Genomic DNA, 450,157 nt, shown 5'->3' on the forward strand with positions numbered 1-450,157 from the left:
CGCTGATGCTGCTGCCGATGATCAACAGGACGATGACGGCGATGGTCAGGCCCAGTTGCAACGGGTTGTCGTCCACCGGGACCGAGGGCGTGCCGGCCGCCGGCATCACCAGTTTCAACGCGGCCATGCCGGTGAAGTGCATGGCCACGATGCCGCCGCCCAGGAGCAGGCTCGAGGCGTACTTGAGCGACTGGTGGCGCAGGCCGCTGCCGTCGCTCAGGTAACGCGACAGCAGCAGGGCCACGAGGCTCGCGCTGATGGCGATGGCGATGGACAGGCCGAAGAGGTCGGGCTGGTAGTAGGCGGTGGCCTGGGAACGCATGGCCGCCATGCCGACGTAGTGCATGGCGCCGATGCCCAGGCCGATCCAGATCGACGCCGCGAGGTAGCGCCACAATTGCAGCCGGGGATGGCTGAGGGTGTTCATCGCCAGCCAGGAAGCGATCACCGCGCTCAGCAGCGACACCAGGGTCATGGGCAAGTCGTAGTGGGTTTCGATGGGCAGTTGCAGCGCCAGCATGCCGATGAAGTGCATCGCCCAGATGCCGCCCGCCAGGCAGAACGCCCCGACCCAGCGCCAGCGCCGGCGGGCGGAGGCCTGGTCGACGTGACGCACCCGTTCGGCCATGTCCAGGGTGGCGAAGCTGCCGGCGCAGGCCACCAGGTAGGCGAGGATCACCAGTATGGGATTGTGGGTGCCGCTAAGCAGCAACTGCCCGCCGTCGGGGTGCTCGGTAAAAAAATGCAAACCAAGCCATTCCATCGCATGCCCCGCTCGTCATCCCGTCTCAGCACCCGCTGGCTGAACGATGGACTGAGTATAGGAAGCACGCGCGAAGCCGAGCGCAGTAGTGGCACTCTGACTTAAATGAATTTGGAATGTCGCCAATAACCAATCGAGCTAAGCGCTGCGGTCGAAATACAGTTCGGGCTCCAGGGGCGCGAGACCGAAAGCCGCGCGCGCGGCGTCGCAATCGACGTTCTGTTCGCCGTTTTCCCAGGACGCCTCGAACTCGCGGCACGTGCTGGAGCGCTGGTGATAGATCGAGCAACTGACCTGCTTGCCGACTTCGCCGGTCAGCGCGGTGCAGCGGGTCGGCTTGCAATCGGTGCCGAGCATGGCGACCCGGCTGGGGCTGATGGACGCCACCAGATCGTCCGGGACCGTACCGCCGGACGAGGCGCATTCACCCCAGAAAAAAGACACACGAAAGTGTGAACAGCAGGCACCGCAATTCAGACACGGACTGGCTTCGGACATGGGCGTATTTCAACGGGGAGGAGGTGGATGAGGGGGGCAGGCAGGCCGCTATTCTAGGCTTCGCAACGGCCTTGGGAAGGGGGGGCGCGAGGTATTTTTCAGGGGGTGCGCAAGCCCTTGAAAAATCGGCCTTTAGCCCCGTTATCCGGGGGCTGGCGGCGGTTTGGGGCAAACCCCGCGGCCTTGTCTGGCGCCCCGGCGAAGGTGGCCGATTGGCTGATATCAGCCTTACGAATCATTACAGACAAGCAGGGCACGGCTGACTAGATTGCAACTTCCAGGCTCGGTTGCGTCTGGCCGAATAACAATAAAGAGACCGACCCATGCAGAACTCGACCCAAGCGGCGAATGCCTGGCGCATTCTGTTCCTGTTGTTCCTGGCTAACCTGTTCAACTTCTTCGATCGCACCATTCCGGCCATCATCATCGAGCCGATCCGCATGGAATGGCACCTGAGCGACTTCCAGCTCGGCATCATCGGCACCGCCTTCACCATCGTCTACGCCATCGCCGGCCTGCCCCTGGGGCGCATGGCCGATACCGGCTCGCGCAGCAGGCTCATGGGCTGGGGGCTGGCGGTGTGGAGCGGGCTGACCGCGGTCAATGGCCTGGTGGGCAGCTTCTGGAGTTTCCTGATCGTGCGCATGGGCGTCGGCATCGGCGAAGCCAGCTATGCCCCAGCGGCCAACTCGCTGATCGGCGACCTGTTCCCCGCCCATCGCCGGGCCCGGGCCATGGGCATCTTCATGCTTGGCCTGCCCCTGGGCCTGCTGCTGGCGTTCTTCACCATCGGCGCGATGGTCAAGGCGTTCGACAGCTGGCGCGCGCCGTTCTTTATCGCCGCGGTGCCGGGGCTGGTGCTGGCGGTGTTCATGTTCTTCATCAAGGAGCCCAAGCGCGGGGCGGCGGAGACGGTCAAGGTGTCCCAGGAACGGGTCGACCGGCCGATCCGCCGGGTGCTGGCGATCCCGACCTTTCTCTGGCTGGTGCTGGCCGGGCTGACCTTCAACTTCGCCACCTACGCCTGCAACTCGTTCCTGGTGCCGATGCTGCAGCGTTATTTCCTCATGCCCCTGCAGGAAGCCGCGGTGGCCACCGGGGTCATTGTCGGGGTCACCGGGCTGGTCGGCCTGACCCTGGGCGGCTGGGTGGCCGACAAGATCCACCAGCGGGTCGCCAATGGCCGGTTGCTGTTCGCCGCCTTCAGCATGCTGATCTCGACCCTGTGCACCGCCTGGGCCCTGCATGCCGGGCGTATCGAGATCGGCGTGTTCGTCGCCGTGTTCAGTGTCGGCTGGCTGTTTGCCTACAACTTCTATACCTGCGTCTACACGGCGATCCAGGACGTGGTCGAGCCGCGCCTGCGGGCCACGGCCATGGCGCTGTTCTTCGCCGGCCTGTATCTGCTGGGCGGTGGCCTGGGGCCGGTGGTGGTGGGTGCGCTGTCCGATCACTTCGCCCATGCGGCGATGTACGCCGCGGGCGCCGAGCAGATGACCGAAGCCTTCAAGGCCGTCGGCCTGCACGACGCCATGTACCTGATTCCGGTGGCGCTGTTGCTGACCCTGCTGTTCCTGTTCATGGCCTCGCGCTGCTTCGTGCGCGATGCACAGCGGATGAAGGATGGGCTGGTGCCGGGCGAGGCGGTAGGGGCGGCGGCTACAGCCTGATCGACCCGCTCGCTCCTACAGAAACAGGTGAAAAAAAGGCCCGCATTGCGCGGGCCTTTTTATTTGCGGGAGGAAGGGGATCAGCCCGCTACCAGCACCCGGATCGCTTCCAGGCGCAGCGCCGCTTTCTCCAGCATGGCCAGGCCTTGTTCGCGCTGCTTGCGCAGGGCTTCCAGCTCGCTGTCGCGCACGCTCGGGTTGACCGCCTGCAACGCGGTCAGGCGCGCCAGCTCTTCATCGGTGTCGGCGGCCAGGCGGCGTTGCGCTTCGGCCACGCGCTCGGCGTGACGCGGGGCGATCTTGGTTTCGCCGGCGTTGATCTTCGGCGCCAGCTGGTCGCGCTGGGCCTGGATGAACTTGTTGGCGCTGGCCTTGGGAACGCTTTCCAGCTGGTCGTTGAGGGTCTCGAAAGCGACGCGCGCGGCCAGGTCGTTGCCGTTGGCGTCCAGCAGGCAGCGCAGGGCGGCCGGCGGCAAGTAGCGGCCCAGTTGCAGCGAGCGGGGGGCCACCACCTCACTGACATACAGCAGTTCCAGCAATACGGTGCCGGGTTTCAGCGCCTTGTTCTTGATCAGCGCCACGGCGGTGTTGCCCATGGAGCCGGACAGCACCAGGTCCATGCCGCCTTGCACCATCGGGTGCTCCCAGGTGATGAACTGCATGTCTTCGCGAGACAGCGCCTGGTTGCGGTCGTAGGTGATGGTCACGCCTTCGTCGTCGCCCAGCGGGAAGCTGGCGTCGAGCATTTTTTCGCTCGGCTTGAGGATCAGGGCGTTGTCCGAATGGTCTTCGCTGTCGATGCCGAAAGCGTCGAACAGGGTTTCCATGTAGATCGGCAGGGCGAACTGGTCGTCCTGTTCGAGGATCGCCTCCACCAGCGCCTCGCCTTCGCCGGCACCGCCGGAGTTGAGCTCCAGCAAGCGGTCGCGTCCGGTGTGCAGCTCGGCTTCCAGGCGTTCGCGCTCGGCGCGCGCTTCGTCGATCAGCGCTTGCCACTGGCCGTCGTCGGCTTCTTCCAGCAGCGGCAGCAGGCGCGGGCCGAACTGATGCTGCAGGGCGTTGCCGGTCGGGCAGGTATTGAGGAAGGCGTTCAGCGCCTCGTGGTACCACTGGAACAGGCGTTCTTGCGGGCTGGTTTCCAGGTACGGCACATGCAGCTCGATCACGTGTTTCTGACCGATCCGGTCGAGACGGCCGATCCGCTGTTCCAGCAGGTCCGGGTGCGACGGCAGGTCGAACAGCACCAGGTGGTGGGCGAACTGGAAGTTGCGGCCTTCGCTGCCGATTTCCGAGCAGATCAGCACCTGGGCGCCAAATTCCTCATCGGCGAAGTAGGCGGCGGCGCGGTCGCGCTCGAGGATGTTCATGCCTTCATGGAACACCGTGGCCGGAATGCCGGAGCGCACGCGCAGGGCGTCTTCCAGGTCCATGGCGGTTTCCGCGTGGGCGCAGATCACCAGGACCTTGGTGCGCTTGAGCATCTTCAACTGGTCGATCAGCCACTCGACCCGCGGGTCGAATTTCCACCAGCGCTCTTCTTCGCCGGCGTCCGGCTGGGCCTGGAAGCTGACTTCCGGGTACAGCTCGGCGTGTTCGCCCAGCGGCAGCTCCAGGTATTCGTCCGGGCATGGCAGCGGGTAGGGGTGCAGCTTGCGCTCGGGGAAGCCTTGCACCGCGGCGCGGGTGTTGCGGAACAGCACGCGGCCGGTGCCGTGGCGGTCCAGCAGCTCGCGCACCAGGCGCGCGCTGGCTTCGCTGTCGCCATCGTTGACGGCGGCGAGCAGGGCTTCGCCCTCGTTGCCGAGGAAACCCTGGATGGTCTGGTGCGCGGTTGGCGACAGGCGGCCGTTATCCAGCAGTTCCTGCACGGCTTCGGCCACCGGGCGATAATTGTCGCTCTCGGCGCGGAAGGCGGCGAGGTCGTGGAAACGGTTCGGATCGAGCAGGCGCAGACGGGCGAAGTGGCTGTCCTGGCCCAGCTGTTCCGGGGTGGCGGTGAGCAGCAGGACGCCAGGAATGACTTCGGCCAGCTGTTCCACCAGCGCGTATTCCGGGCTGACCTGGTCTTCGTGCCACACCAGGTGGTGAGCTTCGTCGACCACCATCAGGTCCCAGCCGGCGGCGAACAGCGCGTCCTGGGCCTTCTCGTCGTCCACCAGCCATTCCAGGGCGACCAGGGCGAGCTGGGTGTCCTCGAAGGGGTTGGTGGCATCGCTTTCGATGAAACGTTCTTCGTCGAACAGCGCGACCTGCAGGTTGAAGCGCCGGCGCATTTCCACCAGCCACTGGTGCTGCAGGTTTTCCGGGACCAGGATCAGCACGCGGCTGGCACGGCCCGACAGCAGCTGGCGATGAATCACCAGGCCGGCTTCGATGGTCTTGCCCAGGCCCACTTCGTCCGCCAGCAGGACCCGCGGTGCGATCCGGTCGGCGACTTCACGGGCGATGTGCAACTGGTGGGCGATAGGCTGGGCGCGCGCGCCGCCCAGGCCCCACAGCGGCGATTGCAGCTGGCGGCTGGTGTGTTCCAGGGTGTGGTAGCGCAGGGAGAACCAGGCCAGCGGGTCGATCTGCCCGGCGAACAGACGGTCGCTGGCCAGGCGGAACTGAATGAAGTTCGAGAGCTGGGTTTCCGGCAGGGTGACGGTTTCGTTCTGCCCGTTGAGGCCGTGATAGACCAGCAGGCCGTCGACGTCGTCGACTTCGCGCACGGTCATCTTCCAGCCTTCGAAGTGGGTGATGGTGTCACCCGGGGAAAACCTCACACGCGTGAGGGGCGCATTCCGTAGCGCATACTGGCGAGTGTCGCCAGTGGCCGGGTAGAGCACGGTCAGCAAGCGGCCGTCCTGTGCCAGAACGGTGCCTAGACCTAGCTCGGCTTCGCTGTCACTGATCCAGCGTTGCCCCGGTTGATACTGCTGCGCCATGCTGCCTGACTCCCGCCTTGAAAAAGCCGGCTATGTTAACGGATCGACGCCCTCAGGCCAAAGGGCTGTGACAAAAACTACTACGCTTGGAAGGTAGCGTATCGGCGGCGTTTGTCGGGCCTCGCGGCACTATCGGCTGACGACTGGGTCACAAGTTTGCGACCGATGGCTCAAGTCGTCCCCTCAGCAGCCGACAGCCTGCCGACAGGAGAATAAATAATATGCTGCCTCCGATGCTGCCCTTGAGTGCCGTGCCAGTGACCTCCCAGCAGGACCCGATCCGGCCGCGTCCGGATATCCCGCCGGTGGTGCCGGTGCAACAGAGTTCCAACGAAAGCACCATCGACCTGCAAAAACGCGACGCCGAACAGTCGGCGTTGCTGCTGCGCGAAGAACAGCAACGCCAGCAGCAAAAGCACAAGCGCCAGCGCGAGGCGGAGGATGATCCCGAGCTGCATCTGGCAGTGCCCGGCGACGAACTGAACGCCGACAATACCGTGCCTGTGGTGCCGCTGATCGAGGATGCGCCGCGCCAGGGGCTGTGGGTCGACGTCGAGGTCTAGGCGGTCTTTCCAAGCTTCAATCATGTGTGGCGCTGGTCAGCCGCCGCGTCACGCCGCATTATGGGCCGACCCGCAAGGGCCGTAGCCCGTTATCCAGCGGCTTCGGTCGACATTGACCCGAACGATGCAAGAGCCATGAGCCAAGACGACAACCTGATCGACCTGAACGCCGAACGTACCAAGCGTGTGCATGACCTGAAGGAAAAGCGCCTGAATGAAGTACGCCAGGCATTCGAGCAGGCCATGCCGCTGGGCAAGCCGAAAAAGAAACCGAAAAAGCCGAAAAAGCGCTGATCCGGGCGCGATCCGTTGATACAAGTCAGTTATTTCCCCTCCCTGTCGCCCTGTCGTGGGCGACATTGACCCCGGTCAATTTTCCCCGCCGCCTCTTTGGTTAACTTAGCCCCATCGCAACAGGGCAGAGCAGGAGGCCAGTCATGTTTTTCGATAATGTGGTGTTCGCCGGAGTGCTGACCGTCGGCCTCATGGTTCTGTTTTTCGCAGGGTTTGGATTCTTCATCTGGAAAGACGCGAATAAGCGCAAAAAACCTTAAATCTTTCCAGTCACGAGCACGCAAGGCATTTTGGGCAACTTCGGTTGCCCTTTTTTTTGCCTATGGCTTTTGTAGGAGCGAGGCTTGCCCGCGATGGGCTGCAACGCAGCCCTACCATCTGATTCCGCGCCTGGCCTGGAGACAGGCATCGCCCAAACGAACCCCATCGCGGGCAAGCCTCGCTCCTACGGCGATCGATCATTACCGCAGGCATGAAAAAAGGTGCGACCCGAGGGGCGCACCTTTTTTTGTCGCGAGCCTGAAAATCAGGTCCCGAGGGCTTTCGACGCCAGCCAGAACAAACCGGCCGACAGGGCCACGGTCGCCGGCAGGGTCAGCACCCAGGCCAGCAGGATGGTGCGCACGGTGCCGCTTTGCAGGCCGCTTTTGTTGGCGACCATGGTCCCGGCCACGCCCGAAGACAGTACGTGAGTGGTCGATACCGGCAGGCTGAAGATGTTGGCCATGCCGATCAGGCCGGCGGCGGTGATCTGCGCCGACATGCCCTGGGCGTAGGTCATGCCTTGCTTGCCGATCTTCTCGCCGATGGTCTGCACCACGCGTTTCCAGCCGATCATGGTGCCCAGGCCGAGGGCCAGGGCCACGGCCAGGATTACCCAGAACGGGGCGTATTCGGTGGTGGCGGTCAGGTCCTTGCGCAGCTTGTCCAGGTCGGCCTTTTCACGGGCGGCGAGGCCTGGCAGCTTGCCGACTTTCTTCGCCGTGTCGTCCAGGCAGAGCAGGTAGCGACGGACTTCGATGCGGCTTTCGGCCGGCAGCGAATGGTAGTCGGCGACACCCTTGAGCGAGCCCAGCAGCGCGTTGATGGTCGGTTCGGTCTGTTGCGGGTTGCAGCGGAACTTGCCCGGCAGGTCGTCCTTCACGCTCTTGCCCAGGGCCAGGAATTCGCCCAGGGAATCCTGGTTGCGCTGGTAGAACTGGCTCAGGTGCAGGGTGGCGTCGCGGGTACGCTCGATCTGGTAGGTGGTGCTGTTCAGGTCAAGCACGAACTGCGCCGGCACGATACCGATCAGCACCAGCATGATCAGGCCGATACCTTTCTGGCCGTCGTTGGAGCCGTGCACGAAGCTCACGGCCATGGCCGAGATCACCAGGACCAGGCGGTTCCAGAAAGGCGGGTGTTTCTTGTCGTCGATCTTGCGGCGGTCTTCCGGGGTCTTGTGCATCTTCGAGATCGGACGCCACCACTTCAGGCCGATCAGCACCAGGGCGGCAATCACGAAGCCGGCCATGGGCGAGAACACCAGGGAGGCGCCGATATCGATCGCTTTCTGCCAGTTCACGCCATCGCCCAGGGGGATGTCGTTGAGCAGGGCATTGGCCAGGCCGACGCCGAGGATCGAGCCGATCAGCGTATGGGAGCTGGAGGCGGGGATGCCGAAGTACCAGGTGCCCAGGTTCCAGGTGATGGCTGCGGCCAGCAACGAGAAAACCATGGCCAGGCCGTGGCCGGTGTTGACATTGATCAGCAGCTCGACCGGCAGCAGGTGGACGATGGCATAGGCCACGCCGACGCCGCCCAGCAGCACGCCGAGGAAATTGAATACACCGGAAAAGAACACGGCCAGGTGCGGCGGCATGGCCTTGGTGTAGATAACAGTGGCAACCGCATTTGCGGTGTCATGAAAGCCGTTGATGAACTCGTAGGCGAGGACAAAAGCCAGGGCGAGCAAGAGGCTCACAAGCACCCAAGCATCCAGTCCGCTGAATAAATCGATCATGAAGGTTTTCTGACCCGGTCATAAGGGGGCGCGATTATGCCAGAAAACCCTGCTAATCAATGCACCAGGTGCTCGTTGGTAACATTCTTCAACGAAAAAACCGGAGGCAGGCCAGTGGCCATGCCTTTTTCTGGGGCATGGGCAAGCCATTGATTTTATTGGGGCACCTGCTCAAGGCCGGGGATGCGGCGCTCCATCAGGCGTCTCAAACGCTTGTATGAAATTTCAGCCTTGGAGCGCTTTTCGCCTTTCATCCCGAGCTTGTACCCGGTGGCGGTTGCCCGGCCTGCAATCGATAGCGAACCACCAGTCGTCGGGTAGTCCGCGCCCTCAGTCGAACACTGTCACGGTTGTTCGGCCTTGAGCTCTTTTTCCATCTTTTGCAGTTCCTGGGTAAAAGCCTGATCGAGGATGCTGGCACGCTTGCGCCAGGGTTTGCGTTCAGGTTCGGGCTGGGCGGCGTAAGTGGTGACTTCGCCTCCGTAAACTTCCTTGTAACGTTGTTCCTGGCGCTCAAGTTCAGCGCGCAGTTCTTCTTTCGTCACAGTGTTACCTAATTGAGTTGAGAGAGTTCCGGTGATACGCACTGCGTCAATCGGCTGTGGCGAGCCGACGCATACTCGCCTCGATCAGGCTGGAGTTGCGCTGGGATTCGCCAAACCGTGTTCTTGTCGCATGCGGCCACGCCACCGGATCAGAACAGCTGTCGTAGCAACAGTTGTTTTTTGCAAACGCATGGACCGGACATAGAGGGATGAGCGTTGAGCGTTTGCAGCAGGGAACACCGTCATGGGTTGCCTGGTAATACGGCTGAACTCGGGAAATACCGGAGATCAGTAGGCTCATTATAGCCGCGGTCATGGCGGACACTATCTACAAATAAGTTAAAAGTCGTCAACTTCATATCAAGGTTTTATGACACGAAAGTGTTAACTGGAGTCGCCGGATAATCCTCGGCAATAGTTGTGTAACAAGACAAGTTGTAAGGATTAAAACGCAAGCACGTGTTTTATGGATGCCCAGATCCGCTGCAACAGTCCGGTGCAGCCAGTCCGGGTGGATTGCGATTATCGGGCGCTGGTTCGATAATCGCCCAATGTTGACCGCCCAGGCTTGTGCCTGTTCGCCAGTACGGCTTGTAATAAGCCAGACTTCCGCCGCAGAGAACCTCCATGAACGATCAATTGCGTAATTCCTTCGCTTCCGCGGCGCCGCCGATTGTCGCTTCGCCGGCCAAGCGGATCCAGGCGCTGACGGGTGATCCGGATTTCATGACCTCTCTGGCCCGCGGGCTGGCGGTGGTTCAGGCCTTTCAGGAACGCAAGCGCCATCTGACCATCGCCCAGATCAGCCACCGCACGGAGATCCCCCGCGCCGCGGTGCGCCGTTGCCTGCACACCTTGATCAAGCTGGGGTACGCCACCACCGATGGCCGGACCTACTCGCTGCTGCCCAAGGTGCTGACGCTGGGGCATGCCTACCTGTCGTCCACGCCCCTGGCGGTATCGGCGCAGCCATACCTGGACCGGATGAGTGAACAGCTGCACGAAGCCTGCAACATGGCCACCCTGGAAGGCGACGACATTCTCTACATCGCCCGTTCGGCCACCACCCAGCGCCTGATCTCGGTCGATCTCTCGGTGGGCGGGCGCCTGCCGGCCTATTGCACCTCCATGGGCCGGATCCTGCTGGCGGCGCTGGACGATGCCTCGCTGCGCGAGTACCTCGAGCATGCCGACCTGCAAGCCAAGACCAGCCGTACCCTGCATACGCCAGAGGCATTGCTCGAATGCCTGCAACAGGTCCGGCAGCAAGGCTGGTGCATCGTCGACCAGGAGCTGGAGCAAGGCCTGCGCTCCATCGCCGTGCCGGTGTACGACGCCTCGGGCCAGGTACTGGCGGCGCTGAACGTCAGCACCCATGCCGGTCGCGTCAGCCGCGCCGAGCTGGAGCAGCGTTTCCTGCCGGGGTTGCTCAACGCCAGCCGCGATCTCAGCGCCCAGCTGTTCGCTTGAGGCCCGTACTTAAGCTGTTCGATAAACGCACAGATACGCGCCGGGCGAATTGACGCTCTTTCCCTTGCCTCATTAATGTCGCGGCAGCGTCATCCGGCCACTGGAGCCAGCGGCTCAACGGCCGGGTAACGCCCCGATAATAATGAAGAGGCCAACCCCCCATGAGCACCGTCCCCGCGCCCAGCCGCGCGCCCTTGTCCTGCCTTCGCCTGCCGACGGCCTGATCCCCGAGCCCTTTTCGACCTGAACCGCCCAGCCCTGGCTGGCGCCTGTTCGCCTGCGTTTTCTGCGTGGAATAAAAATAATGAACCAGCCTCAATCCGCTGTAGGGAACTGCCTCGATGTGCAGTCCTTCATCAATGCCCAGCCGCTGTCGCGTTACCAGTGGCGGGTGGTGATCCTGTGTTTCCTGATTGTGTTCCTCGATGGCCTCGATACCGCGGCCATGGGGTTCATCGCGCCGGCCCTGTCCCAGGACTGGGGCATCGACCGCGCCAGCCTTGGCCCGGTGATGAGCGCGGCGCTGATCGGCATGGTCTTCGGCGCCCTGGGGTCCGGTCCGCTGGCCGACCGCTTCGGGCGCAAGGTGGTGCTGGTGGGAGCGGTGCTACTGTTCGGGGCCTTCAGCCTCGCGTCTGCCTACAGCACCAATGTCGATCAGTTGCTGGTGCTGCGTTTCCTCACCGGCCTGGGCCTGGGCGCCGGGATGCCGAACGCCACCACGCTGCTCTCCGAGTACACCCCCGAGCGTCACAAGTCGCTGCTGGTGACCAGCATGTTCTGCGGCTTCAACCTGGGCATGGCGGGCGGCGGTTTCATTTCCGCCAAGCTGATCCCGGCGTTCGGCTGGCATAGCCTGCTGCTGATCGGCGGGATCCTGCCGCTGATCCTGGCCGTGGTGTTGCTGGCCTGGCTGCCGGAGTCGGCGCGCTACCTGGTGGTGCGCAATCGCGGCACGGACAAAGTGCGCAAGGCCCTGGCCCCCATCGAACCGGCCACCGTCGGCCAGGCCTCGAGTTTCAGCGTGCCGGAACAGAAGACGGTGAAAGCGCGCAACGTGTTCGCGGTGATTTTCTCCGGCACCTACAGCGTCGGCACCTTGCTGTTGTGGCTGACCTATTTCATGGGGCTGGTGATTGTCTACCTGCTGACCAGCTGGCTGCCGACCCTGATGCGGGACAGCGGCGCGAGCATGGAGCAGGCGGCCTTTATCGGCGCGCTGTTCCAGTTCGGCGGGGTGCTCAGCGCCGTGGCGGTGGGCTGGGCCATGGACCGCTTCAACCCGCACAAGGTCATCGGCACCTTCTACCTGCTGGCCGGCGTCTTTGCCTACGCGGTCGGGCAGAGCCTGGGCAATATCACCTTGCTCGCCACCCTGGTGCTGATCGCCGGCATGTGCGTCAACGGCGCGCAATCGGCGATGCCGTCCCTGGCGGCGCGCTTCTATCCGACCCAGGGCCGCGCCACCGGTGTGTCGTGGATGCTGGGCATCGGCCGCTTCGGGGCGATCCTCGGGGCCTGGATGGGCGCCACGCTGCTGGGCCTGGGCTGGAACTTCGAGCAGGTGCTGACGGCGCTGGTGATCCCGGCGGCGCTGGCGACCACGGCGGTGGTGATCAAGGGCATGGTCAGCCATGCTGACGCGACCTGATCGATAACCCTATCGCGGGCGGCGATCCGGCTTGCCCGCGATGCTCCTGTTAATAGATAGCCCGACAACAATCCGTTCGATAAACGAACACTCAGTCGATTATCGGATTGTTTGGGTTTTTTCCCCGGCTTAATCTTCAGTCATTCCGGCGGCACCCCTTGCGCCTTTTCTTCCTGCCGCTCCATCACAATCGGGAGATCCCCCATGGCTGAAATCCTTTCGCTGCACGATGCGGTGAAGCAGTTCGTCAACGACGGCGATACCGTCGCGCTCGAAGGCTTCACCCACCTGATCCCCACGGCCGCGGGTCATGAAATCATCCGCCAGGGCAAGAAAGACCTGACCCTGGTACGGATGACCCCTGACCTGATCTACGACCAGTTGATCGGTGCCGGTTGTGCTCGCAAGCTGATTTTTTCCTGGGGGGGCAACCCGGGCGTGGGTTCCCTGCATCGCCTGCGCGATGCCGTGGAGAAACAATGGCCGCACGCCCTGGAAATCGAAGAGCACAGCCACGCCGACCTGGCCAACGCCTATGTGGCCGGCGCCTCGGGCCTGCCGTTCGCGGTGCTGCGCGCCTATGCCGGCTCGGACCTGCCCAAGGTCAACCCGCTGATCAAGAGCGTGACCTGCCCCTTCACCGGCGAAGTGCTGGCGGCGGTGCCGTCGGTGCGTCCCGATGTCACCGTGATCCACGCGCAAAAGGCCGACCGCAAGGGCAACGTGCTGCTGTGGGGCATCCTCGGCGTGCAGAAAGAAGCCGCCCTGGCCGCCAAGCGCTGCATCGTCACTGTGGAAGAAATCGTCGACGACCTGAACGCCCCGATGAACGCCTGCGTGCTGCCGACCTGGGCCCTGAGCGCGGTCTGCCACGTGCCGGGTGGCGCCCATCCGTCCTACGCCCACGGCTACACCGAGCGCGACAACATTTTCTACCAGGCCTGGGACCCGATCGCCCGCGACCGTGAAACCTTCACCGCCTGGATCAACGAATACATCCGCGGCAGCGCCGACTTCAGCGAATTCCAGGCCAAGCTGGCCGCAGCAACGGGGGCCAAGTAATGACCTACACCACCAATGAAATGATGACCGTGGCCGCCGCTCGCCGCCTGCAGAACGGCTCGGTGTGTTTTGTCGGCATCGGCCTGCCGTCCAAGGCGGCCAACCTGGCACGCCTGACCTCGTCGCCGGACGTGGTGCTGATCTACGAATCCGGTCCGATCGGCGCCAAGCCCAGCGTATTGCCGCTGTCCATCGGTGACGGCGAACTGGCCGAAACCGCCGACACCGTGGTGCCGACCGGCGAAATCTTCCGCTACTGGCTGCAAGGCGGGCGCATCGATGTCGGCTTCCTCGGCGCGGCCCAGGTCGACCGCTTCGGCAACATCAACACCACTGTGGTCGGCGACTACCACCAGCCGAAAGTCCGCCTGCCGGGCGCGGGTGGCGCGCCGGAGATCGCCGGTTCCGCCAAGAGCGTGTTGATCATCCTCAAGCAGTCGTCGCGCTCCTTCGTCGACAAGCTCGACTTCATCACCTCGGTCGGCCATGGCGAGGGCGGCGATTCGCGCAAGCGCCTGGGCCTGCCAGGGGCCGGGCCGGTGGGGATCATCACTGACCTGTGCATCATGGAGCCGGAAGCCGGCAGCCATGAATTCGTGGTGACCTCGCTGCACCCCGGCGTGACCCGCGAGCAAGTGGTAGCCGCCACCGGCTGGGCGATCCGCTTTGCCGACCAGGTGGCCGAGACCGCCGCGCCGACCGAGGTCGAACTGACCGCCCTGCGTGACCTGGAAGCCCGCACCGCCGCGGCCCATGGCCAGACTCCGGGAGAAGCCTGATGCGCGAAGTGTTTATCTGTGACGCCATTCGTACCCCCATCGGCCGCTTTGGCGGCGGCCTTTCGAGCGTCCGCGCCGACGATCTGGCCGCCGCGCCGATCAAGGCGCTGATCGAGCGCAACCCCTCGGTGGACTGGAGCGCGCTGGACGAGGTGTTCCTCGGCTGTGCCAACCAGGCCGGCGAAGACAACCGCAACGTGGCGCGCATGGCGCTGCTGCTGGCCGGCCTGCCGGAGACTGTCCCGGGGGTGACCCTCAACCGCCTGTGCGCCTCGGGCATGGATGCCATCGGCACCGCCTTCCGCGCCATCGCCAGCGGCGAGATGGAGCTGGCCATCGCCGGCGGCGTCGAGTCGATGTCTCGTGCGCCCTTTGTCATGGGCAAGGCCGACGCCGCCTTTTCGCGCAACATGAAGCTGGAAGACACCACCATCGGCTGGCGCTTCATCAACCCGCTGATGAAAGCCCAGTACGGCGTGGACGCCATGCCGCAGACCGCCGACAACGTGGCCGACGACTACCGGATCTCCCGCGCCGACCAGGACGCGTTCGCCCTGCGCAGCCAGCAACGCACCGCGGCGGCCCAGGCGGCCGGGTTCTTCGCCGAGGAAATCGTCCCGGTGCGCATCGTCCACAAGAAGGGCGAGACCCTGGTCGAGAAGGACGAGCACCCACGGGCCGATACCTCGCTGGAAACCCTGGGCAAGCTCAAGCCGGTCAATGGCCCGGACAAGACCGTTACCGCCGGCAACGCCTCGGGCGTCAACGACGGGGCGGCGGCGCTGATCCTGGCCTCGGCCGCGGCCGTGAAGAAGCACGGCCTGACCCCGCGGGCCCGGGTGCTGGGCATGGCCAGTGCCGGCGTCGCACCGCGGGTGATGGGCATCGGCCCGGTGCCGGCGGTGCGCAAACTGACCGAGCGCCTGGGCGTGGCGGTCAGCGATTTCGACGTGATCGAACTCAACGAAGCCTTCGCCAGCCAGGGCCTGGCGGTGTTGCGCGAGTTGGGGCTGGCGGACGACGCACCGCAGGTCAACCCCAACGGCGGCGCCATCGCCCTCGGCCATCCGCTGGGCATGAGCGGTGCGCGCCTGGTATTGACCGCGCTGCATCACCTGGAAAAGACCGGCGGCAGCAAAGGCCTGGCGACCATGTGCGTGGGTGTCGGCCAGGGCCTGGCGCTGGCCATCGAGCGCGTGTGATGCAAGGGGGAGGCGAGCCAGGCTGCTCCGGCAGGCTGGCGCGCGACAGGGCCGTATCGGCCCTGCCCCCCAAAGGTCGTCTTGCGGAACGGGACTGTTACCAATTATGTCTAGACTCAAACTGTCCCCAAAGAGTGAAAAGCCATGACAACGTTAACCAGCCACTACACGGCGGAAGAACGCGGCAAGAGGATCTTCGCGATCGTCGGCGCTTCCTCCGGCAACCTGGTCGAGTGGTTCGACTTCTACGTCTACGCCTTCTGTGCGATCTATTTCGCTCCGGCGTTTTTCCCTTCTGACGATCCCACCGTTCAGTTGCTCAACACCGCCGGCGTGTTCGCCGCCGGGTTCCTGATGCGCCCCATCGGCGGCTGGCTGTTCGGCCGGGTGGCCGACAAGCACGGGCGCAAGAATTCGATGATGATCTCGGTGCTGATGATGTGCGCCGGCTCCCTGGTCATCGCTTTCCTGCCGACCTACGCCAGCATCGGCGCCTGGGCGCCGGCGCTGCTGTTGCTGGCGCGGCTGTTCCAGGGGCTGTCGGTGGGCGGTGAATACGGCACCACCGCGACCTACATGAGCGAAGTCGCCCTCAAGGGCCAGCGCGGTTTCTTCGCCTCGTTCCAATACGTGACGCTGATCGGCGGACAGTTGCTGGCGGTGCTGGTGGTGGTGATCCTGCAACAGTTCCTCGACGAGGCGCAGCTCAAGGCCTGGGGCTGGCGGATTCCCTTCGTGATCGGTGCCATCGCCGCGCTGATCTCGTTGCTGCTGCGGCGCTCGCTGAAAGAAACCACCAGCAAGGAAGTCCGCGAAGACAAGGAAGCGGGCAGCGTCGCGGCGCTGTTCAAGAACCACTCGAAGGCTTTCATCACCGTGCTGGGTTATACCGCCGGCGGCTCGCTGATTTTCTACACCTTCACCACCTACATGCAGAAATACCTGGTGAACACCGTCGGGATGCACGCCAAGACCGCCAGCTACATCATGACCGGCGCGCTCTTCCTTTATATGTGCATGCAGCCGCTGTTCGGCATGCTGGCCGACCGCATCGGCCGGCGTAACTCGATGCTCTGGTTCGGCGCGCTCGGCACGCTGTGCACCGTGCCGATCCTCTTGACCCTGAAAACCATCACCAGTCCGTTCCTGGCCTTCGTGCTGATTACCCTGGCCCTGGCGATCGTCAGTTTCTACACCTCCATCAGCGGCCTGGTAAAAGCCGAGATGTTCCCGCCACAAGTGCGGGCGCTGGGTGTCGGGCTGGCCTATGCGGTGGCCAACGCGGTGTTCGGCGGCTCGGCGGAATACGTGGCCCTGGGCCTGAAATCCATGGGCATGGAAAATACCTTCTACTGGTACGTGACGGCGATGATGGCGATTGCCTTCCTGTTCAGCCTGCGCCTGCCCCGGCAGGCGGCCTACCTGCACCACGATCTATGACCTCTCTGCGCGCGCCCTTGGGGCGCGCGCGCCAAAGGATTGTTTATGAGCACACCGGCGAGCAATCAACTGTTCGATGCCTACTTCACTGCCCGCGATATGCGCGAGGTGTTCTGCGACCAGGGCCGGGTCCAGGCCATGCTGGATTTCGAGGCCGCGCTGGCCAGGGCGCAGGCCCGGGTCGGGGTGATTCCGGCGGGCGCCGTGGCGCCGATCGAGGCGGCCTGCCGGGCCGGGCTCTATGATTTTTCCGCCCTGGGCCAGGCCATCGCCACGGCGGGCAACTCGGCGATTCCGCTGGTCAAGGCCCTGGGCAAGCAGATTGCCCGCAGCGATGCCAGCGCCGAGCGTTATGTGCATCTGGGGGCGACCAGCCAGGACGTGATGGACAGCGGGCTGATCCTGCAACTGCGGCAAGCGCTGGGCCTGGTCGAGCACGACCTGGCGCGCCTGGGCGACCTGCTGGCCGCGCAGGCCCGGCGTTATGCCGCGACGCCGATGGCCGGCCGCACCTGGTTGCAGCACGCCACGCCGGTCACCCTGGGCATGAAGATCGCCGGCTGGCTGGGGGCCGTGACCCGCAGCCGCCAGCGCCTGGCCGAGCTCAGGCCACGCCTGCTGGTGCTGCAGTTCGGCGGCGCTTCCGGGACCCTCGCGGCCCTGGGCGAACAGGCTTTGCCCATTGCCCGGGCCCTGGCCGAGGAACTGCGGCTGGAACTGCCGGAACAGCCCTGGCACACCCAGCGCGACCGGCTGGTGGAGTTCGCCGCGGTGCTGGGCCTGATCGCCGGCAGCCTGGGCAAGCTGGGGCGCGACATCAGCCTGCTGATGCAGACCGAGGCGGCGGAAGTCTTCGAGCCTTCGGCGCCGGGCAAGGGCGGTTCCTCGACCATGCCGCACAAGCGCAACCCGGTAGGCGCGGCGGTGCTGATCAGCGCGGCGACCCGGGTTCCCGGGCTGCTGGCGACGATGTTCGGCGCCATGCCCCAGGAGCACGAACGCAGCCTGGGCCTGTGGCATGCCGAGTGGGAAACCCTGCCGGAGATCTGCTGCCTGGTGTCCGGCGCCTTGCAACAGGCGCTGCTGGTGGCCGAAGGGCTGGAAGTCGACGCCGACCGCATGGGTCGGAACCTCGACCTGACCCGCGGGCTGGTGCTGGCCGAAGCCGTGAGCATCGCCCTGGCCCAGCGCCTGGGGCGCGAAACCGCGCACCACCTTTTGGAACAATGCTGCAAGCGCGCGGTGGCCGAACAACGGCACCTGCGCGCGGTGCTGGCGGACGAACCGCAGGTCACTGCCGAACTGTCGGCGGCGGAACTGGATCGCCTGCTGGACCCCGCGCACTACCTCGGCCAGGCGCAGGCCTGGGTCGAGCGTGCCGTGACCGAACACATTGCCTTGAACGCTTGAAGGAGACTGCCCGTGGCATTCGTACAACTCGCCGATGGCGAACTGCATTACCAACTCGATGGGCCGGACCATGCGCCGGTGCTGGTCCTGTCCAATTCCCTGGGGACCGACCTGCACATGTGGGACATCCAGATCCCGGCCTTTACCCGGCATTTCCGGGTGTTGCGTTTCGACACCCGCGGCCATGGCCGGTCCCTGGTCACGGAAGGGCCGTACAGCATCGAACAATTGGGGCGCGACGTGCTGGCCCTGCTCGATGCATTGAAGATCGAGCGCGTGCATTTCTGCGGCCTGTCCATGGGCGGGCTGATCGGCCAGTGGCTGGGCATCAATGCCGGCGAGCGCCTGCACAAGCTGGTGGTGTGCAACACCGCGGCGAAGATCGGCGATCCGTCGATCTGGAACCCGCGCATCGAAACCGTGCTGCGCGATGGCCAGGCCGCCATGGTGGCGCTGCGCGACGCGTCGATCGCGCGCTGGTTCACCCCGGACTTCGCTGCCGCGCACCCGGACCAGGCCAAGCTGATCACCGACATGCTGGCGGCCACCTCGCCCCAGGGCTATGCGGCCAATTGTGCGGCCGTGCGCGATGCGGACTTCCGTGAGCAACTGGCGGCCATCGACGTGCCGACCCTGGTGGTGTCCGGCACCGAGGACGCGGTCACGCCGCCGTCCGGCGGGCATTTCATCCAGGAGCGCGTACGCGGCGCCGAATACGCCGAGTTCCGGGCGGCACACCTGTCCAACGTCCAGGCCGGCGCCGCGTTCAGCGAGCGGGTCCTGGCCTTTCTGCTGGCCGGCCAGCGCATCTGAGGAATTCCCGTGGACGAGAAACAACGTTACGCCGAAGGCATGCAAGTACGCCGTGCGGTGCTGGGCGATGCCCATGTCGATCGCAGCCTGGCCACCCTGACCGAGTTCAACTCGGAGTTCCAGGAAATGATCACCCGGCACGCCTGGGGCGATATCTGGACCCGTCCGGGCCTGCCGCGCCACACCCGCAGCCTGATCACCATCGCCATGCTGATCGGCATGAACCGCAACGAAGAGCTCAAGCTGCACCTGCGCGCCGCCGCGAACAACGGCGTGAGCCGTGGCGAGATCAAGGAAGTGATCATGCAGAGCGCCATCTACTGCGGCATTCCGGCGGCCAACGCGACCTTCCATCTCGCCGAGTCGGTATGGGACGAGCTGGGCGTCGAATCCCGCGCCTGAGGGCCAACGCCGGCGCCGGGCAACCCGGCGCCGCGACGTTTCAGACCGTGGCCAGGATAAAGATCCGCTTGAACGGAAACAGCGTTCGGCCATCCACCTCGGGCGGATAGTGCTGGTGCACCCGCGCCAGGTAATGCTTGAGGAACCACTGGCGCTCCCGCTCGTTCAACGCCAGCAGCACCGGGCGCAGTGCCGATACCTTGACCCAGTCGAAAATCGGCGACTGGCCCTCGACCACCTGCAAATGCTCGGTTTCCCAGATATCCAGGTCGCGCGTCAGCGGTGCCAGCAGCCGGTAATAACAGTCCAGCGACAGCACCGTGCGTTCGGCCATGAGCTGGCGCAGTTGCGGCGTGCCCAGTGGGGCGCCATCGGGCCCGGGCTGTTCCAGGGTGTCGAGCATCAGCTGGTACCACAGTGCATCCCGCCAGTTGGGCATGTGGGCCGCCAGGCAACCGCCGGGGTTGAGCTGGCGCAACAGATGCGGCAGCAGTTCTTCGTGGCCGTGGATGAAATGCAGCACCGCGGCGGCGAACAGCAGGTCGGCCGGCTGTTCGGCGTGCCAGCGTTGCAGGTCGCAGCGCTGCCATAGCGCCTTGATCGGCAGGTAGCTGGCTTCGCCGAGCATCTCGGCGGAGCTGTCGACGCCGGTCAGCTCGGCCTGTGGCCAGCGCTTGGCCAACAGCTGGGTGGCGATGCCGGTGCCGCAACCCAGGTCATAGATGCATTCGGGGTGTTCCAGGCCAACGCGGTCCAGCAGTTCCACCACCGGTCGCTCCCGCAGGCGGGCGAATTGCTGGTATCCCTGGGGATCCCATTGCGTGCAGGCAATCCTGGCCGTGGTCGGCTGAGGTTTGGTGTTCATGACGATTCCTTTCGTTCAGAGTTGTCTACCGACGACGCTCAGGGTCCTGAGAACCAGGGCCACGCCGCGTCGGGTATCGGCGTCGCGCAGCAGCGACAGCAGTTGCCGCAGGTTCGGCGGGGCCTCCTGGGCGACGGTCTCGGCCTTGGCCAGGCGCAGCGCGTTGCCCAGGCTCCAGGTGACGGCCGTGGCTTCCTCGAACAGCCGGGCGAGTTTCTCCACCATGGGCGGGTCCAGCAGGTCGACCAGGTCCGATAGCAGAGACAACAGGTCGACGAGGTTGTCCAGGCGGCCGCCGTCCAGCAGCGGTTGCAGTTTTTTAAGCAAGGCGTCGAGGCCCGGGTTATGGGCGATATGAAGGGGCAGGCCGTCTGGCCGTTGAGCAGAAGCATCCATGGCGATTCACTCCTCCCTGTGCAGGGTCAAAGCATTCCGCGGGCCACGGCCCAGTACAGGCCGCGATTGAAACCGTTACGCAACAGGCCGCCGAGTTTGCTCGGCGGGGTGGGCAGTACATCGTGGGCGTAGTCGTACCACAGCGGCATCCCGGCATTCAGGCCCATCTGCGCCACGGCCTGTACCCGGCCGTCGTACACCGCGTTGGGCGCGCCCAGGCGAATTTCCGCGGCGATATTGTTGACGATCACCGGTGCCTGGTTATGACAGGCGCCGCCTGCCTTGCTGATGGGCAGGTCGACGGTGTCGCCGATCACGTAGACCCCCTCGAGGCCATAGACCTGCAGGGTTTCATGGTGGGTCGGCAGCCAGCCTTCGCGGTTCGGCGCCTGGGAGGCGCCGGACTCCAGCACCGCGTCCACGGCGCGGATCGGCGGCGTGGCCATCAGGATGTCGAAAGGCTGTGCGTCGCCTTCTTCCGAGTAGGCGATGCGCTGGTCCGGATCGACTTTGCACAGGGTGAAGCCGCGCTGAAAGCGGATGTTCTTCTGCTCGAAGAGGCTCGGCAGGATCTCGCCGGTGGGGCGTTGCAGGAACAGGCAATTGCGCAGCAGCTGGGCGGTGGTGGGGTAGGTGTAGACGATTTCCACCTTGTCCCGTACCCCGCGACGGCGCAGGAAGTCGTCCAGCATCAGGGTGGTTTCCACCGGGGCGATGCCGCACTGGTGGGGCACGTTGGGGGTTTGCGGGAAGGAGACGGTAATGAAGATCCGGCCCTTTTCGATGCGGCTCAAGCGCTGCGCCAGTTGTCGTGCCGGCGCGTACTGGTAGAAATGATCGCCGGCCTCCTTGAGCCCTTCGATGCGCTCCGGCGCCGGCAGGCAACCGGTGGCGATCACCAGGAAGTCGTAGCCCTGGCGTTTGCCGCCGCGGGTGTGCAGTTCCTGGCGGGCAAAGTCGAAGCGAGTGACTTCGTCGACGATAAACCGGATTTCCGGGCGTAGCAGCGAACGTTCCGGGCGTTTGAGTTCTTCCTCGAAGAACAGGTTGAACGCCACGTACATGAAGGCGGGCTTGTAGAAGTGATCCGGGGAGTTGGATAGCAGGCTGACTTTCACTTCGCCGCGCTGGATCTCCGGATACAGTTTGCTGACCAGCTGGTTGGCAACCATGGTGCCGCCAACCCCGCCTCCGACAACGACTATGTGCTTGCTCATCACGTGGGCCCCTCCTTGGGCGTATCGACTTCACGTAAGGCATCCTGCGGATAACGGAAGAGCGAATCCTGGAGTGAGTGGGTAACGCCTTTGCTGAAATTAGGAACCTTTGATTCTATGTGGGTATTTCCCGGGCGGGGCGGACTCCGACAAGCGGCCAAATGCCAGCCCAAACCTGCAGGAGCGAAGCTTGCTCGCGATGGGGGCTGAGGGCGCTGCGTTCAGTCAGTCGATGCTCGTCATCCGTGACGAGCATCGCGAGCAAGCTTCGCTCCTACAGCGGCAACGGTGTGCCTACAGCAGGCTGAGCGGGTAGCTGACGATCAGGCGGTTCTCGTCGAACTCGTTGGTGCTGAAATCGCGGCGCATCGTCGAGTTGCGCCACTTGAGGTTGAGATTCTTGAGCGCGCCGCTTTGCACGGTGTAGGCCAGCTCGCTCTCGCGTCCCCATTCCTTGCCGTCGGTGATGGTCCCGGTGTGCACGTTGTCGCCCTTGATGTAGCGGTTCATCAGGGTCAGGCCGGGAATGCCCAGCGCGACGAAGTTGTAGTCGTGACGCACCTGCCAGGAGCGCTCCTGGGCGTTGTCGTAGCTGGCGTTGTAGCTGTCGTTGGCCAGGGTGCCGCCGCTGGTGCCGTTGACGCGCATCCAGGCGTTGTCGCCGGTGAGTTTCTGCAGGCCGACGTAGAAAGTGTGGCCGCCGTACCTGGCCGAGAACAGGCCCGACCAGGTCTTGTTGTCCAGGTCGCCGGCGCGGGCGCTGCCGTCTTCCTTGCCGTAGAAGAAGCCGAGGTTGGCGCCCAGGGTCCAGTCGCCCAGGGGCTGGCTGTGGATCAGGTTGACGTACTGCTGGCGGTAGATGTCCTTGAGCTGGGCGTTCCACAGGCCGACCTGGGTGCGTTTGTCGTTGAAGCTGTATTCGCCGCCCTGGAAGTTGAAGCGGTCGGAGGTGAAGGCGGCTTTGCCGGTCATCGACATGTCGCTCATGCTGCTGTCGTCACGCGGGCTGTTGGCGCGGAACTGGCCGCCGTAGAGGGTCAGGCCGTCAATTTCCTTCGAAGTGACCTGGCCGCCGCGAAAGGTCTGCGGTAGGGAGCGGCCGTCGTCCGAGCGCAGGATCGGCAGCACCGGCATCCATTCGCCGACCTTCACCTCGGTCTGCGATAGGCGAGCCTTGAACGCCACGCCCAGGCGGCCGAAGTTGTCGGCCGGGCGTCCATCGTGGTCCAGCGGCAGCAGCTGGGTGCCGCCAGTGCCCTTGCCGCCATCGAGTTTCAGCGAATACAGCCCCAGCACGTCCATGCCGAAGCCGACGGTGCCCTGGGTGAAGCCGGAGCGTGCGTCGAGGATGAAGTTCTGGGTCCATTCCTCGGCCTTGCCCTGGGCCTTGGCCGGGTTGGTGAAATTGCGGTTGATGTAGAAGTTGCGCAGGTTCAGGTTGGCCTTGGCGTCTTCGAGAAAACCGCTTTCTTCGGCCGCCACGGGCAAGGTCGCGCCGGCCAGGGCCAGGGCGATCAGACTGGGAAATACATAGGGCGCGGTGGACGCTTTCATGGACTCGGGACTCTCTAATTGTTGGAGGTGCAGCGATACGTAGCCGCAACCTGGGGTTGCAGACAAAAAAATCCGGGTAAGCGAACGGCTGGGGTCAGCTGGGGAGGGTAGGGCGTGTGGCCATGGGGGCGAACCTGTTGTTATTGGTTTTGGCGGTGCGGGCAATGGTGCGGGGGATCGGCGCGCCGATTCAATCGGGCTGAGCAGGGTTATGGGCGATTATCGAACGTTAATCACCACCGCCTGCGCAGGGATGGCCCCAAGGTATTTGAGATAAATCCCGTAGTTATCCCGTAGTGATTCGAGGCCAACAAAAAGCCCACCAGAGGGTGGGCTTTTTGTTGTCACGCTGCGATCAGAACAGTTTCAGCTTGGGCGCTTCTTCTTTCAGCGGTGCGTATTGCGCCGTCTGCTCGTTCCAGCCGCCACCCAGCGCCTTGTACAGGTTGACCGCGCTGGTCAGCTGCGCGAGGCGATCGGTGATCAGGGCTTGTTGGGCGCTGAACAGCTGGCGCTGCGCGTCGAGGAAGGTCAGGTTGCTGTCGACCCCGATCCGGTAGCGACGCTCGGCCAGGCGGTAGTAGTCCTGGTTGGCGTTGACGAAGTCGCGTTGGGCCTGCAACTGCTCGGTGTAGGTCTGGCGTGCGGCCAGGCCGTCGGCGACTTCCTGGAAGGCCGTCTGGATGGACTTCTCGTAGTTCGCCACGCCGATGTCCTTCTGGATCTTGGCGTAGTCGAGGCTGGCGCGCAGGCTGCCGGCGTTGAAGATCGGCAGGTTGATCTGCGGCTGGAACAGCCAGGTGCCCGAGCCGCCCTTGAACAGGCCGGACAGGTCCGGGCTCAGGCTGCCCGCGTTGGCGGTCAGGCTGATGCTCGGGAAGAACGCCGCGCGGGCCGCGCCGATGTTGGCGTTGGCCGCCTTCAGGTTGTACTCGGCCTGGAGAATGTCCGGACGACGTTGCAGCAGGTCGGACGGCAGGCCGGCCGGTACGTCGGCGAGCAGGTCGTCCGACAGCGGCTTGGCCGCTTGCAGGTTGGCCGGGATGCCGGTGCCGAGCAGCAGGGTCAGGCTGTTTTCGTCCTGGGCGACTTGGCGGGTGTAGCGCGCCAATTGCGCCCGGGCGTTTTCCACCGAGGTACGCGATTGCGCCAGGTCCAGCGCCGAGGCGACCCCGACTTCATTGCTGCGGCTGGTCAGCTTGTAGCTTTCCTCGTAGGCACCGAGGGTTTCCTGAGTCAGTTTCAGCAGCTCTTTATCGGCTTGCCAGGTCAGGTAGGCATTGGCCACGCTGGCCACCAGGCTGATCTGGGTGCTGCGACGCGCTTCTTCGGTGGCGAAGTATTGTTGCAGCGCTTGTTCGCTCAGGCTGCGAACCCGACCGAACAGGTCGAGTTCGTAGGCGCTGATGCCGACGGTCGCCGAGTACTGGCTGGCAATGGCGGCTTCGCCGGTCTGCGACATCCGGGCCGGCGTACGCTGGCGGCTGCCGCTGGCATTGGCCGAGACCGCCGGGAACAGGTCGGCGCGCTGGATGCGGTACTGAGCCGCGTAAGCGTCGATGTTCAGGGCCGCGACCCGCAGGTCGCGGTTGTTTTCCAGGGAAACCTGGATCAGCTGCTGCAGGGCAGGGTCGCGGAAGAACTGCTTCCAGCCCTGCTCGGCGGCGGCCTGGGCCGGCGCCTGGGCCGGCGAATAGGCCGGACCTTGCGGGTACTGCGCCGCGACCGGGGTCTGCGGCTGCTGATAATCGGGTATCAGCGAGCAACCACTCAGCACGGCGGCGGTGATTGCGAGGGAGAGTAGCGACTTGCTCATTGGCCAGCCTCTTTAGGAGTTTCAGTGGTTTCTGGTTCGTCGACGTTACGGCGGCCCATCGAGGACACGGTCACGAAGAACAGAGGCACCCAGAATATCGCCAGAACGGTTGCGGTGAGCATACCGCCAATCACGCCGGTACCGATCGCATGCTGGCTGCCCGAGCCTGCGCCGGTGGAGATCGCCAGGGGCACCACGCCGAGCACGAAGGCCAGGGAGGTCATGATGATCGGGCGCAGACGCATGCGGCAGGCTTCGATCGCCGCATCGATCAGGCTGCGGCCCTGTTCGTGCAGTTCCTTGGCGAACTCGACGATCAGAATGGCGTTTTTCGCCGCCAGACCGATGGTCACCAGCAGACCCACCTGGAAGTACACGTCGTTGGACAAGCCGCGCAGGCTGGTGGCCAGCAGCGCACCGATGATCCCCAATGGCACCACCAGCATGACCGCGATCGGAATCGACCAGCTTTCATACAGCGCCGCCAGGCACAGGAACACCATCAGCAGGGACAAGGCGTACAACGCAGGTGCCTGGGAGCCCGACAGACGTTCCTCGTACGACAGCCCGGTCCAGGAAATACCGACACCGGCCGGCAGTTTCTTGGCAATGGCCTCGACTTCGGCCATGGCCTCGCCGGTACTGTAGCCGGGCGCCGGGGCACCGAGGATTTCCATCGCTTCCACGCCGTTGTAACGGGCCAGTTTCGGCGAACCGTAGATCCACGTGCCCTTGGCGAAGGAGGAGAACGGCACCATGGTCCCGGCGCTGTTACGTACGTACCACTTCTTCAGGTCTTCCGGACTCATGCGAGCGCCGGGCTGACCCTGGATGTACACCTTCTTCACCCGGCCGCGGTCGATGAAGTCGTTGACGTAGCTACTGCCCAGGGCAATCGACAGGGTGTTGTTGATGTCGGAGATGGTCACGCCCAGGGCGCTGGCCTTCTCGTCGTCGATTTCCAGCTGGTACTGCGGTTCATCGTTCAGGCCGTTCGGACGGACCTGGGACAGGATCTTGCTCTGTGCCGCCATGCCGAGGAACTGGTTGCGCGCTTCCATCAGCTTCTCGTGGCCGATGCCGGCGCGGTCCTGCAGGAACACGTCGAAACCGGTGGCGTTACCCAGCTCCAGTACCGCCGGTGGCGCGAAGGCGAACACCATCGCGTCGCGGAAGCTGAAGAAGTGCTGCTGGGCGCGGGCGGCCAGGTTGAACACGTTGTTTTCGGCGGAGCGTTCGCCCCATGGCTTGAGCATAATGAAGGCCATGCCCGAGCTCTGGCCGCGACCGGCGAAGTTGAAGCCGTTCACGGTGAAGACCGAGGCCACGGTGTCCTTTTCCTTGTCCAGCAGGTAGGCGCGCATTTCGTCGACTACCACCTGGGTCCGCTCGGCACTGGAGCCGGCTGGAGTCTGCACCTGGGCGAACAGTACGCCCTGGTCTTCTTCCGGCAGGAACGCGGACGGAATGCGGGTGAACAGCCAGATCATGCCGACCACGATCAGGACGTAGGCCAGCAGGTAAGGCGCCTTGTGCCGCAGGATGTTGCCCACGCCACGTTCGTAGCTTCTGACGCTGCGGTCGAAGTTACGGTTGAACCAGCCGAAGAAACCTTTTTTCGGCGCGGCGTGCTCGCCATGGGGAATGGCCTTGAGCATGGTGGCGCACAGGGCCGGGGTGAAGATCAGCGCGACCAGTACCGACAGGGCCATGGCCGAGACCACCGTGATCGAGAACTGCTTGTAGATCACGCCGGTGGAACCGCTGAAGAACGCCATCGGCAGCAGTACCGCCGACAGCACCAGGGCAATACCGACCAGGGCGCCCTGGATCTGGCCCATGGACTTCTTGGTCGCTTCCTTGGGCGACAGGCCTTCCTCGGCCATGACCCGTTCGACGTTCTCCACCACGACGATGGCATCGTCCACCAGCAAGCCGATGGCCAGCACCATGCCGAACATGGTCAGGGTGTTGATGCTGAAGCCGGCGGCCGCGAGGATACCGAAGGTCCCCAGCAGCACCACCGGAACGGTCATGGTGGTGATGACGGTGGCGCGGAAGTTCTGCAGGAACAGGAACATCACCAGGAACACCAGCACGATCGCTTCGACCAGGGTTTCAACCACACCCTTGATCGATTCGGTCACCACCGGGGTGGTGTCGTACGGGAACACCACTTTCATCCCTTGCGGGAAGAACGGCTCCAGGTCGCTGATGGTTTTGCGCAGGGCCTTGGCGGTATCCAGGGCGTTGGCGCCGTTGGCCAGTTTCACTGCCAGGCCGGAAGCCGGGGCACCGTTGAACTGGGCGCTGACCGAGTAGTTTTCACCCCCTAGGGCCACATCCGCGACATCGCCCAGGCGCACTTGCGAGCCGTCGGCGTTGACCTTGAGCAGGATCGCCTTGAACTGCTCGGCAGTCTGCAGGCGGGTCTTGCCGATGATGGTGGCGTTCAGTTGCTGGCCCGGCAGGGCTGGCAGGCCACCGATCTGGCCGGACGACACCTGGACGTTCTGGGCCGCTACGGCGTTTTTCACGTCGACCGGGGTCAGGTTGAAGTTGTTCAGCTTGGCCGGGTCGAGCCAGATACGCATGGCGTACTGGGCACCGAACACCTGGAAGTCACCCACGCCCGCGGTCCGCGAGATCGGGTCCTGCATGTTGGACACGATGTAGTTCGAGAGGTCGTCCTTGGACATGCTGCCGTCCTCGGAAACCACGCCGATCACCAGCAGGAAGTTCTTCACCGCCTTGGTCACGCGGATACCCTGTTGCTGCACTTCTTGCGGCAGCAGCGGGGTGGCCAGGTTCAGCTTGTTCTGTACCTGGACCTGCGCGGTGTCCGAGTTGGTGCCTTGCTCGAAGGTCGCGGTGATGGTCATGCTGCCGTCGGAGTTACTTTCCGAAGACACATAACGCAGGTTGTCGATACCGTTGAGCTGCTGCTCGATGACCTGGACCACGGTGTCCTGCACGGTCTGTGCGGAAGCGCCTGGGTAGGTCACGGAGATGGCGATCGCCGGAGGCGCGATGCTCGGGTACTGGTTGATCGGCAACTTGAGGATCGATAGAGCCCCGACCAGCATGATCACCAGGGCGATTACCCAGGCGAAGATCGGACGGTCGATAAAGAATTTCGACATGGTTTACTCCCCTTTGCCGCCTGCGGCTTTGTCAGTCGCCTGTGCAGGGGCCGGGTTTTTCGCTGAAACGTTGGTCGCCTCGCTGGCTTTTACTTCGACGCCAGGTCTGACGAATTGCAGCCCTTCGGTGATCACGCGATCACCGGCCTTCAGGCCGTCCTCGATCAGCCACTGGTTGCCGACGGTACGGCTGGCCTTGAGCTGACGCAGTTCAACCTTGTTGTCCGGGCCCACCACCAGTGCGGTCGGGGTGCCTTTGAGGTCACGGGTCACGCCTTGTTGCGGGGCAAGGATCGCCGCGGCATTCACGCCGGCTTGCAGTTGCGCATGCACGAACATGCCTGGCAGCAAGGTGTGGTCCGGGTTCGGGAACACGGCGCGCAGGGTCACCGAGCCAGTGGTTTCGTCGACCGACACTTCGGAGAATTCCAGCTTGCCGTCGAGTTTGTACTGGCTGCCGTCTTCCAGGGTCAGCTTGACCTTGGCGGCGTTGTCGCCGGCCTTCTGCAGGCGGCCGCTTTCCAGCTCGCGACGCAGTTCGAGCAGTTCCACCGACGACTGGGTGACGTCGACGTAGATCGGGTCGAGTTGCTGGATGGTCGCCATGGCATTGGTCTGGCCGTTGCTGACCAGCGCACCCTCGGTGACCGAGGAACGACCGATGCGCCCGGAGATCGGCGCCAGCACCTTGGTGTAGCGCAGGTCGATCTGGGCACTCTGCAGCGCCGCTTCCGATTGCAGGCGGTTGGCGACGGCAGTGTCGTATTCCTGGCGGCTCACGGCCTGTTCGTCGACCAGTTGCTTGTAGCGATCGGAGATCGACTTGGTCGACTGCAGGTTGGCCTGGGCGCTCTTGAGGGTCGACTCATAGACCGACGGATCGATCTGATAGAGCTGCTGACCTTCCTTCACGTCGCCGCCTTCCTTGAACAGGCGCTTGAGAATGATGCCGTTGACCTGAGGACGCACTTCGGCGATCCGGAACGCAGTGGTGCGCCCCGGTAGCTCGGACGTCAGGGTAAAGGCCTGGGGTTGCAGGGTGACTACGCCGACCTGAGGGGCTGGCGGAGCGGGTGCCGCCTCTTCCTTTTTACATCCGCTGAGCAGCGATGCCAGGGCGACGGCAGTGACCAGAGCGGTAACAGCTGGCTTGAGTTGCATGAAGATCCTCGGGTCAGGCGCGCAAAATGCGCACTCGAAAAGTGGAAAGGTAAAAAACGGGCGCTGAGTGGATAAGTAGCTTGCTAAGGAATATACTTACGTTCATGGTTGTTTGTAAATACCTTGGCGGTGTACCCATTCGGTTACAAAAGCCGTTGCAAGGATTGAATTGTAGGCTGGCTAAACGGCACCCGAGATGCCGTTCCACATTTATTCAGATGGGCTTCATGCATCGTTGAAGCATCCTGATCGAGGTTTACTGCCATGGTCCGTCGTACCAAAGAGGAAGCTCAAGAAACCCGCAAACAGATACTCGAGGCGGCCGAAAAAGCCTTCTACGAGCGCGGTGTGGCGCGTACCACCCTGGCGGATATCGCGGCCCTGGCGGGGGTGACGCGCGGGGCCATCTATTGGCATTTCAGCAACAAGGCGGACCTGGTGCAGGCCATGCTCGACACCTTGCGCGAGCCACTGGACGAAATGGCCAGGGCCAGCGAGGACGAAGAAGAGATCGATCCGCTGGGATGCATGCGCAAGCTGCTGGTTCATTTGTTTCATCAAATTGCCCTGGACCCGAAAACCCGACGCATTAATGAGATTCTGTTTCACAAGTGCGAATTCACCGATGAAATGTGCGACTTGCGGCGCCAGCGTCGTGCGGCCAGCCTGGATTGCAACGTGCATATCGAGCTGGCATTGCGCAACGCCGTGAGACGGGGACAGCTTCCCGAGAATCTCGATACGGCCCGTGCGGCCATCAGTATCCATGCCTATATTGACGGCATTCTTTATCAGTGGCTGTTGGCGCCGGACAGTTTCGAACTCCATAAGGAAGCGGAGCGCTGGATCGATACCGGATTGGACATGCTGCGCCTGAGTCCCAGCCTGCGTAATTGAGACAAAATGCGGAATTACTTCTGCGGATGTCAACGTTTGCGCGTTATATAGCTCGATGTTTCATGCGTGACGATTCACCGGGATGCCTTTATATACGTGGCGACTTTATCTTGATAGATAGCGAGCTACGGATTTTGTAGGGAAATTGTTGCGAGTGTGTGAATGAGTGTAGGGACCGCGGCTTACAAGGGCGCTGAGCAACCTGTCAAAGGTATCGCGTTGATTTGCCTGGCGGTCCTGCTGTTCGCCAGTCACGACACCCTGTCCAAATACCTGTCCGGGTTCTACCCCATCGTCATGGTGGTCTGGGCCCGGTATGTGGTGCACACGTTGCTGATGCTGGTGGTCTTCGTGCCCCGCAGCGGGTTCTCCGCGGTGGTGCGCACCAAGCGCCCGGGCCTGCAATTATTACGTGCCTTATGCCTGATCGGCACCAGCCTGTTTTTCACCACCGGCCTGCGCTACATCCCCCTGGCCGAAGCCACTGCGGTCAACTTCCTCGCTCCGCTGCTGGTCACCGCGTTGTCCGTGCCGCTGCTGGGCGAGCGGGTGAGCCGTGGCCAGTGGCTGGCGGTGCTGGCCGGGTTCATCGGCGTGCTGATCGTGATCCGCCCGGGCGGTGCGCTGTTCACCCCGGCGATCCTGCTGCCGTTGTGCTCGGCGCTGTGTTTCGGCTTCTACCAGTTGCTCACTCGCAAGCTCAGCGGGATCGACAGCCCGACCACCAGCAACTTCCTCACCGGCATCCTCAACAGCTTGATCATGAGCGCCGCGCTGCCGTTCTTCTGGAGCACGCCGAGCCTGTGGCACGGCCTGTTCATGATCGGCCTCGGTACTTGCGGCATGCTCGGGCACTTGCTGCTGACCCAGGCGTTCCGCCATGCCGCGCCGGCGATGCTGGCGCCTTTCAGCTACGGACAGATCCTGTTCGCCGGCCTGTATGGCTACCTGATCTTCGATCACACCCCGGACAGCTTCGGCATCGTCGGCATCGCGGTGATCTGCTTCAGCGGCCTGGCCGTGGCCTGGGGCCAGCGCAAACGCAGTTGAGCGCCCGGCGCCTGCACCGAACGCCGCACCATCTCCTACACTCGATTCACGCTTCGGCCCGATGACGAAGCCATCCATCCCGGGGCAGGGCCAGGCGCCCGCCCGGGCAGTCCGGCCGCGCTGGCATGGGCGCGCGTCGAGGTGAATGCGAGGAACAGCCCGTGAACAAAATTTACCCGAGTGCCGAATCCGCACTGCAAGGCCTGGTCGAGGATGGCATGACCCTCGCCGTCGGTGGCTTCGGCCTGTGCGGCATTCCGGAAGCGCTGATCGCTGCCCTGCGTGACAGCGGCAAGCGCGAGCTGACCGTGATCAGCAACAACGCCGGTGTCGATGGCTTTGGCCTGGGCCAGCTGTTGAGCACCCGGCAGATCCGCAAAATGATTTCTTCCTATGTCGGCGAGAACAAGGAGTTCGAGCGCCAGTACCTGGCCGGCGAACTGGAGCTGGAGTTCACCCCGCAGGGCACCCTGGCCGAGAAGCTGCGGGCTGGCGGTGCCGGTATCCCGGCGTTTTTCACCCGCACCGGCTACGGCACCCTGGTGGCCGAGGGCAAGGAGACCCGCGAGTTCGACGGCGAGTGGTACGTGATGGAGCGTTCGCTGCGGGCCGATGTCGCCCTGGTCAAGGCCTGGAAGGCCGACCGGTCCGGCAACCTGCTGTTCAGCAAGACCGCGCGCAACTTCAATCCGCTGGCGGCGATGGCGGCCCGGGTCTGTGTGGTGGAAGTGGAGGAGATCGTCGAGACCGGTGCGCTGGACGCCGACCAGATCCACCTGCCCGGCATCTATGTGCAGCGCCTGGTGCTGAACGCCACACCGGAAAAACGCATCGAACAACGCACCGTACGGAGTGCCTGACCATGGCCTGGACTCGTGAAGAAATGGCGCAACGCGCCGCCCGGGAACTGCAGGACGGCTTCTACGTCAACCTCGGCATCGGCCTGCCGACCCTGGTGGCCAACTACATCCCCGCGGGCATGGACGTCTGGTTGCAGAGCGAGAACGGCCTGCTCGGCATTGGCCCGTTTCCGCTGGAAAACGAGGTCAACCCGGACCTGATCAACGCCGGCAAGCAGACCATCACCACCTTGCCCGGCAGCAGCTTTTTCAACAGCGCCGACTCCTTCGCCATGATTCGTGGCGGGCATATCAACCTGTCGATCCTCGGCGCGATGCAGGTATCGAGGAGCGGCGACCTGGCCAACTGGATGATCCCCGGCAAGATGGTCAAGGGCATGGGCGGGGCGATGGACCTGGTGGCCGGGGTGAAGCGGGTGGTGGTCTTGATGGAGCACACCGCCAAGGGCGGCGCGCATAAATTGCTGGAGCAGTGTGACCTGCCGTTGACCGGTGTCGGCGTGGTGGATCGGATCATCACCGACCTGGCGGTGCTGGATGTGACTGCGCAGGGGTTCAAGCTGGTCGAGCTGGCCGCCGGCGTCGGTTTCGACGAGCTGCAGGCCGCTACCGGCAGTGCGATCGTTCGCTGACGGGGTTTCGTTTGATTGCACAGGATGGCGATCAACTCGGGGATCGCTATCGCGAGCAAGCTTCGCTCCTACAGAAAAGCGGGCAGTAAAAAGCCCCGGACTCGCGAGAGCCGGGGCTTTTTCAGGGCAGCGGGTTACAGCGTCGGGTAGTCGATGTAGCCGACCGGGCCCTTGGCGTAGAACAGCTCGGGGCGTGCGTCGTTCAGCGGCGCATCGGCCTTCAGGCGAGCCGGCAGGTCCGGGTTGGCGATGAACGGCACACCAAAGGCCACGGCGTCGGCCTTGCCGCTGGCCAGCCAGGCGTTGGCGCTGTCCTTGGTGAAGCGTTCGTTGGCGATGTAGGGGCCGCCGAAGGCTTCCTTGAGCTGCGGGCCGAGGCTGTCGGCGCCTTCTTTCTCGCGGGCGCAGATAAAGGCGATACCGCGCTTGCCCAGCTCGCGGGCGACGTAGGTGAAGGTTTCCGCCAGGTTGGCGTCGCCCATGTCATGGGAGTCGGCCCGTGGCGACAGGTGTACGCCGACACGGCCGGCGCCCCAGACTTCGATGGCCGCATCGGTCACTTCCAGCAGCAGGCGGGCGCGGTTCTCCAGGGAGCCGCCGTACTGGTCGGTGCGCTGGTTGGTGGAGCTTTGCAGGAACTGGTCGAGCAGGTAACCGTTGGCGCCGTGGATCTCCACGCCGTCGAAGCCGGCGGCCTTGGCGTTTTCCGCGCCGACCCGGTAAGCGTCGACGATGTCGGCGATCTCAGCGGTTTCCAGGGCGCGCGGGGTCGGATAGTCGGCCAGCGGGCGCACCAGGCTGACGTGGCCCTTGGGCTGGATGGCGCTCGGCGCGACCGGCGCTTCGCCGTTCAGGTAGCTCGGGTGGGAAATCCGCCCGACGTGCCACAGCTGCAAGAAGATCTTGCCGCCGGCGCCGTGGATGGCCTTGGTCACGTTGCTCCAGCCACGAACCTGGTCGTTGGACCAGATGCCCGGGGTGTCCGGGTAGCCGACGCCCATCGGGGTCACCGAAGTGGCCTCGCTGAGGATCAGGCCGGCGGAAGCGCGCTGCACGTAGTACTCGGCCATCAGCGAGTTGGGCACGCGGCCCTCGTCGGCGCGGCAGCGCGTCAGCGGCGCCATGATGATGCGGTTGGCCAGCTCGAGGTCGCCCAGCTTGATCGGGTCGAAAATAGTCGTCATGGAATACACCTTCTTCAGGGAACGTATCAGTGGGTCGCAGGAGCCAGTTCGGCATTGCCGCCCTGGCGAAAGGTAATCAGCGTCACCAGCAGGGCCAGGATCGCCAGCGCGCCGGCCGCCAGCGGCACGCTGGCCAGGCCGTAGCCGTGGGCGATGACGCTGCCGCCGACCCAGGCGCCCAGGGCGTTGCCGATGTTGAAGGCGCCGATGTTCAGCGTGGACACCAGGTTCGGCGCGGCCTGTCCGAAGGTCACCACGTTGACCTGCAGGGCCGGAACCGCGGCGAAACAAGCGGTGGCCCAGAGGAACAGGGTGAGTTCGGCAGGGACCAGCGCGACGCTGGTCCAGCTCAGCACGGAGCTGGTTACGGCCATGGCGATCAGCACGCCGACCAGGGTGCCCGAGAGGCTCTTGTCCGCCAGCTTGCCGCCGATGATGTTGCCCAGGGTCAGGCCCAGGCCGATCAGCACCAGGGTCCAGGTCACGCCGTGGGGCGAAACGCCGGTCACTTCGCCGAGCAGCGGGGCGACATAGGTGAACAGGGTGAACACCGAGGCGGCGAACAGCGCGGTCATGCTCAGCGACAGCCAGATCCCGGCGCCCTTGAGAGCGATCAGTTCCGAGCGCATGTCGAGCTTCTCTTCATCGCGCTTGGCCGGCAGGAAGCGGATCAGGCCGATCAGGGCGACCACGCCGATCAGGGTCACCGCCCAGAAGGTCGAGCGCCAGCCGGCCTGCTGACCCAGGGCGGTGCCCAGCGGCACGCCGAGGACGTTGGCCAGGGTCAGGCCGGTGAACATCAGGGCCACGGCGGAGGCGCGCTTGTTGGCGGGCACCAGATTGGCCGCTACCACCGAACCGATACCAAAGAAGGCGCCGTGGCACAGTGCCGTGACCACACGGGCGAACATCAGCACGTTGTAGTCACTGGCCAGGGCGCATAAAAGGTTGCCGACAATGAAAATCCCCATCAACGCTACCAGCGCGGCCTTGCGTGGCAGCCTGGCGGTGGCCAGGGCCATGAACGGCGCGCCGATGGCCACGCCCAGGGCATAGCCGGTCACCAGCCAGCCGGCGCCGGGAATCGACACACCGAGATCGGCCGCCACCTCGGGCAACAGGCCCATGATGACGAACTCGGTGGTGCCGATGGCGAAGGCGCTCAAGGCCAGGATGAGGAGCGAGAGGGGCATTGTCGGGTCCTTGTCAGGGCTGGTTGCCGAGTTCTTTGATGAGGGCGTCGAGGGCGGCTTGGATCACGTCTTCGTTGCGTTTGAAAAAATGCCACTGGCCGGCTTTCTGGCTGCTGATCAGGCCGGCCCGTTGCAGGGTCGCCAGGTGGGCGGACACGGTCGACTGCGACAGGCCGCAGCGTTGGTCGATCTGTCCGGCGCAGATGCCGTATTCATGGTTGTGGGTCTGTTCGGGGAACTGGACCTTGGGGTCCTTGAGCCAGATCAGGATGTCTCGCCGTACTGGGTGCGCCAGGGCTTTTATTATTTCGTCGAGGTCGATGGACATGTCGGTGCTCGTATTCCGTAAAACGTTATATCGCGATGAGGCGAACTTTAAATCGCTATTTCGCGATATACCAATATGATTTTGATCTGAGATCAGTATGAATCGGTATATCGGGTTATAACGATATGTGGGGCGCAGTGCTAAGCTGCGCGGATGAATTATCTCGCACATCTGCACCTCGGCGGCCAGCGCCCCGGTCAATTACTCGGCAGTCTGTATGGCGACTTCGTCAAAGGGCGCCTGCAAGGCCAGTTCACCCCGGAAATCGAGGCGGCGATCCAGCTGCATCGCAGCATCGACCTGTTTACCGATAGCCATCCGCTGGTGGGGGAGTCGCTGTCGCGTTTTTCCCTGACCCGTCGGCGTTATGCCGGGATCGTGCTGGACGTGTTTTTCGACCACTGCCTGGCCCGGGACTGGGCGTTGTATGCCGACCGGCCGCTGGCGCTGTTCACCTCGGACGTGTACCGCGTGCTGGCCGCCGAACCGCAATTGCCCGGGCGCCTGGCGCAGATCGCGCCGCATATGGCGGCTCATGACTGGCTGGGTTCCTACCGCGAGTTCGACGTCCTGGAGCAGGTGCTGCGAGGCATTGCCCGGCGCCTGTCACGTCCGGAGGAACTGGCGGCGGCGATGGGCGAGCTGAAGCGGCTGTATCAGCCGCTGAGTGAGGATTTCCGGGTGTTCTACCCGCAGTTGCAGGCATTCGCCGCGCAGCATGTCCCTGCCGTGTAGGAGCGAGCTTGCTCGCGATGAGGCCCTTGACGGCGGCTCAGGGCTCAAGGTTTTTCGCGAGCAACCTCGCTCCAGCGGGGGCAGGGTTCAGGCGGCAATCAGATCGCCGCTACGAGCCGGTTCGGCCGGCTGGGCGATATCGCCGAACAGCACCTTCTGCACCGCCTGCTGCGCCTGGAACGCCAGCGCGGCGCGCTCCTGGCCCTGGCAGGCAATCGGCTTGAGCAGGTGGATCTCCACTCGGCCCTGATCGTTGGCGAACAGGCGCATCAGGTGCGACAGCAGGTCGTCGTCGCCAACGAAGGGCGCCAGCGGGTCGATATCGCCATCGCGCAGGTAACGAATCGCCACCGGTTGCAACGCCACCTCGGCCTCGATGGCGCTGGCCAGCAGGCGACCGTGGAAGGTGCGCAGGCTGCGACCGTCGGTGGTGGTGCCCTCGGGGAACATCAGCAGCGGGTGGGTCTGCTGCAGGTGGCGGGTCATCTGCTTGCGGATCAACTGGCTGTCGCCCGCACCGCGCCGGATGAACAGGCTGCCAGCCTTGGCGGCCAGCCAGCCGGCGACCGGCCAGGTGCGCACTTCGGCCTTGGACAGGAACGACAGCGGCGTCAGGGCGCCCAGCAAGGGGATATCGGTCCAGGACACGTGATTGCTGACCCACAGCATCGGCTGTTTCGGCAATTCGCCATGCACCGTCACGGCGAAGGGCAGGGCGTTGCTCAGGCGCGCCATGAAAAAACGCGACCAGCGCTGGCGCCGGACCATGGAATGGGCAATGCCCAGGCGCTCGAACACGCCGAAGATGCTGGCCATGCTCAGGCCCAGCGCCACCACCAGCAGCACCCGGGCGATCCGCCCGTAGACCCGTAGCCGGCGCATTACACGGCCGCCTTGAAGTGACGGGCGTAGCGGGGGCAGAGTTCGTCGCGCTTGAGCAGGATGAACACGTCGGCGACCTGGAAGTCCTGGTCCCAGCACGGTTCGCCGCAGATCTTCGCGCCCAGGCGCATGTAGGCCTTGAGCAGCGGCGGCATTTCGGCGATGACGTTGGACGGCAGGTCGAGGCTGGGCAGCGGGTTCTTCGGTTCGGCGCGCAGGTGCTCGGTGCACAGGTAGCGTTCGCGCAGGCGCTGCATGATCGCGTGGGCCTGGACGCCGCCATCCTGCATCGGGATGCTGGCGCAACCCATCAGGTAGCTGTAGCCACCCTGGTTGAGCACTTCGGCCAATTCGCCCCAGAGCACGGCGATGGTGCCGCCGTTGCGGTAGGCCGGGTCGACGCAGGTGCGGCCGATTTCCAGGATCGGGCCCTTGAGCTGCACCAGGCCGTGCAGGCTGAATTCTTCTTCGCTGTAGAAACGCCCCAGGCTGCTGGCGGCCTGGTGGTCGAGCAGGCGGGTGGTGGCGACCAGGCGGCCGCTGTTCAAGTCGCGGACGCCGATGTGGCTGCAGTGAACATCATAGTCATCCATGTCCAGACCCAGCTCGGCGCCTTTCAGCTTGGCGTTGAACTCGCCGCTGAAGACGTTGAAGCGCAGGGCCTGGGCTTCTTGCAGGGCCGCGGCGCCCACCAGGCGCTCGGCTTGCAGGCGGCGTTCATTGCCGGTGTCGCTGATGCGGGCGATCTGAGTCATTGTGAATCTCCGTGCGGGCCACTGACCCGCCTTGGGTTGCAGCCGATCGACTTTGTTGTGCAAAGTCAGGCTATGTAGCCCCGGTGTCATCGCCATGAAGCTTTGGTGATGCTTGTATGACAGCCCCTGAGGATCCGCTTATGCCCTGGCAAGCCCTGTTGCACAGCCGTCGCCGGCTGCCCGCCCACCCGGACCTGGCCGAAGGTTATGCCGCCTTGTTACAGGAGCTGGGGCCAGTGACGCCCTTCGAGCTGGCGGTGCGCGGCGGGCGCCTGATGGCCACTCCGGGGCTGGCTTTCCTGGTGGGCTACCAGGCGGCGTTGCGCATGCTCTGGCCCAGTGCGCCGCCGACCCTGGGCGCGTTGTGCGCCACCGAGCGGCGCAGCCTGCGCCCGGCCGACATGCAGACCCGCCTGCAAGCGCTGCACCTGAGCGGGCGCAAGGATTTCGTCACCGCCGGCGACGCCGCCGACTGGCTGCTGATCGCCGCCCGCTGCGAGGCGGATGGCGAGCCGCCGCGCCTGAGCCTGGCGGTGGTCCGTGCCGGCGAGCCCGGGGTCAGGGTCGACAAGCTGCCGGCGATCCCGCTGATGCCGGACATCAGCCACGGCTGCCTGCACCTGGACAACGCCTTGTGCGAACTGCTGGCGGGCGATGGCTGGGACGCCTACGTCAAACCTTTCCGCACCCTGGAAGACATTTATGTCCTCAGTGCCATGACCGCCTGGCTGTATGGCGTCGGCCAGGACCATGACTGGCCGCGCGCCCTGCTCCTGCAATTGCTGGCGCTGCTCGCCGGTTGTGCCGAAGTCAGCCGGCAGAACCCCTCGCTGGGCAGCGGGCATGTATTGCTGGGCGGGCTGTTCGCCCAGTTCGAGGGGCTCAAGCCGGCCATCGAACAGGCTTTTGCCAATGGTCCGGCGCCCTGGGCCGACTTGTGGCTGCGCGATCGGGCGGTACTGGAGCTGGCGGCGGGCGCACGGGAAAAACGCCTGGCCAAGGCGCTGGCCATATAAAGGAGGAGCCTCGGCGCGGTTCATCGCGCGCCAGCAAGTTCCTACAGAAAAGCACTGCTGCTCTTGTAGGAACTTGCTCGCAATACGGCCAAGGCCCGCCGCCGGGCGAAAAACTGTCATCTGCCTGATTTACCCTCGGCGGGTTGCCTGGCCCGAGTCCCCTTGCCCGAGTTGTCACCATGCCCAAAGGCCCGATCCTGCTGCTTGTGCTGTTGTTCATGCTGGCTCCGGCCCGGGCCGAGAACTGGCCCGGTACGCAGTGGAGCAAAGGCCCCGACACCACCGGCCCGGCCCTCGAGGCCCTGGAGGCCTACGCTTTCGCGCCGCGCAACGACGCGACCCGCCAGGGCATCCGCACCGACGCCTTGCTGGTGATCCGCGACGGTCAACTGATCTATGAGCGTTACGCCGGCCCGACCACCGTCGATACCCCGCACCTGACCTGGTCCATCAGCAAGAGCCTGCTGGCCGCGGTGCTGGGCGTGGCCTATGGCGAGGGGCTGTTTCGCTTGCAGGACCAGGCCGCGACCTATCTTCCCGCCTTGCGCCAGCACCCGGACATCCGCATGGCGGACCTGCTGCACTGGGCCTCCGGCCTGGACTGGCAGGAGGACTACGAATACGCACCGTTGAAGTCCTCGGTGGTGGCCATGCTCTATACCCGTGGCCATAACGATATGGCGGCGTTCACCGCCGGCCACCCGGCCTTCAGCGCACCGGGGCAGGTGTTCCGTTATTCCAGTGGCGACAGCAACCTGCTGTCCGCCGCCCTGAAGGGCATGCTGGGGCCGCAGCGCTATGCCGACTATCCATGGCAGGCGCTGTTCGAGCCGCTGGGCATCGGCCATGCTGTATGGGAAAGCGACGCCAGCGGCACCTTCGTCGGCTCGTCCTATGCCTACCTCACCGCGCGGGATCTGGCGCGGGTCGGCTTGCTGATGCTGCGCGACGGACGCTGGGGCGAGCGTCAACTGCTGCCCCGGGACTGGGTCGAATTCAATCGCACGCCGTTCGCCGGTTATCGGGCGAACCAGGACGAGGCGGTGCCCGGCGGGCATTGGTGGCTCAATCGCAGCGTCGCGGGTGCCGCCTTGCCCTGGCCGGATGCGCCGGCCGATACCTTCGCCGCGCTGGGCCATTGGGGGCAGGCGCTGTATGTCATCCCCAGCGCGGGGCTGGTGATCGTGCGCTACGCCGACGACCGCGATGGCGGCTACCGCCACAACGAAATGCTCAAGCTCGCGATGGCGGCCTTTGCGCCCAGGGTGCAGCCATGAGCCGGCGTCCGTGGATCGTTCGCCATCCCTTTGCCAGCCTGCTGGCGCTGGCACTGCTGGTCCTGCTCGGCTGGGGCTGGCAGGAGCGGGTCGCCTTCCAGGCGTTCCCGGACATCCTCGGTGCCTACAGCGCCAAGGAGTACTGCTCCTGCCGGTATGTGATGCACAACGACGCGCAATACTGCGAGGGCTACGTGCAGCAACTCCTGCCGCTGACGGCGTTGCAGGACGATGCCGAGCGCAAGCGGGTCAGCGCCAGGGGCCTGGGGCGCAGCCACAGTGCCGTATGGCTGGGCGAACGCCAGGGCTGCCGGCTGGAGCCCTGAACGGCATCGCGCAATGATCGGTAAAGCTTTGCGCGGGCGCTCAGCGCCCTGCGCCTGCGGGGCGCGCCACAAGGTTCCACCCTGCGGAACCACATTCGATTGTCGCAGGCGACGGCTCGCGGTTATCTGAGGGCACGCCGCGATCACGCCTTGCTGCACCGTGAGACGCTCCGAAAAAAGAACGGGATTACACCCGGCCCGAGGAGATCCGTCATGACCCGCTTCCCGCATATCCTTGCCTGGCTCGACGACGTCGCCAGCGATCTGCGCATCGTTCGCCAGGACATTCATGCGCACCCCGAGCTCGGCTTCGAGGAGAACCGTACCGCGGCGCTGGTCGCCGGCTTCCTCGAGGAATGGGGCTACGAAGTGCACACCGGCGTCGGCAGGACCGGGGTGGTCGGCGTGCTGCGCAACGGCAGCGGCCCGCGCCGGCTCGGCTTGCGGGCCGACATGGATGCCTTGCCGATCGTCGAGGACAGCGGCGTGGCCTACAGCAGCCGCCATCGCGGCTGCATGCATGCCTGCGGCCACGATGGCCATACCGCCATGTTGCTGGGTGCTGCGCGCTACCTGGCCGCCACCCGCCAGTTCGACGGCACCCTGACGCTGATTTTCCAGCCGGCCGAAGAAGGCCAGGGCGGTGCCGAGGCGATGCTCGCCGACGGCCTGCTGGAGCGCTTTCCCTGTGACGCGCTGTTCGGCATGCACAACATGCCGGGGTTGCCCGCCGGCCACCTGGGGTTTCGCGAAGGGCCGATGATGGCCTCCCAGGACCTGCTCACCGTGACCCTCGAAGGCGTCGGCGGGCACGGGTCGATGCCGCACCTGACGGTCGACCCGCTGGTGGCCGCGGCCAGTGTGGTGATGGCCCTGCAAACCGTGGTGGCGCGCAACATCGACGCCCAGGAGGCGGCCGTCGTGACGGTGGGCGCCTTGCAGGCCGGCGAGGCCGCCAACGTGATTCCGCAACAAGCGTTGCTGCGCCTGAGCCTGCGAGCGTTGAACGCACCGGTGCGCGAACAGATGCTCGACCGGGTCAAGGCGGTCATCCATGCCCAGGCCCAGAGCTTCGGCTGCTCCGCCAGCATCGAGCACCGTCCGGCCTATCCGGTGCTGGTCAACAGCCCACTGGAAACCGAGTTCGCCCGCCAGGTCGGGGTGGCGCTGGTGGGCGAACAGGCGGTCGATGGCAACACGCGCAAGCTGATGGGCAGCGAAGATTTCGCCTGGATGCTGCAACGCTGCCCCGGCAGTTACCTGTTCATCGGCAACGGCCTGTCCCGGCCGATGGTCCACAACCCCGGTTACGACTTCAACGACGACATCCTGCTGACCGGCGCCGCCTATTGGGCAGCCCTGGCCGAGAGCTGGCTGGAGCCGGCCTGAGTTTTTCCCTTTCTTCTGCCGCTGAATCGGGCGCCCCTGGCGCCCGGCACTTCCCATAAGGGCTCGACTCGCCATCCGAGAGGCCCGACAAGAACAGAAGGACAGCGCTCATGCACGCTCCGAGATCGAGTGTTTCGCGTACCCGGCAAGTCGTCGCCGCCGTGATCGGCAACGCCCTGGAGTGGTACGACTTCATCGTCTATGGCTTTCTGGCCAGCATCATCGCCCGCCAGTTTTTCCCTTCCGACGACGACTACGCGTCGCTGTTGATGGCCCTGGCCACCTTCGGCGTGGGTTTCTTCATGCGTCCGGTGGGCGGTGTCCTGCTGGGCATCTATTCGGATCGCAAGGGCCGCAAGGCCGCCATGCAACTGATCATCCGCCTGATGACCGTCTCCATCGCGCTGATCGCTTTCGCCCCCAGCTACGCGGCCATCGGCATGGGGGCGCCGCTGATGATCGTCGTCGCGCGCATGTTGCAAGGCTTCGCCACCGGCGGCGAATACGCCAGCGCCACCGCGTTCCTGGTGGAAAGCGCACCGGCCCACCGCAAGGGCCTGTATGGCTCCTGGCAATTGGTGGGGCAATGCCTGGCGGTGTTCTCCGGGGCGGCGATGGTGGCGTTGGTTACCCACCTGTTCTCGCCGGAAACCCTCGACCTGTGGGGCTGGCGCCTGCCGTTCGTGCTCGGGCTGCTGATCGGCCCGGTGGGCCTGTGGATTCGCAAGTACATGGAAGAGCCGGAAGCCTTCATCGAAGCCCGCAAGCAGGTACGCGGCAATGGCCCGGGGCTGATCCAGGTGATACGCGAGCATCGGCGCAGCATCCTGGTGTCCATGGGGCTGGCCTGCGGGGCGACCGTCTCGTTCTACGTGGTGCTGGTGAACATGCCGACCTTCGCCCACAAGAACCTCGGCCTGCCACTGGACCAGGTGTTGCTGGTGCAGATGCTCGCGGTGGCGCTGATGACCCTGGTGATTCCGTTGTCCGGTGCCTTGTCGGACCGGCTGGGACGGCGCCCGGTCCTGCTGGCCTTCACCCTGGCCTTTTTTGTCATGGTCTATCCGCTGTACGTCTGGGTGGCCGCCGCGCCTTCGATCGAGCGCCTGCTGGTGATGCAGGTGTTGCTGTGCAGCGCCATCGGCGGTTTTTTCGGCCCGGCGCCGACGGCCCTGGCCGAACAGTTTCCGGTGCAGGTGCGCTCCACCGGCGTATCGGTGGCCTATAACGTGGCGGTCATGGTGTTCGGCGGCTTCGCCCCGCTGATCGTGACCTGGCTCAGCAAGGTGCTGGGTACGCCGGTGGCGCCGGCCTTCTACGTGCTGTTCGCCTGCCTGCTGACCCTGTTGGGCACTTATTGCCTGCACGAGGCGCCCAGGGCGAATAAACCGGACACACTGAATTTCGGAGTGAAGCCTTGATGGATAACGCAGAACAGACAATCGATCCGATCGTGGCCCTGGGGGCCGTCGAGCTCTCCCGGGCGATCCATGCCCGGAAGGTTTCCTGCCGCGAGGTGATGTCGGCCTACCTGGAGCGGATCGAGCGCTGCAACCCCAGGGTCAATGCCCTGGTGTCCCTGCGCGAGCGTTCGGTGCTGCTGGCCGAGGCCGATGAGCGCGACCGCCAGCTGTACCGCGGCCAGTCCATGGGCTGGATGCACGGCATGCCCCAGGCGATCAAGGACCTGGCGGCCACCGCCGGGTTGCGCACGACCCTGGGCTCGCCGCTGTTCACCGAACAACTGCCGGCCCACGATGCCATCAGCGTGGCGCGGGTTCGGGCGAGCGGGGCGCTGATCGTCGGCAAGAGCAACGTGCCGGAGTTCGGCCTGGGCTCGCACACGTATAACCGCGTGTTCGGCACCACCGGCAATGCCTACGACCCGGCCCTGAGTGCCGGCGGCAGCAGTGGCGGGGCGGCGGTAGCCCTGGCGCTGCGTATGCTGCCGGTGGCCGATGGCAGCGACATGATGGGCTCGCTGCGCAATCCGGCGGCCTTCAACAATGTCTTTGGCCTGCGCCCGTCGCAGGGGCGGGTGCCCCATGGTCCGGCCCCGGAGCTGTTCGTCCAGCAACTGGCGACCGAGGGGCCGATGGGCCGCAGTGTCACCGACATCGCCTGCTTGCTGGCCATCCAGGCCGGGCATGACCCCCGCGTGCCGCTGTCACTGCGGGAAGATCCGGCGATTTTCAACCAGCCCCTGCAACGGGATTTTCGCGGCGCACGCCTGGGCTGGCTGGGGGACTATGGCGGTTACCTGGCCATGGACGACGGCGTGCTGGCGCTGTGCGAAGCGGCGCTGGAGGACTTTCGCCAACTGGGCTGCGAGGTCGAGGCCTGCCAGCCGGCGTTTGCCATGGACGCGCTGTGGCAATGCTGGCTGGTGCACCGGCATTGGCTGATACAGGGCAGCCTGGGACCGCTGTATGTCGACCCGCAACAGCGTCGCTTGCTCAAGCCCGAGGCGCAGTGGGAAGTCGAGGGCGGATTGCGCCTGAGCGCGGCGGATGTCTACCGCGCCTCGCAGCTTCGCAGCGACTGGTACCGGGCCCTGGAGCGGCTGTTCGAGCGTTACGATTTCCTGCTGTTGCCCAGTGCGCAGGTGTTCCCTTTCGATGCAGAAATCCCCTGGCCGAGCCGGGTCGGCGGGCGGGACATGGACACCTACCATCGCTGGATGGAAGTGGTGATCGGCCCGACCCTGGCGGGCCTGCCGAGCCTGAGTGTGCCGGTTGGCTTCAACCCGGCGGGGTTGCCCATGGGCGTGCAGATCATCGGTCCGGCCCAGGCCGACCGGGCGGTACTGCAACTGGGCCATGCCCACGAACAATTGACGCAATGGGTCGCGCGCCGTCCGCCCGGTCATCCGTTGTAACCTTCGCCTGGAGTGACGCGGGGTTGGCAGGCCCGCATCTTGCTGGGTGAATCGCTCATCCATCCGCTTATCAGGGAGGTCGGCCTATGGCCTGCAAGGTAGAAAGCGGCAGCGTGCGCTCGGTCGAGCGGGCGTTGGCGATCGTCGAACTGCTGGGCCAGCATCAGGCCCTGGGCCTGGAAGAGTTGCATTACCTGACGACGCTGCCCAAGGCCACCGTGTCGCGCATGCTCTTGACGTTGCAGGAGCAGGGCTGGATCTATCGCGGGCTGAGTGACCGGCGTTACCGGCTGTGCGCCAGGCGGTTGTTCGGCGACCAGCAGCAGCGTTTCAAGCGGCAATTGGTGGAGCGGGCGGCGCCCTGGTTGCAGGCGTTGAGCGAGGGCACCGGGCTGGTGGTCGACCTGTCGTGTTTCGATGGCGAGCGCCTGGAGGTCATGGAAAGCTCGATTCCCGCGGTACTACGCAAGCGTTATCCGCACAACTGCCAGATCATCGGCCACTATTCGAGCCTGTTCCATTCGGCGATGGGCAAGGCCTGCCTGGCCGAGCTGGATCACGAGCAGGTCCGGCGCCTGGCCGTGCGCGAATGCATTTCCCAGGAAGAGCAGTACCGTGCCTGCGAACAGTCCCAGCACCAGGGGTTCGGCCAGCGTACCGAGGGCTATTGGGAATATCCGGTGCGCCTGCCGTTCCTGATCCGCGCGGTGGCCTTGCCGATTCGCGACCAGGGTCGGCTGGTGGGCAGCATGGCCTTGCACTGGCCGAGGGATCAGGCACCGGTGGAGCGAATCCTGAGCCTGCACCTGGCGAGCCTCGAGGCCACCGTCCATGAGGTCGAGCGCAGCCTGGCTTGAGCTGTACCTGCCCTGTAGCCGCCCTGTAGCCGCTGTCGAGCGACAGCGAGGCTGCGCCCGGTCGCGCAGCGGCCGCAACCCAGGCACCCGCTGCGCAGACCGCGTCACAATGTCGCCTATCTCGTCTCATGGCTTTGGCAATGCCTACAGGGAGCCAGGGATCTTTTACGACTTTGCGCACTCTCAGAAATCGCCGTTCAGGCCCCCTCGCTGTTTGCAAGCGCTCGCGGGCCGGTTAAGGTTCGGCTCAGATTTCTCGACCCCATGAGTCTTCAATGTTCAACCTGTCTTTTCCCAAGGCCCTGGCCGCTTTGCTGCTGGCGGGCGCCACCCTGCCGGCCCAGGCCAACTGGTACCTGGACAACGAGTCCTCGCGCCTGTCGTTCGTCAGCACCAAGAACGCCAACGTTTCCGAAGTCCAGCGCTTCCTGGTCCTGCATGGCAAGGTCGACGCCAAGGGCATGGCGCAACTGGAGGTCGAGCTGGACTCGATCAACAGCGGCATCCCGCTGCGCGACGAGCGCATGCGCAAGGAGCTGTTCGAGATCGAGCGGTATCCGGATGCCGTGATCAATGCGCAGATCAACCTGCGTCCGATCAACGACCTGGCGCCCGGCGCGCAGATCGAACTGCGCTTGCCGGTCAACGTCACCCTGCATGGCAAGCAGCACGAGTACAGCGCCGAACTCCTGGCCACGCGCCTGGACGACCGGCGTTTCCAGGTGGTGACCCTGGAGCCGCTGGTGCTCAATGCCGCCGATTTCGACCTGCTGCCGGGGCTGGAAACCCTGCGCAAGGCTGCCGGTCTGTCGGCGATCAGTTTGTCGGTGCCGGTGGGTGCGGTGCTGATCTTCACGGCGCGCTGACATGGCGGGCGCGGTCTTTCCCTGGCGTGAAGGCAATCGTTTCGAGTTGCTGATCGACGGTCCGAGTTTCTTCCCTCGGATGCTGGTGGCGATTGCCCGTGCCCGTGAGCAGGTGGAACTGGAGCTGTACCTGGTGGAGGCCGGCGCCTGCGCCGAGGCGATGGTCCAGGCCCTGACCCAGGCCGCCGAGCGCGGGGTGCGGGTACGGTGCCTGTTCGACGACTACGGCAGCCTGGCTTTCACCCTCGGCCTGCGCCAGCGCCTGACAGGCGCCGGAGTCGAACTGCGTTTCTACAATCGCTTGAGCTGGCGTCGTGGCGTGCGCAACCTGTATCGCGACCACCGCAAACTGCTGCTGGTGGACCAGGAGCTGGCGGTGGTCGGCGGCACCGGGGTCACCGACGAATTCTGGAACCCGCTGCAAGACAGTTGCGACTGGCATGAGGTGATGGTGGAGATCAGCGGCCCGCTGGTGCTCGACTGGCAATTGCTGTTCGACCGGCAGTGGATCGCCAACCGTCGTCGCACCGCCTGGAAACCGGCCTCTCACTTCGGCCTGCCACGCTTGCCGCGGGTGCCGGCCCAGGGGGAGGGCATGGGCCGGGTGGCCTACGCCGACGCCCGGCAACACCGCGACATCCTGCAATCGCTGGTGCGCGCGCTGAACAGCGGGCAACGGCGGATCTGGCTGGCGACCCCGTATTTCCTGCCGACCTGGAAGGTCCGGCGCTCCCTGCGCCGCGCGGCAAGCCGTGGGGTGGACGTGCGGCTGCTGCTGACCGGGCCGCGTACCGATCATCCGTCGGTGCGCTATGCCGGGCACCGGTATTACCCGCGCCTGCTGCGGGCCGGGGTGCGGATCTTCGAATACCAGCCGCGTTTCCTGCACCTGAAGATGGTGCTGATCGATGATTGGGTGAGCATTGGCTCGTGCAACTTCGATCACTGGAACCTGCGCTTCAACCTCGAGGCCAACCTCGAGGCCCTCGACCTGCCGCTGACCGACACGGTGGCCGCGAGCTTCCTCGCCGATTTCGAGCAGAGCCAGGAAGTCAGCCTCGAAGCCTGGAAGAACCGCCCACTATGGCGGCGAATCAAGCAACGGATCTGGGGCTGGGTCGACCGGCTGGTGGTGAACCTGCTGGATCGCCGCGACTGAACCTGTAGGAGCCAGCTTGCTGGCGATGCGGGCAACGCGGTGGTTCAGGCGGACCGCTATCGCGGGCAAGCCTCGCTCCTACAGGGGGCGGGGTGGTGTCAGGGAAATCGCCATCGCAGGCCGCTCCCCATTACCCGCCAGGCCCGGCTTCTGTAGGAGCCAAGCTTGCTGGCGATGCTGGTTACGCGGTGGGTCAGGTGGATCGCTATCGCGGGCAAGCCTCGCTCCTACAGGGTGGGAGCGAGGCTGCGGGGAGGGTTACAGCAGTTCGAAGCTCTGTTGCTTGACGTCCTGGGAGTCCAGGCCGATCTCGACCTTGAATTCGCCCGGTTCCGCGGCGTACTTGAGCTGGGTGTTGTAGAACTTCAGGTCGTCCTCGCTGATGCTGAAGCGGATCACCTTCTGTTCGCCGGCCTTGAGCTGCACTTTCTGGAAGTTCTTCAGTTCCTTGATCGGGCGGATCATGGAGCCGGCGACGTCCTGGATGTACAGCTGCACCACGGTTTCGCCGTCGCGCTTGCCGGTGTTCTTCAGGGTCACGCTGGCATCGAGCTTGCCGCTCCTGTTCAGCGTGGTCGACGACAAGGCCATGTCCGAAAGGCTGAACGTGGTGTAGCTCAGGCCATAGCCGAACGGAAACAGCGGGCCGGTGGTGTCGTCGAAATACTGCGAGGTGTAGTTGCCCGGCTTGCCCGGGGTGAAAGGCCGGCCAACGGTCAGGTGGTTGTAGTAGGTCGGGATCTGCCCCACCGAACGCGGGAAGGTGATCGGCAGCTTGCCGGACGGGTTGTAGTCGCCGAACAGCACGTCGGCGATGGCGTTGCCGCCTTCGGTGCCGCTGAACCAGGTTTCCAGGATTGCGTCGGCCTGTTGGTTCTCTTCGAGCAGCGACAGCGGCCGGCCGTTCATCAGCACCAGCACCAGCGGCTTGCCGGTGGCCTTGAGGGCCTTGATCAGCTCGCGCTGGCTGGCCGGAATATGCAGGTCGGTACGGCTGGAGGATTCGTGGGACATGCCACGCGATTCACCCACCGCGGCCACCACCACGTCAGCCTGTTGCGCGGCCTTCACTGCCTCGTCGATCAGTTGCTGGGCCGGACGCGGATCGTCCACCACTTCCGGGGCATCGAAGTTGAGGAAGTTCAGGTAGTCGACCACCGCCTTGTCGGCGGTGATGTTCGAGCCGCGGGCATAGATCAGCTGTGCCTGGTCGCCCAGGGCGCGGCTCATGCCGTCGTACAGGGTGACCGATTGCGCCGGCACGCCGGCGGCGGCCCAGCTGCCCATCATGTCGATCGGCGCCTTGGCCAGCGGGCCGACCAGGGCGATCTTGCCGGTTTTCTTCAGCGGCAGGGTGTCGTTGGCGTTTTTCAGCAGCACCAGGCTACGGCGCGCCACATCGCGGGCGTCGCTGCGGTGCAGGCGGCTTTCGGCGTTGGTGTCGGCCGGGTCCTGCTCGGCCTTGCCGATGCGCAGGTACGGGTCGGCGAACAGGCCCATGTCGTACTTGGCGGCCAGCACTTCCCGCACGGCGTTGTCCAGGTCGCGCTGGCTGACGTCGCCGGACTTCAGCAGCCCCGGCAATTCCTTGGCGTACAGCGAGTCGTTCATGCTCATGTCGATGCCGGCCTTGATCGCCAGCTTGGCCGCTTCGCGACCGTCCTTGGCGACGCCATGGCGCATCAGCTCGACGATGGCGCCGTGGTCGCTCACCGCCAGGCCCTTGAAGCCCCACTCCTTGCGCAGCAGGTCGTTCATCAGCCAGGTGTTGGAAGTGGCCGGCACGCCGTTGATCGAGTTCAGCGCCACCATGACCCCGCCGGCACCGGCGTCGATCGCCGCACGGTAGGGCGGCAGGTAGTCCTGGTACATCTTCACCGGGCTCATGTCGACGACGTTGTAGTCGCGGCCGCCTTCCACCGCGCCGTACAGGGCGAAGTGCTTGACGCTGGCCATGATGCTGTCGGCGTTCTTCGGGCTGTCGCCCTGGTAGGCCTTGACCATCACCTTGGCGATGCGCGAGACCAGGTAGGTGTCTTCGCCGAAGCCTTCGGAGGTGCGGCCCCAGCGCGGGTCGCGGGAGATGTCGACCATCGGCGCGAAGGTGATGTCCAGGCTGTCGGCGGCAGCTTCCCGGGCGGCGACGCGCCCGGAGCGACCGATGGCGTCCATGTCCCAGCTCGACGCCAGGGCCAGGGGAATCGGGAAAATCGTGCGGTGGCCGTGGATCACGTCGTAGGCGAAGAACATCGGGATCTTCAGCCGGCTGCGCATGGCCGCGTCCTGCATCGGCCGGTTTTCCGGGCGGGTGATGGAGTTGAACGTGCCGCCGATGCGGCCGGCGGCGATTTCCTTGCGGATCATCTCGCGGGGCATTTCCGGCCCGATGCTGATCAGGCGCAACTGGCCGATCTTTTCATCGAGGGTCATCTGCTTGAGCAGGTTGTCGATAAAGGCGTCCTTGTTCTGCAGGACCGCCGCGGAAAAGGGTTTCTCCTGGGCCGGCGCCGTGACGGTGGCGGCGAGGGCAGGGTGACTGGCCAGGCTGACCAGCAGCCCCAGCAAACACAGCTTCTTCATGAATATTGTTCTCTAGGGCCTGAAACGGACGCGCTATGGGCGCATCGGGGGGCCAAAAATTAGGGAGCGGCTCATAACGGAACGACTATTGTTGTTCGGATAAATGCAGCACACTTCTGAACTCTTTTTTCTGAACTCTTTTTCGTGCTGGGCATCTTTTAGCCGATTGGCTCGATGCATTCCAGTCGCAACGGCAGATTATGCCCGATGCATCCGGCTGAAGGGCCACAGGTTCAATTCCATTGGTTGCAAGGAGCGTCACCACGATGAACGTACGACAAAGCCTGCGCTCGAGCTGGCCGGTCATGGCATTGCTGCTGCTCGGCAGCTTGCTGAGCGGTTGCGGCATCAACAACATCCCGACCCTCGACGAACAGGCCAAGGCGGCCTGGGGCCAGGTACAGAACCAGTACCAGCGCCGTGCCGACCTGATCCCCAACCTGGTGGAGACGGTCAAGGGCTACGCCAAGCACGAGCAGGAGACCCTGACCGCGGTGATCGAGGCGCGGGCCAAGGCGACCTCGATCCAGGTCGATGCCAATACCCTGGACAACCCGGAAAAACTCAAGCAGTTCCAGCAGGCCCAGGACCAGCTGAGCGGTGCCCTGAGCCGGCTGATGGTGGTCTCCGAGCGCTATCCGGACCTCAAGGCCAACCAGAACTTCCTGGCTTTGCAGTCGCAGCTCGAAGGCACCGAGAATCGCATTGCTGTGGCCCGGCGCGACTTCATCCTCGCGGTGCAGAAGTACAACACCGAGATCCGAACTTTCCCCGGCCGCCTGTGGCACAGCGTGATGTACAGCAACCTGCCGGTGCGCGAGACCTTCGAGGCCACCACCCCCGGTGCCGACAAGGCGCCGGAAGTGAAGTTCTGATCGAGCGCCAGCCCTGGGCCGCGCGTGCGGCCACGGGGCACGGCCCGGCGTTACCACGGATGAGGTTCCAATGCGCGTGTTGAGAGTTGGCCTGGTGCTGTTGCTCTGGGTGTTGGCGATAACGGCCCAGGCCGAGCTGAAGTTCCCGGCGCTGAGCGGGCGGGTGGTGGACAACGCCCAGATGATCGAGCCGGCGGTGCGCCAGCAACTGACCCAGGAGCTGGCCTCCCACGAACAGGCCACCGGCGAGCAGGTGGTGGTCGTGACCCTGCCGGACCTGCAGGGCACCAGCATCGAGGATTTCGGTTATCAGCTGGGGCGCTACTGGGGCATCGGCCAGAAGGACAAGAACAACGGCGCGTTGTTGATCGTCGCCCGCGACGATCGCAAGCTGCGCATCGAAGTCGGCTATGGCCTGGAAGATCGCCTGACCGACGCGCAGAGTGCGGTGATCATCCATCAGGTCATCACCCCGGCCTTCAAGGCCGGCAATTTCAGCAAGGGCATCAGCGACGGTGTGTCGGCCATGCTGCTGGTGCTGGGCGGCAATCCGCTGGATGAGCCGAGCGCGGCCTATGCCGGCGGCGAGCGCGGCGCTGATTTTTTCGAGCGCCATCCCGGCGTCCTGGTGTTCCTGGTGCTGCTGTTCATCGTGACGATTTTCGTCTGCCAGATGCTCGGTATCCTGCCCAGCGGTGGAGGGCGTGGCGGTTCCGGAGGCTTTGGCGGAGGCGGCTTCGGGGGCGGCGGTTTTGGCGGCTCCGGCGGTGGGGGCTTCAGCGGCGGCGGTGGTAGCTTTGGCGGCGGCGGATCGTCAGGCGGCTGGTGATAAGAATAATGATGAACAGAGGAAGACATGGCACTACTGAGTGAGTACGAACAACGGCAGGTCGCCGAGGCGATCGCCCGGGTCGAGCAGCAGACCGATGCCGAGCTGGTCACCGTGCTGGCCGCCCGCGCCGACGACTACGCCTATATCCCGTTGCTCTGGGCCAGCCTGCTGGCGCTGATCGTGCCGGGCGTGGTGCATTACGCCACCGGCTGGCTGAACATGCACCTGTTGTTGTTGGTGCAATGGGCGACCTTTATCGTGCTCTGCCTGGTGTTTCGCCTTCCGCGGATCACCACCCGCCTGATTCCGCGCTCGGTACGCCACTGGCGCGCCTCGAACCTGGCCCGCCGCCAGTTTCTCGAACAGAACCTGCACCACACCGTCGGCGGCACCGGAATGCTGATCTTCGTCTGCGAAGCGGAGCGCTATGTGGAGATCTTGGTGGACGAGGGCATCTCCCGGCGGCTCGACGACAAGAGCTGGGACGCCATCGTCCAGGCCTTCACCCGGCAAGTGAAGCAAGGGCAGACCCTGCAAGGGTTCCTCAGCTGCATCGAGGCCTGTGGCGAGCTGCTCAAGGTGCATGTGCCGGTGACCCAGGTGCGCAACGAACTGCCCAATCGCCTGGTGGTCCTGGGCTGAGCCCGTTGCTGCAGGCGTCTCCCCTGGAATTCTGTACCGCCGGGTAAATTACTCCGTGCCCCGGCGGGCCATCCCCCCTAAAATACCCGCCATTCCCCGATTCACCCCCGCACCGCCCGAGGCGCCTCTTACATGTCTGCAACCGCAACCCCTGCCAGCCTCGCGCCGGATCATCACGCGCAGTTTCTCGAACTGCTGGACACCAGCCTGGCGCAGAATGCCTTTATCAAGCTGGTGCTGGCCAAGCACGTGGGAACCGAGGCGGACCTGCAGCGGATCATCATCAAGCAAGTGACGGTCAAGGAGCAGGCGTGCCTGTCCTTCGTCTACCGCTACAAGACCCGCGACATTACCAAGAACCTCCCCCTCGCCGAGGGCGTGGCGCTGATCGCCGGGCTGCTGCCGGCGTCGTTCAAGAACGCCCACCTGCTGTCGCTCACCGATGAGGTGCAGCTCGAATACAGCAAGAAAGGCAAAAGCTCGCTGTTCAAGGGCAAGGCCCAGCAGCAGCGCGAGGTGCCGTCGGCCGAGCACAACCGCGAGAAGAACCGCTACCTGGAGCTGAGCCGGCCGTTCCTCACCGACCTGGGCGTCACCAACAAGCAGCACGAGCTGATCCCGGCGATGTCGCGCAAGTGGAAGCAGATCAACAAGTTCATCGAGGTGTTCAGCCATGCGCTGAGTACTTCGCCGATCGATCTGCAGCAGCCGGTGCGGGTGGCGGACTTCGGCTCCGGCAAGGGCTACCTGACCTTCGCCATCCACGACTACCTGTGCAACACCTTGCAGGCCCAAGGGCAGGTGACCGGCGTGGAGCTGCGCGAAGACATGGTGACCCTGTGCAATGCCGCCGCGGCGCGCCTTGCGCATCGGGGCCTGGAATTCAAATGCGGCGATGTGCGCAGCGTGGCGCCGAGCGAGCTGGACGTGATGATCGCCCTGCATGCCTGCGATATCGCCACCGACTACGCGATCCACACCGGGATTCGTTCCGGCGCGTCGATCATCATGTGCTCGCCGTGCTGTCACAAGCAGATCCGCCCGCAGATGCAGAGCCCGGCGCTGCTCAAGCCGATGCTGCAATACGGCCTGCACCTGGGACAGCAGGCGGAGATGGTCACCGACAGCCTGCGCGCGCTGTTCCTCGAAGCCTGTGGCTACGAGACCAAGGTCTTCGAGTTCATCTCCCTGGAACACACCAACAAGAACAAGATGATCCTCGCGGTCAAGCGCGCCGAGCCCCAGGACCCGAGCCAGCTGCTGGCGAAGATCGGCGAGCTCAAGGCCTTCTACCACATCAGCGAGCACTGCCTGGAAACCCTGCTGCGGGCCGACGGCTACCTCGCCTGAACCCCCACGGCCCCTGTAGCCGCTGCCGCAGGCTGCGATCGGCACCGCAGGGGCCGCAAACCAGGCGACGCGGTGAGTCTGATGAGGCCGGGATACCGCTCTGAACGCGGCCTGAACCTGGCGGCAGCGGCTACAGGGCGCGCGCTGGCGCTGCTTGCCGCACTGCCGTCTTGCGCCCCAGCATCACGGTGAGGATCACGCCCACGGCGAACAGCCAGGTGACCGGCTCCACCTGCTCGCCGAAGAACAGCGCCGAGAAGGCGATGGTGAAGAAGATTTGCAACAGCTGGATCTGGCTGACCCGGGCGATGCCGCCCATGGCCAGCCCGGCGTACCAGGCGAAGAAACCGATGAACTGCGAAAACAGCGCCACATAGCCGAAGGCCCACCAGGTCTTCGCCGAGACTGCGCCCTGATGCTGTGCCGCCAGGTACCACACCGGGCCGATCAACAGCGGTGTCGACAGCACCAGTGCCCAGCAGATCACCTGCCAGCCGCCCATTTCCCGGGCCAGCCGGCCGCCTTCGGCATAACCCAGGCCGCCGACCGCAATCGCCCCGAGCATCAGCAGGTCGCCGGCCTGGATACTGCCGGCGCCGCTGATCAGCGCATAACCCAACACCAGCGCACTGCCCAGCGCGGCGCAGCCCCAGAAGGCCCTGGACGGCCGCTCATGGGACAGCCACGCGGCATAGAGCGCCACGCACAAGGGTTGCAGGCCGTTGACCAGCGCGCCGTGGGACGCCGGCAGGGTCTGCATGGCCCAGGCCGACAGCACCGGAAAGCCCAGGATCACCCCGGCGATCACCAGGGAGAGACCCCTGAGCTGCTGCCAGGTCGGCCACCGTTCCCGGCGCCAGAGCAGCAGGATCGCCGCCGGAATCGCCGCGAACAGCGCCCGTCCCAGGCCGTTGAGCAGCGGATGCAGTTCCTGCACCACGATGCGGGTGAAGGGCAGGGTCAGGCTGAAAATAACCACGCCGAGCAGGCCCAGGGCCATGCCGGTATTTTCACGGGAAGACATGATGGCGACCGTTTTCTTATAGGAAGGACAGGGGCATTCATCTAGCCATAAACCCTGCGCAGCGCCCTGTTACAGCTGTACGCAGAGTTGTCCGTACAGTTCGCCGGGCGCGCTTTTTTGTAGGAGCGAGGCTTGCCCGCGATCCAGGCAACGCGGATTGCCAGACCCGCCGCGTCATCGTTCATCGCGGGCAAGCCTCGCTCCTACAGAAGCATTGGGGGCGTAGTACCGGGTTATTACCCGGCATCGCCGATAAGGACTACCTTGAACACTCCTGTTTTCCCTTGAAGAGGAGTTGTTCCATGGCCGCGAAAAAGATCCTCATGCTGGTCGGCGACTACGTCGAAGACTATGAAGTGATGGTGCCGTTCCAGGCGCTGCTGATGGTCGGCCACACCGTGCATGCGGTGTGCCCCGACAAACAGGCCGGGCAGACCGTGCGCACGGCGATCCACGACTTCGAGGGCGACCAGACCTACAGCGAAAAACCGGGCCATCAGTTCGCCCTGAACTTCGATTTCGCCAAGGTCGAGGCCGCCGATTACGACGCGCTGCTGATCCCTGGCGGGCGCGCTCCGGAGTATCTGCGGCTGAACCAGAAAGTGCTGCAACTGGTGCAGGCCTTCGACCAGGCCGGCAAGCCGATCGCCGCGGTCTGCCATGGTGCGCAACTGCTGGCCGCGGCGGGCATTCTCGAAGGCCGCGAGTGCAGCGCCTACCCGGCCTGTGCGCCGGAGGTGCGCCTGGCTGGCGGGACCTACATCGATATCCCCGTGACGGACAGCCATGTCCAAGGCAATCTGGCGACGGCCCCGGCCTGGCCGGCGCATCCGAGCTGGCTGGCCGGTTTCCTCGGCCTGCTGGGCACCCGAATCACCTTGTAAACGAGTGCCGGGACGGCGCCGTGTTCCTGGCGGGACAGTGGCGCCGTCTGCCACCTTCCACTGCGGAGCGCCCGATATGTGCGAGCTCTACGTCAAAGCCGATCCGATCCTCTACGAGTCCCGTTCGCGCTCGCTGCGTATCTGCGGGGTGGTCACCACCCTGCGCCTGGAAAACCAGTTCTGGGACATTCTCAGCGAGATCGCCGAGGTCGACGGCATGACCACCAACCAGCTGATCGCCAAGCTCTATGAGGAGGTGATGGATTACCGCGGCGAGGTGGTGAATTTCGCTTCCTTCCTGCGGGTCAGCTGCACCCGCTACCTGAGCCAGCGCCGCAGCGCTACGCCGGAGCTGAGCGTGGTGCGCCGCACCACCAAGACCTGAACCGCCCCGTAGCCGCTGCCGAGCCCTGGCGAGGCTGCGATCGCCTGCATAGCAGGCGCCACCACACTTCAGGCATATCGCGGTTTTACGGGGCTACATCGGAATGCCGCCCCAGTCGATCGCAGCCTCGCTGGAGCGACAGGTGAAGGCATGGACGTGTCGGAGGGTGGCGGCCGTGCGCAGGTGTGGAAGACCGGACTGAAGAACCGGCGTACCCAAGGGGTACCCCACGCACGGCCGCCATAACACGGGTCACCAGCATCGAGCGTCGCTGGTGTTCGGATTGAGACGGATTGCATGTTCTTCAGGTCCGGACTTCCACATCCGGGCCGCTGATTCGCAGCGGCCGAGGGAGACTGCCTGAACGCTTTGAGGGGCACAAGATGCTCAAAGGCGCTGGAGCTTCTCTCGGAAACGCCCTACAAAACAAAGCGAAATTTCCTGGTTTTCCAACAAGCTGTCGCTGACAAAAAACGGTAGTCGCCAGCCCTGCGGTGGTGATGCGGGCGATCGCGAGCAAGCTTCGCTCCTACAGGCCTGCGCTGATCGCGGATGGTGTAGGAGCCAGGCTTGCCGGCGATGCGGTGTGCCTGACGGACCGCTATCGCAGGCAATCGAGCGTCGACCAGCCGCTCCTACAGAGGCTTGGGCAGGAAACGCCGGTTCAGAAGAACCGTGTCACGCTGATCTTGGCGTTACGCCCCAGGCTGGAGGCGTTTTCGCCGCTCAGGGGCGGGCGGTAATCGCGGTTGAACATGTTGTCCAGGGTGAAGTTGACCTCGGTGCCCTTGAGGTACGGCTGCTGCGGCTTCCAGTTGGCGAACAGGCCCTGCACGTTGTAGCGGTCGTTCTCGTACTGGTCCCAGTAGGCGTCGCCCGCGGCGCTGGCCGGGCCGCCCGGGTACTTGTCGCTCGGTACGCGGTCGGTCTGGCGCACCCACTGGCCCTGCCAGCCCACTTGCGCGTCCCACTGCGGAATCTTCACCCCCAGGGTGGCGACCCATTTGCGCGGCGGGATATCCCGCGCCCAGACGTCCGGCCCCCAAGGGTTGGTGTAGGCGCCCTCATGCTTGCCGGTGATCCAGGAGTAGGACAGCGAGCCGAACAGGTAGGTCGAATCGTAGAAGCTCTCGACTTCGAAGCCCTTGATGGTCAGATCGCCGATGTTGCGGTAGACCCCGATGGTCGGCTGGTTGCAGACCTGGCCGATGCTCTTGCCGCCGCTCAGTTGCTCGGGGCAGCCGATCCCCAGGTTCTTCATGATTTCGTCCTTGATCTCGTTGCGGAACACCGTGGTACGGATCTGCACGCTGTCGGCCTGGGTCAGGACGTCGGAGAAGCTGGTGATGTTGCCGGCGCGCAATGCGGTGATGCGTTCCGGGTCGAGGTCGCGGCTGGTGGCCGAGCGGGTGGTGCCGGGGGCCTGGACTTCGTACTGCTCGTCGATCACCGGCGCGCGCCAGGTCTTGCTGTAGTCGGCGAACAGGGCGAATTGCGGGGTGACCGTCCAGAACGCCGACAGTCGCGGCGACCAGCCGGTGTAGGTCTTGTCGCCGTAATCGTGGCCGACCACCGGGTCCGGGCTGTTGTACAGCGGCGCATCGTTCTTCTGCCCGCGGTTGCGCACGTGGTCGTAGCGCAGGGACGGGGTCAGGGTGAAATTGCCCAGGGTGATCGCGTCCTGGATGTAGAAGGCGTTGTTGTCGACCTTGCCGTGGGGCATGAAGCCGGGTTGGTAATGCCCGTAGTTGTACTTGGCCACCTCATAGGTCTTGCCCGGCATCCACATGTCGACTTCGCGGCTGTGCTTGCGGATCTGGATGCCCTGGGTCAGGGCATGTTCCAGCGGGCCGGTGCTGAAGCGGCTGGTGTTTTTCAGCGCGAGAATCTTGTCCTCGTAGCCCACGGTGATCTTGCGGCCACCGGAGGCGGGCTGGGCGAAGGCGTTCGGGCCGCGCTCGTCGGTCTGGTCGGTCTTGGAGTCGGAGTACTTGGCCTCGAAGTCGATCCACGGGTTGTCCAGCGGCGTGTACTGGTACTTGGCCTGCCAGGTGGTGTCGACGGTATTGCGCTGGGCCAGGAAACGCCGGGTGGCGCCCTCGTAGCCGTACTTGTCGATGTCGTTCCGGGTCGGCGGCGTCGGGTAGCTCTTGGCCGAGAAGGGCGCCCATATATCGCTGTTGGAACGCATGTAGCTCAAGCCCAGGCGATGCTCGTCGGTCAGTTGCATGTTCAGCTTGAACAGCTCGCCATCCAGGTCCTGGGCGGTGTTGGGCAGGCGCTTGGGGTTGATCGGGTAGGCGTTGCGCGGGTCCGGCTGGGCGCTGGCCAGCTTCATGTCGTCGCCGTCGCGCTTGGTCCAGTAGGCCAGCGCGTCGAAACGCCGGTCCTCGGTGCGGCCGTAGACCGCGCCGGTATAGGCCTGCTCATGGCTGTTGCTGCTGTAGCCGTACTTGAGCATGGCGCCGCTGTCGCGACCTTCCTGCAGCAGGTCCGGGGCGTCCTTGGTCTCCATGTGCACAGTGCCGCCGAAACCGCCGTTGCCGGTCTCGGGGGAATGCGGGCCCTTTTCCACTTCGATGCGCTTGATCAGTTCCGGCTCGATGAAGATCGAGCCCTGCTGGTAGCGTTCGAAGCCGCTCTTGGTCGCGCCGTCGACGCTCATCGGCACGTCTTCGGCATCGCCCAGGCCCCAGATGTTGATGGTCTGGCCGCCGGGCTTGAGCGAGCCGCCGAGGCTGACGCCGGGCAGGGTGGCGATCAGGCTGGGAATGTTGGTGGCCTGGTGGCGGTCGATCTCGGCCTGGTTCAGGGTCGAGCGGCCGACCGTGGCGGAGTCCACTTCCAGGCCGCTGCCGATGACGCTCATGGCCCCCAGTTGCAGTGCCGAGCTGCGGGTGCTGCTGTTTTCCACGGGGCGCACCACGTAAGTCTGGTCGACCTTGACCAGGCTGAATTCGCTGCCGGCCAGCAACCGCTGGATCGCCGCCTCGGCGCTGAAGTCGCCCTTGAGCGCCGGGGCCTTTACCTCGCGCAGCAACTCTTCGTCGAACAGCAACTGGATCTTCGCCTGCTGCGCCACCTGGCTCAGCGAGGCCGCCAGCGGCTGGGCGGGCAGGGCGAAGGCGATCGATTCGGCCTGGGCCTGGCCCTGCAGGCTGACCGCCAGGCAGGCGGCGAGCAGGGTCGGACGCGAACAGATGAACTGCAAGTGATAAGGCGCGCGAAACATGAAATCCCCCGGGGTGGCTGAAAGGCCAGAAAGGTGTGCGTAAACAACGCAGGCCGGAGGAAGACGCGTCAGTAAAATAAAACCTCATATGCGAATGCAAAATATTCGCATATGAGTGTCAGCGGCGGGCCTCGATGCGCACGCGGCCATCGGCCAGGGGCACGGTCTGTACCGGGATCAGCGCCGGCAGGGCCTTGATCAGGGCATCCGGGTCCTGGACGTCGAGGTTGCCCGAGACCTTGAAACTGCCCAGCGCGCCGTCGGCCAGCAGCACCGGCTGGCGGCGGTAGAGGTTCAACTCGTCGACCAGGCTGGCCAGGTCGCGATTGCGAAAGGCCAGGTGGCCGCTGCGCCAGTCGGCCACCTCGGCGACGTTCAGCGCCTGTTCGCGCAGGGTGCCGCTGGCGTAGTCATAAATGCCTTGCTGGCGGGCGCCGAGCAGCAACGAATCGGCTTTCTGCCCGTCGGGGGTGAAGCTCACCCGGCCATGGGCGACGCTGACCACCAGCTGTTTCTGGCCGCGCCGCACGTCGAAGCCGGTGCCGACCACCCGCACGCTGGCGGCACCGGCATGCACCCACAGCGGCCGTTCCTTGTCGGCGGCCACTTCCAGGTACAGCTGGCCCCGGTCCAGGTAGAGGTTGCGCTGGTGGGCGCTGAAGTCGATGCGCAGGTCGGTGTTGGCATTCACGTACAGGGTGCTGCCGTCGGGCAGGTCGAAGCGGCGCATGCCCTGCTCCTGTGCGGCGATGGTTTGCCAGTGCAGGGCTGGCGGGGCGCCCAGCTCGATGGCCAGCAGCGCACAGACCAGCGCGGCGGCAACCGCCAGGGCCGGGCGCCAGCGCGATTGCTTGCGCTGCGGCAGCGGCGTCGGCCGGTCCAGCGTTTGCAGCTCGGCCAGGTCCGCCCACAGGCGTTCGAACTCGGCGTAGGCCCGGGCATGGGCCGGTTCGCTCGACCAGGCCTGGAAGGCCTCGCGGTTGGCCTGGCTGCGGTCGTCGCGGTTGCGGGTGAACCACTGCGCGGCCTGGGCGTCGAGGCTGTCGCCGGGCCGATCGGTGTCGCTATGACGGGTCATTGCGCTTGCTCCTTGCCGTGTTCCCGTTCCAGGCGCTGCTTGCAGTGCAGCAGGGCAAAGGCGATGTGTTTTTCCACCATGCTCAGGGAGATGCCCATGCGTTCGGCGATCTGCGCCTGGCTCAGGCCTTCGAAGCGATGCAGCATAAGGGCTTCGCGGCGTCGCGGCGAGAGTTCGGCGAGCGCTGCCTTCAATTGTTCCAGGCGTTGCAGGCGCAGGGCCGCCGGCAGTGGCTCGTGGTGTTCGTCGGCCAGCGGTTCGGACTCCGCGGCATGGGGTTCGTGGTGCACCTTGTGCCTGACCTTCTGCCGGCGCCAGTGATCGCGCAGCAGGTTGCGCGCCATCTGGAACAGAAAGGCGCGGGGTTGTTCGACCTTGGCCCGGTCGCGGTAATCGAGCCATTGGGTGAAGACGTCCTGGGTCATGTCCGCCGCATCGCTGGCGTTGTCCGTGCGTTTACGCAGGTAATGCAGGATGTCCGCATAGAACCCGCGGACGGGGTCCGCCGAGGTGGGATCGGGCTTGAAGCGAGACATGAAAATCCTTCGCGAGGGCTGCCGGGCAGAAAGGTCGCGAATGATATCGAGAATTATTACTATTTGTCTGCATGAGTTTCGTGTCCTGAACCGGATGCGGTTTTCCCGGTCTGATGCGGCGTGCCTCAGCAACACACCCCAAACGCTGGTAATCCGGCAAAGACAGGCTTTAATCCGAAATGCATTCGCATGTTTGGATACTCAGGAGCAACACCATGGCTGGATGGTATGAATTGAGCAAAAGCAGTGACGGTCAGTTCCGTTTCGTGCTCAAGGCTGGTAACGCTGAAACCATTTTGACGAGTGAGCTGTACACCTCCCGCAGCGCCGCCGAAAACGGCATCGCTTCGGTGCAGGCCAATAGCCCCAACGAAGCCCGCTACGCCAAGGAAGTGGCGAAGGACGGCAAGCCGTATTTCAACCTCAAGGCGGCGAACCATCAGGTCATCGGCAATAGCCAGCGCTATTCGTCCGAGGCGGCGCGGGATGCAGGCATCGTCAGTGTGCAGACCAACGGTCCGACCACCACCATCAAGGACAAGACCGTCTGATTTTCCATTCCTGAAACAAAAGAGCCCGACAGGACAACCTGTCGGGCTTTTTGTTGGGCGCTGCTTTTGTGGGCGCGTTGTGCCTGATGCACCGCTATCGCGAGCAATCGAGCGTCGACCGGCCGCTCCTACAGGGGGGCGGCGGTGTCCCGGCTTCTGTAGGAGCCAGGCTTGTCGGCGATGAGGCCCGCAAGATCGCCCCTACAGCGAAAGCCCGATCAACGCACTGCGTGCAGCATGGCCTGCAACTGATTGCGCCGCGCTTCGTCCAGCGGGAACACCGGCAGGCGCGGGTCGCCGACTGGCAGCCCGGTCAGGTTCAGCCCGGCCTTGATGGTGGTCGGCAGGCCGCCCTTGAGGATGAAGTCGAGGATCGGCAACTGGCGGTAGAACAGCTCGCGGGCGCGCTCCAGGTCGTTGTCCTGCACCGCCTGGTAGAGGTCCAGGTTGAGCTGCGGGATCAGGTTCGCGGCGGCGGTGCACCAGCCCTTGGCGCCGGCGGCGAAAGCCTCCAGGGCCAGCGGGTTGCAACCGTTGTAGAACGGCACCCGGCCTTCGCCCAGCAGTTGCAGCTTGTGCATGCGCTGGATGTCGCCGGTGCTCTCCTTGACCATGGTCACGTTTTCCACGGCGTTGAAGATCCGCAGGATCAGCTCCACCGACATGTCGGTGCCGCTGGTGGCCGGGTTGTTGTAGAGCATGATCGGCACGCCGACGCTGTCGCCGATGGCGCGGTAGTGGGCGAGGATCTCGGCTTCGCTGAGCTTCCAGTAGGACGTGGGCAGGACCATCACCACGTCGGCCCCCTTGGCTTCGGCGAAACGTGCGCGACGCACGGCCTTGGCGGTGGTCAGGTCGGACACGCTGACGATGGTCGGCACGCGCTTGGCGATGTGGCGGATGCTGAACTCGCTGACCTGGTCCCACTCGGCGTCGCTCAGGTAGGCGCCTTCGCCGGTGCTGCCCAGGGGCGCGATGGCATGCACGCCGCTGTCGATCAGGCGGTCGATGGAACGGCCCAGGGTGTCCAGGTCCAGTTGCTCGCCGTTGGCGGTGAACGGGGTGATGGTGTAGCCGATGATGCCGTGAATGCTTGCGTTCGACATGGCGACGCTCCTTTGACGAATGAGGTTAGTTCAGGCAATCGGCGTGTTGCTTGAGGTTCTGCCGAGCGTAGTAGTTGAAGGCGGCGGCGTGGCGCTTGGGCTTGGAGATCCAGTCGTGGGCGTCGCGACCGAGTTCCGGCAGGATCGGCTTGATGGTGCCGGCGGCCATGGCCAGCAATTGCAGCTTGGCGGCGCGCTCGATCAACTGGGCGATCACGCAGGCTTCCTCGATGCTGGCGCCGGTGGACAGCTGGCCGTGGTGCGACAGCAGGATGGCGCGCTTGTCGCCCAGGGCACCGGCGATGATCTCGCCTTCTTCGTTGCCCACCGGCACGCCCGGCCAGGCCTCGAGAAAGGCGCAGTCTTCATACAGCGGGCAGAGGTCCATGTGGGAGATTTCCAGCGGTACTTCGATCATCGACAGCGCGGCGACGTGGGTCGGGTGCGTGTGGATGATGCAGTTCACGTCGGGGCGGGCGCGGTAGACCCAGCTGTGGAAACGGTTGGCCGGGTTGGGCATGCCATGGCCTTCGAGGACCTCCAGGTCTTCGTTGACCAGCAGCAGGTTGCCCGCGGTGATTTCGTCGAAACCCAGGCCCAGTTGCTGGGTGTAGTAGGTGCCCGGCTGCGGGCCGCGGGCGGTGATCTGCCCGGCCAGGCCCGAGTCATGGCCGTTCTCGAACAGGATGCGGCAGGTGAGGGCCAGCTTTTGCCGGTCGGTCCACGTATTATCCGCCAGCGTGTTTTGCATCTGGGTCAAGGCTTGCTTGATCAGTTGGTCTTTGGGTAATGCTAGTGTCTTGGCCATATCGGTGTCCCTTGGTCGTTTCAGACGGACGTCGGATTTGCCAGCCCCCGCTGCTCGCAAGGTCGTTGGGTGAAAGCAAATGACACTAAAGAGGCTATATGACACTTTGTGTCATTGGCAAGGACAAATCGTCGCCTCCTTGATGGGTTAACTGTTCTAAATGTCTATCCGTTTGAAATTATTGAGAAAAAAACTTGGCGTGACGCTCGAGGCGCTGGCCGAGAAATCCGGCATGACCAAGAGTTATCTGTCGAAAGTCGAGCGTGGCTTGAACACGCCGTCGATCGCTGCGGCGCTGAAACTGGCCAAGGCGCTGAACGTGAAGGTCGAGGAGCTGTTCGCCGAAGACCACGTCAGCCTCGACAGCTACAGCCTGGTGCGCAGCGATGAACGCCAGTCGCTGGCGGCCAACGACCAGGCGCCGGGTTATGCGGTGCTGGCGCATCAGGTCAGCGAGCGCAACCTGTTGCCGTTCATCATCTATCCGCCCCGCGAGTTCACCGACAAGAGCTTCAAGGAACACCTCGGGGAGGAGTTCCTGTTTGTCCACGAAGGGCAGGTGGAAGTGGATTTCATGAACGAGCGGGTCATCCTCAACCGCGGCGACGCGCTGCACTTCAACGCGCAAAAGCCCCACCGCCTGCGCTCGGTAGGCGATGTCCAGGCGCAGTTGCTGGTGGTGGTGCACAGCGGCGAAGACTGAGCCGGCAATGGTAGGAGCGAAGCTCGCTCGCGATGGCGCCAGCCCGGACAGACCGCGGCGCCTGGATCGCGGGCAAGCCTCGCTCCCACGGATTGCGGTTTTTTACGCCATTGGCGCCGAACCGCTGTCCTGTAGCCGCTGCCGAGCGCAGCGAGGCTGCGATCGGCTGCGAAGCGGCCGTAAGATTTTCCTGGCCCACCGCATGCTCAGGTTTGGCGAGGACTACGTCCTCGATCGCAGCCTCGCTGCGCTCGGCAGCGGCTACAGGTGGTGTGTCAGCTACGCAATCTGCTCGCCCACGATGGCGTCCGCCCGCAGATCTCAGCGCTCGACCGGCACCGACAGCTCCGGCTTGCCCAGGGCATGGCTCTTGGCGTCGAAGAAGCGCAGCGTGGTCGCCACTCCCTCGAACAGCTTGGCGTAATGGCGCTTCTGGTGCTGGATGAAGGCTTTGCTGCGTGGGTAGATCGAGATCGCCAGCGCCTTGGGCGCCGCCAGGCGAATGGCCTCGACCAGGTGGCTGTCCTGGGGTCCCAGGTTGTGGCCGAAGATGCACAGCGCATCGCCATGGCCCAGCAGCTGCTGGTAGCAGAACGACAGGTAATCGCTGCCGCGGATGGTCTTGAGCTTGTCCGCCACCGGGCCTTCGTTGACGAACAGCGGCACGTCGTCGAGGGTCTTCAGGGTGTTGTTGATGGCGAAATTGCCCAGCAGGGTGCCTTCGGTGGCGTTCAGCTTGCGCGCAGTGCCGTCCTGGTTGCGCACCAGGTGCAGGCCGCCGTGCAGGTACAGCACCCGCGTGCGTTCGCTGCTGCTGCGGCTGATGTCGAAGCTCGGGTCGTCGCCCCGGAACAGGTCGTCCAGGCCCTCGGCGTCGTGCTGGATCGCCCAGTAGTTGAGCAGGTCGTAGTTGCTGGTGAACACCGTGCGGTAACGGCGCAGTTCCTGGTTGATCTGCGACAGAGCCGCCGGCTGCACCAGGCGCCACGGAATGTGCACCGCGTGCACGGTATTGATCAGCGCTTCCTTGATCGCGTAATAGCGGTTGCGGGGTGCCGCGGAGCTGACGGCCAGGGCCTTGTTGACCCGGCTGGTGGTCTTCAGCGCGCCCAGCACCTGCTCGAAACTCTGGGTTTGCAGGGCGTCGAACACGCTCAGTTCGGAGGGGCTCAGGGGCTTTTCCTCGACGCTGCGGGCGTTCTCGAACAGCGAGTCGTAGGCGAAGTCTTCCCATACCGCGCGGCTGGCGCCATTGCCGATCAGCAGGCCGGCGATCGGCGTGCCGGCGCGCAAGGCGTTCCAGTCTTCAAGGTCGGTATCAAATTCCTGGAAATCCATCATCGCGGTTCGTCGTCTCAAGGCAGAAGGTGTACAGGGCGCCGACTTTATCACGACCGACCCTTGAGCCAGATCAACAACATTCGTGATCCATGGGTCGATCCTGTGCGTATTTGCCGGATCGGCGTGGCCGATTCGGCGTCAGCCTGGAGGACGCGCCATGAGCAGCACTTTTTTCATTCCCGCCGTGAACATCATGGGTATCGATTGCCTCGACGAGGCCATGGTCGCGATTCGCAACTACGGTTTTCGCAAGGCGCTGATTGTCACCGATGCCGGCCTGGCCCAGGCCGGAGTGGCTGGCATGATCGCCGAGAAGCTGGCGATGCAGGACATCGACTCGGTGACATTCGACGGCGCCAAGCCCAACCCGAGCATCGATAACGTCGAGAAAGGCCTGGCGCAATTGCAGCACAGCGCCTGCGACTTCGTGATTTCCCTCGGTGGCGGTTCGCCCCATGACTGCGCCAAGGGCATCGCCCTGTGCGCCACCAATGGCGGGCATATCAGCGACTACGAAGGCGTCGACCGCTCGGCCAAGCCGCAACTGCCGCTGATCGCCATCAACACCACCGCCGGCACCGCCAGCGAGATGACCCGCTTCTGCATCATCACCGACGAGAAGCGCCACGTGAAAATGGCCATCGTCGACCGTAACGTCACGCCGTTGCTGTCGGTCAACGACCCGGCGCTGATGGTCGCCATGCCCAAGGGCCTGACCGCCGCCACCGGCATGGACGCGCTGACCCATGCGATCGAGGCCTACGTGTCCACCGCGGCCAACCCGATCACCGATGCCTGCGCGCTGAAAGCCGTGACCATGATCAGCCAGAACCTGCGCCAGGCGGTGCGCGATGGCCACGACTTGCATGCCCGGGAAAACATGGCCTACGCGCAGTTCCTCGCCGGCATGGCCTTCAACAATGCCTCGCTGGGTTTCGTGCACGCTATGGCGCACCAGCTGGGCGGCTTTTACGACCTGCCCCACGGCGTGTGCAACGCGGTGCTGCTGCCCCATGTGCAGAGCTTCAATGCAACGGTCTGCGCCCCGCGCCTGACCGACGTGGCCCACGCCATGGGCGCGGACATCCGCGGCTTCAGCCCGGAGGAAGGGGCGCAAGCGGCCATCAGCGCCATTCGCGGCCTGGCCCGGGACGTGGAGATCCCCAGCGGCTTGCGCGACCTGGGGGCCAAACTGACGGACATCCCGGTATTGGCCGCCAACGCCCTGAAAGACGCCTGCGGCCTGACCAACCCGCGCGCCGCCGACCAGCGCCAGATCGAAGAGATCTTCCGCAACGCATTCTGAAAACGCAGCGCGATTCCCTGTAGGAGCGAAGCTTGCTCGCGATGTTCGGCATTGTTGGAACATCGCCAGGCGGCGTCGATGGGGGGCGCTCGCGATCCCACTCACTCCAACCGGGGCTGGCGTTCGTCTTACCATCCGGCAGGCGGCAAGCGCCGGGTATGGAAAATCCGCAGTATCTGCAGGCGTCCCTGACGTACGCGGTAGGGGATCAGGTAAGGACGATTGGGGACCACCCACTCTCGGGTACCGGGCAGGCGACCTTCGCGCCCACTGGCAGGAAAATGGGCCAGGTGTTGAATACTGCTCAGGATGGCTGTGACGAATTCCGCGGCGGCCTGAGGACTGTCTTGTGCAATGTAGGCGGCTTCGTCATCGAGGTTCTTGAGGGCGGTACGCAGCCACTCAACGTGCATTGCCAGTCCATTTGTTGAGTACGCCATCCAGCTCTTCGGCGCTGACGAAGTCGCCTGCTTCTGCTTCAGTCAGGGCTTTCTGAATCTCGTCGATTTGCCAGGCTTCACGGGCCAGATATTCTCTCAGGGCATCCACAGCGAGGAATGACTTGCTGCGGCCTGTCGCCTTGGCCAAGTGAGCCAGGGTATCGGCAACATCATCGGGCAGGCGCAAGGACATGACGGACATGGTGATCTCGATGTAGTGGTTTGTAATACAACATACTACATCGCCAATCGGGGCTCGCCGCCAGAGCCATTCGTCCAGTGCGAGCGCTGCTTTGATTCAAGACGCTTCAGGACCTTCCTCTTACAAGGACTTTGCATGCTCACCGGCCTCAACCACCTGACCCTCGCCGTCACCGACCTGGACCGCAGCCTGGGGTTCTATCACGACCTGCTGGGCCTGCGCCTGGACGCCCGCTGGGACGGCGGCGCCTATCTGTCGCTGCCGGGCCTGTGGTTGTGCCTGTCGCTGGACCCGTCGCGCCGCCCGGCGGAAGTGCCGGACTATACCCATTACGCCTTCAGCATCGAGGCCGGGGATTTCGTGGCATTCGTCCAGCGCCTGCGCGCCGCGGGCGTGCGGGAATGGCGCGACAACCGCAGCGAAGGCGCCTCGTTCTACTTTCTCGATCCGGACGGGCATCAGCTGGAGGCCCATGTCGGCGACCTGGCGTCGCGTTTGCGCGCCTGCCGGCGGCAGCCGTATGCCGGAATGCGGATCTTTACCGACGAATGACCGGCCGCTGCCGTTTCGAGACGACTGGCTGTCGCTGTGACGACCATCGTGGGGTGGTGCGCAGGCGCGCAAGCCGGCAGAATCCTGCGATCGAAACCGCGCCATCCCAGGCGCTTCGGAGTGTGGCATGACTTCTTCGCTGTTACTGGCCGTCCTCGCCTCGGGCTTTATCTACGGCATCACCCCCGGTCCCGGCGTGCTGGCGGTGTTCGGCATCGGCGCGGCCCGTGGGCGGCGGGCCGGGGCCGGCTTTCTTTGCGGCCACTTGTTGGGCGATGTGGTGTGGTGCAGCACCGCGCTGATCGCCATTGTCGGCGCGCGGGAGATCGGCAGCAGTGCCTTCGACGTGCTCGGCGTGCTCAGTGGCCTGTACCTGTTCTGGCTCGGCCTGCGGGCGATCCGCAGCCGTCGCGGCAGTGGCGAGCAGGCCCCCCAGGGCGCGGCGCGCCAGCCGTTCTGGCACGGCATCCTGTTCGGCCTGACCAATCCCAAGGCCTACCCGGTGGCCGTGGCGACCTTCACCGCGCTGCTGTCCAGCCGCGCCGAACTGCTCGAGTGGTCGATGCTGCCGGGGCTGATCTTCCTCAGTTTCCTCGGCGGCGTCGGCGCATACGCTATTCTGATTGGCATCGTCGGGGCGCGGCAGGTGCGGACCCTGTATCAGCGTCATGAACTGACGATCACCCGGATCTGCGGCGTGATGTTCATCGGCTTTGCCATCAACGCCCTGTTGCACGCGGTGCCGGGGTTGCTGGCGAACAAGGCGTAACGACTGGCCGCACGGTCGCGACAGTCACGGAGCAGCGGCGCCACGCCGCTGCCAGAACCCAGGGATTGATACTCGGCGCTTCATTTGCACAGGCAGTGTCGTTCCCTGATGGCAACCAAGAAATCCGCTCCCCTGGCCAGTTTCATCGACCTTCTGCTGGACGCCGTCTGCGCGGTGGACGTCGACGGCCGTTTCGTCTTCGTCAGCGCCGCCTGCGAGCGGATTTTCGGCTACACGCCCGATGAGCTGGTCGGCCGGCGCATGATCGAGCTGGTGCACCCGGCGGATCGTGCGCGCACCTTGCAGGCCGCGGACCGGATCATGGCCGGCGAGCCCATGCCCAACTTCGAGAACCGCTACCTGCGCAAGGACGGGCAGGTGGCGCATATCCTCTGGTCGGCGCGCTGGTCCGAGGTCGACCAGCTGCGCATCGCCGTGGCGCGCGACATCACTGAACGCAAGCAGGCCGAGTCGCGGCAGGCGGCGCTCTACGCGATCTCGGAGGCGGCGCATGCCGCCGAGGACCTGCTCGCGCTGTTTCGCCGCGTGCACCAGATCATCGGTGAATGGCTGCCGGCGCTGAATTTCTCGGTGGCGCTGTACGACGAGCAATGCCAGGCGCTGAGTTTTCCCTACCACATCGACGACCACGAGCGTTGCCCGGAGCAACCGGGAACGATGGTCGGCAATCTGTGCGCCGAGGTGATCCGCAGCGGCCAGCCCTTGCTGCTGACCCCCGACTCTCCCGGGCCTTTGCCGGATGACCTGGCCGCGCGGCATTCGCCCTGCTGGCTGGGTGTCCCGCTGAATGCGCAGAAGGGCACCATCGGTGCGCTGATCGTCAAGAGCGCGCCGGGGGACGAGCGCTACACCGAACAGGACAAGGAGCTGCTGCAATACGTCTGCGCCCAGCTCGCCACGGCCATCGAGCGCAAGCAACTGCACGCACGCCTGCAATACATGGCCCAGTACGACCAGCTCACCCAGTTGCCCAACCGCGAGTTGCTGCGCGAGCGCCTGCGCGGCGCCCTGGCCCGTGCCCGTCGCGAGTCCGGGCGCATGGCCCTGCTCTATGTCGACCTGGACCGCTTCAAGCAGGTCAACGACACCTTCGGCCATGCCGTGGGCGACATGTTGCTGCAGGCCGTGGCCAACCGGCTAAAGGCTTGCGTGCGCGAGAGCGACACGGTGGCGCGGATCGGCGGCGACGAGTTCGTGGTGCTGCTGGGCAGCATCCAGCAGGCCGCGGACGCTTCCCTGGTCGCCGACAAGATTCACCAGCAACTCAACCAGCCGCTGCGCCTGGACGGCCATCAACTGAGCATTCTGCCGAGCATCGGCATCGGCCTGTTTCCCGAACATGGCCACGATGAAAAACAGTTGTTCAAGCATGCCGACGAGGCCATGTACGTCGCCAAGCGTGCCCAGCGCAGCCCGTCCCGCGCCTGACGGAACCCGGGCCCGGACGCGGCGCGGGTAACCGTTCGTCGCGGCCCCTGCAACTTTTTCAAACCTTCGAGGGCCTGAAAACTCTCAAGTCCTGTGCAGGCGCTCGCGCCGTCACCTCAACAAAGGAGGCCGATACCATGAGCTTCATGGCCACCCGTTTGTCCCGCAGCTGTTTCGCGCTGTTGCTCGGCTTGAGCGCCGGCGCCGCTTTCGCCCAGTCCCCCGCGGAGTTCATCGAGGATGCCTCGACCCAGGGCATGGCCGACATCGAGGCCAGCCGCCTGGCCCATCAGAAAACCTCTTCCAAGGCGGTCAAGGACTACACCATCGTGGTCATCAACGACCGCACCACCGCCAACCAGCACCTGGCGAAAATCGCCAAGAAACTCGACCTGCCCGTCGCGCCCCGGGAGCAATTGATCAGCAAGTCCAAGGCGTTGATCCCCGAGGTGCCGGAAGGCGAGGCCTTCGACGCCGCCTACGCCGAGAGCCAGGTCAAGGCCACCGAGGCCGCCATCGAGCAGATCCAGCAGCAGGCGGAAGTCACCGAGGTCCCCGAGCTCAAGGCCTTTGCCGAAGAGACCCTGCCGAAACTGCAGAACCATCTGCAGATGGCCAAGGCCCTCAAGGCCGGCCGGGTCCCGGACCAGTTGGACGGTTGACGCACCTGCCGGCTGGTCGGGCGTTCACGGTCGTGCCGATACCTGCGCCGCCGTGACTCGCCCCGCCGGGTTCAACCGGGATGCGAGGCCTGCCGGTCTGCGTCCACTTGCGCATCGAGGCCCAGGGGCTCGTCCTCGCCCATCTTCTTGTACTCCTGGCGCAGCTTTTCCAACTGCTTGATATCCAGCTCGTCGAGGCTCAGCAAGGCGTTGTGCGCCTCCTTGGTGGCGCGCAGCAGTTCGTCGATCTTCAGGTGCAGCATGTCGTTATCGCGGTTCTGGGTGTTCTGGATCAGGAACACCATCAGGAAGGTGATGATGGTGGTCGAGGTGTTGATGATCAGCTGCCACGTATCGTTGAAGTGAAAGATCGGCCCGGTCATGCCCCAGAGCACAATCAACGCCACGGCGGTGAGAAAGGTCCGTGGGCTGCCCGCCCAGATCGATAGCTTCTGCGAGAACTTGGAAAATTTCATGGAGGTTTCCCTTGTGCGGCTGCGCTTGAAATTCTGACAGCGGCGGTTGCGGGAAAATTCTCTTTCTTTGCCAAGGGGGCAGGGCTTGGGCCCTGGCCCCGGAGGAGAAGCCGGTCGAGTCAGGGCGCTCCCGCTTCCGTCACTGTCACCTCGATCTCCCGCTGGAAATACCCCAGTACCTGGCACTCGGTGTCGACCAGCATGAAGCTGATCCCGAAGGTTTCGACGCCGGGGGTGAGGTGGGTAAAGCGCCAGAAGTGATCGTCGGCCGTGCCGGCGATGGGCTGGTCGAGGTTTTCCAGGTCGAGGGTCGGGATGTTCTGCGCAGGCTTGACCTGCAGTTCCGGTGGCGACAGAACGTCGTTGCCGGTGAGAGCGATGCGGTAGATCAGCACGCTGTGTTCGGCGCGCAGGGCGATGGTCCGGCCGCGCAAATGAAAGGCCTGACCGATGCTGGCCCTGAGGTTCCAGGCCTCGTCACCGGCCTGGGGCTGGTGGACGCCGCCGAGGGTGAAAATGAAGCCCGGCTCGATGGCGGTGGGGGTGTCCGCTGCCGGGCTCGGTTGCGGGTAGCGGGCGAGCAGGCTTTCGGCATCGACGATGAGCAGCAGGTGGGCCACCGCGGTGTCAGGAGCTGAAGTGTCGGTAGACATCACGTTTTCCTTGCATGATGTTGACGAGCAGCGATCGCTCCGGTGTGAGCGAGACGTCCTGTTTGCGCCGGAACAGTCGCATGAAAGGTTGGCCCCTTGTCGCCAAGGGGCCGCTTGCATCAGTTGCTAATGGTGATGAACGGATCCCACGAGCAACAGGCGACGATCTGGCAGCTGCGATCCACGATCAGGAAGTTGAAGTGGTAGGTGACGCTGCCGCAGGCCAGGGTTTCCGAAGACCAGTAGTAGTTATCCACTTTCTGGCAACTGGGCACCGAAGGGTTGCTGGTGTTGGGCACCGCCACGCAGGCAACGGCCTTGCGCGGAGTGGGGGTGGAGATCAGGTCGTTGCCCTGGCCACCGACGAACTTGTAGAACACCACTGCGGTTTCGAAACTCTGCGAGAGGCTGGTTTCGCGCCAGCGGATGAGGTCGCCGACCTGGGCCTTGAGGTTGAGTTCACCACCGGCCTGGCCGCTGACGACGTTGTTCTGGTTGGTCACCATATAGACGTGATTGACGTCGATAAGCGTCGGCGCGGCTGGGTTCTTGCTGACGTTCGGGTAGTTTTTCAGGATGGTTTCAGTGTCGATCGAAACGAGAATATCCGTGACTCGAGACATGATGAAGCTCCTTTTCAATAAGTGTCTGGCGCGTGCCAGAGACAACAACGTTGGGATGCCTTGCGGCCGTTGTACGTGCGCACTTCTTCATGGAACCCGTCTGTCACGGATACGAGCTGGCCTGGCTCCCTGCCTACTGTCTGACGGCCCGGGTTCCTTCCAACAGGCCGCGTCTGGACTATAGATGGGGGCCGAGGGCTGTCAAAAACACCAGTCATCAGCGAGACGAACGGTCGGGATCGCCGCCTTTTGCGATCGATCGGCGATAAGAAACAGCCCATCAAGTGCGGATTGAAACTGATCGCGGAACGCGCGTTCGCCGGTGACGGATACATCGCTTCACACACCCTCACAGAAATTTTCTGGAGCGCTCTGGCGCCCGGATTTACCGTGGTTCGACGGGGGCGGCACAGGGACCGCGGACCGACTCAGGAGCGAACAGGATGTCCAGCATTGCCCAGTCCCGCAGGGTGGCTCTCTATCATCAGGCGCAGGCGCTTTTTTTCTCGGCCATTTCCCAGCGATGCTGGCATTTTGACGAAAGCCTGGCGGCGTACTGCACGGGGGTGGCGAGCAGCAGTCTGAACCTGCTGTTCGTCAAGCAGGCAGGGCCGGACCTGGCGGCGGGGCTGGTGGCCGGCATCGACTTTCTCGAACGCGCGGGGTCGCCCTTTTGCGTGGTGGTGCACGACGAGCTGCTGGCACCGGTCCGCGACCTGCTGGTCGAGCGGCGCTGGTCGCAAGGCGAGCGGACCACGGCGATGGTGCTCGACCTGAGCGCTCATGCCAGGCCGATGCCGAGGTGGACGGATGTCGATATCCGCCGTACCGACGAGCACCTGGAGGACTGGGCCGGTCCCGTGGAAAGCGCCTTCGAGGCGGGCGAGGCGGGGGCGGGGCAATACCTGGCCCGGCACCGGGCGGCACAGGACAGGGGTCAGCCCCTGGTGCATTTCACCCTGTATGCGCAGTCGCGGCCGGTCAGTTCGTTGACCCTGTCGCTGGCGGCGGAGGTGGCGCGGCTGGATGACATCGGCACCCGTCCCGAATGCCAGGGCCGAGGCTACGCCAGTGCCCTGATTCAGCACGCTCTGGCTCATGCGCAGGACCAGGGGGCAGGCCTGTGCGTGCTGGAGGCCTCGGCGCAGGGGCTGTCGATCTATCGCAAGGCGGGCTTCAGCCCCTTGTTCGGGTACACGACCTTTTACCGCGAGTGAGCAGAAGGCTACGGACGCCGGTCAATGCGCCGCGTTCTGCCGGAACTGTCGTGGGCTGACGCCGGTCAGGGCCTTGAACTGGCGGCTGAAGGCGCTGTGGTCGGTGTAGCCGCATTGCAGGGCGACGTCGGTGATCGGCAGTTCGCCCAGCAGCAGGCGCGAGGCGTGTTCCAGGCGCACCTTGTGGATCATCTGCCGCGGGGTGAGGTGGAAGATGCGTTTGCAGTAGCGTTCCAACTGGGCGATGGACAGGTCGGCGATATGGGTCAGGTCGCCGAGGCGGATGGCTTCGTTGTAGTGCTCGCGGATATGCCGGTCCACGGCGGCCAGGCGTTCGTAGGCCGGGTGGGCATCGCGGGCGGCCTGCAGGTCGAGGGAGATGCCGGCCATGCCGATGATGCGCCCGTCGCGTCCATGCAGCGGCAGCTTGTGGGTCAGGCACCAGCCGGGTTCGCGGCTGCCGTACAGGTGCAGCTCCAGCTGGCCCTTGATGGTGATGCCCTGGCGCAGCACGCGCTGGTCCTGCTCGGTGTAGACCGGGCCGAGCACGGCGGGGAATACCTCGGCCGAGGTCTTGCCCAGCAGCGGCGCGACATTCTTGTAGCCGCAGCGCTGGGCCAGGGTCAGGTTGGCGGTGAGGTAGCGGGCCTGCAGGTCCTTGATGAAGAACACCGCGTTGGACAGGGTGTCGAGCAGCGGGAGCACCAGGGCCATGCTGTCCAGGAGGGCATGGATGTCCTCGGGCGGCTGGCTGGCGATGGCGGCGGGCAGGCGGTGCAGTTGAGCGGTATCGATCATCGAGGGCTGCTCTTGTCATGGCGCAGGGTGGGCCCTGCGACCTTGGTTTTATGCGCTCGTCCTTGATCCGCGACCGCGCTGCCGAGCCATCCTTGCGGGGAGGGCGGGCAACGGCGGCCGCAGGCCGGTGGTTCACTTCACGCCGGCTGCCGTCGGCTCCAGCAGCAGGGTTTCGATCCGCGCCGGCACCAGGGGCGCCCTGGGTGTCGGCGCGGCCCAGCCGAACAGCGCCTGGGACGCCGTGGCGCAGACCCGCCCCTGGCAGGCGCCCATGCCGCACCGGCTGTGCAGCTTGGCCTGGGTCCAGTCGGCCTGGCCGGCCACGGCGGAGTAAGGCACATCCTCGCAGCGGCACAGCAGCGTATCAGGTCGCGCCAGCTGTAAAAGCGCCGGTTGCAGGGCGAAGGTGGCCTGCAACCGGTCGGCGAAGGCCTGCCAATGGGCGCGATGGTGGGCCAACTGGTCGGCCTCGCGGGTTGCTCCGCTGGCGGCCAGCCCGGCGATCTCGCCTTCGATCCGCGCCAGTTCGCTGCCACCGATCCCGGTGCATTCCCCGGCGGCATAGACCTGCGCCAGGCTGGTGCCCTGGTAGCGATCCACGGCAATCGCGTTGTCCTGCAACTGGCAGCCCAGGTGGCTGGCCAGGCTGGTGTTGGGCACCAGGCCGAAACCGCAGGCCAGGCGCTCGCAAGGCAGCTCTCGATACTGCCCGCCCTGGCGGATGCGCACGACCTCCAGGCGCCGGTCGCCCAGGGCTTCGACGACATGGGCATTGCAGCGATAGGCCGGGGTGGCTAGCCCCGCGGCCTGGCCGAGCTTGGCCGGCCAGCGCCAGAGCCCGGCGCTGAAGCCCGCCAGCGCGGTCAGCGGCGCCTGCTCCAGAACCGCCTCGACCCGCGCACCGGCCTGGCGGGCGGTGGCGGCGCTGGCCAGCAGCAAGGGCCCGCTGCCGGCGATGACCAGCCGTTCGCCTGCCACGTCCAGGCCGTTTTTCAGCAGCGCCTGCAAGGCCCCCGCGCCTGTCACGCCGGGCAGGGTCCAGCCGGGGAAGGGCAGCAGCCGTTCGCGGGCGCCGCAACACAGGATCAGGCGCTGGTAGCGCACGATCAGCGCCTGCTCGGCATTTTCCAGGAGCAGGGCATTGGCCCCGGCGCCGGCCACCACCCGGGTGCCGGGCAGGTAGCGCAGCCGCGGATGCTCCAGCACCTGCAAGGCTTCGCGGGCGCTGGCGCCGAGCGTCACGCCCGGCCCATGGCGCCAGATCTGGCCGCCGGCGCGCGGGTTGTCGTCGAGCAGGACGATCGACAGGTCGCCGCGACTTGCCGCCCTGGCCGCCGCGAGGCCGGCCGGGCCGCCGCCGACGATGAGAATGTCGCACTGCAACGAGTGCCCGCTCATGGCGTGCGCTCCACGTGCATGCCTTCGCGGCACAGGGTCTGGCACGCCAGCTGGCGCCGACCGTCGATGGTCATGCGGCATTCCTGGCAGATGCCCATGCCGCAGAAGGGCGCCCGGGGCTGGCCGGTGCAGGAGGTCCGGGTGCGCTCGTCGCCGCTGCCGGCGAGGGCGGCGGCCACGCTCTGGCCCTCGCGCACGGCCAGCGCCTGATAGTCCAGGTAGATGATCATGAGGCGGTTCCAGTCAAAGGGGCGCAGAGGCCGGAAAAACGTTCGGGCCGGTAGGGGCGGGCGTCGATGTCCGGGCGTTCGCCGAGCATCAGGTCGGTCAGCAGGCGCCCGCTGCCGGGGGCGGTAGTGACACCCAGGCCTTCGTGGCCGACCGCCAGCCATAGGCCCTTCTCCCGCGGATGCTGGCCCAGCAGCGGCAGGCCGTCCGGGCTGGCGGCGCGAAAGCCGGTCCAGGCGCGGATGCCGTTCAACTGCGCGAGCCGCGGCAGGTAAGCCACCGCCCGTTGCAGCATGGGTTGCAGCACCGCGGGCTCGATGGCCGGGTCGAGGGTGTCGAACTGGCGGGACGAGCCGATCAGCAATTGCCCGGTCGGCCGTGGCTGCACATTGAACGCCACCGAGGTGCCGTCGCTGGCGTGGGCGCTGGCGGCGTAGCCCAGCTCCACCAACTGATGGGACACCTGCGGCGGGTAACGATCGGTGATCAGCAGGTGGCCCTTCTTCGCTCGCAACGGCAGCTGCGGCAGCAGCTCCCGGGCCGCCAGGCCGTTGGCCAGCACCACGTATTCGGCGCGCAGCACCCGGCCGTCGTCCAGTGCCACGCGCTGCGCGGCCACGGCCCTGACGCTGGCGCGCTCGCAGCGGATGAGGGGATTGTCATGCAGCAGCCAATGGGCCGCGGCCGGGGCATAGAGAATCCCGTCGCCGGGGATCTTCAGCGCGCCGCCGAGGCCGCCGCGCAACATCGGTTCGAGTTCGGCCAGGGCGGCGCTGCCGAGCAGTTCGCCGGCCACGCCCTGTTGCGCCAGGGCGGCCTGCTTGGCCCGGGCCAGGTCCATTTCCGCGGCGTCCGCGGCCAGCCACAGGGTGCCGCAGCTGCGGTAGGCGCAAGATGGCGGCAGGCGGGTGCGCAAGTGGTTCCACAGGCCGATGGAGTAGTGACTCAGCGCCAGTTCGGCGGCGTTGTCGTCCATCGCCACCAGGTGCCCCATGCCCGCGCCGGTGGCGCCGCCGCTGGCATTGTCGAGCACCCGCACGCGCAGGCCGCGCCGGGCCAGTTCGTGGGCGCAGGCGGCGCCGACAATGCCGCCGCCAATCACCAGGGCATCGGCTTCGGCGGCTTCGCTCACGAGACGATGCCCCAGGCGAAGGGGTCGCTGTCTTCGATCAGCAAGGTGGCTTCGGCGCTCAGGTGAGCGCTGCCGCGCAGGGTCGGGACGATCCGTTCGCCGATTTGCTCGTAGCTGGCGCTGAACTGGCTGCCGATCACGCTGGCCTGGCGCCAGATCGCGCCGGGCGCCAGTTTGCCATCGGCGGCCAGGCACGCCAGCTTGGCGCTGGTGCCGGTGCCGCAGGGGGAGCGGTCGTAGGCCTGGCCGGGGCACAGCACGAAGTTGCGGCTGTCGGCGGCCGGGTCGTCGGCGAACAGCTCGATATGGTCGATCACCCCACCGTCGGCGCCGCTGATGCCGGCGGCCTCCAGGGCTGCGCGCACGGCCCGAGTGTAGTGGGTCAGGGCCTCGACGTTGTCCAGGGCGATGCGCTGGCCATGTTCGCTGATCAGGAAGAACCAGTTGCCGCCCCAGGCGATATCGCCGCGCACCGTGCCATGGTCGGGCAATTGCAGCTCGACATTGCTGCGGTAGCGGTAGGCCGGCACGTTGCGCACGCTGACCGAGAGGTCCTCGTGCAGGGTCGCGCTGACGGTGCCTACCGGGGTCTCGATGCGATGCACGCCGGGGGCGATGCGGCCCAGGTGATGGAGCGAGCGCACCAGGCCGATGGTGCCGTGGCCGCACATGCCCAGGTAGCCGCTGTTGTTGAAGAAGATCACCCCGGCGCAGGCGTCCGCCGCCTGCGGCTCGCACAACAAGGCCCCCACCAGCACGTCGCTGCCCCGTGGTTCCAGCACGCAGGCCGTGCGCCAGTGGTCGTGGTGCGCTTGCAGGAGGGCCAGGCGTTCGGCCATCGAGCCGTTACCCAGGTCGGGAAAGCCGTCGACAACCAGGCGAGTCGGCTCGCCCCCCGTGTGTGAATCGATGATGGTGATTTTTTTCATGGCGGCACCTGACGGAAAAGGCCTACAGATTCACCTGGGAAAGGGCCGCATCGCTTGTGGGTTTTCTCTGCTGTGGATGACGAAATCGGCACAGCGTGGCTTTCTGCTAACCCGGTAGCCGCTGCCGAGGTACGAGGCTGCGATCGGGTTGGGCGGCATTCCGACGAAGCGGCCGCAAAACCGGCTATCGCGTTCTACCTGATACACCGCAAGCGCTGGCTTTGCGGCAACTGCGTTGCCGATCGCAGCCTCGCTGGTGCTCGGCAGCGGCTACAAGTGCTGCGATGTGGCTGTGGGTGTGGCGGATCAAGGGAGGGCGACGGCGCGGGAAAGGTCTGGGGGCGAATGTGCCGATTTCGTCTTGCTCAGGGGCGAAAAGTCTCAAGCTGCGCGGCGGCGAAAGGCGGAATCTGTTTTGCGTTTCCAACGCCTGTCGGCCCCGCCCGACTCAACCACAAGGACAAGACCATGAGCCGTAAAGCCATTCACTGGAGCGGTGTGTTCCCCGCCGTCAGCACCCAGTTCAAGCCCGACTTTTCCCTCGACCTGGACGCCACCCACGGCGTCATGCGCAATCTGGTGGCCGATGGCGTGTCGGGCCTGGTGGTGTGCGGCACCGTGGGCGAGAACACTTCGCTGAGCACCGCGGAAAAACTCTCGGTGATCGAGGTCGCCAAGGATGCCGCCGGTGGTCGCGTGCCGGTGATCGCCGGGATTGCCGAGTTCACCACCGAGTTCGCCCGCAACACCGTGCGTGAGGCCGCCAAGGTCGGGGTCGACGGGGTGATGGTGATGCCGGCCCTGGTGTATTCGGCCAAGCCCCACGAAACCGCCGCGCACTTTCGCACCATCGCCACCGGCACCGACCTGCCGGTGATGGTCTACAACAACCCGCCGATCTACAAGAACGACGTCACCCCGGACGTGCTGATCGCCCTGCAGGACTGCGAGAACATCGTCTGCTTCAAGGACTCTTCCGGCGACACCCGGCGTTTCATCGACCTGCGCAACGCCGTGGGCGACCGCTTCGTGCTGTTCGCCGGCCTGGACGACGTGGTGGTGGAGAGCATTGCCGTCGGCGCCGAAGGCTGGGTCTCCGGGATGTCCAACGCCTTCCCCCGCGAAGGCGAGACCCTGTTCCGCCTGGCCCGGGAAAAACGCTTCGAGGAAGCCCTGGCGCTGTACCGCTGGTTCATGCCGCTGCTGCACCTGGATGCGCGTCCGGACCTGGTGCAGTGCATCAAGCTCTGCGAGGAACTGGTCGGTCGCGGCTCCGCGATCACCCGCCCACCGCGCCTGGCCCTGCAGGGCGAGACCCTGGCCGAGGTCAAGGCGATAGTCGCCAAGGCCCTGGCCGAGCGTCCGCAGCTGCCGGACGTCGGCCTGTAACCGCCGCAGTAGGGCGCTCGCGCCCTGGTCCATGAGAACACCACCCGGCGCTCGCGCGGCGCCGTGCTTCGTCACGTCGGCAGGCTTTCGCGCGATGCCGACGTGACCTTCGATCTGCCTACTCCAATAACTCAATAAGAAGGCGCGCCTATGTCAGGCCAAGGCAAATTCAAGAAACAGCTCTCTCTGGTCGACCTCACTTTCATCGGCCTGGGGGCGATCTTCGGCTCCGGCTGGTTGTTCGCCGCCAGCCATGTCTCGGCCATCGCCGGGCCGGCGGGGATCTTCTCCTGGCTGCTCGGCGGTTTCGCCGTCCTGCTGCTGGGCATCGTCTACTGCGAACTGGGCGCGGCGCTGCCGCGAGCGGGCGGGGTGGTGCGTTATCCGGTGTTCTCCCACGGGCCGTTGCTGGGCTACCTGATGGGCTTCATCACCCTGATCGCGTTTTCCAGCCTGGTGGCCATCGAGGTGGTGGCGGCACGGCAATACGCGGCGGCCTGGTTCCCGGGGCTGACCCATGCCGGCAGCAGCAACCCGACTATCCTTGGCTGGCTGGTGCAATTCGCCCTGTTGTGCCTGTTCTTCTGGCTCAATTACTCCAGCGTCAAGACCTTCGCCAAGTCCAACAACTTCATCAGCCTGTTCAAGTTCGTCGTGCCGCTGCTGGTCATCGGCGTGCTCTTCAGCTTCTTCAAGCCGGACAATTTCCATGTCCAGGGTTTTGCCCCTTTCGGCCTGTCCGGGATCGAAATGGCGGTCTCCGCCGGCGGAATCATTTTTGCCTACCTGGGCCTGACCCCGATCATCTCGGTGGCCAGCGAAGTGCGTAATCCGCAGCGCACCATTCCCGTCGCGTTGATTCTTTCGGTGCTGCTCTCCACCCTGATCTACGGCCTGCTGCAACTGGCGTTTCTGGGCAGCATTCCCACCGAGATGCTGGCCAACGGCTGGAGCAGCATCAGCAAGGAATTCTCCCTGCCGTACCGAGACATCGCCCTGACCCTGGGCGTCGGCTGGCTGGCCTACCTGGTGGTGGCGGACGCGGTCATTTCCCCCAGCGGCTGCGGCAACATCTACATGAATGCCACGCCACGGGTGGTGTACGGCTGGGCGAAGACCGGGACCTTCTTCAAGATCTTCACCCGCATCGACGAGCAGTCCGGCATCCCGCGCCCGGCGCTGTGGCTGACCTTCGGCCTGTCGGTGTTCTGGACCTTGCCGTTCCCCTCGTGGGAGGCGCTGATCAATGTGGTGTCCGCGGCCCTGGTGCTCAGTTATGCGATCGCCCCGATCAGCGTGGCGGCCCTGCGCAAGAGCGCGCCGGACCTGCCGCGGCCGTTTCGGGTCAGCGGCTTCGGCGTGCTGGGGCCGGTGTCGTTCGTCATCGCCGCGCTGATCGTCTATTGGTCCGGCTGGGGCACGGTGTCCTGGCTGCTGGGCCTGCAGATCCTGATGTTCGTCGTCTACCTGTGCTGCAAGCGCCTGGTGCCCACCGACCACCTGAGCCTCGGCGAACAGGTGCGCTCGTCGCTGTGGCTGATCGCTTTCTATGCCCTGACCATCCTTGTTTCCTGGCTGGGCAGCTTCGGCGGCATCGGCACGCTCACTCATCCATACGACACGCTGGTCATCACCCTCATGGCCCTGGGCATCTACTACTGGGGCGCCAACACCGGCGTGCCGGGCAGCAAGCTGGTGCTGGAAGGGGAAGACGAGTGACCGGCACGCCATTCATTCAGAGAGGTAACCCATGCCTGTAACAGGACAACTGCTGATCGGCCAATCCCGCGTGCGTGGTGGCCACGGCGAAGTGCATGCGCTGGCCGCCGCCACTGGCGAGGCCCTGGCCCCGAGTTTCGGCGGCGCCGGCCCGGACGACCTGGAGCGCGCCTGCGCCCTGGCCGAGGCGGCGTTCGACCCCTATCGGGAGACCGGCCTGGAACAGCGGGCGGCGTTCCTGGAGAGTATCGCCAGCAACATCCTCGCCCTGGGCGACGAACTGATCGAACGCTGCATGAGCGAGACCGGCCTGCCCCGGGCGCGCCTGGAAGGCGAGCGTGGGCGCACGGTCGGCCAGTTGCGGCTGTTCGCGGCGGTGGTGCGCGACGGCAGCTTCCTGGAGGCCCGCATCGAGCCGGCCCAGCCTGGGCGCCAGCCCTTGCCCAAGGTGGATCTGCGCCTGCGCCAGATCGCCCTCGGGCCGGTGGCGGTGTTCGGCGCCTCGAACTTCCCCCTGGCGTTCTCGGTGGCCGGTGGCGATACCGCCTCGGCCCTGGCCGCCGGTTGCCCGGTGGTGGTCAAGGCGCACTCGGCGCACCCCGGCACCTCGGAGCTGGTGGGGCAGGCGATCCAGCAGGCGGTGCAGCGCCACGGTTTGCCGGAAGGGGTGTTCTCGCTGCTGTTCGATGCCGGCCGCAGCATTGGCCAGGGGCTGGTGGCGGATCGGCGGATCAAGGCCGTGGGCTTCACCGGTTCGCGCACGGGCGGTGTGGCGTTGATGAAGATCGCCGCGGCCCGCGAGGAGCCGATTCCGCTGTATGCCGAGATGAGTTCGATCAACCCGGTACTGCTGCTGGCCCAGGCGCTGGCCGAGCGCGGCGCCGACATCGCCAGGGCGTTTGTCGGTTCCCTGACCCTGGGCGCCGGCCAGTTCTGCACCAACCCCGGGTTGATCCTGGCTGTCGACAGCCCGGCGTTGCGGGCATTCGAAGCCGCGGCGGCAGCGGCGCTGAAGGCAGTACCTGCGCAGACCATGCTCACACCGGGCATCCACGCCAGCTATGCCCAGGGTGTCGAGCAGCTGCTGCGACACACTGAGGTGGAGACCCTGGGGCAGGGCCTGGGCGGCGAGCGTTATCAGGCCCGGGCCGGGCTGTTCGCCACCTCGGCCGACGCCTTCATGGCCCGGGCGGAGCTGCGCGGGGAAGTCTTCGGCCCGGCATCGTTGATTGTGCGTTGCACCGATGCGGCGCAATTGCAGGCGCTGCTGGAGGGCCTGGAAGGTCAACTGACCATCGCCCTGCATTTGAGCGACGCCGACCATCCGCAGGTGCGCGCGCTGCTGCCGCTGCTGGAGCGCAAGGCCGGGCGCCTGCTGGTCAACGGCTTCGGCACCGGGGTCGAGGTCGGCCATGCCATGGTGCATGGCGGGCCGTTCCCGGCCACTTCCGATTCCCGCACCACCTCGGTGGGCAGCCTGGCGATCCAGCGCTTCCTGCGTCCGGTGTCCTATCAGGACCTGCCGCAAACCCTGCTGCCAGAAACCTTGCGCAGTGACAACCCGTTGCAGGTGCCGCAGCGCCTCGACGGCCTGCGCCCGACCTGAGGCGCTGCCGGTAGCCACCGAAGCCTGCGACAGGGTCGCGGGCCTTCGGCGACTTCCTCCCCGATCCAGGGGGCCGGATTGCCCTCGGCCCTTATCGTTTTTTCCGCAGCAGGAGCCCCCATGTCCGATCTCGTTAACCTGTCCCTCGCGCAAGTCCATGAGCTGTCGCTCAAGGTCTTGACCCGCCATGGCCTGTCCGACGCCCACGCCAGGGCCATTGCCGAGGTCATCACCCAGGGCCAGCGCGACGAATGCCATTCCCATGGCTTGTATCGCCTGCTGGGTTGCGTGCGTTCGGTGCGTGAAGGCCAGGTCGACCCGCTGGCCGAGCCGAGCCTGCGCTCTGTTTCCGCCGGCGTGCTGGAAGTGGATGCGCACTACGGTTATTCCCTGCTGGCGTTCCGCACCGGCCTCCCGCTGCTGGCGCAGAAGGCCCGCAGCCAGGGGTTGGCGGCCATGGCGATCAAGCGCTGTTTTCATTTTTCGGCGCTGTGGCCGGAGGTCGAGGCCATCGCCGCCGAAGGGTTGGTGGGCCTCGCCATGAACCCCAGTCACAGCTGGGTGGCACCGGCCGGGGGCCGCAACCCGGTGTTCGGCACCAACCCGCTGGCCTTCGCCTGGCCGCGGCCGGCGGGTGAGCCGTTCGTGTTCGATTTCGCCACCAGCGCCATCGCCCGCGGCGACATCGAACTGCATGCGCGGCAGGGCAAGCCGATCCCCGAGCACTGGGCCGTCGACGCCCAGGGGCGGCCCACCACCGATGCCCAGGCCGCCCTGCAAGGGGCCATGCAGACCTTCGGCGGGCACAAGGGCTCGGCCCTGGCAGCGATGATCGAACTGTTGGCCGGTGCCTTGATCGGCGACCTCACCAGCGCCGAATCCATGGCCTTCGATGCCGGCGTAGGTGCCGCGCCTTGCCACGGCGAACTGATCCTGGCATTCGACCCCAAGGTGTTTCTCGGCGAGGACTACCCGCACGGCCTGGAACGCGCCGAACGGCTGTTCGCCGCCATCACCGCGCAAGGCGCCCGGTTGCCGTCGCAGCGCCGCTTCGAGGCCCGGGCACGCAGCCTGCAACACGGGGTGCACATCCCTCGGGCGCTGTTCGATGATATTCAGGCGCTGTTGATCCCATAGGCGCGAGCGGGCGGCGATCCGACTTGCCCGCGATAGCGTGGACGGCCTTCGGCAGGGAGTCGCTGCGCGGAACCGGGGGGCTGTGCTGGCCTTATCGCGAGCAAGCTTCGCTCCTACAGGTGCCCGACAGGTATCCAGCGATAGCTGCTATTTTCACTGCTGCATTCCTCCCATCGGCGAATACGGATATCCAGTTGATGAACCTCCACTTCGAAACCCCCAACCTGCTGCTGTGTCCACGCACCCTGGAACACTTCGATGCGTGCATCGCCATGGACCTCGATCCCCAGGTCACCCGTTACATCCCCGGCCCCTGGGATGGCGGCCAGGAACACCGCGACTTCCTGCGTTCGCGCATGGAGCGCGACTTCGGGGAGTTTTGCGGGTATTGGGCGATTTTCGCCAAGTCCGCGCCGGATGAGTTTCTTGGCTGGGTGTCGTTCATTCCCTACGAGGCGGTCGGCCCCGAGCTGGAAATGGGCTGGCGCCTGGTGCGCCGGGCGTGGGGCCGGGGTATCGCCTCCGAGGCCGCAGCGCGCATCGTCGAGCATGCGTTTGTCGGCGCCGGGGTCGAGCGCATCGTGGCCGATGCCCATGCCTTGAACGAAGCCTCGCTGGGGGTGGCGCGCAAGCTCGGCTTCCGCTTCGTGCGCGACGGCGAGTTCGAAGGTTTGCCGAGCAAGTTCTTCGAGATGACCCGGGCGGATTTCGCTGCGTGGGAGCGCTGACAAGGCGCTTGTGAAACACCGCCGGTCGCTGTCTTGTCGGTGCCCTGCGCTGGCTGCCGTCAGGTTCAGCAAACAGACAGTTTGCAACTGCTAAAACAGCACCTACGCCCGGCAGGAGCCGGGTGGCTGGAGGGGGCGTCACACGCAATACAACGGCCGGCGACGACGCCGGGGGAGGCAGCATGTTGTTACGTTACACAGCTCTGGCAGCGGTGGTCGTAGTGGCCTCCGGGTGTGTGCAGGAACGGGTGGTGCATGAGCGGCGGGTGGTCGAACGCGCGGCGCCGGTGGAGTACGTCGAGGTGGTCGCGCCGCGGCCGCCGCCCGTGCGAGTCATCGAGGTCGAGCCCATGCATCGCCCGGGTTATGTCTGGTCCCGGGCTTACTGGCACTGGGATGGCCGGCAATACGTGGCTGTCCATGGGCACTGGGAAACCTTGCGTCCCGGCTACCACTACGTGCACCCATACTGGGAGCCTCGCGGCGACGGCTGGCACCTGCACGCGGGTGGCTGGGCCAGCTGACCGAGAACCAGGCGAGGTCCTCCCTTGTAGGCGCGAGGCTTGCCCGCGATGGAGGTGAGAGCACCGCGTTGGCCGCCGTCAACGCGCGTACTCGTCAATGATCCTCGCGAGCCAGCTTCGCTCCCTGCCCGGCACTACCGCTGGCTTCAGGAGCGCCACGAGCCTTCGGGCACTTCGACCTGGCGCTGCGCCGCCGCCAGGGCGGCCCGCAACCCGGCCTTATCCAGCGGGATGCAATACGCCGGCTTGGCCCGTTCGAAGCGCCAACTGTCCGCCAGGCTGCCGCCATCGACCGCATCGAACCCCAGCTCGTCCAACAGTTGCACCACCTGCGTCTTGGCCTGCGGATCGTCGCCGGCGATGGGCAGGGCGCGGCGATCGGGGGCGCCGCCGGGGCGGGCGTCGGTCAGCAGGTCCTGGGCGAGGATGGCGTTGAATACCTTCACCACCCTGGCGCCTTCGAGGTGCTCGGCGAGCAGTTGGCTGGTGGTGGTTTCGAAGCGGTCCAGGGCCTCGATATGCCCGTCGCGGTCCGGGTAATAGTTATTGGCGTCCAGCACCGTCTTGCCGGCCAGCAGCGCCGCAGGAAGGCTGCGGTAATGCGCCAGCGGGATCGCCACCAGCACCAATTCGCCGAACTGCACGGCATCTGCGACGCTGCCGATGCGACTGCCGCGAATACCGCTGGCCACGCTGCTCATGGTCTGTGGGCCGCGGGAATTGCTGAGCATCACCTCATGCCCCGCCGCCAGAGCCAATTGCGCCACGGCGCGTCCGATGAAACCTGCCCCGATAATGCCGATATGCATGTCCATGCTCCGTTGAAGGGATCGAGCGGCTATGATGATTCGTCACCAAATGGCGATAAATAAGCGTCTGGTTCTTGGTCTTGTTACTGGGAGTATCGAATGATGGATCGCCTGACCAGCATGGAGGCCTTTGTCGCGGCCGCCGAAAGCGGTTCCTACGCCCGTGCGGCAACCCGCCTGGGGCTCTCGCCGCAAATGGTCGCCAAGCATGTCGCGGCGCTGGAGCGGCGGCTGGGCGCGCGCTTGCTCAACCGCACCACGCGCCGGCAAAGCCTGACCGAATTGGGCGGTGCCTACCTCGAGCGCTGCAAGCACATCCTCGGCGAAGCCCAGGCCGCCGATTCCCTGGCGCAGATCATGAACGCCACGCCCCGGGGCAAGTTGCGCATCAGTGCGCCGGTCACCTTCGGCTCCTACAGCCTCATGCCTTTCGTGACGGCGTTTTTGCGTGAGCACCCAGAGGTCGAAATCGACCTGCATTTGACCGATCGCTATATCGACCTGGTGGAGGAGGGCTATGAGGCGGCCTTTCGTATCGGCCCGCTGGCCGACTCCAGCCTGACCGCCAGGCCGCTGGCGCCCTATCGGCTGATCGCCTGCGCCGCCCCTGCCTATCTCGCCGCCCGGGGCACGCCGCAACTGCCGGCCGATCTCGAGCGGCACGAGTGCCTGGGGTACGCCTACTGGTCGCGGCCGGCGGACCACACCTGGCAGTTTCGCCGCGACGGCCAGATGCATGAGGTCAAGGTGCGCAGTCGCTTGCAGGTCAACGAGAGCAAGGCGCTGCTGTCGGCGGCCGTGGATGGTTTTGGCGTCGTCCTGGGACCGGCGGATTTCCTCGAGCCGGCCCGGGCCGCGGGGGAGCTGGTGCAATTGCTCCCGGGGTACGAGGCGCCGAGCCGCGCCATGCACTTGCTGTACCGGCCAGACCGGCAGATGACCGCCAAGCTGCGGCACTTCGTCGATGCGGCCATTGCGCGTTTCGGGGCCTGAGCGGCGTATCGCAAATCGGCAAAGCGCTCTAGATCAAAGGTTCTGGAACTTCAGGTTTTTTGTAACCAAGACCGTTCGTCCGACGGATGGGTTTGGCAATCGTCGGCCGGTCAGTCATCCTGCTGGCCGGGATGTCCTAATGCCACTATGTGGTCACGCCCGCCGCATCCCTCCGAGTCTCCCCTGCCAATAGGTTGTTTATTGTGAGAGTCGCGTTATCCCGGCCCGAGGCCGTGTATGCCCGATAAGGCAATCATCGAGGAGCGGCGCCTGGCGGCGCTGCATGCCCTGGAGTTGCTGGACACCGCCAGTTGCGAGAACTTCGACCGGATCTGCCGCATGGCGGCCGAGTATTTCAAGGTGCCTACCGCCTTGATCAGCCTGGTGGATCGCGATCGCCAGTGGTTCAAGTCGCGCGTGGGTTTCGATGAACCGCAGACGCCGATCAGCCAGTCGTTCTGCGCGTTCACGATCCAGGGCCGCGAGGTGCTGGAGGTGCGTAACGCGGTGCTCGATCCGCGCTTTCAGGACAATCCGCTGGTGACACGCGAGCAGGGCATCCGTTTTTATGCCGGGGCGCCCTTGCTGACCTCGTCGGGGTATGCGATCGGCAGCCTGTGCATCATCGACAAGGCCGAGCAGCAGTTGAGCCTGGCCGAACGCCAGCAACTGCGCGACATGGCGGCGATGGTCATGGAGCAGGTCGAGCAACGTCAGCGCCAGCGTCGTCGCGATCCGGTCAGCGGCCTGTGCAATCGCGAGCAGTTCCAGACCGACCTGCGCGACCTGGCCGAGCATCACCTCGGTGAAAAGCGCGTGCTGGTGCTGATCGACGCCCTGGACATGAAGGTGGCCCACGAACTGACCCTGGCCCTGGGGCTGGCGCCTTTCGAGACGATCATCCGCTTTCTCGCGCTGCGCCTGAAGGAGTACCTGGGGCGGCATGTGCGGGTCTATCACGTGTCGGTCAAGCGCTTCGGCTTTCTGTTGCCGGCGCCGGCGCCGGGGTTGGACCGTCTGCTCCAGGCCCTGGTCAGTCGCCTGCGCCGCCAGCCACCCGGCCTGGGCTTTCCGATGATCCCCACGGTCTGCGCGGGCGCGGTGGAGTTCGAGATCCATCCGCAGTCGGTGGACGATGCGCTGCGCAAGGCCATGTTCGCCCTGGAGCTGGCGATGGCCAGGCGCAGTTTCTGGGCGCATTACGACGCCGGGCGCGATCACGCCCAGCGACGTGCGTTCAACCTGACTTCGGACCTCGGTGAGGCCTTGAGCAGCGGCCAGATTTACTTGATGTTCCAGCCGCGCTTCGCCCTTCCCGATGGCGCCCAGGTCAGCGCCGAGGCCTTGCTGCGCTGGGAGCATCCGTGGCTGGGGCCGATTTCTCCCGCCGAGTTCATTCCGGTGATGGAGCGCAACGGCCTGATTCATCAGGTGACCCACTGGGTCGTCGACACGGTGCTCGGCAAGCTGCGCGCCTGGTGCCTGCCCGAGCACTGCAAGTTGTCGATCAACCTGTCGCCCAGGGATTTCCAGGATCAGGACATCGCCGAGATCATCCGGCGCGCTTGCCAACGGCACGACGTCGATCCGCGGCGGCTCGAGGTGGAAATCACCGAAGGCGAATGGTTGCGCTCCAACCCCAATGTGCTGGAGCAACTGACGCGCATCCGCGAGCTGGGCACGGACGTGGCCATCGACGATTTCGGCACCGGCTACAGCAACTTCGCCTACCTGCACCAGATCCCGGCCAATGTGGTGAAACTCGACAAGTCGATGATCACCGACCTGGAACACAACACCCAGCACCAGAAGATCACCCGCTCGATCCTCAGCCTGGCCCGCGAGCTGGGCTACCGCACCGTGGCCGAAGGCATCGAGAGTTTCCAGTGCCTGCAGATGTTGCATGCGTTCGGCTGCGACGAAGCCCAGGGCTACTTCCTGGCCCGGCCAATGTTGCAGGACAAGTTCCTGGCGTGGAGCGGCGCCAACCGGTTTCCGTTGCAGCCCTGCGTCTAGCGCTGGCCCCATGGCGGCGCGGCTGTGCCTCAGCGGTCCTGGTCGAGGGCCTTGGCCATGGCGGCGCCCGCCAGGGCATGGACTTTGCGCGTGGGGTGCCATTCGTCCCAATAGAAATAGCCGTCCGGCTGAGCGCACGCCGGCTTCACCTCGGGATAGGTCGGCTGGCAGGGCTGGTCGAGCTGGGTCAGGCCATGCTCGGCGGCCTGGCCACGCAGCCGGTCGCTGAAGGCAATGTGGTCGAAGTAGGTGAGGCGTACCGCGAGCTGCTGGCTCAGGGGCGCCAGCAGCGTCGGCAATTGCCGTTGCAGTCGCTGCTGATAGCGCAAGGCTTGCTCGCGCTGGCCGCCGGCGACCACTGCCGGCGCATGGCTGAGGTCCGTGCTGCCGACCACCAGGAAATGCCTGGCGCCAGCGCCGGCCAGGCGACTGACGGCGTCCTGGATATGCTCGATGCTGCTGGCGGCCAGGTCATCGATCGGTTCCTGGTGGCCGAAGTCGGCGTGCTCGAAAAAGTCGTTGGCGCTGATGAAGATGAAATACAACGCCCGTGGGTCGGCCCGGCCCTTGGCATTGGCCAGGTAGTCGTCGATTTGCCCGCTCACCCCGGTGTCGCGGTAGGCGGTCATCCAGGCGTAGTAGTTGTTTCGCCCGCTTTTCGCGCCGCCCACGGCGTGGTCGGTCAGGGGCAGCCGCAGGTTCTGGGCAAGCACTTCCACGGCGGTCGGGCCATTGCTCCAGCGCCCCTGCCAATACAGCTCGCCGGGCAATGGCTGCGCGTCCTTGAACTGGCGGGAGAGCATGTCGCGGGTCAGGCGGTCGCTGGCGCCGTTGTCCGAATAGCTGTCGCCGAACGCGTAGAGATGATCGAACGCCGGGCCGGCCAGGCAACTGCCGGCAGCCAGCGAAAGGGCGAGCAGGGGAGCGAGCAGGATCTGGCGCATGGGCGGTCTCTACGGTGAAAGGCGAAGGTTCATCGTAGAAGTTTCGAGCGCGGCCGATGCACCGGATGCGACCTGGGCGTAGCCGTACTCGTCCGCACGTGCCTGTGGGCGACCTGCTACGACTAAAGTTTCACTGCGGCGAACGGGCGAGCAAGGCCTCGACCTTGTGCCGGAGCGCTTCCAGCGCGGCCTGTTCCTCGGCGCTGTACTGCCTGGCGCTTTCATGCAGCGCGCAGACGGTGCCGAACACCTCGCCATCGGCATCGCGTACCGGGTAACCCAGGTAGTTGCTCAGGCCGAACTCCACCTCGTCCTCGTTACCTGCCCATTCGGCTTCCAGGCGCGAGTCCTTGACGTACAACGGCTGGCCGCTGTCCACCACCCGCTCGCAATACAGCGCCCGGCCATTGTGCGCGAGGCTGCTTTTCTGGCCCTGGGCGCCGATCGGATACGTATCCTCATGCCGTCCGCCGGAGGCTTCGACCTGCATATGCTGGGGCAGCGAGCGCATGATCAGGATCGAGCTGACCCCCAGTTGCCTGGCCAGGGCATCGATATCGGCCTGCAGCGAATCGAACAACGGGGAAGACTTGGCCACCGCGGCCTCCTTTCTGTCGAGCCTGGGAAGGGCTGAACTATAACGGGGCAGGCGCGGCCGCCTTAAATACCGAATGGGTCCTTGCTTATATTCGTTTGCCGTTCATTGCCGGGAAAAAAATCGGCCACGCCGGGCCGATTTTCTTTTGCGCGAGTGCAGCAGCGTCATTGGTCGATCACGTTCTTCGATCGGCGCGGCGTGTTCATTCTTGCTGCAATACCTTCAAGGCAGCCGAAGCGAGAAAGCCCGAGCGGCTCTTCGCTTCCGGGTGATGCAGTACGTATTCGTCGATACGGTTCAGCAGGTAGCCGGGCAGGGTGATGTTGAGCTTCTGCGCCTTGCCCAGGTATCGGGTGATGTCGATGTCGACCAGCGCCCAGGTGCAGCTTGCGTACTGCGGGTTGGCTGCGTGCAAGGTGAGCTTGTTGGCGTGCGGGATGGCGGCACCTGCTTCGGCGAGAAGCTCGAAGTGCCCTTCGATGGCTTCGCGAGCCATGGCCATGGCGTCGTCGAGATCGTCGCCGGCCGAGAAACAGCCAGGAATATCCGGGACTTCCACGCCCCAGGCGTGTTCGTCATCGCCCATTGAAATGGCAATCGGGTAAAGCATGTGCGGAACCTCCATGGCGCGGTGAATCACCTTCACATGAGCAGCGCCTGTTTCAGAATGCTGATGGCGGTTTTTCTCAGCAGGTCCTTTTGCGGATGCGGGACAGTCACCAGCCCCGGTTTGCTGGGGTGGCGGAAATGATGGTGACTGCCTCTGACCCTGACCAGATACCAACCGTCTGCGACGATTTGGCTGATCAAATACCGACTGTTCACATCACCTCCTTGTGATGTCTGGTGGTTACTATACCCACCGAATAAAAGTGATCAACTCCCGCCGGCCCGACGGTCGTCGGCAGGGCGCTTCAGGCTGAAGTGTAGAAAGACAGGGGTTGCGAGGTGGCACCCAGGAGCGCTGGCTGTGTTGCAGGATCCTTCCCGGACCCTGATGTCGGCAGAAGTGGAAGTTGAGCTGGCGAGCTCAAGGGACGGTAGGACAGGGGGCTATTGTCATTCCCGCGCTCGCTGGTCGTGACACTGGCTTTCTATCGCCGCCCCGATGAAGCACCCATAAAAAAACCGGTCTCTGAAGGACCGGTTTGGCTGTTCCTGCATCCCTCGTCGGCCTGGCCTGACGCTGGACTTGAATGAAGTGGAGCGGGTGAAGGGAATCGAACCCTCGTTATCAGCTTGGGAAGCTGGAGTAATGCCATTATACGACACCCGCCTGGAGCGGCTGACTTTGTACCAGAAGTGCGCGCGGATTTGAAGTTTTTCTTTGCCGGGCCTGTATTTGCAAGGCGCGGGGAAAGCGTTCGGGCAGCGCTGTGCGCCGTCATCCCGGGGACGGGGCCAAGATCTTCTTGCGGTCTATCGCGAGCAAACTCGTCCCTGCGCCGGGAGGCGAGTCGCTCGCGATGACGTCACTTCAGATAGCCAGTGCATGGTGGTCCTGCAGGTAGTGGTAGCGCGGGCGACTGGCTTGTGGGGTCGGCTTGAGGAAACCCAGCAGCGCATTGCGATAGTCCCGGCAGGCGGCCTTGTGTTCCATGTCGAGGAAATGCCCGGCGGCCTCGATCGTGCTGAAGCTCGCGTGGCGCACATGGTTGCCGAACAGCATGGCGTCGTTGGCGCTGGTGTATTCGTCCCATTCGCCGTTCACGAACAGCACCGGCACGTCGATGTTTTTCGCCGCTTTCAGGTAGCACTGCCGGTCGCTGTTGAGCACGTGGCTGATGTGAAAGTGCATCTGCCCGTATTCATGCTCGGCCAGGCTGCTGACGTGGCGATAGTTGAAGCGCTTGAACAGCGACGGCAGGTGCTTGCCGATGGTCTCGTTGACCAGGTGCCCGACCCGGTGGCGGTCCAGGGTCCCGAGGTAGCTGACGCCACGTTCGAGGTAGTCGCGCATCGGTTCGTTGATCACCGGCGAGAACGAACTGATCACCGCCTTTTCGATGCGTCGCGGGCGATGCGAAAGGGCGATCAGCGTCGGCGCGCTGCCCCACGAGAACGACATCACGTGCTCGGCGGCGAAGTGGTCGATCAGCTCCAGCAGAATCTGCCCCTCGACCTCCTTGGTGAGCATGTTCTCGTGCCTGTTGTGGGCTTTCGAACGACCGGCGTAGGGCTGGTCGTAGAGCACCACGTTGAATTGCGGGTGCAGGTTCTTCACGGTCTGGGCAAATGACGCAGTGGTAGCCATCGAGCCGTTGACCAGGATGATGGTCTTTTCTGCGGCATCTGCGCGATAGAACTCCGTGTAAACCCGATACTGCCCTTGTATATCCAGCACAGCGATTTCTGGCCTCATGTCATAAGACTCCTGGCAAGCGGGTATGCGCGCAACCGAGGGTGCACGAGATTTGTGACAGGTAGGCATATGCCTGGAATCTTTTGGCCCATGTCGATCCGCAACAGATGGTCGACGGGTGTTGTTATAGGCGGGCAATTTGCCGGAATGCAGGAATGAGCACAGGAGGCTCGGACGGCAAAAGGATTCTTGGAAGTTATAGGGGTGACTCATCGGTCATATTTCGGCCGACGGACTGATTCAAGCAGGGAGAACGCAGTCTCGCAAGTGCCGTTGGTAAATTGTTCGACAACTTCGGCCGAGCGGTCATGCATGCCGCCCAGGCAGCGACGGGTTCAGATCTGGCGGATTTCTTCCGCGGTCAACGGCCGGTACTCGCCGGGCGCCAGGTCCGGGTCGAGGATCAGCGGGCCCATGCATTCGCGATGCAGGCGCAGGACCTTGTTGTCGAAATGGCCGAACATGCGTTTGACCTGGTGATAGCGGCCCTCGACGATGCTCAACCGGGCGCTCCGCGGGCCGAGGATGTGCAGTTCGGCGGGCAGGGTGGTGAGGTCCTCGAAGGCGAAATACAGGCCCCGGGCAAAGGCCTCGGCGTATTCCGGGCCGATCTGCTGTTCGGTCTCGACGTAATAGCGCTTCGGGAGTTTGGTCTGCGGCTGGGTCAGGCGTCGCGACCAGCTGCCGTCGTTGGTCAGGATCAGCAGGCCGGTGGTGTTGTAGTCCAGGCGCCCGGCGATATGCAGCTCGTCTTTGTCGGGCTCGTCCAGCAGGTCGAGCACGGTGCGGTGTTCGGGGTCGCGGGTGGCGCTGACGCAGCCCATGGGTTTGTGCAGCATGAAGTAGCGCGGCGGCTTGCCCGCTTGCAGCACCTCGTCGTCGAGCTCGACCCGGCTGAACTCCCGTACTTCGGCGTGGGGATCGCTGACCACCTGGCCGTCGATGCGCACGCGCTGTGCCACGAGCAGCAGGCGCGCCTGCTGGCGATTGAAGCGGGGCAGGTTGCTGAGGAAACGGTCAACGCGCATGGCTATCGGCTGTCGGACAAAAGGCCGCGCATCTTACGGGATCGGCCGGGCGGCTGCTTGCAGTTGCGCGTCGACCCGGGCACAGCGCGGGCACAGGCAGGAGCGATCGCGCAGCTGTGGCGGCAGGGCTTCGAGCACCGCCGGATCGATGCTCACGCTGTAGCACCAGCAGGCCTGGTCGGCGGTACGCGGGTCGGCCAGGGCGCAGTCGTTGCGGGCGCCACAGGCCGGGCAGAGGTTGGGGCTGTTCAGGGTCTGGTCATTCATAGCTGGAGTGAGGCATTTCCACGCAGGTGCGATTACGGCCGGTCTGCTTGGCACGGTACAGCGCATGGTCGGCGCGCGACAACAGGTCATGCAGGGTGTCGTTCGCCTGCAGCGTCGTCAGGCCGATACTGACGGTCAGTTGCAGGCTCTTGCCTTCATAGGCATAGCGCTGTTGTTCGATCAGCAGGCGGATCTTCTCGGCGATCTTCAGCGCCGTGGCGCTGTCGGTGTCCTTGAGCAGCACGATGAATTCCTCGCCGCCCCAGCGGCAAACGATGTCGGCCTGGCGCAGGCAACTTTCCAGGTGCCGCGCGAACCCGCTCAGCACCTGGTCGCCGGCGAGGTGGCCATGGGTGTCGTTGAGGCGCTTGAAGTGGTCCAGGTCCAGCAACAGGGCGGTCAGGGGCTTGGTTTCGCGCTGGGCCTCGTGCATGGCCTGCGCGGCCAGCAGGTCGAAACCGCGGCGATTGGGCAGGCCGGTGAGGCTGTCGAGCGTGGCCTGGGTTTCGAGTTTGCGCTGGTAGCGCCCGATCAGGCGGTGGAGCAGGGCCAGCACGCTCAGGGTGACGCCCAGGCAGATCAGCAGGTTGAGGTACAGCGAGCGGCGGATATCACCCAGGGCGCTGTCTTCGCGCTTGTCGACGAACAGGTACCAGTTCAGCTCGGGAATGAAACGCACATTGAGGAAGTGCCGCTGGCCGTGGGCGCTGTAGTCGTAATTGCCGCCGTGGGGCTCGGACAACCCGATCTGCAGGTCGTGCAGGTTCTCCAGCGCGCTTAGGGACTGGCCGGCCCGGGCGCCCTGCGGCCCGCCTTCGGCTCCGGTGAGGACGATCCGGCCCTGGGTGTCGACGAAGTACACCGTGCGCTGATAACGCTGCTGGTAGCGGTCGATCAGCTTGACCACCGTGTCCACGGCCAGGCCGACGCCGGCGATGCCGATGAAGTTGTCCTGGTAGTCGTAGACCTTGTAGTTGATGAAAAACGTCAGGTTGTTCTGGTTGGCCTGGTCCGGATCGACATTGATTTCATAGGGCGCGGCCATGTCGCGTACCCGGAAGTACCAGGCATCGCGAGGCGTGTCGGGGCTGACTTTCTTCAGCACGCCCTTGGCGTGGTAGTAGGTCAGGGTGCCGTTGGAGACGAAGAACGCGGTGTAGGCGCCGTAGTGGGTCATGACCTCGTTGAGGTAACGGGTCATCTGCCCGGGGTCGCGCTCGCCACCCATTACCCAGTCGCGCATGAAGGTGTCGCGGGACATCATCGAGGAAATCAACACCGGTCGTACCAGGTCTTTCTGGATCTCCGAGTACACGGTGTCGGAGGTCAGCGGCAGCTCGGTGTTGACGATGTTGTCGCGGATCGAGGTGCGCGAGGCGTAGTAACTGAGAAAGGAGGTGGCCAGGAAGCCGCAACCCAGCAGCGCGATGAGGGTAATGATCAGCGAGCGTTGCGAATACAGGGGGGAACGAAGCGACATGGCGATTCCCTGGCAGTGACCCGATGCAAGCATTCTAGTGGCAGTGCCGACGAATCGCCGGGGCATTTTCAATACCCGGCCGGCACGCTGCAGGCCGCGGAAACCGCGGCTTTTGGGATCCAGGATCCGGGTTGGGCGACTTGTATCAAGGTGTAACGAAAATCGCACCAGATCCCGTTTTCGCGGTCAGATATTTCGACAGCCAGAACATCCTTGGGTGTCGCCGGCCAGCGTCGCTGGCAGGGCTCTTCAGCGGTCCGGGAGGCCGCCATGTATCGTCGAATTCTGCTCACTGCGTTCCTGGGTTTGGCTCTTTCTGCCTGCGTTCCCTATTACGACTACGACGGCGGTTCCACTTACTACCGCTCTGAGGTCTATACGACGCCGGCGCCGGTCTATTACGGCGGCTCCTATTATTCTTCCGGCCGCAGCTATTACGCGCCGCGTTATTACCAGCCGGCACCGCGTTACTACCAGCCCCGGTATTACCAACCGGCCCCGCGTTATTACCAAGTGGCGCCACGGGCCGTTTACCGCAGCTACCCGAACCGTGGCTGGGACGGCCACCGCCAGGGCTGGAACAATGACTATCGGGGCCACGGCGGCCGTGACGGCTGGCGGGGCGGTCGAGACTGGAGCGATCGCGGTCGCGACGATCGCCGCGGCGACCGTCACAACCGCTGATTCACCCCTTACCCGCAAGCGGCGCCTGGAGCGCCGCTTTTTCATGGGCGGTTTTCAGACGTCCGACAGGTCTGCCAGGGGGTGACGACCTTCCCAGGCCTTGTGGAAGTGCGCCTGCACCACCGCATCGGGTACGCGGTTGATGTCCGGCCAGTGCCAGTGGGGCTTGTGGTCCTTGTCGAGGAGCCGCGCCCGCACCCCTTCGCTGAACTCCGGGTGCCGGCAGCAGTTCAGGCTCAGGGTGTATTCCATCTGAAACACCTGCGCCAGGGACAGGTGGCGCGCCCGCTCGATCTGCTCCCATACCAGGTGTGCGGTCAGCGGGCAGCCCTCGAGCATGGTCTTGGCGGCGCGGGCGAACAGGGCATCGTCCTGGTCGCGAAGCTGGCCGATGGCTTTCCAGGCGCAACGTATGTCGCTGACATCCAGCCATTCGTCGATCTGTCGGCGGCGCGGCAGCCATTGCGCTTCGGGCATCTGCACCAGGGCTTCCTGTTGCAGGGCCTTGAGCAGGCTGTTGAGCTGCATTGCGGTCTGCTCCTGCCAATTGAGCTGCAACAGCCCGTCGATCAGCGCTTCTTGCTGATCGTCGCGCAGGAAGCGGTCGGCCAGGTCCAGGTCAAGGGCGTCGCGGCCGTTCATGTGCGCGCCGGTCAGGCCGAGGAACAGCCCGAGCTTGCCCGGCAGGCGCGAGAGGAACCAGCTGGCGCCGACATCCGGGTACAGGCCGATGCTGATCTCCGGCATCGCCAGGCGGCTGCTCGGGGTGACGATACGGATGCCTGCGCCCTGCAACAGGCCCATGCCGCCGCCGAGCACATACCCGTGGCCCCAGCAGACCAGCGGTTTCGGGTAGGTGTGCAGGTGGTAGTCGAGGCGGTATTCCGCGGCGAAGAACTGCGCCGCCAGCGGCGGGACCTCGCCAGGGTGGGCCAGGCAGGCCTGGACCAGGCTGCGCACTTCACCACCGGCGCAAAAGGCCTTGGCGCCGTTGCCGCGCAGCAGCACGCAGACCACTTGCGGGTCGCGGGCCCAGGCTTCCAGGCGGTCGCTCAACTGATGGATCATCGGCAGGGACAGGGCATTGAGGGAGGATTCGGCGTCCAGGCTGGCGATGCCGATGCGCGCGCCGTCGGTGCCGGTGAGTTCTTCGAAGTGCAGATTCATCGTGACCTCGATCGGGAATTTGAGCGTTCAGTATGATCGCTATGGGCGAAAGTGCGGGTTCTGCGTCAGATCAATTGACAAGCGTGGTGGGCTTTCCTAGGGTGCGCCCATTGATTTTTCCGGGTGCAACCATGACCGCCGACGACCGTATCAAACTCGAACCGAGCTGGAAGCAGGCCCTGCGTGCCGAATTCGATCAGCCTTACATGACGGAGTTGCGCGAGTTCCTGCGCCAGGAACATGCCGCCGGCAAGGAGATCTACCCACCGGGCCCGCTGATCTTCAACGCGCTGAACTCGACGCCGCTGGACAAGGTCAAGGTGGTGATCCTCGGCCAGGACCCTTACCACGGCCCGGGCCAGGCCCACGGCCTGTGCTTCTCGGTGCAACCCGGGGTGCCGGCGCCGCCGTCCCTGGTGAATATCTATAAAGAACTCAAGCGCGACCTGAACATCGACATCCCCAACCACGGCTACCTGCAAAGCTGGGCCGACCAGGGCGTGCTGATGCTCAACACCACCATGACCGTGCAGCGGGCCAACGCCGCCTCCCACGCGGGCAAGGGCTGGCAGTATTTCACCGACCGGATCATCGAAGTGGTCAGCGAGCACCAGCCGCATCTGGTGTTCCTGTTGTGGGGCTCCCACGCGCAGAGCAAGCAGAAACTGATCGACACCACCAAGCACCTGGTGCTGACCTCGGTCCACCCGTCGCCGTTGTCGGCTTATCGCGGGTTTATCGGTTGCGGGCATTTCAGCCGGACCAACAAATACCTCGAGCAGAACGGCGAGACGCCGATCGAGTGGCGACTGCCGCCCGTCTGAGGTCCTATCGCGGGCAAGCCTCGCTCCTACAGAAGCACGCGTTGTAGGAGCGAGGCTTGCCCGCGATAAAGACACCTCGGCCGTTCAGACGGAATCCGCTTCCCGGTTCCACCGCCGGAACAGCGGCTCGGCCAGGAACAGCACGAACAGCAAGCGCATCACCTGCATCGCCGTCACCAGCGGCACCGACAGTTGCAGGGTCTCAGCCGTCAGGCTCATTTCCGCGATGCCGCCGGGCATCATGCCCAATGTCAGCGAACGCAGGTCCAGGTGGGTCAGGGCGCTCAGGGCCATGGCCGCGAGGCCGGCGATGAGCATGGTCAGCGCGGTGCCGACCAGGGTCCGGCCCATGAACGACGGCGCGCGACGGAAGAACTGACGATTGAAGTGACAGCCCAGACCGCTGCCGATCAGCCACTGGCCGATCTGGCTGGCGCCATCCGGCAGGCCGATATGCAAGTCCCAGCCGATACTGACCGCGGCGCTGACCAGCAGCGGCCCGAACAGCCAGGGGTTGGGTTGGCGCAGGCGCTGCCAGGCCCAGGCGACCAGCGCGCCCGCGGGAAATAGCAGGGCCAGCCAGCGCCAGTCGACACTGGCGGGATGCAGTTGCGGCACGCCTTCACCGAGCAGGTATTTGAAGGCTGCCGGCACGCACAGGACCACCACCAGCACCCGCAGGCTCTGCCCGGCCGCGACGCGGCTGAGCACCGCGCCGTTGCGCGCGCCAAGGTTGACCATCTCGCCGGAGCCGCCCGGCATGCTGGAGAAGAACGCGGTGGCCCGGTCCTCGCCGGTGCGCCGCAGCAGCCAGACCCCGACCACGCTGGACAGGCTGGTGACCAGCGCACCGAAGAAGATCAGGCCGAAGTGGCTCATGACCTGCTCCATCACCAGCGGGGTGAAGTGCAGGCCGATACCGATGCCGACCACCCATTGCCCACATTTGCGACCGCCGGGAATTTCCGCCAGTTGCCAGGGCGTCAGGCAGCGCACCAGGATGATCGCCAGCAACGAGCCGACCATCCACGGCAATGGCCAGCCGATCTGGCTGGCGAGGTAGCCGCCGACCAGACCGACCAGGGGCGTACCCCACCACTGTTTGAAGGTGACCTCAGACATCGGCCACGGTGCGTTGCGGGGCCGAGCGCTTGCGCCAGATGCGCAGCAGCGGCATCAGCAGCATGAGCACGGTCAGCACCCAGACACCGACGGTGATCGGGCTGGACCAGAGGATCTCCATCGCACCGTTGGAGATCGACAGCGCGCGGCGCAGGTTCTGTTCCATCAGCCCGCCGAGAATGAAGCCCAGCAGCACCGGCGACAGCGGGAAGTCCAGCTTGCGCAGGATGTAGCCGAAGATCCCGATGCCGACCATCAGGAACAGGTCGAAGGTGGTGGCGTGCACCGCATACACACCGATCCCGGTAATGATCGCGATCACCGGCACCAGGGCCCAGTTCGGCACCGCGAGGATGCGGGTGAAGACGCGGATCATCGGGATGTTGAGGATCACCAGCATGATGTTGGCGATGAACAGCGAGGCGATCAGGCCCCAGACGATATCCGGCTGCTGCTGGAACAGCAGCGGGCCCGGGGTGATGTTGTACAGCGACAGGGCGCCGATCATCACCGCGGTGGTGCCCGAACCCGGGACGCCGAGGGTCAGCATCGGCACCAGGGCACCACAGGCCGAGGCGCCGATCGCGGTTTCCGGGGCCGCCAGGCCGCGCTTGTCGCCCTGGCCGAATTTGCCGTTGGGGCCGGCAATGCGTTTTTCGGTCATGTAGGCCACGGCGCTCGCCAGGGTCGCGCCAGCGCCCGGCAATACACCCATGATGAAGCCCAGCAGACCGCAGCGCAGGTTGACGATGAACACCGACGCCGCTTCCTTGAAGTTGAACATCATGCGTCCGGTGGCTTTCACCGCTTCCTGGCCGCGATGGGTCTTTTCCAGCAGCAACAGGATCTCGCTGATGGAGAACAGGCCCAGCACCAGCACCACGAACTGAATGCCATCGGTGAGGTGAATGTTATCGCCGGTGAAGCGGTACACGCCGCTGTTGGCGTCGATGCCGACCGAGGACAGGAACAGGCCGATCAAGGCCGCGATAAAGGTCTTGATCGGCCGGTCGCCGGCCATGCCGCCGAGACAGACGATGGCGAACACCATCAGCACGAAGTATTCCGCGGGGCCGAAGGCAATCGCCCATTTCGCCAGGAGCGGGGCGAACAGCACCATGCCGCAGGTGGCGATGAACGCGCCGATGAACGAACTCCAGGCCGAGAGCGACAGCGCCACCCCGGCGAGGCCCTGGCGAGCCATCGGGTAGCCGTCGAGGGTGGTCATCACGGTGGAGGCTTCGCCCGGGATGTTCAGCAGGATCGAGCTGATCCGGCCGCCGTATTCGCAACCCAGGTACACCGCGGCCAGCAGGATCAGCGCCGACTCCGGCGGCAGGCCGAGGGCGAAGGCGATCGGGATCAGCAGCGCCACGCCGTTGATCGGGCCCAGGCCCGGGAGCAGGCCGACCACGGTGCCGATCAGGGTGCCGGTCAGGGCGGTGACCAGATTGTAGGGGCTCAGCGCGACGCCGAAACCCTGGCCCAAATAGCCAAGCGTATCCATATCAGTTCTCCAGAACGTCGAGCAGGCCCAGGGGCAGTGGCACGTCCATGACGCGGTCGAAGAGCACGTACAGACCGATCGCCATCAGCGTGGTGACCACGGCGCTGGGCAACCAGCGGCCGCCGTACAGGCGGGCCATCGGAATGCCGATCAGGATGCTGCTGAGAATGAAGCCCAGGGGTTCGAACAGGCCGGCGAAGACCAGCAGCAGGACGACGCAGATACTGATCTTGACCAGGGTTTCACGGTCCAGGGGCGGCTCGTCCTCGCTGTGCTTGATCGGCGCCGGGCGAAACAGCATGTACAGCAGCGCCAGGCTCATCAGCCCGAGCATCAGCAGGGGAAAGGCCCGTGGGCCGACCGGCTCGTAGGAAAATGCCGCCTGGTAGGGCCAGGCCATCAGCGCCAGGCCCAGGCAGACCAGGAGCAGCACCGAGGCGAAAATGCGTTGTAAGAGCATGGGAAACTCCTGGACCCCGCCCCGGGAAGGGCAGGGCCGCTAGACAGGGACGATCACTGGATCAGGCCGAACTCTTTGGCCAGGGTCTTGTAGTCGGCCACCTGTTTCTTCACGTAGGTGTCCAGCTCCGGCCCGGTCATGGCGAACGGGAAGAGTTCGCGCTGGTCGCGCAGCTTGGCGAATTCCTCGGACGCCAGCAGCTTGTCGAAGGCGTCCTTCCACCAGGCGTAGTCCTCGTCGCTGACCTTCGGCCCGAGGTAGAAACCGCGCACCACCGGCCAGACGATGTCGTAGCCCTGTTCCTTGGCGGTGGGGATGTCCTTCATTTCCGGCTCGTCGAGGCGCTTGTCGGAGAACACCGCCAGCAGGCGCATGTCGCCGCTCTGGATATGCGGCATGGAGTCGGAGATGTCGGTACTGCCGACCTGGATATGCCCACCCAGCAGCGCGGTGGCGATTTCGCCGCCGCCTTCCAGGGCCACGTAGCGCAGGTCGCGCGGGTTGATCCCGGCGGCCTTGGCGATCAGCGCGGTCTGCATCCAGTCCTGGCTGCCGACGGTGCCGCCGGAGCCGATCACCACCGAGCTCGGGTCTTTCTTCAGCGCCTTGACCAGGTCGTCGAGGGTTTTGTACGGCGAATCGCTCTTCACCGCGATGGCGCCGTAGCTGGTGCCGACGGCGGCCAGCCAGCGCACCGCGCTTTCATCGAAGCGGCCGAACTTGCCCTGGGCCAGGTTCAGCAGCGAACCGCTGGACCAGGCCACCAGCGTGCCGGCGTCGGCAGGGCGCTGGGCCACCACCGCGTTGTAGGCCACCGCGCCGACACCGCCGGGCATGTAGGTCACGCGCATCGGTTTGGTCAGCAGCTTTTCGTTGACCAGCGCGCTTTGCGCCAGCTTGCAGGTCAGGTCGAAACCGCCGCCGGGGGAGGCCGGGGCGATGCATTCCGGGCGCTTGGGTTCGGCGCTGGCGGCGAGCAGTTGGCCGGCGAACAGCATACAGCCGGCGGCGAGGGCCAGTTTACGCAGTGATGGGTTCATGCTTGTCTCCACAGGAGTTGTTGTTGTGTGTTGCATGCCAGGGCCTTGCGCGGCCCAGGCCGGCGCAGAAGCCGTCCGGCCGCTTACCAGAGCGCCAGGCTGTAGCTCACCAGCAGGCGTACTTCATCCGCGTCGCGGGCCGAATAGTTGGAGCGGTAGGTGGCGTTGCGCAGGCGTACCGCGACGTCCTTGAAGGTGCCGCTTTGCACCACGTACTTGAGCTCGGTGTTGCGTTCCCATTCCTTGCCGGTGTCGCCGTTTTTCAGGGCGATGTTGTCGCCGCTCAGGTAACGGGTCATGAAAGTCAGGCCGGGGATCCCGAGCTTGCCGAAGTCGTAGTCGTAGCGCGCCTGCCAGGAACGTTCCTCGGCGCCGGCGAAGTCGTTGATCTGCACGAAGTTGACCAGGTACGGGTCGGCCCCGTCGACGTAGGGGAAGGCGCTGTCGCCGGACATGTGCTGGTAGCCGGCGCTGAGCTTATGCCCGTTCAGGGCATAGCTCACCAGGCCGTTGAGGGAGCGGTTGTCGATCTTGCCGCCGCGCGCCTGCCCCTGGTCGTCGCTGACCGCGAAGCGCAGGTCGCTGGCGAAGGTGCCCGGGCCCATCGGCTGCGAGGCGAGCAGGCCGAAGAAGTGCTGGTTGTAGACTTCGGCGAGCTGGGCGAAGTGGTAGCTGCCGGTGATCTTGTCGGTGAACTTGTAATCCACGCCGCCGAAGTCGAAGTGCTTGCCGGCGACGGTGCCGGCGAAGCGGCTGTTCTTGTTGTTGAGGGCGATGTCCTCGAAGTCGGTGCTGTCGCGGTCCTTGGCTTTCTCCAGGCGCCCACCGGTAAAGGTCAGGTTCTTGATTTCTTTGGAGGTCAGCAGGCCGCCCTCGAACGTCTGCGGCAGGATGCGCCCGTCGTTGGGCTTGAGAATCGGCAGTTCGGGGATCAGGCTGCCGATCTTCAGCTCGGTGGCGGAGATCTTCATCTTCCCGGTCAGGCCGACCTTGGAGTACTCGTCGGCGGCGCGCCCGTTATCGTGGGTCGGCAGCAGGCCGGTGCCGGTACGGTCGGGGCTGGAGTCGAGCTTGATGCCGAGCATGCCCAGCGCATCGACGCCGAACCCCACGGTGCCGTTGGTGTAGCCCGATTGCAGGTTGAGCATGAACCCCTGGGCCCACTCGTCGCGCTTGGATTGCTGGGCACTGGTGCCGCTGCGGAAGTCGCGGTTGAAGTACATGTTGCGGGTTTCGAGGGTGGCGCTGCTGTCTTCGAAGAAGGCGGCCTGGCTGATCGGCGAGAAACCGGCAAGGGCGGCGGCGCTGGCGAGGGCGGTCTGGCTGAGGCGGGAAAAACGAACAGGCTGGCAGGCCTGAGGCTGCATGGACAGCATCGTGTTGTACTCCGTTATTGTTCTTATTGGCGAAAACGCTTCGAGGCGTTTTTCGGGGGTGCTGCCGGGAGGCAGCCACGGAAGTCGAAACAATCCGTAACAGGACTCTAAAGGCCCAACCTTTCGCTAACCTTTCAGCAGACTTTCACGGTTTTCGGGCTTCACAGCAGCGGTCCCGGCTGTAAACTCCGCGGCAATAAAAAAGGCCATCGGCCCCTGAACGAGGTAGGAAATCCATGCGTGTGCTTCTCGTCGAAGACCACTTGCAGCTGGCTGAAAGTGTCGCCCAGGCGCTCAAGAGCACCGGCCTGACCGTGGATGTGCTGCATGATGGCGTCGCCGCGGACCTGGCCCTGGGCAGCGAGGATTACGCCATGGCGATCCTCGATGTAGGCCTGCCGCGCCTGGATGGTTTCGAAGTGCTGGCGCGCCTGCGTGCCCGGGGCAAGAACCTGCCGGTGCTGATGCTCACCGCGCGCAGCGACGTCAAGGACCGGGTCCATGGCCTCAACCTCGGGGCGGACGACTATCTGGCCAAGCCGTTCGAGCTGACCGAGCTGGAAGCGCGGGTCAAGGCCCTGCTGCGACGTAGCGTGCTCGGCGGTGAGCGGGTGCAGCGCTGCGGTGTGCTGGCCTACGACCTGGACACCCGGCGCTTCACTCTCGGGGAGGAGCTGTTGACCCTGACTTCCCGCGAGCAGGCGGTGCTCGAGGCGCTGATCGCCCGGCCGGGGCGGGTCATGAGCAAGGAGCAACTGGCGTCCCAGGTCTTCGGCCTGGATGAAGAAGCCAGCCCGGATGCCATCGAGATCTATGTCCATCGCCTGCGCAAGAAACTCGATGGTCACCCGGTGGCTATCGTCACCTTCCGCGGCCTCGGCTACCTGTTGGAAAGCCGCGATGCATAGGCCCAGCAGCCTGCGCTGGCGCCTGCTGTGGAACCTGGCGCTGCTGCTGGTGGTGCTGATGCTGGCCAGCGGCTTCAGCGCCTACTGGAACGGTCGCGAGGCGGCGGACACCGCCTACGACCGGACCCTGCTGGCCTCGGCCCGGACCATCGCCGCCGGCCTGTCCCAGCGCGACGGCAGCCTCAGCGCCAACGTGCCGTATGTGGCCCTCGATACGTTCGCCTATGACAGTGCCGGGCGGATCTACTATCAGGTCAACGATATCCATCAGCAGTTGATCTCCGGCTACGAGAACCTTCCCGGCCCGCCGCCGGGCACGCCGCGCACCGACGATTATCCGGCGCTGGCGCGCTTCTACGATGCCACCTATCAAGGGCAGAACGTGCGGGTGGTGAGCCTGCTCAAGGCGGTCAGCGAGCCGAACATGAACGGCATGGCGGAGATTCGCGTGGCCGAGACCGACGAGGCGCGGGTCAGCATGGCGCGCAGCCTGATGGCCGACACCCTGTTGCGTCTCGGCATGCTGGCTGTCGGTGCCTTGCTGCTGGTGTGGTTCGCGGTCAGCGCCGCCTTGCGCCCGCTGGAGCGTCTGCGCAGCGCGGTGGAAGAACGCCAGCCCGACGATTTGCGGCCCTTGCCGCTGGTCGAGGTGCAGCGTGAGCTGTGGCCGTTGGTGCGGGCGCTCAATCATTTCACCGAGCGCTTGCGCGGGCAGTTCGAGCGCCAGGCGCAGTTCATCGCCGATGCCGCCCACGAATTGCGCACGCCGCTGGCGGCGCTCAAGGCGCGCCTGGAACTGGGGCTGCGCGCCTCGGAAGCGGAAACCTGGCGCACTACCCTGGAAGGCGCTGCCCAGGGCACTGACCGCCTGACCCACCTGGCCAACCAGTTGCTGTCCCTGGCACGTATCGAAAACGGTGCCCGGGCGATTGCCGAGGGCGGTGCGCAGTTGCTCGATCTCAGCCAGCTGGCCCGCGAGCTGGGCATGGCCATGGCGCCCCTGGCGCACGCCCGAGGTATCGCCCTGGCCCTGGAAGCGGACGAACCGGTGTGGCTACGCGGTGAGCCGACGCTGTTGAACGAGCTGCTGAGTAACCTGGTGGACAATGCCCTGGCTCACACCAAGCCGGGTGGCAATGTGATCCTGAGGGTCAGCGCCCCGGCGGTGCTGGAGGTGGAGGACGACGGCCCGGGGATTCCCCTGGAGGATCGGGACCGGGTGTTCGAGCGCTTCTACCGGCGCAATCCCCATGTCGCCGGCTCCGGCCTGGGCCTGGCGATCGTGGGCGAAATCTGCCGGGCCCACCTGGCGCAGATCAGTCTGCACGATGGCGCACAAGCCGGGCTAAAGGTGCGGGTGAGTTTCAACGCCGGTTGAGATTGCGCTGTCTCAGTGGAACATGGACCGCGATTCAGCCAGGTCGCCGCACATTGCCTTGTTCTCGGGGTCGATCCCGAGCTTCTTGAACGCCGGGACGTTGAAGGCATCGACCCGCGCCAGCGGGTGGTCGCTGTCCTTGTGGCAGTAGAGGGTGGCGACCTGTACCAGGTCGACGTAATCTACCTTGGCGGACTGGCGTTGGAAGTCCAGGTATTGCCCCGGCAACTTGGCCAGTTGTTCCGGAAACTCCCAGACCTGCAGGAGCTTGTCGCCCAGCAACGGGTGGATGCGTTCGATCACATGGTTGAGGCTGACCGGGTCGGACAACAGCTCGTAGTGATCTTCCGCGTAAGTCAGGATCGGCAGCACGCCGATCTGGTGCACCAGCCCGCCGAGGGCGGCCTGGTCGGGTTTGAGCTGGGTGTAGCTGCGGCACAGGGCATAGCTGACGCCGGCGACTTCCAGGCTCTTGCGCCAGACGTCACGCATCTTCTGCGCCACCACGTCCGAGCGGGCATGGAAAATCTGCTCCATGACCAGGCCGATCGCCAGGTTGCTGCTGTAGTTGACGCCCAGCCGGGTAATCGCGGTATGCAGGTCGGTGACTTCCTGGGTGGCGCGCAGCAGCGGGCTGTTGACCACCTTGATCAGGCGCGCCGACAGCGCCGTATCGCGGCCGATCACCTTGCTCAGGGTGCTGACGCTGATTTCCGGATCTTCGGCGGCCCGGCGAATCTGCAAGGCCACTTCCGGTAACGTTGGCAGAACCAGGTCATCGTTATCGATGGCCTCAACCAAATCCTGTTGGACCTTATCCGCCAGCTCACTCATTTCTGTTCTCTAGGGTGTTGCAGGAAATTGCTGCGATCAGCGCTGGATTTCTCGATCGCGATCCAGCTGGTAGGGCAGATCCAGCAGGGTCAGCCCGGGACCCTCGAGCGCGCCAAGATGGAGATTGCCATCTTCTGCTGCTTCGGCTTGCAGTACCGCCAGGAGTTCAATGTTTTCTTCGGCCCGGGCGGCGATCACCACTTCACCGATGGAGCTGCCGTGGGTCGGGGAGAACAGCAGGGTGCCGGGTTCGGGCAGCTCGTCGGCGTTCAGGGCCGCACGGTAGAGACGGCGCTTGAGCTTGCCCAGGTACTGCATGCGCGCGACGATTTCCTGGCCGGTGTAGCAACCTTTCTTGAAGCTGACGCCGCCAACGGCCTGCAGATTGAGCATCTGCGGAATGAACAGCTCGCGGGTGGCCGGCATCACCTGGCCGATGCCCGCGCGGATCTGGCCCAGCAGCCACTGATTGAGATCGCCTTCGGGGAGTTGCGCGGACAGCTTCTGGCGCAGGCTCTCGGTCTGGTCCGCCGGGGCCCAGAGCTCGGCCCGGTCCGCCGAAACGCGAATGGCGATCAGGCCATCGTGGCGCGCGACGGCGCCGTCTTCCGCCGGCAGTTCCAGGCCCAGGTCGGCCAGCAGTGCGGCGGCGTGGTTCAGGCCGAAGCGCGTCCACTGGGCACTTTCGTCGCTGAGCCTGGCCTTGGAGAACACCGCGTATTTCTTCAGGTCCGCCAGTTGCGGCTCCAGTAGCCCGGTGGCCATGGCCAGCAGGCAGCCATCGCCTTCGAGCAGGATGCGGAAGCTCGACTGCATGCGGCCTTTCTGGTTACAGCGCGCGCCCAGGCTGGATTGGCCATCGCTGAGATAGTTGAGGTTGCAGGTCAGCTGGCCCTGAAGGAATTTGCTGGCGTCGGGGCCGCGGACGGCGAGCACGCCTTCGTGGGACAGGGAGCAGAAAAAAGCGGAATCAGCCATGGGTCATCGCAGGGTAAAAAGTCTGGCGGACATCATAAGGTGACGCCCTTGAAATGGGTAGTTCACAAAGGATGGGTGGTGCCCGACCAAAGCCGACTGTTCCGGGGGGCGCCTGGCTGTATACTTGCGCTCTATTTGAGGAGTGCTCCATGGTCGAAGATGTTGAACTGAACCGCCTCTACTGGCACAGCCGTCGCGGCATGCTGGAACTGGACGTGTTGCTGGTGCCATTCGTGAAGGAAGTCTATCCGCAGCTGAACGACGTCGATCGTGCCTGCTACGTCAGGTTGCTCGAATGTGAAGATCAAGACATGTTCGGCTGGTTCATGGAACGCTCCGAATCCTCGGATCCCGAGTTGCAGCGCATGGTGCGCATGATCCTGGACCGTGTTCAGCCCAAGTAGCTCTTTCGAATGCCGCTGGCAGCCTTCCAGGCACTTGCTGGCGGCCTATCTCCTGGCCCAGCTGTTCGCGCTGGGCGCCTTGCTGGTTCTCGATATCGCCTCGTGGGTTCGCCTGATCGGGGTTCTGGCGTGCCTGGGGCACGCGGCCTGGGCGTTGCCCCGGCGGATCCTGCTGAATCACCCCGCGGCTTTTCGCGGTTTGCGCCGCGATGCCGAAGGCTGGCAACTCTGGAATGCCAGGCAGGGTTGGCAGCCGGTGCAACTGCGTCCCGACAGCCTGGCGTTGCCACTGCTGGTGGTGCTGCGTTTTCGCCTGCCGGGCGAGCCTTGGGTGCGGTCCATATGCGTACCGCGGGATGCGCAGGCGGCCGATGTGCACCGGCGCCTGCGCGTGCGCCTCAAGTTCAGTCGTCGTAGGTGGGCGGCACCAGGATAGTGTCCAGGGCCTCGGGCAGCAGGTCCGGGTAGTCGAGGGTGTAATGCAGGCCCCGGCTTTCCTTGCGCTCCATCGCCGAACGAATCATCAGCTCGGCCACCTGGGCCAGGTTGCGCAGCTCGATCAGGTCGCGGCTGACCTTGTAGTTGCTGTAGAACTCGTCGATTTCATCCAGCAGCAGGCGTACCCGGTGCTGAGCGCGTTGCAAGCGCTTGTTGGTGCGCACGATGCCCACGTAGTCCCACATGAAGCGCCGCAGCTCGTCCCAGTTGTGCGCGATGATCACGTCTTCGTCGGAGTCCGTGACCTGGCTGGCGTCCCAGGCGGGCAGGGCGATCGGCAGGGCGATCTGCGGTAGTTGTTGAAGAATGTCGGCCGCCGCGGAGCGCGCGTAGACGAAGCATTCCAGCAGCGAGTTGCTGGCCATGCGGTTGGCCCCATGCAGGCCGGTGAAGCTGGTTTCGCCAATGGCATACAGTCCCGGCACGTCGGTGCGGCCCTGCTGGTCGACCATCACCCCGCCGCAGGTGTAGTGCGCCGCCGGCACCACCGGGATCGGCTCCTTGGTGATATCGATGGAAAACTCCAGGCAGCGCTCATACACGGTCGGGAAGTGGTTCTTGATGAAGGCTGCGGGCTTGTGGCTGATGTCCAGGTAGACGCAATCGATCCCCAGGCGCTTCATCTCGTGGTCGATGGCCCGGGCGACGATATCCCGCGGGGCCAGCTCGGCGCGCGGATCGAAACGTGGCATGAAGCGTTCGCCATTGGGCAGCTTCAGGTGGGCACCTTCGCCGCGCAGGGCTTCGGTGATCAGGAAGCTCTTGGCCTGCGGATGGTAAAGGCAGGTCGGATGGAACTGATTGAATTCCAGGTTCGCGACCCGGCAGCCGGAACGCCAGGCCATGGCGATGCCGTCACCGCAGGCACCATCGGGATTGCTGGTGTAGAGGTAGACCTTGGCAGCGCCACCGGACGCGAGGATGACGAACCGTGCTCCATAGGTATCGACTTCACCGGTGGCGCGGTTGAGGACATAGGCGCCAAGGCAGCGATCGCCTTCCAGCCCCAGGCGTTTCTCGGTGATCAGGTCGACGGCGACCCGCTGTTCCAGCAGTTCGATATTCGAGCGTTGCCGGGCCTGGTGCAGCAAGGTCTTGAAGATGGCTGCGCCGGTGGCGTCGGCGGCATGGATGATGCGGCGATGGCTGTGGCCGCCTTCGCGGGTCAGGTGAAACTCGAACCCGCCGTCCTCATTGCCCGATTGCTCGTCCCGGGTGAAGGGAACGCCCTGGTCGATCAGCCATTGGATGGCCTCGCGGCTATGCTCGACCGTAAATCGCACCGCCTCTTCATGGCACAGGCCGCCACCGGCATTGAGCGTGTCGTCGACATGGGATTCGACGGTATCGGTGTCGTCCAGCACGGCGGCGACGCCTCCCTGGGCCCAATAGGTCGAGCCATTGGCGAGGTCGCCCTTGCTCAATACCGCAATGCGCAGATGACCCGGCAAGGTCAGCGCAAGGCTCAGACCGGCAGCGCCGCTGCCAATCACCAGGACATCGTGTTGAAACTGTTGGCTCATCTGGAGTTTCCGCTCAAAAGCGACCCGGGTCGGGGTTGGCGCGAGACGCCTGGATCGGCGAATCAAGGCAGCCATGCAGCCCACTAGTATATAGAGGGGGGGATCGGCACAATAGCCGGGCCTTCGTGGCATTATGAAATTATGAAGACGGGAAAAGCGGTTTTGCGCAGCGCTGGTGGATGGCACGAGGTATCCGCCAAGCCGGCGAACTGGCGACTGTATCGAAGATGTAGCGCCCTTTTTCTCTTCATGGTTACACAATGTTCGTTCTGCACGGCTATAAAGATTGGGAACTTTTGTTACGGCCCCAAACTCAATAGAAGGTTGCCTGATAGAAGGGACAGCGTCGGTTTTATGCAGGACTTGAGTTGCAGTCATGCGGCCCGATTCGACGACAGGATTATTCGCGCAGCCGGCCTTGCCCGTACTGCGTCTTTCGTGCGTGCCAAAGTCAGAGCCCGCAGGAAACTTGCTTGGAGGGGGAGAACTTTTGCGAAAAGCCCGAGTCTATGTTTGCAAGCCTGATCGTTTAGTTATGCAAGCCTCCTTCGAGCTTATCGAGGAGTGTTCATGCTAACCCAGGAAGAGGATCAGCAGCTGGTCGAACGCGTTCAGCGTGGCGACAAGCGAGCGTTCGATCTGCTAGTGCTGAAATACCAGCACAAAATTCTCGGGTTGATCGTGCGTTTCGTGCACGACACCCATGAAGCCCAGGATGTTGCACAAGAAGCCTTTATCAAGGCTTACCGTGCGCTTGGTAATTTCCGCGGCGACAGTGCGTTTTATACGTGGCTGTACCGTATCGCCATCAACACGGCGAAAAACTATCTGGTTTCACGCGGCCGCCGGCCGCCGGATAGCGATGTCAGTTCCGAGGATGCGGAGTTCTACGATGGCGATCACGGCCTCAAGGATCTCGAGTCGCCGGAGCGTGCATTGCTGCGGGATGAGATCGAAGGCACCGTCCATCGAACCATCCAGCAACTGCCGGAAGATTTGCGTACGGCTTTAACTTTGCGCGAATTCGATGGTCTGAGTTACGAGGACATTGCGAGCGTCATGCAATGTCCGGTGGGTACCGTGCGCTCCCGGATTTTCCGCGCTCGGGAAGCCATCGATAAAGCCCTGCAGCCGTTGTTGCAGGAAACCTGAGACAGCGGCGACAGCCAAGAGAGGAACCGCCATGAGTCGTGAAGCCCTGCAGGAATCGCTGTCCGCGGTGATGGATAACGAAGCGGACGAACTGGAATTGCGTCGGGTATTGAATGCCGTCGACGAAGTGGAAACCCGTGAGACCTGGGCCCGTTACCAGATCGCCCGCGCGGCCATGCATAAAGAGTTGCTGCTTCCGCGCCTGGATATCGCCGCGGCCGTTTCTGCTGCATTGGCCGACGAAGCTGTACCGGCCAAGGCTGCTCGCAGCCCATGGCGCAGCCTGGGTCGCCTGGCTGTTGCCGCCTCGGTGACCGTCGCGGTGCTGGCGGGTGTCCGTCTGTACAACCAGGACGAGATCGCCGGCGTCGAACTGGCACAGCAATCAAACCAACCGACCCTGGCTGCTCCTCAAGTAAAAGGCCCTGCTGTACTGGCCGGCTACAATGAGAGTTCGGAAGCCACGGGGCCTATGGCCAATGGCGTATTGCAAGGTCAGCCAGGCTGGCACGATCAGCGTCTGCCAAGCTACTTGCGTCAGCATGCTCAACAAGCTGCACTGAAGGGCACTGAAAGCGCTCTGCCTTATGCTCGTGCGGCGAGCTTGGAAAACCGTTAAGGAGGATCATGCGCGCCATCCCTCTACTCTCGCTTCTGCTCAGTGGCTGGTTCATTGTTCCAGCCCACGCCGACGAAGCTCAGGACTGGTTGAAGCGTCTTGGGCAAGCCGAACAGCAGCAAAGCTTCCAGGGTACTTTCGTCTACGAGCGTAATGGTAGTTTTTCTACCCATAACATCTGGCATCGTGTCCAGGATGGTCAGGTCCGCGAGCGGTTGATCCAGCTCGACGGCTCCGCTCAAGAGGTTGTGCGCGTTGATGGGCGTACCCAGTGTGTCAGCGGTACGCTGGTGGCTGGACTGGGGGATGCCCCCAATTCTTCGGCCCACTCACTCGATCCGGAAAAACTCAAGAATTGGTACGACCTTTCCGTCATTGGCAAGTCGCGGGTGGCTGGGCGGGCGGCGGTCATCGTTGCCCTGACTCCGCGTGACCAGCACCGTTATGGTTTCGAATTGCATCTGGACCGCGAGACGGGCCTGCCACTGAAGTCGCTGCTGCTGAACGACAAAGGGCAGTTGCTCGAACGTTTCCAGTTCACTCGCCTGGACACGGCGGATGTGCCGCGCGACAGCGAGTTGCAGGCCAGCGCTCAATGCAAGGCCGTTGCTCTTGATAGCGACAAGGCTTCCGCGGTGAAGAGCGCGCAGACCTGGCACTCGGACTGGCTGCCGCCAGGTTTCGAGCTGACCAGCAGCAGTGCGCGTAAAGATCCCGATACCAAGACGATGGTCAACAGTCTGATGTATGACGATGGCCTGGCGCGCTTCTCCGTGTTCCTCGAGCCGCTCAATGGCGCGACGGTGACCGACACACGCACCCAGTTGGGCCCGACCGTAGCTGTGTCTCGGCGCCTGACTACCCCCGACGGAGAAATGATGGTGACGGTAGTAGGCGAGATACCTATCGGCACTGCCGAGCGGATTGCCTTGTCGATGCGTACCGACGCCGCTGCGTCCAAGGCGCAATGAGGCGCGTCTCTCAAGTGTTCATCGAGCGTTAATGTTGGTTGTGTAAGAGGTCTGCAATGCCGGCTCTGCAATCGAGATATCTAAATGTTCGGTGAACATTTTCATTTGCAAAACCCCCTGTTTTTTCTTATAGGTCAGAGCCACTAGGTTCTGGCCTTGTCGTTTCCGGAGCAAAAACTACTGCCTGAGTCAGTCGGTATTTCTTGTTCCCTATCGCTTAACCACGCTCGTTGCAATGGGAGCCGTATGTCGATACCACGTTTGAAATCCTATCTCTCCATTTTCGCTACTGTGCTAGTGCTCGGCCAGGCTGTTGCCGCACAGGCGGCGGACCTGCCTGACTTCACGCAACTGGTCGAGCAGGCATCACCGGCCGTGGTCAACATCAGCACCACGCAAAAGCTCCCGGACCGCAAGGTGTCCGCGCAGATGCCCGACCTGGAAGGGTTGCCGCCCATGCTGCGCGAGTTTTTCGAGCGGGGCATGCCACAGCAGCCGCGTTCGCCGCGGGGCGATCGCCAGCGTGAAGCCCAGTCCCTGGGATCGGGTTTCATCATTTCGGCCGACGGTTACATCCTGACCAACAACCATGTGATCGCCGACGCGGATGAAATCCTCGTGCGCCTGGCCGATCGCAGCGAACTGAAAGCCAAGCTGGTCGGTACCGACCCACGTTCCGACGTGGCGTTGCTGAAGATCGATGGCAAGGACCTGCCGGTGCTGAAGCTGGGTAAATCCCAGGACCTCAAGGCCGGCCAGTGGGTGGTGGCCATCGGTTCGCCGTTCGGTTTCGACCACACCGTGACCCAGGGCATCGTCAGTGCCATCGGTCGTAGCCTGCCGAACGAAAACTATGTGCCGTTCATCCAGACCGACGTGCCGATCAACCCGGGCAACTCGGGTGGCCCGCTGTTCAACCTGGCGGGCGAAGTCGTGGGGATCAACTCGCAGATCTACACCCGTTCCGGTGGTTTCATGGGTGTGTCTTTCGCTATCCCGATCGATGTCGCCATGGACGTCTCCAACCAGTTGAAGGCCGGTGGCAAGGTCAGCCGCGGCTGGCTGGGCGTGGTCATCCAGGAAGTGAACAAGGACCTGGCCGAATCCTTTGGCCTGGAGAAACCGGCCGGTGCGCTTGTGGCGCAGATTCAGGACGACGGTCCGGCGGCCAAGGGCGGCCTGCAGGTCGGTGACGTGATCCTGAGCATGAACGGTCAACCGATCATCATGTCGGCGGACCTGCCGCATCTGGTCGGTGCGCTCAAGGCTGGGGCGAAAGCCAATCTGGAAGTGATTCGCGACGGCAAGCGCAAGAATGTCGAGCTGACCGTAGGTGCGATTCCGGATGAAGACCAGGCCCTGGACACCATTGGCAAGTCCGGCGCCGAGCGCAGCAGCAACCGCCTGGGTGTGGCTGTGGTCGAGCTGACCGACGAGCAGAAGAAAGCCTTCGATATCAAAGGCGGTGTAGTGATCAAGGAAGTGCAGGACGGCCCAGCCGCGCTGATCGGCCTGCAGCCGGGCGACGTGATCACCCACCTGAATAACCAGGCGATCACTTCGACCAAGAACTTCACGGAGATTGCCCAGGCTCTGCCGAAGAATCGTTCGGTCTCGATGCGCGTCCTGCGTCAAGGGCGAGCCAGCTTCATTACCTTCAAGCTGGCCGAATAATCCGCGCAGCGGATCGATCGCCAAATAAAAAGCCCGCCTCGAAAGAGGCGGGCTTTTTTGTGGGTCCAAGTCTGGCTCAGCGCATCATGTCCTTGACCATCTGCTCCTGATCCATCAGTTCGCGCTGGCGGGCGTCGATTCGCGAGGACAGGGGGAAGTTGCTGCCGGCGCGACGCTTGGCGAAGTCCAGTTGCTGGATCGCCTGGCGATAGTCGCCGACCAGGGCGAAGTACTCGGCTCGCGCCTGGTGCAGGCCGATGATATTGCCGGACAGGCCGCGGGTTTCGGCCACCGAATACCACACGTCCGGATCGTCGGGGCGGCTCTTGAGCAGGTTCTCCAGGGCCTTCTCGGCATCAGCCGGACGATTCTGCTTGAGCAGCAGATCGACCCTGACCTGGTTCAGGGGGTAGTTGCCCGGGTATTGCGCAAGCATCTTGTCCACCCGGGCCTGGGCATCCGCAAAGCGGCTGGTGGCCGTATCCAGGTCGATCTGGGCCAGGTTGTAGGTGATGTCGTTAGGCTGCTTGGCCAGCAGCTGCTTGAGGTTCTCCCGGGCATCGTTGAACTGGCTGCCCTTGATCTGGGCGATGGCCAGGCCATAACGCGCGATGTCGTTCTTCGGGTTGTCGTCGAGCTGGGCGCGAAAGCGCTTGGCGCCCATGCCCGGAGACTCTTCATAGATCAATTGCACCCGTGCACGAATCAACTGGTAGCGCAGGCTGTCTTCCTTGCCGCCGGCCTTGGCCTGTTCGGCGCGGTTGCGGGTGTCGGCGATCCGCGATTCGGTAACCGGGTGAGTCAGCAGGAATTCCGGTGGCTTGGCGTCGAAGCGGTACTGACGCATCAGGCGCTCGAACATGGTCGGCATGGAGCGCGGGTCATAGCCGGCTTTTTCCAGGTTGAGAATGCCGATGCGGTCGGCTTCCTGTTCGTTCTGCCGGGAAAAGCGCCGTTGTTCCTGGATGGCAGCGGCCTGGGTGCCGGCGATGGCAGCGATGCCGGCATCACCGCCACCCGCCGCGGCGAGCACGATACCGGCCAGCAGGGCAGCCATCATCGGTACCTGCATGCGTTGCGAGGCTTCGACGCCGCGAGCGAAGTGGCGTTGTGACAAGTGAGCCAGTTCGTGAGCCAGCACCGAGGCATATTCGCCTTCGGTCTGGGCATTGAGGAACAGGCCGCCGTTGACTCCGACAATACCGCCGGGGGCGGCAAAGGCGTTGAGTTGCGGGCTGTTGATCAGGATGAACTCCAGGCGCCGGTCGTTGACCTGGCTGGTCTCGACCAGTTTGTAGACGCTGGTTTCGACGTAGTCCTTGAGTTGCGGGTCGTTGAGTTGCGAAACCTGGCTGCGCAGCAGCGCCAGCCAGGCGCGGCCCAGTTGGTATTCCTGTTGTGGCGAGACAATGGCAGAACTGGCATCACCGAGTGACGGCAGGTCGTCGGCGAAGCCTGGTGAGGCGAGCAGGCAAGCGAGCGTCAGCAGGGTAGGGCGCAAAAAAGTCATGCACAAAGCCTTAGTCGACAAAGAGTCTACTGTAGCCGGACACCAGGCCTTGGACCAGATATTCTAGGCACCTTGACGACCCACCCGGAGTGACGCAATGACTGATGCCGTAGCCCACGATGCCGAGCTCGACGCCAGCGGACTGAACTGCCCGCTACCGCTGCTCAAGGCCAAGATGGAACTCAATCGGCTGGCCAGCGGCGCGGTGCTCAAGGTCATCGCCACCGATGCCGGTTCCCAGCGTGACTTTCGCACCTTTGCCCGTTTGGCCGGTCATACCCTGCTTCGCGAGGAAGACGAAGCGGGGGTCTACCGTTACTGGCTGAAGAAAGCCTGAGCCGCCCCGAAACCCTCGTGCCTCTTTTTAAGGATCATTGATGTTCAAGGTTTTACGCGACTGGGTTCAGCGCTATTTCTCCGATGAAGAGGCGGTGGTACTGGCCGTCCTGTTGTTCCTGGCCTTCACCGCGGTGCTGACGCTGGGGGGCATGCTTGCCCCCGTGCTGGCAGGGATGGTGCTGGCGTATCTGATGCAGGGGCTGGTGCTGACGCTCGAGCGCTGGCGCTTGCCCGGCGCCGTGGCGGTGGGCCTGGTCTTCGCCTTGTTCATGGGGATGTTGCTGGTGTTCATCGTGGTCGTCGTGCCGCTGTTGTGGCACCAGTTGATCACCTTGTTCAACGAGTTGCCGGGGATGCTCGCCAAGTGGCAATCGCTGCTTCTGCTGTTGCCGGAGCGTTATCCGCACCTGGTGTCGGACGAACAGGTGTTGCAGGCAATCGAAGTGGCGCGCGGCGAGATCGGCAAGTTCGGCCAGTGGGCGCTGACCTTTTCGCTGTCCAGCCTGCCGCTGCTGGTCAATATCATGATCTACCTGGTGCTGGTGCCGATCCTGGTGTTTTTCTTCCTCAAGGACCGGGCAATGATCAGTCAGTGGGTGCGCGGTTACCTGCCGCGCGAGCGCGCCCTGATTACCCGCGTGGCCCAGGAAATGAACCGGCAGATCGCCAACTATATTCGCGGCAAGGTAATCGAGATCGTGATTTGCGGTGGCGTGACCTACATCGCCTTCGTGGCCCTGGGGCTGAACTATGCGGCCCTGCTGGCATTGCTGGTGGGGATCTCGGTGGTGGTGCCCTATGTCGGGGCGGTGGTGGTGACCGTGCCGGTGGCGCTGATCGCGCTGTTCCAGTGGGGCTGGAGCGATCAGTTCATCTACCTGATGGCGGTCTACGGCATCATTCAGACACTGGATGGCAACGTGCTGGTGCCGCTGCTGTTTTCCGAGGCGGTGAACCTGCACCCAGTGGCAATCATTTGCGCAGTGCTGCTGTTTGGTGGTTTGTGGGGATTCTGGGGGGTGTTTTTCGCGATTCCCCTGGCCACGCTGTTCAAGGCGGTGCTGGATGCCTGGCCGCGTAAAGAACCGGTCGTGGCGCCCTTGCTCTAGGAATTTTCTGCGCTGGAAACGAAAAGGGGCGGCTGATTCAGCCGCCCCTTTTCATTCTGTAGCCGGGCTCAGGCCTTGTTCAGGGCCTGGGCGGCGGCCAGTACCGCATCCACATGGCCTGGCACTTTCACGCCGCGCCATTCCTGGCGCAGCACGCCGTTCTTGTCGATCAGGAAGGTGCTGCGATCGACACCCATGTATTCCTTGCCGTAGAGCTTCTTCAGCTTGATCACGTCGAATAGCTGGCAGACGGCTTCGTCCTTGTCGCTGATCAGCTCGAAGGGGAACTCCTGCTTGCACTTGAAGTTCTCGTGGGACTTCAGGCCGTCGCGGGAAACGCCGAACACCTCGGTATTGGCTGCCTTGAACGCGGCGTATTGATCGCGAAAGCCCTGGCCTTCGGTCGTGCAACCCGGGGTGCTGTCCTTGGGATAGAAGTAGATCACCACCTGCTTGCCCTTGAGCGCCGCGAGGCTGACGGTCTGACCGCTGGTGGCCGGCGCTTCGAAATTGGCAACAGGTTGGTCGATGGCAACGGTCATTGGGGCTTCCTTACATGGGGTTCTGTGGGCGCCAGGGTTCGATCAGCGCGTCGAGGTTCAGTGCGTCGGCAAAGTCCAGGAACTGATCGCGCAGCCAGCTGATCTGGGTGCCGGCCGGCAGGGTCACGGTAAAGGTGGCGTTGAGCATGGTGCCGCCGGTCTGTGGCGCCTGATAGGTATCGCAGGTCAGGTTTTCCAGCTCGATATGGTGGTCGATGAAGAACTGGCACAGCTCGTTGACGATGTCCGGGCGGTAGGCAGCGCTGACATAGGCCACATAAGGCAGCGCCTGTGGACGGTTGTCCAGCGCCGCGCTGCGCACCACGTTGACGGTGAAGGCATACTTCTTCGCCAGCGACGGCAGGCCAGCTTCCAGGCGCGCCAGGGCGTCCCAACTGCCGGAAACCTCCAGGACCAGCGCACTGCATTCGCCGTGGCGGGTCAGGCGGGAGGTCACCACCGCGCAGCGATTTTCATGGCTGGCGCGGCACAGGACGTTGGTCAGCTCCATGGGATTGGCGCCGAGGGCACTGATGACAAGGAATTGTTCGCGGACTGTGGGGGTGGACATGCAGCATTCCTAAAGCGATGAGCGGTCGATACTTTTTGCCGGCTCGAGTTCTGGGTAAACCTCCGGATGCGATTTCAGAAGCCCTGAAACGCCAGGTTGCGACGAGCTCCATGGAGACCAGAGCGAGGGGCGGCAACGCAGGATTGGGGCTTCGGATGCCGAAAAGGGAGGCTGGAACCCGGCGTACAAGCTGGTCAGTACCGATCAAAGTCTGAAGGGTAGCGAAATCCGTCGCTCAGGGGAATGCTCGCAGCACGGTACTTCGCTTGTGCAAGCATCTTGGCGCCAGTACCATTACCGCTCTCTTTTTCCGGCAGGAGCGGTTGCATGATTGCGGGCAGTATGGTGGCACTGGTCACACCCATGGATGCACAGGGTCGTCTCGACTGGGACAGCCTGAGCAAACTGGTGGACTTCCACCTGCAAGAGGGCACCAACGCCATTGTGGCGGTCGGCACCACGGGTGAGTCGGCTACCCTCGATGTGAACGAACACATCGAAGTGATTCGCCGGGTGGTCGCTCAGGTTGCGGGGCGCATCCCGGTGATCGCCGGTACCGGTGCCAACTCGACGCGCGAAGCGATCGAACTGACCACCAATGCGAAGATCGCCGGCGCCGATGCGTGCCTGCTGGTGACCCCGTACTACAACAAGCCGACGCAAGAAGGCCTGTATCAGCATTTCCGCGCCATTGCCGAAGCCGTCGATATCCCGCAGATCCTCTACAACGTCCCGGGCCGCACCGCTTGCGACATGCAGGCTGAAACCGTGATCCGCCTGTCGACCGTGCCGAACATCATCGGCATCAAGGAAGCCACTGGCGACCTGCAACGCGCCAAGGACATCCTGGCCGGCGTGCGCAGCGACTTCCTGGTGTACTCCGGCGACGACGCAACCGCCGTCGAGCTGATCCTGCTGGGTGGCAAGGGCAACATTTCTGTGACCGCCAACGTGGCGCCCAGGACCATGAGCGAGATGTGTGCCGCCGCGATGCAAGGCGACGCCGCCACTGCCCGGGCGATCCACGAGAAGCTGATGCCGCTCAACAAGACACTGTTCATCGAATCCAACCCTATTCCCGTGAAATGGGCCCTGTGCGAAATGGGCTTGATGGCAAACGGTATCCGTCTGCCGCTCACCTGGCTCAGTGCTGCCTGTCACGAACCGCTGCGGCAGGCCATGCGCCAGTCCGGCGTATTGGTTTAATTGAGGAAGTACTACGCATGAAGCGATTGGCCGGACTTTCCGCACTTGCCTTGATTATCTCCAGCACCAGTGGCTGCGGTTGGATTTGGGGGCCGGAAGGCTACTTCCGCGACCGCGGCAGCGATTACCTGCAAGCGCAACAAACCGCACCGATGCAGCTGCCGTCGGATGTCAGCACTTCCAAGCGGCTCGACCCGCTGTTGCCGATCCCGCGCAACGTGCCCGACGACACCGTCAAGGGCGAATACGTGGTGCCGCGTCCCCAGCCGCTGGGCTCGGTGGCCGATGCCAGCGACTACACCCTGCAGAAGAGCGGCGATTCGCGTTGGGTCATGGCCCAGCACGCGCCTTCCGAAGTCTGGCCGGTGGCCATGCAGTTCTTCCAGGACAACGGTTTCCGGATTGACGAGCAGCGTCCGCAGACCGGCGAATTCACGACCGCCTGGCAGCGCTCCGACGAGCTCTCCGCGTCCATGGCCAAGCGCCTGGGCAGTGCGGGTTCGGCCAACAACGAAACCCGTGTGCGGGTGCGTATCGAGCCAGGCGTGCAGCGCAACACCAGTGAAGTCTATGTGGTCAGCGCCGAGCGTCCTGCCGGCAGCACGTCCAATGTCGATTTCACCAACCGTTCGGTCAACACCGGCCTGGACTCCGCACTTGTCGATGAAATGCTCGCCAGCATGAGCCGCAGCGCCGAGAAGGGCGGTTCGGTGTCCCTGCTGGCCGCACGTGATTTCGATACCCCCAGCCGTGTCAGCCTGACCGAGGACGGTAGCGGCAACGTGGTGCTCAACCTCGGCGAAGACCTCGATCGCGCCTGGTCGAGCGTCGGCCGTGCGCTGGAGCAGGGCGAATGGCGGGTTGAGGACATCAACCGCAGCCTGGGCCTGTACTACATCAACCTGGCGGAAAAAGCCCAGAAGAAAGACGACGAGCCAGGCTTCTTCGGCAAGTTGTTCGGCAGCGCCCCGGCCAAGGAAGAAGTCGAAGCCCGTGCCGAGCGTTATCAGGTTCGCCTGAGCAAGGTGGGCGAGAACGTCCAGGTTACCGTCGAGAAGGACATCAACACCGTCGCCCCGGCTGATGTGGCACGCAAGGTCTTGAGCGTGATTCAGGACAACCTGGGCTGATCCGATGCGTTTCGCCGTTCTCGGTAGCGGTAGTCAAGGGAACGGCACGCTGATAGCCAGTGATGACACCTGTGTCCTGGTGGATTGTGGTTTCTCCCTGCGGGAAACCGAGCGGCGCCTGCTGCGCCTGGGGCTACACCCCGCGCAACTGAGCGCGATCCTGGTAACCCACGAGCATGCCGACCACGTGCATGGCGTGGGTTTGCTGTCTCGGCGCTACAATTTACCGGTCTACCTCAGTCGCGGGACATTGCGCGGGATGCGTAAGCCGGTGGACGCCGCGGGTTTTCTTGCCGGGGGCGAAACGCTCCAGGTTGGCGCTCTGAGCATCGGTGTGACCAGCGTCGCTCACGATGCGCTGGAGCCTGTGCAGTACGTGTTCAGTGACGGTCGGCGGCGTTTTGGCCTGTTGACCGACCTGGGCTCCTATTGCGACAGGGTGATCGACGGCTATCGCGGGCTGGATGCCTTGATGATCGAGGCCAATCACTGCCGTGACATGCTGGCGCGAGGTTACTACCCGTATTTCCTCAAGCAGCGGGTCGGCGGGGAAATGGGACATTTGAACAACCACCAGGCCGCAAGCCTGGTGGCCGAGTTGGGCTGGCAGGACTTGCAACACCTGGTACTGGCCCATCTCAGCAGCAAGAACAACCTGCCGCAGCTGGCCCGGCAATGTTTTGTCGACACCCTCGGGTGCGACCCGGACTGGCTGCAACTGGCCGATCAAGATTCAGGGCTCGACTGGCGACACATCGCCTAGCCCACCTACTTAGCAAGCGGAGCCCATCATGGAAAAACGTGAAGAACTCTACCGCGGCAAGGCCAAATCGGTTTACAAGACCGACGACGCCGACCGCCTGGTCCTGCTGTTTCGCAACGACACTTCGGCGTTCGACGGCAAGCGTATCGAGCAGCTCGATCGCAAAGGCATGGTGAACAACAAGTTCAACGCCTTCATCATGCAGAAACTCGAAGAGGCCGGCGTGCCGACCCAATTCGACAAGCTGCTGGGCGACAACGAGTGCCTGGTGAAGAAGCTGGACATGATCCCGGTCGAGTGCGTCGTGCGTAACTACGCCGCTGGCAGCCTGGTCAAGCGCCTGGGTGTGGAGGAGGGCCTGAAGCTCAATCCTTACACGTTCGAACTGTTCCTGAAGGACGACGCCAAGGGTGACCCGTTCATCAACGAATCCCACGTCGTGGCGTTCGGTTGGGGCACCGCCGAGCAACTGGCGCGCATGAAGGAACTGTCGCTCAAGGTCAACGAAGTCCTGAGCAAGCTGTTCGACGATGCCGGCCTGCTGCTGGTGGACTTCAAGCTGGAGTTCGGCGTATTCCACGGCCAGATCGTCCTGGGCGACGAATTCAGCCCGGACGGCTGCCGCCTGTGGGACAAGGAAACCCGCAAGAAGATGGACAAGGACCGCTTCCGCCAGGGCCTCGGTGACGTGATCGAAGCCTACGAAGAAGTCGCCAACCGTCTGGGTGTACCGCTGTAATCGACGCAACCGACTGATAGCACGGAAAAAATTTGCTCGAGGGGCTTCGCTTCGGGCAAAGGTGCTGTTATGATGCGCGCCGTTGGAGAGATGCCAGAGTGGCCGAATGGGACGGATTCGAAATCCGTTGTACCTTCGCGGGTACCTAGGGTTCGAATCCCTATCTCTCCGCCATCATTTGAAAAGCCCCGCAGATCAAGGTCTGCGGGGCTTTTTTGTTTATGGTTTGTACTACTGGGTTGTACAACTCACGTTATGGCACCTACCCGGTGTGGTGGTGCAGCGACGCCTCAACCGCTAGGTGCTGGACACGTCGTTTGAACTCCCATAATCATGCTGAAGGGGCGGGCAATGCCGTTTGGGCTTGATGTAGTGGTTTGGATAGACAGAGGCAGTATGGTCAACCATGCGCTTCCCTGTGCTTACTGGCCTTCGGGCAAACGGAATTGTAAGATGGGGCTACTTGACGAACTCCGATGCAAACAGTCTAGGGCAGCATTCTGTAACTGGCCTTTGAGTACGAACCCAACTTAAGCTTGAGACCTCAATGACTTCAGCTGCAAATTTCTCCCTTGATGGTGTTTTTCTTCAGCCTAGGCTCAACATCGAGCAGAAAACTCGAACCAGTCGCCTTCCTTGGCGTGGGCAATTCTCGCCGGAGTTCGTCGAATATCTACTTGAAACGGCATTGCTAGATGCCCAGACCATTTTTGACCCATTCTGTGGTAGTGGTACGGTGATTTATGAAGCGGCCTTTAAAGGTCGTACCGCTGTAGGGACCGAGGTAAATCCATCCGCATGGCATCTTGCGACGTTAGCGTCACTGGCATGTTTAAGTCCTGGTGGCCTTGATGATGTTTCTTCCGAGCTAGATAAACAAATACTCGAGCTATCGAGTTTTGATTTTTCGCATAGCTATGTTCGTGAGGCTCTATCGTCTTGTTCTTCCGGTTCAGATGCGGTGAAGAAATGTCTTGCTGCTAGCATTCTACTGGGTATGAAAAATAGTACCGAACTAAATGAAAAAATAATTCAGTATGGCGCCAAGATTGTAAAGAAAATCTTAAATGAAGTCAGGTTGTATCGAGGGGTAGGAGAGTGTCTTCTCGAAGATGCGCGATATACTTCCCTTAAATCTGACACTGTTGACGGTGTGATTACGTCTCCGCCATATATAAACGTGTTCAATTATCATCAGAATTATCGGCCTGCAACGGAACTGCTCGGGTGGAATCCACTGAGCGCAGCCAAATCCGAAATAGGCGCAAACCGAAAACATCGACAAAACCGCTTTCTGACTGTCGTACAATATTGCATTGACATGGCGATGGTCATTGACGAACTTGCAAGGGTTTGTAAGATTGGGGCTGTCGTTGTTATGGTCGTGGGTAGAGAGTCTAACATTCTTGGGACTTCTTTTTTGAACTCTGAAATCATTTCAAAACTTTTTGATGAAAGTCATGCGTTCAGTTTTGTACAAAAGGCTGAGCGTGTATTCACCAATCGGTTTGGGCAGGAAATATACGAGGATATTCTTGTTCTGAAATGTGTTGGTAAGAGTAAAATAATGCAGGATTCCGCCAGAGCAATTGGCGTAGAGGCTCTCATGACTGCGATAAATATAGCCCCTTTTAGCAGTGTGGAATTGTTGCAACTAGCAATAAAGTCCGCTGGTAAAGTAGCGGCTTCGCCCATGCTGGCTCTACAAAAACCGTACTAATAGGATGTGACTGTGAAGGTTTCTCACCCGGAAACACATGGAAGTAAACTGAAGGCGTTGGCACAAAATTCTAGTCTGCCAAATGGCGATAGGCAGAGAGTGCTTGATGCCATTGAAAAATACGAGGAGTGGCGTTCCGCGTTGTCGGAAATGTCTGGTGAAGGTAAGGATTTACTGGGCCGTCTCGTTGCACTACTCAATGATTACAAAAACTCGATCGATCTTGATCTGATATTTGGTTCCAAGAATGATTTTCTTTATCGTCAGAACGGCCAGTTGAAACTTTCCAATAGCATATTAGAGGAGTTTCTTCCATATGTGTTTGATGAGAGGATGGTGCCAGGATTCAAAAGGCTGTCAAATGTGATATGCGGTCCGCAATCCTCTTTCGCGGGTCTAAGCTTTGGCTCGCCATTTTTGGATTTGGACGCGGGTGGTGTCTTTCTGAAAAATAAAGATCAGGATTTTTCGGTAGCCAAAACGCATCGTATTACTATTAGCGATTTTCCTGTGACTGAAAAATCTTTCACTGCGAAGTTTTGTGTTTCACATTTTGCCACTGAAATAAAAACAAACTTGGATAAGACAATGTTTCAGGAGGCATCCCAGACAGCAAACGAACTAAAGCGAGCTGTTCCGGGTTCGAAATATATTTTGCTTTGCGAATATTTGGATATGACGCCGATTACAACCAAGCTTACTTCTATTGATGAAGTCGTTGTTTTGAGAAAGGCAAAGCGTCTTGCTTCAAATGTTCGTAAGGCTTTTAGCACGCATGAAGGCAGGCAAAGCAGTAAGTCTGCTTACACAAAGTTTGTACTTGATAATCCAATACATGTTTCAAGTTTTGAAAGATTCCTTGCTCATTTGGATGAGTGTTTTCCTGAAGCAGGTGATGATACAGTTGATACAGTGTTGGAGCGTGGGTATTTTTGAATTCGATATCGTACAAAGTTGGAAGCGAATTTTGTAGTGGTGTCGAATTAGGAAGTACAGTTGATTCTATGTTGTCTTTGTTTCTGGTGCATTCTAACTAATTCTCTGCGATACAAATGAGAACCTCGTAATCATGAATCACGGGGTTTTTACTTTCTGAAGCGTTATCGTTTCTGCTGCAATCTTCAGTCCCTTCTTTTCGCGACAGGCTGTGGCTCCTCGCGTCGTTATGCAATCTTTGGGGTGGCGATGAAATCGCCTCGTTCGGAATCTCAGCGTTGCCGTCTATCGTTTCCCGTTTCCCGTTTCCCGTTTCCCGTTTCGGCGCACATGCAGAATCATGTGCTGATGTGGTTTTGGCATTTTTTTTGATCAATGTTTAGATCGCCGCTGCCATGCCTTATGATTGAGATGTAACGGCAGAACCTCTTTTGTCAGACTGCAATTCCACCTGAAGCCCGCCAACAGCAATGCTTGGAATGCATTCGGCTGCGTGTACCGTTGTAATATCCATCAGTGACAACCACAGCGCTGTAGATAACATTTTATATATTATGGTCATCATAATAACAATCAAGACTAACAGGAATCAAAACTAAAGATGAAAATGAAAGTAAGTTTTAACGATACATTTAAAGGCATGAAAGTAAACGCCAACAAAGACAAGGGTTACGGGATGTATCCGGTAATTTTGGATAAGATGCTTGAACAAATTACCAATCTGCAAGAATACCATTCTCGGATTACTGTGGTGCGGTTGGATCTTCATTTCCCGGAAGGGCACGCAACCAACAATAAGCTGGAAAATACAATGCTCAGTCGATACATCAAAAGATGCAAGGCTGATCTTGGTTCAAATGCTTGGGGCAACCACAAACGATTCGTTCATGGTTGGGTGAAGGAAGTGGGTGAGTCTGGTAAGTCACATTACCATTTGTTTTTTGCTTTCCAGACCTTGCAGCGCAATTTGGGACTGATTTCGGGTGATGGGCACTCCGGTGTATGGAAACTGCTTGAAGATCGCTGGAGCGAGCTTACAGGCGGCACGGTTCACTTCACCAAGCAGCACCGTTTGGAAAGAGGCGACCACAACGCTTTCGCGAACTGTTTCTATCACCTGAGCTATCTTGCAAAGGTTCGTGATAAGCAATTTGGTACAGGCGAGCCACATCGTCGATTCGGTTTTTCGAAGTTGCCAACCAAAGCTGGAAATAACGAACCAACAGTTCTGGAAGAGCTAATGGCGGCCTAATGTTTTTGGTGCCTGTAAAGCCGCCTACAAGCGCGCTGGGCAAGTTTAAACCTGCAACCAATACGGATGGGGCGGCTGCGACTTTGACGCGCTTATAATGGCTTGCAGGGGCTTTAACTGATGGTGGTATTTGGCAGAGTGCTTTAACTTCAGGTCAATCTATCATGGCTACAACTACAAAGCCAAGTCATTAGGCGCAAACGTCATTCTGAATGAACGATATTTCTCCAGTTTCTCTGGACTCATATCATGCATCTCGGACAACACTCCAATGTTTCGAATTGCGGCCACTACAGAGTTGTCGTAACTCTTATCGCCACTTGATTTGGCAATGTTGATCGACGTAAAAACTCCGTCTACGCCCAAATTCATTTGCAGTGTTACTGCAATGTTGCTTGGTATGGAAGCGGGGCGTGCCCAGCCTTCAGAAGCCCTAGCCCTGATCAAGTCTTCAAAGTGTTCGGCTGCATCAATGCTGTTGTTCAATTCTGGGGTGAACTTGGCTAGCTTGACTATTGGCGGAAAGGCCAGGCAATTGGTCAGATATACTCCCAATCCAAATTTGACCTTACGACACTGGAAATACATTTGTTGATTTTTGTTGAAATTCGCAGCGAATTCCAAAGCTGACTGAACACCACCGACTTCAGCTTTGGCATTCACAATTTTCCATTGCGACGCTTGATATTTGTCCAACAGCACCGTCACAACGGTGTCGAGGCCTTGATCAACGATAAAGTACGTCCCCAAATTATCCGCGACGACCTTGCTGATCCGTCCGTGATAAATGCCCGGTTTACTGAATTCAATCTGTGCCCTCGCTTGATTCGCCCTAAATTCTTTGACGATCTGCTTGGTATCCACAGCGGATTCAAAATGCCACCCAGTGGTATCAAGCATTTCTTGTAGGCGTTCACTGTAAAGGCTGGATGCCGCCGAATTCGTATCGTTTGGTTGAGCGGCCACCACCGGGTTAGATGCGCTTGTTATGACGGCCACCAGCAGCAACAGGAGCTTTGACGATATGTTCATTTTCATCCTTGGTTCTTGTTGCTGGTGCAAGTCGAAGCACGAAGCCGCTGCATCGTCGAAGGGATACTGAGCACGAAGAGGATGACAGCAAGGATCAGGATCACGGTGCCGACAAGGACGCCGACACCAATTGCTTGGCGGAAGCTCAGGACGTATCCAAGCTCCATGGCAAATATTCCGGCCAGACTGGCGATTGGCATGCTGAGCGTTGCGAAGAACATTGCGACGTAAAGCTTCATCAGGCACCTCAAGAAGCAGGGTTTTGGGTATGGATATTCACAGTATACTGTGAGGACTTGCCCGCAGCCATCACAGACAGTGACCCGTCTTTGAGATGGGGCTGTACACGTGGATATCGGCTTGGCTTTTGGAAAGGTAGTACGCCAAAAACGCAAGGAAGCAGGACTAACCCAAGAACAGCTTGCACTTGAGGCTGATGTACAACGCAACTATGTCAGCTTGATAGAGCGCGGCATCCACACCCCTACGATTGCAGTCTTATTCAAGCTTGCAAACGCTTTGAGATGCCAGCCTTCTGATTTGGTGTCGGATTTGGAAAGGATGCTAGATAAGCAGGCTGACCCATCATAAAAGGTTCGTCCTGCTTAATATCCGAAAAAACTGACTACTGACTGGTAGAATGCCCGTCGCTCGCTCACATCTAACGTTTCAACGCCGTGCAGGATGACAGTCCAAGGTGTGAGCGGGCCACTTGACTACACTTCCGATTTGAAACTCAGGCGCTGCGAACGTACGTGCCTGCCCTGCGACGGGGCCAGGTACTGAAAAACATCAACGGTCACATGTTGCGAATTTCTTCATTCGCATCAAGCACGAACTCAAACCCGATACCCACCTCCTTTAGGGTCTGTGCAACGCGGTCAACGAAGTACTCCGCTTGTTCCGGTAATTCATACAGACCATTAATGCGGATGATGGGCAGCTTGCCTTTGGATGGCGGGTAGCTTTCCAATATTTCGCCGCTTTCGATGAAGGCAATATAGGTATTGATTTTCTCTTGCAGCAGCAGTAGGTGTTCACCCTGCTGGGCTTTGTCGCCCCATTTGAGGTGGTCGCTGATAATCAGAATTACGTTTTTGGGTTCCCACTCTGGTACAGCAATAATATCGACGACTTTCGTTTCTACAATGGACATGTCTGCTCCCTCAGAGGGGTGAATCAGGTCGAAGGATTTCGATTCTGGTTGGCGGTATCTTGGTGCCACCGGGAAAGCCGGGTTTGCCTTTGCCTACAACGGTTGCACCAGTTTTCTCAATTTCAGGGAAGGCGGCTTTCTGGTTCTTGGTCAGTGGTGCGGTATCAGATGACTTGCATTCAACGCATGAAATCTCGCCGTCAGTGTCCCGGCCCATCATATCAATCCGGGTCTTAACGCCGCTGTCGGTTTTAACTGTAACCTCTCGTACGGCTTCGGGTCTGGTCTCGCTGTACTTATCGTAAGACGCGTCTTCGAAGGCCTTTCCCTGCTTCTTGTTGTTCTCCAGCTGAGTGCTGAGCACAATGTATATCGGCTCGATCCCCGAGTCAGGGAACCAGATGATTGCATCTTGGAACTCGGGAGGATGTGCAGGGTTTGCTAGCACAGTGTCAGATTGTGCCGTCGGCGGATACACCCACACAGGTGGTAACTGTGGTGCACCTTCCAGTGCAGGAATACCCAGAACACCGTCACCACTTGCCGCGGGCGTCCAAGTAAGACCTATACCATTACCAATGTCGGCAACGTAGTTCTCGCCGTCCTTCTTGGCTTCGATGACAGGAACATTTTCCCAGTCTGTTTTACCGCCCGTGTAGAAGCCGTAAGCGTTGACAGAACCATCCGGTAGGGTCTTTACGTTGACTCGGACACGGGTACGGCCTGCTTCAAGCGTTGCATATTGGTCGCTCTTATAAAAAGCGCTGTCGGGTGCAATGCTGGTGTTCGGTATCAGCATCCCAATCGTGCCCACTACCAAGCCAGCAGCAACAACGCCTGATCCTTTCAGCAGCTCCAGTGACAACGATCCGCCAAGACGTTGAGCAATTGCGCTGCCAGTAGCAGACCCGCCAACCAGTTGCAGTGGGGTGCCTTGGGCGGTAATCGCTGCCCCGGTACCAAACACAGCCCACAGCCCGTAGTCGGCCAGTTTCTCAACAGGCACAAATCTGGATTGGTTCTTGTGATCTATTACACCGTCTGGAAGGTTGCAGCTCTTGGCGAATACACAGCCCAATGTATTGGGTTTGTCTTCTGGCTCCGGCGCAAGGTCTTTGTACTCCGCCCAGCGCTGGGCGTGGATATCGGCAGGCTCTACACCACTGTTGCGGTAGCCTTTTGGCGGATTGGGTACATAGCCAGACATACAACTTCCTTTCGTCCATGGAGGATTCCAGCGTAAGGCTGGTGCAGACTGACCATACCGAGACACTCAGGTACTGGCTTTAGGACAAATCCCAAAAACCAGTCTGAATTTTCCCGATACTCCGTGTCATTTGCTGGGGGCGGAGGATAACCGGTTCCCGATTACGGGCGAATGGTGGCGATATGCTTCTTATTGGGGGCTCTATTGTTTGCATATCAGTCTTGGGCGCTATCAAAAGAGTCTACCTTTCTGGTAGCTCGATAATCGTCGTTTTCGCCATATCAAATATCTATTGCAGATAGTTATATGATCGAATTATCATAGGTCTATCAAATTTAACTATAAAGGATAAAAAATTGAACGCACATCTATACCTTAGAGCCAGCACCAAGGATCAAGACGCCTTGAGAGCGAAGGCTAGCTTGGATGCATTTGTAAACGACAAAGGTCTTGTCGTTGTCGGCGTCTATTCGGAACACGTCAGCGGGACGACATTAGATCGCCCAGAACTAATGCGATTGCTGGATGCCGCCCAGCCCGGCGAATGTATTGCGTGTGAAAGCGTTGACCGGCTAAGCCGTCTGTCCCAACAGGATTGGGAGACACTGAAAGCCAAGATCAAAGCAAAGGGTTTACGCCTTGTGATTGCAGATTTACCTACAACTCACATGTTGATCGAAGACAAGGGAATGACCGGTCAGATCATGGAAGTCATCAACAGCATGCTGTTGGATCTCATGGCGACGATGGCTCGCCTTGATCAAGAAAAACGTGTTGAGCGAATCAAGCAGGGATTGGAAAACAAACGTCTTGCGGACCCAGACTGGACTCCAAAGGGTAAAAGCAAGAACGTCGAAAAATGGACAAAAGTACAAACGCTTATGGCTAAGCATCCAACAATGTCTGCGGAAGACATTGCCAAACTTGCAGAGGTGGGTATTGCAACGGTCTACCGAATCAAGCGTGGGGTCTAACCCACCCCCTCCCTAGGGCCGGGGGAGGTGGAATTCATGCGGTTCCATAAGTCACTGGTAGCCGCTAGTGGGTACATGTACCCATTCCCTTATTGGAAGGGCCAGGCTTGTGACGCCGGATTGAAAATCAATTGATCATGCTAATGGGGTTGTCGTGCTTGTTTTAACCAGTGGTTTCAATCGTGGTAATTTGGAAATCGCTTTGAGTTTTTGCAGTGGGCTTGATCCTTGGCTGTACACATCGAATGTCACCGTGCCTGTTTCGTGTCCCACGATTTCCGCAATCAACGTGCCGGGTACATTAGCCCGCAGCAGTTGTGTAACCACGGTCCCTCGGATGCTGTGGAAGACATGTTGTTTACCAAATCCGTGTGCTGACTTGAGTCGACCAAATGCCTTTGAAAGTGGATCAGACCTATTTCCGTATTTGTTACGACTTTTCGAATGCACCAGAAAGCCATCGACCGAATCCTTCAACAGTCGCTTCACAACCGGTTTGAGTGCCGGGTGGATGGGAACGAATCGAATGCCAGCCACCGTTTTGCTATCGGCGATATCGAAACACTGAACGTCTTCAATACTGATGACGTTTTCTTTCCTTAATTTGCACAGTTCTTCTATACGTGCGCCTGTGTACACACCTAGAAGGATTAGGTCAGCCAATACGTTCTGCCCACCTTTCGTGGCTGCTTCGTGCAGCGTCGCTAAGCTTTCAAGGCTAAAGTCCTTCCTTTTAGCGTCGGCCTTGGCCTTACCTCGCACTCTAGGTAAATCATGGTTTTCAAATGGGTTAACCCGATCTTTGTATTCGGTTCGCCAGCGTTCATCATAGCGATTCGCCCATTTCCAAAACACGCTTCCCGCCAATAGATACTGCGTCAGTGTCTTGCTAGCCAACTCAAGCGAATTTAACCAAGCGGCTATCGTGTCTGTGTCCAGTGGAAGTTGATTACTTGCCAGATAGTCTGACAATTTTCGAAGCTTCGACTCTTGCTGATCAATTGTTTTCTGAGCGATGTTCTGACCGAGTCTGTAAGCCCGAAAGGAATCCAATCTGGCTTTCGTCAGCGGGGATTTTTTCTTGTAGCTGGCTGGTGCGTCTATCAGGGATATCAGTTCTTGCTGTTGGTCAGGGGTCAGGCTGTGTTTCGCGCTGAATGCACGTTCGAGTATGATTTTGAATCCCACATGCAGTGCATCTTGTATGTGCAAATCACCCGCCACATCACTTTCCGGCCGCACATCTTCCAACTGTTCAAGCAGGGCCATCAAATCAGGATTGGCTTGTTTGAATGATTGGACTTCCGCGTCGCTGACTGCAAGAGGGGGCACAGACTCACCAATGATTGCGCGCTTGCGCCCTTGGATTAGCGTCTCGATCTCGGTCATGCCAGCAACGATATTTTCCTGCCACCCTTCTGGGGCTTCCTTCGCCTTACGGGCACCTTGGATTAGATTTCGCCATAGGGCCAAATGTGCGTGACTGGCATGCACAGCCTCAGTGCGTGATGCTGTCTTCAGTGACTGGACAAACACCTTTTTCCCAATGGATTTTTGCACATCCGCAGGTACGGCCAACCGCACGTACCAAGTCGATTCCCCTTTCTTTCTGAAGATGAAGTCCGCCATAACGCCACCAAGGCCAAAACCGTAATTGTACTACTCGTTTGTACTACTTTTCAGCTTGAAATACTTCTGGATACGGGGTTTCTGGGGTTGCTGCGAATGTGTGGAGGTTCCCTATCTCTCCGCCATACAAATGAAAGCCCCGTAGCTGAACAAGCTACGGGGCTTTTTTGTTTCCGGCTCCTTTCCATTTTTCCTTGGCCCGTTCCGGGAGTGCGCATCGTTGAGCGCCGAAAGCTGGAGCGAGGCCGCGGTTTTTTGTTTCTTTGAGAAGTGTCTGATATTCCTCGCCCCGACTTTTACCTAGCCTGTCCGTTATCGAGTGAATGGGCTCGGCATCTTCAAACGGCACAGGGAGGCGGGTATGGACAGGCGGGGTTTGCAGGCGCCGCCGGAGGCGGTGGCCTTGGCGGGCATGGCTGCAGATGATGGGATGCTTCAGGCCGTCCATGGCGCCTCCACGCTGCCTTTGCTGGAGGTGCTTGGCCGGTTCATGGACCTTGCAGGAGGCGACGAACATGCGGCCCGTCAGCTCATCGACAGCGTCATGGCCTATCAGCGGAAGGATCTGGAGCTGTTACGGGACTATCAGCAACAACAGGACCGACAAGCCATTGCCAGGTTGTGCCACAAGATGGCGGGTGCTGCCTGTGTATTGAAATACCAGACCTTGATCGCCAGTTGCCAGCAGCTGAAGGACATCAGTATCGACGGCCCCTGGCCAATACTGGCGAAAAGAGCCCAGGCCGTCGAACAGGCACTGCTCAACCTCATGGACATCTGTTCAATAGCCATTCGAGACAATGGCCCCATCGACCTTGGAGAGCTGCCTCGTGAGCACTAGCTTCTATTGCTCTGGGGGCGCTAGTCTCGATGGCCTGTCGCAAAGCCGCGGATATCGATTCTGAAACGGCAGATGTCCATGCGCTGCTGGAGGTCGCAATGGGCTATATGATTCCTTTTTGCCTGGCTATCTCTATCAGTGAAAGAAGATTGGTGGTGTTGAATTTTTTCAGCAGCCTCACTTTATAAGTACTGACCGTTTTGTGGCTGATAAGCAGTGTCGCCGCAATTTCCCTATTGTTGAGCCCCTTGGCCAGCAGTCTTAACGTGGTGATTTCCCGATTGGTCAGCTGCGAAGCCGCGACACTCTGCATATGGTTGGTATGAATGCTTTCCTGCAGCAGTAGCAGGGAACTCTCCGGGAAATAGGTATGCCCGGACAACAGCGCCTTTACTGCATCTCCTACTTCATCCAGTGCTTCGTCCTTGCAGATGAATCCTGCGGCACCGCCGTGCAGGCAACGGACGGCAAAATTTTTCGAGTCGCTGGAAGTCAGTATCAATGTCTTGACTGGAAAATCGTTCGACTTGAAGTGGGTGAGGACGGACAGCCCATCCAGTTGCGGTAAATCCAGATCGAGTATTACCAGGTCGGGTTTGTAAGTGCGGACAACCTGGACGGCATCGACACCATTGTCGGCTTCAGCGGCAATATTATGTCCATTACGCTCAAGTATGACTCTCAAGGCAATTCTGACCAAAGGATGGTCGTCGACTATTACTATGGTTCCCATAGTGTGCTATCTCTCTGTAAGTTTCCTATATGTTGTTCAATATTCTTCTCCCTGTATTTAATGTCGCGTACTGGAATAAGTGACTGTGTGAGTAGGGTATTCGTTGGCCATGATGGAGACTCTTTTCTTCTTTGATGTCATTGACAGCTATCAAGGGTGGACAGACTACTGCAACACAGTTGCCGCAATGCAGTCGAACACCATGGCTTGAAGAAGTACACAGTCTTGCATCATATGTAAAGACGAAATCAGCGCCGAGTTCATTAAGATTTTTCTGATGGGCGGATCGGCCATCTCTCAATTCAAATTCAAAGATTAGTCGGTAAGGTACGACCTCCTTTGGTGACCTGTGACAAGGCTGCCAAAGGGCTCGCTATTGTTGTCGATTAGTCGACTCAGACTTTGAATGAGAGAGGCTTTGGTTGTTCTGGGCGAACTATTTCGCTCATGGATGAACCAGGAAGGTGATCAAGCTGGACTGCACTTTCTCTGCCAATCAACGTGAACAAGGAAATCACATGAAAAGAACATCCTTTGTATCCCTGGCAACTTCAAGCTTGATGCTTGCCGCACTGATTCCGTCGATGTCTCACGCCACCGACGGTGTGATCAACTTCTCCGGCAGCATCAGTGATGTGACTTGCAACATCAACGGCAAGGCGCCGGGTGAAGACAACGTTACCAACGTCGAGTTGGGACGTATTGCCCCTTCGGCCTTTACCGCGGTTGGGACTGCCTCGACGTTCAAGAACTTCGACCTGGTGCTGTCCGGTGCGCAATGTACCGACAAGACCAAAGTCGTGGTTGATTTCGACCAGGTAGGTAACGTCGATCCGGCGACTGGCAACCTCAAGCTGATCGGTAGCGCGCCAGCAACGGGCGTACAGATCCAGGTCTACAACGCCGACGCTACTGCCGCGAAGATCCCGCTGGGCCAGGCAGAAACCTCGCCGCAGGTCGCTACGGTTGCGGGTAACACCGCCACGCTGAAGTTCAAGGCGAGCTACGTCTCGACTTTGGCGACTGTCGGCGCGGGTTCGGGTAACTCCTACGTTCGCTACACCCTGTCGTACAAGTAACGGCAAGGCCGAAGGAGTGTGTCATGACGCCGAAAGCGCGTGTTTGGTCTTCTCTCGTTCTCGGCGTCATGTTTCTGGGCGTATGGTCTGGAAGCGTGCAGGCGTCGATCGTCATTCAAGGCACCCGGCTGGTTTATCCCGCGGATGCCCGGGAAGTAACCATCAAGATCAATAATGTGGGCGGTACGGCCTTACTGGCACAGAACTGGATCGACGACGGTGACTCCCATAAAAAACCTGAGGAAATAAAAGTTCCATTCCTGCTGTCTCCAGCGGTTATTCGGCTGGACCCGGAAAGTTCTGCATCGCTGCGTGTCTCTTATACAGGGGAGAAACTTGCCGAGGATCGAGAGTCATTGTTCTGGCTCAATGTCCTGGAAACACCTCCGCGCAAAGAGGCCGATGAAAACGTTTTGCAGTTTGCCTTCAGGACCCGGATAAAAGTGTTCTTTCGTCCGAAGAACTTGAAGTCGGATGTCGATCTAGTGGCGGACAAGCTGGATTGGAAGTTTAAAGCGCAATTGCCAGGAAATGAAAAGGGCGAAACCCGGATGGGTATTCAGGTCACCAATCCGACGGCTTATTACGTTTCCTTTGGCAAGGTAGAAGTGGTTCTGGATGAACGACGAATTGCCGTCAAGGATGAAATGATCGCACCGTTCAGTAGTGGAACTTTCCTCTTGCCTGAACATGTGTCTCAGAACTATCGAAAAGCCTCCGTGAGTTACGAAGTCATTAATGACTTTGGTGGGCGGCGCGTGCTGGATAAAGCACTGTCCCGATAATTCTTCGTTCTTGAATCCAGCCATGTTTATGGCGTAGCAGTGCGACGGTATCGAATATGTTGAATTTCCAGTGCCGTTGCCTGGTTGTTTTTACCTGCCCGCCAGTTATGTGTTTTTCCAACTTAAGTCGATCTTTTTTATTTCTTGTTTCTATGGCGATCATGGTCATGAAGACTCAAGCATGGGCTGAAACTTCCTCGAGTGCCGTGGCAGCGGGCAAGGCTGCCGCCGTGCCGGAATCGGATGTGGTGTTCGATTCGCAGATGTTGTTCCAGACCGAGGGCAGCCCGATCGATACCAGTCGTTTCGAGCACCAGGGTTTTCTGATTCCGGGTACTTACCGTATCGACCTGCTGGTGAACGGACGCTGGGGCGCCACCCAGGACATCGAGTTTCGCGATACCCACGGGCCGCAAGGGGGGCAACCCTGCTATGAGCGTTCGCTGCTGACCCGTGCCGGTATCGACCTGGAAAAGGCCGCTGCCCAACCGGGTGTCGAGCCTATGCCAGAGGGCCTCTATTGCGCCGATCTGGCGCGCTACATTCCCGGCCTCACGACCAAGATCAATCTGCGGGAACTGACCATCGATCTGTCCGTGCCGCAATATTTCCTGCAGAAGACCCAATCGAAAACCTATGTCGATCCCGAGAACTGGGATCACGGCATTTCCGCGGGACTGCTCAACTACAACACCAACCTGTTCAGCGTGCAAAACAGCGGCCGCACCCAGACCAATGGGTATGCCGGGCTGAACATGGGGCTCAATGTCGGGGCGCTGCGCCTGCGGCATACCGGCACCCTGGCCTGGTCTTCCGAGACGGGCAGTCGTTATCAGCGCGGCCATATCTATGGCCAGACCGACCTGCCGGCATGGCGCTCGCAATTGCTGGTAGGGGAGAGCGCCACCGACGCCGACCTGTTCGACTCGGTGTCGTTTCGCGGCGTGCAGCTGTTCAGCGATGACCGCATGCTGCCCGACACCGAGCGTTTCTATGCACCGGTGGTGCGGGGCACGGCCAGTTCCAACGCGAAAGTCTCGGTGTATCAGCGCGGCTACCTGATTTCCGAAACTTCCGTTGCGCCCGGGCCGTTCGAGATCAGCGACCTGCAGGCCGCCAGCTTCGGCGGCGACCTGAACGTCACTGTGACCGAAGCCAATGGCCAGAGCACCAGCTTTACCGTGCCGTTCGCCACCACGGTGCAATTGCTGCGCCCGGGCAACTCGCGCTACAGCCTGACCGCCGGTGAGGTCATCGACCCCGGGCTGCGCGGCGACAAGCAGTACGTGCTGCAAGGCACCGCGCAGCGCGGCCTGGATAACGACCTCACCGCCTACGCCGGCAGTGCGCTTACGGGCAGCTATATGTCGGCGCTGATCGGCAGCGCGATCAACACCTCCGTGGGCGGCTTCGCCGTCGACCTGACCCAGGCCAGGACCGATGTCCCGCGCAATGGCAGCCTGCAGGGTTCCAGCCTGCGTCTTTCCTACAGCAAGAACCTGCCGAACAGCGGCACCAACTTCTCGTTGCTGGCTTACCGCTACTCGACCAGTGGCTACCTGGGGTTGCACGACGCGATCGCGTTGCAGGACTTCGTCGAGAACGGCGAGCCGCTGGAGTCGTTCGCCCGGGTACGCGACAGGCTCGACGTGAACGTCAGCCAGCGAGTGAATGCCACGGGGGGGAATTTCTATGTGGGCGGCTCTTCCCTCAAGTACTGGAACCAGAAGAACCAGGCGCTGAACTTCTCCATGGGCTACAGCGACCAGTGGCAGGGCAACAGCTTCTCTTTCATGGTTCAGCGGATGCAGGGCAGCAGCGGATTCTCCGGGCGTCGGGCGGACACCAACAATACCGTCTTCAGCTTCACCCTGACGGTTCCGCTGGGGCGCGAAACCCGCGGCGGGACGGTGCTGAACAACTTCGTCAGCCACGACCAGCGCACGGGCAGCCACCTCAGTAGCGGCGTGTCCGGAACCCTGGACGAGGCGGGCAAGGCCTCCTATTCGGTGTCCCTGGCCCGTGACGAGCAGCAACGCCAGACCACGCGCAACGCCAGCTTCAACTACTTCCTGCCCGAGGTGGCCCTCAGTTCCAGCTACTCCGAAGGCAACGATTATCGCCAGGCCTCCGTCGGTGCTTCCGGCGGCATGGTCCTGCATTCGGGCGGCGTGACGTTCGCCCAGACCCTGAGCGAGACCAGCGCCCTGGTGTATGCGCCGAATGCCCGCGGCGCGACGGTCGGCTACAGCGGGGCGAAGGTCAATGCCAGCGGTTACGCGGTGGTCCCCAGCCTGACGCCGTTCCAGCTCAATACCGTGGATGTCGACCCACAGGGCGCACCTGACGACGTCGAGCTACGGGTCAATTCGCGCAATATCGCACCGGTGGCGGGAGCGGTGGTGATGCTCTCCTACCCGACCCGCAAGGCGCGCTCTTTCCTGGTCGACAGCCTGCAGCCCAATGGTGCGCACCTGCCGTTCGCCGCGCTGGCCAGCGACGCCGAGAGTGGCGAGGAACTGGGCGCGGTCGGCCAGGGCAGTCGCCTGGTGCTGCGCAGCGAAAAGGACCAGGGCACGATCCGCGTCGAATGGGGCAACGAGCCCTCGCAGCAGTGCCTGATCGACTATCGCTTGCCCGAGCGCGATCCGGCGTCGACCAAGGGATACGAGGTACTCGCGCTGCCCTGTCGCGCATTGCCTGCCGCGACTGTCGATCAGGCGAGGAACGGCTGATGCGCGACGTCGTTGCTGTGCGCCTGCGCCAGGCCAGGCGCCTGTGCGGCGGCCTGCTCGCGGGCCTGTTGCTGATGCCGCCAGGCGGGGCACAGGCGGCGCTGGCGGTTACCGGTACGCGCTTCATTTACCCGGCCGGCACCTCGGCCCTGACGGTCAGGGTCGGCAACAACGGCGAGGCGCCGATCCTGCTGCAGGCCTGGCTGGACAAGGGCGACACGGGGACCGACCCGAGTGGCCTGGCGGTGCCGTTCGTGCTGTCGCCGCCCATTGCCCGGCTCGAACCGCAACAGCGCAGCGCCCTGGTGGTGCGTTACACCGGCGAATCCCTGCCCGGCGATCGCGAGTCGGTGTTCTGGATCAATTTTCTCGAAGTACCGCCGCGGACCACCGCCGAGGCCAATGTGCTGCGCGTGGCCTACCGCCTGCGCATGAAGCTGCTGTACCGCCCCGCGGGTCTCGCCGGCGAAGCCGACGAGGCGATCCGTCAGGTGACCTGGCGCCTCGAGCAGGGGCCGCAGGCCGGCGGGCAGACCACGCTGCTGGCCACCAGCCGCGCGCCTTATTACGTGTCCCTGCCGCAGCTCGCGCTGGGGGAAGGGAAGCAAGCGATCAATTGGCAGGGAATCACCATCGAGCCGTTCGGCACGACACGCATCGCCCTGCCGGTTGCAAAAAAGGCCGCCGCCCAGGCGACGGCCATTCATTACCAGGTAGCGATAGACAGCGGGGAGACGCGGAGTGGAAGCGCGCGCATACAACCATAGTTTTGACCGGAGCAAGGCTCCGCCAGGCAGGCGCTTGCCGGGGCACGGACCCGGTCTGCTCCTGGCGGCGCTGCTGCCGCTGACGGGTGTCGCCCAGGCAGTGCAGGCGCCCAGCGCCGGCCAGGCGATGCGGGACATCGAGGCGGTGCAGCCGGCCCAGCCAGCGCCCGCGGCACCGGAGCTGGACCTGCCCAAGGCCGAGTCGCCGGTGGCACCGGCCGCCCCGGACACATCCGGCATACGTGTGCGGATTAGCGCGTTCGTCATTACCGGCAATCAGGTGTTCGATGAGACGCGCTTGCAGGCGCTGCTCGTCGACCTCAAGGACCAGGAACTGGACCTGACCGGCCTGCGTGGCGCGGCACAGCGGATTACCAGCTTCTATCAGAAGCAGGGCTATGTACTGGCCCGCGCCTTCCTGCCAGCCCAGGACATCGAGAACGGGGTGGTGCGGATCGAGGTGATGGAAGGGCGTTACGGAAGTATCGAACTGCATAACGGCTCGCGTGCCCTGGACCAGGTGGTGCAGGCGCCACTGTCGTCGTTGAGCGGCGGCAAGGCGGTGTACGACGCCGACCTGGAACGCAGCCTCCTGCTGTTGAGCGACCTGCCCGGGGTCCGCGCGCGGGGCACCTTGCGTCCCGGCCTGGAATACGGGACCACGGACCTGGTGATCGATACCGAAGCCACGCCGCTGCTCAACGGCACTCTGGAAGCGGACAACTTCGGTGGCTACTACACCGGCGAATACCGCCTGGGCGGCAGCCTCAACCTCAACAACCCGTTGCGCCTCGGCGACCAGCTCAGCCTGCGTGCGCTGCGCAGCGACGAGTCGCAGCGTTACTACCGCGCGGCCTACCAGTTGCCGGTCGGCCCCTGGTCGACCCGCATCGGCGCGGCGTACTCGGAAATGAGCTACCGCCTGGGCAGGAACTTCGAAGTGCTCGACTACCACGGCACCGCCAGCTTCCGCAGCCTCTTCGTTGCGCAACCCCTGGTGCGCAGCCGCACCTTCGATCTCAACGCGCAATTGCAGTACGAAGACAAGCGCCTGCGCGACGATATCGACCTGTTCGAGACCAGCAGCCGCAAGCAGATCGACCTCTGGACCCTTAGCCTGAGCGGCAACAGCGAGGACTTGCTCCTTGGTGGCGGCCGCAACCTGTTCGATCTCTCCTACGCCAGTGGCCAGCTGCGCATCGGCGACGCCGAGGAGCGGGGCCGCGACGGCCGGACCGCAGGCACCAACGGCGGTTTTTCCAAGGTCAACCTCAATGCCGCGCGCCTGCAACGCCTGAGCGACCGCTTCCAGCTCTATACCCGCCTGAGCGCGCAATGGGCCTCGGGCAACCTCGACAGTTCGGAAAAGCTCGGCCTGGGCGGCCCTTACGGCGTGCGCGGCTACCCGTTGGGCGCCGGCAGCGGCGACCAGGGCTGGCAGGCGAGCGCCGAGCTGCGCTACGCCCTGGCGCCCCGCTGGCAGCTCAGCGCCTTCGCCGACAACGGCGTGACCAAGACCAACCGACGAACCTGGACCTCGGGGGACAACACCCGGCGCATCACCTCCACGGGGATCGGCGCCAGTTGGGCGGGGCCGTCCCAGCAAATCAACCTGACGGCCGCCTGGCCCCTTCATGACAACGGGGAAAACGAAGGCCCGCCGCGCCGACCGCGGATCTGGGCGAGCGCGACGCAATATTTTTAGGACCTGCTCGTAGCAGGAGTGGCGTCGCCCTGCAAATGGTTTGCAGGGCGTTATCAAGTGAAGAGGAAGATAAAACGTGAACAAGATCTATGCACTGGTTTGGAATCAGGCCCTGGCGTGCTGGAGCGTGACCCATGAAGGAGCCCGCCGGCGGCGCAAGTCCGGGGCGCGCAAGGGCATGGTGGTCGCGGCTGTCAGCCTGCTGGGCATGGGCGCGATGGCGTCGGCCTTCGCCTTGCCCAACGGCGGCAAGGTGGTGTCCGGTACCGGCGACATCCTGACGTTCAACAATGGCCAGGAAATGGCGATCAACCAGCACTCCGAGAAACTGATCACCAACTGGAACGACTTCAGCGTCGCGTCGGGCCAGAAGGTGACGTTCAACCAGCCCGGCACCAGCTCGATCGCCCTGAACCGGGTCATCGGGGTCAACGCCAGTAACATCCAGGGCCAGGTCAAAGCCAATGGCCAGGTGTTCCTGGTCAACCCCAACGGTGTCGTTTTCGGCCAGGCAGCGCGGGTCGACGTCGGCGGCCTGGTGGCGTCGACCAAGGATATCGCGAACGACGACTTCAACAAGGGCACTTACAAATTCGCCGGCAATTCGACTGCGCAAATCATCAACAGCGGCACCCTGACCGCCGCCGAAGGCGGCAGCATCGCGCTGCTGGGCAACAGCGTGCGCAACGATGGTGTGATCCAGGCGCAGATGGGCCGTGTCGCCCTGGGGGCAGGCGATGCCTTCACCGTGAACTTCGATGGCAACAACCTGCTCAACCTGCAGGTCGACGGTGCAGCCGTGGACGCCCTGGTGCATAACGGCGGCCTGCTCAAGGCCAACGGCGGCCAGGTGCTGATGACCGCCAAGAGCGCCGGCACCATGCTGCAGACGGTGGTCAACAACCAGGGTGCGATCGAAGCCAACACCCTGCGCGGCACCTCCGGCAAAATCACCCTCGATGGTGGCGACTCCGGCATCGTGCAGGTGGCGGGTTCGATGAACGCCAACGCTATCGGGACCCTGGGCAACGGTGGCCTGATCGAGACCAAGGGCGCGAAGACCGAAGTGCAACTGGCGGCGCGGGTCAACACCCAGGCCAGCAACGGCCGGACCGGCGACTGGAAAATCAGCTCGTCCGACGTCCGGGTCAGCCCGACGGCGGCATCGGGGCGTAATACCGCCTATGCCGACACGCTGTCGAGCAACCTGGCGACCACCAACATCGAGCTGGCCAGCACCGCCGGCGACGTGGTGGTGGGTGGGCCGGTCGCCTGGAAAAGCGGCAACCAGCTCAAGCTCTCTTCGGCGGGCGACATCGAACTCAATGGCGGCCTGAATGCCACCGGGGCCAACGCCCGAGTGGAAATGACCGCCAAGAAAGCGATCAGGCTCAATGACAATGTGACCCTCACCGGTGCCAACAGCAGCCTTGGCCTGAATCATCAGTCCGGCTACGCCCTGGGCGACAAGGCCGTGGTCACCTTGTCCGGTGCCGGCGCGGCATTCGACTCCAACGGTTCGCAGTATGGCGTGGTCCAGAACAGCGCGCAGTTGCAGGCGGTCAACAACAACCTCAACGGGCTGTATGTCCTGGGTAACAACATCAGGGGCTACGGCAACTTCCGGGCGATCGGTGGCGACAGCCAGTTCAACGGTGTGTTCGACGGCCTGGGCAACACCCTCAGCGGGTTCAGTGTCACCAATACCGGGCCGAATGTCGGTCTGTTCGCGGCCAACTCGGGCCGTATCGGCAACCTGAAGCTGGCGTCGATGACCATCAACGGCACCACCTCCAATGCGGGTTTCAGCAATATCGGCGGCCTGGTGGGGATGAACACCGGCATCATCGACAACGTCAGCGCCACGGGCCTGCGGGTCAACGGCAGTTCGGCGAACAGCAACACCGTCGGTGGCCTGGTCGGGTACAACGCGGGCGGTTCGATCAACCGCGGGGCGGTGACTGCGTCGACCCTGTCCGGCAACGCCTATACCTCCTCCATCGGTGGCCTGGTCGGGGAGAACGCCTCGGGCCTGGCCGGCATGGGCAACATCACCAACAGCAGTGCCAACACCTCCATTACCGGCTCCATGCAACGCAACTCCACAGGGGGCGTCGGCGGCCTGGTCGGCAGCAACAAGGGCGGCCATATCGCCGACTCCTCGAGCTCCGGCAACGTGGGTAACTACTACTCCTTTGGCGGCCTGAATGTCGGCGGCCTGATCGGTTACAACCTGACAGGCATGGTCGAGCGTTCGAACTCCTCCGCTATCGTGCGCGGCTACAGCACCAGCAACGTAGGTGGCCTGGTCGGCCTCAACGTCAACAGTGCGATCAAGGAGTCCAGCGCCAGCGGTGCGGTATACGGCTCCGGGGGCATGGGCGTGGGCGGCCTGGTCGGTTCCAACCAGAACAGCACCCTGAACGACGTCAAGGCCACTGGCAACGTCAGTGATAACTCAGGTACTCACGTCGGCGGCCTGGTCGGTTACAACAGCTACAGCAAGATCGACACCGCAGAAGCCCTGGGGACCGTTGCCGGTGGCGCCAACGGCAATATTGGCGGCCTGGTGGGCAACAACTACGGCGGGAGCATTAGCCATTCCGTGGCCCGCGGCAGGGTCACGGGCAGTACCAACAGCCATCTCGGCGGCCTGGTCGGCTACAACGATGGCGATTTGAACTCGGTCGAGGCCAGTGGTGATGTTCGTGGCGGTTACAACAGCTTCGTCGGTGGCCTGGTCGGCACCAACGGTCGCAACCTGGGCAGCAGCATCGATACGGCCACCGCCAAAGGCAATGTCTGGGGCGACCGGAACAGCGTCAACGGTGGGCTGGTCGGACAGAACCACGGGCAGATCCTCAACTCCCTGGCCCTGGGCACGGTGGGCGGCGGTTACTACGCGAAACTCGGCGGCCTGGTCGGCTTGAACATGGCCAACGTCCGTCAGTCGGTGGCTTCTGGCAAGATCGACTTCAACTCGCGCCTGGGCCAGACCTATGGCGGCCTGGTGGGCGTCAACTACGGGACCATGAGCTACAACTCCGCCTTGGGCGAGGCGGCCCAGGTGCCGCTGGCCGGCCTCAACTACGGGGAAATCAAGTAAGCAGGAGTGACACCCGTCGATAGCCTGCTGTCGCGGGTCGCCGCTACGCCATGCCTGTGCAGGGCGTAGCGGCTTTTTCAGGATCGACCCCCTCTTTCAGGATGAGCCGCCCGGCGGATCATCAATGCATCACGACCCGGCGCGCTGGCCACGGTACGGCGGCGAGCGATCGGGCACCGCAGAACACGGAGAATCGCCCATGCCCTTTCCAACAGCGTTCAGCTGGCGCCGGTTTTACCGTTACGTCCAGGTCATCGCCTGGCTGCTGGCGGGCCTGGTCGCCGGCCCGGCACAGGCCGCCCTGGTGCAGAGCCAGGCGGTCCAGTGCGCCTTCAGCAACGGTGCCGGCCGACCCTGGCAGGAGGTGACTCCCTTGACCAGCACCACGCCGGTGGGCGCCGTGCTTTACCAGCGTTCGGTAGCCTTGTACACCAACTACCGCTATGGCGGTTCCTCGGGAAACGTCGCCCATGAACTGGTGTCGGCGGGGCATTGGACAGCCGGCACGCCGCTCCCCGAGGGCATCGCGCCGACCAATATCAGTGGCATCGGCTTCAAGATCGTGGCGAGTTCCTCGGACGGTGTCTTGCGGGAAATCCTGCAGAGCGCCAAGCCGGTGGCCGTGGAAAAGGACTATGTCCGCTACGACTCCAGCGCCGGCCAGAACCAGCGCTCGCAGATGGTCACCAACTACGTCCAGTCGCTGGTCCTGACCGTGCCCCCGGGCCAGTTGCCTGGCGGCAAGCTGGTCGTCGACCGGGTCGCTGGCAGTGCCGTGCTGATGCTCTATGCGGTCGACCTGGTCCGTGGTGTCGCCGCCCTGGGCGGCGAGGTGACGATTCCGAACGACAACATCCCCCTGGGCATCTGCCGTACCCCCTATCCCTTGATGGGGCCCGCGATCATCGACATGGGCGGCGGCCCCATCACCATTCCCAACACCTGCGTGGTGGAATCGTACAAGACCATCCCGGTGAAGCTTGGGCGATTCTCCCTGGCGAACTTTCCCAAGGTGGGCGCCACCTCGCCCACGGTGCCGTTTCGCATCGAGCTGAGCCAGTGCGCCGTGAACGCCAAGCCACAAATCACCTTTACCGACAAAGTCTCCGGCCACAGCGATCCCTCGGTGTTGAACCTGAGCCCCTCGGGCAATGCCGCCAAGGGCTTCGGTATCGTCATGACCAACGAGTTGAACGGCCAGCGGATCAAGTACGACGGCACCCCGTACGACATGCAACGGGTCGGCGACAGCGCGGTCATTCCGTTGCGGGCCGGTTACATCCGCACTGGTAGCGATGCCGAGATCAAGGTCGGTGATGCCGACGGCGCGGCGGAGTTCACCTTTACCTTTCCCTGAGCGAGGTGTGGTTTTTCCGCGAGGTGATGACGATGGACGGCGCCGCCAGGCCTTTTCTACACTGTGCTCCGACCCCGGGATGGAGAGCACGCGGATGAATCGCAACGAACTGCGCAAGGCCGATATCAACCTGATGGTGGTGTTCGAAACCCTGATGCTCGAGCGCAATGTGACCCGGGCGGCGGAGAAGCTGTTTCTCGGCCAGCCGACCATCAGCTCGGCGCTCAATCGGCTGCGGGCGATATTCAACGATCCGCTGTTCATTCGCGTGGGCCACCGGATGGAGCCCACTGCCCGCGCCGAGGAACTGATCCAGCACCTGTCGCCGGCGCTGGATGCCTTGTCTTCGGCCTTGAGCCTGACCCACGATTTCGACCCCGCCAGCAGCACCATGACCTTTCGCATCGGCCTGTCGGACGATGTCGAGTTCGGCCTGTTGCCGCCGCTGTTGCGCGCCCTGCGCCAAGAGGCGCCGCAGGTGGTGTTCGTGGTCCAGCACGCCGACTACTGGCGCATCCCGGACCTGCTGGCCGCGGGCGACATCACCGTGGGCATCAGCCAGACCCGCGGCTTGCCGGCCAACGCCAAGCGCAAGCTGCTGCGCCATATCCAGCCCAGCGTGCTGCGCGCCGACGCCAGCGAGACGCCGCTGACCCTCGACGAATACTGTTCCCGCCCGCATGTCCTGGTGTCGCACACCGCCAATGTCAGCGGCTTTGCCGATGAGTGGCTGGCGGAGATCGGCCGGCAGCGCCAGGTGGTGCTGTCGGTGCCGCAGTACAGTGCGCTGCCGGCCCTGCTGGCGGGCACCGACCTGATCGCCAGCCTGCCGGACTACACGGCGGCGGCCATGGCGGCGTCGGGGCAGTTGTTCCAGGAACCGTTCCCGTTCAAGACCCCGACCCTGGACCTGTCCATGGTCTGGCTCAGCCATGTCGACACCGACCCGGCCGAGCGCTGGTTGCGTTCGCGCCTGGAAGCCTTCATGAGCGATCGCGAACCCGTCGCTCCGGCGCTGCTCAAGGCGCATTGAGCGGCTGCCTCTCGGGGCGATGCAGCCCGGCGCGAGGCGTGTAGTATGGAGCGCCTTTTCCGCCACCCAACAGGGAGCTTCGCCATGCCTCATCTGCACATGGAATACACCGCCAACCTGCCGCAACTGGACGCCGACAAGGCCTTGCTGCGGTTCAACCACGCGCTGGTGGCTTCCGGGCAGTTCTCGGAATTCGACATCAAGAGCCGGGCGCTGAAGGTCGAGACCTTTCGCGTCGGCACCGGCCTTGGCGAACGCGGTTTCGTGCATGTGAAGCTGGCGCTGCTCAGCGGCCGCTCGCCGGAGATCAAGAAGCAGTTGTCGCAAAGCCTGCTGGCGGTGCTGCAGGAACTCTGCGAATGGCCGGCCTCCGTCGAGCTGCAACTGGCGGTGGAGATTGTGGATATCGATCGCGAGTCCTACGCCAAGCTCAGCTTCGGCCACTGATCCTGTACGATCCCGGCATGGGCGGCCTGAGCGCCGCCTCTTTTCGTTACGGGCCTAGAGCAGGCCCTGTTGCGCGCAGACCTTGACCACCTGTTCGCGAAACCAGGTGTTGGCGCTGTCCTGGTCGGTGTGTTCGCTCCATTGCATGTCCAGGGTGAACCCCGGCAGGCCGTTGGGCGCCTCGCAATGGCTGAACACCGCTTCATTGGCCAGCAGCGCCTGGATACGTCGCGGCAGGGTCAGGATGAAGTCGGTGCCGGTGATCAGTTTCAGCGCCGCGCTGTAGCTGTTGGCGCGCGCGACGATCTGCCGCCGCTGGGCCTGGCGGGCCAGCCAGCCGTCGATCATGTTGGTGGTCGAGGTCCAGGGCGTGGGGTAGACGTGCCGGCGCTCGACGAACGCCTGCAGGCTGAAACGGCGCTCCGGCGGCGGTGTCGCGCGTTTGTCGAAGACACACACCAGATCGTCCTCCAGCAGCATCTGCGACTTGAGGCCGGCATGGTGGTTGTGGAATTTCGGGCCGAAGCAGATCACCAGGTCCAGGCTGCCGTCGCGCAGCTCCTCGGCGGGAATGTCGGTTTCCAGCTTGTGCACGTTGACCGTCACCGGCAGGTCGGCGAAGTCGAACCCCTTGAGCAGGCGCGGCAGGATCAGCAGCTCGAAGTATTCCGGGGCGCAGACATTGAAGGTCACGGCCTGGCGGCTGGGGTCGAAGGCCTGGCTGCCGGCATGGCACAGGTTGATGCTGTCGAGAATCTTCAGCACGTGGCTGTACATGGTGGTGGCTTTGTAGGTCGGGCGCATGCCGGTGCGAGTGTTGATGAACAGCTCGTCTTCGAAGCCGGTACGCAGTTTCTTCAGGCAGTAGCTGACGGTCGACTGGCTGACGCACAGCGTTTCGGAAACCCCGGTCACGCTGCTTTGCTCGTACACGGCGACGAACACCATCAGGTCCTGCATGTCGAGCTTTCTGAGCAAGTTGCTGTTGAGCATCCGTTCCGTCTCGTTGAGTCACCTCGCGCGGTCGTGCGCAAACCCGCCTGATGCTAACGGAACGATCGTGCTAATTGAATCCTTGCCCCGGGGTTTCGCGGACAGCCAGGGGACAATTATTTCCGAGAACACGACCTGTCGCGCCCGGTTGCGGATCAGGCGCTGGCAGCGCAAGGGGCCGGGAGATCGCGCGGGCGATCCGCTGCGCGTGGTGGCGAAGAGCGGCAAAGAGCGGCGAAGAGCGGGGTGGGCGATCAACCCCGCCCACGGGGTCATTGAAAATGGCGCGGATAGTGCCGCGGATCGAAGCGCAAGGCCATCAGAATCATCAGCGCCATGACCGCGGCGAGTGTCCACCAGGCCCACTCGAAGCTGCCCAGGCGGTCGCGGATCACGCCCGCGAGCAAGGGCGACAGGCTGGCGACCAGGTAACCGATGCCCTGCACGAAGGCCGTCAGGCCACCGGCGCGGCGCGGGTTGTCCAGGTGGTCGAGGGACACGATCAGGCTCATCGGGAACAACCCGCCGATCCCCAGGCCCAGCAGGCAGGGCCAGAGCAGGCTCAGGTGGCGTGGGCAGAGGATCAGCCCGCAGAAGCCGGCGATGATCAGCAGCAGGAGGACCACCAGCACCCGGCGGCGGTCCTGGCTGCGGTTGGCGATCGCCGGTGTCGCCAGCCCCGAGACCACCTCCATGGCCGTGAGAAAACCCAGCAGCAGGCCGGCTTCCTGTTCACTCCAGCCCAGCTCGACGTAGTAGGGCGCCAGCCACGCCAGGACGCAGGTATAGGACGCCGTACCCAGGCCGAAGAACATCGCCAGCAGCCAGGCGCGGCGGTTGCCGGCGAAGGATTCACGCCGCTCGACGCTGCCTGGCAGCCGGGGCATGGCCGCCCGTTGTTCGTACCAGAACAGCAGGGCCAGTACCGCCAGGGCGGCCCAGATCGCCAGGCCCAGCCGCCAGCTGCCGGTGTCGGCGGCGACCAGCGGGGCGAAGGACGCCGCGACCGCCGCGCCCCCCATGATCGAGGTGACGTACAGGCCCATGAACAGCGCGACATTGCCGGCAAAGCGCGACTTGAGCAGCGCAGGCATCAGGGCCTGGATCAGGGCGATGCCGAGGCCGGCGAAGATGGCGCTGAGGATCAGCCCGGCTGCCGAATCGACGAACAGGCGCGACAGGGTCGCCAGGCCAATGACCAGCAGCGAGACCACCACGCTGCGGTGCTCGCCCAGGGAGTGGCCGATGCGCATGCCGAGGAACATCGCCAGCCCCATGGCCATGACCGGCAGCATGGTCAGCAGCGCGGCGCCGCTGAAGCTCAGGGCGATATCGCCGCGGATGCCGGCCAGCAAGGGGCCGACGGCGGCCATCGAGGGCCGCAGGTTCAGGGCCACCAGGATCACGCTGAGCATCAGCCAGAAAGCAGGGCGGGGTGTTGCGCGCAGGTTGTCCATGAGCAGGCCTTGAAGAATCCGGGCGCTGATTAGGCGATGCCGGCGCAGGGCCGGCAAATCAGAAAGTGCGCGGCAGTATTTAAAAACTAAATACCACCCTGGACAGGCTGCGCTGCCGGGTTCAAGGCGTGGGCGCCGCCAGCCATTGATCGACCACGCCGTTGTAGAAGCCGGTGGCCTTGCTCAGGTGCAGCCACTGGTCGACGTAGCTTTTCCAGGCCACGTCGCCGCGCGGCAGCAGGAAGGCTTTTTCACTGTATTGCAGGTACTGCTCGGGGTTCACCGCGCAGAGCCCGGGCTTGAGCTTCTGCTGGAAGCGGGCCTCGGAGGCGTCGGTGATCATTACGTCGGCCTTGTTCTCCAGCAGTTGCTCGAAGATGGTCACGTTGTCGGCGAACAGGGTCAGGTTGGCCTTGGGCAGGTGCGCCCGGGCGAACACTTCGTTGGTGCCTCCCGGCGGCTCGATCAGGCGCACCGAAGGCTGGTTGATCTGCTCCACGGTCTGGTAGCGCTGCTTGTCCGCGCAGCGCACCAGGGGGATTTTCCCGTCGACGCCCAGGGTGTCGCTGAAGAAGGCTTTCTTCTGCCGTTCCAGCGACACCGAGACCCCGCCCACGGCAATGTCGCAGTGGGCGAGGAAGTCCGGCATCAGGGTTTTCCAGGTGGTCTTCACCCACTTCACCTCGGCCCCCAGGCTTTGCGCCAGGGACTGCGCCATCGCGATATCGATGCCTTCGTAGGCGCCGTCCGCGCGCAGGTAGGTATAGGGCTTGTAGTCGCCGGTGGTGCAGACGTTCAGTTGCTTGCGCTCGATGACCTGGTCCAGGCGCGAGACATCCTGGGCGGCGAACGCCGGGGCGCCGAGGCTCAGCAGCGAGCAGAGAAGAAGGCGTGCTTTCATGCGGTCGATCCTTGATGACGAGGGGGGAGGCGAGGGCGCTTCATTATTGGTGGCGCCTGCGGGCAGGGCAAGGCGGATCGCTGCCCCGGCGCGGCGATCGGAAAGTTTTGGCAAAGGGCCATGCCAACTATTTGTTGGCTTCTTTTTCACGAAACGTTGATGGCCGGCTACCTAAGGTTCGGGCTGTCGTGGGAAGTGGTTCAACAAGCCGCTTCCGACGACGCACTTCTTTCCAGGAACAAGCTGATCGTCATGTTCAATATCAAGCCCCTGCGTCCCGAATGGGTGACGCTGATTGCCTGCGCCTTTTTATTGCTCGGCTGCAACTTCGTGCTGTGGCAGCACCTGTTCGGCATCACCGCCTCGGACAGTCGCGGCATCGCCATGCGCGTGGCGTTCGGGGTGATGATCTTCGGCGCCTTCAACCTCATCCTGACCTGGCTGGCGTTCCGTCGCGTGCTCAAGCCGGTGCTGATCCTGTTGTTCCTGATCAGCGCCGGGGTGGCGTACTTCATGAATCAGTACGGGGTGCTGATCGACGCCGGCATGTTTCGCAACTTTGCCGAGACCAATGCCACGGAAGTGCGCGACCTGCTGTCCCTCAAGTTGCTGGGTTATATTTTGCTGCTCGGTGTATTGCCTTCCTGGCTGCTGTGGAAAACCCCGATCAATTACCGCCGCTGGCATCGCGAGTTGCTCAGCAAGCTGCTGGTTTCAGTCGGGTGCGCGGCCGCCATCGGCGGGGTGGCCCTGGCCAACTACCAGGGCCTGGCTTCGCTGTTTCGCAATCACCACGAACTGCGCTTGATGATAGTGCCCAGCAACTACGTGGGTGCGTCCATCGGTTACCTGCGCGAGCAGGTCGTCTCGGCGCGCCAGCCCTTCGTCAAGATCGGCGAAGACGCCCAGCGCAACCCGACCTGGCAGGCGCATACCCGCAAGTCGCTGACCGTCCTGGTGGTGGGCGAGAGCGCCCGGGCCGAGAACTTCGGCATCCTGGGCTATGAGCGCAACACCACACCGCAACTGAGCCAGGAAAACGGCCTGATCGCCTTCACCGACGTGACGTCCTGCGGCACCGAGACCGCGGTGTCGGTGCCCTGCATGTTCTCCAACATGGGGCGCAAGAACTACGACGCCAGCAAGGCCAAGAACGAAGAAGGGCTGCTGGACGTGCTCAAGCGCGCCGGGCTCGAGGTGATCTGGCGGGACAACCAGTCCGGCTGCAAGGGCACCTGCGACCGGGTGACTCTCGATGACGTCAGCAACCTCAAGGACCCGGCGCTGTGTGCCAACAGCGAATGCCGCGACGAGATTCTGCTCCAGGGCCTGCAGCACTTCATCGATACCCTGGACAAGGACACCGTGCTGGTGCTGCACCAGATGGGCAGCCACGGGCCGGAATACTTCAAGCGCTACCCCAAGGAGTACGAGCGCTTCACCCCGGTGTGCCAGAGCAATGCGCTGAACAATTGCAGCCGCGAGAGCATCGTCAACGGTTATGACAACACCCTGGTGTACACCGACCACGTGCTCGCGACCTTGATCGACCTGCTGCGCAGCAATCAGGACAAGGTCGACACCGCGATGCTCTATCTGTCGGACCACGGCGAGTCCCTGGGCGAATACAACCTGTTCCTGCACGGCACGCCGTACATGCTCGCGCCGTCGCAACAAAAGCATGTGGCGATGCTGGCCTGGTTCTCGGACAGCTACCAGAAGGCGTTCGCGGTGGACACCCATTGCCTGCAGCAGAGCCGGGAAAAGCCGTTGAGCCAGGACAACCTGTTCCATTCGATGCTGGGGCTGCTGGAAGTCGACAGCCAGGTCTACGACCGGGGCCTGGACCTGTTCGCCGGCTGCCGCGGCAGCGTGGTGGACGGCGTGCTGGCGCGGCAATGAAGCCTTGATCGGCGTTCGACCTTTTTTTCACGCGGCGGGCGGTAGCCTGTTCCCAGCCCACGACCACAAGAGTCAGCGAGTCCATGTCCGTGCATCCACCGTCCCCCATCGAGCTTGAGTTCGTCAGGCGCTACGACCAGGCGCACGCTCGCGTCTGCGGCGACGAGCGCCCGCTGGGATTGGCGCGGCGCCTGGCGCTGTGGCGCGACGAGACGCTGGTGCGTCGTGCGCTGAAAGTGGCGGGCGAGCCGGGCCTGATCCTGGATGTGGCCTGTGGCGCCGGGCGTTTCTGGCCGGTGCTGGGCGAGCACGGCAACCGGGTGATCCTGGCGGCAGACCCGTCCCAGGACATGCTCAACCATGCCCAGACTCACCACCCGGCCAGCCTGCTCAAGCGGGTCAGGACCTTCCAGAGTTCCTCGTTCAGCATCGGCCTGTCGGCCAACGCCGTGGACTGCATCGTCTGCCTGCAACTGTTCCCCCACGTGACCAGCAGCGAGGCACGCCAGGCCCTGCTGCGCGAGTTTCACCGGGTCAGTCGCGACTCGGTGATCCTGGCGGTACGCCTCGACAGTCGTGGCAAGGCCTTGTACGACCGGCTGGAGGGGGCCAGCAGCCTGCAATTGCAGCGCGTGCCGACAGGGGTGGTCAGCAGGGCGCGGGTCGAGGCGGAGTTCAAGGACGCCGGGTTCGACGTGCTCGGCCATCAGGATTTCATTCCCGGCTGCGCCGCCTGGCGGGTTTACGTGCTGAGCAAACAGGGCTAGCCGACGCTTCGGACTATTCTTGTGGCCCTCAGCCGATTTGTGCAGGCTCTTGTCGAGTGGATGCGCGGAAATCGCCGAGGGCGATATATACTGCGCGCCATTCTTCAAGGGAGAGCCGTGTGGCCATCGATATTCACTGGATTCGCGACAACGATAGCCTCGGTCAATTCTGCACCGAGTGGCAGCAGTTGCCATTCGTCGCCCTCGACACCGAATTCATGCGGGTCGACACCTTCTATCCGATCGCCGGCCTGTTGCAGGTGGGCGATGGCCAGCGTGCTTACCTCATCGACCCCTTGACCATCGACGACTGGCAGCCGCTGAAGGCGCTGCTGGAGAACAGCGCGGTGGTCAAGGTGGTGCACGCCTGCAGCGAGGACCTCGAAGTCCTGTTGCGCCTGACCGGCAGCCTGCCGGCGCCGCTGTTCGACACGCAACTGGCGGCCGCCTACCTGAACCTGGGTTTCTCCATGGGCTATTCGCGGCTGGTCCAGGAAGTGCTGGGCATCGAGTTGCCCAAGGGCGAGACCCGTTCCGACTGGTTGCAGCGTCCGTTGTCGGAAACCCAGGTCAGCTACGCCGCCGAAGACGCCGTGCACCTGGCCGAGGTCTACACCCGCCTGCGCCCGAAACTGTCCGCGGACAAGTACGCCTGGGTGCTGGAAGACGGTGCCGAACTGGTGGCCAACCTGCGTCGCGAAACCGACCCCTACGAGGTCTACCGCGAGGCCAAGCTGGCGTGGAAACTGTCCCGCGCGCAACTGGCGGTGCTGCGCGAGCTCTGCGCCTGGCGCGAGCGCGAGGCGCGGGCGCGGGACCTGCCGCGCAACCGCATCGTGCGCGAGCATTCGCTGTGGCCCCTGGCCAAGAGCCAGCCGGACAGCCTCGGCGCCCTGGCGAAAATCGAAGACATGCACCCGCGCACCGTGCGCCAGGACGGCGAGTTCCTGCTGGATCTGATCAAGCGTGCCGCCAGCGTCGCTCCCGACCAGTGGCCGCCGGCCGTCCCCGAGCCGCTGCCGATGGAAGCCTCGCCCCTGCTCAAGCGCCTGCGCGCCGTGGGCCAGGCTGAAGCCGAGCGCCTGGGCATCGCCCCGGAACTGATGCTGCGCAAGAAAACCCTGGAAAGCCTGCTCAAGAGCGGTTTCCCCAACGGACCTTACCAATTGCCCGATTCGCTGCGTGGCTGGCGCCGCGAATTGATGGGCCAGGCGCTGCTCGACAGCTTGGCCACCGCCGGAGAACAGCCATGAAACGTATCTGCTCCATCTATAAAAGCCCGCGCAAGAACGAGATGTACCTCTACGTGCTCAAGAGCGAAGCCCTGGAGCGCGTGCCGGAAAACCTGCTGCTGGCCTTCGGCAAGCCGCAGCACGCCTTCGACCTGGTGCTGACCCCGGAGCGCAAGCTGTCACGCGAGGACATTCACAAGGTGCTGGAGAACCTCGACAAGCAGGGTTACCACCTGCAGATGCCGCCGGCCGAGGACGAGTACATCGAGCACTTGCCCGAAGAGCTGCTGCGCCGCAATGATCCGGTCTGACGGATCCCTGTAGAGGCCCTGTCCGGGGCATCGTTGAAATGGAACTGACTATATCCGGCGGCTGCCGCGATCGATGGAGCGATACTCCGTCGGCGGCCGCCTGTACCGTTTTGTAAGGTTGAACCATGCGCGTTCTGATTGCCGAACACGATCACGCTATTTACGCCCGTTTGTTGCGTCAGCTGGCACCTGACCTGGAAGTGTTGACCAGCGGCGACTCCGCCGAACTCGCGAAGCTGGCCGCGGATTGTCCGGTCTGGCTCGGCCAGCCGGACCTGCTGGCCACCCTGTTGCGCCAGGGCCACCAGCCGCAGTGGCTGCAATCGACCTGGGCCGGTATCACGCCGCTGCTCGCCGACGGCCTGCCGCGCCATTACCGCCTGACCCGTGCCGTGGGCATCTTCGGCCAGGTGATGGCCGAGTACGTGCTCACCTACATGCTCGGCCATGAGCGCGAAGTCCTGGCACGCCTGGTCAGCCAGGTCGAGCGCAAGTGGGACAACCGCACCGGCCAGAGCCTGGCCGGGCGCAAGGTGCTGATCGTCGGCGCCGGCGATATCGGCCAGAGCGTGGCGCAGTTCCTGCTGCCGTTCGGCGTCGAGTTGTACGGCATCGCCAGCGAGGCCCGGGAGCAGGCGCCGTTTATCGAAGTGGCGGGCCTGGCGGACCTGGGCCGGCTGGTCGGCGAGGTGGACTATGTGGTCAACCTGCTGCCCAACACCCCGCATACCCATGACCTGTACGACGCGGCGCTGTTCAAGCGCTTCAAGCCGACCGGCCTGTTCATCAATGCCGGGCGCGGCGTGGCCGTGGTCGATGCGGATCTGGTGGACGCCTTGAAAGAAGGGCACCTGGCGGGCGCGGTGATCGATGTCTGCCGCCAGGAACCGCTGCCGCAGCGCCATCCATTCTGGACCGCCTGGGGCCTGTTGCTGACCGGCCACAGCTCGGCGCCGACCTCGCCGACCCTGATGGCGCAGCTGTTCATCGACAACCTGCGGGCCTACCAGGCCAACAGCGCCTTGCGCGGCGAAGTGGATTTCGCGCGGGGGTACTGAGGCGGGATATAGAAGGGGCTGACAGCCTGATGCCCGTCAGTCAAGGAAACTGTAGGAGCAGCCGGTCGACGCTCCTACAGGGATTGCATCGGGCTTACAGGCTGAAGTCGCCTTCGGCCGCGGTTTCGCTCAGCGGGCGGCGCGGGCTTGGCACTTCGCGGGCCTGCAGGTACTCGGCCAGGCTGGCCTTGTCTCCCAGCTTGCCGATCGCCACGGCGGCATGCAGGGCATAACCTTCTGGAATTTTCAGCTCCTTGCGGGTCAGTTCCTGGTCGAACCCGGCCATGCCGTGGGTGTGCCAGCCGCTGATGCTGGCTTGCAGGGCCAGGTGGCCCCAGGCCGAACCGGTGTCGAAGGTGTGCCACAGGGCCGGGGTTTCCTCGCTGGCGCCCGGCGCGGTGAAGGTGGTTTTCGAGATCACGATCACCAGTGCCGAGGCATGTTGCGCCCAGCCGCGGTTGAACTCGTTGAGCAGGCCGAGGAAGCGTTCCCAGTTCGGCGTGTCGCGACGGGCATAAAGGAAGCGCCACGGCTGCGAGTTGTAGGCCGACGGCGCCCAGCGCGCGGCTTCGAAGAAGCTCAGCAGGGTTTCCTCGGGAATCGTTTCGCCGGTGAAGGCGCGTGGCGACCAGCGATCGGTGAACTGTGGGTGAATGGCGTACTCGGCAACGCGGGGATTGGCGCTCATGAAGAGATTCCTGGCTACGTTTGAGAATGAAATGTGGATAAACCGGCGGGCGCAGTTGAGCTGGGCGATGGGGTTTTCCTGACCCTTGGCGGTTCACCGGGTGCGACGCGGTCGGGCGTTAATGGCACACGGACGTGGGTCTGTCCGACAGGCAAAGCTACTGCGCGGCCCGCGGCCTGACAAGTAGTGCGTTACCGACAGTCGCCGGCGCTTGGCCCGCGGGGCCCGGGGCACTAGACTGGCGGCCTTTTCCCTGTCCGATACCGATTACCCGAACCATGGCCGCCAAAGTTGAACCCTTCTGGATCCGCAAGACCCTCGACCAACTCGACCAGGAGGAGTGGGAGTCGCTGTGCGATGGTTGTGGCCTGTGCTGCCTGCAGAAGCTCGAGGATGAAGAAGACAACAGCGTCTACTACACCCGCATCGCCTGCAAACTGCTGGACCTGAAAACCTGCCAGTGCAGCGACTATGCCAATCGTCGTGCCTCGGTGCCGGATTGCATCCAGCTCACCCCGGGCAAGGCCGACGAATTCAAGTGGCTGCCGCCGACCTGCGGTTATCGCCTGGTCAGCGAGGGCAAGGACCTGCCGCTCTGGCACCACCTGGTGTGCGGTGACCGCGATGCGGTGCACCACGAGCGTATTTCCCAGTCCGGGCGCATGCTCGCCGAAGGCAGCGTGGACGAAGAGGACTGGGAAGATCATCTGATTTTCCGCGCCGGCTGAAGCCGGGCGCGTTCACGCTGTGATTCACGAAGGAGTGTGTATGGCTGTGGGGGCAAGGCTGGTGCTGGCCGGCTGGTTGCTGGCGCTCGGTGCGCCGGCAGGGGCGGCGAACAAGGTCGATCTGGATTACCACGTGCGCCTGTTGCCGCAGAGCGACCAGGCGGAGGTGCGCCTGACCCTGGCCGATGGCGCGGCGGTGCGCAGCCTGGATTTCAACCTCGGCAAGCCGGGCGACTACAGCGATTTCAAGGCCGATGGCCAATGGCAGGTCGGCACCGCCAAGCCTGCTGCGGCGCAACGCGGCGTGTGGCGCCCGGCCAGCGGCAAGGCCAGCCTGAGCTACCGGGTGCGGATCAGCCACAGCCTGAAGAAAGACAGCTTCGACAGCCGCATGACCGCACATTGGGCCCTGCTGCGCGGTGACGTGCTGGTGCCGGCGGCGCGGCTCGACCAGCAGGACGGCGTCGAGCTGGTGTCGCGCCTGGAGTTCGAATTGCCCGCCGGCTGGAAAAGCGTGGAGACCGCCTGGCCGCGCATCGGCAAGAACCGCTTCCGCATCGATAACCCCGAGCGCCTGTTCGACCGGCCCACCGGCTGGATGCTGGCCGGTGCCCTGGGCAGCCGGCGTACCCGGCTGGGAGAGACCGAAGTCACAGTCGCCTCGCCGCAAGGGCAGGGCATGCGCCGCATGGACGTACTGACGCTGCTGACCTTCGTCTGGCCGCAGATCCAGGCCACCTTTCCCCGCCATCCGAACAAGCTGCTGATCGTCGGCGCGGCCGACCCGATGTGGCGCGGCAGCCTGGCCGGGCACGGCTCGCTGTACCTGCACAGCCGCCTGCCGCTGATCAGCGAAAGCGGCAGCAGCCCGTTGCTGCGCGAAGTGATCCAGGTGTTCGCGAGGATCGACGACAGCCAGCGCAGTGACTGGATCGGCGAGGGCCTGGCGGAGTACTACGCCATCGAGCTGCTGCGGCGCGCCGGTGGCATCAGCGATGAACGTTATCAGGCGCTGCAGGCGCGCTTGAGCAAGAGCGGGCATGACGTCAGCAGCCTGCGCGGCGACCAGGTGGGGGCGCCGGTGGTGGCCAGGGCGGTGCTGCTGTTGCAGGAACTGGACCGCGAAATCCGCCTGAAGACGCGCAACAAGCGCTCGCTGGACGATGTGACGCGGGAGCTGATGCGCCTGCCGAGCGTCGACACCGACGCCTTCGTGAAACTCAGCGAAGGCGTGCTGGGCGGCTCGTCGAAGGTGCTCGACAGCGATCTGTTGCGTTAGCGGATGCGCTCAGCGCGAGCACGCTCGCGCCGTATCAGACCCCGGCCCTGGGCGATTTCAACGAATCGTCGCCGGTCACGGTGGCGGTGCGGGTCGCTGCCTCGGCATTGGCCTTGAGGTTCTTCAGCTCGGCCCCGGCGCGTTCGATCTTCGCCCGCACGTTGTTCATATCCTGGCGGCTTTTCTCCAGCAGGCTTTTCGCCGAGCTGTGGCCGGTGATGCCGCGGGCCAGGGCGACGCCGCCGATGGCCACCTGGATCAGGCCGAACACACCGCCACGGCGCAGCCCCTTGCCGACCATGACCACGCCGCCGGCCAGCGAGCCGATGCGTTCCCAACCCTGCACGTTCTGCGACGGCTGGCTCTGGAACGGGGTGCTTTCGATGAGTTCTACCTGTTTGCTGTCGCTCATGATCGGTCTCCGGGAGGAATGGATATAAAGCTGACTGCGCGGGCGCGGCGCTTGTTCCATCGAATGTCGGGCGGGTTTTTAGAACTTGGGGCCGGAGCGGGTGTTGTTGCCCTTGGCCAGGCGGTCGTAGAGCACCACGTTGACGGTGGCGGCGAGGTTCATGCAGCCGGTGGTCGGGATGTACACCACGTCTTCGCACCAGTCGCGGATGTCCTTGTCCAGGGAGCCGTCTTCCGGGCCGAAGATGTACAGCGCGCGGTCCGGGTGGGTGTACTCCGGCAGCGAGCGGGCGCCTTCCACCAGCTCCACCGCCACGGGCACGCAGCCCAGGGGCAGGATCTTTTTCAGGTCGTCGATGCCGATCAAGGGGATGTCCTGGTGGACCTTCTTGGTGTCGGTGACGAAGTCGCGGGCCCGCTCGTAGCGCTTGCCGGTGTAGAACACCGAGGCGACGCCATAGCAGCCGGCGGCGCGCATCACCGAACCGACGTTCTCCGGCGACTTGGGGTTGTACAAGCCGATGCAGCTATAGCGTTTGTTTGCCACGAGCGGGGTGCCTTCGAAAAAAATCGCGATTATACGGGGATTGACGGCTGGCGGTTGGATCCGCTGAAAGCCTCGCTCCTTGTAGGAGCGAGGCTTGCCCGCGAGAGGCCGGTCCTTTCGGACCGAAAAGAGGGAAGGTTACTCCTGGTCTTTCTTCATCAATCCTGCCAGGGCGGCGAAGGGGTTGTGGGTCGCCTTGGCGACCTTCGGGGTGCTCAGCGAGCCGTCGCCGAAGTACTGCTGGTCGGTGTAGCGCGAGTGTTCGTTGTCGTGGCAATACAGGCACAGCAGCTCCCAGTTGGAGCCGTCCTGCGGGTTGTTGTCGTGGTTGTGGTCGCGGTGATGCACGGTCAGTTCGCTCAGGCGCTTGCCGGAGAATTCGCGGGCGCAGCGCCCGCAGACGTGCGGGTACATCTTCAGGGCCTTGTCGCGGTAGCCCATCTCGCGGTCGCGCTGGGCGTCGGCGAGGATGCGGTCCAGTTTGGATGTGTTGGTCGAACTCATGGGTTCACCTTTTATGCAAAGACTAATGACGGGAATGTGTCCAGTTTAGCTCAGGCCTTGAGCTTCTCGGCAATCCAGATGGTGTGGCGAGTGCCCTTGTTGCCATGGGCGAAGACCTGTACTTCCTCGGCCTTGAAACCGGCCTTGCGCAGCTTGTCGGAATACTGTTTGTCGGCGCTGGCCGACCACACCGCCAGCACGCCCTTGGGCCGCAGGGCCCGGGCGCAGGCGGCCAGCCCGGCGGCGGAGTAGAGCCAGCTGTTGGTCTTGCGAGTCAGGCCTTCGGGCCCGTTGTCGACATCGAGCATGATCGCGTCGAAGCCCTGGGGTTCGGCTTGCAGCACCTTGGCCACGTCCTCCAGGCGGATCACCGTGCGCGGGTCGAGCAACGGCCGGCCGGCTTTTTCCCCCAGCGGCCCACGGTTCCACTCCACGACGCCCGGCACCAGCTCGGCGACCACCACTTCGGCACCCTTGCCCAGATGCCTGAGGGCCGAGGCGAGGGTGAAACCCATGCCCAGGCCGCCGATCAGCACCCGCGAGTTGGCCCGGCCGGCAACCTTGCGGCAGGGGATTTCGGCCAGCGCATCCTCGGAGCCGTGCATGCGGGTGTTCATCAGTTGGCCGCCGTCGCCGCCCTGGATCTTGATGACAAAATCCTCGCCATATTCGAACAGGCACAAGGCACCGCCATTTTCGGGGATCGGGGTGGTGTCCAGCAGCACGAAACGTTTCATGAGGTTCTCGATGAGGAAGGCAAACCGGCGCGGTTGGGAGTAGCCTGAGGGCTGACAATAGCGATGGAGCCATTGATGAAGCGCACTATTCTAACGGTCATTGCCCGGGCCGCGCTCTTGCTGGGTGCGACGTTGGCGATGACGGCCGTGCACGCCGAGGAACAGCAGGCCGTGCCCGTGACGCCGGCCCCTGTCACCGGCTCGCCCGGCACGGCAACGCCAACCCCCTATCCGCAGGTCACGCCGCCCAGCACGCCCAAGGCCGGCGCCCATGGCGGCGCGCCGCTGCTGCCGCCGATCGACATGCCCAAGCCGCCGAAGGATCAGCCGCTGCCGACGCTGGAGCAGAACGAGACGAAACCCCGGACGCCGGGCGGCTAGACCTGCTGCGACAGCAGTTGCCCGTCGGCCATGCGCAGGCGTTTGGAGAGCGAGACGGCGAGGGCGCGAATGATCTTGGCGGCGATCTTCGGCGCGTCGTTGAGCATCTTTTCCAGCGAGTCCTTGCCCAGGTTGAGCAGCCGGCAATCGCTGGCGGCCACGCAACTGGCCGAGCGCCGCTCGCCGTCGAGCACCGCCATTTCGCCGAAGGCGCGTCCGCTGCGCAGGGTGGCGATGGTCACGCGCACGCCTTCGCTGTTGGTCTTCTGCACCGCCACCTGGCCGGAATGGATGATGCACATGAAACTGCCGGCATCGCCCTCGCGGAAGATCTCCTGGCCCTGGGCAATGCTGCTGATACTGAAATAGCCGGCGGCGGCATTGAAGTCGGCCGGCAGGAGTTGATCGAACAGTCCGCAGTCCATCAGCCAGTCGCGGATTTCGTTGTTCAACAAGGTAGGTTCGGGCATGTCGTCACGGTCTTTTTCTTGTGTCTGTTGCGGTTCCGGGCCTGTGCAGTATGGCCGGGAACCGGCGCTCTGGTGTTAAGACAGGAGCGCCGGCGGGAGTTCCTCAGGCGATGCCCAGGATCTTGAAAACAAATGCGTATTCGAGCGCTACGTCACGCAATCCCTGGTAACGCCCGCTCATGCCGCCGTGGCCGGCGCCCAGCTCGGTCTTGAGCAGCAGCAGGTTGTCGTCGGTCTTGGTGGCGCGCAACCGGGCCACCCATTTGGCCGCCTCCCAGTACTGCACGCGGCTGTCGTTGTAGCCGGCGATCACCAGGGTGGCGGGGTAGGCCTTGGCCTCGACATTCTCGTAGGGTGCATAGGCCTTGATCCGCTCATACACCTGCGGCTCTTCGGGGTTGCCCCATTCGTCGTATTCGGTGACGGTCAGCGGCAGGTCGGGGTCGAGCATGGTGTTGAGCACGTCGACGAACGGCACTTCGGCGATCGCCGCCTTGAACAGTTCCGGGCGCTGGTTGAGCACCGCGCCGATCAGCAGGCCGCCGGCGCTGCCGCCGCTGATGGCCAGTTGCTCGGCGCGGGTCAGGCCCTCGGCGATCAGGTGTTCGGCGCAGGCGATGAAGTCGCTGAAGGTGTTCTGCTTGTGCTCCTGCTTGCCGGCGCGGTACCAGGCTTCGCCCAGCTCGCCGCCGCCGCGCACGTGGGCGATGGCGAAGGCCACGCCGCGCTCCAGCAGGCTCAGCCGGGCATGGGAAAACCATGGGTCGAGGCTTTCGCCGTAGGCGCCGTAGCCATACAGGTACAACGGCGCCGGCCGGCCCAGGGCTTCGCGCTTGATCACCAGGCTGATCGGCACCCGGGTGCCGTCGGCCGCGGTCGCCCACAGGCGCTGGCTGACGTAGGCGTCCGGATCGAAATCGCCCAGCACCGGGGTTTCCTTGAGGACCTTCTGTTCGCCGCCGGCCAGTTCCAGCTGGCGGATCTGCGCCGGGCGGTTCAGGGCCTCGTAGCGCAGGCGGATGCGCGGGCTGACGAACTCCAGGCTGTTCTGCACATGCAGGCTGTAGGCGGCATCCGGCAATTGCACGCGATAGGCCGGCAGGCCTTCGGGGTGCACCTCGACGATCGGCAGGCCGCCTTCGCGCAGGCTCAGGGTCATGGCCGAGCTGTTCAGGCTCAGGCCTTCGAGCATCACGCTGTCGCTGTGGGGGATCAGGTTCTGCCAGTCGGCCTGGGCTGGCGCGTGGCCCTGGTCCGGCGCCTGGTAGAGGGCGAAGTTGATGCCGTCGCGGTTGCTGCGGATAAACCAGGTCCACTGGCCATCGAGCAGGCCGTGGTCGACGTCGTATTCATGGTGCTCGACCCGCGGCGCCAGGCAACTGAAGGCTTGCTGCGGCTGCGCCGCGTCGAGCACCCAGACCTCGCTGGTGGTCTTGCTGCTCAGGGACAGCAGCAGTTGTTTCTCGGAGCTTGAGCGGTAGCAATGCAGGAAAAACCGCCCGTCCGGTTCATGGAAGACTTCCTCGGCGGCGGTGCCATCCAGGCGATAGCGGAACAGCTTGTGCGGGCGATGGGTGTCGTCCAGTTCGGCGAAGAACAGGGTCAGGCTGTCGTTGGCCCAGGTCATGCTGCCGTCGCAATCGGCGAAGTCCAGCTCGCTGACCTTGCCGTTGGACAGTTCCTTGACGAACAGCGTGTAGACCTCTTCGCCCGTGGTATCGAGGCTGTAGGCCAGGCGCTGGTGGTCGGGGCTGATGTTGAAGGCGCCGAGGGAGAAGAACCCGCCATTGGCCAGCTCGTTCGGGTCCAGCAGCAGCTGTTCGCGGCTTTCGTCGACGGTGAGGCTGTCGTCGGCCGGGCGCGGGCAGCGGTAGTGGCGGGCATATTCGTCGCCGGCGGTGGTGCGGGTGTAGTACAGGTAGGGGCCCCAGGGCGAGGGCAGGGACAGGTCGGTCTCCTGGATCCGCCCCTTGATTTCCTGGAACAGGGTTTCGCGCAGCGCCGCCTGGTCGGCCAGGGCGGCTTCCTGGTAGCGGTTCTCGGCCTTCAGGTAATCGAGCACGGCCTCGGTGTCGCGCTCCTGGAGCCAGGCGTAGGGATCCGGGCCTGCGGCCTTGCGGGCGACGGGGGCGGCGATGACGGGGTCGGCTACGGGCATGGAGGGCTCTCGGGACGATGACAAATAAGGACGTGGCAGACGGCGGGGCAGCCTGACATGCGAAAAGCCGTTATCATAAGCGCCTCTTTGCCTGCCTTGCCATGGACACCATGACCGAGAACGACTATCTGATCGCCTGGGGGCTGTATGCCTTCGCCGCCTTGGGCTGCCTGCTGGTGTGGATGCGCCTGACCCGCTGGATGTGGCGCTGGCTGCGCGAGCCGCTGCGCCTGCTGGTGGCTGTGCTGCTGTTCAGCCCGACCGTGGTCGACCCGGCGAAGAACATGGACGCCCCGGCCGTGGCCATCACCGCCCTGGACATGCTGTTCAAGGTCGGCAACAACGCCTGGCGCGCGGTTTCCGACCTGTTCATGTACGGCATGATCGCCTTTGGCCTGTACCTGGTCCTGGTGCTGATCCGCTGGCCGATCGAGCGCGCCGCCAGCGCCCGCAAGGAACGCAGCGAAGCCGCCAAGGCCGCGGCCCGGGCCGCCGAGCCGGACGACGAGCCTTTCGGCGGTGCCGGCGACGACCGCTATGGCCGTCCGCCCGTACCCGCCACCCCCCAGCGTTCGCGGATCGAGCCGCGCCTGTAACCCGCATTGAAGCGAGAGTCCGAGCATGTGTGAGTTATTGGGCATGAGCGCCAATGTACCGACCGATATCGTGTTCAGCTTTACCGGGCTGATGCAGCGCGGCGGACGCACCGGCCCGCATCGCGACGGCTGGGGCATCGCTTTCTACGAGGGGCGGGGGCTGCGCCTGTTCCAGGATCCGGCGGCGAGCAGCGAGTCGGAAGTGGCCAACCTGGTGCAGCGTTATCCGATCAAGAGCGAGGTGGTCATCGGCCATATTCGCCAGGCCAATGTCGGCAAGGTCTGCCTGTCCAATACCCATCCGTTCGTGCGCGAGCTGTGGGGGCGCAACTGGTGTTTCGCCCACAACGGCCAATTGGCGGACTTCCAGCCGGCCGCCAGTTTCTATCGTCCGGTGGGCGATACCGACAGCGAAGCGGCGTTCTGCGACTTGCTCAACCGGGTGCGCGAGGCGTTCCCGGAGCCGGTGGAGGTCGAGACGCTGCTGCCCTCGCTGGTCGCCGCCTGCGCCGAATACCGCAGCAAGGGTGTGTTCAACTGCCTGCTCAGTGACGGCGACTGGCTGTTCTGCTATTGCTCGACCAAGCTGGCGCAGATCACCCGGCGCGCGCCTTTCGGCCCGGCTCGCTTGAAGGACGTCGACGTGATCGTCGACTTCCAGGCGGAAACCACGCCCAACGACGTGGTCACCGTGATCGCCACCGAACCTTTGACCGAAAACGAAACCTGGACTCGCTACGAGCCGGGCCAATGGAGCCTGTGGCGACGCGGCGAATGCGTCATGCACGGCCAGACCGAATAAGGACATCCCCTATGTTGCTCAGTTATCTGCGGCTGGTGTTGTTTGCGGCGGGCCTGTTGGTCGGGGTCCAGGTGCCGGGTTTCCTCAGCGACTACACCAAGCGGGTCGAGGCCCATCTGATCGAGGCCCAGGTCAGCCTGCAAGGCTTCCAGGGCACGGCCAACCAGTTCTTCAAGGGCGACCTGCAGGCGCTGGTCGCGCACTACCGGGCCAGCGACGATCCGGTGTTCCGCAGCGACGCCGCCAGCCTGAGCAACCTGCTGGGGCGCCAGTTGGCCCTGGACAAGCAGTTCCAGGCGATGCAGGGGCCGTGGTACATCCGCCTGCTGCAGGTGCTACTGGCCGCCGACCCGGAGATCCGCCAGGAAACCTGGAACGGCTACAGCTACCAGATCCTGCTGACCCCGCAAGCGATGATCTGGGCCATGAGCGGTGCCTTGCTGCTGTCGTTCGGCCTGGAATGCCTGTACCGCCTGATCGACTGGGTGGTGCTGGGCGGCAAGCGCCTGCGCCAGAGCCGGCCGATCGAAGAGCGTGATTTGAAGGGGTTGTGACTGCATCGGCTTGATACCTCTTTGTAGCCGCTGTCGAGCGCCAGCGAGGCTGCGATCGACCTGGGCGGCACTCCGACGTAGCGGGCGCAAAACCATACGCCGCCGAATATCTTTTGCATCGCGTCGCCAGCCTTGCGGGGCTGCGCCCCGATCGCAGCCTCGCTGGCGCTCGGCAGCGGCTACAGGAACAGATCAGCCGGCCAGGATGATGTAGTCCTCGCCGACCTTCTGCGCGTATTGCTCCAGCACCTGCTGGCACAGCACCACCACTTCTTCCACCAGGTCCACTCCCGTTCGCCATGACACCACCACCTGCAGGTTCGGCGGGCGCTGGTCGATCGCCAGCAGGGTCAGTTCGCCGCGGGCCAGTTCCTCGCTGACCAGCACCGGCGGCAGGGCGCCGATGCCGAAGCCGTCGCGCAGCAGGCGGGTGATGGCCGACACCGAGTTCACGCAGTTGAGCCGTGGCGCGCTGACGCCGCTGGCTTGCAGCAGGCTCAACACTTCCTGGTGCGGCAGGGAGTTCTTCGAGTAGGTGATGATGCGTTCCCGGGCCAGGTCGGCCAGGTTGGCGTACTCGCGGTTGTAGATCGAGTGGCTGGCGACTATCCAGCCCATCGGGTGGCTGGCCACTTCCAGGCTGCGGATGGATTCCTGGCGCAGTAGGTCGGTCTGCAGGATCAGGTCGAGAAAGCCCTTTTGCAATTGCTCGCAGAGGTTCAGCGAGGTATCGGCCACCAGCTCGATTTCTACCTGGGGATAGCAGTCCATCATCCGCGCCACCAGCGGGCTGAGCCAGGTGTGGATCACCGTGTCCATGACGCCGATGCGAATCCGCCCGACCTTGCTCGAACGGGTCTCGATCGACTGCTTGAGCGCTTGCAGGGTGTCCAGCATCTGTTCGGCATAGTCGAGCACCTTGAGGCCTTCCGGGGTCAGGCTCACGCCGCGCGAATCGCGCAGGAACAGCTTGACCCCCAGCTCGCCCTCGAGCACGGCGATGCGGCTGGAGATCGAGGCCTGGGTGGTGAAGAGCTTGTCGGCGGTCAGGCGAAAGCTTTTCAGGCGCGCGACCCAGACGAAGGTTTCGAGGAACTTGAGATTCATGCGATCAACTTTTCTTATGTCTGGAGGCGGTTTTTATTCGTTGGACGCAGCAGGGGGAGGGCGCCAAGAATCGCTGCGTCTCACGATAAGCGTCGTCGGGGCCCGGAACAATATCAATAACAACGGTGGAGATTCGCCATGAGTGCGCCCGACTCGCTCGCCGCCGGCAAGGCCAAAGGCCGCGCCGGCCCCTTCGACTGGTACCGCGACATCAACCAGCAGGAACGCCGCACATTCTGGAGCTGCAAGGCCGGCTACGGCCTCGATGGCATGGACACGCAGATGCTCAGCTTCGTCATCCCGACCCTGATCGCCCTGTGGGGCATCAGCTCCGCCGAGGCCGGGCTGATCCACACCAGCACCTTGCTGGCCTCCGCCCTGGGCGGCTGGATCGCCGGCATCCTCTCCGACCGCATCGGCCGGGTGCGCACCCTGCAACTGACCGTGCTCTGGTTCGCCTTCTTCACCTTCCTCTGTGGCCTGGCGCAGAACTACGAGCAACTACTGGTCGCCCGGACCCTGATGGGCTTCGGCTTCGGTGGCGAATGGACCGCCGGCGCGGTGCTGATCGGCGAAGTGATCCGCGCCGAAAACCGCGGCAAGGCGGTGGGCATGGTGCAGTCCGGCTGGGCCCTGGGCTGGGGTATCACGGCACTGCTCTATGCGCTGATGTATTCTCTGCTGCCTCCGGAAGATGCCTGGCGCGCGCTGTTCCTGCTGGGCATCCTGCCGGCGATCTTCGTGATTTTCGTCCGGCGCCTGGTCAAGGACCCCGAGGTCTACCGGCAAACCCGCGCCCGCGAAGTGCCGGAGAATCCACCGCGCTTCTACGAGATTTTCGCCCCGGCCATCCTCAGCACCACCTTGCGCGCCTCGCTGCTGGCGGCCGGTGCCCAGGGCGGCTACTACGCCATCACCTTCTGGCTGCCGACCTTTCTCAAGACCGAACGCGGCTTGAGCGTGCTGAGCACCGGCGGCTACCTGGCCATGGTGATCTTCGGCTCCTATGTGGGTTATGTGGTCAGCGCCTACCTGACCGATCTGCTGGGCCGCAAGAAGAACTTCGTCCTGTTCGCCGCCGGCTCGTTCACCATCGTCCTGCTGTACACGCAGATGCCGGTGAGCAACGCGGTGATGCTGTGGCTGGGGTTCCCCCTGGGGTTCTTCGCCTCGGGTATCTTCAGCGGCATGGGCGCCTTTCTCACCGAGCTGTTCCCCACGCGGATCCGCGGTTCGGGCCAGGGCTTCTGCTACAACAGCGGCCGCGCCCTGGCCGCGCTCTTCCCGTTGCTGATCGGCCTGCTCAGCCAGCACATTCCCCTGGGCGCGGCCATCGGCACCTTCGCGGCGGTGTCCTACGGGATCGTGGTCCTGGCCGCCCTGAGCCTGCCGGAAACCCGCGGCAAGCAACTCGAAGCGCGCTAACTGATAACCTGTGGGCCTCCCTGCGCGATGCCCGCAGCCCGAACTACACCCCTACAGGAGCACCGACCGTGAGCCGCCTGTTATTGAATTGCGACATCGGCGAAAGCTTTGGCAACTGGACCATGGGCCTGGATGCCGAGGTGATGCCGTTCATCGATTGCGCCAACATCGCCTGCGGTTTCCATGCCGGCGACCCGAGCATCATGCGCAAGACCGTGAGCCTGGCCCTGGCCAACGGCGTGCGCATCGGTGCGCACCCGGCCTACCAGGACCTGGCCGGTTTCGGCCGCCGCTCCATGGCTTACGGCGCCCAGGAATTGCAGGACCTGCTGCACTACCAGATCGGCGCCCTCGACGGCATCTGCCGGGCCCAGGGCGGCCGGGTCAGCTACGTCAAGCCCCATGGCGCCATGTACAACGACATGATGGCCAACCCCGCGCAACTGCGGGCGGTGATCCAGGCCGTGGCGGCCTATGACCGGACGCTGCCGCTGATGCTGATGGCGACCCGCGACAACAGTGCGGCCCAGGCCCTGGGCGACGAACATGGCGTGACCCTGTGGTTCGAGGCCTTCGCCGACCGTGCCTACGACAACGCCGGGCACCTGGTGTCGCGGCAACTGCCGGGGGCGGTGCATCACGATCCGGAACAGATCATCGCCCAGGCGCTGACCATCGCTCGCGGCGATGCGCTGCCGGCCAGCGACGGCAGCGCCTTGCACCTGCAGGCCAACACCCTGTGCGTGCATGGCGACAACGCCAGCTCGGTCGCCGCCGTGCAGCGCATCCGCGCGGCCCTGCAGCAGTTGCCAGCATGAACCTGCGCGTCGAGGTGGTGGCCATCGATTGCCTGATGGTGCGGCTGTTCGACGCGATCGCCGAGGCCAACATGCCGTGGATGCTCGCCGCCAGCGAACGCCTGCGGACGGCCTTCGGCGCGCGATTGATCGATCTGGTGCCGTCCTACACCACGCTGATGGTGCATTACGATTTGCAGGTCCTGAGCCCGGCCCAGGCGCGGGAACTGATCGATACGGCCCTGCATGGCCTCACCCCCGATTCGCGCAGCGGCGGCCAGCGCCATGTGCTGCCGGTCTGGTACGACCTCAGTGTCGGCCCCGAGTTGAGCCTGCTGGCGCAACGCAGCGGCCTGTCGGTGAACGAGGTGATCCGCCGTCACAGCGAGCGCGAATACCAGGTGTTCGCTCTGGGCTTCGCCCCGGGTTTTGCCTTCATGGGGCTGGTGGACGAAGCGCTGGCCACGCCGCGCCTGGATACGCCGCGCAAGCGTGTGGCGGCGGGCAGCGTGGGGATTGCCGAGCGGCAGACCGCGGCTTACCCGGTGGTGTCGCCGGGGGGCTGGAACCTGATCGGACGCACGCCGAGCCGCCTGTTCGATCGCGAGCGCGACGGCTACAGCCTGATGCAGCCGGGCGACAGTGTGTGTTTCGCCGCGGTGGATCGCGCCGAGTTCATCCGCCTGGGCGGCGACGACACACCATTGGAGGTTCCGGCATGAGCCGCCTGACCATCGAAGCCAGCACCCCGCTGTGCCTGCTGCAGGACGCCGGCCGCTTTGGCGTGCGCCATCTGGGCGTGACCCAGGGCGGCGCGCTGGACTGGGTGTCGATGTCCTGGGCCAACTGGCTGCTGGACAATGCCCTGGACGCACCGGTGATCGAGATCACCCTCGGCGGTTTCACCCTGGTCGCCGAGGAGCTGTGCCTGCTGGCGCTGGCGGGCGCCGACCTGGGGGCCCGTATCGACGAGCGACCGCTGAGCCCGGGGCGCAGTTTTATCCTGCAGAAAGGCCAGCGGCTGCGTTTTACCCAGCCGTTGCTGGGCGCCCGGGCCTATCTGGCGGCGCCCGGCGGTTTCGACGCGCCGAAGGTGCTGGGCAGTTGCGCCAGCGTGGTCCGCGAGGAACTGGGCGGGCTCGACGGATTCGGCCGGCCATTGGCCGAGGGCGGGCGCCTGACGTATTCGGGGGGCGGGGTGGGCCTCAAGGTGCTGTCGGGCAAGCAACTGCCGGACCTGCGATCGCAGGCGCCGCTGGAGGTGATTCTTGGTGCGCAGATCGGCCAGTTCAGCGGGCAGAGCCTGTTCGATGCCTTCAACAGCACCTGGACCCTGGACAGCCGCGCCGACCGCATGGGCATGCGTTTGCTGGGGACGCCATTGCGTTATCAGGGGGCGCCGATGATCTCCGAGGGCATTCCCCTGGGGGCGATCCAGGTGCCGCCGGACGGTCAGCCGATCGTGCTGCTCAACGACCGGCAGACCATCGGCGGCTATCCGCGCCTGGGGGCGCTGACGCCGCTGGCCCTGGCCCGGCTGGCGCAATGCCTGCCCGGCAGCGAGGTGCGCCTGGCGCCGGTGGTGCAGGAGACGGCGTATCGGCAGCAGATCGAGTTTTTGCGGCGGTTTGTGTAGGGCGTAAAAGCATCGCGGGCAAGCCTCGCTCCTACAGGTGTTGTTCGTTCAAACGACGCTAATCTGTAGGAGCGTGGCTTGCCCGCGATAGCGTCGGACCGGCCAGCGCCGATTATTTGGAGAGAAACCGCATCCCTTCTTCCAGCCCGCGCAGGGTCAGCGGGTACATCTGTTCCTCGACCAGTTCGCGCACGATGTTGGTCGAGGCGGTGTAGCCCCAGGTGTCTTTCGGGTAGGGGTTGATCCAGATGAGCTTCTTGTACTTTTCCATGAAGCGCTGCATCCACACATAACCGGCTTCTTCGTTCCAGTGCTCGACGCTGCCGCCGGCCTGGGTGATTTCGTAGGGCGCCATGGCGGCGTCGCCGACGAAGATCACTTTGTAGTCGGCGCCGTACTTGTGCAGCAGGTCCTGGGTCGAGGTGCGTTCCGAGCCGCGGCGCAGGTTGTTCTTCCACACCGATTCGTAGATGAAGTTGTGGAAGTAGAAGTACTCCAGGTGCTTGAACTCGGTCTTGCAGGCGGAGAACAGCTCCTCGCAGATCTTCACGTGGGCGTCCATCGAACCGCCGATATCGAACAGCAACAGCAGCTTGATGCTGTTGCGCCGTTCCGGGCGCATCTGGATGTTCAGCAGACCGGCGTCGCGGGCGGTGTGGTCGATGGTGCCGTCGATGTCCAGCTCGTCCGCCGCGCCCTGGCGGGCGAACTTGCGCAGGCGGCGCAGGGCCACCTTGATATTGCGCGTGCCCAGTTCCACCTGGTCGTCGAGGTTCTTGTACTCGCGCTGGTCCCAGACCTTGACCGCCTTGCCCTGGCGCTTGCCGGCGTCGCCGACGCGGATGCCTTCCGGGTTGAAGCCGCCGGAGCCGAACGGGCTGGTGCCGCCGGTGCCGATCCACTTGTTGCCGCCGGCATGGCGTTCCTTCTGTTCTTCCAGGCGCTTCTTGAATTCTTCGATCAGCTTGTCCAGCCCGCCCAGGGACTGGATCTGCGCGCGTTCCTCGTCGCTCAGCGAGCGCTCGAACTCCTTGCGCAGCCAGTCCTCGGGGATCAGCGCCTGCAGGTGGTCGTCGAGTTTCTCCAGGCCGTTGAAGTAGGCGCCGAACGCGCGGTCGAACTTGTCGAAGTGCCGCTCGTCCTTCACCAGGATCGCCCGGGACAGGTAATAGAACTCGTCCATGTCGGCGAAGGTCACGCGCTGCTTGAGCGCGTTGATCAGGTCCAGCAGCTCGCGCACCGACACCGGGACCTTGGCCGCGCGCATTTCATTGAACAGGTTGAGCAGCATGGTTATCGCTCTCCAATAATCTTTTGGTAGCGCTTAACGGGTGCCGCGACGGCTCATGAACGCCAGGCGTTCCAGCAACTGCACATCCTGCTCGTTCTTCACCAGGGCGCCGGCCAGCGGCGGGATGGCCTTGGTCGGATCGCGCTCGCGCAGCACCGCCTCGCCGATGTTGTCGGCCATCAGCAGCTTGAGCCAGTCGACCAGCTCGGAAGTCGAGGGCTTCTTCTTCAGGCCCGGCACCTTGCGCACGTCGAAGAACACATCCAGCGCCTCGCTGACCAGGTCCTTCTTGATGTCCGGGTAGTGCACATCGACGATCTTCTGCAGGGTGCTGCGGTCGGGGAAGGCGATGTAGTGGAAGAAGCAGCGGCGCAGGAAGGCGTCCGGCAGTTCTTTTTCGTTGTTGGAGGTAATGATGATGATCGGGCGCTGCTTGGCCTTGATGGTCTCGTCGATTTCGTAGACGTAGAACTCCATCTTGTCGAGTTCCTGCAGCAGGTCGTTGGGGAACTCGATGTCGGCCTTGTCGATTTCGTCGATCAGCAGGATCACCCGCTCTTCGGACTCGAAGGCCTCCCACAGCTTGCCCTTCTTCAGGTAGTTGCGGATGTCATGCACCTTGTCCACGCCCAGCTGCGAATCGCGCAGGCGACTCACCGCGTCGTATTCGTACAGCCCCTGGTGCGCCTTGGTGGTGGACTTGATGTGCCAGGTGATCAGCTTGGCGCCGAAGGATTCGGCCAGTTGCTCGGCGAGCATGGTCTTGCCGGTGCCGGGTTCGCCCTTGACCAGCAGCGGCCGCTCCAGGGTGATGGCAGCGTTGACTGCCAGCTTCAGGTCATCGGTGGCGACGTATGCGCTGGTGCCTTCGAACTTCATCTGCAATTCCTCGAACGGTAGCGCCGACATGCGGCAAGCAGGTCGGAAGAATAAGAAACACGATGGCCGACTATAACGCGGCGCCCGGCTGACTGTGAACGCAGACGCCCCATTCAGTCTCTGAATGGGGCGTCACATGCTGACTCAGTCAGTGGACGGCTTGGGCTTTTCATAGCGGGCATTAAACGCCTGGACGAAACCGTTGCGCAAAATCTGCAAAAACGCCTGGAATGCGCTGATATCGCGCTGGTGCACGCTGCCTTCGAGTTCGACCCGGGTGGCGAACTGGTTTTTGTTCTGGTTTTTCAGCACGGTTTCGCTGGTGCCCACCAGGGCTTCCCAGATCGAGCGGAATATCCCCTTGTCCTTGTTCTCGACATCCTGCTGCCAATTGAACACGTCGACATCGCGCAGCAGCGGCTTGATATAGCCGGTGAGCCGGCCCTTGTTGGCCTCGGCCTCGATCACCAGGTCGCCGTGGCCGGCGTTGAAGTCGAACTTGCCGTAGGCCGAGGCGAAATCGTTCAGGCGCTTGAGTTCGATATCCCGGGCCCGCAGGCGGAACTCGAAATCCTGGAAGTCGCTCAGCGGGTCGAAGGTGGCACTGGTTTCCAGTGGCGCATGGCCCAGCAGCAGGGCCTTGCCTTCCAGGCGGGCATCGCGCCGGCCCTGGGTGTCGACCACGTTGGTCAGGTTGTAGGCACTGGCGTTGACCTGGGTGGCGGTCATGTTCACCGGGGGCTTGGAGTTGAAGTTGCGAAAGCTGATCTGGCCGTCGCTGACCCGTACTTCGTTGAGGGTGATCGGCAACAGCTTGCTCAATTGCGCGCGCCAGTCGGTGCCCTGGCCGGTCTGCGAGGCCTGCTTGTTGCCGCCGTCGACGAAGTTGACCTGCGGCCCGACAAATTGCACTTCGGCCACCACGGCGTGGTCGTACCACAGGGAATGCCAGCTGACCGACAGATCGATCAGCGGCGCATCGACGAAGGGGACGGGCACCTTGCCGTCGACCTTGACGATCTCCAGGCCATTGATCCGGTAGGCGCCGCGCCACAGGGCCAGGTCGACATCGCTGATCCGGCCGCGGTAGTCGCCCATGTCGGCCAGCTTGTCGTTGAGGTAGTCGCGCACCAGGTAGGGCAGGGCGATGTGCAGGGCGACCAGCAGCGCCAGTACCCCGGCGAGGGTCCACAAGGGCCAACTGTAGCGACGTTTCATGAGCGTGAGTCTCCAGCCGTATAGAGGCATTGACTCCCCGCTGTCGCAGTCGTTCGTCCCGACTGGACGCTCATGGGTGCGAGGCATACCCTTGAGAACTTCCTTCCACGCTGGCCAAGGAGCTTGCCATGAGCCGCATCTTCGCTGACAACGCCCACTCCATCGGCAATACGCCGCTGGTGCAGATCAACCGTATCGCGCCGCGCGGCGTCACCATCCTGGCCAAGACCGAAGGACGCAACCCGGGGTATTCGGTGAAGTGCCGGATCGGCGCGAACATGATCTGGGACGCCGAAAGCAGCGGCAAGCTCAAGCCGGGCATGACCATAGTCGAGCCCACCTCGGGCAATACCGGCATCGGCCTGGCGTTCGTCGCCGCGGCCCGTGGCTACAAGTTGCTGCTGACCATGCCGGCCTCGATGAGCATCGAGCGGCGCAAGGTACTCAAGGCCCTGGGCGCCGAACTGGTGCTGACCGAGCCGGCCAAGGGCATGAAAGGGGCGATCGAGAAGGCCGCGGAAATCTTCGCCAGCGACCCTGAAAAATACTTCATGCCGCAACAGTTCGATAACCCGGCCAACCCGGCGATCCACGAAAAGACCACCGGCCCGGAAATCTGGAACGATACCGACGGCGCGGTGGATGTGCTGGTGGCCGGCGTCGGCACCGGCGGCACCATCACCGGGGTGTCGCGCTATATCAAGAAGACCCGGGGCAAGCCGATCCTGTCGGTGGCGGTGGAGCCGAGCACCTCGCCGGTGATCACCCAGAAACTGGCCGGCGAGGAAATCAAGCCCAGCCCGCACAAGATCCAGGGGATCGGCGCCGGTTTCGTGCCGAGCAACCTCGACCTGTCGATGGTCGACCGGGTGGAGCTGGTCAGCGACGAGGAGTCCAAGGCCATGGCCCTGCGCCTGATGCAGGAGGAGGGGATCCTCTGTGGCATCTCCTGCGGGGCGGCGATGGCAGTGGCGGTACGCCTGGCGGAAACCCCCGAGATGCAGGGCAAGACCATTGTCGTGATCCTGCCGGACTCGGGCGAGCGTTACCTGTCGAGCATGTTGTTCGCCGACCTGTTCAGCGAACAGGAGAACCAGCAGTGAACGCCGCGCCCGGCGATCAGGCTGCATTGCCGAAGTACTGATCTGTATCAGCCGGCGTTCAGGCGCCTTGTGTTAATTCAGCGTTTTATTGCACGACCGTTAACACTGATTGTTGATGAGTGCGGGTTTTTCCAGGGGCCGGGAGTGTTTATCATGGCCGGCTGCCATGCCGGATGAATGCTGTCCCGCCGGCGATTTTTTCAAGGAGATGTTGCATGAGCCTTTCGTTTGCCGCCAAGTTCGCGGTGTTGTTGCTGTTCATCGGCAGCACGCTCTACGTGCACCTGCGCGGCAAGGCGCGACTGCCGGTGCTGCGCCAGTTCGTCAACCATTCGGCGCTGTTCGCACCTTATAACGCCTTGATGTACCTGTTTTCCGGTGTGCCTTCCAAGCCTTACCTGGACCGCAGCAAGTTCCCCGAACTGGATGTGCTCAAGGACAACTGGCAGGTCATCCGCGACGAGGCCATGCACCTGTTCGACGAGGGGTATATCCGTGCCGCCGAGAAGAACAACGACGCCGGCTTCGGTTCGTTCTTCAAGAAGGGCTGGAAGCGTTTCTACCTCAAGTGGTACGACAAACCGCTGCCGTCGGCCGAATTGCTGTGCCCCAGGACCGTTGAACTGGTCAGCCGCATTCCCAACGTCAAGGGCGCGATGTTCGCCCTGCTGCCCGGTGGCAGCCACCTCAACCCGCACCGCGATCCGTTCGCCGGTTCCCTGCGCTATCACCTGGGCCTGTCCACGCCGAACTCCGACGATTGCCGGATTTTCGTCGACGGCCAGGTCTACGCCTGGCGCGACGGTGAAGACGTGATGTTCGACGAAACCTACGTGCACTGGGTGAAGAACGAGACCGAGCAGACCCGCGTGATCCTGTTCTGCGATATCGAGCGGCCGCTGAGCAACCGCCTGATGACCCGCGTCAACCGCTGGATCAGCGGCTGGCTGGGGCGGGCCACCGCGCCGCAGAACCTCGACGACGAGCGCGTCGGCGGCATCAACCAGGCCTATGCCTGGAGCAAGCGTTTCAGCGATCGCATCAGTGGCGTGGTCAAGCAGTGGAAGCGCCGCCATCCCAAGCTCTATCGCGTCATGCGGCCGGTGCTGGCGGTAGTGGTCCTGACCGCCCTGGGCTACTGGTTGTTCGGCTAAGCCATTGCAATGGATATCGGGCGCTGGTTATAGTCGGCGTCCGGTGCATCAGAAGATTCGCCGTTATCCTTCAGAAAGATCAGTACATGCCTCATTCCCTCATCAACGCGGTAGTCGATTCGGCGGTCAACGCTGGCGTCGTGCCGTGCGGGAACCCGCAGCCTGTGCAGATCAGTCATTACCCCCCCACCTGTCAGTAGCACGCCGGTGTGCGCCGTCGTATCGCCGCCAGGCGTTGTCGTACGGGGCTGATCAGCAACCTCTGCTGTTCCCTGTACCCGCCAGAAAAAACTACTGAATTTCAGCTTCGGCTGAGTTGGCTATTTGCCTGACTACAGGTGGTATTCATGTTGGTCATTTCAAAAAAGTCCGCGCTCGCGGCGGCTTCCACGAGCCTGTTCGTCCTGCTCTGGAGCAGTGGCGCGATCTTCTCCAAGTGGGGGCTGGCGCATGCCTCGCCCTTTGCCTTCCTGCTGATCCGTTTCGCTATCGCCCTGTGCGGGCTGGTGCTGCTGGTGCCGCTGCTCAGGCTGCGCCTGCCCCGTGGGCGCAAGCCGATGCTGTTCGCGGTGGCCACCGGCCTGGTGCTGCTGGGGATGTACCAGATCTTCTACCTGCTGGCCCTGGACCTGAAGGTCACGCCCGGGGTCATGGCCACCATCATGGGGGTGCAACCGATCCTCACGGTGGTGATCATGGAGCGCCAGCGTTCCTGGGGCCGGATGTTCGGCCTCGCACTGGGCCTGGCCGGCTTGATCATGGTGGTGTACCAGGGGATCGGCCTGGCCGGCATGTCGCTGGCCGGGATGCTCTTCGGGCTGCTGGCCCTGGCGAGCATGACCCTGGGGTCGATCATGCAGAAGCGCATCACCGACAACCCGCTGGGCACCCTGCCGGTGCAGTACCTGGCCGGGTTGTTGCTGTGCACGCTGTTCGTGCCGTTCCAGCCATTCCACTTCGAGCACAGCGTCGGCTTCATCGTCCCGGTGCTGTGGATGGGGCTGGTGGTCTCGGTGCTGGCGACCCTGCTGCTGTACCGCCTGATCGCCCGCGGCAATCTGGTCAACGTCACCAGCCTGTTCTACCTGGTGCCGGCGGTGACCGCGGTGATGGATTACCTGGTGTTCGGCAACCGGCTGGCGCTGCTGAGCCTGTTCGGCATGCTGCTGATCATCGTCGGGCTGGTGTTCGTCTTTCGTAAAAGCGCCTGATTCATGAGGGCTGGGCGCGGTTCCCGCAGGGCGCGGGGGCCGCGCTTTTTTATGGCCGGGCAAAAGACGCGGCGGCCCTTAAGTTTGGTGTCGACGGGTCGATACAGTTGATGGCTAATGGCTATTACTTTTCCATTCCGCTACAACGTTTTATAGGCTCTTGGCAATAAGAAAAACCTTAAAAGTTAAAGAAGTGTCCTAGGCTGACGACATACTCTCTAGATCTTAAGGAGATGTCGGAAATGGGCACCAGATTGTGGATGGCAAGTATCGGTGTGTTTCTCGGATTGAGTGGCGTCTGCACCGCGGCCCCTCAAACCGCTCAGGGAGTGATCTATTTCCACGGCAGCATCGAAGAGGAGCCTTGCACACCGAGCACGGTTCCCGATGTTTCCGGTCGCGGCATCACCTTCAACCTTTCCCAGTGCCCGACGCTTTCGCGGGGCAATGAAATCCACGTGAACCCGGTCGGCCCCTCGCGCACGGTGACGGCGCTCGATCACTCGGCGGTCGAGGTCAAGCTGGTGGCGGACAGCGGGTCGGCGGGGCGCTACTACGACCAGCAATATGTCCTGGTCGACAAGGCGGGCAAGCGGGTCGAATCGGGTGCCTACCTGATTACCCTGACGTCGCCATAAGCCTGCCGTGCGCTGCCCGGCATCCCGATGCGGGGCAGCGACGAGCGGTTCAGGCCTGGGACAACTGCTGCTCGGATCGCACCGAATTCATGAAGGCCTGCATCGCCGATGACTGGATGCGGTGCCGGCGGGTAATCAGGCCGAAGGGTGGCAGCCGCGCCTCGAAGTGGATGGGCAGCACCGCCAGCAAGTCGCGCCCCGGATAGTCTTCGACCACCGACACCGGCGTGACCCCGATCATATCGGTCTGCTGCACCAGCGACAGCAGGGTCATGATCGAGGTGGTCTCGACGATGCTGCTGGGAATGTCCACCCGTGCGTCGTGGAACACCTGGTTGATGATCGAACGCATGGGGCTGGGATGTTGTTGCAACACCCAGGTCTCGTCCTGCAATTGCCCCCAGCTCAACTGCGTGGCCTGCGCCAACGGATTCTGCGCCCCGGCGATCACGCACAGCGCCTCTTCCCCGAGGCTGTCGAACAACAATTCTTCCGCCCGCGCGCCTGCGGGAATCCGCCCCAGCACGATATCCAGCTGATCCTGCAGCAGGGCCTGGACCAGCACATCGCTGGTGTCGACCTGGATGCTCATGGACAGCCGCGGGTGGCTTTTTTTCAAGGTGGCGATGGTGCGGGTCAGCAGCCCCGAGGCCAGCGCCGGAATGGCCCCGACCGTGACTCGCCCGAGGTTGCCGGACTCCAGCGCCACCAGTTCTTCGCGCATGCCGCTGAGCTCGGCGAAGACCATGCGCGCGTAATAGATCACCGTCTCGCCGAAGGGTGTCGGGCGCATGCCCCGGGGCAGGCGCTCGAACAGCTCGACCCCCAGCAGGTCCTCGGCCTCGTGCAGCATCTTGGTCGCCGCCGGCTGGGTCATTCCTATGTGGTCGGCGGCCCGGCGCAACGAACCGAACTCCTGCAAGGCCAGCATCAACCGCAGTTGCCGCAGGCGCAGGCGGCTGTGGATCACGTTGGCATCGGGAATTCGAGTCATGGGGCGTGCTCGCGGCGGGGGGAGCGGCAAGCCTGACAATAAATGCCAGGCGTTGCCAGTGCTGCGCATTCAGGACACCGCCTTGGTTTTTGCCGGGCGCCGGCCGCGCCAGCCCCACAGGCTGCGCACGCCGCGCGAGAGCAGGGGCCAGAACAGCATCGCCAGGGCGGCGGTGGTCAGGCTGCCCGCCAGCGGGTTGGACCAGAAGATCCCCAGTTGCCCGTCGGAGAACAGCATCGACTGGCGGAAGGCGTCTTCGGCCTTGTCCCCCAGCACCGCTGCCAGGACCAGCGGGGCGATCGGGTAGCCGAGCTTCTTGAACAGATAGCCCAGGGCGCCGAAGCCGAGCATCAGCACCACGTCGAAGAAGGCGTTGTGCACCGAGTAGGCACCGATGGCGCAGATCATGATGATGATCGGCGCGATGATCGAGAACGGGATCCGCAGGATCGAGGCGAACAGCGGCACGGTGGCCAGGACCACGATCAGGCTGACCACGTTGCCCAGGTACATGCTGGCGATCAGGCCCCAGACAAAGTCGTGCTGTTCGACGAACAGCGTCGGCCCCGGGTGCAGGCCCCAGATCATCAGGCCGCCGAGCATCACCGCCGCCGTGGCCGAGCCGGGAATGCCCAGGGTCAGCATCGGCAACAGGGCGCTGGTGCCGGCGGCATGGTCGGCGGTTTCCGGGGCGATCACCCCTTCGACTTCGCCCTTGCCGAAGTTGCCGCGGTTCTTCGAGAACCGCCGCGCCAGGCTGTAGCTCATGAACGACGCGGCCGTCGGTCCGCCCGGGGTGATGCCCATCCAGCAGCCCACCAGGGTGCTGCGCACGATGGTCAGCCAGTAGCGCGGCAGCCGCGCCCAGGTGCGCAGGATCACCATCGGCGTGATGCGCCCGCGCTCGCCGCGGAACACCAGGCCTTCCTCGACGGTGCAGAGGATTTCGCCGATGCCGAACAGGCCGATCACCGCCACCTCGAAGCTGATCCCGGTCATCAGCAGCGGCTGGTCGAAGGTCAGGCGCAGGTTGCCGGACACGGTGTCCATGCCGACCGCGGCCATGGCGAAGCCGATCATCATCGCCACCACGGTTTTCAGCGGCGGGTTCTTGCTCATGCCGATAAAGGTGCAGAACGCCAGCAGGTACACCGCGAAGAACTCCGGCGAACTGAAGGACATGGCGAACTCGGCGATGCGCGTGGACAGGAAGGTCAGCAGCAACACCCCGCACAGGGCGCCGATCAGCGCCGAGCTGAAGGCCGCGGTCAGGGCTTCGGCGGCGCGGCCTTCGCGGGCCATGGGATAGCCGTCGAAGGTGGTGGCCACCGATGACGGCTCGCCCGGGATGTTGAACAGGATCGAGGTGATCGACCCGCCGAACAACGCCCCCCAGTACATGCACGAGAGCAGGATGATCGCCGACACCGGGGCCATGGTGAAGGTCAGGGGCAGCAACAGCGCCACGCCGTTGGGCGCGCCGAGGCCGGGCAGCACGCCGACCAGGATGCCCAGCAGCACGCCGACCACCATCAGGCCGATATGCCCGGGGGTGAGGATCAGGTTCATGCCTTGCAGCAGGGAATCGAATTCGCTCATTTCAGGCGGCTCCCCAGCAGGCTCAACCAGTCGCCTGGCGGGCCGGCATCCAGCGGCACCTTGAACCACAGGGCGAAGATCAGGTAGCTGGCGGTGACCGCACCGAGGGACACGCCGCCGATCATCCATTTGCCGTAGGGCCTGGCGCGCACCCGGTCGCGCCACATGAACCAGGCGATGAACAGCGCCGAGGCCAGGTAGATCCCGGTAAAGGGCATGGCGGCGACGAACAGGGCGATCGGCATGAACACCGACAGCACCTGGGCAAAGGCCGCGCGGCTGACGAACGCCACGTCCAGGGCGTGCCAGCGCAGCAGGGTCGACAGGCCGTTGGCCAGGCTGGCGACGCTCAGCAACAGGCCGATGTAGAAGGGGAAGTAGCCGGGCTCGGGGCCGGTGTCGCCCCAGCCGATGCCTTGTTCGGCGCTGCCGAACATCACCACCGCGCCTAGCGACGCGGTGAACAGGGCCAGGCCCAGCTCGACCCAGCGGGTGCCGAGCAGCGTTGAAGAATCCGTGGAACGGGACATGCGAACACCTCCAGAAGGTGGCCGCCGGACGCCCTGCGGCACAGGGCGCGCGGCAACGGGCGGATCAGTCGCGCAGCCAGCCGGCGTCCTTGAACACCGGGGTGACGCGGGCAGTGTCTTGCTCGATATAGGCGGTCAGCGACTCGCCTTCGAGGAAGGTCGGCACCAGGGCGTTCTGCGCCACGTAGGCCTTGAACTCCGGAGTCTGGGTGACCTTGCGCATCAGCTCGACGTAGAACGCCCGCTGCTCGGCGCTGACCTCGCCGGGCATGAACACGGTGCGCGGGAAACGGTACTGGTCGATGCCCAGGCCCTGCTCGTGGCAGGTGGGGATATCGGCCCAGGCTTTGTCGCCGGCGACCTTGGCGGTGTATTGCATGCGCTGTTGGCTGAACACGCACAGCGGCTCGACCTGGTCGCCGCGCCATTGGCTGATGCTTTCGGCGGGATTGTTGAGGTTGGCGGCGATGTGCTTGCCGGCCAATTGGGTCGCCGCTTCGCTGCCGCTCTTGAAGGGAATGTAGGTCAGCTTGGCGCCGGTGCTGCGGTTCAGCAGCAGGGTCAGGGTCTGGTCGACGTCCTTGGACTGGCTGCCGCCCATGCGCAGTTTCGAGGGGTCGCTCTTCACCGCGTCGTAAAAGCCCCTGGCGTCTTTCCAGGGCGCGCCCTTGTAGCTCCAGAGAATGAAGTCGTCCTCGGCGAGGGCGGCGACCGGGGTCAGTTCCTGCCATTGGTAACCGAGCCTGGATACCAGCGGCAGCAGGTAGATGTTGTTGGTGCCGATCACCAGTTTCTCGGCATCGCCCTTGGCCATCTTCAGGTCGAGGAAGGCCTCGGCGCCGTTGCCGCCGCCCTTGTTGAGGACGATGGTGTTGACGTCCAGCAGCTTGTGGGTGGTGATGATCGACTGGATCAGCCGGCCGAGCTGGTCGGTGCCGCCACCGGGGCCGCCGGCGATGACGATCTCGACGTTCTTGTCGGGCTGCCAGGCGTGGGCGAGGGCAGGCAGGGTGCTGGCGCCGAGCAGGGTGCAGCCCAGGAGCAGGCGTGAGGTGCGACGAACGAATCTTGTCCGCATGGGGAGCCTCTTTCTTGTAATTGTTATGAGTGGCTTGTTCAGCGGCGGGGCCGCTAGCCTGGGTCGAGTGTGGGAAGCTGCGGGCCTGGCGTCTACTCAAAACAAAACATACACCGATAGCCTGGGGTTATCGCAAACGCCCCGACCCATGCAGCCAGGGACCAGGGCCTACAGGCTGCCATACCCCCAGGCTATCGCCGTATGCCAAGTTTTGATTAGACGGTTATCGCTGGGCCTTCGATAGTGCAGCTCAGCGGCGCCTGTGACGGCGCGCCACCACAACAATAAGAAAAAGAGGTACGCACCATGGCTCGTTCCAGTGCTTCCCTGCACCTGCCCCAAGGGACGCTCGACGCGGCGCCCGCAACCCCGGGCGCCACGCTCCGGGCCAGCTCGGTACGCTGGCGGATCTTCGCGATCGTCTTCGCCCTGACCATGGTCAACCTGATCGACCGGGTCTCGCTGTCCATCGCCATGCCGACCATCGCCCATGAGTTCGCCCTGTCGCCGAGCCTGCAGGGGCTGATTCTCAGCAGCTTCTTCTGGGCCTACGCGCTGTTGCAGATTCCCGGTGGCTGGCTGATCGACCGTTTCGGCCCGCACCGGGTCATCGCCTGGTCGACCGGCCTGTGGGGCACTTTCCAGGTGCTGGCGGCCTTCGCCACGAGCGGTCTGTCCTTGCTGTTCGCCCGGGTGGCCCTGGGCGCGGCGGAGGCGCCACTGTTTCCGTCCGGCGGCAAGCTGATTTCCCTGTGGCTGGCGCCCGGCGAACGCAGTCGCGGCGCGGTGCTGATGGACAGCGGCAGCCCGCTGGGCGTGGCCATCGGCGGGTTGCTGATCGCCTACCTGATCGCGCTGCTCGATTCCTGGCGGCTGGCGTTCGTGATTGCCGGCGTGGCGACCCTGCTGCTGGCCTGGGTGGCCTACCGCTACCTGCGGGACGATCCGGCCCGCCATCCGCAGGTCAATGCCGCCGAACTCGCGCAGATCGATGCCGGCCGCGCCACGCCGGCCGCCGAGGCGGCACGGGCGCCGGTCAAGGGGCTGGGCATCGCCGCGCGCTCCCTGAGCGGCCTGCTGATCGGCCGCGGCAGCTGGGCCATGGTCTATTTCGGGCTGCTGACCTGGGGGCCGAGCTACCTGGCCCAGGCGCGGGGCTTCGATATCAAGGGCATCGGCGCCGCCACCTTCGTGATTTTCATCTGCGGCGCCCTGGGGTCGCTGACCGGTGGGTTCCTCTGCGACGGCTTGATCCGCAAGGGCGTCGGCCGTGGCCTGGCGGTCAAGAGCCTGCTGGCGTTTTCCGGGGTGGTCGCACTGTTGGCGTTCCTGCTGCTGCCGACCCTGAGCCATCCCTTCGCGGCGGTGGCGCTGCTGGCCCTGACCGCGTTTTTCCTGATGTGGGGCAGCCTCTACTGGAGCTTCCCGGCCCTGCTTGCCGCCCCGGCGCGGGTCGGCCTGATCGGTGGGGTGATGAATATGGCCGGCAGCACCGGCGGCATTGCCGTGCCGATCCTGGTGGGGGTGATCCTGCAATGGGCCGGCGGATTCGCCCCGGTGCTGGGATTCTTCGCGGCGTGCTCGGCGCTGTTCGTGCTGGCCACCTTGCTGATCAGCCTCGACGGCCCTGCGCAGGTGTCCCATGAGTGAGGTTCGGGCGCTATGGGACGGACCGATAGTCGACGCCCATCATCACTTCTGGGACCCGCAGAACAACCCCCATCCGTGGCTGCGGCCGCAGGCCCGCATCGACTTTCGCTACGGCGACTACAGCGCGCTCAAGCGCCGTTATTTTCCCGAGGACTATTTCGCCGACGCCGGCCCGCACCGGGTGGTGCGCACGGTGTATGTGGAAACCGAATGGGAGCCCAGCGATCCGATTGGCGAAACCCGCTTCATCGAACAACTGGCCGCCCGCTACGGCGTGCCCAACGCGGTGGTGGCGCAGGCCTGGCTCGACCATCCGGACGCGTGCGCGGTGCTTGCCGAGCAGGCATCGTTCGCCTGTGTGCGCAGCGTGCGGCACAAGCCCGGCGGTCCGCTGTCGCCCGGGCAAGTGGGGCAGGTCCGCACCTTGATGAGCGACGAGCGCTGGCGCCGCGGCTACGCCGAACTGCAAGGCCTGGGGTTGCACTTCGACTTGCAGACGCCCTGGTGGAACCTGCCGGAGGCCGAACGCCTGGCCCGCGACTTTCCCGGGATCACCCTGATCCTCAACCACACCGGCTTGCCCAGCGACCGCAGCGAACACGGCCTGCGGGCCTGGCATGCGGCCATGGCGCGGCTGGCCGGATGGCCCAACGTGCGGGTGAAGATTTCCGGCCTGGGGCAGGCCGGCAAGCCCTGGCGCGCGGAGGACAACGCCTGGATCGTCCGGCAGACCATCGCCCTGTTCGGCAGCGAGCGGGCCATGTTCGCCAGCAACTTTCCGGTGGACAGCCTCTGTGGATCGTTCGACACCATCTACAGCGGTTTCAAGCACATGGTCGCCGATCTGCCGCGCGCCGATCAGCAGCGCCTGTTCTACGGCAACGCCCTGCGCCTCTACCGCTGCGAGCCTTGCGCCAGCGACCCGATCCAGCCCGAACCTGTGAGGAGTGAAGCATGAACAAAAGCAAAATCGCCATGGTCCTGGGCGACCCCGCGGGCATCGGCCCGGAATTGATCGCCCGCTTGTTGAGCGATGCCAAGGTGCGCCAGCAGGCCCGGGTGATCCTGATCGCCGACGAGGCCGAGATGCGCCGCGGCATGGACCTCGCCGGGCAGGCTTTCCCCTACCGCCAGGTGGCCTCCCTGGAACAACTGGAGTTCGTCGACGACACGCCGTTGTTCTACGACTTTCGCGGCCAGGCCGTGGGCGCCTTCCCTCGCGGCGAGGCCAGTGCGATCGGTGGGCGCTACAGCCTCGACACCCTGGAACTGGCGTTGCGCCTGACCGAAAGCGGAGCCACCGACGCGTTGTTGTTCGGCCCCTTGAACAAGACCTCGCTGCACATGGCCGGCATGGCCCATAACGATGAACTGCACTGGTTCGCCGAGCTGCTGGATTTCCACGGGCCGTTCTGCGAGTTCAACGTGCTCGACAACCTCTGGACCTCGCGGGTGACCTCCCATGTGGCCCTGGCGGATGTGCCGGGCCTGCTCAGCCAGGCGCGCGTGGTGGAGGCTATCCAGCTGATCGACAGCGCGCTCAAGCGCAGCGGCCTGGCGCAACCGCGAATCGGCGTGTGCGGGCTCAACCCGCACAATGGCGACAACGGTTCGTTCGGCCGCGAGGAGCTGGACATCATCGGCCCGGCGGTGGCCAGCGCCCGGGCCCTGGGGATCGCGGCCGAGGGGCCGTATCCGGGCGACACCATCTTCCTCAAGGTGCAGGGCGATGCCAGTGCCTTCGATGCGGTGGTGACCATGTACCACGACCAGGGGCAGATCGCGATCAAGCTCATGGGGTTCTCCCGCGGCGTCACGGTCCAGGGCGGCCTGCCGATCCCCATCACCACCCCGGCCCACGGCACCGCCTTCGACATCGCCGGGCAGGGCAAGGCCAACGTCGGGGCGATCCGCCAGGCGTTCGAGATCGCCTGCCGCATGGGCAGCCACCGCTACTGAGCCGCGTCTCGCTGAACCCAGCTATCCCTGAACCCACCTATCCCTTAACAGCAGGAGCGAGCTTGCTCGCGACAAGGACCGCGCAGACACCCCGCAGGTGACTGCCAGGCCCTTGTCGCGAACAGGCCGCTCCTGCTTTTTTTCCGGCGCTGATAACCCGACCTGCGCATAAAGCGCTTCTAGCAATCACCCCAGGTTATCGCCGGATACGCATAAGTGATTATCCGCGCCCCCTCTGCGCTGGCTACAGTCGCGCCATCGAATGACCGCCACCCGAGTGGCACCGGGCCTTCGACACACAACGACAAAAAGCCCGCCTTGTCTCTTCCGCAAGGCACATACCGGCATCAAGGAACACACCTATGACCCGTTCGGATTCCGCCCTGGCGCTGTCCAGTGCGATTGCCAAAAGCCGGCTGCGCCTGCTGCCCTTCCTGATCCTGATGTACATCCTGGCCTTCATCGACCGTTCCAACGTCGGCTTCGCCAAGGCGGCGCTGCAGGCCGATACCGGGCTGGGCGACGCGGCGTTTGCCTTCGGCGCGAGCATTTTCTTCATCGGCTACGCCTTCTTCGAAGTGCCGAGCAACTACATGCTGCACCGCCTCGGCGCGCGGGCCTGGCTGTGCCGGATCATGGTCACCTGGGGCCTGGTGTCGGCGGCGATGATGTTCGCCCACGACGCCGAGACCTTCTACCTGCTGCGCTTCTTGCTCGGCGTGGCCGAAGCCGGGTTCTTCCCGGGGATCATTCTCTACCTCACTTACTGGTTCCCGGCGCAGAGCCGTGGCCAGGCCCTGGGCCTGTTCTATTTCGGCCTGCCCCTGGCGCTGGTGCTGGGCAGCCCGCTGTCGGGCTGGCTGCTGGAGTTCCATGGCGTGTTCGGCCTGCGCAACTGGCAATGGCTGTTCGTGGTCGAGGGGTTGATGGCCTCGGTGGTCGGCATCGCCGCCTGGTTCTACCTGGTGGACCGCCCGGCCCATGCCCGCTGGCTCAGCGCCGAGCAGAAGCAGGCGCTGCAAGCCGTCCTCGCCGAAGAGGACGCGCGCAAGCAGGGCAGCAGCCCCCATGGTTTCCTCAGTGCCTTGCGCAACCCGCGGGTCCTGCAGTTCTGCCTGGCCTACTTCACCATCCAGATGAGTGTGTACGGCGTGGTGTTCTACCTGCCGACCCGCATCGCCGGCCTGCTCGACGGCCATGTCGGCCTGAGCGTCGGCCTGATTACCGCGATCCCCTGGATCTGTGCCCTGGTGGTGACGCGCCTGGTCACCCGCTACGCCGACCGCAGCGGCCAGCACCGGCGCCTGGCGGTGGCCATGCTGACCATGGCCGCCCTGGGCATCGCGGCCTCGGCCATGGGCAGCGGCATGTTCGTGGTGGTGTTGGCGTTCTGCTTCGCCGCGGCCGGTTTCGTCGCCGTGCAGCCGCTGTTCTGGACCATTCCCACTCACTACCTCAGTGGCGCGGCGGCGGCCGGTGGCATTGCCCTGATCAACTCCATCGGCAACCTCGGCGGCTTCGTCGCGCCGAACCTGAAGACCCTGATGGAAACCCAGTTCGCCGATCCCCGGGCCGGCATGTTCGCCCTGGCCCTGGTCGGCCTCGTCGGCGCGGTCCTGCTGTCCCGTTTGCACGGCAGCCCGCAGACCCCGGCTTCTCCCTCTCAACTGACGCCACTCCAGGTCGGCTGATTACCCCAGCAGCGCATTAGCAAGGAACTTCTATTCATGAAAATCAAAGCGATCCGTACCCGCGTCTTCGAGTGGAAAGGCAAAGTCGTGCCACCCCAGGCGCACTTCTGCACCAATGCCAGCGACATCCTGTTCGAGCGTGGCGATGCCATGGGCTCGTTCCGTTTCCACGGCTGGCTGGTGGTGGAGGTCGAGACCGACAACGGCCTGGTGGGTCTCGGCAACTGCGCCTTGGCGCCACGGGTGGCCAAGGAGATCATCGACACCTACCTGGCCCCGATCGCCATCGGCGAAGACCCGTTCGACAACGAATACATCTGGCAGAAGATGTACCGCCAGAGCCACGCCTGGGGCCGCAAGGGCATCGGCATGGCGGCGATCTCGGCGATCGACATCGCCATCTGGGACATCATGGGCAAGGCGGTGAACAAGCCGGTGTTCAAGCTGCTGGGCGGGCGCACCAAGGAGAAGATCTGGACCTATGCCTCCAAGCTCTACGCCAACGACAACCTCGACCTGTTTCTCGAGGAGGCCCAGGGTTACCTCAACCAGGGGTTCAACGCGCTGAAGATGCGCTTCGGCTACGGCCCGAAAGACGGCCCGGCGGGCATGCGCCGCAACATCGAGCAGGTGCGCGCGCTGCGCGAACTGGCCGGCCCGGATGTCGACATCATGCTCGAGTGCTACATGGGCTGGACCCTGGAATATGCACGGCGCATGTTGCCCAGGCTGGCCGAGTTCGAGCCGCGCTGGCTGGAAGAACCGGTGATCGCCGACGACATCGAGGGATACGTCGAGCTGAAGAAGATGGGGATCATGCCGATCTCCGGCGGCGAGCATGAGTTCACCTCCTATGGCTTCAAGGACCTGCTGGAACGTCGCGCCGTCGACGTGATCCAGTACGACACCAACCGCGTCGGCGGTATCACCGCGGCGCGCAAGATCAACGCCATGGCCGAGGCCTGGTCGGTGCCGGTGATCCCCCACGCCGGGCAGATGCACAACTACCACCTGACGATGTCCAGCACCGCTTCGCCGATGGCCGAGTTCTTCCCGGTGTTCGACGTCGAGGTCGGCAACGAGCTGTTCTATTACGTGTTCAAGGGCGAGCCGCAACCGGTCAATGGTTATATCCAGCTCGACGATCACCAGCCGGGCCTGGGCCTGGAACTCTCCAGCGAGTACCTGAGCGAATTCAACATCATCGAATGACGCTCGCGATCCGCGGCGCGGCGCCACCAGGGCCGCGCCGACCCTTTCGATTCCAGGAGGCCACTCATGCGCCTGATTCAATTTGAAAATGCCCAGGGGCAACGCCAGGTCGGTATCGTCGATGGCGACCGGGTCCAGGTGGTGCGCGACAGCCGCAGCACCCGCGAACTGGCCCTGGCGGCGATCCGCTGCCAGCACAGCCTGCGCGATGAAATCGGCCGTCGTGGCAGCGAGCCCGGCCCGGACTATGCCGCGCTGCTGCGCAACGGCCAGGTGCTGCCGCCGCTGGACCACGAAGACCCGGCGCATTGCCTGATCAGCGGCACCGGCCTGACCCACCTGGGCAGTGCCTCGACCCGGGACAAGATGCACCAGCAGCCGAATCAGGCCGAGGCCGAAGCCGGCATGACCGACACCATGCGCATCTTCAAGTGGGGCCTGGAGGGCGGCAAGCCGGCGGCGGGGCAGGTCGGCGCCCAGCCGGAATGGTTCTACAAGGGCGACGGCAGCATCGTCGTGCGTCCGGGTGCCGACTTCCCGGTGCCACCGTTCGCCGAAGACGCCGGCGAGGAGCCGGAGCTGACCGGGTTGTATGTGATCGGTGACGACGGCCAGCCGTACCGCCTCGGTTATGCCCTGGGCAACGAGTTCTCCGACCATGTGATGGAACGGCGCAATTACCTGTACCTGGCGCATTCCAAGTTGCGCTTCTGCGCCTACGGCCCAGAACTGCGGGTCGGCGAGCTGCCGCGCAACCTGGTGGGCCGCAGCCGCATCCTGCGCGACGGCCAGATCCTCTGGGAGAAGGAGTTCCTCAGTGGCGAGGACAACATGTGCCACAGCCTGGCCAACCTTGAGTTCCACCACTTCAAGTACGCGCAGTTCCTGCGTCCGGGGGACGTGCATGTGCACTACTTCGGCACTGCCACCCTGTCCTTCGCCGACGGGGTGAAAGCCCATCCCGGCGATCGCTTCCAGATCAGCCTCGACGCCTTCGGCGCGCCCCTGGAGAACGGCATCGGCGAGAGCCCCCGGCCGCTGGACATCGGCCAGGTGCGCGCGCTTTGAGTCTTCACTCGCCGGCGTAACGGCCGGCCAAGGAATCCGTCATGACCACGATATTGGGACACAACTACATCGGTGACCGGCGCAGCGCCGAGGGCAGCGAACGGCTGTACAGCCTGGACGCCAGCAGCGGGCAGGCGCTGCCCGGCACTTTCTTCCAGGCCACCGAAGCCGAAGTGGCCGCGGCCGCCAACGCCGCGGCCGCGGCCTATCCGCACTACCGCAATGTCAGCGCCCGGCGGCGGGCGTCCTTCCTCGAGGCGATCGCCGACGAGCTGGATGCCCTGGGCGAGGATTTCATCGTCACCGTGTGCCGCGAAACCGCGCTGCCGGCCGCGCGCATCCAGGGCGAGCGCGCCCGCACCAGCGGCCAGTTGCGGCTGTTCGCCCAGCTACTGCGCCGCGGCGACTTTTATGGCGCGCGGATCGACCGCGCCTTGCCGCAGCGCCAGCCACTGCCACGCCCGGACCTGCGCCAGTACCGCATCGGCCTGGGGCCGGTGGCGGTGTTCGGCGCGAGCAATTTCCCGCTGGCGTTCTCCACCGCGGGCGGCGATACCGCGTCGGCCCTGGCCGCCGGTTGCCCGGTGGTGTTCAAGGCCCACAGCGGGCACATGGCGACCGCCGAATGGGTGGCGGATGCGATCCTGCGCGCGGTCGAGCGCAGCGGCATGCCGGCGGGGGTCTTCAACATGATCTATGGCGGCGGGGTCGGCGAATGGCTGGTCCGGCACCCGGCGATCCAGGCCGTGGGTTTCACCGGCTCGCTCAAGGGCGGCAATGCCCTGGGCCGGATGGCGGCGAGCCGGCCACAGCCGATCCCGGTCTTCGCCGAAATGTCGAGCATCAATCCGGTCATCCTGCTGCCCGAGGCGCTCAAGGTGCGCGGCGAGCAGATTGCCGCCGAACTCAGCGGTTCGGTGACCCTGGGCTGCGGTCAGTTCTGTACCAATCCGGGCCTGATCATCGGCCAGCGCTCGCCCGAATTCAGCGCCTTCCTCCAGCAATTCCGCGCGCAGATGAGCCGGCAAGGGCCGCAGACCATGCTCAACACCGGCACGCTGCACAGCTACCAGCGGGGCCTGGCCGAGCTGCACGCGCATCCGCAGGTGCACCACCTGGCCGGCGAGCCCCAGCAGGGCGACCAGGCGCAGCCGCAGGTGTTCCAGGCCAATGTGGGCCTGCTGCTGGCCGGCGATCCGTTGCTGCAGGAAGAAGTGTTCGGCCCGGCCACCCTGGTGATCGAAGTCGAGGACCAGGCCCAGCTCCGGGCGGCCGTGCAAGCCTTGCGCGGGCAACTGACCGCGACCCTGATTGGCGAGGCGCAGGAGCTGCTGGAGTACCGCTGGCTGGGCGAACTGTTGCAGGAGAAGGTCGGCCGCATCCTGCTCAATGGGTATCCGACCGGGGTCGAGGTGTGCGACGCCATGGTGCACGGCGGGCCGTATCCGGCGACCTCCGATGCGCGGGGCACCTCGGTGGGCACCCTGGCCATCGAGCGTTTCCTGCGGCCGGTGTGTTTCCAGAACTACCCGGACGCCTTGTTGCCCGAAGCCTTGCAGAACGCCAACCCACTGGGCATTCGCCGGCTGGTGGACGGTGAATTCGGCGAGCAGGGCTGGTAGGGAAAGATCGGCGGATGCCGCAAAAAGAGACCCGCCGACAACTGTAGTTGCCGGCCGGTCGATCCCGGTTCGGGCACGGCCAGAGCGCCGCGCCGTCGCCGGGAGGAGGGTCAGAAGCGGTAGCTGGCGTTCAGCAAGACACCGTGTTGCTTGGTGCCGTCGCCGATCTGCCCGCTGTAGCCGGCACCCAGGCTCAGCTCGCGGGTGATGCGGGCCTGTACGCCGGCCTCGATCACCGCGCTGTTGCGCGACAACGCCACGCCCTCGACGCGGAATGCGTCGCTACCGTCGAAACGATAGGTGTTGGACGGCGTGTCGCTGTCCAGGGCGTGCTTCCAGCCGGCACTGGCGAAGACGGTCAATTGCTTGCCGTTCTCCAGTTGCTTGTCGGCGCTGGCGCGCAAGCCGAGGGTGGTGCTGGTCTGCTCGTCCGAACCGCGCTTGGCCCGCAGGGCCGCGGGGCCGCCACGTTCCTTGAAGCCATCGCTCTTGACCTGCACATAGGCCAGGTTGGCGAAGGGTTCCAGCTGCACCGCAGGGCTCAGCTGGAAGCGTCGTCCCAGTTCGCCGAAGGCTTGCAGGGTGTTGGCGTCGTAGCTGGACTTGAGGTGGTCGCCGTAGCCGGCGAAGTTCACCGAACGCTTGGCGTCGATCCGGCTCCAGGTGTACGCCATGCCGCCACGCACATCGATCGAGCCGAGCGCCGTCCCGCCATAGAGCCCCAGGTGGATGTTGTCGTTGTCGCTCGACGAATCCCGGGACGAGGTCTTGAGTTCGCTGCGGCTGTAGCCGGCCATGACCCCGAGACGGCTGTCGTCGCCGACGGCGGTATCGACCCCGGCCAGCAGGCCCTTGGTGTCGCTACGCAGTCTGCTGGCGTTGGTGTCGCCCTTGATCTGGCTCCAGTTGCCCAGGGTGGTGATCCAGGTGCTTGGCCCGTTGTCCGCGGCCTTGGCTTCCTGGCTCGAAGCGCTTGCCCGCAGGCGGCTGTTGGCGGCGTCGCGCACCAGGCGGCTGTCCTGGATCAGCGCCGTGCGCGCCGAGGCGTGGAACTCCCCGGACAGTTGGTCGAAGGCGTCGCGGGCCTGCTCGTCGTCGGGCAGGTAGGCGATGGCCTCGAACAGCTTGTTGTGGACCGGCGGCGTCAGGGCCGGTACCGCTGCGCCTTTCAGGCTTTGCGCGGCTGTGGCCGTGGCGTACTGGTTCGGGGTGTAGGCCGCTTCCTGGAACAGGCGCGTCTGCTGCACATCCAGATAGGCGTTGTGGCTGTCGTAGTTGTCCACCAGGTTGTAGAAGGTCGATACCTCGGTATCGCCGGTCAACTGGTAGCGCCCGTTCAGGCCCTGGTCGGCCGACAGTACCCAGTAGCGCCGATCCAGCTGGTAGCGGGCATTGTCGAGTTTGTGGGCGTCGATGATGCTGCCGTCCTCGAGGTTTGCCTGGCCCTTGACGATCAAGCGGTCGTTGGCGCCGGTGCTCAGCAGTTCGGCCTGGAAGGTCGAGCCGCTGTGCTGGTTCAGGTCGCCGGCCACGGTGAGGGTGCCGATCGAGTTGCCGGGGGCGATGGTGGCGCCGCGGTGCAGGGTGACGTCGCCGACCTGGCCGTTACCCGCCAGGGTCGCGCTGTCATACACGTCGAGGGTGCCGCCGAGTTTGCCGTTGACCGCCAGGATGCCGCTCTCGACCTGGGTCTTGCCGGTAAAGGTCGAGCTGTCGGCGGTCAGTTCGGTACGTCCGGTGCCGCGCTTGTAGAGAGAACCGGTGCCGGACAGCCTGCCGTCGAAGCGGTAGCCGTTGGCGCGGTTGAAGACCAGGCTGCCGGGGGCATCGATCTGTACGTCGCCGAGGATCGAGCCGGTGTCGCCGCCATGCTCGCCGGCACCCAACTGCAGGGTGCCGTTGCTGATCCGCGTGCCGCCGGTGTAGGTGTTCTCGCCGGTGAGCACGGTGGTGCCGGTGCCGAGCTGTTCCACCGAGCCGGTGCCGGAAATCACATGGTCGTACTGGTACTGGTTGCTGCGATCGAAGGCTACCCGACCGTTGTTGTCGATATCGCTGAGCACTTCACCCGCGGTGCCGTTGTGGGCACCGATATACAGGTTGGCGTTCTGCTCGACATGGATTTCGCCGGCCAGTTTGTTGTTCAGCAACAGATCGCCACCCTTGAGGTTCAGGCGGCCGGTGAACTGGCTGGAGTCGCCGTTGAACTGGGTCTGCCCGGCGATGTGGTTGACCGTGCCCTTGCCTTCGAAGCCGGCATCGAACTGATAGTCGCGGTCGCTGTGGTTGAACTGGACCAGCCCCTGGCCCTTGCCGAAGATTATCCGCTGCGCTTGCAGGTGCCCCGCGGTCTTGGCATCGGCGGCGTTGTCGCTGTCCGATCCCACATAGAGCGTGCCGCTGGACTGGGTGTCCTCGGCGATGCGCAACGTACCTTTGCCGTCGCCGATGTTGAGCGTGCCCTGGTCGGTCAGGAGCAGGCTGGCGGTGCCGCCCTGGCCCAGCGTCATGCCGCCGAGAACCTGCCACAGGCTGCCCGCGCCGCTGACGCTGGCGCTGCCGCTGGAGCCCTGGTCGTTGGCGATGATGCTGTCGTGGCTGGTGACCTTGCCGCCATTCTTGATTTCCAGGGTCCCGTCGCCGGCGGCGCCGACGACCAGCAGCTTGTCGGTGGACAGGGTGCTGTTGTCGACGCTGAGGGTGCCTTTCGATTTCTTGAGGGCGCCGAGCACGGTGTTGCCGCCGGTCTCGACCTTGGCGCCATTGGTCAGTTTCAGCGAGCCGTCGCCGCCGTAGCCCACGAACAGGTCGCCCAGGGTCTTCCACAGGCTGCCGGTGCCATCGACGCTGACGTCGCCCTGGCTGTCCTGGTCGTTGGCGACGATGCTGTCATGGCTGCTGACCTTGCCGCCATTCTTGATCTCCATGGAGCCGTTACCGGCACCGCCGACGATCAGTAGCTTGCCGGTGGACAGGGTGCTGTCGTCGACGCTGAGGGTGCCGTTCGCGTTCTTTAGGGTGCCGAGCACGGTGCTGCCGCCGGTCTCGACCCCGGCGCCATTGGTCAGCGTCAGGGAGCCGTCGCCGCCATAGCCCACGAACATATCGCCGAGGGTCTTCCACAGGCTGTCGGGACCGTCGATGCTGACGTCGCCATGGCTGGTCAGGTCGTTGGCGATGATGCTGTCGTGGCTGGTGACCTTGCCGCCATTCTTGATCTCCAGGGTGCCGTTGCCGGCATCGCCGACGACCAGCAGCTTGCCGGTGGTCAGGGTGCTGTCGTCGACGCTGAGGGTACCGTTCGCGCCTTTGTGCTTGCCGAGCACGGTGTGGCCGCCGGTCTCTACCTTGGCGCCATTGGTCAGCTTCAGCGAGCCGTCGCCGCCATAGCCCACGAACATATCGCCGAGGGTCTTCCACAGGCTGTCGGGACCGTCGATGCTGACGTCGCCGTTGCTGCCCAGGTCGTTGGCGATGATGCTGTCGTGACTGGTGACCTTGCCGCCATTCTTGATCTCCAGGGTGCCGTTGCCGGCATCGCCGACGACCAGCAACTTGCCGGTGGACAGGGTGCTGTTGTCGACACTGACGGAACCTGTCGAGCCTTTTTTCGAGCCGAGCACGGTGTGGCCACCGGTCTCGACCTTGGCGCCATTGGTCAGTTTCAGCGAGCCGTCGCCGCCATAGCCCACGAACATATCGCCGAGGGTCTTCCACAGGCTGTCGGGACCGTCGATGTTGACGTCGCCGTTGCTGCCCAGGTCGTTGGCGATGATGCTGTCATGGCTGGTGACCTGGCCGCGATTCTTGATCTCCAGGGTTGCGTCGCCGGCGCCGCCGACGATCAGCAGTTTGCCGGTGGTCAGGGTGCTGTTGTCGACGCTGACGGAACCTGTCGAGCCTTTTTTCGAGCCGAGGAGGGTGTTGCCGTCCGTCTCGACCTTGGCGCTATTGGTGAGTTTCAGCGCGCCATCCCCGCCGAGGCCCACGATCATGTCGCCGAGGGTCTTCCAGAGGCTGCCGGCGCCATCGACCGTGGTATTGCCATGACTGCCCAGGTCATTGGCGATGATGCTGTCCTGGCTTTGGACCTTGCCGCCATTCTTGATCTCCAGGGAGCCATTGCCGGCACCGCCGACCACCAGGTTCTTGTCGCTGGTCAGTGTCGAATTGTCGACGATGAGCTTGCCGGTCCCGGTGCGCTGGGCGCCGATCAGGGTGTCGCCCTGGGAGCGGCCAGTGGAGCCGTTCTTCAGGTTCAGGGTGCCGTCGCCGCCGTTGCCGACGATCAACGGGCCGCCGGTAGTCAGGGTCGCGCCGTCGTTGAAGGTGGCCTTGCCCGTGGTGTTCTGCCCGGTTCCCAGGGTGAAGGCATCACCTACGGTCAGCTTGCCGCCACCGCCGACATTCAGTTGTCCCAGGCCATTGGCCAGGGTGCCGATGTTCAAGGAACCCACCGTGCGCGCACTGTCCAGCTGGGCGACGTCGTGGCGGCCGTAGTACGGGCGGTCGATGTTGACTACATCGGTGCTGGAGGGCGCGCCATTGCTCCAGTTGCCACTTTTTTCCCAGGCGTTGGTGTCGTTGACCCGAATGGTGGGGTTGCCATCCTTGTCATTTACAAAGTAATGGGCGTCGCCGGTCCACGTCGTGGCGGCCAACGCGGCCGGGCTGAGGGAACTCAATGCCAGGGCGACGGCGATGGCGATACCGGTAGGGCTGAAGTTATGTCGTGTCATCGTTTTTCTTTCCAGGAGGATGCCTGTGGGTCGTGGGATAAAAACGGCGTCGAACGCGTTATCGATGGCGATGCGCCGAGAGGCGTTGTTCGCTATGAAGTGCTGGGTTGATACGCAAAGTGCGACTTCATAGGAGATGCACTGCTCAAGTTGTCCATGACGGTTTGAGACGTCGGGTAACTTAATGAAGAAGTGGGCGGGAATATATGCAGGGAAGAAGGGCTGGAGTTTTTTTGAAACTTTTCAGAATTATCTGTTTGTTGCTGGGTATTAATCTTTGTTGCTTGTAGTTAGTTGGTCAGCCTTTGCCTAGGAAGTGTCTGGGGCGGGATTTTTTTAAGGATTTTTCTTAAGTTTTTCGAGTTCTGGTCGAGGGGGAAGGGCGCAGGGGAGAAATCGGGTGCGAGCGGAAAGTGGAACTTTCCGGCAGGAAGTGAGTGTTGTTAGTTGGCGGGATAGTGTGGGTTTATTTAAGCGGGTTTTTATCGTTATTTGATTTTGGCTGTATTTGGCGTGCGTGAAAGTACAGCCTTTGATAGCTGTTTCTATTGTTCGAGTTAATGAAGCGTCAGGGCCGGCAGCGAGTGCGCGGTGTTTCGGCGCAACTCGCTGGGTTGAATGAACGAACGCCGGTCAAGGTTTGGCCGGTTCTGCGCCTGGCACTGGTCGCGGGCCGGGCTTGAGCACCAGCCACAAGGCCGCGGCGATCAGCACGCCGCCATACAGGTGGGCCATGGACAGCGGTTCGTCCAGCAGCAATGCCCCCCACAACACGCCGAACGGCGGGATCATGAAAGTCACCGTCATGGACTTGACCGGGCCGATCGAACTCAGCAGGCGGAAATACAGGATGTAGGCAAAGGCGGTGCAGGCCAGCCCCAGGCCCAGCAGCGACAGCCAGACATTCCAGCCGCCCCAGCTGGCGGGCGGTTGCGTGAGGGCGCTGTAGGCGAAGACCGGCAACAGGAACAGGCTGGCGCCGAGCATGCTGCCCAGGGCCGACAGGCGACTGTCGAGGCCGCCGGCCTGGTCCAGCCAGCGCCGCGCGAGGAAGCCGGCGAAACCGTAGCAGGTGGTGGCGAGCAGGCAGGCCAGGGCACCCAGCAACAGTTCCAGATCGAACGCCATCGGCCCGGCGCGGGTCAGGATGCCCACGCCGAGCAGGCCCAGGCAGACCCCGGCGACTTTCGGCGGGGTCAGTTTCTCGTGGAAGAACAGCCCGCCGATCAGCACCCCCATCAAGGGCGTGGTGGCATTGAAGATCGCCGAATAGCCGGCCGGCAGTACCAGCGCCGCCACCGAATACATGGTGGCGGGGATGCCGGAGTTGATCACGCCGAGCAGCAGCACGGTCTTGAACTTGCCCTGGAAATTCCAGCTGACGCGCATCAGCGCGAGAATCGCCAGCAGGCCGCCAGCGGCGATGGATACGCGAAAGAACGCGGTGGGAATGCTGCCGATGACCGGGGCGATGATGCGCATGAACAGAAAACTTGCACCCCAGATCGCGGCCAGGGACAACAAACGCAGGGTATCGACAAGCCTCACGGTGCAACTCCTTCAATGGCCTGTTCAAGGGCCTTTCCACGGCAGGGCGCAAGTGTTGCCCAGAGGCGGGGAGCGGGCAATCGCAATCTTGCGCTGCAATTGCCGTGGCGATCGCCAAGCACGGAAAAATTGCACTTCTCCTGCATCCGCTTCTCTGGCTAAGCTCAGGCTTTTCCGAATTCCCGCAGAGGTCTCACCATGCCGCAAAAATGGCCCGCCGCCGACATCGCCCGAACGATCCTCGATGGCTTCGATGATTACCGCGAACACTTTCGCCGGATCACCGACGGTGCCCGGGCCCGTTTCGAGCAGGCGCAGTGGCAGGAGGCGCAGGCTGCCTCGGCGGCGCGGATCAACCTGTACGAGGAAAAGGTCGGCGAAACCGTGGCGCGGCTGCGCGAGGCCTTCGATCAGGACACTCTGCTCGACGTCACTCAATGGCCCCTGGTGAAAAGCGCCTATATCAGCCTGATCGACCTGCGCTTCGACGACGAGCTGTCCGAGACCTGGTACAACTCGGCGTTCTGCGCCCTGTTCAGCCATGACCTGATCAGCGACGGCTGCATGTTCATCCACACCACGCGGCCGAGCCTGCGCCGGGCCCGCGCCGCGCAGACCCGCACCTACCGGCCGCAGGGCCACTTGTCGACGATGCTCGAACAGATCTTCGTCGACTACCGCTTCAGCGAGGCCTATGCCGATCTGCCCGGCGACCTGCGGCGCCTGGAAGCGCAACTGCGCGAGAACCTGCCGGACTGGGTGTGCAAGGATCCGGAGCTGGCGGTGGAGCTGTTTTCCTCGGTGCTCTACCGCAACAAGGGCGCCTACCTGGTGGGGCGCATCTACACCCACGACGAGCAGTGGCCGCTGGTGATCCCTTTGCTGCACCGCGAAGGGCAGGGCATCCAGATCGATGCGCTGATCACCGACGAAGCCGACGTGTCGATCATCTTTTCCTTCACCCGTTCCTACTTCATGGTCGACGTGCCGGTGCCGGCGGAATTCATCGGTTTCCTCAAGCGCATCCTGCCGGGCAAGCACATCGCCGAGCTGTATACCTCCATCGGCTTCTACAAGCACGGCAAGTCCGAGTTCTACCGGGCGCTGATCAACCACCTGGCCAATACCGACGACCAGTTCATCATGGCGCCGGGCGTGCGCGGCATGGTCATGAGCGTGTTCACCCTGCCGGGCTTCAACACCGTGTTCAAGATCATCAAGGACCGCTTCTCGCCGTCGAAAAACGTCGACCGCGCCACGGTGATCGAGAAGTACCGGCTGGTGAAAAGCGTCGACCGGGTCGGGCGCATGGCCGATACCCAGGAGTTCGCCGATTTCCGTTTTCCCCTGGGCAAGTTCGACCCGGCGTGCCTGGCGGAACTGCTGGAGGTCGCGCCGTCCACGGTGTCGGTGGAAGGCGACACGGTGCTGATCCGCCACTGCTGGACCGAGCGGCGCATGACCCCGCTCAACCTCTACCTGGACAACGCCAACGAAGCCCAGGTGCGCGAGGCGCTGGAAGACTACGGCCTGGCGATCAAGCAACTGGCCGCGGCCAATATCTTTCCCGGCGACATGCTGTTGAAGAACTTCGGCGTCACCCGCCATGGCCGGGTGGTGTTCTACGACTACGACGAGATCTGTTTCCTCACCGAGGCCAACTTCCGCCACATCCCGGCGCCCCGCACCCCGGAAGATGAAATGGCCTCCGAACCCTGGTATTCCATCGGCCCGCTGGACGTGTTCCCCGAGGAGTTCCCACCGTTCCTGTTCGCCGACGCCGGGCAGCGCAAGCTGTTCGACCAGCTGCACGGCGAGCTGTATAACGCCGACTACTGGAAAGGCCTGCAGGACGCCATTCGCGCCGGCAAGGTGATCGACGTCTTCCCGTACCGGCGCAAGGAACGGGATAACGAATAGTCCCTGTTTCTGGCTTGCCTGTAGGAGCGAGCTTGCTCGCGATAGGCCGCAGGCCGCTCCCGCAGCCACCGCCGCCCATGAAGCGCTGCCGGCACCACGCGTGCTGCGCACCCGATCGCGAGCCAGCTCGCTCCTGCAGGGAGGGGAATGCCCATGCAGCATTTACCGGCGCAAATCTGCGACAATCCGCCCCCTGCATACATAGACGACCCTTGCGTACCCGATGACTGACGAAGCGCCTGCAATCGACCAACTGCTGAAAAACCTCGACCAAGCCATGTTCGCCGACCGCCACCGGTTGCGGCGGCAGTTGCTGGAACTGCGCAAGAAGCCCGACGAGGCCAAGCTGGCGCAGTGGCTCGAGCGCATGCAGGCGTCCTGCGCCCAGGTGGTGTCGCGGCGGGCCAGCGTGCCGTCGATCCGCTACGACGACAGCCTGCCGATCGCCGCCAAGCGCGACGAGATCAAGGCCGCGCTGCACAAGCACCAGGTGCTGATCATCGCCGGCGAGACCGGCTCGGGCAAAACCACCCAGCTGCCGAAGATCTGCCTGGAGATCGGTCGCGGCCAGCACGGCCTGATCGGCCATACCCAGCCCCGGCGGATCGCCGCGCGCAGCGTGGCCAGCCGGGTCGCCGAAGAGCTGGGCACGCCCCTGGGCGCGCTGGTGGGGTATCAGGTGCGTTTCGAGGACCAGAGCGACGCCAATACCCTGATCAAGCTGATGACCGACGGCATCCTGCTGGCGGAAACCCAGAACGACCGGTTCCTGGAACGCTACGACACGATCATCGTCGACGAAGCCCACGAACGCAGCCTGAACATCGATTTCCTCCTCGGCTACCTGAAGACCCTGTTGCCGCGGCGCCCGGACCTGAAAGTCATCATCACCTCGGCGACCATCGACCTGGAGCGTTTCTCCAAGCATTTCGACGACGCACCGATCGTCGAAGTCTCCGGTCGCACCTTCCCGGTGGAAACCTGGTATCGCCCGCTGACCCTGGAGCAGGACGAGGAGGGCAACCGGGTCGAGGACGACCTGACGGTGGATCAGGCGATCCTCGCCACCCTCGACGAAATTGCCGCCCACGAGCGCAGCGAACGCCGCAGCCCGGGCGATGTGCTGGTGTTCCTGCCGGGCGAGCGGGAGATCCGCGATGCCGCCGAGATGCTGCGCAAGGCCCAGCTCAAGCACACCGAAATCCTGCCGCTGTATGCGCGCCTGTCGCCGGCCGAGCAGCAGCGGATCTTCCAGTCCCATCCGGGGCGCAGGGTGGTGCTGGCGACCAACGTCGCCGAGACCTCGCTGACCGTGCCGGGCATCCGCTACGTGATCGACAGCGGCACCGCGCGCATCAGCCGCTACAGCTACCGGGCCAAGGTCCAGCGCCTGCCCATCGAGGCGATTTCCCAGGCCAGCGCCAACCAGCGCAAGGGCCGCTGCGGCCGGGTCGAGCCGGGCATCTGCGTGCGCCTGTACAGCGAAGAGGATTTCAACGGCCGGCCGGAATTCACCGACCCGGAGATCCTGCGCACCAACCTGGCGGCGGTGATCCTGCAGATGCTGCACCTGCGCCTTGGCGAAATCACCGCGTTTCCCTTTATCGAACCGCCGGACGGCAAGGCCATCAGCGACGGTTTCAACCTGCTGCAAGAACTTTCGGCGGTGGATCGCAACGGCCAGCTGACGCCGCTGGGCCGCCAGCTGGCGCGCCTGCCGGTGGACCCGCGCATGGGCCGCATGCTGCTGGAAGCGGCGAAACTCGGCAGCCTGCAGGAAGTGCTGATCGTCGCCAGCGCCATGTCGATCCAGGACCCGCGCGAACGTCCGCCGGAGCGCCAGCAAGCGGCCGACCAGGCCCACGCGCAATGGAAAGACGCGGACTCGGATTTCGCCGGGCTGGTCAACCTGTGGCGCGGTTTCGAAGAGCAGCGCCAGGCGCTGACCGCCAGCCCGCTGCGCAACTGGTGCCGCAAGAATTTCCTGAATTACCTGCGCCTGCGCGAGTGGCGCGATGCCCACCGCCAGTTGAGCCTGATCTGCCGCGACCTGCAGCTGAGCCTGAACAAGGAGCCGGCCGATTACCCGAAACTGCACAAGGCGGTGCTGGTCGGCCTGCTGAGCCAGATCGGCCAGAAGACCGAGGACGGCGACTACCTCGGCGCGCGCCAGCGGCGTTTCTGGGTGCATCCGTCGTCCGGGCTGGGCAAGAAGCGGCCGCAGTGGCTGATGACCGCCGAGCTGGTGGAAACCACCAAGCTCTATGCGCGCATGGTGGCCAAGATCGAGCCGGACTGGATCGAGCCGCTGGCCGGGCACCTGATCAAGAAGAACCACTTCGAACCCCACTGGGAGAAGAAGCGCGGACAGGTGGTGGCCTACGAGCAGATCACCCTGTTCGGCCTGATCGTGGTTGGTCGCCGCCCGGTGCATTACGGCCAGGTGGACCCGGTGGTGTCGCGCGAGCTGTTTATCCGCGAAGGCCTGGTGCGCGGTGAAATCCAGTCGAAGGCCAAGTGCCTGAGCGCCAACACGCGGCTGCTGGAGCAGCTCGACGAACTGGAAGCCAAGGCCCGGCGCCGCGACATCCTCGCCGACGAGGAAACCCTGTTCGCCTTCTACGACGCGCGCCTGCCGGCGGAGATTCACCAGACCGCGACCTTCGACAGCTGGTACCGGATCAACAGCCAGAAAGACCCGCAACTGCTGATCATGCGCGAGGAAGACGTGCTGGCCCGCGAAGCCAGCGAAGTCACCGCCCTGCAATACCCGGACACCCTGCACATCGGCGATCTGGAGCTGGCCCTGAGTTATCACTTCGAGCCCAACCATCCGCGCGACGGCGTCACCCTGCGGGTGCCGGCGCCGCTGCTGCCGGCCTTGCCAGCCGAACGCCTGGAGTGGCTGGTGCCGGGGCTGGTGGAAGCCAAGTGCATCGCCCTGGTGCGTAACCTGCCCAAGGCCCTGCGCAAGAACTTCGTGCCGGTGCCGGACTTCGTCAAGGCGGCCCTGGCGCGTATCGAGTTCGCCCAGGGCTCGCTGCCCCAGGCCCTGGGCCGCGAGCTGTTGCGTATGACCGGCGCGCGGGTCAGCGACGAGGCCTGGGCCGAGTCGGCGCAACAGGTGGAAGGCCACCTGCGGATGAATCTGGAAATCGTCGACGCCCAGGGCAAGTTCCTCGGTGAAGGCCGCGACCTGGCCGAGCTGACCGCGCGCTTCGCCGAAGCCAGCCAGGCCGCCCTGGCGGTGCCGCAAACCGCGAAAAGCCAGCAGCCGGTGGAAGCCAAGGTGTTTGCTCCGGTGGCGCAGAAGACCCAGCAGAAGATCGCCGGGCTGTCGATGACGGTGTATCCGGCCTTGGTGGAAGAAGCCGGGACGGTCAAGGAAGGGCGTTTCTCGACCCCGGCCGAGGCCGAGTTCCAGCATCGCCGGGCCTTGCAGCGCCTGCTGCTGCAACAGCTGGCCGAGCCGGCCAAGTTCCTGCGCAACAAGCTGCCGGGGCTGACCGAGCTGGGCCTGCTGTACCGCGAGCTGGGGCGGGTCGACGCGCTGGTCGAAGACATCCTGCTGGCCAGCCTCGACAGCTGCGTGCTGGAAGGCGAAGACAGCCTGCCGCGGGACGGCGCCGGCCTGGCGTCGCTGGCCGAGCGCAAGCGGGGCAACTGGACCGAGCATGCCGAGCGCCTGGCGCGCCTGACCCTGGACATCCTCAAGCTCTGGCACGGCCTGCAAAAGCGCTTCAAGGGCAAGATCGACCTGGCCCAGGCGGTGGCGCTGAACGACATCAAGTCGCAGCTCGGCCACCTGGTGTACCCGGGCTTCGTCCGCGAGACCCCGGCGCAATGGCTCAAGGAACTGCCGCGTTACCTCAAGGCCGTGGAACTGCGCTTCGAGAAACTCGGCAGCCAGGTGCAGAAGGACCGGGTCTGGAGTACCGAACTGGCCGGGCTGTGGAACCAGTACCAGGCGCGGACGAGCAAGCACGCCCAGGAAGGCAAGCGCGACCCGCAGCTGGAGCTGTACCGCTGGTGGCTGGAGGAATACCGGGTGTCGCTGTTCGCCCAGCAACTGGGCACCAAGGCGCCGATTTCCGATAAGCGCTTGAACAAGCAGTGGAGCCAGGTCGAGGCCTGAGGCTCCCTCTGTAGCCGCTGCCGAGCCCACAATCCGTAGGAGCGAGCGGGCGGCGATCCGACTTGCCCGCGATCCGGGCATCGCGGTCCGCCTGGGCGGGCGCTATCGCGAGCAAGCTTCGCTCCTACAGCCGTTAGCGCGATCGGTGACGATAGGGGCGATCGAGCGCGCCAATGGGGCCAAACGCCCGCGTTTATGGCAAACTTCGCCGTTATAAATGCCGGCCCCGCGGTTTTGAGCGTTCGCCGCCCGGGCAAAGCGGAATAAAGCGATATCAGGTCCGATTCCGCCCGTCGGGAGAGACCATTTACGGTTTGGTACGACGGTGCCAATACCTTCTGCCTCAACAGAATAGAGGAACGATCGTGCATAACGTCGTCATCAGCGGCACTGGCCTGTACACCCCGGCCAACAGCATTTCCAACGAAGAGCTGGTGCAGTCTTTCAATACCTACGTCCATCAGTTCAACGCCGACAACGCCGAAGCGATCGAGCGCGGCGAGGTCCAGGCCCTGACCGAGTCCAGCGCCGCCTTCATCGAGAAAGCCTCCGGCATCAAGAGCCGTTTCGTCATGGACAAGGACGGCATTCTCGATCCGCAACGCATGACCCCGCGCCTGCCCGAGCGCTCCAACGACGAATGGTCGGTGCTTTGCCAGATGGCCATCGGCGCCGCCGAGCAGGCCCTGCAGCGCGCCGGCAAGACCGCCGCGGACATCGATGGCGTCATCGTCGCCTGCTCCAACCTGCAACGCGCCTATCCGGCCATCGCCATCGAAGTCCAGGAAGCCCTGGGCATCGAAGGTTTCGGTTTCGACATGAACGTGGCCTGTTCCTCGGCTACCTTCGGTATCCAGGCTGCCTGCAACAGCGTGCAACTGGGCCAGGCCCGGGCGATCCTGATGGTCAACCCGGAAGTCTGCACCGGCCACCTGAATTTCCGCGACCGCGACAGCCACTTCATCTTCGGCGACGCCGCCACCGCGGTGGTCATCGAGCGCGCCGACCTGGCGACCTCGCCTTACCAGTTCGACATTGTCAGCACCAAGCTGCTGACCAAGTTCTCCAACAACATCCGCAACAACTTCGGCTTCCTCAACCGCGCCGCGGAAGAGGGCATTGGCGCGCCGGACAAGCTCTTCGTCCAGGAAGGCCGCAAGGTGTTCCGCGATGTCTGCCCGATGGTCGCGGAGCTGATCGCCGAGCACCTGCAGGAAAACCAGCTGAACGTCGGCGATGTGAAGCGCTTCTGGCTGCACCAGGCCAACCTCAGCATGAACCACCTGATCGTCAGGAAACTCCTGGGACGCGAGGCCACCGAAGCCGAGGCGCCGGTGATTCTCGACACCTACGCCAACACCAGTTCGGCAGGTTCGGTGATTGCCTTCCACAAGAACCAGGACGACCTGCCGAGCGGTTCGCTGGCGGTGCTCAGCTCGTTCGGCGCCGGTTATTCGATCGGCAGTGTGCTTCTGCGCAAGCGTTGACAGTCTTAGGGAACACCGCCGCCGGTGACTGCCGGCGCTGGTGTTCCTGATTCCGATTACGAGGCATGAATGTCCGCAGCTGACGACACGCAACTGCTTGAACGCCTGCTGGCCGGCGAGCAAAAGGCCTACCAACAACTGGTCAGTACCTACCAGAGCGCGATGCGCGCCGTGGCCTACGCCATAGTCGGCCAGCGCCACGCCGATGAAGTGGTGCAGGACGCCTGGCTGGCGGTGGTGCGCAACCTGGCGGGTTTCCAGGGGCGTTCCAGCCTCAAGACCTGGTTGCTGACCATCACCGCCAATTCGGCCAAAAGCCGCTACAAGCAAAACCGCCGGGAAGTCCTGCTGGACGATTTGCCGTCCCCCCACGGCACCATCGGCGACGAACGTTTTTCCCCCGACGACGGCCACTGGCTGGTGGCGCCGTACGCCTGGCACGCCGACACCCCGGAGGCACTGCTGACCGAGGCCGAGTTGCGCGACTGCCTGGAACACACCCTGCTCAGCCTGTCGGAACTGCAAGGCAGCGTGCTGAGCCTGCGCGAGCGCCAGGGCCTGGAGCTGGAAGAAATCTGTAATCTTCTGGACATTTCCCTCTCCAATGTCCGGGTGCTGCTGCACCGCGCACGACTCAAGCTCTTTGCCACGGTGGAGCATTTCGAGGAGACCGGCCAATGCTGACCTGCAAGGAACAAGTGGCCCGCGCCAGCGACTATCTCGATGGCCAGCTGAATTTCCGCCAGCGCCTGATCCAGCGCCATCACCTGCTGTTCTGCCCCAAGTGCCGGCGTTTCATCCGGCAGATGCGGCTGTTGCAAGCCACCCTGCGCAAGCTGCCGGAACCGCCGGTCGCCGGTGGCGAGGAACTGGCCGCACGCCTGGCCGCCGAGCGCAACCGCAACCGCTGATCCCCCCTGGAATTCCCCCTGCGGCCAGCGCCGCAGGGGCCTCAAGAGCGCGACCGCTTGGCGCTCGATCGCAGGCTTCGCCAGCGGCTACATTGGATCCCGTTTTTTCCGAAATCCCCCCGCGCAAGGCTCTGGAACGGGCTTTCTGGCCTTATTTCGTTTCGAAGTAAAAAAGTTCCGCTGTCATTAAATCTTTATATAGCAGCAACTCCCCTGAAATAACCCGCCGCCAAGATTCCCTCCCAACACAAGCGGGCCTGACTCGCGTGTTTTTTCCAGCGCTACAGACCACCAATTAGGGGAAATCTTCGATGATCCGTAAGCACTTCGCCGGTTTTGCCGCCAGCGCCATGGCCCTGGCAGTTACCGCCCAGGCTTTCGCTGGCACCGTCACCACCGACGGCGCCGATATCGTAGTCAAGACCAAGGGCGGCCTCGAGGTCGCCACCACCGACAAGGAATTCAGCTTCAAGCTCGGCGGCCGTCTGCAAGCCGACTACAGCCGTTTCGACGGTGTCTACACCAAGAATGGTGATTCCGCCGACGCCGCTTACTTCCGTCGTGCCTTCCTCGAACTGTCCGGCGTGCTGTACACCGACTGGGCCTACACCATCAACTACGACTTCTCGCACAACACCGGCGACTCCGACAACGGCTACTTCGACGAGGCCTCGCTGGCCTACAACGGCTTCAAGCCGGTGTCGATCAAGGTCGGTCGCTTCGACCCCGACTTCGGCCTGGAAAAAGCCACCAGCTCCAAGTGGGTCACCGCGCCGGAACGCAACATCGCCTACGACATGGTCGACTGGGCCAACACCCACCAGAACGGCATGGGCCTGCAGGCTTCCAGCACCTTCGCCGACTCCTTCTATGCCTCGGCCGGCGTGTTCAGCAAGGACACCGACGACACCGACGGCGACAGCGTCAAGCAGGTCAACGGTCGTTTCGTCTTCGCCCCGATGCACGATGCCGGCAACGTCCTGCACTTCGGTGTGAACGTGGCGTCGCGTGACGTTTCCGACACCACCTTCGACTCCCGCTACCGCACCCGCATGGGCATGCGTGGCGTCGAGACCCTGGGCGGCAACGATGCCGGCAGCAACGGCAACCGTCCGGTCCTGGGCGGCAGCTCGACTTCGCCAGCCGGCTCCTACGACCGTGACACCGCACTGGGTCTGGAAGCCGCGTTCGCCATGGGCCCGGCCTCGATCCAGGGTGAATACATCACCCGCAAGACCAAGGCTGACTCGAACGCCTACGAAGACATCAAGGGCCACGGTTTCTACGTGCAGGGCGCCTACACCCTGACCGGCGAAGCGCGCGGCTACAAGGTCGGCAAGTTCGACGCGATCAAGCCTGCCAACAAGTCCTACGGTGCCTGGGAAGTGTTCTATCGCTACGACAGCATGACCGTCGAAGACGACAACATCACCACCGCCAGCCTGACCCGCGATGTCGGCGATGCCGAAGTCAAGGTGCACAACCTGGGGGTGAACTGGTACGCCAACGAAGCGGTGAAAATCTCCGCCACCTACGTCAAGGCCAAGACCGACAAGGTCACCAACGCCACGGCCGCCAGCGGCGGCACCCCGGCTGCGCGTACCGGCGACGACGACGGCGACGGCTTCATCGTTCGCGCGCAGTACGTGTTCTGATGCCTGGGCACTCGCACTAAAGAGCTCTTTCTCATCCGTTAAAGCTCCTTTTCGTTTCAGCCCCGCTTAGGCGGGGCTTTTTTTTGCCCGTCGCGGGTCAGCCCGTGGCTGTTTCGTGCAGGTACAGCCATTGGGCCGAACCCTCGCGCACCTGAATGATCGCGACCGAGAGGCGCGAGCTTTCCTGTTGGCCCAGGCGATGGGTTTCCTTGTAGCGGATCGCCACGCTCTGGCCTTCGTGCCACAGCGTGTGCAGGTCGCTGACCAGGATCTCCAGGCCGGGACGGGCGCCGACGGCACTGCGGAACAGCTGTTCGACCTGTTCCCGGCCGACGACGGTGCCGGCGGTGGTGACCATGCTGAAGTGTTCGGCGAACGCCGGCAGCAGGCGCTCGATGGCGGCGGCGCCATCGCCGCCGCGGTCGGTGAAGACGGTGTGGATCAGCGCGTGGATGGCATGGATGCTGTGCCTGGCGTGTTCAACGAGGGGATTGGGCATGACGTTTCTCTGGCAAGGTGGGGCGTGGCAAGGGTGGGCGTGGCAAGGTGCGGCTTAGCCGCAGCAGGGGTAACAGGCCGATCAAGGCGGCGATGGCGAAGCTCAGGTGCTCGGCCCGAGGGGAGTCCAGGTGGGCGCGCAGCACGTTGTCGATCATCAGCAGCAGCGCGGCGCCGATGCTGAAGGACATCTGCCGGTTGATGTTCCAGATCACGCTGCCCTTGTGGGTGTCGGTGCCGGAGAAGTCCATCAGCGACGTGGTTTGCGCGGTGTTGGCGCCGATGCCGCCGCCGACGCCCATCAGGCAGTAGGCGATGACGATGAGCGGCAGGTCGGCGGCGCTGTCCACCGCGTACAGGGTGGCGATGCCGGCGCTGTGCAGCAGCAGGCCGAGGACGAACAGGCACCGGGCGCCGAGGCGGTTGTAGAAGCGACCGCAGGCCAGCATGGCGATGAAGGCGCCGCTGGCGTAGAGGATCATGAACAGGCCGGTCGACCGGGCGCTGAAGTGCAGGCTGTCCTGCAGGAAAAAGATGCTCAGCAGGTTAACCCCGGTGAACATCCCGGGGATGGCGTAATAGATGAGGATCGAGGTGCTGAGGTTGCGGCTCTTGAGCAGGCTCAGTTCGACGATCGCGTTGTCGCAGCGACGGTAGTGCCGGGCATACCCCAGCGCGCAGGCGATGCCGATCAGCAGGCAACCCGGGGCGGCCAGCGGCGGGTAGTCGCCGCCGTACAGCGACAGGCCCAGCAGCACGCTGCCCAGGGCCGTGGCGACCAGCAGCAGGCCCTGGATGTCCGGGCGCGCCAGCGGACCGGGCCGGGTTCGCTCGATCCACCGCCAGGACAGGCCGGCGGCGATCAGCGAGAACGGCAGGTTGCAGTGGAAGACCCAGCGCCAGGAGCTGCTGTCGACGATCGCGCCGCCGACGGTGGGCGAAATGGCCGGGGCGATCAGGGCGACGGCCATCACCAGGGTGGAGATCCGGGCCCGCTGTTCGCCCTGGAACAGGTTGAACGTCAGCGCCTGGCCCACCGGGATCAGCAAGCCACCGCCGAGGCCCTGGACGAAACGCCAGAACACCAGTTCATGGAAGCTCTCGGCCAGCCCGCACTGCCAGACGGCGAGGCTGAACAGCAGCATCGAGGCGGTGAGGGTGGCGCGGCCGCCGAACCGCCCGGCCAGCCAGGTGCTCAGCGGAATGATCAAGGTCAGGCCGAGGATATAGGCGTTGGCCACCCAGGCCACGGTCGAGGTGTTCACGTGCAGGTCATGGGCGATGCTCGGTAACGCCACCGCCGACATGAAGATGTTGATGCAGTCGATAAAGAATCCGATGAGGAAAACCACAGCGACTTTGTAGCGATAGGTCATGTCCGCTCCCTTTTGTGGGCGGAGCATAGGAGCGATGGATGAGGATTGTCGACGGAGCTATGCTGGACGCATTGTTTGATGAGGCTGAACAGTGAGTGACAACCTGCACCTGCAGCTGAACCGGATCCAGACCTTTCTCGCGGTCGTCGATTTCGCTTCCTATACCCGCGCCGCCCATTACCTGGGTATCAGCAAGGCCATGGCCAGCCTGCATGTGAAGGCGCTGGAGGAGGCCCTGTCGGCGACCCTGCTGATCCGCAATACCCGCCATGTCTCGCTGACGGACACCGGCCAGGCGTTTTATGACGAGTTCAAAATTATTGTCGCGGACATTGACAATGCCTTTGAGCATGTCCGGCATGGGGTCAACCGAGTGGCGGGGAAGTTGCGCATCAGCTCGACGAGCGAATATGGCGAGAAATACATCTTGCCGATCCTGGCGCAGTTCACCGAGCGTTATCCGCAAGTGCGCATCAGCTACAACTTCAACTCTTCGTTGAACGACCTGGTGGCGGAAAAGCTCGATCTGGTGATTCGCCTGGGCAACCTCGCCGACTCGGCGTTCAAGAGCCGCAAGCTGGCCGATTATGAAATCGTGCTGGTGGCCAGCGCGGACTTCCTGGCGCGCTATCCGGTCAACGTACCCCAGGACTTGAACGGCGTGCCGTGGATCGCCAACAGCAACCTGTCGGGGCCTACCCAGTGGACCCTCAGCCACCCGCGGCAGGAGCGGGTCGACGTCAGTGGGCCGACGCATTTCGAGTCCAACTCTTCCACCGCCATTCGCGCCATGACCCTGTCGTCCCTGGGGGTGTCGGTACTGCCCGGCTGGATGGTCGAGGACGATCTGGCCAGCGGCCGCCTGGTGCGCCTGCTGCCCGAATATGCCCTGCCTTCGCAGGCGGTGAGCGTGGTGTTCCCCAACAGCGCGCATGTGCCACGCAAGACACGAGCGTTCATCGATTTCCTGTTGCTGCATCTGGGGCAGTGACGGGGCATTTGGCGCGGCCGGCACAGGTGCTGGTTCCGGGGCGCCCGGCGATCGGCGATACTCGGCGCGTTCGTGGACCACACTCGCGGGGAACCCCATGCCGTTGCAATCCTTGACCAGCCTGTCCGCCGTCGATCCGCAGCAATGGGACGGCCTGCTCGGTGACGGCCAGCCGTTTCTGCGCCACGCCTTTCTCAGCGCGCTGGAGGACAGCGGCAGCCTCGGCCCGCGTTCCGGCTGGCAAGCCGAGCACCTGCTGCATGTGCGGGACGGACGCTTGATCGCGGCGCTGCCCAGCTACCGCAAATGGCATTCCTACGGCGAGTACGTGTTCGACCATGGCTGGGCCGAAGCCTGCGAGCGGGCGGGTATCGAGTATTACCCCAAGCTGCTGAGCGCCGTGCCGTTCAGCCCGGTCAGCGGCGCGCGCTTGCTGACGGCGGCCGGCGAGGATGGCCTGGAGCTGTTGCAGAGCCTGCCCGGTTACCTGGAGATCGAAGGGCTTTCCAGCGCCCATATCAATTTCACCGACGCCTTCGCCGATGCCGCCCTGGCCGGGCAGCCCGGCTGGTTGCAACGCCTGGGGTGCCAGTTCCATTGGCAGAACCGCGGCTATCGGGATTTCCAGGATTTTCTCGACGCCTTGAGTTCGCGCAAGCGCAAGCAGATGCGCAAGGAGCGCGAGCAGGTGGCGGGGCAGGGCATCGAGTTCGAGTGGCTCGAAGGCCGGCAGCTCAGCGAGGCGCAGTGGGATTTCGTCTATGCCTGCTACGCCAATACCTATGCGGTGCGGCGCCAGACGCCGTACCTAACCCGGGCCTTTTTCAGCCTGCTGGCCGAGCGCATGCCGCAGGCCATCCGCGTGGTCCTGGCCAGGCAGCACGCCAGGCCGGTGGCCATGGCGTTCAGCCTGATCGGTGGCGACAGTTTCTACGGGCGCTACTGGGGTTGTCTGGCGGAGTTCGACCGCCTGCATTTCGAGACCTGTTTCTACCAGGGCATGGACTACGCGATCGCCCAGGGCGTGCAGCGTTTCGACGCCGGGGCCCAGGGCGAGCACAAGCTGATCCGGGGGTTCGAGCCGGTGATTACCCGCTCCTGGCACTACCTGCGCCATCCGGGGCTGGCGACGGCGGTGGCGGACTTTCTCGAGCGTGAACGGGTAGGGGTGCTGGCCTACGCCGAGGAGGCGAGGGCCGCGCTGCCGTACCGGCAGGCGTGACCCTCGGGCAGGGCTTCAGTGGTCTTCGCTGCCCAGCCAGCGATAGATCCCGCCGCCGACTATCGCGCCGAGGATCGGCGCCAGCCAGAACAGCCACAGTTGCTGGATCGCCCAGCCGCCGACGATCAGCGCCGGCCCGGTGCTGCGCGCCGGGTTGACCGAGGTGTTGGTCACTGGAATCGAGATCAGGTGGATCAGGGTCAGCGCCAGGCCGATGGCGATCGGGGCAAACCCTGCCGGCGCGCGCTTATCGGTGGCGCCGAGGATGATCACCACGAACATCCCGGTCATCACCACTTCGCTGGCAAAGCCCGCCGCCAGCGAGTAGCCGCCCGGCGAATGTTCGCCATAGCCGTTGGACGCGAGCCCGCCGGCCAGCTCGAAGCCGGGCTTGCCGCTGGCGATGAAGTACAGCAGCGCCGCGGCGATCACCGCGCCTATCACTTGCGCGATCACGTAGGCCGGCAGTTCCTTGAGCGGAAAGCGCCCGCCCACCACCAGGCCGACGGACACCGCAGGGTTGAGATGACAGCCGGAGATATGACCGATGGCGAACGCCATCGTCAGGACGGTCAGGCCGAACGCCAGCGACACCCCCAGCAGGCCGATCCCGACCTGCGGGAACGCGGCCGCCAGCACCGCACTGCCACAACCACCCATTACCAGCCAGAAGGTACCCAGTAACTCTGTGACTGAACGTTTGAACAGCGACATGAAGTGATTCCTTGATAGGTCGACCTATCGATCCGATAACCGCCGTTATGCAGCCCGACTGCCCGGCTACGGGCCCTGTGCCAGAACCTAGGGGTCAGTACAGCAGGCTTTTTTTACAAATCCAGTTCGCGGCCTGACTGGTTCTCCCTGCCTGGTGTTTCTGTAGCCGCTGCCGAGCCTGGGCGAGGCTGCGATCGAGGACGAAGTCCTCGCAAGACCTGAGCACGCGGTGTTCCAGGAAGAACGGGTTGTCCGGTTTTACGACTGCTTCGCAGTCGATCGCAGCCTCGCCCAGGCTCGGCAGCGGCTACAGGGAGTGGTGGGGGCAGAAAAAAACGCCAGGGCCCGGGAGGGCGCTGGCGTTTTTGGGGGGAGTGTGGTGGCTCAGTCGATACCGACGAAACCGCCGGTCTGGTGCTGCCACAGGCGCGCGTAAAGGCCGCCGTGGGCCAGCAGCTCGGCATGGCTGCCGCTTTCGGCGATGCGGCCTTTTTCCAGGACCACCAGGCGGTCCATGCGGGCGATGGTCGAGAGCCGGTGGGCGATGGCGATCACGGTCTTGCCCTGCATCAGGGTCTCCAGACTTTCCTGGATCGCCGCCTCGACTTCCGAGTCCAGGGCCGAGGTGGCTTCGTCCATGATCAGGATCGGCGCGTCCTTGAGCAGCACCCGGGCAATCGCGATGCGCTGGCGCTGGCCGCCGGACAGCTTGACCCCGCGTTCGCCGACGTGGGCGTCGAAGCCGGTACGGCCCTGGGCGTCGGACAGCAGCGGGATGAACTCGTCGGCCCGGGCCTTGCGCACGGCTTCCCAGAGCTCCTCGTCGGTGGCGTCGGGCTTGCCGTACAACAGGTTGTCACGGATCGAGCGGTGCAGCAGCGAGGTGTCCTGGGTGATCATGCCGATCCGTTCGCGCAGGCTTTCCTGGGTCACGTCGGCGATGTTCTGGTGGTCGATCAGGATGCGTCCGCCTTCCAGGTCGTAGAGCCGCAGCAGCAGGTTGACCAGGGTCGACTTGCCGGCGCCGGAGGGGCCGATCAGGCCGATCTTTTCCCCCGGGCGAATGGTCAGGTTGAGATCGCTGATGACCCCGGCTTTCTTCCCGTAGTGGAAGTCCACATGCTCGAACCGCACTTCGCCGCTGGCCACCGCCAGGCGCGGCGCCTGCTCGCGGTCGCTGACGCTGATGGGCTGGGCGATGGTCTGCAAGCCGTCCTGGACCATGCCGATGTTCTCGAAGATGCCGTTGACCACCCACATGATCCAGCCGGACATGTTGACGATGCGGATCACCAGGCCGGTGGCCAGGGCGATGGCGCCCACCGTGATCAGCGACTGGGTCCACAGCCACAGGGCCAGGCCCGTGGTGGAGACGATCAGCAGGCCGTTCATGGCGGTGATCGCCACGTCCATGCTGGTGATGACGCGTCCGGCCAGCTGGCTTTTTTCGGTCTGCTCGCCGATGGCCTCACGGGCGTAGTTCTGCTCGAAGTGGGTGTGGGCGAACAGCTTCAAGGTGGTGATGTTGGTGTAGCCGTCGACGATCCTGCCTACCAGCTTGGAGTTGGCGTCGGAGGAAATCACCGCGCGCTCCTTCACCCGTGGCACGAAGTAGCGCAGGGCGCCGATGTAGCCGGCGATCCAGACCAGCAGCGGGATCATCAGGCGCCAGTCGGCCTCGGCGAACAGCACCAGGGAACTGACGGCATAGATCAGCACGTGCCACAGGGCGTCGACCGCCTGCACCGACGAGTCGCGCAGCGAATTGCCGGTCTGCATGATGCGCTGGGCGATGCGCCCGGCGAAGTCGTTCTGGAAGAAGCCCAGGCTCTGCTTGAGCACGTAGCTGTGGTTCTGCCAGCGGATCAGGCTGGTCATGCCCGGGCTGATGGTCTGGTGCACCAGCAGGTCATGCAGGGCGACGAACAGCGGGCGGAAGATCAGCGCCACCACCGCCATCCAGGCCAGTTCCAGGCCGTGGGTCTTGAATACCTCGACGTTGGGCGTGCCCTGGGCCAGGTCGATGATGGTGCTCAGGTAGCTGAACAGCGACACCTCGATCAGCGCGACGAACAGGCCGACCACCAGCAGGGCGACGAAGCTCGGCCAGACTTGCTTGATGTAGTAGAGGTAGAAGGGCAGTACGCGGTTGGGGGGAGCGGCAGTGGGAGCGTCGCGGAAAATATCGATCAGTTGTTCAAAACGACGATAGAGCATGGGATCTGACGCCCGCGTGGCGGGCTCTCCTTATCAGTAAGCGGGCGGAACACCGGGTAGTGTTCCGCCGGGACTCCCGTTTGGCCGTAGGCTCCGGGAGCCTCAGTCGAGGCGCTTGGCCGACTTGATCAGCACCGGGTCGACGGGCACGTTCTGCATGCCTTGCTTGGTGGTGGTCTGCGAATTGACGATCTGGTCGACCACGTCCATGCCGCTCACCACCTTGGCGAACACCGCGTAGCCGGCATCGCGGCCCGGATCGAGGAAGGCGTTGTCGGCGACGTTGATGAAGAACTGGCTGGTGGCCGAGTTCGGGTTCGAGGTGCGGGCCATGGACAGGGTGCCGCGTACGTTATGCAGGCCGTTGCCGGCTTCGTTCTTGATCGGGTCGCGGGTTTCCTTCTGCACCATCTGCGCGGTGAAACCGCCGCCCTGGACCATGAACCCCGGGATCACCCGGTGGAAGATGGTGTTGGTGTAGAAGCCGCTATCCACGTAGTCGAGGAAGTTCTTGCTGGAGATGGGCGCCTTGACCGGGTCGAGTTCGACTTCGATCTTGCCGAAGCTGGTGTCCAGCAGCACATGGGGCGCCTTGGCCGGTTGGGCGGCCATCAGGTTGGCCGTGAACAGAACGGAGCCGGCGACGAGGGCGATTTTTTTCAGCATGGGTCAGTGGTCCTGGGTGGTGGTGTCGACTGCGGTTAGAAATTCGAGCAGGGTCTGGTTGAAGCGTTGCGGCTGGTCCAGCGGCGTGGCGTGACGCGAATCGGCGATCACCACCAGGCGCCCGGCGGGCAGCAGTTTCACATAGGTTTCTTTCAGGGCGACCGGCGTGTAGTCGTGGTCGGCGCTGATGACCAGGGTTGGACAGGCAACTTGCGAAAGTCGTTCCTGGACGCCCCAGCCAACGATGGCATCGAAGCTTGCGAGATAAGCACGTTTGTCGTTTTTTGCCCAGCGCTCGGCCATCTTTTGCCGCAGCTCGGCCTGTTCCGGTTTGGGAAACAGCTTGCCGGCCAGGGCGACACCGATGGTTTCCAGGCTGAGCAGGCGCATCAGGCTCCAGCGCTTGAACCATTGCCAGGCATCGCCGGCGCCACGGATTTTCACCTCGGGCGCGCTGTTGACGATGCACAGGCTCTTGAGCCGCTGCGGCTGGTCCACCGCGACCTGGAAGGCGATCATGCCGCCCATGGACAGGCCCGCCAGGTGCACGCGCGCAAGGTTCAGGTGGTCCAGCAGGGCGATCAGGTCGGCGCTGAAGCCGGCGATGCTGTAGGGCTCGCGGGGCTTGTCGGAGCGCCCATGGCCACGCACGTCGGGCAGGATCAGCCGGTAATGGGCGGACAGTTCGGGGATCTGCTTCTCCCAGTCGCAGGTGCTGGAGCCAAGCCCGTGAACCAGCACCAGCGGTTCGCCATGGCCGTATTCCTCGTAGTGCAGGGTGCTGCCTTCGTGTTCGAAATAGGCCATGGCTGAATTCCTGTTCAGGCGCGTGGAGGATCGAGTGTGGGGTCAGGCTTGCTGCGGGGCGGCGAACGGCGCATCCAGCGGCGCGGTGTCGAAGGTGCGCAGCAGCTCGACGAGGATCTGCGTGGCCGGGCCCAGGGGTTTGTCCTTGTTCGAATACAGGTAGAACGTCGGGTGCCGGCTGCCACCCTGGTCCAACGGCAACACCTTGAGCAGGCCCTCCCGCAGCTCGCGCTCGATCATGTGCCGCGGCAGCCAGGCGAAGCCCAGGCCGCTGCCGACGAAGGTGGCGGCGGTGGCCAGGCTGCCGACGGTCCAGCGCTGTTCGGCGCCGAGCCAGCCGACGTCCCGCGGTTGCTGGCGGCCGGAGTCGCGGATCACCACCTGCAACTGGCTTTCCAGGTCCTGGAAGCTCAGTTCGCGGTTGAGCCGGTGCAAGGCGTGCTCCGGATGGGCCACGGCGACGAACTCCACCGCGCTCATTTCGGTGCCCAGGTAACCGGGGATATTGAAGCCGCTGATGGCCAGGTCGGCCACGCCCTCGAGCAGCACCTCCTCGACGCCGGACAACACTTCCTCGCGCAGGCGCACCCGGCAGCCGCGGCTTTGCGGCATGAAGGCGGTCAGGGCGCGGACCAGGCGCGCGTTGGGGTAGGCGGCATCCACCACCAGGCGCACTTCGGCTTCCCAGCCCTGTTCCATGTGGTGGGCCAGGTCTTCGAGCTGGCTGGCCTGCTTCACCAGTTGCCGCGAGCGGCGCAGCAATACGCCGCCGGCTTCGGTGAGCACGGCCTTGCGCCCGTCGATGCGCAACAGCGGCACGCCCAGTTGTTCCTGCATGCGTGCCACGGTGTAACTGACAGAGGATTGCGAACGATGCAGCGCTTCGGCTGCCTGGGCGAAACCGCCGTGATCGACCACGGCCTGCAGCGTTCGCCATTGATCGAGGGTAACGCGGGGCGCTTTCATGATGAGCTCCTCTTGCCCTAAGCTGGCGCTCCTTATTGGAGACTGCCGAATGAGAAAATTCTGTTGTGTGTTGCTGTCGCTGATGCCGCTCGCTGCGTTCGCCTATCCCATCGATGTGCAGAAACACCTCGAAGGCGTGAGCATCGACTACACCGCCTACGACACCGATGCCGACATCGGTTCGATCCAGGTGAACAACTACGGCACCACCGACGCCGCCTGCACGGTGGTCTTTCGCAACGGCCCCGAAGCCCCGCGCACGCGCAAGGTGGAAGTGGCGGCCGGCAAGTTCAAGAACGCCACGGCCAAGTTCAACCGCAGCATCATCAAGCTGCGCATCGACCTGACCTGCACCGCCAAGTAAGCGCAAAGCGGAGCAGGGTGCGCGGCCTGCTCCGCTTATAAACGAATTTATTGATTGGTTATAGCAGTTATTTGCGCTTTTTCATCGATATGACTCTGTTTAATCTGCGCTCCATCGACTTACAGCATCCCCGATGGAGGCTACACCCCATGTCCCGCGTTCTGATCATCGAAAGCAGTGCCCGTCAGCAGGATTCGATTTCCCGCCAACTGACCCAGACCTTCATCCAGCAATGGCAAGCGGCCCACCCCGGCGACCAGATCACCGTACGTGACCTGGCGACCAGCCCGGTGCCGCACCTGGACAGCAACCTGCTGGGCGGCTGGATGAAACCCGCCGAGCAGCGCAACGAACTCGAAGAGGCCTCGCTGCAACGCTCCAACGAACTGACCGATGAATTGCTGGCCGCCGATGTGCTGGTGATGGCCGCGCCGATGTACAACTTCGCTATCCCGAGCACCCTGAAAGCCTGGCTGGACCACGTGCTGCGCGCCGGCGTGACGTTCAAGTACACCGAGACCGGTCCCCAGGGCCTGCTCAACGGCAAGCGGGCCTACGTGCTGACCGCCCGTGGCGGCATCTACGCCGGCAGCGCCACGGACCACCAGGAACCCTACCTGCGCCAGGTCATGGGTTTCGTCGGGATCCATGAAGTCGAGTTCATCCATGCCGAAGGCATGAACCTGGGCGGCGACTTCCACGAGAAGGGCCTGAACCAGGCCAACGCCAAGCTGGCCCAGATCGCCTGATCCGTTAATCGCCAGATAATCGCGCAGTGGTCTAGTAGGCCCTGCGCTCCCCTTCAAACCTGTTTGCGCATCGAACCTCCCTTTGCACTTGTTGCTCCTGAGTGCTCCCGCCCGATTGAACGCCTTGCGAGATCGGGCTTTTTTTTGCCCGCGATTCAGCGATACCCCGTCGCCAAGCCATGCGCCGTGCAATGCCTGACGCATCGCGGTTGCCGGGTTTACGGCCGCTTTGCGTCCGATCGCAGCCTCGCTAGGGCTCGGCAGCGGCTACAAAGCAGGGGGGGAGTGATGGGCCATCGGCTGCATCGTTGCCCCGTAGCCGCTGTCGAGCGTCAGCGAGGCTGCGATCGACGGCGCAGCCGTCGCCAACCCAGGCGCCGCGATATTTCTGATACCCCGCGGTTGCCGGGTTTACGGCCGCTTTGCGTCCGATCGCAGCCTCGCCGTGGCTCGGCAGCGGCTACAAAAGCAGGGACGAGTGATGGGCTATTGGCTGCAATCGTTGCCCCGTAGCCGCTGCCGAGCGTCAGCGAGGCTGCGATCGACGGCGCAGCCGTCGCCAACCCAGGCGCTGCGGTATTGCTGATGCACCGCGGTTGCCGGGTTTGCGGCTGCTATGCAGCCGATCGCAGCCTCGCCGTGGCTCGGCAGCGGCTACGGCGAGTGTGGGGAGGCGCGGGGTTTTGCCTCGGGCGGGGCAAAACCGCTATCGTCGCCTCCCTTAGAGACGAGGCGATCCATGGGCTATCTACTGTTTGTCACGCTGATCCAGGCGTTTTCCTTCAACCTGATCGGCGAATACCTGGCCGGGCATGTCGACAGCTATTTCGCGGTACTGGTGCGGGTGCTGCTGGCCGGCCTGGTGTTCATCCCGCTGACTCGCTGGCGCTCGGTGGAACCGGCGTTCCTGCGCGGCATGCTGCTGATCGGCGCCTTGCAGTTCGGGGTCACCTACGTCTGCCTGTACCTCAGTTTCCGCGTGCTGACGGTGCCGGAGGTGCTGTTGTTCACCATCCTCACGCCGCTGCACGTGACCCTGATCGAAGACGCCCTCAACCGCCGTTTCAATCCCTGGGGCCTGCTGGCGGCGCTGGTCGCCGTGGCCGGCGCGGCGGTGATCCGCTACGACCGCATTAGCCCGGATTTCTTCATGGGCTTCTTGCTGCTGCAACTGGCCAACTTCACCTATGCCGCCGGGCAGGTGCTGTACAAGCACCTGGTGGCGCGCCATCCGAGCGACCTGCCGCACTACCGGCGTTTCGGCTACTTCTACCTGGGAGCATTGCTGGTGGTGTTGCCGGCCTTCCTGCTGTTCGGCAAGTCGAACTTCCTGCCTGAGGCGCCGCTGCAATGGGCGGTATTGCTGTTTCTCGGGCTGGTCGCCACCGCGCTGGGGCTGTACTGGTGGAACAAGGGCGCCTGCCTGGTCAATGGCGCGACCCTGGCGGTGATGAACAACCTGCATGTGCCGGTGGGGCTGCTGCTCAACCTGCTGATCTGGAACCAGCATGAAGAGCTGGGGCGCCTGTTCCTGGGCGGGACGGTGATTCTGCTGGCGGTGTGGATCAGCCGTCGCGGCATGAAAACCGTTTCCCCGTAGGAGCGAGGCTTGCCCGCGATAGCGATCTGACAGGCACCGCGTTGTCAGGCCGTTGCGCGGATCGCGGGCAAGCCTCGCTCCTACAGATAGCCGGATCGCCCCGGGGCGATCCGGCGGGGATTACAGCGCGCGTTTTTCCGCTTCGGGGATATGGCTGGCGCCCAGCACGGCCGGCAGCAGGCCGGCGCGCAGGTCGTTGCCGCTCGGCTGCTGGTACAGGCTCAGGCCGAACTCGGGCATCACTGCCAGCAGGTAGTCGAAGATATCGCCCTGGATGCGCTCGTAGTCGATCCACGCCGTGGTGCGGGTGAAGCAGTAGATTTCCAGCGGAATGCCCTGGGCGGTGGTCTGCATCTGGCGGACCATGCAGGTCATGTTCGGCTGGATGTCCGGATGGCTCTTCAGGTACGCCAGGGCATAGGCGCGGAAGGTACCCAGGTTGGTCATGCGACGACGATTGGCCGACATCGCCGCGACATTGCCCTGGGCCTCGTTCCAGCTCTTGAGCTCAGCCTGCTTGCGGGTCATGTAGTCGGTCAGCAGGTGCACCTTGCCCAGGCGCGTCTCTTCCTCGTCGTTGATGAAGCGCACGCCGCTGGCGTCGATGTACAGGCTGCGCTTGATCCGCCGGCCGCCGGACTGCTGCATGCCGCGCCAGTTCCTGAACGACTCGGACATCAGGCGCCAGGTGGGGATCGAGACGATGGTCTTGTCGAAGTTCTGCACCTTGACTGTGTGCAGGGTGATGTCGACCACATCGCCGTCGGCCCCGACCTGTGGCATCTCGATCCAGTCGCCGACCCGCAGCATGTCGTTGCTGGTCAGCTGCACGCTGGCGACGAACGACAGCAGGGTGTCCTTGTAGACCAACAGGATCACCGCCGACATGGCACCCAGGCCGGACAGCAGCAGTAGCGGCGAGCGGTCGATCAGGGTCGCGACGATGATGATCGCGCCGAACACGAACAGCACCATCTTCGCCAGTTGCACATAGCCCTTGATCGAGCGGGTGCGGGCGTGTTCGGTGCGGGCGTAGATGTCCAGCAGGGCGTTGAGCAGGGCGCTGATGGCCAGCACCAGGAACAGGATGGTGAAGGCCAGGGCCAGGTTGCCGAGGAACACCTGGCTGGTCTTGCTCAGCTCCGGCACCAGGTACAGGCCGAACTGCACCACCAGCGACGGCGTCATCTGCGCCAGGCGATGGAACACCTTGTTCTCGCGCAGGTCGTTGAGCCAGTACAGGGCCGGCTGGCGCCCGAGCAGCTTGACGGTGTGCAGGATGACGTAGCGCGCCACGCGTCCGATGAGCAGCGCCACCACCAGCAACACCACCAGCGCCAGGCTGGAATGCAGGAGCGGGTGCTCGTCGAGCGCGCCCCAGAGGTCTTGAACGTTGAGCCAGAGCTGTTTGAAATCCATGGGGTCAGTAGCTTCCTCTATGAGACAGAACGGATCGATTAGAACATTTAAACAGGCGAAAGTTACCGTTAAGGACAAATCGCCGACAAAAACCAACTGTTTCCCCGAGTTTGCATGAAAGAAACTCGGCCTTCGCGCTCGAAACCGTTACCCTATGCAGCTGTTTTTTTGCATTTCTTCGAGGTAGCACCCGTGTTTTCCGAATTCGCCCTGCACGAACGCCTGCTCAAAGCCGTGGCCGAGCTTAAATTTGTCGAGCCTACGCCTGTGCAGGCAGCGGCCATTCCGCTCGCGCTCCAGGGGCGTGACCTGCGGGTGACGGCACAGACCGGCAGCGGCAAGACCGCGGCTTTCGTCCTGCCGATCCTCAACCGCCTGATCGGCCCGGCGAAGATCCGCGTCAGCATCAAGACCCTGATCCTGCTGCCGACCCGCGAGCTGGCCCAGCAGACCCTCAAGGAAGTCGAGCGCTTCTCGCAGTTCACCTTCATCAAGGCCGGCCTGATCACCGGCGGCGAAGACTTCAAGGTCCAGGCCGCCATGCTGCGCAAGGTGCCGGACATCCTGATCGGCACCCCGGGCCGCCTGATCGAGCAACTGAACGCCGGCAACCTCGACCTCAAGGAAGTGGAAGTGCTGGTCCTCGACGAAGCCGACCGCATGCTCGACATGGGCTTTGCCGACGACGTGCAGCGCCTGGTGGACGAATGCCCGAACCGCCAGCAGACCATGCTGTTCTCGGCCACCACCGGCGGCTCGGGCCTGCGCGAGATGATCGCCAAGGTCCTGAACAACCCCGAGCACCTGCAACTCAACGCCGTCAGCCAGCTGAACGAAACCACCCGCCAGCAGATCATCACCGCCGACCACAACCAGCACAAAGAGCAGATCGTCAATTGGCTGCTGGCCAACGAGACCTACCAGAAGGCGATTATCTTCACCAATACCCGGGTCATGGCCGACCGTATCTACGGCCGCCTGGTGGCCCAGGACTACAAGGCGTTCGTGTTGCACGGCGAGAAGGACCAGAAGGACCGCAAGCTGGCCATCGACCGCCTGAAGCAGGGCGCGGTGAAGATCCTCGTCGCCACCGACGTGGCCGCCCGTGGCCTGGACGTCGACGGCCTGGACCTGGTGATCAACTTCGACATGCCGCGCAGCGGCGACGAGTACGTGCACCGCATCGGTCGTACCGGGCGCGCCGGCAACGAGGGCCTGGCCATCTCGCTGATCTGCCATGGCGACTGGAACCTGATGTCGAGCATCGAGCGCTACCTGAAGCAGAACTTCGAGCGCCGCACCATCAAGGAAGTCAAAGGCACTTACAGCGGGCCGAAGAAGGTCAAGGCTTCCGGCAAGGCCGCGGGCACCAAGAAGAAAAAGACCGACGCCAAGGGCGACAAGAAAAAGACTACGGCCAAGGCCCCGACCAAGCGCAAGACCGCCAACCGGCCGAAAAGCGACAGTCCGGCGCTGGTCAGCCAGGATGGCATGGCGCCGCTCAAGCGCCGCAAGCCACAGGCCCCGGCCGCCGAGTAAGGCGTCGCGGCAGGATGAAAAAGCCCGGGTCATCCCGGGCTTTTTCATGGGCGATCGGTCAGCTGTCGGCCTTTTTTTCGGCCGTGTCCAGCTCTTTCAGGCGCTGGTCGATCAGCTGGCATTTGTCCGGCAGGTCCTTGCTGGCCGTGCCCAGGTCCATCTTCTGCAACTCGTCGTTGATCTCCTTGGCCTTGGCCGGGTTCTGCTCGGTGAGTTTGGCCACCTCCCGGGCCAGTTGTTCCCGCTTGGCGGTGGCTTCGTCGAGGGTGCAAGCCCAGGCAGGCAGGGCGCAGGACAGGGTGCTGGCGATAATGACAACGCATAGGCGATTCATGGCTGGCCTCGGATTCGGCTCGGGGGACATGAAAGTGGAGGGAGCGGGCCGCTGGAAAGTTCAGAGTTTTACGCCGACGCCTCCTGGCATCGGCGCTCTTGCGTGGGGGGCGCCCGGGAACCGGGCCGTTCAAGAGTCAGGCGCTGTGGAGGCGATTTACAGCGCCTTCACCGGAATACACACCTCGCATTCCAGTTCCCCCGTTTGCAGGTCGTATTTCGCGTCCACCGGATAGCGCTCGAACGCGGGTCGCGAATCGGGCTGCATGCCGCTGCGGGGCAGCCAGTCGCGGCACAGTTCGGTCCAGGTGTCGGCGATGTCGGGGCCTTTGCCCCGGTAGTGGGTGATGGCGTAGAGGCCGCCGGGCAGGGTGATGACGGTGGCGGGTGCCTGGGCCTTGAAGTCGGCGGGCACTTCGATGCAGGCGTCGTAGCGGCATTTCTCGGGCGGAGTGACGTAGGGGTCGTCACGACCAATGCCGTAGCGCACCCGGCCCAGCAGCCCGTTCTCGACCATCCAGGGGAAGACGGTCTGGCGCAAGAAGGTGCCGATGTCCGGCCCGTAGGGGCCGACATAACGCAGGTAGGCGACGCGCACCGGTGGCAGTTCCTTGATTGTGACCTTCATCGTGAGCTCCTTGAGGTGGATGAAGGCGTCAGGATCGTCGAAAGCCGGGATGTGCGTCTGATCAGGATTGCTCAATTCCCGCAGGCGCCGCTCGCGAATATCGCTGAGGCGGCGATGCCAGCGTTTGGGTTCGGTGTTGCGCCAGTTGCTCGGGGTCACCGAGAAATGCTGCTTGAACGCCCGCGAGAAGGCTTCCGCGGAGTTGAAGCCGACGTCCAGGGCCACCTCCAGGATGCTCGTCTCGGGATGGCTGGCCAGTCGGTAGGCGGCACAGGCCAGGCGCCGCCGGCGCAGATAGTCGCCGAGGGTTTCGCCGACCCAGGCGGTGAACAGGCGGTGGAAATGCCAGGGCGAGAAATGCGCGAGCTCAGCGAGCTCGGCCAGTTCCAGCGGCTGGTCCAGGTGTCGGTCGATATGCTCCAGCACCCGGTTCATGCGTTGGGTGTATTCGAGGAGGCTGTGATAGGCAGGGTTCATGAGCCAAAGCTTAGCCGCAGGCCGGCCCGGGCTGGCTGGTTTTTTTACGCCACGAACCAATGAATGCGCCGGCAACTGCGCCCCGTGGCGCGGGCGTGCCGGCGACTCAGGCCTGCGGTTCAGGAGCCGCCATGACAGCAACTGGCGGCGGGGGTGTCGTCGTAACGATCATGGTGCCGCACCCATTCCATGATCTGCTCCTCGTTGCGCCCCTTGGGCGTCAGGTCCAGGTAGTTGTAGGCCCCCACCAGCAGGTCCAGGCCGCGGGCGTAGGTGGAGTAGGTATGGAAGATTTCGCCTGCCGGGTTGCGGTAGAACACGCTGAGGCCGGGCAACTCCTCTTCGCTGCCGGAGGTCGGTTCGTAGTTGTAGGTGGCGGTGCCGGCGGCGACTGCCTCGGGGCGGGCGCAGACCCCGAAGTCGTAGTTGAAGTCATTGCCGGCGGACGAGACCCAGGCGAATTTCCAGCCCATGCGCCGCTTGAAGGCCTGGAATTCGGCGAACGGCGCATGGGATACCGCCACCAGAGCGATGTCGTGGTGGGCCAGGTGCTGGTTGGCGCCGTCGATGTGATCAGCGAGGAAGGAGCAGCCCGGGCAGCCTTCGTCCCAGCCCTTGGCGAACATGAAGTGGTAGACCACCAGCTGGCTGCGACCGCCGAACAGGTCGGCCAGGCCCAGTTCGCCATGCGGGCCCTGGAAACGGTATGTCTGGTCGACCTTGACCCAGGGCAGGGCGCGGCGCTCGGCGCTGAGCTGGTCGCGCTGGCGGGTGAAAGCCTTCTCGTGAAGCAGATGCTGCTTGCGGGCCTGTATCCATTGTTCCCGGGATACGACCGGATGATCGTCGAGTTGCATGGTGTCTTCTCCTGCGACAAGTGGCGCGGCGACAGTGCCTACACAGGCTAGTCGTTTCGCCCCGGGGACAATCGACAGCCGCCGAACGGTTCCGCCCAACGGTCGGTCGCCTGCCCGACCCGGCTGAACGGCTGGCGACGGGGAGGGGTCACAACCTAGGCAAGGGCATCTCGTTTTCAAGGGTGGAGGCTCAATCGACATGACGACTTACAACTGGGATCTGATCGAACGCTTGTTGCATGAGGTGCAGAACGGTGCGGGCCGCAGCTTCACGCCGCGCCCTTATGCCGAGGAACATGCCGCGGCCAAGGCGGCCGAGGGTGAGGCGCCGGGCAATCTGGACGCGTTGAAAAGCACTGCCAGCGAATACGAAAAACTGTTGCTGGAGCGTGGCTTCATCGAGCCGCGACCGGAAGAGGAAGGCGGCAACGGCGAAAACTTCCGCCTGACGCCCCGCGGCGCCAGCCTGCTGAGCATGATCGACAGCAGCATTCCGGGTAACGACCATCCGCGCCAGGTGCTGGAAGAGCAGGCCGATGCGCTGGAGCCGATCGTCTTCGACGAACTGGCGAGCAAGGCGCAGATCGCCTGACGCCCCGCTCGCAAGCCCGCTTCGAGGCGACGCAGCCCTGAGGCTACTCGGGGCGCGTGGCCTTCATGCATTTCAAGGCCGCGAATTCACTGCGCACGTTCTGCAGCTTGTCGCGCAGATGCTCGCGCTGGCTGGCCGAGCTTTGTGCCATCAGGTCCACCAGCAGGCTGCGCGCCGCCTGTTCGGTGCTGGCGTAGGCCTCGCGATAGGCCGGCGTCCACAGGCTTTCGCGGTCCACCAGCAGGCGCTCGATGCGAGCACCGAAGTCGCTGTCCTGGCGGCGTTCCAGGGCGGCGCTGAAGTGTGCCTGCCAGTTGGCGCGGTTGGCGATCCACTGGCGGTTCTGGTCGCCGAGGGAGGCCGACCAGTCCGCCACCCGCCGCACCTGGTCCGGGCTGAGAGGGCCGAGCCAGGCCGTCAGGCGCTTGTCCATGCGTTCGCCGCGCTCGCGGATCTGCTGTTCCAGCGGTGGCTTGACGTATTGCTCCTGGCGTTCGCGCAGGTCCTTGGCGAGGGCCGCCTTCATCTCCGTAACCTGCCGATCGTCCAGGCCGCGCAGCAGCTCGATGGCCGAGGGGGTGATCGCGCGGGCGGTCTGGGCGATGGCCTGCTTGGCCTCGCGGGTGCGCTCCTGCAGGGCGGCATCGCTGACCTGATTGCGCTGCACCATCAGTTGCAGGCGGTCCAGCCAGTCCAGGTAGCCGGGCAATTGCGTGCTGCAATGCCAGCTCAGGTGTTCCTTGAGGCGCTCGTTGAACCAGCTCTTTTGCTCGCGGTTCATTTCCAGGTAGTCGTTGAGCGTCCAGGGGATGATCACATCGAGGTTGCGGTAGGCCAGGCCGACCCGGTTGCAGGCGGTCAGTACCAGGCTCAGCAGCACGAACAGGATGAGGTGTTGCAACCGGCGCGACATGGCGAGTCCTTGCGAAGGGTTTCCAGGCAGGGGTTTGTCATCTGAACCCGGAACGCCTCCGGCAGTTCAGCCGTTCAATAGAACGAGTGCTCGGCCTTGAAGGTGAGCAGGCTGTCGCACTGCGCGTTGTGTCCAGAATAGGCCGAGCAATCGCTGCCGTTGAGGCTGGAGTCGCTGTAGATCAGCTTCAGGTCGATGCCCATCCAGGGGCGGGAGAGTTTGATCGACCAGTCGTTGAAGCTGCTGACGTAGCCGTTGCTCACCGACGCCGGGCTACCCAACTGATGAGTGGTGTACTTGATGCTCACGCCGATGCCGAATGGCGGGTTGCCGCCCAGGTCGGCGAACAGCGTGCTGTTGCGCTTGTCCGGATCCTGGCTGAAGGCGGCGCCGAAGCGGCTGCCCAGCAGGGTCAGGCCACCGTAGAACTCCTGGCTGTCCTGGGGCGCCAGCTGCGGATAGCTGTACTGGATCATGCCGACTTCATAGCCCAGGGTCTGGTCGAACGGGTGCTTGAACCCCAGGTAGGAATCCACTTCCAGGTCGTTCGATTCGCCAAGGCCCATGCTGGGCGACCACTGGCCGACGTACCAGCCGCTGTCGTGGCTCAGGTCCAGGCCGCCGTGGAACGAACCGCTGGCCGATGGCTTGACCAGGCCCTGGGCCATGCTGCGACTGGGCGTGCTGCTGAGCTTGAGATCGAAATCCCCCAGTTCGCGCTGGAAGATCTGCCCGTGGGCCAGCGGGCTGGCCAGCAGGCTGGCGAGCAGGAAAAAGGAGGGTTTGCGCATGCGTCACTCCGGGAAAAGCGCGGAGCAGGAACCGCGGAACCTACTGGAACGCCTGTTCTAGACGTGTGCAAGGATACCGGCGAAACCTCTGGAGCGAGGGCCGTTCGTCGATTTCACGGGAAGAAGGGAGAAGCCTGTCCTAGCGCTTTGAGGCTCAAAGCGCATAGGGACGAGGAGGTGTCGCGGGGATTATTTCTTGCCCAGGCTGATCTGCTTGGACTGGCCGAAAGTCTGGCCACTGACGCCCTTGGCAATTTGCTGGATCTCACCGCCGGATTTCAGGAAAGCCGCGATCTGATCGTTGATCGATTCGCTGGTTTCAACGGCTGGAGCTGGTTTTACTTTGCTGTTGGATGCTTTTACGCGCATGGCGGCCATTAACCTTCAGGAAAATTAATTTGGCCAGGTATTATACACGGATTGCCCGATAATTGTTGGGTGAATATCCCGGTGGAAATAACCCTTGAGAATCTTTGAATAATCCTAAGTTGATCTCGGGAATATCCCCATAAGCCACTGTTTTAAATAAAGACAATACGCTGCCGAGGGGCTTGCCGAGGCGCCGCCTCAGGAGCGATGGCGCTCGGCTGGGCTGACCGGTGGCGGTGCTGGCTGGCGCAAGGCCATGAAGCTCAAGGTTTTCCGCAAAATTTGCCGTGCGCCGGTCAACCCGGCAGGGAAAAACGGGTAGAATGCCGGCCACGCAATGAGGGTAATTGGAAATGGCTTTAGTCGGGCGCTACAACAGTTTGCAAGTGGTTAAACATACTAACTTCGGTTTGTATCTGGACGGTGGCGCGGATGGCGAAATACTCCTGCCCAATCGTTATATTCCCAAGGATATTCCCAGTGAAGATGAAGACTGGCTGAATGTCTTTGTTTATCTGGATAGCGCCGACAAGTTAATTGCAACTACCGAAAAACCGAAAGTTCAAGTTGGTGAATTCGCCAGTCTCAAAGTCGTGGAAGTCAACAGTATCGGCGTGTTCCTCGACTGGGGCTTGCCCAAGGACCTGCTGCTGCCGTACTCCGAGGAGAAGCGTCAGTTGAACGCTGGCGACTATTGCGTGGTGCATGTCTACCTCGACAAGCACACCCGTCGCATTACCGCCACGGCGCGCCTGGACCGTTACCTGGACAAGGCGCCGGTGACCTACAAGGTCGGCCAGGAGGTCGATCTGCTGGTGGCCGAGGCCACCGACATGGGTTTCAAGGCGATCATCAACAACAAGCATTGGGGCTTGATCCACAAGAACGAAGTGTTCAAGTTCCTGCGCCCGGGCAAACAGGAAAAAGGCTATATCAAGGAAGTTCGCGCCGACGGCAAGATCAGCCTGAGCCTGCAACCGGTGGGTGAAGAACTGGCCAGCAGCCTGAACTCGAAGATTCTCGCCAAGTTGCGGGAAAACAACGGCACCCTGCCGGTCAGCGACAAGAGCGACCCGGCGCTGATCAGTAACCTGTTCGGGGTCAGCAAGGGCAACTTCAAGAAGGCCATCGGCGCGCTGTACAAGAATGGCCAGATCGTCATTCACGCTGACCGTATCGAACTGACCTGAGTACCGCTCACCTATGACCGCTGCCTGCCCGCAGCGGTTTTTTCTGTCCGTTTGGTTGATAATCGACGGCACCTTGTTCTTCGCCCCGGACCGGTTTCGGGGCTTTGTCGTTTCTATCGAGTGACTGCCATGTCCACGAATCTGCCCGAGGGCCAGCGATGAGCATCGAACGGCGCAGCGCCGATGGCTTCGCCCTGCAAGTGATGCTGGGGTTGTGCCTGATCTGGGGCGTACAGCAGGTGATGATCAAGTGGGCCGCCGCGGATATCGCCCCGGTGATGCAGGCCGCCGCCCGCTCGGGCATTTCGGCGCTGCTGGTGGCCCTGTTGATGTGCTGGAAGGGCGGCTGGTCGCAGATCGGCAGCACCTGGCGCGGCGGCCTGCTGGCCGGCAGCCTGTTCGGCCTGGAATTCCTGTTCATCGCCGAAGGCCTCAAGCTCACCAGCGCGGCGCACATGTCGGTGTTTCTCTATACCGCGCCGATCTTCACCGCGCTGGGGGTGAACTGGCTGTTGCCCAGCGAACGCCTCAGGCCCCTGCAATGGCTGGGGATAGTGCTGGCGTTCATCGGCATCGGGGTGGCCTTCGCCGGCGGCATTTCGCTGGATAACCTGGATACGCGCATGCTGCTCGGTGACGCCCTGGGCTTGCTGGCCGGCCTGGCGTGGGGCGCGACCACCGTGGTGGTGCGTGCTTCGCGCCTATCCGAGGCGCCGGCGACCCTGACCCTGTTCTATCAACTGCTGGTCGGTTTTGTCGGCCTGCTGCTGATCGCGGTGCTGAGCGGGCAGGTCACCCATGTCAGCCTGACGCCGGTGGCGGTGGCCAGCGTGCTGTTCCAGGGCCTGGTGGTGTCCTTTTTCAGCTACCTGACCTGGTTCTGGCTGTTGCGCCGTTACCTGGCCGCCAACCTGGCGGTGTTTTCCTTCATGACGCCGCTGTTCGGCGTCACCTTCGGTGTGCTGTTGCTGGGCGAGCCGCTGAGCCTGAACTTCGTGTTCGGGGCGGTGCTGGTCTTGCTCGGCATCACCTTTGTCAGCGCCGAGCAGTGGCTGCGCCGGCGTATCCGCAGCTGGTTGTAGCGGCGCCTCAGACGGCCGCGCGGCAGGCCCCGGCAGCGGACTGGCGCGGCGTCCATGACAGCGCACCGGCCACTAACAGGCCGCTGCCGGCGACAATCAGCGCCGGTTGCAGGCCACCGCTGAAATGGCTGCTCAGCGCCGCCAGCAGCGGTCCGCTCAGTTGGCCCAGGGCGAAGCAGGCCGTCAGCAGGCCGGCGTTGCGCTGGGTGGCGTGGGGCGCGAGTTCCCGCGAGCGTTGCATCACCAATTGCATGCAAGCGAGGAACGGCGTGCCGCACAGCAGCACGCCCAGGGCCAGGCCGATACCACTCCCCAACAGGCAAGCGAAGATCCCGGCGGCCTGCAGCCACAAGGTCGCCATCAGCCAGTGACGCGTGGCATCCGGGGCGTGCCGCCGCAGGCTGACCAGCAGCACGCCCACCGCTGCCGCGAGACCGAAGCACGGCCAGAACAGATCGGCCTGCCATTGCCCCTGGAACCGGACACTGGCCATCTGTGACAGGAACGTCGCAGGCAGGATGTATCCCACGCCATACAGCGCATAAATCAGGCCGAGCCGGGCAATCGCGCCGCGGTTCGAGGCCGGGGGCGGCGGGGCTGTGTTCGGCGCGACCGGGGCCGGGCGTGGCAGGATCGGCAGCATCGCCAGCAGCATCAGCAGGCCGGCCGTTGCATACACCAGCCACAAGGTGGCGGAGTTTTGCCGCAACAGGTTCGCCCCCAGCGCCAGCAGGCCGGTCAGGAAGATCCCCAGGCCGGGACCGGCGAACACCAGGGCGCCCAGTCGGGGCCGGCCGGCGGCCAGCGCCAGCGGCTGGCTCAGCGCGGTGATCATCACCAGCACCCAGGCGCTGGCCACACCGGTACCGAAGCGCAATAGCAGGTGCGACCAGAAACCCTCGGCCCAGTACGAGGCCAGGGTCAGCCCCACGCACAGCCACAGCCCGCCGAGCAGGCGCCGCTGAACCTGGGCCGGACGGTGGGCGAACATGGCCTCCAGCGCGCCGATGAAGTACCCCAGATAGTTGGCGGCGGCAATCAGGCCGGCGCCGGTCAGGTCGACCTGGCCTTCGCCGAGCAGGTGTGGCAATTGCGGGGTGAGGGCGAAGCGGCCGATGCCCATGGCCATCATCAGGGCGATGAAGCTGGCGAGCAGGCGAATCAGTGGGGAGGGCATGGTCCGGGCTCCAGGGAAGAGGCGATGACCGTCAGGCTAGAGTCGATTGACTTTCTTTAAAAATGAATAATATTGAGAAACTTGTTCTTTTTTGGAGAGTCGCTGTGGAGTTCAGCCAGCTGCGCATCTTCCAGGCGGTTGCCGAGGAAGGTTCCATCACCCGCGCCGCGGAGCGCCTGCACCGGGTGCCGTCCAACCTGTCGACCCGGCTCAAGCAGCTGGAAGAACAACTGGGGGTCGAACTGTTTCTGCGCGAACGCCAGCGCCTGCAACTGTCGCCGGCGGGCAAGGTGCTGCTCGATTACGCCGCGCGCCTGTTCGCCCTGCGCGACGAGGCCCAGGGCGCCGTGCAAGGCGGGCAGCCGGCCGGTGATTTCGTATTGGGCACCATGTACAGCACCGCGGCGATTCAGTTGCCGGCGCTGCTGGCGCGTTATCACCGCGCTTATCCGGCGGTGAACCTGCAGGTGCAATCGGCGCCCAGCGGCGAGTTGCTCGAAGGCCTGCTGGCCGGGCGCCTGGATGCGGCGCTGGTGGATGGCCCGCTGGAGCTGGCCAGCCTGGAGGGGGTGCCGCTGTGCGAGGAAACCCTGGTGCTGATCAGTGAGATGGACCATCCGCCGATCCGTAGTGCGCGGGATGTCGAAGGGCGTGCGGTGTTCACCTTTCGCCGCGGCTGTTCGTACCGCATGCGCCTGGAAGCCTGGTTCGCCCACTCTCACGCCGCCATGGGGCGGGCAATGGAAATCGAGTCCTACCAGGGCATGCTGGCCTGTGTGATTGCCGGTTCCGGGGTGGCGCTGATGGCCGAGTCGATGCTTGCCAGCCTGCCCGGTCGCGAGAGCGTGGCGGTGCACCCGCTGGCCGAGCCCTTTGCCAGTGCTACCACCTGGCTGATGTGGCGCAGGGGCATGCTGGGCGCCAACCTCAATGCCTGGATCGAGCTGCAGCAGGCGAGCCAGACGGATCGCCGCGAGGCACTGCGGACGACGGCCTGAGGCGCCGGGTCGATTCAGATTAATCCGGTAACAGATCATTGCTATCCAGGTTGAGCAATGCCCGAAACTTAGCGCTATTATCAACCCAGGCGGCTCCAGAACCCTGCCGCCGGGCACGACCCTTAAGGGGGCACTATGAAAGAGAAACTGCAGAACTGGCTTCACGACCTCGGGGTCGCACTGGGACTGATCGAGCCACCATTGCAGCCGGTGCCAATCCGCACAGACGACGAACAGCGGCGTCGGCAACAGCGCCGTCGTTGATATCGGTTCGAGAGTGGAGCAGGCGTCTTGCCTGCTCCCGTCGTTTTTCAGCCGCGCGAGGGCAGGTTCATTCGCGATCGGCCTTCTGATCCAAACCCTTCACTGCGCAACACCGCCACTGGCGTTCAATGCTGTGCAATCCTCAGCAGAAAGCGGCTCAGGTCGTTGGCGCTGTTCGCCGCCTTGAGCATCTGATCCTCTTCGTGGGTAAAGGCCGTCAGGCCGAATTCATCTTCCAGGTGGAAAATCAGGTCCTCGATATCCTGTTTGTCCAACCCCAGCGTGCGCAGGCTCGCGTCGTCGGCAAATCGCTCATTGCTTTCCAGCAGGCGGCTGATGAAGTCATGCACGGTTTGTCGAACTTCGGCTCTTTTCATGGCGGCTCTTTCGCGGGAGCCCGATGGTGGGGGCTGTGTGCAGTACAGCACAGCTTCAGGCGTGCCGGCGGATCCAATCCTCGATCATGCTGCGTAACGAGGCTCCCGAAAAACTGCCGAAATGACCGCCATGCACGGTACGCACCGGTAGTCGGTACAGGCGTTCGAGGCTGGCGGCGTAGTCCTCCAGGTTGGCGTGGTAGGCATCCTCTACCAGGGGGCCGTCGTAGATGATGTCGCCGCTGAACAGCGTGCCGCTGGCGCTTTCCCACAGGCTGATACCGCCGGGGGAATGACCGGGCGTGTGCAGCACCTGGAGATGGCGGCTGCCCAGGTCGAGCACGTCGCCTTCCTCGATCAGGCGGGTCGCCGGAGCGGCCTTGACCCGGTACTCGGCGTAGCACAGCGGACAATCCGGGTGGGCCTCGAACATCTCGTCGCCGACGCAGGCGGCAGACAGGGTATTGGCGCCGTCGGGCGCGGCGAGGATCTGCGCTTCGGCGGGGTGCACCAGGCGCTCGGGGAATTCGTGGTGCCCGGCGATATGGTCGAAATGGCAATGGCTGGCCACCGCGAGCAAGGGGCGTTCGGTGAGCCAGGGCAACTGCTCGCGCAGGCTGACCAGGCCGGAGCCGCTGTCCAGCAACAGGTCCCGGTCGCGGCCCTGGATGTGCCACAGGTTGCAACGATAGAACGGCCGGATGTAGGGCTCGTGAATCAAGCGGATCCCGTCAGCCAGGTGTTTGACTTCGAACCAGCGGTCGCGGCTGACAATCTTCATCGGGCTTTCCTCCAGGCGAAAAAAAACGGGTGCAGCCACCGACGCTGCACCCGCCGAAGAAAAATGTACGGCGTCTGACCTGAGGTTAGATCGCGCTGGCCAGGGTTGCCGGGCGACGAGACAACAGGCTCACCGCTACGAAGCTCACCAGGCCGACGGCCAGGCTGTAGTAGATCGGGGTGTTGGCGTCCAGGCCGTCCTTGAACATGAACGCCAGCGCGGTGATGAAGCCCAGGCCCATGCTGGCGATGGCGCCGGCGGTGGTCGCGCGTTTCCAGAAGATCGCCCCGATCAGCGGGATCAGCATGCCGCCCACCAGCAGGTTGTAGGCCAGGGTCAGGGCGCTGATGACGTCGTTGACCACCAGGGCGATGCCCAGTACCACGATGCCGGTCAGCAGGGTGAACAGGCGGTTGATCCCCAGGCTCGACTGTTTGCCACCGCGCAGCTTGGGCAGCAGGTCTTCGGTCAGGGTGGTGGAGGCGGCCAGCAGGCCGGCGCTGGCGGTGGACATCATGGCGGCCAGGGCCGCGGCGATCACCAGGCCACGGATGCCGTCCGGCAGCGAGGCTTTGACGATGGCGGCGAAAGCGTTGTTGACGTTGTCCAGGTCCGGCAGCAGAACGTGCGCGGCCATGCCGATCAGGGCGCAGGCCAGGCCGTAGAGAATGCAGTAGAAGCCGGCGACGGTGCCTGCGTATTGCGCGACTTTTTCGGTCTTGGCGGTGAACACCCGTTGCCAGATGTCCTGGCCGATCAGGATGCCGAAGAAGTAGATCATGAAGTAGGTGACGATGGTGTCCCAGCCGATGGTGGTGAAGCTGAAGCTCGCCGCCGGCAGCTTGGCCACCAGCTCATCCCAGCCGCCGACGCGGTACAGGCAGATCGGCAGCAGGATGAACATCAGGCCGACGGTCTTGATCACGAACTGGACGATGTCGGTCAGGGTCAGCGACCACATGCCGCCGATCGCCGAATAGATCACCACCACGCCGCCGCCCAGCAGCACCGAGATCCAGAACGGCAGGCCGAACAGCACTTGCAGCACGGTGCCGATGGCGAGGATCGAGGTCACGCCGATCATCAGCGCGTAGGCCAGCATGATCACCGCGCTGGCCTGGCGGGCCATCGGGTTGTAGCGCTTTTCCAGGACCTGGGTAACGGTGAAGATCCGCAGCTTGAGCAGCGGTTTGGCCAGCAGCAGGTTGAGGGCGATGATGCCCAGGCCCAGCGCGGCGCAGAGCCAGAAGCCGGAGATGCCGTGGACGTAGCCCAGGCGCACGGTGCCGACGGTGGAAGCACCGCCCAGCACGGTGGCGGCCATGGTGCCCATGTACAGGCTCGGGCCGAGGTTGCGCCCGGCCACCAGGTAATCCTCGTGGGTCTTGGCCTTGCGCATGCCGTAGTAGCCGAGCACCAGCATGCCGGCGGCATAGATGAGTACGACGAATAGATCTAAAGCCATGATGGCGTCTCCGATTATCTTTCTTATGGCAGAACCAGGTGGAACGTGTCGGCAAGACTTTTATTGTGGTGTGCTGCGTCCCTGCTCCGTGGCGCAGGAGGGAGCCTCGCCGCGGGCGTTGTCTCACCGTGATGGATTGATCAGGCTGTCTGTGGGCTCACGGCGCAGTGGCGTGAGTACCGGGAGGCGCCATAGGGATAGTCGCTGGCAAAGACAGGAGCGCTACCGCGGGCCAGGCGAAACAGGTCGCTGGGGCGGGCGTCGCGTTCAGGAGCCGGGATCGGGTCGATCCCATGGGCGTTGCTGCGGATAAGGCGGTTTTCTTTATTGTTATTCATGATCTGCTCCGATCATCGAGGCGGGCTCGTCGTGCGCGAGCGTCACCTGTCTGGCTAAGGGGGCGGTAGCCCTTCCGACAAGGCGGATAAATCTTCGTGGCAGGCCAGCCATAGGCCTTGTTGTATGCCGGACCCGCGTCGGTAAAAACGCGGGTCTCGTGCTCCCTGGCTCAGGTGTTGCTCCCCTGGCATGCGCCGCTCGCTGGCGGCGTCATGAATAACGACAGCGGCGCCGTCCTGCAGGACGGCACTTCCGGCTCTCAGCGACGTGCCACGCCAGGCAGTGCGCAGAGCATTTCATACAGCAGGTTGGCGCCCAGCAACGAGGTATTGCCGGTGGTGTCGTAGGGCGGCGAGACTTCTACCAGGTCGCAGCCCACCAGGTCGAGGCCCTGGCAACCACGGACGATCTCGATCGCCTGGATGGTGGTCAGGCCGCCGATTTCCGGGGTGCCGGTGCCCGGCGCCCAGGCCGGGTCGATGCCGTCGATGTCGAAGGAGAGGTACACCGGGCCGTTGCCGACTTTCTCGCGGACTTCGGCCATCAGCGGCTCCAGCGACTTGTGCCAGCACTCTTCGGCCTGCACCACGCGGAACCCCTGTTTGCGGCTCCAGTTGAAGTCTTCGGCGGTGTAGCCCTGGGCGCGCAGGCCGATCTGCACCACGCGGTCGCAATCGAGCAGGCCTTCCTCCACGGCGCGACGGAAGGTGGTGCCGTGGGCGATCTTCTCGCCGAACATGTGATCGTTGACATCGGCGTGGGCATCGATGTGCACCAGGCCTACCTTGCCGTGCTTTTTATGGATGGCGCGCAGGATCGGCAGGGTGATGGTGTGGTCGCCGCCCAGGGTCAGCGGGATCACGTTGTGCTCGAGGATGTCGTCGTAGGCTTCCTCGATGATGCGCACCGCGTCCAGCAGGTTGAAGGTGTTGATGGCCACGTCGCCGATGTCGGCCACGTTCAGCGAGTCGAAGGGCGCGGCGCCGGTGGCCATGTTGTAGGGGCGGATCATCACGGATTCGGCGCGGATCTCACGGGGCCCGAAGCGGGTGCCGGAGCGCAGCGAGGTGCCGATGTCCAGCGGTACGCCGACGAAGGCGGCATCCAGGCCGGCCGGGGTATGCACATGGGGAAGACGCATCATGGTGGCGATGCCGCCGAAGCGCGGCATTTCGTTGCCGCCCAGTGGTTGGTGGAGAATCTTGTCCACGGGATTGGCCTCATCGTTGTTTTATTTTTGGGGTTCGCGGCGCGGCAAACGGCGGCTGGCGAAACCGAGTGGGGCCGATTCTGCGAAATGTAGTGCTCGGGAAGAATCGCTACGGGCAAATACTTAGTTCAGAATTTTCTAAACTAATGGCGGCGGTAAAGGATAGACTTCAGGCCTGCGAGAGTAGCGGTGTCTGTGCTGACGTCATCGCGGGCGAGCCTCGCTCCTACAGGACTGCATGCTTCTGTAGGAGCGAGGCTTGCCCGCGATAGGCCGTAATGCCGGCCGCCAGGCCCTCCATGAAGGAGCGTCAATGCGGTCCGGATGACCCAGATACCCGATCATCGTTGTCGATCTGCCGGATGGAGTTCCCATGGCCAACGCTTTACCTGATCTGAAACTATTGCGCATCTTCGTCAGCGTGGTGCGGCATCAGGGGTTCGCCAATGCCCAGCACGAGCTGAACCTTTCCACCTCGGCCATCAGCACCTACATGAGCCAGCTCGAAGCGGCCCTGGGGCTGGTGCTGTGCCATCGTGGCCGTGGCGGTTTCAGCCTGACCAGCAAGGGCGAGCTGTTCCATCAGGAGACCCTGCGCCTGCTGGGCGAGCTGGAGGGCTTCGAGCAGTATGCCGCGGCGCTCAAGGGCGAACTGCGCGGCACCCTCAACCTGGGGGTGATCGACTCGACGGTGAGCGACAAGGCCCTGCCGTTCGCCGAAGCCATCGGTGCCTACAGCCAGGAACACCCGGCGGTGCATTTGCACCTGTCGGTGCTCAGCCCCTACGAATTGCAGCTCGGCGTGCAGGACAACCGCCTGGACCTGGCCATCGGCGCCTTCTCCACGCGCATGAGCGGGCTGGTGTACATGCCGCTGTACCGCGAGCAGCACTGGCTGTATTGCAGCAGCCGGCACCCGCTGTTCAACGAGCGGCGCATCCCGGAGCAGGTCATCACCCAGCAGCGCATGGTCGGGCGTGGCTACTGGAGCCAGGCCGAGCTGGCGCGCCATGGGTTCAAGCACAGCGCGGCGACGGTGGAGAGCATGGAGGCGCAGTTGATCCTGGTGCTGTCCGGCGCCTATATCGGCTACCTGCCCGAGCATTACGCCCAGGCCTGGGCCGACAAGGGCGATTTGCGCGTGCTGCTGCCGGCGACCTTCGGCTACCAGGCGCCGTTCTCGATGATCGTGCGCCGTGGTCGCAGCCGCGAACCCCTGATCCAGACGTTCCGCGACCTGCTCAAGGCGCAGCTCAACCAGGTCTGAGGAGGCCAGCATGTCCGCCCCGCTATCCCGCGCTCAGTGCCCGCGCTGCCGGCGTCCGAAAAGCCATTGCCTGTGCCCGCTGATCCCGCGGCTGGACAGCCGCACCCGGGTGCTGCTGTTGCAGCATCCCAGTGAAGTCAACCACGCGCTGAACACCGCGCGGCTGGCGGCGCTGGGGCTGAACAATGCCGAGCTGATCGTCGGCGAGGTGTTTGACGACCTGCCGGCGCTGCTGAACCCGCCCGGGTACCAGGCGCGGCTGCTGTTTCCGGCGGAGGATGCGCAGCCGTTGCGCGCCTATGCCAGCGAGCCGGACAGCCAGCCCTTGCTGCTGGTGGTGCCCGACGGCACCTGGCGCAAGGCGCGCAAGCTGTTGCACCTCAATCCGCTGCTGGCGGCGTTGCCCCGGGTGACCCTGGGCGCAGGTGCGGTGTCCCGCTACCGGTTGCGCAAGGCGCCGGGGCCAGGGGCGCTGTCGACTGTCGAGGCGATTGTCCAGGCCTTGCAGACCCTGGAGGCGCCGACCTCGTTCGAGCCTTTGCTGAAGCCTTTCGAGGCCTTGATCGACGGGCAGATCGCGGCGATGGGGGAGGAGGTGTTCCTGCGCAATCATGGTGAGGGCAAGGCTTGAGGGCCTTGTCGCGAGCACGCTTCGCTCCTGCCGAGGAAGGTCTTCTCGCCTGTCGCGGAGACGGCGGGCCTAACGCTCGCGCATGGCCTCGGTCCGCGCCTTGAGCACCGGCTTGAGCAGGTAGTCGAGCACGCTTTTCTCGCCGGTGATGATGTCCACCGTGGCGACCATGCCTGGGATGATCAGCAGCGGCTTGAGGTCGCCGCCCAGGTGATTCTTGTCGGTTCGCACCTGGATCAGGTAGAAGCTGTTGCCCTTGTCGTCGGTGATGGTGTCGGCGCCGATCAGTTCCAGCTTGGCGCTCAGGCCACCGTAGATGGTGTAGTCGTAGGCGCTGAACTTGACCATGGCTTTCTGGCCGGGATGGAGGAAGGCCACGTCCTGCGGCCGCACCCTGGCCTCGATCAGCAGGTTGTCTTCCAGCGGCACGATTTCCACCATGTCGCTGCCCGGCTGGACCACGCCGCCGATGGTGTTGACCTTGAGCTGCTTGATCACCCCATGCACCGGCGAGGTCACGGTGGTGCGGGTGACCCGGTCGTCGATGGCGATGCTCGAGGCGGTGATCTTCGACAGGTCGGTGCGTTTCTCGTTGAGTTCCTTGGCGGCGTCGGAACGAAAACTCTGTTCGGACTCGTCGATCTTGCTCCTGATCTCGTTGATTGCCGATTCCGCCCGGGGGATGGCCAGGGTCGTGGCATTGAGCGAGCCACGGATCTCCACGGCGCTGCGCTTGAGGCGCAGGATCTCCACCGGCGATACCGCGCCGGTGTTCACCAGCGGCGCCGACATGTTCATTTCCTGGTTGAGCAGGGCCAGGCTGGAGCTGTATTGGCCCTGCTTGGAGCGGAACTCCGCCAGTTCCTGGGTCTTTTGCCGCAGCTGTTCGCTCAGGGTCCGCTGCTCGCTGGCCAGGCGACGCTGGCGCTGCTCGTAGAGCGAGCGTTCGTCTTCCGCCACCTGGGGCGCCTTGGCCACCACCTCGTCGGAGGGCTTGAACGGCCGGCCCTCGGCTTCGGCGGACAGGCGTTCGACCTGGGCCATCAAGGCGTAGCGGTCGGCCTCGCTTTCGCCCTTGTTCGACAGGAAGCGCGTGTCATCCAGGCGCAGCAGGGTGTCGCCCTTGTTCACCATCTGCCCCTCGCGCACGAAAATCTCGGTGACGATGCCGCCTTCCAGGTTCTGCACCACCTGCACCTTGCTCGAGGGAATGGCCTTGCCTTCGCCGACGGTGACTTCCTGCAACACCGCCAGCTTGGCCCAGACCAGGGCGCTGACGATCAGCGCGGCGGTCAGCCAGACGGTAATGCGCGAGCCGCGGGGCGAGTCCTGCAACGTGGCGCCGGCGGTTTCGGGCATGAACTCGCTTTCCGCGCTTTTGCGCAGGCTGGCGAAGTAGCCACACGATGGCGATGAGGCTGGCATGGGCGACTCCTAGACTGCCGCAGAGCCGACACGGCCCTTGCGCAGTGCATCGATGACCGCTTCTTTCGGGCCGTCGGCGACGATCCGCCCGTTGTCCAGGACCACCAGCCGGTCCACCAGGCTGAGCATCGAGGTGCGATGGGTCACCAGCAGCAGGGTCTTGCCCTGGACCCAGGCCTGCAGGCGCTGGCGCAGGGCGTCTTCGCTGCTGTTGTCCATGGCGCTGGTGGGTTCGTCCAGCAGCAGGATCGGCGGGTCCAGCAACAGCGCGCGGGCTAGCAGCACGGTCTGGCGCTGGCCGCCGGACAGCAGCTGGCCACGCTCGCCCACCGGCCGGTCGAAGCCCTGGGGATGCTGGCGGGCGAGGTCGAGGACGCCGGTCAGCTCGGCGACTTCGAGCATGCGCGTATCGCTGATGTAGTGGGCGCCGAGGGTCAGGTTGTCGCGCAGGCTGCCGGCCAGCAGCGGCAAGTCGTGGGCGACGTAGCCGATCTGCTGGCGCAGGTCCGCCACATCCAGTTGCCGCAGGTCGAGGCCGTCCAGCAGCAACTGGCCTTCGTCGGGGCTGTAGAAGCCCATGACCAGGCGCGCCAGGGTGCTCTTGCCGGAGCCGCTGCGGCCGATGATGCCGACCCGTTCGCCGGGCTTCAGGCTGAAGCCGATATGGTTCAGGGCCGGGGCATTCTGCCCCGGGTAGCTAAAGGTCACCTGGTTGACGGTCAGAGCGCCTTGCAGTTGCCGGCGTTCCAGCGGGCGCTGGCGGCTATCGCGTTCCTGGGGCAGGGCCATCAGGGTATCGGTGCTGCGCATGGTCAGCTGCGCCTGCTGGTAGCGGGTGATCAGCCCGGCGATCTGCCCCAGCGGCGCCAGGACCCGGCTGCCGAGCATGTAGGTGGCCACCAGCGCGCCGACGCTGAGGTTGCCGGCGATGATGCTGTAGACCCCGGCGACTATGGTCGCCATGCCGCAGAACTGCTGGATGAACAAGGTGCCGTTGGTGGCCAGGGCCGACAGGTTGCGCGCATGGCTGTCGAGGCGGGTGAGGGCGCCGTGGGTGCTCTCCCACTTGTGCTGGCGTTCGCTCTCGGCGCTGCAGGCCTTGAGGGTTTCCAGGCCGCCGAGGGTCTCGATCAGCAGCGCCTGGCGTTCGGCGCCCAGGCTCAGGCTCTTTTGCACGGTGTCGCGCAGGCGCGCCTGGATCAGCATGGCGAAGACGATGGTCAGGGGAAACGCCAGCAGCGGGATCACCACTAGCCAGCCGCCGAGCAGGCCGATCACCAGCAGCATGAGCACGGCGAAGGGCAGGTCGATCAGGCTGGTCAGGGTCACGGCGGTGAGAAACTCGCGCAGGCCCTGGAAGTCGTGGATGCTCTGGGCAAAGCCGCCGATGGTCGCAGGCCTGGCTTTCATCGCCATGCCGGTGATGCGTTCGAACAGCGTGGCCGAGAGGATCACGTCGGTGCGCTTCCCGGCGCTGTCCAGCAGATGGGCACGCACCACCCGCAGCACCAGTTCGAAGCCGGTGCCGATCAATAGGCCTATGGCCAGCACCCAGAGGGTCGAGGTGGCCTGGTTGGGCACCACGCGGTCGTAGGTCTGCATGACGAACAGCGGCACCATCAACCCGAGCAGGTTGATCAGCAGGCTGGCGAGGATCGCGTCGCTGTACAGCCAGCGCGAGAGTTTCAGGGTGTCGCGGAACCAGGCCTCGACCCGCGGCACCAGCGACTGGCGCAGGTCCTCGAGTTCGTGGCGGGGGCGGGCGAACAGGGCCTGGCCAGTGTAGTCGGCGTCCAGCTCGTCCTGGCCGACCCACTGCTCGCCGCCTTCGGCTTCGCTGGGCAGGATCAGCGCCTGGCCGTCGTCGCCCCAGCGCCGCAGGACCGCGCAGCGGCCCTGCTTGAGAATCAGCAGCACCGGCAGGTTGAGCGCGGAGATGGCCGACAGCTCGCGACGCAGCAGGCGGGCCTGCAGGCTGGCGCGAGCCGCGGCGCGGGGCAGCAGGTCCAGGCTCAGGCGCTGCTGGGCCAGGGGCAACCCCGCACTGAGGCTGGCACGGCTGACAGGGCAGTCGTGCAGTTTGCAGAGGATCAGCAATCCGTCCAACAACGGGTCATCGAAGCTCAGGCGCGGATCGCCGCCTGAGCTCCCGGGTTCCATGCTGGTCACATCGAGTCCTCCGCGGACTTAACGCATATCCGGCAGGCGGGCTTCGCTTTTCACTTCGGTCTGGGCGATCGCCTCGGCGGGCACCACGACTTTTTCCTTGTTCAGCAGCTCGCCCATGTTCGCCAGCACGCGGTACATCGAGAACTCCTCGGTGTAGCGCACTTCGGTGTAACGGCGGTTGGCGTTGTACAGCTCGTTTTCGCTGTCCAGCAGGTCGAGCAGGGTGCGCTGGCCGAGACCGAACTGGTCCTGGTAGGCGGCCCGCACGCGGGTGGTGGTCTCGGCGTATTCGCGAGCGGTGGGGGTCTGTTTCTTGGCGTTGACCATGGCGTTCCAGGCCAGCGTGATGTTCTCGTTGAGCATGCGCAGCGCGTTGTTGCGGATGTCCATGGCCTGGTTGATCTTGTGCGCGTCCGACTGCAGGCGGGCCTTGTCGCTGCCGCCGCGGAACAGGTTGTAGTTCATCACCACGCCGACCCGCCATTCGTTGTCGTGCCCCTTGTCGCCCTGCACGTTGTCGTTGGCGCCCACCGCGGCCTCGGCATCGAAGCGTGGGTAGAACGGCGACTTGGCGACTTCGTACTGGCTCTCGGCCGCTTGTACGTCGGCCTGGGCCGATTTCAGGTAGGGGTTGTTCTCCAGCATGCTCTGCCGCGCGTCCGGCAGGCTGGCGGGAATCTCGCCACGGACCGACGGCAGGCTTTCCAGCTCGTCGGGCAGGCGGCCCACGGCGCTGAAGAAGTTGGCCTCGGCGTCGGCCAGGTCGACCTGCGCCGTGTCGTAGTTGTTTTCCGCCAGGGCACGACGGGCCTTGGACTGGTCGAGGTCGGCGGTGCTGCCGACGCCGCGCTCGCTGCGCAGGCCGATCTGGTCGTTGACCCGCAGGTGCGCCTGCAGGTTGTTCTTCGCCAGGGTCACCAGCTCGCGGCGCTTGAGCACTTCCAGGTACACCTCGATGGTGCGCAGGGCCAGGCTCTCGGCAGTGCCGCGGGTGTAGTAGGCGCGCGAGTTGGAGACCGACTGGGTACGCCCGACTTCGTTGGCGGTATTGAAGCCATCGAAGAGCATCTGCCGCAGGCGCAACTCCGACTGGGTATAGGTCAGGGTCTCGGTGTGATGGTTGCCCAGGGCGCGGGTGGTGGTGTTGTCGCTGTAGCCACGGCCATAGGCGGCATTCAGGTCCACCGTTGGGTAGAAGCCTCCCTTGGCGACCTTGATGTCCTCATCAGCCGACAGACGGTTGTTCTGGCTCGCGCGCAGTTCCGGGTGGTTGTCCAGCGTGCTTTGAATAGCCTCCGTCAGAGACATGGCTTGGGCCTGGGACATCCAGGCCATGGCGAGTAGAACCGCGCTACTGAGGGGGGTGAAAACGCGCATGAGGTACATCTCCCTGATCCATTATGTTGCTTTGCGATCGCCAAAAAAATGACGAAATTCTGAGGTCAAACCGTTTCAGGCTTGTAACAACAGAGCTAAGAACATCCTGAGCGGAAGCTAAGAAGAATTTCTCATAAGCCTTATGCCGAAAAAAACTTATGCACTCTGTGAAATCCAGCACATTGTTCAGTTCACAAACCCCGTATTTATAGGCTTTAGGGAGCTTTTAAGGGGTTCGAAAAGGTTCAATAAATTTTGCAACAGAGAACGGGAAAGGAGTGATGGGGAGGGTGCGACACGGAGTTTGATGCGACATTTTTTTGTCACTCGCAGCAGTTTGAACCCTGTGTCACGACTTTTGCGGGTTTTGCGGGAGCGCGGTCCGAAGCCTTGTTTGCACGGGCTTTGGCAGACCCGGCAGACCCGTGGAAGTGAACGAGGGAGCGGGCCGGCACGTGGATTCGACTGGATAGACAGCAGCGAACCCCGGGGCGGGCCTTTTTCGTCGGTGACCCGATAACGCCATGGCGCTTTTTCCGTGCAACCAGATGCCGATCGCTGTCGGCAGCGGAGGGAGTGCTCATGGCCAGGTTAATCGGTGTCGTCAGTAAAGTGATGGGGCAGGTGGTGGCGGTCGCGGCGGATGGCAGCCGACGCGCCCTGGTAGAAGGCGATCGGCTGTTTGTCGGGGACCAGTTGGTCACCGGCGCCGAGGGCGCCGTGGCCGTGCATCTGCAGAATGGCCAGGAACTGACCCTGGGTCGCGACAGCAGCCTGGCCTTGACCCCGCAATTGCTGGCGCACCAGGCGCCCCATGTGCAGGCGCCGGAAGTGGTGACTCCCAGCGAGGCGCAACTGACCGATGTCGAGCAACTGCAGAAAGCCATAGTCGCCGGCGCCGACCCGACGCAGACCGGCGAAGCCACGGCGGCCGGCCCGGCGGCCACAGGCGGTACCGCGGGCGCCCTGGGCGGCGGGCATAGTTTTGTCTTGCTCGAAGAAGTGGGGGGGCGGGTCGAGCCGGTCATTGGCTTTCCTACCGCGGGCTTCAATGGCATTCCCGAGTTCGTGCCGGAGCGGATCGCCGCCGTGCCGCCCACTGAAGAACCCGCTGTCGTGCCCCCTCCACCGAACAATCCGGTGGTCCTGAGCGGCCTGTCGGTGGAGGGCGGTGAGCTGACCCTCAACGAAGCCAACCTGCCTCTGGGCTCGGCGAGCAATCCGGCGGCGCTGGTGCAGAGCGGCACTTTCAGTGTCTCGGCCCCCGATGGCCTGTCCAGCCTGAACGTCGGCGGCATTGCCGTGGTCAGCGGCGGGGTGGCCGCCGGCTTCCCGCAATCGATCACCACCGGCCTGGGCAATACCCTGACCATTACCGGCTATAACGCTTCGACAGGTGTCGTCAGCTACAGCTACACCCTGGTCGGCAACGAGCTGCATGCCGCCGCCGATGGCAACAACAGCCTGAGCGAGCATTTCAGCGTGGTGGCCAGCGACAGCAATGGCGATTCGGCGAGCAACTCGCTGGACGTCACTATCACTGACGACGTGCCCCGGGCATTCAATGACGGCAACGCCGGCACGGCCTCCGAAAGCCAACTGACCCTGAACGGCAATGTGCTGAGCAACGATGTGCAGGGCGCCGACCGCGTGTCCACCGGGCCGGTGACTGCCGGCACCTTTGCGGGAACCTACGGCACCCTGGTGCTGGCCACCGACGGCACTTACACCTACACCGTGCACCCGGGCGATCCGGCATTCCTGGCGCTCAAGGGCGGCGGCAACGGCACCGAGACCTTCACCTACACCCTGACCGATGCGGACGGTGATACCAGCACCGCCAACCTGGTGCTGCAGGTGCACAACAATGACGACCCAGTGGTGATTCAGGGCCTGAACCTGGAGGGCGGAGAAGCCACGGTCTACGAGAAGAACCTGGCGGATGGCAGCAGCCCGGATGCGAGCGCGCTGACCCAGAGCGGCAGCTTCACCGTGACGGCTTTGGACGGCCTGCAAAGCCTCACGGTAGGCGGCATCAATGTGATGACGGGCGGTGCAGCCGCCGGTTTCCCGCAATCGATCACCACCGGCCTGGGCAATACCCTGACCATTACCGGCTACGACGCCGGTACTGGGGTGGTCAGCTACAGCTACACCCTGTCCGACAATGAATCCCATCCGGCCGGCAACGGCAACAACACCCTGGGTGAAAGCTTCACGGTGCTCGCCACGGATGTCGATGGCAGCAGCACCAGCGGTTCGCTGGACTTCACCGTGGTCGATGACGTGCCGACGGCGGCCAACGACAGCAATGCCGGGGTGGCCTCCGAGAGCCAACTGACCCTGAGCGGCAACGTGCTGAGCAACGATGTGCAGGGCGCCGACCGCATATCCTCCGGGCCGGTGACTGCCGGCACCTTCAGTGGCACCTACGGCACCCTGGTGCTGGCCGCCGACGGTACTTATACCTACACCGTGCATCCGGGCGATCCGGCATTCCTGGCGCTCAAGGGCGGCGGCAACGGCACCGAGACCTTCACCTACACCCTGAACGATGCGGACGGTGATACCACCACCGCCAATCTGGTGCTGCAGGTACATAACAATGACGATCCGGTGGTGATTCGAGGCCTGAATGTCGAAGGGGCCGAACTCACTGTCTATGAGATGAACCTGTCGGACGGCAGCAGCCCGGACGCGGGCGCGCTGACTCAGAGCGGCACCTTCACCGTGACTGCGTTGGATGGTGTCCAGACCCTGACCGTGGGTGGCATCAATGTAGTAACGGGCGGGGTAGCCGCGGGCTTCCCGCAGTCAGTGACCACCTCGCTGGGCAATACGCTGACGATCACTGCTTACAACGCCAGCACGGGCGTGGTCAGCTACAGCTACACCTTGCTCGACAATGAGGCCCATCCAACCGCCAATGGCGCCAACAGCCTCAGCGAGCACTTCTCTGTGGTGGTGACCGATGTCGATGGCAGCACGGCCAACGCTTCGCTGGATGTGAATGTAGTGGACGACCTGCCAACCGCCGTCAACGACAGCAACGGCACTGCTTCGGAAAGCCAACTGACCCTGACCGGCAATGTACTGACCAACGATGTACAAGGCGCGGACCGCGTGCCCACGGGGCCGGTAACGGCCGGCACCTTTACCGGAACCTACGGCACCCTGGTTCTCGCGGCGGACGGCTCCTACACCTACACCCTCAACACCGCGGACGCCGACTTCAAGGCCCTGCATGGTAACGGTAATGGCACGGAAACCTTCGCCTACACCATCACCGATGCCGACGGTGACCCCAGCACCGCCAACCTGGTGCTGAGCATCCATAACAACGATGACCCCGTGATCCTCACCGGTCTGGACGTCAATGGCGGCGAACTCACTGTCTACGAGAAGAATCTGTCGGATGGCAGCAGCCCCAATGCAGGAGCACTGACCCAAAGCGGCACCTTCACCGTCACCGCCCTGGACGGCCTGCAAACCCTGACGGTGGGCGGCATCAATGTGGTAACGGGCGGGGTAGCCGCAGGCTTCCCCCAGTCAGCGACCACCGGCCTGGGCAACACCCTGACCATCACCGGCTATAACGCTTCGACAGGTGTCGTTAGCTACAGCTACACCCTGTTGGATAACGAAGCCCACCCAACTGCCAATGGCGCCAACAGCCTCAGTGAGCACTTCACCGTCGTAGCGACCGACACCGATGGCAGTACAGCCAACGCTTCGCTGGATGTGAACGTGGTCGATGACCTGCCAACCGCCGTCAACGACAGCAATGGTACGGCTTCGGAAAGCCAGCTGACCCTGACCGGCAATGTGCTGACCAACGACGTGCAAGGCGCGGACCGCGTGCCCACGGGGCCGGTAACCGCCGGCACCTTTACGGGCACCTACGGCACTCTGGTCCTGGCGGCAGATGGCTCCTACACCTACACCCTCAATACCTCGGACGCCGACTTCAAGGCCCTGCACGGCAACGGTAACGGTACGGAAACCTTCGCCTACACCATCACCGATGCGGACGGAGACCCCAGCACCGCCAACCTGGTGCTGAGTATCCATAACAACGACGATCCGGTGGTGATTCAGGGCCTCAACGTCGAGGGGGCAGAGCTCACTGTCTATGAAAAAAATCTCAGCGATGGCTCCAGCCCTGACGCCTCGGCCTTGACCCAAAGCGGCACCTTCACCGTCACCGCCCTGGACGGCCTGCAAACCCTGACGGTGGGCGGCATCAATGTGGTAACGGGCGGTGTAGCCGCAGGCTTTCCGCAATCGGCGACTACCAGTCTGGGCAACACCCTGACCATCACCGGTTACAACGCCAGCACAGGCGTGGTCAGCTATAGCTACACCCTGTTGGATAACGAAGCCCACCCAACCGCCAATGGCGCCAACAGCCTCAGCGAGCACTTCACCGTCGTAGCAACCGACACCGATGGCAGTACGGCCAACGCTTCGCTGGATGTGAACGTGATCGATGATCTGCCCACCGCCGTCAATGACAGTAATGGCACCGCTTCGGAAAGCCAACTGACCCTGACCGGCAATGTGCTGACCAACGACATACAAGGTGCGGACCGCGTTCCCACTGGCCCGGTAACCGCCGGCACCTTTACCGGAACCTACGGCACCCTGGTCCTGGCGGCGGATGGTTCCTACACCTACACCCTCAACACCGCGGACGCCGACTTCAAGGCCCTGCACGGCAATGGCAACGGCACGGAAACCTTCGCCTACACCATCACCGATGCCGATGGTGACCCCAGCACTGCCAACCTGGTGCTGAATATCCATAACAATGACGATCCGGTGGTGATTCAAGGCCTCAACGTCGAGGGAGCAGAGCTCACCGTCTACGAAAAAAACCTCAGCGATGGCTCCAGCCCTAATGCCTCAGCGTTGACCCAAAGCGGCACCTTCACCGTCACCGCCTTGGACGGCCTGCAAACCCTGACGGTGGGCGGCATCAGTGTGGTGACGGGCGGCGTGGCCGCGGGCTTCCCGCAATCGGCGACTACCAGTCTGGGCAACACCTTGACCATCACCGGTTACAACGCCAGCACCGGCGTGGTCAGCTACAGCTACACCTTGCTCGACAATGAGGCCCACCCAACCGCGAATGGCGCCAATAGCCTCAGCGAACACTTCAGCGTCGTGGCGACCGACACCGATGGCAGTACGGCCAACGCTTCGCTGGATGTGAACGTGATCGATGATCTGCCAACTGCGGTCAACGACAGCAACGGCACCGCTTCGGAAAGCCAGCTGACCCTGACCGGCAATGTGCTGACCAACGACGTACAAGGTGCGGACCGCGTTCCCACTGGCCCGGTAACCGCCGGCACCTTTACCGGAACCTACGGCACCCTGGTCTTGGCGGCGGATGGTTCCTACACCTACACCCTCAACACCGCGGACGCCGACTTCAAGGCCCTGCACGGCAACGGCAACGGCACGGAAACCTTCGCCTACACCATCACCGATGCCGACGGTGATCCCAGCACCGCCAACCTGGTGCTGAGCATCCACAATAACGACGACCCCGTCATCCTCACTGGCCTGGACGTCAATGGCGGCGAACTGACGGTCTACGAAAAAAACCTCAGCGATGGCTCCAGCCCCAATGCAGGAGCACTGACCCAAAGCGGCACCTTCACCGTCACTGCCCTGGACGGCCTGCAAACCCTGACAGTGGGTGGCATCAATGTGGTAACAGGCGGTGTGGCCGCCGGCTTCCCACAGTCAGCGACCACTGGCTTGGGCAATACCCTGACCATTACCGGCTATAACGCTTCGACAGGTGTCGTCAGCTACAGCTACACCCTGTTGGATAACGAAGCCCACCCAACCGCCAATGGCGCTAACAGCCTCAGCGAGCACTTCAGCGTCGTGGCGACCGATACCGACGGCAGTACGGCCAACGCTTCGCTGGATGTGAACGTGGTGGACGACCTGCCAACCGCCGTCAACGACAGCAACGGCACCGCTTCGGAAAGCCAGCTGACCCTGACCGGCAATGTGCTGACCAACGACGTGCAAGGCGCCGACCGCGTGCCCACGGGGCCGGTAACCGCCGGCACCTTTACGGGCACCTACGGCACCCTGGTTCTCGCGGCGGATGGTTCCTACACCTACACCCTCAACACCGCGGATGCCGACTTCAAGGCCCTGCACGGCAACGGTAACGGCACTGAAACCTTCGCCTACACCATCACCGACGCCGATGGTGACCCCAGCACGGCCAACCTGGTGCTGAATATCCATAACAACGACGACCCCGTGATCCTCACCGGCCTGGACGTCAATGGCGGCGAACTGACGGTCTACGAGAAAAACCTGTCGGATGGCAGCAGCCCCAATGCAGGAGCGCTGACCCAAAGCGGCACCTTCACCGTCACCGCCCTCGATGGCCTGCAAACCCTGACAGTGGGCGGTATCAATGTAGTAACAGGCGGTGTAGCCGCAGGCTTCCCGCAATCGGCGACGACCAGTCTGGGCAACACCCTGACCATCACCGGTTACAACGCCAGCACCGGCGTGGTCAGCTACAGCTACACCCTGCTCGACAATGAAAACCATCCGACCGCCCTGGGCGCCAACAGCATCGCCGAGCATTTCAATGTGGTGGCCACCGATACCGATGGCAGCAGCGCCACCGCGGTACTGGATGTGAATATCGTCGACGACCTGCCGACCGCCGCGCCGGACGTGGCCTCGGGAGTCGAGGGCGCGACGATCAACGTCAGCGTGCTGGGCAACGACGTGATCGGCGCCGATGGCGCGACGGCCGGCGGTGCGGTCGTCGGCGTGCGGGCCGGCGGCAATACGGCGACCCCGGCGATCGGCGGGCTGGGCGCGGTGATCAGCGGCACCTACGGCACCCTGACCCTGGATGCGGCCGGCAACGCCGTGTACCACAGCAACCCGAACAGCATCAGCCCGCCGGGGGCCACCGATGTGTTCACCTACACCATCCGCGATGGCGATGGCGACGAAAGCACCACCACCCTGACCATCAATGTCACCGACAGCGGCCTCAAGGCCGTACTCGACCAGGATGTCACGGTCTACGAGAAGGCCCTCGACCTGACCCAGGACGGTCAGGACCTGGCGCCCGGCACGGTGATCGGCAGCGATCCGGGCAACACCGGCGAAACCGCCGCGGGCACCCTGGTCGGTTCGGTCACCGGCGGCAGCGGGGCGATCACCTATACCCTGGTCGGCAGTGCCACCGGTACTTACGGACAGATCCTGCTCAACCCCGACGGCACCTACCGATACACCCTGACTTCGGCGCCGAAAACCCTGCCCAATGCCAACGACGGCCCTAATGTACTCAGTGAAAGTTTCACCTACAGGGCCACCGACGCGCTGGGCAATACCACCACCAGCACCATCCAGGTCAATATCGTCGACGACATGCCCAAGGCCGTGGCCAGCGAACGTTCGGTCACTGCGGTGGAGGTGGACTCCAACCTGCTGCTGGTCATCGATGTGTCGGGCAGCATGGCCGACCCGTCCGGGGTCGGCAGCCTGTCGCGGCTGGACCTCGCCAAACAGGCCATCAGTGCCTTGCTGGACAAGTACGATGCCCTGGGCGACATCAAGGTGCAGATCGTCACCTTCAGCAGCTCGGCCACGGACAGGACGCCGGTCTGGGTCGATATCGCCACCGCCAAGACCATCATCGCCGGGCTCAGCGCCGGTGGCGGCACCAACTACGACGCGGCCGTGGCGACCATGCAAAGCGCCTTCGTCACCTCGGGCAAGCTGACGGGCGCGCAGAACGTCGGTTACTTCTTCTCCGACGGTAAACCCAACACCGGCCTGGAAATCGGCCCGGCGGACGAGGCGGCGCTGAAGTCCTTCCTCGATGCCAACAACATCCGCAACTACGCGATTGGCCTGGGCGGTGGGGTCAGCAATGCCAACCTCGACCCGGTGGCGTATGACGGCATCAGCCATACCGACACCAATGCGGTGGTGGTGACCGATCTGAACCAGCTCGACTCGGTGCTTTCGGGCACTGTCCAGGGCGCGCCGGTCACCGGCAACCTGCTGGGCGAGGGCGGCTCGTTCGGCGCCGATGGCGGCTTCATCAAGTCCATCGTGGTGGACGGCACCACCTACACCTACGACCCCAAAGCCAATGGCAACCAGGGCGGGCTGACCTTCAGCGGTGGGGCCAACCACGGCACCTTCAACACCGTGGACAACAGCGTCAGCATCGCCACCAACAACAGCGGCACCCTGGTGATCAACCTCGATACCGGCGACTTCAGCTACACCTCGCAGAAAACCACGGCCGTGGTGATCACCGAAAACATCGGTTTCACGGTCAGCGACAACGACGGCGACCTGGCCAGCTCGACCCTGGTGATCAAGGTCAATCCGAACTCGCCGCCCGTGGCGATGGATGACCATGTCATCACCAACGTGCTGTCGAGCACCGTGGTGGTGCCCGGCGAGCTGCTGCTGGCCAACGACACCGATGCCAACGGTAACGCCCTGAACGCCACGCCGACCTCCTTCAATACCGGCTGGGTAGCCAAGGGCGCGGACTTCACGGCGGCGAGCCAGCAGACCATCGCCTTCGCGGGGACCAATAACAACGCCGCCAACCAGGCCATCACCCTCGCGCGGTCGTCGTTCACGGCCAATACCGCGGCCATGACGGCGATGCTGGTGGTCAGCGGTTTCCTGGGGGCGGTCAGCAATGGCAATGCCAACGACGAAGACCGCATCACCGTCAACCTGAAACAGGGCGAGACCCTCAACCTGGACCACAACCTGGCGGCGGGCCACATCACCATGGAGTATTCGTTCAACGGCGGGGCCTTCACCCCGATTGCCGATGGCGGAACCTTCACTGCGGCGGCCGATGGCAGCTATCAGATCCACCTGGTGAACGTCGCCGATACCCCCGGTGGCAGCACGGCGGCGGAAAACTACCAGTTGACCATGACCATCAATTATTCCGGTGCGAGCAATTTCACCCCGGACTACCACGGCACCTACACCGCCAACGACGATCACGGCGGCAGCAGTACCGCCAACGTCAGCATCAGCTACCAGGATGGCCACACCCTCACCGGTACCGCCGGCGACGACATCCTGATGGCCGGCACGGGCGACAACATCCTCAATGGTGGCGATGGCAATGACGTGCTGACCGCCGGCAGCGGCAACAACACCCTACATGGCGGCAATGGCAATGACCTGCTGTTCGGTGGCCCCGGCAACGACCTGCTCGATGGCGGGGCGGGCAACGACACCGCCAGCTACGCCCATGCCACGGCCGGCGTGACCGTCAACCTGAGTCTGCTGGTGGCGCAGAACACCGTTGGCGCAGGCACCGATACCCTGACCGGCATCGAGAACCTGGTGGGCTCGAACTTCAACGACACCCTGACCGGCGACGGCAACAACAACCTGCTCAGCGGCGGGCTGGGCAACGACGTGCTCAATGGCGGCGGCGGAGACGATGTGCTGATCGGCGGCCCGGGTAACAACACCCTGACCGGTGGCCCGGGCGCGGACACCTTCCAGTGGCTCGGTGGCAACAGCGGGCACGACGTGGTCACCGACTTTACCCCGGGCACCGACAAGCTCGACCTGTCCCAGCTGTTGCAGGGCGAGAACGGCACGGCGGCCTCGCTGGACGACTACCTGCACTTCAAGGTCACCGGTTCTGGCGCCTCGCTGGTCACGACCATCGATGTCAGTGCCATGGCGGGCGCCATCCCGAACCAGAGCATCGACCTGGCCGGGGTCAACCTGGCGAGCCACTACGGGGTGACACCGGGGGCCGGCGGGGTGATCGCGGCGGGCGCAGATACCGCGACCATCATCAACGGCATGCTCAACGACCATTCGTTGAAGGTCGACACCGTCTGAAGCACGGTACGGCGCCGGCCTCGCTCGAGGCCGGCGCCTTGCGGTGGCTGGCTACATCGGTTGCGGCGGGCCGATCAACCGCCCCATGACCCCGAACAGGCCCAGGGCCTTGAGCGTGTCCAGCTCGCCTCGGGTCTCCACCTGCTCGGCGATCAGCGGCAAATCGATGCTGTGGGTGGTGCGAAAGACCGCTTCGATGAACAGCTGCTTGTCGCTTTGCCGATCGATGTCGCGGATATAGCTGCCATCGACCTTCAGGTAGGCCAGGCCCAGGTGCGCCAGGTTGCCGACCTGGCTGAAATGGCCGCCGAAGTGTTGCAGGCCGATGCGGTAGCCGCTGTCCCGCAGGCGTTGGGTCAACAACTGCAACTCGCTGGCCGAGGGCAGTTGGCGTTCGTCGATTTCCAGGGTCAACAGCGCGGCCATCTGGGGCAGGGCCTTGAGCTGGGCGAGGATATGCCGCACGGCGTCCGGGTCGCGCAGGGTGCTGCCGGACAGGCTCAGGGCCAGGGGCCAGGGGTGTTCGAGCAGATAGTCCAGGGTGTGTTCGAGCATGGCCAGGTCGAAGCGCGCCGACCAGCCGAGGCGTTCGATCCACGGCAGGAAATGCCCGGCGGCAATGGCTTCGCCCTGTGGGTCCAGCAACCGCGCCAGGACCTTGTGGTGCAGCACTTCGCTGGTATCGGCGCAGTGCACCACCGGCTGGAAATACAGCTTCAATTTGCCGTGGTTCAGGGCATCGTCGATCCAGGCGCGCCAGTCGTGCTGCGGCTGGCTGGGGCCGGCGGCGAACGCCTGCAGCAGCGCCCAGGGACGTTCGGGGTGGTGCTGGGCCTGGGCCAGCGCCTGATCCAGGCGCAACCAGATCTCGGCCAGGCGCTCCCCTGGCCGGTAGGCGACTATGCCCAGGTGCGCCACAGGCGTGCAGTCGCTGGCGCCGGTCAGGCGCAGGTTCTCCAGGGTGGCGCTGATCTCCATGGCCAGGCGCTCGGCGCCGTGCGGGTCGAGGCCTGGCGTCAGCAGGCTGAATTCGCCGCCGCGGTTGCGCGCCGCCAGCCAATGGCGGCGTTCGGCCTGGGCGCTGATGCGCTTGAGCAGATCGCCGATACTGCTGATCAGCGCGTCGGTGCGCTGGCCGCCGAGACGCTGGTTCAGGCCGCCGAGGTCATTGACCCGCAGCATCAGCAGGAAACCATCGCTGCTCTGCTCGCTGTGCAACAACTGATCGCCCAGCTGTTCGTCCAGCAAACGCCGGTTGGCCAGCCCGGTCAGGCTGTCCTGGTAGGACTCGGCCCGCAGCTTCTCGCTGCGCGCGGCTTCTTCGGCGAACAGCGCCTTGAGCTTTTCCACCATCTGGTTCATGGCCAGGACCACCCGCTTGAGTTCGGGGGTACGCGGCACGTTCGTCTGGCTGAGAAAGGTGCGCTGGCTGATCGCTGCGGCCTGCTTGACCATCGCGTCCAGCGGCCGCAGCTGGCGGCGCAATAGCCAACCGCCCAGCACCGCGCTGAGCAACCCGCAGGCCAGCAGCCAGACCAGGCCGCCCAGGCTGCTGGCCCAGAGCCGGGCCACGGCGAACTGCGGATTGCTCACCACTTCGACCCGCGCCACCTGTTCCCAGCCGCGCATCACCAGCGCGTCGCCACCTTGCGGATGCAGGTTGACCAGGCTGACGAACCATGAGGGGACGTCCTCGATAGTGGTGGCGCTCGAGCGCTCCAGCAGAACGCTTTCGTCTTCGAGGTTCACGATCCGGATGTTGGTGTAGTAGCCGCTGTCGAAGATCGAGGCCACCAGCAATTCCATCATGGCCGGGTCGTCGATCTGGCTGGTCAGGGACAGGCCCAGGGCCGTGGCCGCATCCTGGGCATGGGAGCGGAGCTGGCCGAGCATCTGCTCGCGGGAGCTTTCCAGGCTAACGAAAAAACTGCCGCTGAAGGCCACCAGCAGGAACAGGCAGATGGCGAGAAACAGTTGCTTGAGTAGCGACATGCGACACTCCCGGTCGGATCAGCCATTGCCCACGGTGAATCCTTCGGCCCGCATCTTTTTCAACACGTCCTGCCAGCGCGAGAGTTGTTTCGGGTCGATGCTGTGCCGGTTGCCGGTCGCCCCCGGCAGATAGAGCCCTTCGGCATTGAAGGCGTAGACCGGGTTCGGGTCCTGGCGTTGGGCGGCGGAGCGAATCTGGTTGCTGAGATTGTCCAGGATCAGCGGAGCGGCAGCGGGGCTGGGGTAATAGGCCAGGACCATGTGCGGCTGGTTGCCGCGCCTGGCCTTGACGTAGGTAAGGCGCAGCTTCTCGCTGGAAATCCCCAGGCTGCGCAGGCTGAAATACTTGGCCAGCGCGTAGTCCTCGCAATCTCCGGCGCCCTTGAGCAGGGCCTCGATCGGCGTGGCCCAATAGTCGGCTTGCTGCCAGGTGCTCAGGTCGTCCTCGAACACCAGTTGCCGGTTGAAGAAACCATTGATGGCATTCAACTGCTCGTACTCCGGTCGTCCCGCGGCGTCCCGCAGCAATTGGTTCCAGGCATCGAGACGCCCGCGGGCCGCTCCCGGGATCCGATGGTGCTGCTCGAAGGCATTCAGGGCGGAGACGAATTCCCAGTTGGCCCGGACGTTGCCCGGGTCGGTCCATAAACAGACCAGCAATAACGACCAGCCGGCCAGCCGAAGCCGGAGCAGGGTCCAGTCGGAGGGGGGCGAACTGGAGGACATGGCGGGCTGCTCGAATGCCGGTTCCTGAAGTCTAGGCGGTATTTTTTCCGCGCATGGGCAACTGGTCGGCTCGCCGGGGGAGGGCGCGGTCGAGGCCGGGCGCTTAGGGATTCAAGGCTTGGGCAGGGTTTTCTGGCGCAGGATGTAGATCGTCACCAGCACCGCGCTGGTCAGCATGAAACCCCGGGCCCATGGCAGGGGCACCAGGTAGCAGGACAGGCCGATGCTCAGCCACATCAGGCCGATGGCGTAGACCTTGCCCTTGAGCGGGATGCCGTGGCCGTCCAGGTAGTCGCGGATCCACGGGCCGAGCCGCGGGTGGTCCACCAGCCACTGGTAGAACCGCGGCGAACTGCGGGCGAAGCAGGCGGCGGCCAGCAGCAGGAAGGGGGTGGTGGGCAATACCGGGAGGAAGATACCGATCACCCCCAGCACTACGCTCAGCCAGCCGATGGCCAGCAGAACGTAGCGCAGGATCAGGGGGCGGTTGCCTATGGGCTTGGCCATAGGCAACGACTCAGTGGTGACGAGGCTTGAGAATGGCCGGTTTTTCGTCCGGCGCGTTGCACAGCAGGTACAGCGCGGTCAGGGCTTCGGGGATCTGCACGATCATGTCGTCCATCAGGTTGGCATCGCTGGCGATGTCGGAGAACTCGGGCTGTTCGTCGAACAAGCCGGAGCCGACCATGATCGGCAGCAGCATCTCGCTGACTTCTTCCTCGGCGGTTTCGAACCAGGCCGCTTCGCGCAGGAACACGCCTTCCATGAAACCGATGCACCAGCCACGCAGATCGGAATCGTCCGGGTCGTCGCCGAGGTCGAGCTCGCATGGCAGCTCGAACTCTTCATCGGAGGCCAGCTGGCGGGCGATGTGGGCCTTGAGGGCAATCAGGGTCGACTCGATCTCTTCGCGCTGGGCGGCGTCGCGGTAGTGCGGCTCCTCGGCGAACAGGGCGTCGATCCACTCACGGTCGGGGACGCTTTCGGAGCAGATCGACAGGGCCGTCAGGTAGCCGTGGGCGGCCACGTAGTCCAGCGCCTCGTCATGCAGCTCATCGGCGTCGAGGAAGGCTTGCAGGCGGGTTAATTGCTCAGCGAAGGACATTGGAGGACTACCTTGGGGAATAAACGATGCTGAATTCTAGGCTTTCTTGAGCGCCCAGGCCAGCCGCAGCGCAGATTCGAGCGGTTCTTGAGGTTACCAACGGTTCATTGGCGCCCCCCTTCGCCAGCAAGCGCTCGGGTATACTTGCGCGTTTTTGATGCCCCCGCAGGCGTCGTGACGGTTCAGGAAAAGTCCGCTAACGGATTTGTCAGTGAAAACCGCGGTCTTTTCGGCCAGCCTGCACCCAGGGATTTCAGCGATTTTTGGAGTTTTTCATGCTCGAACAGGCCCAGCGCGTCCTCAAGGACATCTTCGGCTACGACAGTTTCCGTGGCCGCCAGGGGGCGATCATTGAGCGCGTGGCCAGTGGCGGCGACGCCCTGGTGCTGATGCCTACCGGCGGCGGCAAGTCGCTGTGCTTCCAGGTTCCGGCCCTGCTTCGCGAGGGCCTGGCGGTGGTGGTTTCGCCGCTGATCGCGCTGATGGACGACCAGGTCGCCACGCTGGAGGAACTGGGTGTCGCCGCGGCGGCGCTGAACTCCACCCTGAGCGCCGAGCAGCAGCGCGACCTGGCCGCGCGCATCCGCCGGGGCGAAGTGAAGATGCTGTACCTGGCGCCGGAACGCCTGGTGCAGCCGCGCATGCTGGCCTTCCTGCAGAACCTCGACATCGCCCTGTTCGCCATCGACGAAGCGCACTGCGTGTCCCAGTGGGGCCACGATTTCCGCCCGGAATACCTGCAACTGGGCCAACTGGCGGAAATGTTCCCCCAGGTGCCGCGCATCGCCCTGACCGCCACCGCCGACAAGCGCACCCGCGAGGAAATCGTCAATCGCCTGCACTTGCAGAACGCCGAGCGCTTTCTCTCCAGCTTCGACCGGCCGAACATTTTCTACCGCATCGTTCCCAAGGAGCAGCCGCGCAAGCAATTGCTGGCGTTCCTCAACGAGCGGCGCAGCGACGCCGGCATCGTCTATTGCCTGTCGCGCAAGAAGGTCGATGAGGTTTCCGCCTTCCTCTGCGAGCAGGGTTTCCCGGCGCTGCCCTATCACGCCGGGCTGCCCAGCGACCTGCGGGCCTATCACCAGAAGCGCTTCCTTAACGAGGAAGGGCTGATCATGGTCGCGACCATCGCCTTCGGCATGGGCATCGACAAACCCAACGTGCGCTTCGTGGCGCACCTGGACCTGCCCAAGTCCCTGGAGGCCTACTACCAGGAAACCGGACGGGCCGGGCGCGACGGCCTGCCTGCCGATGCCTGGATGGCCTATGGCCTGCAGGACGTGCTGATGCTCAAGCAGATGCTGCAGAACTCCGAAGGCGACGAACGCCACAAGCGCCTGGAACAGCACAAGCTCGACGCCATGCTGGCGTTGTGCGAGGAGACCCGCTGCCGCCGCCAGAGCCTGCTGGCCTATTTCGACGAAGACATGCCGCAGCCATGCGGTCATTGCGACAACTGCGTCGATGGCGTGCAGACCTGGGATGCCACCGAGCCGGCGCGCCAGGCGTTGTCGGCGATCTATCGCACCGGCCAGCGTTATGGCGTCGGACATCTGGTGGATGTGCTGCTGGGCAAGGACACGGAAAAGGTCCGCAGCTTCGGCCATCAGCATCTGTCCGTGTTCGGCGTGGGCAAGGCGCGCAGCGAGGGCGAATGGCGCTCGCTGTTCCGTCAACTGGTGGCCCGCGGGCTGGCCGATATCGACCTGGAAGGTTATGGCGGCTTGCGCCTGAGCGACAGCTGCCGGCCGCTGCTCAAGGGCGAGGTGACCCTGGAGCTGCGCCGTGACATAAAGCCGCAGGCCGCTGCCAAGAGCACCAGCCAGGCCAGCCAGCTGGTGCGTGGCGAAGAACGCGAACAATGGGAAGCCCTGCGCGCGTTGCGCCGCAAGCTGGCGGAAGAACATGGCGTGCCGCCTTATGTCATTTTCCCCGACTCCACGCTGCTGGAAATGCTCCGCAGCCAGCCCGGTTCCCTGGCGGAAATGGCCCGGGTCAGCGGTGTCGGCGCGCGCAAGCTGGAGCGTTACGGCGAGGCCTTCCTCGAGGTCCTGGGGGGCCAGGCAGAGACGCCGAAAGTGGTGGCCGACATTCGCCACGAGCTGATTACCCTGGCTCGCGCGGGAATGACGCCCCTGCAGATCGCCGGGCAATTGCAGTGCACGGAAAAGAACGTCTACACGATGCTCGCCGAGGCCGTGGGCAAGCAGCAGTTGTCCCTGGAACAGGCACTGGACTTGCCGGAAGACTTGCTGGGCGAGATCCAGGACGCCTTCCTCGACGGCGAGGGCGAGCTGCCGTCGGTGAGCGAAGTGGCCGAACTGTTCGCCGGGCGAGTGCCCGAAGGGGTGTTGTATTGCGTGCGTGCCGCACTGGAATCGGAATTCGAGATGTGAGCGAACGGGCTAAAGATGTAACGATTCAGTTCATGGCAAACCTTGCCTAGAGGCAACTGTCATGCTTAGCTGACTAATAATTAGTTTTCCTTAATTTTCAGTCTACTAACCATGAGTTGTTTATGCCGTTAACCGATCAACACCGTTTTGGCATGCAGTTGGCGCAGATGTCCCGAGGCTGGCGCGCTGAACTGGATCGCCGTCTCGCCGGACTCGGCCTGTCCCAGGCCCGCTGGCTGGTGCTGCTGCACCTCGCCCGTTTTGACGAAGCCCCGACCCAACGTGAACTTGCCCAGAGTGTCGGCGTCGAAGGACCGACCCTGGCGCGGCTGCTCGACAGCCTGGAAACCCAGGGGCTGGTGCAACGGCAATCGGTGGTCGAGGATCGGCGGGCGAAGAAGATCGTTCTCTGCGCCCCCGCGCTGCCCTTGATCGAACAGATCGAAACCATTGCGACCGCCCTGCGCTGTGAATTGTTCGTCGGTGTCGACGAAGAGGACATGCGCGTGTGCATGCGGGTTCACGCCCATATCCTGGCCAATCTGGAAAAGTCTTGAGGCATAACTGACGCCGCGGATTTTTGAGCTGGCGACACCGGCAGACTATAAGAAATACCAGGTCCACAGCGGCATGCGCAGTCAGCGTATCGCCGCTGTGGTCGCTTTCGGTTATCGAAAAGGATGCTCATGTTCCAGAGTCTGCTGGCCGCGGCGCGCGGCTTTGTTCGGTTGCCCTGCGGTGCCACTCGTCCCTTGTCCGTGTTGCTCACGCTGCTGATGACCCTGTATGGGGCTTTTGCATCCGCGGCGGGCCTGGGCGAAATCACGGTGCATTCGGCCCTGAACCAGCCGCTGGAGGCGGAAATTGCCCTGGAGCCGGGGCAACGTCCGCGCGATGGGGACCTGTCGGTCAGCCTGGCGAGCGTCGACGAGTTCAGGCAGGCCGGTATCGAGCGCCTGCCGTTTCTCGACGACTTGCGCTTTACGCCGCTGCAGCGCGGGGAGCGCTGGGTGATCCGGGTGGTGTCGAGCAAGCCGGTGAACGAACCTTTCCTGGACTTCGTGGTGCAGGCCAACCAGGCCAATGGCCGGCAGTTGCGTGAATACACGCTGCTGATCGACCCCCCAGGCAGCCCCGAGATCGTACCGGCCCCGGCTCCGGTCAGGGACGTCACGGAGCCAGCTGCCCAGGCGGCCAGCCAGGAGCCTGCCGCGCCAGCCAGGGCAGCTGATGTCGTGCCGCCAGCCCTGGTGCAAGCCACACAGGCCAGCCAACAATTGCAGAGCCAGGTCCAGGAACTGCAGGGCAAGCTGCAATTGCGGGACGAACAGTTGGCCCGCCAGCAGCAACAGCTGGAGGCGTTGCAGCGCCAGCTGAGCGAGAGCCAGCACCCACCGGCCGCCCGCCCCACGCCAGTGCCCGCGCCCCCGGCCGCAGTGCCGCCCCAGGCTGCGGAGCCTGCCGCCGAGCCCGAAGGTGCCAATCCCTGGCTGATGGTCGCCGCGCTGCTGCTGACGGCCTTGCTGGTGCTGCTGGTGATGCGTCGCCGGCGCCAGGCGGGCGTCCAGGCAGGGGCGACGGTCGTCGCGCCACCGGCCTCCCGGCCCGCGCAGCCACTGGCCGAGAGTGTGGCCATGAGTGTTATCGAGGAGCCGCTTCGATCAGCGCCTGTGGTAGACGAGCGGCGGACGGAGCGCGAGCCGTCGATCGATGTCGATTGGGACCTGATCGTACCCGCCGAGCCTGACGAGCCTACCGGGGCTCTAGGGGCGCCCACCGTTGCGCCGGCACCGCCGTTCAACGCCGACTCGATCGTCTGGCGCCTGGAGGAGCCCGACGAACCGGGCTCCAGCGTGGAGGGCGAGCCGGGCGTGCGGGATCAGAAGGTCTGGCCCAGGTTGAGGTAGACGGCTTTCTGGTTGTCGTCGTTGAAGCCGTAGCTGAAATTCAGCGGCCCCAGCGGTGTGTCGAAACCGAGGAAGATGCTCGCGGCGTTGATGTAGCCGCTGTCGAACTCGTTATCGTTGTTCCAGGCACGGCCTCGCTCCAGCGAACCGCCGATGTACAGCGGGAAGTCCAGGGGCAGGTAGGAGCGCGGGGTCAGGCGCCGGTAGTAGACCGCCCGCATCAGGCTGATGTTCTGGCCCGAGAGGGCGTCCTGGCGAAAGCCCGAGAGCTGGCGGGCGCCACCGAGCACAAAGCTCGAGGTCACCACTTCGGCGTCGTCCAGGGTGCGGCCATAGCGACCGCCGAGGATAAAGGTGTCCGGGCCGCTGCTCAGGGCCTTGTCCAGCTTGAACTCCCACTGCCGGTAACGCTTGTCCGAGCCCAGGCTGGGTTCGAACTGGCGCAGCGACAGGCCGATGTCCTCGCCCTCGTGAGGGAAGTAGACGTTGTCCAGGGAGTCGAACGAGTAGCGCAGTTCGTAGTAGCCCTCGTTGAAGTTTTCCCGGGGCAGATTCTGGTCGCCGACGCGCACATCGGCCTTGCCCCAGGCTTCGCCGACGCCGAAGCGGATTTCGCCGCTATTGCCGATCTGGCGGCCGATGTTGAGGCCGAAACCGTAGCGTTCCAGGCGGTATTCGGCGATCGGGTCGTTGTCCAGCACGGCTTCGATGTTCTGCGACTCGAGGCCGATATAGGGGGCGATGAAGTAGCGCGAACCCACATCCAGCGGTTGATAGAACTCGCTGTAGAGCTCCTGCTGATCGCCGATCTGCACCCGGGTCAGCCATTCGGCGCCGAGGCTGTTGATGCCGTTGACCCGGTAGCTGGCGCCCAGGTTGAAGGCGCTGTCGCCACGCATGTCGTCGGACAGGTTGAGCCCCAGGCGCAGGTAGTCGGTGCCGCTGCGCTTGCCCCGGGCGTTGATCACCAGGGTGTGCTCTTCGCCCTTGTGGACCACGCGGTATTGCACCTGTTCGAAGTAGTCCAGGCCGTAGAGCGTGCCCATGTCGGTCTGCAGGCGGCCGAGGTCGAGAGGTTCGCCGATGTGTTGGCGGATGTAATAGCGGATCACGTCGTCGCTGACTTTCGAATCGTTTTCCACCCGGATCGCGGTGATGACCGGGGTACGCTGGCCCGGAGCCCGTGCGGCGCTCAGCTCGGCGTCCAGCGGTTCGGCCGGGCGCAGCTGCGCCAGGCGTGCGTCGAGGAGGCGCGTGGCGCGGTAGCCGGCGTCGATCATTTCCTGGGCGCGGCCGAAGTCGGTGACCCCGAAACTGGCCAGGGGCGGCTGGATCAGCACGTCGTTCTTGTGCAGGGACGCTAGTTGCTCCTCGGAATTGCGCCGGGTCATGAGGGTGATCGACTGGTTCAGCACATCGACCACGGTCGCCAGCTGCTTGCGCGAGCGCAGCGGGGTGCCGATGTCGACCACGATGGCGATATCCACGCCCATGTCGCGGGCCACGTCCAGCGGAATGTTGTCGGTCATGCCGCCGTCCACCAGCAGCCGGCCATCCATCTCCACCGGGGCGAACACCGCCGGGATCGACATGCTGGCGCGAATCACCCGTGGCAGGTGGCCCTTGCGGAACACCACCTTCTCGCCGCTGGCGATGTCCGTGGCGACGGCGCGGAAGGGGATCGGCAGCTTGTCGAAATCCCGGGTGTCGCTGGCATGGGCGAGCATGCTCTCTAGGAGCAGGGCCAGGTTCTGGCCCTGGATGACCCCCAGCGGCAGGCCGAGGCTGCCGTCGTCGCGGAAGCTGAGTTTCTGTTTTACCAGGAAGTCGCGGTCATCCTGTTTGCGCCGAAACGGCACGTCTTCCCGGGGCGGGGCATCGGACAGCGCCTGCTGCCAGTCGATGCCCAGGGCCAGTTTCTCCAGCTCGTCGATCTTGTAGCCCGAGGCATACAGGCCGCCGATCACCGCCCCCATGCTGGTTCCGGCGATTGCGTCGATCTTCACGCCTTGTTCTTCCAGGGCCTTGAGCACGCCGATATGCGCCAGCCCACGGGCGGCACCGCCAGACAGCACCAGGCCGATCTTCGGCCGCGGCGCCTCGGCGGCATGCAGGAACACGGGAAGCAGACACAGGAGCAGGCAGGACAACAGACGGCGCATCACGGATCTCGGGGCGAGCGATAAAGGCGGCTATTATAACGGCGCCCTTGAGCCCAGGAGTCGGCAGCACCATGACAGAACGTAAACCCGAAGTGGTCATCACCTATTGCACCCAGTGCCAGTGGCTGTTGCGCGCCGCCTGGCTGGCCCAGGAACTGCTGAGCACCTTCAGCGACGACCTGGGCAGGGTGTCACTGGAGCCGGCCACCGGCGGTACGTTCCGCATCAGTTGCGACGGCGTGCAGATCTGGGAGCGCAAGGCCGATGGCGGCTTCCCCGAGGCCAAGGTGCTCAAGCAGCGGGTGCGCGACCAGATCGATCCGCAACGCGACCTGGGGCACAACGATCGCGTTCAGTGAGGCGCAGCTTCAGTCGCCACGGATTGCCTGCTGGAGCCGGACAGGCTGCTGGAGACCACGATGGCGAAGATGATCAAGGCCCCGCCGAGCAGCATGCGCAGGGTCGGCGTCTCGCCGAACAGCAGCCAGGCCACGGTAATCCCGTAGACCGGCTCCAGGGCGAACACCACCGCCGCGGTGCGGGCCTTGATCACCGCGAGGCTGGCGACGAACAGGCTATGGGCCAGGCCGGTGCAGAAGATCCCCAGCAGGCTGATCCACAACCAGTCGAGGGCGCGCACCTCGCTCAACCCCGGCGCCGCCACCGGCAGCAGGCACAAGGCAACGACCAGGTTCTGGCATAGCGCCGCCTGCACAGCCGGAATGCGGGTGGCGCGGTTGTTCAACGACAGCAAGGCGAACAGCAGGCCCGAGCCCACGGCCCAGAGCAGCCCGCTGGTGGCCTCGCTAGCGAGGTCGAAAGCCGGCGTGACCAGTACCAGGCCGACGCTGACCAGCGCCACCAGGGCGATTTCGTTGAAGCGGATCCGCTCGCGGAAAATCAGCCCTTCGAGGATCACCGTGAAGGCCGGGAAGCTGGCGAACCCCAGGGTGGCGATGGCCACGCCGGCGACTTTCACCGCAATGAAGAAACTCACCCAGTGCCCGGCCAGCAACAGGCCGCTGAGCAGCAGGCGGCGCCAGTCGGCAGCTTGCAGGCGTTGCCAGCGGATGCTGCTGGAGAGACGGGCGAAGAATGCCAGGGCCAGCACCGCGAACGCTGCCCGACCGAACACGATGATGGCCGGCGAGGCAGCGGCGAGTTTGCCGAAAACACCGGTGAGACCGAACATCAGTGCACCGATATGCAGGGCGCCAAGGGCAGTACGCGGAGTCATTTCAATCCTTAAGGGCAGTTGAGCGCAGCGCTGCCAGTCTAAAAGACCGGGCTGGCTGCGGTCTGTCGCGATCCTCGCGTCTTTTGTCGACAGCCTAGCGCTGGGGCGCCGTGCGCCGCAGCTGGCCGGGGGAGACCCCGAACTCGCGCAATACCGCCGCAGCGAAGGCGCTCTGGGAGCTGTAGCCGACACGACTGGCGATTTCGCCGATGGGCAGGGAGGACTCGCGCAACAGGCGGGCGGCCATCCGCAGGCGCCGGCTACGGATGTAGTCCATCGGCGTCTGTCCGCATTCGGCGACAAACCGCGCATGCAGGCGGGCGCCGGACAGCCCGGCGATCCGTGCCAGATCCGCGACCTGCAGCGGGTGGGCGGCGTGGCGGTCGATATGTTCATTCAGCGCGGCATAGGGCAGGCGCCGGCCGCCGGTGCTGGCGGGGCGGGCCTGGTTGAGGCTGGCCAGCAACAGCACGGCGCCTTGCTGGGCAATTAGCGGGTCGTCGACCGGGCTGCCGGCCAGCCAGTCGACCAATTGGCTCTGCGCCGTATCCAGCGGCAGGCGTGCGGGATTGTCGAGCAGGCGTCGGCTGGCATCGGCGTGATCGCCCAGGGATTGCACCAGCCAATGTTCGTCGGGGACGTCGAGCACCAGGCAGCGGCTGCCATGGGGACTGCCGCAGGCATGCCGGGCGCCGGAAGGCACCACCACGAAACTCTGCTGCACCACCTGGCTGCCGCGGCCGCCGACCTCGAAGTCGAGCTGGCCCGACAGGCCGAACACCAGTTGCGCGTGTTCATGGCTGTGGACGATCAGGTCGTGGCTGTATTGGCGTAGCGTGAGGATCGGTCGCATCGCGGTCTCCTTGGCAGAGCGGCAGTCTACACCGGCCGCCCGGGCTTGCGCCTTGTCATCGGACTGCCGTATTTGTGTCACAGGCGGTTAATCGCTGGGGTGCAAGCTCGCAAAAAATGCAGGAGCGTGCCCATGACCAGTGCCGAACTCGCCAGACCCAGCCGTAAACAACGCGTGCGCACCCTGTGGATTTCCGACGTGCACCTGGGCACCCGGGACTGCCAGGCGGAGCACCTGTCGCAGTTCCTCAAGGGCTACCATGCCGACCGGATCTACCTGGTCGGCGACATCATCGACGGCTGGAAACTGCGCGGCGGCATGTACTGGCCCCAGGCACACACCAATGTCATCCGCCGCCTGCTGACCATGAGCAAGCGCGGCACCGAGGTGATCTATGTCACTGGCAACCACGACGAATTCCTGCGCCGTTATTCGAAGCTGATCCTGGGCAATATCCAACTGGTGGACGAGGCGGTGCACGTGACCGCCGATGGCCGGCACTTGCTGGTGATCCATGGCGACCAGTTCGACGTCATCACGCGTTACCACCGCTGGCTGGCCTTTCTCGGCGATTCGGCCTACGAGTTCACCCTGACCCTCAATCGCTGGCTGAATCACTGGCGGGCGCGCTACGGCTATGGTTACTGGTCGCTGTCGGCCTACCTCAAGCACAAGGTCAAGACCGCGGTCAGCTTCATCAGCGACTTCGAGGAGGCCATCGCCCACGAATGCGTGAGGCGCGAACTGCACGGCGTGGTGTGCGGGCACATCCACCATGCCGAGATCCGCAAGGTCGGCGAGGTGGATTACCTCAATTGCGGGGACTGGGTCGAGTCGTGCACGGCCCTGATCGAACACTGGGACGGCAGCATCGAGCTGTATCGCCTGGCCGACGCCCAGGCGCGGGAAGCCCAGCGCAAGGCCGAGCAGGCGAAGGTGGCGGAGCTGGCTTGAGGATTTGCTCGCCTGATCTGACGTTATCGCGGGCAAGCCTCGCTCCTACAGACGCCATGTCCCGGTAGGAGCGAGCGGGCGGCGATCCGACTTGCCCGCGATGGCCTGCGCAGCAGGCCTCAGGATCAGGCCGGCGCCTGTTCCTGCATGGCCGCCTTGTAGATCGAGTTTTTCGGCTGGGCGAACAGGCGTTCGAGCATGGGCTCGAAAAAACTCAGGGGCAGGCTGGCGTAGTCCGGGTCGAACGCCGCGGCATCATACTTGGCGCAGAATTCGGCGGTCTGCTGGTACAGCGGATGGTCCTTGAATTGCTCGCGCAGGTGCCTGTCCATGCCCAGGTGATGGAAGAAGTAGTAACCCTGGAAAATCCCGTGCTTTTCCACCATCCACAGGTTCTCGGCGCTGACGAAGGGCTTGAGGATCGCCGCGGCGATGTCCGGGTGGTTATAGGAGCCCAGGGTGTCGCCGATGTCGTGGAGCAGGGCGCAGACCACGTACTCCTCATCGCGGCCGTCCTGCCAGGCGCGGCTGGCGGTCTGCAGCGAATGGGTCAGGCGGTCCACCGGGAAGCCACCGAAATCGCCCTCCAGCAACTTCAGGTGCGCCACGATGCGCGCCGGCAACTGTTTGGCGTAGGCGCTGAAATCCGCGGCGATGATCGCCCAGTCTTCCTGGGTGCCATCTTTCATGTGGGTGAAGCGGGCATGAGCGTTCATCGGCAATCCTCTTGGTGTTTTTGGCGCGACGCCTGGAGTGTATGCCTTGGATCCAATCCTGCACTGGCTGCACGGGACGGCTTGCTGTCCGACCGGGCCTAGAACGGCACTTTGCCCAGCAACATGTCGCGGTACATGACGAAGTCGCCCAGGAGGCTGTAGAGCGGATGCTGGAAGGTGGCCGGGCGGTTTTTCTCGAAGAAGAAATGCCCGACCCAGGCGAAGCTGTAGCCGGCCAGGGGCAGGGCCAGCAGCAACATCCACGCGCCTTTGCCGATGGCGAAGGCCAGGATGAAAATCACCAGGCTGGTACCGACGAAGTGCAGGCGCCGGCAGGCGCTGTTGCTGTGTTCGCTCAGGTAATAGGGGTAGAACTCGGCGAAGCTGTTGAATTGCTTGATGTTGTCCACGACTGCACGCTCTGTGGTTATTGTTCTGTCGGCGGGGATACTCGGCGGGGAGCCTGTTTGAGTCTAGAGTCATCGATGGCTGTAGCCAGTGACAATAGGCGCCACTTTAGTATCCTTGGAAAATCGGCCGTAGCATGCGCCTCATCATGTAAAAGAGCCCACCATGAGCGAACGAACGACTTCTGCAAGCTGGGCGCTGGGCATTGTCAAGGCCCTGGAAATGGACGGCCTGGATTGCCGGGCATTGTTCAAGCAGGTCGGGCTCGACTACGCGGCGCTGGAGGACCCGGACGCGCGCTTTCCCCAGGACTCGATGACCCGCCTCTGGCAGCGTGCGGTGGAGCAGTCCGGCAACCCGGCGATCGGCTTGAACATGGGCAAGGTGGTGCGCCCTGCGTCGTTCAATGTCGCCGGTTATGCGTTGATGTCCAGCCGTACCCTGGCCGAAGGATTCCAGCGCCTGGTGCGTTATCAGCGGATCATCGCGGAAAGCGCGGACCTGAGCTTCCAACTGTTACCTGAAGGTTATGCGCTGATTCTGACGGTGCATGGCGATCACCTGCCGCCGACCCGGCAAAGCGCCGAGGCTTCGCTGGCCTGTGCGCTGGCGCTGTGCGGCTGGCTGACCGGCCGTACGCTGCAACCGCGGCAGGTGCTGATACAGGGCGCCGCGCCGCTCGACCTGGAGCCCTACAGGCAGGCCTTTCATGCGCCGCTGCTGTTCAACGCGCCCTATGACGCACTGATTTTCGAGCGCGCCGACATGGAGGCGGCGCTCCCCACCGCCAACGAAGCCATGGCGCGCTTGCATGACCGCTTCGCCGGCGAGTACCTGGCGCGTTTTTCCGAAAGCCGGGTGACCCACAAGGCGCGCCAGGCACTGTGCCGGTTGCTGCCCCAGGGCGAGCCGAAGCGAGAGATCGTGGCCCAGACCCTGCACCTGTCGCAGCGCACCCTGCAGCGGCGATTGCAGGAGGAAGGCACCAGTTTCCAGACCTTGCTCGACGACACCCGCCGCGAACTGGCCGAGCAGTATCTGGCCCAGCCGAGCATGACTCTGCTGGAGATTGCCTACCTGTTGGGGTTTGCCGATCCGAGCAATTTCTTTCGCGCTTTCCGCCGCTGGTTCGACGCCACGCCCGGCGAATACCGGGCGCGGCTGCTGGAGAGCGAGGCGGCGATCAGTGACGCCAGAACGCCGGAATACACAACACGAACACGGTGATGATTTCCAGTCGGCCGAGCAACATGCCCAGGGACAGGATCCACTTGGCGGCGTCCGGCAGGGTGGCGAAGTTGCCGGCCGGACCGATGGTTTCGCCCAGGCCCGGGCCCACCCCCGACACCGTACTGGCCGCGCCGGTCAGGGCGGTCATCCAGTCCACGCCCAGTAGCGACAGGGCCAGGGCAATCACGCAGATGGTGATGGCGAAGAAGAACGAGAAGGTCAGGATCGAGCGGACGATTTCTTCGTCGAGACGGTGGCCGTTGTACTTCTGCTTGATCACCGCGCGTGGGTGAATCAGCTGGTTCAGGTTGGCCTTGAGCAGGATGTAGGCGACCTGGAAGCGGAAGATCTTGATCCCGCCGGCGGTCGAGCCGGAGCAGCCGCCGACGAAGCCCAGATAGAAAAACAGCATCAGCGAGAAATTGCCCCACAGGCTGTAGTCGCCGAGGGCGAAACCGGTGGTGGTGACCACCGAGGTGACGTTCAGCGCCACGTGGCGCAGGGCATCCAGCCAATGCAGCTGGGTGGTCCACCAGTACCAGGTGCCGAGTACCAGCCAGGTCACCAGCAGCATCCCCAGCAGGCCCTGGACCTGCTGGTCCTTGATCAGCGCCCGACGGTTGCCGCGCAAGGTGGCGACGTACAGGGTGAACGGCATGCTGCCGAGGATCATCACCACCACCGCGACCCAGTGCACCGCCGGCTGCGGCCAGTGCGCCAGCGAGCTGTCGGAGGTGGAGAAACCGCCGGTGGAAATCGCCGACATCGCATGGTTGATCGCGTCGAACGGGCTCATCCCGGCCCACCAGAAAGCCAGGCTGCCGAGGATGGTGATGCCGACATAAGCCGCCACGATCAGCCGCGCCACCATGTGCGAGCGCGGCATGACCTTTTCCGAGCGGTCCGAGGACTCGGTCTGGAACAGGCGCATGCCGCCGATGCGCAGCAGCGGCAGGATCGCCACCGCCATGCCGATGAAGCCGATGCCGCCGAGCCAGTGCAGCAGCGAGCGCCACATCAGGATGCCCGGCGACATGCTGTCCAGGCCGCTGAGCACCGTGGCGCCGGTGGCGGTGATGCCGGACATGCTCTCGAAGAACGAGTCGGTGTAGCTGATGTGCTGGGTCAGCAGGAAGGGCAGGGCGGCGAAGATGCACACCACCAGCCAGCTGGAGACCGTCAGCAGGTACATGTCGCGCGGACGCAGGTGCACGTGTTCCGGGCGGCCGGGTATCACCAGGGCCAGGCCGGCGACGAAGGTGATCATGCTGGCCCAGAGGAACGAGGGCAGGTCGCCGGTGCGCTCGAACCACACCAGTGTCGCCATCGGGATGACCATGGCGATGGCCAGGGTGATCAGGAAAATGCCGATGATGAAACCAATGATCCGTAGGGTCGGCAACGCCATGAGGTCCGCTCGGGGCTGATAAGGAGGGCGCCATTCTACCTGCGGGGCAAAGCATGTAAACCGGCATCCGGAAGGCACTTATCGGTAGAATGGCCGGACATTTTTTTCAGGAGGTGGCCGATGGAGGCTCTCGACGCATTGCTCAACCGTGTTTCCGTACCGCGTTTGCTGGACCCGGCGCCGACGGCGGAGCAGCGCGAAGTGCTGTTTGCGGCGGCATTGCGTGCCCCGGATCATGGCCAGTTGCGGCCGTGGCGGTTTCTGACCGTCGAGGGCCAGACTCGCGAGCAGTTGGGCGAGCTGTTGGTCGAGGCGGTGCAGTTGCAGGGCGGCGAAGTGACCCAGGCGGCCCTGGACAAGGCCCGGGCGATGCCGCTGCGTGCACCGTTGGTGGTGGTCGTGGTGGCGCGCCTGCAAGATCACGTCAAGGTCCCGAAGTCGGAACAACTGCTGGCGGCCGGTTGCGCCGCGCATAGCATCCTGCTGGCGGCCTACGCCCAGGGCATCGGCGCCGTGTGGCGGACCGGCGAGCTGTCCTATTCGCCTCATGTGGCCAAGGGCCTGGGCCTGGGCGCGGACGAGGAAATCATCGCCTTCCTGTATCTGGGCACACCGCAGAACGAACCGCGGATCGCGCCCAAGGTGGATACGGCGGAGTTCGTCAGTGCCTGGTCGGGCAAGGCCTGAGCGTAAACCGTGTTGTAACCAATCGCGGGCAAGCCTCGCTCCTACAGGTTGATGTCGTTCGCCACTGTTGCGAACACCTTGAATCCGTAGGAACGAGCGGGCGGCGATCCGGCTTGCCCGCGAAGCTATTCAGGCCTGAGGAGGAATTCCGGGCACCAGGGGCAATTCCAGGCTGGCGATAAAGCCTCCCTGGGGATGGTTGTCCAGGACCAGGCTGCCGCCGTGGCGTTCCGCGGCGCGGCGGGCGATGGCCAGGCCCAGTCCGTGGCCGGGCGCGGTCTGTCCCGGGGCCCGGTAAAACGGTTCGCCCAGCAGGCCCAGGTGTTCGGCGTCGACGCCGGGGCCGTGGTCGCGAACGCTGAGCACGATATGGTCTCCCTGGCGCAATGCCAGCACCTCGATCGGTTGCCCGGCCGGGTTGAAACGCTGGGCATTGCGCAACAGATTATCCACCGCCCGTTCGATCATGGTCGGCCAGCCCTTGAGGCTGAGCTGCGATTCGGCCTGGATCAGCACCGGCTGCTCCGGACACGCCAGTTGGGCGTCTTTCTGCAGGTTGCCGAGCAGGGCATTGAGGTCGACCTCTTCGGCGCTGGCGTTGTCGGCGTCGACCCGGGCCAGCACCAGGATTTCGCTGATCAGCGCTTCCAGGCGATCGCACTCGCGGGTCAGGCGCGGCCAGAGGCGTTCCCGCTCCTCGGCACTGGCGCGCTCGGCCAACGCCAGGGCGATACGCAAGCGCGCCAGCGGCGAGCGCAATTCGTGGGAGACATCCCGCAGCAGCTGGCGCTGGCTGCCGATCAGGCTTTGCAGGCGCGAGCCCATGCGGTTGAAGTCCTTGGCCAGCACGCCGAATTCGTCACGGCGATCGGCCAGGCGGGCCAGGCTGTTCTGCTGGTAGGTGGTTTGCCCGAGATCGTGCACCGCGCCGCGCAGTCGGCTCAGGGGGCGGGTGATGGACAGGGTCACCAGCAGGCTGAACAGGGTCAGCACCACCAGCGCGATGGTCAGGGCACTCAGCGGCCACATCAGGCTGTCACGGTGCCAGGCACCCAGCTCCGGATGCGGGATCCGGTAGATCATCAGGTAGGTGTCGCCGGTCTTGGGGCTGGTGTATTCGGTGGTCAGGCGGCGCCAGGGCAGGCGCCGGTCGTCGTTGTTCTGTCGGGCTTCCAAGGCTGCCGCGCGCCGCGGGAAGGTGCCGCGGACCACCGGGTCGCCGCTTTCGTTGAGTACCTGCACGTCGATATGGTACTGGCGCTTGCGCTGCTGGAGGATTTCCTGCGCCGCGTCTTCGCCTTGTTCATCGTAGGTCCGGGTCCATTCCTCGGCGAGGGTATTGAGCCCCGGGTGGCGACTGAGGATCCAGGCATCCTGGTTCAGCATGTGCCCAAGCAGAATCGACAGCCCTGCAACCAGGGCGATGGCCAGCCAGAAACTGGCCAGGATGCGCCAGAACAATGAACGCACGGGAAGTCCTCGAACGGGAAAAAGCCCAGTGGGGGCACCACTGGGCTGGGCTGATTGCTAGAGCATTATTGCGCTTTTTGCGGCTGCTGCGCTTTCCAGGCCTTGAATTCGGCCCACTCCGCACGGCGTTCGGCCTGTTTTTTCTGAATCGCGTCGAACTCTTTCTGTTGTTCCGGCTTGAGCAGGGCGCGGATATCCGCCTGGGTTTTCTGGCGCTTGGCGGCGAGCTCGTCCTGCATGGCTTTCTGGTCGGCTGGCGACAGTTTTTCCAGGTACTTCTGCACCAGTTGCTTGCGTTCGTGCATCTGCTCGCCCATCAGCTTGCGGATCTGCTGGCGCTGTTCGCGGCTCAGGTCCAGCTGGCTGTACGGGCCTTTGTCACGCATGTGTTCACTGTGCCGTGGGCCATCCATCGGCCCCATCGGGCCCGGGCCTTCGGGCATGGCCATGGCCACGGTCGGCAGGGCGGCGGCGAACATCAGAGCGATCAGGGTCTTGCGCATGGTGTATCTCCTTGTCTCGTTCCCGGTCAGTTCCGGATGAGTGCAGATTACGGAGATCAAGGTCAGCGGCGGTCAGCGAAGGGTAAAGCTTGGGTAAAGAGGTTTTTTGGCGAAACTGACATAACCCCTGGCGGCGCCCCCTCCAGCTCGGCGCCCGGGGTCACAGGCTGTAGTAGTAGCCGCGGCTGCGCAGGGCGACGATGCGTGGGCGGCCGTCGGGGTGCGGGCCGATTTTCTTGCGCAGGTTGCTGACGTGCATGTCCAGGCTGCGGTCGTACAGAGTCAGCTTGCGGCCCAGGGCGATCTGCGCCAGTTCCTGCTTGTCCAGCGGTTCGCCGGGTTGCTTGAGCAGGGCTTCGAGCAAGCGGCTTTCGGAGACGGTGAGGGTGATGTCCTGTTCGTCGATGCTGACCACTCCGCGCACCGGGCTGAAGCACAAGTCGCCCAGTTCCATCTGGCTGGAGACCGCGGCGGGATGGCTGCGGCGCAGCACGGCGCGCAGGCGGGCTGTCAGTTCGCGGGGGTCGCAGGGCTTGGCCAGGTAGTCGTCGGCGCCCAGTTCCAGGCCGAGGATGCGGTCCAGGGGCTCGCCGCGGGCCGAGAGCATCAGCACCGGCAAGTCCGGATGGTCGCTGCGCAGTTGCTTGAGTAATTCCAGGCCGCTGCCGTCGGGCAGCATCACATCCAGCACCACGGCCGCCGGCGCATGATCCGCCAGGGCACGGCGGGCGCTCAGCCCATCGTGGCAGGCCCGCACCTGAAACCCTTCCTGGCCCAGCCAACTGGTCAGGAGCTCGCACAGCTCCTGGTCATCGTCAATCAGTAACAGGTCGCTCATGAATCACTCAATTTAGCCATTGTCGACGCCTTCTATGCCCGCCACTGGCGAAGATACCGCAGAGCAGGGCCAATAGCGCTACCCCGGCGCCGGTGACGAACCATTGCTGCTGATCGGTCAGCAGGCGCGGCGTGCCACTGGCCTGGGCTTCGCGCAGTTGCAGCTTGAGGCGCTGGTTCTCCTGGCGCAGGCGGCTCAGCTGGGCGCTTTCGCGCTCGCTGTCGGCGTTCTGCAATTGCCGGCTCAGCTCTTCGCGCTGACGCTCGCTGTCCTTCAGGCGCTGCTGCAATTCGTTGATCTGGCTGCCGGCACTCAGGGACAAGGGCGTCGAATACCCCGTGTCCGCGGTTTCCTCGGCCGAGGCGGGCGCCCCGATGAATAGCATGACCCACAACAGATACAACGGAGCTTGGTGTATCGGACCCTGGCGCATCGGAACTCCTGATTCCAATCGAGTGTTGGGCACGTTGTCGGCAGTCGAACCAGAATAATGAGCGATTGAGAGCGCGATGAACCGATAAGGTTCACCGCGCGGGGGAGGATTTACGGCAGGACTTGCTTGAATGGCTTGACCACGACGCTGGCATAGACGCCGGCGGCCACGAACGGATCGGCGTCGGCCCAGGCCTGGGCGGCGCCCAGCGAGGCGAATTCGGCGACGATCAGGCTGCCGGTGAAACCTGCGGCGCCCGGATCATTGCTGTCGACGGCCGGGTGCGGGCCGGCCAGTACCACGCGGCCTTCATCCTTGAGTTGCTGCAACCGCTCCAGGTGCGCCGGGCGCGCGGCCAGGCGTTTTTCCAGGGAGTTGGCGACGTCTGTGGCAATGATTGCGTAAAGCATGTCAGTCCTCGGTTTTCGGCGTGGTGGATTCGGTGTCGTGAAGGTGGCGCGACAGGTAGATGCCCTGTCCGACCAGGAACAGTACGGTCATGCCCAGGCTGCCGAAGACCTTGAAGTCGACCCAGATGCTCTGGAAGGTGAAGGCGACGAACAGGTTGGCGGCGCCGCAGAACAGGAAGAAGGCGATCCAGGCGATGTTCAGGCGGGTCCAGACCGGATCCGGCAGGGTCAGCGCGTGGCCCATGATGCGCTTGATCAGCAGGCGGTCACCGACGAAGTGGCTGCCGATGAAGGCCAGGGCGAACAGCCAGTTGACCACCGGGGCTTTCCATTTGAGGAAGGTTTCGCTGTGGAAAGCCAGGGTCAGGCTGCCGAACACCAGGCAGGCGATCAGGGTCAGCCACTGGCTTTTTTCCAGTTTGCGCTGGGAAATGAACAGCGCGCCGTATACCACCAGGGAACTGATGATCAACACCGCGGTGGCGCTGTAGATGCCGCCGACGGTCAGTTGCTGACCGGCAATGTCGACGACGCGGGGATCGATTTTGTAGACGATGAAGAACAGGAACAGCGGGATGAAGTCGATGAATTGTTTCACAGTGGCAGCCAGAAGCAGGATGTGTCGGCATAATAACAAACATCCCTGACGGCGAAAGCGCCAGCTGACTTGAGGTTGAACAGTCCCGTGAATGTCGATTTGCACTGCCACAGCACGGCCTCCGATGGCGCCCTGGCGCCCGCGGCTCTGGTTGCGCGTGCGTACGAGAAAGGCGTGCGAGTCCTGGCCCTGACCGACCATGACACCCTCGAAGGCCTCGACGAGGCGCGTTTCGCGGCGCAGGAGCTGGGCATGCAACTGGTCAATGGCGTCGAGCTGTCCTGCACCTGGGGCGGGGCGACCATTCATGTGCTGGGCTACGGTTTCGACGTCAATGCACCCGCCCTGGTCGAGGCCATCGAAAAACTGCACGATGGCCGCTGGCTGCGGTCCGAAGAAATAGGCCGCAAGCTTGCGCTCAAGGGCATGCCGGGGGCGCTGGAAGGCGCCCGGGCGATCCAGCGGGAACTGGGCGACAGCGGCAATGCCCCGGCCCGTCCGCATTTCGCCGATTACCTGGTGCGTGCGGGCTTCGTGAAGGACCGCGCCGAGGCGTTTCGCAAGTGGCTGGGGGCCGGCAAGCTGGGCGACGTCAAGCAGCACTGGCCGACCCTCGAGGAAACCGTCGGGACGCTGCGCGCCGCGGGGGCCTGGGTCAGCCTGGCCCATCCCTGGCATTACGATTTCACCCGCAGCAAACGTCGCCGGCTGATTGCCGACTATATTCAAGCGGGAGGTCAGGCGATCGAGGTGGTCAACGGCCACCAGCCTGCCGAGCAGGTAGGCAGCCTGGCGATCCTGGCCCGGGAGTTCGGTCTGCTGGTGAGCGCCGGCAGTGATTTTCATGGCCCTGGAGGCTGGTCCGAGATTGGCGAGTATCGCCCTGTCCCGGAAGACCTGCCGCCGCTCTGGTGTCGGTTCAAACATGACCCAATTATTGCCGCCGTCTGAACAGGTAGAGAATGTGAGTCAATTTTTCCAGATTCATCCGGAAAACCCGCAACCGCGCCTGATCAAGCAGGCTGTCGAAATCATCCGCGCCGGTGGCGTGGTGATCTACCCGACCGATTCGTCCTACGCCATTGGCTGCCAGATCGGCGACAAGGGTGCGGTCGAACGCGTGCGGCGCCTGCGGCAACTGGACGACAAGCACAACTTCGCGCTGATCTGCAGCGACCTGTCGCAGCTGGGCCTGTTCGCCAAGATCGATACCGGCACCTTCCGCCTGCTCAAGGCCCACTTGCCTGGGCCCTACACCTTTATCCTCAACGCCACCCGCGAAGTACCGCGGCTGTTGCTGCATGCGAAGAAGCGCACCATCGGCCTGCGGGTGCCGAGCCATCCGATCGCCCTGGCGCTGCTGTCCGAACTCGGCGAGCCGCTGATGAGCGTCAGCCTGATCATGCCCGGCGAAACCGAGCCGATGAGCGATCCTTATGAAATGCGCCAGCTGCTCGAACATCAGGTCGACCTGATCATCGACGGCGGTTTTGGCGGCATCAAGGCTTCCACCGTGATCAACCTGGCCGATGGCGAGCCGGAAGTGATCCGTGTCGGCTGCGGCGACCCGACCCCCTTCATGGCCGAGGCCTAGATGTCCGCAGTGGAAACCGTCGACGACCAGGCCGGAGCGCAGCAGGAGCTGCCCTTCGCGGTGGTGTATGGCCAGGCGGTCATGGAAATGCCGCTGGACCTGTACATTCCGCCGGATGCCCTGGAAGTCTTTCTCGAGGCCTTCGAAGGCCCGCTCGACCTGCTGCTGTACCTGATCCGCAAGCAGAACATCGACATCCTCGACATCCCGGTGGCGGAAATCACCCGCCAGTACATGGGGTATGTCGAGCTGATGCAGTCGGTGCGCCTGGAGCTGGCCGCCGAATACCTGGTGATGGCGGCCATGCTCGCCGAGATCAAGTCGCGCATGCTGCTGCCGCGCTCGGCCGAGGTCGAGGAGGACGAAGAAGACCCGCGTGCTGAACTGATCCGGCGCCTGCAGGAGTACGAGCGCTTCAAGGCCGCCGCCGAGGGGATCGACGGTTTGAGCCGGGTCGGCCGCGACGTGATAGTGCCCAAGCTCGATGCCCCCGAGGCCCGGGCGCGCAAGCTGCTGCCGGATGTGGCGCTGGAAGAGGTGCTGATGTCGATGGCCGAGGTGCTGCGCCGCGGCGACATGTTCGAGAGCCACCAGGTCAGCCGCGAGGCCCTATCGACCCGCGAGCGCATGAGCGATGTGCTGGAGCGCCTCAAGGGCGGCGGGTTCGTGCCTTTCGTCGAGCTGTTCAGCGCCGAGGAAGGACGCCTGGGGGTGGTCGTGACCTTCATGGCGATCCTCGAACTGGTCAAGGAATCCCTGGTCGAGCTGGTACAGAACGAGCCTTTCGCGGCTATCCATGTGCGGGCGCGAGCCGAATAACGAGCAAAAACAATGAATCTGACTGAACCCCGCGAGCTGGCGCCGCTGCTCGAAGCCTTTCTGTTGGCCTCGGGAAAACCGCAATCCATGGAACGCCTGTTCGAACTCTTCGAGGAGGGCGAGCGGCCGGACCCGGCGGTCTTCAAGAAGGCGCTGGCGATCCTGGGCAAATCCTGCGAGGGTCGCGCCTTCGAACTCAAGGAAGTGGCTTCCGGATATCGCCTGCAGGTGCGGGAAAAATTCGCCCCTTGGGTCGGCCGTCTGTGGGAAGAGCGGCCTCAGCGTTATTCCCGGGCGATGCTGGAGACCCTGGCGCTGATTGCCTACCGCCAGCCGATCACCCGTGGCGAAATCGAAGATGTGCGCGGGGTGGCGGTCAACAGCCAGATCGTCAAGACGCTGCTGGAGCGCGAGTGGATCCGGGTGGTCGGTTACCGCGACGTGCCCGGCAAGCCGGCGATGTTTGCGACCACCAAGGCCTTTCTCGATCATTTCAACCTGAAGAGCCTCGACGAGCTGCCGACGCTGGCCGAACTGCGGGAGATCGAAACCGAGCCGGCCCTCGACTTCGACGACGCGCCGGTGCCCGCCAGCCTGCAGGCCCTGGCCGATGCCAGCGCCGAGCCGGAAGAGCCCAAGGAAGAGACCAGTTTCCACACCTTGCTGCTGGAGCTGGATTCGATGGAAGAAGGCCTCAAGACCGATTTCGACGACCTGCACCGCGACGGCGCGGTTGATTCGTTCGGGGAGGAGGTTGTGGCCGATACAGGGCTGGAGGCCGAGTTCAAGGCTGAAACTGATGCCGAAGCCGAGCATGAACGTGAACATGAAGCCGAGCCGGAAACGGCTGCTGGCGACGATTCGGAGCAGGACCCCGAAGACGATGTGCTCCGCGTCGCCGAAGCCCGGGCCAAGCTGCTGGTGGCGGTGGCGGCCCTGGAACCGCCGGCTCCGGAGCTGAGCGACGAAGAAGCCGAAGCCCTGGCGCTGGCCGAGGCCATCGAAAACGAAAGACGCGAACAGGAAGACTGAAGGCCTGCGTAGGAGCGAAGCTTGCTCGCGATCTGCAACGACGCGTTATTCCTGACATACCGCATCAAGGCTTATCGCGAGCAAGCTTCGCTCCTGCAGGTCGGGCCGGGTATCCACCGGCCAGCGGAAAAATCGGCTGGCCGGCACTTATCGACTAGTCTGTGATGCGCAATCGGCGTCATGGGCGTATGATTCGCGACCCTTTGGCGATCCCTTCGCCACAAGATCAGTATTGACCAGCATCCAGGCCGCTCGAGCCTGGATCGACACACCGGGAGGTGCCCAGATGAGTGAAGATCAGCAAGACCAGGAAATCCGTCCAGCCGGCGAAAAGCTGCAGAAAGTCCTGGCCCGTATCGGCGTCGGCTCGCGCCGCGATGTGGAGTCCTGGATCAGCCAGGGCCGGATCAAGGTCAACGGCGTTGCCGCCACCCTCGGCCTGCGCGTCGACCTGCATGACGCCATCTCCATCGATGGCAAGGTGATCAAGCGCGAAGAGGCGTCCGAATCGGTCCGCCGCGTGATCATGTACAACAAGCCCGACGGTGAAATCTGCACCCGCGACGACCCGGAAGGCCGCCCGACCGTGTTCGACAAGCTGCCGCGTCCGAAAGAAGGCCGCTGGATCAACATCGGCCGCCTCGACATCAACACCACCGGCCTGCTGATGTTCACCACCGACGGTGAGCTGGCCAATCGCCTGATGCACCCGTCCTACGAGATGGACCGCGAGTATGCGGTGCGTGTGCGTGGCGAAGTCGACGACGAGATGATCGAACGCCTGAAAGCCGGGGTGATGCTCGAAGACGGTCCGGCCAAGTTCACCGACATCCAGCAAGCGCCGGGTGGCGAAGGGTTCAACCACTGGTACCACTGCGTGGTGATGGAAGGTCGCAACCGCGAAGTACGTCGCCTGTGGGAATCCCAGGGCCTGGTGGTGAGCCGCCTGAAGCGTGTGCGTTTCGGTCCGGTGTTCCTCAACTCCGACCTGCCGATGGGGCGCTGGCGCGAAATGAGCCAGTACGAAGTCGACATTCTCAGTGCCGAAGTCGGTCTGACCCCGGTGGCGATGCCGCAACTGAACGCCAAGAGCAAGGACAAGCTGGAACGTATGCAGCGCAAGTCCTCGCGGCCGATGGCCAAGGGCGAGCGCGTGCGCACCCTGCGTCCTGCCGTGGGCGCGCCTGCCGCCGGTGCTCCGCGCCCGGCGCGCGAGCCGCAGCTCGAAGGCGAGCGTCCGGGCCGCAAGCCTGCGTCGCGCCAGGATGGTGAGCGCGCGCCACGGGCGCCGCGTCCGGCGGCCGGTCGCGGGGCCGGGCGTGAAGAGTCGGGGCGTGGCACGCCGGTGGCGGATCGTCCGAGCGATACCAAGCGCCCGGCCAAGCCGGCGCCGAAGTCCAAGCGTCCGGGGATCGTCCTGGTCGACAAGGATGCGCCGTCGGGCAAGCGTCGCGGGGCCCCGGCCGGTTCCGGCCAGCGCCCGGGCTTCGGTCGCCGCAAGCCTGAGTGAGGCAGCCTTGAGCTGCAAGCTGTAAGCCACAAGAAAAAACGCCAACCTCAGGGTTGGCGTTTTTTTTTGCGCTTCGGCGTATCGCGAGCAGTGCTAGAACACGAACCTGCCATCGAACACCGGCTTGTCGTCCAGGGCCAGCACGCCGCTGGCGAAGATCAGGTCCAGGTGATGGCTGCCCTTGGCGCCGCCGCCCAGCCCCAGGTGCAGGCCGCAGTGGCGTTCCTCGAAACCCGAGTTGCGCGCATACAGCGCCTTCACCCCCTCGTTGGTGCCGATGCCCAGTTCCTCGATGCGCCGGTTGGACGGGTTGGCGTCCAGGTACTTGTTGAAGTCGTCCTCCAGCCCCGGGACGTCGGTGGCGATGCCGCTGATGGTGGAGTTCTCGATCCACAGTTCCAGCGGCGATTGCAGCACCCCGTACTTGCGGGCGAAGGGAATGGTGCCGAGGAAGGTGCCGACGAATTTCACCTGGCCATTGATCGCCTCGCTGTGGCTGGCCACCTCGCCGGGGGCGAGGTCGTAATTGCCTACGCCGTTGATGTTGGTCCACTTCTTGATGCTGTTCAGCGGGGTCTCGAAGTGCGAGCCGTGCTCGTCGCGAAAGCTCAGGGTGGTGGCGTCGGCCATGTGGCGGATCAGGGTGGCGTTGAGCTCGGCGATGCGTTGCGGTGCGACGCTGAAGGTGTCGTAGAAGTAGTCGCCGTAATCCTTGAACAGCAGTGATTTCTTCCAGTTCTCGGCCATCACGCTTTGCAGCGCCTGGATGAACGCCGGGCCTTGCGGGCGGGGTGGCGAGAGGGTGGAAGAGTCGTAGAAGAAGATATACAGATCGCAATCGGCGATGGCCTGGGCCAGCACCGCTGTCGGCTCCAGGTCGAGGCGCAGGGCGTCGAAGCGAAATGGCGCACGGGCTTGCGTGATGACGGCGGCGCTGGTGGCCGCGTACTCGGCGGTGTGGCCGATCAGGACCTTGGCGGACGGATTGCCGGCCAGGGCTGGGTGGTGCTCGAGGTAATACAGGAAATGCCGGATAGCTGCGGTGTTGTCCATGGATCCTCCCTGACGGACAGCGAATGGCGGCAGGGGCGGCCGCCGGGCCACCCCTGCCTGGAGGCCCTTTTTACAGAGGCCACATCGCCGTGCCGAACGGTACGACCGCGTCGGCTTGCATCATTTCCACCGCGGCCTCGTGGGTCGCCGCTTCAAACCAATCGTCCAGTTGCAGTTCAGTGTCCAAGTCTTTTTCCAGTGCTTGCATCATGAATCTCCTAGATGACTATTTCGGATAAAAGCAGTCTGTGAGACGGCTCGGGGATTGGGCGGGGGAGTGGTGCGCTGTGCCGCAAAACCCGAATCGTTCGGCTTGCCCGCGTGTGGCCTGGCAAGTGGCTGGAAACCTAGTCCAGGGTTTTTCGGAATGCAAAAAAATAATTAAATTAATTTTGTTGAACTTTTTTTTCCGTTTTTTCCTCGGATTTTTCTCAAGAAAAAACAAAAAGCTGAGCCATCAGACAGAAAAAATATCGCGCGCCGTCAATTTGCAGGCGCCGGCGCGACGGATCTCAAGTGGCAAAAATACCTTCCAGCTTGTAAAGAAAACCTGACGAAAAGCGCGCCCTGACGTCATGGAATCGAGCCTCGCCCCAGGCTGTAAGAAAATCCTGCCGGCCCCCTGGCGATAACCGCCGCCAGACGGCTCCGAGCCGCTTGTGCCGCGGGCTCAAGGCAGGTGTCATGCAACCCATGCCTGTGTGCAGGTGCATAACAAGAAGGAGGCGCAATGAACGCCGAGGCTCACCTCAACCGACTCTCCGTGAAGGGCGATCACTGTCGCGCCTTCGTCCACGACCCCGACGGGTCTGTCCCGAATCCCGCCGCCGATGCCGAGCATCGAGCAGGCCCCAGGCGATTCCGGCTCCCGACGCGCTGATAAGCCGCGTCTGGCGGCAGGGAGTCAGGGGTGTACAATGCGCGGCGTTTTAACTGTGACCCAACTGCGTATCCGCGCATTTTGCGCCCCAACGACTGGTTTCGATGCATGGCGAGCCCCGGCTCCGCAGGTTCGAGACATTTCCCAAGGCCAATAATCTCAAGGCTACCCGCCTTGTTCACTCCGCCGCGTCACAAGCGTGGTGGGTTCGATTTCGTCACAGATAAAAACAAACAGGTGACGCATGACCGTTAAACAAACGCTGGACTCCTGGTGCCTGCGCTGGGGTTTGATCCGCGCTGCTTAAGCCTGCTGTCGGCCGCAACGTCTATCGAACATCATCAAACCTTGCGTGAGACCCTTTCATGAGTGGACAAAACTCGCATTCAGGCGAGCTGAAACGCGGCCTGAAAAATCGCCATATCCAACTGATCGCCCTCGGCGGCGCGATCGGTACCGGGTTGTTCCTGGGCTCGGCCGGCGTCCTCAAGTCGGCCGGTCCGTCGATGATCCTCGGCTATGCCATCTGCGGCTTCATCGCCTTCATGATCATGCGCCAGCTCGGCGAGATGATCGTCGAAGAGCCGGTGGCCGGTTCCTTCAGCCATTTCGCCCACAAGTACTGGGGCGGCTTCGCCGGTTTTCTGTCGGGCTGGAACTGCTGGATCCTCTACATCCTGGTGGGCATGTCGGAGCTGACCGCGGTCGGCAAGTACGTGCACTACTGGTGGCCGGAAGTGCCGACCTGGGCCTCGGCCGCGGGCTTCTTCGTGCTGATCAACCTGATCAACCTGGCCAACGTCAAAGTCTTCGGTGAAGCCGAGTTCTGGTTCGCGATCATCAAGGTGGTGGCCATCGTCGGCATGATCGCCCTGGGCAGCTACTTGCTGGTCAGCGGTCACGGCGGCCCGCAGGCCTCGGTGAGCAACCTGTGGGAACACGGCGGGTTCTTCCCCAACGGGGTCAGCGGGTTGGTGATGGCCATGGCGATCATCATGTTCTCCTTCGGCGGCCTGGAAATGCTCGGTTTCACCGCAGCCGAGGCCGACAAGCCGAAGACCGTGATCCCCAAGGCGATCAACCAGGTGATCTACCGCATACTGATTTTTTACATCGGTGCGCTGGTCGTGCTGCTGTCCCTGACTCCCTGGAACAGCCTGCTGGACACCCTGAATGCCTCCGGCGACGCCTATAGCGGCAGCCCGTTCGTCCAGGTGTTCTCGATGCTGGGCAGCAACACCGCGGCGCACATCCTCAACTTCGTGGTCCTGACCGCGGCGCTGTCGGTGTACAACAGCGGCACCTACTGCAACAGCCGCATGCTGCTGGGCATGGCCGAGCAGGGCGACGCGCCGAAAGTCCTGGCGAAGATCGACAAGCGCGGTGTGCCGGTGATGTCGATCCTGGCCTCGGCGCTGGTGACCTTCGTCGCCGTGGTGCTCAACTACCTGATCCCGCAGCACGCGCTGGAGCTGCTGATGTCGCTGGTGGTGGCGACCCTGGTGATCAACTGGGCGATGATCAGCTACTCGCACTTCAAGTTCCGCCAGCACATGAACCGCAGCGGGCAGACCCCGCTGTTCAAGGCGCTGTGGTACCCCTACGGCAACTACATCTGCCTGGCGTTCGTGGTGTTCATCCTCGGCATCATGCTGATGATCCCGGGCATCCAGATCTCGGTGTATGCGATTCCGGTGTGGGTCGCCTTCATGGGCGTCTGCTACTACCTCAAGAACAAGCGCAGCGCGCAGCCGGCGCTGCAGGTCGCCAGTCCTGCGGTGAAGTAACGCCAACGCGATAACACTGAACCCGGCTCCGGCCGGGTTTTTTGTGGGCACTGCAAATCCGTAGGAGCGAGGCTTGCCCGCGATAGCGTCGGCTCCGGTAATGCGGTGGATGGCCGCTTCGCAGATCGCAGGCAAGCCGGATCACCGCCCGCTCGCTCCTACGGGAGATCATGCAATTCGCGGTATTCTAGGCGCCCCGAACGCGGATTCCTTTTCCATGCTGGTGATTTCCAACAACGTGCATCTGCCGGATGCCGAGATCGAGTTGAGCGCCATTCGCGCGCAGGGCGCGGGTGGGCAGAACGTCAACAAGGTCTCCAGTGCGGTGCACCTGCGGTTCGATATTCCGGCCTCGTCCTTGCCCGACTTCTACAAGGAGCGGCTGCTGGCGCTGCGCGACAGCCGCATTACCAGCGAAGGGGTGGTGGTCATCAAGGCCCAGCAGTACCGGACCCAGGAACAGAACCGCGCCGATGCCCTGGAGCGTTTGGCGGAACTGATCCGTGGCGCTACCCAGGTGGTCAAGAAACGCCGCCCGACCAAGCCGACCCTGGGCTCGAAGACCCGGCGCCTGGAGTCCAAGAGCAAGCGCGGCACGATCAAGGCCGGGCGCGGCAAGGTCGACTATTAGCGCCTAGCGCTCATTGCGCTCGCTGCGCTCCTCGCGATACTTCGGGGCCTGGCGGTACAGGTACAGGCTCAGCAGCAAGCCGCCGGCCGCGGCGAGGGCGGCGAACAGGAAGATCGAGGCGAAGCCGAAACCGGCGGCGATCGCCCCGGCCAGGGGGCCGGTGATGCCCAGCGAAAGGTCGATGAACAGCGAATAGGCACCGACTGCAGCGCCACGGCTGGAAGCCGGGACCAGGTTGACCGCTTCCACGCCCAGCGCCGGGAACACCAGGGAAAAGCCGAAGCCGCTCAGCGCCGCGCCGGCCAGGGCCCAGTGGGCATCCGGCGCCAGCCACAACAGCAGCAGGCCCAGGGTTTCCACCGAGAGGCAGGCGATCGCCACGCGAAAGCCGCCGAGGCGGTTGATCAGGTTGCCGAACAGCAGGCGCGCGCCGATGAAGCTGGCGCCGAACAGGCTCAGGCACAGCACCGCGTTGGCCCAGTGCTGGGTGGCGTAATACAGGGTGATGAAGGTGGCGATGGTGCCGAAACCGATCGAGCCCAGCGCCAGGCCGCAACCGTGGGGGAACACCCGGCCCAGCACGTGGATGAACGGCAGGCGCTCGCCGGCGACGATCGGCGCCGCCAGTTTCGGCCAGGCCAGCGCCAGGCCGAGCAGGGCCAGCAGGATGATGCTCACGCCCATGCTCCACAGTCCCAGGCGATCCACCAGCCACACGCCCAGCGGTGCGCCGACGGCCAGTGCGCCGTAGCTGGCGATGCCGTTCCAGGAAATCACCTTGGCGGTGTTCTGCGCGCCGACGCGGCCGATGCCCCAGCCGATGGAGCCCGAGCCCACCAGGCTTTCGGCGCTGCCGAGCACCAGGCGGCCGACCAGCAGGCTGGCCAGGCTCAACAGCGGCAGGTTGTGCAACCAGGCCGACAGCAGCATGAACACACCGCTCAGGCCACAACCGGCCAGGCCGTACATCACTGCGCGCTTGCAGCCCAGGTTGTCGATGATCTTCCCGGCGTAGGGGCGGCTGAGCAGGGTGGCCAGGTATTGCACGCTGATCACCAGGCCGGCGATCACCGCGCCGAACCCCAGCTCGCTGTGCACGTAGCCCGGCAGCACGGCCAGGGGGATGCCGATGTTCAGGTAGCCGATGAAGGTGAATAGGACGATGGAGACGACTTGCAGCGTGACCGCCAAGGGGCGCTGGGTATCTGGCATGGCAAAGGTCCAGGGGCACGGCAGAGATAGATAGGCTGCTTATGATACCGGGGGTTGAAACGATTCAGGTGGAGAATTCGACGGCTCGGCGCAAGTTTTTTGCGTGGCCCGGTTTGCTGTGGGCTGGGTTCAGGCCTGGGCGGGTGCGAGCAATTGCGTGGTGACCAGGGCGGCCAGGGCGTTTTCCTGGGTGCCGAAGCGCGCCAGCAGGGCGCCCTGTTTTTCCGGCGTCAGGCGGTTCCAGATCTCGATCATCTTTTCGGCTGTGCCGATCAGCACGTCGGCTTGGGTTTCACTGAAGGCATCGGTCATGCGGGGGTTCTCGAAGGCGGGTTTCAGGCGGTGTGGAAAGCGCATCAACGAGCGCTTTCCACACGGTCTGGGTATTGCGGTCAGTCTTCGCTGTCGGCCTTGCGGCCTGGGGCGGCTTCTTTCGGCTCGGGCTGTTGGGCGCCGGCTTGTTGCGGGGTTTTCTGCGCAGTTTCGTGCAGGCTCGGGAAGGGGAGATTAGGAATCTCGTGCATAGGCGTAGCTCCTTGCAAAGTCTGTTTTTTAAATCGCTGGGTAGATCCGCGCTTTTAAAAAGCCTGGGCAGGATACCGCACTGCAAATGACAGAAAGATTTTTATCCCGGTTTTTGGGATGAAAGGTATTTCATCGGGGGAAATGACGAAGAGCATCGCGGGCAAGCCTCGCTCCTACAGGATCAGGTGACATCCGTAGGAGCGAGGCTTGCCCGCGATAGCTTTTTTCAGTCCTTGCAGACCGCCGCGATGGCTTCGGCCAGCAGATCCAGGCGGGTGGCGTCGATACCGGCGACGTTGGCCCGGCCCGAGCTGACCATGTACACGCTGTGTTGTTCGCGCAGTTTGCCCACCTGTTCCGGCGTCAGGCCGGTGTAGGAGAACATCCCGCGTTGCACGCCGATATGCGCGAAGCGTTCGGCCAGGCCATGGGGTTGCAGGGCTTCCACCAGCCCGGAGCGCAACTGCGCGATACGCAGGCGCATGGCTTCCACTTCGTTGGCCCAGAGGCTTTTCAGCTCCGGGTCGCCGAGGATGGTGGCAACCACCGCGGCGCCGTGATCCGGCGGTGTGGACCACAGGTTGCGGGCGATATGGGCCAGCTGGCTGCGCACGTCCACGAGCTTGTCGGCGTCCTTGGCGCAGACGATCAGCGCGCCGGTGCGGTCGCGGTACAGGCCGAAATTCTTCGAGCAGGAGCTGGTGACCAGCAGTTCGGGCAGTTCGGCGGCGAACAGCCGGACGGCCCAGGCATCCTGTTCCAGGCCATCGCCGAAGCCCTGGTAGGCGAAGTCGATCAGCGGCAGCAGGTTGCGGCTGCGCACCACGTCCAGCACCCGGTGCCAGTCGTCATGGCTCAGGTCGAAACCGGTGGGGTTGTGGCAGCAGGCATGCAGCAGCACCACGTCGCCCTTGGGCACCTGGTTCAGGGTCGCGAGCATGGCCTCGACGTCGAGGCGGTTATCGCTGCCGACGTAAGGGTAGTGGCTGACCTTGATGCCGGCGGTGGCAAAGATGGTCTCGTGGATCGGCCAGGTCGGGTTGCTCAACCACACGCCACGGCCCGGCAGGCAGTGGGCGATGAAGTCGGCGCTCAGGCGCAGCGCGCCGGTGCCGCCCGGGGTCTGGGTAGCGCCGGCGCGTTGCTCGGCGATCAGCCCGGAGTCGGCCCCCAGTACCAGTTCGTTGATCGCTTTGCCGAACGCCGGTTCGCCATGGCCACCGATGTAGGTCTTGGTGGCCTGGCGCTCGACCAGCCGCTGTTCGGCCAGCTTGACCGACTGCGGGATCGGCGTCAGGCCCTGGGAATCCTTGTAGACCCCGACGCCGAGGTCGAACTTGCGTGGGTTGCTGTCCGACGCATAGGCGTCCATCAGGCCAAGAATCGGGTCGCCGGGTACTCGGCCGATGGCGTCGAAATGCATTACTTGCGTCCTTCTGCGGTCTTGGCCACCTCGTCGGTGCGAGCGGCCATGATGAAGTCGTTGCGGTGCAGGCCCTTGATGGAGTGGCTCCACCAGGTCACGGTGACCTTGCCCCATTCGGTGAGAAGGCCGGGATGATGACCTTCCGCCTCGGAAATTTCACCCATTGCGTTGGTAAAGGCCAGGGCGAATTTGAAGTTTTTGAACAGGAAGACTTTTTCCAGCTGCATCACGCCATCGCGGACTTCGATGTTCCAGTCGGGGATCTGCTTGATCAGTACCGGCAGTTCTTCGTCGCTGACTTGAGGGGCATCGGCGCGGCAGGCTTCGCAGTGGGCTTGGTTCAGAGCGGTCATGGTGGATTCCTGAAGTGGATTCTTGTTGGAAATTAAGGGTTTTGTGCACGCTGCGCGAGGGCTGTGCGCTCAGGCCGCCTTGGGCTTGGGCGGAAACTTGGGTGCGTGCAGGCCCAGCTGCATGCCCTGGTGCACCAGGGCCATGATGTCTTCATGGGCCAGGTCGAACAGGCGCTTGAGGTTGGGCAGCACAAAGTAGACCGGTTGCAGGATGTCGATGCGGTACGGGGTGCGCATGGCTTCCAGCGGGTCGAAAGCCTGGTGTTCGGGCACGTCGGACAGGCTGTAGACGGTTTCCTTGGGTGAAGAAAGGATGCCGCCGCCGTAGATGCGCTTGCCTTGCGGGGTGTCCAGCAGGCCGAACTCGATGGTCATCCAGTACAGGCGCGCCAGGTACACCCGCTCTTCCTTGGTGGCCTGCAGGCCGAGCTTGCCGTAGGTGTGGGTGAATTCGGCGAACCAGGGATTGGTCAGCAGTGGGCAGTGGCCAAAGATCTCGTGGAAGATGTCCGGCTCTTGCAGGTAGTCCAGCTCTTCGCGGGTGCGAATGAAGGTCGCGACCGGAAACTGTTTGCTGGCGAGCAATTCGAAGAAGGTCTGGAAGGGGATCAGCGCCGGCACCCGGGCGACCTGCCAGCCGGTGGTTTCGCCCAGCACCTTGTTGATTTCGCCCAGTTGCGGGATGCGGTCGTGAGGCAGGCCGAGTTTCTCGATACCGTCCAGGTATTCCTGGCACGCGCGACCTTCGATCACTTTCAGCTGACGGGTGATCAGGGTGTTCCACACCGCGTGTTCGTCATCGGGGTAGTGGATAAAACCTTGCGCGTCGGGCTCGCGGGCCACGTACTGCGTCTGCTTCATGCTGCTCTCCTGTCAGGGGCTGCGTTCTTGTTATCAGTTGACGCTAGAGATAACCCAGGGTGCCGGCCTGTGCAGCAGCTTGACGTGAACGTAATGGGCGCTTTGCAGGTAAATTCGTAAAGTATTCGTTACGAATGCGCCGATAGCCCGTCGATACTGAGAATAGTCGATTTGAAAAGGCCTATGCCTGTCACATAATCTTGACGATTATCTGCGCCCTGGCGCAAAAAGTTCCTGATGCAGGGTGTCGAAAGTGCCGCATTATGGCGTTGATGCCATTCATCATCTGATTCGGACCTCCTTTATATGCGTATCAAAGTCCACTGCCAGAACCGCATCGGCATCCTGCGCGACATTCTCAACCTGCTGGTGGAGTACGGCATCAACGTCGCCCGGGGCGAGGTGGGGGGCGAGCATGGCAATGCCATCTATCTGCATTGTCCGAACCTGATCAACCTGCAGTTCCAGGCGTTGCGGCCGAAGTTCGAATCGATCGCCGGCGTGTTCGGCGTCAAGCGGGTCGGGCTGATGCCCAGCGAGCGGCGGCACATGGAGCTCAACGCGCTGCTCGGAGCCCTGGAGTTTCCGGTGCTGTCCATCGACATGGGCGGTTCCATCGTCGCCGCCAACCGCGCGGCGGCGCAGCTGCTGGGCGTGCGGGTGGACGAGGTGCCGGGGATTCCGCTGTCGCGCTATGCCGAGGATTTCGACCTGCCGGAGCTGGTGCGGGCCAACAAGTCGCGGATCAACGGCCTGCGGGTCAAGGTCAAGGGCGACGTGTTCCTGGCGGACATCGCGCCGCTGCAATCGGAGCACGACGACAGCGAGGCGATGGCCGGCGCGGTGCTGACCCTGCACCGCGCGGATCGGGTCGGCGAGCGCATCTATAACGTGCGCAAGCAGGAACTGCGCGGCTTCGACAGTATCTTCCAGAGCTCGAAAGTCATGGCCGCGGTGGTGCGCGAAGCCCGGCGCATGGCGCCGCTGGATGCGCCGCTGCTGATCGAGGGCGAAACCGGCACCGGCAAGGAACTGCTGGCGCGCGCCTGTCACCTGGCCAGCCCGCGCGGACAGTCGCCGCTGATGGCGCTCAACTGCGCCGGCCTGCCGGAGTCCATGGCCGAGACCGAGCTGTTCGGTTATGGCCCGGGCGCGTTCGAAGGCGCGCGGGCCGAAGGCAAGCTCGGGCTGCTGGAGCTGACGGCCGGCGGCACGCTGTTTCTCGACGGGGTGGGGGAGATGAGCCCGCGCTTGCAGGTCAAGCTCCTGCGCTTCTTGCAGGACGGCTGCTTCCGCCGGGTTGGCAGCGACGAAGAGGTGTACCTGGATGTGCGGGTGATCTGCGCGACCCAGGTCGACCTGTCCGAACTGTGCGCCCGCGGCGAATTCCGCCAGGACCTGTACCACCGGCTCAACGTCTTGTCCTTGCACATCCCGCCGCTGCGCGAATGCCTGGACGGCCTGACGCCCCTGGTGGAGCACTTCCTCGACCAGGCCAGCCGGCAGATCGGCTGCGCGCTGCCGAAACTGGCGCCGGCGGCCATGGAACGCCTTAGCCATTACCACTGGCCGGGCAACGTGCGGCAACTGGAGAACGTGCTGTTCCAGGCGGTCTCCCTGTGCGATGGCGGCACGGTCAAGGCCGAACATATCCGGCTGCCGGACTACGGCGTGCGCCAACCGCTTGGCGACTTCTCCCTGGAAGGCGATCTCGATGAAATAGTCGGGCGCTTTGAAAAGGCGGTGCTCGAACGCCTGTATTCCGAACACCCCAGCAGCCGGCAACTGGGCAAGCGCCTGGGTGTGTCGCATACCACCATCGCCAACAAGCTGCGCGAATACGAAGTGGGCAAGGGCGCTGGCGAAAGCTGAGGGCGCGCCGCCGGCTGCAGGGCCGTGGCATGCGCTATCGGTCTTGCGCGCCTGCGCCGCTACGGGAACGCGCAAGGCCCAGGAGGTCGAGCCTTGCCGTAAGCGGCATATCGGCGCCGGTTTTTCGTCTTCGCGACAAGGGCCGGCTTCCCTTCGACCTGCCTCAAGTCCCCGGATTTACTACCTCTGAGCGTCCTGGAAACAAGTTGGTGCGCTTATTGCTTATGGCTGAGCAGTACAGCGGTGGGCGGCAAACGTCCGACATGCAGAGGAAAGACCGTGGACAAGTACCTTTATGTGGCCATGACCGGTGCCAGCCAGAATGCGCTGGCGCAGAAGGCGCATGCCAACAACCTGGCGAACATCTCCACCAACGGTTTTCAGCGCGACCTGGAGCAGGCGCGTTCGATGCCGGTGTTCGGCGACAGCTTTCCGGCGCGGGCCTTTGCCATGTCCGAGCGTCCGGCCACCGATTTCTCTCCCGGCTCGCTGGTGGAAACCGGTCGCGACCTCGATGTGGCGGTCAGCGGCAATGGCTGGATCGCCGTGCAGACCCCGGATGGCGGTGAAAGCTACGTGCGTACCGGCAGCCTGAACATCGACGCCCTGGGCGTGCTGCGCGCCGGCAACGGCATGCCGGTGATCGGCAACGGCGGTCCGATCGCCGTGCCGCCGGAGCAGCAGGTGGAAGTCGGCCAGGACGGCACCATCAGCATCCGCGCCATGGGCGAAGGCCCGCGGGTGATGGCCGAGGTGGACCGCATCAAGCTGGTCAATCCCGACCTGAAGAACATGACCAAGGGCCTGGACGGTGCGATCCAGACCAAGGACGGCAAGCCGGCCCCGGCCGATGCCAATGTGCAACTGGTCTCGGGGTTCCTCGAGTCGAGCAACGTCAATGCCGTCGAGGAAATGACCTCGGTGCTGGCGCTCTCCAAGCAGTTCGAACTGCACATCAAGATGATGAACACCGCCAAAGAAGACGACCAGGCCATGGCTCGGGTCTTGCAGATCTAATTACCAGTACGTCGCGCCGTAAAACAGGCGCACGAGGAGAATCGAATGCTTCCGGCTCTGTGGGTTGCCAAAACAGGTCTGTCCGCCCAGGACACCAACCTGACCACCATTTCCAACAACCTGGCGAACGTGTCGACCACGGGTTTCAAGCGTGATCGCGCCGAGTTCCAGGACCTGCTGTACCAGATCAAGCGTCAGCCTGGCGCCCAGTCGACCCAGGACAGCGAGCTGCCGTCGGGCCTGCAACTGGGTACCGGTGTGCGCATTGTCGGCACCCAGAAGAACTTCACCGCCGGCAGCCTGCAGACCACCGAGCAGCCGCTGGACATGGCCATCAATGGCCGCGGCTTCTTCCAGATCCTGCAGCCGGACGGCACCACCACCTACACCCGCGACGGCACCTTCCACCTGGATTCCAACGGCCAGATCGTGACTGCCAACGGTTTCGCCCTGGAGCCGGCGATCGTCGTTCCGAACGATGCCCAGACCTTCACCGTGGGCCAGGACGGCACCGTCTCGATCACCACCGCCGGCAACCCGGCCTCGCAGGTGATCGGCAACCTGCAGACCGCCGACTTCATCAACCCGGCCGGCCTGCAGGCAATGGGCAACAACCTGTTCCTGGAGACCGCTGCCAGCGGCGCCCCGCAGGTAGGTACACCAGGCCTCAACGGCTTCGGCACCACCCTGCAGAACACCCTGGAAACCTCGAACGTCAGCACCGTTGAGGAGATGGTCAACATGATCACCACCCAGCGCGCCTACGAGATGAACTCCAAGGTGATCTCCACCGCCGACCAGATGCTCTCGTTCGTCACGCAGAATCTGTAATCAAGTCCTGGGGGCGGCCTGAGGGTCGCCCTGCAACACCATGAGGTAGGGTCATGAATCGCTTTGTATCTGTTCTCGCACTGAGTGGGGTCGTCGTGCTCGCGGGCTGCGTAGCCCCGACGCCGAAGCCCAATGACCCGTACTACGCTCCGGTGTTGCCACGTACCCCGTTGCCGGCCGCCGCCAACAACGGTTCGATCTACCAGGCGGGTTTCGAGCAGAACCTGTACAGCGACCGCAAGGCGTTCCGGGTCGGTGACATCATCACCATCACCCTCAACGAGCGGACCCAGGCGAGCAAGAACGCCAACTCCCAGGTGGCCAAGAACAGCAAGGCCGGCATCGGCCTGACGTCGCTGTTCGGCAGCACGCCGAACACCAACAACCCGTTCGGCAGTGGCGACCTGAGCCTGGATGTCGGCTACAACGGCGATCGCGCGACCAAGGGCGACAGCAAGTCGGGCCAGAGCAACAGCCTGACCGGTTCGATCACTGTGACGGTGGCCGACGTCCTGCCCAACGGCATCATCGCCGTGCGCGGCGAGAAGTGGCTGACCCTCAACACCGGCGACGAGCTGGTGCGGATCGCCGGACTGGTACGCGCCGACGATATCGCCACCGACAACACGGTGTCTTCGACCCGCGTCGCCGATGCGCGCATCACCTACTCGGGTACCGGTGCCTTTGCCGATGCGAGCCAGCCGGGCTGGTTCGACCGTTTCTTCCTCAGCCCGCTGTTCCCTTTCTAGGTGGCTACGTTGAATTTCAAACGCCTCATGCTGGCCGCGCTGTTGTTCTCGGCGGCCTGCAACGTTCAAGCCGAACGGCTGAAGGACATCGCCAGCATTTCCGGCGTGCGTTCCAACCAGTTGATCGGCTACGGCCTGGTGGTCGGGCTTAACGGCACCGGCGACCAGACGACCCAGACCCCGTTCACCCTGCAGACCTTCAACAACATGCTGTCGCAGTTCGGCATCAAGGTGCCGCCGGGTTCCGGCAACGTGCAGTTGAAGAACGTCGCGGCGGTGTCGATCAGCGCCGATTTGCCAGCGTTCGCCAAGCCGGGGCAGCAGGTCGACGTCACCGTGTCCTCCATCGGCAACTCCAAGAGCCTGCGCGGCGGCACCTTGCTGCTGACGCCGCTCAAGGGCATCGATGGCAACGTCTACGCCATCGCCCAGGGCAACCTGGTGGTGGGCGGGTTCGACGCCGAGGGGCGCGACGGCTCGAAGATCACCGTCAACGTTCCGTCGGCCGGTCGCATTCCGGGCGGTGCTTCGGTGGAGCGGGCGGTGCCGAGCGGTTTCAACCAGGGCAACAGCCTGACCCTGAACCTCAATCGCTCCGACTTCACCACGGCCAAGCGCATCGTCGACAAGATCAACGACATGCTCGGCCCGGGCGTGGCCCAGGCCATCGATGGCGGTTCGATCCGGGTCACCGCGCCGCTCGATCCGAGCCAGCGCGTCGATTACCTGTCGATTCTCGAGAACCTGGAAATCGATCCGGGGCAGGCGGTGGCCAAGGTCATCATCAACTCGCGTACCGGCACCATCGTTATCGGCCAGAACGTCAAGGTCTCGCCGGCCGCCGTGACCCACGGCAGCCTCACGGTGACCATCACCGAGGACCCGATCGTCAGCCAGCCCGGCCCGTTGTCCAGCGGCCAGACCGCGGTCGTGCCACGTTCGCGGGTCAATGCCGAGCAGGAAGCCAAGCCGATGTTCAAGTTCGGCCCGGGCACCACCCTCGACGAAATCGTCCGGGCGGTGAACCAGGTCGGCGCGGCGCCCGGCGACCTGATGGCCATCCTCGAAGCCTTGAAGCAGGCCGGCGCGCTACAAGCCGACCTGATCGTGATCTGAGGTAGGGGCCATGGATATTCGCAAGAGCGGTCTGGTCAGCGGCGGGGATTCGGGTTCCTACTCGGACCTCAACCGGCTTAACCAGCTCAAGGTCGGCGACAAGAACAGCGACGCCAACATGCGCAAGGTGGCGCAGGAGTTCGAGTCGCTGTTTCTCAACGAGATGCTCAAGTCCATGCGTTCGGCCACCGAGGCGCTGGGCAAGGACAATCCGCTCAATACGCCGGCGGCCAAGCAATACCAGGAAATGTACGACCAGCAACTGGCGGTCTCCATGTCCCGCGAGGGAGGAGGCATCGGCCTGGCCGATGTGCTGATGCGCCAGATGTCGAAGAACAAGCCTGCCCACCCGGGCGCGGCGGCGACCTTGCCGGGCGCGCAGCCGGACAAGCCGGCGACCCCGACCGCCATCGCGGCCGGGACCACCGCCCTGGGCGGCCCGTTGTCGCGGGTCAACGGCCAGCGGCCATTGTGGGCCTCGCGGGCCCTGGAGCCGCAACGCGCTGCCGACGGCGGCACCCACAACGACATGGCGCTGCTCAACCAGCGGCGCATTTCCCTGCCGAGCAAGCTCACCGATCGCCTGCTGGCGGGCATCGTGCCGTCGGCCGACAGCGCCGCCGCGACCAATCGCGGCGCCTTGCCGGAACGCACCACGGCGGCCACCGATGCGCTGGTCAGGAACGGCTCGCGCAGCTTTGCCGCGGTACCGCACGGGCGCATGCAGATCTACGGTCGGGCCGTGGCGCAGCCGCCGTTGGCGCCGGCGAAGAAAGCCTTCAGCTCGGCCGACGAATTCGTCGCCACCATGCTGCCGATGGCGCAGCAGGCCGCCGACCGCATCGGGGTCGACCCGCGCTATCTGGTGGCCCAGGCCGCGCTGGAAACCGGCTGGGGCAAATCGGTGATGCGCCAGCAGGATGGCAGCAGCAGCCACAACCTGTTCGGCATCAAGGCCGGCAGCAGTTGGAAGGGCGAACAGGCGCGGGCGATCACCAGCGAATTCAGAAATGGGCAGATGGTCAAGGAGACGGCCGAGTTCCGTTCCTATGCCTCGTATCAGGACAGCTTCCATGACCTGGTGACCTTGTTGCAGAGCAACAATCGTTATCAAGAAGTGCTGAAGTCGGCCGATAACCCCGAACAGTTTGTACGCGAGTTGCAAAAGGCCGGTTATGCCACCGACCCGAACTACGCCAGCAAGATTTCGCAGATTGCCAAGCAGATGAAGAGCTACGAGAACTACGCTGCGGCGGGCGTTTCCACGAATTTATAAGGTCTGAATCATGAGTTTGCTCAATATCGGGATGTCGGGGCTGTCAGCCAGCCAAACGTCGTTGATGACCACGGGTAACAACATCGCCAATGCCGACACCGCCGGTTATTCGCGCCAGCAGACCGTGCAGGGCACCAAGGCTTCGAACCAGTACGGCAATGTCTTCATCGGCAGCGGTACCACCCTGGCCGACGTGCGCCGGGTGTACAACAGCTACCTGGACGCCCAGTTGCAGACCACCACCTCGCTGAACAGCGATGCCGCCGCCTACCTGGGGCAGATCACGCCGGTGGACAAGTTGCTGTCCGACAGCGGCACCGGCATCACGGGCGCGCTGACCAAGTTTTTCGCCTCGATGCAGAACGTCAACGCCAAGCCCGCCGACGATGCTTCGCGGCAGCTGCTGCTCAGCGATGCGCAGGCCCTGAGCAATCGCTTCAATTCCGTTTCCAGCCAGTTGAACGAGCAGAACGCCAACATCAACGGCAACCTGAGCAGCATGGCTGACCAGGTCAACAAGCTGGCGGCCACCATCGCCCAGTTGAACCAGAAGATTTCCGAGATTTCCACCGGCGGCGGCATGCCCAACGATCTGCTCGACGCGCGCAACGAGACCCTGCGCCAGCTGTCGACCTTCGTCAAAGTGGACGTTTCCGAACGCGGTCCGAATATCGACCTGTACCTGGGCAGCGGCCAGCCGCTGGTCATGGGCAACACCTCCAGCACCCTGGAAGTGGTCGCCGGCAAGACCGACCCGACCCGTTCTTCGCTGCAGCTCAATCGCGGCTCGAGCACCCTGGATGTGACCTCGGTGGTCACCGGTGGCGAGATCGGCGGCCTGCTGCGCTATCGCAGCGAAGTGCTGGACCCGGCGATGAACGAACTGGGGCGCGTGGCCCTGGTGATCGCCGACCAGGTCAACAGCCAGCTTGGCCAGGGTATCGACAAGAACGGCGAGTTCGGCGCAGCCCTGTTCAACAACATCAACAGTGCGGCCCTGATCAGCCAGCGCAGCATCGCCAGCGGCAACAACAGCGCCGGTTCGGGCAACCTCGACGTGACCATCAAGGACACCGGCAAGCTGACGATCAACGACTACACGGTGACCTTCTCCAGCGCCACCGACTACACGGTCAAGCGTTCCGACGGCACCAGCATGGGCGCGTTCAGCACCACCACCACGCCGCCACCGGTGATCGATGGTTTCACCCTGAGCCTCAATGGCGGGGCACTGAGTGCCGGCGACAGTTTCAAGATCACCCCGACCCGCAATGCCGCCGCCAACATCCAGACCGAGCTCACCGACTCCAAGCGCCTGGCCATCGCCGCGCCGCTGAATGCCGAAGTGCTGCCGGGCGCTACCGGTTCGCTGAGCATTCCGGGCCTGCCGACCGTCAAGCCGGCGCTGAATATCTACGATTCGGCCGCCAATGCCGAGATGCAGACCGCGATCAAGAACTCGGTGCCGGTCAAGCTGGTCTTCGACGCGCCGGCCAGCGGTAGCCAGGGCTACAAGTACTACGATGCCAAGGGCACGTTGATGGGCACCGGTTCGATCGTTCCGGGGCAGAACAACACCTTGAACCTGCAGATCAAGATGGTCGACGCCAGCGGCAACCCGATCACCGACGGTGGTACGCCACCGGTGCAGAAGACCTTCACCGTGGAAATGAGCGTCGCCGGTTCGCCGAAGGCAGGCGAAGGGCTGAACGTCAAGTTCAACGGCGCCGGTTCCACCGACAATCGCAACGGCACCGCGCTGGCGGGCCTGCAGAGCAAGCAGACCGTGGATACCGGTTCGGCCAGCAAGGGCATCACCCTGGTCGACGCCTACGGCAAGCTGGTCGAGCGTGTCGGTGCCAAGGCCAGCCAGGGCAAGCTCGACGGTGCCGCCACCGCGACCCTCCTGGCCAACGCCAAGAGCTCGCGGGACTCGCTGTCCGGGGTCGACCTGGATGAAGAGACCGGCAACCTGGTCAAGTACCAGCAGTACTACACAGCCTCTTCGCAAATCATCAAGGCGGCGCAGGAAACCTTCGCCACGCTGATCAACAGCCTTTAAGGAGTCGTAGCCCATGCGTATTTCCACCGCCCAGTTTTACGAGTCCTCGGCCGCCAACTATCAGAAGAACTTCGCCAATGTGGTCAAGAGCAGTGAGGAGGCCAGCAGCCTGACTCGCGTCAACACCGCGGCCGACGATCCGGTGGGTGCCTCGCGCCTGCTGCAATTGGGCCAGCAGGCTTCGCTGCTGAGCCAATACTCGACCAACACCACTTCGATCAAGGCGAGCCTGGGCCAGGCCGAATCGGTACTGACCAGCATCACCAACGTGCTGGCGCGGGCCCAGGAACTGGCGAGCGGGGCCGGCAACGCCGGTTACACCGACGAGGACCGCAAGGCCAACGCCTCCGAACTGGCGCAGATCGAAGAGCAGTTGCTGAGCCTGATGAACACCCAGGACGAAAACGGCAAGTACATCTTTGCCGGTTCCAAGGGCGATACCGTACCGTTCTCGCGCAACTCCGACGGCACCTACAGCTACAACGGCGACCAGACCACCCTGAATCTGCCTGTGGGCGACACCATGTCCATGGCCACCAATACCACCGGCTGGGCCGCTTTCCAGCAGGCCATCAATACCAGCCGCAGCCAGGTCAACATGACCGCGCCGGCGGTCGACGACGGCCGGGTTTCGCTGTCCAACGGCCAGGTGTCCTCGAATCCGAAGTACAACAGCGAGTTCCGCAGCGGCGAGCCGTACACCGTCAGCTTCCTCAGCAGCACCCAGTTCAAGATCACTGACAGCGCCGGCAACGACGTGACCTCCGAAGCCACCCAGAACGGCTCCTTCACGTCCAGCAAGGGCGCCGAGGCCCAGACCGTCAGCTTCCGTGGCGTCGACCTGCGCCTGAGCATCAACCTGAAGTCCGGCGACACCAACCCGGACGCGGTGATCGCCGGCCACAGCTTCACCCTGGCGGCCAAGCCCGATTCCTTCAACGTCTCGCGCAGCCCGGGCAACCCGTCGACCGCCGTGGTGACCGGCAGCACCATCAGCAATAACAACGCCTACAACGCCAGCTTCCCGAGCGGCGGGGCGATCCTCAAGTTCACCAGCGCCACCGACTACGAGCTGTATGCCTCGCCGATGACTGCCGACAGCAAGCCGGTGTCCACCGGAACCATGGCCGGCTCCACGGCGACCGCCTCGGGTGTGGATTTCACCTTCAGCGGCACCCCGGCGGCGGGCGACCAGTACATGGTGGCGGTCAACAACCATCAGACGCAGAACGTGCTCGACACCGTCAGCCAGCTGCGCAAGGTGCTGGATACGCCCACCAACGGTGACCCGATCGCCATCCAGAAACTCAACGCCGGGTTGCAGGCGGGCATGGCCAACCTGGCCAGTGGCGCCAATCAGGTGGCGAGCGCGGTCAGCGACATCGGTGGTCGCGGTTCGGCACTGGATATCCAGAACGAGACCAACCTGAGCCTGAGCGCGGCCAACACCCAGACCCAGTCGGCGATCCGCGATTCCGACCCGGCCGAAGTGATGACCCGCCTGACCCTGCAACAGACCATGCTGCAAGCCTCGCAACTGGCCTTCAGCAAGGTTGCCCAGCTGGGCCTGTTCAACAAGGTCTGAGCCTGGGCCGGCCGCTCCCGCGGGAGCGGCCGCAGCGTCGAGCCGTCAGCCGTCTTCATTAAGCGGTTCCGGGGCCCACGCCTGACCAGGCGGGCCCGCCGCTCGAGAGTTTCCCGCCGTGAATCAACGCCCTCTAGTCAGCATCGTCATCCCCGCCTTCAACCCGCGCTTCTTCAGCCAGGCGTTCGAGAGTGCGCTCGCCCAGACCTGGGAGCGGATCGAAATCGTCATCTGCGACGACTCGGCCGGCGATGAGATCCGCCAGGTGGTGGAGGCCGTCACCGAGCCGGCGCATCCCGTGCGTTATCTGCGCAACCCGCAACGCCTGGGCTTGCAGCAGAACCTGCTGCGGTGCGTCGAAGAGGCGCGGGGCGAGCTGATCAAGGTGCTTTGCGATGACGACCGGCTGTTCGCTCCCAGCATTGCCATGCAGGCCCAGGTGCTGGTCGACCATCCCGAGATCAGTCTGGTCTGCGCGTTGCGCATGATGAGCGACGCCGGCAATTTCATCCTGCCGGCGCGGGTCGAGAACGCCCGCCTGTCACCGAATGACGCGATGCTCAAGGGCGTCGACATGCTGGCGATTCTAGAGGGCACGCCACGCAACTTCCTCGGCAATTTCAGCTCGACCCTGATGCGCCGCGCCGATGTGCTGGAACTGCTGCCGGCCTTGACGCAGGCAGGTGCGGGCTTCATGGCGCTGCTGGATCTGGCGCTGTTCGTCTGCCTGATGCGGCGCGGCAACCTGGCGCTGCTCAATACGGTGCTGAGTACCGAGCGCCTGTACCCGGAGCGCTTGAGCAAACAGCCGGAAATGCAGCGGGCGGCGAAGCTCGAATGGGAGTGGCTGGCACAGATGCTCGCCGCGCGCAGCGGCGAGTCGGCGCCGGCCCCAGGCTGGGTGCGCAGTGTCGATCTGGCGAAGCTGGCCGAGCCTTCCTGGCAGTGGGAAGAGCTGTGCGTGACCCGGGTTCTCGGCAACCGCAATACCGTGGTCAGCGGCCGGGTAGGGGGCGAGAGCGAAAGCTACGCCGAGTTCTATCGCGAGTGGCTGGCGATCCGCTGTTTTACCGCGACCGAGAAACGCAATCTGCCGCAACGCATCGACAGTTGGCCGATGCGCCCGCAGATCGTGCCGATCGTGATCGACGCCGAGGGCGATGGCGCCGCCCTGGAATCCACCTTGCAGAGCCTGGCCGGGCAGTTGTATGCGCCGCAGGCGATTCTGCTGCTGTCCGACGCCCAGTGCGCGGGACATGAACGGGTATTGCAGCTGCCGCTGGAACCGCAGTGGCCGCAGCAGCTCAATGCCCTGGTGCCGCAGCTGGAAGGTTGCCACTGGTTCTACCTGCTGCGTGCCGGCGATATCTTGCAGGAGTCGGCGCTGCTGATTCTTGCCGAACGCATCGCCGCGACCCGGGGCGCGCTGTGCATCTACAGCGACGAAGGCGCGCTGGCGGAAGGCGAGTCCTGCGATCCGGTGTTCAAGCCCGATTTCAACCTCGACCTGATGCGTGGCTATCCCTATGTCGGCCGCACGCTGGCGTTCGAGCGCCAGCGCTTCCTGGACCTGGGCGGCTTCGATCCGGCATTCGGCGAGCTGGCGCCCCACGACCTGCTGTGGCGCCTGGTGGAAGAGGCAGGACCGCAGACCATCGAGCACATTGCCGAAATCCAGGTCGAGAGTCTGTTCCCGTTCGCCGACTGGCTGTCGCTGCCCGAGGTGATCGAGGGCAATGCGGGGCTGACCCGTGCGCACCTGGAGCGGATCGGTATCGAACACCGGATCCGTCACGACGACTTGCCGCTGCTCAACCGTATCGACTACCAGTATCCACGGCAGCCGCTGGTCTCGATCATCATCCACGCCGGCGACTCGCTGGTGGCCTTGCAGCGCTGCACCGAAAGCCTGATCGAAAAGACCGCCTACAGCCATTACGAAATCCTGATCGTCGACAGTGGCAGCCGCGACCCGGCCATGGCCGCCTGGCTGGACGCCATGGCGCAGCTCGGCGCGGAGATGTTGCGGGTGCTGCCGTTCGACGGTGGCAGCAATCAGGCGGCGATCCGCAACCATGGGGCGCGGCATGCCCATGGCGAATACCTGCTGTTGCTCAGTGCCAATGCCCTGATCGTCTCCGGCGACTGGCTGGTCGAATTGCTCAATCACGCCCAGCGTCCGGAAGTGGGCGTGGTGGGCGCGCGCCTGCTCGGTCTCGACGGTTCGATCGTGCATGCCGGGCTGATTCTCGGCCTGGCCGGCGCCGCCAGTTCGCCGTTTGCCGGCGAGGCGGCCAGTGCCCGCGGCTACATGCAGCGCTTGCAGGTGGCGCAGAGCTGGAGCGCGGTCAGCGGCGATTGCCTGATGGTGCGCAAGGAAGTCTTCGACAGCGTCGGCCAGTTGGACGAGGTCGATTACCCCCATGATCTCGGCGACGTCGACCTATGCCTGCGGATCAACCGCGACGGTTACCTGGTGGTCTGGACGCCTTATGCCAGCCTGATGCTGGTGCCGGCCGGGCCAGCGCCGCAAGAGCCCGAAGCCCTGGAGCGACGGGAGCGCGAGCACGACACTTTCTATCGCCGCTGGATGCCCCTGGTCGCCCGCGATCCGGCCTACAACCCGGCCTTGAGCCTGGGGTATTCCAGCTTCAGCCTGGAAGTGGGGCTGCGCAACAACTGGAACCCGTTCGCCACTCGCGCCTTGCCGCTGGTGCTCGGCCTGCCTGTGAGCAGCTCGGCGGTGGGCCATTATCGGGTGACTGCGCCTCTCGCGGCGTTGGAGGAGGAAGGGCGGTTGCTCGGCCGGTTCGCCTACGAGTCGCCGTCGAGCGTGGAAATCGAGCGCCTGTCCCCCGACTCGATCATCTTGCAGTGTCGCTACAGCGACGGGGCGGTGAGCGATATCCAGCGGATGAAAAAGTACGCCAATGCCCTGCGGGTGTTCGAGCTGGACGACTACGTGGTCAGCGCGCCGAAGAAGAACACCCACGCGCGCAACAAGCCGGTCAACACCGAAGAAATGCTGCGCCAGGGCATCGCCCTGTGCGACCGGGTGGTGGTGACCACCCAGCCGCTGGCCGATGCCTTGTCGAGCATGCACAACGATATCCGGATCGTGCCGAACATGCTGCCGGTCGACCCCTGGGGCAGCCTGACCAGTCGCCGCGGCACCTCGAGCAAGCCGCGGGTGGGCTGGGGCGGCGGCACCAGCCATACCGGCGACCTGGAGATCATCGCCGAGACGGTGCGCGAGCTGGCCAATGAGGTCGAATGGGTGTTCTTCGGCATGTGCCCGGACGAATTGCGTCCCTATGTCCACGAGTTCCATTCCGTCATCGGCCTGCAGGCCTATCCGTTCAAGCTGGCCAGTCTCAATCTCGACCTGGCCCTGGCGCCGCTGGAGTTCCACATCTTCAACGACTGCAAGAGCAACCTGCGCCTGCTGGAATACGGGGCCTGCGGCTACCCGGTGATCTGCACCGACACCGCGGCCTATCGTGGCTACCTGCCCTGTACCAAGGTCGTGAGCAACAGCACCCGTGAGTGGGTTGACGCGATCCGCATGCACCTGGCCGATCCCGAAGCCAGCTACCGCATGGGCGATGCCTTGCGCGAGGAAGTGCTGCGCGACTACATGTTGCGTGGCAACAACCTGAACCTGTGGATGCAGGGCTGGCTGCCGGACTGATCCGGCGTCCGCGCGTCCAGGAGCCAGGCTGTCGTGCCTGGCTTTTTTTTGCCGTTCGCCCAGGCTTTCTGTCTTTGCAGGACGGTTTTTCCGCTTTTTTCATGGCACCGGGCCCCGGCCCTGGTTGGCGGGAGCTGGCGCGTTTCCTGCAAGACCCCTCGATATCGCCATAAAACGGGCGTTTCCACCGAACCGGGAGGAGGCGCCAAGGCACACCGTTTTATCCAGAAGGCCCGCAAAAAGCCCGGTATAGCCAGGCAGAGCCCTGTGACGAACAAGAGGGGAGACGATGAAGGCAGTTATTTTGGCGGGGGGGCTGGGCACGCGCATTAGCGAGGAGTCCCACCTCAAGCCCAAGCCAATGATCGAGATCGGTGGCAAGCCAATTCTCTGGCACATCATGAAACAGTACTCCGCCCATGGCATTCACGATTTCGTGATCTGCCTGGGCTACAAGGGGTACGCGATCAAGGATTTCTTCGCCAACTACTTCCTGCACACCTCCGACGTCACCTTCGACATGCGGGAAAACCGCATGGACGTTCACCAGAACTACAGCGAGCCCTGGCGCGTGACCCTGATCGACACCGGGGAAGAAACCATGACAGGCGGGCGTTTGCGCCGGGCCGGCCGCTATCTGGAGAACGAAGAGGCTTTCTGCTTCACCTACGGCGACGGCGTGTCCGACCTGAATATCGGCGCCCTGGTGGCGTTCCACCGGGCCCACGGCAAGCAGGCCACGGTCACGGCCGTGCAGCCGCCCGGGCGCTACGGCGCGCTGGAACGCGAGGGCGACAGTGTCCTCGGCTTTACCGAAAAACCCCGCGGTGACGGTGGCTGGATCAATGGCGGGTTCTTCGTGCTGTCGCCCAAGGTGCTGCCGCTGCTGACCGGCGACGACACGGTGTGGGAAGCCGATCCGCTGTCGACCCTGGCCCGGCAGGGCCAGTTGCATGCCTTCCAGCACGACGGCTTCTGGCACCCGATGGATACCCTGCGCGACAAGAACCACCTGGATCAGCTCTGGCAAACCGGGGAGGCCCCATGGAAGCAGTGGGATTGAGCGAACAATTCTGGCGCGGCAAGCGGGTCTTGCTGACCGGCCATACCGGCTTCAAGGGCAGTTGGCTGGCCCTGTGGCTGCACAGCCTGGGCGCCGAAGTCAGCGGTTTCTCCCTGGATCCTGCGACCGAGCCGAGCCTGTTCGAGCTGGCGCGGGTCGCCGAAGGCATCAACGACCAGCGTGGCGACCTGCGCGATCTCGGCGCCTTGCTCGAGCTGATTGCCGAGACGCAGCCGGAGATCGTCCTGCACCTGGCGGCGCAACCGCTGGTGCGCGAAGGCTATCGCGATCCGCTGGGCACCTATTCGAGCAACGTGATGGGCACCCTCAACCTGCTGGAGGCGATCCGCCAGGTCGGCGGGGTGCGCGCCTGCGTGCTGGTGACCACCGACAAGGTCTACGCCAACCAGGAATGGCTGTGGCCCTACCGCGAGAACGAAGCCCTGGGCGGGCATGATCCCTATAGCAGCAGCAAGGCCTGTTGCGAGCTGTTGGCGCAATCCTATGCCGCCTCGTTTTTCCCCGCCGAGCGTTATGCCGAGCATGGCCTGGCGCTGGCCACGGCCCGTGCCGGCAACGTACTGGGCGGCGGCGACTTTGCCCCCGAGCGGCTGATTCCCGATGTGCTCAAGGCCTGGTCGGCCGACGAGCCGGTGACCCTGCGCTACCCGCAGGCGGTGCGCCCGTGGCAGCACGCCCTGGAACCCCTGGCCGGCTACCTGCAACTGGCCGCCGGGCTCTATGAACAGGGGCCGCGCTTTGCCGGCGCCTGGAACTTCGGGCCGAGCGAAGCGGACATGTGCAGCGTGGGCGAAGTCGTCGAGCTGCTGGCCGCACGCTGGCCGGCAGCCCCCGGGCTGCGGGTCGAGCCGAGCGAGCTGCATGAGGCCGGCCTGTTGCGCCTGGACAGCAGTCGCGCCCGCCAGTTGCTGGCCTGGCAACCCCGCTGGTCGTTGCAGCAGTGCCTGGCGCAGACCCTGGACTGGCACCTCGCCTGGCAGCGTGGCGATGACATGCGTGTGGCGACACTCGATCAACTGAGACTCTATAAGGAGGGGCTGGCATGAGTGAGATCAAGCTCCAGGCATTGGGACTGGAAGGGCTTTATCTGATTCAGCAAAAGGTCTTTTGCGATGAGCGCGGACGTTTTGCCCGGCTGTTCTGCCAAACCAGCCTGAGCCTTCAAGGGCGTCCTTTTGTTATCCGTCAAATCAATCATTCGCGGACCTCGGAACAAGGCAGTGTGCGTGGCCTGCATTTCCAGCAGGCGGGGTATGCCGAATCCAAACTGATCACCTGCACTCGCGGTGCGGTCTGGGATGTGGCGGTGGATCTGCGTCCCGACTCGTCAACATTCCTGCAATGGCACGGGCAAGAGCTGCGTGCTGACGATGGTCGCAGCCTGCTGATCCCGGCGGGCTTCGCCCATGGCTTCCAGGCGCTGACCGACGACAGCGAGGTGTTGTACTTTACCGACGCCGACTATGCGCCAGCTCACGAGGCCGGGTTGTCAGTATCCGATCCGGCGCTGGCCATCACCTGGCCGTTGCCCGTCAAGAACTTGTCGGCCAAGGATGCGTGTCATCCCTGGGTGGATGAGCACTTCCGTGGAGTCCGGCTCTGATGAACTGCCCGCGACAGGTGCTGGTCACTGGTGCAACCGGTTTTGTAGGGCGCCACTTGGTCAGTGCCTTGCTGGCCAAAGGCATCGCGGTCCGAGCCGTGGCTCGTCGTCTGGATGTGGCCCGGCAGATGCCCTGGTTCGATTCGGTCGAGTTTGTCGAGGCGGATATCCATCTGGCCAGCCTGGACGTTGTTGCCCTGACAGAGGGTATCGATGCCATGGCTCACCTGGCCTGGCCTGGCCTGCCAAACTATCAGGCGCTAGTGCATTTCGAGCGTACCTTGCCGGCCGACTACCGTTTCATCAAGCAGGTGGTGGCTTGTGGCGTCAGGCAGGTACTGGTCACGGGCACCTGCTTTGAATATGGCCTGCAAAGCGGTCCCTTGAGCGAGCAAACGCTCCCCCAGCCCAATACGCCCTATGGCCTGGCCAAACATAGCCTGCGCCTGTTTCTTGCGGCCTTGCAGCGCGAGCATTCGTTCACGCTGCAGTGGGCGCGGCTGTTTTACCTGCACGGCGCCGGGCAGAACCCCAACAGCCTGCTGGCCGCGCTGGACCGGGCGATCGATGCGGGCGAGGCGTCGTTCGACATGTCTGCCGGGGAGCAGTTGCGCGATTTCCTGGAGATCGAGACCGCGGCCGCTTATCTCGCGGCGATCCTGCAACGGCGCGATTTCGATGGCGTGGTCAACTGCGCCAGCGGCCAGCCGATCGCGGTGCGCACGCTGGTCGAGCAACGTTTGCGCGAGCGCGGTGCGGCACTGGATCTGAACCTTGGCCACTACCCGTACCTGACCCACGAGCCGCTGGCGTTCTGGGCGGTGACCGACCGTTTGCAACAGTTATTGGGAGCAGGGCAATGAGGCACGAGTTGTATCGGGTCACGGATCTGCCGGTGTTGCAGAACCGCACCTTTGCCGATGCCGAATCGGCGAAAGCGTCGGCCAGCGCCGACATGCTGCTGGTGCAGGATGAGCTCAGCGGCCTGATCTTCAACGCCGCGTTCGATGCCGACAAACTCAGCTACGACGCCGACTATCAGAACGAGCAGGCGCATTCCGGCCAGTTCCAGCGGCATCTGGACGATGTCGAGGGCATCATCGCCCGGCACTTCAAGGGGCAGGAACTGATCGAGGTCGGGTGCGGCAAGGGCTACTTTCTTGATTTGCTCAAGGGCCTGGGCTATGCCATTACCGGCATCGATCCGGCGTACGAAGGCGATAACGCCGACGTGATCAAGGCGCCGTTCACCCGTGGCCTGGGCCTGGCGGCGGACGCCATCGTGCTGCGCCATGTGCTGGAGCATATCCAGGACCCGCTGAGCTTCCTCGCCGAGATCGCCGAAGCCAACCAGGGCGGACAGATCTACATCGAAGTACCGTGCTTCGACTGGATCCTCGAGCATCGGGCCTGGTTTGACCTGTTCTACGAGCACGTCAACTATTTCCGCCTCGACGACCTGCGCCGGATGTTCGGCACCGTGCACGAGGCCGGTCACCTGTTCGGTGGCCAGTATCTCTATGTCGTCGCCGACCTTTCCACGTTGCGCCTGACGCCGGAACAACCCGTGCCACGCCTGGCCTTGCCCGAGGGCTTCACGGCCAGCCTCGACCGCGCGGTGCACATCATCCGCAGCGCCCCCGAGCAGGGTTCGGCCATCTGGGGGGCATCGTCCAAAGGCGTGATCTATTCGCTGTTCCTGCAACGCGCAGGGGTGGCGGTGGATCGCGTGGTGGATATCAACCCGGCCAAGCAGGGACGTTATCTGCCCCTGAGCGGCGCGCGGGTGTCCTCGCCGCAAGAGGCCATGGACGCGTTGCCCGAGGGCGCCAATCTGTTTGTGATGAACTCCAACTACCTCGAAGAAATCAAGCGGATGACCGGTGGACGCTACGTCTATTACGCCGTTGACAGCGCTTCGTTCCAGTGACCATTGAGAATTTCCAAATGACCGACAACAGCATCAACCAAGCCTTCGAAGCCGAGTGCCGGGAGCAGATCGCCCAGCAGGGCGACGACCCGAAACTCACCGGCCTGGCCCGTGACTTCTTCAACGAGTCCGCCAAGCACAAGTACAGCTATCACTTCTCGTGGATGGGCCGCCCGATCATCCAGCTGCCGCAAGACATGCTGGCGATGCAGGAGATCATCTGGCGGGTCAAGCCGGACCTGGTGATCGAGTGCGGCATCGCCCATGGCGGTTCGATCATCTACTACGCTTCGCTGCTCGAATTGCAGGGCCATGGCGAAGTGCTGGGCATCGACCTGGATATCCGCGCCCACAACCGCGAAGCCATCGAGAGCCATCCGATGAGCAAGCGCATCAGCATGATCGAAGGTTCGAGCATCGACCCGGCGATCGCCGAACAGGTGCGCGCGGCGGCCGCGGGCAAGAAGGTCATCCTGGTGCTGGACTCCAACCACACCCACGATCATGTGCTCGAAGAGCTGCGCCTGTATGCGCCGCTGGTGTCGGTGGACAGCTACTGCGTGGTGATGGACACCGTGGTCGAGGACATGCCGGCGGACTTCTTCCCGGATCGCCCATGGGGCCCGGGCGACAACCCGAAAACCGCGGTCTGGGCCTACCTGGAAGAGAACCGCGATTTCGAGATCGACCAGCAGATGCAGAACAAGCTGCTGATCACCGTGGCGCCAGACGGCTATCTGCGTCGCGTACGTTAAATATCAAGATGGTTGCAAAACAGCACTTTGCCGGTTGTGGGGAAACACTGATGCAGGTTCAAGACAAGTCTCAAGACACTCGCGCACCGCTGAGCGAGCGTTTCACGCTGGTGGTGATAACCCACAACCGCAAGGCGTTCCTGCGCCGTACCTTGCAGTACTACAGCACCTATCCGTGCCGGATCCTGGTGCTGGACTCCTCGCTGCAGGCCGACGAGGCCCTGGTCGCGCAGTTTCCCCAGATCGACTACCGGCATCTGCCGCAGTTCACCTACAAGGGGTTGCAGGACAAGCTCACCTACGGCGTCGGGCAGGTCACCACGCCGTACATGGTGTTCGCCGCCGACGATGACTTCCTGCTGCATGGCGCGTTGACCGAATCGGTGGAGTTTCTCGAAGCCAACCCCGACTACGGCCTGTGCCACGGCTACGGGATGATGTACCTTGCCCGCGGCGCCGAGGTGAACTACTACCGGCGCGATTGCCGGGTCATCGAGGATTATTCCTCGCAGGACGCTGGCGAACGGGTCATGGCGTTCATGGGGCAGTTCCTGCCGCCGTTCTACGCAGTGACCCGCACCGACCTGCTGCAGCAGTGGTACAGCCTGCTGCCGCCGGGCACCAGCTTCGAATGGCAGGAAATCGGTCATACCTTCTTTCTGCTGGCATCGGCCAAGGCCCGCATCCTGCCGATTCCCTTCGCAGTGCGGGAAATCAACTACGGCGCTTCGGAACACAACACCAACGTGCTGACGGTGCTGACCTACGGCGATGCCAAGTCGGTGGCCCAGCGCGAGGCGTTTGCCGAGTTCCTTGCCTCGTTGCCTACGGGGCTCAGCGGCCAGGATCCTGCGCGGATCAAGCAGGTGGCCCTGGACAGCTTCGTGGCCATGGCCCAGTGCCTGCTGACCGGGCGTTCGCTCAACGGCAAGATGATTTTCCGTTCGGCCTGGGTCGAACCGGGCGCCGAGCCGGTGCGTTCGTTCGCTCCGGAACAGTTCGTCGAAATGCCGTTCTACAACAAGCCGATGTTCGATCTGCTGACCGAATTCGAATTCCTCATGCATGCGATGCCCGCCGGCCGCCTGCAGCTGCAGGAGCTGGAAGGCTTGCTGCTCAAGCAGCAGGAACTGATGCAAGTGCAGGTCAACGACACCGAGCGCACCCTGCGCAGTCGTTTGTGGGAGGCGCTGACGCTCAACCTGTTCAACGCCGAAGTGGTCCGGCGCCTGGCCGATTCGCTGCAGGCGTGCGAGGACAAGAGCGCCGAGGAACAGGAAGACGCCCGCAAGCTGCAGGCCTGGGCCGAGCGGCTGGCCACGGTGCCCTTCCAGGACGGCCCGGCACTGCTGGAGAGCATGCCGTCGGGACGCCTGTTGAACTGGCTGGAGGCACGCGGCCCCGACGCACAGCAGCTCAAGTCGATCCGGGAATACCTGGCCCGGCACAGTGGCGGCCCGACCTTCGGCATCCTGCTGCTCGACCTCGAGGCGGACATGGTCAAGTTGCAGGCGACCTTCGACAGCCTGGTCAACGGCTATTGCCGGGCCTTCCAGGTCGTGGTCTTCACCACCGGCGAGCTGCCGGCGACCACTACCGCCCGCGACACCGTGCATTTCGTCAAGGTCAGCACCGCCAACTACGTGGAGCGGATCAACCAGGCGCTGGCCCAGTCTTCCTGCGACTGGCTGGTCCTGGCCCGTGCCGGCGAGCGTTTCACCGCCAGCGGGCTGTTGCGCGCCAGCCTGGAACTGCTGGGCGCCGAAGGCTGCCGTGCGGTGGCCATGGATGAGATCCAGTACGCCGCCGACGGCACGTTGAAGGACGTGTTCCGTCCAGGCGTCAACCTGGACCTGCTGCAAAGCGTGCCGGACCTGATGGCCGGCCATTGGCTGATTCGCCGGGAGGTGTTGGCGGCTGCCGGCGGCTATTCGACGAACTTTGCCCAGGCCATGGAATACGACCTGTTGCTGCGCCTGATCGAGGACGGCGGCCTGGCCGGCCTGGCCCATCTGGCCGAGCCGTTGCTGATCGGCCACGCCGCACCGCAGGAGGAGAACCCGCAACAGAGCCAGGCGCTGACCCGGCACCTGGGCAAGCGTGGCTACCGGGCCCAGGTCGGTTCGACCCAGCCTGGGGTCTACCAGATCAACTACGCCCATGCCGAACGCCCCCTGGTCTCGATCATTCTGCGCAGCGAAGACAACCTGGAACAGTTGCAGCCTTGCCTGGTCAGCGTATTGCAGCGCACGCGCTACCAGCGCTACGAAGTGGTCATCGGCGACAACCACAGCCAGTCCCCGGAGCTGGCCGACTGGCTGGCCAGCCTGGAGCAGAAGGGCGAGCGCATTCGTGTGCTACGCAGCCCGCGGCGCCTGAGCGCCTCGGCGCTGTATAACGCGGCGAGCCAGGAGACCCGGGGCGAGTACCTGGTGCTGCTGGCGGCCGATGCCGAGGTGGTCAACGCCGACTGGCTGGAAAGCCTGCTCAACCAGGCGCAACGTCCGGAAATCGGCGTCGTCGGTGCCCGCCTGCTCGACGCCAGGGGCGCGACCACTTCGGCCGGCCTGGTCCTGGGCCTTAACGAGCATCTGGGCGCGGCGTTCGCCGGCGAGCCCAAGGGCGCCAGCGGCTACCTCAACGGTTTGCTCGCCGAGCAGAACTATTCGGCGGTTTCCGGGGCGTGCCTGATGATTCGCAAGGAGGTCTACAACGCCGTCGGCGGCCTGGACGAAGAGCATTTCGCCGAAGTGTTCGGCGATGTCGACCTGTGCCTGAAGGTGGCCGATGCCGGCTTGCTGACGGTCTGGACGCCGCAGGTGCAGATCCTCCACCCGGGCACCCTGGCGGACGATCCCCAGGCCGCGGCGGCCCTGCGTGACAAATGGGCGGCGCGTTTTGCCCATGACGTGGCGTACAACCAGAACCTGAGCCTGTGCGGCAAGGGTTTCACTCCCGGCGTTCCTGCCAGTGTCGACTGGGCGCAGCTGCTTGCATAAGCCTGGCTGACAGGTAAAAGGACTCAAGGCATGTTCAACGGCAAATCGATTCTTATCTCTGGTGGCACCGGTTCGTTCGGGCGCAATTTCATCCGGCGCCTGCTGGAGCAGTACCAGCCCAAGCGGGTGGTGGTGTTCTCGCGTGACGAACTGAAACAGTACGAAATGCAGCAGACCTTCAATGCGTCCTGCATGCGTTATTTCCTCGGCGACGTGCGCGACGCCGAGCGCCTGCGCCAGGCCATGCGCGGCATCGACTACGTGGTGCACGCCGCGGCCCTGAAGCAGGTGCCTGCGGCGGAATACAACCCTACCGAGTGCATTCGCACCAACGTCAATGGCGCGGAAAACATCATCGCCGCGGCCATCGACAACGGTGTGAAAAAAGTGGTCGCGCTGTCCACCGACAAGGCGGCCAGCCCGGTCAACCTGTATGGCGCGACCAAACTGCTGTCGGACAAGCTGTTCGTCGCGGCGAACAATATCGCCGGCGACCAGCAGACCCGCTTTGCCGTGGTGCGTTATGGCAATGTGGCGGGCTCCCGCGGGTCGGTGGTGCCGTTCTTCAGCAAGCTGATCGCCGGAGGCGCTCGTGAATTGCCCATCACCGACGAGCGCATGACCCGCTTCTGGATCACCCTGGACCACGGTGTGCAGTTCGTGCTCGACAGCTTCTCGCGCATGCATGGCGGCGAAATTTTCGTGCCGAAGATCCCTTCGATCCGCATCGTCGACCTGGCGCAGGGCATGGCGCAGCATCTGCCGCACAAGCGGGTGGGCATCCGTCCCGGGGAGAAGCTCCACGAACTGATGGTGCCGCTGGACGACGCGCGCATGACCCTGGAGTTCGCCGACCACTACACCATCCAGCCGTCGATCCGCTTCACCAACGTCAACCTCGACTTCGCCGTGGATGGCCTGGGCGAGCGGGGCCAGCCGGTGGACGAGGAGTTCGAATACCGCTCCGACACCAACCCGCATTTCCTCTCGGTGGAGCAGATCGCCGAGCTGCACGCCGGGTTGTCGGCATGATTCCCTACGGGCGCCAGAGTCTCGACCAGGCCGATATCGATGCGGTGGTGGCGGTGTTGCAGTCCGACTGGCTGACCCAGGGACCGAGCATCGAACGCTTCGAACAGGCCATGGCCAGCCGTTGCGAGGCGGGTTTCGGCGTGGCGGTGTGCAATGCCACCGCGGCCTTGCACATTGCCTGTCTGGCCGCCGGGCTGGGGCCGGGGGACCGGTTGTGGACCACGCCCAATACCTTCCTGGCGTCGGCCAACTGCGGGCGCTATTGCGGCGCCGAGGTGGACTTCGTCGATATCGACCCGCACACCTGGAACATGAATGCCCGGGCACTGGCCCGCAAGCTGGAGGCTGCCGAGCGCAGCGGGACCCTGCCCAAGGTGGTGGTGGCGGTGGCGTTCTCCGGGCAAAGCTGCGACATGCGGGCGATGGCGCAATTGGCCAAGCGTTATGACTTCGTGCTGATCGAGGATGCCTCCCACGCGGTGGGTGCGTCCTATGCCGGGCGTCCGGTGGGCTGTGGCGAGTTTGCCGCGATGACGGTGTTCAGTTTCCATCCGGTGAAAATCATCACCAGCGCCGAGGGCGGGATGGTCCTGACCAACGACCCACGGTTGGCGGACCACCTGCGGCGCCTGCGCAGCCACGGCATGACCCGTGACCCGGCGCAGATGAGCGAGCCGAGCCACGGCCCCTGGTACTACCAGCAGACCGAACTGGGTTTCAACTATCGGATCACCGACCTGCAGGCAGCCTTGGGCCTGTCGCAGCTGGACAAGCTCGAAGGTTTCGTCGCCCGGCGCCGACAGCTCGCCGCTCGTTACCAGCAGCTGCTGGGCGATCTGCCGCTGACCTTGCCACAGGCCCAGGCCGATGCGGAGTCAGCCTGGCACCTGTATGTGGTGCGCTTGCAAACCGAACGCATCCGTCGCCCTCACCGCGAGGTGTTCGAGGCGCTGCGCGCGGCTGGCGTGGGCGTCAACCTGCACTACATTCCAGTGCATTTGCAGCCTTATTACCGCGACCTGGGCTTCGCCGCCGGCGATTTCCCCGAGGCTGAGCGCTATTACGCCGAGGCCATCAGCCTGCCGCTGTTTCCAGCGCTGGACGATGCCCGGCAAACCTATGTGGCCGAGCAATTGCGCCGGCTTGTCCTGGAGCCCGCCCAGCCTTGAGCGCCATCGCGATCATTCCCGCCCGAGGCGGCAGCAAGCGCATTCCGCGCAAGAACCTCAAGCCGTTCGACGGCGTGCCGATGATTGCCCGCTCGATTGCCACGGCGCTCGACTCCGGACTGTTCGACCAGGTGCTGGTCAGTACCGACGATCCGGAGATCGCCGAGCTGGCCAGGGCCTGCGGCGCCCGCGTGCCCTTCATGCGGCCGACGGAGCTGGCGGACGATTTCACCGGCACCGGCCCGGTGATCGCGCATGCCCTGGAAGCGTTGCGCGAGCATGGCGAGACTTTCGATTACGCCTGCTGCATCTATGCCACCGCGCCCTTGCTGCAGGTGCGCTACCTGCGCCAGGGGTTCGCGGCGCTGGCGGCCCATCCCGACAAGTCCTTCGCCTTTTCCGTGTGCAGTTTTGCGTTCCCGGTGCAGCGCGCCCTGACCCTGGACGAGCAGGGCGCGCTGACCGCGCTGTATCCGGAGTTTCGCGGCACCCGCTCCCAGGACTTGCCACCGGCCTATCAGGATGCGGGGCAGTTTTATTGGGGGCGCAGCGCGGCCTGGTTGCGTGGCGACCTGGTGTTTTCCCCGCTCAGCTTGCCGGTGATCCTGCCGCGGCACCTGGTCCAGGACATCGACAGCGAAGAGGACTGGTTGCGCGCGGAGTACCTGTATGCGGCGCTCAAGGCCGGGGGAGAGCTGGAGTGAGGCTGCTGATCCGTGCCGATGCGTCGCCGGCCATCGGCAGCGGGCACATCGCCCGCTGCCTGACCCTGGCCCGCAAACTGCGGGAGCAGGGCGCCACGGTGGCGTTCGCCTGCCGGACCTTGCCTGGGCATGCGCTGGAGCGTCTGGTCGAGCAGGGCTTCCAGGCCTTCGCGTTGCCGGCGCACTATCCGCACGAAACCCAGGGGGACATCGAAGCATTGCTGCCCTGGCAGGCGGATATCGCCGCTTTGCAGGCTCGGTTGCAGGATCAACCGCGTTTCGACTGGGTGCTGGTCGACCATTACGGTCTCGATGCCCAATGGCAGCAGGCGGCACGCCAGTGGGCGCCGCGGATCGCCGCCATCGACGACCTGGCCAACCGGCGGCACGCCGTCGATCTGTTGCTCGACCAGAATTTCAGCGGCACGCCGCAGGCATACGCGGGGCTGCTCGGCAGCGCTTGCCGGACGTTGTTTGGGCCGCATTTCGCCCTGTTGCGAGAAGAGTTCGATTGCCCGCCGATCGTCATCCGGCAACGGGCACGCCGGGTGTTGGTGAACTTTGGCGGTTTCGATGCAGCCAGCCAGACGCACAAGGCCATGCAGGCGTTGAGCGGGCTTGCAGGGCTGGAGGTGGATTTTGTCGCCGGTGCCGACAATCCGGCCTGGGAGCAGATGCAGCGCCTGGCCGCCGGTCGTGAAGATTGGCGCTTGCACGCCTATACCCGCGACTTCTTCCGCCTGATGGCCGAGGCGGACCTGTTTATCGGTGCCGGTGGCGGCACCAGCTGGGAGCGCGCCGCGCTGGGCCTGCCGACCCTGTGCATCAGCGTGGCCGGCAACCAGGAGGCCAATGCCCGGCAGTTGGCCGAAGCGGGCATGCACCTCTACCTGGGCGGCAGCGAGCAAGTGAGTGTCGAACAGATACGCCAGGCGGTCGTGGCGCTCGTCGACGATTACCCGTTGCGCCAGGCCCTGGCGCAACGCTCCCGACAGTTGGTGGACGGGCAGGGGGCAGCGCGGGTGGCGGCGGCGCTGCTTGAGAGGACGGGACGGCCTGTGTGCGGTGCCGGTGAGAAAACGGCCACCGATGAATTCATGCGTGAAGCGAAGGAAGACCCCAATGACTAGTTTCAAGATCGGCCCGCGTTCGATTGGCGCCGGCTCGCCACCTTTCATCATCGCCGAGATGAGTGGCAACCATAACCAGTCGCTGGAGGTCGCCCTGCAGATCGTCGAGGCGGCGGCCAAGGCCGGTGCCCATGCCTTGAAGCTGCAGACCTACACCGCCGACACCATGACCCTGGACCTGGATCATGGCGAGTTCTTCATCAAGGATCCGTCCAGTCTCTGGGCCGGCTCCTCGCTGTATGCCTTGTATGAAAAGGCCCATACGCCCTGGGAGTGGCACGCGCCGATCTTCGCTCGCGCCAGGGAGCTGGGGATGCTGGCATTTTCCACGCCATTCGATGAGAGCGCCGTGGACTTCCTCGAGAGCCTCGATGTGCCTGCCTACAAGATCGCCAGTTTCGAAAACACCGACCTGCCGCTGATCCGTCGGGTCGCGGCGACCGGCAAGCCGCTGATCATCTCCACGGGCATGGCCAGCATCGCCGAGCTGGACGAGAGCGTGCGCGCGGCCCGGGAAGCCGGTTGCAAGGACCTGGTGCTGCTCAAGTGCACCAGCACCTACCCGGCGTCGCCGGAAAACAGCAACATCCTGACCATTCCCCATCTGCGCGAACTGTTCGGCTGTGAAGTCGGCCTGTCCGATCACTCCATGGGCGTCGGCGTCTCGGTGGCCGCGGTGGCGCTGGGGGCCACGGTGGTGGAGAAGCATTTCACCCTCGATCGCGCTGCTGGCGGGGTCGACGCCAGTTTTTCCCTGGAGCCGTCGGAACTGCACAGCCTGGTGCTGGAAACCGAACGCGCCTGGCAGGCCCTGGGCCAGGTGCGCTACGGCGCGACCGAGGCCGAGCGCCAGTCGGTGCTATACCGTCGCTCGCTATATGTCACCCGGGACATGGCGGCGGGGGAAGTGTTCAGCGGCGACAACCTCAGGGCTATCCGCCCGGGCCTGGGGCTGGCCCCCAAGCACATCGATGCGATTCTCGGGCGTTGCGCACGCCAGGCCCTCAAGCGCGGTACCGCGCTGGACTGGGCGTTTGTCGAATAGTCGTTTATCGGCACGATTCGGCAAAATAGCGTGACCTGCAAGTCATAACGCGCATCTTCACTGTATTGTATTGACCGGGAAGATGGCGCCTGGCCGGCAACGGCGCAGTGATGGTCATCTACTCTTCCCGCTGTCGCCTGTCAGGGATGACAGGAATTTTCTGTTTATCGGCAGCCCCGGTCCCCGTGACCGGGGTATTCAGCTGTTTATTATTGGGAAGCCGTAATGATTGGCATAAAGAGCATTGCGAGCTACGTGCCCGTAGCCGGCGTGGACAATTACGCACAAGGTGCAAAATTCGAGAAGGATGAAGAATTCATCCTCGGCAAGATCGGTTCGGCCTTCCTGCCGCGCAAAGACGCGACGCAGGAAACCTCGGACCTGTGTGTCGAAGCGGTCAATGCGCTGTTCACCAACAACCCGCAGCTGGCGCGCGAGTCGATCGACGCGTTGATCGTCGTCACCCAGAACGGCGACGAGGAAGGCCTGCCGCACACTGCGGCGATCGTGCAGGACAAGCTGGGCCTGCCAACCCACGTCGCGGCCTTCGATATTTCCCTGGGCTGCTCCGGTTATGTCTACGGCATCTATGCGCTCAAGGGCTTCATGGAGGCCGCGGGCCTGAAGAACGGCCTGCTGGTGACCGCCGATCCCTATTCGAAAATCGTCAATCCGGAAGACCGCAACACCACCATGCTGTTCGGTGATGCGGCAACGGCCACCTGGATGGGCGAGGACGCGCCCTGGCAACTGGGCAAGGCCAAGTTCGGCACCGACGGTTCCGGTGCGCCCCATCTGAAAGTCAGCGATGGCGTGTTTTTCATGAACGGCCGCCAGGTCTTCAACTTCGCGCTGTTGAAAGTCCCTGCGCATCTGCATGAGTTGCTCGACGAGTCGGGGCTTACGCCCGAGCAGATCGATGCGTTCTGCATCCACCAGGGCAGCGCGGCAATCGTCGATGCGGTAGCGCGTCGTTTCGAGGGCGAGCCGGAGAAGTTCATCAAGGACATGGTCGAGACCGGTAACACCGTGTCGTCCAGCATTCCGCTGCTGCTGGAAAAGCACGTGCTCGAGTCGAGCTGGCAACGTGTGGCCCTGAGCGGTTTCGGTGTGGGGCTGTCCTGGGGCTCGGCGATTATCTATCGTCCATGAGTTGATCCGTCCAGCCTCCAAAAATGGCGCCCAGGGTGTACCCTGAGCGCTATTTTTTTGCATGAAGAAAACAGGCACATAGCGCATGAGCGAAAGCTTCGAGGGCAATGCCCAGGTCATACAGGCTCGCTGGCCACGCCTGCTCGAGCGGCTGCTGGCAGAGGACAGTGCCGCGCTGCAGGCGGATCTGGTCGAGGGGCTGGGCTCGACCCTGAGCATTTCCGGGATCCAGCTCACCAGTCGTCACGACCGTACCGCAGAGGCCAGGACCCAGGCCGCGAGCCTGCCCGTGGACAGCCCGGTGGTCCATCTGTACGGCACCGGCCTGGGCGACTTGCAGCAGGTCTTGCTGGAAAATCCTGCGTTGCAGCGCTTGCAGGTGCACATCCTGAACGGTGCGGTATTCGCCCTGGTGCTGCAATTGCTCGACCAGCAGGCCTGGTTGAGCGACCCACGGGTGGAGCTGGCATATGCCGGCGACCTGGCGGAAATCCAGATGCCGTTCTTCGCCTTGCCCGCCGAGCTGGTACTGGCGGATGACCACAATGCCAAGATCCGCGACCGCCTGGTCAGCGAGGTGCACCTGGCCTTCAATAACCGCGACTTCGTGGCCGATTCCCCGGAGGTGCTCCAGCGCCTGCAATCGAGCGCCGAGCTGGTGGCCGGCGACAGCGACGTGGCGCAGCTGTTCGGCACCCAGGCCGGGCGGGAGGTTTTCGTGATCGCCACCGGGCCGAGCCTGGAGCGGCATTTCGAACGCTTGCGCCAGATACGCTCCCAGGCTCAACGTCCGCTACTGATCTGTGTCGATACCGCCTACCGCCCGTTGCTCAAGCAGGGGATCGAGCCGGATATCGTGGTCAGTATCGATCACCGCATTTCCGGCCTTCACCTGCCGCCCGAGCAGTCCGCGGGTATCGCCCTGGTCTATCTGCCGATGGTCGACCCGCAGATCCTGGCGCGCTGGCAGGGGCCACGTTATGTGGGGTACTCGGCCAGCCCGATCTACGGCTGGATACGCCAGCAGTTGCCCAAGGCGCAGCTGTATGTCGGCGGCAGCGTGATTCACCCGACGGTAGATCTGGCGGTCAGAATGGGCGCGCAGCAGATCACCCTGTTCGGTGCCGACTTTGCCTTCCCGATGAACAAGACCCACGCCGGCTGGCTCGATGGCGAGTTGGGGCCGCAACTGGGCGCTGCCCGGCATTGGGTGCTGGACGGGCATGGCCAGCGAGTCCGAACCCAGCTCAACTTCCGCAGCTACCTGTGCGAGCTGGAGCGTTTCATCGCCGGGCATCCGCAGGTGCACTTCTATAACAGCAGTCGGGACGGGGCCATGATTGCCGGCACGACCTACCATCCGGAGTTCAGCCAATGAGCGAAGTCGAGGGGCTGATCACTCGCTTGCAACAATGCGCCGACGGCTTTCGCCTGGGACACGATGTCGAAGCGGCCATGACCATGGTCCAGTTGATAGAGGCGGCCCAGGCGGTGATCGATAGCGCTGCGCCGGAACAGCGGCAGGACTGGGAAGCATTGCTTGGCCTGATGTTCGAGTGCCAGCAAGGGCAAAACTGGCTCGCCCTGGCCGACTACCTGCAATACGAGTGCGTCGAACTGCTGCGCTGCGTCGGCATCCGCTGAAACATTTCTCCTGGCGGCCGGAACTGGCGACTTTCGTTCGGGTGGTTCCGGCATTTTCCTGACGCCATTTTTTTACCCCATGAATTCGCCAAGCCCTTGATTTACGAGGGGTGGCACCCTGATGGCAAATTTTTTTGAAAATCCCCTAAAGCAACTTGCATTGCCGACGATAACTATTACGAAGGTTCTCTAGGCCATACCCGGCGGTTGCCAGGGCCGGAAGCCGCAGTACCCAACCAACGAGGAATTCGTCATGGCTTTAACAGTAAACACTAACGTCACATCGTTGAACGTTCAGAAGAACCTGAACAAGGCTTCCGATGCGCTGTCGACTTCGATGACTCGCCTGTCTTCCGGCCTGAAAATCAACAGCGCCAAAGACGACGCTGCTGGTCTGCAAATCGCAACCCGTATGACTTCGCAGATCCGTGGTCAGACCATGGCGATCAAAAACGCCAACGACGGTATCTCCATCGCTCAGACCGCTGAAGGCGCGATGCAGGAATCCACCAACATCCTGCAGCGTATGCGTGAACTGGCTGTTCAAGCACGAAACGACTCCAACGGCACTGCTGACCGCGTTGCTCTGAACAAAGAATTCGCTTCGATGTCGGACGAGCTGACTCGTATCGCCAAGTCGACCAACCTGAACGGCAAGAACCTGATCGACGGTACCGCTGGCACCATGACCTTCCAGGTCGGTTCCAACACCGGTGCGACCAACCAGATCACCATCACTCTGGCCAGCGGCTTCGACGCTGCGACCCTGAGCGTTGACTCTGCTACCATCGCTATCACCGGTAGCGACAGCACCACTGCCGAAGCCAGCTCCAAGAAAGCGATCGACGCAATCGACAAGGCCCTGGCAACCATCAACGCCAGCCGTGCTGACCTCGGTGCTGCGCAAAACCGTCTGACCAGCACCGTCTCCAACCTGCAGAACATCAACGAAAACGCTGAAGCTGCACGGGGCCGCGTACAAGATACCGACTTCGCTGCTGAAACCGCCCAGCTGACCAAGCAGCAAACCCTGCAACAGGCTTCCACTTCGGTTCTGGCCCAGGCCAACCAACTGCCATCCGCTGTACTGAAGCTGCTTCAGTAATAGCCGGCTAGGCTTAGGCGGGGGAGTGCGCTAGTCGTGCTCTCTCGCTTTTTACGTTAAGAGGTGATGGACATGGATATGAGCGTGAAGCTGAACTTGTCTTATTCAGCGGCCAAGCCGGCGACGCCTGTTGCCGACAAGCCGGTGGAGAAGCCTCAAGCAGACGTTGTGGCACTCTCCGCCGCCAAGGAAGAGAGTAAACAGGCGCAACAGGTCGAGCAGGACAAATTGAAAATGGCCGTGGCAGAAATTGAAAAGTTTGTGCAGTCGGTCAAGCGAAACCTCGAATTCTCGATCGACGAACCTTCTGGCAAGGTCGTCGTTAAGGTCATTGCCAGCGACTCCGGTGAGGTGATCCGTCAGATCCCCAACGAAGAAGTCCTGAAACTGGCCAATAGTTTGAATGATGCGAGCAGCTTGTTGTTCAGCGCTAAGGTCTGACAGCTGGCACGAAATTTGTTGCTATGTTCTTTTGGGCGTTGTAATGGTCAAAAGACCGGCGACACACTGAAGGGAGATCTCCATGGCAAGTCCAATTCTACCGGGTACCGGTCTCGGCTCCGGCCTCGATACCGGTGCTATCGTCAAAGCCTTGGTGAACGCTGACAAAGCGGCCAAGCAAGGTCAGATCGATCGGGGAACAGCCACCAACTCCGCGAGCATCTCCGGGATCGGTACCCTGAAGTCCCTGTTGTCGACCTTTCGGACCACCATTACCGAGCTCAGCAGCAAGACCAATCCGCAGTTCCCCGGTTATGCCGCCACTACTTCCGACAACAAGTACGTAACGGCAGTCGCTGGCAACAACGCAGTCAACGGCAGCTATGTCGTCTCGGTCGGCAATCTTGCAACCGCCTCGAAAGTCACCAGTGCTGCCTTCGCCGGTGGTGCTACCAGTGCTATTCCGACTGGTACTTTGAAAATCAGTCAAAATGGCACTAACTACAACCTCGATGTGAAGGCCGGTGCGACCCTGCAATCGGTGCGTGACTCGATCAACGCCGACGCTTCGCTCAAGAGCGCCGGGATCAGCGCCAACATCGTGACCGACTCCTTCGGCTCGCGCCTGGTGGTGGGGTCTACCACCACGGGGGCGGGTTCCGATATTTCCCTGAGTGGTATTGCTGGCCTGGAGATCGATGGCAGCACCGTCGTCGGGAGCGCTGGTTCACCGATGACCGCTACCTCCGCCGGGTCCATTGGTGCCGTGGCCAAGGATGCCAACTTCACCGTTGATGGCATGGCGCTGACGAGCAAGACCAACGCCGTGGACAAGGCGGTTTCCGGGATGACCTTCAACCTGGTCGCTCCTGGTACCTCGACTATTACCGTGGCGGCCAACACCGATGGTTTGAAGGCTTCGATCCAGAAGTTCGTCGACGCCTACAACGCGGTGGCCAACAGTGTGACCGCGCTGACCAAGCCGTCCCTGGATGATGACGGCAAGCCGACCATCCCGGCGCAGTTGACCGGCGACTCGTTGCCGCGCTCGATTCTGGCGGCCATTCGCGCGCCGCTGTCGGAAGTGGGGTCTGGCGACAAGCTGACCGTTCTGGCTCAGTTGGGCATCACCACCAACCAGAAGACCGGTGCCCTGGACTTCGACTCCACCAAGTTCACCGCGGCGATGAACGACAAGAAACTCGGTGGTGAGGTTCAGACCCTGTTCACCGGTGAAAATGGTCTGCTGAACCGCATGGACAAGGCCATTGCGCCTTTTGCCCAGACCGGCGGCGTTCTCGACCAGCGCACCACCGCGCTGAACAAGACCAAGACCAAGCTGGCTGCGGATCAGGCGGCGCTGGATCGTCGTATCGAGACCCTGACGGCGGTCCTGACCAAGAAGTACAACGACATGGATACCCTGGTCGGCAAGTTGAAGGCCACCGCCAGCAACATCACTTCGATGTTCGAGGCGTTGACGGCGCAACAGAAAGGCTGATTGATGCAAGGCGCCAAAAGCCCGGCAACGTTCATAGCGTTCCGGGCTTTTGGCTTTTGATCTAAAGTTTTTTGACGCAGCGTCGATACGCTGGTTATACGAACCCTTGAGTTTTGATGAGGTAGAACATGAACCCGATGTTAGCCCTTCGGCAATACCAGAAGGTCGGATCCCAGGCGCAGACTTCCGAGGCCAGTCCTCATCGCCTGGTGCAAATGCTGATGGAGGGCGGTCTGGACCGTATCGCTCAAGCCAAGGGCGCGATGGAGCGCAAGGATGTCGCCAACAAAGGCGTATTCATCAGCAAGGCCATCGGCATCATCGGCGGCTTGCGCGAAGGGCTCGACCTGGAAAACTCGGCGGATTCCCTGGGGGATCTGGACAGTCTGTACACCTACATGATGACTCGCCTCGCCGAGGCCAACATCAAGACCGATCCGTCGATTCTCGACGAGGTCGCAGGCCTGCTGCGAACCGTCAAGGAAGGCTGGGACGCCATCGCTGCGCCGGGTCCGCAGTTCTAAGGAGATCATCACCATGAGTCTTGTATTGCAGCGTATCGAAGAAACCCGAGAAGCACTGATTGCCGCCCTGGCCGAGCGTGACTGGGAGGCAATCGGTCAGCTGGACCTGGCGTGCCGATCCTGCATGGAAGACATCTTGAGTGAGGCCCCGGAGGATGAGGTCGCATTGCGCGAGAATCTACAAGAGCTGCTGGGGGTCTATCGGCAGTTGCTTGAGGTGACGACGGGGGAGCGGCAGGCAATAGTCGACGAGATGTCGCAGATCCATCAAGCGCAGAACGCGGCAAAGGTTTACCATCTGTTCGGTTAATTAACCCCTCAGTTAATCCGAATCCAGTGCGCCATAAATTTGACTGTGCACGCTTTTTTGACTTAACTAGTGGCTGTTTTCAGATTTCAGACGTCTATCAGGCTCAAAATGCCTACAAGCGTCTAGCTTGCCCTGATTCCGGGCATTGAGTTGACTAGGGAAGTTGCTATTGCATGTGGCGTGAAACCAAAATTCTGCTAATTGATGACGATAGCGTCCGCCGCCGCGATCTGGCGGTGATTTTAAATTTTCTTGGCGAAGAAAATTTACCCTGCGGTAGCCATGACTGGCAGCAGGCTGTCGGCTCTTTGTCATCAAGTCGTGAAGTGATCTGTGTCCTCATTGGGACTGTAAATGCTCCTGGCGCACTTCTGGGCTTGTTAAAGACACTCTCGACCTGGGATGAGTTCCTTCCGGTTTTGTTAATGGGCGATAATTCTTCCATCGACCTGCCTGAAGACCAGCGTCGGCGAGTGCTTTCCACCCTGGAAATGCCCCCCAGCTACAGCAAATTGCTCGATTCCCTGCACCGTGCCCAGGTCTATCGTGAAATGTACGATCAGGCCCGCGAGCGCGGTCGCCATCGCGAGCCCAACCTCTTTCGCAGTCTGGTCGGCACCAGCCGGGCGATCCAGCATGTGCGGCAGATGATGCAGCAAGTGGCGGATACCGATGCCAGCGTGTTGATCCTCGGTGAGTCCGGTACTGGCAAGGAAGTGGTGGCGCGCAACCTGCACTATCACTCCAAGCGCCGCGAAGCGCCGTTCGTGCCGGTCAACTGCGGCGCGATTCCGGCCGAGTTGCTGGAGAGCGAGCTGTTCGGGCATGAGAAGGGCGCCTTCACTGGGGCCATCACCAGCCGTGCCGGACGTTTCGAGCTGGCCAATGGCGGCACCCTGTTCCTCGACGAGATCGGCGACATGCCGTTGCCAATGCAGGTCAAGCTGTTGCGCGTTCTCCAGGAGCGTACCTTCGAGCGCGTGGGGAGCAACAAGACCCAGAGCGTCGATGTGCGGATCATCGCCGCGACGCACAAGAATCTCGAAAGCATGATCGAGGTCGGCAGCTTCCGTGAAGACCTGTACTACCGCCTGAATGTATTCCCGATCGAAATGGCGCCGCTGCGTGAGCGCGTGGAAGATATCCCGCTGCTGATGAACGAGCTGATCTCGCGCATGGAGCACGAGAAGCGCGGTTCGATCCGCTTCAACTCCGCGGCCATCATGTCGCTGTGTCGTCATGGTTGGCCGGGCAACGTTCGCGAGCTGGCCAACCTGGTGGAGCGCATGGCGATCATGCACCCCTACGGTGTGATCGGCGTGGTCGAGTTGCCGAAGAAATTCCGCTATGTCGACGATGAAGACGAGCAGCTGGTGGACAGCCTGCGCAGCGACCTGGAAGAGCGGGTGGCAATCAACGGCCACACGCCAGACTTCGCCGCTACCGCCATGCTGCCGCCGGAAGGCCTGGATCTGAAGGACTACCTCGGCGGCCTGGAGCAGGGCCTGATCCAGCAGGCGCTCGACGACGCCAATGGCATTGTGGCGCGGGCGGCAGAGCGTCTGCGCATCCGCCGCACCACGCTGGTGGAGAAAATGCGCAAGTACGGCATGAGCCGTCGCGAGGGTGATGAACAGGCGGATGATTGACGCCTGTTTTTTAACCTGTTGAAATCCGGGCGGTTTTTTTTAGGCACGGGTATTGCTAAGTCTCTCTCAACGTTCCGTTTAACTGACGGTCAGCCACGCGAGAGAGCACGATGCCCCAAGCCGCCCAGATGTCTCCTGTCCCTGAAGCCCAGGGGCAATCGTCGTCCGTAGAGCAGGCAAGCCGGCTTGGCCTTGAGCAGGCGTTTGCCTTGTTCAACCAGATGTCGAGCCAGCTTACCGATTCCTACAGCATGCTTGAGGCCCGGGTCACCGAGCTCAAGGGCGAACTGGCCGTGGTCAGTGCCCAGCGCATGCAGGAGCTGGCGGAAAAAGAGCGTCTGGCCAACCGCCTGCAAAACCTCCTCGATCTGTTGCCGGGTGGCGTGATTGTCATCGACGCCCAGGGCATTGTCCGTGAAGCCAATCCTGCCGCCTGCGATCTCCTGGGCCTGCCCCTGGAGGGCGAGCTGTGGCGTCATGTCATCGCGCGCTGTTTTGCCCCGCGGGAAGATGACGGCCATGAAATTTCCTTGAAGGACGGACGGCGGCTGTCGATCGCTACCCGCTCGCTGGATGCCGAGCCGGGCCAGTTGGTGTTGCTCAACGACCTGACTGAAACCCGTCACCTGCAAGACCAGTTGGCCCGTCATGAGCGCTTGTCTTCCCTTGGGCGCATGGTCGCCTCCTTGGCGCATCAGATCCGCACACCGTTGTCCGCCGCGCTGTTGTATGCCAGTCATCTGACCGAGCAGGAGCTGCCTGTCGCCACCCAGCAGCGATTTGCCGGACGCCTGAAGGAGCGCCTGCACGAGCTGGAACACCAGGTGCGCGACATGCTGGTGTTTGCCCGCGGCGAGCTGCCGCTGACCGATCGCGTCACCCCCAAGGCGCTGTTGCAGTCGCTGCAGGCGGCTGCCTTGACCCATGTACAGGACGTGCCGGTGCGCTGGCAGTGCGATAGCCATGTCGGTGAGCTGCTGTGCAATCGCGACACCCTGGTGGGCGCCGTGCTCAACCTGATCGAGAACGCCATCCAGGCGAGCGCCGGCCAGGTGCGCCTGAAAGTTCACCTGTATACCCGGGGCAACAGCCTGCGCTTGTGTGTCAGTGATAGCGGCAGCGGCATCGACGCTGGGGTGCTGGCGCGTCTGGGCGAGCCGTTTTTTACCACCAAGGCCACGGGAACCGGCCTCGGCCTGACGGTCGTCAAGGCGGTGGCGCGTGCCCATCAGGGAGAATTGCTGCTGCGCTCGCGTCCTGGGCGCGGTACCTGTGCGCTGGTGGTTTTGCCGCTGTTTTCCGGCGCGCAAGGAGTGGAGTGAAGGTAATGGCAATCAAGGTTTTACTGGTTGAAGACGATCGCGCCCTGCGCGAGGCCCTGGCGGATACGCTGCTGTTGGCCGGTCATGACTACAAGGCGGTCGGCAGCGCGGAAGAAGCGCTGGAGGCGGTGTCTGGCGAGTCGTTCAGCCTGGTGGTCAGCGACGTCAACATGCCGGGCATGGACGGTCATCAGTTGCTGGGCCTGTTGCGTGCGCGTCAGCCGCAGCTTCCGGTGCTGCTGATGACCGCTCATGGTGCGGTCGAGCGGGCGGTCGAGGCCATGCGTCAAGGCGCTGCCGACTATCTGGTCAAGCCATTCGAGCCCAAGGCACTGCTGGACCTGGTGGCGTGCCACGCCCTGGGTGGCCGGGGCGCGGCGGAAGGCGAAGGGCCGGTGGCATTCGAGCCTGCCAGCGCGCAGTTGCTCGAGCTGGCGGCGCGGGTCGCGCGCAGCGATTCCACAGTATTGATCTCTGGCGAGTCCGGCACCGGCAAAGAGGTGTTGGCGCGTTACATTCACCAGCAATCCCCGCGCGCCAGCCAGCCGTTCATCGCCATCAACTGTGCGGCGATTCCGGACAACATGCTCGAGGCCACGCTGTTCGGTCATGAGAAGGGAGCTTTTACCGGCGCCATCGCCGCCCAGCCCGGCAAGTTCGAGCAAGCCGATGGCGGCACACTGCTGCTGGACGAGATTTCCGAGATGCCGCTGGGCCTGCAAGCCAAGTTGTTGCGGGTGCTGCAAGAGCGTGAAGTCGAGCGGGTGGGCGCGCGCAAGCCCATCACCCTGGACATTCGCGTGATAGCCACCACCAACCGCGACCTGGCCGGCGAAGTGGCGGCGGGGCGCTTCCGTGAAGACCTTTACTACCGGCTCTCGGTGTTTCCGCTGGCCTGGCGTCCACTGCGCGAGCGGACCGCCGATATCCTGCCGCTGGCCGAGCGCCTGTTGGCCAGGCACGTCAATAAAATGAAGCACGCTGCGGCGCGCCTGTCGGCCGAGGCGCAGGCGTGCCTGGTCGGTTATCCGTGGCCGGGCAACGTGCGCGAGCTGGATAACGCCATCCAGCGTGCCTTGATCCTGCAGCAGGGCGGCCTGATCCAGCCGGAAGACTTTTGCCTGGGCGGGCCGCTGGCCTGTGCGCCGCTGCCGGCGGCGCCTGCTGCCATGACGCCGGTGCGCGCTATGCCGGTGGAAGCCGAAGTGCCGACGGCTGAATCCGCCGGGGCCCTGGGCGACGATCTGCGGCGTCGCGAATTCCAGATGATCATCGATACCCTGCGCGCCGAGCGCGGCCGTCGCAAGGAAGCGGCCGGACGGCTGGGTATCAGCCCGCGGACCCTGCGCTACAAGCTGGCGCAGATGCGCGATGCCGGAATGGATGTCGAGGCTTATCTGTTTGCAACATGAAGCGTGAAGACTTGAGCCTCTACAGGCTTTTGTTCGGTGCCACCGTGGAGCTGGCACCCTTGTTGCTAACACCTCACTAACCGCTGCGTGAGTGTCAAAAAATTGCGGGTCGTCGGAGAGAGTAGACCATGAGCCAAGGTATTGAATTTAATCGGTTGATGCTGGACATGCGAGCCATGCAAATGGACGCCATGGCCCAGCCTAAATCGGCCGCGGTGCCGCAGGTGAGCGGCAGCAGTTTTTCCGACATGCTTGGGCAGGCGGTGAACAAGGTCAACGATACCCAGCAGGCCTCCAACCAGCTGGCCTCGGCCTTCGAGATCGGTAAGAGCGGCGTCGACCTGACGGACGTGATGATCGCTTCGCAGAAGGCCAGCGTGTCGTTCCAGGCGTTGACCCAGGTGCGCAACAAGCTGGTTCAGGCGTACCAAGACATCATGCAGATGCCGGTTTAAGGACGAGATTGAGTCATGGCAGAAGCAGTCGCCGATAACGTACCGGCCAAGGCCACTCCGACAGAAGGCAAACCGCCGCTGTTCGGTCTGTCCTTTCTGGAAAACCTCTCCGAAATGACCATGCTGCGTCAGGTCGGCCTTTTGGTCGGCCTGGCCGCCAGCGTGGCGATTGGTTTTGCCGTGGTGTTGTGGTCCCAGCAGCCCGATTACCGTCCGCTGTACGGCAGCCTTGCCGGCATGGACGCCAAGCAGGTCATGGATACCCTGGCCTCCGCCGACATTCCCTACACCGTCGAGCCCAACTCCGGTGCCTTGCTGGTCAAGGCCGACGACCTGCCGCGCGCGCGCCTCAAGCTGGCGGCTGCCGGCGTGGCGCCGGGCGACGGCAACATCGGTTTCGAGATCCTCGACAAGGAGCAGGGCCTGGGGACCAGCCAGTTCATGGAAGCGACCCGTTACCGTCGCGGCCTGGAAGGCGAACTGGCGCGCACCATCTCCAGCCTGAACAACGTCAAGGGCGCGCGCGTGCACCTGGCCATTCCGAAAAGCTCGGTATTCGTGCGCGATGAGCGCAAGCCCAGCGCTTCGGTGCTGGTCGAGCTGTATTCCGGTCGTTCGCTGGAGCCGGGCCAGGTTGTCGCCATCGTCAATCTGGTGGCGACCAGCGTTCCCGAGCTGAGCAAGTCGCAGATCACCGTGGTCGACCAGAAGGGCAACCTGCTCTCCGACCAGGCGGAAAACTCCGAACTGACCATGGCCGGCAAGCAATTCGACTACAGCCGCCGCATGGAAAGCATGCTGACCCAGCGGGTGCACAATATCCTGCAGCCGATCCTGGGCAACGACCGCTACAAGGCTGAAGTGTCCGCCGATGTGGACTTCAGCGCCGTCGAGTCGACCTCCGAACAATTCAACCCGGACCAGCCCGCCCTGCGCAGCGAGCAGTCGGTCAACGAGCAGCGTTCCAGCAGCCTGGGGCCGCAAGGCGTTCCCGGCGCCCTGAGCAACCAGCCGCCGTCGCCGGCCAGCGCGCCGCAGACCACTGGTGGTGCTACCGCGGCCGCCGGCATGGTGCAGCCCGGCCAGCCGCTGCTGGACGCCAACGGCCAGCAGATCATGGACCCGGCCACCGGCCAGCCGATGCTGGCGCCGTACCCTAACGACAAGCGTCAACAATCCACCAAGAACTTCGAGCTGGATCGTTCCATCAGCCATACCAAGCAGCAGCAGGGGCGTCTGAACCGGCTCTCGGTGGCGGTGGTGGTCGACGATCAGGTCAAGGTCAACGCGGCCAACGGCGAAACCACCCGCGCGCCCTGGAGCGCCGACGAATTGGCGCGCTTTACCCGCCTGGTACAGGATGCCGTGGGCTTTGACGCCAGCCGTGGCGACAGCGTCAGCGTGATCAACGTGCCGTTCTCCGCCGACCGCGGCGAAGTGATCGCCGACATTCCGTTCTATTCGCAGCCCTGGTTCTGGGACATCGTGAAGCAGGTGCTGGGCGTGCTATTTATCCTGGTGCTGGTGTTCGGCGTGCTGCGTCCGGTGCTCAACAACATCACCGGTGGCGGCAAGGGCAAGCACCTGGCAGGGCTCGGCAGCGATGTCGAACTCGGCGGCATGGGTGGCCTGGATGGCGAGCTGGCCAACGACCGCGTCAGCCTCGGCGGCCCGCAGAGCATTCTGCTGCCTAGCCCGAGCGAGGGTTATGACGCACAGTTGAACGCAATCAAGAGCCTGGTGGCAGAAGATCCGGGTCGCGTGGCCCAGGTCGTGAAAGAGTGGATTAACGCAGATGAGTGATAACCGAGCCGCTACCGCCAAACTGACCCGGGTCGACAAGGCGGCGATTCTGCTGCTGTCCCTGGGTTCCACCGATGCCGCGCAGGTGCTGCGCCACATGGGCCCCAAAGAGGTTCAGCGCGTGGGCGTGGCCATGGCGCAGATGGGCAACGTGCATCGTGAGCAGGTCGAGCAGGTGATGAGCGAGTTCGTCGACATCGTCGGCGACCAGACCAGCCTTGGCGTGGGCTCCGACGATTATGTGCGCAAGATGCTCACCCAGGCCCTGGGCGAGGACAAGGCCAACGGCCTGATCGATCGCATCCTGCTGGGCGGCAACACCAGCGGCCTGGACAGCCTGAAGTGGATGGAGCCGCGCGCCGTGGCGGACGTGATCCGTTACGAGCACCCGCAAATCCAGGCGATCGTGGTGGCTTACCTCGATCCGGACCAGGCGGGCGAAGTGCTGGGCAACTTCGACCACAAGGCGCGCCTGGACATCATCCTGCGGGTTTCTTCGCTCAATACCGTGCAGCCGGCCGCCCTGAAGGAACTCAACCAGATTCTCGAGAAGCAGTTCGCTGGCAACTCCAACGCCTCGCGTACCACCCTGGGCGGTATCAAGCGTGCGGCCGATATCATGAACTTCCTCGACAGTTCGATCGAAGGCCAGCTGATGGACTCGATCCGCGAAGTCGACGAAGACCTGTCCGGCCAGATCGAAGACCTCATGTTCGTGTTCAACAACCTGGCCGACGTCGACGATCGCGGGATCCAGGCGTTGCTGCGCGAAGTGTCTTCCGATGTGCTGGTGCTGGCCCTCAAGGGCTCGGACGAGGGCGTCAAGGAGAAGATTTTCAAGAACATGTCCAAGCGGGCGGCCGAACTGTTGCGCGACGACCTGGAGGCCAAGGGCCCGGTGCGCGTCAGCGATGTGGAGACCGCGCAGAAGGAAATCCTCACCATTGCCCGCCGTATGGCCGAAGCCGGAGAAATCGTTCTCGGCGGGAAGGGCGGCGAAGAAATGATCTAAGGTCGCGTTATGTCGTCCAGCAGTGATGAGTCCCACAGCGACCTGATTCGCGCTCGGGACGTCGGTGGTTTCGACGTCTGGGCGCTGCCCAGTTTCGACCCCCATGTGCCTGAACCCGAGCCTGAACCGGAGCCGGTCGAAGAGCTGCCGGTGGAAATCGAGGAAGTGCCGCTGGCAGAAGTGCGGCCATTGACCCTCGAAGAACTCGAGAGCATTCGCCAGGATGCCTATAACGAAGGGTTCGCCACAGGTGAAAAAGAGGGCTTCCACAGCACCACGCTGAAGGTCCGCCAGGAAGCCGAGGTGGCCCTGAATGCCCGCCTGGCGCCCCTGGAAACCCTGATGCGCAACCTGTTCGAGCCGATCGCCGAGCAAGACACGCAGATCGAGAAGGCCCTGGTCAACCTGGTGCGGCACATGACGCGCCAGGTGATCCAGCGCGAACTGAGCATGGACTCCAGCCAGATCGAACAGGTCATGCGCGAGGCCCTCAAGTTGTTGCCGCTGGGTGTCGGCGACGTGCGCCTGTACATCAATCCCCAGGATTTCGCCCAGGTCAAAAGCCTGCGTGAGCGCCATGAGGAAAGCTGGCGCATCGTCGAGGACGAAGCCCTGCTGCCGGGCGGTTGCCGGGTCGAGACCGAGCACAGCCGTATCGACGCGACCATGGAAACCCGGATCGCCAAGATCATGGACAAGCTGTCCGACCAGCTTCACGAGCAGGCTTTGCATCCCGCCGGCCCCGACCTGAGTGTCGAGCTGGGAGAGGCCACGGGCAAGCCTGCCGCGGCTGCCGAGCCTGTCGACAACGCGCCGGACCCCGCCGATGCGCCTTGACCGCACCAGCTTCGGCAAGCGCCTGAGCAGCTACACCGAAGCCACCGAACTGCCGAACCAGCCGATTCTCGAAGGACGCCTGTTGCGCATGGTCGGCCTGACCCTGGAGGCCGAGGGCCTGCGGGCGGCCATGGGCAGCCGCTGCCTGGTGATCAACGACGACAGCTATCACCCGGTGCAGGTCGAGGCCGAGGTGATGGGTTTTTCTGGCAACAAGGTGTTCCTGATGCCGGTCGGCAGTGTCGCCGGCATCGCCCCGGGCGCCCGCGTGGTGCCGCTGGCCGATACCGGGCGCCTGCCGATGGGCATGAGCATGCTCGGGCGGGTGCTCGACGGTGCCGGCCGTGCCCTGGACGGCAAGGGCGGAATGAAAGCCGAGGACTGGGTGCCGATGGATGGTCCGACCATCAACCCGCTCAAGCGCGACCCTATCAGCCAGCCGCTGGATGTGGGCATTCGCAGCATCAACGGATTATTGACGGTGGGACGCGGCCAGCGCCTGGGCCTGTTCGCCGGTACCGGCGTGGGCAAGAGTGTGCTGCTGGGCATGATGACCCGCTTTACCGAGGCCGACATCATCGTGGTCGGCCTGATCGGCGAGCGGGGACGCGAGGTGAAGGAATTCATCGAGCACATCCTCGGTGAAGAAGGGCTCAAGCGTTCCGTGGTGGTGGCATCGCCAGCGGACGATGCGCCGCTGATGCGCTTGCGCGCCGCGATGTACTGCACGCGCATCGCCGAATATTTTCGCGACAAGGGCAAGAACGTCCTGTTGCTGATGGACTCCCTGACGCGTTTCGCCCAGGCCCAGCGGGAAATCGCCCTGGCCATCGGCGAGCCGCCGGCGACCAAGGGTTATCCGCCGTCGGTATTCGCCAAGCTGCCGAAGCTGGTGGAGCGTGCGGGGAATGCCGAGGCCGGCGGCGGTTCGATTACCGCGTTCTATACCGTGCTGTCCGAAGGCGACGACCAGCAGGACCCGATCGCCGACTCGGCCCGTGGCGTACTCGACGGGCACATCGTGCTGTCGCGGCGCCTGGCGGAGGAGGGGCACTACCCGGCCATCGATATCGAGGCGTCCATCAGCCGGGTGATGCCGGCGGTGGTGACCCCGGAGCATATGACCCGCGCCCAGTACTTCAAGCAGCTGTGGTCGCGTTACCAGCAGGCGCGCGACCTGATCAGCGTCGGGGCCTACGTCGCCGGTGGCGATCGCGAAACCGACGCCGCGATTGCCCTGCAGCCGTCGATGGTCGCTTACCTGCGCCAGGGGCTCAACGACAGCATCAGCCTGGGGGAAAGCCAAGCTCATCTGGAGATGGTTTTCGCCCCGGCGCCGGGCGGTTAACCGGCCATGGCCAACAGTCGCGCCGCGCGCCTGGCGCCCGTGGTCGAAATGGCCGAAAGCGCCGAGCGCACCGCCGCCCAGCGCCTGGGGCATTTTCAGGGGCAGGTGCGCCTGGCGGAAAGCAAGCTGGGCGATCTGGAGCGCTTTCGTGGCGAATACCAGCAGCAGTGGATCGAGCGGGGTAGCGGCGGCGTGTCCGGCCAGTGGCTGATGAACTACCAGCACTTCCTCAATCAGCTGGAAACCGCCGTGGGGCAGCAGCGGCAGAGCCTGGCCTGGCACCAGAACAACCTCAATCGTGCCCGGGAAACCTGGCAGCAGGCCTATGCCCGGGTCGAGGGGCTGCGCAAGCTGGTGCAGCGCTATATCGACGAGGCGCGCCAGCTGGAAGACAAGCGCGAGCAGAAGCTGCTCGATGAGCTGTCCCAGCGCCTGCCGCGCCAGGATCCGTACTGACTGGCGCTCCACTCGTCGCCATCCGGCGCTTGCCGGCAGCGCTTCGGCGGTTCGGGTTGCCCAGGCTTGTACGGGATGCTAAACCTTGTACAGATTGCCAATCACAAGGAAGCGGTATCATGTCAGTCGTTACTGAAGTATCACCGGACGGGCAAAAATTGACGATTTCGGTCAAGGGACGTTTCGATTTCGGCCGTCACCAGGAATTTCGCAATTCCTACGAGCGCCTCGACAAAAAGCCCGACTCCATTGTGGTTGACCTGAAGGACGCCACCTACCTCGACAGTTCGGCCCTGGGTATGCTGCTGTTGCTACGCGATCACGCCGGTGGCGACGAATCCGACGTGCGAGTGATCAACAGCAACTCGGACGTGCGCAAGATTCTCGCCATTTCCAACTTTGACAAGCTGTTCGACATCAGTTGATCGACATGCAGCCGCTGGCGGCGCCTTTGCGCGTGCTGATCGCCGAGGACGGGGCGAGCGACCGCCTGCTGCTGTCGAGCATCGTCCGGCGCCAGGGGCATGAGGTGTTGACGGCGAGCAACGGCGCCGAAGCGGTGGAGGTGTTCATCCGGCAGCATCCGCACCTGGTGCTGATGGACGCGATGATGCCGGTCATGGACGGCTTCGAGGCCGCCCGGCAGATCAAGCAGCTGGCCGGCGAGGCACTGGTACCGATCATTTTCCTCACCTCGCTCACCGAGAGCGAAGCGCTGGCGCGCTGCCTGGAAGCCGGCGGCGACGATTTTCTGGCAAAACCCTACAGCCCGGTGATCCTGGCGGCCAAGATCAAGGCCATGGATCGTTTGCGGCGCCTGCAGGAAACGGTGCTGCGCCAGCGCGACCAGATTACCCAGCACCATGACTATCTGCTCAACGAGCAACGGGTGGCCAAGGCCGTCTTCGACAAGGTGGCGCATTCCGGATGCCTGAGCGCGCCGAATATCCGTTACCTGCAATCGCCCTATGCCCTGTTCAACGGAGACTTGCTGCTGGCGGCCTTTACCCCGGCGGGCGACATGCACGTCCTGCTGGGAGACTTCACCGGCCATGGCTTGCCGGCGGCCGTGGGCGCCATGCCCCTGGCCGAGGTGTTCTATGGCATGACCGCCAAGGGCTACGGGCTGCCGGAAACCCTGCGCGAGATGAACGCCAAGCTCAAGCGCATCCTGCCGGTGGACATGTTCTGCTGTGCGACGCTGCTGTGCCTGAGCTTTCAGCGGCAAGCGGTGGAGGTCTGGAATGGCGGTATGCCGGACGGTTACCTGCATCGCCTGGCAACGGGCGAGCGCATGCCGCTGGTGGCGCGCCACTTGCCGTTGGGCGTGCTGGGGGCCGAGGCGTTCGACGATCGCACCGAGGTCTTTCCCATGGTGCCCGGCGACCGGGTGTTCCTGTTGTCCGATGGGGTGATCGATACCTGCAACGCCGACGAGCAGCTGTTCGGGGTCGAGCGACTGCGGCAGGTCTTTGCCGCCAATCGCGAGCCGGACTTGCTGTTCGAGGAGATACAACAGGCCCTGAGCCGCTTTGGCGGCGATGCGCGGGACGATGTGAGCATGGTCGAGGTCAGCCTGCTCCAGGACAGGGAATTGAGGCCGCCGGCGCTGGTGTACTCCGATAGTGGCCAATCCTGCCCGCTGGACTGGTCGGTGAGTTTCGAATACCGCGCCGCCACCCTGAAGCGCTTCAATCCCTTGCCTTATCTGTTGCAGCTGTTGCTGGAAGTGCATGGCCTGCGGGCGCAGAGCGGGGCGCTCTACAGTGTGCTGGCCGAGTTGTATTCCAACGCCCTGGAGCATGGAGTGCTGGGCCTGGACTCGAGCCTCAAGCGCGATGCGCAAGGGTTTTCCCGTTATTACCGCGAGCGCGCGGCGAGGCTCGAGCAATTGCAGGACGGGTTCGTGCGGGTCCACCTGTTGGTGGAACCTCGCGGGGCGGGCGGACGCTTGCTGATTCGCGTCGAGGACAGTGGCAACGGCTTCGATGTCGGACGGGTGCTGGCCCGGCCTGTGGATGCCGATCGCCTGTCGGGGCGTGGTGTCAGCCTGATCCGCCAACTTAGCCGGCATGCCAGCTGGTCTGATGACGGTCGCAGCGCCTGCGTGGAGTTTTTCTGGGAGCCTCTGGCATAATTCGCCGATTCTTGATCAAGGAGTGAGCAAGTGGCTGAGATTCATCTGGATCACGATGTGCTGAATGCCTTGCAGGAAGTCATGGAGGAGGAGTATCCGCTGTTGCTCGATACCTTTCTCTGCGACTCCGAAGAGCGTTTACGCCAATTGCACAAGGTCGACGATCCCCGTCAACTTGTCGCCACTGCCCATAGTTTCAAAGGCAGCAGCAGCAACATGGGGGCCATTCGCCTGGCCGAGCTGTGTCATCAACTGGAGCAGCGTGCCAAGGATTCGTCATTGCGTGGCATCGAGCAGTTGGTGGGCGAGATCGATGGCGAATTCGCCATTGTCCGCCAGTTGTGCGAGCAGGAACGCCAGCGTTTCCATTGCTGAGCCGAAGTCGCGGTCGAGGCTTTTTTCGTGAGCCGGCAAAGCTGGCTCGACCTTTGCAGTCAAGTCTCTCAACTGTACCTACGATTCCAGTGCAGCGGAGACCGTTTTCATGCCCGTAACCCCGAACATGCTTCTTCAGGCCGCCTCCCAGGCCAAGACTCAGGCTGCTTCCGCCAACCCCCTGGCCAGCGCCGGCGAGCCCGGGGACAAGGGCGCCAGCTTCGCCCGGGTGTTCGCCAAGCAGGCTTCGGGCTCATCGGTCTCTCTCGCTGACGGTCCGCTGAAGCCTTCCCGTGACAAGGGCGGCGATACCCGTGCCCAGGCTGCTCCGACCCAGGATCAGACTGCCGCCGCCACGTCGACGGTTGCCGATAGCGGCAAAACCTTGCCTGCCGACCAGGCCGCCAGCAGCACCGATAAGCCGACCGACGACCAGGCGACGAGCGTGGAGCAACCGCTGGCCGATGGCACGCAGCCTGATCCGTCCCTTGACCCGGCATTGATGCAGGCGGTCCAGCCGTTGCCGGCACCCGTTCCAGCCCCCGAGCCGCAAGCAACGCCTGCCCCAGTACCGGCATCGCTGCCGGCCGAGCCACCGCTCGCGGCCGTGGCTGTGGCCAGCACGGTGGCGCCGGCCCCGGCGCCGGTCGACCCCGGGTTCGATCCCGAAGCCGACCCGCTGGACTCGCTGCCCGCGGTGCGCCTGGCCATGGAGCAGGGTGGCCATGTCTCGGTGTCCAGCCAGGCACCGAGCAAGTCGGCGCCGCCGGTGGTGGCCGATGACGGCCCGACGTCGGCCCAGGCTTTCGCCAGCGGCATGGCCAACATGCTTGATCTGCAAGTGGACAAGGACAGCACCGACCAGGGCGGCGAAAAAGCCTTCAGCGGCTTGCTCGATGACGGCCTCAAGGACCTCAAGAGCGCAGCCAGCGATACCCGGGTCGACGATTTCGCCAACCGCCTGGCGGCCCTGACCCAGGCGGCGACGCCCAAGACGGCCAATGCCGTTGTGGTGAACCAGCCCCTGGCCATGCATCAGAGCGGCTGGACCGAAGAAGTGGTCAACCGGGTCATGTACCTGTCCGCCGTCAATCTGAAGTCGGCGGAGATCCAATTGCAGCCGGCCGAGCTCGGGCGCCTGGATATCCGCGTAAACATGGTGCCGGACCAGCAGACCCAGGTGACCTTCATGAGCGCCCATGTTGGTGTGCGCGAGGCGCTCGAGGGCCAGATGTATCGCCTGCGGGACATGTTCCAGCAGCAGGGCATGGGCCAGGTCGACGTCAATGTCTCCGACCAGTCGCGCAACTGGCAGGGTGGCCAGGAGCAGGCGCAGCAGGGCCAGCACCGCAGCAGCGGCGCCAGCGCCAATGGCACGCGCCTGGACGGCATGGATGACGAGTTGCCGCAGAGCGTCGCCGAGGCGGCCGCCAGTACCGCCACGGTCATTGGTTCTAGCGCCGTCGACTACTACGCCTGACCCGCGTCCCGTCAGCGCATCGAAGATCGCCAGCCGTGTGACCGCGCGGCTGGCGATCTTTTGCTTTGTGCCCGGCCATCCCGCTGAGCGGACAAATTTGGCATAACACTTGCTCTTGCCTTGCCGTGCGACTGTGAAAACCCGATTAGTGACGGATTATTGGCATGGCGAAGAGCGACGAAGCAGCAGAGAAAACCCCCGCCGGGAAAAGCAAACTCAAGCTTATCCTGTTGATTGTCCTGGCCTTGTTGCTGGCGATCGGCTTGTCGGTCGGGGCGACCTGGTACTTCATGCACAGCAGTGCCCAGAGCAAGCCGGCCGAAACCCCCGAGGCGGCCAGCAACGTCAAGCCGGCGGCGATCTATGAGCCGATGGCGCCCGCCTTCGTGGCCAACTACACGCAGAACGGCCGTCAGCGCTACATGCAGGTGAGCATTACCCTGCTGGCGCGCAACCAGGCCGACCTGGATGCGCTGAAAGTGCATATGCCGGTGATCCGCAACAACCTGGTCATGCTGTTCTCCGGTCAGAGTTTCGACACCCTGGCGACCCCGGTCGGCCAGGAAATGCTGCGTCAGAAGGCCACCGCCAGCGTGCAGGAAGTGGCCCAGAAAGAGGTGGGCAAAGTGGTGGTCGAGCAGTTGCTCTTTACTAACTTCGTACTGCAGTAGGAACACGACATGGCCGTGCAGGACCTGCTGTCCCAGGATGAGATCGACGCGCTGTTGCATGGCGTCGATGACGGTCTGGTACAGACCGAACACGCCGCCGAGCCCGGCAGCGTCAAAAGCTACGACCTGACCAGCCAGGATCGCATCGTCCGTGGACGCATGCCGACGCTGGAGATGATCAACGAACGCTTTGCCCGCTATACCCGCATCAGCATGTTCAACATGCTGCGCCGCTCGGCGGACGTGGCGGTGGGCGGCGTGCAGGTGATGAAGTTCGGCGAATACGTGCACTCGCTGTACGTGCCGACCAGCCTCAACCTGGTGAAGATCAAGCCGCTGCGTGGTACCGCGCTGTTCATTCTCGACGCCAAGCTGGTGTTCAAGCTGGTGGACAACTTCTTCGGCGGCGACGGGCGTCACGCCAAGATCGAAGGCCGCGAATTCACCCCGACCGAGTTGCGGGTGGTGCGCATGGTGCTGGAACAGGCCTTCGTCGACCTCAAGGAAGCCTGGCAGGCGATCATGGAAGTCAACTTCGAGTACATCAACTCCGAAGTGAACCCGGCCATGGCCAACATCGTCGGTCCGAGCGAGGCGATCGTGGTGTCGACCTTCCACATCGAACTCGATGGCGGTGGCGGCGACCTGCACGTGACCATGCCGTACTCGATGATCGAGCCGGTGCGGGAAATGCTCGACGCCGGCTTCCAGTCGGACCTGGACGACCAGGACGAGCGCTGGAGCAAGGCCCTGCGCGAGGACGTGCTGGATGTGGACGTTCCCTTGAGCGCAACCGTTGCCCGTCGCCAGCTGCGCCTGCGCGACATCCTGCACATGCAGCCGGGGGATGTGATTCCGGTGGAGTTGCCGGAAGACATGATCATGCGTGCCAACGGCGTGCCGGCGTTCAAGGTCAAGCTGGGCTCGCACAAGGGCAACCTGGCCCTGCAAGTGATCGAGCCGATCGAGCGCCGCTGAGCGGCGTTGTTATGAATTTGCTTTGTTAATGATTTTTTGCCCGCCGAGGACAACATGGCTGACGAACACGAAATGACTTCCGCAGAAGACCAGGCCCTGGCTGACGAGTGGGCGGCCGCCCTGCAGGAAACCGGCGAGGCCGGGCAAAACGATATCGATGCCTTGCTGGCAGCCGACGCGGCCAGTTCGCCGGCATCCAATCGCCTGCCGATGGAAGAATTCGGCAGCGTGCCCAAGAACAACGAGCCGGTGAGCCTCGACGGTCCGAACCTGGACGTGATCCTGGATATTCCGGTATCGATCTCCATGGAAGTGGGCAGCACCGATATCAACATTCGCAATCTGTTGCAGCTTAACCAGGGTTCGGTGATCGAGCTCGATCGCCTGGCCGGCGAGCCGTTGGACGTGCTGGTCAACGGCACGCTGATCGCCCATGGCGAAGTGGTGGTGGTCAACGAGAAGTTCGGCATCCGCCTGACTGACGTGATCAGCCCGAGCGAACGCATCAAGAAGCTGCGCTAAGTGAGAAGGGCACTCGCGCTGTTTCTCGCCTGGCCGCTCTGGGTCGTGGCCGCCGAGCCGGCGGCCGCCACCGCGGCGCCGACGATTGGCAGTGGCGGCGTGGCCGGCCAGTTGGCCCAGCTGGTGCTGGGCCTGTTGCTGGTGGTGGGGCTGATCTTCTTTCTCGCCTGGCTGTTGCGCCGGGTGCAGCAGGCCGGTCCGGCCGGCAAGGGGCAGGTCATCGAGCTGCTCGGTTCGCGGGCGCTCGGCCCGCGGGACCGGCTGGTGCTGGTTCAGGTCGGCAACGAACAGATTCTGCTCGGCCTGACGCCGGGCACCATCACGCCGCTGCATGTGCTCAAGGAGCCGGTGCAGGTGCCGAGCAGCGAGCCGGCGACGCCGGAATTCGCCCAGCGCCTGATGGAGCTCATGGGCAAGGATCAGAAGGATAAGAAGTAATGCCGTTGCGCTTCCTCTTGATGTTGGCCCTGATGCTGGCCGCACCGCTGGCGCTGGCGGCCGACCCGTTGTCGATCCCGGCGATCACCCTCGGCACCAACGCCGACGGCCAGCAGGAATATTCGGTCAGCCTGCAGATCCTGCTGATCATGACGGCGCTGAGCTTCATTCCGGCGTTCGTCATGCTGATGACCAGCTTCACCCGAATCATCATCGTGTTTTCGATCCTGCGTCAGGCCCTGGGCCTGCAGCAGACGCCGTCGAACCAGATCCTTACCGGCATGGCGCTGTTCCTGACGATGTTCATCATGGCCCCGGTGTTCGACCGGGTGAACCAGGACGCGCTGCAACCCTACCTGGCGGAAAAACTCAGCGCGCAGGACGCGGTAGCCAAGGCCCAGGTGCCGATCAAGGATTTCATGCTGGCCCAGACCCGCAGTAGCGACCTGGAGCTGTTCATGCGCCTGTCCAAGCGCACCGACATCGCGACGCCGGACCAGGCGCCGCTGACGATCCTGGTGCCGGCCTTCGTGACCTCGGAGCTGAAGACCGCGTTCCAGATCGGCTTCATGATCTTCATCCCGTTCCTGATCATCGACCTGGTGGTCGCCAGTGTGCTGATGGCCATGGGGATGATGATGCTGTCGCCGCTGATCATTTCCCTGCCGTTCAAGATCATGCTGTTCGTGCTGGTGGATGGCTGGGCGCTGATCATCGGCACCCTGGCGGGCAGTTTCGGCGGTGTTTAGAACCTTGTTGGCGGGTGACGCGCTATGACCCCTGAAGTCGCTGTAGACCTGTTCCGCGAAGCGCTCTGGCTGACCACCATGATGGTCGCCATCCTGGTGATCCCCAGCCTGCTGGTGGGGTTGCTGGTGGCGATGTTCCAGGCCGCCACCCAGATCAACGAACAGACCCTGAGCTTCCTGCCGCGCCTGCTGGTGATGCTGGTGACGCTGATCGTCGCCGGTCCCTGGCTGGTGCAAACCTTCATGGAATACATCCTGCAGCTGTACGGCAGTATTCCGCAGTTGATCGGCTGAACCATGTCCCTGCTGGCGCTCACCGATACGCAGATCGGCACCTGGGTCGCGACCTTCATGCTGCCGCTGTTCCGTATCGGCGCCGTGCTGATGACGATGCCGGTGTTCGGTACGACCCTGGTGCCGACCCGTATCCGCCTGTACTTCACCCTGGCGATCACAGTGGTGGTCGTACCGGCGCTGCCGCCGATGCCGGCGGTCAATCCGCTGGACCTCAGCGGGCTGTTGCTGATCGCCGAGCAGGTCATCATCGGTGCCTTGTTCGGTTTCTCCTTGCAGCTGTTCTTCCAGGCCTTCGTGATTGCCGGGCAGATCATTTCGACGCAGATGGGCATGGGCTTCGCTTCCATGGTCGACCCCACCAACGGCGTTTCGGCGGCGGTGATCGGGCAGTTCCTGACCATGCTGGTGACCCTGCTGTTCCTCGGCATGAACGGCCATCTGGTGGTCTTCGAGGTGCTGGCCGAAAGCTTCACCACCTTGCCGGTGGGCAGTGCGCTGCTGGTGAATCATTTCTGGGAGCTGGCCGGCAAGCTCGGCTGGGTGCTGGGCGCCGCGCTGCTGCTGGTGTTGCCGGCGATTACCGCGCTGCTGGTGGTGAACATCGCCTTCGGCGTGATGACCCGCGCCGCGCCGCAATTGAACATCTTCTCCATCGGTTTTCCGCTGACCCTGGTGCTCGGCCTGGTGATTTTCTGGGTCAGTCTGGGTGACATCCTCAATCAGTATCAGCCGCTGGCCGTTCAGGCGCTGCAGTTGCTGCGCGATCTGGCGCAGGCGCGGTGAGCCATGGCTGAGAGCGAGAGCGGTCAGGACAAGACAGAAGACCCCACGGAGAAGCGCAAGAAGGACTCCCGGGAAAAGGGCGAGATCGCCCGTTCCAAGGAGCTCAACACCCTGGCGATCACTATGATCGGCGCGGCCGGCCTGTTGATCTATGGCGGCGGGGTGGCGCTGGACCTGCTGGAAATCATGCGCCTGAATTTCTCCCTGCCCCGCGAAGCGTTGCTGAGCCCGGGCGCTATGGGGTTGTACCTGCTGCATTCGGGCAAGATCGCGATCCTGGCCTCGATGCCGATCCTGCTGCCCCTGGTGCTGGCGGCGCTGATCGGCCCGATTTCCCTGGGTGGCTGGCTGTTTTCCACCAAGAGCCTGGCGCCCAAGTTCAGCCGCATGAACCCGCTCAGCGGCATGAAACGCATGGTGTCCCCGACCTCGTTGGTCGAGTTGCTCAAGGCTTTCGCCAAATTCGTGGTGGTGCTTTTCGTGGCGCTGTCGGTGCTGTCGTCGGATATCGACGACCTGATGCAGATCGCCCATGAGCCCCTGGAGCGGGCGATCGCCCACAGTGTCGAGCTGGTGGCCTGGAGCACCTTGTGGATGGCCTGCGGGCTGATCCTGATCGCGGCGGTGGACGTGCCGGTACAGCTCTACCAGAGCTACAAGAAACTGCTGATGACCAAGCAGGAGGTGCGGGACGAGCACAAGGACCAGGAGGGGCGCCCGGAGGTCAAGCAGCGGATCCGCCAGACGCAGCGCGAGATGTCGCAGCGGCGGATGATGGCGGCGATTCCCGAGGCGGACGTGGTCATCACCAACCCGACCCACTATGCCGTGGCGCTCAAGTACGACGCCGAGAAGGGCGGGGCGCCGGTGCTGCTGGCCAAGGGCAGCGATTTCGTGGCGTTGAAGATCCGCGAGATCGCCGTGGCCAACGAAGTGTTGCTGCTGGAGTCGCCGGCGCTGGCGCGTTCGATCTACTACTCCACCGAGCTGGAACAGGAAATCCCTGCCGGCCTCTACCTGGCGGTGGCCCAGGTGCTGGCCTACGTCTACCAGGTCCGCCAGCACCAGGCGGGCAAGGGCAAGCGTCCCGAGCCGCTCAAGGACCTGCCGATCCCGCCGGATTTGCGTCGCGATTCCTGAGTCTTCTTATTCATCCAGCCAACACCGAAAGCGCCTTTTACAGTGGCTGATGGCGCAACGCCATAAATCAGTTTTTGTTCCAGGCCAAAGTTGGAAGGCTTCTTGCAATACCCGCCCTGCGCCGCCTTCAGGCGTCAAAAGTTTGCTTCAGGGGACGGGAAATACCGGTGGATCGCTCTCAGTTAATCAGCACGGCTCGCACTAACCTGACTGACCTCAGTCGGGGGAACCTGGGTGTGCCGCTGTTGCTGCTGGTCATGCTGGCCATGATGATGCTGCCGGTGCCGCCGTTCCTGCTGGACGTGTTCTTCACGTTCAACATCGCCCTGTCGATCGTCGTGTTGCTGGTCTGCGTGTACGCCTTGCGGCCGCTGGACTTCGCGGTGTTCCCGACCATCCTGCTGGTGGCGACCCTGCTGCGCCTGGCGCTGAACGTGGCGTCCACCCGCGTGGTGATGCTCCACGGCCAGGACGGCCACGCCGCCGCGGGCAAGGTGATCCAGGCGTTCGGCGAGGTGGTGATCGGCGGCAACTACGTGGTCGGTATCGTGGTGTTCGCGATCCTGATGATCATCAACTTCGTGGTGGTGACCAAGGGCGCCGGGCGGATTTCCGAGGTGAGCGCGCGCTTCACCCTCGATGCGATGCCGGGCAAGCAGATGGCCATCGACGCCGACCTCAACGCCGGCCTCATCGACCAGGCCCAGGCCAAGGCGCGCCGTCAGGAAGTGGCCCAGGAAGCCGAGTTCTACGGTTCCATGGACGGTGCCAGCAAGTTCGTCCGCGGCGACGCCATCGCCGGCCTGCTGATCCTGTTCATCAACCTGATCGGTGGCATGGCGGTCGGTATCTTCCAGCACGGCATGTCGTTCGGCGATGCCGGCCGGGTCTACGCATTGCTGACCATCGGTGACGGTTTGGTGGCGCAATTGCCATCGCTGCTGCTGTCCACCGCGGCCGCGATCATGGTGACCCGTGCCTCCGGTTCCGAGGACATGGGCAAGCAGATCAACCGGCAGATGTTCGCCTCGCCCCGGGCCCTGGCTGTCGCCGCCGGCCTGATGGCGGTGATGGGCCTGGTGCCGGGCATGCCGCATTTTTCCTTCCTCAGCATGGCGGCCCTGGCGGCCGGCGCGGCGTACCTGTTCTGGAAACGGCAGAACGTGGTCAAGGCCCAGGCGCTGGAAGAGGTCAAGCGCCAGCAGGACCTGCTGCCTTCGCCGGCGCGGGCCCTGGAAACCAAGGAGCTGGGCTGGGATGACGTGACCCAGATCGACATGATCGGCCTGGAAGTCGGCTACCGCCTGATTCCCCTGGTGGACCGCAACCAGGGCGGGCAACTGCTGGCGCGGATCAAGGGGGTTCGTAAGAAGCTGTCCCAGGATCTGGGCTTCCTCATGCCCACCGTACACATCCGCGACAACCTCGACCTGGCGCCGAGCGCCTACCGGCTGACCCTTATGGGGGTGATCCTGGCGGAGGCCGAGATCTATCCGGATCGCGAGCTGGCGATCAACCCGGGCCAGGTCTACGGCACGCTCAACGGCATTACCGCCAAGGATCCGGCCTTCGGCCTGGAGGCGGTGTGGATCGAGGTCAGCCAGCGCGCCCAGGCGCAGTCGCTGGGGTACACCGTGGTCGACGCCAGCACCGTGGTCGCCACTCACCTCAATCAGATTCTGTACAAGCATTCCAGCGAGCTGATCGGTCACGAAGAAGTCCAGCAACTTCTGCAATTGCTGGCCAAGGGTTCGCCAAAGCTGGCCGAAGAACTGGTGCCGGGCGTGCTGTCGCTGTCGCAGTTGCTCAAGGTGCTGCAGGCGCTGCTGGCCGAACAGGTGCCGGTGCGCGATATCCGCAGCATCGCCGAAGCCATCGCGAACAATGCCGCCAAGAGTCAAGATACTGCCGCTCTGGTGGCCGCGGTGCGCGTCGGATTGTCGCGCGCCATCGTGCAAAGCATTGTAGGTACTGAGTCCGAGCTGCCTGTGATCACCCTGGAGCCAAGGTTGGAACAAATCTTGCTCAACAGTCTGCAGAAGGCAGGACAAGGCTCGGAAGAGGGTGTTCTGCTGGAGCCAAGCATGGCTGAGAAGCTGCAGCGCTCGTTGATCGAAGCCGCGCAGCGCCAGGAAATGCAAGGTCAACCGGTGATTCTGCTGGTAGCCGGTCCGGTCCGCGCGATGCTCTCGCGCTTCGGGCGCCTGGCAGTCCCGGGCTTGCATGTGTTGGCGTACCAGGAAATTCCCGACAACAAGCAAGTGACCATCGTTGCGACAGTAGGGCCCAACGGCTGAGGTAGTGGGTTATGCAAGTTAAGCGTTTTTTCGCCGCCGATATGCGTCAGGCCATGAAGCTGGTTCGTGATGAGCTGGGCTCCGACGCTGCCATCATTGGCAACCGCCGCATCGCCGGCGGTGTCGAGCTGACGGCTGCGCTGGATTACAAGCTGTCGGCGCTGGCGCCGCGCGTGCCGAACATGGAACTCGAAGACGAGCTGCGCAAGACTCAGTCGCGCATCGTCACCGCCCAGGCCGAGCTGAGCCTGCGTGGCGAGGGCGAAACGAATGGCAACACCAATCGCCAACTGTTCGCCGGCCTGCCGCTGACCGCCGCCGAACCGCTGATCGAACCTACGTTCAGCGAGCCGCCACGCCCGGCCCCGGTAGCCGCCGCGCCGGCCGTGGACCAGCGTGCGCTGGACTCGATGCGCTTCGAACTCAATGGCCTGCGCGAGCTGCTGGAAGTCCAGCTCGGCTCGCTGGCCTGGAGCCAGCTGCAAGGCAGCCGGCCCGAACAAGCCAACCTCTGGCGGCGCCTGCAGCGTATCGGCTTGTCCGGTCCGCTGGCCCGCGACCTGCTGGCGCTGATCACCGAAATCGACGAACCCCGCCAGGCCTGGCGCATGCTCCTGGCCCACCTGGCGCGGATGATCGTGACCCCGGAAGTCGAACCCCTGGAAGAGGGCGGTGTGATCGCCATGGTCGGCCCCGCCGGCATGGGCAAGACCACCACCCTGGCCAAGCTGGCGGCGCGCTACGTACTCAAGTACGGCGCGCAGAACATCGCCCTGGTGAGCATGGACAGCTATCGCATCGGTGCCCAGGAGCAGCTCAAGACCCTGGGACGCATCCTCAATGTCTCGGTGACCCATGTCGACCCAGGCCAGTCCCTGGCCCAGGCCCTTGATCCGCTGCTGCGCAAGCGCGTGGTGCTGATCGATACCGCCGGCCTGCAAGCCAGTGACCCGGCCTTGCGCATGCAGCTGGAAAGCCTGGCCGGCCGCGGCATCCGGGCAAAAAATTATCTGGTCCTGGCAACCACCAGCCAGAAACAGGTTCTAACCGCCGCATACCACAGCTACAAGCGCTGCGGGCTGGCCGGCTGCATCCTGACTAAACTGGATGAAACCGCCAGTCTTGGCGAAGTGTTGAGCCTGGCCATCGGTCACGAACTGCCTGTCGCCTACCTGACCGATGGTCCGCGGATTCCGGATGACCTGCACTTGCCGCGTCGTCACCAGCTGGTCAGTCGCGCGGTGAGCGTGCAGATGCAGGAAGAACCCAGCGAGGAAGCCATGGCCGACATGTTCGCTGACCTCTACCACAACCCGACCAAGCGGGTTGGCTGAGGGAATCATGAAAAGATTGCAATGTACCTACATCGATGGTCTGCCAGGCATTGTTCCGTTGGTGAACGCGCAGCCAGTTATGTGGCCCCGTCTAAGTAAGACAAGGTAAAGAAAGAACATGGGCAGCATGCATCCCGTACAGGTGATCGCGGTGACCGGCGGCAAAGGTGGCGTCGGCAAGACTAACGTGTCAGTGAACTTGTCCCTGGCCCTAGCGGAGCTCGGCCGGCGCGTCATGCTGCTGGACGCCGACCTGGGCCTGGCCAATGTCGACGTGCTGTTGGGGCTGACGCCCAAACGGACCCTCGCCGATGTCATCGAAGGCCGCTGCGAGCTGCGCGACGTACTGCTGCAAGGGCCGGGCGGCATCCGCATCGTGCCCGCGGCATCCGGCACCCAGAGCATGGTGCACCTGAGCCCGGCGCAGCATGCCGGCTTGATCCAGGCGTTCAGCGACATCGGCGACAACCTCGATGTCCTGGTGATCGATACCGCCGCCGGCATCGGCGACTCGGTGGTCAGCTTTGTCCGCGCCGCGCAGGAAGTGTTGCTGGTGGTCTGCGACGAGCCGACCTCAATCACCGACGCCTACGCGCTGATCAAGCTGCTCAACCGCGACTACGGCATGAACCGCTTCCGCGTGCTCGCCAACATGGCGCAGAGCCCGCAGGAAGGCCGCAACCTGTTCGCCAAGTTGACCAAGGTCACGGATCGCTTCCTCGACGTCGCCCTACAATATGTCGGTGCCGTGCCTTACGACGAATGCGTGCGCAAGGCCGTGCAGAAGCAGCGTGCGGTCTATGAGGCATTCCCCCGTTCGAAGTGCGCGCTGGCCTTCAAGGCCATTGCACAGAAAGTCGATACCTGGCCGTTGCCGGCCAATCCACGTGGGCATCTTGAATTTTTCGTCGAGCGGCTAGTGCATCAGACAGCAGGGCCGGTGCTATGAGCGCCAGCGGCTACAACCTTTACAAAAAGTCGGCACGCGACAGCCAGTACGAACTGATCGAGCGCTACGCGCCCCTGGTCAAGCGTATTGCCTATCACCTGCTGGCGCGCCTGCCGGCCAGCGTGCAGGTCGAGGACCTGATCCAGGCTGGCATGATCGGCCTGCTCGAGGTATCGACCAAGTACGACGCGAGCAAGGGCGCGAGTTTCGAGACCTACGCCGGTATCCGTATCCGTGGGGCGATGCTCGACGAGGTCCGCAAGGGTGACTGGGCGCCGCGCTCGGTACACCGCAATACCCGCATGGTGAGCGACGCGATCCGTGCAATTGAAGCTAAAACCGGTCGCGACGCTAAAGATCATGAAGTTGCGGCCGAACTTCAATTGAGTCTCGATGATTATTACGGGATTTTGAACGACACCTTGGGCAGTCGCCTGTTCAGCTTCGACGACCTGTTACAGGACGGCGAGCATGAAGGGCTGCATGAGGATGGCGCGAGTGCTCATCTCGAGCCGTCGCGCGACCTGGAGGACGAACGTTTCCAGGCCGCTCTGGCGGACGCGATTGCCAATTTGCCGGAGCGTGAGCGACTGGTCTTGGCGCTGTACTACGACGAAGAGCTGAACCTCAAGGAAATCGGTGAGGTCCTGGGGGTCAGCGAATCGCGGGTCAGCCAGTTACACAGCCAGTGCGCGGCCCGTTTGCGGGGGCGTTTGGGGGAGTGGCGAGCGCGCTGACAGGCAGTGTGGGGACACTGCGGACGAGACTGGCACGACGTTGTCGGTCTTGCGGTGTGTATTCCATGCAGTCGTTGAGTGCTCTGCCTGATTGATTGAATGGCGCGTCCAGCTGCTGGGCGCGTTTAAGACTGCTTGGAGGTCGAATTGGACAAGAACATGAAAATCCTCATCGTTGATGACTTCTCAACGATGCGGCGGATCATAAAAAACCTGTTGCGTGACCTGGGTTTCACCAACACGGTCGAGGCTGACGATGGCACCACCGCCATTCCGGTTCTCAACAGCGGAAGCATCGACTTTCTGGTAACGGACTGGAACATGCCCGGCATGACCGGTATCGATCTGCTGCGCCATGTGCGCGCCGATGAAAAACTCAAGCACCTGCCGGTACTCATGGTGACCGCCGAGGCCAAGCGCGAACAGATCATCGAAGCGGCCCAGGCCGGGGTAAACGGTTATGTGGTCAAGCCCTTCACGGCCCAGGCGTTGAAAGAGAAGATCGAGAAGATCTTCGAACGCATCGGTTGATGTGTGGAACCATTCCGCCACGGGGGGAGCTATGGAGCACAACGAATCTTCATTGGGCGACTTTGAGTCGACCCTGAAAAAACACGCAGTGGAACTGGTCGACAGCCTGGAAAAAGGCAAGTTCGGCGAAGCAGTGCAACTGATCCATGAGCTCAACCAGACCCGTGACCGCGGCCTGTACCGGGAGGTCGGCAAGCTCACTCGCGAACTGCATAGCGCCATCGTCAATTTCCAGATTGACCCGCATATGCCGCAAGCCGAGGAAGTGTCGCAGATCACCGATGCCACCGAGCGCCTGTCCTATGTGGTCAAGCTGACCGAGGCCGCGGCCAACCGCACCATGGACCTGGTCGAGAGCGCCACCCCGTTGGTCAACGGCCTGAGCAGCGAAGCCCAGGCCCTGAGTGCCGACTGGGGGCGTTTCATGCGCCGCGAGCTGGGTGCCGACGAGTTCCGCGATCTGGCCCGCCGTGTGGATGGTTTCCTGACCCGCAGCGAGCAGGAGACGCGCGCTGTATCGAGCAACCTCAATGACATCCTGCTGGCACAGGACTACCAGGACCTGACCGGCCAGGTGATCAAGCGCGTGACCCAACTGGTCACCGAAGTCGAGAGCAACCTGCTCAAACTGGTTCTGATGGCCAGCCAGGTCGATCGTTTTGCCGGCATCGAACATGACCGCGCGGCGATCCTCGCTGAAAAAGATCCGCAAAAACATCTGGCCAAGGGTGAAGGTCCGCAGATTCATGCCGATAAACGTGAAGACGTTGTATCCGGTCAGGACGATGTCGACGATTTGCTTTCCAGCCTTGGATTTTAGGCTCAGACCTAGTAGGAGCACCCATTAATGAGCTTCGGCGCCGATGAAGAGATCCTTCAGGATTTTCTGGTTGAGGCCGGCGAGATTCTAGAGCAACTGTCCGAACAACTGGTCGAGCTGGAAAGCCGGCCGGACGATGCAGACTTGCTCAATGCAATTTTTCGCGGTTTTCACACTGTTAAAGGGGGCGCCGGCTTCCTCCAGCTCAACGAGCTGGTGGAGTGCTGCCACATCGCCGAGAACGTGTTCGACATCCTGCGCAAGGGTGAGCGCCGCGTCGACGCGGAACTGATGGACGTGGTACTCGAAGCGCTGGACGCGGTGAATGGCATGTTCGGCCAGGTCCGCGAGCGTACCGAGATCACTGCCGCCACCCCGGAACTGCTGGCCGCCCTGGCTCGCCTGGCCGAGCCTGCCGGCGCCGAGGAGGCTGCCGCGCCAGTCGAACCCGAGATCGCCGAGCCGGTTGCCGAAGTGGCCGCCGAAAGCGAGTCGGGCGATATCACCGACAGCGAGTTCGAGCAGTTGCTCGATTCGCTCCAGGCCGCCAAGACCGAGGCCGAAGCCCCGGTGGCAGCCGCTCCCGTAGCCGATGGCGAAGCGGCCAGTGACGAAATCACTGACGCCGAGTTCGAGTCGCTGCTCGACCAATTGCATGGCAAGGGCCAGTTCGCACCCGATGCGGTGGCGCCTTCGGCCAGTACGCCGGCAGCGGAAAAGACCGCCGCCAGCGACGAAATCACCGATGACGAATTCGAGGCCTTGCTGGACCAGCTGCACGGCAAGGGCAACTTTGCCGTCGATGCGCTGGAGTCCGCGGTGGCCACGGCGGTGCCGCCGGCCGCACCGAGCGCGGCAGCCGCCGGTAGCGATCTGATCACCGACCAGGAATTCGAATCCCTGCTCGACGAGCTGCATGGCAAGGGCAAGTTCTCGGAAGTGCCGGCTGCCGCTGCGGCGACCGTTGGCAGTGCCGCCGCCACTGCTGCGGCGCCAGCCGCCGTCGCCAAGCCGGCGGCGAAGAAGGTCGAGCCCAAGGCCGAGACGCCGAAACCGGCGCCCGCGCCAGCCGCTGCCGCTCCGGCTCCAGCCCGTGCACCGGCTGCCGCCCCGGCGGAAAAACCGGTCAGCGAAGCCGAAACCACGGTGCGGGTCGATACCGCGCGCCTGGACGAAATCATGAACATGGTCGGCGAACTGGTACTGGTGCGTAACCGCCTGGTGCGCCTGGGGCTCAACAGCGGCGACGAAGCCATGTCCAAGGCCGTGTCGAACCTCGACGTGGTCACCGCCGACCTGCAGACCGCGGTGATGAAGACCCGGATGCAGCCGATCAAGAAAGTCTTCGGCCGCTTCCCGCGCCTGGTTCGCGACCTGGCCCGCCAGCTCAAGAAAGAGATCAACCTGGAGCTGGTCGGCGAAGAGACCGACCTCGACAAGAACCTCGTCGAGGCCCTGGCCGACCCGCTGGTGCACTTGGTGCGCAACGCCGTCGACCACGGTATCGAGTCGCCGGAAGAGCGCGAGGCTTCGGGCAAGTCCCGGGGCGGCAAGGTGGTGCTGGCCGCCGAGCAGGAAGGCGACCACATCCTGTTGTCGATCTCCGACGACGGCAAGGGCATGGACCCGAACGTCCTGCGTGCCATCGCGGTCAAGCGCGGGGTCATGGACAAGGATGCCGCCGATCGTTTGAGCGACACCGAGTGCTACAACCTGATCTTCGCCCCGGGCTTCTCGACCAAGACCGAGATCTCCGACGTGTCCGGCCGCGGCGTGGGCATGGACGTGGTGAAGACCAAGATTTCCCAGCTCAACGGTTCGATCAACATCTACTCGACCAAGGGCCAGGGCTCGAAGATCGTCATCAAGGTGCCGCTGACCCTGGCGATCATGCCGACCCTGATGGTGATGCTGGGCAACCAGGCGTTCGCCTTCCCGCTGGTCAACGTCAACGAGATCTTCCACCTGGACCTGTCGCGCACCAACGTGGTCGACGGCCAGGAGGTGGTGATCGTGCGCGACAAGGCGCTGCCCCTGTTCTACCTCAAGCGCTGGCTGGTCAGCTCCGCGGTTCATGAAGAGCAGCGCGAAGGCCACGTGGTGATCCTTTCGGTCGGCACCCAGCGCATCGGCTTCGTCGTCGATCAACTGGTCGGCCAGGAAGAAGTCGTCATCAAGCCATTGGGCAAGATGCTCCAGGGAACACCGGGCATGTCCGGCGCCACCATCACCGGTGACGGCCGCATCGCCCTGATTCTCGATGTTCCGAGCATGCTCAAGCGTTACGCCGCACGGCGTATTTGAATACCGGAGGGGCGGGGCCATTTGCCTTGCCCCGCCTAACGGAGTGTTTATGGCAGTCAAGGTCCTGGTGGTGGACGATTCGGGGTTTTTCCGCCGCCGCGTCTCGGAAATTCTTTCAGCGGATATCAATATCCAGGTCGTCGGTACCGCGACCAATGGCAAAGAGGCGATCGATCAGGCCCTGGCGCTCAAGCCGGACGTGATCACCATGGACTACGAGATGCCGATGATGGATGGCATCACGGCCGTGCGGCACATCATGCAGCGCTGCCCGACGCCGGTCCTGATGTTCTCCTCGCTGACCCATGAAGGCGCCCGGGTGACCCTGGATGCGCTGGATGCCGGCGCGGTGGATTTCCTGCCGAAGAACTTCGAGGACATCTCGCGCAATCCGGAGAAGGTCAAGCAGCTGCTGTGCGAGAAGGTCCACAGCATCTCGCGCAGCAATCGTCGTTTCAGCAGCTACAGCGCACCGGCGCCACAACCGCCGGCCGCGCCTGCACCTGCGCCCTCGAGTTCCAGCAGTTTCAGCGGTTCGCTCCCGGCACGTCCGGCCCCGGCTCCTGCGCCAGTGCGCAGCTCGGCCGCGGGCTCGTCGTCGGCGCCCAAGCGCAAGGCCTACAAACTGGTGGCCATCGGTACCTCCACCGGCGGCCCGGTGGCGCTGCAACGGGTCTTGACCCAGTTGCCGGCCAACTTCCCGGCGCCGATCGTGCTGATCCAGCACATGCCGGCGGCCTTCACCAAGGCGTTCGCCGAGCGCCTGGACAAGCTGTGCCGCATCAGCGTCAAGGAAGCCGAGGATGGCGACATCCTGCGTCCGGGCCTGGCGCTGCTGGCACCGGGTGGCAAACAGATGATGGTCGACGGCCGTGGCGCGGTGAAAATCCTGCCGGGCGATGAGCGCCTGAACTACAAGCCGTGCGTGGATATCACCTTCGGCTCGGCGGCCAAGTCCTACGGCGACAAAGTTCTGGCGGTGGTGCTCACCGGCATGGGCGCCGACGGCCGCGAAGGCGCGCGCCTGCTCAAGCAGGGCGGCAGCGCGGTCTGGGCCCAGGACGAGGCGAGCTGCGTGATCTACGGCATGCCGATGGCCATCGTCAAGGCAGACCTGGCGGATGCGGTGTACAGCCTGGACGATATCGGCAAGCACCTGGTCGAGGCGTGCCTCTGATGGATGTCCTGAGCCTCATCGGCATCATCATGGCGTTCGTCGCCATCATCGGCGGCAATTACCTGGAAGGCGGTCACCTGTCGGCCCTGGCCAACGGCCCGGCCGCGCTGATCGTGCTGGGCGGCACCATCGGCGCGGCGTTGTTGCAGTCGCCGCTGAGCGCCTTCAAGCGCGCCATGCAGATTCTCGTCTGGATCCTGTTTCCGCCGCGGGTCGACCTGCCCGGCGGCATCGACCGTGTCGTCAACTGGAGCCTGACCGCGCGCAAGGAAGGCCTGCTGGGCCTGGAAGGCGTGGCGGACGCCGAGCCCGACACCTACTCGCGCAAGGGCTTGCAGTTGCTGGTGGACGGCGCCGAGCCGGAATCCATCCGCAGCATCCTGGAAGTGGATTTCTACACCCAGGAGAGCCGCGACATCGAGGCGGCGAAAGTCTTCGAAAGCATGGGCGGCTACGCGCCGACCATCGGGATCATCGGCGCGGTCATGGGCCTGATCCACGTCATGGGCAACCTGGCCGATCCGTCGCAGCTGGGCAGCGGCATCGCCGTGGCGTTCGTCGCGACCATCTACGGTGTGGCCAGCGCCAACCTGGTGTTGCTGCCGATCGCCGCCAAGCTCAAGTCGATAGCCTTGCGGCAGTCGCGTTATCGCGAAATGTTGCTTGAAGGAATCCTGTCGATTGCCGAAGGTGAAAACCCTCGCTCCATCGAGTTGAAGCTGCAAGGCTTCATGGACTAAGGGAATAGCCATGGCACGTCGTCGCCAGCAGGAAGAACACGTCAACCACGAACGCTGGCTGGTGTCCTACGCGGACTTCATCACCTTGCTGTTCGCGTTCTTTGTGGTCATGTACTCGATCTCCTCGATCAACGAAGGCAAGTACAAGGTCATTTCCGAAGCGCTGATTGGCGTGTTCACCGATTCGGATCGCGCCCTCAAGCCGATCCCGATCGGCGAGGAGCGCCCGCAGACCGTGACCCCGGCCAAGCCGCTGGTCAAGGACAGCGAGCAGACCGATGCCGGCATCGCCGGTGCCAGCGACCCGCTGAAAAGCATCGCCGACGACATCAGCGCGGCGTTCGGCGACCTGATCAGTTCCAACCAGATGACGGTGCGTGGCAACGAGCTGTGGGTCGAGATCGAGCTCAATTCCAGCCTGCTGTTCGGCAGTGGCGATGCCATGCCCAGCGACCTGGCGTTCAATATCATCGACAAGGTGGCGGCGATCCTCAAACCCTTCGACAACCCGATCCATGTCGAGGGGTTCACCGATAACCAGCCGATCCAGACCGCGCAATACCCGACCAACTGGGAGTTGTCGTCGGCCCGTTCGGCGAGCATCGTGCGCATGCTGGCGATGCAGGGCGTCAATCCGCAGCGCCTGGCGTCAGTCGGCTACGGTGAGTTCCAGCCGGTAGCCAATAACGCGACGGCCGAAGGCCGGGCCCGCAATCGCCGGGTAGTGCTGGTGGTGTCGCGCAATCTCGATGTCCGCCGCAGCCTGACGGGCACCGGCACGGCTCACGCGACGCCTGACGCGGCCTTGAAGCGGGCTGGCACACAAACTGCACCAACCCCCGTCAAGACGCCGGGACGCGAGAGTGCCGTCAATTCTCCGTCACCGACTTTATAACTGGGTGCTATTTCTCGGTCGGCCCGCGCCTGCCGGGAGGAACGATCTGAATGAGAGTCTGGGCAGTTGCCAATCAAAAGGGTGGTGTCGGTAAGACCACCAGTTCCATCGCTCTGGCCGGTTTGCTGGCCGAGGCGGGCAAGCGCGTGGTCGTGGTCGATCTCGACCCCCACGGCTCCATGACCAGCTATTTCGGCTATGACCCGGACAGCCTGGAACACAGTAACTACGACCTGTTCCTGCATAAGGGCAGCGTGCCCCAGGGCTTGCCCGGGCAGTTGCTGCTGTCGACCAGCGACGAACGTATTTCCCTGCTGCCTTCGAGCACCGCGCTGGCGACCCTGGAGCGCCAGTCGCCGGGCCAGAGCGGCCTGGGCCTGGTGATCGCCAAGAGCCTGGCGCAGCTGTGGCAGGATTTCGACTACGCGATCATCGACAGCCCGCCGCTGCTCGGGGTGCTGATGGTCAATGCCCTGGCGGCGAGCCAGCAACTGGTGATCCCGGTGCAGACCGAGCACCTGGCGGTCAAGGGCCTGGAGCGCATGGTCAATACCTTGGCGATGATCAACCGCTCGCGCAAACAGGCGCTGCCGTTCAGCATCGTGCCGACCCTGTTCGATCGCCGGACCCAGGCCTCCCTGGGCACCCTGCGGGTGTTGCGCGACAAGTTTCCGGACGAGATCTGGCAGGGCTATATCCCGGTCGATACGCGCCTGCGCGATGCCAGCCGGGCGGGGCTGACGCCGTCGCAATTCGACGGCAAGAGCCGTGGCGTACTGGCCTATCGCGCCTTGCTCAAGCATTTGCTGGCCCAGCAACTTGTCCCGCAGGTGGCCTGACGTGCCGGATCATTCAAGTCTGCTGCCGGTCTGGCCGATAAAGCCTACAGGTCACCGTGCTGGGTTTTATCCATGGGCATCCTCATGAACCGTCCTCTCGACATCAAGTCCCGGCCGCAGCTGGCGCTGCAGTCCTACCTGGACGCGTTGCTGCAGGATGCCACCGAAGAAGAATTCGCGGTTCCCGAAGCCCTGCCCGAGGTCGCGGCGGTCGTTGTGCAGGCCGAGGCCTCGACCGAGGTCCTGGACGAGTTCCAGGCCGCGGTGCTCGAAGAGCAGGCGCGCGATGCCGAGGCTCAGCGAGCGGCGCCCGAGGCGCTTGTCCCGCCGCCAACCCGTGTCGAAGAGCCGGTGGTCGTTCCGGTGCTGGAGGCGCCCGCGCCGCTGCCGTCTTCGTTGTCGAGCGTGGCGCCCTTGCTGCAAGGGTTGGTCGAGCCCGTGGTCGAAGTGCATCGGCCGCCAAGCAGCACGCCGCCACCGGTGGCGGGCGATGATCGTCCAAGCTGGGCGGCGGAGCCTTTCGAGTGCCTGCTGTTCGATGTCGCCGGGTTGACGCTGGCGGTGCCGCTGGTGTGCCTGGGGTCGATCTATTCCCTGGCGGGGCATGAGCTGACGCCGCTGTTCGGGCAGCCGGAGTGGTTCCTCGGGATCCTGCCGAGCCAGGCCGGCAACCTGAAGGTGCTGGATACCGCGCGCTGGGTGATGCCGGACCGTTATCGCGACGATTTTCGCCAGGGACTGCAATACGTAATCTCGGTCCAGGGCTACGAGTGGGGGCTGGCGGTGCATCAGGTCAGCCGCTCGTTGCGCCTGGACCCGAACGAAATCAAATGGCGCAGCCATCGGGGCCAGCGGCCTTGGCTGGCGGGTACGGTGATCGAGCACATGTGCGCGCTGCTGGATGTTTCCGAGCTGGCCGAGCTGATCGCCGGCGGTGGCGCAAAACACATGGCAATCAGTAAACCGGCGCCGAAGCCGATATAGACAACAACAGGCTGCGCCGCCGGCGCGGCCACACCGAACACACGCCGTTTCCAACGGTTTTTTTAAGGGGTCAGGGGTATGAATAAGTCGTCGTCTGCACAGGGTTCTGAAGATCCGATCCTGCAATGGGTAACGTTCAAGCTGGATAACGAGTCCTACGGCATCAACGTGATGCGCGTGCAGGAAGTGCTGCGCTACACCGAGATCGCACCGGTGCCGGGTGCCCCGAGCTATGTGCTGGGCATCATCAACCTGCGCGGCAACGTGGTGACGGTGATCGACACCCGCCAGCGTTTCGGCCTGGTGCCGACCGAGGTCAACGACAACACGCGCATCGTGATCATCGAGGCCGACAAGCAAGTGGTCGGGATCATGGTCGACAGCGTGGCGGAAGTGGTTTACCTGCGTCAGTCGGAAGTCGAGACCGCGCCGAACGTCGGTAACGAAGAGTCGGCCAAGTTCATCCAGGGTGTCTGCAACAAGAACGGCGAGCTGCTGATCCTGGTCGAGCTGGACAAGATGATGAGCGAAGAAGAGTGGTCGGAACTGGAGAGTATCTGATTGATTCTCGAGGTTGCGGTAATTGTCCTGGCCGTCCTCTGGGTGGCCTCCCTGGCGTTGTTCCTGTCGTATGCCCGTAACCAGCGCCAGATAGCCGAGCAGCAGGCCCGAGGCGATGCGTTGCGCGACCAGCGCATCAAGGACCTGGCCAAGCGCGTCGACGACTACCAGAACGGTACGGTGCGCATGGGCGAGGACCTGCACGAGCTGCGTTCGGTGGTCGGCCCGCTGCCGGACAAGCTGGCCCAGTTGGAGCAGCGTGACCCGTCGAGCCTGTCTTTCGCCCAGGCCGCGCGCCTGGTGGGCATGGGCGCCAGCGTCGACGAGCTCACCCAGTCCTGTGGCCTGACCCAGGCCGAGGCCGAGTTGGTGAGCAAGCTGCACAAAGGTTGAAAATCCCTCGGTAGCCGCGGCCTGTGGCAGCGGCTGCCGATCAGTAGTCATCCCCGCCTGGCGTCACATCCTTCTCCAGCACCGCTTCCTGCGGTTCATGCCCGGCCGGGAACTTGCCCTTGAGGTTCCAGGCGAAGGCAATGATTTCGGCAATCGTCCGGTACAACTCTTCGGGAATGCTGTCGCCCAGTTCCAGGCGCGCCAGCAGTTTCACCAGCTCGGCGTTTTCATAGATCGGCACTTCGCAATCGCGGGCGATTTTCAGGATGGCTTCGGCCAGTTCGTCGTCGCCCTTGGCGGTCAGCGTGGGGGCGTGCTGGCCATCGTATTTGAGGGCGATGGCCTGGCGTGGGGGCGTCGGGTTATTCATGCGGTTTCATCGACCCAGCGTTGTTCCAGTCGGGTTTTCGGGCCTTGCGGCGGGGTGCCGAGATGGCAGTCCAGATCGCCGACATCCAGGCCGCAGGTGAGCAGCCGCTCCCGCAGGCTGCCCAGGTGGCTTTCGATCAGGCTCGCGGTAAACGGCCGCTGCGCCCAGAGCTGGCTGGACAGGCGGCCCTTGAGCAGTTGCGCCTGTACTTGCAGCGGGCCCAGGGGTTCGAGGTCGAACGCCAGTTCGACGCGCCACAGCTGCTGTTTCGGCTCGCGCTCCTCGCGTTTTTCCTCGGGGGCTTGCTCCGCCGGGTCTTCACGCTGGAACTTGACTTGCAGGGGCACCACGTCCTGCATCGTGCGCATGGGGATTTCCAGTTGCCAGGTGGTCAGCAGCCGCCCGTCGTCGGTCAGGCCGCTCTGCTCCAGGCTGGCCAGCTGATGGCTCTGCAAGCGCGAAACGGCCGCCGCGGCCAAGCGCAACAGGTGTTCCAGGTCGCCTTCCTCTTCCAGGCTCTGCAGCAGGCGCGAGGGCAGGGGAAAGCCGCCAGGCTGGGGTTTGGCGCTGACCTGGCCGAGGGTGCCCAGGGCGCTGCGCACGAAGCTCGGCAAGGCCTGGGCCAGGGTGTTGGCGGCAACGATGGCGTTGAAACTGGTGCTGGCCGGCAAGCCTGGCGTCATCTGGGCGATCAGGCGCAGCAGATTGCCTTTCAGGTCGCCGTTCAGGGCGGGGCCGTCGCCGGCCAGCAGCCGCGATTCGAGGAAGGCGCCGCTATTGCCCAGGGCCTGGGCCAGGGCCTTGGGATTGCTCAGTTGCTGGAGGTCGGGCAGCCCGGCGAGCAGCTTGTCTACCGCGGCGCGCAGTTCAGGGGACGAGGTGTCGGACGGCGGCAGGTTCTGCAGCGCATTGAGCAGGCCGCTCAGCGAGGCCTGGCGGCTTTGCTGGGTGGCCAGTTGCTGGGCGATCGCCAGTTGCTCCTGGCGCCCGCTCAGCGGTACGAAGTTCAAGCTCTGCGAGCCCTGTACCAGGGCGCTCAGCAGGCTGCCGACGCGCAAGGGTTGTGGGCTGTCGATGCTCAGGGTGCTGCCGCCGAGGGCGGTGTTGAGCAGGCTCACCAGCGAGCGATAGACCGCTGGCTGCCCGGCTTCCCGGGGTTGCAGCTGGGTGGTCAGCACCTTGCCTTGCAGCAGGGTGCCGACCGGCAGTTGGCGGGTGTCGATCCGGGTCAGGGTGGCGACGCTGGCGGCAATCGCCTGCTGCACGGTGATGGCCAGGTTGCCCGCCGACGGCTGAGTCACCGCCAGGCTGGTGCCCTGGGGCAGTGGCTGGGTGCTGGTGGCCTGGACGGTGGTCTGCCGGCCGCCGTCGAGGGTGAGCTTGAGCAGCAGTTGGAAGGTCTGGTCGGCTTGCTTGAGCGACAGGACCTCGGCCTTGGCCGACTGGCCCGCTGCGATCAGCCCCTCCAGCGGCTGCAGCAGCTTGAGCAGTTCGCCGCTGACCGGCAGCGTGCGCACGGTCCCGGGCAGCAGCTGCGGTAGCGGGGGGAGGGTGATTTCGCCTGTCATCTGGACACAACCTGTGGAGAAATAGCCCTCTTTAGAGTAGGGCATCGCATGTATAATGCCGCCCGTCTTCGGGGGGCGTGGCGAAAACATCGCAAAAGTTTGACGCAGCTCTCTGGAACAGGCCGCCGATGCGTTTATTCTGCATCTCTTTAACGGCTGCTCCACTGCCGACTTGAACCGTAAAGGCCCACGATCACTTGACCAGTCCTCTTCTAGAAGCCGTAGCACTCGCCTGTGAGCGCGACCTGCGGCTGCTCTTCGAAAAGCTCGAACTGCGTCTGGCCAGCGGCGACATGTTGCAGATCAGCGGCCCCAACGGCAGCGGCAAGACCAGCCTGTTGCGCCTGCTGGCGGGGCTGATGCAGCCGACCAGCGGCCAGGTACTGCTCAATGGCCAGCCCCTCGACGCCCAGCGTGCGGAACTGGCGCGCAACCTGCTGTGGATCGGCCATGCCGCTGGCATCAAGGACCTGCTGACCGCCGAGGAAAACCTCAGCTGGCTCTGCGCCCTGCATCAGCCGGTGGGGCGCGAGGCGATCTGGCAGGCGCTGGCAGCGGTCGGCCTGCGCGGTTTCGAGGATGTGCCTTGCCACACCTTGTCCGCCGGCCAGCAACGCCGGGTGGCGTTGGCCCGCTTGTACCTGGACAGCCCGCCGCTGTGGATTCTCGACGAACCCTTCACCGCCCTGGACAAGCAGGGCGTGGCGCAACTGGAAGAACACCTGGCCGGCCACTGCGAACGCGGCGGCATGGTGATCCTCACCACCCACCACACCCTCGGCCGCATGCCGGCGGGCTACCGTGACCTCGACCTGGGGCAGTGGGCCGTATGAAAGTGTTCGCCCTGCTGCTCGCCCGCGAGTCCCGGCTGCTGTTTCGGCGTCCTGCCGAGTTGGCCAACCCGCTGGTGTTCTTCGCCATCGTTGTCGCACTGTTCCCGTTGGCGGTGGGACCTGAGACACAATTGTTGCAAACCTTGTCTCCGGGACTGGTCTGGGTAGCGGCGCTTTTATCGGTTTTGCTCTCGCTGGACGGGCTTTTTCGCAGTGATTTCGAGGACGGATCCCTGGAGCAGTGGGTCCTTTCGTCGCACCCCCTGCCTCTTCTGGTCCTGGCCAAGGTCCTGGCACACTGGGCCTTTTCCGGCCTGGCACTGGTCTTGCTCGCTCCTCTGCTGGCCCTGATGCTCGGCCTGCCCACGGCCTGCCTGCCGGTGCTGTTGCTGTCCCTGCTGCTGGGCACTCCGGTGCTGAGCCTGCTGGGGGCAGTGGGCGCGGCGTTGACGGTGGGACTCAAGCGCGGCGGCCTGTTGCTGGCGTTGCTGATCCTGCCCCTGTACATCCCGGTATTGATTCTCGGCAGTGGCGCCTTGCAGGCAGCCTTGCAAGGCATGCCGGCGACCGGTTACCTGTTGTGGCTTGGCAGCCTGACCGCCCTGGCGGTAACCCTGACACCCTTTGCAATAGCGGCTGGCCTGAAGATCAGCGTCGGCGAATAATGAGGTCTGATCATTTTTTGATCAGTAAAGACCCTGGCCGGGCGTGACAACGCTCGGCACCCGTGATGGAAACAGTATGAACTGGACCTGGTTTCATAAGCTCGGCTCGCCCAAGTGGTTCTATGGCATCAGCGGCAAGCTGTTGCCCTGGTTGAGCATCGCCGCCTTGTTGCTGATCACCGTCGGCGTCGTCTGGGGCCTGGCCTTCGCGCCGCCGGACTACCAGCAAGGCAACAGCTTCCGCATCATCTACATCCACGTGCCCACCGCGATGCTGGCCCAGTCCATCTACGTGATGCTGGCGGTGTGCGGAGTGGTCGGCCTGGTGTGGAAAATGAAACTGGCCGACGTCGCCCTGCAATGCGCGGCGCCCATCGGCGCCTGGATGACCGCCGTGGCGCTGGTCACCGGGGCCATCTGGGGCAAGCCGACCTGGGGTTCGTGGTGGGTCTGGGATGCGCGCCTGACGTCCATGCTGATCCTGCTGTTCCTGTATTTCGGGGTGATCGCCCTGGGCAACGCCATCAGCAACCGCGACAGCGCGGCCAAGGCCTGCGCGGTGCTGGCGATCGTCGGCGTGATCAACATCCCGATCATCAAATACTCGGTGGAGTGGTGGAACACCCTGCACCAGGGCGCGACGTTCACCCTGACCGAGAAGCCGGCGATGCCCGTCGAGATGTGGCTGCCGCTGCTGCTGACGGCGCTGGGGTTCTACTGTTTCTTCGGCGTGGTGCTGCTGCTGCGCATGCGCCTGGAAGTGCTCAAGCGCGAAGCCCGCGCCAGCTGGGTCAAGGCCGAAGTGCAGAACAGCCTGGAGGCCGCCTCATGAGTTTCGCTTCCTTCGGCGATTTTCTCGCCATGGGCCATCACGGCCTGTATGTCTGGTCGGCCTACGGCATCTGCCTGGCAGTGCTGGTCCTCAACGTGGCGGCGCCGCTGCTGGCCCGCAAGCGCTACCTGCAACAAGAGGCGCGTCGTATGCGCCGGGAGAACAATCAGTGAATCCGCTGCGTAAAAAGCGTCTGTTGATCATCCTTGGCGTGCTGGCGGGCGTGGCTGTCGCCGTCGGCCTGGCGTTGAGCGCCCTGCAACAGAACATCAACCTGTTCTATACCCCGACCCAGATCGCCAACGGCGAAGCGCCCTACGACACGCGGATCCGCGCCGGCGGCATGGTCGAGAAGGGGTCCCTGCAACGTTCCGCCGATTCGCTGGACGTGCGCTTCGTGGTCACCGATTTCAACAAGGCCGTGACCATCACCTATCGCGGCATCCTCCCGGACCTGTTCCGCGAAGGGCAGGGCATCGTTGCCCTGGGCAAGCTCAACGCCGACGGCGTGGTGGTGGCCGATGAGGTGCTGGCCAAGCACGACGAGAAATACATGCCGCCGGAAGTCACCAAGGCCCTGAAAGACAGTGGCCAGCCAGCGCCGGCCAAGGAGGGTTGATCGATGACGTCCGCAATCTTCATTCCCGAGCTCGGCCACCTGGCGATGATCCTGGCCCTGTGTTTCGCCCTGGTCCAGGCCGTGGTGCCGCTGCTCGGCGCCTGGCGCGGCGACCGCCTGTGGATGGGCCTGGCGCAGCCCGCGGCCTGGGGCCAGTTCGCCTTTCTCGCCTTTGCTTTCGGTTGCCTGACCTACGCCTTCATGGTCGATGATTTCTCGGTGGCCTATGTCGCCAGCAACTCCAACAGCGCCTTGCCCTGGTACTACAAGTTCAGCGCGGTGTGGGGCGCGCACGAAGGCTCGCTGCTGCTCTGGGCGCTGATCCTCGGCGGCTGGACCTTCGCCGTCTCGGTGTTCTCCCGGCAGTTGCCGCAGGTGATGCTGGCGCGGGTGCTGGCGGTGATGGGCATGATCAGCACCGGCTTCCTGTTGTTCCTGATCGTCACCTCCAACCCGTTCGCGCGGATCCTGCCGCAGGTTCCCGGCGATGGCCGCGACCTCAATCCGTTGCTGCAGGACATCGGCCTGATCGTGCACCCGCCGATGCTCTACATGGGCTATGTCGGGTTCTCCGTGGCCTTTGCCTTCGCTATCGCCGCCTTGCTCGGCGGGCGCCTGGACGCGGCCTGGGCCCGCTGGTCGCGGCCCTGGACCATCGTCGCCTGGGCATTCCTCGGCATCGGCATCACCCTCGGCTCCTGGTGGGCCTACTACGAGCTCGGCTGGGGTGGCTGGTGGTTCTGGGACCCGGTGGAAAACGCCTCGTTCATGCCCTGGCTGGTGGGCACCGCGCTGATCCATTCGCTGGCGGTCACCGAGAAGCGTGGGGTGTTCAAGAGCTGGACCGTGCTGCTGGCCATCGCCGCGTTCTCGTTGAGCCTGCTGGGGACCTTCCTGGTGCGTTCCGGGGTGCTGACCTCGGTGCACGCCTTCGCCTCCGACCCCGAGCGCGGGGTGTTCATCCTGATCTTCCTGCTGTTCGTGGTCGGCGGTTCGCTGACCCTGTTCGCCCTGCGCGCGCCGGTGGTCAAGAGCCAGGTCGGCTTCAACCTGTGGTCGCGGGAAACCCTGCTGCTGGGCAACAACCTGGTGCTGGTGGTGGCGGCCTCGATGATTCTGCTGGGCACCCTGTACCCGCTGGTGCTCGATGCCCTGAGCGGGGCCAAGCTGTCGGTCGGCCCGCCGTACTTCAATGCGCTGTTCATCCCGCTGATGGCGGTACTGATGGTGGTGATGGCGGTCGGCGTGGTGGTGCGCTGGAAAGACACCCCGGTCAAATGGCTGGCGAGCATGCTGGCCCCGGTGCTGCTGGGCAGCGTGGCGCTGGCGGTGGTGGCCGGCATCGCCTATGGCGACTTCAACTGGGCGGTGCTGGCGACCTTCCTGCTGGCGGCCTGGGTGCTGCTCGCCGGCGTGCGCGACATTTTCGACAAGACCCGCCACAAGGGCCTGCTCAAGGGCCTGCCCAGCCTGACCCGCAGCTACTGGGGCATGCACCTGGCGCACGTGGGCATCGCGGTCTGCGCCCTGGGCGTGGTGCTGTCGAGCCAGAACAGCGCCGAACGCGACCTGCGCCTGGAGCCGGGCGAGTCCATGGACCTGGCCGGCTACCACTTCATTTTCGAGGGCGCCAAGCACTTCGAGGGGCCGAACTTCACTTCTGACAAAGGCACTGTCCGGGTGGTTCGCGACGGCAAGGAAGTGGCGGTACTGCATCCGGAAAAACGCCTGTACACCGTGCAGAGTTCGATGATGACCGAAGCCGGGATCGACGCCGGTTTCACCCGTGACCTCTACGTCGCCCTCGGCGAGCCCCTGGGCGATGGCGCCTGGGCCGTGCGCGTGCACGTCAAGCCGTTCGTGCGCTGGATCTGGTTCGGCGGCCTGCTGACCGGGCTGGGTGGCCTACTGGCGGCGCTCGACCGGCGTTATCGGGTCAAAGTGAAAACCCGGGTGCGCGAGGCCCTGGGCATGACAGGAGCCACTGCATGAAACGCTGGATAATGTTGTTGCCGCTGGCGCTGTTCCTGCTGGTGGCGGTGTTCCTCTACCGCGGGTTGTACCTGGACCCGGCCGAGCTGCCGTCGGCGATGATCGGCAAGCCGTTCCCGGAGTTCTCGCTGCCGTCGGTGCAGGGCGACAAGACCCTGACCCGGGCCGATTTGCTGGGCAAGCCGGCGCTGGTCAACGTCTGGGGCACCTGGTGCATTTCCTGCCGGGTCGAGCACCCGGTGCTGAACAAGCTGGCGCAGCAGGGCGTGACCATCTATGGCGTCAACTACAAGGACGTCAACGCCGACGCCCTGAAATGGCTGGCCGAATTCCACAACCCCTACCTGCTGGACATCCGCGACGAGGAGGGCACCCTGGGCCTGAACCTGGGCGTGTACGGCGCGCCGGAAACCTTCTTCATCGACGCCAAGGGCATCATTCGCGACAAATACGTCGGGGTGATCGACGAAACCGTGTGGCGCGAAAAGCTGGCCGCCAAGTACCAGGCCCTGAGCGATGAGGCCAAGCCATGAGGCGCTGGCTGGCCGCGGCCATCCTGGGCCTGAGCATCGCCGGCGTGGCCCACGCGGCGATCGATACCTACGAGTTCGCCAACGACGCCGAGCGCGAGCGTTTTCGCGAGCTGACCAAAGAGCTGCGCTGCCCCAAGTGCCAGAACCAGGACATCGCCGACTCCAATGCGCCGATCGCCGCGGACCTGCGCAAGGAGATCTTCCGCATGCTCGGCGAAGGCAAGGACAACCAGCAGATCATCGATTTCATGGTCGACCGCTATGGCGACTTCGTGCGCTACAAGCCGGCGCTGACCGGCAAGACCGCGTTGCTCTGGTTCGGCCCCGCCGGCCTGCTGTTGGGCGGCGTGGTGATCATCGCGATGATTGTCCGGCGCCGGCGCGTACAGCGCAGCGACCGCCCGAACGCGCTTTCCCCTGACGAGCGTCAACGCCTCGACCAACTGTTGGAAAAAGACCACGAATGATTGATTTCTGGCTCGCCGCAGGCCTGCTGCTCCTGGTAGCCCTGAGTTTTCTGCTGATCCCGGTTCTGCGTGGCCGTCGTGCCCAGCGCGAAGAGGATCGTACCGCGCTGAACGTGGCGCTCTATCAAGAACGCGTGGCCGAGCTGCAAGGCCAGCAGGCCGAAGGCGTGCTCAGCGCCGAACAACTGGACAGCGGCCGTGCCGAGGCCGCGCGCGAACTGCTGGCCGACACCGAGGGCGGGGAACCGGCCCGGACGTCGCGGCTGAGCAAGCCGCTGCCCTTGCTGGCGGCACTCTTGGTGCCGGTGCTGGGCGTGGTGCTGTACCTGCATTTCGGCGCCAGCGACAAGGTCGAGCTGACCCGCGAGTTCGCCCAGGCCCCGCAATCGATGGAAGAGATGACCCGGCGCCTGGAGCGGGCGGTCGCTGCCCAGCCGGATTCCGCCGAGGGCCTGTATTTCCTCGGGCGTACCTATATGGCCCAGGACCGCCCGGCGGATGCGGCGAAGATCTTCGAGCGCACCGTGGCCCTGGCCGGGCGCCAGCCGGAACTGCTCGGCCAGTGGGCGCAGGCGCAGTACTTCGCCGACGGCAAGCAATGGTCGGACAAGGTCCAGGCCCTGACCGACGAAGCGCTGAAGGCCGACCCGAAGGAAGTCACCAGCCTGGGCCTGCTGGGGATCGCCGCCTTCGAGGGCGAGCGTTATCAAGAGGCCATCGATTACTGGAACCGCCTGCTGGCGCAACTGCCGGCGGACGACAACTCCCGTGCCGCGCTGCAGGGTGGCATCGACCGCGCGACCGAGAAGCTGCAGGCCAGCGGTGGCAAGGTGGCCCAGGCCCCGGCGGCCAAGGCCGCGGCGCTGCTCAAGGTGCGGGTCGACCTGGCCGCGGACCTCAAGGCCAAGGTGCAGCCGGGCGACAGTGTGTTCATCTTCGCCCGCGCCACCTCCGGCCCGCCGGCACCGCTGGCGGCCAAGCGCCTGACCGTGGCCGACCTGCCGGTGACCGTCGAGCTGGGCGATGCCGATGCGATGATGCCGCAGTTGAAACTGTCGAACTTCCCGGAAGTCCAACTGGTTGCGCGGGTGTCCCGCGCCGGCCAGCCGACGGCCGGCGAGTGGGTGGGACGCAGCCAGCCCCTGGCCAGCAGCACCACCGCGCCGCAGCAACTGACCATCGACAGCCCGGATAAATAAAGAGAAACCATCATGCGCGCCATCGCTCGCATCACCCTGTTAACCCTGGTCCTGGGCTTGAGTGCCTGTGCGGTCCAGGAACCCATGCCGCCGCAGGCGCCGCCACCGATCCCGTCAGGGCAACCCGGCACCCAGGCGCCGCCGGCCACCCGGCCAGGCAAGCCGGTGACGCCGAGCAAGCCGGCCAAGCCGCTGCCGCGCACGTCCGCCAGCTTCGCCCCGCCGCCAGGGGGGAACAGCCACTGGGACGCGCGCCTGGGGGTCTATGTGCTGGACGACCAGACCAACACCTTCTACCGCCAGCGCACCTACTACCGCTGGAACAATGGCTGGAGCCGCTCCATCAGCCCCAACGGGCCCTGGGAAGACACCGATATCCATGGCGTGCCTTCGGGCCTGGGGCGTCAGTTCCAGTAGGCCTCGGCGCAACGCTGGGCGGGCCGGTTCAAGCAGCAGGCAGGCTGGCCGATACACCGGGGTGTTCCTGAGTATCGCCAGCCGAGCGCCTGATGAAGAAAGACCTGAACAAACCCTATTTCGCGCCCATGGCCTTGTGGCTCGGTGTACTTGTCGTCCTGCTGTCGCTGCACGGCTTCACCTCCGCCGAAGTCCCGCAACTGATCTACTTCTCCCTGGCGCCGGTGTACCTGCTGGTGCTGTTCGCCTTCCTCTACTACTTCTTCTGCTGGAGCCTGATCTCGGTGTTCCGCCTGGGCGAGATCGGCTGGAAACGCGTGGACTACGGTTGGCTGCTGGTGGCGTCGCTGGCGCTGATCAGCGAGACCCAGGGTGTGCGGACCGAGTGGTTCCAGAGCGACTATCGACTGGCCGAATCCCATGAGGCCGCGACCCAGAGGCGCCTCAAGGCCGAGATCGACGATCTGTTGGGGCCGGACCACTGCCGCGTTGCCGCGACTGTCCATGAGGCCGACGCCGGGCAGGTGAACGAGCTCTGCCAGCGTTTTTCCTCTCTTGAGAGAACGGCGCAAGGGCAACTGACGGCGCTCTCGGTAGGAACGGTGGTCCAGGCGCTGGATGAGCTTCGCGCCCGCTATTCGGCGCCGCCTGTCTTGGCCTGGCTCGACCAGCTGGATGAAACCCTGGGCGAGCAGCGCAAGGCCCGAGGCGAGGTTTCCAGGCTGCATGAGCTGACCCGCGCCACCAATACCGAGACGGTCTACCGCTACTTCGTGCCGGTGCTGCTGGTGTTCGCCCTGGCGCTGCGGGCCTCGAAGGTCACCGGCGAGGTGCTGCTCAAGGCGCCGCGCAAGCGCAAGGTGTGGATGATCGTCAACCGGCGCATGGTGATCGATGGCCTGGGGTTTGTCCGCGGCGCCCGCAGCCGGTTCGACGAAGCGTTGCGCAACTGGCGCGTGGCCAGGTGGGGCGTGGTGCACCTGGAGTGTCCGTTCCTGCCCGAGGTCAGCGCCCAGGACACCCGGGTCGCGGTCGCGCCGGGGTTTTACGAAAACGAGTTCCGCCTGGCCTCGGTCGGTGCGTTCGAGCAGTGCGGTTTCGTCGAGTGGGCGGCGACCCAGTCGATCGAGACCCTGTACCTGGTGGGCGAGACCGACCTGGGGCTGATCGAACGGGTGCGTCGCTGGGGCGAGGCGGCCAAGGTCGAGGTGCTGGTCCGCGAGCGGATCTGAGCCGGCTCAGTCCTGCGCGGGGTCGGCCAGCAACTGCTGGACGAAATCGACGAAGGCCCGGGCCTTGGCACTGCTCAGGCGCCCAGTGGGAAACACCGCCCAGAGTTCCTGGCGAGGCAGGTTCCAGTCCGCCAGGGTCTCGCGCACCGCGCCGCTTTCCAGTTCGGGCGCGAACATCCATTGCGAGGCCAGGGCCAGCCCGCGATGGGCCAGCACCGCGGCCCGCACGCCCTCCGCGGCGCTGACGCGAAGCCGCCCGTGCACCGTGACCGACTGTTGCTCCTCGGCGCGCTCGAAGCGCCAATGGCTGCCGCCGCCGAGGCTGTAGACGACCGCCTGGTGCCGGTCCAGGTCGATAGGGGCGCGGGGCTCGCCGTGGCGCTCGAAATAGGCCGGGGTGGCCAGCACCATGCGTCGGCATTCGCCGATCTTGCGCGCGGTCAGCCCGGAGTCGCTCAACGGCCCCATGCGCAGGGACACGTCGATCCCGGCTTCCACCAGGTTGATGTTGCGATCATCGAGCACCACGTCGATGTCGAGGTCGGGATGGCGGTCGAGAAAGGTCCCCAGGTGCGGCACGATATGCAACCGGGCGAAGGTCACCGCCGCGCAGATCCGCAGGGTTCCGCTGAGCCCCGCGCCGGCGCCGCGGGCGGCGAGATCGGCTTCGTCGGCCTCGTCGAGGGCGCGCCTGGCGCGCTCGAAAAACGCCAGACCGGCCTCGGTGGGCGTCAGGCCGCGGGTCGAGCGCAACAACAGCCGCACCGCCAGCCGCGCTTCCAGCTGGGCGATGATTTTCGAGACGGCCGGCTGGCCGATCTCCAGGCGTCGGGCGGCTGCCGAAAAGGAGCCGCTTTCCACCACCAGGACGAAGGTTTGCATGGCTGCCAGGCGGTCCATCGGGACTCCTTGTGGATTGAGCGCGGGCTTCAGGCGGCGACGGGCGACGGCTTCTGCGAAGCGCCGAGGAAGCGCAGCAGGGCCAGCAGCGGCAGGGCGCTGCCGATGGCGACTATACCCAGCCAGCCGGCCTGCTCGTACACCGCGCTGGCGATCGACGAACCGACGGCGCCGCCGAGGAAGATGCTGGTCATGTACAGGGCGTTCAGGCGGCCGCGGCTATGGGCGTCCAGCGCATAGACCGCGCGCTGGCCGAGGACCATGTTCATCTGCACGCAGAAGTCCAGGACCACCCCGGTCACCGCCAGGCCGACGACGCTGTAGGCGGGATGGATAAAGGCCGGCAGGAAGCTCAGCCCGGCGAACAGGATCGCCAGCAACGAGGCGATGCGGGTGTGCCCGGCATCGGCCAGGCGCCCGCTGATGGGCGCGGCGACGGCACCGATGGCGCCGACCAGGGCGAACAGGGCGATCTGGCTTTGCGACAGGCCGTGGTTGCGCGCCAGCTCCAGCGGCACGGCGGTCCAGAACAGGCTGAACGTAGCGAACAGGCAGGCCTGGTAGAACGCCCGCTGGCGCAGCACCGGTTGTTGGCGCAGCAGGCTGCCCAGGGAACGCAGTAACTGGCCGTAGGTGGCACTGTGGGCGGGTTGGCGCTTGGGCACGGTCAGCAGCAGGACCAGGCTGATGGCGGCCATCAGCACCGCGGCGGCGATGAACATCGCGCGCCAGCCAAAGTGGTCGGCCACCACGCTGGACAGCGGACGCGCCAGGAGGATGCCCAGCAGCAGGCCGCCCATGATGCCGCCGACCACCCGGCCGCGGGATTCCTCCGGCGTCAGGTGGGCAGCCAGGGGAATCAGGATCTGCACCGACACCGAGCTGAAGCCGATCAGCAGCGAGACCAGGAGAAAGGCGTGCGGTTGCCGGGTGAGCGCGGCGCCCAGCAGGCTGGCGATGGCCACCAGGCTGGTGAGGATCATCAGCCGGCGGTTTTCCAGCAGGTCGCCCAGGGGCACCAGGAAGAACAGGCCCAGGGCGTAGCCGATCTGGGTCAGCGAGACGATCAGGCTGGCCATGGCCGGGCTCAGGCCGATATCCGGGGCAATCAGCTCGATGATCGGCTGGGCGTAGTAGATGTTGGCGACTATGGCGCCGCAGCAGAAGGCGAACAGCAGCACCATGCCGCGGGTCATTGTTGCAGTGGCGCCATGGGGCGCCGGGGTGGTGGAAGTCATCGCGATTCTCTTGGCAACGAAAGGAATGGGCGCGAGGTTAAGCGTCGGGCCGGTGACGGAGTAGAGGGCGAGCAGCGATAGTATTCATTCCGCTGGGGAATGAGTGCCGGCAAGGGCCGGTCTGGGTGGTGGAATCAGGCGCCGGGCAGTGCGGCCGATGATACATTTACTTACATCTGTTCGGTAGCGTGCCCGGTTTCTCGGCCGCCCCCTTCAACGTTCCACTACAGGACTCCGTCTTCATGACTCTTTTGTTCGATCGCCTGCTGCGCGCGACCCGGCTCGCCACCCTCATGACGCTGATGGTCGCCGGGCCCGCCCTGGCCCAGGACGCACCCGGCATGCGCATCGGCGTGCGCGGGGAAATCACCGGCATCAGCGGCGACGCGGTGCGGGTGCATGTCAACAGCGGCGAGAACGTCACCGTCAACCTCACGCCGCAGACCCAGGTCCGTGCCGTGACCCTGGCCAATATCGAGGACATCAAGCCCGGCAGCTACATCGGCTCGGCCGCCGTGCCCCAGGCGGATGGCAGCCTCAAGGCACTTGAGGTGCATGTGTTCCCGCCGCAGATGGCCGGCACCGGCGATGGCCACCGGCCCTTCGACCTGGTCAAGGGCAGCAGCATGACCAACGGCAGCGTCGGCGACCTGGTGGTGAGCAACGGCCGGACGCTGACCGTCAACTACAAGGGCGGGCAGCAGAAGATCCTGGTGCCGGAGGATGTGCCCATCGTCAATCTGCTGCCGGGGGACCGCAGCCTGCTCAAGGCCGGGGTCAAGGTGGTGATGTTCGTGTCCCAGGGCGAGGACGGCACGCTCACGGCGCAGTCGATCTCCGCCGGCAAGGATGGGGTGACGCCGCCGATGTAGGCGAGCGGCCATTAGGTTGCCAGTTGTTTCAGCAGGGCGCTTTCGATGGCCAGGGGCGGGGGGCTGGTTTAGGGTTGGCGATCGTCCATCACCGTGGAGGTCCCATGCATAAGTCAGTGTTCAATCCGCCCAGCGTCTTCAATTCCACGCAGTACGGCTTCAGCCAGGCGGTCGAGGTCCATGGCGGGCGGCGCCTGCTGTTGTCCGGCCAGGTGGGGGTCGATGAGCGCGAGGTGTGCGTCGGGCCCGGCTTGCGCGAACAGACCGAGCAGAGTTTCGACAATATCGCCCGGGTCCTGGCGGCGGCGGGTGGCGACCTGAGCCACGTGGTGATGCTGCGGATCTACATCGCCGAGGCGGCCCGCGACCAGCAGGAGCAGATCAGCCAGGTGCTGTTGCAGCGTTTCGTGCATCAGCCGCCGGCCTCCTCGTGGATCATCGTCAGCGGCCTGTCGTTGCCTGAATGGCTGATCGAAATCGAGGCCGAGGCGGTGCTGCCGCAGCTGCATCAGGCGGGGAAGGCGGCGCTGTTCGAAGCCGCTGCCGGGCTTTAAGACCCCCCATGAAAAAAGCGACCCGCAGGTCGCTTTTTTTTCGCCGGGGAGATTATTTCCCGCCGTAGATCTGGTCGAAGATGCCGCCGTCGTTGAAGTGAGTCTTCTGCACGGTGCGCCAGTCGCCGAAGGTTTTCTCCACCGACAGGAAGTCGACTTTCGGGAAACGGTCGGTGTACTTGGCCAGCACTTTCGGGTCCCGTGGGCGCAGGTAGTTGTTGGCGGCGATTTCCTGGCCTTCCGGCGACCACAGGTACTTCAGGTATTCCTCGGCCGCGGCGCGCGAGCCCTTCTTGTCGACCACCTTGTCCACCACCGATACCGGTGGCTCGGCTTCGGCGGAGACGCTTGGGTAGATGACCTCGAACTGATCGCGGCCGAATTCCCGGGCGATCATCTCCGCTTCGTTCTCGAAGGTCACCAGCACGTCGCCGATCTGGTTGGTCATGAAGGTGGTGGTGGCGGCGCGACCGCCGGTGTCGAGTACCGGCGCCTGCTTGAACAGCTTGCCGACGAAGTCCTTGGCCTTGTTCTCGTCGCCGCCGTTCTTCAGCACATAACCCCAGGCCGACAGGTAGGTGTAGCGGCCGTTACCCGAGGTCTTGGGGTTCGGCACAATCACTTGCACGCCATCCTTGAGCAGGTCGGGCCAGTCTTTCAGGGCCTTGGGGTTGCCCTTGCGCACGATGAACACGGTGGCCGAGGTGAAGGGCGCGCTGTTGTTCGGCAGGCGGGTTACCCAGTTGTCCGGCACCAGCTTGCCATTGTCGGCCAGGGCGTTGATGTCGGTCGCCATGTTCATGGTGATGACGTCGGCCGGCAGGCCGTCGATCACCGAGCGTGCCTGTTTGCTGGAGCCGCCGAAGGACATCTGCAGGGTGATGTTCTCGTTGTGCTCGGCCTGCCAGTGCTTCTGGAAGGCGCTGTTGTAGTCCTTGTAGAAGTCTCGCATCACGTCGTAGGACACGTTGAGCAGGGTCGGGGCGGCCTGGGCGACGTTGCCCAGGGCCAGGCCGGCGGCCAGGAGAGAGGCGCTGACGAGTTTTTTCACTGCACATTCCTTTTTGTTGAGAGTGACGTATTCGAGAGTGAAGGCAATTTGCCGCCGACTATAGCCGGGGCGGTATATCTCTTTAAAGATTAAAAAATGCTTTGCTTATTCGGTTCCCCGCGAGACTTTCGGGAACAGCGCATTGCCGCAACGCGAGCAGAACGCGGCGCCGTGCTCATGGTTGTTCTTGCTGCAGACCGGGCAGTCATGCCTGAGCTGTTCGCCCCGCAGCGCGTTGGCCAGCTCGGCGGTGAAGATCCCGGTGGGCACGGCGATGATCGAGTAACCGGTGATCATCACCATCGACGAAATGATCTGGCCCAGCACCGTCTTCGGCACGATGTCGCCGTAGCCGACGGTGGTCAGGGTGACGATAGCCCAATAGATGCCCTTGGGGATGCTGGTGAAGCCGTGCTCCGGGCCTTCGACCACGTACATCAGGGTGCCGAACACGGTGACCAGGGTGCAGACGCTGAGCAGGAACACCAGGATCTTCTGCTTGCTGCCGCGCAAGGCGTCGAGCAGGTAATGGGCCTGCTTGAGGTAGGGCCGAGCTTGAGCACGCGGAAGATGCGCAGCATGCGGATCACCCGGATGATCAGCAGGTACTGGGCGTCGCTGTAATACAGGGCGAGGATCCCCGGCACGATGGCCAGCAGGTCCACCAGCCCGTAGAAGCTGAAGGCGTAGCGCAACGGCTTGGGCGAGCAGTACAGGCGCAGGCCGTATTCGATGGCGAAGATGAAGGTGAAGCCCCATTCGATGTAGGCCAGCACATTGGCGTAGTTCTGGTGCACCTCGTCGATACTGTCGAGGATCACGATCACCAGGCTGGCGAGGATGATCAGCAGCAGGACGCTGTCGAAACGCCGCCCGGCCACGGTATCGGTCTGGAAGATCATGACGTAGAGCCGTTCACGCCAATGCTTGCTGCTTGCCGGGCTGCTGTCCGGGTGGTGGTTTGTGCCGTTGTCCATGCCGCTGTCTATCGCCTGAATCGAAATTCAGCGAAGCCTAGGGGGATTGGACCCGCTAGCGCAAGGCGCACTGTCCATGGCGGCCTGGCGCATCACCCGCGTCGCGGCGCGGACCAGCCAGCAGGCGAGGATGAACGGCGCGGTAAGGGCGGGCAGGCCCAGCGCGGCGAAGCCCGGGGCGAGCAGCAGCGCCAGCAGCATGCCCGGCAGCGCCAGCCAGGAGCGGCGGCGTTCCTGGCTCAGCGCCAGGGCCACCAGCACGCTGTTGTAGCCGCCCAGGCCCAGCAGGGCGCTGGCGTGCTCCTGTTGCAACAGGGCGAAACCCAGGCCCGCCGCCGAGCCGATCAAGGCCCAGGCCGCCGCCCGGCGCTCGGCCAGCAGCAGGCCCAGGGCGATCAGCACCCCGGCCAGCGGATGCTCGAGGAACATCACCTGGCCGAGCCCCTGGAACAGCGCCGGCAACCACGCCACGGCATCGGGCGCGATCCAGGGTTCGGCCGCGGCGGCGCTCGGCAGCGGCGTGGCCAGGCTCAGCAGCAACCAGGCGAGGCCGACGAAAGGCGCGGTGTAGGCCGGCAGGCCCTGCTTGGTACGCAGGCTCCCGCGGCGGCTGCGCTTGAGCCATTGCTCGGTGAGGATCGCGCTGACCCCGCCGCAGGCGATGATCAGCGGCGGCAGCAACGCCGACCAGTCGAACCGCAGGCTCAGCAGCAGGCCCAGCAGCACCCCGTTATAGCTGAACAGGCCGGCCTGGCGGTCGGCCTTGGCATAACCCCGGCGTTGCGCAGTGAGCAGCCCGGCCAGCCCGCCCAGCAGCGCGCCACCGAGCAGCGCCGGAGCGCTCAGCAGGATCGCCAGCACGCACAGCAGGCCGCACAGCGGATGGCGCTGGAGGAAGATCTGGCTGAAGCCGTTGAGCAGGGCGGTGGCCCAGTCGGGGCAGTGATTGTTGAAGTGGTCTAAAGGCATGACGGTCGGTTCTTGTCGCCGCTGCCGAGCGCAGCGAGGCTGCACTCGACGACGCAGGCCTCGCCAGGCCCGGGCACCGGGCGGCCGCTACGCGCCCGAGCGCAGCCTCGCAGGCTCGGCAGCGGCTACAGGTTCAGATCAGGGTTTCGATACGCAACGAGTTGGTCGATCCCGGTTGGCCGAACGGTACGCCCGCGGTGATCACCAGGGTGTCGCCACGCTTGGCCATGCCTTGCGCCTGGGCGATCTCCAGGGCGGTGGAGCAGACCTCGTCGACCTGCCTCAGGCGATCGTTGACCACCGAGTGCACGCCCCAGGCCACCGTCAGGCGGCGTGCCGTGGACAGGTTCGGCGTCAGGTTGAGGATCGGCACCGTCGGCCGTTCCCGCGCGGCGCGCAGGCTGGAACTGCCGGACTCGCTGTAGTTCACCAGCACCGCCACCGGCAGGATGCTGCTGATGCGCCGGATCGCGCAGCTGATGGCGTCCGATACCGTGGCTTCGGCCTGGGGCCGGCTGACGTCGAGCTGGGTCTGGTAGTCCGGTCCGCTTTCCACCTGGCGGATGATCTTGCTCATCATCTGCACCGCTTCCAGCGGGTATTCGCCGGACGCGGTTTCCGCCGAGAGCATCACCGCGTCGGCGCCTTCGGCCACGGCGTTGGCCACATCGGTGACCTCGGCGCGGGTCGGCGCCGGGGAAAAACGCATGGATTCGAGCATCTGCGTGGCCACCACCACCGGCTTACCCAGCTGGCGGCAGGTGCCGATGATGTTTTTCTGGATCTGCGGCACGCTCTCGGCGGGCACTTCCACCCCCAGGTCGCCGCGGGCCACCATGATCGCGTCGCTCAGCTCGGCGATCTCGCGCAGTTGCGCGACGGCCGAGGGTTTTTCGATCTTGGCCATCAGGAATGCCTTGTCGCCGATCAGCGCGCGGGCTTCGTGGATGTCCTCGGGGCGCTGCACGAACGACAGGGCCACCCAGTCCACCCCCAGTTCCAGGCCGAAGTCCAGGTCGCGGCGGTCCTTGGCGGTCAGCGGGCTGAGGTCGAGCACCGCCTGCGGGACGTTGACGCCCTTGCGGTCCGACAGCTCGCCGCCGTTGAGCACCGTGGTGTCGATGGTGTCGGCATGCTTGGCGGTAACCCGCAGGCGCAGCTTGCCGTCGTCCAGCAGCAGGTCCATGCCGGGCTCGAGGGCCGCGATGATTTCCGGGTGGGGCAGGTTGACCCGGCGCTGGTCGCCCGGGGTGCTGTCCAGGTCCAGGCGCAGGGCCTGGCCGCGATGCAGCTGCACCTTGCCCTCGGCGAACTTGCCGACCCGCAGTTTCGGGCCTTGCAGGTCCATCAGGATGCCCAGCGGGTAGTTCAGCTGTTTTTCGACCTCGCGGATCCACTGGTAGCGCTGGGCGTGATCGGCGTGGTCGCCATGGCTGAAGTTGAGGCGAAAGATGTTCACCCCGGCCTGCACCAGTTCACGGATGTCCTCGATGCCATCGATGGCCGGGCCGAGGGTGGCGAGGATCTTGACCTTTTTATCAGGCGTCATGTTTGGGGTTCTCGAGGATCAGGATGGCGCGGAAGTCGTTGACGTTGGTGCGGGTCGGCTCGGTAACGATCAAGCCGTCCAGGGCCGCGAAGTAGCCATAGCCGTTGTTGTCGTCCAGCTCGGCGGCGGCGTTCAGGCCCAGGGCGGCGGCGCGGGCGTAGCTGTCCGGGGTCATGAGGGCGCCGGCGTTGTCTTCCGAGCCGTCGATGCCGTCGGTGTCGCCGGCCAGGGCGTAGACCCCGGGCAGGCCCTTGAGGCTCTCGGTTAGGCTCAGGAGGAATTCGGCATTGCGTCCGCCGCGGCCATTGCCGCGCACGGTGACCGTGGTTTCGCCGCCGGAGAGAATCACGCAGGGCGCCGCCAGCGGCTGGCCGTGCAGCACCACCTGGCGGGCGATGCCGGCGTGCACCTTGGCGACCTCGCGGGCTTCGCCTTCCAGGTCGCCGAGGATCAGCGGGCTGAAACCGGCCTGGCGGGCCTTGACGGCGGCGGCCTCCAGCGATTGCTGCGGTCGGGCGATCAGTTGGAAATGGCTGCGCGCCAGGCTCGGGTCGCCGGGCTTGACCGTCTCCGATTCCGGGCTTTGCAGCCAGCTGCGCACGGCCGCCGGGACCTCGATGGCATAGCGCTTGAGGATCGCCAGGGCTTCGGCCGAGGTGCTGGGGTCGGCCACGGTAGGGCCGGAGGCGATGACCGTGGCCAGGTCGCCCGGTACATCGGAAATCGCGTAGGTGTAGACGGTGGCCGGCCAGCAGGCCTTGGCCAGGCGGCCGCCCTTGATCGCCGAGAGGTGTTTGCGCACGCAGTTCATCTCGCCGATGGTGGCGCCGGACTTGAGCAGGGCCTTGTTGATCGCTTGCTTGTCGGCCAGGGTGATGCCCGCGGCGGGCAGGGCCAGCAGGGCGGAACCGCCGCCGGACAGGAGGAAGATCACCCGGTCCTGCTCCGACAGGTCGCTGACCAGTTCCAGCACACGCCGGGCCACGGCCAGGCCGGCGGCATCGGGCACCGGATGCGCGGCTTCGACCACTTCGATTTTTTCGCAGGGTGCGCCGTGGCCGTAGCGGGTCACCACCAGCCCGCGGACTTCGCCCTGCCAGCAGCGTTCGACCACCTGGGCCATGGCCGCCGCGGCCTTGCCGGCGCCGATGACGATCACCCGGCCGCTGCGGTCGCGGGGCAAATGGGCCTCGAGGACCTGCTGCGGATGGGCGGCGTCGATGGCGGTGGCGAACAGCTCGCGGAGGAATTGTTGTGGATCGAGCGGCATGGCGGGCTCCCGGGTTTCTTGTTGTTCGAGGTGTGGCGGGTAGGGCTCTGGCGATCCGGCTTGCCCGCGATGGCGTCGTGTCAGGCACTACGTCATCGCGGGCAAGCCACGCTCCTACAGGGGGGCGGGAAGCCCCCAGGTAACGGCGGGGTTACTTGTCGCGGATCGAGAAGTTCGCCATGTGTTCCAGGCCCTTGATCAGTGCCGAGTGGTCCCAGTTGCTGCCGCCGATGGCCGCGCAGGTGCTGAACACTTGCTGGGCGTTGGCGGTGTTCGGCAGGTTGATCGACAGTTCCTTGGCGCCTTGCAGGGCCAGGTTCAGGTCCTTCTGGTGCAGGCTGATGCGGAAGCCCGGGTCGAAGGTGCCCTTGATCATGCGTTCGCCGTGCACTTCGAGGATCTTCGAGGAAGCGAAGCCGCCCATCAGCGCTTCGCGCACCTTGGCCGGGTCGGCGCCGTTCTTCGCGGCGAACAGCAGGGCCTCGGCTACCGCCTGGATATTCAGGGCGACGATGATCTGGTTCGCCACCTTGGCGGTCTGGCCGTCGCCGTTGCCGCCGACCAGGGTGATGTTCTTGCCCATGGCCTGGAACAGCGGCAGGGCGCGGTCGAACGCCTGGCTGTCGCCGCCGACCATGACGCTCAGGGTCGCGGCCTTGGCGCCGACTTCGCCGCCGGACACCGGGGCGTCCAGGTACTGCGCGCCTTTCTCGTTGATCTTCGCGGCGAAGGCCTTGGTCGCGGTCGGCGAGATCGAACTCATGTCGATCACGATCTTGCCCGGGCCTACGCCCGCGGCGACGCCGTCGGCGCGCAGCAGCACGTCTTCGACCTGGGGGGTATCCGGGACCATGACGATGATGAACTCGGCTTCCTGGGCCACTTCCTTGGGGCTGGCCAGGGCGATGGCGCCGGCGGCGACCAGGTCGGCTGGCGCCTTGTCGTGGTGCTGGGACAGGAACAGGCTGTGGCCGGCCTTCTGCAGGTTGCTAGCCATTGGGTGGCCCATGATGCCGGTGCCGATGAATCCGATTTTAGCCATGAGAAAATCCTCTTTTTATTGCTCTATAAGGTTGCGGGGTGCCAAGGCATCCGTCTCGCGGGCAAGTCGGATCGCCGCCCGCTCGCTCCTACAGGCAGGGCGTGCTCTTGTAGGAGCGAGGCTTGCCCGCGATGAACGATGACGTGGTGCCCGATCAGATTGCGTTGTGGCTCTTGAGCCAGCCCAGACCGGCCTCGGTGGTGGTCAGCGGCTTGTATTCGCAGCCGACCCAGCCCTGGTAGCCGATCTTGTCCAGGTGCTCGAACAGGAAGCGGTAGTTGATCTCGCCGGTGCCCGGTTCGTTGCGCCCGGGGTTGTCCGCCAGTTGCACATGGTTGATCGCGTCCAGGTGGCCGGACAGGGTCCGGGCCAGGTCGCCCTCCATGATTTGCATGTGATAGATGTCGTATTGCAGGTACAGGTTGGCGCTGCCGACCTGCTCGCGGATCGACAGGGCCTGGGCCGTGTTGTTCAGGTAGAAGCCGGGGATGTCGCGGGTATTGATCGCCTCCATCACCAGCCGGATGCCCGCGGCCTGGAGTTTCTCGGCGGCGTACCTGAGGTTGGCGACGAAGGTCCTTTCCACCGTGGCGTCGTCCACGACTTGCGGACGGATGCCGGCCAGGCAGTTGATCTGGGTATTGCCCAGCACCTGGGCATAGGCGATGGCCAGGTCGACCCCAGCGCGGAATTCTTCGACCCGGTCGGGCAGGCAGGCGATCCCGCGCTCGCCTTTGGCCCAGTCGCCGGCCGGCAGGTTGAACAGCACCTGGGTCAGGCCATGGGCGTCGAGTTGCGCCTTGATCTGGGCGGAGCTGAAGTCGTAGGGGAACAGGTATTCGACACCGCTGAAGCCGGCTTCGGCGGCGGCCTTGAAGCGGGCGAGGAAGTCCTGTTCGGTGAACAGCATGGACAGGTTGGCGGCAAAACGCGGCATGGTGGTCTCCTGTGGAAGTTGCGATCCCTGTAGCCGCTGGCGCGGGCTATGAAAGGCTCCAGGCGCCTTCGGCAGCGGCTACTCAGGGGTGTCAGTCGAGCAGGGAAATCGCGGTGGGGGCGTCGTTGCCGACCAGCGCCAGGTCTTCGAATTCGTTGACCGCGTTGATCTCGGTGCCCATCGAGATGTTGGTGACCCGCTCGAGGATGATCTCCACCACCACCGGCACCTTGAACTGCTCGAGCATTTCCTGGGCCTGGCGCAGGGCCGGCTGGATGGCCGATGGCTCGAACACCCGCAGGGCCTTGCATCCCAGGCCTTCGGCGACCGCGACGTGGTCCACGCCATAGCCGTTGAGTTCCGGTGCGTTGAGGTTGTCGAAGGACAGCTGCACGCAGTAGTCCATGTCGAAACCGCGCTGGGCCTGGCGGATCAGGCCCAGGTAGGAGTTGTTCACCACCACGTGGATGTACGGCAGCTTGAACTGCGCGCCCACCGCCAGTTCTTCGATCATGAACTGGAAGTCATAGTCGCCCGACAGCGCGACCACCTTGCGGCTCGGATCGGCCTTGACCACCCCCAGCGCCGCCGGGATGGTCCAGCCCAGCGGGCCGGCCTGGCCGCAGTTGATCCAGTGGCGTGGCTTGTACACATGCAGGAACTGCGCGCCGGCGATCTGCGACAGGCCGATGGTGCTGACGTAGCAGGTGTCCTTGCCGAACACCTGGTTCATTTCCTCATACACGCGCTGCGGCTTGACCGGCACGTTGTCGAAGTGAGTCTTGCGTTGCAGGCTCGACTTGCGCTGCTGGCAGTCCTGCAACCAGGCGCTGCGGTTCTTCAGCTTGCCGGCGGCTTGCCATTCGCGGGCGACTTCGATGAACACGGTGAGGGCCGAGCTGGCGTCGGAGACGATGCCCAGGTCCGGGGTGAACACGCGGCCGATCTGGGTGGGCTCGATGTCCACGTGGATGAACTTGCGCCCTTCGGTGTAGACGTCCACCGAACCGGTGTGGCGGTTGGCCCAGCGGTTGCCGATACCCAGGACCACGTCCGACTTGAGCAGGGTGGCGTTGCCGTAGCGGTGGGAAGTCTGCAGGCCGACCATGCCGACCATCTGCGGATGGTCGTCGGGGATGCTGCCCCAGCCCATCAGGGTCGGGATCACCGGGATGCCGGTCAGTTCGGCGAACTCCACCAGCAGCTCGCTGGCGTCGGCATTGATGATGCCGCCACCGGCTACCAGCAATGGGCGTTCGGCCTGGTCCAGCAGGGCCAGGGCCTTTTCCACCTGGACCCGGGTCGCCGACGGCTTCGCCAGCGGCAGCGGCTGGTAGGCGTCGATGTCGAATTCGATCTCGGCCATCTGCACGTCGAACGGCAGGTCGATCAGGACCGGGCCGGGGCGCCCGGAACGCATTTCATAAAAGGCTTTCTGGAAGGCGTAGGGCACCTGGCCCGGCTCCAGCACGGTGGTGGCCCACTTGGTGACCGGCTTGACGATGTTGGTGATATCGACGGCCTGGAAGTCTTCCTTGTGCAGGCGCGCGCGGGGGGCCTGGCCGGTGATGCAGAGAATCGGGATCGAGTCGGCCGAGGCGCTGTACAGGCCGGTGACCATGTCGGTGCCGGCGGGACCGGAGGTGCCGATGCACACGCCGATGTTGCCGGCCTTGGTGCGGGTGTAGCCCTCGGCCATGTGCGAGGCGCCTTCAACGTGGCGAGCGAGGACGTGATCGATGCCGCCGACCTTTTGCAGGGCCGAGTACAGCGGGTTGATGGCGGCACCGGGGATACCGAAAGCGGTGTCGACCCCTTCGCGGCGCATCACCAGAACGGCGGCTTCGATTGCTCTCATTTTGCTCATGGTTTTGTGCCTCTTACGTTTTGTAATTGTATACAAGTGGCTTTGCGCAGAGTGTATTCACGGCAAGCGCCGCAGGTCAATCCATTTTCTCTGACGCTTGAATGCGTTCGTCCGATGCCGATAAGGCGCGGGTTTTTCGTCGGATTCAGGGTTTTGCGAAAATTATTGTATACAAAAATAAATTTTATTGTGCTCTATTTGTTGCATCGGTCTTCCTATCGGAACACCCACGGTTTTCCCAATAACAAAATAAGGACGGCACCCATGAGCGCTTTAACCTTGAAAGTTGCAGTCAGCCTGGCCGGCAAGGCCATCAGTTGCGGCCGCGAGATCAGTGCGGCTCCCCTGGCCATTGCGGTACTCGATGCCGGCGGGCACCTGGTGACCTTGCAGCGTGAGGACGGAGCCAGCCTGTTGCGGCCGCAGATCGCCATCGGCAAGGCGTGGGGGGCGATCGCCCTGGGCAAGGGATCGCGCCTGCTGGCGCTGGACGCGCAGCAACGGCCGGCGTTCATCGCCGCGCTCAACAGCCTGGGGCAGGGCAGCGTGGTGCCGGCGCCGGGTGGGGTATTGATCCGGGATCAGGAGGGTGGGGTGATCGGCGCGATCGGCATCAGCGGCGACACCTCGGACATCGACGAACAATGCGCGATCAGCGCCATCGAGGCGCAGGGGTTGCGGGCGGATGCGGGGGTGAGCGCCTGAGGTGTAGCGCCTGGGCTGCGACGCGATCTATCGATCCGGTTCGCAGCCCTTGAGCACCAGGCGGACGATGGTCTGCGCGGCGGCTTCGTAATCGGACTCGTCCAGCTTGGCCTTGCCGGTCACCACCGAGATCTGCCAGTCGAAGTCGGCGTAGGTCTGGGTCGCGGCCCAGATGCTGAACATCAGGTGGTGCGGATCGAGGGGCGCGATCTGGCCGCGGTCGATCCAGGTCTGGATGCAATCGATGTTGTGCTTGGCCTGGGCGTTGAGCTGCTCCACCTGGTCCGGGCTCAGGTGCGGTGCGCCGTGCATGATCTCGCTGGCGAACACCTTGGAGGCGAAGGGCAGGTCGCGGGAGATGCGGATCTTCGAACGGATGTAGCCGCTCAGCACTTCGCTGGGCACGCCGTCGGGGTTGAACGGGGTCGACGCCTGGAGGATCGGCTCGATGATGCTTTCCAGGACCTCGCGGTAGAGGTTTTCCTTGGATTTGAAGTAGTAGTAGACGTTGGGTTTGGGCAACCCCGCCTTGGCCGCGATATCGCTGGTTTTGGTCGCAGCGAAGCCTTTGTCGGCAAACTCTTCACTGGCGGCACGCAGGATCAGTTCTTTATTGCGCTCGCGGATGGTGCTCATAAACCAGGTGATTCCTTGCCTGTTCGGGCGGTTGGGCATGGTAGCACCGGCTTTGCGCGAGGCTCAAGAATGGCCCCCGCGAGCCTGCGTTGCGCGTTATGCTTCGCCACATTCATGACCTCAAGGAACCCTGATCCATGGCTGGAAGCAGTTTGCTGGTGCTGATCGACGATATTGCCGCGGTACTCGACGATGTGGCGCTGATGACCAAGATGGCGGCGAAGAAGACCGCAGGGGTACTGGGGGACGACCTCGCGCTCAATGCCCAGCAGGTTTCCGGGGTGCGCGCCGAACGCGAATTGCCGGTGGTCTGGGCGGTGGCCAAGGGCTCGTTCCTGAACAAGCTGATCCTGGTGCCCGCGGCGCTGGCCATCAGTGCCTTCGCACCCTGGCTGGTCACGCCGCTGCTGATGCTCGGCGGCGCCTACCTGTGCTTCGAGGGCTTTGAAAAGCTCGCTCACAAGTTCCTGCACAGCAAGGCCGAGGACCAGGCCGAGCACCAGCAGTTGATCGACGCCGTGGCAGACCCGGCGACCGATCTGGTGGCTTTCGAGAAGAACAAGATCAAGGGGGCGATCCGCACCGACTTCATCCTCTCGGCCGAGATCATCGCCATTACCCTGGGCACGGTCGCCGACGCGCCGTTGATGCAGCAGGTGGTGGTGCTTTCGGGGATCGCGATCGTCATGACCATCGGCGTGTATGGCCTGGTGGGCGGTATCGTCAAGCTCGACGACCTGGGCCTGTGGTTGACGCAGAAGCCGGGGCAGGTGGCGAAAAGCATCGGCGGGGCGATCCTGCGCGCGGCGCCCTACATGATGAAAAGCCTGTCGGTGATCGGCACCGCGGCCATGTTCATGGTTGGCGGCGGCATCCTGACCCACGGCGTGCCGGCGCTGCACCACGGGATCGAGGCGATCACGGCGCGGACGGCCGAGGCGCTTGGCGGGGTTTCGCTGATCATGCCGACGCTGCTCAACGCAGTGGCCGGCATCGTTGCCGGTGCGGTGGTGCTGGTGGTGGTGTCGCTGGCCGGCAAGCTGTGGCGCGCGGCCCGGGCCTGAGCCAGCGATGAGCCCTCGCCGCGGGTGCGGCGAGGGTCAGGAGGGCAGCAGTTGCGCGACCGCCAGGCCGATCTTGTTGATCGCCTGTTCGATCTTGCGGTTGGGCACGCCGGCGAAGTTCAGCCGCAGGCAATTACGGTACTTGCCGGCGGCGGAAAAGATATTGCCGTTGGCGATCTGGATGTCCTCGGCCTCCAGCAGCCGGTTCAGCGTGTAGGTATCGAACTCGTCCGGCAACTCCACCCATAAGGTGAACCCGCCCTGGGGTTTGCTGACCCGGGTGCCTTCCGGCAGGTAGCGGCTGACCCACTCGGTCATCAGGTCGCGGTGCCGCTGGTACTGCTTGCGCATCCGTCGCAGGTGCGGCAGGTAATGCCCCTTGGCGATGAATTCGGCGACCGCCAGCTGCGGCTGGGTCGCGGTAGTGCCGGAGCCGACGTATTTCATGTGCAGCACTTGCGGCAGGTAGCGCCCCGGCGCGATCCAGCCGATCCGCAGGCCCGGCGCCAGGGTCTTGGAGAACGAACTGCACAGCAGCACCCGGCCGTCCTCGTCGAAGGATTTCAGGGTCCGTGGCCGTGGGTAGCGGAACGCCAGGTCGCCATAGATATCGTCTTCGATGATCGGCACGTCATAGCGCTGGGCCAGGCGGATCATCGCGCGCTTGCGGTCGTCCGGCATGATGTAGCCCAGCGGATTGTTGCAGTTTGGCGTGAGCTGGATGGCCTTGACCGGCCATTGTTCCAGGGCCATTTCCATGGCTTCCAGGCTGATGCCGGTGACCGGGTCGGTGGGGATCTCCAGGGCCTTGAGGCCGGCGGCCTTGAGCAGCTGGATGATGCCGTGGAAGCACGGGGAGGCGATGGCCACGATATCGCCGGGTTCGCACAGCGCGCGGATGGCGATCGACAGCGCCTCCTGACAACCGCTGGTGACGACGATTTCCGCAGGGGTCAGGCGACAACCCGAATCCACGCCCAGGCGGGCGATCTGCTCGCGCAGGGTCAGCACGCCTTGCAGGTGGTTGTATTGCAGGCTTGGGCTGTCGCTGCGCCGGCTGATCCGCGCCAGGGCGGTCAGCAACGGCTTGAGGGTCGGCGCGGTGGTGTCCGGCATGCCGCAGCCCAGTTGCACGGCCTGGATGTTCTGTTCCTGGCGCATCAGGTCCTGCACCAGGTCCCATTGTGAGATATCCACAGGCCGCAGCGATGGCCGTCCCATCTTCGGCAGTTCCGGCAAGCGGCGGCCGGCCGGGACGAAATACCCCGACTTGGGCTTGGGAATAGCCAGTCCGGAGCTTTCCAGGACCCGATAGGCCTGCTGGACGGTGGTGAGGCTGACGCCATGCTCGAGGCTCAGGGCCCGGACCGAGGGCAAACGCTCCCCCGGCCCGTACAACCCTTGCTCAATGCGGCTGCTGATGTATTCGGCGAGATTCAGGTATCGAGTCATGCGGGGGACTGTAGCGACTCATCTGTCGTATAAAAAGTTACAGATTTCACTTTTTTTGAAAATTTTTCAGGGTGAAAAGGCAATCTGTACTGAGAAAAATCCTAGAGCGTGTACCTATAAGACAGTCATTGCCTTTGGGAAGATGGCCCGCATCGCACTGTACTGGTTGTTTTTAGATACAGCCGCAGCGCCATTCAGAATCTCCCAGGCAGCGAGTAACGGGCTTCTCCCCCTCAAGCTACTTTAGACGATGATTTCTCAAGGAAGAGCAGGGTAATGACAGCAAGGATCAAACTGACTCCGCAGATGGCTGAGTACGAACAGAAGTTCACCGACGGCGGTGAAGTTCGCTGGCTTCCCTACTTGATGTATTTCCACCCGACCGACCACCGTTCGGAGGTGGTCAATACAGATGCCTCGGGCTTCCGCTATTCGGAATTGCTGGGCATACAGTATTCGGTGGCCAACAGTCGCCACGCCAAGAGCGTGCGGGTGCTGGCCGGCAGCTCGACGGTGTTTGGCATCGGCGCCAGTTCGGATGCGTGGACGCTACCGTCGCGACTGGCGGAGAACGACCCGGACAGCCGGCCCTGGATCAACTTTGGCGGGCGCAGCTTCAACTCGACCCAGGAGCTGACGCTCTTCACCCTCTACCGCCACATGTTGCCCAAGGTCGACGAGATCGTGCTGTTCTCCGGGTTCAACAACCTGGGGCTGGCCCGCCAGCCGCAGAGCAGCCGTGGCGAACATGGCGCCTTCTTCAACTGCAATCAGTTCTTCGACGCCATGCGTCCGGAGTCCCAGGCGCCCAAGCGCGGCATGCTCCGTGCCCTGCTCGGCAAGGAAGAGGAGCCGACGCCCGAGCCGCCACCGAGCATGGAAGAGCAGATCGAATACGCCGCCGACCTGACCCTGCGTCATCTGGACACCTGGCGGGCGCTGGCGGCCGACATGGGCGCCAAGCTGACCTTCATCCTGCAGCCGCTGGCCGGCTGGGTCCGGGAGAAGGGCTGCGACGAGGAAGAACAGCTGTTCGCCGAACTGGATCGCGCCGGCAGTTTCAGCGAAGTCTATGGCGACATCCTGCAACCCAGCGTCTGCGAGGCCTATGCCGCCCGCCTGCGCGAAGGCGCGCAGAAGATGGGCGTGCGTTTCGTGAACATTACGCCGCTGCTGTCCGAGGCCCTGCGGCCTGAGCAGTGGCTGTTCGTCGACCGTATTCACTTCACCGACCAGGGGAACGATTTCGTCTCGAAAATCATCCTCGATGTTCTTTAAAGGAGTCTGCCATGAGCTACATCAAGAACTTGTTCCAGCGCCTCTTCGGCAAGAAGAAAAAGAAGAAGCCGGACTCTTCGATCTACCCGATGTTCTGATCTCGACACCCTCGGTCATTGCCTGCCGATGACTGAGGGCCGGCAATGGATTGCCTCGGTCTCCAACCTGGAAGGGAAGTAAACAGTATGTGGCGCCAGTTCTATCGATCAGTCAGCAACCCCGAGAGCTTCCTGGGGGATGTCAGTGTCCGGCGTCTGATGGGGCTGGCCGCGCCGGGAGAGGCCGGCACGGGCAGCCTGGCAGGGCTGCGCGCGCAGATCGAGCACTGGCGTGACGAGCAGGCCCAGGTCTATCGCGAGCTGGCCAGCCAGGCTGCGGAACTGGGCAACCAGAAGGAATTCACCGAGGCCCTGCTGGTGCACTCGGCGCCACTGGCCTCGGTGCTGGGCTGCTGGCTGCAAGGCATGAGTGCCCCCGGAGTCTTCGAGGACAGCGCCCAGCTCAAGCTCATGGAGCTGCTGGCCCATGACGTCGGCGTCGGACGGCCCCTGGCCTCGCGCGCCGATCACTTCAAATCACTGTTGGTGCAGGCCGGACTGACGGCTTATGCGGTGTCGCCGTTCGAACTGTCCACGCTCCCCGACCTGCCCGACGAACTGTTCGAATTGCCGGCCTTGCTGCAAGCGGTCAGCCGCCGCAGCGACGCCTTTGGCGACACCCTGTGCGGGATCGACTACGCCTGGCGCGTCCTTGGGCTGGGCCCCTGGTGGGCGGCGTTGGACGCACAGCAACTGGACACCCGCCGACTCGACCTGAACCAGCTGGATGGTAGCGCGGACGGCTCTGCGCTGGAGCTTTCCCAGTGGGTCTGCGAGCAGGTCGCCGGCCAGGGCGGCATTCGCCGCTTGCAGCTGGAGGCAGGCGCCCAATGGCTGTTCGCGGCGCTGCAGAGCTTCAACGAGCGGCTGCTGGTGCACTGCCGGGCCGCGGTATCGCCCGAGCGCCTGATGGGCCGGATGATCCAGCGCATGGCCCGGGCCGGCGCGGTCTATCACCAGGATTACAAGATGGAAGGCCGCAGCCTTGCGCAATGGTTGCGCGAGGCCCAGGTCGATCCCGTTCCGCTGCTGGAAATGCTTTCGCGCAGCCGCCTGATCGTGCCCGGCAACGCCGACAAGAGCCTGCTGGTCAACACCCTGGTGGCACCCAACGGGCGCATGTTCCGGATCTTCAGCGAGGCCGACCTGAACGTCATCCGCAAATGGATCGATGGCTTGTCCGGCCCGATCCAATCTACAGAGGCAGTCGCCGCCGCTGCGCCGAGCCAGGCTGCCGGGGTGGTGCCCCAGGCGCTGGGCCAGGACCCGCAGGAGCAGGGCCAATGGCCCAAGAGCCTGCGCGATGCCTACTTCGTCCTTCAGGGCCGGGCACTGGGGCCACGTACCCAGGCCTTTGCCGAGGCTTATGTGAAACGTTGGCTGGAGCAGTCGCGGCGCTCGCTGCGCAATTCCGAACGCACCTTGCCCGAGACCTGGAATGTGGGCGTGTTGCGCGAGTGGCTGCTGGACAAGCACGACCGCCACGGCCAGGAATTCGAGGAAAGCGACCCGGCGGCCATGCCGTCGCGCGAGGAAATCGTCGACTCGACGCTGCAACTGGCGCCGCTGACCCTGATCGACGGCGCCTGGCTGCAGGGCTTCACCGACCTGGGGCTGGCGTCCTCCCATGTCGGCTACGCGCTGTTCCAGACTTACTGGGATGAGCTGGGTAACGGTTCCTATGCCCTCAACCATCCGAAGATCTACCGCGACGGCTTGCGCCAGATGGGCCTGGAGCTGGCGCCTACCGGGGCCCGCGAATTCGCCGAGGACCCCCGGCTGCGCGAGGCGTCGTTCCGCCTGCCGGTCTACTGGCTGTGCCTGGGCAAGATGCCGGTCACCTTCATGCCGGAAATCCTCGGCATGAACCTGGCGATGGAACTCTCGGGCGTGGGCGGCAGCTACCGTTCGGCCCGGCGCTTCCTGCGGCATTACGGTTTCAGCACGGCCTTCGTCGACCTGCACAACACCATCGACAACGTCACCACCGGGCACTCGGCCTGGGCGGTGGATGCCATCGACGCCTACATGCGCCAGATCGCCGCCACGACACCGGCGGAGCTGGAAGCGCACTGGCAGCGAGTGCGGGTCGGCTACGAATCCCTGGCGCCGATGCCGGACCGCCTGACCTCCTGGCTGCAACGCCTGGGCATCGGCTCCGCGGGTGCGGTCCTGCCCCGGGGCAAGGCGCAGGGCGAGGACCAGGCGCTGCTCCATCACGAACCCATTGTCCCGGCCGCGGCGGTTGGTGTAACGGCCTGAACCTCAAGGAGTGTCAATGTCTCTGGTCAATGTGCACAACGAGTGGGACCCGCTGGAAGAAATGATCGTCGGCGTTGCGCAGGGCGCCCAGGTCCCTCGCGCGGACCGTGGGCTGTTCGCCCTGGATTACAGCGAGCAGCATGACTACATCGAAGACATTCCCTCCGGCCCGTACCCGCAACAGGTCATCGAAGAGGCCGGCGAGGACCTGGATGCCTTCGCCGCCTTCTTGCGCTCCCACGGGGTCAAGGTGCGGCGCCCGGACGTCACCGATCACCGTGCGGTATTCGGCACCAGTGCCTGGAAGACCGACGGCGAATACAACTACTGCCCGCGGGATGTGCTGTTGCCGATCGGCCAGACCATCATCGAGGCGCCGATGGCCCTGCGCAGTCGCTACCTGGAGCCGTTCGCCTATCGCCGGCACCTGGCCGAGTATTTTGCCAGCGGCTCCAACTGGATTTCCGCGCCCAAGCCGCAACTGCTGGACAGCACCTACCGGATCAATCCCAAGGAAGGCTCGATCATCGCCAACGAGGAGCCGATCTTCGATGCGGCCAACGTGATCCGGGTCGGCGAGGACATCCTCTACCTGGTCTCGCGCAGCGGCAACGAGCTGGGCTGCCAGTGGTTGCAGCGGGTGCTGGGCGAGCGCTACCGGGTGCACCCGGTGAGCGGCGTGTACGACGGCACCCACCTGGACACCACCATTACCGTGGTCCGGCCGGGGCTGGTGGTGCTGTGCCCCGAGCGGATCCGCAAGGACCAGGTGCCGGCGCTGTTCAAGAACTGGGACATCATCTGGGCGCCGGACATGGTCGATACCGGCTATTGCTGGTCCTACCCGCGCGCCTCGATCTGGCAGGGCATGAACTTCATCATGGTCAACCCGGGGCTGGCGGTGATCAACGACCAGCAGCTGCCGCTGATCCGCGCCCTGGAAAAACACGGAGTCGACGTGGCCCCCCTGAAAATGCGCCACGCCCGCAGCCTCAGTGGCGGTTTCCACTGCGTGTCGGTCGACATCCGTCGCCGCGGCACCCTTGAAGACTATCGGTGAGCGGGGACGCGGGCATGCAGAGTCTGGACTATTACGCCATCATCCTGTTCGCGATCTCCACCTGCGTGACGCCGGGGCCGAACAACGTGATGCTGATGTCCTCCGGGGTCAACTTCGGCATCAGCCGCACCCTGCGCCACGTCGCGGGCATCAACATCGGCTTCCCGCTGATGCTGATCGCGGTGGGGCTCGGTGCCGGCGCGGTATTCCATCGCTATCCCAGCCTGCACGACATCCTGCAAGTCATCGGCGCGCTGTACATGCTGTACCTGGCCTACCGGATCGCCACGGCGCCCACGGTCGACCTGAACGACCAGGGCGGGCGCCCACTGGGTTTCACCGGGGCGGCGCTGTTCCAGTGGGTCAACCCCAAGGCCTGGATCATGGCGGTGGGCGCGGTCCTGGCTTACACCACGCCGGTGGGTTCCTACAGTGCGCAGATCCTGCTGATCGCGCTGATCTTCTTTCTCTTCGGTTCGCCCTGCTCGATGGTCTGGGTGCTGTTCGGGCGGTACCTGCGGCGTTTTCTCAGCGAGCCGAACCGGCTGCGGCTGTTCAATATTTCAATGAGTGTGTTGTTGGTGGTGTCGTTGATTCCGGCATTGAAAAGCCTGCCGGTCTCAAGTTGGTTGCACGGATGACGGACTGTGCACAGACACAGGGAAATCTTTCCATGGATTGGCATGAAGCTATGAGGATGAGCGTTTAAATGGCTACTTACGTATTAGGGATTTCGGCGTTCTATCACGACAGCGCTGCGGCGCTGGTGAAGGACGGGGTGCCAGTGGCTGCGGCCCAGGAAGAGCGCTTTACACGGGTGCGGCACGACGCGGCCTTTCCCGCCAACGCCATCAAGTACTGCCTGGACGCCGAGGGGATCGGCCTCGACGAGCTGACCGCGGTGGTCTACTACGAAGACCCGCAGGAAAAGTTCTCGCGGATGATCTCGTCCTTTGCCAGCGGCGGCATCAGCGGCGCGCGCACCTTTATCAGCACCATGCCGGAGTGGATCCGCTGGAAGCTCAACGTGCTCAAGTTCATCGACGAAAAGCTCGAGGAACTGGGGCGCGGCACCGGGCCGCTCACGGTCGCTTCGCAGCATCACCGTTCCCACGCCGCGGCGGCGTTTTTCCCGTCGCCGTTCGAGCAGGCCGCGGTGTTGTGCATCGACGGCATCGGTGAATGGCATTCGACCACGATCTGGAAGGGCGACGGTTCCAAGCTCGACCTGATGAACTCGATTTCCTACCCGCACTCGGTCGGCCTGTTCTACTCGGCCTTCACCTACTACTGCGGTTTCAAGGTCGACTCCGGCGAGTACAAGCTGATGGGCCTGGCGCCCTATGGCCGGCCGATCTATGCCGACAAAATCCGCAAGGAACTGATCCATATCCGTGCGGACGGCTCCTTCACCCTGAACATGAAGTACTTCGAGTACCTGCGTGGCGAACGCATGGTCGGCGAAGCGTTCGAGGAGTTGTTCGGTGGCCCGGTGCGTAAGCCGGAAAGCCCGATCACCCAGCGCGAATGCGACCTGGCGGCCTCGGTGCAGCTGGTGACCGAGGAAGTGGTGCTGGGCCTGGCCACCGCGGCCGTGCGCCAGACCGGTTATCGCAACCTGTGCCTGGCCGGCGGCGTGGCACTCAACTGCGTGGCCAACGGTGTGCTCAGCCGTTCCGGACGTTTCGACTCGATCTGGATCCAGCCCGCGGCCGGCGACGCCGGTTGCGCCCTGGGCGCGGCCATGGACTATTCGGTCAAGCGCACCGGTCGTCCGCACCTGGGCAGCAAGAAGCTCGACGCCATGAGCGGCAGCCTCCTGGGGCCGGGCTTCGGCGATGAAGAGATCCAGGCGTTCCTCGACGCCAACCAGTACCCGTACCGGCGCTTCGAGAATAACGAGCTGTATGACGAAACCGCCCGGCACCTGGCCGACGGCGCCGTGGTCGGCTGGTTCCAGGGGCGCATGGAGTTCGGCCCGCGGGCCCTGGGCGCGCGCTCGATCCTCGGCGATCCGCGCAATCCCGAGATGCAGCGCACCATGAACCTGAAGATCAAGTACCGCGAATCCTTCCGGCCCTTTGCCCCGGCGGTGCTGGACGAGGACGCCCAGTCCTACTTCGACATCTGCGAGAAGAGCCCGTACATGCTGATGGTTTCGCAGGTCACCGACTCGATCAAGACCGACGAGTCGCGCAAGCCCGGCGGTCCCGAGCGCGGCCTGGGCAGCATCAACTCGATCCGCTCGCAGTTGCCGGCGATCACCCACGTCGACCTGTCGGCGCGGGTACAGACCGTGACCGAGGAAAACAACGCGCCGTTCACCCACCTGTTGCGCAGTTTCAAGAAACGCACCGGCTGCTCGGTGCTGGTCAATACCTCGTTCAACGTGCGGGGCGAACCGATCGTGTGCAAGCCGGAAGAGGCCTACGCCTGCTTCATGCGCACCGAGATGGATGTGCTGGTGCTGGGAAGCTTCATTCTCGAGCGCAAGACCCAGCCGGAGTTCGTCGAAGAGGTCGACTGGCGCAACGAGATTCCGCTGGACTGATCGCTCACTCACTTTTCATTCAGGAGATATGGCCATGCTCAGGTTGCTTTCGTTGCTGTTGTTCGCTGTGGTGTTGGTACCAATCGGTTGGGTGCGCCGGATTTTCAACTCGTCGCGCTTCAGCCAGCGTTTCCATCAAGGCTCGACGGCGTGGGACCACCCGGAAAACACCCGTTAGGCCGCTTAACTGCAAGGGCTCGGATCCATGTCAACGGTCATCTACAAGAACTTGAACGCCTCACCGATTCTCGCCGTCAATGGCTCCGGGGTCTGGCTTGAGGATGCCTCGGGCAAACGTTACCTCGACACTTGTGGCGGGGTTGCCGTTTCCAGCCTGGGACATGGACACCCACGGATCGCCGCGGCCATCGAGCAGCAGGCGAAAAAACTCAGCTGGGCCCATGCCGGCAGTTTCACCACCCAGGCCGCCGAGGAATTGGCGGACCTGCTGGTGGACGCCTCCGGCGGGCTGGCCAAGGCGCAGTTCCTTTCTGGCGGCTCCGAGGTCATGGAACTGGCGATGAAGATCGCCTACCAGTATCAATGCGAGCGCGGGTTGCCGGGCAAGTCGCTGTTCATCTCGCGTCAGCAGAGCTACCACGGCAGCACGCTGGGGACGCTGGCGATTTCCGGCAACCTCCAGCGGCGCGGGGTGTTCGAGCCCTTGCTGGGGCCCGCCGAGTTCGTCTCGCCCTGTTACGCCTATCGCCATCAGCGCGCCGACGAAAACGCCGAGCAGTACGGCGATCGCCTGGCGCTGGAGCTGGACGAAAGGATCAGGGCGCTGGGCAGCGAGAGGGTCGCGGCGTTTTTTGCCGAGACCGTGGTCGGCTCCACCAATGGCGCGGTACCGCCGGTGCCGGGCTATTTCCGCAAGATCAAGGCCGTGTGCGAACGCCACGATGTGCTGCTGATCCTCGATGAGGTGATGGCCGGCATGGGGCGTACCGGCCGGTTCTTCGCCTATGAGGATGACGGCATCGTGCCGGACATGGTCGCGGTCGGCAAAGGTCTGGCCGCCGGCTACCAGCCGATCTCGGCGTTGCTGGTCAGCCAGCAGGTGCATGAGGCCATGGCGGGCAACTCCGGGGTGCTGGGCAACGGCCAGACCCACGTCAACCACCCGCTGGCCTGCGCGGTCGCGCTGGAGGTCCAGCGGGTCATCCAGGAAGAGCATCTGCTGCAGGCCGTGCGCCTGCGCGGCGAGCAATTGCGCCATGGCCTGCGCGAGTGCCTGGCGCGCTTCGAGCATGTCGGCGACGTGCGCGGGCGTGGCCTGTTCGTCGGCGTGGAGTTCGTCCAGGACCGCGCTACTCGCGCGCCTTACCAGGGTGGCGGACGTTACGCCGCGCGGCTCAAGCAGCAGGCGCTGGAGCAGGGGTTGCTGATTTATCCCGGGTCGGGCACCGCCGATGGGGTCCAGGGCAACCATGTGCTGTTCGCGCCGCCGTTCATTGCCAGCGAGGCGGACATCGCCGAGATGGTCGAACGTTTCACGTCGGTGGTCGAGGCTTGCCAGCAGGGGTAGGGCAGAGGGTGGGCCCGGGGGCGTTTTGGAAATCTACCAACAGCCATTAATGGAAAAGACAATGCAGACCATCGAACCATGCAAGGACAAAGTTCTATTGTCGGTGTGCACCATGGACTGGTGCGATCACGGCGTCGAATTCGCCAAGACGGTTTTTTCCAACCTGGAGGTGTTCTGTTGGGATCCGGGCGACCCCTATCCCTATCACCTGGAAGACTGGGAGGGCGACTGGATCATTTCCTATCGCGGCGACTTCATCTTTCCGGAGAGCATCTATCGGCGGGCCCGCAAGGGCGCGATCAACCTGCACCCGGCCCCGCCCAAATACCGGGGCCTGGGTAGCCAGCATTACGCGATCTACTACCAGGACGAGACCTACGGTTCGACCTGCCATCACCTGGCGCCCTCGGTGGACAGCGGCGAGATCATCCATGTCGCGCGGTTCAACATCGCGCCGGCGGAAACCGCTTCTTCGTTGCGCCTGCATGTGGGGGCGTACTGCCTGCAGCAGTTCATCCACCTGCTGACCGACTACATCCTGCAAGGCCGTCCGCTGCCGGTTTCTCCGGAGCGCTGGGGCGAGCGGCTGTACAAGCAATCCGAACTCAAGCCCTGGATGGAAAGGATCCGGGCCGAAGAACCCGATCATCGCTGCTTCAAATAGCGAGGAAGGACGCCGGCCCGTCCGGGCCGGCTTCCCCGGTTGGTAAACCCTGCTCCCGCGACTTCTACAAGAGACCGTCAAATGTTTGATCTATCGAGCTTTGGTGCTGCTATGGCTGTGTACGTCATCGGAACCGCCAGCCCTGGCCCGGGTAACCTGGCGATCGCCAACACTTCGCTCAGCTATGGGCGTACCCCCGGGCTGGCGCTGGCGGCCGGGGTCATTTCCGGTTCGTTGTGCTGGGGCGCGATGACCGCCGCGGGGGTCTCGGCCTTGCTGATGTCCAATACCCAGGTGCTGGTCTGGCTGAAGATCCTCGGCGCCTGCTACCTGCTGTGGCTGGCGTACAAATCGATCCGCGGGGCCCTGAGCCCGAACGCGGTCGACCTCAAGCGCGCCAGGGCCAAGCAGGGCCGCACGCTGGGGTTCTACCTGCAAGGGCTGGGCATCCACCTGACCAACCCCAAGGCCGCCCTGACCTGGTTCACCGTGACCACCGTCGGCCTCAGCGCGACGGCGCCATCCTGGGCCAGCTTCGTGCTGGTGGGCAGCTGCGCGGTCGCCGGCTTCGTGATTTTCTGCGCCTATGCGCTGGCGTTTTCCGCACGCTCGGCGGAACCGTTTTTCGTCCGTACGCGCAAGGCATTCGGCCTGGTGTGCGGCGCGTTCTACTCGATGGTCGCCGCGGGCTTCATCGGGTCCTTGCTGTAAGCGTCGAGAGGCTCGCCCACGATGAATGCGGGGGTGAACACAATGAATCAGAGCTCTGTTCGGAGCATGTATTTCTCAGGATCAATGTATGCCGTTGTCGATCGACTTGTTGTTGGCTTTCGCTCTGTTCGCCTTTGTCACCTCGGTGACCCCCGGACCGAATAACGCCATGCTGCTGGCCTCGGGGGTGAACTTCGGGTTCCGGCGCACGGTGCCGCATATCCTGGGCATCAGTTCGGGGTTCCTGGTGCTGGTACTAGCCGTCGGCCTGGGCCTGGGGGCGGTGTTCGAGGCCTATCCGGTGCTGTACAAGGTGCTGCGCTATGTCGGTGCGGCCTATCTGTTGTACCTGGCCTGGAACATCGCGCGTTCCGGGCCGGTGTCCCAGGACATCGATGGCAAGGGGCGGCCGCTGGGGTTCTGGGGCGCCGCGGCGTTCCAGTGGGTCAACCCCAAGGCCTGGGTCATGGCGCTGGGGGCTATCAGCACCTACACGCCATTGCAGGGATACTTCTTCAACGTGGTGGTGATCGCCAGCCTGTTCGCCCTGATCAATGCACCGAGCGTCGGGGTCTGGGCCGGGTTCGGCAGCGTGTTGCGCAACGTCTTGCGCGATCCGCGCTGGTTGCGCCTGTTCAACTACGGCATGGCCTTGCTGCTGGTGATCTCGCTGTTCCCGCTGCTGCAAGCCTGACGGGCTCGCAGGGCGTTCTGCCGCCACCCGCCGGAGCCGGCGCGTGGCGGTTTTTTTTGCTCGTTCATTGCCCCTGCAACGAGGCTGCCGCGCGGGGCTCGTGGCGCGTCAGGCGGCACCATTTGTGCCAGGTGAATTGCAGTTGCAGCAGGGCCGCCCTGGCCATCTCCAGATCCTGCTCCGGCACATGCGGCGCCTGCTCCAGGGCCTTGAGCAGGGCGACCGTCGGCGCATCCAGTTGATGGTGGCGCTGGGGCGTCGGGCCGCCGGACTTGAGCAGCAGCGCGATGCTGTGCAGATAGCGTCCCAGTTCCATCCCCAGCACTGTATCCGCGGCGCCCAGGCTGGCGCGCAATTGCAGCAGTTCGTCGCCCAGGTCCAGCCCGAGCAGGCCGTTGTCCCAGTGCTGGCGGCGCTCCTGCGGCAGGCTTTGGCAATAGCGGGCCAGGCGGATCAGGCGGTCGGCCATGCGCCCGCCGAACCAGCTTTCGGCCTGTTCCAGCGGGCGTGAGGTCAGTTGCGCCAGGTCGAACAGCGAGGCGCGGAACATCCGCCGGTAATGGTGCTCGCCGGGGTTGAGGCTGACCAGGCGGAACACCAGCACCGCGATGCCGACGCCGACCAGGGTGGCGATGGCCTTGTTGAGGAAGTTGGCCAGGTCGTAGGTCATCAGGTTGCTGGGGCCGACGTTGTTCACGAAGAAGATGCAGAACGCCGATGCCAGCGGCGCCAGCTTCGGCCGGCTCATGCACAGCGAGGCGAAAAACAGCGGGATGCCCAGGCCGACGCACAGCAGCGGGAAGCCATCCCAGCCCGGCAGCAGGAACAGGCCGACGATGCCGGCGATCGGCACCGACAAGGCAATACCCTTGAGAAAATTGAGGCTGGAGGCGGAGGGGTTTTCCCGGCCGGCGAACAGGCTCAACACCACGCCACAGATCGACAATGCGCCCAGGCCCGAGGGCCAGGCCGAGAGAATCCAGAAGGCGGCCACGGCGAGAAACGCCAGGGCGCTGCGCAAGCCACCGAGAATGCCCTGCTCGATATCCCGGTGCCAGGACAGGGCGCCAGGCGCGCCCCGGGGCACCCGGGCCTGTTCCACGGCCTGCAACGCCCGCACGCTGCGTTCGAGCAGGACCGGCACCTGGGCCAGCTGCATCAGGCAGGCATGCGCGTCCTGCGGCAGGTCGTGATCCAGCAGGGCTTCTTCGAGGCGGGCGGCAAGCTGGGCGACCCGCTCCTGGCTACTGTGCTCCAGGGCGTCGGCCAGTTGCTCGATCAGCGGCATCACCCTGGCATTCGCCGCGCTGGCGAGCATCAGTCGCTGGCGAGCCACGCCGCGGGCGGCGCGCAGCAGGCGCAGCAAATCCCGGCTGAGCACGCGCAAGGCCTGGGAACGGCGGCGCCCCTGGGGGCCTTCGAACCACGCATGATCGCGCTGGGCATCGACCGCCACCAGCTTGCCCAGGGCTTCCAGCAAGCCTTTGCGCTGGTCCTGGCCGAGCAGTTCGGAAGCGGCGGCGCGCATGCCGGCCTGCCAGGCGAGCTTGCCCTGGGCGGCCAGGGCCTGTTCCACCCGACGTGGCCAGAGCACGGTGCTGGCGATGGCTGCGCAGATGATGCCCAGGCTGATTTCCGAGCAGCGCGCCACGGCCTGGTCGAAGACCTGCAGCGGATGGGCGGTGGAGGGCAGGGCGATGATGGCGGCGGTATAGCCGGCCAGCACGAAGCCGTAGGAGGCATGATTGCGCAGCAACGAGGCCCCGGTAGTGCAGAAGGCCAGCCACAGCGCCATCGCCAGCAGGAACAATAGCGGCGCCTGGCCGAACAAGGCGATCAACCCGATCGAGGCCACGGCCCCGGTAAAGGTGCCGAGCAGGCGGTAGGCGCCCTTGGCCAGGACCATGCCGCTGCTGGGCTGGCTGACGATGAAAACGGTGGTCAGTGCCCATTGCGGCTGTTCGAGGTCGAAGCGAAACGCCAGGTACAAGGCGATGCCGCCAGCGATCATGTTGCGCAGGGCGAACAGCAGGTCGTTGCGGCTGGGAGCCAGCACGGCCAACCAGAAATCGGGGATGCGCAGGGTGGGGATTTTCATTCGCAAGGCACATAGATAGCTAGCTAATGATTAGCATCGTATCTAGTTGCCCGGAAAATTCCAATTAGGATTTTTCTGCTTTCGGCCGGTGCGAAGCAGGGGGGGTGGCAGCGTGGGGAAGGCAAGGGGCCCGCCCGAGCGGGCGGGCCCTGGAGGGGTCACTCGGCGATTTGCAGCTTGCGGGCTTCGGTGTAGACGTAGCGGACTTTCTCGTACTCGAACGGCGAGTTCATCTCGCCGTAGCGGAAGTTGGTCTGGTAGCGCTTGTCGACACTGCGCAGGACCCAGACTTCCGGATGGTTCGAGCTGACCTCGGAAACGTTGAGGAAGTTGATCGCCGACTCGGCGGTGTAGTCCACCGCGAGCCCGGCGGTGTCGCGCAGGTTCGACGGCCCGAGGATCGGCAGGACGAAGTAGGCACCGCCCGGCACGCCGTAGAAGCCCAGGGTCTGGCCGAAGTCTTCGCTCTGGCGTGGCAGGCCCATGCTGGTGGCCGGGTCCCAGAGACCGCCGATGCCCAGGGTGGTGTTGATCAGCAGGCGGCCGGTGGTGTTCAACGAGCGCTGGCCCTTGAACTGCAACAGGCTGTTGACCAGGTTGGACACGTCGCCCAGGTTGTTGAAGAAGTTGCTCACGCCGGTGCGCAGGAAGCTCGGGGTGATGTAGCGGTAACCGTCGACCACCGGCAGGAATACCCACTGATCGAAGCGGTAGTTGAAGTGGTACACCCGCCGGTTCCACGATTCCAGTGGGTCGTAGACGTTCAGCGCATTCAGGGTCGAACGCTCGAACTCGCGTTGGTCCAGGCCCGGGTTGAACTTGAGTTGCTTGAGCGGCTCGGTGAAGCCGTCCGGGCCTGCGGCCACGGGGCTGGCGGTCTTGCCGTCGTCGGCTTGGGCCTGGCTGGCGCAGAGCAGGGCAGCGATAAGCAGGAGATGTTTAGCCACGGAAGAACTCCAGCATGGCGTCGCTGTTGACGCGGTAGTTGAGGTTGCCGCAATGGCCGCCATGGGGATAGACCGTCAGCCGGTCACCGAAGGTCTTGCGCAGGAAACCCAGGTCGCCCGGGCCGAGGATCACGTCGTCGGCGTTGTGCATCACGGCGATTTTCGGGCTGGCTTGCAGGTAGTCCTTGAGCGCGTACAGGCTGACCTGGTCGATCAGTTGCAGCACGCTGCCGCCATCGGTGCGGGCGCGCCACATCGGTATCACCTGTTCGGTGAGGTAGCAGTCGAAGTCGCATTGCAGGGCACGCTTGAGGAATGGCGTGAGGCTGGTGCCTTCGCTGATCGGGTACTTGGGCGGGGTGATCAGGCCACGGCGGTTGATCAGGTCCGAGGTGAAGGCGATGTCGGCGGCGGAGAAGCGGAACGAGGTGCCGATCAGCATGGCCATCTGCTCGTTGCTCAGGTGTTCCTTGGACTGCTGGAAGTCGTAGAGCAGGGCGTCGTTGAGGTCGATGTAGCCTTTCTGCTGGAAGTAGCGGGTCAGCTTGTTCAGCACCAGTTCATAGAAGGTGGTGCTGTTATTGATGCCCTTGACCTCGGTCTGCACCAGCTTGTCGAGGTTGCTGATGGAAGTATAGAGGTTGACCGGCGGGTTGAGCAACAGGACTTTCTTGAAGTTGAAGCTGCGCCGGGTCTCGTCCAGCTTGCTGACGAAGGCCGCGTCCAGGGCGCCGAGGCTGTAGCCGGTGAGGTAGAAGTCGGTGACCGGCAGTTTCGGGTTCTGCGCGCGTACCGCCTGCATCACGCGGTACATGTCTTCGGCGTCTTCCTTGGTCACGCCGGGGGTGGCGAACCGCGAGGCGGCGCTGATGAAGTCGAAGCTGGTCGGCGAGGACAGCTGCACCACATGGTAGCCGGCCTGGTAATACAGCTTCTTCAGGTATTCGTTGAGGCTGCTGTCGTACCGCGCGCCAGTGCCGGCGATCAGGAAGATCAGGGGCGCGGCATGGTCTTGTTCGGCGATGCGGTAGGTGAGTTTCTTCACCGCCCAGAAATTGTCCGGCAGGGTGAATTCGCGTTCGGGGCGCAGGGTCAGGCTGCGGTCCGACTGCTTGATGTCGTCGTCGCTCGGCAGTTTCGGGCGCAGATCCGGCGGAGTGGTGGCAATGGTCGCTTCGAACGGATTGGTCAGGGGATAGCCATAGCGGGTGGCGTCGATGTCGACCGCCAGTGCGGACGCACTCGAGATAAGGCCGCCTAACAAGGCAGCGAAGCGCAAGGAACGGAGCATGACTAAATCCCTTAGAGGAAGGTGCCGAGTGAAGTTCGCTGGCTATGACCACCGGGGTGCAGCCGAAGTGCCATGATGCGCATGAAAAACGCTCGGGGCGAGATAACGGCGGATCGGTGGCAACAGTCGCCAAACGATACACTTTGCCACTGCTGGCTGAACAGATATCTGTGTAACAGGCTTGCTTACCGGCCTTGGACGATTATGCTGGGCGCCGTTTCTGGTTTATCGGAGTGCTTCATGTCCCGTCGTCTTCCCGTGATTCTGCTGCTCGTTGTCCTGCCGCTGTGGCTGGCCGCCAGTTATGGCGTGCGCTACGGCTTCATGGAGGATGCGCGCTGGGTCGGCATCTGTGTCGACGAGGCCAGTCGTTGGGAATGCCAGGCGCGTTCCAGCCTGGGGCTGCTGATCCACTTCAAGGTCATGGGCTGGGCGGCGCTGGTCGCGGCGTTGATCGCCTTCGTGGTGCCGGGGCGCGCGGGGTGGGGGCTGGCGGTGCTGGCGCTGTTGTTCGGCTTTCCGGCGCTGGCGCTCTACAACACCAGCCTGGCGGTATTTGCCATCGTCATCGGCGCCCTGCGGCTGGTACGGGCGCCTCGCCCTGTTCCGTAGGAGCGAGGCTTGCCCGCGATAGCTGCGCCGCGGACCGCGTCGTCTTTCATCGCGAGCAAGCTTCGCTCCTACGGTATCTCGGTCAGGCCTTGCGCGCCCGCAGGCTACGCCAGAGGGCGGCGACCATCAGCAGGCTGACCAGGGCCCAGCCCCAGGCCTGCTGGTTTTCCAGGCCTTCGCGGTAAAGCTGCGGGGCGATGCCGGCGCCGACGATAAAGGTCAGCAGGGCAATTTCCCGCCGTGGCACCCGCACCGGGCGGCACAGGTAGACCAGGGCCGGCAGGACCAGTGCCGCGCTGGGGAAGCTGCGATAGCGCGGGTCGAACACCAGTTCCAGCATCATCACCGCGGCGGCGAAACCGGCGGCGGTGAGCAGCCATCCGGCGCGTTTTTCCAGGGCATCGAACAGGCGTTCGCGCCAGCCGCTCCTGGCACCCAGGCCCAGCGCAGCGTGCGCCAGCACCAACAGGTTCAAGGCCAGCAGCAGGCCGGCCCAGAGCCATTCCCCGGCAAAGCGGCTGGTGACCCGCGCCAGTTCGCCCCAGGCGCCGATGGAGCAGGCGGCCAAGGCGCCAAGCAACGGCAGGAGCAAGGCGGCGCGAGCCTCGCGGGTCCGTCCGCCAAGGATCAGGGTGGCGAGGAAAATCACCCCGCCGACGCCCAGCCACAGGGGCCAGTAAGGCAGGTTCGACACCGGCCCGGCGAGGACGCCCTTGTCCTGGCGATCGGCGTCGAACAGCCCCCAGTAACCGCCGACCGCGCCTTCGCTCGCCCGCTTCCAGGGCTGGTCGAAGGCTTCGATCAGGTTGTAATGCCAGCCGTTCTGTTCGGCCATGACCACAAAACCGCGGATGAACTTGGCCTCGTTGACCCGGCTCGGCAGGGCGGTTTCGCGCTGGCGGCCCTCGCTGGGCCAGCCGGTTTCGCCGATCAGCACATCCTTGGGCGCGAATTTGTTGCCGAACACCTGGCGGACCTGGGCCACATGGTTCAGTGCAGCATCGATGTTGGACGGATCGTCTTCCCAGTAGGGCAGCAGGTGAATGGTCAGAAAGTCCACGGCTGGCGCGATTTCCGGATGCTTGAGCCAGAACTCCCAGACGTCCGCGTAGGTGACCGGCTGCTTGACGTTCGCCTTGACCTTGTTGATCAGCCTGGCCAGTTGCGGGCCGGTGACTTCCTTGCGCAGCAGGGCCTCGTTGCCGACGATCACCGAACTGACCACATCCGGGTTGGCGTTGGCCGAGGCGATCAGCAGGTCGACTTCTTTCTCGGTGTCCACCGGATTGCTGTTGACCCAGGCGCCGATCATCAGCTTCAGGCCGTGCTTGCGCGCCAGGTCCGGCAGGGCTTCCAGGCCGGTCATCGAGTAGGTGCGGATGCATGTAAAGCGTGTCGCCAGCAGCGCCAGGTCGGCGTCCATGCGCTCCGGGCGCAGTTTGAACGGCTGGTCGAAGGGCGACTGGTCCTTGTCGAACGGGGTGTAGGACGCGCATTGCAGCTTGTGGCTGGCGCTGGCGACATCCGGCAGCACCACAGGCTGGCCAAGGCCATACCAGAAACCACAGAGCGCAAAGAGCCCCAGCAGGCAGGCGAAGAGGTAGGGCAGGAACGGGAAGCGGGCAATCGAGGGCATGGTCGGGCCGTCAGGGAATGAAGCCCGGCATCTTACCCGGATTTGCCGCGACCCAGGGGGCTGCACGATTTGCCATGCAAGGTTCGGGCGGGTTTGGGCGACTGTTTTTGCCGGGTCCTGATTACTGGCTAACTGATGTCGTTGCTGAATGTCTTGAGGTCGCAGTCAGAGCAGGTCGCCTTTGGCGTCGGGTTGATGATCGAAGCGTCAGGGCTCTCATGGAGCAATCGCGCTGATGTACGAGCAAGTTGGTGGGGCGTGATGAGGGCGCTGTGCACCATAACAACAGGTTGACGCGGCTCGGCACTCGTCGGGCGCAGTACTTTCGGGGAAGTAACGATGAAGATGCGACGACTCTTAGGCGCAGGTGCCGCTCTGGTACTTGCGATCAGTTCCACCCTGGCCAGCGCCGACAGCAAGACCCTGAGCATCGGCTATGTCGACGGTTGGTCGGACAGCGTGGCGACCACCTACGTGGCCTCCGAAGTGATCAAGCAGAAACTCGGTTATGACGTGAAACTGCAGGCGGTAGCGACCGGCATCATGTGGCAGGGCGTGGCCACCGGCAAGCTGGACGCGATGCTTTCGGCCTGGCTGCCTGTGACCCACGGCGAATATTGGGCCAAGAACAAGGACAAGGTGGTCGACTACGGTCCCAACTTCAAGGACGCGAAAATCGGCCTGATCGTGCCGGAGTACGTCAAGGCCAAGAGCATTGCCGACCTGAAGGACGACACCAGCTTCAAGAACAAGATCGTCGGCATCGACGCCGGTTCGGGCGTGATGCTCAAGACCGACCAGGCGATCAAGGACTACGGCCTGGACTACAAACTGCAAGCCAGTTCGGGCGCGGCGATGATTGCCGAGCTGACGCGTGCCGAAGAGAAGAACGAGTCCATCGCAGTGACCGGCTGGGTGCCGCACTGGATGTTCGCCAAGTGGAAGCTGCGCTTCCTGGAAGACCCGAAAGGCGTGTATGGCGCCGCTGAAACGGTCAACAGCATCGGCAGCAAGGGGCTGGAGAAGAAGGCGCCTGAAGTCGCGGCCTTCCTGAAGAAATTCCAGTGGGCCTCCAAGGATGAAATCGGCGAGGTGATGCTGGCGATTCAAGAGGGCGCCAAGCCGGACGCGGCGGCCAAGGATTGGGTGGCCAAACACCCTGAGCGTGTCGCCGAGTGGACCGCAAAATAATCCTCGAAGTGTCTAGATAGCAGGTCCTGAGACCGCCGTGGGTTCGCCCCCGGCGGTCTTTTGTTTGGCAGGGCGCAAAGGGGCGCGCCAGGGGGGGATGTCGTTCTAATACTAAGGTCGTCTGGAACCTGTTCCAGAGCTGCATAGAGTGGCCTAGGTTCCACCTAAAATCTGTGCTGCGAGGATAAAAACAATGAACGACAGCATTTACCTCTCGATTCAAAACAGCTCGCGTTTCAAGGAGCTGGTCAGCAAGCGGGAACGATTCGCCTGGATACTTTCGGCAATCATGCTCGGGCTTTACGCGGGCTTCATCCTGCTGATCGCCTATGGCCCTCATGTACTGGGCGCGAAGCTCAGCCCTGAATCATCGATCACCTGGGGCATTCCCATCGGCGTCGGGTTGATTGTCGCGGCCTTTGTCCTGACCGGAATCTATGTACGACGCGCCAACGGCGAGTTCGACGACCTGAACAATGCGATTCTCAAGGAGGCTCAGCAATGATCCGGCGTCTATCGGCTTTTCTTGGCGTCGCGGCCTTCGCCCCCAGCCTCTGGGCGGCTGACGCCCTGACCGGCGAAGTGCACAAGCAACCCCTCAATGTTTCCGCAATCATCATGTTCGTGCTGTTTGTCGGCGCGACCCTGTGCATCACCTACTGGGCGTCCAAGCGCAACAAGTCGGCGGCCGACTACTATGCCGCGGGCGGCAAGATCACTGGCTTCCAGAATGGCCTGGCGATCGCCGGTGACTACATGTCGGCAGCCTCCTTCCTGGGGATTTCCGCCCTGGTATTCACCTCCGGCTACGACGGCCTGATCTACTCGATCGGCTTTCTGGTGGGCTGGCCGATCATCCTGTTCCTGATCGCCGAGCGCCTGCGCAACCTGGGCAAATACACCTTCGCCGACGTGGCGTCCTACCGTCTCGGGCAGACCCAGATCCGTACGCTGTCGGCCTGTGGCTCGCTGGTGGTGGTGGCGTTCTACCTGATCGCGCAGATGGTCGGTGCCGGCAAGCTGATCCAGCTGCTGTTCGGCCTCGACTACCATGTGGCGGTGATCCTGGTCGGGATCCTGATGGTGCTGTACGTGCTGTTCGGCGGCATGCTGGCCACCACCTGGGTGCAGATCATCAAGGCGGTCCTGTTGCTGTCCGGCGCTTCCTTCATGGCGCTGATGGTGATGAAGCACGTCAACTTCGACTTCAACATGCTGTTCTCCGAGGCCGTCAAGGTTCACCCCAAGGGTGAAGCGATCATGAGCCCGGGCGGCCTGGTGAAGGATCCGATCTCGGCGTTCTCCCTCGGCCTGGCGCTGATGTTCGGTACCGCGGGCCTGCCGCACATCCTGATGCGCTTCTTCACCGTGAGCGACGCCAAGGAAGCGCGCAAGAGCGTGCTGTACGCCACTGGCTTCATCGGCTACTTCTACATCCTGACCTTCATCATCGGTTTCGGCGCGATCCTGCTGGTCAGCACCAACCCGGCGTTCAAGGACGCGGCTGGCGCGCTGCTGGGCGGCAATAACATGGCGGCGGTGCACCTGGCCAATGCCGTGGGCGGCAGTGTGTTCCTGGGCTTCATCTCGGCGGTGGCCTTCGCCACTATCCTGGCGGTGGTGGCGGGCCTGACCCTGGCGGGTGCGTCGGCGGTGTCCCACGACCTGTATGCCAGCGTGATCAAGAAGGGCAAGGCCAACGAGAAGGATGAAATCCGCGTCTCGAAGATCACCACCGTATGCCTGGGCGTACTGGCGATCGCCCTGGGGATCCTGTTCGAGAGCCAGAACATCGCCTTCATGGTCGGCCTGGCGTTCTCCATTGCGGCGAGCTGCAACTTCCCGGTGCTGCTGCTTTCCATGTACTGGAAGAAGCTCACCACCCGTGGCGCCATGATCGGCGGCTGGCTGGGACTGGTCAGTGCCGTTGGCCTGATGATCCTCGGCCCGACCATCTGGGTGCAGATCATGGGGCATGAAAAGGCCATCTTCCCGTACGAGTACCCGGCGCTGTTCTCGATGATCATTGCCTTCATCGGGATCTGGTTCTTCTCCATCACCGACAAGTCCACGGCGGCGGACAATGAGCGGGCGCTGTTCTTCCCGCAGTTCGTGCGCTCGCAGACCGGCCTGGGAGCCAGTGGGGCGGTGTCGCACTAAGCGAGACGGATGTATCGGCTTCTATATATAGAAGCTGCGTAATGGCGAAATGCCCTGGTCGAGAGGCCGGGGCATTTTTTTGCCTGCGCGGATTGATTGTGCAGGAGCCGGCTGGTCGGCGACGGCGTGCCCGAGACTGATGTTGGGGACTGTAGAGGGTTCGCCGGTAAGCCGGCTCCTACAGGCGGGGAGAGGGTAGGCAGGGGAGGGCGGAAACAAATACGACCTCTGTTAGAGGCCGTATCCGGTGCAGCTAAGACGTGTGCGCAGGGCAGGTCTTACTTGCGGTCTTCCAGCTTGGTGATGTCGCGCGACTCGTAGCCGGTGTACAGCTGGCGAGGACGGCCGATCTTGTAAGGGCTGGAGAGCATTTCTTTCCAGTGCGAAATCCAGCCGACGGTACGTGCCAGGGCGAAGATCACAGTGAACATGCTGGTTGGGATGCCGATGGCCTTGAGGATGATCCCCGAGTAGAAGTCGACGTTCGGGTACAGCGAGCGCTCGATGAAGTACGGATCGGTCAGGGCGATCTCTTCCAGGCGCATGGCCAGTTCGAGTTGCGGATCGTTGGTGATGCCCAGTTCCTTGAGCACTTCGTCGCAGGTCTGCTTCATGACGGTGGCGCGTGGGTCGCGGTTCTTGTAGACGCGGTGACCGAAGCCCATCAGCTTGAACGGGTCGTTCTTGTCCTTGGCCTTGGCGATGAACTTGTCGATGTTCGAGACATCGCCAATTTCGTCGAGCATGGTCAGTACCGCTTCGTTGGCGCCGCCGTGGGCTGGGCCCCAGAGTGCCGCGATGCCGGCAGCGATACAGGCGAACGGGTTGGCACCCGAGGAGCCTGCCAGGCGGACGGTGGAAGTCGAGGCGTTCTGCTCGTGGTCGGCATGGAGGATGAAGATCCGGTCCATCGCCTTGGCCAGCACCGGGCTGATCGGTTTGATCTCGCACGGGGTGTTGAACATCATGTGCAGGAAGTTTTCCGCATACGACAGGTCGTTGCGCGGGTACATCATGGGTTGGCCCATGGAGTACTTGTAAACCATCGCGGCCAGGGTCGGCATCTTGGCAACCAGGCGGATCGCGGAGATTTCGCGATGCTGCGGGTTATTGATGTCCAGGGAGTCGTGGTAGAAGGCCGAGAGGGCACCGACTACGCCGCACATTACGGCCATCGGGTGTGCGTCGCGACGGAAGCCGTTGAAGAAGGTCTTCAACTGCTCGTGAACCATGGTGTGGTTCTTCACGTTGCTGACGAACTGGGCCTTCTGTTCCGCTGTCGGCAATTCGCCGTTGAGCAGCAGGTAGCAGGTTTCCAGGTAGTCCGACTTTTCAGCCAGCTGTTCGATCGGGTAGCCACGGTGCAGCAGGATGCCGTTGTCGCCGTCGATATAGGTGATTTTCGACTCGCAGGAGGCAGTCGACATGAAGCCGGGGTCAAAGGTGAAGCGGCCCGTGGCCGTCAGGCTCCGAACATCGATAACATCGGGACCAACGGTGCCGGTTAAAATGGGCAGCTCGACGGGGGCTGCGCCCTCGATGATCAACTGCGCTTTTTTGTCAGCCATGTGGCCTCCTATTTATGCTTGAAATCATCAGACAGACCCCCCACGCAGGGCCCGCACCACTATAGTGAGATAAATCCGAATGTCAATTTGCCTAAAGTCTTGCCCTAGAAGGCTTTAAGCGGACTTTTTCCTCGAAATTCCCTGCCATTTACGCCTTTTATTCGCTTGACGCAATGAGCTATTAGGGGAAGGGGATTGCGTTGTCATTAGTAGCCTAACTGTCTATACTCGGCCACCGACCGCCATGGGCTTTCGGGCCCGGTTTGATGGGGGTCGTCACTCCCTGGGTGGTGGGTACCTGACCAGTGCACTCCCCAACAACTTTGCCCTGATTGTTAGGGGCTCTTCAGTGTGAAAAAAGCCGTGAATAGCCAACGACCTGTAAACCTAGACCTAAGGACCATCAAACTCCCAGTCACTGCTTACACGTCCATCCTTCACCGTATTTCCGGTGTCATCCTCTTTGTGTGCCTTGCCATCATGCTTTATGCATTGGACAAGTCGCTCAGCTCCGAGGAAGGCTTCGGCGAGGTGAAAGCGTGTCTGACCAGTCCGCTAGCCAAGCTAGTGATTTGGGGCATCCTGTCCGCCTTGCTGTATCACCTGGTTGCCGGTGTGCGCCATTTGATCATGGACATGGGCATCGGTGAGACGCTGGAAGGCGGCAAGCTGGGCTCTAAAATCGTTATCGCCGTATCCGTGGTGGTAATCGTTCTGGCAGGAGTTTGGATATGGTAACTAACGTCACGAACCTGTCGCGTTCGGGCCTCTATGACTGGATGGCACAGCGCGTGTCTGCGGTCGTTCTCGCGGCTTATTTCATCTTCCTGATCGGATACCTCGTTGCGAACCCGGGCCTTGGCTATGAGCAATGGCATGCCCTGTTCGCAAACAACTGGATGCGTATCTTCAGTCTGCTGGCCATGGTTGCCCTGGGCGCACACGCCTGGGTCGGCATGTGGACCATTTCGACCGACTACCTGACGCCGATGGCGCTGGGCAAGTCGGCGACTGCAGTACGTTTCCTTTTCCAGGCAGTATGCGGCGTTGCAATGTTCGCCTACTTCGTCTGGGGTGTGCAGATTCTCTGGGGTATCTGATTCATGGCTAACATTCCAACGATTTCTTTCGACGCCATCATCATTGGCGGCGGCGGCGCCGGCATGCGTGCCGCACTGCAGCTGGCCCAGGGCGGCCACAAGACTGCGGTGATCACCAAGGTGTTCCCGACCCGTTCGCACACTGTGTCGGCCCAGGGCGGCATCACCTGCGCCATCGCGTCGGCCGACCCGAACGATGACTGGCGCTGGCACATGTACGATACCGTCAAGGGTTCCGACTACATCGGTGACCAGGACGCTATCGAATACATGTGTCAGGAAGGCCCGGCCGCGGTTTTCGAGCTGGACCACATGGGTCTGCCGTTCTCCCGTACCGAACAAGGCCGTATCTACCAGCGTCCTTTCGGCGGTCAGTCCAAGGATTACGGCAAGGGTGGCCAGGCTGCCCGTACCTGTGCCGCTTCCGACCGTACCGGTCACGCGCTGCTGCACACTCTTTATCAGGGCAACCTGAAAGCCGGCACCACCTTCCTGAACGAGTACTACGCCGTTGACCTGGTGAAGAACCAGGACGGCGCGTTCGTCGGTGTGATCGCGATCTGCATCGAAACCGGTGAAACCACCTACATCCGCGCGAAAGCCACCGTGCTGGCTACCGGCGGTGCAGGTCGTATCTACGCTTCCACCACCAATGCCCTGATCAACACCGGCGACGGTGTCGGCATGGCGCTGCGTGCCGGCGTACCGGTACAAGACATTGAAATGTGGCAGTTCCACCCGACCGGCATCGCCGGCGCCGGTGTACTGGTTACCGAAGGTTGCCGTGGTGAAGGTGGTTACCTGATCAACAAGCACGGCGAACGTTTCATGGAACGTTACGCTCCGAACGCCAAGGACCTTGCCGGTCGTGACGTTGTTGCCCGTTCGATGGTCAAGGAAATCATTGCCGGCAACGGTTGCGGTCCGAATGGCGACCACGTGATGCTCAAGCTCGACCACCTGGGCGAGGAAGTGCTGCACAGCCGTCTTCCAGGCATCTGCGAACTGTCCAAGACGTTCGCTCACGTTGACCCGGTGGTTGCTCCGGTTCCGGTTGTACCGACTTGCCACTATATGATGGGCGGCGTTGCCACCAATATTCATGGCCAGGCGATCACCCAGAACGCCGAAGGCGTGGACGAAATCATCCCTGGTCTGTTCGCCGTGGGCGAAGTGGCTTGCGTATCGGTGCACGGTGCCAACCGTCTGGGTGGCAACTCGTTGCTCGACCTGGTGGTCTTCGGTCGCGCTGCCGGCCTGCACCTGGAAAAAGCCCTGACCGACGGTATCGAATATGACGACGCTACCGAGGCCGACATCAACGCGGCCCTGGCACGTCTGAACGCTCTGAACGAGCGTACCGATGGCGAAGACGTGGCAACCCTGCGTCGCGAGCTGCAGAGCTGCATGCAGAACTACTTCGGTGTATTCCGTACTGGCGAATACATGCAGAAGGGCATTGCCCAGCTGGCCGAGCTGCGTACCCGCATCGCCAACGTCAAGATCAACGACAAGTCGCAGGCGTTCAACACTGCGCGTATCGAAGCGCTGGAACTGCAGAACCTGCTGGAAGTGGCCGAAGCCACCGCCATCGCTGCCGAAGTGCGCAAAGAGTCCCGCGGTGCTCATGCCCGTGAAGACTTCGAAGACCGCGACGACGAAAACTGGCTGTGCCACACCCTGTACTTCCCGGGTGAGAAGCGCGTTGCCAAGCGTGCCGTTAACTTCTCGCCGAAGACTGTTCCGACTTTCGAGCCAAAAGTCCGGACTTACTAAAGGGTGATCGATATGTTGCAAGTTGAAGTTTATCGTTACAACCCTGACACCGACGCTGCGCCGAAAACCCAGGTTTTCCAGGTCGACACCGGTGGCAAGGATCTGATGGTGCTGGACGTGCTGGCGCTGATCAAGGAGCAGGACGAGGGTTTCTCCTACCGTCGCTCCTGCCGTGAAGGCGTTTGTGGTTCCGATGGCATGAACATCAACGGCAAGAACGGCCTGGCTTGCATCACGCCGCTGTCCTCCGTGGTGAAGAACAACAAGCTGGTCATTCGTCCGTTGCCAGGTTTGCCGGTTATCCGTGACCTGGTCGTCGATATGAGCATCTTCTACAAGCAATACGAGAAGGTGAAGCCATTCCTGCAGAACGACACGCCGGCCCCGGCCATCGAGCGTCTGCAGTCCCCTGAAGAGCGCGACAAGCTCGATGGTCTGTACGAGTGCATTCTGTGCGCTTGCTGCTCGACTTCCTGCCCGTCCTTCTGGTGGAACCCGGACAAGTTCCTGGGCCCGGCCGCTCTGCTGCAAGCCTATCGCTTCCTGGCAGACAGCCGCGACACCAAGACGTCCGAGCGTCTGGCTTCGCTGGATGATCCGTTCAGCGTATTCCGCTGCCGCGGCATCATGAACTGCGTCAACGTCTGTCCGAAAGGCCTGAACCCGACTAAGGCCATCGGTCACATACGTAACATGCTGCTCTCGAGCGGCGTGTGACTCAGCTGCTGTAACCAGCTGTTGTAAAGGCAGGACCGCTGTACCCGTAGAGGCTACGGCGCAGGCTTCAACCGGCGCCGTAGTTTTAAGCTGAGCAGCAGCTCACAAAGTTGCCGCTCGTATTTTGAAGAAATGAGACAAGCAGGGGCATCCGGGCTGGTACCCGGACTATCAGCGTGATCCTAAGTGGCTTGTTTTGGTCGCTGCACTCGGACTTTGCAAGCTTGCTCGGTGTCTTCGCCGGTGGTGTTCCCCTAACCGAGGGTGACCAAGCATGCAAGAAAGCGTGATGCAGCGCATGTGGAACAGCGCCTACCTATCCGGTAGTAACGCTGCCTATGTGGAAGAGCTCTACGAGCTCTACCTGCACGACCCTAACGCTGTGCCAGAAGAGTGGCGCACTTACTTCCAGAAGTTGCCTACCGACGGCAGCACTGCCATCGATGTTTCGCACTCGACAATCCGCGATCATTTCGTGTTGCTGGCGAAGAACCAGCGCCGCGCCCAGCCGGTATCCGCCGGTAGCGTGAGCAGTGAACACGAGAAGAAGCAAGTTGAAGTGCTGCGATTGATCCAGGCCTACCGTATGCGTGGCCACCAGGCAGCCCAGCTTGACCCGCTGGGGCTGTGGCAGCGTCCTGCACCTGCAGACCTGTCGATCAATCATTACGGCTTGACCAATGCCGATCTTGATACGACCTTCCGTGCCGGCGACCTGTTCATCGGCAAAGAGGAAGCGAGCCTACGCGAAATTCACGAAGCGTTGCAGCAGACATATTGCCGCACCATCGGCGCTGAATTTACGCACATCACCGATTCCGAGCAGCGCCAGTGGTTCCAGCAGCGCCTGGAAAGCGTACGCGGCCGTCCGACGTACTCCACGGATATCAAGAGCCACCTGCTCGAGCGCGTCACCGCAGCTGAAGGCCTCGAGAAGTACCTGGGCACCAAGTACCCGGGCACCAAGCGTTTCGGCCTGGAAGGCGGCGAAAGCCTGATCCCGATGCTCGACGAGCTGATCCAGCGTTCCGGTTCCTACGGCACCAAGGAAGTCGTGATCGGCATGGCCCACCGTGGCCGTCTCAACGTGCTGGTCAACACCTTCGGCAAGAACCCGCGCGAGCTGTTCGACGAGTTCGAAGGCAAGAAGAAGGTCGAGCTGGGTTCCGGTGACGTGAAATACCACCAGGGCTTCTCGTCCAACGTGATGACCACCGGCGGTGAAGTTCACCTGGCCATGGCCTTCAACCCGTCCCACCTGGAAATCGTTTCGCCAGTGGTCGAGGGTTCGGTCCGTGCCCGCCAGGATCGCCGCAACGACCAGACCGGTGACAAGGTTCTGCCGATCTCCATCCACGGTGACGCGGCATTCGCCGGCCAGGGCGTGGTGATGGAAACCTTCCAGATGTCGCAGACCCGCGGTTTCAAGACCGGCGGCACCGTGCACATCGTGATCAACAACCAGGTCGGTTTCACCATCAGCAACCCGCTGGACTCGCGCTCCACCGAGTACGCCACCGACGTCGCGAAAATGATCCAGGCGCCGATCCTCCATGTGAATGGTGATGATCCGGAAGCCGTATTGTTCGTGACCCAGCTGGCCATCGACTACCGCATGCAGTACAAGCGCGATGTGGTGATCGACCTGGTCTGCTACCGTCGTCGCGGCCACAACGAAGCGGACGAGCCAAGCGGCACCCAGCCTCTGATGTACCAGCAGATCGCCAAGCAGCGCACCACCCGTGAGCTGTACGCCGATCGTCTGGTCCAGGCCAGCGTGCTCGACGCCGAGCGTGTTCAGGCGAAAGTCGACGAATACCGCAACGCGCTGGACAACGGCCTGCACGTAGTGAAGAGCCTGGTCAAGGAACCGAACAAAGAGTTGTTCGTGGACTGGCGCCCCTACCTGGGCCATGCCTGGACAGCCCGTCACGACACCACCTTCGATCTGAAGACCCTGCAGGAACTGTCCGCCAAGCTGCTGGAGCTGCCGGAAGGCTTCGTGGTCCAGCGCCAGGTGGCGAAGATCTACGAAGACCGTCAGAAGATGCAAGCCGGCGGCCTGCCGATCAACTGGGGTTACGCCGAAACCATGGCGTACGCGACCCTGGCGTTCGAAGGTCATCCGATTCGCATGACCGGCCAGGACATTGGCCGCGGTACGTTCTCGCACCGTCACGCTGTTCTGCATAACCAGAAAGACGCCAGCACCTACATCCCGTTGCAGCACCTGTACGACGGCCAGCCACGTTTCGACCTGTACGATTCGTTCCTGTCCGAAGAAGCCGTACTGGCGTTCGAATACGGCTACTCGACCACCACGCCAAACGCGCTGGTGATCTGGGAAGCCCAGTTCGGCGACTTCGCCAACGGTGCCCAGGTGGTGATCGACCAGTTCATCACCAGCGGCGAGCACAAGTGGGGCCGTCTCTGCGGTCTGACCATGCTGCTGCCACACGGTTATGAAGGTCAGGGTCCGGAGCACTCTTCGGCTCGTCTGGAGCGTTACCTGCAGCTGTGCGCCGAGCACAACATCCAGGTCTGCATGCCGACCACCCCGGCCCAGATCTACCACCTGCTGCGTCGTCAGGTGATTCGCCCGCTGCGCAAGCCGCTGGTGGTCCTGACTCCGAAGTCGCTGCTGCGTCATAAACTGGCCATCTCGACCCTGGAAGATCTGGCGGAAGGTTCGTTCCAGACCGTTATTCCGGAAATCGATGCCCAGGATCCGAAAGACGTGGGTCGTCTGATTCTGTGCAGCGGCAAGGTCTATTACGACCTGCTGGAAAAACGCCGCGCCGAAGGCCGTGACGACATCGCCATCGTGCGTATCGAGCAGCTGTACCCATTCCCTGAGGACGACCTGATCGAAGTCCTGGCTCCGTACAAGAACCTGAAACACGTCGTTTGGTGTCAGGAAGAGCCGATGAACCAGGGTGCCTGGTACTGCAGCCAGCATCACATGCGTCGCATCATCAGCGGTCACAACAAGTCGCTCGTACTCGAGTACGCCGGTCGTGACGCTTCTGCTGCCCCAGCTTGTGGTTATGCATCGATGCACGCCGAGCAGCAGGAAAAACTGCTGCAAGATGCTTTCACTGTTTAACGCCTTCGCGCACCTGAAACCGAATTTAAGGAACCACAGATAATGGCTATCGAGATCAAAGCCCCCACTTTCCCGGAATCGGTTGCCGATGGCACCGTTGCCACCTGGCATAAAAAACCGGGCGACGCCGTCAAGCGCGACGAGCTGATCGTCGACATCGAAACCGACAAGGTCGTGCTGGAAGTTCTGGCCACCGCTGACGGCGTGCTGGGCGCTATCGTCAAGAACGAAGGCGACACCGTTCTGTCCGACGAAGTACTGGGCTCTATCAACGAAGGCGCCGCTGCTGCCGCTGCCCCGGCCGCAGCTGCTCCGGCCGCCGCTCAGGCCGCAGCCCCTGCTGCCGAAGGCGAAGACGATCCAATCGCCGCGCCTGCCGCACGCAAGCTGGCTGAAGAAAACGGCATCAACATCGCCTCCGTTGCCGGCACCGGCAAGGGCGGTCGTGTGACCAAGGAAGACGTGGTGGCAGCTGTCGCTGCCAAGAAAGCCGCTCCGGCCGCCGCGCCTGCCAAGGCTGCCGCTCCAGCCGCCGCTGCTCCAGTGTTCGCCGCCGGCGACCGCGTCGAGAAGCGTGTGCCGATGACCCGCCTGCGTGCCAAGGTTGCCGAGCGTCTGGTTGAAGCCCAGTCGAACATGGCGATGCTGACCACCTTCAACGAAGTCGACATGACCGAAGTCATGGCCCTGCGTTCGAAGTACAAGGATCTGTTCGAGAAGTCCCACAACGGCGTACGCCTGGGTTTCATGTCGTTCTTCGTCAAGGCTGCCACCGAAGCGCTGAAGCGTTTCCCAGCGGTCAACGCGTCGATCGACGGTTCCGACATCGTTTACCACGGCTACGCCGACATCGGTGTTGCCGTGTCCAGCGATCGCGGCCTGGTGGTTCCGGTTCTGCGTAATGCCGAACTGATGAGCCTGGCTGAAATCGAAGGCGGCATCGCCACCTTCGGCAAGAAAGCCCGCGACGGCAAACTGTCGATGGAAGAGATGACCGGCGGTACCTTCACCATCACCAATGGTGGTACTTTCGGTTCGATGATGTCGACGCCGATCGTCAACCCGCCGCAAGCGGCCATCCTGGGCATGCACAACATTCTGCAGCGTCCTATGGCGATCAACGGTCAGGTGGTTATCCGTCCGATGATGTACCTGGCTCTGTCCTACGATCACCGTTTGATCGATGGCAAAGAAGCAGTGACCTTCCTGGTTACCATCAAGAACCTGCTGGAAGACCCGGCTCGTCTGCTGCTGGATATCTGATTTCGTAGCGAAGGCCGATCAGTGATGATCGGCCTTTCGCCGAAACGAACAGCTTCGTCCCACGACGGCCTCCACAAGGGGCCGTCCGGTTTGATTCGAGAAGGAATGACACATGACTCAGAAATTCGACGTGGTAGTGATTGGCGCAGGCCCAGGCGGCTATGTAGCCGCCATTAAAGCTGCGCAACTCGGCCTCACGACTGCCTGCATCGAGAAATATACCGACAAGGAGGGCAAGCTGGCCCTCGGCGGTACTTGCCTGAACGTCGGCTGCATCCCTTCCAAGGCGCTGCTGGACAGCTCCTGGAAATTCCACGAAGCCCAGGACGGTTTCGCGATCCACGGTATCAGCCACTCCGGCGTGTCCATGGACGTCCCGGCGATGGTCGGCCGCAAAGCCAACATCGTGAAGAACCTGACCAGCGGTGTTGCCACCCTGTTCAAGGCCAACGGCGTGACCTCCATCCAGGGCCACGGCAAACTGCTGGCCGGCAAGAAAGTCGAAGTCACCAAGCCGGACGGCTCGGTGGAAGTGATCGAAGCCGAGAACGTCATCCTGGCGCCAGGCTCCCGTCCAATCGACATTCCACCGGCTCCGGTCGATCAGAAAGTGATCGTCGACTCCACCGGCGCCCTGGAATTCCAAGCCGTACCAAAACGCCTGGGCGTGATCGGCGCTGGCGTGATCGGTCTGGAACTGGGTTCGGTATGGTCCCGTCTGGGCGCTGAAGTGACTGTCCTGGAAGCCCTGGACACCTTCCTGATGGCTGCCGACACCGCCGTTTCCAAGGAAGCGCTGAAGACCCTGACCAAGCAGGGCCTGGACATCAAGCTGGGCGCTCGCGTCACCGGCTCCAAGGTCAACGGCGAAGAAGTGGTCGTGACCTACACCGACGCCAACGGCGAACAGACCATCACCTTCGACAAGCTGATCGTAGCCGTTGGTCGCCGTCCGGTGACCACTGATCTGCTGGCTGCCGATTGCGGCGTGACCCTGGACGAGCGCGGTTTCGTGCACGTCGACGATCACTGCGCTACCACCGTGCCGGGCGTCTACGCCATCGGCGACGTGGTTCGCGGCATGATGCTGGCTCACAAGGCATCGGAAGAGGGCATCATGGTCGTCGAGCGCATCAAGGGTCACAAGGCCCAGATGAACTATGACCTGATCCCTTCGGTTATTTATACTCACCCGGAAATCGCATGGGTCGGTAAAACCGAGCAGGCCTTGAAAGCTGAAGGCGTTGAAGTTAACGTCGGCACCTTCCCGTTCGCAGCCAGTGGCCGTGCCATGGCAGCCAACGACACCGGCGGTTTCGTGAAAGTCATCGCCGATGCCAAGACTGACCGCGTACTGGGCGTCCACGTGATCGGCCCAAGCGCGGCGGAACTGGTTCAGCAAGGTGCGATCGGCATGGAATTCGGCACCAGCGCCGAAGACCTGGGCATGATGGTCTTCTCCCATCCGACCCTGTCCGAAGCCCTGCACGAAGCAGCACTGGCAGTGAATGGCGGCGCCATCCACATCGCCAACCGCAAAAAGCGTTAAGACAATAAGAAACCACGGCGGATTGCCCGTCGTGAGCCTTGCGAGCAAGACTCACCGCGGAACGTCCGCTGGACTCGACCTCACGGGAACCTTCATGCGTTGCGCCACAGCCCAGGCTGTGAGGCGGGGCAGGGGAGTCCGGTGAGGAGCGGTCACAGGTGGCGCGGCACTCATCAAGAGCGCAGCGCCGAATGCGCAGTACCTAACGAAGACGGTAAAAAGCATGAATCTTCACGAGTATCAGGGTAAGCAGCTGTTCGCTGAATACGGCCTGCCAGTATCCAAAGGCTACGCGGTAGACACCCCGGAAGAAGCAGCAGAAGCTTGCGACAAGATCGGCGGCTCCGAGTGGGTTGTCAAAGCCCAGGTTCACGCCGGTGGTCGCGGTAAAGCGGGCGGCGTAAAGCTGGTTCGCAGCAAAGAAGACGCTAAGGCATTCGCTCAACAGTGGTTGGGCAAGCGTCTGGTGACTTATCAGACTGACGCCAATGGCCAGCCTGTCACCAAGATCCTGGTTGAATCGTGCACTGATATCGCTAAAGAGCTGTACCTGGGCGCTGTCGTCGACCGTTCGAGCCGTCGCATCGTGTTCATGGCTTCCACCGAAGGTGGCGTGGACATCGAGAAAATCGCTCACGACACCCCTGAGAAAATCCTCAAGGCCACTATCGATCCACTGGTTGGCGCTCAGCCATTCCAGGGTCGCGAGCTGGCTTTCCAGCTGGGTCTGGAAGGCAAGCAAGTTGCCCAGTTCGCCAAGATTTTCGTAGGCCTGGCCAAACTGTTCCAGGACCACGACCTGGCGCTGCTGGAAGTGAACCCGCTGGTGATCAAGGCCGATGGCGATCTGCACTGCCTGGACGCGAAGATCAACATCGACGCCAACGCCATGTACCGTCAGCCTAAGCTGAAGACTTTCCACGATCCGTCGCAGGACGATCCGCGCGAAGCGCACGCTGCCAAGTTCGAACTGAACTACGTGGCGCTGGAAGGCAACATCGGCTGCATGGTCAACGGTGCCGGCCTGGCCATGGGTACCATGGACATCGTCAACCTGCACGGCGGCAAGCCAGCCAACTTCCTCGACGTAGGCGGCGGTGCTACCAAAGAGCGCGTGACCGAAGCCTTCAAGATCATCCTGTCCGACGCCAACGTCGCTGCAGTACTGGTCAACATCTTCGGCGGCATCGTTCGCTGCGACATGATTGCCGAAGGCATCATCGGCGCGGTGAAAGAAGTCGGCGTGAAAATCCCGGTTGTTGTTCGCCTTGAAGGCAACAACGCTGAACTGGGCGCTAAAGTACTGGCAGAAAGCGGCTTGAACATCATCGCTGCTACCAGCCTGACCGACGCTGCTCAACAAGTTGTCAAAGCTGCGGAGGGCAAATAATGAGCGTCCTGATCAATAAAGACACCAAAGTTATCTGCCAGGGTATTACCGGTTCGCAAGGTAGTTTCCACACCCAGCAAGCCATCGAATACGGCACCAAGATGGTTGGCGGCGTAACTCCGGGCAAAGGCGGCACCGAGCACCTGGGCCTGCCTGTCTTCAACACCGTGAAAGACGCTGTAGCTGCCACTGGCGCCACCGCCAGCGTGATCTACGTTCCGGCTCCTTTCTGCAAGGACTCTATCCTGGAAGCGGCTTTTGGCGGTATCAAGCTGATCGTCTGCATCACCGAAGGCATTCCTACCCTGGACATGCTGGACGCCAAAGTTAAGTGCGACGAGCTGGGTGTTACCCTGATCGGCCCTAACTGCCCAGGCGTGATCACTCCAGGCGAATGCAAGATCGGCATCATGCCAGGTCACATTCACTTGCCAGGCAAGGTCGGTATCGTTTCCCGTTCCGGCACCCTGACTTACGAAGCCGTGAAGCAGACCACTGACGCCGGTTTCGGTCAGTCCACTTGCGTCGGCATCGGTGGTGACCCGATCCCGGGCTCCAACTTCATCGACATCCTGAAGCTGTTCCAGGAAGACCCGAAGACCGAAGCAATTGTAATGATCGGCGAGATCGGCGGTTCGGCTGAAGAAGAAGCGGCTGCCTACATCAAGGCCAACGTGACCAAGCCGGTCGTTTCCTACATCGCTGGTGTGACTGCTCCTCCGGGCAAGCGCATGGGCCATGCTGGCGCGATCATCTCCGGCGGCAAAGGCACTGCAGACGAGAAATTCGCTGCTCTGCAAGACGCAGGCGTGAAAACCGTGCGTTCGCTGGCAGACATCGGCAAGGCCCTGGCCGAGCTGACTGGCTGGACCGCCAAGTAAGCTTCGTGCCTGCTTGATGCTCCACCAACAAAGGCCACCTTCGGGTGGCCTTTGTCGTTTCTGCAGAGTCCGGCCAGCCTGCGTGAGCTGGCAGCATTGTGGCAAATGGCTATTTATCTATATAAACGCGACACGTAAATGTCGCTTATCGGACAGTTCGCCCTCTAACAGTGCGTTTGTCTTACAAATTCGGTAGTCTAGCCGCCTCTTTTGCGTCTGCGTCCCACAAGGCTGCTGCGCGCTAAACGGGTCAGTCCTATACGGATTGACAGCATTTCCCTCACCCATAAGGGAAATCCCTCTCTAAATTCCGATTCAGTAGTGTGGTATTTCCTTAATGAAAGTGTTGAAAGGCCAGGACATTCTGGCGCTTGGTTTTATGACCTTTGCCCTGTTCGTCGGGGCAGGCAACATCATCTTCCCGCCTATCGTCGGCTTGCAGTCCGGGCCTAATGTCTGGATCGCGGCGCTGGGCTTTCTGATCACCGCGGTAGGCCTGCCGGTGGTCACCGTCGTTGCGCTGGCCAAGGTCGGTGGCGCGATGGACGCGCTGAGCAGCCCGATCGGCAAGATCGCCGGGGGCCTGCTGGCCGCCGTCTGCTACCTGGCGGTCGGCCCGCTGTTCGCGACACCGCGTACTGCGACCGTGTCTTTCGAAGTGGGCCTGGCGCCCTTGACGGGCGAAAGCCCGCTGGCCTTGTTCCTCTATAGCTCGGCCTACTTCCTGCTGGTGTTCTTCATCTCCCTCTATCCGGGGCGTTTGCTAGACACCGTCGGGCGGTTCCTCGCGCCGCTGAAGATCATCGCCCTGGCCGTGCTGGGGATCGCCGCGTTCGCCCTGCCGGCCGGCGATATCGGTAGCGCGACCCCCGAATACGTGGCGGCGCCGTTTTCCCAGGGCTTCATCAATGGCTACCTGACCATGGATACCCTGGGCGCGCTGGTGTTCGGCATCGTCATCGTCAACGCCATCCGTTCTCGCGGCGTCGAGTCGCCCCGCCTGATCACCCGTTACGCGATCATCGCTGGGCTGATTGCCGGCGTCGGGCTGGCGCTGGTGTACGTCAGCCTGTTCCGCCTGGGCTCGGGCAGCCATGAAGTCGCCGTCGGCGCTACCAATGGCGCGGCGGTCCTGCACGCCTACGTGCAACATACCTTCGGCTCCCTGGGCAGCGGCTTCCTCGCGGTGCTGATCTCCCTGGCTTGCCTGGTGACCGCGGTCGGCCTGACCTGTGCCTGCGCCGAATACTTCAGCCGCGTACTGCCGCTGTCGTACAAGACCCTGGTGGTCATCCTCGCGGCGTTCTCGCTGCTGGTGTCCAACCTGGGCCTGACCAAGCTGATCGCGTTCTCCATTCCGGTGCTGACTGCCATCTACCCGCCTTGCATCGCCCTGGTGGCCCTGAGCTTCTGCAAGGATTTCTGGAATGAGCAGGGCCGCATCGTCGGCCCGGTAATGCTGGTGTCCTTCCTGTTCGGCCTGGTCGATGCCCTCAAGGGCGCCGGCCTGGCGGGTTGGATGCCGGCCGAGATGGCCCACCTGCCGCTGAGCGAGCAAGGCCTGGCGTGGCTGGTGCCTTCGGTCATGACCCTGGTGGTCGCGGTGATCTGCGATCGCCTGCTGGGCAAGCGTCGCGAGGCGCTGGCCTGATCCGTTCGCCGCGAAGGCCCGTCACGAGCGGGCCTTGAGCCGCAATGAAAAATGCCCCGCATCCAGCGATGCGGGGCATTTTTTATGGGCGTTCGCCGGTGTCTTTTTTCCTCGATCAGCGTCGAAGGCTGTGCCTGTTGCATCCGTACTCCGCCAACGCCTATCCGGGAACCTGCATGTCGTTCGTCGAAGCCAACCTGATCCATCTCATCGCTGCCTTCTGGTTTGTCATCTGCTGGGGCGGCTATACCCGCTACGCGACCTGGAAGGGCCGCGACACCGCCTGCCTGGCCAGCGTGCTGCACCTGTACCGGGAAGACTGGATGCGCCGCATGCTGCTGCGCGACAACCGTATCGCCGATGCGAGCGTGATCGGCAACCTGGAGCGCAACGCGTCGTTCTTCGCCTCCAGCACCCTGATCATCCTCGCCGGTATCCTCACCGTGCTGGGGGCTTCCGAGCGCGCGGTGTCGCTGCTGGCCGACATTCCCATGGTCCAGCAGGCCTCCCAGGGCATGTCGGAGATCAAGCTGCTGTGCCTGGCCCTGGTGTTCGTCTACGCCTTCTTCACCTTCAGTTGGTGCATGCGCCAGTACAACTTCGCCGCCATTCTCGTGGGCTCGGCGCCGATGATCGGCGAGCGGCATGTCTCCGAACAGGAGCGCAAGGCCTTCGCCCTGCGCGCCGCGCGGGTGATTTCCATGGCCGCCAACCAGTTCAACTTCGGCCTGCGTTCCTATTATTTCGGCATGAGCATGCTGGCCTGGTTCGTCAGTCCCTGGCTGTTCATGCTGATGAGTGCGGGGGTGGTGTTTGTCCTGTATCGACGGGAGTTCCATTCCGATGTACTGGAAGTCATGGTCTATACACCGACTGAACAACCTCCGGTCGATAGCCCCAAGGATGCAGCCTGAGCGGTGATGGCTGATCGATTGAACGGTTGAAAGGAGTTGGCCGATGAGCAGTTCGCGTGCCCTGAAGTACCTGTGCCTGTGGTTCTTTCTGTTGTCGGGCTGCAGGGGGCAAACCCTGTATCTGAATGGCGAGGCCCGGGGCAGGGTGGTAGATGCCTTGAGCGGCATGCCGATCGCCGGGGCCAAGGGCACCGTGTGTGGCGCACCGTTCCTGACGGCTGATGACGGGAGTTTCAAGGTCGAAGCGGCCACTGACCGGGAATGGGTCATGCTGCTGGCCGGGCGTTCGCCCCAGGACACCCCGCACCCTTGCCTCATGAGTATCGCGGCAGCGGATTACCAGACTCGCCAATGGCTGGCGCCTTTTACCGCGCACTACGACTTTCCCATCGGGCTGCTGCCCGTTTCCAGCCCTTTGCACTATGCCCTGGAGTCTCCAGGCAATGAATCGGTGCCAATGTTGCAGGCGGAGCCCCGCCAGGACGAATTGTTTCAGGGGGCAGGCGGCTGATTCTCAACGCTTAGTTGCTTGTCCGGCGACTAAGCACAGTTGTATTGGGCGACTGTTCTACGAGCAGAAAAAAGCCCGCACTTGGCGGGCTTTTTCGTTGCGCTAAAACCGACTTAGTTGGTTTTAGGAGCGGCTTCCTTGGCAGCTTCTTCGGCAGCTGCTTTGTTCGAATCAGCCTGATCTTTGGCTGCTTCGGCGTTTTCTTTCGCGGCTTCGTTCACTTTATCCTGAGCTTCGTTCATTTTCTGTTGAGCTTGCTCGGCGTGTTGGTTCGCATCTTGAGCTTTGTCCTCGGATTTTTTATCGCAGGCAGCGAGACCGAGGGAAGCGGTCAACATCAAGGCAATAGCTAAAGTCTTACGCATGGGGTGTTTCTCCTTATTGAAGATATCTTCTGGCCTTTCGAGCATGGCTCTAGGGGTTAAGTTCCTTGAAATCCCAAGATATATAAAGTGCCAGCAATAGGGAACTTTTACCTAAGAAGCCAACTGAGCATCCTGCTCGCCAACTAGAGAATCTCCCGATGCAGCAAAGCCCTGTTTTTGAACGTGCGACAAGGTTCTTGTCGGCGCTGCGCCATTGCCAGGTGCTGGGTATGAGTGTGCACAGCGCCTCCGGGGAGGGCATCACCCTGATGCTGCCCTATAGCCCGCAGATCGTCGGTAATCCGCAGACCGGGGTGATTCATGGCGGTGCGCTGACCTCCTTGATGGACAGCGCCTGTGGCATGGCCACCTTGTGCGTGTTGCCGGAGTTCGAAGTCTGCCCGACCCTGGATTTGCGCATCGACTACATGCATCCGGCCCAGCCGGGGGCTAGCGTTTATGGTTTTGCCCAGTGTTATCGGGTGACCACCGATGTCATCTTCACCCGCGGCTATGCCTATCAGGACGATCCCGAGCAGCCCATCGCCCATGTGGTGGGTACGTTCATGCGCATGGGCAAGGGGATCAAGGGTGCCAGCGGGCTGGCCGGGGCGATCAAAGGGGAGCGGCCATGAACCCGGACTTCCAGGCGCAACTGCAACAGGCCCATGAGCAGGGCGATTACGCCGCGCTGCTGCAACTGATTCCCTACGCCCGGCTGATCGGCATCGAATGTTCGCGCCAGGGCGATGAGCTGCTGTTTCGCCTGCCGGCCAACCCGGACAACATCGGCAATCCGTTGTTACCGGCGCTGCATGGCGGGGTGATCGCCGGTTTCATGGAACTGGCGGCGGCCCTGCACCTGTTGATTTCAACCGGCTCGCCGAGCGTGCCGAAGATCATCGACTTCTCTCTGGACTACCTGCGCGCCGGGCAATTTCGCGACACTTACGCCAGGTGCCAGGTGGGGCGCCAGGGCCGGCGGGTGGCCAACGTGGCGATCAGTGCCTGGCAGAGCGGCGCAGAGGAGCCGATCGCCACCGCTCGTGCACATTTCAAACTCGAAGAAACGCCAGGCCCTTGAAATCCCGGGGACCGCCCCCAATTCAGAGGACATCCCGCCGCAAGCCCTTCGGGCGCGGCTTATGCCATCTGATTGGAGTTTGATGACCATGAGTGTGGAAACTCAAAAGGAAACCCTGGGCTTCCAGACCGAGGTAAAGCAACTGCTGCACCTCATGATCCATTCGCTGTATTCCAACAAGGAAATCTTCCTTCGCGAATTGATCTCGAACGCCTCTGACGCCGTCGACAAATTGCGCTTCGAAGCCCTGTCCAAGCCCGAGTTGCTGGAAGGTGGCGCCGAACTGAAGATCCGTGTGAGCTTCGACAAGGACGCCAAGACCGTCACCCTCGAAGACAACGGCATCGGCATGAGCCGCGAAGATGTGATCACCCACCTGGGGACCATCGCCAAGTCCGGCACCGCCGATTTCATGAAGAACCTCACGGGCGACCAGAAGAAGGATTCGCACCTCATTGGCCAGTTCGGCGTGGGCTTCTATTCCGCGTTCATCGTCGCCGACAAGGTCGACGTGTTCAGCCGCCGTGCCGGCCTCGCTGCCAGCGAAGGCGTGCACTGGTCCTCCAAGGGTGAAGGCGAGTTCGAAGTCGCGACCGTCGACAAGGCCGACCGCGGCACCCGCATCGTCCTGCACCTGAAGTCCGGCGAAGACGAATTCGCCGACGGCTGGCGCCTGCGCAACATCATCAAGAAATACTCCGACCATATCGCCCTGCCGATCGAGCTGCCCAAAGAAGCGGCCGCTGCCGAAGGCGAGGAAAAACCGGCGCTCGAATGGGAAACCGTCAACCGCGCCAGTGCCCTGTGGACCCGTCCGCGTACCGAGATCAAGGACGAGGAATACCAGGAGTTCTACAAGCACATCGCCCACGATTTCGAGAACCCGCTGAGCTGGAGCCACAACAAGGTCGAAGGCAAGCTGGAATACAGCTCGCTGCTCTACGTGCCGGCCCGCGCGCCGTTCGACCTGTACCAGCGTGAAGCGCCGAAAGGCCTGAAGCTCTACGTGCAGCGCGTGTTCGTGATGGACCAGGCCGAGTCGTTCCTGCCGCTGTACCTGCGCTTCATCAAGGGTGTGGTCGACTCCAACGACCTGTCGCTGAACGTGTCGCGGGAAATCCTGCAGAAAGACCCGATCATCGACTCCATGAAGTCGGCGCTGACCAAGCGCGTGCTGGACATGCTGGAGAAACTGGCGAAGAACGAGCCCGAGCAATACAAGGGCTTCTGGAAGAACTTCGGCCAGGTGATGAAAGAAGGCCCTGCCGAAGACTTCGCCAACAAGGAAAAGATCGCCGGCCTGCTGCGCTTCGCTTCCACCCAGGGCGACGACGGCGAGCAGGACGTTTCCCTGGCCGACTACCTGGCGCGCGCCAAGGAAGGCCAGGACAAGATCTACTACCTCACTGGCGAGACCTACGCGCAGGTCAAGAACAGCCCGCACCTGGAAGTCTTCCGCAAGAAAGGCATCGAAGTGCTGCTGCTCACCGACCGTATCGACGAGTGGCTGATGAGCTACCTGAGCGACTTCGACGGCAAGAGCTTTGTCGACGTGGCGCGCGGCGACCTGGACCTGGGCAACCTGGACTCGGAAGAGGACAAGAAGGCCGCGGAAGAAGTTGCCAAGAGCAAGGAAGGCCTGGTCGAGCGGATCAAGACCGCCCTGGGCGATACCGTCAGCGAAGTGCGGGTTTCCCACCGCCTGACTGATTCCCCGGCGATCCTGGCGATCGGCGAACAGGACCTGGGCCTGCAAATGCGCCAGATCCTCGAGGCGAGCGGGCAGAAGGTGCCGGACTCCAAGCCGATCTTCGAATTCAACCCGGCTCACCCGCTGATCGAGAAACTCGACGGCGAGCAGAGCGACGAGCGTTTCGGCGATCTGTCGCACATCCTCTTCGATCAGGCGGCCCTGGCCGCCGGCGACAGCTTGAAAGATCCGGCCGCCTATGTGCGCCGCCTGAACAAGCTGCTGGTTGAGCTGTCGGTTTAACCACGTTGCAAGAAAAACCCGCTTCGGCGGGTTTTTTCATTCCGGTGTCTACCAATCAGGAGTCTGACATGAGCCAAGTCACAGTTCGTTCCCTGGTCTACCAGATCGATGGTCAATCCTATGAAAGCCGCCTGGTGTTCGATGCCAGCCACCAGGGCCCGCGTCCGGGGCTGTTGATGGCGCCGAACTGGATGGGCGTCAGCGCCGGCGCCGAGAAGATCGCCGAGGCGGTAGCGGCCAAGGGTTACGTGGTACTGATCGCCGACCTGTACGGGCAAACGGTGCGTCCGGGCAACGGCGACGAGGCGGGTGCCGCCATGATGCCGTTGAAGAATGACCGGGCCCTGTTGCGCAAGCGCATGCAGGCGGCTTTCGAGGCCCTGCAAGGCCAGCAGGAAGCGGCGGTGGACAAGGCCAGGCTGGCGACATTCGGCTTCTGCTTCGGCGGTTGCTGCTCGTTGGAGCTGGCGCGCAGCGGTGCGCCCGTGAAGGCGGCGGTGTCGTTCCACGGCACCCTGGACACGCCGAACCCGGCCGATGCACGCAACATCAAGGGTTCGGTGCTGGTGCTGCATGGCGCCGCCGATCCGCTGGTGCCGAAAGAGCAGCTGCCGGCCTTCGAGCAGGAAATGGATGCCGCGGGCGTGGATTGGCAATTGCTGAGCTACGGCGGCGCGGTGCATTCCTTCACCGATCCGCAGGCCAATGTACCGGGCAAGATGATGTACGACGCCCGGACCGCGGGCCGGGCTTTCACCTCGATGCACAACCTGCTGGACGAAGTGTTCAAGGGCTGAGCCCCGGGCAAAAAAAGCCCGCTGTGCCTTGGGGCACAGCGGGCTTTTTTGTCGCGGCCGCTCTCGTCAGATCCGCGCCAGCGCCTGGGCCAGGTCGGCGCGCAGGTCCTCGACATCCTCGACCCCCACCGACAGACGCACCAGCCCATCGCCGATGCCCAGCTGGGCGCGGGTTTCGGCGGGGATGCTGGCGTGAGTCATGATCGCCGGGTGCTCGATCAGGCTTTCCACGCCCCCCAGGCTTTCGGCCAGGGCGAAGATCCGCACGTTTTCGAGGAAGCGCCGGGCGCCGGCCAGGTCGCAGTCCAGGTCGAGGGAAATCATCCCGCCGAAACCGCGCATCTGCCGTCGCGCCAATTCATGCTGCGGGTGCGACGCCAGGCCCGGGTAATAGACCCGCGCCACTTGCGGCTGGCGCTCCAGCCATTGCGCCAGCTCCAGGGCATTGCTGCAGTGGCGCTCCATGCGCAGCGCCAGGGTCTTCACTCCGCGCAGGGTGAGGAAGGCGTCGAACGGCCCGGCGATGGCGCCTACCGCGTTCTGCAGGAAGCCCAGGCGCTCGGCCAGGTCGGGATTCTGGCCGACCACTGCGATGCCGCCGATCACGTCGGAATGGCCGTTCAGGTATTTGGTCGTCGAGTGCAGCACGATATCGAAGCCCAGCTCCAGCGGGCGCTGGATCCACGGACTGGCGAAGGTGTTGTCGGCGACGCAGATGATGCCCCGGGCCCGGCAGATACGGGCGATGGCGGCCAGATCGGTGAGACGCAGCAGCGGATTGCTCGGGGTTTCGACCATGACCATCCGTGTATCGTCCTGCAGCGCCGCTTCGAAGGCCGCAAGGTCGGACAGGTCGACGAAGCTGAAACGATGCCCGGCGCTGCGCCGGCGGACCCGCTCGAACAGACGGAACGTACCGCCGTACAGGTCGTTGCCGGAGACGATGTGCGCGCCGGCATCGAGCAGCTCCAGCACGCTGGAGATCGCCGCCAGCCCGGAGGCGAAGGCGAAAGCCTGGGTGCCGCTCTCGAGGTCGGCCACGCAGCGTTCCAGCGCCCAGCGCGTGGGGTTGTGCGAGCGTCCATAGTCCAGGCCCTTGTGCACCCCGGGGCTCTGCTGGGCGTAGGTGGAATTGGCGTAGATCGGCGGCATCAACGCCCCGGTGGTCGGGTCCGGCGCCTGCCCGGCGTGGATGACCCGCGTGGCGAAGGCGCGCGGTGCGCCGGTTTCATCGTGGTGACTCATGGGAGCGATCTCCGCAGGTGGTTGAGCATGTCGACGCGGGTAATCAGGCCATGGAAGCCCGAGGCATCGGCGATGATCGCCACGAAGCCGCGGTCGAGCTCCGCCTCCAGTTGCGCCAGGCTGGCGCTGGGAGGCAGGGTTTCCAGTTGATCGGTCATGGCGCTGGCCACGGTCTTGCGAAAGTGCGCGGCGTCTTCGTGTACGCCCAGCAGGATGTCCGATTCGTCGATCACGCCGACCAGCCGCTGCCCGTCCACCAGCACCGGCAGTTGCGAGACGTCGGCCAGGCGCATGCGCTGGAAGGCGGTGAGCAGGGTGTCGTCCGGCCCCACGCTGATCACCCGGCCATCCTCGAAGCGTCGGGCGATCAGGTCGCGCAGGTCGCCGTAGCCCTTGCGCCGCAGCAGGCCCTGATCGTTCATCCATTGGTCGTTGTAGACCTTCGACAGGTAGCGGGTGCCGGTGTCGCAGACGAAGCTGACCACCCGTTTCGGCGTGGTCTGCTCGCGGCAGTAGCGCAGCGCCGCCGCCAGCAGGGTGCCGGTCGAGGAGCCGGCGAGAATGCCCTCGGCGCGCAGCAGCTGGCGGGCGTGTTCGAAGCTTTCCTCGTCGCTGATCGAGTAAGCCTTGCGCACGCTGGAGACGTCGGCGATGGACGGCACGAAGTCTTCGCCGATGCCTTCCACGGCCCAGGAACCGGGCGTGTCCAGGGCACCGCTGCGGCTGTATTCGGCCATGACCGAGCCCACCGGGTCGGCCAGCACCATTTCCAGGTCCGGCTGTACGCGGCGGAAGAAGCGGGTCAGCCCGGTCAGGGTGCCGGACGAACCGACGCCGACGACTATGGCGTCGACATCGTGCTGGGTCTGCGCCCAGATTTCCGGCGCGGTGCTGCATTCATGGGCCAGGGGGTTGGCCGGGTTGTTGAACTGGTCGGCGAAGAAGGCGCCGGGAATGTCCCGGGTCAGGCGTGCGGCGACGTCCTGGTAGTAATCCGGGTGGCCCTTGCCGACGTCGGAGCGGGTGATGTGCACTTCGGCGCCCATCGCTTTCAGGTGCAGGACCTTCTCGGTGGACATCTTGTCCGGCACCACCAGCACCACCCGATAACCCTTGGCCCGGCCGACCAGGGCCAGGCCGAGGCCGGTGTTGCCGGCGGTGGCCTCGACTATGGTGCCGCCGGGTTGCAGGCGGCCGTCGCGTTCGGCGGCGTCGATCATCGCCAGGCCGATGCGGTCCTTGATCGAACCGCCGGGGTTCTGCGATTCCAGCTTGAGAAACAGGGTACAGGGGCCGGTATCGAACCGAGTGACACGCACCAGGGGCGTGTTGCCAATCAGTTCGAGCACGGCGGGACGGGAGTCGTTCGGCATGTATGACCTCACTGCGCTTATGGCGCTGAATGGACAACCGGCGACGAGTCGTCGTGCGCCGGTCGCGGGCAATGCATCGCAAGGACCATAGGCCGGGATCCCGCTACCCGCAACCGCGCGAGGTCGATCGCTGGCCATGGCGGCGGTGCTGCGCAGCGCCGGACGCCAGCCGCTACAGGGGTTGCGGCGAACCTTTGGCCTTGGGCAATTCGATGCGTTCGCTTTCTCCCGGCACCTGCGGCCAGTCGCCGGCGGCCCAGCGCTGGCGGGCTTCGTCGATGCGCGCTGGGTCGCTGGAAACGAAGTTCCAGTTGATCCGCCGCGGCCCGTCCAGCGGCGCGCCGCCGAACAGCACGGCGTGGCAGTCGCTGTCGGCAGACAGGGTCGGGGTGGTGCCGGCCGGCAGGACCACCAGCGCGTGCGGCTCGATCGGTTCGCCGTCCAGCTGGGCTTCGCCGTCGAGCACATACAGGGCGCGCTCTGCATGTTCGGCGGGGATCAGCAGGGTGGTCGCGGTCTGCAACCGCAGTTCGGCGTACAGGGTCGGGGAGAGCACCGGGACCGGCGACTCCAGGCAGAAGCCGTTGCCGGCGATCATGCGGATGCTCACGCCGAGGTTGTCGCTGACCGGCAAGGTCGCGGCCGGGTGGTGGCTGTAGTGCCCGGGCCCCTGTTCCTGAGCTTTGGGGGAGGCCAGCCAGACCTGCAGGCCGTGCATGCTGAAGTCGCTGTCGAGCAGCGCCTGCGGAGTACGCTCGACATGGGCGATGGCGCTGCCGGCGGTCATCCAGCTGACGTCGCCCTGGTTCACCACCTGGTCGGAACCCAGGCTGTCCTTGTGCTGGATTTGGCCCTGGAACAGGTAGGTCAAGGTGGACAGGCCGATATGCGGATGCTGGCGGATGTTCATGCCTTTGCCCGCCGGGTAGCGGGTGGGCAGCATGTGATCGAAAAACACGAAAGGCCCAACGCTGCGGCATTGGGCCGAGGGCAGCGGGCGCAGGATGGGTTGGCCTTCGACGTCCTCGACGCGAGGGCGGATCACGAGTGGTGTGTTCATGGGGCATTCCAGGCTGATCGGGTCGTGCCCGCGAGCATAACCCGATCGGCCCGCCGTGGCGTTACTGGCTGAACGCGCCTTCGGAGAGGTGGGTCTCGATGCTGACCTCGGCGGTGGTCATCAGCTTGTGTATCGGGCAGCGGTCGGCCACGCGGTGCAGCTCCTCGCGCTGGGCATCGGTCAGCACACCCTTGAGGGTCAGCTTGACGTGCAGGCCGTACTTGCCTTTCTGCTCCTGGCTATTGTCGTGCTTGACCTCGACCGTGACGCCGGTGAGCGGAATCTCCTTCTTCTGTGCGTACAGCTTGAGGGTCAGGGCCTTGCAGGCGCCCAGCGCGGCATCGAAGAAATCGTGGGGTTCGGGGGCTGAGCCTTCGCCGCCCAGGGTCTTGGGCAGGTCGGCGAACAATTGGTGATCGTCGATCTGGATGCTGTGACGGAAACCTTCGCTGGACTCGGTGTTGACGGTGATAGTCATGGTGGGCCTCGGGCAGTGATGAAAACACGGAACGGACATGGAAAAAGCTGTTGCAGTTATAGAGCATTGCGCTCCCCATGCGTTCCCCTTTTTCTGAACCGCGCCGCGCGCGCCGCGGTCTACCCCCCGGTGAACCGACTGGAGCTGCCGATGCCCTGGATCTACCTGAGCGCCTTGCTGGTGCTGCTGCCGAATGCCGTGGCCCAGGCCCGCGACTATGTCTACAGCGACGCCCACCTGCATTACGTGGACTTTTTCCAGGAGTCGGCGGGCATGGACAAACTGCTGCGGGCCATGGCCGACAACCGCATCGAGCATGTGATGATTTCCGGAATCCCGGTGGCCAAGAAATGGCATGAGGACGAACCCAAGCGCCCGCGCTATTACGCCGGCGACGACGCGGATGCCTACTGGTACAGCGCCACCGACGTGATAGTCGCCGCCGCGGTGAGCCGCCTGGCCCCCGAGCAGCGCCAGTACTTTCATCCGTTCCTGTCCGGCTTCAATCCCAACGACAAGAACTCCGACGCCCATATCCAGCGCATGCTCGACCTCTATCCGGGGCTGTGGCAGGGCATCGGCGAGATCTTCACCCGGCACGACGACCTGACCGCGCTGACCTCCGGCGATACGCCGCGGGCCAATAACGAAGCCATGACGCGTATCTATCACCTGGCGGCGGAGCACGACCTGCCGGTGCTGCTGCATTCCAACATCACCTCCAAGCGCGAGAAGAACCCGCTGTACCTGGCGGAAGTCGAAGAGCCACTGCGCAACCATCCCCACACGCGGTTCATCTGGGCTCATGCCGGCACCAGCCTGGAAGTCCACCGCCACCAGACGCAGCTGGATTTCCTCCTGCCGACCCTGACGCGCCTGCTCGAGGCCTATCCCAATCTCTATATCGACCTGTCATGGAGCGTGCTGCGCCCCTATCTGCTGGATGAGCAGGGCGTGCCGAGGCCGGAGTGGGTCAAGCTGGTGGAACGCTTTCCCGAGCGTTTCATGCTGGGCTCGGACGTGGTCGGGCGGTTCGCCAGGCTGGGACGGGAAATGCGCGCTTTCGACCCGTTCCTCGATGCCTTGCCGCCCGAGGTGGCGCGCAAGGTGGCGCGCGACAACTTCCTGGCCGTTCTTCCCCGTCCCCGCTGATATCGCTCGATGCGGCCGCCGCAGCAGGTTTGTCATCAGCCTGTCATGCCGGCGTCATAGGCTCGCGCCATCTCAATCAAGGAGCGCGATATGCACCTCACCCGTTTAAGCGCGTTGGCGGCGCTGATGATGCTCAGTGGCCTGGGCACTTCCCAAGTTAGTGCCGAAGTCCGTGTCGAAGGTCCGGTGGAATATGGTGTGTTCGAGGGGCCCAAGGCCGCCTTGCAGTCGGGTGAGCGGATGCTGCGCCGTAGCAATGAAAGCATCGAGCGGACCGAGATCGTGCCTGCCCGGCTAGGCACCAAGTTCGGCCTGCGTTATCAACTGGTGGGCAAGGTGGCCGACGACGTGCCACTGACCCTGCTGTATTTCACGCCGGGTATCCGCACCCCGGACGGCCAGCGCCACGACAAGTTCGAAGTGACCCAGAAGCTGGTGCCCGGCGCGCCGCAGGACATCATGGCTTACGAGTTCACCGAGACCCACGAAGCGATTCCCGGCGAATGGCGCTTCATGGTGTTCCAGGGCGACCGCCTGTTGGCACAGCAGCGTTTTACCGTACGCTGAAACGTTTATGCCCAGGCATCGAAGTGCTTGGGCGTTTTGATATCACGTTTTCGTCTTAAGCAAATTTTCCGCGACCCGATACTTTCAAGAGCAGCCCGCTGCATGGCGAATGCAGCGCTTTTGGAAGGAACCGGAGAATGAGCATCAGAAGTCTCAACATTGCACCGCGCGCGGGCCTGGGCTTCGGCCTGCTGGCGCTGATGGTGTTTGGCCTGGGGGCGTTCGCCCTGCTGCAAATGTCGAACATGCGCGCGCAGTCCGACGAGGTCGACAACAACTGGTTGCCCAGTGTGATGGCAGTCGGTGAGATGAATCAGGATCTGCTGCGGATCCGCGCACTGACCCTGCGCCTGTTGATCAACCGCAACCCCCAGGCCCTGGCGCAGAACGAAAGCAAGCTCAATGAGATCAAGCGCGGCATGAGCGCGGCACAGGAGCGCTACGACGCGTTGATCGTGCTGCCGCAGGAGCGTGTGCTGTTCGATCGTTTCAAGGCCGCCGAGAAGCGCTACCTCGAGCATCAGAATGAGGTGGTGGCGTTGTCCCAGAAGGGGCGGGTAGAGGACGCGATCGCGGTGGTCAACGGCGAAATGAGCCAGTTGGCCGACGAGTTGGCGGGCACCCTCCACGAGCTGGTGGAACTGAACCGGGATAACGCTAACCTGGCCACCGAACTGGCTCGGGGCGTGTTCGGCAAGGCCAAGGTCTGGGTCGTCGTCATGATCGTGGTGGCCGGCCTGATGACCATTGTCCTGGCCTTGCTGCTGACCCGCAGCATCGTGCTGCCGCTCGCGCAGTCGCTGAACGTGGCCGAAGTGGTGGCTGGCGGCGACCTGACCGAAGACATCCGCATCCACGGCAAGGACGAGCCGGCCCGCCTGCTGCACGCGCTCAAGGCCATGCAGCACAGCCTGCGCGAAACCATCCGGCGCATTGCCGACTCCTCCAGCCAGCTGGCCTCCGCGTCCGAAGAACTCAATTGTGTGACCGAGGACGCGACTCGCGGCCTGCATCAGCAAAGCCAGGAAATCGAACAGGCGGCGACGGCGGTGAACCAGATGACCGCCGCGGTGGAGGAGGTGGCCAGCAATGCGGTGGCGACATCCGAAGCGTCGCGCCAGTCCGACCGGATCGCCCAGCATGGGCGCGAGCAGGTGCAGCAGACGGTGCTGTCCATCGAGTCCCTGGCCGAGGATGTGACCGCCAACGCCAGCCAGGTCGAAGAGCTGGCGCAGAAGGTGTACGGCATCAGCAAGGTGCTCGACGTGATTCGCTCGGTGGCCGAGCAGACCAACCTGCTGGCCCTGAACGCGGCGATCGAAGCGGCCCGGGCCGGTGACGCCGGGCGTGGTTTCGCGGTGGTGGCGGACGAGGTGCGGGCGTTGGCCCATCGCACCCAGCAATCGACCCAGGAAATCGAGCAGATGATCGGCGGCATCCAGCAAGGCACCGACCAGGCTGTCAGCTCCATGCAGCAGAGCAACAGCCGGGCCCGCTCGACCCTGGAGCTGGCCAAGGCGGCCGGGGCGGCGCTGGAGGAAATTGCCGGGGCGATCACCCTGATCAACGAGCGCAACACGGTGATCGCCAGCGCTTCGGAGGAGCAGGCGGCGGTGGCGCGCGAGGTGGATCGCAACCTGATGAACATCCGCGACCTGGCGCTGCAGACCTCGGCCGGGGCCAACCAGACCAGCGCCGCGAGCCAGGAACTGTCGCGGCTGGCGGTGGACCTGAATGCGCTGGTGGCGCGGTTCTCGGTCTAGGCGCGATATTTTTCAGCCCAATAAAAAACGCCCCGAACCAGTCGGGGCGTTTTTTATTGGGCGAAAGCGGGGCTTACTTGCCCTGCCAGCGCTTCAGGACCAGGGTGGCGTTGGTGCCGCCGAAGCCGAAGCTGTTGCTCATCACGGTGTTGATGGTGGCGTTTTCGCGGGTCTTGGTCAGCACCGGCAGATCGGCCACTTCCGGATCCAGCTCGTCGATGTTGGCCGAACCGGCAATGAAGTTGCCTTCCATCATCAGCATGCAGTAGATCGCTTCGTGAACGCCGGCGGCGCCCAGGGAGTGACCCGACAGGCTCTTGGTCGAGCTGATGGCCGGAGCCTTGTCGCCGAACACTTCGCGCACGCCTTTCATTTCCGCGACGTCGCCGACCGGAGTGGAGGTGCCGTGGGTGTTCAGGTAGTCGATCGGGGTATCGACAGTGGACATGGCCATCTGCATGCAGCGGATCGCGCCTTCACCGCTTGGTGCCACCATGTCGTAGCCGTCGGAAGTCGCGCCGTAGCCAACGATTTCCGCGTAGATCTTCGCGCCGCGGGCCAGAGCGTGTTCCAGCTCCTCGACCACGACCATGCCGCCGCCGCCGGCGATGACGAAACCGTCACGATCGGCGTCGTAGGCGCGGGAAGCTTGTTCCGGAGTGTCGTTGCGCTTGCTGGACAGGGCGCCCATGGCGTCGAACAGGAACGACTGGCTCCAGTGCTCTTCTTCACCGCCGCCGGCGAACACGATGTCCTGCTTGCCCATCTGGATCTGCTCCATGGCGGTACCGATGCAGTGGGCACTGGTGGCGCAGGCGGACGCGATGGAATAGTTCAGGCCCTTGATCTTGAACGGGGTGGCCAGGCACGCGGAGACGGTGCTGCTCATGGTCCGCGTGACGCGGTACGGGCCAACGCGCTTGACGCCTTTTTCGCGCAGGATGTCCAGCGCTTCCATCTGGTTCAGGGTGGAGGCGCCGCCGGAGCCGGCGATCAGGCCGGTGCGCGGGTTGGATACCTGCTCTTCGGTCAGGCCGGAGTCGGTGATGGCGTCTTTCATGGCCAGGTAGGCGTAGGCCGCCGCGTGACCGACGAAGCGATAGATCTTGCGATCGATCAGCTCTTCGAGATTGAGGTCGATGGAGCCGGAAACCTGGCTGCGCAGACCCATTTCGGCATATTCCGGGTTGAAGCGGATGCCAGGGCGGCTAGCACGCAGGTTAGCGGAGACAGTCTCTTTGTCATTGCCCAGGCACGAAACGATGCCCAGACCAGTGATAACGACGCGGCGCATGCGGATAACCCTTAGAAGTCGTCTGTGGAGGTGAACACGCCGACCCGGAGGCCTTCGGCGGTGTAGATTTCGCGACCGTCGACAGCTACCGAACCGTCGGCGATGGCCAGGTTCAGCTTGCCCTTCAGGACGCGCTTGATATGAATGTTATAGGTGACTTTCTTGGCGGTCGGCAGTACCTGGCCAAAGAACTTCACTTCGCCCGAACCCAGGGCACGACCGCGGCCCGGCAGGCCCTGCCAGCCCAGGAAGAAGCCGACCAGTTGCCACATGGCATCGAGGCCCAGGCAGCCCGGCATCACCGGATCGCCTTCGAAATGGCAGGCGAAGAACCACAGGTCCGGGTTGATATCCAGCTCGGCGACCAATTCACCTTTGCCGTACTTGCCACCCTCCTGGCTGATGTGAGTGATGCGATCCACCATCAGCATGTTCGGGGCGGGCAGTTGCGCGTTACCTGGGCCGAACAGCTCACCGCGACTGCAGCGCAGCAGATCTTCCCGAGTAAAGGCGTTTTGTTTGGTCATGCGAGCTCCTCAATAGTCCCATGCGGCAGGGTGGGGCAAATCTTCCCGGCCGATCGAAGCGTTCATGCCTCGAGCCGGCAGCCTACTCATAGACTATTGCGTTGTGGTGAAAGTCACAGCACAAGGGACATGAATGTACACTTGTGCACTGAAATTATTATACAGACCCTGGAAGGGGCCTGTTCGGGTGCCTAAGACTGCCGCACTTTCGCCCTCCACGCCAGTCGCAGATGGTCGATAAATCCCCGCTACTGCACCCAACGTTGGAGAATTTGCTGCAGATCCGTGCGTTTGAACGGCTTGGCCAGGTAATCGTTCATTCCCGCCGCCAGGCACGCTTCGCGGTCGCCCTGCAAGGCATTGGCGGTCAGGGCGATGATCGGCAGGTCGGCGCATCCGGGCAGTTGGCGGATCTGTCGGGTGGCCTCGTAGCCGTCGATCAGGGGCAGCCGGCAGTCCATCAGGATGGCTTCGAAGATCAGGCTCTCGGCGCTGCGCACGGCCTGGGCGCCGTCGGTGGCGACGCTGACCGAAAAGCCCAGGCTGCGCAGCATGGCCTGGATCACCGTCTGGTTGACCGGGTTGTCCTCCACCAGCAGCACGTTGCGTCCCTCGCCCTGGGCGTGCCCGGTGCTGACCCGCGGCGCCAGTACCGGCAGGCTCTGCTGATAGAGCGCCAGGGGAATCTCCAGGGTGAACACCGAACCGCGGCCTTCCTCGCTCTGGGCGCGCAGGGTGCCGCCCATGCGTTCGGCCAGGGTACGGGCGATCGGCAGGCCCAGGCCGGTGCCGCCGTAACGCCGGGAAATCGAGCTGTCGGCCTGCTGGAAGGCGTTGAACATCAGCTCCAGGCTTTGCGAGCTGATGCCGATCCCACTGTCGCGCACCGTGCAGGTGAACCACAGCAGCTCGTGGTCCAGGGACTGCCACTGCGCCTCGATGCCGACGCTGCCCTGTTCGGTGAACTTCAGCGCGTTGCCGATCAGGTTCACCAGGATCTGGCGGATGCGCGTCGGGTCGCCCTTGACCTGCAGCGACTCCATGCCGGGCGCGAGCCGCAGTTGCAGGTCCAGCCCGCGCTGCGCGGCGCTATGCTGGAAGGCCTGGGCCGAACTGCCGATCAGGTCGGCGAGATTGAACGGGATGTGCTCCAGTTCCAGGGCCGAACGTTCGATGCGCGAGAAGTCGAGAATATCGTTGATCACCTTGAGCAGATGCTCGGTTGATTCGGAGGCCAGCGCCGCGTATTCGCTCTGCTCCGCGGTCATTTGTGTGGTCTCGAGCAGTTGCAGCATGCCCAGTACGCCATTCATCGGGGTGCGCAGCTCGTGGCTCATCATCGCCAGGAAGTCCGACTTGGCATTGTTCGCCCGTTCCGCTTCCTCGCGGGTCTGGATCAACTGGGCCATGGCCTGCTGCTGCTCGCGGCTGGCCTGTTCGAGGCCGGCCGCGAGGTTGTTGATATGCCGTGACAGATCGCCCAGCTCGGCGTCGTCGACGATCGGCAGCGGGGTCTTGAAGTCGCCTTGTTGAATGGCCTTGACCGCGGTGCCCATGGCGCTGATCGGCTGCGACAGGCTGGCCGCCAGGCGCCGCGCCAGGAGGAAGCTGAACAACAGGGCGAACAGCGCGAGGATGCCGGCCTTGAACAGGATCTCCTGCTGGCGCTGGCTGAAGGCATCGTTGGACATGCCGACGATCACCCGTCCCAGGTAGTCGCTGTTGGGCGTAGCGCTGGCGCCCGGGTCGTCCTGGAAGAAGTCGTTGCTGAGCTGGATGCGTTGCAGGCGCACCGGGGCCTGGAACACTTCGACCTGCTGCGAGCGGTTGTGCGTCTCCGAAGGCTGCTCGACGTACACCAGGATATGGTTGCGGCTGTCCTGGACCTCGAGAAAACGCACGTGGGGCGTGGCCAGGGTGGCCTTGAGCAGGCTCTCCAGGCCTTCGCTGTTGCCCGAGATCACCCCGTACTCGGTGGCGGGCGCCAGCTGGTTGGCGATCAGTTGCCCGGTGTGGTTCAGCTCCTGGCGCAGGTCCTGGATCCGCACGAAGGTAAAGAAGCTGATCAGCAGCAGGGTCAGCAACAGGGCCGGGCCGAGGCAGATGATCTGGGTGCGGGTACTGATGTCCCAACGGCGACGGAAGGTCATGGGCGTTTTTCTCCTTCGGCCAGCTGGGTCGCCACCGATTGCTCGTCAATCGGTTCGACACCCAGGGAGCGTGCCACTTGCGGGTTGCTCAACACCTTGAACGGTTGCGGATACAGGGTTCGCGGCCAGTGGTTCGTCGGCCGGTCCAGCAAATCGTCGAGCACCAGCAGCCAGTCTTCCTGGTCGCTGTAGGTACTGGCCAGGCTGCCGGCCTTGACGAACCCGGCATTCGGGCCGATCAGCGCCAGTTGCCGGGCATAGCTGCTCAGCAGCAGGTTCTTCGCGGTTTGCGGGTTGTACAGCTGCGGGTCGTCGAGCCCCAGCAGGACATCGCTGTTTTTCAGCAGGTTCTGCAAGGGGCGGCTGTCAGTGGTGTCGTCCCAGCGTTCGGCGACGATTTCCAGCCCCAGGGTCCGGGCGCTCTGGTGCAGTTCCGCGAGCAGGAACTCGCTTTCGGCGCCGTAGAGCACGCCGATGCGCCGTGCCTGCGGGAGCACCTGGCGGATCAATTGCAATTGGCGCCCTGGGGGTGGATCGCTCCATAGCAGGCTGAGCCGGGGCGAGGCGCTGGTCCCCAGGCGTTGTTGCGCCTGGATGCGGCCAATGCGCAGCACCAGTGTGGCGGGGCCCTGGCTGTCCTGGCGACGCCACTCGAGGCTGGCCGGGTCGAGCAGGATCAGCCGGGTGCCCGCGGGCAACCGGCTGGGGGCGGGCAGGTTGGCCAGGGGTTCGAAGCGCACCTGGTCCTCGGGCCGCTGGCGCGCCAGGGCCTGGGCGAAGGCCTGCACGCCGGGGCTGTCTTCGGCGCCGGTCAGCAACACCTGGGCCGCCCCGGCGGGGAGCGCTCCCCAGAGGCAACAGAACAGCAGCAGGCAGACCCCGAACCGGTTCATCTTAGAACGCCAGCTCCGCGCTGAAGTAGAGGACGTGTCGCGAGTCGTAATGGTTGTCGACGAAGGTGGTGGGCTCGTTGTCGAGGCGTTGCTGGAGCACGCCGGCCAGCTCCAGGCTGCCCTTGCCCAGCGGGATGCGCTTGGCGATGCGGGTATCGACGCGCTCGAAGCGGTAACCGTTGAGCGCGTTGTCCCCGTAATAGAAGAGGGCGCTGGACCAGCCCCGGCCCCAGTCGCGCAGCCAGCCCGCCGAGCCGCTGTGGCGCGCGGTCAGTTGCTGGTCCAGTGGATTGCTGGCCTCGGCATCGACATAGGCATAGGTCAGGCGCAGCCGGTCCGCCGGGCTCAGGCGCCAGTCCAGCTGGGTTTCCGTGCCGGTGAAACGGGAGGTGTTGCTGTTGCTGGCGATGTACTGGTTGTTGCGCAGCGGCTCGCTGATCATCCCGGTGATTTCGTCGTGGAACAGCTTCACATCGAGGCTCAGCCCGATATCGACGAAAAAGCCGTTATAGCCCAGCTCCCGCGAACGCATGTGTTCCTGCTCGAGATCGCCCGGGCCGCGGGTCTTGACGAAGTACTGGGCGCTGGGCTGGCCGAAGGCGGTCGGGTTCAGCTTGGTCACCCGGTAGCTCCAGTTGACGTTGTTCTCGAACATGTCCGGCGAGCGGATCGCCTCCGAGTACACCGCCCGCAGGCCATGGCGCGGGTTGATCAGGTAGTTGACCGCCATCCGCGGGGTCAGCGAGCTGCCGCTTTGTTGCGAATCCTCGAACATGGCGCCGCCCTGTAGCAGCCAGTGTTCGCTGGCCCGCCATTCCAGCTGGCCGAAGGCCCGCCAGGTGCTGTAGTCGAGGGTGCCGTTGAAGTAGGTTTCTGAGTCGGCGCGGTCGTAGCGATAGTTCAGGCCGCTGACCAGCCGTACGCTGTCGGACAGGCTCAGGGTGTCCTGCAATTCGAGGTCGTAGCGCGATTCGCGGGCGCTCTGGTCGATGTCGCCGCAGACGGTGCGCTTGGCGCCGTCCTTCCATTGCCCCAGCACCTGGTTGGCCAGGGCCTGTTCGGCCGCGGTGCCTGGCGGGGCGCCGGCACCGGTGAAGTTTTCCATGTGCCGGGCCAGCCGTTCGGCGTAGTTCGGGTTGAGCTGCCAGAGCCGGGTCAGTTCCGGGCTGAACGACACTTCGGCGTCGCAGGCGCGCCAGTTCTGCTGGCGATCCCAGTGCTGGGCCGAGCCCTGTATATAAAGGCTGTGTTCCGGGTTGATGTCGAGGTTCCAGCGCAGCGACCCGGCATAGTCCTTGGCGATCACGTCGGAGTTGTAGCCGGCCGAGGTGATCCCGGAGAACACCGGGCGGTAGGTGTAGGGGCGCTGGTTGCTGCCTTCCTTGGCGCTGAGCTGCCAGTCGATGCTCTGGCGCTCGTCGAGCATCTGGCTGACCGACAGGCTGAAGCGGTTCAAGCGCCGGCTGTCGCGGTAGTCGGCGCCGTTGCGGTCGCTGTCGAAGCCGTCGTCTTCCTGCCCGGACAGCGACAGGCGCAGGTCGCCGGTTCCCCAGCCGGTGCCCTGGCTGGCGTACCAGTCGCGGATGCCACGCTGGCCGCGGGTGACCTTGATGCGCGTGCCATGGCTGTTGGCGGGCGAGCGGGTGATGATGTTGACCACCGCCATCAGCGCATTGGCGCCATAACTGACGGTATTGGGGCCGCGGAACACCTCGATGCGCTCGATATCTTCCATGGCCACCGGGATGTCGCTCCAGTCCACGGTGGCCAGGCCCGCGCGGTACACCGAGCGCCCGTCGATCAGCACCTGCATGCGCCGGGCTACGCTGGCGTTGGTGCCGTGATAGTTCACCGTCGGCTGGTTGCCGCTGATATTGCCGACCATCATTCCCGGCACCAGGCGCAGCAACTCGCTGATGTCTCGGGCGCCGCTGGCGCCGATCAGTTCGCTGTCGAGCACGGTCATGCTCCCGGGCACGGCCGCGGGGGATTGTTTCAGGCGCGTGGCGGTGAGGACTTCCGGCAGCGGCTGGCTGTCCAGGAACAGGTCGTCGGCCAGCGCCGGGGTGCTGCAAACCAGTGCCAGCAACAGCGATGAGCGGGAGAGGGGAGGGCCAGGATGCACGGCACAGCCTTGATAACGAATAATTGCCGCGCATGTTAACCGAGATGATCGGGTTTTCCAGTCGATAACCCCGACAATCCACGTTCTAATCGGCTTTTTCCCGGCATTTGTACCTAATTGTTCAGAGGGCTGGCCGCCGCAGGGCCGCCCCGTATAATGCCGCCATCGCCACTGTATGGATTGACGGATTGCATATGACTGAACAGCGCCCTATCGCGGTCCTGGGAGGCGGAAGTTTTGGCACCGCCGTGGCCAATCTGCTGGCCGAGAACGGCCATCGGGTGCGGCAATGGATGCGCGACCCGCAGCAGGCGGAGGCCATTCGCACGCATCGCGAGAATCCACGCTACCTCAAAGGCATCAAGGTGCATCCGGCGGTGGAGCCGGTGACCGACCTGCTGGCCACCCTGAACGACAGTGACCTGTGTTTCGTCGCCTTGCCTTCCAGCGCCCTGCGCGCGGTGCTGGCGCCCCATGCGCAACTGCTCGCCGGCAAGCTGCTGGTCAGCCTGACCAAGGGCATCGAGGCGCAGACCTTCAAGCTGATGAGCGAGATCCTCGAAGACATCGCCCCGCAAGCGCGGATCGGCGTGCTGTCGGGGCCGAACCTGGCCCGCGAGGTGGCCGAGCACGCCCTGACCGCCACCGTGATCGCCAGCGAAGACGAAGAACTTTGCCAGCGGGTCCAGGCCGCGTTGCATGGCCGTACCTTCCGCGTCTATGCCAGCGCCGACCGCTTTGGCGTCGAGCTGGGCGGCGCCCTGAAAAACGTCTACGCGATCATCGCCGGCATGGCGGTGGCGCTGGGCATGGGGGAAAACACCAAGAGCATGCTGATTACCCGCGCCCTGGCGGAAATGACCCGGTTCGCCGTCAGCCAGGGCGCCAACCCCATGACCTTCCTCGGCCTGGCGGGGGTCGGCGACCTGATCGTCACCTGCTCGTCGCCCAAGAGCCGCAACTATCAGGTCGGTTTCGCCCTCGGCGAAGGCCTGAGCCTGACCGAGGCGGTGGATCGTCTCGGCGAGGTGGCCGAAGGTGTGAACACCCTCAAGGTGCTCAAGGTCAAGGCGCAGGAAGTAGGCGTCTATATGCCGCTGGTAGCCGGATTGCATGCCATCCTGTTCGAGGGGCGCACGCTGAACCAGGTCATCGAGCTGCTGATGCGCGGCGAACCGAAGACCGACGTCGACTTTATCTCCACCAGTGGTTTCAACTGAGCAGGGCAGGAGCGAGACATGAACGATACGAATTCCGAGGCCCGGTACGAATCCATCCTGTTGCGCGTGTTATGGATGCTGGTATTCGTGCTGGTCTGGCAAGTGGCGCAATTCATCCTCGGCGCGCTGGTGCTGGTGCAACTGATCTACCGGCTGATCTACGGCTCGCCGAGTGCCAGCCTGATGAACTTCGGCGACAGCCTGAGCCAGTTCCTGGCGCAGATCGGCCGTTTCGGCAGTTTCCATACCGACCAGAAACCCTGGCCGTTCGCCGACTGGCCAGCACCGCGGGCGCCTGAGGGCGAAGCGCCGCACGTGGTGCCGCCGGCTCCACACCCGGCGCGCGACGAGGAGCCCAAGCTGTGAAGCTCTGGGTGCTGCGCCACGGAGAAGCCGAACCCCATGCGCGCAGCGATGCCGAGCGCAACCTGACCGCCCATGGCCGCGAGGAAGCCCTGCGCAGCGCGGCGCACCTGATCGGCCAGCCGCTCAGCGCGATCATCGCCAGCCCTTATGCGCGGGCCCAGCAGACTGCGGGGCTGGTACGCCAGGCCCTGGGCTTCGAAGGGGAGATCCGCACCGTGCCCTGGCTGACGCCCGACAGCAATCCACTGTCGGTGGTCGCCCAGCTCGACTCGGCGGACAACGTGCTGCTGGTCAGCCATCAACCGCTGGTGGGCAACCTGATCGGCCTCTTGCAGCACGGCCATCTGCGCCATCCCCAGCCGATGCATACTGCGGGCCTGGCGGAGCTCCAGGGCGACTGGCCGTTGGCCGGCCTGATGACCCTCAACGGCATCAGGAACCCCTGAGCCCGCGTTGTCTGGCTTGGCGTCCGCTGCGCGGCCGATCGCAGCCTCGCTCACGCTTGGCAGCGGCTACGGGAATCGTGGCGCCCCTCGATTTATCGCCCACCCCAAACCTGTAGCCGCTGCCGAGCCCCGGCGAGGCTGCGATCGTCTGCGCAGCAGACGCAGGGGCGATATCTCCAATTAATCTGATGCCCCGCGTCGCCTGGCTTGGCGTCCGCTGCGCGGCCGATCGCAGCCTCGCTCACGCTCGGCAGCGGCTACGGGAATCGCGGCACACCCCCCGATTTATCGCCCCCCTCAACCTGTAGCCGCTGCCGAGCCCCGGCGAGGCTGCGATCGTCTGCGCAGCAGACGCAGGGGCGATATCTCCAATTAATCTGATGCCCCGCGTTGTCTGGCTTGGCGTCCGCTCTGCGCGGCCGATCGCAGCCTCGCTCACGCTCGGCAGCGGCTACGGGAATCGCGGCACACCCCCGATTTATCGTCCCCCCCTCAACCTGTAGCCGCTGCCGAGCCCCGGCGAGGCTGCGATCGCCTGCAACGCAGGCGCAAATCCGGGCCATGCACTCCAACTGACGCACCGCGGCCTCAGGCTTATAGCCAATGCCGATCAAGAACGGTGCCGCTGCCGTGCTGCGATCGACTGTAGGAGCGCAGCTTGCTCGCGATGAACGATGACGCGGTATCCCAGGCGTTCCATAGCGTGGCTATCGCGGGCAGGTCGGACCGCCCGCTCCTGCAGCGTCGTCTCTCGCTACATTTCTTAACTTGCGGCCCTCCTTTGTGCGTGGAATAGTCGCCCGAGCAAGTGCTTGGTTGGCTAGTTTCACGATCAGAATAAAAACAAAGGAGCGCGTCGCATGTCTGCCGCTTTTCGTTTGCCGCTGGAAGTGTTCTACGAGCGCGAAGCTCGTCATCCCCGCCAACGTTTCCTGGTCCAGCCCCTGGGCGGTGGCCGGGTCGAAGAGCTGACCTGGGCCGACGTCGGCCACCAGGCCCGCTGCGCCGCCCACTGGCTGCGTGCCCGCGAACTGCCGCCGGGCAGCCATGTCGCGATCATCTCCAAGAACTGCGCCCACTGGATCATCGCCGACCTGGCCATCTGGATGGCCGGTCACGTCTCCGTGCCGCTGTATCCCAACCTCACCGCCGACTCGGTGGCCCAGGTGCTGGAGCATTCGGAGTCGGCCCTGGTATTCATCGGCAAGCTCGACGACTGGCCGGCGATGGCGCCGGGGGTGAAACCCGGGCTGCCCACCATCAGCCTGCCGCTCTGCCCCGAAGGCCGCTTCGACTTCAGCTGGAGCGATTTGCAGCAGTGCTCGCCGATCCAGGACGATCCGAGCCCGGCCGCCGAGCACCTGGCGACCATCATCTACACCTCGGGCACCACCGGCCTGCCCAAGGGCGTGATGCACAGCTTCGGCACCCTGGGGTTCGCGGCCACCCGCGGCACCCAGCTGTTCGGCCTGGGGCCGGACGACCGCCTGCTGTCCTACCTGCCGCTGTGCCACGTGGCCGAGCGCATGTTCGTCGAGCTGGCGGCGATCTACACCGGGCAGACGGTGTTCTTCGCCGAGAGCCTGGACACCTTCCTCGCCGACCTGCGGCGGGCGCGGCCCACGGCGTTGTTCGGCGTGCCCCGGATCTGGACCAAGTTCCAGATGGGCGTGTACGGCAAGGTTCCGGCCCGGCGCCTGGACTTTCTCCTGGGCCTGCCGATCATCGGCAAGCGGGTAGGGCGCAAGGTGCTGGCGGGGCTCGGGCTGGATGCGCTGCGGGTGGCCTTGTCCGGCGCGGCGCCGGTGCCGCAAACCCTGTTGGACTGGTATCAGCGCCTGGGCCTCGACGTGCTCGAGGTGTATGGCATGACCGAGAGTTGCGGTTATTCCCATATCGGTCGCAGCGGGCAGCACGTCCCCGGCTGGATTGGCCGGCCCTGCCCGGATGTCGAGGTACGGATCGACGAGGCCGGAGAAGTCCAGGTGCGCAGTGGGGCGACCATGCTGGGTTATTTCAAGGACCCGCAGAAAACCGCGGAAACCGTCACCGAGGACGGTTTCCTGCGCACCGGCGACAAGGGCGAGCAGGACGCCGACGGCAATCTGCGCCTGACCGGGCGGCTCAAGGAAATCTTCAAGACCAGCAAGGGCAAGTACGTGGCCCCGGCGCCGATCGAGAACCGGCTGGCGGTGCATTCGCGGATCGAGCAGGTGTGTGTGGTCGGTGATGGCCTGAGTGCGCCGCTGGGCCTGTGCGTGCTGTCCGCCGCCGGCCTGCAGGACGCGGCCGGCGGTGCCCGCAGTGGCCTGCACGCGAGCCTGGAAAGCCTGCTCGAGGAGGTCAATGGCCTGCTCGACAAGCATGAGCGCCTGCACCGCCTGGTGGTGGTGAAAGACAGCTGGGCGGTGGAAAACGGCTTCCTCACGCCGACCCTGAAGATCAAGCGCAATGTCATCGAAGCCACGTACGGTGAACGGTTTAAAGAGTGGAGCGAGCGTTCCGAGGCCGTGCTGTGGCAGGATTGAGCGCGGATAACCACCATAAAAAGGAAGCCGTGATGAGCCTGTGGCGTACCACCCCGAATATCGAGCAGTTGAACGCGATCCAGAAAAACACCATCGGCGAGGTGCTGGATATCCGTTTCGAGTCTTTCGACGACGAGTCGCTGACCGCCAGCATGGTGGTCGACCACCGCACCCATCAGCCCTATGGCTTGCTGCATGGCGGTGCCTCGGTGGTGCTGGCGGAGTCGGTTGGCTCCATGGCCAGTTACCTGTGCATCGATGCCAGCAAATTCTATTGCGTGGGCCTGGAAATCAACGCCAACCACCTGCGCGGCCTGCGCTCCGGGCGGGTGACGGCGGTGGCCAGGGCGATTCATATCGGCCGCACCACCCATGTCTGGGACATCCGCCTGACCAGCGACGAAGGCAAGGCCAGCTGCATATCGCGCCTGACCATGGCCGTGGTGCCGCTGGGGCAGACGCCGCCGAACGGCTGAGGGGCTCCATAGGCAGAGGCTGAGTGTCATCATTTTTGACCGTTAGTGTCATTGCCGCCGGGTAGCGGCTTGCGGACAATCAGCCATCGTTTTTTGTCGATGAGTTTGCCGGTATGTCGCAACAGGTGTTTTTCGCTCACGCCAACGGGTTCCCCTCGGGGACCTACGGCAAGTTGTTCGCCGCCCTGGCGCCCGAATACGAGGTGGCGCATTTGCAGCAGCATGCCCACGATCCACGGTTTCCGGCGGACGATAACTGGCTGAACCTGGTGGACGAACTGATCCACCATCTGCAGCAGCAAGCCGAGCCGGTGTGGGGCGTCGGCCATTCCTTCGGCGGGGTGCTGCACCTGCATGCGGCGCTGCGTTGCCCCGAGTTGTATCGCGGCGTGGTGATGCTCGATTCGCCCGTGCTGACCCGCGCCGATCAATGGGTGATCCGCGCCGCCAAGCGTTTCGGCTTTATCGATCGCCTGACCCCGGCCGGCCGGACCCTGGGCCGCCGCGAGGAATTCAGCGACCTGGAGGCGGCGCGCCGGTATTTTGCCGGCAAGACCCTGTTCCGCGGTTTCGACCCCGAGTGTTTCGACGCGTACCTGCAACATGGCCTGCATCAGGTCGACGGCCGGCTGCGCCTGCGTTTCGACCCGGCCACCGAGATCAGCATCTATCGCGGCGTGCCCCACACCAGCCCGGGGCGCCCCCGGCAGTTGAAGGTGCCGCTGGCGGTGGTGCGCGGACGCCAGAGCCGGGTGGTGATGAAACACCACGCCAGCAGCGTCGGGCGCCTGCCCCATGGCGAGTCCCTGAGCATGCCGGGCGGACACATGTTCCCGCTGGAGCGCCCGCAGGACACCGCGGCCCTGTTGAAAAAGCTCTTCAGCCGCTGGGATGCCCGGCATGCACGGAGCTGCGCGTGAGTCCCGCGGTCGAGGAAGTCCGCCTGAGCCTGCCGCATATCGAACTGGCGGCGCATCTGTTCGGCCCGGAGGATGGCCTGCCGGTGATCGCCCTGCACGGCTGGCTGGATAACGCCAACAGTTTTGCGCGGCTGGCGCCCCGGCTACCGGGCTTGCGTATCGTTGCCCTGGACATGGCCGGGCATGGTCATTCCGGGCATCGGCCGTTGGGGGCCGGCTATGCGCTCTGGGATTACGCGCACGATGTGTTGCAGGTCGCCGAGCAACTGGGCTGGAAACGTTTTGCCCTGCTCGGGCACTCCCTGGGCGCGATCGTGTCGCTGGTGCTGGCCGGCTCGTTGCCCGAGCGGGTGAGCCATCTGGCGTTGATCGACGGGGTGATTCCTCCGACCGCCAGCGGGGAAAACGCCGCCGAACGCATGGGCATGGCCCTGCAGGCCCAACTGGACTTGCGAGACAAGCGCAAGCCGGTCTATGCCACCCTGGACCGGGCCATCGAAGCGCGGATGAAGGGCCTGGTCGCGGTCAGCCGGGAAGCCGCCGAACTGCTCGCCCAGCGCGGCCTGATGCCGGTCCCCGGGGGCTATACCTGGCGCAGCGACAGCCGCCTGACCCTGGCGTCGCCCTTGCGCCTGACCGAGGACCAGGCCATGGCCTTCGTCCAGCGCGTGGCCTGCCCGGCCCACCTGGTGGTGGCAGCCGACGGCATGCTGGCCAAGCACCCGGAATTGCTGGAGCGGCTACCCTTCGGTCGGGAACAGCTGCCCGGTGGCCACCACCTGCACCTGAACGACGAGACCGGTGCCACGCTTGTTGCAGACTGTTTCAATAGGTTTTTCGCCGTTTCTTGACTTGCCGCGGGCAACTGTCGAGGCTGGGCGGGTTGAAATGGGAGACAACCATGATAGATCTCTACACCGCTGCGACCCCGAATGGCCACAAGGTCTCTATCGTGCTCGAGGAGCTCGGCCTGCCTTATACGGTGCATGCCCTGAGCTTCGACAAGAAGGAACAAAAGGCTCCAGGCTTTCTCAAGATCAATCCCAATGGCCGGATCCCGGCCATTGTCGACCGCGCCAATGGCGATTTTGCCGTGTTCGAGTCTGGCGCGATTCTCATCTACCTGGCTGAACTCAGCGGGCAGCTGTTGCCCGGCGACCCCAAGGGCCGTTCGTTGGCGATCCAGTGGCTGATGTTCCAGATGGGCGGCATCGGCCCGATGCAGGGCCAGGCCAACGTGTTCTTCCGCTATTTCCCGGAAAAACTGCAGGGCGCCATCGATCGTTACCAACATGAAACCCGGCGCCTGTACGAGGTGCTCGACACGCGCTTGCAGCAGGTCGAATTCCTCGCCGGCGACTACAGCATTGCCGATATCGCCACCTTCCCGTGGGTGCGCGGCCATGAATGGTCCGGGGTCCCGGTCGATGGGCTGACGGCCCTGCAACGCTGGATGGCGACCCTCGAGGCGCGTCCGGCGGTGCAGCGCGGGCTGCTGGTTCCGCAGCGCACGGATGACGCCAGCGTCATCAAGGGCGCCCAGGCCATGCTGATC

418 protein-coding genes, 2 tRNA genes and 4 pseudogenes (2 of these 424 cut by a window edge) are annotated in these 450,157 nt (G+C 63.8%); 263 read left to right on the plus strand and 161 right to left on the minus strand.

Annotated features, from left to right (window positions below; translation table 11 throughout):
• Positions 1-763, minus strand: the beginning of a protein-coding gene (locus TO66_RS06655) for a bifunctional diguanylate cyclase/phosphodiesterase (protein WP_044461584.1). It extends 1,520 nt beyond the left edge of the window; 763 of the gene's 2,283 nt are visible here — the first part of the coding sequence; it begins with the start codon at positions 761-763; its stop codon lies off the left edge, out of view.
• A 138-nt stretch (positions 764-901) separates the two neighbouring features.
• Positions 902-1,261, minus strand: coding sequence for a YkgJ family cysteine cluster protein (locus TO66_RS06660; RefSeq protein ID WP_044461585.1), 360 nt, complete (start codon positions 1,259-1,261; stop codon positions 902-904).
• 323 nt (positions 1,262-1,584) lie between these two features.
• Here TO66_RS06660 and TO66_RS06665 point away from each other — a divergent pair, with 323 nt between their 5' ends.
• A complete protein-coding gene (locus TO66_RS06665) occupies positions 1,585-2,931 on the plus strand; it encodes an MFS transporter (RefSeq protein ID WP_044461586.1) in 1,347 nt (448 codons plus the stop codon).
• Positions 2,932-3,011: 80 nt separating this feature from the next.
• Here the strand turns inward: TO66_RS06665 and rapA are convergent, their stop codons facing one another.
• Positions 3,012-5,858, minus strand: a complete 2,847-nt coding sequence (gene rapA, locus TO66_RS06670) for an RNA polymerase-associated protein RapA (protein ID WP_044461587.1) — start codon at positions 5,856-5,858, stop codon at positions 3,012-3,014.
• Positions 5,859-6,079: 221 nt separating this feature from the next.
• Here rapA and TO66_RS06675 point away from each other — a divergent pair, with 221 nt between their 5' ends.
• The 3 genes from TO66_RS06675 (at position 6,080) to ccoM (ending at position 6,975) form a co-directional block, all read left to right on the plus strand.
• Entirely contained in the window at positions 6,080-6,421 is a 342-nt protein-coding gene (locus tag TO66_RS06675) for a hypothetical protein (protein WP_023968071.1), read from the plus strand.
• Between the two features lie 135 nt (positions 6,422-6,556).
• Positions 6,557-6,715 (plus strand): hypothetical protein, encoded by a 159-nt coding sequence (locus tag TO66_RS33610; protein WP_164485749.1) that lies wholly within the window; start codon positions 6,557-6,559, stop codon positions 6,713-6,715.
• Between the two features lie 143 nt (positions 6,716-6,858).
• On the plus strand, positions 6,859-6,975 hold the full coding sequence (gene ccoM / locus TO66_RS34115) for a cytochrome c oxidase subunit CcoM (RefSeq protein ID WP_007959205.1): 117 nt from the start codon (positions 6,859-6,861) through the stop codon (positions 6,973-6,975).
• Positions 6,976-7,241: 266 nt separating this feature from the next.
• Here the strand turns inward: ccoM and TO66_RS06685 are convergent, their stop codons facing one another.
• Both TO66_RS06685 and TO66_RS06690 read right to left on the minus strand, forming a co-directional pair.
• Entirely contained in the window at positions 7,242-8,717 is a 1,476-nt protein-coding gene (locus TO66_RS06685) for an inorganic phosphate transporter (protein WP_044461588.1), read from the minus strand.
• Positions 8,718-9,061: 344 nt separating this feature from the next.
• Positions 9,062-9,262 carry a hypothetical protein gene (locus TO66_RS06690; RefSeq protein ID WP_044461589.1) on the minus strand — a complete coding sequence of 67 codons (201 nt, stop codon included), beginning with the start codon at positions 9,260-9,262 and terminating at the stop codon, positions 9,062-9,064.
• Between the two features lie 627 nt (positions 9,263-9,889).
• Here TO66_RS06690 and pcaR point away from each other — a divergent pair.
• From pcaR to pcaC, 9 genes are all read left to right on the plus strand, one after another.
• Complete coding sequence (pcaR, locus tag TO66_RS06695; RefSeq protein WP_044461590.1) at positions 9,890-10,732, plus strand: pca regulon transcriptional regulator PcaR; 843 nt, start codon at positions 9,890-9,892, stop codon at positions 10,730-10,732.
• A 304-nt stretch (positions 10,733-11,036) separates the two neighbouring features.
• Entirely contained in the window at positions 11,037-12,383 is a 1,347-nt protein-coding gene (locus tag TO66_RS06700) for an MFS transporter (protein WP_044461591.1), read from the plus strand.
• A 204-nt stretch (positions 12,384-12,587) separates the two neighbouring features.
• Positions 12,588-13,445, plus strand: coding sequence for a CoA transferase subunit A (locus TO66_RS06705; RefSeq protein WP_009047400.1), 858 nt, complete (start codon positions 12,588-12,590; stop codon positions 13,443-13,445).
• On the plus strand, positions 13,445-14,224 hold the full coding sequence (locus tag TO66_RS06710; RefSeq protein WP_038581608.1) for a CoA-transferase subunit beta: 780 nt from the start codon (positions 13,445-13,447) through the stop codon (positions 14,222-14,224). Before TO66_RS06705 ends, TO66_RS06710 begins: the two co-directional genes overlap by 1 nt.
• Complete coding sequence (gene pcaF, locus TO66_RS06715; RefSeq protein ID WP_177330428.1) at positions 14,221-15,426, plus strand: 3-oxoadipyl-CoA thiolase; 1,206 nt, start codon at positions 14,221-14,223, stop codon at positions 15,424-15,426. Before TO66_RS06710 ends, pcaF begins: the two co-directional genes overlap by 4 nt.
• 144 nt (positions 15,427-15,570) lie before the next feature.
• Positions 15,571-16,866 carry an MFS family transporter gene (locus TO66_RS06720; RefSeq protein ID WP_044461593.1) on the plus strand — a complete coding sequence of 432 codons (1,296 nt, stop codon included), beginning with the start codon at positions 15,571-15,573 and terminating at the stop codon, positions 16,864-16,866.
• 45 nt (positions 16,867-16,911) lie between these two features.
• A complete protein-coding gene (locus tag TO66_RS06725) occupies positions 16,912-18,276 on the plus strand; it encodes a 3-carboxy-cis,cis-muconate cycloisomerase (RefSeq protein WP_044461594.1) in 1,365 nt (454 codons plus the stop codon).
• A 12-nt stretch (positions 18,277-18,288) separates the two neighbouring features.
• The gene (pcaD, locus tag TO66_RS06730) at positions 18,289-19,089 is read left to right on the plus strand and encodes a 3-oxoadipate enol-lactonase (RefSeq protein ID WP_044461595.1); all 801 of its coding nucleotides are present in this window, start codon (positions 18,289-18,291) and stop codon (positions 19,087-19,089) included.
• Positions 19,090-19,098: 9 nt separating this feature from the next.
• Positions 19,099-19,491 (plus strand): 4-carboxymuconolactone decarboxylase, encoded by a 393-nt coding sequence (gene pcaC / locus TO66_RS06735; protein ID WP_044461596.1) that lies wholly within the window; start codon positions 19,099-19,101, stop codon positions 19,489-19,491.
• Positions 19,492-19,531: 40 nt separating this feature from the next.
• On the opposite strand, the gene TO66_RS06740 is transcribed toward pcaC, so the two are convergent.
• The 7 genes from TO66_RS06740 to emhA form a co-directional block, all read right to left on the minus strand.
• Entirely contained in the window at positions 19,532-20,356 is an 825-nt protein-coding gene (locus tag TO66_RS06740; protein WP_044461597.1) for a methyltransferase domain-containing protein, read from the minus strand.
• Positions 20,357-20,371: 15 nt separating this feature from the next.
• On the minus strand, positions 20,372-20,752 hold the full coding sequence (locus TO66_RS06745) for a DUF1641 domain-containing protein (protein WP_044461598.1): 381 nt from the start codon (positions 20,750-20,752) through the stop codon (positions 20,372-20,374).
• Positions 20,753-20,778: 26 nt separating this feature from the next.
• Positions 20,779-21,969, minus strand: a complete 1,191-nt coding sequence (locus TO66_RS06750; RefSeq protein WP_044461599.1) for an NAD(P)/FAD-dependent oxidoreductase — start codon at positions 21,967-21,969, stop codon at positions 20,779-20,781.
• A gap of 294 nt (positions 21,970-22,263) precedes the next feature.
• Positions 22,264-23,523: an OprD family porin gene (locus TO66_RS06755; RefSeq protein ID WP_044461600.1), complete on the minus strand. Its 1,260-nt coding sequence runs from the start codon at positions 23,521-23,523 to the stop codon at positions 22,264-22,266.
• A gap of 355 nt (positions 23,524-23,878) precedes the next feature.
• Positions 23,879-25,339: an efflux RND transporter outer membrane subunit EmhC gene (gene emhC, locus TO66_RS06760; RefSeq protein ID WP_044461601.1), complete on the minus strand. Its 1,461-nt coding sequence runs from the start codon at positions 25,337-25,339 to the stop codon at positions 23,879-23,881.
• Complete coding sequence (gene emhB / locus TO66_RS06765) at positions 25,336-28,482, minus strand: efflux RND transporter permease subunit EmhB (RefSeq protein ID WP_044461602.1); 3,147 nt, start codon at positions 28,480-28,482, stop codon at positions 25,336-25,338. The genes emhC and emhB overlap by 4 nt, the downstream gene beginning before the upstream one ends.
• A 3-nt stretch (positions 28,483-28,485) precedes the next feature.
• On the minus strand, positions 28,486-29,643 hold the full coding sequence (emhA, locus tag TO66_RS06770; protein WP_044461603.1) for an efflux RND transporter periplasmic adaptor subunit EmhA: 1,158 nt from the start codon (positions 29,641-29,643) through the stop codon (positions 28,486-28,488).
• A 264-nt stretch (positions 29,644-29,907) separates the two neighbouring features.
• Between emhA and emhR the strand changes: the two genes are divergently transcribed.
• From emhR to TO66_RS06790, 4 genes are all read left to right on the plus strand, one after another.
• Positions 29,908-30,540, plus strand: a complete 633-nt coding sequence (gene emhR, locus TO66_RS06775) for an efflux system transcriptional repressor EmhR (protein ID WP_044461604.1) — start codon at positions 29,908-29,910, stop codon at positions 30,538-30,540.
• A gap of 162 nt (positions 30,541-30,702) precedes the next feature.
• Positions 30,703-31,590, plus strand: a complete 888-nt coding sequence (locus TO66_RS06780) for a DMT family transporter (RefSeq protein ID WP_044461605.1) — start codon at positions 30,703-30,705, stop codon at positions 31,588-31,590.
• A gap of 161 nt (positions 31,591-31,751) precedes the next feature.
• Positions 31,752-32,450, plus strand: a complete 699-nt coding sequence (locus TO66_RS06785) for a CoA transferase subunit A (protein ID WP_044461606.1) — start codon at positions 31,752-31,754, stop codon at positions 32,448-32,450.
• Positions 32,451-32,452: 2 nt separating this feature from the next.
• Positions 32,453-33,082, plus strand: coding sequence for a CoA transferase subunit B (locus TO66_RS06790; RefSeq protein WP_044461607.1), 630 nt, complete (start codon positions 32,453-32,455; stop codon positions 33,080-33,082).
• A gap of 134 nt (positions 33,083-33,216) precedes the next feature.
• Here TO66_RS06790 and TO66_RS06795 read toward each other — a convergent pair whose 3' ends face one another.
• Genes TO66_RS06795 through TO66_RS06805 form a run of 3 tightly spaced genes read right to left on the minus strand, consistent with a single transcriptional unit; the run spans position 33,217 to position 35,787 of the window.
• Positions 33,217-34,266: an alkene reductase gene (locus tag TO66_RS06795; protein WP_044461608.1), complete on the minus strand. Its 1,050-nt coding sequence runs from the start codon at positions 34,264-34,266 to the stop codon at positions 33,217-33,219.
• 26 nt (positions 34,267-34,292) lie between these two features.
• On the minus strand, positions 34,293-35,459 hold the full coding sequence (locus TO66_RS06800; RefSeq protein WP_044461609.1) for an MFS transporter: 1,167 nt from the start codon (positions 35,457-35,459) through the stop codon (positions 34,293-34,295).
• 13 nt (positions 35,460-35,472) lie between these two features.
• Positions 35,473-35,787, minus strand: a complete 315-nt coding sequence (locus tag TO66_RS06805) for a helix-turn-helix transcriptional regulator (RefSeq protein WP_044461610.1) — start codon at positions 35,785-35,787, stop codon at positions 35,473-35,475.
• A gap of 153 nt (positions 35,788-35,940) precedes the next feature.
• On the opposite strand from TO66_RS06805, the gene TO66_RS06810 reads away from it, so the two are divergent.
• Complete coding sequence (locus tag TO66_RS06810) at positions 35,941-36,522, plus strand: ACP phosphodiesterase (protein WP_044461611.1); 582 nt, start codon at positions 35,941-35,943, stop codon at positions 36,520-36,522.
• Positions 36,523-36,609: 87 nt separating this feature from the next.
• On the opposite strand, the gene TO66_RS06815 is transcribed toward TO66_RS06810, so the two are convergent.
• Together TO66_RS06815 and olsB are read right to left on the minus strand one after the other, a co-directional pair.
• Positions 36,610-37,404, minus strand: coding sequence for a lysophospholipid acyltransferase family protein (locus tag TO66_RS06815; protein ID WP_044461612.1), 795 nt, complete (start codon positions 37,402-37,404; stop codon positions 36,610-36,612).
• Positions 37,404-38,159 carry an L-ornithine N(alpha)-acyltransferase gene (olsB, locus tag TO66_RS06820; RefSeq protein WP_044461613.1) on the minus strand — a complete coding sequence of 252 codons (756 nt, stop codon included), beginning with the start codon at positions 38,157-38,159 and terminating at the stop codon, positions 37,404-37,406. Before olsB ends, TO66_RS06815 begins: the two co-directional genes overlap by 1 nt.
• A 140-nt stretch (positions 38,160-38,299) precedes the next feature.
• Here olsB and TO66_RS06825 point away from each other — a divergent pair, with 140 nt between their 5' ends.
• The 9 genes from TO66_RS06825 (at position 38,300) to TO66_RS06865 (ending at position 47,927) form a co-directional block, all read left to right on the plus strand.
• Complete coding sequence (locus TO66_RS06825; protein WP_044461614.1) at positions 38,300-39,175, plus strand: acyl-CoA dehydrogenase; 876 nt, start codon at positions 38,300-38,302, stop codon at positions 39,173-39,175.
• A gap of 179 nt (positions 39,176-39,354) precedes the next feature.
• On the plus strand, positions 39,355-40,452 hold the full coding sequence (locus tag TO66_RS06830) for a serine hydrolase (protein WP_044461615.1): 1,098 nt from the start codon (positions 39,355-39,357) through the stop codon (positions 40,450-40,452).
• Positions 40,449-40,778: a hypothetical protein gene (locus tag TO66_RS06835; protein ID WP_044461616.1), complete on the plus strand. Its 330-nt coding sequence runs from the start codon at positions 40,449-40,451 to the stop codon at positions 40,776-40,778. Before TO66_RS06830 ends, TO66_RS06835 begins: the two co-directional genes overlap by 4 nt.
• A gap of 213 nt (positions 40,779-40,991) precedes the next feature.
• Positions 40,992-42,167, plus strand: coding sequence for a M20 aminoacylase family protein (locus TO66_RS06840; protein WP_044461617.1), 1,176 nt, complete (start codon positions 40,992-40,994; stop codon positions 42,165-42,167).
• 110 nt (positions 42,168-42,277) lie between these two features.
• Positions 42,278-43,588, plus strand: coding sequence for a citrate-proton symporter (locus TO66_RS06845; RefSeq protein ID WP_044461618.1), 1,311 nt, complete (start codon positions 42,278-42,280; stop codon positions 43,586-43,588).
• On the plus strand, positions 43,588-45,045 hold the full coding sequence (locus TO66_RS06850) for an amidase (protein WP_044461619.1): 1,458 nt from the start codon (positions 43,588-43,590) through the stop codon (positions 45,043-45,045). Before TO66_RS06845 ends, TO66_RS06850 begins: the two co-directional genes overlap by 1 nt.
• Before the next feature lie 86 nt (positions 45,046-45,131).
• Entirely contained in the window at positions 45,132-45,902 is a 771-nt protein-coding gene (locus TO66_RS06855) for an IclR family transcriptional regulator (protein ID WP_044461620.1), read from the plus strand.
• A 275-nt stretch (positions 45,903-46,177) separates the two neighbouring features.
• Entirely contained in the window at positions 46,178-46,768 is a 591-nt protein-coding gene (locus TO66_RS06860) for a YceI family protein (RefSeq protein WP_044461621.1), read from the plus strand.
• Between the two features lies 1 nt (position 46,769).
• Complete coding sequence (locus TO66_RS06865) at positions 46,770-47,927, plus strand: phosphatidylserine/phosphatidylglycerophosphate/cardiolipin synthase family protein (protein WP_044461622.1); 1,158 nt, start codon at positions 46,770-46,772, stop codon at positions 47,925-47,927.
• Positions 47,928-48,185: 258 nt separating this feature from the next.
• Here TO66_RS06865 and bglX read toward each other — a convergent pair whose 3' ends face one another.
• Positions 48,186-50,507, minus strand: coding sequence for a beta-glucosidase BglX (gene bglX / locus TO66_RS06870; protein WP_044461623.1), 2,322 nt, complete (start codon positions 50,505-50,507; stop codon positions 48,186-48,188).
• A 266-nt stretch (positions 50,508-50,773) separates the two neighbouring features.
• Between bglX and TO66_RS06875 the strand changes: the two genes are divergently transcribed.
• The 4 genes from TO66_RS06875 (at position 50,774) to TO66_RS06890 (ending at position 54,206) form a co-directional block, all read left to right on the plus strand.
• Complete coding sequence (locus tag TO66_RS06875; RefSeq protein ID WP_044461624.1) at positions 50,774-51,382, plus strand: LemA family protein; 609 nt, start codon at positions 50,774-50,776, stop codon at positions 51,380-51,382.
• Positions 51,383-51,452: 70 nt separating this feature from the next.
• Positions 51,453-52,211, plus strand: a complete 759-nt coding sequence (locus tag TO66_RS34120) for a YgcG family protein (protein WP_044461625.1) — start codon at positions 51,453-51,455, stop codon at positions 52,209-52,211.
• A 27-nt stretch (positions 52,212-52,238) separates the two neighbouring features.
• Positions 52,239-52,856: a TPM domain-containing protein gene (locus tag TO66_RS06885; RefSeq protein WP_044461626.1), complete on the plus strand. Its 618-nt coding sequence runs from the start codon at positions 52,239-52,241 to the stop codon at positions 52,854-52,856.
• A gap of 132 nt (positions 52,857-52,988) precedes the next feature.
• Complete coding sequence (locus TO66_RS06890; protein ID WP_044461627.1) at positions 52,989-54,206, plus strand: SAM-dependent methyltransferase; 1,218 nt, start codon at positions 52,989-52,991, stop codon at positions 54,204-54,206.
• 130 nt (positions 54,207-54,336) lie between these two features.
• Here TO66_RS06890 and TO66_RS06895 read toward each other — a convergent pair whose 3' ends face one another.
• The gene (locus TO66_RS06895; RefSeq protein ID WP_044461628.1) at positions 54,337-55,230 is read right to left on the minus strand and encodes a DMT family transporter; all 894 of its coding nucleotides are present in this window, start codon (positions 55,228-55,230) and stop codon (positions 54,337-54,339) included.
• Between the two features lie 302 nt (positions 55,231-55,532).
• On the opposite strand from TO66_RS06895, the gene TO66_RS06900 reads away from it, so the two are divergent.
• The gene (locus TO66_RS06900) at positions 55,533-56,114 is read left to right on the plus strand and encodes a DJ-1/PfpI family protein (RefSeq protein ID WP_044461629.1); all 582 of its coding nucleotides are present in this window, start codon (positions 55,533-55,535) and stop codon (positions 56,112-56,114) included.
• A 76-nt stretch (positions 56,115-56,190) separates the two neighbouring features.
• On the plus strand, positions 56,191-56,499 hold the full coding sequence (locus TO66_RS06905; protein ID WP_044461630.1) for a ribbon-helix-helix domain-containing protein: 309 nt from the start codon (positions 56,191-56,193) through the stop codon (positions 56,497-56,499).
• Positions 56,500-57,163: 664 nt separating this feature from the next.
• Here TO66_RS06905 and TO66_RS06910 read toward each other — a convergent pair.
• The 3 genes from TO66_RS06910 to TO66_RS06920 form a co-directional block, all read right to left on the minus strand.
• Positions 57,164-59,731 carry a TonB-dependent receptor gene (locus TO66_RS06910; protein ID WP_044461631.1) on the minus strand — a complete coding sequence of 856 codons (2,568 nt, stop codon included), beginning with the start codon at positions 59,729-59,731 and terminating at the stop codon, positions 57,164-57,166.
• A gap of 118 nt (positions 59,732-59,849) precedes the next feature.
• On the minus strand, positions 59,850-60,809 hold the full coding sequence (locus TO66_RS06915) for a FecR domain-containing protein (RefSeq protein ID WP_044461632.1): 960 nt from the start codon (positions 60,807-60,809) through the stop codon (positions 59,850-59,852).
• Positions 60,806-61,345, minus strand: a complete 540-nt coding sequence (locus TO66_RS06920; RefSeq protein ID WP_044461633.1) for an RNA polymerase sigma factor — start codon at positions 61,343-61,345, stop codon at positions 60,806-60,808. The genes TO66_RS06915 and TO66_RS06920 overlap by 4 nt, the downstream gene beginning before the upstream one ends.
• Positions 61,346-61,560: 215 nt before the next feature.
• Between TO66_RS06920 and TO66_RS06925 the strand changes: the two genes are divergently transcribed.
• The gene (locus TO66_RS06925; RefSeq protein WP_044461634.1) at positions 61,561-61,896 is read left to right on the plus strand and encodes a YegP family protein; all 336 of its coding nucleotides are present in this window, start codon (positions 61,561-61,563) and stop codon (positions 61,894-61,896) included.
• A 218-nt stretch (positions 61,897-62,114) separates the two neighbouring features.
• On the opposite strand, the gene TO66_RS06930 is transcribed toward TO66_RS06925, so the two are convergent.
• Together TO66_RS06930 and TO66_RS06935 are read right to left on the minus strand one after the other, a co-directional pair.
• Positions 62,115-63,002: a dihydrodipicolinate synthase family protein gene (locus tag TO66_RS06930; protein WP_044461635.1), complete on the minus strand. Its 888-nt coding sequence runs from the start codon at positions 63,000-63,002 to the stop codon at positions 62,115-62,117.
• A gap of 25 nt (positions 63,003-63,027) precedes the next feature.
• Positions 63,028-63,810, minus strand: coding sequence for an aldolase (locus TO66_RS06935; RefSeq protein ID WP_044461636.1), 783 nt, complete (start codon positions 63,808-63,810; stop codon positions 63,028-63,030).
• A gap of 160 nt (positions 63,811-63,970) precedes the next feature.
• Between TO66_RS06935 and TO66_RS06940 the strand changes: the two genes are divergently transcribed.
• Positions 63,971-64,513: a helix-turn-helix domain-containing protein gene (locus TO66_RS06940; protein ID WP_044461637.1), complete on the plus strand. Its 543-nt coding sequence runs from the start codon at positions 63,971-63,973 to the stop codon at positions 64,511-64,513.
• Between the two features lie 321 nt (positions 64,514-64,834).
• Here TO66_RS06940 and TO66_RS06945 read toward each other — a convergent pair whose 3' ends face one another.
• Positions 64,835-65,854 carry a DUF4917 family protein gene (locus TO66_RS06945; RefSeq protein ID WP_044461638.1) on the minus strand — a complete coding sequence of 340 codons (1,020 nt, stop codon included), beginning with the start codon at positions 65,852-65,854 and terminating at the stop codon, positions 64,835-64,837.
• Between the two features lie 157 nt (positions 65,855-66,011).
• On the opposite strand from TO66_RS06945, the gene yiaY reads away from it, so the two are divergent.
• The gene (yiaY, locus tag TO66_RS06950) at positions 66,012-67,160 is read left to right on the plus strand and encodes an L-threonine dehydrogenase (protein ID WP_044461639.1); all 1,149 of its coding nucleotides are present in this window, start codon (positions 66,012-66,014) and stop codon (positions 67,158-67,160) included.
• Between the two features lie 128 nt (positions 67,161-67,288).
• On the opposite strand, the gene TO66_RS06955 is transcribed toward yiaY, so the two are convergent.
• Both TO66_RS06955 and TO66_RS06960 read right to left on the minus strand, forming a co-directional pair.
• A complete protein-coding gene (locus TO66_RS06955; RefSeq protein WP_044461640.1) occupies positions 67,289-67,573 on the minus strand; it encodes a type II toxin-antitoxin system RelE/ParE family toxin in 285 nt (94 codons plus the stop codon).
• Positions 67,563-67,802, minus strand: a complete 240-nt coding sequence (locus tag TO66_RS06960) for a CopG family ribbon-helix-helix protein (RefSeq protein ID WP_044461641.1) — start codon at positions 67,800-67,802, stop codon at positions 67,563-67,565. The genes TO66_RS06955 and TO66_RS06960 overlap by 11 nt, the downstream gene beginning before the upstream one ends.
• 135 nt (positions 67,803-67,937) lie before the next feature.
• On the opposite strand from TO66_RS06960, the gene fos reads away from it, so the two are divergent.
• The 4 genes from fos to TO66_RS06980 all read left to right on the plus strand — a co-directional run bounded on the left by fos (position 67,938) and on the right by TO66_RS06980 (position 71,234).
• A complete protein-coding gene (fos, locus tag TO66_RS06965; protein WP_044461642.1) occupies positions 67,938-68,354 on the plus strand; it encodes a fosfomycin resistance glutathione transferase in 417 nt (138 codons plus the stop codon).
• Between the two features lie 127 nt (positions 68,355-68,481).
• A complete protein-coding gene (locus TO66_RS06970; protein ID WP_044461643.1) occupies positions 68,482-69,123 on the plus strand; it encodes a LysE family translocator in 642 nt (213 codons plus the stop codon).
• Positions 69,124-69,231: 108 nt separating this feature from the next.
• Entirely contained in the window at positions 69,232-70,572 is a 1,341-nt protein-coding gene (locus TO66_RS06975) for a sensor domain-containing diguanylate cyclase (RefSeq protein ID WP_044461644.1), read from the plus strand.
• 137 nt (positions 70,573-70,709) lie between these two features.
• The gene (locus TO66_RS06980; protein WP_044461645.1) at positions 70,710-71,234 is read left to right on the plus strand and encodes a DUF4142 domain-containing protein; all 525 of its coding nucleotides are present in this window, start codon (positions 70,710-70,712) and stop codon (positions 71,232-71,234) included.
• Positions 71,235-71,305: 71 nt separating this feature from the next.
• Here the strand turns inward: TO66_RS06980 and TO66_RS06985 are convergent, their stop codons facing one another.
• From TO66_RS06985 to TO66_RS06995, 3 genes are all read right to left on the minus strand, one after another.
• Positions 71,306-71,710 (minus strand): low affinity iron permease family protein, encoded by a 405-nt coding sequence (locus TO66_RS06985; protein ID WP_044461646.1) that lies wholly within the window; start codon positions 71,708-71,710, stop codon positions 71,306-71,308.
• A gap of 119 nt (positions 71,711-71,829) precedes the next feature.
• Positions 71,830-72,363, minus strand: a complete 534-nt coding sequence (locus TO66_RS06990; RefSeq protein ID WP_044461647.1) for an AidA/PixA family protein — start codon at positions 72,361-72,363, stop codon at positions 71,830-71,832.
• 119 nt (positions 72,364-72,482) lie between these two features.
• The gene (locus tag TO66_RS06995; protein ID WP_044461648.1) at positions 72,483-72,986 is read right to left on the minus strand and encodes an inclusion body family protein; all 504 of its coding nucleotides are present in this window, start codon (positions 72,984-72,986) and stop codon (positions 72,483-72,485) included.
• 443 nt (positions 72,987-73,429) lie between these two features.
• Here TO66_RS06995 and TO66_RS07000 point away from each other — a divergent pair, with 443 nt between their 5' ends.
• The gene (locus TO66_RS07000; protein ID WP_044461649.1) at positions 73,430-74,203 is read left to right on the plus strand and encodes a GNAT family N-acetyltransferase; all 774 of its coding nucleotides are present in this window, start codon (positions 73,430-73,432) and stop codon (positions 74,201-74,203) included.
• Between the two features lie 21 nt (positions 74,204-74,224).
• On the opposite strand, the gene TO66_RS07005 is transcribed toward TO66_RS07000, so the two are convergent.
• From TO66_RS07005 to TO66_RS07025, 5 genes are all read right to left on the minus strand, one after another.
• Complete coding sequence (locus tag TO66_RS07005) at positions 74,225-75,001, minus strand: AraC family transcriptional regulator (protein ID WP_044461650.1); 777 nt, start codon at positions 74,999-75,001, stop codon at positions 74,225-74,227.
• Between the two features lie 132 nt (positions 75,002-75,133).
• Entirely contained in the window at positions 75,134-76,399 is a 1,266-nt protein-coding gene (locus tag TO66_RS07010; protein ID WP_044461651.1) for an FAD/NAD(P)-binding oxidoreductase, read from the minus strand.
• Positions 76,396-76,629 (minus strand): (2Fe-2S)-binding protein, encoded by a 234-nt coding sequence (locus TO66_RS07015; RefSeq protein ID WP_044461652.1) that lies wholly within the window; start codon positions 76,627-76,629, stop codon positions 76,396-76,398. Before TO66_RS07015 ends, TO66_RS07010 begins: the two co-directional genes overlap by 4 nt.
• On the minus strand, positions 76,626-77,759 hold the full coding sequence (locus TO66_RS07020; RefSeq protein ID WP_044461653.1) for an FAD-binding oxidoreductase: 1,134 nt from the start codon (positions 77,757-77,759) through the stop codon (positions 76,626-76,628). The genes TO66_RS07015 and TO66_RS07020 overlap by 4 nt, the downstream gene beginning before the upstream one ends.
• A complete protein-coding gene (locus TO66_RS07025; protein ID WP_044461654.1) occupies positions 77,756-78,688 on the minus strand; it encodes a 4-hydroxyproline epimerase in 933 nt (310 codons plus the stop codon). The genes TO66_RS07020 and TO66_RS07025 overlap by 4 nt, the downstream gene beginning before the upstream one ends.
• A 468-nt stretch (positions 78,689-79,156) precedes the next feature.
• On the opposite strand from TO66_RS07025, the gene TO66_RS07030 reads away from it, so the two are divergent.
• From TO66_RS07030 to TO66_RS07055, 6 genes are all read left to right on the plus strand, one after another.
• A complete protein-coding gene (locus TO66_RS07030) occupies positions 79,157-80,077 on the plus strand; it encodes a dihydrodipicolinate synthase family protein (RefSeq protein ID WP_044461655.1) in 921 nt (306 codons plus the stop codon).
• Between the two features lie 150 nt (positions 80,078-80,227).
• On the plus strand, positions 80,228-81,796 hold the full coding sequence (locus tag TO66_RS07035) for an APC family permease (protein WP_044461656.1): 1,569 nt from the start codon (positions 80,228-80,230) through the stop codon (positions 81,794-81,796).
• A 31-nt stretch (positions 81,797-81,827) separates the two neighbouring features.
• The gene (locus tag TO66_RS07040) at positions 81,828-83,402 is read left to right on the plus strand and encodes an aldehyde dehydrogenase (NADP(+)) (protein WP_044461657.1); all 1,575 of its coding nucleotides are present in this window, start codon (positions 81,828-81,830) and stop codon (positions 83,400-83,402) included.
• 120 nt (positions 83,403-83,522) lie between these two features.
• Entirely contained in the window at positions 83,523-84,539 is a 1,017-nt protein-coding gene (locus TO66_RS07045) for an Ldh family oxidoreductase (protein WP_044461658.1), read from the plus strand.
• A 197-nt stretch (positions 84,540-84,736) separates the two neighbouring features.
• Positions 84,737-85,267 carry a GNAT family N-acetyltransferase gene (locus TO66_RS07050; RefSeq protein ID WP_044461659.1) on the plus strand — a complete coding sequence of 177 codons (531 nt, stop codon included), beginning with the start codon at positions 84,737-84,739 and terminating at the stop codon, positions 85,265-85,267.
• Between the two features lie 182 nt (positions 85,268-85,449).
• On the plus strand, positions 85,450-85,791 hold the full coding sequence (locus tag TO66_RS07055; RefSeq protein WP_044465962.1) for a YXWGXW repeat-containing protein: 342 nt from the start codon (positions 85,450-85,452) through the stop codon (positions 85,789-85,791).
• Between the two features lie 146 nt (positions 85,792-85,937).
• Here the strand turns inward: TO66_RS07055 and TO66_RS07060 are convergent, their stop codons facing one another.
• Positions 85,938-86,600: an NADPH-dependent F420 reductase gene (locus TO66_RS07060; RefSeq protein WP_044461660.1), complete on the minus strand. Its 663-nt coding sequence runs from the start codon at positions 86,598-86,600 to the stop codon at positions 85,938-85,940.
• Between the two features lie 102 nt (positions 86,601-86,702).
• Between TO66_RS07060 and TO66_RS07065 the strand changes: the two genes are divergently transcribed.
• Both TO66_RS07065 and TO66_RS07070 read left to right on the plus strand, forming a co-directional pair.
• Entirely contained in the window at positions 86,703-87,593 is an 891-nt protein-coding gene (locus tag TO66_RS07065) for a LysR family transcriptional regulator (protein WP_044465963.1), read from the plus strand.
• Positions 87,594-87,830: 237 nt separating this feature from the next.
• Positions 87,831-89,609 carry a sensor domain-containing phosphodiesterase gene (locus TO66_RS07070; RefSeq protein WP_044461661.1) on the plus strand — a complete coding sequence of 593 codons (1,779 nt, stop codon included), beginning with the start codon at positions 87,831-87,833 and terminating at the stop codon, positions 89,607-89,609.
• Between the two features lie 29 nt (positions 89,610-89,638).
• Here TO66_RS07070 and TO66_RS07075 read toward each other — a convergent pair whose 3' ends face one another.
• The 9 genes from TO66_RS07075 to TO66_RS07115 form a co-directional block, all read right to left on the minus strand.
• Positions 89,639-90,553 (minus strand): SGNH/GDSL hydrolase family protein, encoded by a 915-nt coding sequence (locus tag TO66_RS07075; protein ID WP_044461662.1) that lies wholly within the window; start codon positions 90,551-90,553, stop codon positions 89,639-89,641.
• A gap of 130 nt (positions 90,554-90,683) precedes the next feature.
• Positions 90,684-91,151, minus strand: coding sequence for a GAF domain-containing protein (locus TO66_RS07080; RefSeq protein ID WP_044461663.1), 468 nt, complete (start codon positions 91,149-91,151; stop codon positions 90,684-90,686).
• A gap of 202 nt (positions 91,152-91,353) precedes the next feature.
• Positions 91,354-91,761 (minus strand): type II toxin-antitoxin system HicB family antitoxin, encoded by a 408-nt coding sequence (locus TO66_RS07085; RefSeq protein WP_044461664.1) that lies wholly within the window; start codon positions 91,759-91,761, stop codon positions 91,354-91,356.
• Positions 91,762-91,793: 32 nt separating this feature from the next.
• Positions 91,794-91,976 carry a type II toxin-antitoxin system HicA family toxin gene (locus tag TO66_RS07090; RefSeq protein ID WP_044461665.1) on the minus strand — a complete coding sequence of 61 codons (183 nt, stop codon included), beginning with the start codon at positions 91,974-91,976 and terminating at the stop codon, positions 91,794-91,796.
• Positions 91,977-92,353: 377 nt separating this feature from the next.
• A tRNA-Gly gene (locus TO66_RS07095) sits at positions 92,354-92,427 on the minus strand.
• A 201-nt stretch (positions 92,428-92,628) separates the two neighbouring features.
• The gene (locus TO66_RS07100; protein ID WP_044461666.1) at positions 92,629-93,513 is read right to left on the minus strand and encodes an alpha/beta fold hydrolase; all 885 of its coding nucleotides are present in this window, start codon (positions 93,511-93,513) and stop codon (positions 92,629-92,631) included.
• 335 nt (positions 93,514-93,848) lie between these two features.
• Positions 93,849-94,541, minus strand: a complete 693-nt coding sequence (locus tag TO66_RS07105; RefSeq protein ID WP_044461667.1) for a pseudouridine synthase — start codon at positions 94,539-94,541, stop codon at positions 93,849-93,851.
• A gap of 33 nt (positions 94,542-94,574) precedes the next feature.
• Positions 94,575-94,793: a cysteine-rich CWC family protein gene (locus TO66_RS07110; protein ID WP_310732177.1), complete on the minus strand. Its 219-nt coding sequence runs from the start codon at positions 94,791-94,793 to the stop codon at positions 94,575-94,577.
• A gap of 7 nt (positions 94,794-94,800) precedes the next feature.
• Positions 94,801-96,288, minus strand: a complete 1,488-nt coding sequence (locus tag TO66_RS07115) for a sensor domain-containing diguanylate cyclase (RefSeq protein WP_044461669.1) — start codon at positions 96,286-96,288, stop codon at positions 94,801-94,803.
• 270 nt (positions 96,289-96,558) lie between these two features.
• Between TO66_RS07115 and TO66_RS07120 the strand changes: the two genes are divergently transcribed.
• Positions 96,559-96,972, plus strand: coding sequence for a hypothetical protein (locus TO66_RS07120; RefSeq protein ID WP_044461670.1), 414 nt, complete (start codon positions 96,559-96,561; stop codon positions 96,970-96,972).
• A gap of 54 nt (positions 96,973-97,026) precedes the next feature.
• Here TO66_RS07120 and TO66_RS07125 read toward each other — a convergent pair whose 3' ends face one another.
• Entirely contained in the window at positions 97,027-98,139 is a 1,113-nt protein-coding gene (locus tag TO66_RS07125) for an enoyl-CoA hydratase/isomerase family protein (RefSeq protein ID WP_044461671.1), read from the minus strand.
• A 131-nt stretch (positions 98,140-98,270) separates the two neighbouring features.
• On the opposite strand from TO66_RS07125, the gene ung reads away from it, so the two are divergent.
• Positions 98,271-98,963 carry a uracil-DNA glycosylase gene (ung, locus tag TO66_RS07130; RefSeq protein ID WP_044461672.1) on the plus strand — a complete coding sequence of 231 codons (693 nt, stop codon included), beginning with the start codon at positions 98,271-98,273 and terminating at the stop codon, positions 98,961-98,963.
• Between the two features lie 84 nt (positions 98,964-99,047).
• Here ung and TO66_RS07135 read toward each other — a convergent pair whose 3' ends face one another.
• The 5 genes from TO66_RS07135 to TO66_RS07155 form a co-directional block, all read right to left on the minus strand.
• On the minus strand, positions 99,048-100,085 hold the full coding sequence (locus TO66_RS07135; protein WP_044461673.1) for an AbrB family transcriptional regulator: 1,038 nt from the start codon (positions 100,083-100,085) through the stop codon (positions 99,048-99,050).
• A complete protein-coding gene (locus TO66_RS07140; RefSeq protein ID WP_044461674.1) occupies positions 100,078-101,592 on the minus strand; it encodes a tripartite tricarboxylate transporter permease in 1,515 nt (504 codons plus the stop codon). The genes TO66_RS07135 and TO66_RS07140 overlap by 8 nt, the downstream gene beginning before the upstream one ends.
• Before the next feature lies 1 nt (position 101,593).
• On the minus strand, positions 101,594-102,052 hold the full coding sequence (locus tag TO66_RS07145; protein WP_044461675.1) for a tripartite tricarboxylate transporter TctB family protein: 459 nt from the start codon (positions 102,050-102,052) through the stop codon (positions 101,594-101,596).
• Between the two features lie 53 nt (positions 102,053-102,105).
• A complete protein-coding gene (locus tag TO66_RS07150; protein ID WP_044461676.1) occupies positions 102,106-103,092 on the minus strand; it encodes a tripartite tricarboxylate transporter substrate binding protein in 987 nt (328 codons plus the stop codon).
• Positions 103,093-103,175: 83 nt separating this feature from the next.
• Complete coding sequence (locus tag TO66_RS07155) at positions 103,176-104,468, minus strand: OprD family porin (protein WP_044461677.1); 1,293 nt, start codon at positions 104,466-104,468, stop codon at positions 103,176-103,178.
• Positions 104,469-104,704: 236 nt separating this feature from the next.
• Here TO66_RS07155 and TO66_RS07160 point away from each other — a divergent pair, with 236 nt between their 5' ends.
• Together TO66_RS07160 and TO66_RS07165 are read left to right on the plus strand one after the other, a co-directional pair.
• A complete protein-coding gene (locus TO66_RS07160; RefSeq protein ID WP_044461678.1) occupies positions 104,705-105,376 on the plus strand; it encodes a response regulator in 672 nt (223 codons plus the stop codon).
• The gene (locus tag TO66_RS07165; protein WP_044461679.1) at positions 105,369-106,754 is read left to right on the plus strand and encodes a sensor histidine kinase; all 1,386 of its coding nucleotides are present in this window, start codon (positions 105,369-105,371) and stop codon (positions 106,752-106,754) included. Before TO66_RS07160 ends, TO66_RS07165 begins: the two co-directional genes overlap by 8 nt.
• 12 nt (positions 106,755-106,766) lie before the next feature.
• Here TO66_RS07165 and TO66_RS07170 read toward each other — a convergent pair whose 3' ends face one another.
• Entirely contained in the window at positions 106,767-107,588 is an 822-nt protein-coding gene (locus tag TO66_RS07170) for an HDOD domain-containing protein (RefSeq protein ID WP_044461680.1), read from the minus strand.
• Between the two features lie 36 nt (positions 107,589-107,624).
• Positions 107,625-108,566: a folate-binding protein YgfZ gene (locus TO66_RS07175; RefSeq protein WP_044461681.1), complete on the minus strand. Its 942-nt coding sequence runs from the start codon at positions 108,564-108,566 to the stop codon at positions 107,625-107,627.
• A gap of 149 nt (positions 108,567-108,715) precedes the next feature.
• Between TO66_RS07175 and TO66_RS07180 the strand changes: the two genes are divergently transcribed.
• Complete coding sequence (locus TO66_RS07180) at positions 108,716-108,970, plus strand: succinate dehydrogenase assembly factor 2 (RefSeq protein ID WP_044461682.1); 255 nt, start codon at positions 108,716-108,718, stop codon at positions 108,968-108,970.
• A complete protein-coding gene (locus TO66_RS07185) occupies positions 108,954-109,406 on the plus strand; it encodes a protein YgfX (protein WP_044461683.1) in 453 nt (150 codons plus the stop codon). Before TO66_RS07180 ends, TO66_RS07185 begins: the two co-directional genes overlap by 17 nt.
• Here TO66_RS07185 and nadB read toward each other — a convergent pair.
• A complete protein-coding gene (nadB, locus tag TO66_RS07190; RefSeq protein WP_044461684.1) occupies positions 109,375-110,991 on the minus strand; it encodes an L-aspartate oxidase in 1,617 nt (538 codons plus the stop codon). The genes TO66_RS07185 and nadB overlap by 32 nt on opposite strands.
• A 570-nt stretch (positions 110,992-111,561) precedes the next feature.
• Between nadB and rpoE the strand changes: the two genes are divergently transcribed.
• The 4 genes from rpoE to TO66_RS07210 all read left to right on the plus strand — a co-directional run bounded on the left by rpoE (position 111,562) and on the right by TO66_RS07210 (position 115,407).
• On the plus strand, positions 111,562-112,143 hold the full coding sequence (gene rpoE, locus TO66_RS07195) for an RNA polymerase sigma factor RpoE (RefSeq protein WP_007930230.1): 582 nt from the start codon (positions 111,562-111,564) through the stop codon (positions 112,141-112,143).
• 31 nt (positions 112,144-112,174) lie between these two features.
• The gene (locus TO66_RS07200) at positions 112,175-112,762 is read left to right on the plus strand and encodes a sigma-E factor negative regulatory protein (RefSeq protein ID WP_044461685.1); all 588 of its coding nucleotides are present in this window, start codon (positions 112,175-112,177) and stop codon (positions 112,760-112,762) included.
• 8 nt (positions 112,763-112,770) lie between these two features.
• Positions 112,771-113,733, plus strand: coding sequence for a MucB/RseB C-terminal domain-containing protein (locus TO66_RS07205; protein ID WP_044461686.1), 963 nt, complete (start codon positions 112,771-112,773; stop codon positions 113,731-113,733).
• A gap of 246 nt (positions 113,734-113,979) precedes the next feature.
• A complete protein-coding gene (locus TO66_RS07210; RefSeq protein WP_044461687.1) occupies positions 113,980-115,407 on the plus strand; it encodes a DegQ family serine endoprotease in 1,428 nt (475 codons plus the stop codon).
• Positions 115,408-115,483: 76 nt separating this feature from the next.
• Here the strand turns inward: TO66_RS07210 and TO66_RS07215 are convergent, their stop codons facing one another.
• Positions 115,484-116,917, minus strand: a complete 1,434-nt coding sequence (locus TO66_RS07215; protein WP_044461688.1) for a M48 family metalloprotease — start codon at positions 116,915-116,917, stop codon at positions 115,484-115,486.
• A gap of 97 nt (positions 116,918-117,014) precedes the next feature.
• On the opposite strand from TO66_RS07215, the gene TO66_RS07220 reads away from it, so the two are divergent.
• Together TO66_RS07220 and TO66_RS07225 are read left to right on the plus strand one after the other, a co-directional pair.
• The gene (locus TO66_RS07220; RefSeq protein WP_007930235.1) at positions 117,015-117,254 is read left to right on the plus strand and encodes a sulfurtransferase TusA family protein; all 240 of its coding nucleotides are present in this window, start codon (positions 117,015-117,017) and stop codon (positions 117,252-117,254) included.
• 40 nt (positions 117,255-117,294) lie between these two features.
• Positions 117,295-118,365, plus strand: coding sequence for an AI-2E family transporter (locus TO66_RS07225; RefSeq protein WP_044461689.1), 1,071 nt, complete (start codon positions 117,295-117,297; stop codon positions 118,363-118,365).
• 68 nt (positions 118,366-118,433) lie between these two features.
• On the opposite strand, the gene TO66_RS07230 is transcribed toward TO66_RS07225, so the two are convergent.
• Positions 118,434-118,907 carry a peroxiredoxin gene (locus tag TO66_RS07230; protein ID WP_044461690.1) on the minus strand — a complete coding sequence of 158 codons (474 nt, stop codon included), beginning with the start codon at positions 118,905-118,907 and terminating at the stop codon, positions 118,434-118,436.
• Positions 118,908-118,917: 10 nt separating this feature from the next.
• Complete coding sequence (locus TO66_RS07235; protein ID WP_044461691.1) at positions 118,918-119,478, minus strand: glycine cleavage system protein R; 561 nt, start codon at positions 119,476-119,478, stop codon at positions 118,918-118,920.
• A 327-nt stretch (positions 119,479-119,805) separates the two neighbouring features.
• On the opposite strand from TO66_RS07235, the gene dapA reads away from it, so the two are divergent.
• The 8 genes from dapA to TO66_RS32340 all read left to right on the plus strand — a co-directional run bounded on the left by dapA (position 119,806) and on the right by TO66_RS32340 (position 127,224).
• Entirely contained in the window at positions 119,806-120,684 is an 879-nt protein-coding gene (gene dapA / locus TO66_RS07240) for a 4-hydroxy-tetrahydrodipicolinate synthase (RefSeq protein WP_044461692.1), read from the plus strand.
• Positions 120,685-120,701: 17 nt separating this feature from the next.
• Positions 120,702-121,814: an outer membrane protein assembly factor BamC gene (bamC, locus tag TO66_RS07245; protein ID WP_044461693.1), complete on the plus strand. Its 1,113-nt coding sequence runs from the start codon at positions 120,702-120,704 to the stop codon at positions 121,812-121,814.
• A 4-nt stretch (positions 121,815-121,818) separates the two neighbouring features.
• The gene (locus TO66_RS07250; protein ID WP_044461694.1) at positions 121,819-122,577 is read left to right on the plus strand and encodes an MBL fold metallo-hydrolase; all 759 of its coding nucleotides are present in this window, start codon (positions 121,819-121,821) and stop codon (positions 122,575-122,577) included.
• A 28-nt stretch (positions 122,578-122,605) separates the two neighbouring features.
• Positions 122,606-123,316 carry a phosphoribosylaminoimidazolesuccinocarboxamide synthase gene (gene purC, locus TO66_RS07255; RefSeq protein WP_007930242.1) on the plus strand — a complete coding sequence of 237 codons (711 nt, stop codon included), beginning with the start codon at positions 122,606-122,608 and terminating at the stop codon, positions 123,314-123,316.
• An 84-nt stretch (positions 123,317-123,400) separates the two neighbouring features.
• Positions 123,401-123,490, plus strand: a tRNA-Ser gene (locus TO66_RS07260).
• A gap of 373 nt (positions 123,491-123,863) precedes the next feature.
• Positions 123,864-125,036 carry a DNA methyltransferase gene (locus TO66_RS32330; protein WP_044461695.1) on the plus strand — a complete coding sequence of 391 codons (1,173 nt, stop codon included), beginning with the start codon at positions 123,864-123,866 and terminating at the stop codon, positions 125,034-125,036.
• Positions 125,037-125,048: 12 nt separating this feature from the next.
• Positions 125,049-125,972 (plus strand): Bpu10I family restriction endonuclease, encoded by a 924-nt coding sequence (locus TO66_RS32335; RefSeq protein ID WP_218187724.1) that lies wholly within the window; start codon positions 125,049-125,051, stop codon positions 125,970-125,972.
• 601 nt (positions 125,973-126,573) lie between these two features.
• The gene (locus tag TO66_RS32340; RefSeq protein ID WP_082061046.1) at positions 126,574-127,224 is read left to right on the plus strand and encodes an inovirus-type Gp2 protein; all 651 of its coding nucleotides are present in this window, start codon (positions 126,574-126,576) and stop codon (positions 127,222-127,224) included.
• A 174-nt stretch (positions 127,225-127,398) separates the two neighbouring features.
• Here the strand turns inward: TO66_RS32340 and TO66_RS07280 are convergent, their stop codons facing one another.
• Together TO66_RS07280 and TO66_RS07285 are read right to left on the minus strand one after the other, a co-directional pair.
• Complete coding sequence (locus tag TO66_RS07280; protein ID WP_082061047.1) at positions 127,399-128,262, minus strand: TonB C-terminal domain-containing protein; 864 nt, start codon at positions 128,260-128,262, stop codon at positions 127,399-127,401.
• Positions 128,259-128,495: a hypothetical protein gene (locus TO66_RS07285; protein ID WP_044461699.1), complete on the minus strand. Its 237-nt coding sequence runs from the start codon at positions 128,493-128,495 to the stop codon at positions 128,259-128,261. Before TO66_RS07285 ends, TO66_RS07280 begins: the two co-directional genes overlap by 4 nt.
• 109 nt (positions 128,496-128,604) lie before the next feature.
• On the opposite strand from TO66_RS07285, the gene TO66_RS32345 reads away from it, so the two are divergent.
• On the plus strand, positions 128,605-128,847 hold the full coding sequence (locus tag TO66_RS32345) for a helix-turn-helix domain-containing protein (RefSeq protein ID WP_082061048.1): 243 nt from the start codon (positions 128,605-128,607) through the stop codon (positions 128,845-128,847).
• Between the two features lie 208 nt (positions 128,848-129,055).
• On the opposite strand, the gene TO66_RS07290 is transcribed toward TO66_RS32345, so the two are convergent.
• Together TO66_RS07290 and TO66_RS07295 are read right to left on the minus strand one after the other, a co-directional pair.
• Positions 129,056-129,412, minus strand: coding sequence for a DUF6572 domain-containing protein (locus TO66_RS07290; RefSeq protein WP_044461700.1), 357 nt, complete (start codon positions 129,410-129,412; stop codon positions 129,056-129,058).
• Between the two features lie 10 nt (positions 129,413-129,422).
• Positions 129,423-130,619, minus strand: coding sequence for an S-type pyocin domain-containing protein (locus TO66_RS07295; protein ID WP_044461701.1), 1,197 nt, complete (start codon positions 130,617-130,619; stop codon positions 129,423-129,425).
• A 356-nt stretch (positions 130,620-130,975) separates the two neighbouring features.
• Here TO66_RS07295 and TO66_RS07300 point away from each other — a divergent pair, with 356 nt between their 5' ends.
• Complete coding sequence (locus tag TO66_RS07300; protein ID WP_044461702.1) at positions 130,976-131,593, plus strand: recombinase family protein; 618 nt, start codon at positions 130,976-130,978, stop codon at positions 131,591-131,593.
• Positions 131,594-131,728: 135 nt separating this feature from the next.
• On the opposite strand, the gene TO66_RS32350 is transcribed toward TO66_RS07300, so the two are convergent.
• Complete coding sequence (locus tag TO66_RS32350) at positions 131,729-133,222, minus strand: tyrosine-type recombinase/integrase (protein WP_082061049.1); 1,494 nt, start codon at positions 133,220-133,222, stop codon at positions 131,729-131,731.
• Positions 133,223-133,583: 361 nt separating this feature from the next.
• Here TO66_RS32350 and TO66_RS07305 point away from each other — a divergent pair, with 361 nt between their 5' ends.
• Complete coding sequence (locus TO66_RS07305; RefSeq protein WP_044461703.1) at positions 133,584-134,063, plus strand: Hpt domain-containing protein; 480 nt, start codon at positions 133,584-133,586, stop codon at positions 134,061-134,063.
• A 103-nt stretch (positions 134,064-134,166) separates the two neighbouring features.
• Here TO66_RS07305 and TO66_RS07310 read toward each other — a convergent pair whose 3' ends face one another.
• Positions 134,167-134,796, minus strand: coding sequence for a response regulator transcription factor (locus TO66_RS07310; RefSeq protein ID WP_044461704.1), 630 nt, complete (start codon positions 134,794-134,796; stop codon positions 134,167-134,169).
• 518 nt (positions 134,797-135,314) lie between these two features.
• Between TO66_RS07310 and TO66_RS07315 the strand changes: the two genes are divergently transcribed.
• From TO66_RS07315 to TO66_RS07355, 9 genes are all read left to right on the plus strand, one after another.
• On the plus strand, positions 135,315-135,875 hold the full coding sequence (locus TO66_RS07315) for a fimbrial protein (protein WP_044461705.1): 561 nt from the start codon (positions 135,315-135,317) through the stop codon (positions 135,873-135,875).
• 23 nt (positions 135,876-135,898) lie between these two features.
• On the plus strand, positions 135,899-136,660 hold the full coding sequence (locus TO66_RS07320) for a molecular chaperone (RefSeq protein ID WP_044461706.1): 762 nt from the start codon (positions 135,899-135,901) through the stop codon (positions 136,658-136,660).
• A 167-nt stretch (positions 136,661-136,827) separates the two neighbouring features.
• Positions 136,828-139,395: a fimbria/pilus outer membrane usher protein gene (locus TO66_RS07325; protein WP_044465964.1), complete on the plus strand. Its 2,568-nt coding sequence runs from the start codon at positions 136,828-136,830 to the stop codon at positions 139,393-139,395.
• Positions 139,395-140,162, plus strand: coding sequence for a molecular chaperone (locus TO66_RS07330; RefSeq protein ID WP_044461707.1), 768 nt, complete (start codon positions 139,395-139,397; stop codon positions 140,160-140,162). The genes TO66_RS07325 and TO66_RS07330 overlap by 1 nt, the downstream gene beginning before the upstream one ends.
• A 127-nt stretch (positions 140,163-140,289) precedes the next feature.
• Complete coding sequence (locus TO66_RS07335) at positions 140,290-141,867, plus strand: ShlB/FhaC/HecB family hemolysin secretion/activation protein (protein WP_256243738.1); 1,578 nt, start codon at positions 140,290-140,292, stop codon at positions 141,865-141,867.
• A gap of 76 nt (positions 141,868-141,943) precedes the next feature.
• Entirely contained in the window at positions 141,944-144,973 is a 3,030-nt protein-coding gene (locus tag TO66_RS07340) for a GLUG motif-containing protein (RefSeq protein ID WP_044461709.1), read from the plus strand.
• 199 nt (positions 144,974-145,172) lie between these two features.
• Positions 145,173-146,330: a fimbrial protein gene (locus tag TO66_RS07345; protein WP_044461710.1), complete on the plus strand. Its 1,158-nt coding sequence runs from the start codon at positions 145,173-145,175 to the stop codon at positions 146,328-146,330.
• A 94-nt stretch (positions 146,331-146,424) separates the two neighbouring features.
• On the plus strand, positions 146,425-147,363 hold the full coding sequence (locus TO66_RS07350) for a LysR substrate-binding domain-containing protein (protein ID WP_044461711.1): 939 nt from the start codon (positions 146,425-146,427) through the stop codon (positions 147,361-147,363).
• Between the two features lie 84 nt (positions 147,364-147,447).
• Entirely contained in the window at positions 147,448-147,810 is a 363-nt protein-coding gene (locus TO66_RS07355) for a 5-carboxymethyl-2-hydroxymuconate Delta-isomerase (protein ID WP_044461712.1), read from the plus strand.
• A gap of 54 nt (positions 147,811-147,864) precedes the next feature.
• Here TO66_RS07355 and TO66_RS07360 read toward each other — a convergent pair whose 3' ends face one another.
• From TO66_RS07360 to TO66_RS07370, 3 genes are all read right to left on the minus strand, one after another.
• Positions 147,865-148,803, minus strand: coding sequence for a LysR family transcriptional regulator (locus tag TO66_RS07360; protein WP_044461713.1), 939 nt, complete (start codon positions 148,801-148,803; stop codon positions 147,865-147,867).
• Between the two features lie 272 nt (positions 148,804-149,075).
• Entirely contained in the window at positions 149,076-150,260 is a 1,185-nt protein-coding gene (locus TO66_RS07365) for a cyanate transporter (RefSeq protein ID WP_044461714.1), read from the minus strand.
• A 121-nt stretch (positions 150,261-150,381) separates the two neighbouring features.
• Complete coding sequence (locus tag TO66_RS07370) at positions 150,382-151,161, minus strand: transporter substrate-binding domain-containing protein (protein ID WP_044461715.1); 780 nt, start codon at positions 151,159-151,161, stop codon at positions 150,382-150,384.
• A gap of 252 nt (positions 151,162-151,413) precedes the next feature.
• On the opposite strand from TO66_RS07370, the gene TO66_RS07375 reads away from it, so the two are divergent.
• The 5 genes from TO66_RS07375 to TO66_RS07395 all read left to right on the plus strand — a co-directional run bounded on the left by TO66_RS07375 (position 151,414) and on the right by TO66_RS07395 (position 156,431).
• Entirely contained in the window at positions 151,414-153,063 is a 1,650-nt protein-coding gene (locus TO66_RS07375; protein ID WP_044461716.1) for a phosphoethanolamine transferase, read from the plus strand.
• A gap of 83 nt (positions 153,064-153,146) precedes the next feature.
• Positions 153,147-153,830 carry a class I SAM-dependent methyltransferase gene (locus TO66_RS07380; RefSeq protein ID WP_044461717.1) on the plus strand — a complete coding sequence of 228 codons (684 nt, stop codon included), beginning with the start codon at positions 153,147-153,149 and terminating at the stop codon, positions 153,828-153,830.
• Between the two features lie 119 nt (positions 153,831-153,949).
• Complete coding sequence (gene rnd, locus TO66_RS07385) at positions 153,950-155,083, plus strand: ribonuclease D (protein WP_044461718.1); 1,134 nt, start codon at positions 153,950-153,952, stop codon at positions 155,081-155,083.
• Positions 155,080-155,373, plus strand: a complete 294-nt coding sequence (locus tag TO66_RS07390; RefSeq protein ID WP_044461719.1) for a YcgL domain-containing protein — start codon at positions 155,080-155,082, stop codon at positions 155,371-155,373. The genes rnd and TO66_RS07390 overlap by 4 nt, the downstream gene beginning before the upstream one ends.
• A gap of 125 nt (positions 155,374-155,498) precedes the next feature.
• Complete coding sequence (locus TO66_RS07395) at positions 155,499-156,431, plus strand: D-2-hydroxyacid dehydrogenase (protein ID WP_044461720.1); 933 nt, start codon at positions 155,499-155,501, stop codon at positions 156,429-156,431.
• Positions 156,432-156,525: 94 nt separating this feature from the next.
• Here TO66_RS07395 and TO66_RS07400 read toward each other — a convergent pair whose 3' ends face one another.
• Positions 156,526-157,119, minus strand: a complete 594-nt coding sequence (locus tag TO66_RS07400) for a nitroreductase family protein (protein WP_044461721.1) — start codon at positions 157,117-157,119, stop codon at positions 156,526-156,528.
• A 278-nt stretch (positions 157,120-157,397) separates the two neighbouring features.
• On the opposite strand from TO66_RS07400, the gene TO66_RS07405 reads away from it, so the two are divergent.
• Together TO66_RS07405 and TO66_RS07410 are read left to right on the plus strand one after the other, a co-directional pair.
• Positions 157,398-157,847, plus strand: a complete 450-nt coding sequence (locus tag TO66_RS07405) for a YcgN family cysteine cluster protein (protein ID WP_044461722.1) — start codon at positions 157,398-157,400, stop codon at positions 157,845-157,847.
• 40 nt (positions 157,848-157,887) lie between these two features.
• Entirely contained in the window at positions 157,888-159,126 is a 1,239-nt protein-coding gene (locus TO66_RS07410; protein WP_044461723.1) for a hypothetical protein, read from the plus strand.
• 34 nt (positions 159,127-159,160) lie between these two features.
• Here the strand turns inward: TO66_RS07410 and TO66_RS07415 are convergent, their stop codons facing one another.
• The 4 genes from TO66_RS07415 to TO66_RS07430 all read right to left on the minus strand — a co-directional run bounded on the left by TO66_RS07415 (position 159,161) and on the right by TO66_RS07430 (position 161,325).
• Positions 159,161-159,538, minus strand: a complete 378-nt coding sequence (locus tag TO66_RS07415; protein ID WP_044461724.1) for a DUF2892 domain-containing protein — start codon at positions 159,536-159,538, stop codon at positions 159,161-159,163.
• Positions 159,539-159,616: 78 nt separating this feature from the next.
• Entirely contained in the window at positions 159,617-160,084 is a 468-nt protein-coding gene (locus tag TO66_RS07420) for an RNA methyltransferase (RefSeq protein ID WP_007926908.1), read from the minus strand.
• Positions 160,085-160,222: 138 nt separating this feature from the next.
• A complete protein-coding gene (locus TO66_RS07425) occupies positions 160,223-160,588 on the minus strand; it encodes a YajD family HNH nuclease (RefSeq protein ID WP_044461725.1) in 366 nt (121 codons plus the stop codon).
• Between the two features lie 50 nt (positions 160,589-160,638).
• Positions 160,639-161,325, minus strand: coding sequence for a hypothetical protein (locus TO66_RS07430; RefSeq protein ID WP_044461726.1), 687 nt, complete (start codon positions 161,323-161,325; stop codon positions 160,639-160,641).
• Positions 161,326-161,400: 75 nt separating this feature from the next.
• Here TO66_RS07430 and TO66_RS07435 point away from each other — a divergent pair, with 75 nt between their 5' ends.
• Positions 161,401-161,706, plus strand: a complete 306-nt coding sequence (locus TO66_RS07435) for a hypothetical protein (protein ID WP_044461727.1) — start codon at positions 161,401-161,403, stop codon at positions 161,704-161,706.
• On the opposite strand, the gene TO66_RS07440 is transcribed toward TO66_RS07435, so the two are convergent.
• Together TO66_RS07440 and TO66_RS07445 are read right to left on the minus strand one after the other, a co-directional pair.
• Positions 161,703-162,176 (minus strand): cyclic nucleotide-binding domain-containing protein, encoded by a 474-nt coding sequence (locus tag TO66_RS07440; RefSeq protein ID WP_009042620.1) that lies wholly within the window; start codon positions 162,174-162,176, stop codon positions 161,703-161,705. The genes TO66_RS07435 and TO66_RS07440 overlap by 4 nt on opposite strands.
• A gap of 103 nt (positions 162,177-162,279) precedes the next feature.
• Complete coding sequence (locus tag TO66_RS07445; RefSeq protein ID WP_044461728.1) at positions 162,280-164,334, minus strand: S9 family peptidase; 2,055 nt, start codon at positions 164,332-164,334, stop codon at positions 162,280-162,282.
• Between the two features lie 101 nt (positions 164,335-164,435).
• Between TO66_RS07445 and TO66_RS07450 the strand changes: the two genes are divergently transcribed.
• Genes TO66_RS07450 through TO66_RS07460 form a run of 3 tightly spaced genes read left to right on the plus strand, consistent with a single transcriptional unit; the run spans position 164,436 to position 166,286 of the window.
• Positions 164,436-164,930, plus strand: coding sequence for a hypothetical protein (locus TO66_RS07450; RefSeq protein ID WP_044461729.1), 495 nt, complete (start codon positions 164,436-164,438; stop codon positions 164,928-164,930).
• A gap of 25 nt (positions 164,931-164,955) precedes the next feature.
• Entirely contained in the window at positions 164,956-165,732 is a 777-nt protein-coding gene (locus tag TO66_RS07455) for a class II glutamine amidotransferase (protein ID WP_044461730.1), read from the plus strand.
• An 11-nt stretch (positions 165,733-165,743) separates the two neighbouring features.
• Entirely contained in the window at positions 165,744-166,286 is a 543-nt protein-coding gene (locus tag TO66_RS07460; protein ID WP_044461731.1) for a DUF2937 family protein, read from the plus strand.
• Positions 166,287-166,478: 192 nt separating this feature from the next.
• On the opposite strand, the gene TO66_RS07465 is transcribed toward TO66_RS07460, so the two are convergent.
• The gene (locus TO66_RS07465) at positions 166,479-167,393 is read right to left on the minus strand and encodes a LysR family transcriptional regulator (protein WP_044461732.1); all 915 of its coding nucleotides are present in this window, start codon (positions 167,391-167,393) and stop codon (positions 166,479-166,481) included.
• Between the two features lie 138 nt (positions 167,394-167,531).
• Here TO66_RS07465 and TO66_RS07470 point away from each other — a divergent pair, with 138 nt between their 5' ends.
• From TO66_RS07470 to TO66_RS07485, 4 genes are all read left to right on the plus strand, one after another.
• Complete coding sequence (locus TO66_RS07470; RefSeq protein ID WP_044461733.1) at positions 167,532-168,818, plus strand: MFS transporter; 1,287 nt, start codon at positions 167,532-167,534, stop codon at positions 168,816-168,818.
• A gap of 68 nt (positions 168,819-168,886) precedes the next feature.
• On the plus strand, positions 168,887-169,636 hold the full coding sequence (locus TO66_RS07475; RefSeq protein ID WP_044461734.1) for a 5-oxoprolinase subunit PxpA: 750 nt from the start codon (positions 168,887-168,889) through the stop codon (positions 169,634-169,636).
• A complete protein-coding gene (locus TO66_RS07480) occupies positions 169,633-170,337 on the plus strand; it encodes an allophanate hydrolase subunit 1 (protein ID WP_044461735.1) in 705 nt (234 codons plus the stop codon). Before TO66_RS07475 ends, TO66_RS07480 begins: the two co-directional genes overlap by 4 nt.
• On the plus strand, positions 170,334-171,251 hold the full coding sequence (locus TO66_RS07485; protein ID WP_044461736.1) for a biotin-dependent carboxyltransferase family protein: 918 nt from the start codon (positions 170,334-170,336) through the stop codon (positions 171,249-171,251). Before TO66_RS07480 ends, TO66_RS07485 begins: the two co-directional genes overlap by 4 nt.
• Before the next feature lie 112 nt (positions 171,252-171,363).
• On the opposite strand, the gene TO66_RS07490 is transcribed toward TO66_RS07485, so the two are convergent.
• From TO66_RS07490 to TO66_RS07500, 3 genes are all read right to left on the minus strand, one after another.
• A complete protein-coding gene (locus tag TO66_RS07490) occupies positions 171,364-172,542 on the minus strand; it encodes a VWA domain-containing protein (protein WP_044461737.1) in 1,179 nt (392 codons plus the stop codon).
• Positions 172,543-172,575: 33 nt separating this feature from the next.
• On the minus strand, positions 172,576-173,421 hold the full coding sequence (locus tag TO66_RS07495) for a MoxR family ATPase (RefSeq protein WP_044461738.1): 846 nt from the start codon (positions 173,419-173,421) through the stop codon (positions 172,576-172,578).
• A 144-nt stretch (positions 173,422-173,565) separates the two neighbouring features.
• Entirely contained in the window at positions 173,566-174,639 is a 1,074-nt protein-coding gene (locus tag TO66_RS07500; protein ID WP_044461739.1) for a DUF748 domain-containing protein, read from the minus strand.
• A 128-nt stretch (positions 174,640-174,767) separates the two neighbouring features.
• Here TO66_RS07500 and cysK point away from each other — a divergent pair, with 128 nt between their 5' ends.
• Both cysK and TO66_RS07510 read left to right on the plus strand, forming a co-directional pair.
• Positions 174,768-175,742, plus strand: coding sequence for a cysteine synthase A (gene cysK, locus TO66_RS07505; protein ID WP_044461740.1), 975 nt, complete (start codon positions 174,768-174,770; stop codon positions 175,740-175,742).
• A 215-nt stretch (positions 175,743-175,957) separates the two neighbouring features.
• The gene (locus TO66_RS07510) at positions 175,958-176,896 is read left to right on the plus strand and encodes an aspartyl/asparaginyl beta-hydroxylase domain-containing protein (protein ID WP_044461741.1); all 939 of its coding nucleotides are present in this window, start codon (positions 175,958-175,960) and stop codon (positions 176,894-176,896) included.
• On the opposite strand, the gene TO66_RS07515 is transcribed toward TO66_RS07510, so the two are convergent.
• A complete protein-coding gene (locus TO66_RS07515) occupies positions 176,893-177,075 on the minus strand; it encodes a hypothetical protein (protein ID WP_044461742.1) in 183 nt (60 codons plus the stop codon). The two genes, TO66_RS07510 and TO66_RS07515, sit on opposite strands and share 4 nt — an antisense overlap.
• A gap of 168 nt (positions 177,076-177,243) precedes the next feature.
• On the opposite strand from TO66_RS07515, the gene TO66_RS07520 reads away from it, so the two are divergent.
• Positions 177,244-178,107 carry a DMT family transporter gene (locus tag TO66_RS07520; RefSeq protein ID WP_044461743.1) on the plus strand — a complete coding sequence of 288 codons (864 nt, stop codon included), beginning with the start codon at positions 177,244-177,246 and terminating at the stop codon, positions 178,105-178,107.
• Between the two features lie 242 nt (positions 178,108-178,349).
• Entirely contained in the window at positions 178,350-178,745 is a 396-nt protein-coding gene (locus TO66_RS07525) for a hypothetical protein (RefSeq protein ID WP_044461744.1), read from the plus strand.
• 49 nt (positions 178,746-178,794) lie between these two features.
• On the opposite strand, the gene TO66_RS07530 is transcribed toward TO66_RS07525, so the two are convergent.
• The 4 genes from TO66_RS07530 to TO66_RS07545 all read right to left on the minus strand — a co-directional run bounded on the left by TO66_RS07530 (position 178,795) and on the right by TO66_RS07545 (position 182,946).
• Complete coding sequence (locus tag TO66_RS07530) at positions 178,795-179,739, minus strand: LysR family transcriptional regulator (RefSeq protein WP_044461745.1); 945 nt, start codon at positions 179,737-179,739, stop codon at positions 178,795-178,797.
• A 69-nt stretch (positions 179,740-179,808) separates the two neighbouring features.
• Complete coding sequence (locus TO66_RS07535) at positions 179,809-181,338, minus strand: tripartite tricarboxylate transporter permease (protein ID WP_044461746.1); 1,530 nt, start codon at positions 181,336-181,338, stop codon at positions 179,809-179,811.
• Positions 181,335-181,868, minus strand: a complete 534-nt coding sequence (locus TO66_RS07540) for a tripartite tricarboxylate transporter TctB family protein (protein ID WP_044461747.1) — start codon at positions 181,866-181,868, stop codon at positions 181,335-181,337. The genes TO66_RS07535 and TO66_RS07540 overlap by 4 nt, the downstream gene beginning before the upstream one ends.
• A 64-nt stretch (positions 181,869-181,932) precedes the next feature.
• Positions 181,933-182,946: a tripartite tricarboxylate transporter substrate binding protein gene (locus TO66_RS07545; protein ID WP_044461748.1), complete on the minus strand. Its 1,014-nt coding sequence runs from the start codon at positions 182,944-182,946 to the stop codon at positions 181,933-181,935.
• Between the two features lie 306 nt (positions 182,947-183,252).
• On the opposite strand from TO66_RS07545, the gene TO66_RS07550 reads away from it, so the two are divergent.
• The 7 genes from TO66_RS07550 (at position 183,253) to TO66_RS07580 (ending at position 192,148) form a co-directional block, all read left to right on the plus strand.
• On the plus strand, positions 183,253-184,596 hold the full coding sequence (locus tag TO66_RS07550; RefSeq protein ID WP_044461749.1) for an MFS transporter: 1,344 nt from the start codon (positions 183,253-183,255) through the stop codon (positions 184,594-184,596).
• Positions 184,589-185,554 carry an amidohydrolase gene (locus tag TO66_RS07555; RefSeq protein WP_044461750.1) on the plus strand — a complete coding sequence of 322 codons (966 nt, stop codon included), beginning with the start codon at positions 184,589-184,591 and terminating at the stop codon, positions 185,552-185,554. Before TO66_RS07550 ends, TO66_RS07555 begins: the two co-directional genes overlap by 8 nt.
• Positions 185,551-186,555 (plus strand): 4-hydroxythreonine-4-phosphate dehydrogenase PdxA, encoded by a 1,005-nt coding sequence (locus tag TO66_RS07560; protein WP_044461751.1) that lies wholly within the window; start codon positions 185,551-185,553, stop codon positions 186,553-186,555. Before TO66_RS07555 ends, TO66_RS07560 begins: the two co-directional genes overlap by 4 nt.
• A 362-nt stretch (positions 186,556-186,917) precedes the next feature.
• On the plus strand, positions 186,918-188,246 hold the full coding sequence (locus TO66_RS07565) for an MFS transporter (RefSeq protein WP_044461752.1): 1,329 nt from the start codon (positions 186,918-186,920) through the stop codon (positions 188,244-188,246).
• A gap of 36 nt (positions 188,247-188,282) precedes the next feature.
• Positions 188,283-189,458 carry an L-rhamnonate dehydratase gene (locus TO66_RS07570; protein WP_044461753.1) on the plus strand — a complete coding sequence of 392 codons (1,176 nt, stop codon included), beginning with the start codon at positions 188,283-188,285 and terminating at the stop codon, positions 189,456-189,458.
• A gap of 66 nt (positions 189,459-189,524) precedes the next feature.
• The gene (araD1, locus tag TO66_RS07575; RefSeq protein ID WP_044461754.1) at positions 189,525-190,526 is read left to right on the plus strand and encodes an AraD1 family protein; all 1,002 of its coding nucleotides are present in this window, start codon (positions 189,525-189,527) and stop codon (positions 190,524-190,526) included.
• Between the two features lie 41 nt (positions 190,527-190,567).
• A complete protein-coding gene (locus TO66_RS07580; RefSeq protein WP_044461755.1) occupies positions 190,568-192,148 on the plus strand; it encodes an aldehyde dehydrogenase (NADP(+)) in 1,581 nt (526 codons plus the stop codon).
• 110 nt (positions 192,149-192,258) lie between these two features.
• On the opposite strand, the gene TO66_RS07585 is transcribed toward TO66_RS07580, so the two are convergent.
• Together TO66_RS07585 and TO66_RS07590 are read right to left on the minus strand one after the other, a co-directional pair.
• Entirely contained in the window at positions 192,259-196,887 is a 4,629-nt protein-coding gene (locus tag TO66_RS07585; RefSeq protein ID WP_044461756.1) for an autotransporter domain-containing protein, read from the minus strand.
• A gap of 633 nt (positions 196,888-197,520) precedes the next feature.
• Positions 197,521-198,435 (minus strand): DMT family transporter, encoded by a 915-nt coding sequence (locus TO66_RS07590; RefSeq protein WP_044461757.1) that lies wholly within the window; start codon positions 198,433-198,435, stop codon positions 197,521-197,523.
• A 198-nt stretch (positions 198,436-198,633) separates the two neighbouring features.
• Here TO66_RS07590 and aceK point away from each other — a divergent pair, with 198 nt between their 5' ends.
• The 6 genes from aceK (at position 198,634) to TO66_RS07620 (ending at position 208,543) form a co-directional block, all read left to right on the plus strand.
• Positions 198,634-200,355, plus strand: coding sequence for a bifunctional isocitrate dehydrogenase kinase/phosphatase (gene aceK, locus TO66_RS07595; RefSeq protein WP_044461758.1), 1,722 nt, complete (start codon positions 198,634-198,636; stop codon positions 200,353-200,355).
• Between the two features lie 223 nt (positions 200,356-200,578).
• The gene (gene hrpA / locus TO66_RS07600) at positions 200,579-204,490 is read left to right on the plus strand and encodes an ATP-dependent RNA helicase HrpA (protein ID WP_044461759.1); all 3,912 of its coding nucleotides are present in this window, start codon (positions 200,579-200,581) and stop codon (positions 204,488-204,490) included.
• Between the two features lie 365 nt (positions 204,491-204,855).
• The gene (locus TO66_RS07605; RefSeq protein WP_044461760.1) at positions 204,856-205,977 is read left to right on the plus strand and encodes a beta-ketoacyl-ACP synthase III; all 1,122 of its coding nucleotides are present in this window, start codon (positions 204,856-204,858) and stop codon (positions 205,975-205,977) included.
• 69 nt (positions 205,978-206,046) lie between these two features.
• A complete protein-coding gene (locus tag TO66_RS07610) occupies positions 206,047-206,661 on the plus strand; it encodes an RNA polymerase sigma factor (RefSeq protein WP_044461761.1) in 615 nt (204 codons plus the stop codon).
• On the plus strand, positions 206,655-206,888 hold the full coding sequence (locus TO66_RS07615) for an anti-sigma factor (protein ID WP_044461762.1): 234 nt from the start codon (positions 206,655-206,657) through the stop codon (positions 206,886-206,888). Before TO66_RS07610 ends, TO66_RS07615 begins: the two co-directional genes overlap by 7 nt.
• Before the next feature lie 311 nt (positions 206,889-207,199).
• Positions 207,200-208,543, plus strand: a complete 1,344-nt coding sequence (locus TO66_RS07620; protein WP_044461763.1) for an OprO/OprP family phosphate-selective porin — start codon at positions 207,200-207,202, stop codon at positions 208,541-208,543.
• A 97-nt stretch (positions 208,544-208,640) separates the two neighbouring features.
• Here TO66_RS07620 and TO66_RS07625 read toward each other — a convergent pair whose 3' ends face one another.
• Both TO66_RS07625 and TO66_RS07630 read right to left on the minus strand, forming a co-directional pair.
• Positions 208,641-209,042, minus strand: coding sequence for a hypothetical protein (locus TO66_RS07625; RefSeq protein WP_044461764.1), 402 nt, complete (start codon positions 209,040-209,042; stop codon positions 208,641-208,643).
• Complete coding sequence (locus TO66_RS07630) at positions 209,023-210,417, minus strand: MFS transporter (RefSeq protein ID WP_044461765.1); 1,395 nt, start codon at positions 210,415-210,417, stop codon at positions 209,023-209,025. Before TO66_RS07630 ends, TO66_RS07625 begins: the two co-directional genes overlap by 20 nt.
• A 103-nt stretch (positions 210,418-210,520) precedes the next feature.
• On the opposite strand from TO66_RS07630, the gene TO66_RS07635 reads away from it, so the two are divergent.
• On the plus strand, positions 210,521-211,408 hold the full coding sequence (locus TO66_RS07635) for a LysR family transcriptional regulator (protein ID WP_044465965.1): 888 nt from the start codon (positions 210,521-210,523) through the stop codon (positions 211,406-211,408).
• Between the two features lie 97 nt (positions 211,409-211,505).
• Entirely contained in the window at positions 211,506-212,630 is a 1,125-nt protein-coding gene (locus TO66_RS07640) for a GNAT family N-acetyltransferase (RefSeq protein WP_044461766.1), read from the plus strand.
• A 15-nt stretch (positions 212,631-212,645) separates the two neighbouring features.
• On the opposite strand, the gene aqpZ is transcribed toward TO66_RS07640, so the two are convergent.
• The 5 genes from aqpZ to TO66_RS07665 form a co-directional block, all read right to left on the minus strand.
• The gene (gene aqpZ / locus TO66_RS07645) at positions 212,646-213,344 is read right to left on the minus strand and encodes an aquaporin Z (RefSeq protein WP_044461767.1); all 699 of its coding nucleotides are present in this window, start codon (positions 213,342-213,344) and stop codon (positions 212,646-212,648) included.
• A gap of 384 nt (positions 213,345-213,728) precedes the next feature.
• Complete coding sequence (locus TO66_RS07650; RefSeq protein ID WP_044461768.1) at positions 213,729-215,561, minus strand: ABC transporter ATP-binding protein; 1,833 nt, start codon at positions 215,559-215,561, stop codon at positions 213,729-213,731.
• A gap of 102 nt (positions 215,562-215,663) precedes the next feature.
• Entirely contained in the window at positions 215,664-216,227 is a 564-nt protein-coding gene (locus TO66_RS07655; protein ID WP_044461769.1) for a peptidylprolyl isomerase, read from the minus strand.
• Positions 216,228-216,230: 3 nt separating this feature from the next.
• Positions 216,231-217,034, minus strand: coding sequence for an alpha/beta fold hydrolase (locus TO66_RS07660; protein WP_044461770.1), 804 nt, complete (start codon positions 217,032-217,034; stop codon positions 216,231-216,233).
• A gap of 42 nt (positions 217,035-217,076) precedes the next feature.
• Complete coding sequence (locus TO66_RS07665) at positions 217,077-218,000, minus strand: LysR family transcriptional regulator (RefSeq protein ID WP_044461771.1); 924 nt, start codon at positions 217,998-218,000, stop codon at positions 217,077-217,079.
• Positions 218,001-218,049: 49 nt separating this feature from the next.
• Here TO66_RS07665 and TO66_RS07670 point away from each other — a divergent pair, with 49 nt between their 5' ends.
• The 3 genes from TO66_RS07670 to TO66_RS07680 all read left to right on the plus strand — a co-directional run bounded on the left by TO66_RS07670 (position 218,050) and on the right by TO66_RS07680 (position 220,713).
• Positions 218,050-218,364, plus strand: coding sequence for a hypothetical protein (locus TO66_RS07670; RefSeq protein ID WP_044461772.1), 315 nt, complete (start codon positions 218,050-218,052; stop codon positions 218,362-218,364).
• 149 nt (positions 218,365-218,513) lie between these two features.
• Entirely contained in the window at positions 218,514-219,113 is a 600-nt protein-coding gene (locus TO66_RS07675) for an FMN-dependent NADH-azoreductase (RefSeq protein WP_044461773.1), read from the plus strand.
• 739 nt (positions 219,114-219,852) lie between these two features.
• Positions 219,853-220,713 (plus strand): carboxylate/amino acid/amine transporter, encoded by an 861-nt coding sequence (locus TO66_RS07680; RefSeq protein ID WP_044461774.1) that lies wholly within the window; start codon positions 219,853-219,855, stop codon positions 220,711-220,713.
• Positions 220,714-220,833: 120 nt separating this feature from the next.
• On the opposite strand, the gene TO66_RS07685 is transcribed toward TO66_RS07680, so the two are convergent.
• Positions 220,834-222,132, minus strand: a complete 1,299-nt coding sequence (locus tag TO66_RS07685) for a mechanosensitive ion channel family protein (RefSeq protein WP_044461775.1) — start codon at positions 222,130-222,132, stop codon at positions 220,834-220,836.
• Positions 222,133-222,324: 192 nt separating this feature from the next.
• Here TO66_RS07685 and TO66_RS07690 point away from each other — a divergent pair, with 192 nt between their 5' ends.
• Positions 222,325-223,671, plus strand: coding sequence for a DEAD/DEAH box helicase (locus TO66_RS07690; protein ID WP_044461776.1), 1,347 nt, complete (start codon positions 222,325-222,327; stop codon positions 223,669-223,671).
• Positions 223,672-223,729: 58 nt separating this feature from the next.
• Here TO66_RS07690 and TO66_RS07695 read toward each other — a convergent pair whose 3' ends face one another.
• The 3 genes from TO66_RS07695 to TO66_RS07705 all read right to left on the minus strand — a co-directional run bounded on the left by TO66_RS07695 (position 223,730) and on the right by TO66_RS07705 (position 225,966).
• The gene (locus TO66_RS07695; RefSeq protein ID WP_044461777.1) at positions 223,730-224,005 is read right to left on the minus strand and encodes a hypothetical protein; all 276 of its coding nucleotides are present in this window, start codon (positions 224,003-224,005) and stop codon (positions 223,730-223,732) included.
• A gap of 156 nt (positions 224,006-224,161) precedes the next feature.
• The gene (locus TO66_RS07700) at positions 224,162-225,109 is read right to left on the minus strand and encodes a GyrI-like domain-containing protein (protein WP_044461778.1); all 948 of its coding nucleotides are present in this window, start codon (positions 225,107-225,109) and stop codon (positions 224,162-224,164) included.
• Between the two features lie 119 nt (positions 225,110-225,228).
• Complete coding sequence (locus tag TO66_RS07705) at positions 225,229-225,966, minus strand: thioredoxin family protein (RefSeq protein ID WP_044461779.1); 738 nt, start codon at positions 225,964-225,966, stop codon at positions 225,229-225,231.
• A 199-nt stretch (positions 225,967-226,165) separates the two neighbouring features.
• Here TO66_RS07705 and TO66_RS07710 point away from each other — a divergent pair, with 199 nt between their 5' ends.
• Positions 226,166-226,558, plus strand: coding sequence for a hypothetical protein (locus tag TO66_RS07710; protein WP_044461780.1), 393 nt, complete (start codon positions 226,166-226,168; stop codon positions 226,556-226,558).
• A gap of 43 nt (positions 226,559-226,601) precedes the next feature.
• Here the strand turns inward: TO66_RS07710 and TO66_RS07715 are convergent, their stop codons facing one another.
• The 3 genes from TO66_RS07715 to TO66_RS07725 all read right to left on the minus strand — a co-directional run bounded on the left by TO66_RS07715 (position 226,602) and on the right by TO66_RS07725 (position 228,640).
• Positions 226,602-227,471, minus strand: a complete 870-nt coding sequence (locus TO66_RS07715; protein WP_044461781.1) for a DUF6279 family lipoprotein — start codon at positions 227,469-227,471, stop codon at positions 226,602-226,604.
• A gap of 74 nt (positions 227,472-227,545) precedes the next feature.
• Positions 227,546-228,262: a TorF family putative porin gene (locus TO66_RS07720; RefSeq protein WP_044461782.1), complete on the minus strand. Its 717-nt coding sequence runs from the start codon at positions 228,260-228,262 to the stop codon at positions 227,546-227,548.
• A 189-nt stretch (positions 228,263-228,451) separates the two neighbouring features.
• Complete coding sequence (locus tag TO66_RS07725) at positions 228,452-228,640, minus strand: hypothetical protein (protein ID WP_171820072.1); 189 nt, start codon at positions 228,638-228,640, stop codon at positions 228,452-228,454.
• A 344-nt stretch (positions 228,641-228,984) separates the two neighbouring features.
• On the opposite strand from TO66_RS07725, the gene TO66_RS07730 reads away from it, so the two are divergent.
• Together TO66_RS07730 and TO66_RS07735 are read left to right on the plus strand one after the other, a co-directional pair.
• Entirely contained in the window at positions 228,985-229,821 is an 837-nt protein-coding gene (locus TO66_RS07730; protein ID WP_044461783.1) for a S1 RNA-binding domain-containing protein, read from the plus strand.
• Positions 229,822-229,979: 158 nt separating this feature from the next.
• The gene (locus tag TO66_RS07735; protein ID WP_044461784.1) at positions 229,980-230,903 is read left to right on the plus strand and encodes a DMT family transporter; all 924 of its coding nucleotides are present in this window, start codon (positions 229,980-229,982) and stop codon (positions 230,901-230,903) included.
• 7 nt (positions 230,904-230,910) lie between these two features.
• On the opposite strand, the gene TO66_RS07740 is transcribed toward TO66_RS07735, so the two are convergent.
• Entirely contained in the window at positions 230,911-232,080 is a 1,170-nt protein-coding gene (locus TO66_RS07740; protein ID WP_044461785.1) for a YbfB/YjiJ family MFS transporter, read from the minus strand.
• Between the two features lie 104 nt (positions 232,081-232,184).
• On the opposite strand from TO66_RS07740, the gene ptrR reads away from it, so the two are divergent.
• Together ptrR and TO66_RS33855 are read left to right on the plus strand one after the other, a co-directional pair.
• The gene (ptrR, locus tag TO66_RS07745; protein WP_044461786.1) at positions 232,185-233,078 is read left to right on the plus strand and encodes a putrescine utilization regulator PtrR; all 894 of its coding nucleotides are present in this window, start codon (positions 232,185-232,187) and stop codon (positions 233,076-233,078) included.
• A gap of 135 nt (positions 233,079-233,213) precedes the next feature.
• A complete protein-coding gene (locus tag TO66_RS33855) occupies positions 233,214-233,342 on the plus strand; it encodes a PA1414 family protein (RefSeq protein WP_009042667.1) in 129 nt (42 codons plus the stop codon).
• A gap of 125 nt (positions 233,343-233,467) precedes the next feature.
• Here TO66_RS33855 and TO66_RS07750 read toward each other — a convergent pair whose 3' ends face one another.
• From TO66_RS07750 to speB, 6 genes and pseudogenes are all read right to left on the minus strand, one after another.
• Positions 233,468-233,719, minus strand: a complete 252-nt coding sequence (locus TO66_RS07750) for a phosphopantetheine-containing protein (RefSeq protein ID WP_044461787.1) — start codon at positions 233,717-233,719, stop codon at positions 233,468-233,470.
• A 55-nt stretch (positions 233,720-233,774) separates the two neighbouring features.
• Entirely contained in the window at positions 233,775-234,500 is a 726-nt protein-coding gene (locus TO66_RS07755) for an MBL fold metallo-hydrolase (protein WP_044461788.1), read from the minus strand.
• 85 nt (positions 234,501-234,585) lie between these two features.
• Positions 234,586-235,965, minus strand: a complete 1,380-nt coding sequence (locus TO66_RS07760; RefSeq protein ID WP_044461789.1) for a sodium:solute symporter — start codon at positions 235,963-235,965, stop codon at positions 234,586-234,588.
• 140 nt (positions 235,966-236,105) lie between these two features.
• Positions 236,106-236,303: a hypothetical protein gene (locus tag TO66_RS33210; RefSeq protein ID WP_156162044.1), complete on the minus strand. Its 198-nt coding sequence runs from the start codon at positions 236,301-236,303 to the stop codon at positions 236,106-236,108.
• A gap of 54 nt (positions 236,304-236,357) precedes the next feature.
• A pseudogene (locus tag TO66_RS33860) lies at positions 236,358-236,546 on the minus strand (DUF4440 domain-containing protein); the annotation flags it as partial.
• Positions 236,547-236,563: 17 nt separating this feature from the next.
• A complete protein-coding gene (gene speB / locus TO66_RS07765) occupies positions 236,564-237,514 on the minus strand; it encodes an agmatinase (RefSeq protein WP_044461790.1) in 951 nt (316 codons plus the stop codon).
• A gap of 373 nt (positions 237,515-237,887) precedes the next feature.
• Here speB and TO66_RS07770 point away from each other — a divergent pair, with 373 nt between their 5' ends.
• Together TO66_RS07770 and TO66_RS07775 are read left to right on the plus strand one after the other, a co-directional pair.
• Positions 237,888-238,781 carry a LysR family transcriptional regulator gene (locus TO66_RS07770; RefSeq protein ID WP_044461791.1) on the plus strand — a complete coding sequence of 298 codons (894 nt, stop codon included), beginning with the start codon at positions 237,888-237,890 and terminating at the stop codon, positions 238,779-238,781.
• 10 nt (positions 238,782-238,791) lie between these two features.
• Complete coding sequence (locus TO66_RS07775) at positions 238,792-239,412, plus strand: tRNA-uridine aminocarboxypropyltransferase (protein WP_044461792.1); 621 nt, start codon at positions 238,792-238,794, stop codon at positions 239,410-239,412.
• 69 nt (positions 239,413-239,481) lie between these two features.
• On the opposite strand, the gene TO66_RS07780 is transcribed toward TO66_RS07775, so the two are convergent.
• From TO66_RS07780 to TO66_RS07790, 3 genes are read right to left on the minus strand one after another with little or no spacing between them, the layout of a single operon-like run.
• A complete protein-coding gene (locus TO66_RS07780; protein WP_044461793.1) occupies positions 239,482-240,837 on the minus strand; it encodes an HlyD family type I secretion periplasmic adaptor subunit in 1,356 nt (451 codons plus the stop codon).
• A gap of 9 nt (positions 240,838-240,846) precedes the next feature.
• Entirely contained in the window at positions 240,847-243,006 is a 2,160-nt protein-coding gene (locus TO66_RS07785) for a type I secretion system permease/ATPase (protein WP_044461794.1), read from the minus strand.
• An 18-nt stretch (positions 243,007-243,024) separates the two neighbouring features.
• Positions 243,025-244,383 carry a TolC family outer membrane protein gene (locus TO66_RS07790; RefSeq protein ID WP_044465967.1) on the minus strand — a complete coding sequence of 453 codons (1,359 nt, stop codon included), beginning with the start codon at positions 244,381-244,383 and terminating at the stop codon, positions 243,025-243,027.
• Positions 244,384-244,965: 582 nt separating this feature from the next.
• On the opposite strand from TO66_RS07790, the gene TO66_RS07795 reads away from it, so the two are divergent.
• On the plus strand, positions 244,966-254,292 hold the full coding sequence (locus tag TO66_RS07795) for a retention module-containing protein (protein WP_044461795.1): 9,327 nt from the start codon (positions 244,966-244,968) through the stop codon (positions 254,290-254,292).
• Between the two features lie 51 nt (positions 254,293-254,343).
• Here TO66_RS07795 and lapD read toward each other — a convergent pair whose 3' ends face one another.
• From lapD to TO66_RS07815, 4 genes are all read right to left on the minus strand, one after another.
• On the minus strand, positions 254,344-256,284 hold the full coding sequence (lapD, locus tag TO66_RS07800) for a cyclic di-GMP receptor LapD (protein ID WP_044461796.1): 1,941 nt from the start codon (positions 256,282-256,284) through the stop codon (positions 254,344-254,346).
• 18 nt (positions 256,285-256,302) lie between these two features.
• Positions 256,303-257,010 carry a transglutaminase-like cysteine peptidase gene (locus TO66_RS07805; protein WP_044461797.1) on the minus strand — a complete coding sequence of 236 codons (708 nt, stop codon included), beginning with the start codon at positions 257,008-257,010 and terminating at the stop codon, positions 256,303-256,305.
• Positions 257,011-257,121: 111 nt separating this feature from the next.
• Positions 257,122-257,517 carry a YbaN family protein gene (locus TO66_RS07810; protein ID WP_044461798.1) on the minus strand — a complete coding sequence of 132 codons (396 nt, stop codon included), beginning with the start codon at positions 257,515-257,517 and terminating at the stop codon, positions 257,122-257,124.
• 10 nt (positions 257,518-257,527) lie between these two features.
• A complete protein-coding gene (locus TO66_RS07815; RefSeq protein ID WP_044461799.1) occupies positions 257,528-258,115 on the minus strand; it encodes a YecA family protein in 588 nt (195 codons plus the stop codon).
• A gap of 275 nt (positions 258,116-258,390) precedes the next feature.
• Between TO66_RS07815 and recQ the strand changes: the two genes are divergently transcribed.
• The 3 genes from recQ (at position 258,391) to TO66_RS07830 (ending at position 262,421) form a co-directional block, all read left to right on the plus strand.
• Complete coding sequence (gene recQ / locus TO66_RS07820) at positions 258,391-260,514, plus strand: DNA helicase RecQ (RefSeq protein ID WP_044461800.1); 2,124 nt, start codon at positions 258,391-258,393, stop codon at positions 260,512-260,514.
• Positions 260,515-260,636: 122 nt separating this feature from the next.
• Entirely contained in the window at positions 260,637-261,071 is a 435-nt protein-coding gene (locus TO66_RS07825; RefSeq protein WP_044461801.1) for a MarR family transcriptional regulator, read from the plus strand.
• A 129-nt stretch (positions 261,072-261,200) separates the two neighbouring features.
• Complete coding sequence (locus TO66_RS07830) at positions 261,201-262,421, plus strand: FimV family protein (RefSeq protein WP_044461802.1); 1,221 nt, start codon at positions 261,201-261,203, stop codon at positions 262,419-262,421.
• Here the strand turns inward: TO66_RS07830 and TO66_RS07835 are convergent.
• On the minus strand, positions 262,394-264,583 hold the full coding sequence (locus TO66_RS07835; protein WP_044461803.1) for a patatin-like phospholipase family protein: 2,190 nt from the start codon (positions 264,581-264,583) through the stop codon (positions 262,394-262,396). The genes TO66_RS07830 and TO66_RS07835 overlap by 28 nt on opposite strands.
• A gap of 71 nt (positions 264,584-264,654) precedes the next feature.
• Here TO66_RS07835 and TO66_RS07840 point away from each other — a divergent pair, with 71 nt between their 5' ends.
• Positions 264,655-264,942: a SelT/SelW/SelH family protein gene (locus TO66_RS07840; RefSeq protein WP_044461804.1), complete on the plus strand. Its 288-nt coding sequence runs from the start codon at positions 264,655-264,657 to the stop codon at positions 264,940-264,942.
• Here TO66_RS07840 and TO66_RS07845 read toward each other — a convergent pair.
• Both TO66_RS07845 and TO66_RS07850 read right to left on the minus strand, forming a co-directional pair.
• Entirely contained in the window at positions 264,936-265,820 is an 885-nt protein-coding gene (locus TO66_RS07845; protein ID WP_044461805.1) for a DMT family transporter, read from the minus strand. The genes TO66_RS07840 and TO66_RS07845 overlap by 7 nt on opposite strands.
• Before the next feature lie 94 nt (positions 265,821-265,914).
• Positions 265,915-266,673 carry an AraC family transcriptional regulator gene (locus TO66_RS07850; RefSeq protein ID WP_044461806.1) on the minus strand — a complete coding sequence of 253 codons (759 nt, stop codon included), beginning with the start codon at positions 266,671-266,673 and terminating at the stop codon, positions 265,915-265,917.
• 132 nt (positions 266,674-266,805) lie between these two features.
• Between TO66_RS07850 and TO66_RS07855 the strand changes: the two genes are divergently transcribed.
• Positions 266,806-267,627: a UDP-2,3-diacylglucosamine diphosphatase gene (locus TO66_RS07855; RefSeq protein WP_044461807.1), complete on the plus strand. Its 822-nt coding sequence runs from the start codon at positions 266,806-266,808 to the stop codon at positions 267,625-267,627.
• 125 nt (positions 267,628-267,752) lie between these two features.
• On the opposite strand, the gene TO66_RS07860 is transcribed toward TO66_RS07855, so the two are convergent.
• On the minus strand, positions 267,753-268,343 hold the full coding sequence (locus TO66_RS07860; protein WP_044461808.1) for an HD domain-containing protein: 591 nt from the start codon (positions 268,341-268,343) through the stop codon (positions 267,753-267,755).
• Positions 268,344-268,441: 98 nt separating this feature from the next.
• Positions 268,442-268,753: a DUF962 domain-containing protein gene (locus TO66_RS07865; RefSeq protein ID WP_044461809.1), complete on the minus strand. Its 312-nt coding sequence runs from the start codon at positions 268,751-268,753 to the stop codon at positions 268,442-268,444.
• A gap of 163 nt (positions 268,754-268,916) precedes the next feature.
• Between TO66_RS07865 and TO66_RS07870 the strand changes: the two genes are divergently transcribed.
• Positions 268,917-269,978, plus strand: a complete 1,062-nt coding sequence (locus TO66_RS07870) for an AraC family transcriptional regulator (protein ID WP_044461810.1) — start codon at positions 268,917-268,919, stop codon at positions 269,976-269,978.
• Here the strand turns inward: TO66_RS07870 and TO66_RS07875 are convergent.
• On the minus strand, positions 269,935-271,389 hold the full coding sequence (locus tag TO66_RS07875; RefSeq protein ID WP_044461811.1) for a TrkH family potassium uptake protein: 1,455 nt from the start codon (positions 271,387-271,389) through the stop codon (positions 269,935-269,937). The two genes, TO66_RS07870 and TO66_RS07875, sit on opposite strands and share 44 nt — an antisense overlap.
• 120 nt (positions 271,390-271,509) lie before the next feature.
• On the opposite strand from TO66_RS07875, the gene TO66_RS07880 reads away from it, so the two are divergent.
• Positions 271,510-272,076, plus strand: coding sequence for an NAD(P)H nitroreductase (locus TO66_RS07880; protein ID WP_044461812.1), 567 nt, complete (start codon positions 271,510-271,512; stop codon positions 272,074-272,076).
• Between the two features lie 129 nt (positions 272,077-272,205).
• Here TO66_RS07880 and TO66_RS07885 read toward each other — a convergent pair whose 3' ends face one another.
• The 6 genes from TO66_RS07885 to TO66_RS07910 form a co-directional block, all read right to left on the minus strand.
• On the minus strand, positions 272,206-273,546 hold the full coding sequence (locus TO66_RS07885) for a HAMP domain-containing sensor histidine kinase (protein WP_044461813.1): 1,341 nt from the start codon (positions 273,544-273,546) through the stop codon (positions 272,206-272,208).
• Positions 273,547-273,611: 65 nt separating this feature from the next.
• Complete coding sequence (locus TO66_RS07890) at positions 273,612-274,049, minus strand: Spy/CpxP family protein refolding chaperone (protein ID WP_044461814.1); 438 nt, start codon at positions 274,047-274,049, stop codon at positions 273,612-273,614.
• A gap of 160 nt (positions 274,050-274,209) precedes the next feature.
• Positions 274,210-274,887 carry a response regulator transcription factor gene (locus TO66_RS07895; protein ID WP_044461815.1) on the minus strand — a complete coding sequence of 226 codons (678 nt, stop codon included), beginning with the start codon at positions 274,885-274,887 and terminating at the stop codon, positions 274,210-274,212.
• Positions 274,888-274,894: 7 nt separating this feature from the next.
• Positions 274,895-275,320: a translation initiation factor 2 gene (locus TO66_RS07900; protein WP_232374542.1), complete on the minus strand. Its 426-nt coding sequence runs from the start codon at positions 275,318-275,320 to the stop codon at positions 274,895-274,897.
• Between the two features lie 110 nt (positions 275,321-275,430).
• On the minus strand, positions 275,431-275,730 hold the full coding sequence (locus tag TO66_RS07905) for a YciI family protein (protein WP_044461816.1): 300 nt from the start codon (positions 275,728-275,730) through the stop codon (positions 275,431-275,433).
• Between the two features lies 1 nt (position 275,731).
• Complete coding sequence (locus TO66_RS07910) at positions 275,732-276,328, minus strand: septation protein A (RefSeq protein ID WP_044461817.1); 597 nt, start codon at positions 276,326-276,328, stop codon at positions 275,732-275,734.
• 87 nt (positions 276,329-276,415) lie between these two features.
• On the opposite strand from TO66_RS07910, the gene TO66_RS07915 reads away from it, so the two are divergent.
• The 5 genes from TO66_RS07915 (at position 276,416) to rluB (ending at position 281,283) form a co-directional block, all read left to right on the plus strand.
• Positions 276,416-277,279 carry a PHP domain-containing protein gene (locus TO66_RS07915; RefSeq protein WP_044461818.1) on the plus strand — a complete coding sequence of 288 codons (864 nt, stop codon included), beginning with the start codon at positions 276,416-276,418 and terminating at the stop codon, positions 277,277-277,279.
• Between the two features lie 13 nt (positions 277,280-277,292).
• The gene (locus TO66_RS07920; protein WP_044461819.1) at positions 277,293-277,922 is read left to right on the plus strand and encodes an L-threonylcarbamoyladenylate synthase; all 630 of its coding nucleotides are present in this window, start codon (positions 277,293-277,295) and stop codon (positions 277,920-277,922) included.
• Positions 277,923-278,042: 120 nt separating this feature from the next.
• Entirely contained in the window at positions 278,043-278,741 is a 699-nt protein-coding gene (locus TO66_RS07925; RefSeq protein ID WP_171820137.1) for a ScpA family protein, read from the plus strand.
• 12 nt (positions 278,742-278,753) lie between these two features.
• Positions 278,754-279,773, plus strand: coding sequence for an SMC-Scp complex subunit ScpB (scpB, locus tag TO66_RS07930; RefSeq protein ID WP_044461821.1), 1,020 nt, complete (start codon positions 278,754-278,756; stop codon positions 279,771-279,773).
• A 286-nt stretch (positions 279,774-280,059) separates the two neighbouring features.
• Positions 280,060-281,283: a 23S rRNA pseudouridine(2605) synthase RluB gene (gene rluB / locus TO66_RS07935; RefSeq protein WP_044461822.1), complete on the plus strand. Its 1,224-nt coding sequence runs from the start codon at positions 280,060-280,062 to the stop codon at positions 281,281-281,283.
• 93 nt (positions 281,284-281,376) lie between these two features.
• On the opposite strand, the gene TO66_RS07940 is transcribed toward rluB, so the two are convergent.
• Positions 281,377-282,336 (minus strand): leucyl aminopeptidase (aminopeptidase T), encoded by a 960-nt coding sequence (locus tag TO66_RS07940; RefSeq protein ID WP_044461823.1) that lies wholly within the window; start codon positions 282,334-282,336, stop codon positions 281,377-281,379.
• Positions 282,337-282,406: 70 nt separating this feature from the next.
• The gene (locus TO66_RS33215) at positions 282,407-282,547 is read right to left on the minus strand and encodes a hypothetical protein (protein ID WP_156162045.1); all 141 of its coding nucleotides are present in this window, start codon (positions 282,545-282,547) and stop codon (positions 282,407-282,409) included.
• A 76-nt stretch (positions 282,548-282,623) separates the two neighbouring features.
• On the opposite strand from TO66_RS33215, the gene TO66_RS33220 reads away from it, so the two are divergent.
• The 3 genes from TO66_RS33220 (at position 282,624) to arfB (ending at position 285,634) form a co-directional block, all read left to right on the plus strand.
• Complete coding sequence (locus TO66_RS33220) at positions 282,624-282,890, plus strand: hypothetical protein (protein WP_156162046.1); 267 nt, start codon at positions 282,624-282,626, stop codon at positions 282,888-282,890.
• Positions 282,891-283,581: 691 nt separating this feature from the next.
• Positions 283,582-285,003: an amino acid permease gene (locus TO66_RS07950; RefSeq protein ID WP_044461824.1), complete on the plus strand. Its 1,422-nt coding sequence runs from the start codon at positions 283,582-283,584 to the stop codon at positions 285,001-285,003.
• A gap of 217 nt (positions 285,004-285,220) precedes the next feature.
• Complete coding sequence (arfB, locus tag TO66_RS07955) at positions 285,221-285,634, plus strand: alternative ribosome rescue aminoacyl-tRNA hydrolase ArfB (protein ID WP_044461825.1); 414 nt, start codon at positions 285,221-285,223, stop codon at positions 285,632-285,634.
• A gap of 3 nt (positions 285,635-285,637) precedes the next feature.
• On the opposite strand, the gene TO66_RS07960 is transcribed toward arfB, so the two are convergent.
• The 6 genes from TO66_RS07960 to phhA all read right to left on the minus strand — a co-directional run bounded on the left by TO66_RS07960 (position 285,638) and on the right by phhA (position 290,011).
• Complete coding sequence (locus tag TO66_RS07960) at positions 285,638-286,846, minus strand: MFS transporter (RefSeq protein WP_044461826.1); 1,209 nt, start codon at positions 286,844-286,846, stop codon at positions 285,638-285,640.
• A gap of 129 nt (positions 286,847-286,975) precedes the next feature.
• On the minus strand, positions 286,976-287,158 hold the full coding sequence (locus TO66_RS07965) for a hypothetical protein (protein ID WP_044465969.1): 183 nt from the start codon (positions 287,156-287,158) through the stop codon (positions 286,976-286,978).
• A gap of 80 nt (positions 287,159-287,238) precedes the next feature.
• The gene (locus TO66_RS33870; RefSeq protein ID WP_256242961.1) at positions 287,239-287,370 is read right to left on the minus strand and encodes a hypothetical protein; all 132 of its coding nucleotides are present in this window, start codon (positions 287,368-287,370) and stop codon (positions 287,239-287,241) included.
• Positions 287,371-287,597: 227 nt separating this feature from the next.
• Positions 287,598-288,794 carry an amino acid aminotransferase gene (locus TO66_RS07970; RefSeq protein WP_044461827.1) on the minus strand — a complete coding sequence of 399 codons (1,197 nt, stop codon included), beginning with the start codon at positions 288,792-288,794 and terminating at the stop codon, positions 287,598-287,600.
• The gene (locus TO66_RS07975; RefSeq protein WP_007930096.1) at positions 288,794-289,150 is read right to left on the minus strand and encodes a 4a-hydroxytetrahydrobiopterin dehydratase; all 357 of its coding nucleotides are present in this window, start codon (positions 289,148-289,150) and stop codon (positions 288,794-288,796) included. The genes TO66_RS07970 and TO66_RS07975 overlap by 1 nt, the downstream gene beginning before the upstream one ends.
• Before the next feature lie 69 nt (positions 289,151-289,219).
• On the minus strand, positions 289,220-290,011 hold the full coding sequence (gene phhA, locus TO66_RS07980; RefSeq protein ID WP_044461828.1) for a phenylalanine 4-monooxygenase: 792 nt from the start codon (positions 290,009-290,011) through the stop codon (positions 289,220-289,222).
• 306 nt (positions 290,012-290,317) lie between these two features.
• Here phhA and TO66_RS07985 point away from each other — a divergent pair, with 306 nt between their 5' ends.
• The 64 genes and pseudogenes from TO66_RS07985 (at position 290,318) to TO66_RS08300 (ending at position 358,763) form a co-directional block, all read left to right on the plus strand.
• Positions 290,318-291,883 (plus strand): sigma-54-dependent phenylalanine hydroxylase transcriptional regulator PhhR, encoded by a 1,566-nt coding sequence (locus tag TO66_RS07985; RefSeq protein ID WP_044461829.1) that lies wholly within the window; start codon positions 290,318-290,320, stop codon positions 291,881-291,883.
• Between the two features lie 279 nt (positions 291,884-292,162).
• Positions 292,163-292,900 (plus strand): flagellar basal body rod protein FlgF, encoded by a 738-nt coding sequence (locus TO66_RS07990; RefSeq protein WP_044461830.1) that lies wholly within the window; start codon positions 292,163-292,165, stop codon positions 292,898-292,900.
• 45 nt (positions 292,901-292,945) lie between these two features.
• On the plus strand, positions 292,946-293,731 hold the full coding sequence (flgG, locus tag TO66_RS07995) for a flagellar basal-body rod protein FlgG (protein WP_044461831.1): 786 nt from the start codon (positions 292,946-292,948) through the stop codon (positions 293,729-293,731).
• A 53-nt stretch (positions 293,732-293,784) separates the two neighbouring features.
• Positions 293,785-294,480: a flagellar basal body L-ring protein FlgH gene (gene flgH / locus TO66_RS08000; protein ID WP_044461832.1), complete on the plus strand. Its 696-nt coding sequence runs from the start codon at positions 293,785-293,787 to the stop codon at positions 294,478-294,480.
• Between the two features lie 27 nt (positions 294,481-294,507).
• Entirely contained in the window at positions 294,508-295,596 is a 1,089-nt protein-coding gene (locus TO66_RS08005) for a flagellar basal body P-ring protein FlgI (RefSeq protein WP_044465970.1), read from the plus strand.
• A 10-nt stretch (positions 295,597-295,606) separates the two neighbouring features.
• Positions 295,607-296,872, plus strand: a complete 1,266-nt coding sequence (flgJ, locus tag TO66_RS08010; protein ID WP_044461833.1) for a flagellar assembly peptidoglycan hydrolase FlgJ — start codon at positions 295,607-295,609, stop codon at positions 296,870-296,872.
• A 10-nt stretch (positions 296,873-296,882) separates the two neighbouring features.
• A complete protein-coding gene (gene flgK, locus TO66_RS08015; RefSeq protein ID WP_044461834.1) occupies positions 296,883-298,934 on the plus strand; it encodes a flagellar hook-associated protein FlgK in 2,052 nt (683 codons plus the stop codon).
• Between the two features lie 13 nt (positions 298,935-298,947).
• Positions 298,948-300,519 (plus strand): flagellar hook-associated protein 3, encoded by a 1,572-nt coding sequence (locus TO66_RS08020; protein ID WP_044461835.1) that lies wholly within the window; start codon positions 298,948-298,950, stop codon positions 300,517-300,519.
• A 118-nt stretch (positions 300,520-300,637) separates the two neighbouring features.
• On the plus strand, positions 300,638-304,210 hold the full coding sequence (locus tag TO66_RS08025) for a glycosyltransferase (protein ID WP_044461836.1): 3,573 nt from the start codon (positions 300,638-300,640) through the stop codon (positions 304,208-304,210).
• A gap of 289 nt (positions 304,211-304,499) precedes the next feature.
• The gene (rfbF, locus tag TO66_RS08030) at positions 304,500-305,273 is read left to right on the plus strand and encodes a glucose-1-phosphate cytidylyltransferase (protein ID WP_044461837.1); all 774 of its coding nucleotides are present in this window, start codon (positions 304,500-304,502) and stop codon (positions 305,271-305,273) included.
• Entirely contained in the window at positions 305,255-306,340 is a 1,086-nt protein-coding gene (gene rfbG, locus TO66_RS08035; RefSeq protein WP_044461838.1) for a CDP-glucose 4,6-dehydratase, read from the plus strand. Before rfbF ends, rfbG begins: the two co-directional genes overlap by 19 nt.
• On the plus strand, positions 306,337-306,897 hold the full coding sequence (rfbC, locus tag TO66_RS08040) for a dTDP-4-dehydrorhamnose 3,5-epimerase (RefSeq protein WP_044461839.1): 561 nt from the start codon (positions 306,337-306,339) through the stop codon (positions 306,895-306,897). Before rfbG ends, rfbC begins: the two co-directional genes overlap by 4 nt.
• Positions 306,897-307,760, plus strand: a complete 864-nt coding sequence (locus TO66_RS08045; RefSeq protein WP_044461840.1) for an NAD(P)-dependent oxidoreductase — start codon at positions 306,897-306,899, stop codon at positions 307,758-307,760. The genes rfbC and TO66_RS08045 overlap by 1 nt, the downstream gene beginning before the upstream one ends.
• On the plus strand, positions 307,757-308,827 hold the full coding sequence (locus TO66_RS08050; RefSeq protein ID WP_044461841.1) for a class I SAM-dependent methyltransferase: 1,071 nt from the start codon (positions 307,757-307,759) through the stop codon (positions 308,825-308,827). The genes TO66_RS08045 and TO66_RS08050 overlap by 4 nt, the downstream gene beginning before the upstream one ends.
• A gap of 17 nt (positions 308,828-308,844) precedes the next feature.
• Positions 308,845-309,582: a cephalosporin hydroxylase family protein gene (locus TO66_RS08055; protein WP_044461842.1), complete on the plus strand. Its 738-nt coding sequence runs from the start codon at positions 308,845-308,847 to the stop codon at positions 309,580-309,582.
• A 50-nt stretch (positions 309,583-309,632) separates the two neighbouring features.
• The gene (locus TO66_RS08060; protein ID WP_044461843.1) at positions 309,633-312,581 is read left to right on the plus strand and encodes a TIGR00180 family glycosyltransferase; all 2,949 of its coding nucleotides are present in this window, start codon (positions 309,633-309,635) and stop codon (positions 312,579-312,581) included.
• Positions 312,582-312,611: 30 nt separating this feature from the next.
• Positions 312,612-313,613 (plus strand): UDP-N-acetylglucosamine 4,6-dehydratase (inverting), encoded by a 1,002-nt coding sequence (pseB, locus tag TO66_RS08065; RefSeq protein WP_044461844.1) that lies wholly within the window; start codon positions 312,612-312,614, stop codon positions 313,611-313,613.
• The gene (gene pseC / locus TO66_RS08070; protein WP_044461845.1) at positions 313,610-314,782 is read left to right on the plus strand and encodes a UDP-4-amino-4,6-dideoxy-N-acetyl-beta-L-altrosamine transaminase; all 1,173 of its coding nucleotides are present in this window, start codon (positions 313,610-313,612) and stop codon (positions 314,780-314,782) included. Before pseB ends, pseC begins: the two co-directional genes overlap by 4 nt.
• Positions 314,779-315,486 (plus strand): pseudaminic acid cytidylyltransferase, encoded by a 708-nt coding sequence (pseF, locus tag TO66_RS08075; protein WP_044461846.1) that lies wholly within the window; start codon positions 314,779-314,781, stop codon positions 315,484-315,486. The genes pseC and pseF overlap by 4 nt, the downstream gene beginning before the upstream one ends.
• Positions 315,483-316,523 (plus strand): annotated as a pseudogene (pseG, locus tag TO66_RS08080) (UDP-2,4-diacetamido-2,4,6-trideoxy-beta-L-altropyranose hydrolase); the annotation flags it as partial. The gene pseF and the pseudogene pseG, both read left to right, overlap by 4 nt.
• Positions 316,524-316,608: 85 nt before the next feature.
• The gene (gene pseI / locus TO66_RS08085; protein ID WP_044461848.1) at positions 316,609-317,661 is read left to right on the plus strand and encodes a pseudaminic acid synthase; all 1,053 of its coding nucleotides are present in this window, start codon (positions 316,609-316,611) and stop codon (positions 317,659-317,661) included.
• A gap of 225 nt (positions 317,662-317,886) precedes the next feature.
• Positions 317,887-318,813 (plus strand): ketoacyl-ACP synthase III, encoded by a 927-nt coding sequence (locus TO66_RS08090; RefSeq protein WP_044461849.1) that lies wholly within the window; start codon positions 317,887-317,889, stop codon positions 318,811-318,813.
• A gap of 85 nt (positions 318,814-318,898) precedes the next feature.
• Positions 318,899-320,191 carry a motility associated factor glycosyltransferase family protein gene (locus TO66_RS08095; RefSeq protein WP_044461850.1) on the plus strand — a complete coding sequence of 431 codons (1,293 nt, stop codon included), beginning with the start codon at positions 318,899-318,901 and terminating at the stop codon, positions 320,189-320,191.
• Positions 320,188-320,457, plus strand: coding sequence for a hypothetical protein (locus TO66_RS08100; protein ID WP_044461851.1), 270 nt, complete (start codon positions 320,188-320,190; stop codon positions 320,455-320,457). Before TO66_RS08095 ends, TO66_RS08100 begins: the two co-directional genes overlap by 4 nt.
• A 253-nt stretch (positions 320,458-320,710) precedes the next feature.
• The gene (locus TO66_RS08105; protein WP_044461852.1) at positions 320,711-321,562 is read left to right on the plus strand and encodes a flagellin domain-containing protein; all 852 of its coding nucleotides are present in this window, start codon (positions 320,711-320,713) and stop codon (positions 321,560-321,562) included.
• Between the two features lie 72 nt (positions 321,563-321,634).
• Complete coding sequence (locus tag TO66_RS08110) at positions 321,635-322,003, plus strand: flagellar protein FlaG (protein ID WP_044465971.1); 369 nt, start codon at positions 321,635-321,637, stop codon at positions 322,001-322,003.
• 82 nt (positions 322,004-322,085) lie between these two features.
• Positions 322,086-323,504 carry a flagellar filament capping protein FliD gene (fliD, locus tag TO66_RS08115; RefSeq protein WP_044461853.1) on the plus strand — a complete coding sequence of 473 codons (1,419 nt, stop codon included), beginning with the start codon at positions 322,086-322,088 and terminating at the stop codon, positions 323,502-323,504.
• A 128-nt stretch (positions 323,505-323,632) separates the two neighbouring features.
• Positions 323,633-324,028, plus strand: a complete 396-nt coding sequence (gene fliS, locus TO66_RS08120) for a flagellar export chaperone FliS (RefSeq protein ID WP_044461854.1) — start codon at positions 323,633-323,635, stop codon at positions 324,026-324,028.
• Positions 324,029-324,041: 13 nt separating this feature from the next.
• The gene (gene fliT / locus TO66_RS08125; protein WP_044461855.1) at positions 324,042-324,338 is read left to right on the plus strand and encodes a flagellar protein FliT; all 297 of its coding nucleotides are present in this window, start codon (positions 324,042-324,044) and stop codon (positions 324,336-324,338) included.
• A 173-nt stretch (positions 324,339-324,511) separates the two neighbouring features.
• Positions 324,512-325,987, plus strand: a complete 1,476-nt coding sequence (locus tag TO66_RS08130) for a sigma-54 dependent transcriptional regulator (RefSeq protein WP_007922638.1) — start codon at positions 324,512-324,514, stop codon at positions 325,985-325,987.
• Positions 325,988-326,115: 128 nt separating this feature from the next.
• On the plus strand, positions 326,116-327,309 hold the full coding sequence (locus tag TO66_RS08135) for a PAS domain-containing sensor histidine kinase (protein ID WP_177330429.1): 1,194 nt from the start codon (positions 326,116-326,118) through the stop codon (positions 327,307-327,309).
• 5 nt (positions 327,310-327,314) lie between these two features.
• Positions 327,315-328,721: a sigma-54-dependent response regulator transcription factor FleR gene (gene fleR / locus TO66_RS08140; protein WP_044461857.1), complete on the plus strand. Its 1,407-nt coding sequence runs from the start codon at positions 327,315-327,317 to the stop codon at positions 328,719-328,721.
• Positions 328,722-328,849: 128 nt separating this feature from the next.
• The gene (fliE, locus tag TO66_RS08145; RefSeq protein WP_044461858.1) at positions 328,850-329,176 is read left to right on the plus strand and encodes a flagellar hook-basal body complex protein FliE; all 327 of its coding nucleotides are present in this window, start codon (positions 328,850-328,852) and stop codon (positions 329,174-329,176) included.
• A gap of 15 nt (positions 329,177-329,191) precedes the next feature.
• Entirely contained in the window at positions 329,192-330,979 is a 1,788-nt protein-coding gene (gene fliF, locus TO66_RS08150) for a flagellar basal-body MS-ring/collar protein FliF (protein WP_044461859.1), read from the plus strand.
• Complete coding sequence (gene fliG, locus TO66_RS08155) at positions 330,972-331,991, plus strand: flagellar motor switch protein FliG (RefSeq protein WP_007922630.1); 1,020 nt, start codon at positions 330,972-330,974, stop codon at positions 331,989-331,991. Before fliF ends, fliG begins: the two co-directional genes overlap by 8 nt.
• A 9-nt stretch (positions 331,992-332,000) precedes the next feature.
• Positions 332,001-332,828, plus strand: a complete 828-nt coding sequence (gene fliH / locus TO66_RS08160) for a flagellar assembly protein FliH (RefSeq protein ID WP_044461860.1) — start codon at positions 332,001-332,003, stop codon at positions 332,826-332,828.
• Complete coding sequence (gene fliI, locus TO66_RS08165; RefSeq protein WP_044461861.1) at positions 332,818-334,176, plus strand: flagellar protein export ATPase FliI; 1,359 nt, start codon at positions 332,818-332,820, stop codon at positions 334,174-334,176. The genes fliH and fliI overlap by 11 nt, the downstream gene beginning before the upstream one ends.
• Before the next feature lie 6 nt (positions 334,177-334,182).
• Complete coding sequence (fliJ, locus tag TO66_RS08170) at positions 334,183-334,632, plus strand: flagellar export protein FliJ (protein WP_025805197.1); 450 nt, start codon at positions 334,183-334,185, stop codon at positions 334,630-334,632.
• Positions 334,633-334,751: 119 nt separating this feature from the next.
• A complete protein-coding gene (locus tag TO66_RS08175; RefSeq protein ID WP_044461862.1) occupies positions 334,752-335,057 on the plus strand; it encodes an STAS domain-containing protein in 306 nt (101 codons plus the stop codon).
• A gap of 5 nt (positions 335,058-335,062) precedes the next feature.
• Positions 335,063-336,769: a fused response regulator/phosphatase gene (locus tag TO66_RS08180; protein ID WP_044461863.1), complete on the plus strand. Its 1,707-nt coding sequence runs from the start codon at positions 335,063-335,065 to the stop codon at positions 336,767-336,769.
• A 30-nt stretch (positions 336,770-336,799) separates the two neighbouring features.
• A complete protein-coding gene (locus tag TO66_RS08185) occupies positions 336,800-337,144 on the plus strand; it encodes an Hpt domain-containing protein (protein WP_044461864.1) in 345 nt (114 codons plus the stop codon).
• Between the two features lie 109 nt (positions 337,145-337,253).
• Complete coding sequence (locus TO66_RS08190; RefSeq protein ID WP_044461865.1) at positions 337,254-338,624, plus strand: flagellar hook-length control protein FliK; 1,371 nt, start codon at positions 337,254-337,256, stop codon at positions 338,622-338,624.
• Positions 338,625-338,788: 164 nt separating this feature from the next.
• On the plus strand, positions 338,789-339,295 hold the full coding sequence (gene fliL, locus TO66_RS08195) for a flagellar basal body-associated protein FliL (protein WP_044461866.1): 507 nt from the start codon (positions 338,789-338,791) through the stop codon (positions 339,293-339,295).
• 9 nt (positions 339,296-339,304) lie between these two features.
• A complete protein-coding gene (fliM, locus tag TO66_RS08200) occupies positions 339,305-340,273 on the plus strand; it encodes a flagellar motor switch protein FliM (RefSeq protein WP_009042741.1) in 969 nt (322 codons plus the stop codon).
• Positions 340,274-340,327: 54 nt separating this feature from the next.
• Positions 340,328-340,795 (plus strand): flagellar motor switch protein FliN, encoded by a 468-nt coding sequence (gene fliN / locus TO66_RS08205; RefSeq protein WP_044465972.1) that lies wholly within the window; start codon positions 340,328-340,330, stop codon positions 340,793-340,795.
• Positions 340,796-341,233, plus strand: a complete 438-nt coding sequence (gene fliO, locus TO66_RS08210; RefSeq protein ID WP_044461867.1) for a flagellar biosynthetic protein FliO — start codon at positions 340,796-340,798, stop codon at positions 341,231-341,233.
• Complete coding sequence (gene fliP, locus TO66_RS08215; RefSeq protein WP_044461868.1) at positions 341,233-341,982, plus strand: flagellar type III secretion system pore protein FliP; 750 nt, start codon at positions 341,233-341,235, stop codon at positions 341,980-341,982. Before fliO ends, fliP begins: the two co-directional genes overlap by 1 nt.
• 24 nt (positions 341,983-342,006) lie before the next feature.
• On the plus strand, positions 342,007-342,276 hold the full coding sequence (fliQ, locus tag TO66_RS08220; protein ID WP_003184009.1) for a flagellar biosynthesis protein FliQ: 270 nt from the start codon (positions 342,007-342,009) through the stop codon (positions 342,274-342,276).
• 3 nt (positions 342,277-342,279) lie between these two features.
• Positions 342,280-343,062, plus strand: a complete 783-nt coding sequence (fliR, locus tag TO66_RS08225) for a flagellar biosynthetic protein FliR (protein ID WP_044461869.1) — start codon at positions 342,280-342,282, stop codon at positions 343,060-343,062.
• Positions 343,063-343,065: 3 nt separating this feature from the next.
• Positions 343,066-344,202, plus strand: coding sequence for a flagellar biosynthesis protein FlhB (gene flhB / locus TO66_RS08230; protein WP_044461870.1), 1,137 nt, complete (start codon positions 343,066-343,068; stop codon positions 344,200-344,202).
• Positions 344,203-344,369: 167 nt separating this feature from the next.
• Positions 344,370-346,499 (plus strand): flagellar biosynthesis protein FlhA, encoded by a 2,130-nt coding sequence (gene flhA / locus TO66_RS08235; RefSeq protein WP_044461871.1) that lies wholly within the window; start codon positions 344,370-344,372, stop codon positions 346,497-346,499.
• An 11-nt stretch (positions 346,500-346,510) separates the two neighbouring features.
• Positions 346,511-347,833, plus strand: a complete 1,323-nt coding sequence (flhF, locus tag TO66_RS08240) for a flagellar biosynthesis protein FlhF (RefSeq protein ID WP_044461872.1) — start codon at positions 346,511-346,513, stop codon at positions 347,831-347,833.
• A 118-nt stretch (positions 347,834-347,951) separates the two neighbouring features.
• Complete coding sequence (gene fleN / locus TO66_RS08245) at positions 347,952-348,782, plus strand: flagellar synthesis regulator FleN (RefSeq protein ID WP_007922506.1); 831 nt, start codon at positions 347,952-347,954, stop codon at positions 348,780-348,782.
• A complete protein-coding gene (gene fliA / locus TO66_RS08250; RefSeq protein ID WP_007922505.1) occupies positions 348,779-349,519 on the plus strand; it encodes an RNA polymerase sigma factor FliA in 741 nt (246 codons plus the stop codon). The genes fleN and fliA overlap by 4 nt, the downstream gene beginning before the upstream one ends.
• Positions 349,520-349,678: 159 nt before the next feature.
• Entirely contained in the window at positions 349,679-350,050 is a 372-nt protein-coding gene (locus TO66_RS08255) for a chemotaxis response regulator CheY (protein WP_003183998.1), read from the plus strand.
• Between the two features lie 31 nt (positions 350,051-350,081).
• Complete coding sequence (locus TO66_RS08260) at positions 350,082-350,870, plus strand: protein phosphatase CheZ (RefSeq protein ID WP_044461873.1); 789 nt, start codon at positions 350,082-350,084, stop codon at positions 350,868-350,870.
• A gap of 27 nt (positions 350,871-350,897) precedes the next feature.
• The gene (locus TO66_RS08265; protein ID WP_044461874.1) at positions 350,898-353,174 is read left to right on the plus strand and encodes a chemotaxis protein CheA; all 2,277 of its coding nucleotides are present in this window, start codon (positions 350,898-350,900) and stop codon (positions 353,172-353,174) included.
• A gap of 49 nt (positions 353,175-353,223) precedes the next feature.
• Entirely contained in the window at positions 353,224-354,351 is a 1,128-nt protein-coding gene (locus TO66_RS08270) for a chemotaxis response regulator protein-glutamate methylesterase (RefSeq protein ID WP_044461875.1), read from the plus strand.
• Positions 354,351-355,091 (plus strand): flagellar motor protein, encoded by a 741-nt coding sequence (locus TO66_RS08275; protein ID WP_044461876.1) that lies wholly within the window; start codon positions 354,351-354,353, stop codon positions 355,089-355,091. Before TO66_RS08270 ends, TO66_RS08275 begins: the two co-directional genes overlap by 1 nt.
• 10 nt (positions 355,092-355,101) lie before the next feature.
• Complete coding sequence (motD, locus tag TO66_RS08280; protein ID WP_044461877.1) at positions 355,102-355,986, plus strand: flagellar motor protein MotD; 885 nt, start codon at positions 355,102-355,104, stop codon at positions 355,984-355,986.
• A 50-nt stretch (positions 355,987-356,036) separates the two neighbouring features.
• Positions 356,037-356,825, plus strand: coding sequence for a ParA family protein (locus tag TO66_RS08285; RefSeq protein WP_044461878.1), 789 nt, complete (start codon positions 356,037-356,039; stop codon positions 356,823-356,825).
• A gap of 84 nt (positions 356,826-356,909) precedes the next feature.
• Positions 356,910-357,809: a CheW domain-containing protein gene (locus tag TO66_RS08290; RefSeq protein ID WP_044465973.1), complete on the plus strand. Its 900-nt coding sequence runs from the start codon at positions 356,910-356,912 to the stop codon at positions 357,807-357,809.
• 78 nt (positions 357,810-357,887) lie between these two features.
• The gene (locus TO66_RS08295; RefSeq protein ID WP_011060011.1) at positions 357,888-358,370 is read left to right on the plus strand and encodes a chemotaxis protein CheW; all 483 of its coding nucleotides are present in this window, start codon (positions 357,888-357,890) and stop codon (positions 358,368-358,370) included.
• A complete protein-coding gene (locus TO66_RS08300) occupies positions 358,371-358,763 on the plus strand; it encodes a DUF2802 domain-containing protein (protein WP_044461879.1) in 393 nt (130 codons plus the stop codon).
• A gap of 40 nt (positions 358,764-358,803) precedes the next feature.
• On the opposite strand, the gene TO66_RS08305 is transcribed toward TO66_RS08300, so the two are convergent.
• Both TO66_RS08305 and TO66_RS08310 read right to left on the minus strand, forming a co-directional pair.
• Complete coding sequence (locus TO66_RS08305; RefSeq protein WP_044461880.1) at positions 358,804-359,133, minus strand: EscU/YscU/HrcU family type III secretion system export apparatus switch protein; 330 nt, start codon at positions 359,131-359,133, stop codon at positions 358,804-358,806.
• Positions 359,130-360,701, minus strand: a complete 1,572-nt coding sequence (locus TO66_RS08310) for a flagellar hook-length control protein FliK (RefSeq protein WP_044461881.1) — start codon at positions 360,699-360,701, stop codon at positions 359,130-359,132. The genes TO66_RS08305 and TO66_RS08310 overlap by 4 nt, the downstream gene beginning before the upstream one ends.
• Positions 360,702-360,898: 197 nt before the next feature.
• Between TO66_RS08310 and ccmA the strand changes: the two genes are divergently transcribed.
• The 11 genes from ccmA (at position 360,899) to TO66_RS08365 (ending at position 369,490) form a co-directional block, all read left to right on the plus strand.
• Positions 360,899-361,534 (plus strand): cytochrome c biogenesis heme-transporting ATPase CcmA, encoded by a 636-nt coding sequence (gene ccmA / locus TO66_RS08315; RefSeq protein WP_044461882.1) that lies wholly within the window; start codon positions 360,899-360,901, stop codon positions 361,532-361,534.
• Positions 361,531-362,199 (plus strand): heme exporter protein CcmB, encoded by a 669-nt coding sequence (ccmB, locus tag TO66_RS08320; protein WP_044461883.1) that lies wholly within the window; start codon positions 361,531-361,533, stop codon positions 362,197-362,199. Before ccmA ends, ccmB begins: the two co-directional genes overlap by 4 nt.
• A gap of 76 nt (positions 362,200-362,275) precedes the next feature.
• The gene (locus tag TO66_RS08325) at positions 362,276-363,031 is read left to right on the plus strand and encodes a heme ABC transporter permease (RefSeq protein ID WP_044461884.1); all 756 of its coding nucleotides are present in this window, start codon (positions 362,276-362,278) and stop codon (positions 363,029-363,031) included.
• A complete protein-coding gene (gene ccmD / locus TO66_RS08330; RefSeq protein ID WP_044461885.1) occupies positions 363,028-363,204 on the plus strand; it encodes a heme exporter protein CcmD in 177 nt (58 codons plus the stop codon). The genes TO66_RS08325 and ccmD overlap by 4 nt, the downstream gene beginning before the upstream one ends.
• Positions 363,201-363,650 (plus strand): cytochrome c maturation protein CcmE, encoded by a 450-nt coding sequence (gene ccmE / locus TO66_RS08335; protein ID WP_044461886.1) that lies wholly within the window; start codon positions 363,201-363,203, stop codon positions 363,648-363,650. The genes ccmD and ccmE overlap by 4 nt, the downstream gene beginning before the upstream one ends.
• 3 nt (positions 363,651-363,653) lie before the next feature.
• Complete coding sequence (locus TO66_RS08340) at positions 363,654-365,642, plus strand: heme lyase CcmF/NrfE family subunit (RefSeq protein ID WP_044461887.1); 1,989 nt, start codon at positions 363,654-363,656, stop codon at positions 365,640-365,642.
• Positions 365,639-366,175, plus strand: a complete 537-nt coding sequence (locus TO66_RS08345; protein WP_044461888.1) for a DsbE family thiol:disulfide interchange protein — start codon at positions 365,639-365,641, stop codon at positions 366,173-366,175. Before TO66_RS08340 ends, TO66_RS08345 begins: the two co-directional genes overlap by 4 nt.
• Complete coding sequence (locus tag TO66_RS08350) at positions 366,172-366,642, plus strand: cytochrome c-type biogenesis protein (protein ID WP_044461889.1); 471 nt, start codon at positions 366,172-366,174, stop codon at positions 366,640-366,642. Before TO66_RS08345 ends, TO66_RS08350 begins: the two co-directional genes overlap by 4 nt.
• Positions 366,639-367,841, plus strand: coding sequence for a c-type cytochrome biogenesis protein CcmI (gene ccmI, locus TO66_RS08355; RefSeq protein WP_044461890.1), 1,203 nt, complete (start codon positions 366,639-366,641; stop codon positions 367,839-367,841). The genes TO66_RS08350 and ccmI overlap by 4 nt, the downstream gene beginning before the upstream one ends.
• A gap of 12 nt (positions 367,842-367,853) precedes the next feature.
• Positions 367,854-368,258, plus strand: coding sequence for a hypothetical protein (locus TO66_RS08360; RefSeq protein ID WP_044461891.1), 405 nt, complete (start codon positions 367,854-367,856; stop codon positions 368,256-368,258).
• Between the two features lie 92 nt (positions 368,259-368,350).
• Positions 368,351-369,490 (plus strand): hypothetical protein, encoded by a 1,140-nt coding sequence (locus TO66_RS08365; protein ID WP_044461892.1) that lies wholly within the window; start codon positions 368,351-368,353, stop codon positions 369,488-369,490.
• Positions 369,491-369,496: 6 nt separating this feature from the next.
• On the opposite strand, the gene TO66_RS08370 is transcribed toward TO66_RS08365, so the two are convergent.
• The gene (locus tag TO66_RS08370; RefSeq protein WP_044461893.1) at positions 369,497-370,390 is read right to left on the minus strand and encodes a LysR family transcriptional regulator; all 894 of its coding nucleotides are present in this window, start codon (positions 370,388-370,390) and stop codon (positions 369,497-369,499) included.
• A gap of 29 nt (positions 370,391-370,419) precedes the next feature.
• Entirely contained in the window at positions 370,420-371,628 is a 1,209-nt protein-coding gene (locus TO66_RS08375) for an MFS transporter (RefSeq protein ID WP_044461894.1), read from the minus strand.
• 293 nt (positions 371,629-371,921) lie between these two features.
• Between TO66_RS08375 and TO66_RS08380 the strand changes: the two genes are divergently transcribed.
• Positions 371,922-372,500 carry a hypothetical protein gene (locus TO66_RS08380; RefSeq protein WP_409077187.1) on the plus strand — a complete coding sequence of 193 codons (579 nt, stop codon included), beginning with the start codon at positions 371,922-371,924 and terminating at the stop codon, positions 372,498-372,500.
• 104 nt (positions 372,501-372,604) lie between these two features.
• Complete coding sequence (locus tag TO66_RS08385; RefSeq protein ID WP_044461896.1) at positions 372,605-373,054, plus strand: RidA family protein; 450 nt, start codon at positions 372,605-372,607, stop codon at positions 373,052-373,054.
• Positions 373,055-373,106: 52 nt separating this feature from the next.
• Here the strand turns inward: TO66_RS08385 and TO66_RS08390 are convergent, their stop codons facing one another.
• The 8 genes and pseudogenes from TO66_RS08390 to gcl form a co-directional block, all read right to left on the minus strand.
• The gene (locus TO66_RS08390; RefSeq protein ID WP_044461897.1) at positions 373,107-374,105 is read right to left on the minus strand and encodes a sulfate ABC transporter substrate-binding protein; all 999 of its coding nucleotides are present in this window, start codon (positions 374,103-374,105) and stop codon (positions 373,107-373,109) included.
• A 105-nt stretch (positions 374,106-374,210) separates the two neighbouring features.
• Positions 374,211-375,082, minus strand: a pseudogene (locus tag TO66_RS08395) (ion transporter).
• Positions 375,083-375,109: 27 nt separating this feature from the next.
• Positions 375,110-376,051, minus strand: a complete 942-nt coding sequence (locus TO66_RS08400) for an urea transporter (RefSeq protein WP_044461898.1) — start codon at positions 376,049-376,051, stop codon at positions 375,110-375,112.
• A gap of 133 nt (positions 376,052-376,184) precedes the next feature.
• Positions 376,185-377,600 (minus strand): pyruvate kinase, encoded by a 1,416-nt coding sequence (gene pyk, locus TO66_RS08405; RefSeq protein ID WP_044461899.1) that lies wholly within the window; start codon positions 377,598-377,600, stop codon positions 376,185-376,187.
• The gene (locus tag TO66_RS08410; protein WP_044461900.1) at positions 377,590-378,870 is read right to left on the minus strand and encodes a glycerate kinase; all 1,281 of its coding nucleotides are present in this window, start codon (positions 378,868-378,870) and stop codon (positions 377,590-377,592) included. Before TO66_RS08410 ends, pyk begins: the two co-directional genes overlap by 11 nt.
• Before the next feature lie 151 nt (positions 378,871-379,021).
• Positions 379,022-379,912, minus strand: a complete 891-nt coding sequence (locus tag TO66_RS08415) for a 2-hydroxy-3-oxopropionate reductase (RefSeq protein ID WP_044461901.1) — start codon at positions 379,910-379,912, stop codon at positions 379,022-379,024.
• A 154-nt stretch (positions 379,913-380,066) separates the two neighbouring features.
• Complete coding sequence (gene hyi / locus TO66_RS08420; protein WP_044461902.1) at positions 380,067-380,849, minus strand: hydroxypyruvate isomerase; 783 nt, start codon at positions 380,847-380,849, stop codon at positions 380,067-380,069.
• Between the two features lie 91 nt (positions 380,850-380,940).
• Positions 380,941-382,716, minus strand: coding sequence for a glyoxylate carboligase (gene gcl / locus TO66_RS08425; protein ID WP_044461903.1), 1,776 nt, complete (start codon positions 382,714-382,716; stop codon positions 380,941-380,943).
• 264 nt (positions 382,717-382,980) lie between these two features.
• Between gcl and TO66_RS08430 the strand changes: the two genes are divergently transcribed.
• A complete protein-coding gene (locus TO66_RS08430; protein ID WP_044461904.1) occupies positions 382,981-383,421 on the plus strand; it encodes a heme-binding protein in 441 nt (146 codons plus the stop codon).
• A gap of 27 nt (positions 383,422-383,448) precedes the next feature.
• Here TO66_RS08430 and TO66_RS08435 read toward each other — a convergent pair whose 3' ends face one another.
• Complete coding sequence (locus tag TO66_RS08435; RefSeq protein WP_044461905.1) at positions 383,449-384,057, minus strand: TetR/AcrR family transcriptional regulator; 609 nt, start codon at positions 384,055-384,057, stop codon at positions 383,449-383,451.
• A gap of 137 nt (positions 384,058-384,194) precedes the next feature.
• Here TO66_RS08435 and TO66_RS08440 point away from each other — a divergent pair, with 137 nt between their 5' ends.
• Complete coding sequence (locus TO66_RS08440) at positions 384,195-385,121, plus strand: DUF808 domain-containing protein (RefSeq protein ID WP_044461906.1); 927 nt, start codon at positions 384,195-384,197, stop codon at positions 385,119-385,121.
• 36 nt (positions 385,122-385,157) lie between these two features.
• Here the strand turns inward: TO66_RS08440 and TO66_RS08445 are convergent, their stop codons facing one another.
• A complete protein-coding gene (locus TO66_RS08445; protein WP_044461907.1) occupies positions 385,158-386,573 on the minus strand; it encodes a PLP-dependent aminotransferase family protein in 1,416 nt (471 codons plus the stop codon).
• A 276-nt stretch (positions 386,574-386,849) separates the two neighbouring features.
• On the opposite strand from TO66_RS08445, the gene TO66_RS08450 reads away from it, so the two are divergent.
• From TO66_RS08450 to TO66_RS08490, 10 genes are all read left to right on the plus strand, one after another.
• Positions 386,850-387,851 (plus strand): inducer of phenazine A, encoded by a 1,002-nt coding sequence (locus TO66_RS08450; RefSeq protein ID WP_044461908.1) that lies wholly within the window; start codon positions 386,850-386,852, stop codon positions 387,849-387,851.
• A 185-nt stretch (positions 387,852-388,036) separates the two neighbouring features.
• Positions 388,037-390,211, plus strand: coding sequence for an iron-containing redox enzyme family protein (locus tag TO66_RS08455; RefSeq protein ID WP_044461909.1), 2,175 nt, complete (start codon positions 388,037-388,039; stop codon positions 390,209-390,211).
• A 16-nt stretch (positions 390,212-390,227) separates the two neighbouring features.
• A complete protein-coding gene (locus TO66_RS08460) occupies positions 390,228-391,271 on the plus strand; it encodes an inosamine-phosphate amidinotransferase (protein ID WP_044461910.1) in 1,044 nt (347 codons plus the stop codon).
• A gap of 14 nt (positions 391,272-391,285) precedes the next feature.
• Positions 391,286-391,912 (plus strand): LysE family translocator, encoded by a 627-nt coding sequence (locus TO66_RS08465; RefSeq protein WP_044465974.1) that lies wholly within the window; start codon positions 391,286-391,288, stop codon positions 391,910-391,912.
• Positions 391,913-391,980: 68 nt separating this feature from the next.
• A complete protein-coding gene (locus TO66_RS08470) occupies positions 391,981-393,822 on the plus strand; it encodes a carbamoyltransferase (protein ID WP_044461911.1) in 1,842 nt (613 codons plus the stop codon).
• Between the two features lie 34 nt (positions 393,823-393,856).
• On the plus strand, positions 393,857-394,000 hold the full coding sequence (locus TO66_RS33615) for a hypothetical protein (protein WP_171820071.1): 144 nt from the start codon (positions 393,857-393,859) through the stop codon (positions 393,998-394,000).
• 27 nt (positions 394,001-394,027) lie between these two features.
• Positions 394,028-395,350: an aspartate aminotransferase family protein gene (locus TO66_RS08475; protein ID WP_044461912.1), complete on the plus strand. Its 1,323-nt coding sequence runs from the start codon at positions 394,028-394,030 to the stop codon at positions 395,348-395,350.
• A 61-nt stretch (positions 395,351-395,411) separates the two neighbouring features.
• Complete coding sequence (locus tag TO66_RS08480) at positions 395,412-396,014, plus strand: formyltransferase family protein (RefSeq protein WP_044461913.1); 603 nt, start codon at positions 395,412-395,414, stop codon at positions 396,012-396,014.
• An 81-nt stretch (positions 396,015-396,095) separates the two neighbouring features.
• Positions 396,096-396,725 carry a LysE family translocator gene (locus tag TO66_RS08485; protein WP_044461914.1) on the plus strand — a complete coding sequence of 210 codons (630 nt, stop codon included), beginning with the start codon at positions 396,096-396,098 and terminating at the stop codon, positions 396,723-396,725.
• A gap of 88 nt (positions 396,726-396,813) precedes the next feature.
• A complete protein-coding gene (locus tag TO66_RS08490; RefSeq protein WP_044461915.1) occupies positions 396,814-397,419 on the plus strand; it encodes a LysE family translocator in 606 nt (201 codons plus the stop codon).
• Positions 397,420-397,483: 64 nt separating this feature from the next.
• On the opposite strand, the gene TO66_RS08495 is transcribed toward TO66_RS08490, so the two are convergent.
• The 3 genes from TO66_RS08495 to TO66_RS08505 form a co-directional block, all read right to left on the minus strand.
• Complete coding sequence (locus tag TO66_RS08495) at positions 397,484-399,517, minus strand: FUSC family protein (RefSeq protein WP_044461916.1); 2,034 nt, start codon at positions 399,515-399,517, stop codon at positions 397,484-397,486.
• A gap of 158 nt (positions 399,518-399,675) precedes the next feature.
• Positions 399,676-400,464 carry a VacJ family lipoprotein gene (locus TO66_RS08500; RefSeq protein WP_044461917.1) on the minus strand — a complete coding sequence of 263 codons (789 nt, stop codon included), beginning with the start codon at positions 400,462-400,464 and terminating at the stop codon, positions 399,676-399,678.
• Positions 400,457-401,755 carry a serine/threonine protein kinase gene (locus tag TO66_RS08505; protein ID WP_044461918.1) on the minus strand — a complete coding sequence of 433 codons (1,299 nt, stop codon included), beginning with the start codon at positions 401,753-401,755 and terminating at the stop codon, positions 400,457-400,459. The genes TO66_RS08500 and TO66_RS08505 overlap by 8 nt, the downstream gene beginning before the upstream one ends.
• A 240-nt stretch (positions 401,756-401,995) precedes the next feature.
• On the opposite strand from TO66_RS08505, the gene TO66_RS08510 reads away from it, so the two are divergent.
• The gene (locus tag TO66_RS08510; RefSeq protein ID WP_044461919.1) at positions 401,996-402,367 is read left to right on the plus strand and encodes a hypothetical protein; all 372 of its coding nucleotides are present in this window, start codon (positions 401,996-401,998) and stop codon (positions 402,365-402,367) included.
• An 82-nt stretch (positions 402,368-402,449) separates the two neighbouring features.
• On the opposite strand, the gene TO66_RS08515 is transcribed toward TO66_RS08510, so the two are convergent.
• Positions 402,450-404,003, minus strand: coding sequence for a beta-1,6-glucan synthase (locus TO66_RS08515; protein ID WP_044461920.1), 1,554 nt, complete (start codon positions 404,001-404,003; stop codon positions 402,450-402,452).
• A gap of 339 nt (positions 404,004-404,342) precedes the next feature.
• Here TO66_RS08515 and TO66_RS08520 point away from each other — a divergent pair, with 339 nt between their 5' ends.
• The 3 genes from TO66_RS08520 (at position 404,343) to TO66_RS08530 (ending at position 407,354) form a co-directional block, all read left to right on the plus strand.
• Complete coding sequence (locus TO66_RS08520; protein ID WP_044461921.1) at positions 404,343-405,194, plus strand: glycine betaine ABC transporter substrate-binding protein; 852 nt, start codon at positions 404,343-404,345, stop codon at positions 405,192-405,194.
• A 193-nt stretch (positions 405,195-405,387) separates the two neighbouring features.
• Entirely contained in the window at positions 405,388-405,699 is a 312-nt protein-coding gene (locus TO66_RS08525; protein ID WP_044461922.1) for a DUF485 domain-containing protein, read from the plus strand.
• Positions 405,696-407,354 carry a cation acetate symporter gene (locus tag TO66_RS08530; RefSeq protein ID WP_044461923.1) on the plus strand — a complete coding sequence of 553 codons (1,659 nt, stop codon included), beginning with the start codon at positions 405,696-405,698 and terminating at the stop codon, positions 407,352-407,354. Before TO66_RS08525 ends, TO66_RS08530 begins: the two co-directional genes overlap by 4 nt.
• A 278-nt stretch (positions 407,355-407,632) precedes the next feature.
• Here TO66_RS08530 and gltA read toward each other — a convergent pair whose 3' ends face one another.
• Positions 407,633-408,922, minus strand: a complete 1,290-nt coding sequence (gene gltA / locus TO66_RS08535; protein WP_044461924.1) for a citrate synthase — start codon at positions 408,920-408,922, stop codon at positions 407,633-407,635.
• A 351-nt stretch (positions 408,923-409,273) separates the two neighbouring features.
• Here gltA and sdhC point away from each other — a divergent pair, with 351 nt between their 5' ends.
• The 12 genes from sdhC to TO66_RS08595 all read left to right on the plus strand — a co-directional run bounded on the left by sdhC (position 409,274) and on the right by TO66_RS08595 (position 423,780).
• Positions 409,274-409,660, plus strand: coding sequence for a succinate dehydrogenase, cytochrome b556 subunit (sdhC, locus tag TO66_RS08540; RefSeq protein ID WP_171820070.1), 387 nt, complete (start codon positions 409,274-409,276; stop codon positions 409,658-409,660).
• Positions 409,654-410,022, plus strand: coding sequence for a succinate dehydrogenase, hydrophobic membrane anchor protein (gene sdhD / locus TO66_RS08545; protein ID WP_044461926.1), 369 nt, complete (start codon positions 409,654-409,656; stop codon positions 410,020-410,022). Before sdhC ends, sdhD begins: the two co-directional genes overlap by 7 nt.
• Positions 410,023-410,025: 3 nt before the next feature.
• Positions 410,026-411,798 (plus strand): succinate dehydrogenase flavoprotein subunit, encoded by a 1,773-nt coding sequence (gene sdhA, locus TO66_RS08550; protein ID WP_044461927.1) that lies wholly within the window; start codon positions 410,026-410,028, stop codon positions 411,796-411,798.
• 12 nt (positions 411,799-411,810) lie between these two features.
• On the plus strand, positions 411,811-412,515 hold the full coding sequence (locus TO66_RS08555; RefSeq protein ID WP_044461928.1) for a succinate dehydrogenase iron-sulfur subunit: 705 nt from the start codon (positions 411,811-411,813) through the stop codon (positions 412,513-412,515).
• A gap of 274 nt (positions 412,516-412,789) precedes the next feature.
• Entirely contained in the window at positions 412,790-415,621 is a 2,832-nt protein-coding gene (locus tag TO66_RS08560) for a 2-oxoglutarate dehydrogenase E1 component (RefSeq protein WP_044461929.1), read from the plus strand.
• 42 nt (positions 415,622-415,663) lie between these two features.
• Entirely contained in the window at positions 415,664-416,884 is a 1,221-nt protein-coding gene (odhB, locus tag TO66_RS08565; protein ID WP_044461930.1) for a 2-oxoglutarate dehydrogenase complex dihydrolipoyllysine-residue succinyltransferase, read from the plus strand.
• Between the two features lie 112 nt (positions 416,885-416,996).
• Positions 416,997-418,433: a dihydrolipoyl dehydrogenase gene (gene lpdA, locus TO66_RS08570; RefSeq protein ID WP_044461931.1), complete on the plus strand. Its 1,437-nt coding sequence runs from the start codon at positions 416,997-416,999 to the stop codon at positions 418,431-418,433.
• Positions 418,434-418,656: 223 nt separating this feature from the next.
• Positions 418,657-419,823 (plus strand): ADP-forming succinate--CoA ligase subunit beta, encoded by a 1,167-nt coding sequence (sucC, locus tag TO66_RS08575; RefSeq protein ID WP_025128638.1) that lies wholly within the window; start codon positions 418,657-418,659, stop codon positions 419,821-419,823.
• Entirely contained in the window at positions 419,823-420,704 is an 882-nt protein-coding gene (gene sucD, locus TO66_RS08580) for a succinate--CoA ligase subunit alpha (protein WP_044461932.1), read from the plus strand. The genes sucC and sucD overlap by 1 nt, the downstream gene beginning before the upstream one ends.
• 337 nt (positions 420,705-421,041) lie before the next feature.
• The gene (gene brnQ / locus TO66_RS08585) at positions 421,042-422,355 is read left to right on the plus strand and encodes a branched-chain amino acid transport system II carrier protein (protein ID WP_044461933.1); all 1,314 of its coding nucleotides are present in this window, start codon (positions 421,042-421,044) and stop codon (positions 422,353-422,355) included.
• A 176-nt stretch (positions 422,356-422,531) separates the two neighbouring features.
• Positions 422,532-423,269, plus strand: coding sequence for a DUF599 domain-containing protein (locus TO66_RS08590; RefSeq protein WP_044465975.1), 738 nt, complete (start codon positions 422,532-422,534; stop codon positions 423,267-423,269).
• A 43-nt stretch (positions 423,270-423,312) separates the two neighbouring features.
• Positions 423,313-423,780 (plus strand): lipoprotein, encoded by a 468-nt coding sequence (locus TO66_RS08595; protein WP_044461934.1) that lies wholly within the window; start codon positions 423,313-423,315, stop codon positions 423,778-423,780.
• A gap of 113 nt (positions 423,781-423,893) precedes the next feature.
• Here TO66_RS08595 and TO66_RS08600 read toward each other — a convergent pair whose 3' ends face one another.
• Positions 423,894-424,145: a hypothetical protein gene (locus TO66_RS08600; protein WP_044465976.1), complete on the minus strand. Its 252-nt coding sequence runs from the start codon at positions 424,143-424,145 to the stop codon at positions 423,894-423,896.
• Positions 424,146-424,303: 158 nt separating this feature from the next.
• Between TO66_RS08600 and TO66_RS08605 the strand changes: the two genes are divergently transcribed.
• From TO66_RS08605 to TO66_RS08620, 4 genes are all read left to right on the plus strand, one after another.
• Positions 424,304-424,780 carry a PaaI family thioesterase gene (locus TO66_RS08605; protein WP_044461935.1) on the plus strand — a complete coding sequence of 159 codons (477 nt, stop codon included), beginning with the start codon at positions 424,304-424,306 and terminating at the stop codon, positions 424,778-424,780.
• Positions 424,777-425,229, plus strand: a complete 453-nt coding sequence (locus tag TO66_RS08610; protein ID WP_044461936.1) for a PaaI family thioesterase — start codon at positions 424,777-424,779, stop codon at positions 425,227-425,229. Before TO66_RS08605 ends, TO66_RS08610 begins: the two co-directional genes overlap by 4 nt.
• Positions 425,230-425,317: 88 nt before the next feature.
• Positions 425,318-427,222: a molecular chaperone HtpG gene (gene htpG, locus TO66_RS08615; protein ID WP_044465977.1), complete on the plus strand. Its 1,905-nt coding sequence runs from the start codon at positions 425,318-425,320 to the stop codon at positions 427,220-427,222.
• A gap of 68 nt (positions 427,223-427,290) precedes the next feature.
• Entirely contained in the window at positions 427,291-428,019 is a 729-nt protein-coding gene (locus TO66_RS08620) for a dienelactone hydrolase family protein (RefSeq protein ID WP_044461937.1), read from the plus strand.
• A 66-nt stretch (positions 428,020-428,085) separates the two neighbouring features.
• Here the strand turns inward: TO66_RS08620 and TO66_RS08625 are convergent, their stop codons facing one another.
• From TO66_RS08625 to TO66_RS08640, 4 genes are all read right to left on the minus strand, one after another.
• Positions 428,086-429,264: a PLP-dependent aspartate aminotransferase family protein gene (locus TO66_RS08625; protein ID WP_044461938.1), complete on the minus strand. Its 1,179-nt coding sequence runs from the start codon at positions 429,262-429,264 to the stop codon at positions 428,086-428,088.
• Complete coding sequence (locus TO66_RS08630) at positions 429,261-430,637, minus strand: pyridoxal-phosphate dependent enzyme (protein ID WP_044461939.1); 1,377 nt, start codon at positions 430,635-430,637, stop codon at positions 429,261-429,263. The genes TO66_RS08625 and TO66_RS08630 overlap by 4 nt, the downstream gene beginning before the upstream one ends.
• 172 nt (positions 430,638-430,809) lie before the next feature.
• On the minus strand, positions 430,810-431,697 hold the full coding sequence (locus tag TO66_RS08635; protein WP_044461940.1) for a pirin family protein: 888 nt from the start codon (positions 431,695-431,697) through the stop codon (positions 430,810-430,812).
• A 61-nt stretch (positions 431,698-431,758) separates the two neighbouring features.
• A complete protein-coding gene (locus tag TO66_RS08640) occupies positions 431,759-432,175 on the minus strand; it encodes an OsmC family protein (RefSeq protein WP_044461941.1) in 417 nt (138 codons plus the stop codon).
• A 150-nt stretch (positions 432,176-432,325) separates the two neighbouring features.
• Here TO66_RS08640 and TO66_RS08645 point away from each other — a divergent pair, with 150 nt between their 5' ends.
• From TO66_RS08645 to TO66_RS34255, 4 genes and pseudogenes are all read left to right on the plus strand, one after another.
• Positions 432,326-433,327: an amidohydrolase family protein gene (locus TO66_RS08645; RefSeq protein WP_044461942.1), complete on the plus strand. Its 1,002-nt coding sequence runs from the start codon at positions 432,326-432,328 to the stop codon at positions 433,325-433,327.
• A 90-nt stretch (positions 433,328-433,417) separates the two neighbouring features.
• Positions 433,418-433,894 (plus strand): DUF3859 domain-containing protein, encoded by a 477-nt coding sequence (locus TO66_RS08650; protein ID WP_044461943.1) that lies wholly within the window; start codon positions 433,418-433,420, stop codon positions 433,892-433,894.
• A gap of 137 nt (positions 433,895-434,031) precedes the next feature.
• Positions 434,032-434,802, plus strand: a pseudogene (locus tag TO66_RS34250) (MCP four helix bundle domain-containing protein); the annotation flags it as partial.
• Positions 434,794-435,657 (plus strand): methyl-accepting chemotaxis protein, encoded by an 864-nt coding sequence (locus TO66_RS34255; protein ID WP_409077188.1) that lies wholly within the window; start codon positions 434,794-434,796, stop codon positions 435,655-435,657. The pseudogene TO66_RS34250 and the gene TO66_RS34255, both read left to right, overlap by 9 nt.
• Positions 435,658-435,730: 73 nt before the next feature.
• Here TO66_RS34255 and fabB read toward each other — a convergent pair whose 3' ends face one another.
• From fabB to TO66_RS08680, 5 genes are all read right to left on the minus strand, one after another.
• Positions 435,731-436,951: a beta-ketoacyl-ACP synthase I gene (gene fabB, locus TO66_RS08660; protein ID WP_044461945.1), complete on the minus strand. Its 1,221-nt coding sequence runs from the start codon at positions 436,949-436,951 to the stop codon at positions 435,731-435,733.
• Positions 436,952-436,962: 11 nt separating this feature from the next.
• A complete protein-coding gene (fabA, locus tag TO66_RS08665; RefSeq protein WP_044461946.1) occupies positions 436,963-437,478 on the minus strand; it encodes a 3-hydroxyacyl-[acyl-carrier-protein] dehydratase FabA in 516 nt (171 codons plus the stop codon).
• A 248-nt stretch (positions 437,479-437,726) separates the two neighbouring features.
• Complete coding sequence (locus tag TO66_RS08670) at positions 437,727-439,628, minus strand: ATP-binding protein (protein WP_044461947.1); 1,902 nt, start codon at positions 439,626-439,628, stop codon at positions 437,727-437,729.
• Positions 439,625-440,521: an ABC transporter substrate-binding protein gene (locus TO66_RS08675; protein WP_044461948.1), complete on the minus strand. Its 897-nt coding sequence runs from the start codon at positions 440,519-440,521 to the stop codon at positions 439,625-439,627. The genes TO66_RS08670 and TO66_RS08675 overlap by 4 nt, the downstream gene beginning before the upstream one ends.
• Position 440,522: 1 nt before the next feature.
• A complete protein-coding gene (locus TO66_RS08680; protein WP_044461949.1) occupies positions 440,523-442,646 on the minus strand; it encodes a TonB-dependent siderophore receptor in 2,124 nt (707 codons plus the stop codon).
• Between the two features lie 194 nt (positions 442,647-442,840).
• Between TO66_RS08680 and TO66_RS08685 the strand changes: the two genes are divergently transcribed.
• The 8 genes from TO66_RS08685 to TO66_RS08720 all read left to right on the plus strand — a co-directional run.
• Complete coding sequence (locus TO66_RS08685; RefSeq protein WP_044461950.1) at positions 442,841-443,866, plus strand: NAD(P)H-dependent glycerol-3-phosphate dehydrogenase; 1,026 nt, start codon at positions 442,841-442,843, stop codon at positions 443,864-443,866.
• 18 nt (positions 443,867-443,884) lie between these two features.
• A complete protein-coding gene (locus TO66_RS08690) occupies positions 443,885-444,232 on the plus strand; it encodes a DUF4389 domain-containing protein (RefSeq protein WP_044461951.1) in 348 nt (115 codons plus the stop codon).
• Complete coding sequence (sixA, locus tag TO66_RS08695; protein ID WP_044461952.1) at positions 444,229-444,678, plus strand: phosphohistidine phosphatase SixA; 450 nt, start codon at positions 444,229-444,231, stop codon at positions 444,676-444,678. Before TO66_RS08690 ends, sixA begins: the two co-directional genes overlap by 4 nt.
• An 860-nt stretch (positions 444,679-445,538) precedes the next feature.
• Entirely contained in the window at positions 445,539-447,206 is a 1,668-nt protein-coding gene (locus TO66_RS08700; RefSeq protein WP_044461953.1) for an AMP-binding protein, read from the plus strand.
• A 32-nt stretch (positions 447,207-447,238) separates the two neighbouring features.
• Complete coding sequence (locus TO66_RS08705; RefSeq protein ID WP_044461954.1) at positions 447,239-447,682, plus strand: hotdog fold thioesterase; 444 nt, start codon at positions 447,239-447,241, stop codon at positions 447,680-447,682.
• A gap of 113 nt (positions 447,683-447,795) precedes the next feature.
• Positions 447,796-448,602, plus strand: coding sequence for an alpha/beta fold hydrolase (locus TO66_RS08710; RefSeq protein ID WP_044461955.1), 807 nt, complete (start codon positions 447,796-447,798; stop codon positions 448,600-448,602).
• On the plus strand, positions 448,599-449,453 hold the full coding sequence (locus TO66_RS08715; protein WP_044461956.1) for an alpha/beta hydrolase: 855 nt from the start codon (positions 448,599-448,601) through the stop codon (positions 449,451-449,453). The genes TO66_RS08710 and TO66_RS08715 overlap by 4 nt, the downstream gene beginning before the upstream one ends.
• A gap of 50 nt (positions 449,454-449,503) precedes the next feature.
• A protein-coding gene (locus TO66_RS08720; protein ID WP_044461957.1) for a glutathione S-transferase family protein crosses the window boundary here: on the plus strand, positions 449,504-450,157 show its 5' portion. Its footprint extends 6 nt past the window's final position; 654 of the gene's 660 nt are visible here — the first part of the coding sequence; it begins with the start codon at positions 449,504-449,506; its stop codon lies off the right edge, out of view.

This window comes from Pseudomonas sp. MRSN 12121 (assembly GCF_000931465.1).
Classification (GTDB): Bacteria; Pseudomonadota; Gammaproteobacteria; order Pseudomonadales; family Pseudomonadaceae; genus Aquipseudomonas.

Excerpts from the sequence above, each read along its gene's own strand:
- TO66_RS06660 (WP_044461585.1), bottom strand. The coding sequence starts at position 1,261 with ATGTCCGAAGCCAGTCCGTGTCTGAATTGCGGTGCCTGCTGTTCACAC.
- TO66_RS06665 (WP_044461586.1), top strand. The coding sequence starts at position 1,585 with ATGCAGAACTCGACCCAAGCGGCGAATGCCTGGCGCATTCTGTTCCTG.
- rapA (WP_044461587.1), bottom strand. The coding sequence starts at position 5,858 with ATGGCGCAGCAGTATCAACCGGGGCAACGCTGGATCAGTGACAGCGAA.
- TO66_RS06675 (WP_023968071.1), top strand. The coding sequence starts at position 6,080 with ATGCTGCCTCCGATGCTGCCCTTGAGTGCCGTGCCAGTGACCTCCCAG.
- TO66_RS33610 (WP_164485749.1), top strand. The coding sequence starts at position 6,557 with ATGAGCCAAGACGACAACCTGATCGACCTGAACGCCGAACGTACCAAG.
- ccoM (WP_007959205.1), top strand. The coding sequence starts at position 6,859 with ATGTTTTTCGATAATGTGGTGTTCGCCGGAGTGCTGACCGTCGGCCTC.
- TO66_RS06685 (WP_044461588.1), bottom strand. The coding sequence starts at position 8,717 with ATGATCGATTTATTCAGCGGACTGGATGCTTGGGTGCTTGTGAGCCTC.
- pcaR (WP_044461590.1), top strand. The coding sequence starts at position 9,890 with ATGAACGATCAATTGCGTAATTCCTTCGCTTCCGCGGCGCCGCCGATT.
- TO66_RS06700 (WP_044461591.1), top strand. The coding sequence starts at position 11,037 with ATGAACCAGCCTCAATCCGCTGTAGGGAACTGCCTCGATGTGCAGTCC.
- TO66_RS06705 (WP_009047400.1), top strand. The coding sequence starts at position 12,588 with ATGGCTGAAATCCTTTCGCTGCACGATGCGGTGAAGCAGTTCGTCAAC.
- TO66_RS06710 (WP_038581608.1), top strand. The coding sequence starts at position 13,445 with ATGACCTACACCACCAATGAAATGATGACCGTGGCCGCCGCTCGCCGC.
- TO66_RS06720 (WP_044461593.1), top strand. The coding sequence starts at position 15,571 with ATGACAACGTTAACCAGCCACTACACGGCGGAAGAACGCGGCAAGAGG.
- TO66_RS06725 (WP_044461594.1), top strand. The coding sequence starts at position 16,912 with ATGAGCACACCGGCGAGCAATCAACTGTTCGATGCCTACTTCACTGCC.
- TO66_RS06740 (WP_044461597.1), bottom strand. The coding sequence starts at position 20,356 with ATGAACACCAAACCTCAGCCGACCACGGCCAGGATTGCCTGCACGCAA.
- TO66_RS06745 (WP_044461598.1), bottom strand. The coding sequence starts at position 20,752 with ATGGATGCTTCTGCTCAACGGCCAGACGGCCTGCCCCTTCATATCGCC.
- TO66_RS06750 (WP_044461599.1), bottom strand. The coding sequence starts at position 21,969 with ATGAGCAAGCACATAGTCGTTGTCGGAGGCGGGGTTGGCGGCACCATG.
- TO66_RS06755 (WP_044461600.1), bottom strand. The coding sequence starts at position 23,523 with ATGAAAGCGTCCACCGCGCCCTATGTATTTCCCAGTCTGATCGCCCTG.
- emhC (WP_044461601.1), bottom strand. The coding sequence starts at position 25,339 with ATGAGCAAGTCGCTACTCTCCCTCGCAATCACCGCCGCCGTGCTGAGT.
- emhB (WP_044461602.1), bottom strand. The coding sequence starts at position 28,482 with ATGTCGAAATTCTTTATCGACCGTCCGATCTTCGCCTGGGTAATCGCC.
- emhA (WP_044461603.1), bottom strand. The coding sequence starts at position 29,643 with ATGCAACTCAAGCCAGCTGTTACCGCTCTGGTCACTGCCGTCGCCCTG.
- emhR (WP_044461604.1), top strand. The coding sequence starts at position 29,908 with ATGGTCCGTCGTACCAAAGAGGAAGCTCAAGAAACCCGCAAACAGATA.
- TO66_RS06780 (WP_044461605.1), top strand. The coding sequence starts at position 30,703 with ATGAGTGTAGGGACCGCGGCTTACAAGGGCGCTGAGCAACCTGTCAAA.
- TO66_RS06790 (WP_044461607.1), top strand. The coding sequence starts at position 32,453 with ATGGCCTGGACTCGTGAAGAAATGGCGCAACGCGCCGCCCGGGAACTG.
- TO66_RS06795 (WP_044461608.1), bottom strand. The coding sequence starts at position 34,266 with ATGACGACTATTTTCGACCCGATCAAGCTGGGCGACCTCGAGCTGGCC.
- TO66_RS06800 (WP_044461609.1), bottom strand. The coding sequence starts at position 35,459 with ATGCCCCTCTCGCTCCTCATCCTGGCCTTGAGCGCCTTCGCCATCGGC.
- TO66_RS06805 (WP_044461610.1), bottom strand. The coding sequence starts at position 35,787 with ATGTCCATCGACCTCGACGAAATAATAAAAGCCCTGGCGCACCCAGTA.
- TO66_RS06810 (WP_044461611.1), top strand. The coding sequence starts at position 35,941 with ATGAATTATCTCGCACATCTGCACCTCGGCGGCCAGCGCCCCGGTCAA.
- TO66_RS06815 (WP_044461612.1), bottom strand. The coding sequence starts at position 37,404 with ATGCGCCGGCTACGGGTCTACGGGCGGATCGCCCGGGTGCTGCTGGTG.
- olsB (WP_044461613.1), bottom strand. The coding sequence starts at position 38,159 with ATGACTCAGATCGCCCGCATCAGCGACACCGGCAATGAACGCCGCCTG.
- TO66_RS06825 (WP_044461614.1), top strand. The coding sequence starts at position 38,300 with ATGCCCTGGCAAGCCCTGTTGCACAGCCGTCGCCGGCTGCCCGCCCAC.
- TO66_RS06830 (WP_044461615.1), top strand. The coding sequence starts at position 39,355 with ATGCCCAAAGGCCCGATCCTGCTGCTTGTGCTGTTGTTCATGCTGGCT.
- TO66_RS06835 (WP_044461616.1), top strand. The coding sequence starts at position 40,449 with ATGAGCCGGCGTCCGTGGATCGTTCGCCATCCCTTTGCCAGCCTGCTG.
- TO66_RS06840 (WP_044461617.1), top strand. The coding sequence starts at position 40,992 with ATGACCCGCTTCCCGCATATCCTTGCCTGGCTCGACGACGTCGCCAGC.
- TO66_RS06845 (WP_044461618.1), top strand. The coding sequence starts at position 42,278 with ATGCACGCTCCGAGATCGAGTGTTTCGCGTACCCGGCAAGTCGTCGCC.
- TO66_RS06850 (WP_044461619.1), top strand. The coding sequence starts at position 43,588 with ATGGATAACGCAGAACAGACAATCGATCCGATCGTGGCCCTGGGGGCC.
- TO66_RS06855 (WP_044461620.1), top strand. The coding sequence starts at position 45,132 with ATGGCCTGCAAGGTAGAAAGCGGCAGCGTGCGCTCGGTCGAGCGGGCG.
- TO66_RS06860 (WP_044461621.1), top strand. The coding sequence starts at position 46,178 with ATGTTCAACCTGTCTTTTCCCAAGGCCCTGGCCGCTTTGCTGCTGGCG.
- TO66_RS06865 (WP_044461622.1), top strand. The coding sequence starts at position 46,770 with ATGGCGGGCGCGGTCTTTCCCTGGCGTGAAGGCAATCGTTTCGAGTTG.
- bglX (WP_044461623.1), bottom strand. The coding sequence starts at position 50,507 with ATGAAGAAGCTGTGTTTGCTGGGGCTGCTGGTCAGCCTGGCCAGTCAC.
- TO66_RS06875 (WP_044461624.1), top strand. The coding sequence starts at position 50,774 with ATGAACGTACGACAAAGCCTGCGCTCGAGCTGGCCGGTCATGGCATTG.
- TO66_RS34120 (WP_044461625.1), top strand. The coding sequence starts at position 51,453 with ATGCGCGTGTTGAGAGTTGGCCTGGTGCTGTTGCTCTGGGTGTTGGCG.
- TO66_RS06885 (WP_044461626.1), top strand. The coding sequence starts at position 52,239 with ATGGCACTACTGAGTGAGTACGAACAACGGCAGGTCGCCGAGGCGATC.
- TO66_RS06890 (WP_044461627.1), top strand. The coding sequence starts at position 52,989 with ATGTCTGCAACCGCAACCCCTGCCAGCCTCGCGCCGGATCATCACGCG.
- TO66_RS06895 (WP_044461628.1), bottom strand. The coding sequence starts at position 55,230 with ATGTCTTCCCGTGAAAATACCGGCATGGCCCTGGGCCTGCTCGGCGTG.
- TO66_RS06900 (WP_044461629.1), top strand. The coding sequence starts at position 55,533 with ATGGCCGCGAAAAAGATCCTCATGCTGGTCGGCGACTACGTCGAAGAC.
- TO66_RS06905 (WP_044461630.1), top strand. The coding sequence starts at position 56,191 with ATGTGCGAGCTCTACGTCAAAGCCGATCCGATCCTCTACGAGTCCCGT.
- TO66_RS06910 (WP_044461631.1), bottom strand. The coding sequence starts at position 59,731 with ATGTTTCGCGCGCCTTATCACTTGCAGTTCATCTGTTCGCGTCCGACC.
- TO66_RS06915 (WP_044461632.1), bottom strand. The coding sequence starts at position 60,809 with ATGACCCGTCATAGCGACACCGATCGGCCCGGCGACAGCCTCGACGCC.
- TO66_RS06920 (WP_044461633.1), bottom strand. The coding sequence starts at position 61,345 with ATGTCTCGCTTCAAGCCCGATCCCACCTCGGCGGACCCCGTCCGCGGG.
- TO66_RS06925 (WP_044461634.1), top strand. The coding sequence starts at position 61,561 with ATGGCTGGATGGTATGAATTGAGCAAAAGCAGTGACGGTCAGTTCCGT.
- TO66_RS06930 (WP_044461635.1), bottom strand. The coding sequence starts at position 63,002 with ATGTCGAACGCAAGCATTCACGGCATCATCGGCTACACCATCACCCCG.
- TO66_RS06935 (WP_044461636.1), bottom strand. The coding sequence starts at position 63,810 with ATGGCCAAGACACTAGCATTACCCAAAGACCAACTGATCAAGCAAGCC.
- TO66_RS06940 (WP_044461637.1), top strand. The coding sequence starts at position 63,971 with ATGTCTATCCGTTTGAAATTATTGAGAAAAAAACTTGGCGTGACGCTC.
- TO66_RS06945 (WP_044461638.1), bottom strand. The coding sequence starts at position 65,854 with ATGATGGATTTCCAGGAATTTGATACCGACCTTGAAGACTGGAACGCC.
- yiaY (WP_044461639.1), top strand. The coding sequence starts at position 66,012 with ATGAGCAGCACTTTTTTCATTCCCGCCGTGAACATCATGGGTATCGAT.
- TO66_RS06955 (WP_044461640.1), bottom strand. The coding sequence starts at position 67,573 with ATGCACGTTGAGTGGCTGCGTACCGCCCTCAAGAACCTCGATGACGAA.
- TO66_RS06960 (WP_044461641.1), bottom strand. The coding sequence starts at position 67,802 with ATGTCCGTCATGTCCTTGCGCCTGCCCGATGATGTTGCCGATACCCTG.
- fos (WP_044461642.1), top strand. The coding sequence starts at position 67,938 with ATGCTCACCGGCCTCAACCACCTGACCCTCGCCGTCACCGACCTGGAC.
- TO66_RS06970 (WP_044461643.1), top strand. The coding sequence starts at position 68,482 with ATGACTTCTTCGCTGTTACTGGCCGTCCTCGCCTCGGGCTTTATCTAC.
- TO66_RS06975 (WP_044461644.1), top strand. The coding sequence starts at position 69,232 with ATGGCAACCAAGAAATCCGCTCCCCTGGCCAGTTTCATCGACCTTCTG.
- TO66_RS06980 (WP_044461645.1), top strand. The coding sequence starts at position 70,710 with ATGAGCTTCATGGCCACCCGTTTGTCCCGCAGCTGTTTCGCGCTGTTG.
- TO66_RS06985 (WP_044461646.1), bottom strand. The coding sequence starts at position 71,710 with ATGAAATTTTCCAAGTTCTCGCAGAAGCTATCGATCTGGGCGGGCAGC.
- TO66_RS06990 (WP_044461647.1), bottom strand. The coding sequence starts at position 72,363 with ATGTCTACCGACACTTCAGCTCCTGACACCGCGGTGGCCCACCTGCTG.
- TO66_RS06995 (WP_044461648.1), bottom strand. The coding sequence starts at position 72,986 with ATGTCTCGAGTCACGGATATTCTCGTTTCGATCGACACTGAAACCATC.
- TO66_RS07000 (WP_044461649.1), top strand. The coding sequence starts at position 73,430 with ATGTCCAGCATTGCCCAGTCCCGCAGGGTGGCTCTCTATCATCAGGCG.
- TO66_RS07005 (WP_044461650.1), bottom strand. The coding sequence starts at position 75,001 with ATGATCGATACCGCTCAACTGCACCGCCTGCCCGCCGCCATCGCCAGC.
- TO66_RS07010 (WP_044461651.1), bottom strand. The coding sequence starts at position 76,399 with ATGAGCGGGCACTCGTTGCAGTGCGACATTCTCATCGTCGGCGGCGGC.
- TO66_RS07015 (WP_044461652.1), bottom strand. The coding sequence starts at position 76,629 with ATGATCATCTACCTGGACTATCAGGCGCTGGCCGTGCGCGAGGGCCAG.
- TO66_RS07025 (WP_044461654.1), bottom strand. The coding sequence starts at position 78,688 with ATGAAAAAAATCACCATCATCGATTCACACACGGGGGGCGAGCCGACT.
- TO66_RS07030 (WP_044461655.1), top strand. The coding sequence starts at position 79,157 with ATGAGCCGTAAAGCCATTCACTGGAGCGGTGTGTTCCCCGCCGTCAGC.
- TO66_RS07035 (WP_044461656.1), top strand. The coding sequence starts at position 80,228 with ATGTCAGGCCAAGGCAAATTCAAGAAACAGCTCTCTCTGGTCGACCTC.
- TO66_RS07040 (WP_044461657.1), top strand. The coding sequence starts at position 81,828 with ATGCCTGTAACAGGACAACTGCTGATCGGCCAATCCCGCGTGCGTGGT.
- TO66_RS07045 (WP_044461658.1), top strand. The coding sequence starts at position 83,523 with ATGTCCGATCTCGTTAACCTGTCCCTCGCGCAAGTCCATGAGCTGTCG.
- TO66_RS07050 (WP_044461659.1), top strand. The coding sequence starts at position 84,737 with ATGAACCTCCACTTCGAAACCCCCAACCTGCTGCTGTGTCCACGCACC.
- TO66_RS07055 (WP_044465962.1), top strand. The coding sequence starts at position 85,450 with ATGTTGTTACGTTACACAGCTCTGGCAGCGGTGGTCGTAGTGGCCTCC.
- TO66_RS07060 (WP_044461660.1), bottom strand. The coding sequence starts at position 86,600 with ATGCATATCGGCATTATCGGGGCAGGTTTCATCGGACGCGCCGTGGCG.
- TO66_RS07065 (WP_044465963.1), top strand. The coding sequence starts at position 86,703 with ATGGATCGCCTGACCAGCATGGAGGCCTTTGTCGCGGCCGCCGAAAGC.
- TO66_RS07070 (WP_044461661.1), top strand. The coding sequence starts at position 87,831 with ATGCCCGATAAGGCAATCATCGAGGAGCGGCGCCTGGCGGCGCTGCAT.
- TO66_RS07075 (WP_044461662.1), bottom strand. The coding sequence starts at position 90,553 with ATGCGCCAGATCCTGCTCGCTCCCCTGCTCGCCCTTTCGCTGGCTGCC.
- TO66_RS07085 (WP_044461664.1), bottom strand. The coding sequence starts at position 91,761 with ATGCTTTACCCGATTGCCATTTCAATGGGCGATGACGAACACGCCTGG.
- TO66_RS07100 (WP_044461666.1), bottom strand. The coding sequence starts at position 93,513 with ATGAGGCCAGAAATCGCTGTGCTGGATATACAAGGGCAGTATCGGGTT.
- TO66_RS07105 (WP_044461667.1), bottom strand. The coding sequence starts at position 94,541 with ATGCGCGTTGACCGTTTCCTCAGCAACCTGCCCCGCTTCAATCGCCAG.
- TO66_RS07115 (WP_044461669.1), bottom strand. The coding sequence starts at position 96,288 with ATGTCGCTTCGTTCCCCCCTGTATTCGCAACGCTCGCTGATCATTACC.
- TO66_RS07120 (WP_044461670.1), top strand. The coding sequence starts at position 96,559 with ATGTATCGTCGAATTCTGCTCACTGCGTTCCTGGGTTTGGCTCTTTCT.
- TO66_RS07125 (WP_044461671.1), bottom strand. The coding sequence starts at position 98,139 with ATGAATCTGCACTTCGAAGAACTCACCGGCACCGACGGCGCGCGCATC.
- ung (WP_044461672.1), top strand. The coding sequence starts at position 98,271 with ATGACCGCCGACGACCGTATCAAACTCGAACCGAGCTGGAAGCAGGCC.
- TO66_RS07135 (WP_044461673.1), bottom strand. The coding sequence starts at position 100,085 with ATGTCTGAGGTCACCTTCAAACAGTGGTGGGGTACGCCCCTGGTCGGT.
- TO66_RS07140 (WP_044461674.1), bottom strand. The coding sequence starts at position 101,592 with ATGGATACGCTTGGCTATTTGGGCCAGGGTTTCGGCGTCGCGCTGAGC.
- TO66_RS07145 (WP_044461675.1), bottom strand. The coding sequence starts at position 102,052 with ATGCTCTTACAACGCATTTTCGCCTCGGTGCTGCTCCTGGTCTGCCTG.
- TO66_RS07150 (WP_044461676.1), bottom strand. The coding sequence starts at position 103,092 with ATGAACCCATCACTGCGTAAACTGGCCCTCGCCGCCGGCTGTATGCTG.
- TO66_RS07155 (WP_044461677.1), bottom strand. The coding sequence starts at position 104,468 with ATGCTGTCCATGCAGCCTCAGGCCTGCCAGCCTGTTCGTTTTTCCCGC.
- TO66_RS07160 (WP_044461678.1), top strand. The coding sequence starts at position 104,705 with ATGCGTGTGCTTCTCGTCGAAGACCACTTGCAGCTGGCTGAAAGTGTC.
- TO66_RS07165 (WP_044461679.1), top strand. The coding sequence starts at position 105,369 with ATGCATAGGCCCAGCAGCCTGCGCTGGCGCCTGCTGTGGAACCTGGCG.
- TO66_RS07170 (WP_044461680.1), bottom strand. The coding sequence starts at position 107,588 with ATGAGTGAGCTGGCGGATAAGGTCCAACAGGATTTGGTTGAGGCCATC.
- TO66_RS07175 (WP_044461681.1), bottom strand. The coding sequence starts at position 108,566 with ATGGCTGATTCCGCTTTTTTCTGCTCCCTGTCCCACGAAGGCGTGCTC.
- TO66_RS07180 (WP_044461682.1), top strand. The coding sequence starts at position 108,716 with ATGGTCGAAGATGTTGAACTGAACCGCCTCTACTGGCACAGCCGTCGC.
- nadB (WP_044461684.1), bottom strand. The coding sequence starts at position 110,991 with ATGAGCCAACAGTTTCAACACGATGTCCTGGTGATTGGCAGCGGCGCT.
- rpoE (WP_007930230.1), top strand. The coding sequence starts at position 111,562 with ATGCTAACCCAGGAAGAGGATCAGCAGCTGGTCGAACGCGTTCAGCGT.
- TO66_RS07200 (WP_044461685.1), top strand. The coding sequence starts at position 112,175 with ATGAGTCGTGAAGCCCTGCAGGAATCGCTGTCCGCGGTGATGGATAAC.
- TO66_RS07205 (WP_044461686.1), top strand. The coding sequence starts at position 112,771 with ATGCGCGCCATCCCTCTACTCTCGCTTCTGCTCAGTGGCTGGTTCATT.
- TO66_RS07210 (WP_044461687.1), top strand. The coding sequence starts at position 113,980 with ATGTCGATACCACGTTTGAAATCCTATCTCTCCATTTTCGCTACTGTG.
- TO66_RS07215 (WP_044461688.1), bottom strand. The coding sequence starts at position 116,917 with ATGACTTTTTTGCGCCCTACCCTGCTGACGCTCGCTTGCCTGCTCGCC.
- TO66_RS07220 (WP_007930235.1), top strand. The coding sequence starts at position 117,015 with ATGACTGATGCCGTAGCCCACGATGCCGAGCTCGACGCCAGCGGACTG.
- TO66_RS07225 (WP_044461689.1), top strand. The coding sequence starts at position 117,295 with ATGTTCAAGGTTTTACGCGACTGGGTTCAGCGCTATTTCTCCGATGAA.
- TO66_RS07230 (WP_044461690.1), bottom strand. The coding sequence starts at position 118,907 with ATGACCGTTGCCATCGACCAACCTGTTGCCAATTTCGAAGCGCCGGCC.
- TO66_RS07235 (WP_044461691.1), bottom strand. The coding sequence starts at position 119,478 with ATGTCCACCCCCACAGTCCGCGAACAATTCCTTGTCATCAGTGCCCTC.
- dapA (WP_044461692.1), top strand. The coding sequence starts at position 119,806 with ATGATTGCGGGCAGTATGGTGGCACTGGTCACACCCATGGATGCACAG.
- bamC (WP_044461693.1), top strand. The coding sequence starts at position 120,702 with ATGAAGCGATTGGCCGGACTTTCCGCACTTGCCTTGATTATCTCCAGC.
- TO66_RS07250 (WP_044461694.1), top strand. The coding sequence starts at position 121,819 with ATGCGTTTCGCCGTTCTCGGTAGCGGTAGTCAAGGGAACGGCACGCTG.
- purC (WP_007930242.1), top strand. The coding sequence starts at position 122,606 with ATGGAAAAACGTGAAGAACTCTACCGCGGCAAGGCCAAATCGGTTTAC.
- TO66_RS32330 (WP_044461695.1), top strand. The coding sequence starts at position 123,864 with ATGACTTCAGCTGCAAATTTCTCCCTTGATGGTGTTTTTCTTCAGCCT.
- TO66_RS32340 (WP_082061046.1), top strand. The coding sequence starts at position 126,574 with ATGAAAATGAAAGTAAGTTTTAACGATACATTTAAAGGCATGAAAGTA.
- TO66_RS07280 (WP_082061047.1), bottom strand. The coding sequence starts at position 128,262 with ATGAAAATGAACATATCGTCAAAGCTCCTGTTGCTGCTGGTGGCCGTC.
- TO66_RS07285 (WP_044461699.1), bottom strand. The coding sequence starts at position 128,495 with ATGAAGCTTTACGTCGCAATGTTCTTCGCAACGCTCAGCATGCCAATC.
- TO66_RS07290 (WP_044461700.1), bottom strand. The coding sequence starts at position 129,412 with ATGTCCATTGTAGAAACGAAAGTCGTCGATATTATTGCTGTACCAGAG.
- TO66_RS07295 (WP_044461701.1), bottom strand. The coding sequence starts at position 130,619 with ATGTCTGGCTATGTACCCAATCCGCCAAAAGGCTACCGCAACAGTGGT.
- TO66_RS32350 (WP_082061049.1), bottom strand. The coding sequence starts at position 133,222 with ATGGCGGACTTCATCTTCAGAAAGAAAGGGGAATCGACTTGGTACGTG.
- TO66_RS07305 (WP_044461703.1), top strand. The coding sequence starts at position 133,584 with ATGGACAGGCGGGGTTTGCAGGCGCCGCCGGAGGCGGTGGCCTTGGCG.
- TO66_RS07310 (WP_044461704.1), bottom strand. The coding sequence starts at position 134,796 with ATGGGAACCATAGTAATAGTCGACGACCATCCTTTGGTCAGAATTGCC.
- TO66_RS07315 (WP_044461705.1), top strand. The coding sequence starts at position 135,315 with ATGAAAAGAACATCCTTTGTATCCCTGGCAACTTCAAGCTTGATGCTT.
- TO66_RS07320 (WP_044461706.1), top strand. The coding sequence starts at position 135,899 with ATGACGCCGAAAGCGCGTGTTTGGTCTTCTCTCGTTCTCGGCGTCATG.
- TO66_RS07325 (WP_044465964.1), top strand. The coding sequence starts at position 136,828 with ATGAAGACTCAAGCATGGGCTGAAACTTCCTCGAGTGCCGTGGCAGCG.
- TO66_RS07330 (WP_044461707.1), top strand. The coding sequence starts at position 139,395 with ATGCGCGACGTCGTTGCTGTGCGCCTGCGCCAGGCCAGGCGCCTGTGC.
- TO66_RS07335 (WP_256243738.1), top strand. The coding sequence starts at position 140,290 with ATGCGGGACATCGAGGCGGTGCAGCCGGCCCAGCCAGCGCCCGCGGCA.
- TO66_RS07345 (WP_044461710.1), top strand. The coding sequence starts at position 145,173 with ATGCCCTTTCCAACAGCGTTCAGCTGGCGCCGGTTTTACCGTTACGTC.
- TO66_RS07350 (WP_044461711.1), top strand. The coding sequence starts at position 146,425 with ATGAATCGCAACGAACTGCGCAAGGCCGATATCAACCTGATGGTGGTG.
- TO66_RS07355 (WP_044461712.1), top strand. The coding sequence starts at position 147,448 with ATGCCTCATCTGCACATGGAATACACCGCCAACCTGCCGCAACTGGAC.
- TO66_RS07360 (WP_044461713.1), bottom strand. The coding sequence starts at position 148,803 with ATGCTCAACAGCAACTTGCTCAGAAAGCTCGACATGCAGGACCTGATG.
- TO66_RS07365 (WP_044461714.1), bottom strand. The coding sequence starts at position 150,260 with ATGGACAACCTGCGCGCAACACCCCGCCCTGCTTTCTGGCTGATGCTC.
- TO66_RS07370 (WP_044461715.1), bottom strand. The coding sequence starts at position 151,161 with ATGAAAGCACGCCTTCTTCTCTGCTCGCTGCTGAGCCTCGGCGCCCCG.
- TO66_RS07375 (WP_044461716.1), top strand. The coding sequence starts at position 151,414 with ATGTTCAATATCAAGCCCCTGCGTCCCGAATGGGTGACGCTGATTGCC.
- TO66_RS07380 (WP_044461717.1), top strand. The coding sequence starts at position 153,147 with ATGTCCGTGCATCCACCGTCCCCCATCGAGCTTGAGTTCGTCAGGCGC.
- TO66_RS07390 (WP_044461719.1), top strand. The coding sequence starts at position 155,080 with ATGAAACGTATCTGCTCCATCTATAAAAGCCCGCGCAAGAACGAGATG.
- TO66_RS07395 (WP_044461720.1), top strand. The coding sequence starts at position 155,499 with ATGCGCGTTCTGATTGCCGAACACGATCACGCTATTTACGCCCGTTTG.
- TO66_RS07400 (WP_044461721.1), bottom strand. The coding sequence starts at position 157,119 with ATGAGCGCCAATCCCCGCGTTGCCGAGTACGCCATTCACCCACAGTTC.
- TO66_RS07405 (WP_044461722.1), top strand. The coding sequence starts at position 157,398 with ATGGCCGCCAAAGTTGAACCCTTCTGGATCCGCAAGACCCTCGACCAA.
- TO66_RS07410 (WP_044461723.1), top strand. The coding sequence starts at position 157,888 with ATGGCTGTGGGGGCAAGGCTGGTGCTGGCCGGCTGGTTGCTGGCGCTC.
- TO66_RS07415 (WP_044461724.1), bottom strand. The coding sequence starts at position 159,538 with ATGAGCGACAGCAAACAGGTAGAACTCATCGAAAGCACCCCGTTCCAG.
- TO66_RS07425 (WP_044461725.1), bottom strand. The coding sequence starts at position 160,588 with ATGAGTTCGACCAACACATCCAAACTGGACCGCATCCTCGCCGACGCC.
- TO66_RS07430 (WP_044461726.1), bottom strand. The coding sequence starts at position 161,325 with ATGAAACGTTTCGTGCTGCTGGACACCACCCCGATCCCCGAAAATGGC.
- TO66_RS07435 (WP_044461727.1), top strand. The coding sequence starts at position 161,401 with ATGAAGCGCACTATTCTAACGGTCATTGCCCGGGCCGCGCTCTTGCTG.
- TO66_RS07440 (WP_009042620.1), bottom strand. The coding sequence starts at position 162,176 with ATGCCCGAACCTACCTTGTTGAACAACGAAATCCGCGACTGGCTGATG.
- TO66_RS07445 (WP_044461728.1), bottom strand. The coding sequence starts at position 164,334 with ATGCCCGTAGCCGACCCCGTCATCGCCGCCCCCGTCGCCCGCAAGGCC.
- TO66_RS07450 (WP_044461729.1), top strand. The coding sequence starts at position 164,436 with ATGGACACCATGACCGAGAACGACTATCTGATCGCCTGGGGGCTGTAT.
- TO66_RS07455 (WP_044461730.1), top strand. The coding sequence starts at position 164,956 with ATGTGTGAGTTATTGGGCATGAGCGCCAATGTACCGACCGATATCGTG.
- TO66_RS07460 (WP_044461731.1), top strand. The coding sequence starts at position 165,744 with ATGTTGCTCAGTTATCTGCGGCTGGTGTTGTTTGCGGCGGGCCTGTTG.
- TO66_RS07465 (WP_044461732.1), bottom strand. The coding sequence starts at position 167,393 with ATGAATCTCAAGTTCCTCGAAACCTTCGTCTGGGTCGCGCGCCTGAAA.
- TO66_RS07470 (WP_044461733.1), top strand. The coding sequence starts at position 167,532 with ATGAGTGCGCCCGACTCGCTCGCCGCCGGCAAGGCCAAAGGCCGCGCC.
- TO66_RS07480 (WP_044461735.1), top strand. The coding sequence starts at position 169,633 with ATGAACCTGCGCGTCGAGGTGGTGGCCATCGATTGCCTGATGGTGCGG.
- TO66_RS07485 (WP_044461736.1), top strand. The coding sequence starts at position 170,334 with ATGAGCCGCCTGACCATCGAAGCCAGCACCCCGCTGTGCCTGCTGCAG.
- TO66_RS07490 (WP_044461737.1), bottom strand. The coding sequence starts at position 172,542 with ATGCTGCTCAACCTGTTCAATGAAATGCGCGCGGCCAAGGTCCCGGTG.
- TO66_RS07495 (WP_044461738.1), bottom strand. The coding sequence starts at position 173,421 with ATGAAGTTCGAAGGCACCAGCGCATACGTCGCCACCGATGACCTGAAG.
- TO66_RS07500 (WP_044461739.1), bottom strand. The coding sequence starts at position 174,639 with ATGAAACGTCGCTACAGTTGGCCCTTGTGGACCCTCGCCGGGGTACTG.
- cysK (WP_044461740.1), top strand. The coding sequence starts at position 174,768 with ATGAGCCGCATCTTCGCTGACAACGCCCACTCCATCGGCAATACGCCG.
- TO66_RS07510 (WP_044461741.1), top strand. The coding sequence starts at position 175,958 with ATGAGCCTTTCGTTTGCCGCCAAGTTCGCGGTGTTGTTGCTGTTCATC.
- TO66_RS07515 (WP_044461742.1), bottom strand. The coding sequence starts at position 177,075 with ATGACTGATCTGCACAGGCTGCGGGTTCCCGCACGGCACGACGCCAGC.
- TO66_RS07520 (WP_044461743.1), top strand. The coding sequence starts at position 177,244 with ATGTTGGTCATTTCAAAAAAGTCCGCGCTCGCGGCGGCTTCCACGAGC.
- TO66_RS07525 (WP_044461744.1), top strand. The coding sequence starts at position 178,350 with ATGGGCACCAGATTGTGGATGGCAAGTATCGGTGTGTTTCTCGGATTG.
- TO66_RS07530 (WP_044461745.1), bottom strand. The coding sequence starts at position 179,739 with ATGACTCGAATTCCCGATGCCAACGTGATCCACAGCCGCCTGCGCCTG.
- TO66_RS07535 (WP_044461746.1), bottom strand. The coding sequence starts at position 181,338 with ATGAGCGAATTCGATTCCCTGCTGCAAGGCATGAACCTGATCCTCACC.
- TO66_RS07540 (WP_044461747.1), bottom strand. The coding sequence starts at position 181,868 with ATGTCCCGTTCCACGGATTCTTCAACGCTGCTCGGCACCCGCTGGGTC.
- TO66_RS07545 (WP_044461748.1), bottom strand. The coding sequence starts at position 182,946 with ATGCGGACAAGATTCGTTCGTCGCACCTCACGCCTGCTCCTGGGCTGC.
- TO66_RS07550 (WP_044461749.1), top strand. The coding sequence starts at position 183,253 with ATGGCTCGTTCCAGTGCTTCCCTGCACCTGCCCCAAGGGACGCTCGAC.
- TO66_RS07555 (WP_044461750.1), top strand. The coding sequence starts at position 184,589 with ATGAGTGAGGTTCGGGCGCTATGGGACGGACCGATAGTCGACGCCCAT.
- TO66_RS07560 (WP_044461751.1), top strand. The coding sequence starts at position 185,551 with ATGAACAAAAGCAAAATCGCCATGGTCCTGGGCGACCCCGCGGGCATC.
- TO66_RS07565 (WP_044461752.1), top strand. The coding sequence starts at position 186,918 with ATGACCCGTTCGGATTCCGCCCTGGCGCTGTCCAGTGCGATTGCCAAA.
- TO66_RS07570 (WP_044461753.1), top strand. The coding sequence starts at position 188,283 with ATGAAAATCAAAGCGATCCGTACCCGCGTCTTCGAGTGGAAAGGCAAA.
- araD1 (WP_044461754.1), top strand. The coding sequence starts at position 189,525 with ATGCGCCTGATTCAATTTGAAAATGCCCAGGGGCAACGCCAGGTCGGT.
- TO66_RS07580 (WP_044461755.1), top strand. The coding sequence starts at position 190,568 with ATGACCACGATATTGGGACACAACTACATCGGTGACCGGCGCAGCGCC.
- TO66_RS07585 (WP_044461756.1), bottom strand. The coding sequence starts at position 196,887 with ATGACACGACATAACTTCAGCCCTACCGGTATCGCCATCGCCGTCGCC.
- aceK (WP_044461758.1), top strand. The coding sequence starts at position 198,634 with ATGCCGCAAAAATGGCCCGCCGCCGACATCGCCCGAACGATCCTCGAT.
- hrpA (WP_044461759.1), top strand. The coding sequence starts at position 200,579 with ATGACTGACGAAGCGCCTGCAATCGACCAACTGCTGAAAAACCTCGAC.
- TO66_RS07610 (WP_044461761.1), top strand. The coding sequence starts at position 206,047 with ATGTCCGCAGCTGACGACACGCAACTGCTTGAACGCCTGCTGGCCGGC.
- TO66_RS07615 (WP_044461762.1), top strand. The coding sequence starts at position 206,655 with ATGCTGACCTGCAAGGAACAAGTGGCCCGCGCCAGCGACTATCTCGAT.
- TO66_RS07620 (WP_044461763.1), top strand. The coding sequence starts at position 207,200 with ATGATCCGTAAGCACTTCGCCGGTTTTGCCGCCAGCGCCATGGCCCTG.
- TO66_RS07625 (WP_044461764.1), bottom strand. The coding sequence starts at position 209,042 with ATGCCCAATCCCCTCGTTGAACACGCCAGGCACAGCATCCATGCCATC.
- TO66_RS07630 (WP_044461765.1), bottom strand. The coding sequence starts at position 210,417 with ATGACCTATCGCTACAAAGTCGCTGTGGTTTTCCTCATCGGATTCTTT.
- TO66_RS07640 (WP_044461766.1), top strand. The coding sequence starts at position 211,506 with ATGCCGTTGCAATCCTTGACCAGCCTGTCCGCCGTCGATCCGCAGCAA.
- aqpZ (WP_044461767.1), bottom strand. The coding sequence starts at position 213,344 with ATGTCGCTGTTCAAACGTTCAGTCACAGAGTTACTGGGTACCTTCTGG.
- TO66_RS07650 (WP_044461768.1), bottom strand. The coding sequence starts at position 215,561 with ATGCTCTATCGTCGTTTTGAACAACTGATCGATATTTTCCGCGACGCT.
- TO66_RS07655 (WP_044461769.1), bottom strand. The coding sequence starts at position 216,227 with ATGCTGAAAAAAATCGCCCTCGTCGCCGGCTCCGTTCTGTTCACGGCC.
- TO66_RS07660 (WP_044461770.1), bottom strand. The coding sequence starts at position 217,034 with ATGGCCTATTTCGAACACGAAGGCAGCACCCTGCACTACGAGGAATAC.
- TO66_RS07665 (WP_044461771.1), bottom strand. The coding sequence starts at position 218,000 with ATGAAAGCGCCCCGCGTTACCCTCGATCAATGGCGAACGCTGCAGGCC.
- TO66_RS07670 (WP_044461772.1), top strand. The coding sequence starts at position 218,050 with ATGAGAAAATTCTGTTGTGTGTTGCTGTCGCTGATGCCGCTCGCTGCG.
- TO66_RS07675 (WP_044461773.1), top strand. The coding sequence starts at position 218,514 with ATGTCCCGCGTTCTGATCATCGAAAGCAGTGCCCGTCAGCAGGATTCG.
- TO66_RS07680 (WP_044461774.1), top strand. The coding sequence starts at position 219,853 with ATGGGCTATCTACTGTTTGTCACGCTGATCCAGGCGTTTTCCTTCAAC.
- TO66_RS07685 (WP_044461775.1), bottom strand. The coding sequence starts at position 222,132 with ATGGATTTCAAACAGCTCTGGCTCAACGTTCAAGACCTCTGGGGCGCG.
- TO66_RS07695 (WP_044461777.1), bottom strand. The coding sequence starts at position 224,005 with ATGAATCGCCTATGCGTTGTCATTATCGCCAGCACCCTGTCCTGCGCC.
- TO66_RS07700 (WP_044461778.1), bottom strand. The coding sequence starts at position 225,109 with ATGAACCCTGCCTATCACAGCCTCCTCGAATACACCCAACGCATGAAC.
- TO66_RS07705 (WP_044461779.1), bottom strand. The coding sequence starts at position 225,966 with ATGCAACTCGACGATCATCCGGTCGTATCCCGGGAACAATGGATACAG.
- TO66_RS07710 (WP_044461780.1), top strand. The coding sequence starts at position 226,166 with ATGACGACTTACAACTGGGATCTGATCGAACGCTTGTTGCATGAGGTG.
- TO66_RS07715 (WP_044461781.1), bottom strand. The coding sequence starts at position 227,471 with ATGTCGCGCCGGTTGCAACACCTCATCCTGTTCGTGCTGCTGAGCCTG.
- TO66_RS07720 (WP_044461782.1), bottom strand. The coding sequence starts at position 228,262 with ATGCGCAAACCCTCCTTTTTCCTGCTCGCCAGCCTGCTGGCCAGCCCG.
- TO66_RS07725 (WP_171820072.1), bottom strand. The coding sequence starts at position 228,640 with ATGGCCGCCATGCGCGTAAAAGCATCCAACAGCAAAGTAAAACCAGCT.
- TO66_RS07730 (WP_044461783.1), top strand. The coding sequence starts at position 228,985 with ATGGCTTTAGTCGGGCGCTACAACAGTTTGCAAGTGGTTAAACATACT.
- TO66_RS07735 (WP_044461784.1), top strand. The coding sequence starts at position 229,980 with ATGAGCATCGAACGGCGCAGCGCCGATGGCTTCGCCCTGCAAGTGATG.
- TO66_RS07740 (WP_044461785.1), bottom strand. The coding sequence starts at position 232,080 with ATGCCCTCCCCACTGATTCGCCTGCTCGCCAGCTTCATCGCCCTGATG.
- TO66_RS33855 (WP_009042667.1), top strand. The coding sequence starts at position 233,214 with ATGAAAGAGAAACTGCAGAACTGGCTTCACGACCTCGGGGTCGCACTG.
- TO66_RS07750 (WP_044461787.1), bottom strand. The coding sequence starts at position 233,719 with ATGAAAAGAGCCGAAGTTCGACAAACCGTGCATGACTTCATCAGCCGC.
- TO66_RS07755 (WP_044461788.1), bottom strand. The coding sequence starts at position 234,500 with ATGAAGATTGTCAGCCGCGACCGCTGGTTCGAAGTCAAACACCTGGCT.
- TO66_RS07760 (WP_044461789.1), bottom strand. The coding sequence starts at position 235,965 with ATGGCTTTAGATCTATTCGTCGTACTCATCTATGCCGCCGGCATGCTG.
- TO66_RS33210 (WP_156162044.1), bottom strand. The coding sequence starts at position 236,303 with ATGAATAACAATAAAGAAAACCGCCTTATCCGCAGCAACGCCCATGGG.
- TO66_RS07770 (WP_044461791.1), top strand. The coding sequence starts at position 237,888 with ATGGCCAACGCTTTACCTGATCTGAAACTATTGCGCATCTTCGTCAGC.
- TO66_RS07775 (WP_044461792.1), top strand. The coding sequence starts at position 238,792 with ATGTCCGCCCCGCTATCCCGCGCTCAGTGCCCGCGCTGCCGGCGTCCG.
- TO66_RS07780 (WP_044461793.1), bottom strand. The coding sequence starts at position 240,837 with ATGCCAGCCTCATCGCCATCGTGTGGCTACTTCGCCAGCCTGCGCAAA.
- TO66_RS07790 (WP_044465967.1), bottom strand. The coding sequence starts at position 244,383 with ATGCGCGTTTTCACCCCCCTCAGTAGCGCGGTTCTACTCGCCATGGCC.
- TO66_RS07795 (WP_044461795.1), top strand. The coding sequence starts at position 244,966 with ATGGCCAGGTTAATCGGTGTCGTCAGTAAAGTGATGGGGCAGGTGGTG.
- lapD (WP_044461796.1), bottom strand. The coding sequence starts at position 256,284 with ATGTCGCTACTCAAGCAACTGTTTCTCGCCATCTGCCTGTTCCTGCTG.
- TO66_RS07805 (WP_044461797.1), bottom strand. The coding sequence starts at position 257,010 with ATGTCCTCCAGTTCGCCCCCCTCCGACTGGACCCTGCTCCGGCTTCGG.
- TO66_RS07810 (WP_044461798.1), bottom strand. The coding sequence starts at position 257,517 with ATGGCCAAGCCCATAGGCAACCGCCCCCTGATCCTGCGCTACGTTCTG.
- TO66_RS07815 (WP_044461799.1), bottom strand. The coding sequence starts at position 258,115 with ATGTCCTTCGCTGAGCAATTAACCCGCCTGCAAGCCTTCCTCGACGCC.
- recQ (WP_044461800.1), top strand. The coding sequence starts at position 258,391 with ATGCTCGAACAGGCCCAGCGCGTCCTCAAGGACATCTTCGGCTACGAC.
- TO66_RS07825 (WP_044461801.1), top strand. The coding sequence starts at position 260,637 with ATGCCGTTAACCGATCAACACCGTTTTGGCATGCAGTTGGCGCAGATG.
- TO66_RS07830 (WP_044461802.1), top strand. The coding sequence starts at position 261,201 with ATGTTCCAGAGTCTGCTGGCCGCGGCGCGCGGCTTTGTTCGGTTGCCC.
- TO66_RS07835 (WP_044461803.1), bottom strand. The coding sequence starts at position 264,583 with ATGCGCCGTCTGTTGTCCTGCCTGCTCCTGTGTCTGCTTCCCGTGTTC.
- TO66_RS07840 (WP_044461804.1), top strand. The coding sequence starts at position 264,655 with ATGACAGAACGTAAACCCGAAGTGGTCATCACCTATTGCACCCAGTGC.
- TO66_RS07845 (WP_044461805.1), bottom strand. The coding sequence starts at position 265,820 with ATGACTCCGCGTACTGCCCTTGGCGCCCTGCATATCGGTGCACTGATG.
- TO66_RS07850 (WP_044461806.1), bottom strand. The coding sequence starts at position 266,673 with ATGCGACCGATCCTCACGCTACGCCAATACAGCCACGACCTGATCGTC.
- TO66_RS07855 (WP_044461807.1), top strand. The coding sequence starts at position 266,806 with ATGACCAGTGCCGAACTCGCCAGACCCAGCCGTAAACAACGCGTGCGC.
- TO66_RS07860 (WP_044461808.1), bottom strand. The coding sequence starts at position 268,343 with ATGAACGCTCATGCCCGCTTCACCCACATGAAAGATGGCACCCAGGAA.
- TO66_RS07870 (WP_044461810.1), top strand. The coding sequence starts at position 268,917 with ATGAGCGAACGAACGACTTCTGCAAGCTGGGCGCTGGGCATTGTCAAG.
- TO66_RS07875 (WP_044461811.1), bottom strand. The coding sequence starts at position 271,389 with ATGGCGTTGCCGACCCTACGGATCATTGGTTTCATCATCGGCATTTTC.
- TO66_RS07880 (WP_044461812.1), top strand. The coding sequence starts at position 271,510 with ATGGAGGCTCTCGACGCATTGCTCAACCGTGTTTCCGTACCGCGTTTG.
- TO66_RS07890 (WP_044461814.1), bottom strand. The coding sequence starts at position 274,049 with ATGCGCAAGACCCTGATCGCTCTGATGTTCGCCGCCGCCCTGCCGACC.
- TO66_RS07895 (WP_044461815.1), bottom strand. The coding sequence starts at position 274,887 with ATGAGCGACCTGTTACTGATTGACGATGACCAGGAGCTGTGCGAGCTC.
- TO66_RS07900 (WP_232374542.1), bottom strand. The coding sequence starts at position 275,320 with ATGCGCCAGGGTCCGATACACCAAGCTCCGTTGTATCTGTTGTGGGTC.
- TO66_RS07905 (WP_044461816.1), bottom strand. The coding sequence starts at position 275,730 with ATGCTTTACGCAATCATTGCCACAGACGTCGCCAACTCCCTGGAAAAA.
- scpB (WP_044461821.1), top strand. The coding sequence starts at position 278,754 with ATGAATCTGACTGAACCCCGCGAGCTGGCGCCGCTGCTCGAAGCCTTT.
- rluB (WP_044461822.1), top strand. The coding sequence starts at position 280,060 with ATGAGTGAAGATCAGCAAGACCAGGAAATCCGTCCAGCCGGCGAAAAG.
- TO66_RS07940 (WP_044461823.1), bottom strand. The coding sequence starts at position 282,336 with ATGGACAACACCGCAGCTATCCGGCATTTCCTGTATTACCTCGAGCAC.
- TO66_RS33215 (WP_156162045.1), bottom strand. The coding sequence starts at position 282,547 with ATGATGCAAGCACTGGAAAAAGACTTGGACACTGAACTGCAACTGGAC.
- TO66_RS07950 (WP_044461824.1), top strand. The coding sequence starts at position 283,582 with ATGAGTGGACAAAACTCGCATTCAGGCGAGCTGAAACGCGGCCTGAAA.
- arfB (WP_044461825.1), top strand. The coding sequence starts at position 285,221 with ATGCTGGTGATTTCCAACAACGTGCATCTGCCGGATGCCGAGATCGAG.
- TO66_RS07960 (WP_044461826.1), bottom strand. The coding sequence starts at position 286,846 with ATGCCAGATACCCAGCGCCCCTTGGCGGTCACGCTGCAAGTCGTCTCC.
- TO66_RS07965 (WP_044465969.1), bottom strand. The coding sequence starts at position 287,158 with ATGACCGATGCCTTCAGTGAAACCCAAGCCGACGTGCTGATCGGCACA.
- TO66_RS33870 (WP_256242961.1), bottom strand. The coding sequence starts at position 287,370 with ATGCACGAGATTCCTAATCTCCCCTTCCCGAGCCTGCACGAAACTGCG.
- TO66_RS07970 (WP_044461827.1), bottom strand. The coding sequence starts at position 288,794 with ATGCATTTCGACGCCATCGGCCGAGTACCCGGCGACCCGATTCTTGGC.
- TO66_RS07975 (WP_007930096.1), bottom strand. The coding sequence starts at position 289,150 with ATGACCGCTCTGAACCAAGCCCACTGCGAAGCCTGCCGCGCCGATGCC.
- phhA (WP_044461828.1), bottom strand. The coding sequence starts at position 290,011 with ATGAAGCAGACGCAGTACGTGGCCCGCGAGCCCGACGCGCAAGGTTTT.
- TO66_RS07985 (WP_044461829.1), top strand. The coding sequence starts at position 290,318 with ATGCGTATCAAAGTCCACTGCCAGAACCGCATCGGCATCCTGCGCGAC.
- flgG (WP_044461831.1), top strand. The coding sequence starts at position 292,946 with ATGCTTCCGGCTCTGTGGGTTGCCAAAACAGGTCTGTCCGCCCAGGAC.
- flgH (WP_044461832.1), top strand. The coding sequence starts at position 293,785 with ATGAATCGCTTTGTATCTGTTCTCGCACTGAGTGGGGTCGTCGTGCTC.
- TO66_RS08005 (WP_044465970.1), top strand. The coding sequence starts at position 294,508 with ATGCTGGCCGCGCTGTTGTTCTCGGCGGCCTGCAACGTTCAAGCCGAA.
- flgJ (WP_044461833.1), top strand. The coding sequence starts at position 295,607 with ATGGATATTCGCAAGAGCGGTCTGGTCAGCGGCGGGGATTCGGGTTCC.
- flgK (WP_044461834.1), top strand. The coding sequence starts at position 296,883 with ATGAGTTTGCTCAATATCGGGATGTCGGGGCTGTCAGCCAGCCAAACG.
- TO66_RS08020 (WP_044461835.1), top strand. The coding sequence starts at position 298,948 with ATGCGTATTTCCACCGCCCAGTTTTACGAGTCCTCGGCCGCCAACTAT.
- rfbF (WP_044461837.1), top strand. The coding sequence starts at position 304,500 with ATGAAGGCAGTTATTTTGGCGGGGGGGCTGGGCACGCGCATTAGCGAG.
- rfbG (WP_044461838.1), top strand. The coding sequence starts at position 305,255 with ATGGAAGCAGTGGGATTGAGCGAACAATTCTGGCGCGGCAAGCGGGTC.
- rfbC (WP_044461839.1), top strand. The coding sequence starts at position 306,337 with ATGAGTGAGATCAAGCTCCAGGCATTGGGACTGGAAGGGCTTTATCTG.
- TO66_RS08045 (WP_044461840.1), top strand. The coding sequence starts at position 306,897 with ATGAACTGCCCGCGACAGGTGCTGGTCACTGGTGCAACCGGTTTTGTA.
- TO66_RS08050 (WP_044461841.1), top strand. The coding sequence starts at position 307,757 with ATGAGGCACGAGTTGTATCGGGTCACGGATCTGCCGGTGTTGCAGAAC.
- TO66_RS08055 (WP_044461842.1), top strand. The coding sequence starts at position 308,845 with ATGACCGACAACAGCATCAACCAAGCCTTCGAAGCCGAGTGCCGGGAG.
- TO66_RS08060 (WP_044461843.1), top strand. The coding sequence starts at position 309,633 with ATGCAGGTTCAAGACAAGTCTCAAGACACTCGCGCACCGCTGAGCGAG.
- pseB (WP_044461844.1), top strand. The coding sequence starts at position 312,612 with ATGTTCAACGGCAAATCGATTCTTATCTCTGGTGGCACCGGTTCGTTC.
- pseC (WP_044461845.1), top strand. The coding sequence starts at position 313,610 with ATGATTCCCTACGGGCGCCAGAGTCTCGACCAGGCCGATATCGATGCG.
- pseI (WP_044461848.1), top strand. The coding sequence starts at position 316,609 with ATGACTAGTTTCAAGATCGGCCCGCGTTCGATTGGCGCCGGCTCGCCA.
- TO66_RS08090 (WP_044461849.1), top strand. The coding sequence starts at position 317,887 with ATGATTGGCATAAAGAGCATTGCGAGCTACGTGCCCGTAGCCGGCGTG.
- TO66_RS08095 (WP_044461850.1), top strand. The coding sequence starts at position 318,899 with ATGAGCGAAAGCTTCGAGGGCAATGCCCAGGTCATACAGGCTCGCTGG.
- TO66_RS08100 (WP_044461851.1), top strand. The coding sequence starts at position 320,188 with ATGAGCGAAGTCGAGGGGCTGATCACTCGCTTGCAACAATGCGCCGAC.
- TO66_RS08105 (WP_044461852.1), top strand. The coding sequence starts at position 320,711 with ATGGCTTTAACAGTAAACACTAACGTCACATCGTTGAACGTTCAGAAG.
- TO66_RS08110 (WP_044465971.1), top strand. The coding sequence starts at position 321,635 with ATGGATATGAGCGTGAAGCTGAACTTGTCTTATTCAGCGGCCAAGCCG.
- fliD (WP_044461853.1), top strand. The coding sequence starts at position 322,086 with ATGGCAAGTCCAATTCTACCGGGTACCGGTCTCGGCTCCGGCCTCGAT.
- fliS (WP_044461854.1), top strand. The coding sequence starts at position 323,633 with ATGAACCCGATGTTAGCCCTTCGGCAATACCAGAAGGTCGGATCCCAG.
- fliT (WP_044461855.1), top strand. The coding sequence starts at position 324,042 with ATGAGTCTTGTATTGCAGCGTATCGAAGAAACCCGAGAAGCACTGATT.
- TO66_RS08130 (WP_007922638.1), top strand. The coding sequence starts at position 324,512 with ATGTGGCGTGAAACCAAAATTCTGCTAATTGATGACGATAGCGTCCGC.
- TO66_RS08135 (WP_177330429.1), top strand. The coding sequence starts at position 326,116 with ATGTCTCCTGTCCCTGAAGCCCAGGGGCAATCGTCGTCCGTAGAGCAG.
- fleR (WP_044461857.1), top strand. The coding sequence starts at position 327,315 with ATGGCAATCAAGGTTTTACTGGTTGAAGACGATCGCGCCCTGCGCGAG.
- fliE (WP_044461858.1), top strand. The coding sequence starts at position 328,850 with ATGAGCCAAGGTATTGAATTTAATCGGTTGATGCTGGACATGCGAGCC.
- fliF (WP_044461859.1), top strand. The coding sequence starts at position 329,192 with ATGGCAGAAGCAGTCGCCGATAACGTACCGGCCAAGGCCACTCCGACA.
- fliG (WP_007922630.1), top strand. The coding sequence starts at position 330,972 with ATGAGTGATAACCGAGCCGCTACCGCCAAACTGACCCGGGTCGACAAG.
- fliH (WP_044461860.1), top strand. The coding sequence starts at position 332,001 with ATGTCGTCCAGCAGTGATGAGTCCCACAGCGACCTGATTCGCGCTCGG.
- fliI (WP_044461861.1), top strand. The coding sequence starts at position 332,818 with ATGCGCCTTGACCGCACCAGCTTCGGCAAGCGCCTGAGCAGCTACACC.
- fliJ (WP_025805197.1), top strand. The coding sequence starts at position 334,183 with ATGGCCAACAGTCGCGCCGCGCGCCTGGCGCCCGTGGTCGAAATGGCC.
- TO66_RS08175 (WP_044461862.1), top strand. The coding sequence starts at position 334,752 with ATGTCAGTCGTTACTGAAGTATCACCGGACGGGCAAAAATTGACGATT.
- TO66_RS08180 (WP_044461863.1), top strand. The coding sequence starts at position 335,063 with ATGCAGCCGCTGGCGGCGCCTTTGCGCGTGCTGATCGCCGAGGACGGG.
- TO66_RS08190 (WP_044461865.1), top strand. The coding sequence starts at position 337,254 with ATGCCCGTAACCCCGAACATGCTTCTTCAGGCCGCCTCCCAGGCCAAG.
- fliL (WP_044461866.1), top strand. The coding sequence starts at position 338,789 with ATGGCGAAGAGCGACGAAGCAGCAGAGAAAACCCCCGCCGGGAAAAGC.
- fliM (WP_009042741.1), top strand. The coding sequence starts at position 339,305 with ATGGCCGTGCAGGACCTGCTGTCCCAGGATGAGATCGACGCGCTGTTG.
- fliN (WP_044465972.1), top strand. The coding sequence starts at position 340,328 with ATGGCTGACGAACACGAAATGACTTCCGCAGAAGACCAGGCCCTGGCT.
- fliP (WP_044461868.1), top strand. The coding sequence starts at position 341,233 with ATGCCGTTGCGCTTCCTCTTGATGTTGGCCCTGATGCTGGCCGCACCG.
- fliQ (WP_003184009.1), top strand. The coding sequence starts at position 342,007 with ATGACCCCTGAAGTCGCTGTAGACCTGTTCCGCGAAGCGCTCTGGCTG.
- fliR (WP_044461869.1), top strand. The coding sequence starts at position 342,280 with ATGTCCCTGCTGGCGCTCACCGATACGCAGATCGGCACCTGGGTCGCG.
- flhB (WP_044461870.1), top strand. The coding sequence starts at position 343,066 with ATGGCTGAGAGCGAGAGCGGTCAGGACAAGACAGAAGACCCCACGGAG.
- flhF (WP_044461872.1), top strand. The coding sequence starts at position 346,511 with ATGCAAGTTAAGCGTTTTTTCGCCGCCGATATGCGTCAGGCCATGAAG.
- fleN (WP_007922506.1), top strand. The coding sequence starts at position 347,952 with ATGGGCAGCATGCATCCCGTACAGGTGATCGCGGTGACCGGCGGCAAA.
- fliA (WP_007922505.1), top strand. The coding sequence starts at position 348,779 with ATGAGCGCCAGCGGCTACAACCTTTACAAAAAGTCGGCACGCGACAGC.
- TO66_RS08255 (WP_003183998.1), top strand. The coding sequence starts at position 349,679 with ATGAAAATCCTCATCGTTGATGACTTCTCAACGATGCGGCGGATCATA.
- TO66_RS08260 (WP_044461873.1), top strand. The coding sequence starts at position 350,082 with ATGGAGCACAACGAATCTTCATTGGGCGACTTTGAGTCGACCCTGAAA.
- TO66_RS08265 (WP_044461874.1), top strand. The coding sequence starts at position 350,898 with ATGAGCTTCGGCGCCGATGAAGAGATCCTTCAGGATTTTCTGGTTGAG.
- TO66_RS08270 (WP_044461875.1), top strand. The coding sequence starts at position 353,224 with ATGGCAGTCAAGGTCCTGGTGGTGGACGATTCGGGGTTTTTCCGCCGC.
- TO66_RS08275 (WP_044461876.1), top strand. The coding sequence starts at position 354,351 with ATGGATGTCCTGAGCCTCATCGGCATCATCATGGCGTTCGTCGCCATC.
- motD (WP_044461877.1), top strand. The coding sequence starts at position 355,102 with ATGGCACGTCGTCGCCAGCAGGAAGAACACGTCAACCACGAACGCTGG.
- TO66_RS08285 (WP_044461878.1), top strand. The coding sequence starts at position 356,037 with ATGAGAGTCTGGGCAGTTGCCAATCAAAAGGGTGGTGTCGGTAAGACC.
- TO66_RS08290 (WP_044465973.1), top strand. The coding sequence starts at position 356,910 with ATGAACCGTCCTCTCGACATCAAGTCCCGGCCGCAGCTGGCGCTGCAG.
- TO66_RS08295 (WP_011060011.1), top strand. The coding sequence starts at position 357,888 with ATGAATAAGTCGTCGTCTGCACAGGGTTCTGAAGATCCGATCCTGCAA.
- TO66_RS08305 (WP_044461880.1), bottom strand. The coding sequence starts at position 359,133 with ATGAATAACCCGACGCCCCCACGCCAGGCCATCGCCCTCAAATACGAT.
- TO66_RS08310 (WP_044461881.1), bottom strand. The coding sequence starts at position 360,701 with ATGACAGGCGAAATCACCCTCCCCCCGCTACCGCAGCTGCTGCCCGGG.
- ccmB (WP_044461883.1), top strand. The coding sequence starts at position 361,531 with ATGAAAGTGTTCGCCCTGCTGCTCGCCCGCGAGTCCCGGCTGCTGTTT.
- TO66_RS08325 (WP_044461884.1), top strand. The coding sequence starts at position 362,276 with ATGAACTGGACCTGGTTTCATAAGCTCGGCTCGCCCAAGTGGTTCTAT.
- ccmD (WP_044461885.1), top strand. The coding sequence starts at position 363,028 with ATGAGTTTCGCTTCCTTCGGCGATTTTCTCGCCATGGGCCATCACGGC.
- TO66_RS08340 (WP_044461887.1), top strand. The coding sequence starts at position 363,654 with ATGACGTCCGCAATCTTCATTCCCGAGCTCGGCCACCTGGCGATGATC.
- TO66_RS08345 (WP_044461888.1), top strand. The coding sequence starts at position 365,639 with ATGAAACGCTGGATAATGTTGTTGCCGCTGGCGCTGTTCCTGCTGGTG.
- TO66_RS08350 (WP_044461889.1), top strand. The coding sequence starts at position 366,172 with ATGAGGCGCTGGCTGGCCGCGGCCATCCTGGGCCTGAGCATCGCCGGC.
- ccmI (WP_044461890.1), top strand. The coding sequence starts at position 366,639 with ATGATTGATTTCTGGCTCGCCGCAGGCCTGCTGCTCCTGGTAGCCCTG.
- TO66_RS08360 (WP_044461891.1), top strand. The coding sequence starts at position 367,854 with ATGCGCGCCATCGCTCGCATCACCCTGTTAACCCTGGTCCTGGGCTTG.
- TO66_RS08365 (WP_044461892.1), top strand. The coding sequence starts at position 368,351 with ATGAAGAAAGACCTGAACAAACCCTATTTCGCGCCCATGGCCTTGTGG.
- TO66_RS08370 (WP_044461893.1), bottom strand. The coding sequence starts at position 370,390 with ATGGACCGCCTGGCAGCCATGCAAACCTTCGTCCTGGTGGTGGAAAGC.
- TO66_RS08375 (WP_044461894.1), bottom strand. The coding sequence starts at position 371,628 with ATGACTTCCACCACCCCGGCGCCCCATGGCGCCACTGCAACAATGACC.
- TO66_RS08380 (WP_409077187.1), top strand. The coding sequence starts at position 371,922 with ATGACGCTGATGGTCGCCGGGCCCGCCCTGGCCCAGGACGCACCCGGC.
- TO66_RS08385 (WP_044461896.1), top strand. The coding sequence starts at position 372,605 with ATGCATAAGTCAGTGTTCAATCCGCCCAGCGTCTTCAATTCCACGCAG.
- TO66_RS08400 (WP_044461898.1), bottom strand. The coding sequence starts at position 376,051 with ATGCCTTTAGACCACTTCAACAATCACTGCCCCGACTGGGCCACCGCC.
- pyk (WP_044461899.1), bottom strand. The coding sequence starts at position 377,600 with ATGACGCCTGATAAAAAGGTCAAGATCCTCGCCACCCTCGGCCCGGCC.
- TO66_RS08410 (WP_044461900.1), bottom strand. The coding sequence starts at position 378,870 with ATGCCGCTCGATCCACAACAATTCCTCCGCGAGCTGTTCGCCACCGCC.
- TO66_RS08415 (WP_044461901.1), bottom strand. The coding sequence starts at position 379,912 with ATGGCTAAAATCGGATTCATCGGCACCGGCATCATGGGCCACCCAATG.
- hyi (WP_044461902.1), bottom strand. The coding sequence starts at position 380,849 with ATGCCGCGTTTTGCCGCCAACCTGTCCATGCTGTTCACCGAACAGGAC.
- gcl (WP_044461903.1), bottom strand. The coding sequence starts at position 382,716 with ATGAGCAAAATGAGAGCAATCGAAGCCGCCGTTCTGGTGATGCGCCGC.
- TO66_RS08430 (WP_044461904.1), top strand. The coding sequence starts at position 382,981 with ATGAGCGCTTTAACCTTGAAAGTTGCAGTCAGCCTGGCCGGCAAGGCC.
- TO66_RS08435 (WP_044461905.1), bottom strand. The coding sequence starts at position 384,057 with ATGAGCACCATCCGCGAGCGCAATAAAGAACTGATCCTGCGTGCCGCC.
- TO66_RS08440 (WP_044461906.1), top strand. The coding sequence starts at position 384,195 with ATGGCTGGAAGCAGTTTGCTGGTGCTGATCGACGATATTGCCGCGGTA.
- TO66_RS08445 (WP_044461907.1), bottom strand. The coding sequence starts at position 386,573 with ATGACTCGATACCTGAATCTCGCCGAATACATCAGCAGCCGCATTGAG.
- TO66_RS08450 (WP_044461908.1), top strand. The coding sequence starts at position 386,850 with ATGACAGCAAGGATCAAACTGACTCCGCAGATGGCTGAGTACGAACAG.
- TO66_RS08455 (WP_044461909.1), top strand. The coding sequence starts at position 388,037 with ATGTGGCGCCAGTTCTATCGATCAGTCAGCAACCCCGAGAGCTTCCTG.
- TO66_RS08460 (WP_044461910.1), top strand. The coding sequence starts at position 390,228 with ATGTCTCTGGTCAATGTGCACAACGAGTGGGACCCGCTGGAAGAAATG.
- TO66_RS08465 (WP_044465974.1), top strand. The coding sequence starts at position 391,286 with ATGCAGAGTCTGGACTATTACGCCATCATCCTGTTCGCGATCTCCACC.
- TO66_RS08470 (WP_044461911.1), top strand. The coding sequence starts at position 391,981 with ATGGCTACTTACGTATTAGGGATTTCGGCGTTCTATCACGACAGCGCT.
- TO66_RS33615 (WP_171820071.1), top strand. The coding sequence starts at position 393,857 with ATGCTCAGGTTGCTTTCGTTGCTGTTGTTCGCTGTGGTGTTGGTACCA.
- TO66_RS08475 (WP_044461912.1), top strand. The coding sequence starts at position 394,028 with ATGTCAACGGTCATCTACAAGAACTTGAACGCCTCACCGATTCTCGCC.
- TO66_RS08480 (WP_044461913.1), top strand. The coding sequence starts at position 395,412 with ATGCAGACCATCGAACCATGCAAGGACAAAGTTCTATTGTCGGTGTGC.
- TO66_RS08485 (WP_044461914.1), top strand. The coding sequence starts at position 396,096 with ATGTTTGATCTATCGAGCTTTGGTGCTGCTATGGCTGTGTACGTCATC.
- TO66_RS08490 (WP_044461915.1), top strand. The coding sequence starts at position 396,814 with ATGCCGTTGTCGATCGACTTGTTGTTGGCTTTCGCTCTGTTCGCCTTT.
- TO66_RS08495 (WP_044461916.1), bottom strand. The coding sequence starts at position 399,517 with ATGAAAATCCCCACCCTGCGCATCCCCGATTTCTGGTTGGCCGTGCTG.
- TO66_RS08505 (WP_044461918.1), bottom strand. The coding sequence starts at position 401,755 with ATGCTCCGTTCCTTGCGCTTCGCTGCCTTGTTAGGCGGCCTTATCTCG.
- TO66_RS08510 (WP_044461919.1), top strand. The coding sequence starts at position 401,996 with ATGTCCCGTCGTCTTCCCGTGATTCTGCTGCTCGTTGTCCTGCCGCTG.
- TO66_RS08515 (WP_044461920.1), bottom strand. The coding sequence starts at position 404,003 with ATGCCCTCGATTGCCCGCTTCCCGTTCCTGCCCTACCTCTTCGCCTGC.
- TO66_RS08520 (WP_044461921.1), top strand. The coding sequence starts at position 404,343 with ATGAAGATGCGACGACTCTTAGGCGCAGGTGCCGCTCTGGTACTTGCG.
- TO66_RS08525 (WP_044461922.1), top strand. The coding sequence starts at position 405,388 with ATGAACGACAGCATTTACCTCTCGATTCAAAACAGCTCGCGTTTCAAG.
- TO66_RS08530 (WP_044461923.1), top strand. The coding sequence starts at position 405,696 with ATGATCCGGCGTCTATCGGCTTTTCTTGGCGTCGCGGCCTTCGCCCCC.
- gltA (WP_044461924.1), bottom strand. The coding sequence starts at position 408,922 with ATGGCTGACAAAAAAGCGCAGTTGATCATCGAGGGCGCAGCCCCCGTC.
- sdhD (WP_044461926.1), top strand. The coding sequence starts at position 409,654 with ATGGTAACTAACGTCACGAACCTGTCGCGTTCGGGCCTCTATGACTGG.
- sdhA (WP_044461927.1), top strand. The coding sequence starts at position 410,026 with ATGGCTAACATTCCAACGATTTCTTTCGACGCCATCATCATTGGCGGC.
- TO66_RS08555 (WP_044461928.1), top strand. The coding sequence starts at position 411,811 with ATGTTGCAAGTTGAAGTTTATCGTTACAACCCTGACACCGACGCTGCG.
- TO66_RS08560 (WP_044461929.1), top strand. The coding sequence starts at position 412,790 with ATGCAAGAAAGCGTGATGCAGCGCATGTGGAACAGCGCCTACCTATCC.
- odhB (WP_044461930.1), top strand. The coding sequence starts at position 415,664 with ATGGCTATCGAGATCAAAGCCCCCACTTTCCCGGAATCGGTTGCCGAT.
- lpdA (WP_044461931.1), top strand. The coding sequence starts at position 416,997 with ATGACTCAGAAATTCGACGTGGTAGTGATTGGCGCAGGCCCAGGCGGC.
- sucC (WP_025128638.1), top strand. The coding sequence starts at position 418,657 with ATGAATCTTCACGAGTATCAGGGTAAGCAGCTGTTCGCTGAATACGGC.
- sucD (WP_044461932.1), top strand. The coding sequence starts at position 419,823 with ATGAGCGTCCTGATCAATAAAGACACCAAAGTTATCTGCCAGGGTATT.
- brnQ (WP_044461933.1), top strand. The coding sequence starts at position 421,042 with ATGAAAGTGTTGAAAGGCCAGGACATTCTGGCGCTTGGTTTTATGACC.
- TO66_RS08590 (WP_044465975.1), top strand. The coding sequence starts at position 422,532 with ATGTCGTTCGTCGAAGCCAACCTGATCCATCTCATCGCTGCCTTCTGG.
- TO66_RS08595 (WP_044461934.1), top strand. The coding sequence starts at position 423,313 with ATGAGCAGTTCGCGTGCCCTGAAGTACCTGTGCCTGTGGTTCTTTCTG.
- TO66_RS08600 (WP_044465976.1), bottom strand. The coding sequence starts at position 424,145 with ATGCGTAAGACTTTAGCTATTGCCTTGATGTTGACCGCTTCCCTCGGT.
- TO66_RS08605 (WP_044461935.1), top strand. The coding sequence starts at position 424,304 with ATGCAGCAAAGCCCTGTTTTTGAACGTGCGACAAGGTTCTTGTCGGCG.
- TO66_RS08610 (WP_044461936.1), top strand. The coding sequence starts at position 424,777 with ATGAACCCGGACTTCCAGGCGCAACTGCAACAGGCCCATGAGCAGGGC.
- htpG (WP_044465977.1), top strand. The coding sequence starts at position 425,318 with ATGAGTGTGGAAACTCAAAAGGAAACCCTGGGCTTCCAGACCGAGGTA.
- TO66_RS08620 (WP_044461937.1), top strand. The coding sequence starts at position 427,291 with ATGAGCCAAGTCACAGTTCGTTCCCTGGTCTACCAGATCGATGGTCAA.
- TO66_RS08625 (WP_044461938.1), bottom strand. The coding sequence starts at position 429,264 with ATGAGTCACCACGATGAAACCGGCGCACCGCGCGCCTTCGCCACGCGG.
- TO66_RS08630 (WP_044461939.1), bottom strand. The coding sequence starts at position 430,637 with ATGCCGAACGACTCCCGTCCCGCCGTGCTCGAACTGATTGGCAACACG.
- TO66_RS08635 (WP_044461940.1), bottom strand. The coding sequence starts at position 431,697 with ATGAACACACCACTCGTGATCCGCCCTCGCGTCGAGGACGTCGAAGGC.
- TO66_RS08640 (WP_044461941.1), bottom strand. The coding sequence starts at position 432,175 with ATGACTATCACCGTCAACACCGAGTCCAGCGAAGGTTTCCGTCACAGC.
- TO66_RS08645 (WP_044461942.1), top strand. The coding sequence starts at position 432,326 with ATGCCCTGGATCTACCTGAGCGCCTTGCTGGTGCTGCTGCCGAATGCC.
- TO66_RS08650 (WP_044461943.1), top strand. The coding sequence starts at position 433,418 with ATGCACCTCACCCGTTTAAGCGCGTTGGCGGCGCTGATGATGCTCAGT.
- TO66_RS34255 (WP_409077188.1), top strand. The coding sequence starts at position 434,794 with ATGCAGCACAGCCTGCGCGAAACCATCCGGCGCATTGCCGACTCCTCC.
- fabB (WP_044461945.1), bottom strand. The coding sequence starts at position 436,951 with ATGCGCCGCGTCGTTATCACTGGTCTGGGCATCGTTTCGTGCCTGGGC.
- fabA (WP_044461946.1), bottom strand. The coding sequence starts at position 437,478 with ATGACCAAACAAAACGCCTTTACTCGGGAAGATCTGCTGCGCTGCAGT.
- TO66_RS08670 (WP_044461947.1), bottom strand. The coding sequence starts at position 439,628 with ATGACCTTCCGTCGCCGTTGGGACATCAGTACCCGCACCCAGATCATC.
- TO66_RS08675 (WP_044461948.1), bottom strand. The coding sequence starts at position 440,521 with ATGAACCGGTTCGGGGTCTGCCTGCTGCTGTTCTGTTGCCTCTGGGGA.
- TO66_RS08685 (WP_044461950.1), top strand. The coding sequence starts at position 442,841 with ATGACTGAACAGCGCCCTATCGCGGTCCTGGGAGGCGGAAGTTTTGGC.
- TO66_RS08690 (WP_044461951.1), top strand. The coding sequence starts at position 443,885 with ATGAACGATACGAATTCCGAGGCCCGGTACGAATCCATCCTGTTGCGC.
- TO66_RS08700 (WP_044461953.1), top strand. The coding sequence starts at position 445,539 with ATGTCTGCCGCTTTTCGTTTGCCGCTGGAAGTGTTCTACGAGCGCGAA.
- TO66_RS08705 (WP_044461954.1), top strand. The coding sequence starts at position 447,239 with ATGAGCCTGTGGCGTACCACCCCGAATATCGAGCAGTTGAACGCGATC.
- TO66_RS08710 (WP_044461955.1), top strand. The coding sequence starts at position 447,796 with ATGTCGCAACAGGTGTTTTTCGCTCACGCCAACGGGTTCCCCTCGGGG.